The sequence below is a fragment of the Streptomyces sp. NPDC014727 genome (assembly GCF_043083485.1).
Taxonomy (GTDB): Bacteria; Actinomycetota; Actinomycetes; order Streptomycetales; family Streptomycetaceae; genus Streptomyces.
On the sequence record NZ_JBIBYR010000003.1, the window covers coordinates 113,132 to 506,643 of the forward strand.

The window sequence follows — 393,512 nt, forward strand, 5'->3', positions numbered from 1 at the left end:
CCGATACGGGATACGGCCCCGTCGCGCCTCGCCGGCGCCGCGGCACCCCGGCGCGGCGAGCGCGGGCGGCGGCCGGGGCCTGAGCGTCGGCGCCCTCTTCCGGACCGAGGAGGCGATCAAGGTTGACGCTCCTTCGGCAAACGAACGGCCCCTCTGATGGCCGGACCGCCCGCAGGTATGGGATGCGAGAACCGTCACATCGTGCCCGGCAGATCGACGCCGGACTGGTGACGGCCCTCGCCGGGGGGATATCCCCAGTCCGATCCTGGGGTGCGCCGGATCGTGCCCCGGTGGGGAGCGGAAATAGCCTCCGGCCATGAATTCGACTCTGCGAAAGCGCCTCGCCATGGCAGTCGGTGTCGCCACGCTGCTCGGCGCCGGGGTGGCCACCGCCGTCGCTCAGCTCGCCGGTCCCTCCCCTGTGAAGCAGTTGCGCCAGGACACGGACGCGATCCATGCCCTCGGCGTCAGCGGTGTGCAGGCCCGCGTGATCGCGCCTGACGGTGGGCAGTCGGTCGCCACCAGCGGCACCGCCGACCTGAAATCCGGCCGCGCGGTCCCTTCCGACGGCCGCTTCCGCATGGCCAGCACGTCCAAGACGCTGGTCGCCACCGTGGTCCTCCAACTGGAGGCCGAGGAAAGGCTGTCCCTGGACGACACGGTCGGCCGATGGCTGCCGGGAGTGGTCCAGGGCAAGGGCAACGACGGCAGCCGGATCTCCATCCGCCAACTGCTCCAGCACACCAGCGGCATCCACGACGACCTGCCCGGATACACCACGCCGAAGGAGTACTACCAGCAGCGCCACGACGTCCACGGCCCCGAGCAGCTGATTGCCCGCGCCATGGCCCACCCGCCGGACTTCGCGCCCGGCAAGGGCTGGGCGTACTCCAACACCGGCTACATCCTGCTCGGCGAGATCATCCAGAAGGCGACCGGGCACCGCGCCCATCAGGAGATCGAAGACCGCATCCTGCGCCCGCTCGGCCTCGACCGGACCCGGTGGACGGGCCCCTCGCCCACCCTGCCCCGGCCGCACGCCCAGGCCTACCAGCTCTTCGGCCCCGGTTCCCGGGTGGACATCACCGACCAGATACCGGTGGACTACGAGAACCTTTCGTTCGTCACGACCACGCGGGACGAGAACACCTTCTTCCGCGCGCTGCTCGCGGGCCGCCTGCTACCGACCCGGCAGCTGGCCAAGATGAAGCAGACCGTCCCGGTGAGCGCGGAGGTCCAACAGCTGTGGCCCGGCGGCCGATATGGGCTCGGCCTGGTCGAACGCCCCCTGAGCTGCGGAGGAACCTACTGGAGCCACGAGGGCGGGGACGGCGGCTACATCACCCTCAACGGCGTCACCGACGACGGCAGGCGAAGCGCCGTGGTCTCCATGTCCGAGGCACGCGGCGACACCCCGAAGCACATACTGGACCAGGAGAACGCGGCCAGCGCCCTGATCGACCACGCTCTGTGCGCCGGGGGCCCCAACACCCCGTGAGCGCAGCGTCAGTAGCGGTGGCGTCGTCGCGGAGGCCAGTGGGCGTTGAGCTCGGCGCGGCGCTCGCTGGTGCCGCGGGTCAGCGTTGCGCACCCCCTCGCCTCCCATGGCCCTTTTTGGGCTCACCTCGGCGACACCCCGTCTTCGCCGTCCACACCGCCCCCGTGAGGCCCTGACGACCCGCCCTTCCCGTTGAGGCGGCGGTGTGTCGTCGGCGAAGACCGGCGTGCCGAGGTCACCCGACTGCGGCCGGCCATCGGTCGGAACCCGCTTGAAGTCGTTGAGCTCGGCCATCGCCGCGTCGAGGCTGACCTGGAGTCCTTCGACCTCGCCGAGCAACGCGCGTTGGAGAAGGCGGGCTTCGTCAGGGAGGGCGTGCTGCGCTCCGCGGTGTGGCGCGGCGGACAGTGGCACGATTCGGTGCTCTGCTCCATGCTGCGCGCGGAGCGGCCCGGCGGCGTACCGATGTGAGCGCGTGACGATGATCGACCTGACGGGACTCGGCGCCCGAGCTGAGGACCGTCAGGCATCTCCGTCCGCCGGGTGACCGCCGGCCCGGTGCCCGCGCGAGATGGCGTGCCGCACCGCAGTCCGGCCAACGCCCCTACGCCGTCCGGCCCGCCACCCGCCGCCCGGGTCCGCTCGGCGCGGGGACCGCGGCGGCCACGCCGGCCGGCGCCGTCGACTCCCGTACGACCAGTCTCGGCCGGATGAGCAGCGAACGCCCCGCCACCGGAGCCGAGTCGATCCGCGCCCGCAACTGCTGGAACGTCTCCGCGGCCATCTCCGGCAGCGGCTGGCGGACCGTCGTCAGCGGAGGCTCGAAGAGGTCGGCGAGGAGGATGTCGTCGAAGCCGACCACGGAGACGTCCTGGCCCGCGCTGCGTCCGGCGTCCTTGGCGCCCCGGCAGATCCCGATCGCGCACATGTCGTTGATGGCGACGAACGCGGTGGGCGGGCGCGGTCCGCCGAGGAGCTCCCTGGCCGCGTTCCGCCCCAGTTCGGCAGCGTCCTTGTCACCGAACTCGGCGGTGTCGGCGCCGGGCCAGACGATCGCGTCGGCCGGGTCGAGACCGGCCGACTCCAGAGCGGCCCGGAAGCCGCGCAGGCGCTCGCGCCGGTTCACGCTGTTGACCGAGCCGGAGACGAACGCCAGTCGGCGGTGACCGAGTTCGATCAGATGACGGGTGGCGAGTTCGGCCCCCATCGCGTTGTCGACGCTGATGGAGGCCAGTGACGGCGGATCGCCCGCCTGCGCGGTGCGGTCGAAGGCGACCATCCTCAGACCACGACTGAGCAGCGGTGTCACATGGTCGAGCGAGGGGAGCGAGGAGCAGAGCACCACTCCGCTGACCCCGTCGGCGAGGAGTTCCTCGCCGTACTTGAGCTCGCGGGCCGGATCGCGCTCACTGTTGCAGAGCAGTACGTGATAGCCCTCGGCGAGCGCGATGGCCTCCAGCTCGCGGGCGAGCGCCCCCCAGAAGGGGTTGGCGACGGACGGCACGATGAGACCGATGACCTTGATACGGCCGGTGCGCAGCATCCGGGCCGCGCGGTTGGGCCGGTAGCCGAGCTGCTCGATCACCTGCTCCACGCGGGCCAGCGTGGCCGCCTGCATGCGGTCCGTACGCCCGTTGAGGACGTTGGAGACCGTGCTCGCGGAGACCCCCGCAGCCTCCGCGACCTGATGGATCGTTACCCCGCTCATGCCACCTCCGGTTCGGAACGCTACTGACCCTATCAGTGTATCGATTTACTGAACTCTGTTCACCGGTACACCTGTTAACGTCCCTGAAAATTCATGTGCATCAGCTGTTGACGTCCCTCTCACGGCGTTCCTAGCATCAGTGCATCGATTTACCAGCGCTTCCCAGCCATGGCCGGGTTGTCATCTCTGGATCGATCCACAGCCTCCACCTCAAAAGGGGTGTCCCATGGAACTCAAAAGACGGTCGCTGCTCGCTGCCATCGGCGCCGGCACCGCTGCCGCCGCTCTCGGTGGATGCGGCACCGGCACTTCGACGGCCGGCTCCGCAGACGGTCCCGCCGAAGGTGAGATCACACTGCTCACCCCGATCTACGAAGGCGCCGACGGCAAGACGCTGTTGGAGAAGGAGATACTCGGCGGCTTCCGGAAGAAGTATCCGGACGTCAAGGTGAACGTGGACTACACCACGTACCTGCAGCTCAACGAGAAGATCACCACCGGGCTGGCGGGCGGCCTGCTGCCCGACGTGCTGATGATGGGCGTGGGCTGGATCCCGCCGTTCGCCGCGAAGAAGGCGATCGCCGAGCTTCCCGAGAAGTTCGCCACCGCGCACGACTACGAGAAGCGGGTGCTGGAGCCGTCCCGGTACGACGGCAAGCTGTACGCGCTGCCGGTCGTGCTCGACACCCGCATCGTCGTCTACCGCAAGGACCACTTCGCCGAGGCCGGCATCAAGAAGACCCCGGCGAACTGGGCCGAACTGCGGGCCGTGGCCAAGCAGCTGACCAAGGACGGCCGGATCGGGTTCGACCCGTTCTCCATCGATCTGCGCCAGTGCTGGGAGACCTTCCTCTTCGCCAACGGCGGCCAGCTGTTCAGCGCGGACGGCAAGAAGGTGCTGTTCACCGACGCCCGCGGGGTCGAAGCGCTGCAGTTCTTCAAGGATCTGATCAAGGACGGCTCCGCCGTCTACGCCAAGAAGACGGACCCCGGCGCCCCGTCCAACGTACAGACCGGCAAGGCGTCGATGATGATGACCACCAGCGCCCTGTGGAAGCAGGTCGGGGACCAGTCCCCGGATCTGCTGAAGGACGACAAGCTCGGTGCGTTCATCCTCGCCAACCGCAAGCCCGCGATGCTCCAGGGCGGCACCCTCGTCACCCAGTCCGCCAGTTCCAAGCACCCGGCGGCGGCTCGTGCGCTCGTCGAGTACCTCGCGACCCCCGAGTCCATCCTCGGTGCGGCCGAGCAGCGTGGTTCGGTGCCCGGACTGAAGGATCTGAGCGACACCGGCTATGTGAAGGAGAACAAGTTCGTCGATCTCTCCCTGCAGAGCATGGGCGATGCCTGTTCCGAGGGCGGCACCGCCGCCTGGATGGAGATCCGCGAAAAGATCAAGCCCACGCTGGAGCCCGCGATCGTCGGCAGCCAGTCCGCGAAGGACGCCATCGCGGAACTCGGCCGGCTCGCCGAGGCCGCCATCGGCCGGATGTAAGGACCCGTCACTGTGGGAGCGACATCCGTACTGAAGACGCGGCCCGCGCGGCCCCCTTCCCCGACCGCGCACCACACGGTCACGAAGAAACACTCCGGCCGGGCACCCACCGGTCCAGGCCGTCGCAGGCAACGCGCCGGCATGCTGATGGTGGCGCCCGCGCTGCTGCACGCCTCGCTCTGGATCGGCCTGCCGGTCGTCGCGTCGGTCGTTCTGGCCTTCACGAAGTACGACGTGCTGACGGCGCCGCAGTTCGTGGGTCTGGACAACTTCCGGGACATGATGGACGACGCGGTCTTCCGCAAGTCCATCGTCAACACCGTCATCTACACCTTCTTCACCGTGCCGGTCGGCATGATGCTGGGGCTGCTCGTGGCCCTGGCCCTGCACACCGGACTGAAGGCGCGTGGGATCTTCCGTACCGCGGTCTTCCTCCCGCAGGTGACGGCGACCGTCGCGATCGCACTGGTCTGGCTGTGGATCTACAACCCGGGCAACGGGCTGCTGAACACACTGCTGTCGTTCCTCGGGATCGACGGACCGGCCTGGCTCTCGTCGACCTCGTGGGCGATGCCGTCGGTGATCCTGGTCGGCATCTGGCAGGGCATCGGCATGAAGATGCTCATCTACCTGGCCGCGCTCCAGTCCCTGCCGAAGGAGCTGTACGAGGCCGCTTCGGTGGACGGAGCGTCCAAGGTGCGGCAGTTCTTCTCGATCACCCTGCCCTTGCTGAAGCCCGCGACGTTCTTCGTGCTCATCACGTCGATGATCAGCGCGTTCCAGTCCTTCGACCAGATCTACATCCTGACCGACGGCGGTCCGGCCAACAGCACCACGATGATGACGTACGAGATCTACAAGTCCGCCTTCCGGGAGTTCCGCGTCGGCTACGCCTGCGCGCAGTCACTGGTGCTGTTCGTGCTGCTGATGGGCTTCACCCTGGTCAACCGGCGGATCATGGGAGGCACCCGTGGCCACAACTGAGCTCCATGGGCCTGGAGTTGCTGGGAAATCCCGAAGGATCGGCAGGACGCCCTCCGTCGGCCGGATCGCGCTCTATCTGACGCTCACCGTCGTCTCGCTGCTGATGGTGGTGCCGTTCGTCTGGATGGTGCTCACCTCGCTCAAGACGCCCGTCGAGATCGCCTCGCAGGACGCCGGACTCCTACCGGAGCACTGGGAGTTCGGGAACTACGCCGACGCGCTGAAGGCGGCGCCGTTCGCGACGTACGCACGCAACAGCTTCATCATCGCGTTCAGTCACACCGTGATCAATGTGGTGGTGGCGTCGATGGCCGGGTATGCGCTGGCGCGGATCAGGTTCCGGGGCAGCGAGGTCATCTTCTACGCCTTCATTGCCGCACTGATGATCCCGACGTACACCAAGGTGCTGCCCGAGTTCCTGATCGTCCGCTTCATGCCGCTGGCCGGCGGGAACGACCTCTTCGGCCAGGGCGGCAGCGGCTGGCTGGACTCCTGGTGGGCGCTCATCGTCCCCGGCGCCGTCACCCCGTTCGCGGTCTTCCTCTTCCGTCAGTTCTATCTGGATCTTCCGGTGGAACTGGAGGAGGCGGCCCGCCTGGACGGCCTGGGTGAGTTCCGGATCTATGCCCGGATCATGACGCCGCAGGTCAAGCCCGCGCTGACCACCGTGGCGCTGCTGACCTTCGAGTCGTCGTGGAACAACTTCCTCTGGCCGCTGCTGGTGACCCGCACGGACAGCCTGCGGGTGATCCAGGTCGGGCTCTCCGTCTTCAAGACGGAGAACGGCCCGCAGTGGCACTTCCTGATGGCCGGCACCACGCTGGCCACCCTTCCCATGGTCGTTCTCTTCCTCATCGGCCAGCGCTATTTCGTGCAGGGCTTCGCAACTGCCGGTCTCAAGTGACCGGTTCCGGTCCGAGCGGCCGGATATCGAAAGGTGTTCACTCCATGTCTGCTGATCTCATCGGCTCCCGCGCGCTGGTGACCGGGGCCGGCCACGGAATCGGCCGCGCCATCGCCGTCGCCCTTGCCGAGGCCGGCACCGATGTCGCCGTCCACTACCACTCCTCCGCCGACGAGGCCGGGAAGACCGTCTCCGCGATCGAGGCGCTGGGCCGCAGGGCCAAGGCGTTCAGGGCCGATGTCACCGTGACCGGCGACGTGGACCGGCTCGTCGAGGAGGCGACCGGCTTCCTCGGCGGTCTGGACGTCCTGGTCTGCAACGCGGGACATCTGATCGGACGGGCGACGATCGCCGAGATGTCCGACGACCACTTCGAGCGGGTGCTCTCCACCAATCTGACGTCGGCCTTCCGTACCGTGCGGGCCGCGCTGCCGCATCTGACGAAGTCGTCGGCCGGGCGCGTCATCACCATGTCCTCGCTGGCCGCGCACAACGGCGGCGGCCCCGGTTCGGTCGCCTACGCGGCTGCCAAGGCGGGTGTCCGCGGCTTCACCAAGGGCCTGGCCAAGGAGCTCGGCTCCACCGGCATCACGGTCAACACCGTGGCGCCCGGCTTCATCAAGGGCACCGCGTTCCACGACACGTTCACGGCTCCCGAGGCGCAGCAGGCGATGGAGGCGGGCATCCCGGTCGGCCGGGCCGGCACCCCCGAGGACGTCGCCGCGGCGGTCGTGCATCTGGCATCGCCGTCGTCCGGCTTCCTCACCGCCACCACGGTGGACATCGACGGTGGCGTGTGGCCGCGTTGAGGCGGATCCCCCGGGAGCGGGGCGGCTGGTGGCACGCGTTCGTCTGTCCGGCGCACGGTGTGGAGCTCGACCACGGCGATCCGCTCGCCGGGGTGTTCCCGGCCGGCGGTGCGCGCTGCGCGTACGGCTGCCGGGTGGACGACGAGGCGGTGCGCGGTGCCTGGCTGGTGCTGTCGCACCAGGCATGGGCGCGGCACCTGAGGGTCCTCGCCCACCGGGGCGAGCGCGCCCAGGCGGTGGAGCGGCTCGTCGAGTACGCCGGTCTGTACGCGGAGCTGGCCACCGAGCGGCATGGCGAGGCGCAGTCCTGGATGCTGCGCGGCCGCCTCTTCCACCAGGCGCTGACCGATGCGATCTGGGCCGTCACCATCGGGCACACCGTGATCACACTCGCCGAGGACTCCACGGAGCACCTCTCAGCGGTACTACCGCTCCTGGACGACCTGGAGCGGGCGGCGCTCGACGCCCGGGACGTGCTGACCGGCCAGGGGCATCTCGCCTCCAACTACACCGCGTGGCTCAACGCCGCCGGTGTGGCGGCGAGCCGGGGCGCCGCCGCGGTCCGTGGCCTGGAGTGGGACGGCGCCGAGCGCTGGCTGGAGGGCGGGCACGGGCTGTACGCGCATCTGCGGGTGGCCGTCGCCGATGACGGCTGGGAGTGGGAGGGCAGCACCTACTACCACGGGTTCGTGCTGCGCGCCGCCCTGCTCGCGCTGCGCGGCACGGACCCCGCGGCCGTGCCGTCCGATGTGGTGGACGTGCTGGCCGGGATGACCGACGTACTGGCCACGATCGCGACGCCGGGCGGCATTCTGCCCGCGCTGCACGACGGCCCGTATCTGCGCGCTCCGCTCGCGCTGGAGTGGCTGGAACTGGTGGCACTGGCACAGCAGTTGGTGCCTTCTCCGGCCCTGGACGCGGTGGCCGGGCGGGCTCGCGACGAGCTCGGCGCGCACGACGACGGGCTCGACCGCGAACTGGGCGGCTGGTTCGCCGGCCCACCGCTGCCGAAGCGTCCGGCACCCGGCCCGGTCACCGTGTTCCCGAGGGCCGGATACGCGGTGCTGCGCCACGCGGGCGTCCACGCCCTGCTGGACTTCGGTCCGCACGGCGGCTCGCACGGCCACCGCGACAAACTCTCGCTCCTCCTGTACGGGAACACCACGCCGTGGCAGCCCGACCCCGGTCAGGTACCGTACGCGCACGCCGAGTTCCGTGAACTGTACGCATCCACGGAGGCACACCCCGCGTTCCGGGTGGACGGCGTCGAACAGGCCAAGTGCACCGGTCAGTTGCTTGGATCGGACGGTTCGTCCGTCACCACGGGGGTGGCCACGGCGTACGAGGGTGTGCGTGCGGTACGGCGGGTCGCGCTCGGCGACGGCTATCTGGTCGATCTGCTGACCGTGAGCGCCGAGGGCGAGCGGCGGTTCACCGCGCAGCTGCGTCCCGGCGTCGCGCTGGACATCCAGCTCCAGGGCACGGGCCCGGTGCGCACCACCTGGTACGGCGACGAGACCCTGCACGGCTGGCACACCCACACGCCGGGGCGGACCGTGCGCCCGGTCGCCCGGCCCGGACCCGGCCCGGCCGACGATCCGCAGCGCGTGCGCACCCGGGTCGACTTCACCGCGGAGTCGGACCGGATCACGTTCGCCTCGGTGTACCAGGCGGCCTCGGCGGGCCCCGCCGTGACCGACGTACAGCTGGACGGTGACGGGGTACTGACGGTCGCGCTGGCCGACGGCGGCACCGCACGATTCCGGACGGAGGACTGACCCTTGTTGCTCTCGGCGACCCCGCCGCCCGGCCCGCGCCCCGCACAGGAGGCGCGGCTGTACGAGGAGGCCGCCCGCCACCGCGGGCTGACCCCGCCCCGTACGCACCCCCTGGCCAGCATCACCTGGCTGGGCCCCGCCGCCTCCAACCCGGCGCTGGCCCACCGGATCGGCGGGGACCCGGCCCATCTGGCGGAGAGCCGACGCTGGATCGAGGCCGCGGTGCGGCTGCCGCACTGGGGCAAGGCCCATATGCCCGACCACGACCTGGACGCGGGCTGGCTGCTGCACCATCTGTCGCTCGCCTACCGGTGGATCGGCGACGTCCTCCCGGACGGGGTGCGGGCACTGCTGCGGTACAAGCTGCTGCTCCAGGGGCGGCGGATGTACGAGTACGCGGTGGCGAGCGAGGGCGGCTGGTGGTCGTCCTCGTACTGGCAGAACCACAACTGGATCTGTTACGCGGGCCTGGCCACGGCCGGCTACGTGCTGGGCAAGGAGGAGTGGACCGAGCGCGCCAAGGACAACCTCGGCACGGTCCTCGACCTGATGCCCGAGGACGGTTCGCACGCCGAGGGTGTCGTGTACTGGCGCTACGGTGTGCCCTTCCTCGCCATCCATCTGGATCTCCTCCAGGAGGCGGAGGGCATCGACTGGTGGGCACGGGGCGGTTTCCTCTCCCGCACGTTCCACTTCCGGTTGCACCAGATGGCGCCCGGTTTCGCGTTCAACGTCGACCACGGCGACTGCCACGACCGGCGCAGCGGGCACAGCGCCGCCCTGTACTACCGTCTCGCCTCCCAGTACGACATCCCGGAAGCCCAGTGGATGGGTGATCTCGCCTCGGGTGAACTGCTGTGGCAGGAGGCCGCGGAGAGCGGTGTGCGGCCGGGGATTCTGCCGGAGGCGTATCTCGAACACCTCTGGTACGACCCGTCCGTGCCGAGTGCCCGGCCCACGGAGACCAGGGCGTTCTTCCCGGATCTCGGACTGCTGGCGGCCCGTACCGGATGGGACGACGACGCCACGCTCGTCTCGTTCAAGGCGAGCCCCGGCGGCGGCCACAAGGCGTGGGAGACATCGGCGAAGCATCGGGCCGAGCGCGGCTGGGAAACCCTCAACCAGGGGCATCACCACCCCGATTCGGGCTCGTTCGTCCTGGTCTCGCAGGGTGGGTTCCTCGCGGTCGACGAGGGCTACAGCAACCGCAAACGCGCCGCGCACCACAATCTGCTGCTCGTGGACGGACAGGGGTACGCGGACGAGGACCGCTACCACGTCTACAAGGGCATTCCCTACGAGCAGCAGGCCCGGCAGCGAGATGTGCTCGCCACCCCCGACTGCGGCTGGGCGCATGCCACGGCGGAGATCGCCGCGATGTACGACCCCGGGCTCGGGGTGCGGCGGCTGGATCGGACTCTGGTGTTCACGCCGTCGGGGCGGCTCGTACTGCTGGACCTGGCGGAGGCGGACACGGAACGGGAGTGGACGTTCCTGCTTCAGACCGACCGGCCGACCGAGCCGCAGCCGGACGGCAGCCGGCTGATCCGGTCCGGGGCGGCCTCGGCGCTGGTGCGGCGGTTCGCACCGCTCCACGCCTCGGTCGTCTCCGAGGCCACGGAGGTCGAGGCCAATCCTACGTCCAGCACGCCGGAGCTGCACCTCACCCGCACGCTGCACACACTGCGTGCGACGACCGCGCGGTCTTCGCACGGCCTCTTCCTCACGGCGATCGTCCCGGGCGCCGAACCCGCCCTGGCGGACAGGATCGTGTGTGCGCAGGGCCAGGGCGTGGCCTTCGACGAGGAGACCGTGCTCCTCTCCCCCGTCGCCCGTCGCATCCGTACCGCCGCCGTCTCGGCCGACGCGGCGGCGGTGCTGCTCGGCGGCGACGGCCCGTATGTGGTGGCGGCCACCCGGCTGGAGCTGGACGGCCGCGTGCTGCTCGATGTCCCGGAGCCGTACACAGGAAAGGTCGGCTGACGATGCAGGCAACCCTCTCGTCCGGTTGGCCGACGCTGCTGCGACGGCTGGAGTTCGTGGCCTACCCGGCCGCCGCCGGAGCCGCGTTCACCCTGCTGTCGCTCGGTGTCGTGACCTGGCTGCCCGCGCTCGCCGCGATGGGGCACGCCCTGCAGCGGTGGCGGGCGGAGGGTGACAGCCGTTGCTTCACCAACGCGTTCGGCGCCTTCCCGCAGTACTGGCGGGCCCTGTGGCGGCACTGCCTGGCGTCCACCGCGGCGGGGATCGTCCTGACCGCCAATATCGTCCATCTGCTGGTCCGTTCGGAGCCGTGGACGTTCGTGCTGCTCGCCGCGCAGGTGGGCATCGCGGCTGCTCTGGTCATCCATCATGTGGCGCTCGCGGCCGAGGCGGGCCGGTCGCCGCACGGGACGGTCCGCACCTGGTCGCGCGGCGCGCTGGCCCTCGGCTTCGGGTCCGCGGCCCGTGGCACCGCACTGCTCGGCGCGGTGATCTCCGCCGCGCTGCTCTCTCTCGTCGTACCGCTGGGTCCCGTGCTCCTCGGTCCCAGCGTCCCCGTACTGCTCGCTCTGTCCTTCGCCGACCCCAGGAGGCACACCCCATGAGCCGTGTACTGCGCACCACTCTCGTCGCCGCGCTCGCCGTCGGCGCCCCGCTGGCCTTCCCTCCGGCGTCCGGGGCCGCCGAAGCCGCCACCGCGTACTACGTGTCGCCGTCCGGCAGCGACTCCAATGCCGGTACGTCGGCGGGTGCCCCGCTCGCCACGATCCAGAAAGCGGTCGACCTGGCGCCGACGGGCTCGGTGGTGAATCTCGCCGCCGGCACGTACAGGCAGGACGTCGTGACCAAGCGCGCCGGAGTCACCATCACCGGCCCGTCGAAAGCCGTGGTGAAGGGGGCCGGCGACGCCCGGATCATTCAGGTGCAGCACGACTCGACGACGCTCAGCGGTTTCACCGTGGACGGGCTGCACGGGTCGTCCACCGATGTGTCGGGGTACCGCCTCAAACTCATCTATGTCATGAGCACAACTCCCGGCAATGGTGTGGGCGGTCTGCGGATCACCGGAATGACGCTGAAGAACGCCGCCGACGAATGCCTGCGGGTGCGCTATCTGGTGACCGGCGCCGACATCTCCGACAACACGATCACCAACTGCGGGGTCAACGACTTCAAGTTCGGCGGTGGCGGCAAGAACGGCGAGGGCATCTACCTCGGCACGGCCCCCGAGCAGCAGGGGGCGAACGGCGCCCCGGACGCGGCCCCCGACATCAGCAAGAACAACCGCATCCATCACAACACCATCGCCACCCAGGGCAATGAATGCGTCGATGTGAAGGAGAACTCGACCAACAACTACGTCGAGTACAACGACTGCAGCGGTCAGAAGGACTCCAGCTCCGGCGGGCTGGACGCACGCGGCAGCGGCAACATCTTCCGCTACAACACCGTTCACGACAACGTCGGCGCGGGCATCCGGCTCGGCGGCGACACCGCGACCGACGGCATCGACACCAGTGTCTACGGCAACACCATCACCGGTAACGCGGGCGGCGGCATCAAGTTCATGCGCACCCCGCAGGGTCCGGTGTGCACCAACACGATGAGCGGCAACACCGGTGGCGACGCGGTCGGCACCTACGGCAGCGAGTACACGCCGACCGGTGCGTGCCCCAAGTGAGCGGCCGGGGACCCGCGAGACGCGGGGTACTGACAGCGGCGGCCGGGCTGGCGGCGGTCGCCGCGACGGCGCCGGGTGCGCAGGCCGCCCAGGCGTCGAACAGCGGCACGGGCCGGTCGCGCTGGACGACGTCCTGGGCGACCGCGCAGACCGCGCCGACCGCCACCGACACGGTGGCGAGCGCCGGTCTGACCGACGGCACGTTCACCGCCGACGTACGGCTGTCGGCGGGCGGCACGGTCCGGCTGCGCTACGGGCACGCCTTCGGTACGGTTCCGGTCCTGATCGGCCCTGTGACGGCGGGCGGCCGGCCGGTGACGTTCGGCGGGCGAGCGCAGGCGTGGATCGCCGCGGGCGCCTCGCTGACCAGCGACCCGGTGGCCGGCCTGCGCACCTCCGAGGCGGCACGGCTGACGGTGGAGACGCGGCTCCCCGGACCCACCGGGCCGCTGTCCTTCCACCGCAACACCCACGCCTCGCACACCGTCGACGGCGTGCGCACCACCTCGGTGTTCCTGCTGACGGGGGTCGAGGTGACGGGCGCGTACGGGCCGGTGGTCGCGGTGCTGGGCGATTCCATAACGGAGGGCGTCGGCACACCGGACGACGCCGATCTGCGCTGGCCCGACCAACTGGCCAGGCGGCTGCCCGGTTCGGCCGTCGCCAATCTCGGCATCAGCGGCAATCGGGTCCTGCTGGACGACGCCCGGTTCGGGCCGAGCGGGCAGGCGCGCTTCGACCGCGACGTGCTGTCCCTTCCCGGGCTGCGGACCGTACTCGTCCATCTCGGCGTCAACGACCTCCAGCAGCCGCCGAGCCAGACCGACCCGGCGCGTGTACTGGCCGGGTACCGGCAGCTGGTGCTGCGCGCACGCAACACCGGGCTGCGGACGGTCGGCGCGACCGTCACGCCGTTCGAGGGCTGGACCCGCTGGACACCGGAACTGGAAGCGGTACGGCAGCAGATCAACGCGGCGCTGCGGACCGGGCGGGTCTTCGACGCCGTGGCCGACTTCGACGCGGCACTGCGCGACCCGGACCGTCCGTCCCGGATGCTGCCGTCGTACGACAGCGGCGACGGACTGCATCCCAACCCCGCCGGTCATGCCGCGTTGGCCGCGGCCGTGGACCGCCGACACCTTCTGTGAGGGCCGCATCATGAACCCAGGCACCGACACTCCGGGAACCACCCGGCGCACCGTTCTCGCCGGGGCGGCGGCGCTCGGCGCTTCCGCCGCCCTGCCGTTCACACTCGCCGCGGCCACCGCGCACGCGGCTGCCGACGACACCGTCGTCGATGACGCCGCCTCCCTGCGCACCCGCTGGCACACCCTGCTCACCGGCGGCCCGGGGCTCGACCTGACGGACCCACGGATCGCCGCGGCCGTGGCCAGGATCGGCAAGGCCGCCACGACCTCGGCGAAGGGCCTCGACCCGACCCGTACCGACGGGCTGTTCCCCGATCTGACCAGCACCACGCTCTCCAACCACGTCACGACATCGTTCAAGCGGCTCGCCACGGTCGCGACCGCGTGGGCCGTGCCCGGCACGCCGCAGTACGAGGACACCACACTGCGCGATCTGCTGCTGGCCGGCCTCGACTGGATGCTGACGAACCGCTACGGCACCGACCACACCCGGTTCGACAACGACTGGGACTGGGAGATCGGCTCCGCGCTCGCCCTCAACGACGCGGCCGTGCTGCTGTACGACGTGCTCGGGACGGAGCGGCTGGACCGGATCACCACGGCCGTACGGCACTACACGCCCGACCCGAACCTCTGGCGGGCCGACCGGCAGATCGCCACCGGCGCCAACCGGGTGTGGATCTCCACCGTCGTCGCCGTCAACGCCGTCCTCACCGGCAACGGCGACGATCTGGCGCGCGTCCGTGACGCTCTTTCGGATGTCGAGGGTTCCGGTGCCAACAGCGTCCTCGCCTTCAACGACGTCAGCACGGCTGCGGAGGGCACCGGCGAGGGCTTCTACTCCGACGGATCGTTCCTCCAGCACTACAAGCACCCATACAACGGCGGGTACGGCAAGGAGCTGCTGAACAACCTCTCCCGGCTGCTGAACCTCCTCGCCGGTACGGCGTGGACGGTCACCGACCCCGATCTCGACAACGTCCGTTCCTGGGTCGACGACGGTTTCGACCCGCTGCTGGCCCGCGGCGACGTGATGGCGTCGGTGTGCGGGCGCGAGATCGCCCGCCCCAGCAAACAGGGGCACGTCTCGGCGCAGACGGTCATCGAGGCGGTGGTACGGCTGATCCCGAGCTTCCCCGGCGAGACGGCCGACCGGTTCACCGCCCTGGTCAAGCAGTGGATCGCCGAGGACACCTACCGGGACTTCCTCGCCGTCACCGACCTCGCCTCGCTCGTCGCCGCCCAGCGGGTCATCGCCTCCCCCGTCGCCGCGCGCGGTCCCCTGGTGGCGCACAAGCAGCATCCCCGGATGGACAAGGCGGCCCACCACCGGCCGTCCTTCGCACTCGGCATCTCCGCGTACTCGTCCCGGATCTACAACTACGAGTCGATCCAGAACGAGAACCTGCATGCCTGGCACCTCTCCGACGGCATGGTCCTCCTCTACACCGACGACCTCGGGCACTACAGCGAGGACTACTGGCCGACCGTCGACCCGACCCGGCTGCCCGGCACCACCGTCATCGCCGGACGACCCGCGGACGCGGCGGGTCAGCGCACCACCAGCACGGCCGACTGGGCCGGCGGCACCACGCTGCCGGGCACGACGCTCGGGGCGTACGGCATGGAGCTGCGCGCGTACGGAAGTGCGCTGCACGGGCTGAAGAGCTGGTTCTGCCTGGACGACGTGATCGCGTGCGTCGGCTCGGGCATCACCTCGGACGCGGGCACGGCAGAGACGGTCGTGGAGAACCGCAAGCTCCGCGACCCGAAGGCGGCCCTCCTCGTCAACGGCACGGCCGCGCCCACGGACACCGGCTGGTCGGACCGGCTCGACCGGGTGCGGTGGCTGCATGTCGCCGGCACCGGCGGCTACGTCTTCCCCGAGCCCGCCCCGCTGCACGGTCTGCGCGAGGCCCGCACCGCCACCTGGCGCGAGATCAACCTCAAGTACGGCACGGACACCCCGGTCACCCGCCCGTATCTGACGCTGTGGCAGGACCACGGCGCCGCACCGAGCGGGGCCGGCTACTTCTGGCTGCAGGCCCCGGCGGCCTCCGCCGAGCGTACGAAGCAGTGGTCGTCCGCGCCCCCGGTCAAGCCGATCGCACGCTCCACCGCCGTGCACGCGGTACGGCGCTGCGCGGACGGACTGGTCGCCGCGAACTTCTGGACCGCGGGCACGGCGCAGGACCTGACGTCGGACGGCCCCGCCTCGGTGCTCGTACGACCGGACGGAAAGACGGTGCAGGTGTCGCTGTCGGACCCGACGCAACTGCGCTCATCGGTGGTCCTGGACCTGGCACAGCGCGGTCTGACCGTCGTCCGGGCCGACCCGGGCGTGAGCGTCGCCCCCACCACCGACGGCATCAGGATCAGCGCCGACACCGCCGGACGCCACGGCGTCACCCTCAACCTCACCCTGAAGAGGAGCTAGACCCTTGCTGTTCGACATGGATCTGGACCGGCTGCGCGACTACCGGCCGGAACCGGAGGAGCCGGCCGACTTCGACGCCTTCTGGGAGAAGACCCTCACCGAGACGGCCCGCCACCCGCTGGACGCCGGCTTCGTCCCGTACGACGCCGGTTTCGCGACGGTCGATGTGTTCGACGTGACCTTCCGGGGCTGGGGAGGACAGCCGGTGAAGGCCTGGCTGCTGCTGCCGAAGGCGCGCTCGGGCCCGCTGCCCGCCGTGGTGCAGTACATCGGGTACAACGGCGGCCGGGGCATCCCGTACTCCCGGCTGACCTGGAGCGCGCTGGGGTACGCACACCTGGTGATGGACAACCGGGGCCAGGGCGGCGGTGGCAAGAACACCGCGGACACCCCGGACATCGGCCCGGACGGGCACGGCTCGTCCTCCCCCGGCTTCCTGACCCGCGGCATCGAGGACCCGTACCGCCACTACTACCGGCGGCTGATCACGGACGCCGTGCGGGCGGTGGACGCCGCGAAGGCCCATCAAGCGGTGGACGCCTCACGAGTGGCGGTGCTCGGGGGCAGCCAGGGCGGCGGGCTGGCGCTGGCCGTCGCCGGGCTGCGGGACGACATAGCGGCGGCCGTCGCCGATGTGCCGTTCCTCTGCCACTACCGGCGTGCCTCGCAGATCACCGACGCAGGACCGTATGCGGAGATCGCCCGCTGGCTGTCCGGGCACCGCTTCCGGATCGACGAGGCGATGGAGACCCTGTCCTATTTCGACGGGGTCAACTTCGCGGCACGGGCGACCGCCCCGGCGTGGTTCTCGGTCGGTCTGATGGACCGGATCTGCCCCTCGTCCACGGTGTTCGCCGCGTATCACCGTTACGCGGGTCCAGCCGAGATCGAGGTGTTCACGTACAACGGGCACGAGGGCGGTGCGGAATACGACCTGCCGCGCAAGCGCGACGCATTGAGAGGCGTCTTCGGCCGCTAAGGGTTGTCCCCGTAATCCCTTGCGCCCGCCAGGGATTACAGGACAGCCCTTAGTGCTGTGGCCGGAAGGGGTGCCGGGAAGCAACCTTTCCGGTCACCACACCAGCGATGAAGGTCACCGGCCCAGCGCCGCCATCGCGGCATTGTGGCCGGGGACCCCGCTGACCCCGCCGCCGCGGACCGCACCCGCCCCGCACAGCAACACGTTGGCGTGCGCCGTCTCCACCCCCCACCGCCCGGTGGATCCGGTGGCGTACGGGAACGCGAGGTCCCGGTGGAAGATGTGACCGCCGGGCAGCCGCAGGTCGTGTTCGAGGTCGAGCGGGGTCTTCGCCTCGATGCAGGGCTCACCGTTCTCGTCGCGTGCCAGGCAGTCGGCGACCGGCTCGTCCAGATGCGCGTCGAGTTCGGCGAGCGTGGCTGTCAGCAGCTCGGCGCGCGTCGCCGCGTTGTCGGCGGCGAAGAGCCGGGCGGGGGTGTGCAGGCCGAAGAGGGTGAGGGTCTGGTAGCCGCGCGCGGCGAGGCCGGGTCCGAGGATCGACGGGTCGGTCAGTGAGTGGCAGTAGATCTCGGACGGCGGGGCGGTGGGAAGCCGGCCCGCCGCCGCGTCCCGGTAGGCGTCGGCGAGCTGCGCGTATCCCTCGGCGATGTGGGACGTCCCGGCGAAGGCCTCGCGCGGGTCGACGGAGCGGTCACGCAGTCGGGGCAGCCGGGTGAGCAGCATGTTCACCTTCAGCTGCGCGCCCTCGGCCGGGGTGGGCGGCTCGTCGCCGAGGAGAGCGGCGAGCGCTTGCGGGGAGGCGTTGACGAGGACCCGGCGGGCCGCGACGACTTGTTCCGCCCCGGGTGAGCGGACGGTGATCTCGGCCCGTGTTCCGTCGGTTTCGATACGGGTCGCCTCGTGCCGTACGCGGATCTCTGCCCCGGCCTCGCGGGCGGCCCGTGATAGGGCGTCGGTGAGTGCGCCCATGCCGCCGACCGGGACGTCCCAGTCTCCGGTGCCACCGCCGATGACGTGGTAGAGGAAGCAGCGGTTCTGGAGCAGGGACGGGTCGTGCGCGTCGGCGAAGGTACCGATCAGGGCGTCGGTCAGCACGACTCCGCGCACGAGGTCGTCATGGAAGTTCTCCTCGACGGCGACGCCGATGGGCTCCTCGAAGAGTGTGCGCCAGGCTTCCTGGTCGCCGATCCGCTCGCGCAGGGCGTCGCGGGTGGGCAGGGGTTCGGTGAGCGTCGGGAAGGCCCGTTCGGCGACGCGCCGCGTCATGCCGTAGAAACGCTGCCAGGCCTCGTACTCCCGGTCCGATCCGGTGAGCGCGGCGAAGGAGTCCCGGGTGCGGTCCCCGCCGACGAGCAGTCCGGTGGCACGGCCGCCGCGCACGGTCGGGGTGTAGGAGGAGACGGTCCGCTTCCGTACGGCGAAGTCCAGGCCGAGATCGCGGACGATCTTCCGTGGCAGCAGGGACACCAGGTACGAGTAGCGCGACAGACGGGCGTCGACCCCGTCGAAGGGGCGGGTGGAGACGGCCGCTCCTCCCGTGGTGCCGAGGCGTTCCAGGACCAGGACGGATTGTCCGGCGCGGGCGAGGTAGGCGGCGGCGACCAGACCGTTGTGGCCGCCGCCCACGATCACTGCGTCATAGCTGTCGGGTGCGGGCATGGCCCTTCGTAACACGGGAGGATCACGCCTGACCAGAGGTGGTGGTGTCCGGTCCGGGCAGCGACGCCTCCCGGCCGCGGCGCAGCGCCGCTACCCGGCGGTACAGCTCGACGGCCTCCGGTCCCCTGCCGAGCTGTTCCAGACAGTGCGCCTCGTCGTTGCGGGCGGCCAAGGTGTCGGGGTGGTCGGCGCCGAGTACGCGCTCGCGTGCCTCGGGGACCTGGCGGTAGACGGTGAGGGCCTCGGCCCAGCGTCCGAGCCAGCCGAGGCCGACGGCGACCTCACGATGGCTGACGAGGGTGTCGAGGTGGTCGGGGCCGAGGACGCGTGACCGGATCTCGCACACGTCGCGTGCCTCGGCGAGTGCCTCCTCCCAGCGGGCGAGACGCCCCAGATTGACGCCGAGGCCGTGGCGGGCGCGGAGGGTCTCGGGGTCGGCGGGGCCGCCCACCCTGGTCCGGTCCTCGACGAGCGCGCGGTAAAGCTCCAGTGCCTCCGCGCTGCGCCCCAGGCGGCCGAGGCTGATGCCGACCTCGTAGCGGGCGGACAGGGTATCGGGGTGGTCGGCGCCGAGCGACCGGGACCGGGCCCGCGCGACCTCCCGGTAGGTCTGCAGGGCCTCCGTCCAGCGGCCGAGCCGGCCGAGGGTGTAGGCCACTTCGTAGAGCGTGACCAGGGTGTCGGGGTGGTCGGCACCGAGCAGTCGGGTGCGGGCCGATGCCACGTCGCTGGCCATCCTGTACGAGTCCTCCAGGCGGCCGAGCCTGCTGAGGTTGAAGGCGAGGTTGTGGCGGCAGCGCAGGGTGTCGGGGTGGTCGGGACCCATGGACCGTTCCCGGGAGGCGAGGACGGTCGCGTACACCTGATGCGCTTCGAAATGGCGGCCGAGCCGGTCGAGGACGTACGCCGTCTCCTGGCGGGCGGCGAGGGTCTCCGGGTGGTCGGGGCCCAGGACGTGTTCACGGCCCCGGGTCACGCGGCCGAACTCCCGCAGGGCGTCGGAGGCTCGCCCGGTGCGGCTGAGGGTGAAGGCGACCTCGTACCGGCTGGAAAGCGTGTCGGGGTGGTCGGGGCCGAGGGCGTACTCGCGTTCGGCGGCGACCGCTCGGTGCACCTCGCCGGCCTCCTCCCAGTGGCCGAGCCGGCCGAGGTGCAGGCCCGCGCTGTGCCGGTTGGCGAGGGTGGAGAGGAGTTCCGGCGACGGGGTCGGCCGCTCGGCCCCGGGCACCGGCAGTTCTCCGGTCCGGCGCCGCAGGTCGGTGCCGGTGGTCCACTCGCCGGTGAGGCCCGCGGAATGGTCGGGCAGCTCGAGTCCGCGGTGGGCGCCGGACGCCTTGTGTCCGCCGGTCATGCCGCGGGTCCAGGCCGGCAGCTGCTGTCCCGGACGCGTGACGGGCACGGGCGGCGCGAGCCGCACCTGTCCCGTGGACGGGAGCTGCGGCTGCTCGCCGGTACGGCCGACGGCGATCCGCTGCCGCAGGTCGCTCGCGTCGACGGGCCGTTCCTCGGGAGCCTTGGCCAGCAGTTCCAGGACCACGCGGTCGAAGAATCCGGGGAGTTCCGCGCGGTGGGTGCGCAGTGGCTCGGGCGGGGTGTCGCGGTGTCCGACGAGGACGGCCCAGGCGTCTTCGAGGTCGAACGGTGGTGCCCCGGTGGCGATCTCGTACAGGACGCAGCCCAGTGAGTAGAGGTCGCTGCGGTGGTCGACATGGCCGCCGCTGATCTGCTCGGGCGACATGTAGTGCGGGGTGCCCATGGCGATGCCCGTACCGGTTAGCCGGGAGGTGAAGCCGATGTCGTGGCCGAGCCTGGCGATGCCGAAGTCGCAGATCTTCACCGTTCCGTCGGTGAGCCTCATGATGTTGGCGGGTTTGAGGTCGCGGTGCACGATGCCCTGCCGGTGGGTGTAGCCGAGGGCGTCGGCGACCTGTTCGGCGATGTCCACGATATCGGAGACCGGCAGCGGATGCTGTTTGTTGTCGTCCAGCAGCTGGCTGAGGTTTCGGCCGTCGAGGAGTTCCATCACCAGATAGAGGACACCCTCGTACTCGCCGAAGTCATGGACGACCGTGACGCCGCGGTGCTGCAGCGCTGCTGCGACGCGGGCCTCGCGGCGGAAGCGTTCACGCAGGACGCGGGTGAAGGACTGGTCGTGCTGGGGGCCCATCGGCTTGAGGCATTTGACGGCCACGTGACGGCCGAGCGACTCGTCGCGGGCGCGCCACACCTCGCCCATGCCGCCGCGCCCGATCAGATCGAGCAGTCGGTACCGGCTCTGGATCAGCCTGGTGTCCGCCATCGCCTGCTGTCGCCCCCGTCGGTCCGCCTACCCCTTTGCCCTCCCCGGCCCGTCCAGTATGGCGGCCTGGCTTCGCAGTTTGTACGGGGTGGGGCGGCTGGCGGGACCGAGCCGGGCCATCGCGTTCGGAATGTGACCGGGCGGGAGTCGCCAGCGGAGCCGGGAGGGAATGCAACGCAGCGCCGTTCCGGTGGTGCGCAGGCGGCGGTCGACGGTGTGCACGGGCCCGACGGGTCTGCCGTAGAGCTCATGGGCGTACGGGGGCAGTGACTGGTAGGCGAGTGCCGCGACGCGCCGCCACAGCAGTGCGCGCGCAGGTACGAGCAGTGGGTGGATCGGTGGCCTGCGCAGAAAATCATCGACGTCCAACGCCTCCGGGGAAGCGGCGAGTTGCGGCCGCACCCTTTCGAAGTAGGCGGCGAGCTGTGCGGTGGTGGCCGGTGCGTCGGCGGGGTCGAGGCCGACGAGACGGGCGCTGTGACGGTGCTCGTCGATGTAGCGGTCGGCCTGGGCGTCCGTGAGCGGGAAGCCGGAGCGGCGTTCGACCTGGAGGTAGGAGTCCACCTCGGCGCAGTGCACCCAGAGCAGCAGTTCGGGCTCGTCGACACCGTACGTCTGCCCGGTCGCCGGGTCGGTGACCTTGAGGAGCCGGTGGATCCTGCGCACCCGGGTCCCGGCCTTCTCGGCTGCCTCGGTGGTGCCGTAGGTGATCGTTCCGACGAAGCCGGCCGTACGCATCAGCCGTCCCCAGGCGTCCTTGCGGAAGTCGGAGTTCTGCATGACACCGCGCACGGCGCGTGGGTGCAGTGCCTGCAGATAGAGCGCACGCACCCCGGCGACCCACATCATCGGGTCGCCGTGCATCTGCCAGGTGACGGAATCGGGCCCGAAGAGCCCGGGGTCGGCGTCCACCATGTCGCCCGTACCTCCCACCGTCCGCACGACGACCGACAACCTTCTCCCATCGAACCGGAGTTCACCCTCGATGGTATCGCGGCCCCCAGCGCCGCCGCGGCACACGATTCCCGCCGTACCACGGGTCCCTGGCTGCGGGACAAGCCGCCACCTCGCGCCGGAACGCGACCCGGACCAAGGGGACCGCCGACTTCGAGGACCGGGAAACCGCCGACGCGCTGTTCATCCTGGGGTCAACGCCGCCTCCAACGCGCCCGGATGCTCATCGCCCTCGCCGAGGCACACCACCGCGGCGCGCAGATCGTGCACGTCGATCCGCTCGTCGAGGCGGCCGCCACCCGCACCACCGTCCCGCACGACCTCGTGGACATGGCCCTCTTCAGGACAACCCGGACCGGCACCCTGAACCTGTACCCCGCATCGGCTCCGCGTACGACCCTCAGGCCGCGCCGGTACTGGCCGGCTCCTCGCGGTCCGTACGGCCTTCGGAGTGGTCGTTGCGCACCGTGCAGTGGAGCGAGTTGTCGCGCACATCGGCAACGATCGTGTCTCCCGGCCCGGCCTCGCCGCTGAGCAGCAGGGAGGCGAGACGGTTGTCGAGCTCCGTCTGGATCGTGCGGCGCAACGGACGGGCACCGAACTCCGGCTGGTAGCCGTGAGCGACCAGCAGCTTCTTCGCCGCTTCGGTGACCTCCAGCGTCATGCCCTGCGCGTGGACACGTTGCTTGCTCCGGCCCAGGAGGTGCTCGACGATCTCCGACAGGTCCTCCTCGGTGAGACTGTGGAAGACGATGATGTCGTCGATGCGGTTGAGGAACTCGGGCAGGAACCGTCCCCGCAGGTCCTCCATCAGTACGTCCTTGAGCTCGGCCGCGTCGCCCTTGTGGGCGAGGATGCGATGGGCACCGATGTTGGACGTCATGATGACGACGCAGTGGCGGAAGTCGACTGTGCGGCCCTGTCCGTCCGTGAGACGACCGTCGTCGAGGATCTGGAGCAGCGTGTTGAAGACGTCAGGATGTGCCTTCTCCACCTCGTCGAACAGCACCACGCTGTACGGGTGGCGCCGAACCTTCTCGGTGAGCTGGCCGGCCTCTTCGTAGCCGATGTATCCGGGGGGCGCTCCGACGAGCCGGGCGACGGTGTGCCTCTCCTGGAACTCGCTCATGTCGAACCGGATCATGCGGTTCTCGTCGCCGAACAGCAACTCGGCCAGAGTTTTGGCGAGTTCGGTCTTGCCGACACCTGTCGGCCCCAGGAAGAGGAAAGAACCGACAGGGCGGTTGGGGTCCCCCATGCCCGCTCGATTCCGGCGCACGGCTTCGGACACCGCTATGACCGCCTCGTTCTGGCCGACGATCCTGGCGTGCATCTCCTCTTCGAGCTTGAGGAGTCTCTCCTTCTCGCCGGCGGTGAGCTGGGAGACCGGAATCCCCGTGCGGCGGGAGACGATGTCGGCGATGTCGGCGGCCGTGACCGAGACGACGCCTTCCCGGCGCTCCTCGATTCCCGCGAGCTCGCCCTCCACCTCGACGATCTGCCGCTTCAGTTCGGAGGCCTTCTCGAACTCCTCGCCGGCGACTGCCTGGTCCTTCTCCCGCCGCAGTTTCGCGAGGCGGTCCTCGCGGCTGACGACCGCGGTGGAACGGCTGGCACTGCGCAGTCGCACACGGGCGCCCGCCTGGTCCATCAGGTCGATGGCCTTGTCGGGCAGGAACCGGTCGCCGATGTAGCGGTCGGAGAGTTCCGCCGCTGCCGCCAGGGCCCCGTCGGCGAAGCGGACCTGGTGGTGGGCCTCGTACGCGTCCCGCAGCCCTTCGAGGATCTGGACCGTCTCCTCGACCGTCGGTTCCGGGATCAGGACGGGTTGGAAGCGACGTTCGAGAGCGGCGTCCTTCTCGACGTGCTTGCGGTACTCGTCGATCGTCGTCGCTCCCACCACGTGCAGTTCGCCGCGTGCGAGCGCGGGCTTGAGCATGTTGCCCGCGTCCATGGAGCCCTCACCGGTCGCACCCGCGCCGACGACGGTGTGCAGTTCGTCGATGAAGAGGATGATGTCGCCGCTCGCCTCCTGGACGTCCTCGATGACCTTCTTCAGGCGCTCCTCGAACTGTCCGCGGTACTGCGCGCCGGCCACCATGCCGGAGAGGTCCAGGGCGACGACCCTCTTGTCCTTCAGTGTGTCGGGCACTTCGCCCGCCACGATGCGCTGGGCCAGTCCCTCCACGATGGCGGTCTTCCCCACACCGGGCTCGCCGATGAGCACGGGGTTGTTCTTGGAGCGCCGCGAGAGGATCTCGACGGTCTGCTCGATCTCGTCCGCCCGGCCCACCACCGGATCGAGCTTTCCGGCCTTCGCCTCCTCGGTCAGGTCCCTGCCGAACTCGTCCAGGGTCGTGGACGGCTGCTTCGCGGCAGCGGGAGCAGCGCCCGACGCGCGGTTCGCCTGTTCCGTCAGGCCGCGCAGCTTCTGGACGTCCAGGTCCTCCGCACGCAGGAAACGGGCGGCACCGGATTCGGGGTCGCCGAGGAGCGCGCCGAGGATGTGCTCGGGGCCGATGTACGACACCCCTGCCGCCTGCGAATCGGCGTAGGCGGCGGCCAGGGTGCGCTTCGCCGCCGGCGTGAGTCCCGGCTCCGCGGAGGGTGCGCCGGACTCCCGGGGGAGCACTTCGGCGATCTGGGCCGCGAGCGCCTCGGGGTCCACTCCCACCTGGGACAGCAGCCTTCGTGCGGGATCGACCTGTGTGGCCGCCCACAAGAGGTGCTCCGTGTCGAGGTCGGCCGTTCCGTCCTCGGCCGCTTTTCGCGTGGCCGTGTTGAGGAGTTCGTGCGACGACTCGGTCAGGAGCCGACCGATGGGTACGCGCTGCACGGCTGGGGGCGACGTTCCGGGCGACATCCCGAAGAATCGATTCAGCAGATCGCTGAACGGATCGGCCGAACCGAAGGGTGAACCGAACGCCATCGACATGTCAGCTCCTGAAGCGCGAGGGGGTCCCTCACACTCAAACTCGATGTCCACCGCTCCGCAAACGGAATGGCACCGCGCTGTCGGCACGGCCCGGCGGGCGGGAAGCTTCGGCAGGAGCCCCTCACCGGGACGGCGCAGACGTTCGGTCAACGGTGAAACCGGAGTGCGGTCCGTCGACGACGGCACGGGCCGGACTCAGCCTGTTGCCCGTCACAGCCGCTCACCGCCGTACACGTGGCATCCCCAGCCCGATCCACGAAATGATCTCCCGCTGGATCTCGTTGTTTCCGCCGCCGAAGGTGAAGATGACGGCCGACCTGTAGCCGCGTTCGAGTTCGCCGTGGAGCACGGTGCCCGCCGACCCCTCCTTCAGCGGTCCCGCCGAGCCGACGACCTGCATCAGCCAGGCATAGGCGTCGCGGCGTGCCTCCGAGCCGTAGACCTTGACGGCGGAGGCGTCCTGCGGGGTGAGGGTTCCGTTCTGGACCGCGGACACCATCTGCCAGTTGAGGAGTTTCATGGCGTCGAGCCTGGTGTGGGTACGGGCGAGGAGCGCGCGGACCCAGCCGAGGTCGATGACGCGGCGGCCGTCGGCCAGCTTCGTGTCCGCCGCCCAGCGCTGGACGTCATGGAGGGCGCGGATGGCCATGGTGCCATGGGCGGCGAGGGTGACGCGTTCATGGTTGAGCTGGTTGGTGATGAGGCGCCAGCCCTTGTTCTGGGCGCCGACGCGGTGGGAGACGGGGACACGGACGTTCTCGTAGTAGCTGGCGGTGGTGTCGTGCGAGGCGAGGGTGTTGATCAGGGTGCAGGAGTAGCCGGGGTCCGTGGTCGGGACGAGCAGCATGGTGATGCCCTTGTGCGGCGGGGCGTCGATGTCGGTGCGTACTGCGAGCCAGACCCAGTCGGCGGTGTCTCCGTTGGTCGTCCAGATCTTCTGCCCGTTCACGACGTAGTCGTCGCCGTCGCGCACGGCGCGGGTCTTGAGCGCGGCGAGGTCGGTGCCCGCGTCGGGTTCGCTGTAGCCGATCGCGAAGTCGATCTCGCCCGACAGGATCTTCGGCAGGAAGTACGCCTTCTGCTCGTCGGTGCCGAACTGCATGATCGTGGGACCGACGGTGTTGAGGGCCATCAGCGGCAGCGGTACGCCCGCCTGGGCGGCCTCGTCGAAGAAGATGAACTGTTCCATCGGCGACAGGCCCCGGCCGCCGTACTCCTCGGGCCAGCCCACGCCGAGCCAGCCGTCGGTGCCCAGGCGTCGGATCGTCTCCCGGTAGAAGTTCTTCTGGGCGGCGGGGTCGGCGTAGCGCGCGTAGGCGTTGTCGGGGACCAGTCCGGCGAAGTACGTACGCAGCTCGGCGCGCAACTGCTGCTGTTCAGGCGTGTATTCGAGGTGCACGGCCCCTCCAGGAGTCTCGCGTTCGCGTCGCCCGTGTGCGGCGGCGCACACAGTAGAACGTGTTGCAAGAATCCGGAAGGGCCACAACGCCCCGGGCGGACGTCAGCGCTTGACGGCGCGCAGCACGACGAACTTCGGGTCACCCGCGACCGTGGCGCAGTTGCCGAAGATGCGGCGCAGCTGGGTGTGGTAGCCGAGGTGCCGGTTGCCGACGACCCACAGCTCACCGCCCGGCCGCAGCGCGGTACGCGCCCCGTGGAACATGGTGCGGGCCGTCGCGTCGGTGGTGGCCTGGTGGGAGTGGAACGGCGGATTGTTGAGCACCAGGTCGACACCGGCGGGCGGCAGCCGCGTCAGCCCGTCGCCGACCACGAAGTCGGCCTTGGCGTCCGGACCGGTGTTGGCCCGGAAGGTCTCCTCGGCGGAGGCCACCGCCTGGTACGACTCGTCGATGAAGGTCACCGTCGCTTCGGGGTTGGCGAGCGCCGCGGACAGCCCGACGACGCCGTTCCCGCAGCCGAGGTCGACGACCCGGTCGGGGCCGCTGCGCTCGGGGAGATGACCGAGGAAGAAACGGGTGCCGATGTCCAGGCGCTCGGCGCAGAAGATCCCGGCGTGATTGGTGACCGTCCGGCCGGAGACCGGGCCGACATCTTCGGGCAGGTCGTAGCGGTGCGGCCAGGGGCTGGGCGTACGGGGCAGACCCGGGTCCGGAGTACAGAAGATCAGACGGGCCTTCTTGACCGCCAGGGAGGTGCGGGTCGGGCCGATGATCCGCTCGAAGAGCCTGAGGGTGGAGGTGTGGATCTCCTTGACCATGCCGGTGCCGATGACCACGGTGCCCGCGTGGACGGCCGGCGCGAGCCGGTGCAGCTGGTCCTCCAGGAGCGCGAGGCTCTTCGGTACGCGTACCAGCAGGACGTCGACACGGTCCGGCGGCGTGTCCCTGACCGACAGGAGGCGTACCGAATCAGCGGCCGCACCGTTGCGGTCCAGGTTCGCCAGGGTCGCGCGCTGCGCCAGGTAGGAGTCGGTGATCTGTACGGGACGATGCGCGGCCAGAACGGTGCTCAGGGCGCCCCAGCGGTCGCCCACCACGACCACGGAGCCGGTCAGGTCCACCGGATCCGACTCCTCGGTCCCCTCCAGCCGCCGCAGCAGGTACTCATCGGCAGCGTCCCAGGCACGGAAGGGGTCGCGCGGGTCCTCGGGGAAGCGGGCGAGGTCGTACCCGGCCCCTGACGTCGTCAAACGGTTCATTGTTCACCCAGGCTAGCCGAGCCGCGGGGAGCACCCACACACTCCCCGCGCCGGTCACCGGGTCACACGTCAGGGCAGCGCCTTGTCGATCGCCGACCGCCCCTCCCGGGCGAGCCTGCGCTCGGCCCACTGAAGATTCTTCGGAGTGAGGTCACGCCCGGAGGCGAGGACCAGGTCCTCTGCAGACGGATTGTCGCTCCCGCCGGTGTGCAAGAGGCTGTCCGGGGTCACTCCCCGAGCTGCGGATACGGATTCGGGCTCGTCGCTCATGCCGCCTCCTCGTCCTTTCGGTCATTCTCGCCCCGCGTCCGGCCCGCCGCATCCGAGGGCCCCGCACCGCTCCCGGCGTCGCACAGAGACCTGTCACTTGACCTGCACATGATAAGTACACGGCGTTCACACCATGGTCACGGTGCGTGTGGAAGGCTCCCGCTGACCCAGTACCACACGACCACCGCGGCACCGCCTCCCACCTCGCGGCGGCGTCGTGGTGCCCGCATTTTCGGAGAGGACACCCCACATGTCCCGTCGTCACGTTCCATACCGGCGCCCCCTGCTGGCGACCCTCGCCGCGTTCGCGGTACTCGCCGGCACCGCCGCCGCCGCACCGGCCGCCACACCCCAGGCCACACCGGTCGCAGCGACACCGCTCCGCGCTCTCGACGACACGTACTACCAGGACGCGGTCGGCAAATCCGGAACCGCGCTCAAGAGCGCGCTGCACACGATCATCAGCAGCCAGACCAAGATCTCCTACAGCCAGGTCTGGGACGCCCTCAAGAACACGGACGAGGACCCTGCCAACCCCTCGAACGTGGTGCTCCTCTACTCCGGACGCTCCACTCCCAAGAGCAACAACGGCGGCTCGGTCGGCCAGTGGAACCGCGAGCACGTCTGGGCCAAGTCCCACGGCGACTTCGGCACCGCCACCGGCCCCGGCACGGACATCCACCACCTGCGCCCGGAGGACGTCACCGTCAACTCCATACGCGGCAACAAGGACTTCGACAACGGCGGCAGCGCGGTCAGCGGCGCACCGGGCAACTACACCGACAGCGACTCCTTCGAACCGCGCGACGCGGTCAAGGGCGACGTGGCCCGCATGATCCTCTACATGGCGGTGCGCTACGAGGGCGACGACGCCTTCCCCGACCTCGAACCCAACGACAAGGTGTCCAACGGTTCCGCGCCGAACATCGGCCGCCTCTCGGTACTGAAGGCGTGGAGCCAGGAGGACCCGCCGGACAGCTTCGAGAAGCGGCGCAACGACGTCATATTCAACCAGTACCAGCACAACCGGAACCCGTTCATCGACCACCCGGAGTGGGTCGCGTCCATCTGGTAGACGGGCCGGGCCAACCCCTTCGCCGCCCCGGCCGGCCGTGCCGCTCGCGCACCGGGCCGCGGCCTCTTCATGGGAGGCGGGGCGCCGAAGGCCGCCCACGCCGTCCTGCTCCCCGATACCGGGGAGTGGGACGGGTGGGCGGAGAGCAAGTCATCTCCGGACCCGGCCGTCAGCTGCGCTCGGCCTGGGCGATCCGGGGAAACGTCTTGACGCCGGCCGCCTTGCGGCTGTTCGCGTGCTCGCTGACGGTCCGGCCGGGCGGAACGTCCGCCAAACCGAGCACGACCGTGTCGAGCACCTTCCCGGACGCATCGACGAACTCCACCTTGACGGCGTAGAAGGCGGCCTTGTCCGTCCGGTTGGTGACCCGGACGAGGGCACTGCGGAACTGCTCGGACTTCTCGACCGCCAGCCCCGTCACGGAGACGTCCCGGACCGCGTTGCCCGTCCCCCGGACGCCTTCGAGCTGTTTGACGGCCTTCTGCCGGTTGCGCTCGGCAGCCGCGGAGACCGAGGCGGCGAACTCCCGCTGGGAGCGCTGACTGGCGCTGCTGGAGGGGGTCGGGGAGGGTTCCGGGGACATCGTGCGGGTGCTCCTGGCCGTGCCCGGCGAAGTGGTGCTGGAGCCGCCGCAGGCGGCGGTACCTGAGATGGTCACCGCGGCCAGCGCGGCGAGGGCCAGGCTACGGGCTGCGCGGCCGCCGGGGGCGTGCCGCAGGGGTCTGGTCGCAATCACGGACGCTCCGTCTGCTCGTAAGGACTTGGGTCTGCTCGTAAGGACTTGGGAGGTGGGGGTCTGGGCAAGCGCAATGCGGAGGCCCGGGTCGCCGGGCCCCGGACGGTCAAGCCGCGTCCTCGCCGAAGATCTCGCGCAGTCGCCCCTCGCTCCGCGTGTCCAGGTTGCTGTGCAGCAGTTCGGCGCCTCCATCGGGCAGCGCCGCGCTGATCCGGTCGGGCACCTCGTTCATGGTCAGCAGGAAGAGGGCCGAAGTCCCGGGCGTCACCTTCTCCTTGACCTCCGCGATGAAGTCGTCGTCGATGCCGACATCGGCCAGCTTGCCGCCCAGCGCCCCGGCTGCCGCGCCTATCGCGGCACCCAGCAGCGGCATCAGGAAGATCAGGCCGAAGAGCATCCCCCAGAACGTGCCGCTCAGCGCCCCGGCACCGACGAGGTTGATCATCTGCTTGGTCCTGGGCTTGGACCGATCGGCGGGCCAGCTCACCACGGCCGCGTCGAGGATCTTGATCAGCCCCTCCTTCTGGAGGGACTTGAGTGTCGCCTCCACGCGGTCGGCGCCCTCGGCCGACGGGAACTTCCACACGGTGAGTGTGGACATGGTGCACCTCCTGTGACCACTGGCAGACAACTCGCTCATATTAGGTTCAAAAGGTATGAATTGACTCGTCGAAAGCACCCGCTCCACTCGGGAGCGGACAAGCGGAGCCAAGCACCTGGGAGAGAACGATGGATGCGGATGCCCTGACCGCCGGCCTGTTGAAGGAGCTGCGGGCGGCCAAGCCCTATCCAGCCCTGTCCCTGACCATGCCGACGCACCGCCGCGCTCCGGACAACGCCCAGGACGCCGTGCGGCTGCGCAACCTGGTGGCCGAGGCCGGCAACCGGCTGGAGGCGGACCCGGCGGTCACCCGCGAGGCCCGGAGCGCCGTCCAGGAACAGCTCGACCGGGCGGTCGCTGAGGTGGACCCCCGCCGAGCCCTGGACTCCCTGGTGCTCCTCGTCACCGCCGACGAGCACCACGTCTGGCAACTCCCCCGCACCGCGCCCGATCGGGTGGTGCTCAGCGACACCTATCTGACCCGGAATCTGGTCGCCGCGAAGGCTCAGGCCCAGCCGTTCTGGGCGCTCACCGTCTCCGCCGAGCACGCCTCACTGTGGAGCGGCACGGCGGACGTCGTGCACGAGGAGGAGACCGGCGGGTTCCCGCTGACGGCACCGCGGGAGGCGCCCGACCCGCAGCGCGAGGAGCGGATCGGAGACACTCCGAGCACCTTCAGCAACGAGGAGACGCGCACCTTCCTGCGTACCGTCGACGAGAAACTGCGCGCGGTGCTGGCCGCCGACCCCCGCCCGTTGTATCTGGTCGGCCTCGCTCCCGCGCTCGCCCTCCTGGACGAGGTCGGGGAGAGCGCCGGGGCGGCCGTGGGCCGCGTCACCAAGGGCGTACCGGCCGACATGACGCCGAGCGGCCTGCTCAAGGAGCTGCGGCCCGCGCTCGACCATCGTCAGCAGAGGTTCTCGGCGGAGATCGACGGCACGCTGGACGAGGCGCGCGGTCGCCGCGCGTTCGCCGGTGGTCTCGACGAGGTGTGGGCCGCGGCACGGCAGGGCCGCGCAGGACTGGTCGCCGTGGAGGAACACTTCCAGCAGACCGTGCGGGTGAGCGACGAGCACCTCGAACCCGTGAGCGGTGAAGCCGCGGACCTCACGGACAGCTCGGTCCGCGAGGACATCGTGGACGAGCTCGTCGAGACAGCCCTGGACAACGGCGCCGATGTGGTCTTCCTCGCGAACGGATCGCTGGCGGAGCACGGGGGGATCGCGGCGGCCCTGCGTTACTGAGCGGGCCGAGACCACACGCCGCACGCCCCGTCCGCCACCGCGACAGGCGTGCGGGCCCCAGGGACCGCTGGGAGACTGGAGAGGGCCCCGATCGCGTCCCGGCACAAGCCTTCGGGCCCCGGGAGAAGTCCTGACGAGAGGAGTGACCGACCATGCCACGTGGATCCAATGCCAAACGGGAACGGCAGTACGAACACATCAAGGAGAGCGCGCAGGAGCGAGGGGTCAGCGAGGACCGGGCGGAGGAGATCGCGGCCCGTACGGTCAACAAGGAGCGTGCCCGCGCCGGCGAGTCGAGGACCGCGAGCCGTACCTCCGTCGAGGACATGTCGTCCTCACGGCGCGGCGGTCTGCGCTCCCACAGCGGAGCCGGTGGACCGACCCGCGACCAGCTCTACGAAGAGGCGAAGAAGAAGAACGTCCACGGACGCTCGAACATGACGAAGGCCCAGCTCGCGCGCGCGGTCGGCCGCGGCTGAGCCCAGCCTGTCAGGACCGGGGCGGCGTCAGCCGCTCCAGGTCCAGCCGGCCACCTCGGGCAGGTCCGTGCCGTGTTCACGGATCCAGGCATGGTGGCGGGTGCGGACATCCGCCATCGCCTGGCGCACCGTCGCGGCACGGACGCCCAGGCCGGGCACCCGGTCGATGACATCCATGACCAGTCGGTAGCGGTCCAGATCGTTGCGGACCACCATGTCGAAGGGCGTGGTGGTGGTGCCCTCCTCCTTGTAGCCCCGCACATGCAGATGGGCATGACCCGCCCGTCGGTAGGCCAGGCGATGGATCAGCCACGGGTAACCGTGGTACGCGAAGATCACCGGGGAGTTCCTGGTGAACACCGCGTCGTACTCGGGGTCCGGCATTCCGTGCGGGTGCGCCCGTCGGGGCAGCAGCCGCGTCATGTCGACGACATTGACCACCCGTACCGCCAGTTCCGGCAGATGCCTGCGGAGCAGATCGGCTGCGGCCAGCGTCTCCAGCGTGGGCACGTCACCGGCGCAGGCGAGCACCACGTCGGGTTCGCGGTTGCCGTCCTCCGTGCCCGCCCACTCCCAGACACCGACGCCGCGGGCGCAGTGCGCGCGGGCCTCGTCGAGGGTCAGCCAGTCGAAGCTCGGCTGTTTGCCGGCCACGACCACGTTGACGTGGTCGCGGCTGCGCAGCACATGGTCGGCGACGGAGAGCAGGGTGTTGGCGTCCGGCGGCAGATACACGCGGACGACTTCGGGGCTCTTGTTGAGGACGTGGTCGACGAATCCGGGGTCCTGATGGGAGAACCCGTTGTGGTCCTGACGCCAGACGTGCGAGGTGAGCAGGTAGTTGAGCGACGCGATGGGGCGGCGCCAGGCCAGCCGGCGGGAGGTCCTGAGCCACTTGATGTGCTGGTTGACCATCGAGTCGACGATGTGCGCGAACGCCTCGTAGCAGGAGAACAGACCGTGCCGGCCGGTGAGGAGATATCCCTCCAGCCAGCCCTGGCACATGTGCTCGGAGAGGACCTCCATGACGCGTCCGTCGCGGGAGAGGTGCTCGTCGGTGGGCAGGGTCCGCTCCTGCCACGCCTTGCCGGTGGCCTCGTAGAGGGCGTCGAGCCGGTTCGAGGCGGTTTCGTCGGGGCCCACGACCCGGAAGTCGCGGCGCTCGGCGGTGGCGGCCATGACGGCCTCCAGCAGGCCGCCCAGCACCCGGGTCGGCTCATGCAGCACGGTCCCGGGCTTGGCGACCTCGACCGCGTGGTCCTCCAGCGGGGGGATGGGCAGATCCCGCAGGAGCAGACCGCCGTTGGCATAGGGGCTCGCGCCGAGCCGGGCCGCGCCCTCGGGCACGCAGGCAAGCACCTGCGGGCAGGGGCGGCCCGCCGTGTCGAAGAGTTCGTCCGGCCGGTAGGAGCGCATCCACGCCTCCAACTGCCGCAGATGGTCGGGGCTGTCCCGGACACCGGGCAGCGGGACCTGGTGGGCCCGCCAGGTTCCTTCGACGGGCACGCCGTCGACCTCGGCCGGGCCGGTCCAGCCCTTGGGGGTGCGCAGCACGATCATCGGCCAGTGCGGGCGCCCGGTGGTACCGCCGGTCCGGGCCGCGGCCTGGAGTTCCCGGACGTGATCGACGGCGCGGTCCATCGCGGCGGCCATCGCGCGGTGGACGGTGAGGGGGTCGTCGCCACCGACGTACAGGGGGTCGTGCCCGTAACCGCGCAGCAGGGCGTCGAGTTCCGGCTCCGGGAGACGGGCGAGCACCGTCGGGTTGGCGATCTTGTAGCCGTTGAGATGAAGGATCGGGAGGACGGCTCCGTCGTGCACCGGGTCGAGGAACTTGTTGGAGTGCCAGGACGCGGCGAGCGGCCCGGTCTCGGCCTCGCCGTCGCCGATGACACAGGTGACGAGCAGGTCCGGGTGGTCGAGAGCGGCACCGTAGGCATGGGTGAGGGCGTAGCCGAGTTCGCCGCCCTCGTGGATGGAGCCCGGGGTCTCCGGCGCCACATGGCTGGGTACCCCGCCGGGGAAGGAGAACTGCCTGAACAGCAGCCCCATCCCGTGGGCGTCCCGGCCGACATCGGGGTACGTCTCCGAATAGCTTCCCTCCAGCCAGGAGTTGGCGAGGACCGCGGGTCCGCCGTGTCCGGGACCCCAGACGCACAGCCCGTCGATACCGCGTGCCTTGATGACGCGGTTGAGATGGGTGTGGACCAGATTGAGGCCGGGCGAGGTGCCCCAGTGGCCGAGCAGGCGGGGCTTGATGTGCTCCCGGGCGAGCGGCTCGCTCAGGAGCGGGTTGGCCATGAGATAGATCTGCCCGACGGTCAGGTAGTTCGCGGCCCGCCAGTAGGCGTCGAGTGCGGCGATCTCTTCGTCGGAGGGGCCGGGCGTCGCCGGCGGATGGGCGGCGTGGCTCATGTACGTCTCCTAGGACGAGGCGCCGACAGGCTCGGGGCCGTACCAGACGGTGGTCGCGTTGCAGAATTCGCGGATGCCGTGCCCGGCGAGTTCACGTCCGTAGCCGGAGCGCTTCACGCCGCCGAAGGGCAGCGCGGGATGGGACGCGGTCATGCCGTTGAAGAAGACTCCGCCCGCCTGCAGATCGCTTACGCAGCGGCGGGCCTCGTCGGCGTCGCGGGTCCACACGTTGGAGCTGAGGCCGAAGGGGCTGTCGTTGGCGAGCGCCACGGCCTCGTCGAGTCCTTCGACCCGGTAGAGCGTGGCGACGGGGCCGAACGTCTCCTCGCGGTGGATGCGCATCGCGGGCGTGATCCCGGTGAGGACGGTGGGAGCATAGAACCAGCCGCGCTCCAGCTCCGGGCCCAGGCCGCCGGGACGGCCGCCGCCGCACAGCACGTGCGCGCCCTGCCGTACCGCGTCGTCGACCAGTTCCTCCAGGTCGGCGCGCCCCTGCTCGCTGGAGAGCGGGCCGACGTCGGTGGATTCCCGCAGCGGATCGCCGACGGTCAGATCACGCATGCCCACGGTGAATCGTTCGGCGAACTCGTCGAACACCTCCGTGTGCACGATGAACCGTTTGGCGGCGATGCAGGACTGGCCGTTGTTCTGCACCCGGGCGGTCACGGCCGTGCGGGCGGCCCTGGCGACGTCCGCCGACGGCAGGACGAGATACGGATCGCTGCCGCCCAGCTCCAGGACGGTGTGTTTCACCTCGTCGCCCGCGATCGCCGCGACCGAGCGGCCGGCCGGCTCACTGCCGGTGAGGGTGGCGGCGGCGACCCGGGGGTCGCGCAGGATCGACTCGACCGCTCCGGATCCCACCAGCAGGGTCTGGAAGCATCCCTCCGGGAACCCCGCCCGGCGGAACAGGAACTCCAGGTACATCGCCGTCTGCGGCACGTTGGACGCGTGCTTGAGCAGCCCGACGTTCCCGGCCATCAGCGCCGGGGCGGCGAACCGCACGACCTGCCAGAGCGGGAAGTTCCACGGCATCACGGCGAGGACGGCTCCCAGGGGGCGGTAGTGGACATAGGCCCGGGAGGCGCCGGAGTCCCGCACATCGGCATCGGTGGGATGTTCGTCCGCGAGGAGTTCCTCGGCGTGGTCCGCGTACCAGCGCATCGCCTTCGCGCACTTGGCGGCCTCCGCGCGGGCCGCCTTGACGGGTTTGCCCATTTCGGTGGTCATGGTGCGCGCGATGTCCTGCTGGTCGTCGTCGAGCAGTCCGGCGGCCAGGTTCAGCAGCCGGGCCCGTTCGTCGAATCCGGTGGTGCGGTACTGCCGGAAGGCGGTGTCGGCGGCGGCGAGCTTCTGCTCGATCTCCGCCCCTCCCAGCGCGTCGAACGTTCTGAGGGTCTCGCCGTTCGCGGGGTTGACCGTCGCGATGGGCATGACAGTGGTCTCCTTGCCTCGGTACTTCGACCGTGCCGCGCCCTGCGCCGTGCCGCAACGCGGGCCCTGCCGGGCGGATACCCGACCGGCGCGGACCATGCGTGCGATGTGCACGCCGTCCGCGCCGGGAGGGTGAAAGCGTTCAGCGGGTACGGAAGCCGGCGGTACCGGTCCCGGCGCCCGTTTCAGACGAGAGCGGGCGCGGCGCCGGACGCCGTCGTGGTCTCCGGGACGATGTCCGGGACCGCGACGGGGTGACGGCGGAACTCGCCCACACCGGGCAGCGGCGCCGACGGCACCAGGCCGACGGTGCGCGGCTCCTTCGCGTACCGGGTGAACCAGACCACCTTGCCCTCGGCGGTGCGGCAGGTCCCCCAGCTGTCGCTCAGCGCCATCACGCGGCTGAGGCCGCCGCCGCCGGTGCTGAGCAGTCGCGGCATCTCGGAGCCGTTGTCGGCGACGGAGACCGTGAGATGCCGCCCGGACCAGCGGAGTTCGACGACGCAATTGTTGTCGTCACCGACATGCCGGTGGACATTGGTCAGCAGCTCCTCCACACCCCGGCACACCGGCCGGATGTGAAGTTCGAGACTCCAGTGGCGGAGGTGCGCGGCGATTATTCGCCGCAGTTGGGAAACACGCTCTGCCGAAACCTGGAGTTCGACCAGATAGTGCCGGTCGAGTTGAACGGTCATCGTCGAGGCTCCTCACATCGAGGCCCACTGACTTCGCCTCATTGAACCAACGACCCCCCGAACACGAAGAGTGAGCGGATGTCACTGATAGGTCACTCCACAGAGTGACCCGGCAGAGCCGGTTGCGCAACACAGGACAGGACGGTCCGGCCGTTCAGGCGAATCGGTCCAGGTCAGAGCAGGTAGGGCAACAGGGTGTCCGGGGTGATCGGAAGGTTGCGCAGCCGGACGCCGGTGGCGTGCCGGACGGCGTTGCCGACGGCCGCCGCGGCACCGACGATGCCGATCTCACCGATGCCCTTGCTGCCCATCGGGTTGAGATGCGGATCCTCCTCATCGATCCAGTGCACCTCGATCTGCGGCACGTCGGCGCAGACCGGCACGTGGTAAGAGGCCAGATCGCTCTCGGTGAAGTCGCCGAAGACGGGGTCCATCGTGCTGCCCTCGGTCAGGGCCATGCCGATTCCCATGGTCATTCCACCGGTGAACTGGGAGCGCGCGGTCCTGGAATTGAGGATGCGCCCGGCGGCGAAGACGCCCAGCATCCGGCGCACCCGTACTTCTCCGGTGCGGGAGTCGACGGCGACCTCGGCGAAGTGTGCTCCGAACGCGTGGCGTGCGTAAGGGGATTGTGCGGAGGTCTCCTTTTCGGTGTCCGCGAGGACCGTCAGCCCCTCGGCGGGAAGAGGGCCGGTGCGCTCGCTCAGCTGCCGCAGGAGGGCGGTGGCCGCCTTGTGCACGGACCAGCCCCAGGAGGCCGTGCCCGAGGAGCCTCCGGCCAGTGGCGCGTCGGGCAGGTCACTGCTGCCGATGTCGATCCGGACGTTCTCCATCGGGGTGTCCAGCACGGAGGCCGCGATCTGCGCGAGCACGGTGCGGGCGCCGGTGCCGATGTCGGTGGCGTTCACCCGGACGCGGTACGAGCCGTCGGGTGCCGCGTGCGCCGAGGCGCTGGAGGCCCCGATGTACACGGGGTAGGTGGCTGAGGCGACCCCCGTGCCGAGCAGCAGCGGCCCCTCCTCGTGGACCGCGGGGCGCGGATCGCGGTCGTACCAGCCGAAGCGCGCCGCCCCCTCCTCCAGGCAGGCCGCCAGGCCGCGGCTGCTGAACGCGCGGCCGGAATCGGGTTCGTTCACCGGATCGTTGCGCAGGCGCAGTTCGACGGGGTCCATGCCGAGGGCCGCGGCGAGTTCGTCCATGGCGGATTCCAGCGCGTACAGGCCCGGTGCCTCACCCGGTGCCCGCATCCAGGAGGGACTCGGCACGTCCAGGGCGGTCACCCGGTGGGCGGTACGGCTGTGGCCCGATCCGTACATGACGCGGGTCGGTACGGCTGCCTGCTCCACGAACTCCTTGAGGGTGGAGGTGTGGGTGACGACCTCGTGGATGACCGAGGTGAGGGTGCCGTCGAGTTCGGCGCCCAGCCGGACGCGCTGCAGGGTGGGGGCACGGTGGCCGACCACGGCGGCCAGCTGACGCCGGGGCAGGGCGATCTTGACGGGGTGTCCGGTGTGGCGCGCGGCCATGGCCGCGAGGACGGTCTGCGGGCGCGGGGTGCCCTTGGAGCCGAAGCCGCCGCCGACGTGCTCGGAGACCACGGTGACCTGCTGCGGCCGGAGTCCGAACGCGGCGGCGAGACTGTCGCGGACCTTGGTGGAGCCCTGACTGGAATCGTGGACGGTCAGCTGCCCGTCCTCGGTCCACCGGGCGGTCGCTGCGTGCGGCTCCATGGGGTGGTTGTGCAGGGGGCCGACGGTGTAGGTGGCATCGACCTGCACGGGCGCCGTGACGAAGGCCCGGTCGGCGTCGCCGCGTTCACGGACGGCGGGGTAGTCCCCGTTGACGATCTCCGGTGTGTAGAGGCCGGGGTGGTCCTCTGTCAGCATGACATCGTGCGCCGCGGGTTCGTAGTCGATGCGCAGCGCCTCGGCCCCGGCGCGGGCGTGTTCGAGCGTGTCGGCCACCACCAGTGCGATGTGCCAGCCCCGGTGCGGGACCCGGTCGTCCTGGAGGACGGCGAGGATCGGGTCGTCGGGCTGTTTCAGCGCCGGGGCGTTGTCATGGCTGAGGACGGCGCGCACCCCTGGCAGGGCCAGTGCCGCGTCGGCGTGGATGGCGCCGACGCGGCCGCGGGCGATCGTGGCGGGGACGGGCCAGCCGTACAGACAGCCCTCAGGGGTGTGTTCGGCGGCGTAGCGGGCGGTGCCCGTGACCTTGTCCCGGCCCTCGCGGCGGACGACGGGGGTGCCCAGTGGTGGAGGGGCCTGGCTCATGACGGGGTCCTCACGTCTGCGGGTCGTGTCTGCGGTTGCTCAGCTGTGGGCGGCGAGTTCGGCCAGTGCCGTGACGGCCAGGCTGCGGGCGAGGCCCACCTTGAAGGCGTTGTCGCGCAGCGGCCGGGCCGCGGCGAGTTCGGCGTCCACGGCCCGTGCGAAGGTCTCGTCGGTGGCCGGTGCGCCCCGCAGCACGTCCTCGGCGGCGTGTGCGCGCCAGGGCCGGTGGGCGAGTCCGCCGAAGGCCAGCGCCGCGTGTTCGATCCGGCCGTCGCGGATGCTGAGCACCGCGGCGACGGAGGCGAGGGCGAAGGCGAACGAGGCGCGGTCGCGAGCCTTGCGGTAGAGGGAGCCGGCGCCGTCGGGGCGCGGCGGCAGGACCACTTCGGTGAGGAGCTCACCGGCCCGGATCTCGGTGTCCTGATGGGGGGTGTCGCCCGGCAGCCGGTGGAATTGGGTGGCGGGTACGGTCCGTTCGCCGTCCGGTCCGTGCAACTGGAAGGTGGCGTCGAGGGCGGACAGGGCGACGGCCATGTCGGACGGGTGGGTGGCGACGCAGTGCTCGGAGTGACCGAGCACGGCGAGATCCCGGTGGGCGCCTTCACGGGCGGGGCACCCGCTGCCGGGCTCCCGCTTGTTGCATGGTTTCGCGGTGTCCTGGAAGTAGGGGCAGCGGGTGCGCTGCAGCAGGTTGCCGCCGGTCGTGGCAGTGTTGCGGAGCTGCCCGGAGGCGCCCGACAGCAGTGCCTGCGACAGGGCGGGGTAGCGGGTGCGTACCGCGGGATGGGCGGCCAGGTCGCTGTTGCGTACGGTGGCACCGATGCGCAGGCCGCCGTCGGCGGCGTCGGTCACCCGGTCCAGGGGCAGTCGGCTGATGTCGACGAGCAGGGCGGGTGTCTCGACGCCGAGCTTCATCAGGTCGACGAGGTTGGTGCCGCCGCCGAGGAACGCGGCGCCGGGGTGGGCGGAGCGCTCACGGACCGCTTCGGCGGCGGACCGGGCGCGGAGATAGGCGAAGGGTTTCACGGCGCCACGTCCTCGATCGCCTCGACGATGCGGGGGTAGGCACCGCAGCGGCAGAGGTTGCCGCTCATCCGCTCGCGGATCTCGGCGCGGTCGAGCGACGCGGGGGTGGATACGGTGACGGTAGGTGCGGTGACGTGGGACGGGAAGCCGTCCGCCGCCTCACCGAGCAGGCCGACGGCCGAACAGATCTGACCGGGTGTGCAGTAGCCGCACTGCAGGGCGTCGCGGTCCAGGAAGGCTTTCTGGACGGGGTGGAGGCGTTCGCCGTCGGCGAGGCCCTCGACGGTGGTGACGCGGGCGCCGTCGTGGGCCACGGCGAGCAGCAGGCAGCTCTTGGCGCGCCGCCCGTCGACGATGACGGTGCACGCCCCGCACTGTCCGTGGTCGCAGCCCTTCTTCGCACCGGTGAGGTCCAGGTGCTCGCGCAGAGCGTCCAGGACCGTGGTGCGGTGATCGAGCGTCAGGGTCCGCTCGGTTCCGTTGATGTGCAGTGTCAGCGTGGAACGGTCGGCGGTCGCTCCCGGCTGTCGCGCGCCGTCGTCCCGCCCGTGTGAGGGGTCCACTCACTCGCACCTTTCAGAGGTGGCCTTTTGTCCGTTTTCTACCAGATGGATTGCCGCTTCCCCCTTCATTGCTCCGTCGCCGGGCCGTGGTCCGCCGGCCGGCTCCGCAGGCGCAGCCGCACCTCCTCCTCCTGGTCTCCGGAGACCGTCCCGACGACCCGTACGTCGAAAGCGTGGGCCAGGCTCCTACGGAGCCGTTCGACCGCCCAGTAGCCGCCCTGCACATCGATCGATACGGGCGCACCGAGCGAGACCGGCCCCGAGACCACTCGCTCCTCGCTGACGTCGACGGTCGCCACCCATGCGGTGGGGCGCCTCTCCGCGAGTTTCCTCGGTACGTCCACCGATGCCCGATCGGTGGTGAATGCGGCCCTCAGCGCATCGAAGACCATCCGCGCGTCGCCCGTGTCGCACCCGCTGATGACGACCGTGACCTCCTGACCGTGCAGGGCCTGCTCCGACTGCCTCTCCTCGGTGCTGTTCACCGCGGCTCCTTCCGCTCGGCATGGTGTGACGATCCCCGCGCCGGCGACCTCAGGTGCGGACCGGGCCCTCGGCGGCGATCTCTGCCACGTGGGTCCCGAAAGCGTGTGCATCGCGGCACGCCCCGCGTTCAACCGGACACCGCAGGCCGAATGCCGGTGGACCGGCCGTCGGCCGAGCGGATTCGGCACTCCCCTGGCCTCCCTCCGGCGATTCGAGGATCATCTCCAGGCTCGCCCCACGGCCGGTCGACGGCGACACGAGGACGTCCACCGGCAAAGAGCCGGGAGCCCGAGCCGCTTGGCCGGCACCGGCCGCCCTTGCACGCCCAAAACACTTTTAGCTTCATATCCACTTAAAATATGAATTCCTGTCCCATACCGAGTGACGTCTCCGCCCCGGGGTATCCGGGAGGCATGGACGTATCGAACGGAGACCTCGGTTCGCTGGCCCTCGACCTCGCCGACGGGCGGGGCGCGACCGGGGCGGTGATGGGCGTTGTCGGAGTGGCGCTGGTGGGCATGCTGATCGGTGCCGTGTGGCTGGGCAGGCGGCGTCGCGACCAGGAACTGCCTCCACCCCGGCCCGAGGAGCAGCCACCGCGGCCGGACCACCGCAGCCACATCGAGCAGCGCGATGTCCACGGCGACGACAGCTTCCCGCCCGACGGGCGCGGCCTGTCCCCCTACGAGCTCGGCGACCACGGGAGCGAGACCATCCATCGCGACAGCGACGAGCAACGCGACTGATCTGCCGGAGGCCCGGACGTCTGCCGCGTGTTGCGGGAGCGACCGCCCGCGGAGAGGCTGGTGAGGGCCGACGGCCGTCGGCACACGCGAGCCGCAGAACCGATGAAGGCAGTAGGACCATGACCGGAAGCCATCCTGGAGCGGTGTCGATGCCGGCCCCGCTGACCGGATCCGCAGCGCCCTGCTGGGTCAATCTCATGACTCGCGACCTGGAATCGGCGCAGGCGTTCTACGCCGCCGTGCTGGGCTGGTCCTTCCGGCCGGGCAGGCTGGGGCAGGAGTTCTCCGTCGCCCGCCGCGGCGACGTGCCGGTCGCCGGTATCGGCGCGGTGGCGGCGGCGTACCGGGTGGCCGTTGCCTGGACCCCGTATTTCGCGGTTCCCGACGCGGACGCGGCCGCCTCACGCATCCGTGAGCGCAGTGGGACGGTCGCGGTGGGACCGCTGGCGTTCGGCAAGGGGCGCGGCGCGCTGGCCGCGGACCGCGACGGTGCGGTGTTCGGCATCTGGGAGCGGACCGAGCCGTCGACCTCGCCGCCCGCACCGGACGGCCACTCGCACGCCTGGCTGCGGCTGCACACCAGGAACGCCTTCGATGCCGCGATCTTCTACGGCGGGGTGCTCGACTGGGCGAGTGGGCGCCCGGGTTCCTGCGAGGTGTCGTACGAGACGGACGAGGTCATCGTCGACTGCGACGGGCGGCAGCTCGCCCGGATCAGCTCCGGCGCGGTGGAGGCCGCGCCGGATCCGCTGGTCCGCCCGCACTGGCAGGTCTATTTCCCCGTCACGGACCTGGCGGCCACGGTCGAGGCGGCGCGGCGCAACGGCGGCTGCCTGGTCGAGCGGGGTGCGCTGGGGCAGGGCGGCGAGGCGACCCTGCTGGACCCGGACGGCGGGCTGTTCACGGTCACGGACGTCCGGGGCCCCGTATCGAGCGGATCCGACTGAACGGACCGCCCCGTGCGGCGGTCATTTCCGGCGTTCGCGCGAGGAGCGGGCCAACGCCCGCGCCGGGAACACCAACCAGCAGACCAGGAACCACAGCGCCATGGCGCCGACCAGCCACAGGGCGAGGGAGCTGTGCAGGGCCACCCGCAGGATGAGCAGCAGCGCGGAACACATGGTGCAGAACAGCAGGACCAGTCCGAGCAGGGTCAGCCGTGAGGCCCAGGCGACCGTCTGCGGCTTGAGCCGTCGTCCGCTGAGCAGACGGTGGTAGGAGACGGGTCCGATCAGGGCGGCGGCGGTGGCGGAACCCAGCATCACGGTGATCACGTAGATGGTCCGGTCGGCGGCCGACAGCTCGGCGAAGCGCGGCTGGAAGACGACCGCGAGCAGGAAACCGAACAGGATCTGGACGCCCGTCTGGGCGACCCGCAGCTCCTGGAGCAGTTCGGTCCACTGCCGGTCCGCCCGTTCCTCGGACGTCTCGTGCCGGCCCGGGTCGCGGCTCCCGCCGCCGGGGAGGTGAGCTGTCGAGGTCACCGTATGCCTCCGTCCCCATACGCAGAGTACTCCGCCTTCCCCCTGACCCCACCGTAGACCTCACGGCGGGTACCCGCCGGGGTCTCGACGACCGGCACGGCCCGACCTAGGATCTTGAGTACGGCATCGCGCGTCGGTCACCGGCCGGGTGAGGCGTGGAGGTGCCCGTGAGATGCCCGTTGGAGGCATTCCACAGTGTCAGTCGAGTTGAATCACACCATCGTTCACGCCCGGGACAAGCGGGAGTCCGCCGAATTCCTGGCGGACATACTGGGTCTGGAAGTCGGCGCGGAATGGGGCCCGTTCATACCGGTCGCCACCGCGAACGGGGTCACCCTGGACTTCGCGAACATTCCCGAAGCGTCGATCACCGCGCAGCACTACGCGTTCCTCGTCTCGGAGCCGGAGTTCGACACGGCGTACGCCCGCATCAAGGAGCTCGGGATCACGTACTACGCGGATCCTCATCAGAAGCATCCGGGCGAGATCAACCACAACCACGGCGGCCGAGGCATGTACTTCCTCGATCCCGTCGGTCACGCCATGGAGATCATCACGCGTCCGTACGGGGGCTGACCCCGTAGCACGACACCCGTAGCACGACATTCGGGAGAAGGGGGGGCCGTCCGGGATCCGCGCGCGGGCCCGGCCGGGTCCCTACGGGCCTGATCAGGCGATCGGCAGCACCAGTTCGGGCCGGTCCCACATCACGGCCGGAGGGCTGGCCGCAAGAGTGCCGGTGCGCCGAGCACCGACGCTCCTGTAGAAGCCCTCGGCGGGCGGGTGCGACACGATTCGGACATCGGTCAGACCGGTGCGCCGCGCCTCGTCGCGCAGGTGCCCGATGAGCAGCCGCCCGATGCCGAGTCCCTGCGCAGCGTCGGCGACGAACATGAGGTCGAGCTCCGGCGGGGCGAGGACCAAGGAGTAGAACCCGAGGATTCGGTCCGTGCCGTCCTCGACGGCGGCGAAGACCCGATGGGTCTCGATGTAGTCGGGTCCCACCCGATACCCGGCGACCATGGCGGCGTAGGGCCCCTGATAAGCACGGGACGTCCTGACCAGCCGGGTGAGCCGCTTGGCGTCCCGCGCGGTCGCCCGTCTGATTCCTGTGCCCTCGTGGTGCGCCCCGCGCTGCGTAATGCTCGATATCATGCAGGGAGTATTACGCATCCGGCTTCGGAGCGCTCGTTTCCCGATCCCCGGCCCCGGGGCTACGACGGACGGTGCGTGGCGCGCCACTCCTCGACGACTGCGTCGATGTCGAACGGCCGGAGGTTCAGCAGCGGCCCCGGCGGCGGCCGCCTGACGGCCGCCCGGATCTTCTCGTTGACCTCGGTCAGCATGCGCCGCACCTCCGCCTCCGTCCGCGCCCCGGACACGGCTTCGGCCACGTCCTCCGCCTCTTTGCGCAGCGCCAGGGTCGGCGGGAGCACGGACACTCCCTCGCGCTGCATCTTCCGCTTGATCCACCAGGTCTCGTCATAGGGGGCGTCGAGACCGTCGAGAGGCTTGCCGAAACCCGGCAACTGCGAGAATTCGCCGCGCTGCTCGGACTCACGGATCTGTCTGTCCACCCATGATTCGAAGCTGACGCCCGCGGGCTTGCGTTCGGTCAACGTACGCTCCTCTCGGAGATGCGCAATCCGGCACCTTCACCCTACCCAGGGCCCGGGAAGCGCCCGCCGCACCGGGGTCGCTCCACAACGGGCTCCTGCGCGGCGTCGCTTCGGCGGTCTCCGGGGCACTCCCCCGAGCCGTTTCAGTGCGCGTGCGCCCCGGTCTTTCCGGTTCCGCTCTCCTGGGGCTCGGCGGCACCCTTCTCCGGCGTCACTCGCACGGTGAACGCCGCGGTGCGCACCTTCCCTTCATGCCGGAAGTCGAGGAAGAGCCGGTACGTACCCGCGCTGGGCGCCGTCGCCGCGAAGGACACCACGGGGCCGGGGCCGCCCTCGTTCGGATGGACGTGAAGATAGGCCAGGTCACCCGAGCGCAGCGCGACCAGGTGCCCGTACGCCCCGAGATAGGGCTGCAGATCGGTGACGGGCCGACCGTTCCGGCTGACGGTCAGCTTCAGCTCACCGCCCCGGCCGACACGGAGTTCGCCGTCGAGTGCGACACGGTAGCCGTCCACCTCGGCGGTGGCGCGCGGGGCCGGCAGCGCCGCGGGGCGGTACGTGCCGGAGACGGCCAAGTCCGCTCCGAGCGTGAGGTTCTCAGCACCTGCGGCGGCGGGGGTGAAGTCGGCGAACGCCCGGTAACCACCGGCCTTGGGCAGGTCGACGGGGGTCGCCCAGGTTCCGTCGGCCGCCCTGACCGGATGCAGGTGCCGGAATTCGGTGAGGTCGCTCGAAGCAAGGATGAAGTGCAGTTCCTTGCCGTGCTCGCGCCGGTAGTCGGTGACCTTGCGACCGCTGTCGTCCGTGATCGCGAACCGGATCTCGGTCCGGGCCCCGGCTCGTATCGTGGGCGTGTCGAGGGCCAGCGCGTACCCGCCGTCGGAGATCTGCAGCCCACTGGCCGCGTGGCCCGAGGCCCCCTTCTCCTCACCCTCCTCCCCCGCACCGTGCCCGGCGTGCCGCTGCGCGGGGCGGTCCTCCGCCGCCACCAGCGGGTCGAGGCCCCGGCCCACGCCGTACGCGGTCCCGAAGGTCGCGGCGAGCGCGGCGGCGAAGGCGGTGATCCTCAGTGCGTTGTTCATGACGGTGTCCTCCAGCGGGTCCACGGGAGGCAGCACCCCCCGATGGACTCCAACATACCCCCTGGGGGTATCAAGTCAACCCAGGAGTACGCCAGGCCCCCGCTCACCGCTCTCGCGGGGAACCCGCCGAGGACACCGGCCAGGGACCGGAATCCCGGCGTTCGGCTCAGACCGACACCACAAGCCCACTGCGCAGGCACTCCACAGCGGCCTGCGGAACCCTCAGACCGTCGCGCACATACCCGTCGAGGCCGCCCCACCTCTCGTCCATGGCGTCGAGCGCCATGTCGAGATAGCGGGGCCGGACCTCGATGATCGCGGACGCGATCTCCGGATCGCCGCCCGCGTCGAGAAAGTCCTGTACGTACGGCGCGTAGGCGACCCGGACGACCGGATTCACGGCGAGGAACTCGGACCGCACCACGTCCCGTGACGCACCGAGCAGCATCAGGAGCAGCGCGGTGGCCCAGCCGGTACGGTCCTTGCCGGTCGTGCAGTGGAAGAGCACCGGGCGGGCATGTTCGTCGGCGACCGTCTCGACGAAGGCCCGGTACGCGGCGGCGGCCGCCGGTGAGAGCACCATCTGCCGGTAGGTCCCTGCGAACAGTTCCTCCGCCTTCCCGCTCCCCAGCAACTGCTCCGCCGCCACCGGATCGGCCAGCAGCGCGCGCAGCCTGGCAGGGGCCACACCCGGGTTGTCGCCGAGCACATCGGCGACGAAGAGCCGGGCGCCGGGAGGCAGCCGGTCGGGTGCCGCCGCACGCTCGTCGGCGGTCCGCAGATCGACGACGGTGCGGATGCCGAGCGCGGCCACCGCCCTGTCCTGCGCCGCGTCCAGCCCGCTGAGCCGGCCGGAGCGCAGTACCGCGCCCGACCGGACCCGGCGTCCGGCCTCCAGGGGGATGCCGCCCAGATCCCGCAGATTGACGACGGTGGATGCAGGGACTGCCCTGGCGGTCTGCACGATGAAATTCCCCTTTTCCCGACACCTGGGCGAATTGATCCGCTCTGGCCCCGTCAAACGTCGCACGCGGTCAGGAATTCGACAAAGTAAAACGCCGCACGGGCGCCGATCGGGAACCCGCGGCAGATGGGGGAAGAAAATGAAATCGCCACCACTCCCCCAGGCCGAAAACACCGGGGCAGAGGAACACATGGTGAACACCGTCGAACGCACGGCCGATCGACTCACAGAGCGACGGCGATGGCCTCGGTCGCCTTCACGCTGGTCCAGACGGCCGTTCCCTCACCGAGCCCCAGCTCGGTCGCCGCTTCGGGAGTGATCTCGGCGACCAGGTCCGGGACCTCGTCCGAGACGATCACCACCCGCAGGCGGCTGCCCACGGCGGTGAGCTCACGGACCGTGCCCGGCCACACGTTGCGAGGGCTTCCGCCGGGCCTGTCATGGTGCACGGAGACCGCTTCCGGCGCGATGATCGCGAGGGCGGCCGTCCCTTCGGCGAGGGAGTCCGCGACGACCAGCCGGCCGCCGCCGACGAGGGCGAGGGTGCCGTCGGGGGCGGCGGTGCCGGGCCAGGCGTTGCGACCGAGCATCCGGGCGACCCAGGGCGAGCGCGGGTGCCGGGTCACTTCGGCCGGTGCGGCGTCCTGAAGGGTGCGGCCTTCGTCGAGCACCAGGACCCGGTCGGCCAGGGACACCGCTTCGACGGGGTCGTGGGTGACGATCAGACAGACCCCGCCGAACCCGGCGAGATGGGTACGCAGGGTGTGCCGGACATGGGCCCGGGTGGTCTGGTCGAGGGCGGCGAGCGGCTCGTCGAGCAGCAGCAGCCAGGGGCGGGCGGCGAGTGCACGGGCCAGGGCCACGCGCTGAGCCTGACCGCCGGAGAGCTGGGCCGGCCGACGGTGGGCGAGATGACCGACGCCCAGCCGGTCCAGCCACTGCCGCGCCTCGCGGCGGGCCTCGGCCCGGGGGACGCCGTGCGCCCGCAGCCCGTACGCCGTGTTCGTCAGTGCGCTCAGATGCGGAAAGAGCGCGCCGTTCTGCGGCACCCAGGCGACCTGACGACGGTGCGGGGGCAGCGCGGTGACATCGGTGTCACCGAGGCGCAGCCGGGCGCGGGCGCGCGGGGTGAGGCCGAGGAGGGCGCGCAGCAGGGTCGTCTTGCCCGCGCCATTGGGTCCGACGACGGCGATCGTGGTGCCGGGTGCCGCGTCGAGAGTCAGTCGGTTGAAGCCGGTGACCTCGGCGTGCAGCGAGCGGCGTTGCTGCGGGACCGTGGGCGTTGCGTGACCCGGCCGGACGGCCGGCGTGCGTGCTCCGTCCGTGTCGTCCGCGCCGCCTGCGTCGGGTTCGGCGTCGCGCGAGCGGTCGCGCGGGGTCCCGGTCCAGCGTCCGCGCAGCCCGACGAGTACGGCCATGGCGATGGCGAGCAGCAGGAGCGAGACGGATGTGGCGGCCTCCGGGGAGTCCTGGAGCAGCAGGTAGACCTGGAGGGGCAGCGTCTGGGTGGTGCCCGGCAGGTTGCCCGCGAAGGTGATGGTCGCGCCGAACTCGCCGAGCGCCCGCGCCCAGGTGAGTGCGGCCCCGGCGGCGAGACCGGGGGCGACCATCGGGAGGGTCACGGTGAAGAACACCCGGGCCGGTGAGGCCCCCAGGGAGGCCGCGGTCTCCTCGTAGGAGGGTCGCAGCCCGGCCAGCGCCCCTTCGAGGCTGATCACCAGGAACGGCATCGCGACGAAGGTCGCCGCGACCACCGCGCCCGAGGTGTGGAACGGCAGCGTGACCCCGAAGGTGTCCTCCAGCCAGGGGCCGAGCAGTCCCCGGCGGCCGAAGCCGAGGAGGAGCGCCACGCCTCCGACGGTGGGCGGCAGCACCATCGGCAGGAGGACCAGCGACCGCACGATCGCCTTGCCGGGGAAGTCGACCCGGGCCAGCAGCCAGGCCAGGGGAACGCCCAGCAGGAGCGAGAGGCCCAGGGCCCAGAACGAGACGAGCAGGGACAGCCTGAGCGCCTGTGTGACACCCGGGCTGGTGAGATGGGCGCCCAGGTCAGTCCAGGAGGTACGGGCGAGAACACCGATCAACGGCATCAGCAGGAACGCGACGGCGAGCAGCGCGGGGAGCGCCAGGGCGACAGGGGTACGCGCGCCGGGCACGCGGCTGCGGAGGGCTCTCATCGGAGGTTCCCGGGATCGGTCGGTGGGTGCGGGACTGGCTCGATCGCACGAGGGCTGCCCGGTCCCCCCGTCCCGGGCGGCCCTCGTGCGGCGGGTTCGGCGCGCCGGCTACGGCTGCTGGAAGCCCGCGGCCTGCAAGATCTTCTGCGCTTCGGGGGAGCTGAGCCACTTCACGAACGCTGTGGCGGCCTCGGAGTTCTTGGACTGCCGCAGTGTGGCCGCCGGGTAGGAGGCCACCGCGTTCTGCGCGTCGGGGATGTCGACGGCGTCGACCTTGTCGGTGGCCGTGGCCGCGTCCGTCTTGTAGACGATGCCCGCGTCGGCCTCGCCCAGCTCGACCTTGCTGAGGACGGCGCGGACGTTGGGTTCCTGGGAGACCGGCTTGACGGTGAGCTTCTGGGCGTCGAGGACCTGCTGGCTGTAGCGGCCGACCGGCACCTCGGGGGCGGCCAGGACGACCTTCAGCTTGGGGTTCGTCAGGTCCTTCAGGTTCGCGATCTTCTCCGGGTTGCCCTCCCCGGTGGCGATGACGAGACGGTTCTTGGCGATGACCGTGGGGGTGCCGGTGTCGGACTTCAGCCCGTCCATCGTCTTGGTGTCGGCGGTGACCAGGGCATCGGCGGGGGCGCCCTGCTTCACCTGCGCGGCGAGTTCCTGGGACCCGGCGAAGGAGAACGTCACCTTCGTGCCCGGGTGCTCCTTCTCGTACGCGGCGCCCGCGGTCTTGAACACATCAGTGAGCGAGGCCGCGGCCAGCACCGTGAGCCGGGCCGCTGGGGCGCCGGAGGACGAGGCGGACTTGTCGCCGGAGTCCTTCTTGTCGTCGCCACCGCCGCTGCAGGCGGCGAGCGGGACGAGCAGCGCTGCGGTCACGATCGCGGCGGCGGCGCGGCGTCTGGTGAGGGTGGTCGTCATGTTGCCGAAGGCTCCTTGAGGGTGATGCACGTCGTAGGTGATGCGCGATCAGGCGCGGTCGATGTACACGCTGGTGGACTTCACACGAGCGGTGGCCCGCATGCCGACCTCCAGTCCGAGCTCCTCGACGGCCTCCCGGGTGAGCAGCGACACCAGCCGGTGCGGGCCTGCCTGGATCTCGACCTGGGCCGCGACGTCGCCGAGTTTCAGTCCGGTGACGATGCCCGGGAAGGCGTTGCGGGCCGAGGTGTACGAGGCTTCCTCCTCGGCTCCGCCGCCCTGGCCGATCTCGATGGAGAACGCGGCCAGATCGCGGCCGTCGATGAGCCTGCGGCCGCCTTCGTCGCGATGGGTCGCGACCCTTCCGGCGTCCGCCCAGCGGCGGGCCGTGTCGGGGCTGACCCCCAGGAGACGCGCCGCCTGCCCGATTGTGTAGGACTGCATGTGCGACAAGATATTCGGACTGACCTCGCAGCTGCAATCCATCCTGCTGATATGTGGAGCAAATGCCAGTCCACTTGGAGGAAGCGCCAAGTCTCGGATCGACGTCGACTGCGCGACCGTGTGTGAAGGGTCGAGTGCTCTCGGAGAGGGCAAGGTCACAGGCAGAGCCCCTGCTGCTCGTCTGAGACCTGACCTAGCATCTGGGCATGACGGTCCAGCCTGCCGACGGGCTTTCGTTGGCCGCCGATTTCCCTCAACCCGCCCATGAGCAGTGGCAGAGCCTCGTCGAAGGCGTGCTGCGCAAGTCGGGCAAGGATGTTGCGGGTTCGGCCGCCGAGGAAGCGCTGTCCACCACGGTGGAGGACGGGCTCATCACCCGCCCTCTCTACACCTCGCGCGACAGCGCTCCCGATGCCGGACATCCGGGCTTCGCCCCCTTCACCCGCGGCGGTACGGCCGGGGGCAACGCGGCGGGCGGCTGGGACGTACGGCAGCGGCACGCCCTGCCGGATCCTGTAGGCCTCAATGAGGCCGTGCTCGCGGATCTGGAGAACGGTGTCACCTCTCTGTGGCTGACCGTGGGCGGTACCGATGGCGTGCCGGTGTCCGCTCTGGCGGGGGCGCTGGACGGCGTCCTCCTCGATCTGGCTCCCGTGGTGCTCGACGCCGGCAGCCACCTCGACGCCGCGGCGACGGAGTTGCTGCGGCTCCACACCGAGCGGGGCGTCGAGGTGCGCAAGGCCCGCGGCAACCTGGGCGCCGACCCGCTCGGGCTGGCCGCCCGCAACGGTGCCGAAGCGGATCTGACGGCCGCCGTCCACTGGGCGCGACGGTGCGCGCGGGAATGTCCCGGAATGCGGGCCATGACCGTCGACGCGCTTCCGTACCACGAGGCCGGCGGTTCGGCGGCCGAGGAGCTGGGCGCTTCGCTGGCGACCGGTGTCGCCTATCTGCGGGCGCTCACGGAGGCCGGCCTCACGGTCGAAGAGGCCTGTGCGCAGCTGGAGTTCCGGTACGCGGCGACAGCCGATCAGTTCCTGACCGTCGCCAAGCTGCGGGCCGCGCGGCGGTTGTGGGCCCGGGTGGCCGAGGTGTGCGGGGCCGCCGCTGCGGGGGCGCAGCGCCAGCACGCGGTGACGTCCTCGGTGATGATGACGCGGCGCGACCCCTGGGTGAACATGCTGCGGACGACGCTGGCATGTCTGGGTGCGGGTGTCGGCGGGGCCGACTCAGTCACGGTGCTGCCGTTCGATCACACCCTGGGGCTGCCGGACGCGTTCGCCCGGCGCATCGCCCGCAACACATCGACCATCCTGCTGGAGGAGTCGCATCTGGCCCGGGTGATCGACCCGGCGGGCGGTTCCTGGTACGTGGAACGGCTCACGGCTGAACTCGCCGACTCTGCCTGGGCGTTCTTCCAGGAGATCGAGCGGTCGGGCGGCCAGGCGGCCGCTCTGCGTTCGGGACTGATCGGCGAGCGCATCGCGGCGACCTGGGCGGCACGCGGAAGGGATCTGGCACGGCGCAAGGAGCCCGTCACCGGGGTCAGTGAGTTCCCGCAGCTGGCGGAGCGCCCGGTGGAGCGCGAGCCCGCCCCGGCCGAGTCGTCCGCAGCGGCATCGGGCGGTCTGCCCAGGGTCCGTCGCGACGACGCGTTCGAGGTGCTGCGCGCCCGGTCGGACGCGCATCTTGCGGCGACCGGGCAGCGGCCCCGGGTGTTCCTGGCCGCACTCGGCCCGGCCGCGGTCCACACCGCGCGGGTGTCGTTCGCCTCCAACCTGTTCCAGGCGGGCGGGATCGAACCGGTGCACGACCCGGTCTCCGTCGACGCGACCACGGCCGCCGCCGCGTTCCGGGCCGGCGGGGCCGCCGTGGCGTGCCTGTGCTCCAGCGACGCGCTCTACGCCGAGCAGGCCGGGGCGGTCGCCGAGGCACTGCGCTCGGCCGGTGCCCAACGGGTGTTCCTCGCCGGCCGGCCCGGGGACTACACCGGTGTCGACGAGTACGTCTTCGCGGGCGCCGACGTGGTGGCCGTGCTCTCTTCCGTCCTCGACCGTATGGGTGTGGCGTAATGCGTATCCCTGACTTCTCCGACATCGAACTCGGACCGGGCGACGCCGCCGAGGTGTCCGAGGACCAGTGGCGCGCCGCCGTGAAGGAGTCCTCCGGCCGTTCCGACGACGACCTGCTGTGGGAGACCCCGGAGGGCATCACGGTCAAGCCGCTGTACACCGGGCGCGACCTGGAGGGGCTGGACTTCCTCGGCACGTATCCGGGTGTCGCCCCGTATCTGCGGGGCCCGTATCCGACGATGTACGTCAACCAGCCCTGGACGATCCGGCAGTACGCCGGCTTCTCCACGGCCGAGGAGTCCAACGCCTTCTACCGCCGCAACCTCGCCGCCGGGCAGAAGGGCCTCTCGGTCGCCTTCGACCTGCCGACCCACCGCGGCTACGACAGCGACCACCCGCGGGTGACCGGCGACGTGGGCATGGCGGGAGTGGCCATCGACTCGATCTACGACATGCGTCAGCTCTTCGACGGCATCCCGCTGGACAGGATGTCGGTGTCCATGACGATGAACGGCGCGGTGCTCCCCGTCCTCGCGCTGTACATCGTGGCCGCCGAGGAGCAGGGCGTCGGGCCCGAGAAACTGGCCGGAACCATTCAGAACGACATTCTGAAGGAGTTCATGGTCCGCAACACCTACATCTATCCGCCGAAGCCCTCGATGCGGATCATCTCCGACATCTTCGCCTACACCTCGCAGAAGATGCCGCGCTACAACTCGATCTCCATCTCCGGCTATCACATCCAGGAGGCGGGTGCGACCGCCGACCTGGAGCTGGCGTACACCCTCGCGGACGGGGTGGAGTATCTGCGGGCCGGGCGGGACGCCGGGCTGGACGTGGACGCCTTCGCGCCGCGCCTGTCATTCTTCTGGGCGATCGGCATGAACTTCTTCATGGAGATCGCGAAGTTGCGGGCGGCCCGGCTGCTGTGGGCCAAGCTGGTCAGGGAGTTCGAGCCGAAGAACGCCAAGTCGCTCTCCCTGCGCACGCATTCGCAGACGTCGGGATGGTCACTGACCGCGCAGGACGTGTTCAACAACGTCACCCGGACCTGTGTGGAGGCGATGGCCGCCACCCAGGGGCACACCCAGTCGCTGCACACCAACGCGCTCGACGAGGCCCTCGCCCTGCCGACGGACTTCTCGGCCCGGATCGCCCGGAACACCCAGTTGCTGCTGCAGCAGGAATCGGGGACCGGCCGCGTGATCGACCCGTGGGGCGGCAGCGCCTATGTGGAGCGACTGACGTACGACCTGGCACGCCGGGCCTGGCAGCACATCCAGGAGGTCGAGGCGGCGGGCGGCATGGCGCGGGCCATCGACGCGGGCATCCCGAAGCTCCGTGTGGAGGAGGCAGCGGCGCGCACCCAGGCGCGGATCGACTCCGGCCGCCAGCCGGTGATCGGGGTCAACAAGTACCGGGTGGAGAGCGACGAGCAGATCGATGTGCTCAAGGTGGACAACTCCTCGGTGCGCACCCAGCAGATCGAGAAGCTGCGCCGACTGCGCGAGGAGCGCGACGAGCGGGCATGCAAGGCGGCGCTGCGGGCGCTGACGGCGGCGGCGGAGCGAGCCCCCGGCCCCGGCCTCGAAGGCAATCTGCTGGCACTCGCCGTCGACGCGGCACGTGCGATGGCGACCGTGGGTGAGATCTCGGACGCTCTGGAGAAGGTGTACGGGAGACATGCGGGCCAGATCCGTACGATCTCCGGTGTGTATCGCAACGAGGCAGGTGAGTCTCCTTCCGTGGACCGCACCCGCAAGCTGGTGGACCGCTTCGAGGAGGCCGAGGGGCGCCGTCCGCGCATTCTCGTCGCCAAGATGGGGCAGGACGGCCACGACCGCGGCCAGAAGGTCATCTCGACGGCCTTCGCCGATCTGGGCTTCGACGTCGACGTCGGCCCGCTGTTCCAGACGCCGGCCGAAGTGGCACGGCAGGCGGTGGAGGCGGACGTGCACGTCGTGGGCGTCTCCTCACTGGCCGCCGGACACCTCACGCTCGTACCGGCGCTCCGTGAGGAACTGGCCGCCGAGGGCCGCGACGACATCATGATCGTGGTGGGCGGGGTGATTCCGCCGCAGGACATCGAGGCGCTCCACGAGGCCGGGGCAACGGCCGTGTTCCCGCCCGGCACGGTGATCCCGGATGCCGCGCACGACCTGGTGACGCGGCTCGGTGCCGCGCTCGGTCATGAGTTGTGAGCAGCTGATCCGATGCCAGTGAAGATCGACATCGACAGCTATACGAAGGGGGTCCTCGACGGGAAGCGCGCGTACATCGCTCGCGCCATCACGCTCGTCGAGTCCACTCGCCCCGATCACCGGGCGCTGGCCCAGCGGTTGCTGCGTGACGTGCTCCCGCACTCCGGCAACGCCCGGCGCATCGGCATCAGCGGCGTGCCGGGAGTCGGCAAGTCCACGTTCATCGACGCCCTCGGGACGATGCTCACCGGGCTCGGCCACCGGGTCGCGGTGCTGGCCGTCGATCCCTCCTCCAGCCGCACCGGTGGCTCCATCCTGGGCGACAAGACCAGGATGGAGCACCTCGCGGTGGACCCTGCCGCATTCGTGCGCCCCTCCCCCACCGCCGGAACGCTCGGCGGGGTGGCCAGGGCGACCCGGGAGTCCATCGTGGTGATGGAGGCGGCTGGTTACGACGTGGTGCTGGTCGAGACCGTCGGCGTCGGCCAGTCGGAGACGGCGGTGGCCAATATGGTCGACTCGTTCCTCCTGCTGACGCTGGCCCGTACCGGCGATCAGCTCCAGGGCATCAAGAAGGGGGTCCTGGAACTGGCGGACGCCATCGCGGTCAACAAGGCGGACGGCCCGCACGAGCGCGACGCGCGCGCGGCCGCGCGCGAACTGGCAGGCGCGCTGCGGCTGATGCACCCGGCGGACGCGGCCTGGACGCCCCCGGTGCTCACCTGCAGCGCCCGCGAGTCGACCGGTCTCGACACGCTGTGGGAGCGGCTGGAGCAGCATCGCGGGCTGCTCGATTCGACCGGCCGACTCGCCGTCAAACGGCGGGACCAGCAGGTCGACTGGACCTGGACGATGGTCCGGGACGAGCTGCTGGAGAGTCTGCGCGGCCACCCGGGGGTGCGTTCTCTCGCTCCGGGCCTGGAACAGCGAGTACGGGAGGGCGAATTGACGGCCACGCTGGCGGCCGAGCAGATCCTGGCCGCGTTCCGCGGCACGCTCCCGGCGGCGGAGGCGGGTGACTCGGCGGGTTAGGGCCTCTTGTCCGGATCACGCCGGGCTCGCGTGATCGGGCACCGCGATCGTCGCGGCAATCCGGCTCCGGGGGTAGATCCATTATGGCGGTCCGTCGAGGTGCCTGTCACCGTTCTCCGGAATGATCTCTGCGCCCGTTATGCGCCCCTAGGGTTGCGAGGAAGGAGCACAAAGCACCGATCCGAACCAGGAGTTGAGAGTGGCGCACGACATTGCCGCGCTGGCGGATGAACTCACGGCCATGGCTGCGGCCGATCACCGGTCCTCGGTCCGCGCACACAGCGAGGACTTCGCCGAACAGCTGGCGTGGCGCCGGCTGACCGCACGGCACGGTGACCGCCTCGGTGAGATCATGGACGAGTACGGCTGGCCGACGGCGGAACTGATCGGCGAGGAGGCGGCCCGCGCGGCGTGGCTGATCGCCCAGCACGCCGACCGACAGCTCGATGTTCAGCGACACGCCCTCCAGCTGATGCAGCAGGCGGTTTCGGCAGGCTCGGCCGACCCGCGCGAGCTGGCCTTTCTGCGCGACCGCACGCTGGTCAACGAGGGCCGCAAGCAGATCTACGGCACACAGATCGCCGGCGTGAAGGACGGGTCGCCGGTTCCATGGCCCTGCGAAGAGCCCGATCGCATGGACGAACTCCGCGCGGAAGTCGGCATCGAGCCCTTCGACGAGTACGTCGCCACGTTCTCGATGACCTGACGCCCCGGTCGCGTCCTGCGGATCAGGACCCGGGGCTCGCCCCGCCCCGGGCCTGATCCGAACGGGAGATCCTAGAGATCGAGCTGGTACTCGACCGACTTGTGCGTCGGCTCGTAGCCGAGGGCGTCGTTGACGCTCCGCATGTACGTGTTGCTGTCCGCGGTGTCCGCCAGCAGCCCGTCGAGGGCCGGGTGGCGTTCGCGGGCCTGCAGGATGGACTGCGCCTTCATCCATCGTGCGAGGCCGTGCCCCCGGTGTTCGGGAAGGACACCGGTGCCGTAGTGCTGACCGTCGCCCTCTCCGCCGGCCGGTACGACCAGTTCGGTGAAGCCCACGATCGTGGAGCCGGACTCGTCGACGGCGGCAACGGTGTGGAGCAGTTGGCCCCGGGCCGCGACGGCAGTCGCCGCGGCCCGGACTCGTGCCACGTCCCAGACGACCGTGCCGTAGTCGGTGTCGTCCATGGGCATGTCGTCCATGGCGCGGCGCGATGCCGCGAACGTCGGCGCGAGGTCGTCCGGGACGGTGCCGTCCCAGGACACCAGGCGGTAGCCCGGATGCGGCTGGTCGACGATACGGCGGAGCGCCGCGGTGTCGGCCTTCGCCAGCGGAAGGCGGGCGTAGGTCAGGCCAAGGACCTTGCGCAGTCCCTTGGCCCGCAGAAAATGATCACCGGAGGAGCCTGCCTCGACCTGTGTGATGACGCTGCGTCGGCCCTCCTCGCGGGCAGCGGCGACGGCCGTGTCCAGCAACTGTGAGCCGATGCCGTTGCGGCGCTGCGCCGGGTGGACATGGAGTTCCAGTTCGGCGAGGTGGTCCTGGCCCTCGCGGGTGAAGACGCGCAGGAACGCCGAGCCGACCGGGCTGCCCGCAGGGTCGGAGGCCAGCCACGCCAACCGGTGGCTCGCATCGGAACGTTCGGGGTCGGTCAGTGCGGTGATGCGTATCGACAAGATGACTCCTCCGCGCCGAGGGCGCCGGTCAGGACGGGTGGGCGGGCGGGTGTGCGGCCCGGAGAACCACATCACCCCGCACACGCCACGGCAACCGGATATCGCAGCCGTCGCCGCCCACCCGGTGCGCTCACCGTGCCGTCGTCCGGGGCGTGTCGCCTTCCGCCCCCGTACCGTCCGGGCCTTTTCATTCGCCATGTCCGCGAAAGGACCACCCGCATGACCAGTACCCTCGAACTACCCGTCGACCAGGAGGAATTGCCCACCGGGGCAGTCAGCCTCCCGGCTCGACCGCTCGCTGGCCGACAGACGGATCCACCCGGCCGTCGACATCCCGGCCTCCGGCACCAGGCGCGACGAACCCCTCGTCACGGACACCGAGTTGCGGACGGTGCGCGGACTGCGCCGCGCGCTGCACTCCAGGGATCCGCAGACAGCGCTCGAAAGTCTGCTGGACCGGATCCGCCGCACCCCGGACAACGCGGCCTTCCTCCGTACGGTCCACCTCACCGTCCCCGATGCCTGAGCCTGTCCGATCGGGGCCGGGCGGCGCAATAGCATGGACCGCTCCTGCACGATCCGCCCCCAACGAGCACAGGGAGAGCAGGCACATGGAATTCCGCCGACTCGGCCGCAGTGGTCTGACCATCAGCGAGATCGCCTACGGAAATTGGCTCACCCATGGCTCCCAGGTGGAGGAGGACGCGGCGGTCGCCTGTATCCGCGCGGCCCTCGACGCCGGGATCACCACCTTCGACACCGCGGACGTCTACGCCGAGACGCGCGCCGAGGCCGTGCTGGGCCGAGCACTCAAGAACGAGCGCCGCGCGGGACTTGAGGTGTTCACCAAGGTGTACTTCCCGACCGGCCCCGGCCACAACGACCGGGGGCTCGGACGCAAGCACATCATGGAGTCCATCGACAACTCGCTGCGCCGCCTGCAGACGGATTACGTGGACCTGTACCAGGCACACCGCTACGACCACTCGACCCCGCTGGAGGAGACCATGGAGGCGTTCGCCGACGTCGTCCGCTCCGGCAAGGCCCTCTACATCGGCGTCTCCGAATGGACGGCCGACCAGCTCCGTGCCGGACACGGTCTCGCCCGCGAACTGCAGGTGCCGCTGATCTCCAACCAGCCGCAGTACTCGGCACTGTGGCGGGTCATCGAGAGTGAGGTGGTACCCGCGTCGGAGGAACTGGGCATCGGGCAGATCGTCTGGTCACCGATCGCTCAGGGCGCCCTCACGGGCAAGTACAAGCCCGGCGCGCCGCTCCCGGCCGGTTCTCGGGCGACGGACGAGAAGGGCGGCGCGAACATGGTCGCCGGCTGGCTGCGTGACGAGGTGCTGGAGCGCGTCCAGCAGCTGCGGCCGCTCGCCGACCAGGCCGGTCTCAGCCTCGCCCAGCTCGCGGTCGCCTGGGTGCTGCAGAACCCCAATGTCTCCGCCGCCATCATCGGCGCTTCCCGGCCCGAGCAGGTGACGGAGAACGCCGGGGCGGCGGGTGTGACACTCGACGCGGAGCTGCTGAAGAGCATGGACGACATCCTGTCCCCGGTGGCGGAACTGGACTCCGGTCTGACCGCCGGTCACGAGAGCAACAGCTGACCCGACCGTCCGCGGTCAAGGGGCGGGGCCCGCCGGACGACGGACCCCGCCCCTTGACCGCACTCCTTCCGAGCCGTGCGCGGATCACCGTTCCGGGCCGTGAGCGGGGTCAGACACCGGTGTGCAGCGATGCAGTGTGCTCGCGGACCTGTGCCGGTGTGAGATAGGAGCCCGTGTACTCGAAGTCACGCAGCTTGGCCGGCTTGCGGGCCTGGAATCCGGTACGCACGAAGTCGTCACCCGCGACGGCGTTGAGCATCCAGTTGGTCATGACCCGCACCTTGGCCACATTGGTCCGCAGCGCCGCCCAGTGGTAGCCACGGGCGACGGCCTGTGCCAGGATTCCGCGCATTTCGAGGCCGATCGGCTTGGACACCGCGTCCTTGCCTCCGAGGTCCACGACCAGTCCGAGGTCCCGGTGCACGTACGGCTTCAGCGGCCGGTGGCGGAGCGTGGCGATGAGGTTGTCGGCGAGCGTGCGGCCCTGGCGCATGGCGTGCTGCGCGGTGGGCGGGCAGACCGCCCCGGCGTCCTTGCTCAGGTCCGGTACGGCCGCGACGTCACCGAGCGCGAACATGCCGTCGAAGCCCGGCAGGCTCATCTCGGGCGTCACCGCGAGCCGTCCGCGTACCGTCTCCGCGTCGAAGGTGGAGACCAGTGGACTCGCGGTGACGCCCGCCGTCCAGATCAGCGTGCGGCAAGGCACCACCCGGCCGTCGGTGAAGGTCACCTGCTCCGGCCCGGCCTCGGCGACGGAGACCCCGAGCGACACCTCGATGCCGCGAGAGCGCAGCACCTCCAGGGCGCTCCGGCCGAGTTTGTCCCCCAGTTCGGGCATGAGCTTCGGGGCGATGTCGATGAGGTGCCACTTGATCAGCCTGGGGTCGAGCCTCGGGTACTGCCTGACCGCGTTGGTGGTGAGGCGTTGCAGGCAGGCGGCCGTCTCGGTGCCCGCGTATCCGCCGCCGACCACCACGAACTGGAGCCGCGAAGCCCGCTCGTGCTCGTCGTGACTGGCATCCGCGAGATCGAGCTGAGCGATCACGTGATCCCGTACGTACGCGGCCTCGGCGAGCGTCTTCATGCCCCGGGCGTTGTCGAGCAGGCCGGGGATGTCGAAAGTGCGGGTGACACTGCCGGGGCTGAGCACGATGTAGTCGTAGGGCTCGTAGACGACCTCGTCGGTGATCTTGCGGATGACGCAGACCTTCGCCTTGGGGTCCACTCCGATGGCACCGCCCGGGATGATCCGGGTGCGGTGCTTGCGGCTTCGTCGCAGCGACACCGCGACCGACTGCGGGGTGAGCACCCCTGCCGCCACCTGGGGCAGCAGGGGCAGATAGAGCTGGTACGAGAACGGGGCGACGAGCGTGATGTCCGCCTCGCCCGGGACGAGCCCGCGCTCCAGACGGCGCACGCACTCCACCCCGGCGAATCCGGCGCCGACAACGAGGATCCTGGGTCGTGCCACGGTGTTCGTCCCTTCTCGGGCCTGCACGGTCGTCCGTTCGCCTGCCCCGTCGCACGCGCCCGTCATCTCTCATCTTCACGAGCCGCGGCCGACTTCGCCTGCTGGGGACGGCGGACGGACGACACCACCGGGTCAGCGGGCCAGCAGGGTGACCGCCGTGCAGGTGCCACCGACCGCGCCGACGAGCACGACACCGGCCGCGACGCAGCGGGCCCTGAGCTCGCGGTAGCGCGCGTCGTACTCGCCGCGCAGTTGGATGGCACGCGCGGAGATCCGGCAGAGCACGGCCCGCGAAGTGGTGACACGGTCCGCGATATAGACCCGTTCCACCTCCTCGCGCTGTGCCGTGGTCAGCCAGGGCAGCTCGTCGGTGAAGCGGTCCGCCTGCCGTCGGGCCTCCTCGACCTCGGCGTTCCACAGCAGATAGCCCTCCAGCTGTGCCAGACCGCGCGCACTGTCCTTGTCCGGGTCCACTCGATCCTCCTCTCCCGGGACCGTTCTGCTCATGCCCCGTTGTCCCCCGGGGCGGCGGTCGTGCCGGTGCCGGGACGATTGATCGCTCGGTCGAGGGCACGGACCGAGGGGTGGTGCAGGTCGAACGCCGGGGATTCGGAACGGATCCGCGGCAGCGCGTGGAAGTTGTGCCGGGGCGGCGGGCAGGAGGTCGCCCACTCCAGCGACCGGCCGTAGCCCCACGGGTCGTCGACCTCGATCTTCTTGCCGTACCTGGCGGTCTTCCACACGTTGTAGAAGAACGGCAGCATCGACAGACCGAGCAGGAACGAGGAGATCGTCGAGATCGTGTTCAGCGCGGTGAAGCCGTCCGCGGCGAGGTAGTCCGCGTAACGACGCGGCATGCCCTCGGCACCCAGCCAGTGCTGCACCAGGAACGTGCCGTGGAAGCCCACGAACAGCGTCCAGAACGTGATCTTGCCGAGCCGCTCGTCCAGCATCTTGCCGGTGAACTTCGGCCACCAGAAGTGGAATCCGGCGAACATCGCGAAGACCACGGTCCCGAAGACGACGTAGTGGAAGTGCGCGACGACGAAGTACGAGTCGGAGACGTGGAAGTCCATCGGGGGCGACGCCAGGATCACACCGGTCAGACCACCGAAGAGGAACGTGACCAGGAAGCCGATCGACCAGAGCATCGGTGTCTCGAAGGACAACGATCCCTTCCACATCGTGCCGATCCAGTTGAAGAACTTCACACCGGTCGGCACCGCGATGAGGAAGGTCATGAACGAGAAGAACGGCAACAGCACACCGCCGGTGACGAACATGTGGTGCGCCCACACGGTCGCCGAGAGGCCGGCGATGGCGATCGTCGCACTGATCAGACCGATGTAGCCGAAGATCGGTTTGCGGCTGAAGACCGGGATGATCTCAGTGACGATCCCGAAGAACGGCAGAGCGATGATGTACACCTCCGGATGGCCGAAGAACCAGAAGAGGTGCTGCCAGAGCAGCGCCCCGCCATTGGCCGGGTCGAAGACGTGCGCGCCGAACTTCCGGTCCGCTTCCAGCACCAGCAGGGCGGCCGCGAGAACGGGGAAGGCCAGCAGGACGAGTACGGCGGTCAGCAGGACGTTCCAGACGAAGATCGGCATGCGGAACATCGTCATGCCGGGGGCACGCATGCCGATGATCGTGGTGATGAAGTTGACCGAACCCAGGATCGTGCCGAAGCCCGAGAAAGCCAGACCCATGATCCACATGTCGCTGCCGACACCCGGTGAGCGGACCGCGTCGGTCAGTGGGGAGTAGGCGAACCAGCCGAAGTCGGCCGCGCCCTGCGGGGTGAGGAAGCCGGCCACCACGATGAGCGAGCCGAAGAGGTACAGCCAGTACGCGAACATGTTCAGCCGTGGGAACGCCACGTCGGGCGCGCCGATCTGCAGCGGCATGATCCAGTTCGTGAAGCCGGCGAACAGCGGCGTCGCGAACATCAGCAGCATGATCGTGCCGTGAATCGTGAACGCCTGGTTGAACTGCTCCGGCGAAATGATCTGGATTCCGGGACGGGCCAGCTCGGCTCGCATGACCAGAGCCAGCACACCACCGACGATGAAGAAGGCGAACGACGTGACCAGGTAGAGCGTGCCGATCGTCTTGTGATCGGTGGTGGTCAGCCACTTGACGACGACGTTGCCCGGTTCCTTGGCGCGTACCGGGAGCTCGTTCGCGTACGCCTCGTCTTCCTCGGCTGCCCCTGATGTGCCCGTCGTCGTCACTGGGACGCTCCTTCGATCTCATTCGCGGGTGGACTGGGCACCCGGCAGGGGCGCCGACTCCACCGGGACGGCCGACAGGCCGGTCCCGCGCGCGTCACGCCAGATTCCAGGTGCAGCAAATCAGCCGCGGGGCCACTATGTGCGGCCCGGCGCCCGCCGTCGCATGACTTTCACTCGTCAGGGCGTCCTCGGCCGACGGCCCGGCCCACCCGCACACCGTCGGCGCCGGTGCGGACTTCCGTGCGGGCGAGGGCCGACGCCGTGGCTCGGAGCACGGGGCGCGACGCCCTCATCCGCTCAACCGACAATAGCCGCAGAGCGGTTCATGTCTCCGAGTCGCCGGATACCCGCAGGGCGCCGCCAACTCCCCCACACGGCGGCGCGGTTGTCGCAGGAGGCGGCGAACACCCGGATCGGTGACCGGCTCCGGGGATCGCTGCTGTGCCGCTCAGGCTGCTTGTACGGGAGCACGCGGAAAATGCCCGGCACCGCCGAGCGCTCGCGGCGCCGGCCCGCGGCATCACGGAACCGCCCCGGCCGGGCAGGATGCCGGCCGGGGCGGGAGGGCTGAGGGGTTGAGGGGGCACGCCTGGACGCGCCCCCCCTTCCGCAGCGGCCGCGTCAGCCGATGGCGGCGATGGCCTGCGTGAACGTCGCCGACGGACGCATGACGGCCGCGGCCTTGGCCGGGTCGGGCTGGTAGTAGCCGCCGATGTCGGCCGGCGAGCCCTGGACCGCGATCAGCTCGTCGACGATGGTCTGCTCCTGCTCCTGCAGTGTCTTCGCGAGCGCGGCGAAGGCCTGCGCGAGCTGCGCGTCGTCGGTCTGCTGCGCCAGCTCCTGGGCCCAGTAGAGGGACAGGTAGAAGTGGCTGCCGCGGTTGTCGATGCCGCCCAGCTTGCGGCTCGGCGACTTGTCCTCGTTGAGGAAGGTGCCGGTCGCACGGTCGAGGGTGTCGGCGAGGACCTGGGCGCGCGCGTTGCCCGTGGTCGCGGCCAGGTGCTCGAAGCTGGCCGCGAGCGCGAAGAACTCGCCCAGGCTGTCCCAGCGGAGGTAGTTCTCCTTGACGAGCTGCTGGACGTGCTTGGGCGCGGAGCCGCCGGCACCGGTCTCGAAGAGTCCGCCGCCGTTCATGAGCGGGACGACGGAGAGCATCTTCGCGCTCGTGCCCAGCTCAAGGATCGGGAACAGGTCGGTCAGGTAGTCACGCAGCACGTTGCCGGTCACCGAGATGGTGTCCTCGCCGCGGCGGATGCGCTCCAGCGAGAACGCGGTCGCCTTCACCGGCGACATGATCTCGATCTGCAGGCCGTCGGTGTCGTGGTCGGCGAGGTACGCCTTGACCTTGGCGATCAGCTGTGCGTCGTGGGCGCGGTCCTCGTCGAGCCAGAACACGGCCGGGGCGCCGGTGGCGCGGGCGCGGGTGACGGCGAGCTTGACCCAGTCCTGGATCGGCAGGTCCTTGGTCTGGCACATGCGGAAGATGTCGCCCGCGCCCACGACCTGCTCCAGCACGACGTCGCCGTTGGCGTCGAGGACCCGCACCGTACCCGTGGTGGGGATCTCGAAGGTCTTGTCGTGGCTGCCGTACTCCTCGGCCTTCTGGGCCATCAGGCCGACGTTCGGCACCGAGCCCATGGTCGAGGGGTCGAAGGCGCCGTTGGCGCGGCAGTCGTCGATGACGACCTGGTAGACACCCGCGTAGCTGCTGTCGGGGAGCACGGCGAGGGTGTCGGCCTCCTTGCCGTCCGGGCCCCACATGTGACCGGAGGTGCGGATCATGGCCGGCATGGAGGCGTCGACGATGACATCGCTCGGTACGTGGAGGTTGGTGATGCCCTTGTCGGAGTCGACCATGGCCAGCGCGGGGCCTTCGGCGAGCTCGGCCTCGAAGGACGCCTTGACCTCGGCGCCCAGGTGCGGCACGGAGTCCAGGCCCTTGAGGATGGCGCCGAGGCCGTCGTTCGGGGAGAGACCGGCCGCAGCGAGCACCTCGCCGTACTTGGCGAAGGTGTTCGGGAAGAAGGCGCGGACCACGTGGCCGAAGATGATCGGGTCGGAGACCTTCATCATGGTGGCCTTGAGGTGGACGGAGAACAGCACGCCCTCGGCCTTGGCGCGGGCGACCTGCGCGGTGAAGAACTCGCGCAGGGCCGCGACGCGCATGACCGCCGCGTCGACGACCTCGCCCGCGAGCACCGGGACCGAGTCGCGCAGAACGGTGGTGCTGCCGTCGTCGCCCGCGAGCTCGATGCGCAGCGAACCGGCCTCGGCGATGACCGCGGACTTTTCGGTGGAGCGGAAGTCGTCGACGCCCATGGTGGCGACGTTCGTCTTCGAATCGGCCGTCCAGGCGCCCATGCGGTGCGGGTGCGTCTTGGCGTAGTTCTTGACCGAGGCGGGGGCGCGGCGGTCGGAGTTGCCCTCGCGCAGCACCGGGTTCACGGCGCTGCCCTTGACCTTGTCGTAGCGCGCGCGGACGTCCTTGTCCTCATCGGTCTGCGGGTCGTCCGGGTAGTCCGGCAGTGCGTAGCCCTGGGCCTGCAGCTCGGCGACGGCAGCCTTCAGCTGCGGGATCGAAGCCGAGATGTTCGGCAGCTTGATGATGTTGGCTTCCGGCGTCTTGGCCAGGGCACCGAGCTCGGCGAGCGCGTCGTCGATGCGCTGGCTCTCCTGGAGGTACTCGGGGAAGACGGCGATGATGCGCCCGGCCAGCGAGATGTCGCGGCTCTCGACATTGACCCCGGCCGTCGAGGCGTACGCCTGGACCACGGGCAAGAACGAATAGGTCGCCAGGGCCGGAGCCTCGTCGGTGTGTGTGTAGATGATGGTCGAGTCAGTCACCCTGTGCTCCGCTCCACGTCTGCAACATTGCTTGACATCAAGATATCTCGTGATCGCCGGCGGCTCGACAGGGCCCTGCCCCCTTGTCCGGGCGCGACCGTCACGGGCTCCGGGTTCAGGGACGCCCCGACGGCGGGACCTGCTCCCCGGGCGGCACCGGCCCTGGCGCGGTGCCGTCACCGAACGGGCGTCCGCCCAGCTCCTCCCGGTGGTGCGGCGTGAGCCAGCCCGACAGGTCGGGGCCGACGGGCTCGATGCCGGTGGGGTTGATGCCGCTGTGGACCCGGTAGTAGTGCTGCTTGATGTGGTGGAAGTCGACCGTGTCTCCGAAACCGGGCGTCTGGTACAGGTCCCTGGCGTACGCCCACAGAACGCGGTCCTCCGCCAGCTTCGAGCGATTGCACTTGAAGTGTCCATGATAGACAGCGTCGAACCGCACCAGTGTGGTGAACAGCCTGATGTCCGCTTCGGTGACTGATGCGCCGACGAGGTAGCGCCGGTCCGCGAGGCGTTCGGACACCTGGTCCAGGCGGCAGAACACATCCTGGTACGCAGCCTCGTACTCGGACTGTTCCGCTGCGAACCCCGCGCGGTACACGCCGTTGTTCACATCGCGGTAGATGCCGTCCATGACCTCGTCGATCTCGTCACGCAGGCGTTCGGGATACAGGTCGGGCGCGCCCTCCCGGTGCAGCGCGGTCCATTCGGTCGCGAAGTCCAGCGTGATCTGCTGGTAGTCGTTGGTCACGAGCCTGCCGCTCGGTACGTCGACGATCGCAGGAACACTGACCCCGCCGGGATGGTCCGGCTCCCGGGCGTCGTACGCCTCGCTCAGGTACGTGATGCCGAGCACCGGATCCCGGCCGCCCCGGTCCAGGGTGAAGCGCCAGCTGCGGTCGTCCTGGATCGGATCGGCGACGGCCAGCGACAGGGCATCCTCCAGTCCGAGGAGTCGCCGGGAGACGAGGGAACGGCTCGCCCACGGGCAGGCGCGGCTGACGACCAGCCGGTAGCGGCCGGCCTCGACGGGCCAGCCGTCCCGGCCGTCGGCGGTGATGCGGTCGGCGAAGTGGCTCCTGGACCGTTTGAATGCCTTGTGGCCGTAGGCCGCGTTGCCGTCGGTACCCGCACCGGTGGTCGTGCCGGTCTCGCGCTGCTTCATGGCGTTCTCCCTAGGTTGGTGTGCTCCCCGCGGACGGCCTGCGGGCGGACCGATGGATGCGCATCCGGCTGCGGCGCTCCCCGCGTACATCCGCCAGCCCGATGATCAGAGCGACGACGACGAAGGCGACCGCGACGACGAGTCCGTGGTAATACGCGACGGCCCACCCGTCCCCGCCCAGTTGCGCGAAGAACATCGAGCCGACCGCGGCGATCCCGATCGCCGAACCGACGCGCTGGCCGGTCTGCAGGGTTCCGCCCGCGCTCCCCGCACCGGCCACCGGAACCTCGGACAGGGTCAGTGTCTGGTTCGGGGCGATGACCAGGCCGCTGCCGAGACCGGCCAGCAGCAGCGGGGCCGCCGTCGCCCACCCCACACCCCGGCCCGGCACGAGATGCACGGCGAGCGCGGTGACCGCCAGCCCGAAGGCCACCGTCGCCAGCCCCGCGACGACGAGCGGCCGCCCGAACCGGCCGACGAGCCGGCCGCCGGGGCTTGCCGCGACGGCCGCGCCCACGGCGAAGGGAGTGATGGCGAGTCCCGCCTGCAGGGCGGAGTAGTGCAGGCCGCTCTGCAGATAGAGCGTGGTGATGAAGAAGATCGAGGTGAATCCGGCGAAGTACAGCAGGATCAGCAGACAGCCCAGCCAGTAGGAGCGGACCCGGAACAGCGACAGGTCCACGACGGGCTGGGTGCCGCGCCTGCCGCACCAGGACTCCCATCCGACGAAGGCGGCGAGCAGCAGAGCGGCGCCCACCAGCAGGAGCCACTTCCGGTCTCCGGGCCACTGCTGCGACTGGACGAAGGGCAGCAGCAGAGCGAGCACCCCCGCACCGAGGAGGAGCACACCGAGCGGGTCGAGGTCGCGCAGGCGCACCCGTCCGGCCGAGGGGGTGTCCGGGAGCAGGCGCCGGGCGAGCATGAGGCAGGCGGCACCGAGCGGCAGGTTGACGTAGAACACCCAGCGCCACCCCTCCTCGGCACCGGCCGCCTGGATCAGCAGCCCTCCCGACAGCGGGCCGACGGCGGTGGAGATGCCGACCACCGTGCCGAACATGCCGAAGGCCCGACCGCGCTCATCACCGGAGAACATCTGCTGGATCAATGCCGAGATCTGGGGCGAGATCATGCCCCCGGCGAGACCTTGGACGAGACGGGCGATGACCAGCCACTGGCTGGACTGCGCGACTCCGCAGGCTGCCGACGCCAGGGTGAACAGCGCCAGCCCGATCATGAACACCTCGCGGCGTCCGCGCGCGTCACCGAGCCGTCCCGCGGGGATGAGGAACAGGCCGAAGGCGAGGGAGTAGCCGGAGAGCACCCATTGCAGGTCGGACTCCGGCGTGTGGAGCCCTTCCCGGATCGACGGCAGGGCGACATTGACGATGGATACGTCGAGCAGGGTCATGAACCCGGCGATCAGACACACCGCGAGCGCCTGCCAGCGGTGCGGGTCCGGGGTGCGGGGGCCCGGGGCGGGATCACCGTCCCACCTCGCAGCACCCCAGTGACCTGCGCTCTCCACCATGGCTCGCACCCTAGGACCAAGCGCCCCCATACTCATCCCGGCAGGGCCGCGACGACGGCTATTCCGGCGTCCGTTCCAGCGGACGGGCGGCACAGGACCCGGCCGTGCCCCCGGGGAGAGGGGACACGGCCATGGCGGTCCGTGGAGGGCCCGGGACACGGCGTCCGGGAGCAGGCCGTCCGGTCGCGTCTGCTCACAGCGGCGGCGAGGCCGCGTTCATCGGTGGGCGAGCGGTCCTGGCGGGTTGCGACGTCCGGGACGTCTCGAAAGGGCCCCGCGCATGGGCTGACCGACGGGCCCGTGGATCGGACCGCCGATCCCCCCAGTCCGTCCGCTCGGAGCACGGCATGATCCGAACGAGCGCCCCTGACCCGCCCCGTGGGTTCGCCATCACCGCGAGCCATCCAGGCCGAGCGGCTCAGCGTCTATACCAGGAACGCTGCGGTGGTGGCCACGAACCGGTCGGGATCGTCGAGCCACGGAAAGTGGCCGGCTCCGGGCTGAACGACGAACTCCACGTTCGGGAAGAGCTCGGCGAATTCGGCCATCGCACGCACAGGAGCGCCCAGGTCCACTTCCCCGGCGAGCAGCAGCACCGGCGCCGCGTGCCGTGCGAGAGCCACGCGCGTGGCCTCCGGATCGAAAGCTCCTTCGGCGCCGAAGACGGCCGCGGCTTCCGCGTTCGTCTGCTTCTCCTCCGCGGCCTGATGGGCTCGGGACGCCTCGTCCCACCGCCCGTAGAAGAAGGGCGCAACGGCCTGCCAGCGGTCGTTCGTCGCCCGACCGGCGGTGATCGCCTCCAGGGCTTCGAACGCCGGCCCGAACCACGGCTGGTCCTGCCTGAGCCGCGCGGTCTCGCGGCGGACGTCTCCGGTGATCGCGACGCCGACGGCCCGGGTACTCGGTGTGATCAAAGCGAGCCTGCCGACGCGCTCCGGGTGGCGGCCGACGTACAACGCCGCCAGATTCGCGCCCGCGGAGTGCCCGATCAGATCCATGGTTTCGAGCCCGAGGTGCTCACGCAGGGCGTCCACGTCATCGACGAGCCGGTCGCAACGGTAGGAGGCGGCGTCCTGCGGGATCGCGGACTCGCCGGTGCCCCGGAGGTCCAACATGACCAACTGCCGGTGCGCGGAGAGGCCACCGAGTTCCCCGAGGTACTGGGACGCCTGCATGGGCCCCCCGGGCAGGCAGATCGCAGGAGCACCGTGTCCGTGCACGTGGTAGGCGAGTGTGGTCCCGTCATGGGCGGAGAAGGTAGGCATGGCGGGGAGCCTGTCAGCGGCGTTCGTATCGGACAACCGGGTTTCCGCCATGCCCGGAGGGCCCCTTGCACGGCAGCCTCCGCGCGCCATGAGCGACCCGTCCCCGCGCCCCCTGGAGCCCCTCCGGCATTCCGCGGAAATGAGGAGAGCGGCAGGGGGCGAGGAAGTTCCGACGGTTGCGGATCCTCGTCAGTCCCGCGAGTTGCCGAAGAGGATGCGGTAGCCGACGAGCAGGACGAGGGAGCCGCCGATCGCCGCACCCCATGTGGTCAGGTCGAAGAAGTGGTTCTCCACGGGCCGGTCGAGAAAGCGTGCCGAGAGCCAGCCACCGACGAAGGCGCCCGCGATACCGATGAGGGTGGTCCCGATCAGGCCTCCGGGATCGCGCCCGGGGAGCAGGATCTTGGCGATGACTCCGGCGACGAGCCCGAGGATGATCCAGCCGATGATGCCCATGTTCGTCGTTCCTGTCGTCGGGCCGTGCCCGGGAGAGGCAGTTCCGGGCCGGCGGCAGTACGTTGCTTGGTTGCGCAACTGTACAGATGAGGACGCGGCGCGGGCTGTGCCGGTTGCGCGATGAACGACCTTGCATCAGGACTCTCAAGTCGCGTCCGGAAGGCCGGAGTTCCCTCGGGTCGTCGGCGGTGCGGGGCGCGAACCGGGCCGTCGACGTCAGCGGCCGGCCTCGCCCGGGACCTCTGAGGGCGGCACAGGGCCTTTCGTTGGGATCAGGCCCGATCGGCGAGCGGGGCCCGGTGCCGTGGACGGCCAGGCGGCGGGTCGTCCTCGCGCCGGACGTACGTGGACGACTGCGGCAACGCGCCGAGCGTGCGTGCCGGGCGTCGCACGACAGACGGCAGCTTGAAGAAAGACACCGCCTAGACTGGGGAGGTTCACAAGGGACCCTGCGGAGATGGGAGTGACTGGCGGTGGCGACAGGCGTCGACAGCTTCGAGGACCCGTCCGCCGAGGTGCTCGCGGAGGCGGCCGCGGCGTTCGGGCTGCTGGCGTCCTCGGCACGGCTGCACATCATGTGGGCACTGGCTCAGGGCGAGAGCGATGTGACCGGCCTCGCGGAGCGGGTGGGTGGCGCGCTGCCCGCCGTCAGCCAGCACCTGACGAAGCTGAAGCTCGCGGGACTCGTACGTTCGCGTCGCGAGGGCCGGCGGATGGTCTATTTCGTGGACGACCCGGACATCGTGACCGTGGTGCGGCTGATGGTCCGTCAATTGGCCGCACGCGCCGACACCATGTCCGAACCGGTGCGTGGGCGTCGCGGGATCGGCGCCTGAGGAATCCGAGACCGAGGCCGACCGGCGCGCTCCGCCGTGGACCGGGGCGGTCGGCGACGGGTTCGGCACCGGGACGGAAAACCCACCGCACTCCCCCGGTGGACGGCACTGCGCCGAACCTCCACTGCGGCGCTGCCGTGCGCCGAAACCGGCTGGACTCCGTAGGCTGGCTGTCGGGAGCACAGGTGACGCACGGGAGAGGCAGCGAACGGTGACGGACTCCAGAGCGCGTCGGCGATGGCTCGGGATGCTGGTACTGGTGCTCGCGGCGTGGGTCCTGGTGCGCTGTGGTCATGCGTCCCGGCCCGCGGACGGCCCGCCAACCACCCCGGCCGGCGGGTCACCGGCCTCGACCGCCGCTGCCTCACCGAGCACTCCGGCACCTGTCGAGAGCGGCCCGGACACGCCGTTGCCCGGATCCTACGATCCGGCGTTCTACGCACCGCAGGTACGCACCCACGCGACCCGGGCGGGCGTCGATCCGAAGTTGTTGATGGCGATCCTGTACAACGAGTCGTACAAACCGCACGACCCGGAGGTGGAGCGGGCCTGGCAGCGTTACAAGCCGGACGCCTCCTTCGGTATCGCGAACATGCACCGTGCGGCCTTCGACGAGACCAAGCGGCGACATGGTTTCGCGAATCGCCGGTGGGAGGAACTGCCCGACGACCGGAACCTGGCGATCGAGGCGGCCGCCTGGCATCTGCACGACCTGGCCGCGCAATTGCCGGCCCATCGGTCGGGGACGTACACGAAGGACGAACTTCTGGCGCTGGGATACAACACCGGGTCGGACAACATGCTGGCGTTCGCCCGCGGCGCTCACCCGGGCAGTCAGGCGCAGTCCTACCTGGACCGGCTGCACGCCAACTGGGGCAGGAGCGGAGAGTCCGTTTCCGCGCAGCCGTAGGAAAGGTCCCACGGATCACGCGGCGAGAGCGAGGACGCGCATCCGGGCGACGGTTCGATGTCGAGGTCCCTCTTTCGGAACTGGCCGCGTTCCGGGGCACGACCACCCGGCTGCACCCGAGGCCGGGCGGCCCTGACGTGTCGACGAGTTCCATGGGCGGACCGATGCCGTGACCGACGGACGAGCATCGGACGCTCGACGACGAGCTGGAGCTCGCGGGCGGCTGGCCCGCCGTGGTTGCCGCTCCCGGACTCTCATCGAGTCGGATACGCGTCACCGATTACACGGGTTGCACGGGCTCGACCACTCGGAAGCGCTCGGCAACGACGAGAGTCTCGTCGTCGATGACGGGGGTACCACCCAAGAACTCGCTCACGCCCTCGCTCTGGAAGAACTCTTCGTGGGCCGCCCTCCACTGCACAACATCGCAGTAGCCCCGCCCCTCGGCTCGCGCGAAGTCGTCGTCGATCTCCTTCATGGGAACGACGCGTACGTCGACGAGCTCGATCGTGACGGCCGGACGCCCCTGGGAATCGAGCACCGAGAATCGCTGACCGGTCTGCGGTACCGCCTCCCCGGCGTGCTCGAAGATTTCCAAGAGTCCCGTGAGTGCGGTCTTCCGGCCGCTCAGGATCGCCGCTACGCCACGGTCACGTTCCGGTCCGGGAAAGGCGAGTTCAAGGCTCGGAAGGTCGTCATGTCCCATCGGGAGATGGTACGAAGCCCGGTCGCATCGATCAATGGCATTGTCCCGCTCGCCCCGACCTGCCCATCGACGAGGCCTCGACGTGGGTGTGGAAGCTGTGGGTGAAGTGCCCGCAGATCGGACTGAACATGCCGTGACTTCAGTTCAGGACAAGAGCAACCGGCTACCGACGAACAGCAGCAGTGGTACGCGTTCGCCCGTGTACTGACCCAGCTGCCCCGCCGACTGGACACCGCCCGGCGCCACCCCGCCGTCCGGCCGGGGCTGAGCCTCGCCCACTTCCCCTCGCGTTCACCCGCCCGCCCGGCAGGGACCGCACCACCCCACGTCAAGGAGCACTGCCATGCCCACGATCGCCATCCTCGGAGCCGGACCGGGTCTGGGCGTGGGCCTGCCCATCGCCAAGGTCTTCGGCAGTCACGGCTCGACGTCGCCCTGATCTCCCGTACCAAGGACGATCTCGGTGTGAGACGGCGTCCGTGTCTGCTTGCGGCGGCGGTGTTCAGCGACCCGTGCACGCGACGCGCAGGTGGTCGAGCAGTAGCGGCGCGGGCTCCCCGGGCCGGTGCCGAGGTAGAAGTTGCGGCAGTTCGAAGCCGCGCATTCGCCCCAGGTGGCCCGGCCGTGCTCGGTGAGGATCTGGGCCAGGGCCAGGGCGCTGGAAGCCAGGAACCAGTGGGCCCAGTCGGCGTCGTGGTGGTCGACGTGCAGGTGCCAGGGGTGGCCGTCGTGCCGGGACAGCCGGGGGGCGGTGGCGTACTCGGCCAGCATCTCGTTGAGGACGACGGCCGCCCGGTCGGTGTCGCTCTCCGCGAGGACGCCGGACATGCGGACCGCGGCGTCCCGCAGCGCCCGGAGGTCCGCGTCGGTCAGTGCTGCTTCGGTCAGGTCCTCCGGGGCCTCACCGTGGCGCGCGAGGACCTCCACGGCCACGCTGCGGGGCAGGTCAGGAGTGGCCCGTACGGCGTTTGTGATGTCGATCAGGCGCTGGGCGACCACGAAACCCTGACCGCCCATGTCTGCCCTCCTCACATCTGTGCGCCGGGCGGCGATGCCCGCTGCGCATTCCCGTGGTCTACTGTAACGCCTTTCAGGCATATCCCGTTACATCTAGGAGACGGCCATGCCCAGGCCTTCAGGAGTGCTGCGATATCTGATGACCGCGTTCTCCGCACGGATGGCCGACGAGGGCATGGCCGTGGCAGTCGTGACGCTCGCCGCGTACCGCACCGGCAGTGCGGCGCAAGGAGCGTTCGTGCTGACGGCCTGGATGGCACCGCACGTCCTGGCGGCCCCGCTGACCGGTGCGGTGGCAGCTCGGGCGCACCGGCCCCGGGTCTTCTACGTCGGCGCGCTCGGCGGCTTCGCCCTGACGATCTCCGCGCTGGCGATGAGCATCGGACGCGCTCCCCTCCCCGTGGTGCTCGCCGTCGCAGCGGCAGGGGGCTGCTGCGGACCGGCCGTCTCCGGAGGGCTCTCCAGCCTGATCACGCGGCTGCTGCCGGCGGGCGCGGAGCGGGACCGCGCCTACTCGTGGGATGCCGCGATCTACAACGCAGCCGCCGTCGCCGGCCCAGGAGCCACCGGACTGGTCTCCGCAGCGCTCTCCCCGACCACGGCCGCGCTCATGCTGTCGGCAGCCGCGGCCTGTGCCACGGCGCTGATGGCACTGCTCCCGCTGCGCCCCGATACCGCTGCCGCGCGGGTCTCACCGGCACGCCTTCGCCAGGACCTGGCCGCCGGTGCGAGGACCGTCCTGCGAGAACAGGAGCTGCGCGCCGTCACCGCCGCGACCTGTCTGGCCTTCATCGGCATCGGCGCGCTCACCACGACCAGTGTCCTTCTCGCCGAGAGCCTGGGAAGCGCGGGAGCGGGCGGCCTGTTGATGACCGCGTTCGCGGCCGGAGCCCTGGCCGGGACGCTCGGGATCGCCCGTCTGCGACACGCGGCCGCCCCGCAGCGGCTGGCTCTCATCGGCCTGCTCGGTACCGGCACGGGGCTGGCCGCTGCCGCTCTCGCCCCTTCGGTACCCACAGCCGCAGCCTCCTTCACCGTGGCCGGGGCATGCGACGGCCTCGTACTCACAGCGACCCTCCGTATCCGCGCCGACCACTCGCCACCGCAATGGCGGACCCAGGTGTTCACCATCGGCGCCGGGCTGAAGATCTCGGCCGCCGCCCTCGGTTCCGTCCTCATCGGGCCGGCCACCACCGGCGCCGCACACTGGTATCTGACCGGTATCGCCCTCCTGCAGGCAGCAGGAGCACTGCTGTACACACTGATCCGGCGAAGCAATCGAGCAGATCCTCGGCCACCGGCCGGAGCGGCGGTGGCCGACGACTGCCCCGGCCCCGGGCAGCCGGGTGACCGTCTTGCGTGAGGCGATGTGGGGACGGGCCCTGGCAACGCGCGTCCTTGGCACGGTCGACGACCTCGGCGCTCCTTCGCCGGTGCAACATGCTCGGGTCCACGCCGGGGAGTTGGCGTACTGGGTCAGCTTCGACGAGCCGGAGTTCGACAGCGGCGGCAGCGGCCCCTGCCGCCAGGCCATGGTCCGGGGCCGGTACCCGCGCCTGGAACCGGCCTCGGAGGAGTAGCACGCTCGACATCCGGCCTGCGCTCCGCGGCCGACGCTCGCCGACAGCGGGGAGACGCGGGTCACATTCGTTCATGTCACAGGAGGCCGGGCTACCTCGTCTCTGGGGATGAAGCCACGGACGACCACCAAGGAGCACACCATGGACGCGCGACTGAACTACTTTGCCAGCCCGACCGCCGGAAAGGCGCTCAAGTACTTCATGTCGGCGGGCAAGACTCTCAAGGATTCGCCGCTGCCGGCCGCGACACAGGAGCTGGTGGCGCTGCGCGTGAGTCAGATCAACGGATGCGCCGCATGCATCGACATGCACACCAAGGAGGCCGCTGCTGCCGGCGAGACCTCGGTGCGGCTGAACCTCGTCGCGGCGTGGCGGGAGGCCACGGTCTTCACCGAGGCCGAGCGTGCCGCGCTGGAGCTGGCGGAAGAGGGAACCCGGGTCGCCGATGCGGCCGGTGGGGTCGGCGACGAAGTGTGGGCGTACGCCGCTGAGCACTACGACGAGGAGCAGCTCACCGCCCTGGTGGTCCTGGTCTCCTTCATGAACTCGGTGAACCGGCTGAACATCATCGCCCAGCAGCCGGCCGGGAATTACCAGGTCGGGCAGTTCCACTGAGAGGTGGAAGGGGAGATGTCGGGCTGCGGCGGGCTCGGCCCTGCCCGCCGTGTCGGCATCGCCGGTTCTGGTGCCGGTGACCGCCGGGTTCGCGGGCACTACTCTGCCTGCGGATGATCAACGGGAGACGCCTGTGCCCACGGGTGCGGCCGGGCGTGAGGCCGTCAAGGGAAAGGGGTTCGGCGTGAGCAAGGTCGAGGAGTTCGAGGAGCTGCGACCACTGCTGTTCTCGATCGCCTATCGGATTCTGGGCAGCGTGTCCGAGGCCGAGGACGCGGTGCAGGAAACATGGCTGCGCTTTGACGGTTCCTCGACCCGGCCCACGTCGACCAAGGCTTTCCTGTCGACCGCGGTGACACGGATCTCGATCGATGTGCTGCGCTCCGCACGGGTGCGACGGGAGGAGTACGTGGGCCCGTGGTTTCCCGAGCCGCTGTTGAGCGATCCGTACCAGGATCCGGCCCGGTCGGTGGAGCTGGCCGACTCGGTGTCGATGGCGGCGCTGCTGTTGCTGGAGCGGCTCAGCCCGCTGGAGCGGGCGGTGTTCGTGCTGCGGGAGGTCTTCGCCTTCGGGTTCGAAGAGGTCTCCGCGGCAGTGGGGCGTTCGGAGGCGGCATGCAGGCAGTTGCTGGTGCGGGCACGGCGCCACATGGAGGCCGGGCGGCCACGGTTCGAAGCGGACCGGCAGGAGCGGCACGTGCTGGCGACGCGGTTCTTCGACGCGCTGAAGAGCGGCGATGTGGGTGGGCTGCAGAACCTGCTGGCCGCCGACGTGCAACTGGTCGGGGACGGCGGAGGCAAGGCCCCGCAGCTGGCCAAGGCCGTCATGGGCGCGGAAAATGTGGCCCGTGTGCTGGGTACGGTCTTCCCCTTGATGAGCCGGATCGACGTGACGTTCGCGCCGTACGAGGTCAACGGCCGGCCCGGCGCGATCTTCCGCGACCGGGACGGCAAGGTGCTCCACGCCCTGGCCCTCGACGTGCTCGACGGACAGATCCAAACCATCCGCGCGGTGATCAATCCCGACAAGCTCGGCCACATCGGGCCGGTCGCCGACGCCTGGGCCATCGACCGCGAGGTGAAGCAGGCCCGCCGACAGGTGAACTGGCCTCGGGAGCGATGTGGATCGGCTCGTTCACCGGCAGCCCATGTCAGCGGCCACAGGGGGACAGTTCGCCCGTCGGGCGAGGGTGCGGCTGTGCGGACGGCACGCCGACGCCCTCGCGGCGCAGCCGAGGCACCGCCTCGCCGGAGCCGCGGGCACGCGGGCGCAGCCCGCTGATCCGGCCTGATCCAAACGAAAGACCCTACGTCGCATCGGCGTCGAACGGCGTCCGGTCGGGCGCTGTCCTGCCTCCTTCCTTGCTGAAAGACACGGCGCCCGGCGCCCTGGAGGGCGGGGCGGCTCCCGACGGGGAACTCTCCGCGGCCTCGGCATCGGCTGTGTCGCGGATTGCTTCGGCGACCTCCGTCAGTTCCTGCCTGGGGTCGAGAGCGCTGCGGAGCTCGTCGAGTCCGAGGCCGTCGCCGTTCAGGACGTGCTTGCGCACGAGCGTCTTGGGGTGGAGATCCTCGAACTCGAAATCCTGGAACTCCGGCCCGAGTTCGGAACGGATCTCCTGCTTCGCGTTCTCGGAGAACTGCCGGAACTTACGGATGAAGCCCGTCACGTTCTGGATGAGCTCCGGCAGCTTGTCCGGGCCGAAGAGAAGAGTGGCAAGACAGACGAGTGTGATCAGTTCCAGCGGACCCACATCAGAGAACACCGTGCCGCTCCTTGAGCCCTCCCCGCTCGGACGCTTCGGGCGCCGAGCGGCAGGCTGGTCGCATTTCTACAGTTTGAAAGTTGGGGAACGCCGCAATTGTCGGCATCGATCCATTGCCCGACACCCGGCGACCGGCACGTCGCACGTCGCACGCCGCGAGTCACGTCGACCCGCAACTCGCGCCCGTCACCGGTCACCGGCCAGCCGCGCCGAGCCGCATCGAGCCGCGTCCCAGCTGAACGATCGCGCGTTCTGCACCGACCGATCACGGCGATGGCTCCGCTCCGTCGAGGGCTGCCCTGTCCCCTCGCGCGAGCGTGCGATTGCGCGCCTCACCAGTCTCCGCCGCCGAAGTCACCTCCGCCTTCGAAGCCGCCCCCTCCGAAGCCACCCCCGAAATCACCCGGGTCGAAGTCGGCTCCGGTGAACTCCCCGCCACCGAGGGCGTTTTCGGCGGGCGTGGTGTCGGCGAAGGCAGAGGGTGCGCTGAGCATCGAGCCCAACATCGTGCCCGCGAGCAGACCACCGACGATTCCGCCGACGCCTCCGAAGTAGCCGCCCGCCCAGGGCGCGTAGGCAGGTCCGGCGTTCCAGTAGGGCTGAGGGCCCTGCGCCGTCTGCACCTGACGGGTCATCGGCTCATGACCGGCCGCGAGAAGCCCGGCATCGGCCTCGCAGACGGGCACATCGCGCGGCGTGCCACCCGGCGGCGCCCAGAGCGCGTCCACGGCCGACGGACCGTGGCGGGGGTCGAAGAAGCAAGGGGCGCGGCGTGCGGGCACCGGGGTTCCGGCACGGCGCGCCGCGAGGGTGGCGAGCCCGTACCGGCCCTCTTCGATTGCTGCGGTCACCGGTTGGACGTCCCGCGGCCCGGCGGCCACGGCCATCAGCTCCTTGGCCTTGTCGTACATGTCCAGCGCGTGGGAGTAGTCCTGCCGCATCGCGTCGTCGGCGCCGGGCTCCGACGGATGGAAGTCGAGTCGTTCCAACTCCTCACCGAAGGCGGTGATGTCCTCGTCGACGACGACCCGAAGGGCTTCCAGTTCGGCGTGTCGGCGCTTCTTCTCGGAGCGACGGTAGAGGGCATATCCTCCGCCGCCGACCACCGCGACCGCCCCGAGGGTGAGCAGCACTCCCCCGCCGCCACCCTCGTCATCGTTCCCGGAGTCGCTCCAGACAGTCGGCGCCCGCCCCTTGGCCTGCTCAGTGGCCTGGTCGACGAAGGAGGTGAGGAGCCCCTCGGGATCACCGGAGTGCGAGCGTTTGACGGCGCCGGTGAGATTGGCGACCGCGTTGCGGGACATCACCGAGGAGTCCGCGTTCGCACGGAAGCCGTCGCCGAGGCGGACGGCGTACAACCCGGCGATGCCGACTCGGGTCCGCAGGTCCCGCATCAGGGTCTCGGGACGAAACTCGGCGGACTCGGGCAGCACTGCGACGAAGACGGGCTTGTCCGCACCCTCGATCTTCTTCACGAGGTCTTCGGCGCCGGTCTCGGAGAGCTGATCCCGGGCGCGCGCATCAACGTACACGGGGCTCTTCCTCAGGGCTTCGGCCACGTCGTCGAGGCCGCTGCTCCCGGCAGCCTGCGCCCGGAGGGGCGTGAGCACCGCACAGGCCATCAGGGCGAGAACCGCCACGACCAGGACCGGGCCGAGTCGTGACAGCGCTCGGCGTACGACAGTCATGGGCAGTTCCTCCTCCGTGCGGCGGATTGCGCCACTCACAGTTGCTCAGTTGCGTAATATAGCAACTATCGCGACCCGTCCGACCGTGGCGGCTGCACCAACACGATTAAGGGATTGCGCAATCCGGGAATCATCGTGAGCAACCGCTGAGCGCACTTCACCGACTAAGGAAGACTCGTGGACCGTCCGGATCACCTACGGGCAGAGGACCTGCCCACATTCGAACGCATCCTGGATCAGGCACTGAACTCCCCCACGATCCAAGAGGAGAGGCACCGTACCCCCGGAGCTCTCAACAACGAACAGCTGCGTACCCGAGCACTCGGCGCGCGCGCCGCCATCGCCGCCTCGGCCGCCTCCGAGTACCGCGTCTACCGCCAGGTGCTCGATGGCGCGGCCTCGTCGGACACGACACGTCGTCGCACACGGCGTGAATCCGACGGCGCGGCAGCCACCAGAAGCAGCACTCTGCAGGCGGTGGCCGTGCTGGTACCGGGCCTGTCCGCAACGGCTGCCGCGGTCTTCGGCTTGATCGGCTTCGCCTTTCGGGCGGTCGGCATGCACTCACACCTTGCCGACGTCATGCTCATCGCCGGTCTGGCGGCGGCAGGCGTGGCGGTGGCGACGGTACTCGCCGGTCTCGTCTGGCTCCTGGTGGTCGCGACGCGAAACCGCTCGACGGCCGACGGCACGGACCCCGAGCTGACCCATGCGCGCGCCGCGTGGCAGGAGACACTGCTCGAACGCGGGATTCTTCCCTTTCTGTCCGAGTCGCTCCAGCCCATGTCTCCCGGCGGCGCGGGTCATACGAACGTAACGGCCACATCACCTGCGGCGGACGGCGCGAAGTTGGTGCCGGAGCCGCGAAGGGGTCCGGGCTTCAGCGCCCCCGACTTTTCGAGTCCCGACTTCTCCGGACCGGAACCACCCGGTACGGACTGATCAGCGCCGAGCCTCGCACGATGATCAGCACGGAGGGCGGCGATTGTTGCGGGGCGGACGAAGGACGGCTCGGGAGAGACAGGTGAGACGGGGGTACGGGCGACAGGGGGGCAGCGGAGGCGTCGGACGAGGGGGTGGGCCGCGCCGGGGCTCCAACTGCACGACGCGGCAAACGGGACGTGCCGACGGGCCCGCCCCGGTCGTTTCGACGGCAACGGGTTCACCGGCGGGGCCCTGTACCTGCGCACGTCACCGTCCCGGTTCGGGGCCGCCTGCCGGCGCGGGGAACCGAGCCGCTTCATGCCACCGCACGAGAACGGTCGTCACGCTCCTTCCTCCCGTCCGCGTCAGGGTGAATGGGCGTTCCCGAACCGGTCAGCGGAAGCCCTGTCCCGGCCCGGCGCGCCGCCACGATCTCCGCCGCGATGGACAGGGCCGTCTCCTCGGGGGTGCGGGCGCCGAGATCGAGGCCGATCGGGGAGCGCAGGCGGTCCAACTCCCCTCTGGTGAGACCGGCTTCGCGCAGACGTCGCTCGCGGTCCTCGTGGGTGCGCCGTGAGCCCATCGCACCGACGTACGCGACCGGCAGCCGCAACGCCGCCTCCAGCAGAGGAACATCGAACTTGGCGTCATGGGTGAGCACGCACAGGACGGTTCGTTCGTCGGTCACGGTGCGCCGGAGGTAGCGATGCGGCCAGTCGACCACGAGGTCGTCGGCCTCCGGGAAGCGGACGCGGGTGGTGAAGACCGGCCGGGCGTCGCACACGGTGACGTGGTAGCCGAGGAACTTGCCCACTCGTACGAGCGCCGTCGCGAAGTCCACGGCGCCGAAGACGATCAACCGGGGCGGCGGCACCTTCGACTCCACGAACACCGTCACACCGTCCGGGCAACGTGATCCGTCCTCCGAGAGTTCGACGGAGCCGGTGCGGCCGGTGTCCAGCATCGCGCGGGCCTCCGCCGCCGCGGTCCGGTCCAGTTCCGGATGTCCGTCGAGACTGCCCTCGTACGAACCGTCGGGGTGGACGAGCAGCGCCCCACCGAGCAGTTCGTCCGGTCCCCGGGCCACCCGGACGAGCGCCGACGTCTCCCCTCGGGCCGCGGCCGTAACCCCTGCCCGAAGCACCGGAGCGTTCCCTCGCACCGGCGTGACCAGGACGTCGAGGACGCCCCCGCAGGTGAGCCCCACCGCGAAGGCGTCCTCGTCGCCGTAGCCGAACCGTTCGCGTACCGTCCGGCCGTCCTGGAGCGCCTGGACGCACAGGTCGTACACCGCGCCTTCCACGCAACCGCCGGAGACCGATCCGATGACGGTGCCGTGACCGTCCACGGCCAGGGCCGCACCGGGACCGCGCGGCGCGCTGCCGTCGACGGCCACGACGGTGGCGACGGCGAAGTCCCGGCCCTCGTCGAACCAGCGGTTCAGCTCCTCGGCGATGTCAAGCACTCCGGGTTCCGCCCTCCGCCCGGCTCAGGGCTTCGTCCACCGTGCGACCCGTGATGTCATCCGTCGCCCGCTTCCGGGCTTCGTCCGCCGCGCGCAGGACGCGGTCCGGACGGATCGGCAGGCTCCGGTGGCGTACGCCGGTCGCATGCCACACCGCGTTGGCGACAGCGGCGGCGACGCCGACGATGCCGATCTCGCCGATGCCCTTGATCCCGACCGGGTCGCCCGGAACGGGGTCGTCCACCCAATCCGCCTCGATGAGCGGCACGTCGGCGTGCGAGGCGAGGTGGTATCCGGCGAGGTCGGCGCCGACGAGACCGCCGGAGGCCTCGTCCCTGATCGCCTCCTCGTGGAGGGCCATGGACAGTCCCCAGGTCATCCCGCCGATGAACTGGCTGCGGGCGGTGAGGGGGTTGACGATGGTGCCCGCGGCGAAGATGCCGAGCAGTCGGCGCACGCGTATCTCACCGGTGGTGACATCGACCGCGACTTCGGCGAACTGCGCTCCGAAGGAGTGCCGTTCCTGCTTCGCGAGGGCGCCGATGGCCTCGGCCGTGTTCGACCGTGCAGTGATCCCCTCGGGCGGAATGCCGCCTCCGAGGGCCAGCCGCTCGCGCAGGTCGCCCGCGGCGAGCGTCACCGCCCACGCCCAGGAGCGTGTGCCCATCGAACCCCCGGCGAACATCGCCGGGCCGAGGTCGCTGTCCGCGAGGCGCACACGGACCTGGTCCGGATCCACCTCCAGCGCGTCCGCGGCCACCAGGGTGATCGCGGTCCGTGCCCCGGTCCCGATGTCCGCCGCGTTGATCCGTACGGTGAAGGTTCCGTCCGCCTCCGCGGTCACCGCGGCCGTGGACGGTCCGGCTCCGGAGGGATAGGACGCCGCTGCCGTCCCGCTCCCGAGCAGCCAACGCCCCTCACGGCGCAGGCCGGGACGCGGGTCACGATCCGCCCAGCCGAACCTGCGGGCCCCCTCCTCGAAGCAGGCGAGCACATTGCGGCTGCTGAACGGCAACCCCGACACGGGGCCCGTCCGGGGTTCATTGCGTGCGCGCAGTGCGATCGGATCCACGCCGCACTTCTCGGCCAGTTCGTCGAGGGCCGATTCGAGGGCGAAGGAACCCGGCGCCTCGCCCGGAGCGCGCATCCAGGACGGGACCGGCACGTCGAGCCGCACCAGCCGGTGAAGCGTGTGATGCGCGTCGGCGTCGTACATCACGCGTCCCAGCACGGCGCTCGACTCGACGAATTCGTGCACGGTCGACGTGAGACTCTGCGCTTGGTGATCGAACGCGCGCAGCCGGCCGTCCACGTCGGCGCCGAGTCGGATCCGCTGCGCCGTGGGACTGCGGTAGCCGACGAGAGAGGGCATCTGACGACGAGTCAGTACGACGCGAACCGGTCGCCCGAGCACGGTGGCGGCCATCACGGCAGCCACTTGATGGGGGCTCAGCCCCTTCGACCCGAACCCGCCGCCGACATGCTCGGACCGCACCCGGATGGAGGCCGGGTCGAGGGAGAACAGCTGCGCGAGTTCGCTCGCCACCCAGGTGCTGCCCTGGTTGGAGTCGACGACGTCGAGCCGGCCGCCGTCCCAGCGAGCCGTCGCCGCGTGCGGCTCCATCGGGTGGTGGTGCTCCTCCGGAGTGGTGTACTCCTCGTCCACGACGAAGTCGGAGGCGTCGAGCTGGGCTTCCAGGTCACCCTTCTCCGTCTCCGCCCGGACCATCGGATTGTCCTGCGGTGTGTACGTACCCGGGCGTCCGGCGAAGAACGCGACATCGTGCGGTTCCTCATCGTATCGGACCACCAGCGCCTCGGCTGCCTCCCTGGCCTGCTCGGACGTCTCGGCCACGACCAGCGCCACCGGCCAGCCCACGAAGGGCACACGATCGTGCTGGAAGATCCCGAGGACCGGGCTCGGCCGGCCCAGCATCCCCACGTAGTCGGTTTCGACGCGCGGGGCGTTCCCGTGATGCAGCACGGTGAGGACACCGGGCATGGCCAGGACGGGTGCGTCCTCCACCGACCGGATACGGCCACGGGCCACGGTCGACAGCACCAGCCACCCGTGGGCGAGGTCGGCGAAAGGAATCTCTCCGGCATATCGGGCCGCCCCGGTGACCTTGTCGCGGCCCTCCACGCGGGCGTGGGCGGAGCCCACGGCTCCCGTCACGACGGCGCTTTTGGTCGTCGTGGTCATCGGGCGGCCTCCTCGGCAAGTTCGGTCAGTACGGCCACGACGAGATTGCGCATCAAGGTCACCTTGTATCCGTTCTCGGGAAGCGCCTCGGCGGCCGCCAGTTCGGCATCCGCGGCAGCTGCGAACGCCTCCGCGCCCACCGGACCGCCCAGCAGCGCCCGCTCGGCCGCACGGGCCCGCCAGGGCCGGGACGCGACCGCCCCGAAAGCGAGGCGCACATCACGTACGGCATCGTCCTGGACTTCCAGCGCGGCGGCGATCGAGCCGATCGCGAACGCATACGAGGCACGCTCGCGCACCTTCCGGTACCGCGAGCGGGCGGCGACCGGGGACGGCGGCAGCGTGACGCCGGTGATCAGCGCACCGGACGGAAGAGCAGTCTCGATGTGCGGGGTGTCGCCCACGGGCGGATAGAGCTCAGTGATCGGCAACTCGCCCGTACCGTCCGCCGTTTCGTACGAGACGACGGCGTCGAACGCGGCCAGCGCGACCGCCATGTCCGAGGGGTGGGTGGCGACACAGTGCTCGGAGGCGCCGAGGATCGCGTGATTGTGGTGCTCGCCCACGATGGCGGGACAACCGCTGCCGGGAACACGCCTGTTGCACGGTTTGCCGAGGTCGGTGAAGTAGCCGCAGCGGGTCCGTTGGAGTAGATTTCCGCCGACCGTGGCCATGTTGCGCAGCTGCCCCGAGGCTCCTGCCAGGACCGCCTGCGCCAACGCCGGGTAGTGGCGCCGCACTTCGGGATGCGCGGCCAGATCGCCATTGGTGACGGTCGCACCGATGCGCAGCACGCCGTCCCGAGCGAACTCGATTCCATCGAGCGGGAGTTCGCGTACGTCGATGAGCAGCGCCGGCCTTTCCACGCCGGCCTTCATCAGGTCGATGAGATTGGTACCGCCGCCGAGGAACCGGGCGTCGGGGTCGGCACCGATCAGGGCGACCGCTCCGGCGACGTCGTAGACGCGTTCGTAGCCGAACTCCCTCATGCCGCCTCCTCCTTGCCGTCGGCCGCCTCCGCCGCCCGCGCCACCGCCTGCACGATCGCCACATAGGCACCGCAGCGGCACAGGTTTCCGCTCATCCGCTCACGTATCTCTTCGGCGGTGAGCGCGGGAACCCCCGCTTCGGGCCGGACGTCGGCGGTCACGGCGCTCGGCCAGCCCGCCGCGTGTTCCTCGATCACCGCGAGGGCCGAACAGATCTGCCCCGGTGTGCAATATCCGCACTGATAGCCGTCGAGGTCGAGAAAGGCCTGCTGCACCGGATGCAGTCGATCACCATCGGCCACACCTTCGATGGTGGTGATCGCGCGCCCCTCGGCCGCGACCGCGAGCTGAAGGCACGAGACGGCCCGCCGCCCGTCGAGCAGCACCGTGCAGGCGCCGCATTGGCCCTGGTCGCAGCCCTTCTTGGTACCCGTCAGATCGAGATGCTCGCGCAGCGCGTCGAGCAGGGTGGTGCGATGGTCGACGGGCAGTGTGTACTTCTCGCCATTGATGTTCAAAGTAATGGTGCTGGACGTCGATGGGACCATGATCAGCCTTCTTTCGCGTTGCTGATGCGCGTCGAACGAGATGATCCCGGCGGACGGTCCGGGAGGAAGGAGGTGATGTGGCCTGATGAACCGGCGACGATGATGGGCACCGATCGGCCACATGGCCGGATCTGCCACTATGGTGGACCCAAGCGGACAACCGTCCGCTTACTCATGAACTTAGCGGACAGTTGTCCGGTCAGCAAGGCCGTACTTGACCGTGATTCCGGAAGGAGGGCGAGTGCCGGAGGAGAAGAGCGTCACTCTGCGCTCGGACGCGCGACGGAATCGCGAGCGCATCCTGGAAGTCGCACTGGCCGAACTGACGGAGGCCGCGGATGCCCCGCTGAGCACGATCGCGAGGAAGGCGGGCGTCGGGCAGGGGACGTTCTACCGCAACTTCCCCAACCGCGAGGCACTCGTGCTGGAGGTGTATCGCTACGAGATGCAGCAAGTGTCCGACACCGCAGCCCAGTTGCTCCGCACCCGCACCCCCGACCAGGCCCTCAGGGAGTGGATGGACCGCCTGGCCCAGTACGCCATGGCCAAGGCCGGCCTGGCCGACGCGCTGCGCAGGACCACCAGCCGGTACGGCAGCCTGGCCCAACTGGGTCACGGCCCGGTGACCCGTGCGGTCACGCTCCTGCTGAACGCGAACGAGGAGGCCGGCACCATCCGCCCGGGACTGACGCCCGACGACTTCCTGCTCGCCATCGCCGGGCTCTGGCAGATCGACCCGCACAGCGACTGGCAGCCACGTGCGACACGCCTGCTGGACCTCGTGATGGACGGCCTGCGAGCGGGAGCTCCCGGAACGATCCGGACTGCCGGGCCAGAGGCACCCCGGTCCGAGGCAGCACCCGAGCCGGGGAACGGCCGGACCTGAGGCGGGCGGACCTTGGCCGGAGGCGCGAGCCCGAGCCGGGTGGAACCCGGGCGGGCGCGCCGCGCCCAAGAAGCGCCGAAGGCCCGGCCAACCTCCGGGACGGGTCCCGGCTCCGGACCGGCCGTCCTCGTCCCGCTGGGTGGGCCGCCTCCGCCCCGGTCCTCCTCGCTCAGCCCACCGCCACCGGCGACGACCCGCCCACCACTGCCACGCGCGGTGCCCCCGTACCGTCCGCGGGGACGGTCCAGACGTCGCTCGCCCGGCCGGCCCCGCCCGGCAGTGCGTAGGCGACGGTGCCGTCGTCCAGCCAGGCTGCCTGGTCGTCGACGCTGCGTCTCTCGGCGAGCGGTGTCTCCCGCATGGTCCGCAGGTCGAGGACGTACAGCCGCCAGGGCGCGGCCGGGTCGTCGGAAACCTTCTTCTTGAAGGCGATCCGGGTGTTGTCGGGCGACAGGGAGGGACACTCGACGTTCTGCCGCAGGGCTTTCGCCGACCAGTCGCTCATGTTCCCCTCGACGAGGTAGGTGCGCCCCTTGGTGGAGACGGTCGCGTAGAAGCGGCTGTCGTCACGAGCGAAGGTCACCCCCCAGTAGTTGACGTCGGGGGCGTGGTAGCGCGCACCGTCGATGGTGAGGGGGATCTCCTCCATGGACTTGATGAGGTAGCCGGTGCGCAGGTCCAGAACGGCGGTCCGGGTGGAGAAGGCGGTGGTGGCGTACGAGTCACCGGTGGCGAACACCGTCCAGGACAGCATCCGTCCGGAGGCGGAGACGCGGGCGCGCGTGGGCACGCCCGGCATGGTGACCCGTCGCTTCTCGCGCAGTCTGCCGTCGAGAACGATCGCATATGTCTTCGGCAGCACCCCGGGCTCGGCACGCAGGCAGAGTCCGGTGTCACCGGCGGCGTAGAACCGTTCGCAGACCGGTCCGCCGGTGGTGCGGGTGTCCGGGCCGCGGGCTCCGGGAGCACCGGCGAGCGGCTGATGCGCGACACGTCCCGTCGCCGTGTCACGGAAGTACAGTGCGGGTCCGCCGAGCGTGAACGACGCGTCTGCGACGCCGCGTCGCCCGTCCGACCGGTGCTTCGCGTGCAGGGCGTACCCGACGGAACCGCCCGCGAGGAGCAGCACCGCGGCCACCAACACGGCGATACGGGTCCGAGGGCGCAGCGGGGTCGCAGGGCTCGGGAATCCGGCACTCATGTGGTCCGCCTGTCGGGGATCTGGGCTCCCGGCTCCTCGGAGGCCGGGGTGCCGGAGGGGTTGCGTGGCAGCAGCGCCCAGCCGCCCGCGAGCGCGGCGAGCAGGGCCGATATCGCCGCCCACAGTGCGGGACGCGGCCCCCACACCGTCCACGCGGCTCCGAAACCCGCTGCGGCGAGCATCCGGGCCAGCGCCTGGCCGGTCTGGAGCAGGGCGAGTCCGCCTGCCCTGCCGTCCACGGGCAGCACAGGTCCGGCGAGGGCCATCAGCACCCCGTCGGTGGCGGCGTAGAAGACACCGAGCAGCACGAGGACGGGAACGAGGAGAAGCGGGGTCGCGCCGCCGTTCGTGGTGACGAGTGCCGCGTACACGCCGAGCAGCGCGACATGTCCGTACAGGAACGGCAATCGGCGGCCGACCCGGTCCGCGATCCGGCCCGCCGGGACCGCGAGCAGCAGGTAGCACGCCGCCGCACCGAGCGGCAGCAGCGGGAACCAGCCGATGGGGAGGTCGAGACGGCGCTGGAGCAGGAGGTAGACGAAGGCATCACCGACGGTGGCGGCGCCGAGCAGGGCGGCGGCTCCGAGGATCCGCCGGAAGGCGGAGTCGCGCAGCGCTCCGAACATCTTGCTTTTTCGGGGAGTCGGCGTCGCCGGCGGTGCTGGGCAGTTCCCGGGAACGTACAGGACGAGGAGCAGTACGCCGAGCATGCCGATGCAGAAGCTGGCGACGAACACCGCGTCGTAAGCATCGGCCGTCGCCCAGAGCAGGGCGAATGCGGCGAGCGGGCCGAGCAGGGCACCTGTGGTGTCCATCGCCCGGTGCACGCCGAAGGACCGACCGAGTGCCTCGGGTCGGCTGCTCAGCGTGATCAGCGCGTCCCGGGGGGCTGTACGAATGCCCTTGCCGATGCGGTCGGCGGCGAGGGCGGCCGCGATCCCTGCGGTGGCGCCGCCCGCGATCAGCAGGCCGAGCCGGGAACAGGCGGAGAGCGCGTAGCCGGCCCCGGCGACCCGTTTGTGGCGTCGGCCGCGGTCGGCGGCGTGCCCGCCGAGCAGTCGCACGACGGCGGCCGCGCCGTTGAACAAGCCGTCCAGGAAGCCGAATTGGAGAGGTGAGAGACCGAGTCCGAGGACGAGGTAGAGAGGCAGCACCGCGGTGACCATCTCGGAGGAGATGTCGGTGACGAGGCTGACCGTGCCGAGTGCCAGGACGGTGCCGGGGACGCGTCGGCCCGCTCCGCCGGTGCGGGGCGGGGCCGGCGCGTCCCGGCGGCCTGTGGTCGCCAGATACATCAGTGGCAGGTGTACTTCGGGCTGGTGTCCTTGGCCTTGCCGTCGGTGCCGACGTAGCTCCAGCCGTAGCCGGAGTCCGTGAAGTCCAGCTTCAGGACGCCGTATTCACCGCTGATCCGCTTCTGGCTGTTGGGCTGGACGTTCTCGATGGGGTACGGCTCGGCGCCGCCCATGCCGCCGACGATCTCGGTGATTCCGTCGGCGGTGGCCTTCCCGTCGGGGTTCTGTGGCGCGAACCGCTCGTAGTGGTGGTCGTGCCCGTTGAGTACGAGGTCGGCCTTGGCTCCGTACAGGATCTTCCAGACCGGCCTGCTGACCGGGTCGTTGCCGTGCCCGCCCGAGGAGTACAGCGGGTGGTGCCAGTAGGCGGCGATGCACGCCTTGTCGTTCTTGGCGAGGTCGGCCTTGAGCCAGTCGATCTGGGCGCTCTGGTCGAATGAGTTGGAGTCGAGCGCGATGAAGTGCCAATTGCCCTCGTCGAAGCTGTAGTAGGGCTTGCCCTGGGGATACGCGACGGCCCCGTAGTAGGCCTTGTAACCGGCCAGTGACCCGGCCGGATCGTAGGTCTCGTGGTTGCCCGGCACCGGATGCGTCTTGTTCTTGAACGCGCCCCACGTCTTGTCGTAGTAGGCCCGGTAGTCGGCGATCCGTGCGTCGTCGTACTGGTTGTCGCCCATCGTCAGATAGAACTTCGGATCGAGCTTCTGGGCCGATGCTGCGGTCTTGGGGTGGGCGCAGGCGCTGTCGGAGGCGGTGCACTGGGCAGCGATGTCACCGGCGGCGACCACGGTGAAGGCGCCGGTCTGCGGAGGGGTGCCGCCGAGCGTGCCGTACACCTCGACCTCGTGCAGCGAGTAGCCGTAGGCGGTTGCGCGCGCGGTGCCGTACACGCGCAGGTAGCGGCCCTTGCCGGAGAGGGCGGACCAGTCGTCGGTGCCGCCGTTCCCGGCCGTCTCGTCGGCGAGCCGGGTCCAGGTGGTGCCGTCGGCGGAGATCTCGATCCGGTACGCCTTGGCGTACGCGGCCTCCCAGTTCAGCGCCACCCGCGTGACATCGGCGGTGGTACCGAGATCGACACGTATCCACTGCGGGTCCTTGCCCTCGGCGCTCGCCCAGCGGGTGGCCGGGTCACCGTCGAAGGCATTCTGCGGGCCGAGACCGGAATCTTCGCTGGAGGACGCGGTGGCGGGCTTGCCGCGCGAGATGAGTGGGTCGGCGGCGGCACCGGCCCGGTCGGGGTGGACGAGCAACAGGGAGCCGACGAGGAGGAGTACGGCGGCGACGACCGCGCCCACCGTACGGCGCCGTTTGAGCATGAGGAGCGGAGCTGAGCCGATCAGTTGCATCCCTGGACTCCTGGCCTTGGGGGGTGGCGAGAGCTGGGCTTCAGTACGTGACCTCGCGTCCTTGCCCGCGTTCGGGCAGGGCGCGGCATCGTGGCGGCCGGGCCAGAGCTCTCACTGAGCGCGTCATGCCCACGGGAGGGGTCGGGCACCGCGCCAAGCCGCCATCCGGGATGCTAGCGAACAGTAAACTTTCCTACCAGTCCCCCAACTCCCTTTGCTGCAGCGGCCGTCGACGACTCGCTGCCGCCGTCCGACGACCTCGGCACATCCTGGAACGGCAGCACCGTGTCCCTGCGCTGGGTGCTGATTCACATGAGCGAGGACACCGCACGGCACGCCGGCCACATGGACATCGTCCGAGAACTCATCGACGGAGCCACGGCGACCACCCGCGCGACTGACACAGCCGTCCCGAACGCTCGCCGTGGGCAGGCGACCCGAAGGGAGCGGCTGATCAGGCCGGGGTGGTGTCCGTACCGGATGCGGGGTGCCCGCCGTCGCCGAGTTCGCGGGCGAGGCGGCGCAGGACGGGCCCGTACTCGGGATGGGCCAGAGCGAAGGCCATCTGGGCGACGAGGTAGTCCGCCGGGTTGCCGGTGTCGTACCAGCGGCCGGAGATGACCTGCCCGTACACCGCGCGGCCGGCGGCGTAGGCGTTGATGGCGTCGGTCAGGTAGACCTCGCCGTCGCGGTGCTCGTGCCAGCGCCTGGTCTGCTCGCGCAGTTCCTCGATGATGCCGGGGGTGATGACGTAGCCGCCGATGGCCGCGTACGCCGAGGGGGCGTCGGCGGGCTCGGGCTTTTCGACCAGGCCGATGATGCGCAGCAGGCCGTCGCCCAGATCCTCCTTGACCACCGGCACCCCGTAACGCTGGGAGTCGCCCGGGTCCATCGGCATGAGCGCCAGCACCGGGCAGTGGGTCGCCTCGTACGCGCGGATCAGCTGCTGGGCGCGGGGCACCTCGGCCACGAACACGTCGTCCGGCCAGAGCACCAGCATCGGCTCGTCGCCGAGGTTCCTGGCAGCATTGAGCACCGGTGTGCCGTTGCCGTACGGGCCGTGCTGGTCGAGGTAGGTGATGTGGCCCTGACGGGCCAGTTCGGCGACCTCCTCCACGGCGTCCGCGTACGCGGTCTTACCGTCGGCACGCAGCTGCTCGACCAGGGCGGGGTTGGGCCGGAAGTGGTCCTGGATCAGAGACTTGCCACCGGAGACGACGATGGTGATGTCCGTGATGCCGGACGCCACCAGTTCGCGCACGGTGTGCTCGACCACCGGCTTGTCACCGACCGGCAGCATTTCCTTGGGGGTGGCCTTGGTCAAGGGCAGGAGGCGGGAGCCGACTCCGGCGGCGGGGATGACCGCCCTGCGGATCGTCGGGGGCATCAGGTCTCTCTCGTCGAACGGCACTCCGCGCCGGACGGCGCGGCATCCTCCGACGCTACCAACGCTCCGGCCCACGACCGGGCGACAATCACTGATCCGGACCGATCCGGCGATCACCTGCACAGGAATAAGCCGGTGTGCTTCGTCACCGCGCAGCACCCGCTCGTGCAGATCGCCTCGGTGACCCGGGGGCGCACCCGCTCGCGCAGCTCCGCGAAGAAGCTCTCGGCAGACCGGCCAGTGCGCAGCCGGTCGCCAGGGACGGGGATCCGGAGCGCGACGTCCCCGCGCCGAGGACGGTCATCTGCCGAATCGCCGTTCGCGATTCGCGTACGAGCGCAGTGCGCGCAGAAAATCGAGGTGCCGGAATGCCGGCCAGTAGCAGTCCACCCAGTGCATCTCGGCGTACGCGGACTGCCAGAGCAGGAAGCCGGACAGCCGCTGCTCGCCGGAGGTCCGGATGATGAAGTCGGTGTGGTCGGCGGTTGGCGAGTACAGGTGGCGGGAGATGTCCTCGATCTCGAACCGCTCGACCAGTTCGGCCGGGTCGCCACCGGCTGCCATGTGTTCCTCGAAGGCGCTTTTCACTGCGTCGACGATCTCGCGTCGGCCGCCGTAGCCGACCGCGACGTCCACTTTGAGCCCGCCGCACCCGGCCGTTGCGGCGGCGGCCTCCTTGAGCACACGGGAGCTGGCGGGGGGCAACATGTCCAGCGAGCCGATCACCTGGACCTCCCAGCGACGGCCTTCGGCCGTGATGTCCCGGACGGTCTCTTCGATGATCTCGATCAGCGGGCCGAGCTCCTCGGCGGGGCGGCCGAGGTTGTCGTCGGAGAGCATGAAGAGGGTCACGTGCTCGATTCCGGCGGCGGTGCACCAGCCAAGGAACTCGGTCACCTTGGCACCGCCCGCCCGGTACCCCTCCGAAACGTCCGTGTGTCCCGCTTGCCGTGCCCAGCGGCGGTTGCCGTCGACCATGATCCCGACGTGCCGCGGGCGTGGCAGCCCCTCCAGAGTGACGGCCAGTCGACGCTCGTACACCGCTTCGATCGGCCGTCGGAGGAACAGCGGGAGCAGCTTCATGAACCATCTCCATCGTGCCCGGCTACGTCCGGCGACCCTACCAGGCACCCTCGCCACCTCCGGCGAGCGATCCAATGACGTTGGCGCACAGGCCACTTGGCCAGGGGGACGCGCGTCGGCCGGGCCGTTTCCGGGCCGATCGACGGGCTGTTCGGCCGGGGCGTCGCCCAGCCCCGACGGCTCGGTCGTCGATCGTGTTCAGCCGGGCTCGGGCGGGTGTGACGATCGCTGCGTACCGGGCGTCACCCGACAGCAGGGCCTTCGTTCAGGGGCCGGTGACACGCCGGCAGCCTCGCGCCGTGCTTCAGGAGGGGCCGACAACCCGCCGATGGTGCTGTCCCACGGTGGTGGCCAGCGAGTTTGCCGGAACCGGGGTGGATCACGAGGGATGGTGGTACTCCGCCAACAAGGGCGTTCTGATGAAAGGTGCGTGCGCCATGGGCATTATCGCCTGGGCTGTGATCGGGTTGCTGGCCGGTGCGATCGCCAAGGCGTTGATGCCTGGCAAGGATCCCGGCGGCTGCCTGATCACGATGCTGATCGGCATCGTCGGAGGCCTTCTGGGCGGCTGGCTCGGGAAGGTCATCTTCGGCGTGCACTCGATCAACGGGTTCTTCCATCTCTCCACCTGGATCGCCGCCGTCGTCGGATCCGTCATCGTGCTGGCCGTCTACCGGCTCGTCCGGGGGCGCCGTACCCACTGATCCGCGCTTTCCGCCTCACGGACTCGGAAGCGTGCCGCCCTGACGGACGGCAGGGCGGCACCAACGGTCGGCGTCCGTCGGCAGCATGCGCGGTTGCCCTCGGCGGTGCGCCGGGGCATGGGCCAGATGCCTGAACCGCGTTCAGGTCGGGTCCGTGGAGCAGGAGCCGATAGCTGGTGAGCCGGTCGCGCTCGACGATCAGCCGGAAGAGTCGGCCCGGCTACTCGCAGGCGGGGCCGACCGGTCAGCGGCCAGGACAGATGTCCTCCGCCACCAGCAGGAACTCCGAAACCGCCTTCGTGAACGTCTCCGGCGCCGCACGGTGGATCAGCTGTCCGACCGGGATCGTGACCACCCGCCCGCCCGGGATGCGACGAGCCAGTTCGGCGATGCCGTCCTGGGGCACATGACTGCGTGGTCCCCCGGCCACCGCGAGAGTCCCGGCCGTGATCCCGCTGAGCCGATGCAGCCACCTGGGGTCGGGCACGTCGATCTGCTTCCTGACGGCCGGCACCATCTCCCAGTCGAAGGACAGATCGCCGTCCGGCCTGGTCGGGGTGGTCCGCTCCCGGGGGCGCGGGGCTGGAACGTCCTCCAGGACGAGCCTGCTCACCCGCTGTGGATGATCCGCGGCGAGCAGGTAGGCCACGACGCCGCCCATGGAGTGCCCGATCAGGTCCACCGTGTCCAGTCCCAGCACGTCCAGGAACCCGAGCACATCGGCCTGCATCAATTCGAGCGAGTAGTCCCCCGGCCAGTCGCTCCGGCCGTGACCGCGAAGGTCGAGGGCATACACCCGTCGACTGCGCGCGAGGCCGGGTATCACCGCCGCCTCCCAGTCGGTGGCGGAGAGGCTGCCGGCCGAGGCCGGTCGGCCACCACTCCGGCGCATGCGGCTCGCGCGCGAAGTGCAGACGCCACACATCGACCGGCATGACGACGGCGAGATGCTCCGCCACCAGAGTGAATGCCATCTGTCGGCGCATCACTTCCTGGTCGATCGCGGGCGCGGTCCTCGACCACCCCCGCAGTCGGCGCCCAGCAGCTCACCGGGAACGACGGCAAGCCGTACCTCACTCCCATGGCCCTGGATCCGCAGAGTGACGCCCGTACCCCGCTCCGCCGACCGCGCCGGTCACGGCAGACGGGCGGCGGCAGGTCACGCACCCCTCGTGGACGAAGAGGCATCTTCATAGTGGCCGACGAACATCGATGTTCCGACACAGGGACCTTCCAGCAACGATCCTGCTCCACGGTCGCTGGATGACGCGCCGTCAGCACGCACCGGGTGACGACCACGTGACCTTCACCGTCACAAGGTCGATACTGCCGACAGCAGGGTTCCCGCCGACACGCATCCGATCCGCCACAGATAGCTGACAAAACGTCACCGAAGTCAGTATCAAGTCAGCATCAGTACCGCCGGAAGCCGCTTCCAACCGCCACCGACCGCGAGATCAACAACTGCATGCACCGGCTCTGGCCAGTGAAAACACAGATCATAGGCCCACCTGCCAAGCTCCCCAGGAGGTACCCATGAGGATGCTCATCAACGTCCCCGAAACCGTTGTCGCGGACGCGCTGCGCGGTATGGCCGCCGCTCATCCCGAGCTCACCGTGGATGTCGAGAATCGTGTCGTCGTACGGCGTGACGCGCCCGTGGCGGGGAAGGTGGCACTCGTCTCCGGGGGCGGATCCGGGCACGAGCCGTTGCATGCCGGTTTCGTCGGGCCGGGAATGCTGTCGGCGGCCTGTCCGGGAGAGGTGTTCACCTCGCCCGTGCCGGATCAGATGGTTCGGGCCGCCGCCGCGGTCGACGGCGGGGCGGGGGTGCTCTTCGTCGTCAAGAACTACACCGGTGACGTACTGAACTTCGAGATGGCCGCCGAGCTCGCCGAGGACGAGGGGGTGCGGGTCGCCCAGGTGCTCGTCGACGACGACGTGGCGGTGACCGACAGCCTGTTCACGGCCGGGCGGCGTGGCACGGGCGCGACGCTGTTCGTCGAGAAGATCGCCGGGGCGGCGGCCGACGAGGGTGCGCCACTGGAGCGGGTGGAGGCCATTGCCCGGCGGGTGAACAAGGCGTCGCGGAGTTTCGGGGTGGCGCTCAGCGCCGTCACCACGCCCGCCAAGGGGTCCCCCACGTTCGACCTGCCGTCGGGCGAGCTGGAGCTCGGGATCGGCATTCACGGCGAGCCGGGGCGGGAACGGCGTCCGATGATGACGTCACGGGAGATCGCGGACTTCGTGGTGGACGCGGTGCTGGAAGACCTGCAGCCGAACGCACCGGTGATCGTGCTGGTCAACGGGATGGGTGCGACGCCACTGCTGGAGCTGTACGGGTTCAATGCCGAGGTGCAGCGGGTGCTGTCCGAGCGGGGTGTGGTGGCGGCTCGTACGCTCGTGGGGAACTATGTGACCTCGCTCGACATGGCGGGCTGTTCGGTGACGCTCTGCCAGGTCGACGAGGAGCTGCTGCGCCTCTGGGACGCGCCGGTGGAGACTCCGGCGCTGCGCTGGGGCCGTTGACCCGCCGACAAGGAGATCATGTGCTCGACGCCGACTTCTTCCACCGTTGGATGACCGCGGCCGCGACCGCAGTGGACCGCGAGGCGGACCACCTCACCGAGCTCGACTCGGCGATCGGGGACGCCGACCACGGCAGCAACATGCAGCGCGGATTCGCCGCGGTGACCACGCTCCTGAACAAGGAACAGCCGCCTACCCCGGGTGCTGTGCTGATGCTCGCCGGGCGTCAGTTGATCTCGACGGTCGGTGGGGCCTCGGGGCCGTTGTACGGGACGTTGCTGCGACGTACCGGAAAGGCGCTGGGCGACGCGCCCACCGTGACTCCGCAGCAATTGGCGGAGGCGCTCGGGGTGGGCGTCGCGGCCGTGGCGCAACTGGGCGGGGCGCAGGCCGGGGACAAGACGATGCTCGACGCGCTGCTGCCGGCCGCCGAGGCACTCGACACCTCGTTCGGGGCAGCCCGGGAAGCGGCCGAGGCGGGAGCAGTGGCGACGGTGCCGCTGCAGGCCCGCAAGGGCAGGGCGAGCTATCTGGGTGAGCGCAGCATCGGGCATCAGGATCCGGGGGCGACGTCCTCCGCGCTGCTGATCGCCGCATTGGCCGAGACCGGCGCTGCCGACGGGGGTGACGCATGAGCGGCGGGAAGCAGGTCGGGATCGTGCTGGTCTCGCACAGCGGCCCGGTGGCCGAGTCCGTCGCCGAGCTGGCCAGGGGCCTTGCCGCCGGTGGTGCGACGGCGCCGGTCGCCGCCGCGGGCGGCACGCCCGCGGGTGGTCTCGGGACCAGTGAGGAGCTGATCGCCGAGGCCGCCAGGTCGGTGGACGGCGGTGCGGGGGTCGCGTTACTGGTGGATCTGGGCAGCGCGGTACTCACGGTCAAGACGATGCTGGCCGACGGCGACGAACTGCCGGACGGTTCACGACTGGTGGACGCGCCGTTCCTGGAGGGCGCCGTGGCCGCCGTGGTCACCGCGTCGGCGGGCGGCGACATCGCGGAGGTGGAGGCCGCGGCGTCCGAGGCATACGGATATCGCAAGGAGTAGCAGCCGGAATTCCACGGTCCGTGAGACCGCCCCGCACCCGGATTTCAGGGGTGCGGGGCGGCTCCGGGCAGGTTCTCGGGCCGTCAGGCCGCCTGTGCGGACCCGGCTGCCCCGATCCTGACCTGCACCTTCTGTGCCGTGCCGTTGACCGTGACGGCGAGCGTGATCGTGCCCGGCCGGAGCCCGGTGAGGGTGCCGGTGGACGGGTCGAGGACCGCCGTATGGCGTTGGCGGGCACCGTCGCGGTCACCGATGTGGACGTTCGGGGATCCGGTCCAGTCGGCGGCCAGCGGGAAGCCGACCGGGACACGGCGGTCGCCCTGGATGACGGTCGCCGTGACCTTTGTCCGGCTTCCGGTGCCGAGCACCGGCGGCGCCCCGATCTCCAGCGCGTCGACATGCGCGCGGGTCTGCACGGAGACCCAGTCGGGACCTCCCTCCCACGGCCGCTGCCGGGCGGTGGCCTGTTCACCGGAGCCGACGCGGTCTGCGCCGACCAGCGACCAGCCGGTGAAGCCGCCCTCACCTGCCGGCCCGGCCGGTGCCTTCCCCGAATTGCCGTTGATCAGGTACGGCACTCCGTCGACGTGCGAGGCGTGGAAGACGCCGACGTGGCCGCCGATGAAGGCGGCCCCCTTGCCCGTCGCACGGCGGAAGTCGGCGAGCCACTGTTCGACCAGGGCCGCTTCCTTCCGGTCCCCGAGCTGGCTGCCCTTCTGCACGGTCGGGTCTCGCGGTGGCACATGCTCGATGAGCATGACCGAGTCGACGGTCCGGTCCTTCGCCGCCGCGTCCAACTGGGCTCGCAGCTGCTTGATCTGAGCGAAGCCCCCGGCGCGCAGGCTGAGGCCGGATGTGTCGAGAGTGACGAATCGGGTGCCCTTGTGGTCGAACGTCCGCTGGGCGGGTCCGAATTCGGTGACGAAATTGTCGATGCTGCCGCCCATCACCTCATGGTTGCCCGGTACGTAGTACCAGGGCAGCGAGTCGCCGAGTTCCTCGGTGAGGATCCGGTGGGCGAAGGCCAGGTCCGCGGGCGATCCCTCGTCGACGAGGTCACCGTTGATCACCAGGAAGTCCGGTCGAGCGGCCTTGATCTCGCGCAGGGTGCGCCGTGCCTGGGTGACGATCGAGCTGTCCGGATCGCGGGCGACGAACTGGGCGTCGGACATCACGGCGAACCGCCAGTCCCGGCGCTCGGTCACGGCGGCCGGATCGATCAACGGGTCCGCCGGCGCCGCCTGTTCGGGAAGGTCGACGGTCGGCGGCACCTGGGCGGTGAGCTCGTCGATGACGATTTCGCCCGTGTACTGCTGGGCTGCCGCGGTCTCCGCGAGGTAGAAGCGGGACACGGAGAGCGGCATGGCGGCTCCGGGAGGGACCGCGAAGGTGATCTGTCGCCAGCCGGTCCACGTGACGTACGGTCCGCGCAGCAACTGGTCGGAACCCGCGGCGTCCTTGAGGTGGAGGGTCGGCCAGGCGCCCTTCCCGTCGCCCTTGATCCACAGCTTGAACGACTGGGGCTGGCCGGGCACGGGGACGGGGTGGGGCGGGGCCGCGTAGGCGGCGCGGGTGGCGGTGGACCCGGTGAAGTCGTAGGTGAGTTTCAGGCCGGTGCCGGTGTGTCCGTCGGGCGTGCCGGAGAGGGATCCACTCGCCCGTGCCTGGCTGAATTTCCAGGAGTCCGCGTCGTCGAAGGAGGAGACGGCCTGCTCGGCGAGGCCGACGCTGACGGCGAGGACGGTCGTGGTGCCGGCGACGGTCGCGCTGATCTGTCCGGCGCCGGCGCCGGTACGCGAGGTGACGCTGAAGGCGCCCCGGCCGTCGTCGCGGATGTCGAAGAGCGCGTGGTCGTAGTCGAGGGCGATGTCGCGCGGCTCGACGGGGGCACTGGTGCCGTGGGCGTCGAGGCCGACGACGGCGAAGGTGCCGGTCGCGTCGGCGTCGGCGAGACCCACCCGTCGGGTGGTCGGCTCGATCCGGGCGAGCCGGTCGAGGACCGTCAGGGTGGTGGTGCCGTGCGCCGCTCCCTTCTCGGCGCGTATGTCGGTGGTGCCGCCGCGGCGCGCGGTGAAGAGCCCGTTGCCGTCGACCGCGCCGACGGCGCTGCGCACCGTACGCCAGCGCGGGGTGCCCTGGGCGGGGCCGTACGTCTCGTCGTATCCGGTCGCGGTGAGGCGCCGAGTGAGCCCGGGGAAGACGCGGTCGGGGTGGCCGCCCTTGACGGGATCGACGCCCGGTGCGGAACCGGCCGGCGTGCGTGGCTGGACCCAGAACCCCTTGAGCCGGCCGCTGCCGTCGGGAGCGGTGAGGGCGAGACCGTTGGGGACGGTGCGTTCGCTCCCGTCGGACGGGCTGTTCTCCACGCGGAGCGCATCGCTGCCGGGCTCGCGCGCGACGAGGGTCGACGATCCGCCGCCGTCCAGGTTGAGTGCGCTGTACGCCCCGGCGCGCCGCATCATCAGGCCGAGTTCGGTGAGGGTGACGCCACCACTGTCGGCCTGCCTCCCGTCGACGGTGAGGATCTGCATGTTCCGGCCGTCCTTGGAGAAGCCGACGGCGGTGCGGGGTGCGGCGGTGTTGTTGCCCTCGCCGTCGTGATTCTGCGCGACTCCGTCGACGACGAGGAGTTCGCGGCCGCCGACCGCGGTGCGGGGCACGGCTCCGCCGTCGGGGCGTGCCCGGTAGGTCAGGGACACCGGATCGCCGGGCGTCAGGGCGTCGAGGGCGGCGGCTGCGGCCTCACGGCCGACGAGGACGGTGGTGCCCTCGGGGACTGCTCCCGATCCAAGGTCGTGCGCGACGGAGACGACCTTGCCCTCCCGTACGACCGCCTCGGCGACGGGAGTCGCGCCGTCCACGGTGAGGGCACGGTCGGCGCTGCCCCAGGCGGAGGTGTAGGCGCCGATTCCCCCGGCCGGCACATTGGCGGCGTTGTACGCGGCGAGCGGCCGCTGCCCGGAGGGGAGAGTGAGGGTTCCCTCGAAGTAGAGGTTCAAAATGCGGCCCGCGCTGCCGGGGCCGATGCCGACGGCCCGGTCGACTCCAGGGGCCGGGGACTGGACGGTGACCCCGTCCTTGATGCCGATCCCCTCCGGCGCACCGGTCTGGTTGATGTCGAAGAAGTCGCCGTTGATCGCGGCGACGGTGCGGCGGCCGTGGCCCGCGGCGTGTCCCGCGGCGAGTTCCGAGACCGTGCGCCGTTCGGAGACCTTGCCGGAGGAGAGGTAGTCGGCGTGCACCCCGCTGCCGGCGAGGTCCACGGAGAGGGAGTCGACCCGTAGCCATTTGTCGGATTCCAGCCGGTCGTACGAGCTGAGACGGACACCGGGGGCGATGGGGCGCGACGTGCGAGCGGTCTCGATCCCGTCGCCGTCCACGACCGCTCCGGGGTCCCCTGCCGGGTTGCTCGCGGGTGGTGGGGCGACCGGTCTGAGGACCTCGGCAGCGGTACGGGGACGGGGGTCGGGGTTCGAATCGGCGAGGGCGGGCGAGATCGCGCCGCCCGTCAGGGCGCAGACCGTAGCGAGCAGTACGAGCGGTCGCGCGACCGGGCTGTGGCCTCCCCCGGCCCCGGAGCGCCATCGGGTCGTTCTGTCGACTGTGCCTCGGACCACAGATCCTCCTGGAATCGCGATGGTTGCGCGGCCCGGTGCACGGGCAGAAAGCGCTGTCGGCGGACAGCATGTCCGCGCGCACAGCGGCGCACCAGAGGGCATCGGGGACCTCAGGGGAAACAAGACGCGTCGACTCGATGACAGAGATGATCAACGGGACAGGGGTGTCGTCGTCGGCGACATTCGGTACCGGCACGCAGACTTGAGGGCATGTCATCCCGGAAGCGCTCCACGCGCAGTGCGGGTCTTCTCCTGTTCCGCCGGCCGTCGGGGGCCGACCGGGCCGGGTTCGAGGTGCTCATCGCCCATATGGGTGGCCCGTTCTGGGCAGGCCGGGAGAGCGCGGCGTGGTCGATCCCGAAAGGTGAGTACGGCCCCGACGAGGCGCCCGCGGCGGCCGCCCGTCGTGAGTTCGAGGAGGAGTTCGGCCGCCCGGCGCCGGAAGGTGAGTGGGTGGCGCTCGGTGAGGCCCGTCAGTCCGGCGGCAAGACCGTGACGGCGTGGGCGCTGGAGGCGGATCTCGATGCCGCCACGGCCGTTCCCGGGACATTCACCATGGAGTGGCCGCGGGGGTCCGGTGTGCTGCGGGAGTTCCCCGAAGTCGACCGGTTCGCCTGGTACGCGCCCCAGGAGGCGGCCGAGCGCCTGGTCACGGGGCAGCGGGTCTTCCTCGACCGGCTGCGGGAGCACGTGGAGGGCGGGCGGGTGACGCCCGCTCAGGACGGCTCCTGAGCAGGCTGTTCGCCATCGCGCGGCCGGCCTCCCGCCCGTACGGGTCCGGCAGCCGACACTCTTCCGGCCCCGGCCGACGGGCGTCACGGCACGACCGGATGGCCCTCGCGCAGTTCCAGCCGGTCACCGGTGAAGCGGCTGCGGAAGCTGCGGTCGTGCGAGACGACGACGACGGCTCCCCGGTACGCGGCGAGCGCAGTCTCGACCTCCTCCACCAGGCTGAGCGCGAGGTGATTCGTCGGCTCGTCGAGCACCAGCAGGTCGGCGGGGCGGGTGACCAGGCGGGCCAGTGCGAGGCGTCGTTGCTGGCCGATGGAGAGGGCGGCCACCGGCACCGTCAGCTCCTCGGGACGGAACAGACCCAGGCTGAGGAGGCTCTCGGCGTGTTCGTCCGGGTGGCCCGGCCGCCCGGCGGCGAAGGTCGCCAGCAATGAGCGGCGCGTCGGCCGTACGGGGAGCTCCTGGGGGAGATAACCGATCCTGGCCCGACGGAGCACGGTTCCCGCGTCGGGGATGAGGTCTCCGGCCAGGACCCGCAACAGGGTGGACTTTCCGGCGCCGTTGGGGCCGGTCACCAGGAGGCGCTGCCCGGGGTCCACGCGCAACTCCGGCAGCCGCAGCCGGTCGCCGACGGCGACGGAGCGGAGCGCGACGAGTGGTCCGGGTTCCGCCTCGCCGTCGGTGGCGACGGGGATGTCGGCGCGGAAGCGCAGGGGCCGGGGCGGGGCAGGCACCGGCGCCCCGCGCAGCCCGTCCAGGCGGGTTCTGGCTGCCCTGACCCGCCCGGACAGCTTGGCCTCGTGCGAACGACGGTGCTTGCCCCAGCCCTCTCCCGGGTCCTTTCCCGTCCCGGCGAGGCGTCGTCCGGTCGCGCTCACGAGCTCTTCGGCACGCGCCACCTCGTCCAGCCATTCCTGGTGGTCCTGTGCCCAGCGGCGGCGGGCAGTGGCCTTCGCCGTCCGGTACTCGGCCCAGCCGTCCCCGTAGCGGACGACGTCGCGCAGATCACGGTCGACCTCCAGGATGACGTCGGTGGTCCGCTCCAGGAAGGTCCGGTCGTGGGTGATGACGACGACGGTGCCGCGGTGGGCGCGCAGGCGTTCCTCCAGCCAGGTGGTGGCACGGAGGTCGAGATGGTTGGTCGGCTCGTCGAGCAGCAGGAGTTCGGGGTCGGCCGCCAGCACGCAGGCGAGCGCGAGTCTGGACCGTTCGCCTCCCGACAGCGTGCCGAGGACCCGGGCACGGGTGAGACGGCCGAGTCCGAGGCCGTGGAGCGCCGCGTCGACGCGGGCGTCGGCCCGGTATCCGTCGCGTTCCTCGTACGCCGTCAGCAGATCACCGTACGCGGCGAGTCGGTGGTCGTCCGGGCCCGCGGCTCCGGCGAGCGCCTCCTCGGCAGCGCGGATCTCCCGTTCGAGCGTGCGCAGTTCGGCGAGGGCCGTGTCGACGGCTTCCTGGACGGTGTGGCCGGGGGCGAGTGCCGGGGTCTGGGAGAGGTGACCTGTGCCGCCGGGGAAGCGGACAGCGATCTCGCCGCCGTCCGGTCTCTCCGCTCCGGCCATCAGCCGGAGAAGCGTGGACTTTCCGGAGCCGTTCTCGCCGATCACTCCGGCTCTGTCTCCGGGGCGGACGGTGAGCGACACCTGGTCGAGGACGGTTCGGTCCCCGTAACTCTTGGAGACGTCCTTCATGGTCAGCTGGGCGCGGGCGTGTTGAGGAGTCATGGGTGCTTTCCCTGAGGTGACATGCCTCGGCGGCGCACGACGGTGCGCGGCTGGGCGGGGCTGTCGGACGGGCGGAAGGGACCGCGGCACGCGGGGACCCTCGGGGTCACCCGGCGACGCTCGACGTCGCGCGGCGGCGTCCCTGCCCGGAATCAGCGAAAGAAGTAGTACGAACCCATGGGCGTCAGTGTAGCCACGATCGCGGGGCGGTCCGGGAGAATTTCCGACCGCCCCGACCGGTTCGGACGAGGCGTACCGGGTGGGCGCAGGTGTTCCTCGTCGGCTCGGGAGGTGTCGAATCCGTCCGTGTCCGCACCGTGTCGCTCGGGGGCACGGCCGGCCACGGCGCAGGTCGCGAGGAGCCGACTCGAAGGAGTCAGAAGGGGCGTGCTACGGACTCTCGCCCTGAGCCGCTTCGATGCTGCTGTGCAGGTCGTTCGTCGCGTCGAGCGTGGCGGCCCCGGAGACGACCAGGCAGGCCAGCAGCGCCGCGGCGGCCACCCGGCCCACGCGGGGGCGCGGGGCGCTCCGGCCGAGCAGCGCTGCGACGCGACGGGGTACGGGTCCGGCGGCCGCGGCGAGCGCCACTCGTGGGCGGGGCCGGGCGGCGCCCTCGGCGGCTCGGGCGGCGAGGGCGGCGCGGCCGATGGCCCGGGCGGCGACCCGTCGGTCGCCGACCGCCGAAGCGGCTGCCTCGTCGGCGCAGCGCTCCAGGGCGTAGCGCATGGGGGCGCGCAGCGAACGCAGCGCGGGGTGGCAGAGGGCAGCCATTTCGGCGGCGGCGATGAAGAGGTGGTGGCGCCCCGAGAGGTGGGCGCGTTCGTGTGCCAGCAGGGCGTCGCGTTCGGCGGGGTCCAGGGCGCGCAGCATACCCGTGGTGACGACGATCCGGCCGGGAGTGCCGGGACGCCCGGGCAGGGCGTAGGCGTCGGGGCGGCTGTCGCGCAGGACGGCCAGTTCGCCCTCGGTGCACCCGGGCGACCGCGCGGCCCGGTGCAGCTCCGCCCAGTGGCGGTGGGCGGCGCGGGCGACCGCGGCGGCGCAGCCCGCGAGCAGCGCCAGTGCCGCGGCCGCGAGGGGGACGGCGACGACGGGAGCGGCGTCGGAGAGCGGTCTGACGAGTTCCCCGAGGGCGGAGACGGCGGAGAAGCGCGTGGCTCCGGGCACCACCAGCAGGGCCAGGGCGAGCAGGCTGCACAGGGCGAGACCGGCGCCCGTCGAGGCGAGCAGCCGTACGGCGCGTACGGGCGACAGGGCGTCCGCCAGCCGACGGGCGGCGGGTACCGCGACGAAGGGCATCAGCAGCGGAACCCACACGGCATAGATCATCGGGCTTCTCCGTCGAGCAGATCCCGGAGCAACTGCTCGTCCTCGTCGGTGAGCTGTGACACGAATCGCGCCAGCACGGTGCTGCGGTCCTCCTCCTTCCGCAGCTCGCTGTGCATCCGGCGGGCGGTCAGCCCGGGGGCGTCCTCGGTCGGGGTGTAGGCGAATCCGCGGCCGGCCCGGGTGCGGGTGACCGTACCCTTTTCGTAGAGGCGCGACAGAATCGTCGTGACCGTGGTGCGGGCGAGCGCCGCCCCGACCGCGCCCTGCACCTGGCCGGGGGTGAGCGGCGTCTCGGCCGCCCACAGGGCCGCCAGGATCGTGGATTCCAGCTCGCCGGACGAGCGCCGCTCCGATGCGGTGCGATGGGGCGTCGCGCTCACGGGCGCCGTATCCGGTGACGGCCCCGGGGCGGCTGCGCCGTGCGGGCGGGGGGCGGGTTCTCCGCTCGATATCCCCTTCACCTGGGACATGGGAACTCTCCTCCCCCTTCAGGCGTCTACAGTGACGTAGACCGTCTACATCACTGTAGTCAGTCCGGGCGTTCCGACGGGCCGCCCGCTCACCATTATGGGAGACCCTCCACCGTGTCCGTATTCTCACTGGCGGCCGCGCCACAAGCGGTGAACGTGCTGGACGCAGGTTCACTGCTCGGAGCGTTCGGTGCGCTCGGCATCGCCGTCGTGCTCTTCGCCGAGACGGGACTGCTCGTCGGCTTCTTCCTGCCCGGCGATTCGCTGCTGTTCACGGCTGGCCTTCTCTGCGTGTCGGGCACCCACGGCCCGGTCCATCTGTCGCTGCCGCAGGTGCTGATCGCCGCCGTCGCCGGTGCGCTGCTCGGCGCGCAGGCGGGTTACTGGATCGGCCGCCGCGGTGGCCGGGCCCTTCTCGCCCGCAGCCGCGCCAAGCGGCTGCACGAGGGCGCCGCCCGCGCCGAGGAGCTGCTCGGCAGATACGGCCATGCGCGGGCGATCGTGCTGGCCCGCTTCGTGCCCGTCGTACGCACGGTGCTCAATCCGCTCGCCGGGGCGCTCAACGTCCCTGCCGGACTGTTCACGTTGTGGCAGGTCGTCGGCGGGGCGGTGTGGACCGTGGGGCTGGTTCTCGCGGGGTACGCGCTGGGCTCCTCGGTGCCCAACGTCGATCGTTATCTGCTGCCGATCGTCGCTGTCGTGGTCATGGTCTCCCTCATCCCGCTCGCCGCCGAACTGCTGCGCTCCCGCGGCCGACGCTCCGCAGAAGGAGAGAACAGCTGATGCCACTCGCCTCCACCGCCACCTCGATCGACGGCGGCCTGTACACCTGGATCACCGAGCTGGCCCAGCGCTCCCCCGCCGCTCTGGACTCGGTCGTCCGCCTCTGGTCGGACTACGGGCTCGCCCTGTTCGCCCTGCTGATGCTCGCGTCCTGGTGGCGCTCGCGCTCGGCGGGGCCCGCCCGCACTGCCATGGCGCTCTGTGCACCGCTCGTCGTGGTGGCCGCGTATCTCGTCAACGACGTGGTGAAGTCGCTCTTCCATGAGCAGCGGCCCTGCCAGACCCTCCATGTCGTGACGGTGGAGGCGTGCCCCGCACTCGGCGACTGGTCCTTCCCCAGCAACCATGCCGCCATCGCGGCGGCCGCGGCGGTGGCGATCTGGCTGACCGACCGCCGTCTCGGGGCGATCGCGGTGCCCGCCGCGCTGCTGATGGCGGCGTCCCGGGTCTGGATCGGTGTGCACTACCCGCACGATGTACTGATCGGGGTGGTCACCGGCGCGCTGGTCGCCTGGCCGTTGATGGTCGCGGCACGACGCTGCGCCCCGGCAGTGGTGCGGCTGCGCGACAGCCCGCTGCGCCCGCTGGTGGCCAACCGGTGACCGGAAACGCTTCGACGCTCGCGGGCGGCCGGTCGCCCGCACCTGCCGCGTTATCACTCCGCGCTCCGCTGGGGGCCGCGCTGGTGGGGCTGGTCGGACTCGTCCTGCTGACGGCTCTCGTCCTGGCCGCCCGGCACGGCTCCCCGCCGGCCCTGGACCGGACCGCCCACGACTGGTCGTTGCGGCACCGGCCGTCGGGCCTCGTGGCGACCGCTCGGGCCGTCACGGCCACCGGCACCGGGGTGTTCCCGTATGCGGCGGCGGTGACGGCCGGGCTGATCGCGGGCGGTGACACGCGTCGACGGCTGGGACACGTGGTGGGGGCACTGGCCTTCCTGCTGCTCGGGCAGGGCGTCCGCTACGGCCTCATGAGGCTGATCGCCCGGCCCCGCCCCCCGCTGGGCGACTGGGCCACGCACGCCTCGGGCTTCGCCTTCCCCTCGGGCCATGCGACGACGTCCGCGCTGATGGCCGGTCTGCTGCTCACGGCCATCGGTGTCCGGGCGCACGGCCGGAGGGTGGCTCGTCCGCTTCGTGCCGCCGTCGCCGCCCTGGTCGTCTGCTGGGCCGCGGCCGTCGGCCTGAGCCGGGTTCTGCTCGGCGTCCACTGGGCGACGGACGTGCTCGCCGGATGGTTGTTCGCCGCGGTCTGGGTGGGAATCGGGACGGCGCTGATACGGAAGGTGCTGCCGTTTTCGCGGTGACCGGTCGCCGGGGGGCTGCCCCGGCTCACCCGCCGACCGCTGTCGCTCCTGGTGGGAACGGACCCCAGGAGTGACCGGTCAGGCGGATGACGGCGCGGCCGCCGTCGAGGTCGACGGTCGAGCGGTGGGGCGGGGCGCCGTCCTCCTCGTCGTCGCGCAGCAGGGCGCTGCGGTGCGCATCGGGCGCGGGTATGACGGTGCGGGCCGTCGCACCGCGCGACGGCCCGCACCGTGCCGAGGGCCGGAGCCCGACCGGTCAGCCGTTGGGGAGGATGACCGCGCGGCCGTTGATCCTGCCGTCGTGCAGCCGCTCGTAGGCCAGCGGTGCCTCGCCCAGCGTGTAGGTCTCGACGTGGACCTCGACCGCTCCGGCGCGGGCGAGGTCGAGCACCTCGGCGAGTTCGGCGCGCGATCCCCAGTAGGGGGAGGACACCGTCGTGTTGTACGGCAGCGAGCCGAAGCCGACCGGCAGCGCACCGCCGCCGAGGCCGACGATCGTGACATCGGAGTCGATGGCGGCCGCGGCCCCGGCCGTGGCGACGGTCGGTGGGGCTCCGACGAAATCGAGGACGACCTGCGCTCCGGCACCGCCGGTCAGTTCACGGACCTTCGCCGCGGCGTTCGCGTCGGAGAGCACCGTCTCGTGGGCGCCGACGGCACGGGCCAGGGCCAGTTTCTCGTCCGTGACGTCGAGGGCGATGACCCGGACGGCCGTCATGGCGCGCAGCAGTTGGATCGCGACATGGCCGAGACCGCCGGTGCCGATGACGACGGCGGTGGCACCGGGCACCAGCTTGGGCAGGGACCGCTTGATCGCGTGGTAGGGAGTCAGGCCCGCGTCGGTGAGCGGCACGGCCTGGACCGGGTCGAGGCCGCCCAGCGGCACCAGATGACGGGCGTCGTCCACGATCATGTACTCGGCCATGGCGCCGGGGGAACCGAGTCCGGGCGGGGTGATGCCGAGTTCCTTGGCGCGCAGACAGTAGTTCTCCTTGCCCTCGGCGCACTTGACGCACGTACCGCAGCCCCAGGGGCCGTAGACAGCGACGGACTCTCCGATCGAGAGGCCCTTCACCCCGTCGCCGAGTGCGGCTATGGTGCCGACGCCCTCGTGGCCGAGGGTGAGCGGCAGCGGGAAGGGGAGCTGCTCCGCGGGCCGGCTCATCACGGCGATGTCGGAGTGGCAGACGCCGGCGGCGGTGACCTTGATCATCACCTGGCCGGGGCCGGGCTCCGGATCGGGCACGGTGACGACCTCGGGTGCCGAGCCGACGGCGCGGTACTGGACGGCCTTCATGGGTTCTCCTCACTCTTCGCTTTCTGTTGCTCGCCCCCGTTCCCCCGTACGCCGTTCAGGAGGCGGAGTATCCGCCGTCCACCAGGTGGTAGCTGCCGTGGATGAAGGAGGCGCGGTCGGAGAGCAGGAACGCGGCGAGTTCGGCGACCTCCGCCGCCTGGCCGAGACGCCCGGCCGGGTGCAGCGAGATCAGGTGGTCGCGTGCGGGGCCGTCCGTGTTGCGCAGCAGCGGTGTGTCGATGAAGCCGGGGCCGACGGCGTTGACCCGGACGTTGCGTGCCGCGTATTCGAGGGCGGCCGTCTTGGTGAGGCCGACGACGCCGTGCTTGGCGGCCACGTAGGCGGGAGACCCGGCGAAACCGTTGGTGCCGAGGATCGAGGACATGTTGACGACGGCACCGCCGCCCGCCGCGACGATGGCGGGGAGTTCATGACGCATCGAGTAGAAGACGCCGCTGAGGTTGGTGGCGACGACCCGGTCCCAGTCCTCGATCGCGTACTCCCCGGTGGGATTGCTCGGCCCGCCGATGCCCGCGTTGTTGACGGCGAGGTGCAGGGCGCCGAAGGTGTCGACGGCGAATCGCACACCCGCTTCGACGGAGGCGGGGTCGGTCACGTCCATGGCGACCGCGGCGGCCTTCGCCCCGGCGCTCTCCAGTTCGGCGACGGCCTTGCGGGCGTTGGCCTCGTCGTAGTCGGCGACGACGACGGACGCGCCGCCCGCGGCCAGCCGGTGGGCGAGGGCCAACCCGATGCCGGAGGCGCCGCCGGTGACGAGGGCGGTCCTGCCTGCGAACTCCTGGTCGACGGGGGTGAGGGAGGTGCTCATGAGGTGGTGTTTCCTTCCGTGGTGCTGTGTGACGCCGGCCCGGCGGGAGGTTGCGCGAGCAGTTCTCCGGAGAGGGCGTCGAAGGCCTGCCCGACCAGTTGGGGCAGGTCGTCCGGGTGTCCGCCGCGTACCCAGGCGGCCTGGGCCGCCAGGAGCGCCCCGGCGCCCGCGGCGACCGTGACAGCGGGGCGGATGTCCAGCCGGGGGTCGACCCCGAGCCGGTCCGCGACGATGGCGACCGAGTCCTCCTGGGCGTCCACCCGGATGTGGTGGAACGCTGCGTAGAGGGTCGGCTCCTGCTCGGCGAGGACCAGCAGGTCGAAGATCCGGGCGCGGCGGTGCCAGGCCTGCGCACCGGGGTCGTCGAGCCAGTCGAGGACGGCCCGGCGGTACGCGGTGAGCGGGGGCTCGTCGGCGGGGCGTGCGCGCAGGGCGTCGTTGATCCGGTCGCCGTCGCCCCGGATCGAGTCCAGGACGGCGGCCTCCTTGCTGGTGAAGTACCGGCTGAAGGTACGCCGGTCGACGTCCGCGCGTTCCGCGATCTCCTCGACCGTCACTTCCTTCAGGCCCCGGTCGAGTACGAGCTCGAAGGCGGCCTGCGCCAGTGCGTCCCGGGTCCTGCGGGCCTTGCGGCTCCGTCGCTCCGGGGCCTTCCGTTCCGGATTCATACATGCACCGTACACCGAAAAATGTCCCATCGCGACAGAAGTCTCATCGGGACATGGGGGTCCCATACGGCCGCCTTCCCGTGCCCCTACCGGCGGCTGAACGTCTCGGCTGCGCGGCGGGCACCGTGACCTTCCGCCGGGCGTCGTCGATGAACGCCTGCCGGCGCCCGGCACAGGGCGAGCACGGCGATGTCGTCGCGTCGCACGCCCCCGGAGAAGGCCTCCAGCTCGGTGTGGAGCGCGTCGAGCACCTCGCGCGGCCCCCGCCGTGCCCAGTGGCCCAGCCGGGTGTCCAGGGGGTAGAACGCGCCCGACGCGTCCCGGGCCTCGGTGACCCCGTCCGTGAACAGCAGGAGCGTGGCATCGGGCGGGAAGTCCAACCGCTCCGCGACCCGCGCCTCCACGCTGAGCTCCGCCATGCCCAGCGGAACGGATGTGTGGCGCAGCACAGCCGCGCGGGCCACGCCGCCGTGCAGCAGTCGGGGCGGCAGATGGCCGCAGTTGACAGCCTGCACCCGGTCGTCTCCGTCGACGCCGAGCACCAGGGCGGTGACGAAGCGCTCGATCGCCCCGGTCTGGGCGGAGAAGGCGTTGTGCCGTGCGACCGCGTCCTCCAGCGCGTCGACCACGCCGGTCAGGCTGGGCTCGCGGATGGCGGCCTCCCGGAACGCGCCGAGCACGGCGAAGCCCGCCCCGATCGCGGCGAGCCCCTTGCCCTGGACGTCGCCGATGACCGCCCGCGTTCCGTAGGGGGACTGGACGACCTCGTAGATGTCACCTCCGACCAGCCGGTCCTCCTCGATCGGCGTATAGATGCCGTGGGCGAGGATCTGGTCGGTCAGGATGGGCAGCGGGCGCAGGATCTGCCGTTGGAGTGCGACGGCGGCGGAGCGGAGCCTGGCGATCTCGGCGGCATGACGGATCCGCAGCGCACAGGCGCCGACGCCCAGGAAGCAGGCCAGCACGGTGAATACGACACTGCTGGTGATGGACCAGAACGTTCCCCCGGTCACCAGCCGTGAGCAGACGGCGACGATCGTGATCCAGGTGGCCGCGCCCACGGTCTGCCGGATCGTTCCGAAGACCGAGACGAGTGCCGGCACCACCACCAGCATCGGCACGAGGTGCATTTCGTCGCCGGTACGGATGTCGAGGGCGCCGACCAGGACGGTCAGCAGTGCCAGCCCGCCGAAGAGTGCTCCATTGCCGACCCGGGGCGCGAAGACGGCCGCCTCCCTTACGTCCGTGTGCGGGAGCGTCGCTCCACGCCCAGGGTGTTTCGTCCGGATCACGCCGGGCTCGCGTGTCCCGGTGCCGCGTCTGGCCGATCCCGTCTGGTCCAAACGAAAGACCCTCGCCGCCTCGCGCCGGAGCCCGATCGTCACGGCCCGTTCCTCCCGGGATCTGCCGGCCCCGCGCCGGCGTTCGTTCCCAGTCCAACCGGATCAGCGGGGGCGGCACACGGGGCTTACGGCCCCTCGGTCCGCGCCGAAGGTCCCGGATGGGGAGGCGGCGTGACCTTCGGCCCGAGCTCCCCGGGCCGAAGGTCACCGCGCCGCGCGTCAGCGCACGGCCGCCGCACGAACACCGCCGGACCCCGACAGACGCGTCGGCGGGTGCCCCGGTACGAGCGCCGAGAGGAAGGACGTCCGGCGCCGGAGCACGAATCCCAGCGATTCGTAGAGCCGGATGGCATGGGTGTTGGTGGCGGAGGCGTGCAGGAACGCTGTTTCGCCACGTTCCCCGATCTCGTGGGCGACGGCGAGGACGAGCCCGCCGGCGAGCCCCTGACCGCGCACGGACTCGTCCGTGCAGACACCACTGATCTCGCTCCAGCCGGTTGGGTGCAACCGTTCACCGGCCATCGCGACGAGGGCCCCCTCGCGCCGGACCCCGAGGTAGGTGCCGAGCTCGACCGTTCGGGGCAGGAACGGCCCCGGGCGGGTGCGGGCGACCAGATCGAGCATCTCGGGCACGTCGGCGGGTCCCAGCCGTACGGCCTCGGGAAACGGGGCCGCGGCGATCCCGCCGTCGACGAGCTGGACCCCCTCGGCGTGGAAGGTGATCTCCCAGTCGTCCGGCGGCGGCTCGCGGAAGGCGGTGATCGTGACGGCGCCACCCGGTCCGGCGAGCGCGGCGGCATCGGCCCAGTCCTCGGCCTGCGGCGCGTCCGGGACCGATACCCAGGGAGCCAGGTCCGCCGGGTAGCGCAGCACTCGCCCACGGTGCTCGGCGAAATGGGCGTGCGGGCCGGTCAGCGCGGCGCGGACCGGGTTGTCGAGCGGGTGCGGGTCACCGGCAGCGGCATGGGGCACGCTCATGCGGCCACCTCGATGACGATCTTGCCGCGCGTGTGTCCGCCCTCCACGGCGCGCAACGCCGCTCCGGCCTCGTCGAGCGGGAAAGTCCTGGTCACATACGTCCGCAGGACGCCGGTGACGACGAGGTTCGCCACCTCGTCGAGGACTGCCGCGGTGCGGGCCCGCGCGACGGCCGCGCCTCCGAGTTCCACCGCCAGTGGCTTGCCCCCGGCGCTCACGAGCGTGGCCGGGTCCGCGAGCAACGGGGCCACGGCACGCAAGGTGTCCCCGCCGACCAGGTCGAAGATCGCGTCGATGCCGTGGGGGGCCGCCGCCCGCACCCGGTCGGCGAGTCCGTCGCCGGATTCGACGTGCACCGCGCCCAGCGACTCGACGAAATCCTTCTTGTCCGCGCTCGCCACGCCGGCGACCCGGGCGCCGGCGTGACGCGCCAGCTGCACCGCGGCCGTTCCCACGCCTCCTCCGGCCCCGGTGACCAACAGGGTCGAACCGGGGGTGGGTGCGAGCTGGCGCACGCCGTCGTAAGCGGTGGCCGCCGCGACCGGCAGCACGGCCGCGTCGGTGAACGACAGCGCGCCCGGCTTGTGCGCGGTCACCGCGGCGGGCAGCAGCGTGTACTCGGCGTACCCACCGGTCAGCGGGTTGCCGAAGACCTCGTCCCCGACCGCGAATCCTTCGACGTCCGGGCCCACGCCCTCGACGACTCCGGCGGCCTCGCTGCCGAAGACGGTGGGAAACGGCTGCGGCTCGCTGCCGGGCCGGGTGTACCCCGTGCGCAGCTTCCAGTCGACCGGGTTGACCCCGGCCGCCCGGACGGCGACGAGCAGTTCGCCGGGACCGGGCACCGGCACTTCCTGCTCGGCGAGGGCCTCCACCTCCGGCCCGCCGTTGCGGGTGAACACGTACGCCTTGGGCATGGGCTCCCTCTCTCCTGTTTCATGGCGCCGACGGTTCGCGGCGCCGACGACCGGGCCGCTCCACGCTGGGGCACCGGTCCTGTCACCACCTCGTACAGGAGCGGGAAGGTCGAATTCGGAGCGCGTATTCCCGGGCCGGGTGCGGTGTTCGCTGGGCCGCACCGATTCAGCGGACGCCACCCGTGACCGGGTCGACGACCTTGTTCACGAGGAGTTCGAGCAGCTTCCGGTCATCGTCCGCGGTCCCCCGCTCGGCGGGTGTGTCCGGGTTGACGTCGAGCAGCACATGGGTGGCACCCAGCTCGCCGAGTTCCGCCAGGTCGGCCCGGATCCGGTCGATCGTGCCGTGCCCGGCGGGGCGGTCGCTCCCCAGGAGTGCGTCGGTGACGCGGATCTGCAGCCGCGGCACGAGCGCGGGAACGGGACGCCCGACCCGCTCGGCCTCCTCGGCGATCACCGGAAGCCCGGACCGGATCGCGTCGAGCGGCAGCCGGTACGGATGCCAGCCCTCGCCGAGCCGGGCCGCACGGCGCTGGGCGGCGGCCGAGTTGCCACCGACCCAGACGGGCAGACAGGGAGCGGACGCGGGTGCCGGCGCGGTCCGGACCTCCCGGTAGGAGATGTGCTCGCCCCGGAACGTCGTGGGATCCTCGGCCCAGGCCGCACGGATGGCGGCGAGGTATTCGTCAGTGATCCGTCCTCGCTCCGCGAAGGGCACGCCCAGCGCCTCGTATTCGGCCCTGGACCAGCCGATCCCCGCGCCGAGGATGAATCCGTCGGCGTTCAGGTTGTCGATGTTGGCGGCGAGCCGGGCCGTCTGCAGCGGGTGCCGGTACGGGATCACCGTGACGGTCGTGCCGAGCACCAGCCCCGGCACCCGTCCGGCGATGTGCGCGGCGAGCACGAACTGGTCGTAGAACGGGGCCGGATACGTCTCGTGCACATCGGGGGTGACCGCGATGTGGTCGGAGATCATCGCGAAGGAGTACCCCAAGTCCCTTGCATCTACGGCCTGTTGGAGGAGACCTTCCGGGGTTGTTCCGGCACCGAAGTTGAGTATGTTCACACCGAATTTCACCCATGGAGCCTACAACCGGACAGCGCAAGGCCGTTCCGGCCGGAAGAAGCAGACGTCCGCCGTCCCGGCAGGGAACGGCGGGATTCACCTCCTCGACAGGGCGGAGGCCGTACGGCCGCCGACTCCCCCGCGCACCGGGGCACGCGGGCGGCGCCCGGCCGCGCTCTCCGGCGGCGAGCGTCAACGGGTGGCCCTCGCGCGAGCTCTGGCTGCCCGGACCCGGCTGCTGATCCGCGACGAGGCGGTGGCGGCGCTGGATGTGCCGGTCCAGGCCCAGCTGCTCGGGTACCCGCGCGACTGAGGCGTCCATCCCCCGGGCCTGCCACCGATTTCGGCTCAACTACCGGTTGATATCGGCCGGTCGCCCCCGACGCGCCGCAGACTGTGGCAGTCTGGAGGTGACCGCCCCACCGGGCTCCCCCGTACCGGTGGGGCGGTTCTGCAGTCCGATGCGGCTCAGCCCGCACAGATATGACGGACCATCACGAGTGTTCCCGGCCATTGATGCCGTGTGACCTGATCAACTCCCTTCTTCTCGCATGAGAACCGCCTTCGGGGGCAGGCGCATACACCTCACCTACGACCAGGGGAGCGTGACGAAATGACGGCGCACACCGCGCGGACTGCCAGTGCGGAGCGAGCGGAGAGTGCACGATCGACACCGGCAGTCGTGCCGTTCGACACCGGCGCGCGCCCGGGAACCGCCCCGGGCGCCGGGGAGATCGCGGACCCTGCCGCCGATACCGGCGAGCTGCCATGGATCGAGGACGCGGGAAAGGTCGCTCCGGCCGACGCCCGGGACCTGTCCCGGTTGTTCTTCAAGCGCCTCCAGCTCCTGGAGGAGGGAACCTCCGCTCACCAGTACGCGCGCAACACCCTCATCGAGATGAACCTCTCCCTCGTCCGATTCGCCGCGGGACGGTTCCGGCACCGGGGCGGCGGTGACATGGAGGACATCGTCCAGGTCGGCACCATCGGGCTGATCAAGGCCATCGACCGGTTCGACCTCTCCCGCGAGGTCGAGTTCACCTCTTTCGCAATCCCGTACATCACCGGCGAGATCAAACGATTCTTCCGCGACACCAGCTGGGCGGTGCACGTTCCACGCAGGCTGCAGGAGTTGCGGGTCGACATCGCCAGGACGAGGGACTCCCTGGCCGCGGAACTCGACCGCGACCCCACCGTCCCGGAGCTGGCCGAGCAGCTGGGGCTCAACGAGGACGAGGTCACCGAGGGCATCGTGGCGGCCAACGGGTACACGGCGGGTTCGCTGGACGTGCCGGCCGACGCGGCGGACGCGGGACGACGCAAGGCACCGGGGCGCACCTTCGCGGATGTCCTGGGCGCACCCGATCCCGCGATGGAGACGGTCGAGAACCTGCATGCGCTCGCGCCGCTGCTGAGCGACCTCGACGACCGTGAGCGCCGCATCATCGACATGCGTTTCGGTCATGAGATGACCCAGTCACAGATCGGCGCGGAGCTCGGCATCTCGCAGATGCATGTGTCGCGACTGATCAGCAGGATTCTGCTGAAGCTCCGCAGCGGGATGTTCGTCGAGGAATGACGTGGCCCGGACGCGGTCTTCGCCTGTTGCCGAGCGGCGGACCGCCTCACCGCCCGGCCCGGCATCCGTGTCCGTGTCCGTGCATCGCTCTCTTACGTGGCGGCCGAGCGATGTCGGTCTGCTCGTTTGGCGGTCGGTGACGCACCTCCGTACCTCCGCCGCACCTCTGCTCAGGACGAGCAGGCCGAGGCGGAGTCAGCCGCCGTCCTTCCCCGGTGCCCGGCCCGCGTAGAAGGTGGCGATCATGTCCTCGCCGCCGTACCCCGCCGCCTCGGCACGCACGAAACGGTCGGCCGAGGCGGCGACCAGGTCCAGCCGCACACCCGATGCCCCGGCGGCGGCCAGGATGAGACGGGTGTCCTTGAGGGCCGTGGACAGGGTGAAGCTCGGGGCGAGGTCACCGGTGAGGACGGCGGCCGACTTGCCCTGGAGGTACGGGGAGTCCAACGGGCCGCCCCGCATGGCATCGAGGAAAGTCCGGGGATCGATCTCCAGGCCCTCGGCCAGGTTGAGACATTCCGCGACGCTGTTGACCAGGTTGATCACCCAGGTGTTGACCACGAGTTTCAGCCGCGAGGCCGCTCCCGGGACCTCGGCGACCCAGACCGTTCGCTCTCCGACCGCGTCCAGCACGGGTTCCACGGTCTGGCGGACGGCGGACGGACCGGAGACGAATACTGTCAACTTGCCTTGCTCCGCAGGCTGTTTGGTGCCGGAGACCGGTGCGTCGAGATAGATCAGACCCAGATCCGCCGCCCGTCGGACGAGATCGTCGGTGGCGTCGGGCCCGATCGTCGAGCTCTGGAGCAGTACCTGCCCCGTGCGCAGGCCGGGTGCCGCGGCGGTGAGTGCGGCGGCGACGGCCGGGCCGTCGCGGAGCATGGCGAGGACGACATCGGCGCCGCACACGGCTTCCTCCGCCGTCTCCGTCACCGTGGCGCCATCGGCGGCGAGCGGGGCCGCCTTGGCCTGCGTGCGGTTCCAGGCACGGACGTCGAGTCCGGCCCGGAGCAGGCTCCGGGCCATGCCTGATCCCATGATTCCGGTACCGAGGACGGCGACGGTCGGCCGTTGCCGTGCGGTTTCGGCGGCGCTTGGGTTCATGGGAGGACTCCCTTCGTCGGCCGCGCCTGTGCGGTCGCGGCGCGGTGGGTTCTCAGGATTGCCTCAGCGCCCCTTCGAGAACGGCAACGTGCACGGCCCTGGCGAGTCGCGCGCCCCAGCGGGAGCGCGGTCCGGCGAAGGCCTCCCCGGGGACGGACCCCGGGGAGGGAGCGGCGACGCACACGGCGTCGGTGGGGGTGCCGGAGCAGTCGAGGCCCGCGTCCAGGAGTGCCTGGACCTTGGCCTCGGTGGCCGTGGCGACCGCGTTGACGAGTGCGGCGTCGGAGAGGGCCACCGGGAGGGTGATGACGATGTTGACCGTGCCCGGCCGGGGTGGTTCCCCGGTGCCCCCGGCCGGGGCGGCGGCCCAGCCGCGTACGCCGAGTCCGCAGGTGACGGTCGCCGTCACGCCCTCGTCGGCCGCGACGGTGTACGCGGTGACATCAGCGGCCGTCATCAGTCCGGCGCCGGGCCCCGTGAGGTGTTCCGCCGCGGCGATCTCGGCGAGGTGGCGGTCTGGATCGAGACGGGGATAGCCGCCGGGCACCTGGGCGTTGAGGATCCAGGCGCGTGCGCCGATGCCGCCGCCGAGCACGGCGCTGCTGCACACCCGCCAGCCCGGCCCCAGCCGCCACACCAGATGGTGAAGTTCTTGACCCTCCTCGTGCCGGGCGAGCAGTTCACCCCGTTGTCGGGGCAGCCGGATTCGTACGGAACGGATGAGGCACCCCCGGTGGCGCGGCAGGACGAGGTCGGCGGTCGGCCGGTCGATCATATGCGCCGAGGGTACGAGCTTCGGCCGTGGCGCCGGTGTCCGTGCGGTGCCACGGTGACACGTCGGTGTGCTTTCCCGTGCCGCACGGATGAGTGCGGGCGCCTTCAGTCCGTGGCGGGAGCCGTGCCGGGCCGGAGCCGTACCGGCAGGGTCCCCGTGCTGTTGCCGACGAACCCGGCGTGCCGGGGCAACACGCTGCCGGGGACGGCGAGGTCCAGCTCCGGGAAGCGGGTGAACAGCTGTTCCAGGGCGATCGTGGCTTCCATCCGGGCGAGCGGCGCTCCCAGGCAGTAGTGCGGTCCGTGGCCGAGCGAGAGATGCCGGGCCGCGGTTTCCCTGGCCGGTCTGGTCACGTCGAAGAGGTCGGCATCGGGCCCGTGCGCGGCCTTGTCCCGGCCGGCGGCCGAGTACCCGGCGAGCACGGGTGTGCCCTTGGGGACGACGGTTCCGTCGATGGTGAGGTCGCGGGTCGGATAGCGGAACGGGAAGTAGCTGACCGGGCTGTCCCAGCGCAGTGTCTCCTCCACCACGTCGGCCCACCGTGCCCGGCCGGACCTCACCAGGCCGAGCTGGTCGGGGTGGGTGCACAGGGCCCGTACGGCGTTGGTGACGAGGTTCAGCGTCGTCTCGTGTCCCGCGATGATCATCAGGAGCAGGGTGCCGATGAGCTCCTCCTGACCGAGGCGGCCACCGCCTTCGTCGCGGGCGGCGATCAGGGCGCTGGTCAGGTCGTCGCCCGGCTGCTCCGCGCGGGCGGCGGCGACCGCTGCGAGCAGGGCCAGCAGCTCCCTGTTGGCGGCCATCGCCTCCTCGGGGCCGGTGTCGGTCGCGACCACCTGGCTGGAGAGACGGTGCAGCCGGTCCTGGTACCGGGCGTCGACCCCGAGAAGGTCGCAGATGACGCCCATCGGCAGCGGCAGTGCGAACCGGGCGCGCAGATCGACCGTTCCGTCGCCCTCCGCGGCGGCACGTTCGACGCCGTCGAGCAGTTCGGCGGTGACGGCCTCCATCCGCGACCGAAGCGCTTCCACCCGCCGTGCGGTGAATGCCTTGCCGACCAGTGAGCGCAGCCGCCGGTGGTCCTCGCCGTCGGCCGTCGTCATGCCCCGCACGGTCGCGAAAGTCTTCAGCGGCCAGCCGTCGGGGATGCGTCCCTCGGCCAGCTCGGTGAAGTGGCGTGCGTCCTTGGCCACGTCGGGGTGGGCGAGGAACTCCTTGAGCGCCTCGTGTCCGAGGACCGCCATCCCGGCCACGCCGCCCGGAAGCACGACGGATGCCACGGCCCCTCGGGCGAGCAGCCCGGCGTTGTCCGCGTGCGGGCAGCCGCCGGCCGGGTCCATGCGGTACGGGGTACTGGTCAACGGGGGCTCTCCTGAAGGTCGTCGGCCGGTGGGCGGTGAGCTTGGAGCGAAAACCATCCCGACCCAGGTCGAGGGCGGGCTGAGGGTGACCGTTCAGACCGTTTACGGCTGGAAGTACTCCGACATCAGGGCGCTGACCCATTCCGGCTGCGGTCATGGGTGAACCGCCAGCCGCCGGGCACCGCCGCCGACGGGGCCATCGCATAGGTGAACGGCCCCTGGGTGTAGCTGCCTTCGCGCAGCGGCAACGGCTCGTACATTCCGCCGGCGAGCCCGGTGTCGACCAGCCACGGCTCGCCGTCGAGCCGCACGGTGAGCGCGAGATGGTCCCCGGCCGCGCCCGCAGGGTCCTCGGGGGTGCCCTGCACCCCGGCCCGGTGCAGGGTGACGTCGTAGCCGAGGGACGCCAGCAGGGCCCCGAAGGCCCCGTTGAGGTGGAAGCAGTAGCCGCCGCGCCCGCGCATGATCCGGGCCACGGATTCCTCGGCGCCGATGCCTGTCGGCCGCCCCAGATGGATGTCGAGGTTCTCGTAGGCGACCCGCTCCACCTGCGCCCGGTGCAGTGCCCGCAGCGCCTCGGCGGTCGGGGCCGCCGACCGGGCCACCCCCAGCACGGCCAGATACCCGTCGACGTCGATCGTGCTCCCCCTCACCGTCCGAACGGATCATCAGGATAGTCGCCGGTACCACCGCGCCGGGCGGCGCCTCGACGCATGCCCGGCCGCCGCCTGGGGGCGCACGGCGCGCACCCGCCACACCTCCACGCCTCACCCGATCGGCCTAACGCGGGAGCGGCGTGCGCACCGCCGTGACAGGCGGCCAGCAACGAGGCGCCGAGCATGCGGGGGACGGGCTCCGCAGGTGGGGAGGTTGCAGCGTCCATCCGGGTGAGGCGCGATGGAAGTCGGACGCGCCTCCCCTGATGGACCCAGCCACAGGACGCGCCCAGGCGAGGAGGAATCGGTCATGGGAGCCGCTGGCGGTTTCACGGATTCCGGAGAGCTCGACGGCCTGACGGTGTACGACAACGCGGGCGAGAAGATCGGCAGTGTGGGCCGGGTGTATGTCGACGACAACACCGGCCGCCCGGACTGGATCACGGTCAAGACCGGCCTGTTCGGCATGAAGGAGAGCTTCGTGCCACTTGCGGGGGCGCGTCGTGTCGGCTCCGACCTGCACATCTCACATCCGAAGGACCGCGTCAAGGAAGCCCCCCGTGTGGACGCGGACGCGCATCTGTCGGTGGTGGAGGAGGAAGAGCTCTACCGCCACTACGGCCTTGCCAGAGACACCACCGCCAGACTCAGCGGCCGTGCGGACACCGGGAGGACGACGTCCGAAACCGGCACCACGGCCATGGGCGCGGCGGGAGCCGCCGGCACCGGGCGCCCGACCGGGGGTGAGCGGCCGACCGCGGCCGGAACCCCGGCAACCGGTACGGGTACCTCCCGGACCCCCACCTCGCGGACGGGCGGTCCGGTCGGCGCGGACACCGGGACGGCCGGCGCGGCCCGTCCCCTCGTCGGCGCCGGGGCGGGTTCCGAAGGGTCCGCCGCCGACCTGGGCGCCAAGGAGGAACTGATCCGCTCCGAGGAGCAACTGCTCGTCGGCACCGAGGAGTACGAGAGCGGCAAGGCCCGTCTGCACAAGTACGTCGTCACCGAGAACGTCACCAGGACGGTGCCGGTGACACACGAAGAGGTGCGGGTGATCCGTGAACCCCTGCAGCCCGGCGAAAGGGCGGCGGCGGGGCGCTCGGACATCCGTGAGCAGGATGTCGAGGTCACCCTGCATGCCGAGCGTGCCACGATGCGCAAGGAGACGGTGCCGGTCGAACGGGTCCGCATGGAGACCAAGAGGGTGACCGAGCAGAAGGAGATCTCCGCCGAACTCCGCAAGGAGCAGATCGACTACGCCGACAGCAAGGGCATCGGCAGCAAGGACATCGGTGGCAAGGACGCGGGCGGCGAGTTCGGCCGGGGACGCCACCGCTGACCCCCGCTCACCGTGGCGTACCGCCGCGATGCGACCGCGAGTGAGGGACGGACCCGTGTGTGCCGGGGCCCGTCCTCTCGCCGTCAGCGCTCGGGGCGCTCGGGCACGAAGCGCACCGACGGCCGCCCGTCGGGGCCGTCCGGCGCGACCCGCGCCCTGACCCGGTAGACGTCGGCGATGAGTTCCTCGGTGATCACTTCCGCGGGGGTTCCGGCGGCCACCACGCGCCCCTGCTTCATGACGACGATCCGGTCGCAGAACATCGCGGCCAGATTGAGGTCGTGCAGAGCGATCACACCGGTGAGGGGCAACGAGGCGATCAGCGACATCAGTTCCAGCTGGTGCTGGATGTCCAGGTGGTTCGTCGGCTCGTCGAGCAGCAGTTCACGCGGTTGCTGAGCCAGTGCGCGCGCGATCTGGACCCTTTGCCGCTCGCCTCCGGAGAGGGTGTGCCAGGACTGGCCGCAGCGGTCGGCGAGACCGGTCCGCTCCAGGGCTTCGCGCACCGCTTCGTCGTCCGCCCGGCCGGGCGCCGCCCAGGCCCTGCGGTGCGGGATGCGGCCGAGTCGCACCACGTCCAGGACGCTCAGCTCGACCTGGGTCACGGCGTGCTGGTCGACCACCGCGACCCTTCGGGCCACCGTTCGGCGGCCGATCTCGTCGAGCCGCCGGCCGTCGAGGGTGACGACGCCCGTCTCCGGGGCGAGGACTCCCGCGAGCACCCGCAGGAGAGTCGACTTGCCGGACCCGTTCGGCCCGATCAGCCCGACGGTGGCGCCGGGCGGCGGGGCGAGGTGGACGCCGTCGAGTACGAGCCGGCCGCCCGCCTCCCGGCTGACCCGCTCGGCCCGCAGCCCTCGGGTGGCTCCGCCCGTCATGCGATTCTCCGGGTGCGGTACAGGACCAGGACGAACGCGGGAACACCGATGAGGGCGGTGACGACGCCCACCGGCACCTCCTGCGGGTCGAGAACCGTCCTGGCCAGGGTGTCGACCCAGACCAGGAAGACGGCCCCGGCCAGGGCGGTGACCGGCAGCAGTCGCCGGTGACCAGAACCCGCGAGCGCACGGGCGGCGTGCGGCAGCACCAGGCCGACGAAGCCGATGGCTCCGGCCGAGCTGACGAGCGCGGCGGTCAGCAGCGCTGTCGTGCACAGCAGCACGATCCGGGTGCGCGCGACATGGACGCCGAGCGAGGCAGCGGCGTCCTGGCCGAACGCGAAGGCGTCGAGTGTGCGGGCGTGTCCCAGGCAGATCAGCAGCGTCACGACGAGAACGGCGGAGCAGATCCACACATCGCTCCAACCGACTCCGCCGAGCGAGCCCAGCAGCCAGAACAGCACCCCGCGGGTCTGCTCGGCGTCGGCGGAGGTCATCACGACGAAGGAGGTGAGCGCGGAGAACAGTTGCATGGCCGCGACACCGGAGAGGACGACCCGGTCGGTCGTGCCGCCCAGGGTGTGGCTGAGCAGCAGGACGAGGGCGAACGAGCACAGGGCGCCGATGAACGCGCCGGTCGAGATCGACACCGCTCCCCCGCCGACGCCGAGGACGACGACCACGACCGCGCCGGTCGACGCACCGGAGGAGACGCCGAGGACGAACGGGTCGGCGAGCGGGTTGCGGAGCAGGGACTGCATGACGGTGCCGCACACAGCCAGCCCGGCGCCGCACACCGCGGCGAGCAGGGTGCGCGGCATGCGCAGGTTCCAGACGATGCCGTCCCGGATCGGCGTGAGCCGTGACCGGCCCCAGCCGAGGTGGGAGGCGGTCGTGGACCAGACGTCGGCGACGGAGATACGGGCGGGGCCGATGGTGACGGCGATCGCGACGGACAGCACGAGCAGCGCGATGCCGCAGCCCCACAGGACTCCGCCGCGCAGCTTCCGCGGCCCCGTCGCGCCGCGCGCGCCTGCCGCGGAGGTCCGTGACGTGTCCGGGGCCGCGGCGCGTCCCGTGTCCGTCATCCCGCGAGTCCGAAGGCGCGCAGCCCGGCGGCGACGCGTTCCACGCCCTCGACCGTCCGGATGGACGGGTTCATGGCCTGGCCGCTCAGCAGGACGTATCGCTGGTGCCTGACGGCGTCCATGTTCTTGGTGACGGGGTTGGACTCCAGGAATTCGATCTTCTTCGCGGCGCTCTCGGCGGTCTGTGCCTTACGGGTCAGGTCGCCGATGACGAGGACGTCGGGGTCGCGGTCGGCGACGGTCTCCCAGCTGATCTGGGGCCATTCGTCGTGGGTGTCGTCGAAGACGTTCTTGGCGCCGAGTTCCCTGGTGATGATGCCGGGTGCTCCGCAGCAGCCGGCCAGGTAGGGGGCCTTGGAGTCGGAGAACCAGTAGAGGATGGTGGCGTCGGAGGCGTCGACGCCCTCGGCCGCCTTCTTCACCCGGGCCCGCAGTTGCGCCACGAGCTTGTCGCCGCGGCCGGCCACGCCGAACACCCGGGCCAGTTCGCGCACCTCGTCGTAGACGCTGTCCATGGCCAGTGGCTCGGTACGGGCGCCGTCCCCGCTGCCGCTGTTGTCCTTGCCGGTGCAGTCGGCGGGCGAGACATAGGTGGGGACCCCGAGTTCCTCGAACTGTTCGCGCGGGGCGACACCGCCCTTGGCGAGCGTCGACTCGAACGACGCGCTGATGAAGTCGGGTTCCTGGTCGAGGACCTTCTCCGACGACGGCCGGTTGTCCGCGATCCTCGGGACGCCGGCATTGACCTTCTCCAGCCCCTTCATCACCGGGTCGGTCCAGGTCGCGGTGGCGGCCAGCCGGTCGGCGAGGCCGAGGGAGAGCAGGATCTCCGTCGATCCCTGGTCGACCGACACGGCGCGGTGCGGTGCGGATTCGACGGTGACGGTGCGTCCGCAGTTCCTCAGCGTCACCGGGTATCCGTCGGTGGAGCCGGGCTTCGCGGCAGAATTGGTTGTTCCGCCCCCGCAGGCGGTCAGCAGGACGAGTCCCGCCGAGAAAGCGGCCATGGTGCGGACAGGGCTGGATATGGACGGCACGGAGTCCCTCTGCGTCTCTGGGCCCATACGCGGAGCCCGTTGTACGGCGTCCTGCGCCCGGTACCGGATCGCAGGTGCCAGCAGGTCTTCGGACTCGGGTTCCTGCGGACGGGACGCCTTCCCAGGACACCCGAGGGTGTTCCCAGTGGCCGTGGCCCCGCCCGTCCCCCTCACCGCTGCGCGTCAGTTCCGGATTCTCACCGGATTCCCTGACCCCTTCGTGGAGTTCGACTGGCTCCGGCAAGCTATCACGGGCCTCTGCGCAGCTCACGGGCGGTGTGGCCGGTGGTACGCCGGGCCGTTTCCCGTCGCACCACCTGCCTGGCGCCTACGGGCCCTGAAGAGCGATCACGGCGTTGTGTCCGCCGAATCCGAAGGAGTGGCTGACGGCACGCCGGATGGGCTGCCGCAGGGGAGACTTGGTGACGCAGTTGATGTCGAACTCGGGCGCCGGGGCGTCCAGATTGGCGATCGGCGGCACGATTCCGCGTTGCAGCGTCAGGACGGTCAGTCCGGCCTCGATCGCTCCGGCCGCCCCCATGCAGTGCCCCAGGACGCCCTTCGGGGCGGTGACGGGCGGCCGGTGCGGGTAGACCCGGGCGATGAGGGCGGCCTCGGTGGCGTCGTTGACCGGGGTGGCCGTGCCGTGTGCGTTGACGTGCTCGACGTCTCCCGCCGTCCAGCCGGCGTCGCGCAGCGCGATCTCCACCGCCGTCCGGGCCACCGCGCCGGACGGATGCGGGCTGATGGGATGGTGGGCGTCGGTGGTGGCCCCGGTGCCCGCGACCAGCGCCCGCGGCACCGTGCCCCGGGCACGGGCGTCGTCCGCCCGCTCCAGCACCATGACGGCGGCGCCCTCGCCCATGACCAGCCCGGCCCGGTCGGCGGCGAAGGGCCGGCACAGCCCGGCCGCGTCGCCGTCCCGCCGGGCCCCGGCTCCGGATCGGGCGAACCCGGCCATGGCGGCCGGATAGACGATCGACTCGGTGGCTCCGGCGATCGCGATGTCGCACTGCCCGGTGACCAGCAGATCGCGGGCGACGGACAGGGCCGTGACGCCGGACGAACAGGCGGTGCACGGCGCCATGCTGGGACCGGTCGCCCGCAACTGGATCGCGATCTCGGCCGCCGGCATGTTCGGAATGGTGAGCAGGATGCCCGACGGCGAGGTGGCGTCGGGCCCGAGCCGGTCGAGCACGACGGCCTGCTCGGTCAGTGAGGCGGAGCCCCCGCTGCTGGTGCCGACGACCACCGCGACCCTGCCGCCCTCCCACTCCGCCGGGTCGAGCCCGGCGTCGGCGACCGCCTCCCGGGCGGCGAGAACGGCGAACTTGGTGTACCTCCCCATCCGGAACGAGGTGCGTCCACCGACCGCGGCGTCCAGATCGATTCCGTCGACCGTGCAGGCGAAATCGATCGCGCAGCCTTCGAGTGCCGCAACGGTACGCACCGGCGAGATTCCGGCACACACGCCCTTCCAGGTGGATTCGGTGTCGTTGCCGACCGGGGTGATCATGCCCAGGCCGGTGACGGCGATGACGGGCCTGTTCATCGGGCGTTGCTCATCGGTGCCGCACCGCTCACCGGCGACCCGCCGTCGGCCCCGTCGATGAATCGCGTGATCTCGGCCAGGGTGGCGCCCTTGGGGAGCTTGTCGAAGTCTCCCTGGCCACCCAGCGTCTCCCTGATGAGCACGGCGAACTCGGCGACGGCGAGGGAGTCCATCTCCAGGCTGTCCATCGTGGAATCCGGACGGATCTCCACGGCGGGCACTTTGAAGGTGTGTGTCAGAACCTCGGTGATCTTGGGATGAATGGCACTCATGAGCTTCCTCTCCATCATTCGGTACGACTGCCGGTGACGGCGGGGGCACCGTCCCGACGCCGAATCAACTGGGTGACGTGTCTCCAGTTACGCCTTGTGCCGAACCGATTCGCCACCGCCCTGCCGCGGCCGCGTGCACCACCGGGACAGAACGGCTGCCGTACCCCAGAAGACCAGCAGCACAGCGCGGACACCGAGGGCTCCGGCCGCCTCCCGCACCGAGCGGGATCGCACAGCTGTTCCCGTTCTTGTCACGGTCCTCACCGTTCCCCCCGAACCGTCGCCCGGCCCCCGTCCGGCTGCCAGCCGGCCTCCGGATCGTCGTACGCCTCGATGTAGTCGGCCCCCGCGATGGGCCAGTCGGCGAGCAGTTCCGGCGGCAGCGCGAAGGAGTCCACGAGGGAGGGCAGATGAGCGGCGACGGCGGTGATCAGTCGGTCCACGATGTCCGGCAGATCATTGACCTGATCAACCGTCAGATGCCCTGCGGCCAGCAGGTCCCCGCTGTTCCGGGAGATCCGGTCGAGTGCGAACAGCCTCTGCAGGTCGACCAGTCGCTCACGGGCGGGACCGTCCCGAAGACCGGTCACCGCGTCCGTGTACGCCTCGGCGGCCTGCCAGTGGGCGTGCGCCTCGACGCCACGCAGGGCCGGCCCGGACGCGGCGTTCCACCGTCCCAGCGGATCGCCGTGCGGTGCGCGGCTCATCCGCTCCCTGGCCCGGCCGAACCAGATCCCCTCCAGGGCCGCCAGGAGCCCGCCGAGGAACCGGGGATCGTCGAGGTCGCCGGATTCCCCGCCGGAGGGAGCACCGTGGCCGGCCGGTTCGGTGGCGAAGAGCATTTCCGCGGCCGCCTTCGCGTGGATGGCCAGGTTGTCGCCCTCCGCCGTGATGGCGCCTTCCACCCCCGTGATGAGTTCGCTCATGCCGTTGTGTTCCAGAAGCGCCTGCGCACCGCACCGTTCGCGGCATTCGACGATCACGGACCTGGCCTGCCAGGTGATCCACCCCTTGGCGACGGCGACCAGTCTTTCCGCCTCCTCGCGGTCCGGACCCGGTCCGTCCACCCACGCCTCCCAGCGGTCCAGCGCCCGGCGGTGCAGCAGGCTCATCGCGAAGACGGTGGCCATGGCACGGGAGAGCGGGCCGTGGTGGCTGCGGTGGGCGATCACCGGGACCCGACGGGAGCCGCGGGGCCCGGTGATGTACCGGTGGCCGCCGTAGCGCACGGCGACCGCGAGCGTCGCGCGGGCGGAACCGACCGCGCAGGCGCTCATCGAGATCTTGCCGGAGGTGACGCGTCCGATCGACGCGAGGAGGCGGCCCCTGCGGTTGCCGACGGCGCTGCTGAACTCGCCGTCGTCACCGATCCGTCCATGGTCCCCGCCGAGCAACGCGTCGCGCGCCACGAAGACCTCGTCGAAGGAGGTCAGGCAGTGGTCCACCGGGCTCCCCGTGCGCGTGGGAAGCCTGCGGACCCGCACCCCGGGCAGCGCCCGGACGGCGTCGGTGAGCGGCACGAGGAAGAGGAAGACCCCGTGATCGGTGCCGTCGACGAGCAGACGCGCGGCCACGAGCCCCGTCTTGGGCCCGCCCGCCGGACTGGTGTTGGGCATGAACTTCTGGGCGCCCGCGTGAGGCGTGCGCAGAACGAACCCGTCGCGTTCGCGGTCATAGGCGGCCGTGGTCTCGACGGCAGCCGCGTCGTTGCCGTGAGCCACCTCTGTACAGAGAAAGGTGCCGACGCTCCGCAGCCGCAGAAAGTCCGACAGATCACGCCGTCCGTCGCCGTCGTGGTCCAGGAGGCTGCCGAGAAAGAGGTTGTAGTGGATGCCCGCCACCGTGGTCAGTGCCGGGTCGACCGGGCCGAGCCATTCGTGCAGGGCCGCGAGTGCACGCAGGTCGGCGGCGAGCCTGGCGCCGCTGTCCAGGCAGTCGTTGAGGATCCGGAGCCGCTCGTAGGCGAGTTGCAGGCGCTCCTCGGGGGTGCGGCGCTCCGGTCGGCGGAACGGTTCCGTGCTGATCAGCCGCTGCCAGAACGCGTGCTCCCGGCGGAAGCCGTTGCCGAGGAGCACGCCGGTGAGCAGGTCCGTGGACCGGTCGGCGGAGAGGCTGTCGGTCGTTGCGGTCATGAGACAACAACGATCAGTCGGCGGCGAGGACACCGGGGGCCGTCCGCGACCGGCCGTCCGCTTCGGCCCGCTGGAAGGCGAGCACGACGTTGTGTCCGCCGAAGCCGAAGGAGTGGCTGAGTGCCCGCTCGACGTCCTGTGTGCGGGGCTCCTTGACCACGCAGTCGAGGTCGAACCCGTCCGGCAACGAGTCCAGATTGGCGATCGGCGGGACGAGACCGCGCTCCAGGGTCAGTACGGTGGCCACCGCTTCGATCGCCCCGGCCGCGGCGAGGGTGTGCCCGAGCACGCCCTTCGGGGCGGTCACCGAGGGGCGGTGGGGGAAGAGTCCCGAGATGAGCGCGGTCTCCATCGCGTCGTTCAGCGCGGTCGACGTGCCGTGCGCATTGATGTGGTCGACGTCGTGGGCCGCCCAGCCCGCCTCGCGCAGAGCCGCGCCCACGGCCCTGCGCGCGCCCGCTCCGTCCGGATGCGGGGCCGTGGGGTGGTGGGCATCGGTGGCTGACCCCGTACCGGTCAGCAGGGCGCGCGGCCGTACGCCGCGGGCGTGCGCGTCAGGCGTCCGCTCCAGCACGAGGACGGCGGCGCCCTCGCCGATCACGAATCCGTCCCGGTCCGCGGCGAACGGCCGCGACGCCCCCGTAGGATCGCCGGTCCGCAGGGAGAGCGCGCCCATTGCCGCGAACGCGCTCACCACCAGCGGAGTCAGTACGGACTCGGCGCCGCCCGCCACCACCACATCGCACCGTCCGCTCGTCAGCAGGTCACGGGCCACGGCGATCGCGGTCGCCCCGGACGCGCACGCCGCGGCCGGTGCCAGGCTCGGGCCGTGGGCCCGCAGCGCGATGGCGACCTCACCGGCGGCGGCGTTGGGCATCATCATCGGGACCAGGAGCGGCGACACCGCCTCCGGCCCGGCATCGTCCAGCTTGCGCAGACTGTCGGCGAGCACGGACACCCCACCGACGCCGACGCCCAGCACCACCCCCACCCGGTCGCCGTCCCAGCGCTCCGGTGACAGTCCCGCGTCCGCCACGGCCTGCCGGGCGGCGAGCAGCGCCATCTTCACGAACCTCGCCATCCGCCACACCGAGCGCCCGCCGACGGCCTCGTCCAGGTCGATCCCGTCCACGGGACAGGCGAAGTCGACAGGCAGCCCGGCCAGTTCCTCGCAGCCGCGGGCCATGGAAACGCCCTCGCACAGTCCCGCCCAGAAGGTGTGCTCGTCCGCGCCCGCGGGGCTCACCACCCCCACGCCCGTCACCGCGACACCCACATCGGTCCGCCCCATGTTCCGCCCCCTGCTCGTAATCGATCACGTCTACCGGTTGTCGAACGGCAGTAGCCCCGGTGAGGATGCGCTCATTGAGCCGAACGGGTCACCGCCGGGCCGAATGGTCCGGGTCCCGCCGCGCGTCCGGTGACCGTGTTCCCCCGTCCGCAGCAGTCCGCCGCGCTGTGCGCACCGGCAGGGCATCCCCTGGGGACATGGAAGCGGACGGCGATCGGCCGGAGTCCCCGGAGGCAGGCACGGAACTGGCGGCGCTGCGCGCCAGGGTGGCGGCGCTGGAGGCCCGTCCCCCGGAGCGGCACCGGCTGCGGGCCCGTTCGTTCCTCGCGGCGCTGCTCATCGTCGTCGCGGCCGTCCTCACGCCGCTGAGCATCGTGTCCACCTGGGCGAAGAATCAGCTCGGCGACACCGACAACTACGTGGCGATGATGGCGCCGCTCGCATCCGACCTGGATGTGCAGACCGCGGTGACCGACCGCGTCACCGACGCCGTCATGAAACACCTCGACGTGAAGGCGCTGCTGGCCGACGTCGCCCCCGCGGACCGGCCCGTGGTCGACAAGGCGCTCGGGCGGCTGAGCGGCCCCCTCACCACAGGGGTCTCGGAGTTCGTCCACACAACCGCCGAAAGGTTCGTCGCCAGCGACGCGTTCGAGACGATCTGGACCGACCTCAACCGGACCGCCCGGTCCGCGACGCTGAAGGCTCTGACCGGGAGCGCCGGCGGTGCGGTGAAGCTCGGCAGCAACACCGTCACCATCGACCTGGCGCCCGTGATCGACCGGTTGAAACACAACCTCGTCGACCGGGGGCTGGCGATCGCCGCGAAGATCCCCGAGATCCACACCGACTTCACGGTGCTGACCTCCGAATCCGTCGGCAGGGCCAAGAAGTGGTTCCGGGCTCTGCAGATCATCGGCTTCTGGCTGCCGTTGGTCACTCTGGCGTGTGCCGCGGGCGGGGTGCTCCTCGCGGTGCGCCGCCGCCGCGCGCTGGTCACGACGGCGCTGGCGGTCGCCGCGGGTGCCGCGGTGCTCGGGCTGGTCGTGTGGGTGGGCCGGGCCTTCTATCTGGACAGTCTTCCGCCCGAGGTATCACACCCGGCAGCCGGTTCCGTCTTCGACGCCCTGGCCGGCCCCGTACGCACCCTGGTCCGGCTGGTGATCACACTCGGCATCGTGGTGGCTCTCGCGGCATGGCTCATCGGCGACGGCCGCGCCGCCACCCGTGTCAAGGCCATGTGGGGCGACGGCATCGGTGCCGTGCGCGACGCGGCCGGGTTCACCGGCGGCCCGGTCGGCAGGTGGGTGCACCGGACCAGGGCCTGGCTGAATTGGACGGTGGTCGTGGTGGCCGCGGCGGTCCTGGTGGCGTGGGACCGGCCGACGGGCCTGGTCACTGTGTGGATCGCGCTGTGCGCGCTGTTCGCGCTCGCCGTCGTCGAGTTCCTCGACGACGACAGCGGGCCCCGGCCCGTCGCGCCCGGGTGAGCAACGGCTCCTCGGGGCGAGGCCGGCGATCCGTGCACCGTACGGGCCGGGTGTCCCCGGCCGAGCACCGGCCGGACCGACGCCGGGGCTCCGCGCCGCCCGGTCCCGGTCCGCCAGGACCCGCGCCGACGGCTGGACGGTGCCGCGGTCCGGCGAGAGGGCGGCGGCACCGTCGTGGTCAGCCCCGGGCGAGCGCCGCCTTCAGCTCCGTCTCGTCCGGCGGGTTGGCGCCGGACCGTGCCACGGTGACGGCGGCGCAGGCCGCGGCGTGACGCAGGACATCGCTCACCGTGGCCCGGTCCACCGAGCGCAGCCGTTCCCGGCCGTCCGGGCCGAGCAGCCCGTGCGAGGCGAGGGCGTGCAAGGTACCCGACATGAAGGCGTCGCCCGCCCCCACGGTGTCGACGACGACGGTGGCCAGCGCCTCGACCGCCACCTGCCCGCCGGGAACGACGGCCAGCGCGCCATCGCCTCCCCGGGTGACCAGGACGACGGCCGGGCCGGCGGCGAGCCACCGCTCGGCGACCCGTTCCGGCTCCTGACCGGGATACAGCCACTCCAGGTCCTCGTCGCTGGCCTTGACCACATCGCTGAGTGCTACGCACCGCTCGACCTTGCGGACGGCCGCGTCGTGGTCCCCCATCAGTTCGGGCCGGACATTGGGGTCGTAGCTGACGGTCGCGGACGTCCGCAGCGATTCGACGGCGGTGAGGACGGTGGCCGCTCCGGGCTCCCTCACCGTCGCGATGGACCCGGTGTGGACGTGGTGGGGCGTCCGGTCCAGGGAGACCGGGGCGAGCGTCCAGGTGATCTCGAAGGTGTACGCCGCCCGGCCGGCCCGGTCCAGGATCACGGCGGCGGACGGGGTGGGAGCCGTGGCGCCGTCCGTGCGGACCTCGACCCCGGCGCCGGCCAGGTGGTCCCTGATCAGCCGGCCGTTGTCGTCCGGGCCGAGCTGGGTGAGCAGGGTGGCACCGTGCCCGAGCCTGGCCACGCCGTACGCCACATTGGCCGGGCTGCCGCCCGGGTGGACCTGATCGGGCGCGCCCGGCAGCCGGACGATGTCGGCGACGCATTCACCGATGACCAGCAGGTCGAGTCTGTCGAGCATGAGGGTGAGGTCTCCTGGAGTGCGGCGACGAAGGAGGCCTGGTGGGCGGTGCGGCCTCCGAACACATTGAGCCCGATCCTGCCTCATGCACAGTGCGTGTCGGTCGCGCGGACGGCCGGCGGTCGACGAGCGTCCCGGTGCGGCCGCCCGTGGCCCGGATCCGCAGCACGAGCGTCGGTCCGCGACGGCTGCGGTCGATTCCAGGTGGCCGTCACGAGGAGTCGGCCAAGACTGTCAGAAGATGTGACGGACAAAGTCCCCCACCCCTCCGGGAGGGGCGGGGGGGCTCGGTTCGTGGCGCGGGCCTGCCGGGGCGCGCGGACGGGCGTGCTCGGGTGCGTACGCGGGCACTGCTCGGACAAGGGGCTCTCGTCAAGGCAGCGCGGATGCGTACATGGGTCAGGAGGCGTCCTTACGTCCCTCCTCGCCGTACCGGCGCTCGAACTTGGCAACCTGTCCCTCGGAGTCGACCACCCGGGCCTTACCGGTGAAGAAGGGATGGCTCTCCGCGGAAATCTCCACGTCGATGACGGGGTAGCTGTTGCCGTCGTCCCAGTCGATCGTCTGCTCACTCGATGCCGTGGACCGGGTCAAAAAGGCGTAACCCGCCGAACGGTCCCGGAAGACGACGGGGCGATAGGGCGGGTGTTTGTCCTGCTGCATGCCTGCTCCTGGGGACGTGCGATATCGGCTCGGGGCACTCCTGGCCAGCCTCGCGAACCAGAGCGGCCCGCGCGATCGGAAGCGTCCGTACGGGGCATCGGCACACGCGCGCTGTGCGGCGGGCGGGGCGGCCCACTGCGCGGCCGAGCACGTCATCGCCGATGGGCGGCGGCCTCCAGCGCGTCGGCCACGAGCGTCAGGAACCGCGCGTGGGCCTGCGGGCTGCAGACCGGCTCCGGGTTCCAGGGCAGCACATGGGCTCCCTGCTCGACCGCCGACCACCCATCGCCAGTCCGGAGTTCGTCGAGAGGGGTGGCGTTGGACCGGATGTCGGCGAGCACGATGGCCGGGCGCAGAGTCGCGGCCTCCGCCCAGCCGACCGTCGACCAGTTCGCGCCGGGCCCCTCGGCCGGTTCCACCAGGTCGACGCCGAGCTCGGACAGCGCACGCAGCTCCGGCCACATGCGAGGGCGGGCCAGGTGCGCCTGATCCCGACCGGCCGGGGAGAGAGCGAGCACCCGGGGCCCGTCCGGTCCGGCGGCGACGGTGCGCAGCCTGTCCCGGGCGGCGTCCAGGTCCCGTGCCGCCGACGCGGGCTCCTCGGCGCCGAGCGACCGGGCCAGCCGTGCGAAGCGTTCACCGATCTCCGCGAGCGTGCGCGCCTGCCCCACGTCGACGACGACGACCGGGACGTGTTCCTCCAGATGCTTGGCGGTCTCCGGGGCGAGCCCGTAGACATGGCCACCGCCGTAGCTGACGGCCACGACGAGGTCCGGCTCGACGCCCAGCAGGGTGTCCACGTCCAGGGCGCTGCCCGCGCCCAGATAGCGCACCTCGGTCAACGGCAGTGATCCGGCCTTCGCCGTGTCCGGTACGGCGTGGTCGTCATGATCGGAGCCGAATATCGCGCCCGGGCATATGCCCTGGTCCCACAGGGAGGCCCCGGCCTGGATGTAGGCGAGCACCCGCGCCGGGCGCCGCTCTGCGGTCGACAACTGCCCACGATCGTCGGAGAACTGCCACACGGTCTGCTCCCTCACGTCACACGCGCCTCGGCACCGGCCGGTTCGTCCCTTTTCCCGGGTCGTACACCGGTACCTGCCCAGCGAACACCCGCGACACCCTCTTCGCGGCGGTCCGGCGCGGATGACGCGAAGACACCCGCGCATGTCCGGGACCGGCACCCCGTCGGTATGGATGGAGCGCACCGTGCGAGTGTGCGCGGGACACCACCCCGCCGGTCCCGGCGGGCGGCTACAGGTCCGGTTCGGTGCCGCGTCCCAGATAGGTGAGGGGGCCGGGGTCGGGTACCCGGATCTCGCCGAAGCCGAGCCGGTCGTAGAACGCCCTGGCCGGGGTGTTGGCGGTGAGCATGGACAGATGCACCGCCTCGACCCCTTTGCCCCGCAGTGCGGCCAGGAACGTGCGCATCAGCACTCTGCCGTACCCCTTCCGCTGCCAGGCGGGCAGCAGATCGATGTGCAAGTGCGCGGGGTGGCGGGCGAGTTCGGGGAGGATCATCCGTTCCGGCGCGTGCAGAAGAGCGGCCATCTCCTCGCCGGGGGTGCGCGGAGTACCGTCCGGTGCCGGGAAGCGGTCCCGCACGAGGGGCAGCCACCGCTTGCGGAACTCGCGCGCGAACCGAGGTGTGTCGGCGGTGCCCAGGATGTATCCGACCGCCCGGCCCGTACCGTCGTCGATCACGAAGGCCAGGTCGGGTTCGAGGTACGCGTACGGGGCGGCGAAGATCGACGGGACCAGCTCCGGGTCCGGGTACAGATGCCGGGAGTCGCCACCGTTGTCGGCCGTGCGGACGCAGATGTCCGCGAGGGCCGCACGGTCGTCGGGGTGGTAGGCCCGTGAGCGGGCGGGCTCGTTCATCGGCTCATCCTGCCGGGCTTGGGAGCGCTCCCACAAGGCTCGCGCGGAAAATCCTCGAACAGGACCGTGTTCCGTGTCGATCCGAGCGGCGACCTTTCGTACACAGGTTGGGACACCGGCACGGCGCCGGCGTCGTGTCCGAGGAGGAAACATCATGAAGCACTACCTGCTCAGCGTGGTCACACCCGCCGAGGGCGAGCCGCCCTCCTCCGAGGCGCTGCAAGGGATCATGCGGAACGTGGACGGCTTCCACCAGGAGCTGCGGCAGGCCGGGGCCTGGGTGTTCGCCGGCGGGCTGAGTTCCCCGGCCACGGCCACGGTCGTGCGGGCGACGGACGGCGACACGCTGCTCACCGACGGCCCGTACATCGAGGGGAAGGAGTACCTCGGCGGGCTGTGCATCGTCAAGGCGCCCGATCTGGACGCCGCCCTCGCATGGGGCCGCAAGGCCGCGCAGGCGATCACACTGCCCATCGAGGTCCGGCCGTTCGAGGGGGAAGCGGAGGGCTGAGAGTTGTCGTTCGGATCGGACCGGTTCAGGATCGGGCCGGACCGGCGAGCACGGTGCCGTGGACCGCAAGGCAAAGGAGGGCGCCGGACCGGGCCTCCCCTGCTCGAACGGAGCCGAGAGCTCGGACAGGACGCCATCACCACCGACGACAACGCGGCCGGGCGCGGCACCGGTCCACGCGGGCCCGGCCTGATCCGAACGAGAGGCACGGGATCAGCCGGCGTCCACTCCCAGCCCGGTCAGGAACGCCGCGGCGGCCGGGGTGGGCCGGAAGCGGCTCCAGACCAGCCGCTCCGTGCGTGCGGGCGCGTCACGGACGGACAGCACCTGTACGCCGGTCAGTTCCGCCGCGAAAGCGGAAGGCAGCATGGCGATCCCGAGCCCGCTGCGGACGAGCCGGACGATGAAGTCGGTGCCGCTGACCTCGAACGCCACCTCGCGGGTGAGGCCCATCGCCGCGAACGCCTCCTCCGACTGCGCGCGGGCCGCGGTGCCGTCGGGGTAGTCGACGAACATCTCCTTCGCCAGCCGCTCCAGGCCCACTTCCGACTTCCCGGCCAGGGGGTGGGCGGGGGCGACCACGGCGACAAGTTCGCCGGTGGCGAGTTCGTGATCGCTCACGCCCTTCGGCCGGTAGCGCGGCAACACACCCAGGAACGCCACGTCGAGCACACCGTCCCGCACGTCCTGGACCAAGTCCTTGCTCGCCCCGTCCCGAAGGACGATGTGCACCTTCGGATAACGGAGATGGAACGCCCGCAGCGCCGCCGGGACATCGACCGAGGCAATGGTCGGGATGGATCCGACCGCGAGGCGGCCGCGGACCTCCCCCGCCGTGGCGGCGACCTCGGCACGGGCCCGTTCCGCCGCGTCGAGCGCCTGCCTGGCCTCCGGCAGAAACGCCTCGCCCGCCACGGTGAGCCGCACCTGACGGCTCGTGCGGTCGAAGAGCCGGGCCCCCAGCTCCTTCTCCAGCCGGGCGATCTGATGACTCAACGCGGACTGGACGACGAGGCACCGCTTCGCCGCGCGTGTGAAGCTGCCCAGTTCGGCCACCGCGACGACGTACCGCATCTGCTGGAGTTCCATCCATCCATCGTGAACCACGATCGATGAGATGAAAAACATGTGTTGGACTCATGGATGGTGGATCCCCGAGGCTGAGGGACATGGCTCATTCCACCCACGGGACCCGCAGCACGGCCGTCCCCCGCGTTCTCCCCGATCCGCCCGTCGCCGGCCGCGGCCTGGTCCTGCTGATGGCCGTCGCCGCCGGTCTCTCGGTCGCCGGGAACTACTTCGCGCAGCCGCTGCTCGACATCATCGAGCTGAACCTCCACATCGGCGTCACCGCGGCGGGGCTGATCGTGACCGCCGCCCAGGCGGGGTACGCGCTGGGCCTGATCCTGCTCGTTCCCCTCGGGGACATCGTGGACCGCCGACGGCTCGCCGTCGTCCTGTTCGCGCTCACCGCCCTCTTCCTCCTGCTGACGGCCGCGGCGCCGTCAGGGCCCCTGCTGATCGCCGCGACCCTGCTCACCGCGCTGACCTCCGTCGGGGCCCAGGTCGTGGTGCCGTTCGCGGCGGCCCTCGCGGCGCCGGCCGAACGCGGCAGGACCGTCGGCGTCGTCATGTCCGGTGTCCTGCTCGGCGGGCTGTTCGGACGGCTGGCCTCCGGTGCGCTGTCCGAGCTCGGCGGCTGGCGGACCGTCTACGGGGTGAACGCACTGTTCGTGGCCGTCATGGCGATTCTTCTGCACAACCGGCTCCCCCGGCTGCCACGGCCGCACGACGCGGCCCCGATGCCGTACACCGGACTCCTGCGCTCCACACTGGCCCTGCTGCGGCAGGAACCTCTGCTGCGCTGGCGGGCGTCCATCGGCGCGCTCTCCATGGCCTCGTACAGCGTGCAGCTGACGGCGCTGACGTTTCTGCTGACCCGGCCCCCCTTCCGCTGGAACGCGGCCGCGATCGGACTCTTCGGGCTGGTGGGCGTCATCGGGCTGGTGGGCATGAACTTCGCGGCCCGGTTGAGCGACCGCGGCCGGGTACAGGCCGTGTCGGGAACGGCGGCCGCGCTCCTCACGCTCTCCTGGCTGCCCCTGCTGGCCGGCGAGTCCTCCCTGTTGTGGCTGGCGGCCGGGGTGATCTCGCTGAACATCGCCCAGCAGGCGGGGCTCAACAGCGCCCAGAACGTGATCTACGGGCTCCGCCCGGCGGCCCGCAACCGGATCAACTCCGCTTTCATGACGCTCTTCTTCATGGGCGGGGCGACCGGAGCCGCACTCGCCTCGGTGGTCTGGTCGCATGCGGGCTGGGACGGCATCTGCCTCCTGGGCGGCGCGCTGGCGGCCGGAAGCCTCGTCCTGTGGGTACTGGAACGCATCCAGATGGCCTCCCTCGCGCGTCGCGGGACCGGCGCCGTCATTCGTTGACGGTCGTCAGCAGCACCACGGCGTCCTCCAGCGCCAGCAGCCCGTGCCGTTCCTGCGGGATCGGGTGGAGTCCGCCGGTGCGCAGCTCCACGTCGCCCGAGGCCGCCGTGAGGCGCACCCTGCCGCGCAGCACCTGGAGGGAGGCCGCGGCGGGTGCGTTGTGCTCGTCCAGGGCGGAGCCCGAGGTGAGGGCGATGACGGTCTGGCGCAGGGGCTCCTCATGCAGCAGGCGGTGGGCGCTGCGGCCGTGCGGGGAGGTGCGGGCCGCGGCCAGATGCTCGTCGGCGAGGGCATTCAGATCGTCCATGTGCCCACTGTGCCGCAGCCCTCGTCCCCTCGCGATCCTGAGCGGGACCCACCGGCGTCGCCGACCGCCGGGGCCCGGGAAGAGCGCTGCGCTGCACCGGCATAACGGGGCCGGATGTCCCGGCGACGGCGTCGGTGCAGCCGGTCGGCGGAACGAGTGGCCGCAGGGCCGCCAGGCCCGGCGTGGACGCACACGCGTCCGTGCCCCGTGAGCGCCTGAGTGCCCGGGTCGGTGGCGGGCGGTGCAGGTCCGCGACGCACGGGCGGTCGCCCTTCGTCCTCGATCCGCTCGCCCCTGAGCCCGACCGGCCGGACGGTCCGCCCGGGTGACGCGGATGGCCCCGCGCGTTCGCCCCGGCGGGCGCGCAGGCTCAGCCGTTCGCGGTCCACCGGTATCTGACGTCCGGCTCGTTCTCCTCGTTGCGGCTGCCGTCGTCGAACGCGACCGCGGTGAACCCGTGGCGCTCGTAGAAGGCACGGGCGCCGGTGTTGCGTCGGAAGACATAGAGGGTGAGCTCGTCGGGGGCAGTCTCGCGCACCTTGGCCAGGAGCAGTGAACCGATGCCCCGCCGCCGTGCGTCGGGCCGCAGATACAGGTGCTCCAGCTCGGTTCCGTCGAGGGAGGCGAACCCCAGTGCGTCGCCGGCCCCGGTCTCGGCGACCCACACCGTTGTCCCGGGCAGGACGACATGGGTCATCCAGGCGAGCGTGTCCGCGTCGCTGTGCACCTTCGGCAGGTACGGCATGGCCGCGGCGCGGGAGGCCAGGAAGAGCCCGGTGAGCGGCTCCGCGTCCTCGGCGGCGGCCTCGCGCAATACGATGCGGTCGGCCGGTGCGGACTCGTTCGGTGCCATTGCGTCTCTTCCCGTGCGGGCGGAACCCGCCACTTGTCGCGGTCGGCGGTGAGCTGTTCGTCGTCGTGGACGAACATATGCCGGTGCCCGTCGGTGTCTCCACCGAATTGGCGCCGCTCCTGCGGGCCCGTCCGTGTCCGCGGCGGGGCAGTCGCCGGCCGGCGCGGGCCACCCGCGAAAATGACGCAGGGGAAGATCGCAGCGACCGACGACACCGAGGAGTGGCAGATGCCGCACGAACGAGCTGGACAGCCGGCCCGGCCGGAGGATCTCACCGATGTGGCCCGGCTGGTGACGGCCTATTACACGCTGCACCCGGATCCGGCCGAACCGGGCCAGCGGGTGGCGTTCGGCACCTCCGGCCATCGTGGCTCGTCCACGACCACCGCGTTCAACGAGGACCACATCGCCGCCGCCAGTCAGGCCATCAGCGAGTACCGGGCGCGACAGGGCACGGACGGGCCGCTCTTCCTGGGCGCCGACACCCACGCGCTGTCCGAACCGGCCCGGATCACCGCCATCGAGGTATTCGCCGCCAATGACGTGACCGTGCTCGTCGACCCGGCCGACGGCTACACCCCCACTCCGGCGGTGTCGCACGCGATCCTCACCCACAACCGGGGCCGGACCGCGCACCTCGCCGACGGTGTGGTGGTCACCCCGTCCCACAACCCGCCCGGCGACGGCGGGTTCAAGTACAACCCGCCGAACGGGGGCCCGGCCGGGTCCGAGGCCACCGGCTGGATCCAGGAGCGGGCCAACGAGATCATCGCGGACGGCATGAAGGACGTGCGCCGACTGCCCTACGCCCGCGCGCGGGCAGCGTCGACCACCGGGACGTACGACTTCCTCGGCAGCTATGTGACGGACCTGCCGTCCGTGCTCGACCTGGACGCGATCCGTTCCGCCGGGGTGCGGATCGGCGCCGACCCGTTGGGCGGCGCGTCGGTCGCGTACTGGGGCCGCATCGCCGAGCAGCACCGCCTCGATCTGACCGTGGTCAATCCGCTGACCGACCCCACCTGGCGGTTCATGACGCTGGACTGGGACGGAAGGATCCGGATGGACTGCTCCTCGCCGTACGCGATGGCCTCGCTGATCGGGCAGCGCGAGCGCTATCGGATCGCGACCGGGAACGATGCCGACGCCGACCGGCACGGCATCGTCACCCCCGACGCCGGGCTGATGAACCCGAACCACTACCTCGCCGTCGCCATCGACTACCTGTACGCCCACCGCGAGCGGTGGCCGGCCGCCGCCGGCATCGGCAAGACACTGGTCTCCTCGGGCATGATCGACCGGGTCGCCGCCGGTCTCGGCCGTGAACTCGTCGAGGTGCCGGTCGGCTTCAAGTGGTTCGTGGACGGACTGCTCGACGGAGCGATCGGGTTCGGCGGCGAGGAATCGGCCGGGGCCTCGTTCCTGCGGCGTGACGGATCGGTGTGGACGACCGACAAGGACGGCATCATTCTTGCGCTGCTCGCCGCGGAGATCCTCGCGGTGACGGGCAAGTCCCCCTCGGAGCGTTATGCCACGCTCACCGCCCGGTTCGGCGAACCGGCGTACGCCCGGATCGACGCTCCCGCCGACCGCGAGCAGAAGGCGGTTCTCGCCCGGCTCTCCCCCGAACAGGTCACCGCCGACACCCTGGCCGGCGAGCCGGTCACGGCCGTGCTCACCAAGGCGCCCGGCAACGGCGCACCGATCGGCGGCATCAAGGTGACCACCGAGAACGCCTGGTTCGCCGCCCGCCCCTCGGGCACCGAGGACGTCTACAAGATCTACGCCGAGTCGTTCCTGGGCCCCGACCATCTCGGCCGGGTGCAGGAGGAGGCCAGGGCGGTGGTCTCCTCGGCCCTGGGCACCTGAGCGCGTCCGGAGCCGCCCCGGGCGGCTCCGGCGGCTCCGGACGGCTCCGGACGGCTCCGGACGGCTCCGGACGGGAGGTCAGCGCACGATGTCCACGAAGACCGGGTTGGTGTAGAACCAGGTGTCCAGCCACGGATCGCCCTTGCCGGGCTCGTGCGGGAGCGGTCCGTGCGGGTCGACCGCCGCGCCGAGGAACCCCTTTCCGTGCCGCCTGCCGTCGCTGCCGCGCAACCGCAGGTAGAACGGCTCGTCCGCACGGCCGACGGGGATCCGCAGGGTGTACGTGCCGCGGCGCCCCGAGACGTCGCTGGTGTGGGCGAGCCGGGTGTCCGGGGCGTGCCAGTCGTCGGGGTCGGCGGCCGGGCCGCGGACGGCGCCGCGGATGACGTCGACATGTTCGAGGCTCGGCAGCAGCCCGTGCGGATTGCGGCGGGAGGCGGCGGTCACCGTGACGGTGAGGGTGAGCTTCTCGCCACGGCCGGCGCGCAGCCGGCCTCCGAGGGTGGCGCTGTTGCCGTGCTCGCCTCGCACCTTGACGTCGATGCCGTCGATGAGATGACCGTGGTCGACCCAGACCCGGCCGGCCCGCAGTCCCTCCATCACGTCCCGGTAGCCGTACCGGGTGACGCCGACATGGGTGCGGCTGAACTGGCCCGGCCAGAAGTCGCCGCCGGGCTGCGGCTCGGTGGTGTCGTACGGGTCGGGGACGTGACCGGTGTCGTCGAAGCTCTGGCCGGGCGGCCAGGGGCCGTTGACCCAGGTGTCCTGGGCGACGCGGTGGACGTCCGAGTTGGAGGTGATGGTGAACAGCTTGCCCTCCGCCAGCATCGCGTCCCACAGGCCGCCGACGGTGGCGGTCGCCCAGTCGAAGCCGCCGTAGGTGACGTACGCCTCCCGGGGATAGCCGGGCCAGGAGTCGGCGGACGGTGAATTCGTGTATTCGCCGCGGATATTGGTGTCCGGATGCCAGCCCGGGATCGCCCCGGCCTGGGCGCCCGGAGCCCCCTCCATGCCGATCATGATCCCGGGGGCCGCGTCGCGCCAGGCACGCATCTCGTGCGGGGAATCGATGCCGAGCCGCATGGGGTGGTTGGCGAGGACGAGTACGTCGTCGACGTACCGGGTGCGGCGCTGTTCGGCCAGCCATTTGAGGGCTTTGACCGCGTGCGCCTCGTTGCGCGGGGTGTCGGGGTGTGCCGGGGCACCGGCGGTGTAGCCGAGCAGTTTGCCGTCGAAGGCCGCCTCGAACCGGGTGAGGAGCTCGACCTCGTGCCGTCCGGGCGGCGAGAAGACGGTGCAGTGCTCGGCACCGGGGATGTACCACTCCAGCCCCTGAAAGATCAGCATGCGCTTGTTGTCGGCGCGGGCCTTGAGGATCTCCTGGTGTTCCCGCGCGGCGCCGAACTCGGCGTGCCCGAAGTTGCTGTGCTCGGTGAAGACCATCCAGTCGAGACCGAACCGCTGCCCCGCCGAGGCCAGTTGGGAGAAGGTGTACTTGGCATCGTGGCTGTAGACGGAGTGGTTGTGGTGATCACCGACCAGATAGACCAGGTCGGGAGCCTGTCCGTGTGCGTGGTCCTGCCCGTTTCCTTGGGACCGGCTTCCCTTCTGGTCGGCCAGCGCGGGCAGCGGCAGCGACGCGGCGGCGAAGGCGGCGCCGAACAGCCCGGCACGGCGCATCAGCGCGCGCCGGCTGAGTCCCTGGGGGTCGAGTGACTGCGCGGGTACCCGGGGGTCGGCCCATTCGGGCACGGGGTGGGACATGACGCGACGTTCTCCTTTGTGCGGGGGCGGCTGCGGCCCGAGGCCCGGATCACAGGACCGCCGCCCGGAGGATTTCCTGATTCCGGAACCATCGGATGAACCGGGCCCGACGGGTAGGGGTCGCTCCAGCGGCGCGCCGGTGGGCACACTGCGGCGGACCGTCCCGGTGCGAGCGGGGGCGACCCGACTCGGCTTCAGCCTGTTGCTGAAGTTCTTCGAGATGGAAGGCCGGTTCCCTGATGTGCTGGAAGAGGTCCCGTCGGCCGCGGTGGAGTACGTTGCCGATCTGGTGAAGGTCCCGGCCATCCATTTCGCGAAGTACACGCTGGTCGGCCGGACTGCCGAGTACCACCGCAAACAGATTCGCGAGGCCCTGGGGTTCCGGCCGTCGACGGTCGCGGACGAGAAGGCGCTGGCCGAGTGGCCGGCCGTGGAGGTCTGTCCGGTCGAGTTGGTGGAGGACCGGCAGCACGAGGCCCTGCTGCTCAACGACGTGCGCAAGCTCGGACTGCCCGACGGGCTGTTCGCGGACTGCTCGGAGAAACTGGTGGCCGCCTGGCGGGCACGGGCGATCAAGATCGGTCGTCGACGACAAAGGCAAGGTCGAGCGCATCCCCTACGAGCTGTGCGTCCTGGTCGCCCTGCGAGACGCGGTCCGTCGCCGCGAGATCTACGTCGAGGGCGCCGCCCTCTGGCGAAACCCGGAGGATGACCTGCCCGGTGACTTCGAGGCCACCCGCGCCGTGCACTACGCCGCGATCCGCCAGCCGTTGAACCCGAGGGCGTTCATCGCAGACCTGAAGAAGCGCATGACCACGGGCCTGGACCGGTTCTCCGCCTCACTCGCGGACGGCTCGGCAGGCGGAGTGAAGGTCACCACCCGCAAGGGCGAGCCGTGGCTCAACGTTCCGAAGCTGGAGCCGCTGTCAAAAACCGACAACTAAGCCGCTCACTGCGTGGGCTCACGGTTGTAGAGCTTCTTGGCCCACAAGTAGCCGCCCAGGGCGATCAGGGCGCACCAGCCGATGCCGAGAATCGCGTTGTTGCCGATCGGGGTGCCCATCAGCAGCCCGCGCAGGGTCTCGATGAACGGGGTGAACGGCTGGTAGTCGGCGAACCATTGAAGCCCGGCGGGCATCGAGTCGGTGGGGACGAATCCGCTGCCCATCATCGGCAGGATCATCAGTGGCGTCAGCATGTTGCTCGCGGCTGCGACGCTCTTGGCCATGATGGCCAGCGCGACGGACAGCCAGGTGAGCGCGAAGATGATCAGCACGAGCACGCCGATCACGCCGAGCCATTCACCGAGGTCTGCGGTGGGCTCAAAGCCCACCAGCAGTGCGACGCCGGTGACGATGGCCATACTCAGCAGGGTCTGGGCCAGGCTGCCCAGCACGTGGCCGGTGAGCACCGAGACCCGGGCGATGGCCATGGTGCGGAACCGGGCGACGATGCCCTCGGTCATGTCGAGGGCCACCGAGATCGCGGTGCCCTGCGCCGCGGTGGCCGCGGTCATCAGGATGACGCCGGGGACGACGTAGTTCACGTAGGTATCCCGGCCGCCCGACGGCCCGCCGAGGCCGCTGCCGAGGATGCCTCCGAGGACGTAGACGAACAGCAGCAGGAAGACCACCGGGACCCCAGCGGCGGTGAGGGTGAGCGTCGGGTAGCGCAGCATGTGCCGCAACTGGCGGCGCAACATGGTCACCGAATCGGTGATGGCGTGGGTGGCGGTGCTCATCGGACGGGCTCCTGTTCCGCGACGGGGTTGCCTGTCAGCGCAAAGAAGACATCGTCGAGATCGGGGGTGTGGACCTGGAGTTCGTCCACGGTGAGTGAGGCGCGGTCGAGCCAGTCAAGGAGTGCGCGCAACGACCGGACGTCGCCCTGGCTGGCGACCTGCAGAGTGAGTGCCTCATCGTTGCGGGACACCACGTCCAGGGCCTGGGCCGCGTAGTCGTGGTCGCGTGCGTTGGCGAACCGCAGGGTGATGTGGCCGCTGCCGACCTGCCGCTTGAGCTCCTCTGCCGTGCCCTGGGCGACGATCTTTCCCCGGTGCAGCACCGCGATCCGGTCGGCGAGTTGGTCGGCCTCGTCGAGGTACTGGGTGGTGAGGAAGATCGTGACGCCTTCGTCGGTCACCAGACGGCGGATGATTTCCCACATGGTCCGCCTGCTGCGCGGGTCGAGGCCGGTGGTCGGCTCGTCGAGGAAGATGACCCGGGGGCGGCCGACGAGCGTCATCGCGAGGTCCAGGCGGCGGCGCATCCCGCCGGAGTACGTCACCGCGGGCTTGCGGGCCGCGTCCACCAGGTCGAATCGCGCCAGCAGGTCGGTGGCGCACTGCCGCCGTTCCCGGCGGGGGAGGTGGTGCAGGTCGGCCATCAGCAGCAGGTTCTCCTCGCCGGTGAGAAAGCCGTCAACCGCGGAGAACTGGCCGGTGACGCCTATCGCGGCACGGACCGCGTCCGGATCACGGACCACGTCGTGGCCGGCGACCCGGATCTCGCCGGCGTCAGCGCGGATGAGCGTGGACAGGATTTGCACCATGGTGGTCTTGCCTGCGCCGTTCGGGCCGAGTAGCGCGAAGACCGATCCTGCGGTGATGTCGAGGTCGATGCCGCTCAGCACCACGTGGTCGCCGTACGCCTTGCGTACCGCGGTCGTCGAGAGGGCGGGGGGACCGAGGTGGGTGGTCATGGGTTTCGCTTCCGTCGATGAGCTTTCAGCCAGCCTTCGTGGCTCAGTAATAGTTGCGTTGCATGCATTAATTCGTCAATCACATCCACATGAAGCAACGACATAAGCGCAGGTAAACAAGGTAAATCGTTGCATGGTGGATGCCAGGTAATGCAACGGAAGGGGCGTTGCATTAAGCTGGTTCGGACGTCGAACAGTGGAGGACGCCCCGATGCCCGGCGACCGACTCACGCTCCAGGACCGGCAGCAGATCGCCGCGGGGCTGCGCGAGGGGCTGACCTACGCCGCTATCGGCCGCCGCATCGGGCGGCCGACTTCGACCGTCACCCGCGAGGTGATGCGCAATGGCGGGCCGCGCGGCTACCACGCCGAGGCGGCGCACCAAGTGGGCGCAGGGCACGTGCGCCAGCGCAGGACCCCCGCGCCGGCGACCTCACCGGGAAGGACCGACCTCGGCGGGCGCGATCCGCGGATCGTGGACGAGGTGGGCGCGCAGAGCGTGGAGTTGATGATTCAGGCCGGGCTCCCGCAGATGATGGCCAAGGTGCTCGCCGCGCTGTTCACCACCGACAGCGGCAGCCTCACCTCTGCGGACCTCGTGCGACGCCTGCGGGTCAGTCCCGCCTCCGTCTCCAAGGCCATCGGCTACTTGGAGAACCAGGCACTCATCAAGCGCGAGCGCGACCCCCGCAGCCGCGCCGAGCGCTACGTCATCGAAGCCGACGCGGTGTTCACATCCGTCATGGCCAGCGCGCGCAACCAGACCCGGATCGCCGAAGCCTGCACGGCCGGAGCCCGGAAGCTTGGCGTCACCACCCCTGCGGGTGCCCGACTGGAGAACACGAGCCAGTTCCTCCGCCACGTCATCGACGACCTGGTCCGCTCGGCCGAGCACTGGCACAGGGTCTACTCCACCCGCCCTCGACAGACATCCGAAACCGACTGAGCGGGTCACGTTGGCCGCAGGTCTCGCCGCATCGCTTCCGTCACGAGGTCCACCGTCACGCTTGTGTGCCCTGTTAGCACCCCTCACCCGCCACCGTCATGCGAATGCAGCGTGAACACGACGAGCAGGCCGCCACGGCGACGAGTGCATGATCACCCGCTAATTTGCGGCTGATGTCTGAGCCAGGGCTCCGGGGCCTTGACCGGGTCTCCCGGATCGGGGCGGATTTCACCCCGACGCCGCTGACCGGTGGCGGAGACTGTTCATCGTCTCCCGGCTCGCCACCCACTGGGGCAACCGGTTCGGCCAGGACGACAAGGCCCTGTGGACCGAGCAGGAGATCCCGTCCACGGCAGACGGGTCCTCACCTCCTCACGCGTCACCCTCTGCGCTCGGCACCCCTTCCCATGGCCGTGGTGCGCACGGCCGGCGACGGGCCATTGCACCTGGAGGCCGACCGTGCTTGAGTGGCAGAGAAAGATATGAATCGAGGTTCAGAGCATCGTGGCCTACCGACCCACCGCCCGCACGGAGGCGACGCGGATCGCTCACCGTGAACGGTTGCTGGACGCCGCACGGCAACTGCTGGCCGAGGGCGGATACGCGGCGGCCAGCATCTCCGCGCTCGCCGACCGGGCCGGCGTCGCCACCGGCAGCGTCTACAACCACTTCGCCTCCAAGCAGGAGCTGCTCGCCGCGGTCTTCCGCCATGTCGCGGGGCACGAGCTCAGCGCGGTGCAGGAGGCCGTGCGGGCACGGAGCGGGGCCGCCGAGCAGCTGCGCGCCCTGGTCGAGGTCTTCTCGTACCGTGCGCTGCGTGCCCCGCGCACGGCCTGGGCGCTGCTGGCCGAACCCGTCGATCCACTTGTCGAGCAGGAGCGCCTGGCCTACCGGCGCGGCTATCACGCCCTCGCGGAATCGGCCGTCGCCGCCGGTGTCGCCGCGGGTGAACTGCCCGCGCAGAACGCGCGACTGTCGGCCGCCGCCGTGATCGGGGCGGTCGGCGAGGCGCTGCTCGGCCCGTTGTCGCCGGTCGGTGAGCGGGCCGACCCGGCGCCGTTCGTCGACGGCATCACCACGCTGTGCCTGAGGGCGGTCGGAGCCGGCGGCACCTGACCGCGAGCCGAACACAGCCGCCCCACTCCCCCGCCGTCCGACCGTCGACCCAGGACAGGAACCCGCGATGACCGTCACCACGCACCGGAGCGGCCTTCGGCCCGACTCCCCGGCGCCGCACCCCACCCATGAGGTCACCAACCAGGCACCGCCCCGGACCGGCCTCGACGAGTACGGCACCAATCTGCCGCTCGCACAGGCCGTCCGAACCTTCGGCGCGGCCTGGCACGAGCCGGAGCTCCACGACATCGGCACCCTCGTCGGTTCCGAGCGGTTCCAGGCCGATGCGGAGCTCGCCCACACCTCGCCGCCCGTCCTGCGCACCCACGACCGTTACGGCAACCGCGTCGACGAGATCGAGTTCCACCCCGCGTACCACGAGATCATCGGCGCGGCGGTGAGCCACGGCACGCACACCGCGGGCTGGGCCGACCCCAAGCCCGGGGCGGCGGTGGCGCGGGCGGCCTCGTTCATGCTGTTCGCCCAGATCGAACCCGGCCATGGCTGCCCGATGTCCATGTCGCATGCCGTGGTCCCGGTCCTGCAGCGCGACCCGGACGTCGGACGGGACTGGCTGCCGGGGCTGCTCAGCCGCTCGTACGACCCGCGGCCGATCGCCCCGGGCAGCAAGACCGGGCTGACGTTCGGCATGGGGATGACCGAGAAGCAGGGCGGCTCCGACGTCCGCGCCAACACCACCCGGGCGCTCCCGCTGGCCTCCGACCCCGAGGGCCGGGCCCACCTGCTGACCGGCCACAAGTGGTTCTTCTCGGCCCCGCAGTCGGACGCCTTCCTGGTCCTGGCCCAGGCCGAGGCCGGGCTCACCTGCTTCCTCGTGCCGCGTGTGCTGGCCGACGGCACCCGTAACACCATTCGTGTCCAGCGGCTGAAGAACAAGCTCGGCAACAAGTCGAACGCCTCGTCCGAAGTGGAGTTCGACGGCACGTGGGCCGTGCGGATCGGTGAGCCCGGACGCGGCGTCGCCACCATCATCGAGATGGTCAACCACACCCGGCTCGACTGTGTGCTCGGCACCACCGCGGGCATGCGCCAGTCGGTTTCCGAGGCCCTCTGGCACGCGCACCACCGCAGCGCCTTCGGAGCCCGGCTGGTCGACCAGCCGGCCATGACGGCGGTCCTCGCCGATCTGGCGCTGGAGACGGAGGCCGCGACCTGGACCGCCCTGCGCCTCGCGCACGCGTACGAGGCCGACAGCGGTGAGTCCGAGGCGATGTTCCGGCGGCTGGCCACCGCGGTGTCCAAGTACTGGATCTGCAAACGCGGTCCGCACCACGCCTACGAGGCGCTGGAGTGCCTGGGCGGCAACGGCTACACCGAGGACTGGCCGTTGGCCCGGCGCTATCGCGAACAGCCGGTGATGGCGGTGTGGGAGGGCTCCGGCAATGTCATCGCCCTCGATGTGCTGCGGGGCATCGCCAGGACCCCGCGGTCGCTGGACGCCTTCTGGGCCGAACTGGAGATCACGGCCGGCGCCCATGACGAACTGGACGCGCACATCCGGCGGGTGCGCCGTGACCTGGCCGGGGACCTCAGCGACCCGCTCGCAGCCCAGAGCCGCGCCCGGGCGACGGTCGAGGGCATGGCGCTGGCTCTGCAGTCCTCGCTGATGCTGCGTCACGCTCCCGCGGCCACGGCCGAGGCGTTCGTCGCCGCCCGGCTCGGCGAGGCGCGCGGCCACCAGTACGGCGTGCTGCCGCGCGGCACCGATGCCGGGGCGATCGTGGAGCGGCACTTCGGCGGGACCGGCTGAGGCCGTCAGGGGCCGGGGCGGCCGCGTCGCCGCCACGGCCCGTGACGGAGCGGTGTCGGCGCGCCGGGCGGACGGTGCGGTGGCACGGCGAGAGGCACACGGCTCACGCAGGCGCACGGGTGTCGGGCCGTGGCCGGTGGATCGCCCCGCTCGTGTCGGTGAGCGGGCGCCCGGTACCGCCCCAGCGCAGGGCGACGATCTCCGCCGCGATCGACACGGCCACCTCCTCCGGGGTACGCGCACCGAGGTCGAGCCCGATGGGCGAGCGCAGGCGCGCCAGTTCCGCCTCGCCGAGACCGGACTCGCGCAGCCGGACCAGCCGGTCCCGGTGGGTCCGGCGGCTGCCCATCACCCCGATGTACGCGGCCGGGGTGCGCAGGGCCACCTCCAGGAGCGGGACGTCGAACTTCGGGTCGTGGGTGAGTACGCACATCACGGTCCGTCCGTCGGTCTCCGCGTCGCGCACATACCGGTGCGGCCAGTCGACGACCACCTCCACGCCCGCCGGGAACCGGCGCGGGTCGGCGAAGGCGGGGCGAGCGTCGCAGACGGTCACGCGGTAGCCGAGGAACGCGCCGATCCGGGCCACCGCCGCGGCGAAGTCGATCGCGCCGAAGACCAGCATCCGGGGCGGTGGCGCGAAGGACTGGAGGAACACGGCGACGTCGTCCTCACGCCGTTCGCCGTCCGGGCCGTAGTGCCGCAGGCCGGTGGCTCCCCGGGCGAGTTCCCCTCGCGCGTCGGCGGTGACGGCGGCGTCGAGGCCGCTCGTGCCCAGTGACCCGGAGACGGTGTCCGGCCCGACGGCGAGGGCGGCGCCGCGCAGGCCGGGTCCGTCAGTGAGGGTGGCGACCACCACCGGGCGGTGCCCGGCGACCGATGCGGCGACCTCGCCGAAGGAGGTGTCGCACGTCGGCGTCACGGGACGTACGAGAAGTGTGATCGCGCCACCGCAGCTGAGCCCGACGGCGAAGGCGTCCGCATCGCTGTAGCCGAAGGTACGCAGCTGGGCCCGGCCGGTCTCCACGACCTCCTTGGCCAGTTCGAAGACCGCGCCCTCGACGCAGCCGCCGGAGACGCTGCCCACGACCTCGTCGTCCGGGCCGACGGCCATGGCGGCACCGGGGCCTCGCGGCACGCTCCGGCTGACGGCGACCACGGTGGCGAGCCCGAACGGCTTCCCGGCGGTGTACCAGCGGCTGAGCACCGGGAGGATCTCACGCATGGGCCGCCTCCCCTCGCACCGCTGCCCGCTCCGTGGCTCGCGGGCCGTGCCCGGCGGCGGGCGCGTCCGTGTACCGGGGCACCGCCCTCACGCCCGGCACTCTCGTCGAGATGCGGGTCCCATGCTTCGAGCCGGCTCAGGCCGTGGTGTCGGACCATGCGTACGGCGGTGCGACGGGGCCGCTCGCGGGCCCGGCTCCGACCGACTCCAGTTCCTGGTCCGCGGCCTTCATCAGCTGTGCGGCCACATCCTTCATGGCGCGGCTCGCCGCGAGTTCGTCGCCGATGGCGGGAACGTCCACGTCCTGCGGGTTGCAACGGGCGACCCCGTGTCCGACGAGCTTCTCGGAGCCGGTGTCCAGCACCGCCTCGGCCCTGGTCGTGCCGTCGTCCTCGGACAGACCGACACGGACCTTCCACTCCAGCTTGCGGGTCATCGAGCACCTCCTGCGACCGCGCCCGGACTCGGTGCGCCGCCACGACGCGGTCCTGCCATCAGGATCCACCCGGCCGGGCGCGTTCGCGCGTTCCGTCTCGCCCTGCGGAGATCACAGCGTTGAAATAACATGTTGGAAGTCACTTCCACCGAGTGCGGAGCGGCCCATGAACCGGCGTCGTCCTCCCCGTGCGGCGAGCGCCGGTGAACTGCTCACCACCCTGCAACAGCTCACCTCACGGGCACGCCGTGAGGTGGAGCTGCATCAGGCACGGGTGGAGCTGGCCGAGGCACTTCAGCGCGAGATGCTCCCTCCGGCGCTGCCCGCCCTCCCGGGGCTGCAGACCGCTGCCCGGTACATGCCGGCTCGCAGCGGACTGGACATCGGCGGCGACTGGTACGACGGATTCGTGCTGCCGGACGGAGCGCTGGCGCTCGCCATCGGGGACGTGCAGGGGCATGACGTCGAGGCGGCCGCCTTCATGGGGCAGATCCGCATCGCGATGCGGGCGATAGCCGCCACCGCCGCGGACCCCGGCGAGGTCGTGGGCCGGACCAACGATCTGCTGCTCTCGGTGAACTCCGGTCTCTTCGCGACCTGCACCTTCGTCCGTCTCGACCCGGTCACCCGGGAGCTCCACAGCGCCCGCGCCGGTCATGTCGCCGCCGTGTGGGCCACGACCGACGGACAGTACGGCTGCACCACCGACGAGGGCGGTCTGCCGCTGGGGATCCAGGCGGGTGAGCGCTATCCGGTCACCCGACGCAGGTTGACGGGTCCCGGAGCCTTCGTCCTGGTCACCGACGGGGTCGTCGAGGGGCCCTCGTTCCCGGTCGACGAAGGACTGGACGCGGTGATGCGGCTGGTGGTCTCCCGGGCCGCGGGCGATGCCGATGAGCTGGCCGACGCGGTGCTGCGCGCGGCGGAACGGACCGGGCACCAGGACGACGCGGCCGTGCTCGTCCTGCGGCACGGAGCAGTCCCCGGGCAGTGGTGAGGCCCGGACCCGGGCCGAGCGTGTCACACAGTCGCCACCCGTCCGGGCGGGTGTCTGATGTGATGTGTGATCCGCAGCGAAAGAACCAGACGTGCGGCCTCGGCCGCACTGCGCATCCTGGCCGTCGCCGCTGTCTACTACCTGGCCGGAGGTCTCGGTCTGATCCGCGGGGTGTCCGTCCACGGTGCGGTCGTCACCCCGTTGTGGCCGCCGACGGGCATCGCGCTGAGCGCCCTGTTCTACCTGGGCCCGCGTGTGTGGCCGGGTATCGCGCTGGGCTCCCTGTGCGTCATTTCCACGCTCGACGACTCGGTGTCCTTCCTCACCGCCGTCGTCGTGGCGGGCAACACACTGGCCCCGGTCTGCTCCTACCTGATACTCCGCAGGGCCGGTTTCCGCAGGGAACTGGACCGGCTGCGCGACGGCCTGATGCTGGTCTTCCTCGGTGCGCTGGGCGGCATGACCATCAGCGCGACCGTGGGCACATGGATGCTGGTGCTGGACGACCATCTGCCGTTGAGCGGATTCTGGCCGGTCTGGACGGCCTGGTGGGCGGGGGACGCGATGGGCGTGCTCGTGGTCACTCCGCTGCTGCTCGTGATGCGCAGGGCGCGGATGCCGCGGATCACCGACCGGTGGATCGAGGCGAGCGCGCTGGCGGCCGCCTCCGTCGCGGTGTCGCTGGTGGCCACCAGGAGCTCACTGGCGATGATCTACCTGGTGTTTCCACTGCTCATCTGGGCGGCCCTGCGATTCCAGCTGGCGGGGAGCGCGCCGTGCGCCTTCCTGGTGTCGGTCCTTGCGGTCGTGGCGGGAACGCAGGGCGTGGGCCCCTTCGAGGGCCACACCCTCCTTCATGTGATGGTCAATCTCGCGGTGCTGAACGGTTCCGTGGCCCTCACCGCGTTGCTGCTCGCCGCCGTCGTCACCGAACAGAGCAACATCCGCCGGAGAATCGAGCATGCCTGCGAGGAGCTGGCCGATCTGGTGGAACGTCTGGCTCCGGGAAGGGCGGCGCCGACCACCTGGCCGTCACGGCCCGAGGACGAACCCGACGGCCTCTGACCGGGCTCGTCGGATGGCCGGAAGGCCGCGCGTAAGCCCGCCCGTCGCCGGGAACGGTGTTGCCAGGAGGTCGTCGTGGTGCACGTCCTGCGGGTCGAACCCGGCCATCAGCGCACATCATCCGAATCCAGCACCCTCCAAATGCGAACAGTCACGCACAGACCAAGAGATCCAGCACGGAACGGGACGAGTTCCGAGTCAGTGTGCATGTCTGAACTTCACTGGAACTCCAGCGAAATGGCACGTGTGTGGATATCGTGCACCGAGCGAGGGCGCATCCGTCAGTCCATGGGATCGGCGGATGCGCCCCGTTTGTGGCGATGCAACTGTGACTGGGGGGTTCATGGGGCATGTCGAGCTACCCGATTCGGACAGATCAGGACCGGTGGGACTGGCGGGGGCGCCACGTCCGCGGTCTGTGTCGAATCGGCCTCGCAGTAGGGAACTTGACGACCTGTGGAGGGCGCCGACCGTAGAGCGCGAACGTTCGGAACCAGCGGCGACGAAGTGCAGGACGGGCCGGTTCCCGCCGGCTGTCATCGGCGCCGAGCTTCTGGGTCTCGGAATTCCGGCATGGCTCGTCCTGCGGGCCGGGGGGCAGTCGCGGGCGGCGTTCGCCGCGGCCGCCGCAGCGCTCGCCTGGTCCGGTGTGAGGGCCGCGCGCGGCCGGTACGCGGACCGGCCTCCGGGCGGTCCGCCGGGGGTACTGAGCACGATCGGCGACTGGCTGCTGCTCATCGGCGCGCTCGCCGTGGCGCGGACCATGACCGGCGATTCGATCGACCCCGCGACGGCGGTCGTGGCGCTGCTGCCCGGCCTGTTGGTGGGCCTCGCCGCTTGGGGGGCGCGGGGGTTGCCATGGTCGGCGCGGCAACGACTCGCCGTCCGGCGGGTGTTGGTGGTCGGGGAGGCAACGGGGGTGGAACGAGCGGTGCGGCTGCTCGGTTCCCGCACGGATCACCCGTACACGGTGGTGGCCGCCGTACCGGTGGGAACCGCACCACTGCGGTGCGAGGTCCAGGTGCCGGGCCGGCTCGCACCGGCACCGGCCGACGACGACGCGTCGACCGTGCTGGGCGGGGCCTTCGCCCATGACGCGGACCTGGCTCTGGTGGTGCCCGGACCACAGCTCTCCGAGGAGCGGCTTCGGCAGCTCTTCTGGGGTCTGCACGACGGCGGGCTTCCGCTGTCCGTGCTGTCGGAACTCTCCGGTATCGCGGCCGGCCGGATACGACCGGCCGCCGCGGCCGGGCTGACCCTGCTGCATGTCGCTCCCCCGCTGCGCCGGGGGCCGCAGGCGGCCCTGAAGGCCGTCGTGGACCGGGTCGGCGCCGCGCTCGGTCTGCTGGTTCTCGCGCCCTTGCTCCTCCTGATCGGGGCGGCGGTGCGGCTCGGCTCCGACGGACCGGCACTCCACCGCCAGATCCGCCAGGGGCAGCACAACCGGCCGTTCACGATGTGGAAGTTCCGGACGATGGTGGTGGACGCCGAACGCCACAAGGAGCGGCTGATCACGGCGAACGAGAACGACGGCCCGATGTTCAAGATGCGCCACGACCCCCGCGTGACCGGAATCGGGCGCCTGCTGCGGCGGAGTTCGCTCGACGAGCTGCCGCAGCTGATCAATGTGCTACGGGGCGACATGTCGCTGGTGGGTCCACGGCCCCCGCTGCCGGAGGAGGTGTCCCGCTACGACGAGCGCGAACTGCGACGACTCGCGGTCAGACCGGGGCTGACCGGCCTGTGGCAGGTCAGCGGACGCTCAGACCTTTCCTGGCAGGAGACCGTCTCGCTGGACCTGTGGTACGTCGACAACTGGTCGGTGGCCACGGACATGGGACTCATGGCCCGTACGCTGCGCGCCGTCACCGACGGCCGCGGAGCGTACTGAGAACGGCGGCGGTCGATGCGAGGAGTACGAGACCACCGGCCGTACGGGGCCGTGGGGGGGACGGGCGGCCGTCGCATCGCGTCGGCCGGCCCGTGCCGGGCGGCCTGTCGGGCCCGCTCAGACCTGCGCGGCCGTCTGCTCCAGCCACCAGGCGTACGTGCGGGCGATCCCGTCGCGCAGTGCGATCCGCGGTGTGAACCCGAGGGAGGTGAGAAGGGAGACGTCGAGCAGCTTGCGCGGGGTGCCGTCGGGCTTGGCGGCATCCCACTCGACAACGCCCTGATACCCCGTCACCTCACTGATGATGCAGGCGAGTTCGCGGATGGTCAGATCCTCGCCGCAGCCGATGTTGACGGGGTCGTCACCGTCGTAGCGTTCCAGCAGCAGCAGACACGCGGCGGCCAGGTCGTCGACGTGCAGGAATTCGCGGCGGGGGCTCCCGGAGCCCCAGAGCGTGACCGTGGGCGACCCGTCGCGGCGCGCCTCGTGGAAGCGGCGGATCAGCGCGGGCAGTACGTGCGAGGTCTCCAGATCGAAGGTGTCACCCGGTCCGTAGAGATTGGTGGGCATGGCGCTGATGTACGAGGCGCCGTACTGCCGGCGATAGGACCGGATCTGCACGATTCCGGCGATCTTGGCCAGTGCGTATGCCTCGTTGGTCGGTTCCAACGGACCGGTGAGCAGGGCGCTTTCGGGGATCGGCTGCGGGGCGCGCTTGGGGTAGATGCAGGACGAGCCGAGGAAGAGCAGCCGCTCGACCCCTGCGGCGTGCGCTCCGGCGACGACGCTGAGCTGGATGCGCAGATTGTCCTCGAGGAACTGCACCGGATACGTGCTGTTGGCCATGATCCCGCCCACCTTGGCGGCAGCCAGCACCACGGCGTCGGGGCGGACCTCGCGGAGAAACGCTCCGGTCCGCGCGGTGTCGCGCAGATCAAGGCGGGCGCGGTCGCGCGTGATCACCTCGTGCCCGGCGTCGGTGAGGCGGCGCACCACCGCCGAGCCGACCAGGCCGCGGTGGCCCGCGACGAATATGCGGGCGCCGGGTCGCAGGAGGGGGCGGACGGATTCCTGGGAAGGGCCGGGGAGATCAGTCGTCATGGACCGGATTGTGCCAGCAGCCACCGGCCGTGGTGATGTTTTGCCGCAGATCACTCAATTCCCGATATTTCGGCGGGAACCGACAGCCTTTCAGGCGACCAGAGGAGGGGGGAGGCGTGGCGAAGACCGCGCTCATCACCGGCGTGACCGGACAGGACGGTTCGTACCTGTCCGAGTTGCTGCTCGACAAGGGGTACACGGTCCATGGACTGATACGCCGCTCGTCGAGCTTCAACACCGAGCGGATCGATCACATCTACCAGGGCCCGGAGGAGGAGAACAGATCCTTCGTCCTGCATCACGCCGACCTCGCCGACGGGGTCGCACTGGTGAACCTGCTGCGTGACATCCGGCCCGACGAGGTCTACAACCTGGGCGCGCAGTCGCACGTCCGGGTCTCCTTCGACGCACCGCTGTACACCGGCGACATCACGGGGCTCGGCACCATCCGGCTGCTGGAGGCCGTCCGGGCGAGCGGTATCGACACCCGTGTCTATCAGGCGTCGTCCTCGGAGATGTTCGGCGCGACCCCGCCGCCGCAGAACGAGGAGACCCCGTTCCATCCGCGCAGCCCGTACAGCGTCGCCAAGGTCTACTCGTACTGGGCGACCGTCAACTACCGTGAGGCGTACGGAATGTTCGCGGTCAACGGGATCCTCTTCAACCACGAGTCCCCGCGCCGCGGCGAGACCTTCGTGACCCGGAAGATCACGCGCGGGGTGGCCAGGATCAAGGCGGGTCTCCAGACCCACCTCCACCTGGGCAACCTCGACGCCGTGCGCGACTGGGGCTACGCCCCCGAGTACGTCGACGCGATGTGGCGGATGCTGCAGTGCGACAGTCCGGACGACTACGTGGTGGCCACCGGCGAAGGGGTCAGCGTCCGGCAGTTCCTGGAGTACGCCTTCGCCCACGCGGGACTGGACTGGCGGGAGCACGTGCGCTACGACCCCAAGTACGAGCGCCCCAGCGAGGTCGACGCGCTGATCGGCGACGCGGCCAAGGCCGAGGAACTCCTCGGCTGGAAACCGGTGGTGAGGGCGCGGGAGCTCGCCAGGATCATGGTCGAGGCGGACATCCGCCAGTTGTCCGACCAACTCGCCGGAGCGGCCGTACGGGTGGACCGATGAACCGTACGGCCGTCCTCCACCGCGGCATCGCCGCGCCGATCACCGCCATGTGGCCCGCTTCGGCGCTCCCCCACAGGACCCGGCCGTCGCACCCCAAGGCCGTTCCGGGGACCATCACGGACGCCTCCTCGGCCTCCTCCACCGGCCGTCCGGTGGATCCGAGCGGGTCCGCACCGGTCCGGCCCCCGGTCCCGGACCACTCACTCGCCCTCGCCGGCAGCAAGACGGAGCGTCCTCGCCGTCGGCCGGACGAGGCAGGAACCGCGGCCTTCCGGCCGCAGCTCGTTCTCACCCTCGGAGCTGAATGATGAACGGAAGTACGGGGCGCAATCCCACCGGACACCGCCGGGCACGGGCCGCGGCCGCCGCGCTCTGCCTGCTCGCCGGAGCACTGACCGCCGCCACGTCCGGGGGTTCCCCCGCGGCGGCCCTCACCCCGCCGGTCTCGCTGACCGCGGACGATCTCACCACCTGGCAGACCAACGGCATCGTCTGGTCGATGGCCGCGTCGGACGCCGGTGTCGTCTACACCGGCGGCACCTTCTCCACCGTCCGGCCACCGGGCGCGGACGCCGGTACCTCCGAACAGCCCGCGGTGAACTTCGCCGCGTTCGACGCCGCGACCGGTGCGCCGACCGGCTGCAGCCTTTCGTTCACGTTGTCCTCGGGAACGGCGACCGTACGGGCGCTCGCCCTCTCCCCGGATCAGAAGACCCTGTACATCGGCGGGCAGTTCGGGGCGGTGAGCGGGGTCGGGGTGAGCAATATCGCCGCAATCGACACCGCGACCTGCACCCCGCGCCAGGACTTCAAGTTCTCCGTCTCCGCGACGGTGCGGGCGCTGGCCGTCACGGCGGACACCGTCTACCTGGGCGGTGACTTCAATACCGTGGCGGGGCAGACCCGGAACAAGTTCGCCGCGGTCACCACCGGCGCCGCGCTGAAGCCGTGGAAGGCCAACGCCGACGAGGTGGGCCGGGCCCTGGAGCTGACGCCCGACGGCAAGCACGTACTGCTCGGCGGCGACTTCTTCACTGTCAACGGCACCGCGTCGCACGCGCTGGCCGTCGTGGACGCCACCAGCGGGGCCGTCGCCAAGAGCTACCCGGCCGGCTTCATTCCGAACACCTCCACGGTGCAGGACCTGGCCACGGACGCCACCGGCTTCTACACCGCCAACGAGGGCACCGGAGGCGGTGTCTTCGACGGCCGGATCGCGCTGAGCCTCAGCAACTTCGAGCAGCGCTGGCGTGACACCTGCCTGGGCGCCACGCAGGCCGTCCTGGTGCACAACGGAGTTCTGTACAGCGGGAGTCACGCGCACGACTGCTCCAGCATGGGCGAGTTCCCGGACCAGCCGCGCAAGCACCTGCTGGCCCAGTCGGTGGACGATCCGAAACTGCTCCCGTGGTTCCCCGACACCAATGACGGCATCGGGGAGCCGGTCGGGCCACGGGTGATGGCTCAGACCGACAAGGGCGGCCATCACTACCTGTGGGTGGGCGGGGAGTTCACCACCGTCAACGGCGTGCGGCAGCAGGGCCTGACGCGGTTCGCCGACGGTCCGGACACCGGGGCGCCCTGGGTGCCGAACGTCAGCCTGTCCACGGTCGCCCCCGGCAAGGTGGAGGTCAACTGGCAGGCGAGCTTCGACGCCGACGACGGGAAACTCACCTACCGGATCTACAAGGACGGTGCGAGCACCCCGGTGTACACCACCACCGGATACTCGCTGTTCTGGGACCGGCCGCAGCTGAGGTGGACCGATACGGACGTGGCTCCGGGTGAGACCCACTCGTACCGGATCAGCGCGAGCGACGGCACCAACACCAGCGCCAAGTCGCCCGCTCTGTCCGCCACCGTGGCGTCCACCGCCCAGAAGTACCCCGCCAAGGTGCTGGCCGACGGCGCGTCGCTGTACTGGCGGTACGACGAAGGCACCTCGACCTTCGCGGCCGACACCGGCGGCGGACGGGACAACGGATTCCTGCGCAACTCCCCCGCCTACCGGCAGACTCCGGCGGCGGTCGCGGGTCCCTCGACCGCGATCGGCTTCAACGGAACGAACCAGTACGCCTACAGCAACAAGCTTCACCCGCAGCCCACCAGATTCTCCGTCGAGACCTGGATCAGGACGACGACCACCAAGGGAGGGAAGATCATCGGCTTCGGCAACGTGACCATGCAGAACAGCACCAAGTACGACAAGCACGTGTACATGCGCGACGACGGGCGGCTGGTCTTCGGCGTCCACAGCGGCGGCACCAGGACCATCACCACTCCCGCCGCCTACAACGACGGCGCCTGGCACCATGTCGTCGCCACCCAGGGCACCGGCGGCACGGCCCTGTACGTGGACGGGCAGCTGCGCGCCTCCAGCGCCCTGTACACCACCAACGAGGACTACAGCGGCTACTGGCGGGTCGGCGGGGACAACCTGAACAACTGGCCGAGCCGGCCGACGAGCAACTTCTTCGCGGGGCAGATCGACGAGACCGCCGTCTACCCGACCGCGCTGAGCAGCTCTCAGGTCAGTGCCCACTACGCCCTGAGGACGGGTGGATGAGGTATCCGTTCCGGGCCGGTGCCGCCGTCGTCGTACTGACGGCGGCGCTGGCCGCCTGCGGCTCGTCCTCCGAGGGGCACGAGGGGGCGAACGGCGCCGGGCCCCCGTCCGGCCGGACCCCCGTCGCCTCCTCTTCGGCCGGTCCCGGGGCCACCGCGTCCAGTGGTCCCCCGGCCCGGCGCACGAGTGACCCGCCCAGGCTGCCCAGCGATGAACTCACCCCGGCCACCGGCACCTTCACCAGGAAGCAGAAGGAGTACCTCGTCGACCGGGTTCCCCGGGGGATGGATCCGGCGGCGGTGCTCCAGACCGGTCAGGAGACCTGCGACAGGCTGACGTACCTCGTGAAGGTCGACCGGGACACGGCGGTCGGCGCGATCGTGACGGGCGAGATCGCCGACGCGGAGCCCGCCGTCGCGCACCTCTGCCCCCACCACGGCGACCTGGTCCGGGAGGCCTCTCAGGGGTACGCCGACGGCACGTACGAGGGCGCGCGGATCCGGCCGGGCCGCTACCACGACGTCACCCCCACCGAGAGCTGCACCTGGCGGATCACCGGGGCGAACGGCAGGACCCTGACGGCGGGCTCCTCCGCCTCCGGGAAACGGTCCGGGATCACCGTCCCGAAGGCGGCCCGCGTCTTCACCTCCACAGGCTGCTACGCCTGGCTGCCGGAAGGAGACCTTGGATGAGCAAGCTGCCGATAGCCGTGGCGATCCCCACGAAGAACGAGGGGCTCAACATCGCCGAGGCGGTCACGTCGGTGCTCGGCCACTTCGAGGCGGTGGTCGTCGTCGACTCGCACAGTACGGACGACACGGTGAAGATCGCCGAGGAGTGCGGGGCCGAGGTGATCACGTATACCTGGGACGGCGGTCATCCGCGCAAGAAGCAGTGGTGCCTGGACCACGTCCGCACGGACCTGGACTGGATTCTGCTGCTCGACGGGGACGAGCGGCTCAGTCCGGGTCTGCTGGCCGAACTGCGGCAGATCTTCGCCGCTCCCGGGGCGCCGGGACCGGCGGCGTACGACATACCACTGGGCTACTGGTTCTCCGGGAAGCGGCTGCGGCACGGATACACCATCCGCAAGCGGTCGCTGACCGATCGCACCCGCTGCCACTACCCGGAGGTGGGTGATCTGGAGGCGCCGGGCATCGGCGAGGTCGAGGGCCACTACCAGCCGGTCGCCGAGTCGGTAGGCTCGCTCCGCCATCCGATCGAGCATCAGGACCTCGACCCGGTCACCGCCTGGTTCGAGCGGCACAACCGGTACTCGGACTGGGAGGCATGGCTGGAACATCACCCGGAGGTCAAGGAGCAGGTGCGCAAGGTGAAGTCCCGCCAGGGGCAGCTGTTCCACAAGGCGCCCTTCAAGCCCCTGGTGTCGTTCGCGTACATGTACGTGTACCGGCGGGGCTTCCTCGACGGGCGGGCGGGGCTCGACTTCGCCCTGGCGATGAGCTTCTACCGCTGGCAGATCGCGCTCAAGTCCCGTGAGAGGAAGGACGTTTGACTCAGTGACCCTTCCGGCGGACCACGTCCTCGTAGGTCCGCCGGAGGGTCCGGGTCACGACATCGATGGTGAAGTGCTCATTGACCAGGTCCCAGGCGGCCTTGCCGGCCTGTGCGTTGGCCTCGGGTTCGAGGAGTTCCAGCACCGCACGGGCGACCTTGAGGGCGTTCTCGCCGTCCTCGCCGACCCGGCTGTCGATCACCCGTCCCGCCCCGGCCTTCGCAACATCGGGGCCGAGGCCACTGGTGCGGGTGATGACCACGGGGGTGCCGACGGACATCGCTTCGATGACGGAGACGGCCAGGGGTTCCTCGATCGAAGGCAGTACGTACACATCGGCCTCCCCGTCCGCGGCCAGAACCTCTTCATGACCGAGCGGTCCCATATGGTGGAGGGAGTCCATCACCCCCAGTTCACGGGCGAGTTCGAGAGTCTCCGACAGCGCTCCGGTGTCGGGGCCGGCGAGCACGAACCGGGCGTCCGGGTGTTCGGCAAGGACCGTCGGCATCGCGGCGACGAAGTCCTGCGGACGCTTGCGCTCCTGGATCCGGCCCAGGAAGAGGACTGTCGGCGGCCGCCCCGGCGCGCGGGCGGGCTTGGGGTCCTGCGGCCTTACGCCGTTGACCAGCCGTACCGTGCGGGTCAACGGCACGGGTGCGGCAACGGCGTTCACATCGAGGCGTTCCCTCTCGGTCAGATGCAGCACGGCGTCGGCTTCGCGCAGCACCTTGCGTACGCCCAGCAGATCGGTCAGCTGGGCGACCCGCTTTTCGGTCGGGTCCACCATGCCGTGGGTCTGGACCACCAGGGGAGTGCGGGAGGCCAGCGCGAGCAGCGCGGCGGGGAGCGTCACCAGGTCGCGCATCAGATGGACATGGACGAGATCGGCGCCGCGCATCATGCGCCGGGCGGCGAGCAGGAGCGCGCCGGAGGTGATTCCGCTGACCTCGAACATGGGGAGCAGGTGACGGGCCTGGAAGAGATGCACCGGGACTCCCTCGACCTCGCGCGGCAGCCGCCCCTCGAAGCCGTCGCCCAGCGCCATGATGCGGGCGTCGTCGCCACCGGCACGCTGGACCCTCGACAGGTTGAGCGCCACCCTTGTCGGGCCGCCGAACGCGTGGTCCGGAGTGTGCAGTGTGACGACGTGCAGGATCTTCACCAGAGTCCCCCTCGGTCTCGGCCGGTCTTTTACAGAATAGTCATCCAAACCCCCCAAGTGGGTTGATTCGTTAGAGTGTTCACAGATCCACGGAACGGGGGGTGTAGATGACGTCCGTGCACGAGGCGGCTCCGTCCGCCCCCGTACCGGAGCACGGCCCGCAAGGCCCGGTCCAGCCGCCGGCGAAGCCCCTGGCGTGGGCCATGCTGTCGCGCGCCCTCGCCGTGCCGCTCATCCTCGGCCTGGTCTGCTTCCTGCCCGCGGTGATCGCCGCGCAGCCGGGCACCGGCGTCCGGGACACCGCGTACTGGCTGCAACTCGCGCTGACCTGCTATGCGGGGGCCCGGCTCGCCACGATGATCCTGTCCACCCGGCGCCGCCTGCTGCAGGGCGTCTTCTGGATGTTCGTGTACATCGCGATGGGGGTGGCGCCGTTCGCGCAGGTGGTCATCGGGCAGACCCCGACACCGATGGTCGGACCGCGGTCGGATCTGGTGACGGCCGTCGCGCTGGTCCTGGTGGGGTGTGCGGCGTTCGACCTCGGCGCGCTGCTGGCGTCCCGGCGCCCGCTGCGCCGCCGGGCCACCGCACGCTCCGGGAGCGGTCCGGCCACGGCGCACCGGGTACGGCTCAGGCTGTTGGTGGTGCTGGCCTTCGCGGCGAGTGGCTACTACATCGTGAAGCTCGGCGGGCCCGCCATCTTCTTCACCAGTCGCCAGGAGATCAGCGCCTCGGTCGCGGCCAGCGGGGTGGTGTCGGACCAGTCCAATGTGGGGTCGGCCTTCCTCAAGGGCTTCGGTACGGTACCCGCGCTGCTCGGGCTGCTTTTCTGGACCCGTCGGCTGGTGACCTCGCGCAGGGCCCGGCGTTCCCCCTCGACAATGCTTGTCTGGTGTGCGTTGCTGGTCCTCAATGTCGTCGTCAACAACCCGGTTTCCAACGCTCGTTACTGGTTCGTGACCGTACTGGTCTCGCTCCTGTTCACCGCGTTCCCGAGCAGCGCTGCGATGTACCGCTCGGTGCTGGTCATGGGAGTGGTCGGGGCGTTGGTGCTGTTCCCGTACGCGGACCGGTTCCGCTACGACAGCGCCGGGTACCGGCCGGTGGAGTCGTCGTCGGTCTTCGAGCCGCTGGCCACCAAGGACTACGACCAGGCAGTGATGTTCGCCAACACCGTCACCTGGGTCGACACCCGGGGCCACACCTATGGGCGTCAACTGACGGGCTCCGCACTGTTCTTCGTGCCCCGGTCGGTGTGGAGCGGCAAGCCGGAGGACACGGGGGTGCGCGTCGGCCAGTGGATGGGGATGAACATGACCAACCTGTCGGCGCCGCTGTGGACCGAGCTCTGGGTCGACTTCGGCGCTCCGGGCATGGTCGGCGCGTTCGCACTGATCGGGTACGCCGCGGCACGCACCGACCGGCGTTACGCGCGCGCCGTCTCCCGGGACGGTCCGGGCCCCGGCAGCGTCCTGGCCATCGCCGCGCCGCTGATCGCCGGGTACACCTTCATCCTGTTGCGCGGACCGCTGTTGCAGTCCGTCGGGAAGCTGGCGATCGCGGCCCTCTGTCTGCTGCTGGTCACCAGTTTCAGGAGCCGGAACGGATGGCGCCCGCGCTGACGGGCGCCTGGCCGCCCGCGGTGCGGCGGCTCAGCCGGGCCACCCGGGCCCACGTGGCCACCGCCTTGCAGACCGATCCCAGGCACAGGCCCCAGGCCGCGCCCGGCACCCCGCCGAGCACATAGCCGCCGGTGAGGAAGGCCACCGCGGCGAGTGAGAAGACCACCTGGATGGAGAGAGTGGTACGGGGGTCGAGCATCCGCAGGGCCAGCAGTCCGCAGGTGCCGACGGCCATCGCCGCGTACTGGCTGCCGGTCGCGGGGAGCAGGGCGGCCGCCGTGGGCCAGGTGTCGCCGAGCAGGTGGCGGCCGACCCCGTCGGGCAGCAGGGCGAGTGCGGTGGCCCAGGCCCCCGCGGTGAGTGCGAGAACGACGGCGAGCGTCGCCGTGGCGCGTACCCGGCGCCGTTCGCAGGAGAGCCGTCCGAGCAGCGGCGGGCCGAAGCCGGTGGCCGAGGTGAACAGCACGTTGAGCGGCCCGAAGAGTGTGGTCGCGCCGCGCAGGGCGCCGACCACCAGCGGGTTGCCGACCGCTCCGAGTCCGAGCACGGAGAGTTGGCTGGTGGCGTTGCCGACCCCGAATTCCACCACGAAGCGCCACCCCAGGTGCCCCTTTCGCAGCAGGACCTTCAGCCGCAGCGGTGTGCCGGCCACCCGGCGGTGGAGCAGGGCGGCCGACAGCAGCAGGGCGGGCAGCGCGGACAGTCCCCAGACGGTGACGAGCCGGGCGGCCGGGGCGCCGTACGGCTGCATGGCCAACGCGCCCAGTACGCACGCCAGTCTGAGCACGTCGCCGCCCAGTGCCAGGTGCGGCAGTTGCAGGGTGGAGAAGGCGTAGCGCATGGTGTCCTGTCCGAGGACCACCGGCAGAACGAGTCCCAGCGTCATCAGGGCGCGCGCGGTGGCCCCCGGGAGCAGCAGACAGACGGCGGCGAGCAGGGCACCGAGCGCGGACGCGGCGAGCAGGGTGAAGACGACCGCCGACCGGCACGCGCCGCCCACCTCGTCGGGCTCGCCGCGCCGCAGCACGAGCGGCTGCCCGGTGTAGGCGCCGAAGACGCCCAGGAGCACCGTGAAGACGACGTAGACCGCCGAGAAGCGGGCGAAGTCGGCCACGGTGGAGAGCCGGGCGGCCGCCACCAGCACCAGGATGTTGGTGAGCGCTGCCACGCCCTGGTCCGCGACCGAGCAGACGATCGCGGTACGTGCCTTCATCTGTGTCCCGCGGTGGAGTCGAAGGTGCGCAGGCCCAGCGTCTGCGCCGGGTCACCGGAATGTCCGGCGCCACCGTGGCCGTCCCCGTCGCCCCGGCCCGGCGCGGAGCCGGACCGGCCACCGCCCGCGTGGCGCTTGCCCGCCTTCTTGCGGGCCCTGCGCTCGTGGCGGCTCCGGCCGGGATGCAGCAGGGCGCCGAGCACCGTTCCGCCGGCCGCCTCGATGATCTCGCGGATCCTTTCCAGGTCGCTGCGGTGCACCTCACGCGGGTCGCAGGCCACGACGACGCCCTCCACCCGGTCGATCAGCGCGACGGCGTCGGCGTACGACAGCACGGGCGGGGCGAGCACGATGACGGCGGCGTCCGGCCGGTCGCCCTCGGCGACGATCCGCCCGACGGGCGCCGAGGTGAGGGCGCGCGGCACGTTGTCCGTGCGCCGGCCCGCTATGAGGGTGAAGGCGCCCGATCCGGGTACGTCCACGTTCATCCGGCTGTCCGACGGCCAGGCCCGCTCTCCCTCCGTCGCCCAGCGGGGCCGGGCGCCCTGCACGGCCGGGCCGAGGTCCCTGGCCAGTGTGGGGGTGCGCAGATCGGCTTCGACCAGGAGTACGTCGCGTCCCATCTCGGCGAAGGCCGCAGCCAGATTGACCGCCGCGGCGGCCGCGGCGGCGCTGTCCCCGCGCGGGGCCGTGACCAGGAGTCTGCGGCGCCGGGCGAACCACGGGTCGTAGGCGAGCCGGAAGGCGACCGCCCGGTACTCCTCGGCCAGCCGGCTCCCGCTCCGCCCGATGGCGAGCAGCGTGCCCGCGGCTGCCCGCTCCCTGGGCAGGGTGCCGAGCAGCGGGGCACCGAGGGAACGGACCAGTTCCCGGGTGGAGCGCACGGCCGGGTCGAAGACCAGGCGTACCCAGGACAGCAGCAGCCCCAGCGCCAGCCCGACGACTCCGCCGAGTCCCAGCAGCAGGGGAAGCCCCGCACCGGTGGGCTTCGTGGGCGCCACGGGCCTCTTCGTCAGATAGCCGGGAGTGGTGTCCAGGGCACGCAACTCCGATATTTTCCTGCTGAGTTCGGAGATCGAGACCACGAGGTTGGCCCGTGCGCTGGTCACGTCGTTGCTGCCGACGGCCTGCTCCGCCAGCTGGTCCCGCTGCTCGGTGAGCGGTTTCAGCTGGGCACGGTAGCCGTCGACCATGTTGGCGATGCTGTCCTCGGTGCGCTGTCTGCGGATCTCCAGATAGGCGTCGGCGAGCGCCTCGGCCCGCGCCTTCGCCAGGGCGGGGGTGCGGCCGGTGTACGAGAAGCGGAGCACGAGGGTGTTCGGCGGGTTCGTGACCTGGAGTCCGGACAGCAGTGCTCCGACGTCCACGCGGTCGCCGTGCCGGGCCAGGGAACCGACGGCCAGGGTGCCCACGGTGTCGCTGACCGCGGTCTGCCGCTCGGAGCCGATGTTGATGCCCTTGTCGGCGGAGGCGCCCGCGGCGAAGGGGTCCGAGGCGGCGGAGCGGACGACCACCTCGCCCGTCGACGTGTAGCTGTCCTCGCCGCTCAGGGCGAGCCAGCCGCCGCCGAGCAGCCCGAGGACCACGCCGGAGGCGAGCAGTGCCCGGTAGCGCAGGAGCTGGCGGAACTGGTCCCGCAGCAGGGCGGGTTCGTCCTGGTCCTCCAGGGCGCGGATGGGCTGGGTCATCGGTGTGGTCTCCCTTGTGCGTCGGCGAGGACCTCGGTGAGCAGTGCGTCGAAGCGGGCCAGTCCCGCCTCCCGGCTCAGATGGCGTGCGACGTACCTCGGCCCGTTGGCGCCGAGCGCGTCCGCCCCGGCCGGCGTTTCGACGAGCTTGCGTACGGCTGAGAGCAGCGCGGCGGGATCCTCCGGCGCGACCAGGATCCCGGCTCCGGACCGATGCACCTCCAGGGCCGTCCCTCCCCCGTCGGCGACCGAGGCGACGACGGGGCGGCCCGAGACGAAGTACGAGGTCAGTTTGGACGGGACGCTCATGTCGAGCACGGACGCCCGCTGGGTCACCGCGAGCACATCGGCGGCGGCGAGGATGTCCGTGAACTCGTCGGCGTCGGCCGGCGGCAGGAAATCCAGGTTGCGCAGGCCCGCCGCGCGCCCCAGCAGCGCCTCGCGCTGGTTCCCGTCCCCCATCAGCACGACGCGGATATCCGGCGCGAGCCGGGCCGCGTCGACGAGGACCTCCAGCCCTTGTTTGAGCCCCATGTTCCCGGAGTGCAGGACCACGGGAGTGCCCTCGCTCCAGCCGAGCCTGGCCCGCGTACCGGCGCGGTCGGCGGAAGGGGCCCGGACGTGCGACCAGTTCGGGACGGTGCGGATGCGGCCGGGGTCCACGCCGTACGCGGTGACGCGCGGGACGAAGGTCTCGTGGATGACTCCCACGAGGGCCGCGCCGCGCAGCGCGTACCGTTCGGCCGCCGAGGCGACGACCGCCGCCCGGCCGCCTCCCCGGATTCCGCTCTGGGCGGCGGCCGCACCCATCAGATCCTGCACGACCGGTATGTAAGGGACCCGGTGGCGGCGTGCCAGCCGGGCTCCTGCGACCCCGCCCGCGAGGCTGGGCATCTGGGAGATCACCGCGTCCGGCGGACGCGAGACGGGCGGCGCCAGCAGCCCGTGACCGAGCACCGTTGCCTCGAACACGGCTCTGCGCAGGGCGGTCTGACGGGACGGCACATAGTGTCTTCGCCGGTGGACGGTGACCCCGGCCCGCGTCTCGACGGCCCGCCACACACCCCGGTACTCCGCGTCGGTCCGCCAGGACGGGTAGTGCGGCATGCCGGTCAGTACATGGGTTTCGGCGCCGCTCTCGGCCCAGTGCTCGGCAAGCTGCGCGGCGTACGGTCCGATGCCCGTCAGTTCCGGCGCGTAGTTCGTCGAGACGACCAGCAGCGTGCGACCTTCGAACGGCTTGTGACGATCGGCATCGGACATGGACGCTCGCCTTCCCCCCGGAACATTCTGTGTTCCCCCCAAGGAACAGCACCAAAAGCGAGCTTATCCGTTCACGGGATACGCAAGTGGTCTTCACAGTAAGGTCGTTGCACCATCAACACCGATACCGATATCCCGCGGCACCGGATGTCATGTCCGGACAACAACCCTGGGACACGGACATCACGTTCACCGTGGGGGGAGAGAACGGATGGTGCACAGGGTCGGCTACGCGCCGGGTGTCTACGACCTGTTCCACATAGGGCACCTCAACATCCTGCGGCATGCCCGCAGTCAGTGCGACTACCTCGTCGCAGGAGTCGTCTCGGACGAGATGGCCGCGCTCACCAAGGGCCACACACCGGTGATTCCGCTGCCGGAGCGGCTGGAGATCGTACGCAGCGTCCGCCATGTGGATGCCGCGTTCGTCGAGACCGTGCCCGACAAGATCGATACCTGGCAGCAAGTCAGGTTCGACGTCATCTTCAAGGGGGACGACTGGCGGGACACGGAGAAGGGCCGGCGGCTGGAGCACGACTTCGCCGAGGTCGGCGTCGAGGTGGTCTACTTCCCGTACACGGTGCACACGTCCAGTACCCAGCTGCGCCGGGCGCTGGACTCCCTCGTCAGTCCGCAGTCCGGAGCGCTTTCAGCTCCCTGAACCACTTGACGAGGAACGCCACGAGGAACAGCGCGTGCACGACGGCGAGCGCGGCGTAGCCGAAGCGGAACGCGGTCCGGTCACCGAGCAGCAGGAACACCAGGCAGAACACCCCGTAGTCGACGGGCAGCAGTGCCACGGCGCGCATCCGGGACACCGGGGCCGGGGCGCCGTCGTCCGGTGCGGGCCGTGCGGCCGCCCTGCCCAGCTGTTCGCGCAGCAGCCCCGCACAGAAGGTCAGCACGGCGGTGAACAGGAAGCCCAGCGGCAGGAGCAGCCAGCCGTCGGACGGCAGAACGGAGAACCGCTGGAACGAGATCAGTACAGCGATATGCACGAGGATCATCTTGGCGCAGTCCACGACGTGGTCCAGCCACTCGCCGTCCGGGCCGCCCCGGCCGGTCAGCCTGGCCAGCTGGCCGTCGGCCGAATCGAGGGCGAAGCCGACGGCCAGACCGGCGTACACCGTGGCCGAGAGCCCCCAGGACGGCCGGACGAGTGCCACCGAAGCGATGGCTGCGAAGGTGAATACCGCACTGATCAGAGTGACTTGATTGGGCGTCAGTCCGGCTTGGTACGCGCCTGCCGCGAACACTCGCCCGGCCGGACGGTTCACGTACCGCGAGTACGGCGAAACCCCCTTGGCCGTCTTCTGCGCACCGCGCAACTCGCGCAGAACCGTGCCTGTGCCTTCCATACGCCCCCCAGCATGTCCCTGTTCCGGCAGCGCCGGCGGTGCGCCGCGGACACCGCCGTCGGAGCCGCATCATGGCATGCGGGGCTCCATTCGCGTGGCCACTCGCCCGCTCCCGTCTGCGACCCCGCCCGGCCCGAAGCGGCCGCACCGTCCGTACGGGCCCGGGTGGGGCCACGAGTCAGGCAGGCGCGGTGCGGCACTCCGGGTGGCCCCAGCCCTTCGGATTCTTGGCGATCATCTCCTGTGCCGCATAAGGCTTTCCGCAGTGGCAGCGGCCGGCGAACTTGGCCCGGATGGTGCCGCCGGAGCGTGCGGGGCGCGCCGAACTCCCCGCCCTCTTCTCCGGGGTGCTCCTGCCCCGCCCTTCGGTCGCCCGCGCGGGGGCGGGCGTCGGGAGCTGCGCGGAGCCGTGTGCGGTACCGGCCGGCCGCTGTGCCACCGCGGCCTCGCTGGCCGCCTGGTCGGCAAGGGCGTTGAGCGGGTCCCCGTCGACCTGGTGGGCGGGCACGTGGACGAAGTTCACGGTCCGGCCGGTCAGCAGGGCGTCGATCCCGGCCACCAGGTCACGGTTGGCCACGGGTTTGCCGGCCGAGGTCTTCCAGCCGTTGCGCTTCCACCCGGGCAGCCACTTGGTCACGGCGTTCATCGCGTACTGCGAATCCATCCGCACCTCGATCGGCACGGACGGGTCCGTGGCCTCCAACAGCTCACGCAATGCCGTGAGTTCGGCGACGTTGTTGGTGGCGGTCCCCAGCGGTCCCGCTTCCCAGCGCTCCGGACGTCCCTGTGCGTCGGCCACGACCCACGCCCAGGCCGCAGGCCCCGGATTGCCCTTCGATGCCCCGTCACACGCGGCGATGTTGCTCTCGTTCATGCCCTTGATCATGCCAGCGCCGCGGCACCCCTCCCGCACACCGTGACGCTGAGTGACGATTCGAGGTGCGGTGACGCGACGGCACTGGTTCTCTGATGGAGCCCGCTCTTCCCAACCGCACAAGGAGCGATGATGAGCGTTGCACGTGAATCCGGTGACCAGGCGCAGGAGCTGCGCGAGAAGGCCCGGCACATGACCGAGGCCGCGGAGCGCACCACTGACCCTGAGCAGCGCCAGCGTCTTCAGGAGAAGGCCCGGAAGCTGCAGGAGCAGAGTGAGCAGCAGGGCAAGATGGGCGGCGGGAACATCCGCCCGCCCAAGTAGCACCTGTCGCGCGTAGCACCCGCCTCACGTAGTGCCTGTCTCACACGAACGGCCGACGTCTTGCCGCTCTTCCATGGGTGAGTGGCAAGCCGTCGGCCGCCCGTTCCCCGGCACATCGGCACATCGGCACATCGGCACATCGGCAATGCGGCCATCGTTCTCTCGTTGCGAGCCGCTTCAGTACGGGTGTTTGTTCGCCTTGTTCGCCCACGCCTCGTAGGACGTGGCCCCCAGCTCGGGGTGGAGCTGTTCAAGAGTGATGCTCCGCCGGTCCGGGGGTTTCGCGAAGTCTTCGTACTGGAAGACATCGTCGAAGCCGATCTCCTGAGTTGCCTTCCAGTCACAGCTGTAGTAGACGGCACTGATCCGGGACCAGTAGATGGCGCTCATGCACATGGGGCACGGGGCACCACTGGTGTAGATCGCGCATCCCTGCAGCATACGAGCGCGCTCGGGCACCGCGTCGGGGGAACCCTCCGGCCGAGGCACCAGCTTCAGGGTGTACGCGTCCTGGTGCTCCTCGGAAATGCTGGGCGCCTCCGGATTGAGCAGCTGAACAGCCTTGCGAATGGCCTCCACCTCACCGTGCGCCGTCGGATCGGCCGTGAGAAGGACACGATTCTGCCCGCGAGCGATGATCTCGCCGTCATTGGTGATCACCGCACCGAAGGGTCCGCCCCAGCCGTTCTCGACGGACTCGGTAGCCAGTCGAACCGCTTCGGCCATGAACTCCTTGTGCCCCATCCCAAGATCCTCCCGCTCAGCGAGGCGGAATTTCTCCATATTTGTCCGATAACTCCTTTTAGAACTAGACTACTCCGCATGAGTACCCGTGCAAGCCGCGACTCCAGCGGCAGCGCGACTGTCGTGATCTCTCAGAGGGTCCGGGCCGGCCGGGACGAGGACTACAAGCGCTGGCAGGAGAAGACCAACGAGGTCGCGCGGGGCTTTGACGGGTTCCAGGGGACGGAGTTGTACCCGCCCGCCTCCGGTGAGGAAGGCGAGTGGGTCGTCGTTTTCCGCTTCTCCCGCGTCGAGCAGCTGACCGAGTGGCTGGACTCGAATGCGCGGCGGCAACTCCTCGACGAAGGCAGCCCGCTGTTCGACGGACCCCCCACGCAAGAGGTGCTTTCCGGTGGCACGCCGACCGAGGATGTCGTCACCGCGGTCGTGTCGCACGATGTGCGACCGGGGCGTGAGCAGGATTTCATGCACTGGCAGGACAAGATCCTCAAGGAACAGGAGCGGCATCCCGGTTTCATGGGGTCGGAACTTTTCAGACCGGTAAAGGGAATCCAGGACCGCTGGGTGGTCGCTTTCCGTTTCGACACACGCGAGCACCTGGACGAATGGCTCGGATCCGAGGCACGCGAAAAGCTCCTGACGGAAGGGCGCGAGTACTTCGGTTCCTATGACGTGCGCAAGATCGGATCGGCGTTCGGCTCCTGGTTCCGCTTCGGCGAGGGCGCGGAGGAAGGGGCTCCGCCCAACTGGAAACAGGCCATGTCCGTGGTCCTGGCCCTGTATCCCACGGTGATGATCCTGAACCTGACGGTCGGTGACTGGCTCGGCCGCCTGGGAGTGCCCGGGTATCTCGCTCTGTTCATCAGCAACGTACTGAGTGTCAGTGTGCTGACCTGGTTGCTGATGCCGCTGGTCAACCGAGCGCTCGCCTTCTGGCTGCTGCCCGCCAGGGCGCGATCCGTCGGTGCCCATGCGGCGGGCGCCGCGCTCGTTGCTGTGTGCTACCTGGTGATCATCACCGTCTTCGGCCTGACCACGGGTTAGGAGCACGGCGTTTCAGCTTCGTCCACGGCCGTGGCCCGTGCAAGTCCGGGAGTTCCGTGATGCGCGACAGAGAACTGGCCAGAGGAATCGAAGGGGAGCTCGTCCAGCGCGGCGATGCCGACTACGACGCGATCCTGGCAGGCATGGTGTGGAACGGGCGCAAGCCCGAGCGATGCCCGGAACTGATCGTCCGCGCCGCTTCGGAACGGGATGTTCCCGGGGCCATCGGCCTGGCTCGTCGTCGCGGGCTCCGCATCGCGGTGCGGGCCGGCGGGCACAGCTGGTGCGGCTCTTCCGTCCGATCCGACGGCATGCTCATCGATCTCTCCCGGCTCCGGCGGTGCGACATCCACACGGCTTCTGCGACGGCGGCCGTACAGCCCGCCGTCACCGGCAGTGCGCTCGCTCCGGAACTCGCAGAGCGCGGCTTCTCCTTTCCCACGGGGCATTGCGGGTCGGTCGCCGTCGGCGGCTATCTCCTCGGCGGAGGTCTCGGCTGGAATTCCGGCGCCATGGGGCCGGCCTGCCGGAGCGTCCACGAAATCGAAGCCGTGACCGCGGACGGCGAAACGGTCCGGTGCAACAAGGACGAGAATCCCGACCTGCTCTGGGCGGCGCGCGGAGCAGGTCCGGGCTTCTTCGCCGTCGTCACCCGATTCCACCTCCGCCTGCACCGGCTTCCCGCAGCGATCATGTCGACCGCGTTCGCCTTCCCCTTCGCAGATCTCCATGAGGTGACGAACTGGGCCACCGAAACCGCACGCGGTCTTCAACCGACCGTGGAGTTGACCCTCGTACTCGCAACAGCCGCCCCGCACATGACGAGAGCGAGGCCGCGGCCGAAGGTGATCACCGTCGCCGCCACCGCTTTCGCGGATTCGCGCGAGCAGGCCGTCGAGGCCCTCGGGCCACTCCGGAACTGCCCCTTCGCCGATCGGTCCCTCTTCCACGAGGCGGACCGCCCGACGTCCTTCAATGCCCTCTACAAAGCCTCGGACGACCTATGGCCCGCGCATCACCGCTACGCGGCCGACACCCTGTGGTCCGACTCCGACCTCGGGACGCTGTTGTCCGGGTTCAGCGACGCCATGGAGGGGGCCCCCTCCGACAATTCCCTCGTCCTGGCACCCGTATCACCCGCGTCGCACAACGAGGAACTACTGCGCGACATGGCGTTCTCGGTGCTCGGATCGAGCTACGTCGTCCCGTACGCCATCTGGGACGACGCGGCGGATGATGACATCAACGCCCGTTGGCTGCGCGAGACGATGAGCGCCGTGGAGCCCCTCGGGACGGGGCACTACATCGCTGAGGCCGACCTCGGCGCCGGCCCCACCCGGGCGGAGCGGTCCTACACGGCGCGCGACTGGCGACGGCTTCAGGAACTGAGGGGCCGGTACGACCCGGAGGGCGTCTTCCACTCCTACCTCACGCCCTGAGGCTCTTCGGCCGGCGAAGGAAAACCTCGGTCGCCCACCCCGGCCCCCGACAGAGAGCGGTGCCCGGAACTTCACCGGCGAGGGGTGCACCACGGGGGCCGAGCGCGCGGAAGCACCCGCCCGTTCCCTTCTTGTTGACGCTCATCCGGCGAAGGGCCTAGGTTGCGGTAAGCGCTTTCCAGTCCTGACCCGGGAGACTTGGGACATGAGCAGTCCACTGCGCATCACGCACGCCCACGGGGACCGGATCACGGTCACGGAGGAGCGCGGCGGCACCGATCTGATCAGCTATGCCTACCGCCCCGAGGCGGCCTGGGAGGCTCCGAAGCCGTACGTCCATCCCATGCGCACACTGGCCGATAACGTTGTCACCGACTATCGGCCCAATGATCACCGCTGGCACAAGGGCCTCCAGATGACCGCCTCCCATCTGTCCGGGCAGAACCTGTGGGGAGGCAACACCTACGTGCACGGCCAGGACTACCGGCCGCTGCCCGAACGGGTCGGATCGATGGCACACCTCGGATTCGACGAGGTGGCGGCGGATGCCGGACGCGCGGTCATCGCGGAGAGACTGAGCTGGCGCCACCACGACGGCACGCACTGGGCGGACGAGCAGCGGCGCATCGAACTGCATGACGTGGAACACGCCGAATCCGGCGCCGGTGCGGCAGGCACCGGAGGCTGTTGGACGCTGACCTGGTCGAGCGCGATCACCAATCGGCGCACCGAGCCGCTGCACTTCGGCAGCCCCACGACACACGGCAGGAAGGCGGCGGGGTACACCGGCCTCTTCTGGCGCGGGCCGCGCGCCTTCCGCGGCGGGCGGATCCTCGGACCGGAGGGCTCGGGACCGGAGTTGATGGGGACGCAGGCCCCGTGGCTGGCCTTCAGCGGTGAACACGACGGCGCCGACGGCCACGCCACACTGATCTTCCGGCACGCCCCGGAGAACGACCACTCGGGAGAGGGCGGGACCCACCCGGCGCACTGGTTCGTCCGCAACGAGCCCTTCGCGGCCGTCGCCCCCTCCTTCGCGTTCTACGACGAACTGGAGCTGGCCCCGGGCGACACCCTGTCCCGCCGCTACCGGGTCACCGTCGCGGACGGGGCATGGGACCGGGAGCGGATCGCCGAGTACCTCGCGGAGCACCCGTGGTGAACAAAGGCATGGACGGGGTCAGCCTGTACGTGGAACTGCCCCTCGACGATTCCGGTCGCGCACGCCTGCGCGCTCTCGGGCCCGGGTCCGTATGGTTCGCCGAGCCGGGGACGGCCTCCGAGGCAGACGCACGAGCCCTCGCCGATGCCGACATCGCACTCGGCAACCCCAGGGCCGAGTGGGTGTCCGGAGCTCCCAGGCTCCGTTGGCTGCAACTCGCCTCGGTCGGGATCGACAGCTATCTCGGGCTGGACCGGCCCGAGCTCGGCCATCGGCTGGCCGTCACCAACCTGGGTGATGTCTTCGCCGACCCTGTGGCCGAGTCGTGCCTGGCAGGAATCCTCGCGCTCCACCGCGGTATCGACGAGCTCTCCGGGCTGCGCGCCCGCGGCACATGGGCGAAGCCCGTCGTACGGCCCCGGCTGCGTCTGCTGGCCGGGGCGCGGGTGCTCGTGCTGGGCCGTGGCTCCATCGCCCGGCGGTTCGCCGAGCTGCTCGGTCCGTTCGGCTGCCCGGTGTCGCACTTCGCACGCGGCTCGGGTGACATCCGCACCCTCGCCGAACTCGACGAGCGGCTGCCCCGCTTCGATGTGGTGGTGGGGCTGCTGCCCGGCACTCCCGCGACGAGCGGACTGCTCGATGCACGACGCCTCGCCCTGCTGCGGCCGGGAGCGGTTGTGGTGAACGCCGGCCGGGGATCGCTGGTGGACGAGGAGGCCCTGATGTCCGAGCTGTCCTCCGGGCGGCTCGGCGGTGCGGTGCTGGATGTCACCGGACAGGAGCCGCTGCCTGCCGGGCACCCGCTGTGGACCTGCCCGAACGTCATTCTCACCCAGCACACCGCGGGTGGTTCGACGGACGAGAGCGCACGGGTCGTCGACCTGTTCGCCGACAACCTGCTCCGGTTCGAGGCCGGCGACCCACTGCGCAACCCCGTGCAGTGGACCAGAGGATTCTGAGGACGTGACCGACATGCCCGAACCCGCTTCCGCGCACGTCGGTGCGCTCGTCGACGACGGAGTACGCATCGCGGCGGTCCGGCCGGTCCTGCTCAGCGCCCCGTACGCGGACCCGGAGAATCTGGAGGTGCGCGTGGCGCTGCCCACGGGATGGCGCACGACGGGTCTGGTCGAGGTGACCCTGGACGACGGGACGACCGGTCTCGGCGAGGGCTATCTCGCCGTCTTCGCACCGCAGGTCTTCGTGTCCACGGTCGATCTACTGGCCCCCTACCTCCTCGGGCGTCCGGCGGGGGACCTGGCTGCACGCTACCGGGACATGGTGCTGGTGACCGGGTACTGGAGTCTGCAGGGGGCGGCCCGTCATGTCGTCTCCGCCGTGGAGGCGGCCCTGGTCGACGCCCTCGGGAGACGGGCGGGCGTGCCCGCGTACGAGTTGCTGGGCGGCCGTCGTACGGACAGGATCCGGCTCTACGCCAGCGGGGGCGACTCGGGCTCCCCGTCGGCGATGAGTGCCGAGATCGCCGCAGTGGCCGGGCTCGGGATCAGCACCTTCAAGATCAGGGCGCGGGGTCACGAGGCGGACAAGGCGGTATGGACGCTGGAGCACGCGGCCCCGCACGGTGTCGGTATCGCCATCGACATGGCACAGAATCTCGAAGACCCCGGCCAGTCGGCGGCGGACACCCTCGCCTTCCTCGACGCCGTCAGGGCCGGCACGCAGCGGCCTGTGCATTTCCTGGAGGAGCCGCTGGGGCCCGCCCATGTGCACGAGTACCCGGCTCTGCGGCGGGCGGCCGGCTGTGCGGTGGCGGGCGGAGAGACCGTCACCACCGCGCAGCAGCTGCTGGGGCGCATGGCCGCGGGGTGCTACGACCTGGTGCAGCCGGACGCCACCGTCATCGGCGGTCTACGGCAGACACTGGCCGTTTTCGCGGGCGCCGCGGAGCACGGCGTCGACGCGGTCGTCCACTGCTGGGGCAGTGCGGTGTGCCAGGCGGCCAACTACCACGCGGCCTTCGCCGGCGGCGGCCGGCTGGCCGAGTGGCCGATGCCCGGATATCCCCTGCGGTCCGAGCTCCTGGTCGAACCGTTCCGCATCGAGTCGGGATGCCTGCTCCCCCCACAGGCGCCGGGACTCGGCGTCCGGCTCACCCCGGAGACCGAGCGGCGGTACGCCTTCCGCGGAGATGCCGTCTACCGCTGTCTGGCCACGATGCCGCCGACCGAGCCGGGGCGATGGAGCGCGGGCTGACCGAGGGCTGCAGGACGGTCCCGGTGCCGGGCTCCTCTTGCGTACGCAATGGGAAAACGCTTTCAGTGCAGCTATCGTATCCCTATGCAGAGCCAGGTCAATCGACGTTCCGCCCGTCCCCGCCCGCCGTCCGCCGTGACGCTCCAGCAGGTCGCGCAGGACGCCGGGGTCTCTCTCGCCACGGCTTCGCGCGTCCTCAGCGACAGCGACCGCAACGTCACCCAGGAGCTGCAGGAGCGCGTCCTGGAGGCCGCCGCCCGGCTCCGCTATGTGTCCAACGCGCCGGCCCGCGCGCTCGTGCAGTCCACGACGTCCATCGTCGGTCTGATCGTCCACGATGTGAATGACGCCTACTACTCCGCCATCGCGGCGGGTGTCATGGAGGTCGCCCGCGACCACAAGCTCCTCGTGATGCTGGCCGGCACCTTCCATGAGCCCGGACTCCAGGCGGAGTACGTGGCACGGCTGCGGGCCCAGCGGGCCCGTGCCGTCGTCCTCGCCGGTTCGGGCTTCGTCGGCGGGAGCCCCGCGCTCACCCAGGAGCTGGAGGCGTTCGCGGCGCAGGGCGGCCGGGTGACCGCGGTCGCGCACCAGGATCTTCCGGTGGACACGATCGTGCCGGGAAACCGCGAGGGCGGCCGGGCGGTCGCCGAGCACCTCGCCCAGCTGGGGCACACGGAGATCGGCATCATCTGCGGACCGCTGGCGCTGGTCTCCGTACAGGACCGGCTGCACGGCTTCCTGGAGCGGGCGGCCGAACTGGGCATCTGCGTTCAGGAGCGCCACCGTGTGGAGGCCGACTTCACCCGGGAGGGCGGGCGAGCCGCGGCTGTGCAGCTGTTCCGCAGGTCGCCGGGGATCACCGCACTCTTCGCACTCAATGACGCCATGGCGCTCGGATCGCTCGCGGCGCTCCGTGACGACCTCGGGCGGAGCGTGCCCGCCGATGTCTCCGTCGTCGGCTTCGACGATCTGCCGGTGGCCTGCGACGTCACGCCCGCGTTGACCACGGTGCGGCTGCCGCTCGAAGAGATCGGCCGCCGGGCGCTGCTGCTGGCCCTCGGCGACGCGACGGCTTCGCCGCGCACGCTCGCCGTGCCGTCGCGCCTGGTGGTGCGGGCCAGTACGGCGCCGCCGCCCCGTACCGCCCGCTGAGGCATGACCACCTGAGATCCCCGTCCGACGGGCCACTGGATTGACGCATTGAATCGACAACTCCCCTACTTGACGCGTTAAGTTGCTCATTCTTTCAGCGCAACCCCCTTGAAATAATGCGTTAACCGCCGCAAGACTGTGATCAACGCCGATTGACGCGTCAAATCCGAGAGGGTGGTGGCCGGATGGGTACGTCCGGACCCAAGTACCAGCTGATCAAGGACGAGTTGCGGGCCGAGGTGGCACGTGACGAGTACGAGGCCGGCTCTCCGTTCATCACTCAGAACCAGCTGCGCGAGCGTTTCGGCGTCAGCTCCACCACCGCCGTCCGGGCGCTCAACGACCTCGTCGCGGAAGGGCTGCTGGTACGGCGTCGGGGGCTGGGTACCTTCGTCGCCGATCCCTCGGACCGAACCGCGGAACCTTCCCCGGCGCACAGGTCCGGTGTGGTCGCCTGCATCATCAGCGGCCAGGGCCCGTACCAGTCCGAGGTGCTGCGCGGGGTCGAGTCCGGCTGCTCGGACCGCGGGCTGCGGCTGTTCTTCTCCGACTCCGTGATCCATATGACGGACACGGGGCACGCCGACCACAGCGCGTCCCTGGCCCGCCAGGACCAGGCGCTGCGTCAGGCCGTCGAGGACCGGGTCGACGGAATCATCCTCTACCCCGTCCAGGGGGCGCCCGATCTCGACCTGCTGGAGGAGATCCGGCGTCTGCACCTCCCCATGGTCCTGGTGGACCGGTATTTTCCCGGCCTCGCGATCGACGCCGTCACCGCCGACAACTACGACGTCGGCTACCGGGTCACCGAGCACCTGCTGGCCGACGGCCACAAGCGCATAGCGACGCTCTGGGGCGAGACGCAGTGCACCAGCGTCCACGACCGGATGACCGGGCACAAGCAGGCACTGCGCGCCCATGACCAGCCTCTGCTCCCCCAGTTGACCGCGCTGCGCTCCTACACGGCGCTGCCCGAGGACGACCGCACGCAGTGGCTGTCCGAACTGCTCGCCGCGCCCGAGCCGCCGACCGCCCTGTTGTGTGCGCACGGCTTCGCCGTCGCCACCGCGGCCTCCGATCTGGCCTCGCTCGGCATCGCCGTGCCGGACGACATCGTGCTGGCCGGTATGGACGACGTGGGCCCCTACGATCTGCTGCCGCTCACCAGCTTCGCGGCCCGGCTGCCCGCCAGGGAGATCGGCAGCCGGGCGGTCGAGCAACTGGCCACCCGGATCGCGGAGCGCACGGCGGGCGAGGACCCGTACCGCAGCGCCGAGCAGATCGTGCTCCCCGTCCGGATCAGGACGCGCGAGTCCGCGCCGGTCCGGCTCCGTACCGTCGCCGCCCGTCGGCCCTGAGGGAGGAGACTCCTGTGTCCGCCGCCCCCGTACCCCGTACCCGCGAACTCGGGACCGACGTCCTGGTGGTCGGTGCCGGCCTCGGTGGCCTCGCCGCCGCGCTGACCGCCGCCCGGTTCGGCCACCGCGTCGTGCTCACCGAGGCGACCGACTGGCCCGGTGGCCTGTTCACCGCCCAGGCGGTCCCGCTCGCCGACGGCCACCGCATCGAACTGGACCCCGTCTCCCCCGGATACCGTGATCTGCGCGAACGGATACGCGACTTCTACCGGCGCAACTACCCGCTGCGCCCGGAGCCGTACGCCGACCCGCTGCTGAACCCCGGGCTCAGTACCACCGGTCATCTCAGCCACGAACCGCGCGCCGCACTCGCCGTCGTCCAGGAGCTGCTCACCCCGCATCTCGCCTCGGGCCGGCTCACCCTGCTGCTCCGCCACCGCCCGGTAGCGGCCCAGACGGACGGGGACCGGGTGGTCGCGGTCACTCTGGAGGCCCCGGACGGCGAGCTGCTGACGGTCGGCGCTCCGTACGTCGTCGACGCGACGGACCTGGGCGAGCTGCTCGACCTCGCGGGCGTCGAGCACGTCACCGGTGCCGAATCCCGCGAGGAGACCGGCGAACCGCACGCGGCCGCCGTCGCCGATCCGCTGGACCAGCAGCCGGTCTCCTGGGTCTTCGCACTCGACCACCGCCCCGGCGAGGACCACACCGTCGAGCGGCCCGCCGGCTACGACCGGTGGTCCGACTCCTTCTCCTGGGACACCGGGGAACCCGGTGGTGCCCCGCTCCGCTCCGTGCCGCTCTTCCTGCACGAGCCGGACGAGGTCCCTCCGTGGGCCGCACCGCCCAACGACCGCTGGCACCAGCTGCGGACGCTCGCCCGGAGCCGGTACCTGCCCGGCACCTTCGACAGCGACATCACCCTCGTCGACTGGGAGCAGACGGCCTACACACGGCTGCCGCTCGCCGGACGCGGGGACGAGGTACGCGCTCGTGCCGAGCGGGAGGCCCGCGAGCAGGCGCTGTCGTTCCTCCACTGGATGCAGACACGCGCGCCCCGGCACGACGGCGGGCACGGCTACCCCGAGCTGCGCCTGCGGCCGGATGCCACCGGCACGGCCGACGGGTTCGCCAAGACACCGCATGTACGCGAATCACGGCGCATCCGAGCCGAGTTCACCTTGCTGGAGCACCATCTGACCGCCGCCGCACGGGCCGGGACACCGGGCGCCGAAACCTTCACGGACAGCGTGGGCACCCTGCGTTCCCGGATCACCTTGCACCCGGGGAACGGTGGCGGCGCGGGCCTGGATCTGGAGTGCCTGCCGTTCCAGCTGCCGCTGGGCGCCCTGCTGCCGGTACGGGTGGAGAACCTTCTCCCGGCCGGGCGGAACATCGGTGCGACGCATCTCAGCGCGCCGGCCCTCGGCGGGCACGCGGGCCAGTGGACCATCGGCGAGGCCGTCGGCGCGCTGGTGTCGTACTGCCTGGAGCACCGGCTGCCGCCGCGCGCGGTCCGCGGGGCCGAGCACCGGCTCGCCTCCTTCCAGAGCCGGTTGAGGGAATCGCTCGGCCTGGCCCTCGACTGGCCGGACCGGCTCCGCACCGGACCCGTGACCAGTGCCGGGGCGCTCTACGCCACTCTCTGACACCCACTGCCCTTCCTTCGGGAAGGGCACTTCACCGACCTGCTGGAAAACGCTTACCAACCTCGGCGGCTCACGCCCTCAGCCTGGACGGCCCTCTGTGACTGTGTCTCGTTATCGTGTACTGCTCGTCGGCGCGGGCAACATCGCCCGCGCCGTCCACATGCCTGCGTTCCTCGAACTCCCCTCGGACTTCTGCGTGGTCGGCGCCGTCGACGCCGATCCCGCAACAGCCCGCGCCTTCGCCGCCGACTTCAAGCTCTCCCACCACTCCACCGATCTCGCCGCGTCCCTCAGCGAGGTCCGCCCCGATCTCGTCGTCGTCGCCTCGCCGCCCGTCGCCCACCGCGAACAGGTCGTCGCCGCCCTCGGGGCCGGGGCCTGGGTGTGGTGCGAGAAGCCGCCCGCGCTGAGTCTCGCCGAGTACGACGCCATGACCGCGGCCGAGGGCGAGGGGGGCCCGTACGCCCCGATCGTCTTCCAGCACCGGTTCGGATCGGGTGCCGAGCACGCCAAGGCCCTCATCGCCTCCGGCGAGCTGGGCGCGCCGCTGGTCGCCCACTGCCAGACCACCTGGTACCGCGACGACGCCTACTACGCGGTCCCCTGGCGCGGAAAGTGGGCGACGGAGGGCGCGGGTCCCGCCATGGGGCTCGGTATCCACCAGATCGATCTGCTGCTGGAACTGCTCGGGGACTGGGCGGAGGTCCGGGCCATGGCAGGCAGGCTGGCCCGCGACGTCGAGACCGACGACGTCACCACCGCCACCGTGCGCTTCGCCTCGGGCGCCCTCGCCACCGTGGTCAACAGTTCCCTTTCGCCTCGGCAGCTGAGCCATCTGCGCATCGATCTGCGAGACGTCACCATTGAGCTGAACCATCTGTACGGGTACGGGAACGGCGACTGGACGTACACCCCTGCGCCGGGTGTCGCACCCGGCCGGGCGGCCGACTGGGCCTCCTCCGCCGAGGACGTCCCGAGCTCGCACAGCGCGCAGCTCCGTTCGCTCCTGGCCGACATGCGTGCGGGCCGGCGGCCGAGGGCGAGCGCCGGGGACGGCCGCCGTTCCCTGGAGCTGATCACCTCGATGTACAAGGCGGCACTCACCGGCCGCCCCGTCCTGGCCGGTGAGATCGGGCCGGGCGACCCGTTCTACACCGTGCTGCACGGCTCCGTGCCCGGCTGGGCGCCCGAGGAGCCGGGGCGATGACGGACCGCGAAGACCACCGCGTCGACCGCGCCCTGCTGCTCACCTTCGACGACCGGCATGTGCGCGAGTGGGCCGCCGCGGCACCGTTGTTCAGGCTCTACGGCGCCCGTGTCACCTTCTTCATCTGCGAGCCCGACCGGCTCGACCGGGACGACGTGCGGTTGCTGCACCGGCTGGCGGACGACGGTCACACCATCGGCTGCCACGGTCTGCGGCACGAGCGGGCGCCGGAGTTCATCGCCGCGCACGGCGCGGGCGCCTATCTCGACCGGGAGGTGGTGCCCGCACTGGAGTCGCTGCGCCGTCTCGGCTTCCCGTCCCGGAGCTTCGGCTATCCGTGCAGTGCCCGCGACACGAGCACCGACCGGCTGCTCCTCACGCTCTTCGAGCGGCTGCGCGGCGGTGTGTCCGCCGACCGCCGCGCCGATCCGTCCCTCGCCACCGAACTGCACGTCCCGGCAGGCGACATCGCCGCCCGGCGGGTCCTGCTGGGGTGCTCGGTGGACTCCGGGCGCGGGGCCGTCGCGTACGGGGACGATCTGACCGGTGTGGAGACGGCCCTGCGCCGGACCGCCGACCACGGCGGCGTGACCACGCTCTACGCCCACTGCATCGCCGACGCCCAGGAGGCCAACCATGTGACCCCGGCCCGCCTGGAGAAACTCCTGGCCCTGGCCGACGGGATGTCACTGCCTTGCGTGGGCTTCGACGAGCTCCCGTGAACAACCACCCCATGGCGCACATTCATTCAGAGGGGCCTTTTCACTCATGCATGACGACCGCACACTGACCGAGGAACGGCTCGACCGCGCCCTGCGCGAGCGCATCCGCCCCGCCGTCCATCCCCGTACGGCGCCCCTGGAAATCGAGGTCTGGCACGCCCCCGGCGAACCGGTGCCGTTCGCCGAGGCGGTGGCCGGCCCCTACAAGCCCGGCGCGCTCGGCGACGACTGGGGACCGGCCTGGGGCACCAGTTGGTTCCGCGTGACGGGCCGTGTCCCGGCCGAATGGGCCGGTGAGATCGTCGAAGCGGTCATCGACCTCGGGTTCGCCCGCGACCGGCCGGGGTTCTCCGCGGAGGCGCTGGCCCACCGGCCGGACGGCAGCGTGGTCAAGGCACTCAATCCGCGCAACACGTGGCTGCGGATCGGCGAACCGGTCGCGGGCGGCGAGGAGTTCACGTACTACCTGGAAGCGGCGGCCAATCCGGAGATCCTGGACGGTGTCAGCGCGCTCGGCGACCGGGAGACCGCGGGCAGCGAGCCGCTGTACCGCGTCGAGCGGATGGACGTCGCGGTCTTCGACCGGCAGGTCTGGGAACTGGTCCAGGACCTGGAGGTGCTCGATCAGCTGATGCGGCAGCTGCCGCTCGGTTCGGCTCGCCGCTGGGAGATCCTGCGCGCGGTGGAAGGCTGTCTGGACGCGCTGGACCTGGACGCCGTGAGCGCGAGCGCGAGCGCCGCCCGGGAGCGGCTGCGCTCCGTGCTCTCCTCCCCCGCGCACGCCTCCGCCCACCGTCTGTCGGCGGTGGGTCACGCGCACATCGACTCGGCGTGGCTGTGGCCGCTGCGGGAGACGGTGCGCAAGGTCACCCGTACCACCTCCAATGTCGTCGCGCTGATGGACGACCATCCGGAGTTCGTCTTCGCGATGTCGCAGGCGCAGCAGCTGGACTGGCTGCGGGAGCATCAGCCGGCACTGTACGCGCGGGTCAAGGAGAAGGCCGCTGCCGGACAGTTCGTGCCGGTGGGCGGGATGTGGGTGGAGTCGGACACCAACATGCCGGGCTCCGAGGCGCTGGCCCGGCAGTTCGTGTACGGCAAGCGGTTCTTCCTGGAGGAGTTCGGGGTCGAGACCGAGGAGGTGTGGCTGCCCGACTCGTTCGGCTACTCGGCGGCCCTGCCGCAGTTGGTGGCGCTCTCCGGTTCGCGCTGGTTCCTCACCCAGAAGATCTCCTGGAACACGACCAATCCGTTCCCGCACCACTCGTTCCTGTGGGAGGGGCTGGACGGCACCCGCGTGTTCACGCACTTCCCGCCGGTGGACACCTATGTGGCGGAGCTGTCCGGCGCCGAACTCGCGCACGCCGAGCGGAACTTCCGCGACAAGGGGCACGCGACACGCTCGCTGGTGCCGTTCGGCTGGGGGGACGGGGGTGGTGGCCCCACGCGCGAGATGCTGGCGCGCGCCGGGCGGCTCGCGGACCTGGAGGGCTCGCCCCGGGTGACGATCGAGAGGCCCGCGGACTTCTTCGCCGCCGCCGAGGCCGAGTACGACCGGCCGCCGGTGTGGCTGGGCGAGCTGTATCTGGAGCTGCACCGGGGTACGTACACCTCGCAGGCGCGGACCAAGCAGGGCAACCGGCGCAGCGAGCATCTGCTGCGGGAGGCGGAGCTCTGGGCGGCCACGGCAGCGGTACGGACGGGGTTCCCGTACCCGTACGAGGAGCTGGAGCGGATCTGGAAGAGTGTGCTGCTGCATCAGTTCCACGACATCCTGCCGGGGTCGTCCATCGCCTGGGTGCACCGCGAGGCGGAGGCGACGTACGCCCGGATCGCCGACGAGCTCGAAGCCGTGATCGAGGCGGCGCAGCGGGCCCTGGCGGGTGCTCCGGACGGCGGTGACACGGTCGTCTTCAACTCCGCTCCGCACGACCGGGCCGGCGTGGTCGCGGGTGGGGCGGCCCCCGCGTCCGGGCAGCCGGAGCGACCGGTGGAGGCCGAGGCGTACGACGGGGGCTTCCGGCTGGACAACGGACTGCTCCGGGTGACGGTGGACGCGCGGGGTCTGGTGGTCTCGGTCGTCGATCTGGTGGCCGGACGCGAGACGGTCGCCCCGGGCTGCGCGGCCAATCTGCTCCAGGTCCATCCGGATCTGCCCAACCGCTGGGACGCCTGGGACGTCGACGCCTTCTACCGCAACACGGTCACCGATCTGACCGAGGCGGACGTGGTGCGCCGCAGCGGCGACGGCGTCGAGGTGGTGCGCACCTTCGGCTCGTCCCGCGTCACCCAGCTCCTGACGCTGCGTCCCGGGGCCCGGCGTCTGGACATCGACACCGAGGTCGACTGGCACGAGCAGGAGAAGTTCCTCAAGGCGGCGTTCCCGATCGATGTGCGCGCCGGTCACTCCACGGCGGAGACCCAGTTCGGGCACGTCCAACGGCCGACGCACACCAACACGAGCTGGGAGGCGGCCAAGTTCGAGATCTGTGCCCACCGCTTCCTGCATGTCGGTGAGCCCGGCTGGGGCGCGGCGCTGATCAACGATTCGACGTACGGGCACGATGTGACCCGTACGGTCCGCGAGGACGGCTCCACCACGACGACGGTGCGGCTGTCGCTGTTGCGCGCACCCCGTTATCCCGACCCGGCGACGGATCAGGGGGTGCACCGGCTGCGGTACGCGCTGCTGCCGGGGGCGACCATCGGTGACGCGGTGCGTGAGGGCTGGCAGTTCAGCCTGCCCGAGCGCCGGGTGCCGGGAAGCGCGGTGGTGGCCCCGCTGGTCTCGGTCGACCACGACGCGGTGGTCGTGACGGCGGTGAAGCTCGCGGACGACGGCAGCGGGGATGTGGTGGTCCGGCTCCACGAGGCCCACGGCGGACGGGCCTCGGCGCGTCTGACCACGGGCTTCCCCCTGGCAGGGGCGAGGGTCACGGATCTGCTGGAGCGTCCGCTCGCCGAGGAGTCCGCGGACGTGGCGGGCGATGCGGTACGGCTGCGGCTGCGGCCGTTCCAGATCGTGACGTTGCGACTCACGCCGAACGACGACGTGTGAGTGGTACGGGGTGGGTGCGCGCCGCTGCGGGCCCGCCCCGTACCCTCTTTTCCATGAATGCTGGGGGGCCTGTGCGCCGAGTGATCGACGACCGTTTCGAGCTGGTGAACAGGCTCGGCAGCGGCGGCATGGGCATGGTGTGGCGGGCCCATGACCTGGCCCTGCATCGCGATGTGGCGCTCAAGGAGGTACGGCCCCCGGACCCCGCTCTGGCCGAGAACGACCCCGAGTCGGCGCGGCTGCTGCGGGAGCGGGTGCTGCGGGAGGCCCGCGCGCTGGCCCGGCTCGACCACCCGGGCGTGGTCACGGTCCACCACATCGTGGACGGCGGCGAGCACGCGTACCCGTGGATCGTGATGGAGCTGGTGCCCGGTGCCTCGCTCGCGGAGCGTCTGGCCGAGGGGACGCTCGGCCCGGTCGAGGCCGCCGAACTCGGCCGCGGGGTGCTGTCCGCGCTGCGTGCCGCCCATGCCGCCGGCATCCTCCACCGTGACGTCAAGCCCGCCAACGTATTGCTGCGGACCGACGGCAGCCCGGTCCTCACGGACTTCGGCATCGCGGCGATCCGTGAGTCGACCAGTCTGACGGCGACCGGCTCCATCATCGGTTCCCCCGACTACATGGCGCCGGAACGCATTCGCGGTGAGGAGGGCGATCCGTCGTCGGACCTGTGGTCGCTCGGCATGATGCTGTACGTGGCCGTGGAGGGCGTGCATCCGCTGCGCAGGGCGACCACGCTGGCGACGCTGGCGGCCGTGCTCGACGAGGAGATCCCGCCACCCCGGCAGGCCGGTCCGCTGACTCCCGTACTGAACGCACTGCTGACCCGGAACACCTCGGCGCGGCCCGGTCCCGAGGAACTGGACCGGATGCTGGCCGCGGTGAGCGAGCCGGCCTCGGCGCCCGGACCGGAGCGTGCGGCGCCGCAGGATGCCGTACCGCCTCGTCAGGACCCGCCCACCCGGCAGGACGCGGTGCCGCCCGGCCACGGCCAGGCCGGCCCGACCACCGTCCTGCCCACCGCCCCCGTGCGACGCCCGTCCGGCGCGTACGGGCCCGGTCGTCCGCCCGTCACCGCTCCCCCGCCTCCCCGGCCCGCCACGCTGGGCACCCGGGAGATCCGTCGCCGGGTCCGGAGGGGCCGCGCCGTCGCGATCACCACCGCGCTCGCCGGGACGGCCCTGACCGGCGTCCTGGTCTGGTCACTGGTGCCCGACTCGACCACGAAGGCGGCCGGCAGCACTCCCTCCGCCCCGGGCCGGGCCGGGGGCGGTCCCTCGCCCGCCGGGGAGAAGGAGAGCCCGCAGAAGGCCGCGGCGCCGACCAGGAATCTGCTGACGCCGTCCGCCGCACGGTCCGTCATCGCGGCGCTCAAGCCCGTGATGGGCGGCACCAGGGTCACGTCGTTCTCGCTGTACGACGTGCACGCGCGCGTCGAGGCCCCGGTCGCGAAGAACCAGGGTCTGTACGACGTCTACACCTACCGGGACGGCAAGGCCGCCCGCGAACGCGCGGGCGGTACCCTCCAGCCGGACGCCAAGTCCGTGGACCTGGAGAAGTTCAACTGGGACGCCTTGCCGGGACTGATCCGCCGGGCGGACAAGGAGCTCGGCGTCGCCGAGCCCACCAGCCATTACGTGGACATCGACCCGGCCTCCCCGTTCGACGGCTACCAGCCGACGCTCAGCGTCTACGTCTCGGACGAGTACGGCGGCGCCTATCTGCGCGCCGACATCAACGGCAAGGTGCTCAAGAAGTATCCGCGCAACGGCTGAGCCCGCGGCGGCTCGGAGGCTGTCCGATCGAAGGTCGCCCGACAGCCTCTCAGCCCAGCACCCGTACCAGCACCAGCAGTACGGCCGCGATCACCACGCCCGATGCCAGCGCGCGGAACCCGGCCGGAACACCGCCGGTCCGGTGCTTCACCTCGTCCGCCGGCGGGACGAGGCTCGCCGCGCGGGCCAGCCACTCGCGCGGCGGGTTGTCGGGGATGACGACCCGCCAGGGCTGCTCGGGGTCGTACTCGACGACCGCCCTGGACCTGTGCAGCAGCCCTTGCAGGTCGAGGGGGTGACGGACCTCGATCCGGTACGGGGGCAGTTCGTCGGTCACCACGGTCAGGTCGAAGGCGAACACCGAGTTCACGGCCTGCCCGTCGAGGGCCGTCCGCCCGTTCTCCTTGTTCACCGCCCTCACCCCGTTGACCACGGCGGGCGCGAAGGCGCGCGGGCCGCCGGAGCGCAGCCCGGGGGCGGCGACGCCCGAGTTCATGTCCTCGGCCGCCTTGCCGTACGCCGTCAGGGCCAGGGCCGTCACGGGGAGCGCGAGCATCAGCAGCCAGCGGGGGCCGTCCACGGCGCCCTGGACGAGCGCGGCCAGCGCGAGACCGGTGCCGAGCGCGGACACCGCGGTGAACAGCCTGAGGAAGCCGCGCAGGGAGGACGCGGTGGAGGACGCGGTGGAGGTCGACGTGGTCATGAGAGGCGCAGTACCTTCCGGCGGGGGATGACGACTCTGGTGCGGTCCGGGTCGTCGGGGCGGTCGGCGTCGTACAGAGCGAGGACGTCCCGCTTGAGGGCGACGCGTTCCACGATGGCCGGGACCTCGTGACGCACCCCGGCCGTGTCGTCGAAGACCACGGTGACCTCGCCGTACTTGCGGCCCACCGACCGCCAGCCCTCCAGCACCGCGTCGGCCGTGGTGCAGCGGCGGGAAAGTCTGCGCAGCCCCGCGGTGCGTCGCAGGCTGACGGCCGCGCCCCACCATGCGGCGAGGCAGCCCGCGCCCGCGACGGACCACAGGAAAGTGAGCCAGGTGGAGACGGAGAACTCAGCGAAGGGGAAGAAGATGTGGAAGGAGGTGGTGGTGCCGTGATCGACCTGGCCCTCCGCCAGCGCGTCGTGCCAGCCGGCGATCGCGGCGACGGCACAGAGCACGACCATCGCCCCGGGCGCGGCACGGTGCAGGAAACGGGCGGAGAGCAGACCGAGGACGACGGCCGAGCCGATTCCGACGATCGGCGCCGCCGACGCGAACTGGTCGCTGGCGCAGCCGCCGGTCCCGTCGCAGGTCCATCGCACGGAGACGGCCTCGTGACTGGCGATGTACCACATCATCCAGACCTGCCACACCATCAGCGCACAGGCGACGGCTCGCATCACCTGCCCGTAGACTCTCTGCCGCACTGTCCGCCCTCGCCCTTGCCTCGTCCCGGGGCCATGAAGTGCCCCGAGGGACCATATACGTGCTGTCCACAGTCTGTCCGTGATCCACAACACCCACCGGACCGCGCGGGGCTCAGCCGGTCTTCTCCAGGGTCTTCGGTACCCAGCGGAGTTGCGCGGCCTCCTGGAACATGGCACCGCCTTCGTGCCCGTTGAACCGGTAGACCTCGATGTTCTTCTTGCCGCGGTACGCGTTGTGGGCGGCGAAGACCGTGGACGGCGGGCAGACCTGGTCCATCAGCGCGACGGAGAAGAACGCGGGCGCGCAGCCGCGCGCGGCGAACGAGACCCCATCGAAGTAGGACAGGGTGCGCAAGACGGTCTCTTCCTTGCCGCGGTGCATCTTGAGGTAGCCGGCGATCTCCGCGTACGGGTCGGCGTCGGTGAGGGTGACGGCCCGGCCGAAGTGGCAGAGAAAGGGCACGTCGGCGGCGATGGCCGCCAGGCCGGGGACGAGGCCGCCGACCGCGAGGGCGAGGCCGCCGCCCTGGCTGCCGCCGAGCGCGACGGTGCGGGCGGGGTCGGCGAGCGGGTGGGAACGGGCCGCTTCCACGGCGCGTACGGCGTCGGCGTAGACCCGGCGGTAGTAGTAGCTCTCCGGGTCCTCGATGCCGCGGGTCATGAAGCCGGCGTGGGAGGGACCGGAGCCGACCGGGTCGGGGGTGTCGCCGACGTTGCCGCCACTGCCCTGGCCGCGTACGTCCATGACGAAGTGGGCGAAGCCTGCCAGCGGCCACATGCCCCAGCAGTGCGGGAGGCTGCGACCGCCGTTGTAGCCGTGGAACTGGACGATGAGCGGCAGCGGGCCCTCGGCGTGCGTGGGAACGCTGAACCAGCCCTTGACGGGGTGGCCGCCGAAGCCGGCGAACGTGGTGTCCCACGTGCGCATGCCGGTGAGCCCGGTGTCGACGGGTTCGAAGGAGACCGCGAGGTCGTGGGAGCGGGTCTCGGCCAGGGTCTTCGACCAGAAGGCGTCGAAGTCCTCCGGTTCGTCGATCTGCGGCCGGTAGTCGCGGAGTTCGTGGAGCGGCAGGTCGAACAGGGCCATGCGGTCGGTCTCCTCACGGTGAGGCGTGGTACTGCGGGTCATGGAAAGCGGCGGGGCCAGGTGTTGTCAGGTGCACCCGGCCCCGCCAGTTCATCGGTGGGTCAGTCGGTCAGTTGGACGGCCCGCAGGCCGGTGGCGCTCTTGGAGTTGTTGGTGATGCCCGAACCCCACTCGGACCAGCCGCGCCCCCGGCCGTCGTCGTCGAAGTCGTTGACGGCGATGCCGAGTCCGATGGACGCGGTCGGCTTGCCGCTGAGGCCGAGCGAGGCCCACGGCACCGTCACCGTGTAGCGGGTAGTGGTGCCGTCGCGGGTGATCTGGGCGGTGGCACCCGGGGTCGGCCCGGCACTCTGGCCGGACGGCGGCCGCCACGTGTGGACCTGCGGCTTGCCGCCCACCAGCGAGGCGCCGACCTCGACGTACTGCCGGCTGCGGCCGGGCAGCTGAGGGGTGACGGCAAACTGGATGCTGTCGCCCTGCCACATGTTCTCGGCGGTGGTGGCGGGTTGGGCCAGGACGTTGTCGGTGATCTCGGCCTTCAACACGAGCCCGGCGTCGGTGTACTGGGGCCGGATGGTGCCGGAGAGGTCGGCCGCACCCTGGTAGCCGCCCGCGTAGTACACCGTGCCCTGAGCGGCGATGTCGACGGGCGTGGTGGTGTCCGTACCGGCGGGCTGCACGGCGCCCCAGCCGTTCCAGGTGCCCACGGGGGTCCTGGTGCCGTCGGGGGTGCTGATGTAGGCGGCCGTCCAGTAGCGGTTCCAGGGCTTGATGTTGTGTGCGTCCACGGTGTACGAGGTGCTGGACCCGGCGCCGACCTTGATCGGCCCGTCGATGGTGCCCCGGTCCAGATAGGCGGTGCCCTCGTTCACCTGCCACTCCAGCTTGGTGAGGTCGAGCGCGGAGCGGGCGCGGTTGTTGGTGACGGTGACCTTGAGTCCGGCCGCGAACGGCGCCGCCTTCTTCACCACCGGGTCGAAGGTGACCTCGGTCGGGGGCACCACCTCGGTGTCGGTGGTGATCCGGCCGAGGGTCAGCGGTCCCGCTCCGACCGTGCCACTGACCGAACGAGCCCCGGTCAGGGACGAGGTGGGCAGTTCCACCGTCTTGCGGGTGACCTCGCCGGGCCGCGCGATCAACCGGTACTCGGCCCCGGCGATCCGGAAGTCGACGCGCGGCGGCATCGGAGTGTGCCCTTTCGTGCGGTCCACCTGGAGCACCGCGCCGACGGTCTCCTCCGTGTTGGAGCGCTTCGGCAGTGCGAGGGAGAAGACGGGGGCGGTCACGGTCTTGACGGCGGTCACCGCGCCCTTGACGTACAGCACCTTTCCGTCGATCCCGAGCTGTACCTTGCCGCCGGCCGGGGTGTAGGTCTTCGCGTGGCCCAGCTGGTCGGTGACGGTGAGCGGGCCGGTGGCCGAGAGCTCCACGGTTCCGGGTGTCGTCGCGGTCGTGTACAGCGCCCGGACGGTGTCGGCGCCGGTGCCGAAGCGGTACGAGCGGACGGCGTCGGAACCGGCGTCGTCACGGCCGGTGTAGGCGCGGCCCGCGATCTGGCGGATCAGGACGCCCTCGGTGACGACGGACGGCTTGGGCTGCCAGGCCTTGACCTCGGCGGTGGGGCGCTTGAATCCACCGAAGTTGTGCTCCTTGTTGGTGGCGTCGGTGCCGTCGTTGGTGAGGTCGTACCAGTAGTAGCGGTTGACACCCGAGGCGAACGAGAAGATCTGGGCACGCGGCAGGTACTCGGCCTGCACCGCCGGAGTGACGCCGTCGCTGTGGGTGGGGTACCCGTTCTCCGTGATCCACAGCGGGAAGTCCTTGCCGCCCGCCGCGTCCAGATCGGCGCGCACCTGCGGCAGTTTCGCCAGGGCTTCCTCGGGCGGCCTCGGGTAGCCGTATTCGTGGACGCTGAGCGCGTCCATCTGGTCCAGGCCACCGATCGCGTACAGCCTCTTGAGCCAGTCGGTCTGGAGACCGGCCAGGCCGCCCCCGATGACGGTGGCGTCCGGCACCTTGGCGTGCACCTTGCCGAAGCTCGCCTTGAGCAGCTTGAGGTAGCAGTCGGCGGTGATGCCGCAGGTGCCGTTGTTGAAGCCGGTCGAGTTGTACTCGTTGTAGATCTCGACCTCCTTCGTGGACTGCTGGTACTTCTCCACGATGGCGGCGGTGTACTTTCCGTAGGCCTCCAGCGCCGCGTCGGATGCCGGTGTCCGGTTGTTGTCGTACAGGGGGTTCCGGTAGGCGGAGATGGGCAGGGCGGTCAGCCCCTGCGTCTTGGCGTACGGGATGTGCTGGTCGGTGGAGTAGCCGCTCCAGGTGTACTCGCCGGCAGTCTTCTCGATGGCGCTCCAGTTGATGTCGGAACGTATCCCGTGCATGCCCATCAGCTTGACCGAACGCAGCAGCTTCTGGTCGTCGCCGTCGTTCCACCCGTAGTGGATGCCGGTGCCGAAGCGGGGGTCCTTCTGCTCGTGGCCGGCCAGCGCGGTCAGCACGCCGAAATTGGCCGTACGGGTGGTGGCACCCGCGGTCGCCGTGAGCGTGTAGTAGCCGCTGCCGAGCGTGGTGACGTCGACGGTGGCCGTACCGCCCGAGACCGGTGCGGTGCCCGTCGCGACGGTCAGGCCCTGGTCGTCCGTGGCCTTCCAGGCCACCGAGGCCTCGTCGGAGGCCAGGGTGATCTTCGCCTGTCCCTTGACGAACATGAGATCGGGCGAGGTGACGGTGAGGGTACCGGCCGCGTGGGCGGCCGGGGCCGTACCGGGCAACGGCGCTGCCACCAGCAGACAGCCGAGCAGGGCGGCGGCGCCGCCCCATGCGACGGGCCGTCTGGAGCGGCCCGTTACTCTGGCCGCAACCAGTGGACCTGGCCGGTTCGTGCCGTTCTTTTCCATCGAGGCATCCTCTCGATCGGATCGGCGCGGTGCGTATCGGTGGTCCCCGGGTGGTGGTGTGCTCCGTCGGCTGTACCCCGGCGGAGCACACCGGCCCGTGTGCCGTCGGCGCGCACCGCTGCCGCCGTCGGCCGCGCGGACCGGGTCCGCGCCTGTGCCCGGGTGGAACTCATCCCTTGAGGCCGGTGAAGCCTCCCCCGCCGCGTACGATCTGCCGCTGGAAGATCAGGAACAGCACGAGCGGTGGCAGGATGGCGAGCAGCATCCCGGCGATGAGCAGCGACTGTTCCGCCGTTTCCGCGAGACGCGGCAGCGCGGCGGAGATGGGCTGCTTCTCGGTGTCCGGGATGACGATCAGGGGCCAGAGGAAGTCCTTCCAGGAGTTCATGACCGTCAGCAGGGTCACCACCGCGAGGATCGGCCGCGACATGGGCAGCACGATCCGGCGGAAGATGATGAACGGGCCCGCGCCGTCGACCTTGGCGGCCTCGAAGAGTTCGCGCGGGATGCCGTCGAAGAACTTCATCACGATCAGCACGGTGAAGGCGCCGGCGGCGTGCGGCAGCCAGACGCCCCACGGGCTGTTGGCGAGCGAGATGCCGAGGCCCGGCAGGTCGAGCACGGTGAGGTAGAGGGCGACCAGGGAGATGGAGCCCGGGATGAAGAGGGTGGCGAGCACCATCCATCGCACGGGCGCCGCCCACTTGGGGCGCAGGACGGACAGCACGTATCCGCCGGTGGTGGCGACGACGAGGTGCGCGACGACCGAACCGGTGACCAGGACCACGGTGTTCCAGAGGTACTGGCCGACCTGCAGTTCGTTCCAGGCCCGGGAGAGGTTGTCCCATTGCGCGTGGCCGGGCCAGAGCGCCAGCGGATCGCGCAGCAGATCCTGGGTCGGTGAGACGGCGCCCTTGAACGTCCAGTAGAGAGGTGCGGCTCCGAAGGCGAGCAGCAGCAGGAGCGAGAGGGTCTGCGCGGAGCGGAGCCAGACGCGTACGGAGGTCCGCCGCCGGTCGGCGTCGGATATGAGTCCGCGTCCGCTCTCCTCGGGACGGCCGCTGCGGCGGGTGCGAAGGGGGGTCTGTACGGCCATCAGTTGCTCCAGCTCCTCGTCGCCCGCAGGTAGACCGCCGAGAGCGCGCCGAGCACGAGGGCCAGCATCACACTGAGCGCGGTCGCGGCTCCGAAGTCGCCGTTCTGGAAGGCGTAGTTGTAGATCAGCATCAGGACGGTGAGAGTCGAGTCCTCCGGGCCGCCGTCCGTCATCACGAAGGGTTCGGTGAAGACCTGCAGCGTGCCGATGATCTGGAGCAGCAGCATGATCAGGATGACCCCGCGCAGCGACGGCAGGGTGATGTGCCAGACCCTGCGCCAGATGCCCGCCGCGTCGATCTCTGCGGCCTCGTACAGTTCTGCCGGTACGGAGCCGAGTGCCGCCAGATAGATGATCACCGTGGAGCCGAAGCCCGCCCAGGTGGCCTCCAGGACGATCGACAGCATGGCGGTGTGGGTGGACTGCAGCCAGGGATACGGGCCGAGGCCCACATGGGCCAGCAACTGGTTGAACAGGCCGGCGTCCGGGTCGTAGAACACCTTCCAGAGCAGGACGGAGACGACCGGGGGAATCGCCACCGGCAGGTAGGCGAGAATACGGAACAGCGTGCCGCCACGCCGCAGTTCGGCGATGAGCACCGCGAGGAAGAGCGGCACCGGGAAGCCGATCACCAGCGCGAGCAACGCGAAGAGCGCGGTGTTCTCGACGGCCGTCCACAGCAGCGGGTCGTCCAGCACGTGCTGGAAGTTGTCCAGGCCCACCCAGGCGGCGGGGCCCACCAGATTGGTCTGCTGGAAGCTGAGCCGCACGCTCTGGACGATCGGCCACCAGGAGAAGTAGGCGAAGCACAGCACCATCGGCAGTCCGAACAGGATGGTGGTGACACCTCCCTGCCTGACCCACCGGACGACGCGTTGCCCGGGGCCGCCGCGACGCGGGGAGGCGGTGCGCGGCGGCCCGTCCGCTGTCCGCGACCGGTCCGCGGAGGGGTCGGCGGAACGCTGTTTCCGCGTCCGGTACTTCTGGGTGCGGTTCCCGGCGGGCGCCGCAGGTGCGTGTGACCTGCTCATTGACGTCTCCTCGCCTCTCCTCGTGCTGTGCTCATGCCTGATGTGCCGGACGCGCTTCGGGGCCTGTCGTCACATTCCCTTCGTCGCCGAAGGGCGGCCCCGCGGCAGACGGCAGTTCGAACTCCTTGCCTAGTGCTGCGCGCGCTCCACCTGGGACTTGACCTGCGAGGCAGCCTTCTTCAGCTGCTCGGCCGGGTCGGCGTCCTGGCGTGTCAGTACGGCCTGCACGGCGCTGTCGAGGACCTTGTAGACGTTCTGCGCCTCGACGGGCGGCTCGATGGCCAGCTCGTACTCGTCGAGCGCCTTGGCGTACGGGGCGAAGTGCGCGACCGGCACGTTGGCCAGCTTGTCGATCGCGGCCCGGACCGGGTCCGCGATGGCCGGCTTGTAGAACGGGACGGTCGGCGCACCGACGACGGCACCGTCCTTCTTCATGGATGCCGCGTCCTTCTCGCCGAGCGCGACGTCGTACTTGGGGGCGAGGTAGTAGAAGTCGACGAACTTCGCCGCGGCCTCACGCTGTTGCGGGGTGGCCCTGGGGCTGACCACGGCGACGGCGCCGCCGGCCAGGGTCCGCTTGCTGCTGCCGTCCGTGGGCATGGCGGAGAGCCCGATGGTCTCCGGGTCGCCCTTGTACTGCAGGATGTAGTGGTTGATGATGCTGGGCCCGGCGATCGCCATGCCGATCTTTCCGGCGGAGAAGTCCTTCTCCATGTCGGTGAGGTTGCGCAGCTGGTTCTTGCCCATCGACTGATCCGTCCAGCGCATCTCCTTGAGCGCCTTCAGGGACTTCTCGGCACCGCTGCCGGACCGGTCGAAGGTGTTGGCCCACTCGCCGCCGGACTCCTCCTGCATGTTGTCGCCGAAGGAGTAGGCCATGGCGGTGAGCATCCAGCCGCCGGCGTTCTCCTTGGTCATCTGGGCGTAGCCGGTGGCACCGGTCTTCTCGGAGATCGCCTTGGCCGCGGCACGGACCTCGGACCAGGTGGCCGGCGGCTTGTCGGGGTCGAGTCCGGCCTTCTTGAAGAGATCCCGGTTGTAGACCAGTCCGAGCGCGTACTCCTCGGTGGGTATCCCATAGATCTTGCCGTCCAGGCCCTTCGCGGCTCCGAGCACCACCTGGTTGAAGTCCTCGCTGTGCTTCAACCCCTTGAAGTCCGTGGTGAGATCGGCGATCTGCTTGCGCTTGATCAGGCTCGACATCTCGGTCAGCGGCACCCGGACGACCGTCTCCAGACTGCCGCCGCCCACCTTGGTCTGGAAGCTCTGCTGGTCGTACTGGTACTCGTTCGTCTTGATCCTGATCTTGGGATTGGCCTTCTCGAACTCCGCCACCCGCGCGTTGAAGATCTTGAGCGCGGCCGCGCTGGTGGCCGACGGGCGCCCGGAGACCGTGATGGTCACCGTACCGTCGGCGGCGTTGTCACTGCCGGAACCGGAACACGAGGCAAGCACGCAGACGAGCGCACCCACGGTGAGGCCCGTGAGGGCGGTGCGCAGGGAGGGTCTCATCGGGGACTCCATTCAGGGCAGACCGGAAACGGGCCGGAAAGCGTTTTCCAGCCGGAGGTCACCTTGCACCGCCCGATATCGCCGCGTCAATGGGCGTGAGGAGCGGATCTCCGGCCCGGGTTGACCGTGAACCCCTTGCCGAGGCGGCGACATCGGCCTAGCCTCTGGAAAACGTTTCCCGCGCATAGCCGAAGATCGTCGGCCCGACGGTCGCGAGCTGGAGGACATCCCGTGCACCCTGCCTGGTCGGCCGCCGAGTACGACCGCACCCTGCTGCGAGCGGCCCTTTCCGAAGGCGACCGCTGCTGGGACCCCGAGGCGAACCTGCTGCAGACCGAAGCCCCGTACAACCCCATCCACACACACATCAAGGGCGGCCTCGCCCACCCCACCCGCAACTCCCTGCAGTACGCACTGCTCCTGCTGGAACGGGGCGGTGCGGGCGACGCCGAGCGCGCGCACGCCGTGATCCTGCGGATCGCGGAGCTCCAGGACCGGTCGGTGGAGAGCGCCACCTACGGCATCTGGGGCTACTACGCCGAGGAAACCGCGGCGGAGATGGACCCGGCCGACTGGAACTGGGCGGACTTCCTCGGGATCCAGTTGCTGCTGGTGCACGCCCGGCACGGCGACCGCCTGCCCCCCGCCGTACTGCGGGAGGTCCGGGAGTCGGTGCGGCACGCGGCGGCGTCGATCGTCCGCAGGAACGTCCCCATGTCGTACACCAACGTTGCCGTGATGGGCACGTTCGTCACGCTCGCGGCCGGCAGACTCCTCGACGACGAGAAGCTGTTCGCCTACGGCAAGGACCGTATGGTGCGACTGTGCGAGGCGATCGACACAACCGGCAGCTTCACCGAGTTCAACAGCCCGTCCTACTGGGGCGTCGTCCTCCAGACCCTGACCCTGATCAGGGAGCACGTGCGTGACGAGGAGGTGCTGGTCCTCAACGACCGTCTGCACGACCGGCTCTGGCTGCACTTCCTGGCCCGCTGGCATCCGCCGACCCGTCAGCTCTCCGGTCCGATGGCCCGTTGCTACAGCAATGATCTGGGCGTGCCGCCGTTCCTGGTGAAGGCGGTACGCGGGGTGCTGGGCGCCCCGGAGGTCCACCCCGTCCGGGGGGAGATGTCGGTCGGAGTGGACTCCTGCGTGGACTACCGCGTGCCCGACTGGGCCCTGCCGCGGCTGCTGGAGCTGGAGGGTGAGCGCGAGCACCGGGAGCTCTTCGCCGGGAGCCCGTTCCCGGAGACGGGAACCACCTGGCTGGACACGGTCACCACGCTGGGCAGTGTGAACCACCAGGACACCTGGCTGCAGCGGCGCCCGCTGTTCGGCCACTGGGTACGTCCCGACGGCACCCCCGGGCATCTGCACGTCCATCTGCTGAAGGACGACGGCGCGGAGGACTTCGACTTCGCCTCGGGGGTCATCTCCACCGTGCAGAGCGGCCCGCACGTCGTCTGGCTGACGGGCTTCGCCTGCCCGGCGGGCGACCGGCACCACCACCTCGACATGATCCGGCCGGGTGACCGGTTCCGGGTGCGGTCACTGCGACTGGTGACGGACGTGATCGGCGCACCGCCCGTGCCGGAGACCTCCGCGGTCGACGGTGGTGTCGATCTCGATCTGGGGACGGCACGGCTGGCCTTCAGGCTGGCCGGGGGCAGCTTCGGCGGCCGTAGGCCGACGGTCCGGGTGGTCCCGCGCGCCGACGGGATACGGATCGAGGTCGTCCTCTTCGAGAGCCAGAGCCCGGCGGAGCTGGACTGGGCGACGCTGGGCGACACCTTCGCCGCGGGGTCCCTCTCCCTCGTACCGTCCGCCACGAGGCCGACCGGGGAGCAGGTGCCGGACCCCGAGGTGGACGGCGCCGGTGACTGCGCGGAGGTGCGCTGGACGACGCCCCAGGGGCGGCGGCTCACCCTGCGCGGCGGCCGGTCGGTGGTGTCCCGCGAGGAGCACGCCGCGCTGTACTCCGCAACGCTGGACGGCGCGGCACCGCCCTCGCCCCGTCTGTCGGAGTCCCGGCTGGTGCCGTAGACCCGGGCCCCGCTCCGGCCCGGGGCCGGAGCGGGGTTCGTCGGCAGGAACCGGGGGGCCGCGGCTACCGTCGTGCAGCGACCCGGTGGGCGAACCCGGCCGGGTGGCAGGCGAGTTGGAGTCCCCCGTAGGCAGGAGCCGCATGACGAGGGAGCCCGGACGACCGCCTGTTCACGCACCGACGCCGTGACGGCGGCGGCCCGCCGCGGCGGGGGACGTGATCCCCGTGACGGACATGACATCGCCGACGAACACACTGGCGGGCCGGTCCTGGGACCGGCCCGCACCCGAACCCTCACCGACGGGTGTCAGAGAGCTGTTCCGGGCCCGCTGCCGGCGGCCCGACGCCTGCGGACGGCCGTCACGAGGCCGGCGCCGGTCACGACGGTCACGCCCGCGAGTCCACCGAGGCAGGCCAGGACCAGCGTGCTGGTGCCCGTCGAGGCCATGGTGGACGCGGCCGGTGTGTTGTCTCCGGCGGCCTTCCGGACGAGATCTGCGACGGCGTCGGGGCGCGACACCATCGCGACGTGCGAGGAGTCGACCTCGACCAGGTGGGACTTGGCGCGCTTGGCCTCGTAGCGTTCGAGGTCCGGGGCGATGGCCTTGTCACGGGTGGCGACCAGCGCCCAGGACGGGATGGTCCTCCAGGCGGCCGCCGCCGCCTTCTCCATGAACGCGGCCCCGTTGATGGGGCGTTGGGCAGTGGCCATGACAGCGGTGGTACCCGACGGCACGTCCGCCGCGAAGACGTCGTGGAACTTGGCGGGCCGGATGTACAGGTCGGCGCCTTCCCCGCCTTCGGCGTCGGCGTCCGGGAACGGCACCGGTTTCAGCGCCGCGTTCAGCTCGCTTCCGGCGAACTTCGCGGACAGATCCGCGAGCCTCTCCCCCTTGTCCGGCATGAGCGCGGAGACGAACACCAGTGACTTCACCTGCGGGTTCCCCGCGGCGGCGTCGCTGATCACCGCACCTCCGTAGGAGTGCCCGGCCAGCACGATCGGGCCCCTGATGCTCTTCAGCACACTGGCTATGTACGCGGAGTCATGGGCGAGCCCGCGCAGCGGATTGGCCGGGGCCATGACTTCGTAGCCGGCCCGTTGCAGTCGTTCCGTCACGCCGTTCCAGCTCGATGCGTCGGCGAATGCGCCGTGCACCAGCACCACCGTGGGCTTGGCGCCGGCCGCATCGGCGCTGCCGTCGGCCGCGACGGCAGCGGGGGCCGCGGCGAGGGCCGCCGTGGTGAGTGTGGCGGCGACGATCCGCGCGCGACGCCCGGGTGTCCGTGTCCGCGGGGCGAGGAAGACCGAGACGGTCATGCTGTTCTCTCTTCGTCGAGGAGCGGTTGGTAGGCCCAGCGTTGCCAGGCCCGGCCGCAACGGCGCGACACGAGAAGCAGGCGGGTGAAAGCGGCCGACCGTCCGGGTGAGCTCCCGGCGACGCAGAGTGACGAAGGGTGTTGCGGGGCCGCGCCGGTCCGCTGTCACGGGGCGCGGGGGCGGACCGGGTGAGGTATCCCGGAAACATGGATTCCCGGCTGTTCCCGCAGCTGTTCCGGAAGACCCGAAGGCGCAGGAACGCTCTCGTGGCGATGCCGTTCGCGCTGATCGCCGTCGTCACGGTGGTCGATGTCCTCTCGCCACCGCATGTGCATCTCGGCCCGTTCCTCGTGGCGGCTCCCGCAGTGACAGCCTCATTCACCGGGCCGCGCATGACCGCCTTCGTCGGCGCGGTCGCCGTGCTGGCCCAGTCCGCGGTGGCCGTCATGCGCAGCAGCATCAACGACCTCGACCACACCTACCAGATCGTCGCACTCGTTCTCATCTCGGCCTTCGTCACCTTCTTCGCCCGGCTGAGAGAACGGAACGAACAGGCGGTGTCCCGGCTGCGGTCGGTGGCCGAGGCCGCGCAGCAAGTGGTGCTGCCGGCCTTCCCCGCTCTTTCCGGCCAGGAGTCGCACCTGATCGACCTGGTGGCGCGTCTGGAGGCGAGCGTCGCGCCGGACCAGCAGTGCGCCGTTCACACGGGCGGGGGCGGGGGCGACGACCAGGAGCTCGCGGAGTCCTTCGTCACCGCGGCCCTTCTCGACATCCCCGATGCCGGCGCCGAACTGCGCCTGGTCAGCTGCGGTCATCCACCGCCGCTCCTGCTGCGCGCCGGAGAGGCGATCCCACTCATTGTGCGAGTACCCGCCCCGCCGCTCGGGCCGGCGCATCTGCTGGTCACCGAACACATGGCGGAGACGTTCGCCTTCGACGTCGGCGACACTCTGCTTCTGTACACCGACGGCGTCATCGAGTGCCGGGACCGGTCAGGGGTCTTCTATCCGCTCCCGGAACGGGCCGCGTCGCACTGCGGCAGCGGGCCGGGCTCCCTGCTGGAGTCCCTCTGCGCCGACCTGGTCCGCCACGCCGGGGGTCGTCCGGGTGACGACGCGGCCATGGTCGCCATCGAACGGCTTCCGGCCTCCGGATGATGCCGTCCGCCCGCGCCGTCTCAGTTCCGGGTGCCTCCGAGCCGTCGCGACACCGCGTGCAGCCAGGGATGACGGTCGTGCGCCTGCGCGGAGCGCCGGTCGAGCTCCTTGCCGAGGCGTTCCGTGCGCTTGTCGATGTCGAGCTCGTCCAGAATCCGGTCGACCTCTGCGAGCAGGGCCCCGTGCAACTGCCATTGCCCGGGATGTTCCGAGACGTCATCGAGGAGCAGATCCGCCACCCGGTCGCGGGTCGCGCGGCTGATGGCGAGTGCGCGGGCCAGCCGGTCCTCGGCCTCCTCGGCGTTCTCCGCGACCGGAGTGGTGATCAACTCCGAGAAGCTCTCGATGGCGTCGGCCATCTGTCCGAACAGTTTCCTGAGGGATTCGGCCACGTCGGCGGGGAACAGCGTCTCGTCGGTACGGGCCTTGGCCAGGTCGGTCAGCGTGCGTGACAACACCCGCAGCACCACGGCACAGATCTCCAGGGTGTCCAGACCGGTACGGAGCACGACCCGGTACAGCAGTCCCTGCCTGACGCGCGGATTGAGGGTGAGGCCCTCCTCGGCCTGCCGCAGCGAGGCGTCGACCTCCACGATGTCGTGGTCCAGCCGACGGGCCTCATGGAGCCGGTCGGCCGCCCGCTGGACGGAGATGTGCCCGTCCACGTCCGCCCCCATCGCACGGAACATCCGCCCCATCGCCCTGGCCAGACTGTCGATGGAGGCACCCGCGGACTGCACCCACACGGGCGGCGCGAACAGCAGGTTGAACAGCAGTCCCACACCTGCGCCGATCAGGGTCTCCAGCACACGGTCCCAGGCGGTGGAGGCGACCTGGGACACGCCCAGTACGAGCATCGCGCTGATCGCCACCTCGGGTACGAACTCGTCCACCCGCACCAGCCGCCCGATGATCAGCGAGGCGAAGATCGTCAGTCCGAGACTCCACCAGCTCAGGCCGACCAGGGAGCTGAACACAGTGGCGATGAGCACGCCGACGACAACGGAGTTCACCCGGCGGATCCCCGTGGTGAGGGTGGCGTAGAGGGTGACCTGCACGACGAGGAGCGCGGTGAGCGGTGCCGTGAGGGGTGCCGGATGCGGAAGGGTCCACACCGCCACGACGTAGGCGATGACGGCTGCTGCCGTGGAGCGCAGGGTCTGCGCTCCGACCGGCTCGGTGGTGCGCCGGACAAGCTTGATCACGGGTGCGGATACTCCTGGCATCTCTTTCCCATGCCCGCCGGTGCGCCGTCGCAGCGCCCCTGCGCACCGAACCCCACCGTACGGACGTGCCCGTCCGGTTCGGCGGCACCCCTTCCGCACGTGTGCCGGGGGAGCGGCCGAGGCGGTCGCGGCTCAGGAGTGCGGATCGAGAGTGCCGATCAGTTCTGAGCATGTGGTGGTGGCCCGCATCTCGTCGGCCAGTCGGCCGGCCCGCGCCCGGTACGACGGATCCTTGAGCAACACTTCGGCGGCAGACCGGATGCGGGAGACGTCGTCGGGGCCGAGCACCGCCGAATCGTCCGCCGGACCACCGGTCGGGGTGACGGCGAGTCCCGCACCCGCCCCGGTGACCAGCAGGGCGTTCACCGGTTGGTCGGCGAAGAGGGGGACGCAGACCGACGGGACACCTGCCGCCAGGGCCCCGAAGACCGTCCCCGACCCACCGTGGCAGACCACGAGCGAGGCGCTGTCGAGGACATCGGCCTGCGGCACCCACGCCTCCACATGGACATGGGGCGGAAGCGGTCCGAGGCCCTGCAGATCGGTGCCGCGGCCCGCGGTGAGCAGTATCCGTACCGGCAGCCCGCTCACCGCCTCCAGCACTGCCCGGTACAGGGCGGTGGCGGTCGGCATGGCGCCCGCCTCGGTGCCGAGGGTGATGTAGACCAGAGGTTCCGTGCTGCCGCCCCACCGGTCCGGCAGCACACCGGGCCGCGAGAGCTCGTGGTAGCGGCGTGTCACGGCGTACGGGGAGGGATCCAGGGAGGCCGGCAGCCGCGTCAGATACGGGGACGCGCGGAGCCGTTCCGTGATGCCGGGGCCGTACGGTTCCAGCACGGTGGCCAGCAATGCGTCGGTGGACCGGGCGAAACGCGCGGCCGAGACCGCGACCCGGGCGTGCGCAATGCCCTGCCGCTCGGCGGCCACCACCGACGCGAACTCATAGGCCTCGTGCAGCACGAGGTCGGGCCGCCACGTGCGGCAGGCCTCCTCCAGTGCGGGAAGCATCGCGGCGACACCGAGCCGGCCGAACACCTCCGTGGTCATCAGTGAAGCGCCCTCGTCCGGGGGCAGTTCCAGGACGCGCTTCATCACCCGCGTCAGCTCGTCGCGGGGCGGTTCCCCGCCGATGCGGTACGGCTGCTCCCTGGCCGCCAAGGACGCTTCGAGCCCCGGCGGGGCGACGACGAGGACGTCGTCGCCCCGGGCCGTGCACGCGTCGATGAAGGGAATGAGCGGGTGGAAGTGACCCGATCCTCTGGTCGAGGCGAAAAGTACACGCATGGGCCCGAGACTAGGGAGCACCAACTCTTGTCCGCAGGACCACTTTCCGCCTGTTTTCCAGCACGTTGACGCGATGTGGACGCCGCCCGCGTCAGGCCGGCCGGCCGTCGGTGGACCGCCGGTCGTCGACGGGCCGCCGGTCCTGCACCTTGATCCGGTACAGCCACAGCAGCACCGCCACCACCAGGACGGCGAGCGCCACACCCAGTTCGGTGTAGCCGCCGTACCCGGTGATGGAGAATCCGGTCGCGCCCACCACCAGAACCACGGTGAGGAAGCCGGCGAGCGTCCAGGCCAGCGGCACGAAGAACCGGGGCAGCCGGATGGGCCGCACGGCGTCGGGCCGGTCCCTGCGCAGCAGTGCGAATCCGGAGACCGCCAGCACATGGGCGAGGATGTACCCCAGGTTGCCCGTGACGATGATGGCCAGTGGGGTCTGAAGCACCGTCAGCACGAAGACGTTCAGCACCAGGGCCACCAGCAGGGCCCTGGCCGGCACGCCGCGCCGGTTCAGCACCCCCACCTGCTTGATGGTGAGTCCCGCCTTGCCCATCTCGTACAGCACCCGGGAGCCGTCGGCGAGGCCGGTGATCATGATGAGGAGCAACGAGGCGATCAGGAAGACCACCATGAGGTCGGAGGCACCGCCCACCAGATCCTGGAAGGCGCCGACGAAGAAGGTGGTGGGCTCCTCGCCGATGGCCTTCTCGCCGACGTATCCCGACAGGGTCAGCGGCAGCAGGATGAAGACCCCCAGGGAGAACAGCACCCCTGCGCGCAAGGCCCGGGTGGTGTCGCGCACCGTGTCCTTGTACTCGGGCGCGAAGGTCGCGCACACCTCCACACCGAACGAGGTCCACGCCATGACGTACAGCCACACCAGGGCCTCGCGCAGTCCCGCGGCACCGTGCAGGTTCCAGTGCAGGCCCTGTGCGCTCCAGTCACCGGAGAACAACGGCAGGACGATGAAGACGGCGAGCGGGATCAGCAGCGCACCGCCGGTGACGTAGACGACCCACATGGCGACGTGCAGGCCGATCATCGCGGCGCCGAACAGCAGCAGCATGACGAGCAGGCCCACCGCTATGGGGAAGTCCACCTTCAGCGGTCCGAACTCCACGCTCCAGTCCTGGCCGGGGAACCACTGGGCCCGGACGAAGGAGCCGATGAGCCCGGAGTAGACCGCGAGGGCCGTGGTCCAGGGGAACCAGTAGCCGATGCTCGCGATCGGGCCCACCACGGGTGCCCGCTTCTTCCAGCCCTCGGTCGCGTAGTGCGCGATCCCTCCGGAGGAGTCGGGGAACATCGCGGCCAGTTCGGTGTAGATCCAGTTGGTCGCCGTGGCCAGCACCATCGAGGCGGCCCACAGGGCGATGGCACCCCAGGCTCCGAGACCGCCGATGGAGGCGCCGAGCGAGGCGATCAGCGCCGCGGGCATGGTCAGCGACATCGCGAATCCGTCGAACCAGCTCATCTTCTTCGGCAGTGCGGCGGCCGCCGCTCCCGACGGGTGCGAAGGGTCCGAAGAGGGCGGGGCCGGCGTTTGTGGCTGGGATGACATGGCGTTCCCCTCAGGGTGGGCGCAGGCAGGAGTGCCGATGTGGCCTGGTTATAAGGGAAGCGAAAAACGCCTGTCAATACTCATGAATGAGCAGTGATCCAATTAATTGATTGCTGATTCAGCAGTCTTGACAGTTCCTGATTGCTCGGGGAGTCTCCAGTCATCGCTTCGCACCGGACCCGGGACGGCGCGGCTCCGAGCCGACGCGCCCTTTCCCGTTCAGGACAGGACAGAGAGGCCAACGCATGACCACCCCGACCTCCGACCGGCACCAGCTCTTCATCGACGGCGCCTTCACCGACGGCACCTCCGGGAACATCCATGAGGTCATCAGCCCCGCGACGGGCGAACTCGTGGGCAGCTTCCCCCTGCCCGCGGCCGCCGATGTCGACGCCGCCGTGCGTGCCGCGAACGAGGCCCAGCCGGCCTGGGCCGCGACCAATGTGTGGACCCGCGCCGAGCTCTGTCACCGCATCGGAACGGAGCTCGGCAGGCGCGTGGACGAACTCGCCCGCCTCCAGTCCCTGGAACAGGGCAAGCCGCTCGCCGAGTCCGTCGCCGACATCGAGGAGGCGGCCAAGCTCTTCCATCTGCACGCCGAGGACGCCGTACGGCTGCACGGCGAGACGCTGCCCTCCACCGACAACACCAAGCGGATGTTCACCTTCCAGCGTCCGGTGGGCACATGGGGCATCATCACGCCGTGGAACTTCCCGCTGCTGATGCTCGCGGAGTTCGTCGCCCCGGGCCTCGCCACCGGCAACGCCCATGTCGTCAAGCCGCCGGCGAACACCCCGCTGACCGTCCTCAGGGCGATGGAGGCGTTCGTCGCCGCCGGGCTGCCCGCCGGCCTCGTCAACATCGTGCCCGGTGAGGGCGAAACCGGCGACGCGCTGGTGCGTCACGAGGGCATTCACGCGATCGGCTTCATCGGCTCCTCCGCGACCGGGGCGAAGATCCAGTCCGCCGCCGGACTCAAGCGCTCGATCATGGAGTGCTCGGGCAACGGCCCGCTCGTCGTGCTCGCCGACGCCGATGTCGAGGCTGCCGCCAAGGCCGCCGTCGACGGCGCCTACCCGTGCGCCGGGCAGGTCTGCTGCGCCACCGAACGCGTCATCGTGCATGCCGACATCCATGACGAGTTCGTCGAGGCCGTCCTGCGCGAGGCCCAGCGCATCACCCTCGGCGACCCGTTCGATCCCAAGACCGTGCTCGGCCCCCTCAACAACGAGGGCGTCGCGGCCAAGATGGACCGGCACATGGCCGACGCCCGCGAGCGGGGCGCACGCATCCTGCTCGGCGGCAAGCGTGCCTCCGGCCACCCCACCGATCTCTACTACGAGTTCACCGTGGTGGACGGGGTCCCCGAGGACAGTCTGCTGTCCCGTGAGGAGTCCTTCGGACCCGTCGTCCCGATCATCACCGGACAGGACGAGGACGATCTGCTGCGCATCGCCAACGACGACAAGCTGGGCCTCCAGGGCGCCGTCTTCACCCGGAGCATGACCTCCGCGTTCCGCTTCATCGAGGAAATGGCCGTCGGCCAGGTCGTCGTGAACGAGAGCAACAACTGGTGGGACATCAACATGCCGTTCGGCGGCGCCGGCAGCCGGTCCACCGGCTGGGGCCGCATCGGCGGCAAGTGGACGCTCATGGACATGACCGACACCCGCACCGGCGTCATCAGTCTCTGACCGCCCCGCCCGCTCCCGCCCGCCGCCGACCGGGGCCCCGACCAGCGTCGGGGCCCCGGCCCACGCTGCCCCACCACGCCGGCAACGAGGTACCCGCCACATGACCACCGCCGCCCCCCGCCCCACCGACCACCGCAGCCGCCTGCGTGACACGGAGGCCGCCCCCTACTGGCTGGACCGGCCCGAGCACCCCACGTCCCTGCCCCGGCTGACCGCCGACACCACCTGCGATCTCGCCGTCGTCGGCGGTGGCTACACCGGCCTGTGGACCGCGCTGCTCGCCAAACGCGCCGACCCGGAACGGGACGTCCTCGTCCTCGAACAGAACACCTGCGGCCACGCGGCCAGCGGCCGCAACGGCGGCTTCTGCTCACCCAGCCTCACCCACGGCCTCGCCAACGGCGCAGACCGCTGGCCCGCCGAGGCCCGGCTGCTGCACCGCCTGGGCATGGAGAACTTCGAGGCCTTCCGGCGCGACCTGGACACCCACGGCATCGACTGCGGATTCGTGCGCGGCGGCAAGGTCACCGTCGCCGCCACGCCCTGGCAGGCGGAAGGACTCAACAGCGCCCATACGCTCGCCCACCGGTACGGCGAGCGGACCAGGCTGCTGAACCGTGCGGAACTGCGGGCGTACATCGACTCCCCCGGCTGGACCGCCGGCCTCTGGTCCCCCGACTACGCGCTCCTGGACCCCGCCCGGCTCGTCTGGGGCCTGCGCGCCGCCTGCCTGGACCTCGGGGTCCGCATCGCCGAGCACACCGAGGTCACCGCCCTGACCACCCGTCATGCCGGCCGGGTGCGCCTCGCCACCCCGTACGCGGCGGTCGGCGCCCGGCAGGTCGCTCTCGCCACCAATGTCTACCGGCCCCTGCTGAGGCGCCTCTCGCTCAGCATGATCCCGGTCTACGACTACGCCCTGACCACCGAGCCCCTGAGCGACGAGCAGCTTGCCGCCATCGGCTGGATCGGCGACCACGGAATCACCGACGCGGGCAATCAGTTCCACTATCTCCGCAAGACCGACGACAACCGCATCCTCTTCGGCGGCTACGACGCCATCTACCACTACGGCAATCGGGTCGACGAACGGCTCACCCAGCGACCCGCCACCTTCGACACCCTCGCCGCCCAGTTCGCCGAGGCCTTTCCCGCCCTCGCCGATGTCCGCTTCTCGCACTCCTGGGGCGGTGTCATCGACTCCACCACCCGCTTCTGCATGTTCGCCGGCACCGCGGCACACGGCCGGATCTCCTACGCGCTCGGCTTCACCGGGCTCGGCGTCGGCGCCACCCGGTACGGTGCCCAGGTCATGCTGGACCTGCTCGCGGGGAGGCGCACGGACCGGCTCCGGCCCGCGATGATCCGTCGGCCCCCGATGCCCTTCCCTCCGGAGCCGGTCCGGTATCTGGGCGTCGAGGCCACCCGCTGGTCCATGGCCCGCGAGGACACGCACGGCCATCGAAATCTGTGGCTGCGCACCCTGGACCGACTCGGCCTCGGTTTCGATTCCTGAGCCGGGCAGGATAGGCCGCACGACCGAAGATCCAGGCCCGCACACCGTGACGGGCCGTAGACGAGAGCCGGAGCAACAGCATGAGCACGCTGGGTGGCAGCCCCCTGGACGACACCGACCGCCAGATCATCGCCGCACTCCAAGCGGACGGCCGCCGCCCGTACAGCCAGATCGCCGAGGAACTCGACATCCCCGCCTCCTCCGTGCGCTACCGCGTCCAGCGCATGGAGGAGAACGGCACTCTCCAGATCGTCGGTATCGCCAACCCGCTGACCATCGGCTTCGACCGGTTCGCCATGGTCGGCATCCGGGTGAGGCCGGGCAGCGCCCAGGAGGTCTGCCGACGGCTGAGGGAACTGCCCGAGACCTCCTACGTCATCATGACGGCGGGCACCTACGACGTGATGGTGGAGGTGATCTGCCGGGACACCGACCACTTCACCGATCTGATGAACCGCAGACTGCATCAGATCGACGGAATCGTCTCGACCGACTCCTTCTTCGTACTGGAAGTGCACAAGCTGGCGTACGGCTGGGGCGTCGGCGAGGTGGACACCTCGCTGCTCGACGCCCCGCAGCCGCCGCTGGGGGCGGGCCTCGACCAGCGCGCCTGAGCGGTCCTCAGTCCGTGAATCCCACGTGGACATGGTCGTGATGGGTGGCGTCGGTGAAGAACTGATACGCCGTCGCGCCTCCGGAGGGCCGGACCGGCCCGCCGACGTTGTACGAGCCGGCCGCCGCCGCGTCGCGCATGAACGACTCGATCAACCGGCGCGACGTGGCCGGATCGACGACCATGTGCCCGTCGATCCGCCCCACGTCGAAGGCCCGGCCCGGTGGGTGATCGCTGGGCCGGTCGGTGCCGAACACGTACAGCGGGTGCCCGGAGCGGATCACGCTGAGGTCCATCCGGTACGTTCCGGCCAGGCTCAGCAGGGCCCGCAGCACGCTCGGGTGGACGTGCCCGCTGCGGATGTCCGCCTCGGCCGCGGGCGGCAGATCAATCCGCGGTTCGGCCAGCACCCGCTTGGCCTGAGTGGGCAGCGCGGCTGCGGCGGGGCCGGGGCGGGCCGGGTGGAGATCGGTGACCTCCCAGTGAGGCCGGGCCCGGCTCAGCCGTACGTCGACGGTCGTGCCGCCCGCGTGGCCGGGTGTCCACTGACGGCACACCACCAGCACACTGGCCGAGTCGGCCAGAATCCCGCCGTACTGCGCGTCGATCACCTGGAGTGCGGCCCGGTCCGCGTCGGGGCGCAGCGCGCCCGCCCGGTCCACCAGTGACGGCGCCGCCCCCAGCGCGGCCACCCGTCTCTTCGCCGCCGCCGCACCGCCCTGGCCGCCGGGCCAGGCGCCGATCGCCTCCACCACCCGCACGGCACGCAGCTTCACGTCGGGGTCCACATCGCCCCGGTCGGGACGCCAGGCCGTGGTCGTCGGCAGGAGTGGGAGCGGGGACCGGGATACGGACGTGGCCGGGGCGGCCTCCGTCCGGGAGGTCGCGGAGCAGCCCATGGGTCCCGCGAGCAGTCCGCCGGTGCCGAGCAGCAGGGCACGTCGGCCGAATGAGGGTGGCATGCGATGTCCCGTTCCTTCTCCCGTGCCGATCCCCTCCCTATCTCCCGTGCCGATCCCTTCCTATCTCCCGTGCCGATCCCCTCCTGCAACAGGTCGTTCCCCGTCACAGCGTCGTGACGAGTCCTCCGTCGATGACGAATTCCGATCCGGTGACGTTGCCGGACCGGCCGCTCGCCAGCAGCAGTACCAGATCGGCGACTTCTTCCGGCCGGCTGAACCTCCCGGTCACCGCCTGGGCGGCGAACCCCTGGGCGATGTCGTCCGGTTCGCTGCCGGCGACCGCCGCGACGGTCTGCGCGATGCCTCCCTCGCCCAGCCAGAGGTCCGTGGCGACGGGACCGGGGCTGACGGTGTTCACCCGTACCCCGTGCGGGCCGACCTCCTTGGACAGCGCCTTGGAGAAGTTGCTCAGGGCCGCCTTGCTCGCTCCGTAGTCGATGACCGAGGGGTCGGGCAGAAAGGCGCTCACCGAACCGACCGTCACGATCGAGCCGGAGCCGCTTGCGATCAGGTGCGGCAGGGCGGCGCGTGTGGTGCGCACCGCGGTGAGGAGGTTGACCGTCAGCGCCCACGTCCATTCGTCGTCGCCGACGGACAGGAAACCGCCCGCTCTCGGACGCACGGCCCCGACATTGTTGACGAGGATGTCCAGGCCTCCGTACCGGTCGACCGCTTCCGCCACCGGTTCGTCGGCACCGTCGGGCCGGGTGAGGTCCGCCCGCACGAAGTGGACGTCCTCGCGCGCCGTCAGCTCGGACAGCGGTTCGGTGAGGGTCCGGGAGGCCGCGACCACTCGCACGCCTTCGTCGGCGAGGGCCCGTGTCACGGCAAGGCCGATGCCCCGGCCGGCGCCGGTGACCACGGCCGTCTTGCCTGTCAGACGCAGATCCATCACACACTCCCAGCAAACGAACAGCACCGACGAGGGGTTGGGGCGCTCCACCGAGGGGAAGGACGCCGGACCCAGCGTCACCGGGCCCCGCGGTGACGGCACGGCCCGGAGCGCAACGGGGTGACACCGGCCGACCGTCCGGGTGACAGCGGCAGTCGGTACGCCTCCGTCACTCCGCCCGGCGCCGTTCTCCGTCCGCCGGGCACCACCCCCGCCCCGTCGCTACATCACGCCTTGGTGGGTCGTCGTCACACGTTCTTCGGCGACGTTCAGGGCGTGACGCACCGCCCCCAGCGCGACGGCTCGTTCACCGAGCACCGACGCGTTGAGTTCCACCGGCACCAGGGTGCGGGATCGCAGATGCCTGCGCACCGGTTCGAGCAGGGTGTCGCCCGCCCGCGAGACACCGCCCCCGACGACGACCCGGCCCGGATCGAGGACGAGCAGGAGCACGGCGAGTCCGCGGGCGAACCGGGCGGCCACCCGTTCCACCACGTCGACGGCGGTCCGGTCCCCCGCCTCGGCCGCCGCGAAGAGTGGCGCGATGTCATGGGCGGCGCCGACGGGAGCACCGGCCTCCAGGGCCAGCCGGTGAATGGCCTCGGCGCCGACGAGCCGTTCGAACGGCCCCATGCCGTCGGCCGGACGCGGTCCGGGGACCGGGCCGGAATCTCCCATGAGGTCGATGAATCCCAGCTCACCGGCGGCGGCCGAATTGCCCCGGTAGGGGCGGCCGCCGATGACGATGCCGGTGCCGATGCGCCTTCCCCACTGGACGAAGACCAGGCAGTCGGTACGCATACCGGCGTCGTCGCCCCTGCCGGTCGCCGAGGAGGTTGCGGCGCCGCGCCAACGCTCGGCCAGCACCGCGAGGTTGACGTCGTTCTCGATGGACACCGGACAGTGCAGCCACTCGCGCAGCAGCGATGCGGCCGGCAGCCCGGCCCAGTCGGGAATGCTGGGCGCGAGCAGCACCTCGCCCCGCTCCCGGTCGACGATCCCGGGGGTGCCCGCACTCACCGCCCACAGGCTCGACAGCGGCACGTCCGCCTCGGCCGCCGCCGCCGTCAGCGCGGCCCGGACCGTGGCGAACAGGCGCGGCCCGGCCGTACCCCTGTCCACGGCGACCCGATGCGTGGCCAGCACCTGGCCCGCCAGGTCCGCGATCACCACCAGCACCTTGTGCGGGCCGATGTCGACCCCCGCGACGTGCCCCGCCTCGGCGCGGAACCTGGCGTACTGGGCGGGCCGACCGAGCTGTTGTGGTCCGACGGCTGTGGTGAACTCCACCAGTCCGCAGTCCCTCAGTTCGCCCAGGGCCCTGGTCACCGCGGGCCGTGACAGCCCGGTGAGCGCGGCGAGGTCGGTGACGCGGGCGGTGGGGGCGTCCCCCTCCCGCAGTGCGGCCAGGACCGCGGCGACGTTCATCCGGCGCAGGACGTGCGGGCCGGTGGCTGCCGCTCTGTGGACTGACATTGTGTCAACTCCCTTGCAGGACCCCCCTGTCGGCACTCTACCCAGTGCTTCGAGAGCGCGGACGGGCGGCGCTCTTGACGGTCACGGCACGGTCCGCCCATATTAACGAATGCTCCGTTAGTAAGTCTGATGCGCGCCCGCTCCATGTACTCGGCAAACCTCCGCATCCCTTCGTCGGACGAGGTCAACGTTGAGAAGCCTCAGATCCTGGATCGTCGTCTGCACGACCGCCCTCACGGTGCTGGCCGCGGTGTTGAACGCTCCCGCCGCTCCCGCCGAGGCGGCTCCCCGTGGCGGACCCGTCTTCGCCACCGGGCCGGCCGAGGCGGCCCTGCGCCGCCTTCTCCCCCGGCACGCCGGGCAGTTCGACCTCGTGGCGGTGGACCGTCCCACGTCCGGTGACTACTTCGCCGTCTCCGGGACCACGGGCCACGTGCGGGTTCGGGGGACCAGCCCCGCCGTGCTGCTCAGCGGAGTCGACTGGTACCTGAAGTACACGGCGAAGGTGGACATCGGCTGGCCCGGTGACAGCACGTCGAGACTTCCCAAGAGGCTCCCCGCGCCCGTCGGCACGGTCCGCCGGGACGCCTCCGTGCCGCACCGGTTCGCCCTCAACGACACGGACGACGGCTACTCCGGCGCGTACCGGGACTGGGCCTCGTACGAGAAGCAGATCGACGTCCTGGCCCTGCACGGCGTCAACGAGGTGTTCGTCCAGATGGGCGCGGACGCCGTGTACTACGACACGTTCCAAGAGTTCGGGTACGCGAAGAAGGACCTCGCGTCCTGGATTCCCGGTCCGGCGCACCAGTCGTGGTGGCTGATGCAGAACATGTCCGGCTTCGGTGGCCCGGTCGGCGAGAAGCTGCTGGACCGGCGCGCCGCGCTCGGCCGCAGGATCGCCGATCGGCTGCGTCTGCTCGGTATGACCCCGGTCCTGCCCGGCTACTACGGCACGGTCCCGCCCGGGTTCACGGACCGCAACCCGACGGGCCCCGTGGTACCGCAGGGCGACTGGGTCGGTTTCGAGCGGCCGGACTGGCTGGACCCGCGCGGCGAAATGTTCCCGAAGGTCGCCGAGGCCTTCTACCGTCACCAGAGAAGGCTGTTCGGTGACTCCGCCATGTACAAGATGGATCTGTTGCACGAAGGCGGCAGGCCGGGCGATGTACCCATCGCGGACGCGGCTCGGGCCGTCATGAACGCTCTGCAGACCGCGCACCCGGGCGCAACCTGGGTGCTGCTCGGCTGGCAGAGCAATCCGTCGACGCAGCTCATCGACGCGGTCGACAGGAGCAGGCTGTTCATCGTCGACGGACTGGCCGACCGCTACAACGGCCTGGACCGGGAGGCCGCCTGGCACGGCACGCCGTACGCCTTCGGAACCATCCCCAACTTCGGTGGTCACACCACGATCGGGGCCAACTCCGCAGTCTGGACAGCCCGGTTCAACGAATGGCGTACCAAGCCGGGCAGCGCGCTCCGGGGAATCGCCTACCTGCCGGAGGGCACCGGCGGCAACCCCGTCGCATACGAGCTTTTCACCGAACTCGCCTGGCAAAGCGCTCCTTCCGACGACGCGGCCTGGTTCGCCGACTACGCGGAACGCCGCTACGGCGGCGCCGACCCGCATGCCGCCAAGGCATGGGAACTGCTGCGGGCGGGCCCCTACAGCACGCCGTCCGGCACCTGGAGCGAGTCCCAGGACAGCCTGTTCACCGCACGCCCCGCACTGACCGCGGGCTCCGCGGCCAGCTGGAGCCCGTCGTCCATGCGGTACGACGCGTCGACGGTGCAGCGGGCTCTCACGGAGTTGCTCCAAGTCGCCCCCGAACTGCGGAAGTCGGATGCGTACCGGTTCGATGTGGTGGATGTGGCCCGGCAGGCGCTGGCCAATCGCAGCCGTACGCTGCTGCCCCGGATCAGGTCCGCGTACGAGGAGAAGGACCTTGCCCTGTACCGGCAACGGGCCACGGAGTGGAAGCGGGACCTCGCCCTGCTGGACCGGCTGCTGGCCTCCGACCGGCGGTTCATGCTGGGGCCCTGGCTCAAGGACGCCAGGTCCTGGGGCGGCTCCGATGCCGAGCGGGCCGCCGCGGAGTTCGACGCCCGCTCGATCCTGACCACTTGGGGCCATCGTTCCGGCAGCGAGTCCGGCGGGCTGCGCGACTACGCGAACCGCGAATGGTCGGGACTGGTCCGCGATTTCTACGCCGAACGCTGGACGCTCTACCTCGCCTCCCTCGACACGGCCCTGACCACCGGCCGGCCCCCGGCCGCGATCGACTGGTTCGCACGGGACAACGCCTGGAACCTGGAGCGCAAGAGCTACCCGGTGAAGCCCACGGGCGACCCGGTCGCACTGGCCGACTCCGTACGCGTGGCCCTTGCGGCGCCCCTCGCGCCGACTGCCGTCCGTTGATCGACCGACCCCCGTGCCCCCGGCGCCGTTCGATTCCATCGCCCCGGACCGCACCTGCTCCACGTTCCGCCGCCGGACGGCGCCACGGAAGGCCGTCCGGCGTGACACAGCTCACGACTATTCACGTATTGCGCAACCATTAAAGTGTAGACATGGATGCCGATACCTCCGACACTCAGGCGAACCAGCAGATCGCGATGCTCGACGGCGGCCCCGCACACGGGCTGCGCATGTGGGTCACCAGCCGGCCACCGGTGGTTCAGGTCACCTGGCCGTGCGAGGTCGAGGCGCCACCCGAGGGCATGCGGGTGGAAGCCCTGTACGTCTATCGACTCGACCCTCGGGCGAAGGAGCAGCCGCTGCGCTACGGCTTCGACGGGGCCAGCCCCTGACGGTCCCCGGCCCGCGGACCGGCACGCACCGGGAGTGAAGGGACCGGGCCGGTCGCGGACACCCGTTCACCAACAGTGCCCGGTCGCGGCGGGTCCCTTCGTCCTGCCCGGCGGACTCCGGCCGAGGGCCGGTCCGCCGCGCAGGCGCGAAGGGACCCGTCCGGTCAGGGTCCGATGTGCTGGTGCGACGCCCACAGCAACGGGCTGTTGCCGGCGTACTCGTCACGAACGCCCCTGACGGCGGCGTGCAGGCGGCGCGCCGGATCCGCGCCGCCGGGCAGTTCCGCGTAGACGTCATCGGCGATCCGGGCGGCCACATCGTCGACTATGGGCCACAGGGTCCCGATCACATGCGAGTATCCGGCCAGCTGGAACGCCGACGAGATGTGGATGACCTCGTCGGACAACACCTCGCCGCCGCGCGCCGTACCGCAGGCGGACAGATAGGCGAAGTGGGCGTCCGGGATGCGCAGCCGTCCGATGTCCACGACGGACAGCGCTCCCCCAGCCAGGGCCAGTCGGCTCGCCGAGGGTTCGCCGACGTCCGTGGTGGCGTGGCAGGCGATGTGGACCCAGGCCGCCGTAGCCAGTTCCTCACGCACGCTGTCGGGGTCGGCCGCCCCGTCCAGCAGCATCCGGGCTCCCGGCAGCCGCGCACCGGCGACCTCGGCCTCCCTTCCGGCGGCGGGCAGTCGGTAGTCGGGCAGGTCCCCGATGGCGACGACGAGCGAGCGGTCCGGTGGCCGGTGCGCGCCGCGGAGTCGGGCGCGCAGCAGCTGGTGCAGCGTGGGGGTGCAGGAGCCGACCACCCGGTCGAACACCGTGCGCCCGTCCCGCGCCGTGTGGTGTCCGGCCGCGTGCACCGGCAGCAGCGACAACTGCCCGGTCGGCAGCCACCAGAGCCTGGGCAGCGGATCGGACGCCGGTTCGAGGCCGAGCGTCTCCAGCACGGGGCCCGTCACCGTGTCCCAGAGCCAGCCCAACAGGCGCGTCACGGACCGGTTCGCGGCCCACCGCAGATCCGGCTCGACGGTCGGGGAACGAATCAGATCCTGGGCCAGGTCCAGAGCGATACGGCGATCCTCTACCGCTTCCGGGGTGAGGCCCGGCAGGGGAATCACCTCTGTTCCGGCGGCCGTGAGCGCGATGGCGTGGCTGCCGAGCCGGCTGACGTTGACCACCACGACAGGGCCCGCGGCCGCGACCTGGGACCGCACGACCTCGTCGACCCGCTCGGGCACCTCCCCCAGCGCATGCGAGAACAGGACGCAACGTCCGCGTTCCAGCAGGTCCAGGGCTTCGGCGGGATCCGCGCCGCGGTTCAGCAGGCAGGCCGCCGCGTCCGAGGCCAGGCCCCCGAACGGCATCAGCTGATACTCCTGGTCGTCCCGCTGCTCCAGTCGCGACACCAGGTCCGGCAACAGGTCGACGGTCAACCGGAACGCCTGCTCGGCTCCGGCGAAGTCGCCTTGTTCCGCCGCCGATCGGCCCCAGCGCTGGCTTGCCAGTCCGCGGACCCTCAGCGGCGCGCCCGGCGTCCTGGCCGCCTCCGCGTACGCCGCCACCGCCCGGTGTGCGTCCGAAGGGGGCAGCGACGCCGCCAGGTCCAGCAGCCGACCCGCTCGGCCGGGGTCTTCGTGCGACGGAGCGAGCCTTACCGGATCGGGTGACAGATCGGCCAGTTCGTCGAGCACGGCGGCCCGCTCGGGGTGTCCGGGCGGGTACGCGTGGGCCAGTTCCGCCGCCAAAAGACCGGCCTCGGCGAGATGTTCGGGCGCGCCACCCTCGGCGCCGTGCCGGTCCCGCAGAGCGAGCGCCAGCCCGGTCATCGCCTCGGCCCGCACGCCGGGCCGGTCGATCGGCAACGCCAGCGCGGCCCGGCAGAGCGCCACCGACTCGTCCAGCACGGGTACATGGGGGCGGCGCAGGAACGCCTGCCGCAACGCGGCGCCGAGCCGGGCCATGCGCAGCGGGCGGTCCCGGTGGTCCGCCGGCGTGAGTTCCAGCGCGGACCGCAGGGCGCCGATCGCCTCGTCGAGCCGCGGTGAGTCGCCGGTGCGCCGGAATCCGTCGAGCCATGCCGCGCTCTGCTCGGTGAGAGCGGCGGCACGGGCCAACGGCCCATCGTTCCTGCAGAGTTCGACCGGGCGCGGGGTGCCTGAGCGGCCCGTCAGCACGTCCCGGTGGGCCTGCATCGCGACGATCCCGGCCAGCGCTTCCGGCCGCGTTGTGACGCCGGAGGACGCCTCCCGGTACCGGGCCAGGGACTCGACCAGCGCGGCCCGGTCGCCCGTGTACTCGTACCGGCAGCGCAACGCGTCGGCCAGGACGAGCAACCGGCGCGGCTGGGACTGCTGGAACGCGAGCGGGTCGAACACCGCGTCCTGCCCGAGCCGGACGGCCATGTCGAGCAGGGGCAGCGCCGCGGTCTCCTGGTAGCGGTCCAGGAACCTGGCCGCGAGGTCGCCGATCGACGTCGCGATGTCGGTCAGCCACGCCCGCGCGACCACATCACGCCAGAGCGCGACCGCGATGCGCAGAGCACGCCGGTCGTGCGTCCGCTCCCACTGCGCCAGCACGGCGCCGCCCAGTTCGCGCAGATGTGCGGCGATGTCGTCCTGGTCCCAAGTGCCGGACGGCGAACGGGAAGCGTCGAATCGGCCCGACACGGGAGCGATCCGGTGCCGGAAGACCTCGGTTTCGGTGTTCTCGCGCAGGATGCGCCGCCACTGGGCCGGGGTCGGATCGACGACCCGCAGGGACGAGCGGTTCAGCTCGTCGACCGCCGCGTCGAAAGCGGCACGTGTCCGGTCAGCGGCCATCGCGGCAGGCCAGGATCAGCCGGACCGGACCGGGGATCTCGTATCCCTCGGCACGGTCGTCGATAAGTGCCAGCAGCCTGAGCGCCTCGGCGAGGTCCCGCTCGGACGTGCTGCCGGCGCGGTAGCGCGCCCAGTACACGGTCCCGCCCACGTGCGCCGCCTCGGCGTCGAAGCCCTCGTTCGGACCGAGGAGGGCGTCCAGCTCCAGGCCCACGTCGAACGCGAGGACGGCTTCCCGGTCCCCGGTGCCGCGGTAGCGCTCCAGCCGTTCCCGAAGGCCCGCCAGCACCGGGTCCGTCATCGGACGGCCGCCAGGTCCTGCCGGACGCCGTCGACCATGGCTTCCAGGAAGTGCCGGGAGAAGGAGTTCGGCGGCTCACCCTCCCTGATCCGCCGCCCGCGTTCGGTGAAGAACGCCGAGTCGGGCATCCCTTCCTGGCCGGCCGGGATGAACTTGAGCAGCTCCTGGTACGCGGCCAGTGCCTCCTCGAGCATTTTGCGCAGCTCGTCCGGCCGGGCACGGACGCGGTCCAGTTCCCCCATGTACGCGAGGGAGATCATGCGCCATTCGCCGGCGTCGATGATCTGCGACGGCTCGGGCCCGCCGTACCGGTCGGCGTGCCGGGGTGCCAGTCCGGGCATCCGGAACACGAACCGGCGTTGCCTGCCGCATCCCGCGCAGCCGAACGAGTGCTCCGACGCGAGCCCCTGGGCGGTCTGGATCGACGCGTGCGTGTAGCCGGTGCTCCCGCTGTGGCCACACTCGCACGGGTGCAGTTCCATGTACAGGTGCGCTTCGGGAATGGACCGGGCGTACGGCAGTGGCATACCGCTCACTGTAGTTCGCGTCAGCCACTAGGATCCATGGATATGAGCGAAGACCGGCACGAAGTCGCCAGGCTCTGCGAGAACTTGACCTTCTTGCGCAAGGAAGCGGAGAGACGCGGTCTCGGTGCGCGGTTGGACGCGATCGTGGCCGCCGCCGCGGCCGGCCGGACCGAGGGCATCACCGCCTTCATGCGGAGTGTCGGCGCTCCGGAGTCGGCCGAAGTACGCAGCCCCGGCGGCATCGTCCACCCGGCGGCCACCGAATTCCGCTTCGGCGTCGATGTGTACGGGTGCCCCGGCGAAGCCTGCAACCGGAGTTGGATCCGGCCGCCGGGGACACCCGTCGAGGTCTGCGCGGTGCGCGGCACGGCACTGCGCCTGCGGCCGACCGCGTGACCGGACTCCTCGTCGAGGTCGGCCGACGGCTGGCGGAGCGCTGGCTCTCCGTCCTGGTGCTCCCCGGCCTGCTGTTGGTCGCGGCGCTGTCGGCAGGACTCCTCCTGGGTCAGGGAGATGCCCTCTCGGCGAACCAACTGGCCGATGCCGCAACCGACATGGCGCGCCGCCTCCAGGCCGACGGCTCCGCCACGGTCCTGCTGACCGGGCTGGCGGCCCTTCTCGGCGCAGGCGCCGCCGGGCTGGCCGCGCAGGGGCTGGGCCGGCTGGTCCGGGCCGTCTGGCTGGGAGACTGGCCCCGGTGGGCCGCCCCGGCCAGGAGCCGTCTGTCTCAAAGGCGGTCGCGGCAGTGGCAGCACCACCAGACGATGCTGGAGGAGGCGTCCGCAGCCGGCCGCGACGCGTCCGGCTTCGCCCGGCGCCGCAACCGGATCAGCCTCGCCCCGACGGTACGGCCGACCTGGATGGGCGACCGCCTCGCCGGCGCCGATGTCAGGGTCTTCGCCGAATACCGGTTGGACCTCGCGGCGTGCTGGCCCCGGCTCTGGCTGGTGCTGCCCGAGGACGTACGCGAGGAACTGCGCACCGCGTCCGGGGCACTCGACGCCGCCGCGGTGCTGGCGGGCTGGGCGGTTCTCTACGCGTTCGCGGGTGTCGTGTGGTGGCCCGCCTCGCTCGTCGCAGTGGCCGTCTACGCCACCGGCTGGTATCGGGCCCGGCTCGCTGCGGCGACCTTCGCGGACCTGATCGAGTCCACCGTCGACCTGTACGGCGGCACTCTCTGCACGGCCCTCGGTCTGGCTGCCGCCGAAAGCCCGCTCACTCCGGAACTCGGCGCCGCCGTCACCTCCCGTTGCCGCAAGGGCGCTTGAGCCGTCGCGGGGCGTGATCCGAACGAGAGGCCCTGATGGCCGACCGGCATCGGAGCGGTGAGCAGCGGCGCGCATCCCACGGGGTGACGAGGACCGCTGACCCGGCCGACGGTGAATCCGCACAGCGAGTGTGTGTCCGCCATCGGTCCCTGCCGACGGGACGTCCTCACACCGGCTGGGGTGCGCCGGAGCCACTCAGGCGATCACGGGCCGGTCATCCGGGGCGATCGGCGCCGGGAGCACCGTGGAACCGCTCAGACAGCGATCCGTCGCCGCCGCGACGGACCGCCCCTCCGCGACGGCCCACACCACCAGGGACTGCCCGCGGCCCGCGTCACCGGCGATGAACACCCCGCCCGTCCCGGCTCGGGCCGTCCGCTCGGCCGACCCCGCCGCACCAGCCGTTTCGGCTGTTTCCGCCGCGAAGGCGCCGTTGCGGGCGAAGTTCCCCCGATCGTCCAGCACGAGCCCGAGCTGCCGCATCAGGCCGGTGCCCCGTTCGGGGCCGAAGAAGCCCAGGGCGAGCAGAACCAGATCCGCCGGAATGACCCGCTCCGTCTCCAACCGCGGCCTTCTGTCCTCGGGCTCCACCTCCGCCAGTCGCAGCGCGCGCACATGACCGGAACGATCCCCTTCGAAGCTGAGGGTGGCGGACGAGAAGACTCTCGGATCCGTGCCGCCTCCCCCACGGGCCTCTTCATGAGCATGGGATATCCGATAGACCTTCGGATACACGGGCCAGGGCTCGGTGTTCCGTCGGGTTTCACCGGGCTCGGGATTGATGTCCAGTTGCACGGCGGAGGCTGCGCCCTGCCTCAGCACGGTGCCCAGACAGTCCGAACCGGTGTCGCCGCCGCCGATGATCACCACATGGCGGCCCTCGGCGGTGACGGCCGGCACGTCACGGTCGCCCTCCGTGACCCGGTTGGCCAGGGTCAGGTAATCCATGGCCTGATGGATACCGTGCAGCTCGCGGCCCGGGACGGCCAGCTCCCGCTGCCCGGTGGCTCCGACGGCGATCACGACCGCGTCGTGTCGCACGGCGAGTTCCGCGGCGTCGACATCGCCGCCGACGTCCACACCCGTGCGGAACTCGGTACCCTCCGCCCGCATCTGCTCGATTCGGCGGTCCAGGTGGCGCTTCTCCATCTTGAACGCGGGAATGCCGTAGCGCAGCAGTCCGCCGATGCGGTCGGCACGCTCGTAGACCACGACGGCGTGGCCGACGCGGGTGAGTTGCTGCGCCGCCGCCAGCCCCGCGGGCCCGGAGCCGATGACCGCGACGGTCTTGCCGCTGAGCCGCTCGGGCGGCTGCGGCGGCGCGTACCCGCGTTCCCAGATCTGGTCGGCGATCGCCTGTTCGACATTCTTGATCGTCACCGGGTCGGCATTGATGGTCAGTACACAGGCGTCCTCGCACGGCGCCGGGCACAGCCGCCCGGTGAATTCCGGGAAATTGTTCGTCGCGTGCAGCCGCTCGGCCGCCGCCCACCAATCGCCCTTCCGCGCATACGCGTTCCACTCGGGGATGAGGTTTCCCAGTGGGCAGCCGCTGTGGCAGAACGGTATGCCGCAGTCCATGCATCGCCCCGCCTGCGCGGAAACGAGCGGTAGCCGTGCCTGCCCCGCGTAGACCTCGTTCCAGTCGCTCAGCCGTTCCTGGACGGGGCGCGCCGGAACGGGACGGCGGGGGGTCTTGAGGAAGCCATAGGGATCGGTCATGGGCCCGCCTCCGTCGCTCACTCGCGGTGCACAGGCGTATGGCCAGGCTACGCCTGCGGGCAGGCCCGGCGGGTTCACGCCGTCGGCGCAGGTACAGCCCCTGGGCGGGCGGCGGCACGCCGGTGACCGTCCACGCCCGCCCGTGACGGCCTTCGCACTCGACGGATACCGGCAGGCGCATCCTCTCTCTGGCCGCCTCTCGCACGAGGCGGCCTTGCCCGAGATGTTCTAGTTTGAAATGAGGGAAGAGTTGTCCACCCGAGGAGTCCTCATGGCTCATGGAAGCGGCAAGGACAAGATCAAGGGCAAAGTCAAGGAAACCATGGGCAAGATGACCGGCAACCGCCGCAAGGAGGCCGAAGGCAAACTTGACCAGGCGAAGGGTGAGATCAAGAAGCAGACGGGCGAGGCTCGTGATCGCACAGCGCCCCTGGAGCCGCCCGACTGACAACGCGGCGAGGTGACGTGGCTGTCGTCGTGCGCCCGCCAGGGATTACGGGACAGCCCTCAGGGTCGAGCAACCGTAGCCCCGAGCCCCTGTCCGAGCGGCGGGGGCTCGGCCATGCCCGACACCGCCGTGGTCGGACCTGAGGGACGACGGCCGTGCCCGCCGCGGAACCCGGGGGACCGTACCTCACATCGTCACCACGAGCTGTCAGAAGGAGTGGTCGATCCTGCCACGATGGTGAACCACGCCGGGGACGGCTGCGCGGTGGATCGCGATGACAGCGGCGTCGTCGCCCAGACGCCCGCCGACGTGGGCGAGGAGGTCGCGTCGCAGATGGTTCAGGAGCGCCTCCGGGGAACTCTCCGTCCATCGGGCCGCCCGTTCCTCGAACGGGTAGAAGTCCCCGCCCCGGTCACGCGCCTCGACGACCCCGTCGGTGTAGAGAAGGAGGGTGTCGCCGGCCTCGAAGGGGAACGCGTCGAGGGTGTAGGACGTCGGGCCCATGCTGCCGACCCCCAGCGGGGGCGCGGGATGAAGACTCGGCACGGTGACGGAGTGCCCCGGGCCGAGCACCAGGGGCGCGGGGTGTCCGCAGCTCGTCATGCGGCTGATGTGGTCCTCGTCAGGGATCTCCAGCAACAGGGCGGTGACGAAGGGTTCTCCCGGCTCGTCCTCCGAGTCGAAGTCGGCCTGGTAGCGCGTGACGCTCTGTTCGAGGGCGGCGGCGAGTTCTGGCAGGCCGGTGTGCTGGTGGGCGGCCTCGCGGAAGGCGCCGAGCAGGAGGGCGGCCTCCCCGATGGCGGCCAGGCCCTTGCCCCTCACGTCCCCGATCATCACCCGCGTTCCGCCTTCGACACGGGTGGCCGCGTACAGGTCTCCGCCGATCAGGGCCTCGTCCTCCGCGGCCAGGTACAGCGAGGCGACCCGCAAGGGGCCGATCCGGTCCGGCAGCGGCCACAGCAGGACGTGCTGTGCGGCTTCGGCCACCGACCGCACGCGTGCCAGCTGCCGTCCGCGCCGCTCGCGTATCAGGGCGAAGAGCACGGTCAGCACCGAGAGCAGGGCGATGGCGGTGATCTGCACCAGTACGTTCCGGGAGGACAGCAGGCCGATGTGCAGGCCGATGTACGCCTGGGCCCCCACGGCCAGGAGGCCGATGCCCCCGGTCGGGAGCGGGCCGGCGAACGAGGCGGTGAGCGCCGGCGCGATGACCAGCAACGGCCCCAGATGGATGTCCTGCGGCGCGAAGATGTCCACCAGGGTGATCACGACGATGAGCGTGACGGGAATCGCCAGCAGCGCATGGCTCGGCCGCCATGGTTCTCGCAGATCCGTATACCGTTCACTGACGCCCACGTCTTCCACAGTGCACCGCCCCAGGGCCGCGCACGAGTCGGCCGACGGCGTTCCGGGCCGCTGAGGCCCTCTTCGGCGTGGCGCCGCTCCGTACAGGGACGTTCCCGCCGACGCGTCCTGGACCTGCGGACTGCCGATGCCCTGGCACGCCGGCACGGGGGGCCGCGCGCCGGGAGAGTGTCACCACACGCATCCGCACCTTCACGGAGTGCCCGGTGCGCACAGCCCGGGCCGTCCACCGAATGACGCGTTAGGCTCGTTTTGTGGAGACGTGCCGACCGTGGAGGCGGTCATGAGCGAGATCGACATGTACCCGACTCCGTCCCAGGCCGAGGGCGAGAGGCTCGAAGAGGACAGGGATCCGGCCGAGGAGCGGCACCCCGCCACGATGCGCACCCAGCCGTCACAGGCGGAGGGCGAGCGCCGGGCGGAGGACAACGAGAGCTGACGGAGAAGTGGCATCCGTTCGACGACGACCCGCTACGGGTTCGCCTGGCGGAGGGTGCGTACGCCTTCTTACTCTCCCACTGCCGAACCGAGTGAGCACAGCGCCCCGGAAGGGGCGCTGCCTCGTATCGAAGGCCGATCACCGGTCTCCGAACATGAAGGAGGTGCGCCCGGTATGGATGCGGATCGTGCCGGCCGTCTGGTGTCGGCGCTCCGTGCCCGTGACGTGATGGCCCATGTCGTGGAGGCGGGTGTCTACGAGTTCGGGATCCGCGTCGTCCTCGACGAGGCAATCGAGGCTCTGTGGGACGTCGACGGGGCCTCGGGGCTGGACGCGGAGATCGTCAGCGACGGAGTACTCATCGGCTTTGTGCCCCATGTGCCCGGCTCTGAGAACTTCACCGAAGCACAGCTCGTGGAGAGCATCGCGACGACGCGATATTCGGCGGAGGGGCTCCGCCCGCCCAGCGACACCCCCGCCCCGGCCGGTGAGGCAGCGCCCCCCGACACGTCCGCACCACCGCCCGCTCCCCCGGTCGCCCCGCCGGTCGCCCCGCCGGTCGCCCGCTACCAGCGCCGGGCGCATTGGATCCGTCGAGGCGACAGGAACAGCCCCCGGCACTGACCGGCGCATCGCGGGAGGCGTGGACGCCGCAGGCCCACAGGGCCGGGCCCGGCCGACCCGACGACGAGAACCCCGGACGAACCCGGACGGCGTGGCCCGTCCCCGATTCGGCCCGCCCCGGGTCGTCACCGGGCAGGTGGCGGGTGACGATGGCCCGTGACGGCACTGCGGGACGGGTTGGCGGGCGATATGAAGCATGGTGAGGCGCAGAGCCCCGGGCTCCCCGGCCGCCTGGACCGCAGGCACTTCCTCGCTGCCGCGGCGGCGGGCGGAGCGATGGCGGGCGGCATGGCGGTGGGCGGCTGCCACTCCTCCGCAAGCGGGGAGTCCGGCACCGGGTCCGCCCCGCCCGGCGCGGCCCGTACCGCCGAGAGCGTGGAGAGGACCCGGGCGGGGAATGCCGACTGGCGCATCCGTTCGGTGGGGCCGCCCGAGGCGGTCGAGGGCTATACGGACAAGGTGAGCGTGCTGCCGGGTGAGGAGTTCGGCCTGCATGTCTCCACCACCGCCCCTGCGTTCCGGGTCTCGGCCTACCGTGTCGGCTGGTACGACGGGGCCCAGGCGCGGCTGGTCTGGCGTTCGCACCGGGTCGCCGGGGCCATCCAGGCCCGCCCCCGCATCCTTCCGGCCACCCGCACCGTGCGCGCGGGCTGGCGGCGTTCGCTCCGGGTCCGCGCCGACGGCTGGCCGGAGGGTGCGTACCTGCTCCGGCTGGACGCGGACAACGGCCACCAGCGCTATGTACCACTGATCGTCCGCTCCGCGAGCGCGGCGGGCAGAACCGTGCTGATGCACGCCGTGGCGACTTGGCAGGCGTACAACGTGTGGGGCGGCTACAGCCTTTACCAGGGCGAGAACGGCGCCTACGGCACACGGTCGCTCGCCGTGGACTTCGACCGCCCCTACGACGGCAACGGCGCGGAGAAGTTCATGGTCTACGAACGGGCGGTGGTGGTCCTGGCGGAGAGACTGGGCATCCCGCTCGCCTACACCACGGGAACAGACGTTCACCGTGATCCCGGCATCCTCCAGGGCGCCGCCGCCGCTCTCTCGCTGGGGCACGACGAGTACTGGACGCCGCAGCAGCGGGCCCATGTCACCCGGGCCCGCGATGCGGGCACCAATGTGGCCTTCCTCGGCGCCAACGCCTGCTTCCGCCGGATCAGGCTGGAGCCGGACGCCACCGGAGCCGACCGCACCGTCGTCTGCTACAAGACCGACTACCGCGACGATCCGTACCTCGCCGACCACGCGGACATGCCGACCAACGACTTCCGCCAGCCTCCCGGCGCCTTCCCGGAGTCCTCCCTGACCGGTGTCCTCTACGAGGGCTATCCAGTGGACGCCCCGTATGTCGTCCACGGGAGCGACCACTGGATCTTCGCGAGAACGGGCGTGAAGCGAGGAGACTCCTTCGATCACCTGGTCGGGGTGGAGTACGACCGGGTCGTCCCTGAGATGCCCACCCCGGCGCCGCTCGAAGTGATCGCCCATTCCCCTCTCGTCTGCAAGGGCACGCACAGCCACGCCGACTCCGCCTACTACACCGTCCCGAGCGGAGCGGGCGTCTTCGCCTCGGGGACGATGAGATGGGTCGAGGCCCTGATGGCGGGGACCCGGGAGAACGGGCGCAACCACGGCATGGATGCCCGTACGGGGGCTTTCGTCACCCGTGCCACGGAGAATCTGCTGCACGCGTTCGCCGCGGGCCCGTGCGGCCGGAGCAAGCCGAAGCCCAGGGACAATGTGAGAGACGTGTACGCCTCCGCACCACAGTGACGGCATTACCACCGCCCGGTCGGTGAACTCCGGGGCCCGCAGGCGCAGTCGGCCACGAAGTCCGCCATCCCCGGCGACTGCCCGCGCGGTACACCATCGCCCCGGAACTGCGCGTTGCCATTACGGCAACGATTGTTGTCACTCGATGCGCGCCGGTCACAGGCTGGTGCCGGGCCGAAGAGCATCGAGACCATCAGGAGGCCACACGATGACCACCCACGAAGGCGTCGGGGCAGCACTGGGCGGCGAGGACAACACACCGCCGAGGAACCGCGTCCACCACGTTCGATCCGGCGAGCTGGACGGCTACGCCGCGATCAGCGGCGGCACGGTCGGATCGAAGAAGCTCTGGATGGGCCGGGTGGAGAACCCGCCGCTGAGCGCGACGGACAACCACCATCACGGCGAGTCGGAGGCGGGGATCTACGTGGTCAGCGGTCACCCCGTGTTCGTCTTCCACAACGGCACGGAAGAGGTACGGATCACCGCGGATCCTGGCGACTTCCTGCTTGTCCCTCCGTTCGTCCCGCATCGCGAGGAGAACCCCGACCCGAACGAGCCCGTCGTCGTGGTGATCGCACGGACCACGCAGGAGCCGATCAAGGTCTCCCTGCCCGAGCTGTACCAACTCAAGGAGACGGAAACGCAATAGGAGGGGGCCCGGTCCACGCGAAGTCGGGCCGGACCGTCAGGTCCGCCCCGGCGCCGTGGGCCGTGGGCCGTGGGACGAGTAGATTCGTGATCGCGGCACGCTGCCGGGCTCAGGCGACCGTCAGCAGCCCTGAGAACGACGAAGGGGAAGCGTGGCCAGGATCGCTACACTGTCGTACTACCCCGTCAAGGGATGCGCCGGCACCTCGGTGGACGACGCGACATTGACGCCCGCGGGTCTTGCCCACGACCGGAGCTTCATGGTGACCGGCGCAGATGGTGTGTTCCGCAGTCAACGCCGCCATCCGCAACTGGCGCTGATCAGACCGGAGATCAGCTCCGACGGTGGGCACCTCACATTGCGCGGCCTCGGCCTGGACCTGCTGACCATCGACGTCGACACCCTCGGCGCGCGCCGGGACGTGGAGTTGTTCGGGGTCCCGTACAAGGGCATCGACCAGGGCGATGAGGCCGCCGGATGGCTGTCGGAGTTTCTGGGCGCGCCGACCCGGCTGATGCGTGTGCCGCCGGAACACAACCGGGTAACCGATGGCCGGACGCCCGGCACCTCCGGTTACGCCGACAGTTGCGCCGTCCATGTCCTCTCTCGGTCCACTCTGGACCTGCTCAACGAACGGCTGGCCGAACGAGGAACCGCGCCCCTGCCCATGGACCGTTTTCGTCCGAATATCGTCATCGAAGGCTGGAACGAGCCCCACATCGAGGATCGGGCACGCCACATCACCATGGGCGAAGCGGAGTTGGGATACACCAAACCGGCCATCCGCTGCGTCGTCACGGTCGTCGATCAGGGGGTCGGCGCAAAGGCGGGCCCCGAGCCGCTCCGCACGCTCGCCGACTACCGGCGGGCGGCCGAGGGGGGAGTCGCCTTCGGTACGAAGTTCGCTGTGCTTCGGCCCGGAGAACTGTCCGTGGGCGACCAGGTGATCGTCGGTTCATGGGGCGAGCCGGAACTGTAGGGGGAACACCTGACCGGGGGGCGCAGGCCCGGAACAGCAGCAATGGGCCACTCTTGGCGGGTCGGTCGTCACCGGCCCGACGGGCGCTGCTCAGCCGGCGACTCCGCAGCGTTGACGTCCGCCGAGGGCGAGAGTGTGGCCCATCCCGGTGCCCCGACCGAGCTCGCGGCTTCCTCTCGCTCCCAGCAACGGATCACGGATTCTGCGGCAGAGCAGATTTGGCGAACATCACACTTCGACAAAACCGACACAACAGGCATTTCGCCCTAAAAATCGAGGGTTCCCATCTCCGGGCCCCGTAGGGTCACCGTGTCCTATGAATTGGGATTCGATCCGGTTTGACCGCGCCCCGTCTCCCGTTCATCGGTGATTCTCCGCGGCCCGAACAGATGCCGGGGCGGGCGACCCGCTGCAGCCCATGTCGCTGAGCGGTGGTGTCCACACACTTCAGTGGCCCGGCTCGCAGCCGCGGGGTCCGGCGACATGACCTATGGCACACGCGAGACAGGACACAGCCCTCATGTACGGATCACGCATAATGACCTGCTCGCGGCCCGCTCTGGCAACTGCCCTCGCCGCAACCTCGCTGCTCACCGTGTGCGCCGTGGCAACCCCGGCCTCGGCCGACACCGTCAGCGCCTCGGCGGGTGGCGCGAAGGTCGTCTGCACCTCGAAGAAGCCCGGCCTGGCCGCCCAGCTCGCCCGCGACATAGCCGGTGCGCTGGCCGGGCGGGAGGGCACATCGTCGCTGGCCCTGTACGACCGGGCCAGTGGAACCACCTGCGGACTCAAGGCCGACACGCATTTCGACTCCGCCAGCGTGGTCAAGGTCTCGGTACTCGGCGCACTGCTGCGGCAGGCCGAGGAGGCGCAGCGGAAGCTGACTTCGCATGAGGTGGAACTGACCACCGCCATGATCACCAAGTCCGACAACGACGCGACTTCTGCCCTCTGGCACCAGATCGGTTCCGCCGGCTTCAAGAAGTTCCTCGCGCTGGCCCACATGGACCACACCGTTCCCGGCACGGGGCGAAGCTGGGGCCTCACCCAGATCACCGCAGGCGACCAGCTCCGGCTGATGCAGTTGCTGACGACAACGGAGAACACGGTGCTCGCGCCCTCCTCACGCAGCTACGCGCTCGGGCTGATGAATCACGTCGTCCCGGGCCAGAGGTGGGGAGTGCCTGCCGGATCGCCCGCCACGGCGACCGTGCACGTCAAGAACGGCTGGCTTCCGCGCACCACCGACGGATGGCGGGTGAACAGCGTGGGCGCCTTCACCGGCAGTGGTCACGACTACGGCATGGTCGTCCTCTCGACCGGCAACCGCACCATGGACTACGGCGTCGCCACGGTCGAGGGGACGGCCCGTCTCGTCCATCGCGACCTGGCGGCTGCCGCTGCGACGGCGAGCCGCTGAGCGCAGAACCTTCGAGCGGAGAACCGTCCGTGGCATGGCGGGTCCGCGCGATGCGAGCCGGGTGAGGACCGGTGTGCGGGTCGTGGTGCCCGGCACGGGGCCGGACACCACGACCGGCTCCGTGGAGAGCCGTCGGTGTTGCGGGCGCCGGACCCGTCCGGTCCGGCGTCCGATCCCGGCGTTGCACGCCGCCGGGCCCTGTGTCCGGCGTGGTCGGTGGTCAGCCGCCGTGCTCCACGAGGCCCGCGACGACGACGGTCTTAGCCACGGTGCCGGGGATGTCCTCCGGTGCCGCGCGCAGGATGTCGCGGGAGAGCACCACGAAGTCGGCGGCCTTGCCGACCGTCAGCGAACCACGTTCGTTCTCAAGGAAGTTGGCGTATGCCGAGCCCATCGTGTAGCCGTGGACCGCGGCCTCCACGCTGATCGTCTCCTGCGGCATCCAGGGCTCCCCACCGCCGAGGGGCCGCCGCGTGACGGCCGTGTGGATCCCGATCATCGGGTCCATCTCGGCCACGTTCCAGTCGCTGGAGAGCGCGAGCACGGCCCCCGCCGTGTGCAGGCTTCGCAGGGGCCATGCCTTGTGCCAGCGTCCGGCACCGATGTTCTCCGCCCAGTCCTTGCCGGGTCCCGCGACCTCCGGGGCGCTGTGGCGGGGCTGCATGCACGCCACCACGCCCAGTGCGGCGAAGCGCGGTGTGTCGTCGGGGTCGAGACACTCGACGTGGACGATCTGGTGGCGGGCGTCCCTCGGTCCGTTGACCGCGCGAGCGTGCTCGACGGCGTCGAGGACGGTACGGATCCCCCTGTCGCCGGTCGCGTGGACGAAGCACTGGAAGCCACGGGCGTCGAGCTTCGCCAGCAGGCTCGCGAACTCCTCGGGCGGATAGAAGGTGTCGCCGCTGTGGTGACGGCAGCCCGCGTACGGTTCGAGGAGGGCCGCGGTACGCGGCTCGACGACGTCGTCGATGTAGAGCTTGAGCGGTCCGACCCGTATCCGGTCGTCGGCGTACCGGCGGGCGGCGGCGGCGAAGTCGTCGAGATCGGAGTCCGAGGTACCGCGCGGATGGAAGAGGGCCGCGACGATCCGGGACCTGAGCCGGCCCTCGGCGCGTGCGCGTGTGAAGAGGGCCAGGTCGTCCAGCGAGTTCTGGGGTTCGACCACGGTGGTGATGCCGAACCCGATGGCGTCGTCCAGGGACTTGGTGAGGCGTCCGTACTGCCGGTCGGCCGAGGCCCACGGCAGGCCGAGCGTCCGAAGGGCACGGTGACCGTCGCGGGAGAGGCCCTTGACGGCGAAGTCCGTGATGAAGCCGGTGGGCTCCCCCGTGGCCGGGTCGGTGGCGGCTTCACCGAAGGGCAGATCGGTGTGGTCGCGGTCGATGCCGAGACGGCGCAGGGCCGCGGTGTTGACCCAGGCGGTGTGCACGTCGTAGCTCAGCACGAAGGCGGGAACATCACCTGTGGCCGGGTCGAGATCGGCGGCGGTCGGCATCCGGCCGTCCGGGACGGCCGAGTAGTCGAAGGCTTCCGCCTCGATCCACTCGGCGTCGGGGTGGGCCGTACGCCAGGCCCGGATGCGGGCGTGGACCTCGTCGAGCGTACGGGCGCCGGAGAGTTGGACGCAGGCGTCGTCCGAGCCGAGCCGGACGTGGTTGTGGGCGTCGATGAACCCGGGCAGGACCAGTTTCCCGCCGGCGTCGATCACCCGGGTGTCCGGCCCCGTCCATCCCGGCGCGTCCTCGTCGGGACCGAGCCAGGCGATGCGGCCGTCGATCACCGACATCGCCTGCGCCTCGGGAAGCGCCGGGTCGACGGTGTGGATACGGGCGTTGCGCAGGACGAGGTGGGCGGCCATGGCCATGTGAGGTGACTCCTAGTGGTGCGGGTGTACGGCGGGGCCGTACCGCGCGGGCCCGATGCGGGCGTCGCACGGCGGCCGTTCAGGAAGGGTCGGTGTGCGGCGCCACGGTCCGTCGGGCGAGCACCCAGTAGACGAGCCCGGAGACGAGTGAGCCGAGCAGAGTCAGGTCGGCGCCGCCCAGTGGCGCCACCAGCGGGCCGGTCCAGAGCTCGGAGTCGCAGGTGAGCGCGGCGAAGACCATGCCGGCCAGGAGCGCGGCCGCACCGGCGGGGTGGAAGCCGGACCGGTACCAGTAGGCGCCGTCCGGTCCGGCGTGCAGGGCCGGTCCGTCGTAGTGGCAGCGGCGCATCAGCATGTCCGTGAGGAACACCCCGCCCCAGGGTGCGAACACGATGATCAGCAGCGAGAGGAAGGACAGCAGTGAGCTGGTGAAGTCGGTGAGGAAGAGCGCGCAGAGAGCGCCCGCGGCGGTGACGCCCGCACTGATGACGATGGCCTTGGAGCGGCTCCAGGGGACGCCGAGCACCTGAAGGTTCAGGCTCGACGAGTAGAGGGTGACGATCGAATTGGTCACCGAGCCGCCGAGGACGAGGGCGAGGAACAGCGTCTGGAACCATCCCGGCAGCAGCCGTTCCGTGCCGGCCACGGCATCGGTCATGTCCGTCTGTGTGGCGGCGGCCACCCCGGCGATGCCCAGGGCGACCGACGACACGAAGCCGCCGAGGGCGCCGTACCAGGTGAGCGACCGCAACGAGGTCGCCCTCGGGAGGTAGCGCGTGTAGTCGGCCGGCATCGGAACGTAGCTGAACGGCCCGGCCAACATCACGACGAATGCCAGGCTCCACCCGGACGCCCCGGGAGAGACGGCCGCCCCGGCCGTGTCGGCGCCCGGCAGCAGGAACACCAGGAGCGCGGCGAAGCCGACGGCGAGAACGTACGCGATCCAGCGCTCGGCGAACTGGACGGTGGCATGGCCCCAGAGCGCGACGCCGAAGGTCAACGTGAGTGTGATCAGCAGCGCGAGGGCCCGCCCGGTGCGGCCGGACCCCACTCCCGTGTCCGCGAAGAACGCTTCGAGGGCGAGCGTGCCGACGACGGTGTTGAGGATCGTGTAGCCGATGCTGACCACCCAATTCAGCATCCCGGCAGGCCAGTTGCCACGAACACCGAAGGGGGCTCGGGAGATGACCAGCGTGGCGGTGCCGGTGCGGACGCCGCTGAGCCCGGCCGCGCTGATGGCGAAGAACGACAGGCCGCCGAGGACCACGACACCGGTCGCCTGCCAGAAGGACAGGCCGAAGGCGACGGCCAGAGCGCCGTTGATGACATACGTGAAGGTGAGGTTGGACCCGAACCAGAGCCAGAACAGGTCCTTCGCGCTGCCGTGACGCTCCTCGTCGGGAATCGGGTCGATGCCGTGGGTCTCGACCTGGAAGACCTGGTCGGCAGCGCCCGTCGTCCCTCTCGGCACCCTCGTGGTCGTGTCCTGTTGCGTCATGCGGCCCGCCCCTCGTCCGTTTGTGGCCCGGCAGCCGGGCACCTCACTTTGAATGCCGTTCTAGAAGTTAGAACGGCATTCAAGATGCGCTCCCGGCACCTCGTCAAGACCTCTGCGAAGATCGGGCCGCCCAGGTCTTTCGTTCGGTTCGCGCCGGATCGCCCGGCGAGATCCGAACGAGAGGGCCTAAGGTCGTCACCGAGCACACGGAGGAGGAGGCGCGGCGTGACAACGACGGCGCGACGGCGCGACGGACATCTGGCCCGGGAGCGGATGCTGGAGGAGGCGATGGCCGCCATCGCCGAGGACGGCCTGGCCGGGCTCACCATGTCCGCGCTCGCCAGGCGCCTCGGCACCAGCGGCGGCCACATCCTCTACTACTTCGGCAGCAAGGACCTACTGCTCCTGGAGGCGCTGCGATGGAGCGAGAACGCGCTCACCGATGAACGCCGGGCGTTGCTGACCAGGCGGGTCGGTATCGAGCGGAAGCTCGAACTCTTCCTGGAGCTGTACCTTCCCCGTGGACCGCGTGACCCGCGCTGGACGCTGTGGATCGAGCTGTGGGCACGCACGGCGTCGAACGAGCCGTTGCGCCAGGCCCAGGCCGAGATCGACCGCGGCTGGCAGGACGACCTCGCATCACTCCTCGCCAAGGGCGTGCGGCAGGGCCGCTTCGCCGCGGACCTGGATGCGGCGACCCGCGCTTCCGAACTCCTGGCCCTGCTCGACGGGTTGAGCACCCGCGTGGTCCTCGGCCAGGGCGGGGCGGACCGCGACAGCGCGCTGCGCATGGCGATGTCCGTGACCGCGCGATTGGTGGAGCGGGAGTGAGTGTCAGCAGAGCGTGTGCGGGGCGATTGCCCGGTCAAGGGGTGGTCGGCTCGCCGGTGCGCAGGGCCGCGGTGACGCCGCCGTCCATCAGGAGGTCGGCTCCCGTGATGAAGCCGGCCTGACGGCCGAGGAGGAAGGCGCTGCCTCGTCGGGCGTGCCGGGGACGCCATGTCATGAGGCGCCGACGTGGCGCGAGTTCTCAGGCCGGCGCGTAGCCACGGTCCCGCACCAGATCGTGTGCGAGCCGGGTGAAGGCGCGGGCAGCGGCGCTCTCGTAGCCGCTCTCCCTTCGCAGCAAAGTAGCGATGCGGGTGGGCAGGGGAGGGTCGACCGGAATGGGCGTGAGGTGGAGGTGGTCGTCGGTGATGGCGTCGGGAAGAACGGTGGCCAGCAGCCCGGTACGCCGCACGATCTCCGCGAGGGCCTGGATGCTGTTGGCCTCCACGGCGATCGGCGGGCTGACCTGATGATCGGCGAAGTAGCTGTCGATATGGGCACGGGTGGCGAAGTCACTGCTGAGCAAAGCGAGTTGCTGGTCGGCGAGCTCGCGCACCGGCAGCGGCCGCTCATCGCACGATCCGATGCGCTGCGCGCTGACGACCAGGCTGAGCGTCTCGGCGAAGAGCGCGCTCGCGACGATGCCGGGCAGATGGGTTCCCGCGAAGGCGATGCCGAGATCCAGTTCGTCGGCCAGCAGGCTTGCCTCGATGCGGTCCTGCGTCATCTCCCGTACTTCCAGCGTGATACCGGGGTAGCGGGTGTGCAGCTCCTGTGCGAGTGGGCCGATGAGATAGGCGGTGAACGTCGGCGTCATCGCGAGGCGCAGATGGCCGCGGGAGAGATCGGCGACATCGAGCACCGCACGGTCGGCCGCGGCCAGCTCCCGCAGTGCGCGCCGCGCGTGGCGCACATAGACCTCACCCGCATCGGTCAGGCGGACGCTGCGGCCGCTGCGGTCGAGCAACTGGACGCCGACAGCACGCTCCAACTGCTTGATCTGCTGCGACAGCGTCGGCTGCGAGATACGCAGCTCTTCCGCGGCGCGGGTGAAGTTGCCGTGCTCGGCCACCGCGATCAGGTAGCGGAGGTGACGTAGTTCCGGACCCATGCCGGAATTATAGTTCGGGTCGATCGACAATCCCGAAATCGCACTGTGCGACCTATGGAAGCTGGCGCCGGGGCGGGGTGAGAACGCCGCCCCGGCCGCCACGTCCCGCGTGTCAGTCCTTCTCCACGTCCGTGGTGGTCAGCGACGCGTACCGGTGGGGATCGTTCCTACGGATCCGAAGCGCGACGCAGAGGCCGGCCACCAGGACCAGGGGCAGCGGCGCCAGGAGGGCGACGTTCGTCATTCCCGTCTCCCCGGTCAGCAGGTCGAAGTGGCAGACGGCCAGGACCGTCAGCACGGCGAGTCCGGCGAAGGATACGAGCGGGGCCCAGACCACCCGGGCCGCGGACATGCCACGCCGGTCCCGGCGGAAGAAGGCCCAGACCGCGAGTGCGGCCGTGGCCTGCATCAGCATGATGCCCAGGACCGCGGTGCTGTTGGTCCACAGGAAGACCACGGTGTAGGGGTCTGCGGCCAGTGCGGCGCCCGCCAGGACGACCAGCAGGTTGAAGGCGGTCTGGGCGATCACCGCCCCACTCGGGGATCCCTGTCGCGCGGAGACCCTGCCGAGGCGCCGGGGCAGGAGTCCTTCACGGCCGAGCGCGTAGAGGTAGCGGGCGGCGGCGTTATGGAAGGCGAGCGCGGCGGCGAAGGCGCTGACGACGATGAGTGCGTGCATGGTGTCGGACAGCCATGCGCCCACGTACAACTCCCCTGCCTGGAAGGTGAGATCGGGTCCGGCTGCGGCACGGGCCATCGTCACGGCCTCGTCCGTGCCGAAGGCGCCCATGATCAGCCAGACACCCGCCGCGTAGAAGAGTGCGAGGAAGCCGATGGCGATGAAGGTGGCCCGCGGTACGGTGCGGCGTGGGTCGCGGGCCTCCTCGGCGTAGATCGCGGTCGCTTCGAATCCCGTGAAGGCCCCGATGACCAGCACGAACATGCCCGCGATTCCGCCGCCGGCGAGTGTGGTGGGGTCGAAGGAACCCAGGTCGAGAGCGGCGGTTCCGCGCTTGCCCAGAATGCCGCCGTCCATGACGAGCAGGGAGAGCACCTCAAGCACCAGGGCGATTCCGAGGACCTTGGCACTGAGTGTGACCCTGAGCCAGCCCAGCACTCCGACGGCGAGGACGCAGACGACGGAGAGCGCCCACCAGGGGACGTCGGTTCCCGTGGCGTCCCGGATCGCCCCGGCGCCGAAGTAGCCGAAGGCGGCGGCGACTCCGGGGGTGATGAGGTTGTAGGAGACGACGGCCACGTAGGCGATGCCGACACCGAGCGTGCGGCCCAGACCTCGGGCCACGTACGCGTAGAAGGCACCGGCGTTGCGTACGTACAGGCTCATGGCGGTGAATCCGGCCGCGAAGAGCACCAGGAGCGCTCCGGAGATCAGATAGGCGAGCGGGGCCCCCGAGCCGCCGATCCCGATGGCGAAGGGAGCCACTCCCGCCAGCACGGTGAGCGGGGCGGCGGCCGCGACCACGAAGAAGACCAGGTCGAAGGTGCCGATCCGGCCGGCGGCGAGGCGCGTGCCGGTGACCTCGTCCGGACCGGCGGGGGCGGACGCGTCCGTGTCGGGCGTGCTCGGAGCGGCCGTCGGGTGCGGTTGGGTTCTCATCGCTCTCCTCGCAGGTCGGGGGCACCACCGGACGGGGCGGCTGCGTGCGGTGCGGGGCCGACGATCCTGCCGTCGTGGAGCACCAGCAGGCGCTGCGGGTGGGCCGCGACCGCCTCGGGCACCCCGCCCGCCGCGACCGCGACCAGGTCGGCGCGCCGACCCGGCGCCAGGCCGTAGTCGCTCAGGCCCAGTGCGGCGGCGGCATCGTCGGTGACCAGCGTGGCCGCGTACCGCAGTTCGTCATCGCTCATCAGGCCGCCCTGCAGGCCGATGACGGTGGCGCGTTCGAGCATGTCGGCGGTGCCGTAGGGCCACCAGGAGTCGCGGATGTTGTCGGAGCCGGCGAAGACCCGCACGCCGCGGTCGCGCAGGCGCAGCACGGGAGGCATGGAGTGGCGCGGCCCGTTGGTCATGATCGCGACCCCGGCCGCTGCCAACGCGTCGGCGGTGCGGTCGAGTTCGGCGTCGTCGACGTCGCCGAGCGCGTAGGCGTGGCTCACGGCGACGGTGCCTCCCAGCCCGAGCGTGGCGGTTCGCTCGGCGATGGCGCGCAGTTGGAAGGTGCCGGTCTCGCCGCCGTCGTGCAGGTGGATGTCGATGCCCGCACCGTGGCGCTCCGCCAGCCGGAAGACGATGTCCAGCTGGCCGTTCACGTCGCCGTCGAACCCCGCCGGGTCGAGTCCGCCGATCAGGTCGGCGCCCTCGGCGAGCGCGGCATCGAGCAGGTCCGCGACGCCCGGCTCGGTCACCACTCCGCTCTGCGGGAAGGCCACCAGTTGAATGCCGAGCCGGTCGCGGAACCGCTCGCGTACGCCCAGGAGTTCGTGCAGGCTCTCCAGTCGCACGTCCGGGTCGATGTCGACGTGCGAGCGGACATGGCCGGTGCCCAGCGCCACCATGCGCTCGGCCAGTGCCGTGGCGCGTTCGGCGACCGGGACGCCGATCTCCTTGCGCAGGGCCCGTTCGTTGGCGATCTGCTCGCGCAGGGTGGCGGTGGCCCGGTGCGGCTGCCAGGGTGCGCCCCACAGCGTCTTGTCCAGGTGGGCGTGCCCGTCGACCAGGGCGGGCAGCAACAGCGCTCCGTCGAGGCGGACGGCCCCGGCGTCACATCCCGCGCGGGAGTCCCCGGAGGGTTGCGACCGGTGTTCCTCGACGGCCGTGATGCGGCCGTCGCCCAGGAAGACGTCGACCCGGCGGCCGTCGGCCAGGGTGGCGTCCACGAGGACGGTCGGCGCGGACAGGGTCGACGACGGGGTGTCGGCATGCTGCGACACGGTTCCTCCAACTGTTCGTACGTCTCACGCCATGCCTCAGCACCGGCTGCGGCCGGGAAGATGCTGATGGGCGGCGGGTATCGACAAGCTAACTGGTATACCGAATACCAGGCAATGGTTGTCGGGGATCGGTTTTCCCGGTCTGCGATGATCAGAGACATCCGGGCCCGCCCCCGGTCCGCCCAGCCGCGCATGGAGCCGTACCCATGACCACCCGTCGCCCCGACCGCCGCGCCTCGATCGGCGACACCCACCAGTCCCTGCGGGACCGGGTCTACACCGAGTTGCGCGAACGGATCATCGAGGGCGAGTACCCGGCCGGGCACCGGCTGGTGGAGCGGGAGCTAGCCGAGGAACTCGGCGTGTCCCGGATCCCGCTGCGGGAGGCGATGCAGCGGCTGGAGTCGGAGGGATTCCTCACCGTTCAGCCCCGGCGCGGCGCGGTGGTCGCCGATTTCGGGACGGAGGACGCCGAGCACCTCTTCGACGTACGCGAAAAGCTGGAGGGTCTGGCCGCGGGCCTGGCCGCCCGCCGGGCCACCGATGCGCAGCTGCGCGACATGGAGCACCTGTTGACCCGCAGCCGCAAGGCCTCCGAAGCGGGTCGGCTGCGCGAGGCGGTCACCCACAACGCGGACTTCCACCGACGGATCGTCGAGGCGTCCGGCAACCCTCTGCTGCAGGACCTGATGAGCCCCCTCGACGCACGCCTGCGGCGTCTGTTCCGCCTCACTTCCGCCCTCGACGACGGTGACCCGATGTGCGGCGAGCACGAGCGGCTCTACGAAGCCATACGCGACCATGACGCGCCACGGGCCGAGGAGTTGGCCCGCGCACACGTGGCGGGCACGCGCGCCTCCGCGATGCGGTACCTGTCCTCGGACACCGCCGGGAACCAGGACGGTTCGGCGCAGTCCTGACCGCGAATCCCACCGCGTAGGGAAGGGCCCCGCCCCCACCCCCGTCCGACCACGCCGCGCCCCGCCCCGCCGTACACGCCATCCGTATCCGGCTGCCGGTTCCCGAGCGCCGCACCCGGCACTGGAGACCCGGCACACCACGGCGCATCCCGAGGGCGATCAGCATCCGGGCCTTGACGGACTCCCCACACAGTGAGCCATAGATGCGATCAATAGATGTGATGGATAACGAGTCTTGGACTCTATAGGTACAGCTCATGCATGGTGAATCACGTCAGCCCGTCGGGCCGGCAACCACCGAAGGGAGTGACCGTGCACGACCTCACAGACGGCCCTGCCCGTTTCCGCCGCGACGTCTTTCCCGCAAAGGCGGGGCTGTTCGCCCGTCTGGCCACGACCCACCGGCCGAGGACGCTGTTCATCGGCTGTTCCGACGCCCGCGTGATCCCCGAACTGATCACGCAGAGCGAACCGGGCGAGCTGTTCGTCATCCGTACCGCAGGCAACCTGGTCCCGGCCCACGCCGCGGTCCCGGACGGTGTCGCGGCGAGCATCGAGTACGCCGTCGCCGTGCTGGGCGTGAGCGACATCGTCGTGTGCGGCCACTCCGCGTGCGGAGCCATGACCGCGCTGGCCGAGGACCACGATCTCAGCGCCGCACCGGTGATCGCGGGCTGGCTGCGACACGCGGACGCCGCACGCGCCCGTGCCGCCGCCGGCCCGGCCGTACCGGGCACGTCCGCGGTGGACGCCCTGGTGCGGGCCAATGTGGCCGCACAGCTGCAGAACCTGGCCACCCATCCTTCGGTGGTCCACGCTCTGGCCGCCCGGGAGCTCACCCTGCGCGGCTGGGTGTTCGACATCGCGAGCGGCGCGATCGAGACGGTCGACGCCGCCATGGCCCCGGCCTGACCCACCCCCTGAACCCGCCGGCCACACCTCGGGGCCGGTGCCGAGACAAGGAATCCTTCTCATGACACACGCCCAGTTCGACCCCACCGCCCGTCGGCTCCTCGCCGCCGCGGCGGTCGAGTCGAAGACTCGCAAGGACCTGACCTGGCAGCAGATCGCCGACGCCGCAGAGCTGTCGGTCGCGTTCGTCACCGCCGCTGTCCTCGGCCAGCACGCCCTTCCGGAGAAGGCCGCCAAGGCCGTCGCGAAGCTGCTGGACCTGGATGCCGACGCGGTGATGCTGCTGCAGACCATCCCGACCCGCGGATCGATCCCCGGCGGCATTCCGACCGACCCGACCATCTACCGCTTCTACGAGATGCTCCAGGTCTACGGCACCACCCTCAAGGCCCTCGTCCACGAGCAGTTCGGGGACGGCATCATCAGCGCGATCAACTTCAAGCTGGACGTGAAGAAGGTCGCAGACCCCGAGGGCGGTGAGCGTGCCGTCATCACACTCGACGGCAAGTACCTTCCGACCAAGCCCTTCTGACGGACACAAAGGTTGTGGCAGGAGCGGAACGGCGGCGAGCGCCGCGTCCCCGGCGCACCGACCGCCGGCTAGGGCCTCTCGTTCGGATCAGGCCGGGCTCGCGTGGACCGATGCCGCTTCCGCGACGCACCGAACGCCGACGACACGACCGGCCACATCCGCGACGCGGTGGCCAGACGTGGCCGATCCTCGGCTACGACCGGCCCTCGGGCACGGCGCATCGACCGTTCGGCCCACACGGCAGTCCCCCGGACCGCTCCACTGCGGTAGAGCCGCTCCTCGACGCGGGAGCCGACCGGTGGCGGATTCCTCAGGGACCGGATGCGGAGGTGACGGACCGCAGGGCGAGCTCTCTGCTCTTGCGGACGTGGAGCAGAGTGATCGCCCCGGCGGCCTCCACGTCTCCTGCGGCAATGCGTTCGTACATTTCACTGTGCTGCGCGCGCATGGGCGCGGGTTCCATGTTCAGCCCGAACAGCAGGCGCAACTGCCCGTTCAGCCGCTGCATGAGCTGGGCCAGCAACGGGTTGTCCGCCAGCGCCACGATCCGGTCGTGGAAGGCGGTGCCCGCGTCGTTCTCCCGGGTCCGTTCCCCCGCTGCCGCGGCGGCCTCGGCCTGTTCCAGTGCGGCCCGCAGGGCCGCCAGGTCAGCGGCCTCCCCGGCCGAGGAGAGGGCCACGTGGCGGGCCGCGAGGCGCGATGCCTGGATGGCCAGCGGCTCCCACACGTCGTACAGATGCTCCACATCGGAGCGCTCCAGCCGGCGCACTCGCACACCGCTGTGCGGCAACAGGTCCAGCAGGCCTTCTTCCACCAGCGCCCGCAGCGCCTCGCGAACCGGCACCCGCGACATCCGAAGGTCCTCGGCGATCTCGCGTTCCACCACACGGGCGCCCTGCGCGTAGCTGCCGCCGATGATGCGTTCCCTGATGGCCCGGCGCGCGAGCTCGCTCAGAGGCGTGCGCGGCGCAGTGGCCGACGGCTCTCCTCCGTCGTCCTGCGGGTCGGTGCTTGCCGTCACGTACGGCGTCCTTTCTGTGCTCTCGTCCGCCCCGGTGCCCACGAGTCGCTGAGCCCTCGCGGACACCGGACACCCCGTCACCCTATGCGGGTGGCCCGACGACGGGGCGCCGCCCGGTGCGGGACGGCGGGACGGCGTGACGGGGCGGTCATGTCAACTCGCCGTCACGTGCCACCACGCGACCGCCGTGCACCACCATGTCCCGTGCGGGCATGTCCACCAGCACCTGTGGCAGGCACTCGGCCCGCATCAGGACGAAGTCGGCCGGGGAGCCCGGCGAGAAGTCGGCGCGGGGCAGCCGCATGACGTCGGCACCACCGTGCGCGCCGACCTCGTAGCAGGCCGCCAGCTCCTCGTCGAGGCGCACATCCGTGACCCAGCCGAGGAGGTGTGCCCGATGGAGCATGTCCGCGTTGCCGAAGGGGCTCCAGGAGTCGCGCACCCCGTCCGACCCGAGCCCGACCCGTACGCCGTGCTCCCGCAGTTTCGCGATCGGCAGGACGAGCGACTCGCTGGGCGCCACGGTGGTCAAGGAGATGTCCAGGTCACCGAGGCTCTCTGCCATTGCGGCCAGTTCGGTGTCGGAGAGGCCCGGCAGGCAGAAGACATGGCTGACTGTCACCCTGCCCTGCAAGGACAGGGTCCGGGTTCGGTCGATGATGCCGCGCAGCACCGTCAAGCCCTTCTCGCCCCGGTCGTGCAGATGGATGTCCACGCCGACCCCGTACCGTTCCGCAAGGCCGAAGACGAGGTCCAGCTGCTCGTCCATCGCCTGGTCGAAGCCGATCGGATCGATCCCGCCGATCATGTCCACGAGCCCGCTCCGAGCCGCCTGCTCGAGCAGTGCCGCCGTGCCGGGAGCGCGGACCACGCCATGCTGCGGAAAGGCCACGATCTGCACGTCGAGCGCGTGCTTGAGCCGCTCGCGTGCTTGCGCGAGCCCCTCCACGCAGGTCAGTCCGTAGGCCGGAGCGATGTCGGCGTGGGCCCGCATCGCCCGCGTCCCGCGGGTCACGGCGTGTGCCATGAGCCCGTGGGCCCGCTCTCCCACCGTCCGGTGCTGGCTGTGGAACAGTTCCACGTCCTGGGCGGCGAAGTCGGCGATGCTGTCGGCCGGTTCGCGCGAGACCCATGAGCCGCCCCACGTCGTCTTGTCGGGATGGATGTGCGCGTCCACCAGGGACGGCAGGGCTATGCGCCCACCACCCTCGATCACCCGGGTGCCCCGGGGGGCCTGTTCGCCGGTGATCCGGCCGTCGACGACGGTGAGATCCACGGGTTTCACCGCGCCCATCGGCCGTACGTCACGGAAGATCACCGCATTGCCGGGACGGCTGCGGGGGCCGGCCTGGGCGGACGGTGCGGCCGCGGACAGCGCGACACCGGCTCCCGCGAGAGAGGCGGCGCCGGCCAGGGCACCGCGCCGGGACATCGGGGAGGGAGGAGGCGTCATCAGGATTCCTTCGGTTTGGAGAGAGGCAGCGGCAGAGGCCGCGTCGGGTCGTCGGCGACGGCCCATCGGCAGAAACACGAGGTCTCAGAAGCGGAGAGGCCTTGAGGGCCGAGCCCGCTCACACCACGTGCAGTGGCGTTCTGAGCACGGACACGTCGGCGAGCGGATCGACGTCCACCACGATCGCGTCACCGGCGAAGCCACGGGCGAGATGGCCCACCGTCCGCTGAAGACCGAGGAGTTGGGCGGATCGCACGATGCCCGCACGGATCACGACGCCCGCGTCCTCGCACGCGTCGGCCCGGCGCCGGGCGAACGCGGCTGGGCGGCGGCGGTGCGGAATCGACACACATGGCGGGCTCCTCGATAGGAGATGTACGGCCGGGCCAGTTTGTATACCAAGGCATGCTACGAGACAAGAACTCGCACAGTCACCCGACAGAAATGCCCGATTGATCGCCTACGCGCAGCTCTTCATCGCTTCTCGGTATACAGCTGAACGCAACAGCCGGCACGCGCGGCAACAGCTGTGGGCAACCACGGACGGGGGTGGCATCCAACTGACGAAGGGTGGCTGGAGGAACGCTCCGGATTGCGCATCGGACGGATCTCGCCCGGCGCCGGGCAGCGGTGACGACCGTGCGTTGTCCCGACCGCCTTCCGTCCCTCGTCCGCGTGCGCCGCAGCGCGACTTCCGCTTCTGCCGCGAAGGGCCCGTCGATGCTCCGGTCATCGGCGCGAAGAGGGGGATTCGGCCGCACGTGGGAGGGAGGCCGGCCGTCGCGGCCGTGGGGGCACAGCAGCGGGCTCGTCAACAGGGCCGACCGCGTGAGGCCGCGTGAGGGTGTCCGCCCCGTCCCCGCCGGGCAGTGGGCTCGGACACCCTCACGCGTCGGTCAGACGCCCGCGGCGCGCGCCGCCTCGTAGACCTCGGTCGCCACATCGATCAGTTCCGCGGCATCACGCGTCGCGCCCTGGAGGTCCAGCAAGAACTCCGGTACGCCCGTTTCCGCATGCGCCACCAGGTCTTCGACGATCTGTGCCACGCTCCCGTGGAAGGGCTGGCGGCCCGTGCCCTCGATCGGCTTGGCGCTGTACCGCGCATTGGCTCGGGCGCAGATGTCGACCGGACGCTCCCGTCCTCGCTCGGCGGCCATGTCCTGCACCCGCTGCCACTGTTCGGCCAGCTGAACGGCGCCTGCGGCCACGGGCATCCAGCCGTCCGCCCGGTCCACCAGACGGCGGTTGGCACGCGGGCTGTTCGCGGGCAGATAGACCGGAATGGGGCGCACCGGCTTGGGGCCGACCTCGGACGGGGCGATGGTGGTCAGCTCGCCCTCGTAGGAGACGGGGTCCGGTCCCCAGACGGCCGCGCACACGTCCAGCAGTTCGTCCAGGACCGCGCCTCGCCTCTCGAAGGGCGCGACGGAGGCGGCCGCGTACTCATCCAAAGACCATCCCGTGCCCAGGCCCGCGACCACTCGCCCACCGCTCGCCACATCCAGTGAGGCGAGAGAACGGGCCAGTTGGAACGGCACGTGCAACGGCGCGACCAGGACGCTGGTCCCGAGCCGCGCCCGGTCGGTGGCCGCGGCGGCCAGCGCAAGGGTGACCAGCGGGTCGGCGACACTGCGATATTGGTCGGGCCACGGCAGTCCCGGCACACCGTACAGCCCCTGGGTCGCGGGCTCGGGAAACAGGACGCGCTCGAAGACCCACAGACTCGCGTACCCGGCCTCCTCCGCCGCGCGCGCGACGGTGGCCACATCGCGTCCGATGTCGTACTGCTTCATCTGCGGGAGACCCAGACCGAGTGAGACCGTCATGTACGCACTCCTTCACGATGACCATGGGGCAACTACCGTAAGGTACCCACTTGTTCCTTGCCCGGCGCGCGTTCAAACGTGTCGGGGGCCCGGTGGGGCGGACGGCCGACCACGTGTTCCCGGGACCGGCCCGAGTGTGCGGGGCTCGTGCGTGTCCGCCCGTACCCTCCCCGGCGGCCAACGACGGACTACGCTGAGACGTCGGGTTCTCGGCCACCGGGGCACGGACTCAAGCAGGTGGTCCTGCGGATGCCAGGGGGAGACGGAGCGATGACCACTGACCAGCGCACAACGGAGTGGACAGCCGCGCTGCACCGCGCGACCGGGCTCACGAACCGACGTGTGATGACCGCCTGGGACGCGATGCGCATCCGCGCGATTCTGGCCGTCGGTCTCCATGTCCTGGCGATCCGCGATGCCGTACCCGCCGACCGAGTGACGCTGGACAGCCTCGGCCGGTTGCTCGCGGACCCGGACCACCTCCACGACACGGTCGCGGAGCAAGTAAGCGGCCTTACGGACCCCGCTGCCGAGGTGTGGGCCTGGCTCAACGAGCCGCTGCGCATGTGCTCACACGTTCCGGAGCCACCGACGCCCCGGACCAGTCTGGACGCCTGTCTGGACGAAGCCCGCCTCCGCGTCGAGCGCGCCCTGAAGCCCTGAGGCTGTCCCTTTCGGGTCGCGCCGGGCTCGCGTGCCCCGGGAACACGCTCAGCGAGGCAGCGTGACCAGCCCCGTTTCGTAGGCGGTGATCACGAGTTGAACTCGGCCCATCACCACGACATCCGGGCTGACGTCCCTGACACCCGGCTTCTGGATCGTGTACATCCTCTGGCCGCTGATCGCGGTCGCACTCGCGGTGGTCGTCGTGCGGCACCGCGACGTGTGACCGTTCCCTCGAGGTGCACGCGTGCTGCCGGGTGAGGCTGTCGAGGTGGTCACCGCAGTGAAACCCGCTCGACTCGGAGATCTCCTCGAAGGGACTCTATGGGCATGGAGTTCTTCTGCTACCACCGCGACCGTCCCGGCTCCGTACCTCTGCGCGACGAGCTATTGGAAGATCATTGGGCCTATATGGACCAGTACGCGAAGGAGATGATCGCGCGGGGCCCGACCCTCGCCGGCGACACGCCCACCGGCAGCGTGCACATCGTCGACCTGCCGGATCCCGCCGCCGCCCGCGCGTTCGCCTTCGCCGAGCCGAACTACCAGGCCGGTGTGTACCGGGACGTGCTGCTGCGACGATGGAACAACACACTCGGGCGCACCATGTGGGACTTCCCCGGCGGTCGGACCGGTGGCGACCGGTACCTGGTGCTCGGCTTCGGCACGGGGCATGCCGCGGACCTCGCAGCGCCACCCGACCGGGACGAGCTGATCGCCTACGGGCCGATGCTGTCCGACGACGGTTCCGCCTGGCTGGGCACGGCGGCGTTGGTCCGGGCACCGAACCCGGACGCGGCTCGCGCCGTCCTGACCGCGAACCAGTACGCCGACATCGAGGTGCACGACTGGCAGTTCGGCGGGCGGCCGTCATGACCCGAGGACGTCCGGGCCGACATCGTCGCCGAAGCCTCGCGGATCGCCCGGGATCCTCGTGATTCACCCGCACCCGCGGATGCATCGGTCCGGCACACGCCGGTGGATCCGCGGGTTCACGCTGACGGGTGTTCGGTTCCCCCGCAACCCACGGGGCGACGGCCCGGTACTCCGAAGGTGCCGCTGAGCGAAAGCAGTACCGGGTCGACGCCATGGGCGTGCGCGTGCGTAGGGGGCGCTGGGATCAAACCGCCGGGGCCGGGTAGGTCGGGTACTCCACCCCGGAGACGTGCTGGACGACGCGGATGACCTGGCAGGAGTAGCCGAACTCGTTGTCGTACCACAGGTAGAGGATCGCGTTGTCGCCCTCGACCTTGGTGGCGCCCGCGTCGACGATCGACGCGTGGCGCGAGCCGATGAAGTCGCTCGACACCGCGTCCGGGGCGGTGGTGAAGTCGATCTGCCGCTTGAGCGGCGATGTCAGCGACACGTTGCGGAGGTAGTCGAGGACCTCCTCGCGATCGGCCTCACGGCCGAGCCGCAGGCTGAGGATCGCGATCGAGACGTCCGGCACCGGGACGCGGATCGAGCTGCCGGTGATCGGCGCCTTGAGGTCGGGCAGAGCCTTGGCGACGGCGGAGGCGGCACCGGTCTCGGTGATGACCATGTTGAGCGGCGCGGAGCGGCCACGCCGGTCGGCCTTGTGGTAATTGTCCAGCAGGTTCTGGTCGTTGGTGAACGAGTGGACGGTTTCCACGTGGCCGCGCAGCACACCGTACTCGTCCGCCATCGCCTTCAGCGGCGGGACGATGGCGTTGGTGGTGCAGGAGGCGCAGGACAGGATCTGCTCGTCCGGCTTGATCGTCTCGTGGTTGACGCCGTGCACGATGTTGGGGACGTCACCCTTGCCCGGCGCGGTCAGGACGACCTTCTCGATCCCGGGGCGCAGGTGGTTCGACAGGCCCTCGCGGTCGCGCCACTTGCCGGTGTTGTCGATGAGGATGGCGTCCTTGATGCCGTACGCCGTGTAGTCGACCTCCGACGGGTCGTTGGCGTAGATCACCTTGATCTCGTTGCCGTTGGCGACGATCGTGCTGTTCGCCTCGTCGACGGTGATCGTGCCCTGGAACTGGCCGTGGATGGAGTCACGGCGCAGCAGCGAGGCGCGCTTGACGAGATCCTCGACGGCCCGGCCGCCGCCCCCGCGGACGACGATGGCACGCAGTCGCAGACCGTTTCCGGAGCCGGACTTCTCGATGAGCAGCCGGGCGACGAGGCGGCCGATGCGGCCGAAGCCGTACAGGACGACATCGCGTCCCTCGCGGCGCTCGATCTTGTTGGCACCCGTGGCACCGGCGACGGCCTCGGCGGTGAATTCCCCGACCGACAGACCGCGGTCATCGGTCTTGAACGTCGCGGCGAGCATGCCGATGTCGATCTGGGAAGGGCCGAGATCCAGCGTGGTGAGAGCCTGCAGGAAGGGCAGCGTCTCGGTGACCGAGAGCTCCTCACCGGCGATCTGGCGGGCGAATCGGTGGGTCTTGAGGATGCTGACCACCGACTTGTTCACCAAGGAGCGGCTGTGAAGCAGGACCGTGACATCCCGCTCCCGGTGCAGTTTCCCAATGATGGGGATCATCGACTCCGCGATCTCCTCGCGGTTCTTCCAGCTGGTGAACGAGTCCTCGTTGACAGTCACAGATTTATCTTTCGAGCTAGGCGGCGCTCATATGGTAACCCCCTGGCACTTTGATCATTCAAACGGTGCCGCTCTATCGGAATGCGGCGACCGGGCCTGACGTCCGCCCCAGGGCCGGGAGCGGGTCGTCGCGCAGGCAGAACGCCGGCTTCGGCGCCGACCGGAGGGCACAGCTTCGCCCTGCAAGCCGCGTCGGCGGGCTCGAACGTCACCCGTGCTCCGTGTACCCGCACAGGAGCGAGCTGACATGCAGTCATCCGTCAACCGCACCCGCGGCACCGACGAAGTGCCGCGCCCCGGACACCATCTCCCGTGGCCACGACGGGATCCGCTTCGGCCCCGCTCCCCGCCTGCGGGCCTCGCGGCCGCCGCGTACGGCGGGTCGAGCGCTCGGCCGTAGCGCTGAGGGGCGGCCGTGCGGCCGAGGCGGCGGGGAACCGTGCCGGGGTCACTCCTCCTCCGCGGATCGCGGACATGGTCCGGGCCGGGCGATGAGTACCGCCACGTCGTCGTGGTCGTCCGGATCACGCAACGCGTCCAGGAGCCGGTCGCAGGTCTCCTCCAGGGAGCCGTCGGCGCCGTCGAGCACGCGCAGCAGGAGGTCGAGGCGCGCGTCGATGGCGTCGCGGCGCGTTTCGACCAGGCCGTCGGTGTAGAGGACCAGTTGATCACCGGGACGCAGCGGCACGGTGGCCGCTTCGAAGGGCACGCCGCCGACCCCGAGAGGCGCGCCGGAGGGCAGGTCGAGCAGTTCGGGGTGGTCGCCGGCGGGTGTCAGGGCAGGGGGCAGATGCCCCGCCGCAGCGATGCAGCACAAGTCGCTGTGCGGGTCGTACTCGGCGTAGATGCAGGTGGCGATGGACGGCTCCAGGCCGGCGGTGATCTTGTCGAGGTGTTGCAGCACCCGATCGGGCGGGAGGCCCAGGTCGGCGAGAGTGGCGGTGGCGGTACGCAGACGGCCCATGGCGGCAGCCGCGTCGATGCCGCTGCCCATCACATCGCCCACCACGAACGCCGTCCTGTCCTCGGCGAGGGGGATGACGTCGAACCAGTCTCCACCGACCTCGGTGGATGTCCCGGCGGGTTGGTAGCGGGTGGCGATCTCCAGGCCCGGCGGCGGCACCGGCCGCGGGAGCAGACTGCGCTGGAGCGTCACCGCCGTGTTGCGGACGCTCTGGTAGAGGCGCGCGTTGTCCAGGGACACCGCGGTCCGACCGGCCAGTTCACCGGCCAGGGTGGCGTCTTCCGCGTCGAAGGGCAGCGGATTACGACCGCGCATGAGACCCAGCACCCCGAACGCCCCCTCCTGGGCGGCCAGCGGTATCGCGAGATACGAGTGGATACCGGCACTGGCCAGGACGGCGGCGGCACCGGCGTCACGGGCGATGCGTGCCAGGTCCCGCTCCTCCACATGACTCACCAGGACGGGGTGCCCGGTCCGTACGCATTGGGTGGGCAGCCGGTCGGCGCCGTAGCTGACCGACTGGTCGGCCGCACCGGCGGCGCGGGCCGCCTCGGTGAGGCCGGCGGCTCTCACCGCGAGGGTACGGAAGAGCGCCGGGCCGCCGACGGGATTCGCGGGCCGACGATCGTCCAGCGCGGAGTCCAGTACGTCCACGACCACGACATCGGCGAGCTCGGGCACCACGACATCGGCCAGTTCGCGGGCTGTCTGCCGCATGTCCAAGGTGGTGCCGATGCGGGCCGAGCCTTCGGCGATCAGGGCCAGACGCTGCCGGGCCTGCGCCGCCTCCTTGATCGCACCGTACCGATCGGTGACTTCCACCACTGATGTGGCGACACCCAGCACCCGACCGTCGGGTCCCTCAAGCCGGTAGACGGAGACGGACCAGGCATGGTCGTTGTCAGGATCGGCCGGAGTGCGGCCGACGGTGTACCTGTCGACCTGTGGATGTCCGGTCTCCAGAACTTCCCTGACCGCCGCCTCGGACGCGTCGACACTGACCGAGGGCAGGACCTCGCGGAATCCCCGGCCGACGTGGTCCTCGGCGGACATGCCGTGCATCCGCTCCATCGCGGGATTGACGGCCACATAGCGCAGATCGGTGTCGAGAACCTCCAGGCCGATCGGTGACTGGGCGATCAGTTGCGTGGACAACGCGACGTCCCGCTCCACCTCACGCAGCTTCGTGGCGTCCGTGGCGACAGCCAGAGCGTGAAGGTCTCCCTGCTCGGTCGCCGGCCGGGCGCCGTGGAGTTCCACCAACCGTGTGCTGCCGTCCTTGTGCCGTGCGGGCAAGACGGCGGCCCAGCCGCGGCCGGTCTCCAGCATCCGCTCGCACTTGCCGACGACCAGGTCCCTGTACCGCTCATGGACCAGCAGCAGCGCCGCCCTCCGGCCCAGCGCTTCTTGCGCGGAGTAGCCGAACAGTTCCTCGGACTGTGGGCCCCACAACACGATTCGCCCGGAGGCGTCCAGCACCACCACGGCCACGCCGAGAGCGTCCAGTACGCCGCTGGGCCGCTCCAGCCGCGGGCCGGACGAATCGTTGCCGGCATCGAAGGTTCCCGCTCCACTCATCCCGGGCGCTCCTTCCACCTGCCGACGCGACGCACCACCGGCGCCGGGCCCGAGGCTGCGGCTGCGGCTGCGGCGCCAGGATGGTTCCCCGTGCCTCCCTGGTGCTTCCATAGTCCCCCGAGACGACCGCCGACGCACCGCCCCCCGTCCGGGTCGTGATCGCGCACAGCCCTCCGCGGCAGGGCACCGGACCGCACCTGAACGCATCCGGTCCCGCGACGGCCCGGATGCCCCACGTGGACGGGCGGGTTCGTCCGCACGGCCCGTGCCTCGGCGTCCGGTCGCCCGCGTGGCATGCCGAAGGACCGGCATGGGCAGCGTCGGTGCTGCCGTGCCGGTCCTGGCTCACGCGGTGGGTGTGGAGTTCGCCGCTCAGTAGGCGGAGTTGACGTTGTCGATCGAACCGTAGCGGTGGGCGGCGTAGTTGGCGGCCGCGGTGATGTTGGCGACGGGGTTGGTGAGCTCGTGCGCAGTGCCGTCGACGTGGTACGCGCTGAACGTCGGCTGGATCACCTGGAGCAGACCCTTGGACGGAACGCCGTTGCGGGCGTTGACGTCCCAGTTGTTCTGGGCGTTCGGATTGCCGCCCGACTCGCGCATGATGTTGCGGTGCAGCCCCTCGTAACTGCCCGGGATGCCCTTGGCCTTCATGATGGCCAGCGACTGCTTGATCCAGCCGTCCAGGTTGTTGCCGTACCCCTTGCCGCTCTTGCCGTCGGCCGCCGAGACCTTGGCCACGGAGGCGCCCACCGACTTCACCTCGGCGGCCTGGGCGGAGGTGGACGTCAGGGTGAGGGCGGCCGCAGCGGCGCCCAGGGAAGCGATACCGGCGACGGACAGCGTCCGGATACGGGCGAAACGGGCGGTGCGGGACTGCGTGTGCGTGGTCATACGGAAGGAACTCTCCAATGCGGGGACGTCACGTGGTGCCCGCCGTCTCGATCACGGCGGCCTGCGGAGCGGAGCCCCGCCATGCGGGCCGGTGCGAACCGGTCCGACGCGATCCGCCCGGCCCGGTCGCGGTCTCCCGCAACGACAGCCATGGTTAACGCCCGTCCGAACCCGACGCAAGAATGTGACGTACTACCCAAATTAGGAGCAATGTCCAAAATTAACCATTTTGAGGCTTTTCATCGCTGCTCCAAGAGCTTCGCTTCTACTAACCGTTCTAGGATGTGACGCGGCTCCTATGGGTGGCATCACATTCAGCGGGCCGGAACCGGGCCCCTGCGGAGCCCCGGCAGCACCCGAGTGGAGGCAGACGAGCGGGACATTTCCCCCTCCTGCGGACCAGGCCGGACGGGCACGTCCACGGCGCCCCCCTCACCTCTGGGGCGAAGCGGCGCACCATGTCCGGCGCGCCCGTACGGAAACCCTTGTCACGGGTCCATCGACGCCACCGATCGCCGCGATGGCTCACATCTCTTGGACGCCGCAGGTCAGGGCCTGACACGGTGAGTCCAACGGGCGCGTGGGCAATCCCGCGCACGTGAGAGGAGCGAGCCGTGTCAACTGTTGAACTGACCGGTGCGGAACACCAGCACCTGGAGCGAGCCGTGGAACTGGCGGCCGAGGCACTGCGGGCCGGGGACGCGCCTTTCGGCTCCGTCCTGGTGGGCGCCGAAGGTCAGATCCTCGCCGAGGACCGCAATCGCGTGAACAGTCTCGGCGACAGCACACGCCACCCGGAGTTCGAACTCGCCCGTTGGGCCGCCGAGCACCTCACGGCGGACCGGCGGGCCGAGGCCACCGTCTTCACCTCCGGTGAGCACTGCCCCATGTGCTCGGCCGCACACGGCTGGGTCGGCCTCGGCCGCATCGTCTACGCCCATTCCGCGACCCAGTTGGCCCAATGGCTGACCGAGCTGGGTGTGCTGTCGTCTCCGGTGCGTACCCTGGCGGCCTCCTACGTGGTGCCGGGCCTCGTGGTCCAGGGGCCCGTACCTTCTCTGACCGAACGTCTGCGAGAAATGCACCGGACCTTCCACCTCACGTCGCTCGGGTGACGTGTTCACGAGCCCTGTCGACGCGGGGGCGCGCCTCGTCCGGAACCGGCTGCCGGGACGGGTCCGGACCGACGAGGCAGGCGGTGCGGCCGCGACCGAGCGCGGACGCGGGCCGGCCCGCACGCGGGCAGGTGGAGGCGGCGCACGGTCGCCCTCGATGCCGTCGAGCACACCGGCGGCCGACCAACCGCTGTCCGCGTCGGCGACATGCGACCTCTCGGCAGCGGCCGAAGACTGTGCGGGAAGCGCCGTTCGCCGTCACTCGGGGCAGCGCGCCCGCGCCCGTGCGATCAGGGCGGCAGGGTCCGGGCGCGCCTGCAGCGCGTGCAGAACGAGAAGCCACCACTGGTGCAGCCGGGCCGCGAGCACCCGCTCCCCCGCCACCTCGTCGGTGAGGCTGTACAGGCCGAAGAAGGCGCACACGAGTGTCGTGGCAGTGCTCGACGGCTCGACGCCCTCGGCGAGTTCCCCCTTGACGCGGGCATCGGCGAGCAGCCTTGTGACGGCCCCGGCCCAGGTGGCGAAAGGTGCGGGCACAGCCGCGTCGATGCTGTGGCGTTCGGCCCACAGTCGGGCACCGGCGCGGGCTATGACGTCCTCGCGCAGAGCTCTGGCGACTTCGAAGCTCAGGGTGACGAGCTTCTCCAGCGGCGGGACTTCCGGGGCCGCGTAGTGCCCGGCCAACTGCGGCCATGCGGCGAACTGTTCACGAACGACGGCGAGGGCGAGCTTCTCCTTGCTGGAGTAGTGGAAGTAGATGGCTCCGCTGGTCTTCCCCGAACGGCCGCTTATGTCATTGATACTGGTGCCCACATACCCCTGTTCGAGAAAGAGCTGCGCCGCGGCTTCCAACAGGGACCTCCGGGTAGCTCGCGCCCTGTCCTGCACGTATGTTCCACCTTCGATAACGTGCGCCGTTCATGCGACGCAAGGGAGTGCCACACCCGCGCACTCACGGCCCCACACCGTCGGTCACGGAATTCTTATTATTCTTCGACCGTGCGTACATGTGAGTGACATCAGGGAAGTCCGCCTCCCTGCGCAGGCTCATTTCTGCACCACTCCGCCACCATATGAGGCCATAGAGGGCAATTAAGCCGAGCTGCGCAAGTAACGAGCGAATTGTCCGCATTTCTGGGGTGCCATAGAGTCCCCGCAGGCCTTGCCGCGCCTCGCACCCACTCCGTGACCGGCCTGCCCCAAAACACTCGAAATGGTGATTGCGCACGTCTTCTCCGTGAAATTAACGTAATCAGCACGATGTTTTCGGGCTCGCTCCACAGGGCGGACGGCGCTCTGGGCAGCGGGCCCCACGGAGGCGAATGGACCGCCTTCGCACGCGGTCATCGATTTCCCCTCGACATCCACGTCCCAGCAGTCGAGCGCGTCTCTCCCGCAGTCCGACATCTCTTTGATCCCCCGGAAGACCGGGGTCGGCGCACTCTCCGAGAACGGCAGAGAAATGACAGCTGATCGCATCCTCAACTGGTCCCCGGCCGCCATCGTCTTCGATTGCGACGGAACTCTGATGGACACCGAACGCCACTGGCAGGACGCCCGTATTCGCGCCTTCCGGGAATTCGGCCTCAAGCCTCCGGCCGGTTTCACGGAGCGAGCGAAGGGAGTGCACTACACCGAGTGCGGAAGCCTCATGGCCCGGGAGACCGGGAAGCCTGAGCTCACGGAGTCCCTGACCGATTCACTGCTCCGACATTTCATGGCGCTGGTCGCCGCGGACCCCGTCACCATGCCGGGCGCGACGGCTCTGGTCCGGCTGGCAGCCTGTCACCTGCCGCTCGCGGTGGCCAGCAACTGCCCACTGGACGTGGTGGAATCCTGCCTGCGACGGGCCTCGCTGCTGGATCGCTTCGACCACATCGTCGTCGCGGGCGACGCATTACGGCCCAAGCCCCATCCGGATGTCTACGCCGCCGCGGCGGACCTCTGCGGCGTGCGCCCTCAGGACGCACTGGCGGTGGAGGACTCGGTCACCGGTATCGAGTCGGCGCGAAGGGCCGGCCTGCGTGTACTGGGTGTCGGCCCACGCCCTGCCTGCGAAGGACAGGACCGGGCCGACCTGTGGGTCGACGCCCTGAGCGACCCCGGGTTGATGGCCTGGGCCCATGCTCGGATCGTGGAGGCCGAGCCCCGCGCGTGAAGCCGTGCGCACGTGCCGTCGGGCACGGGCAGCCGACTCCCCGGGGACGGCACGCCCGGCCCGTACTCGGCTCGCGCCCCGCCCCGATTCGCGAACCGGGGCGGGGTCCCGCCCGCCGGCACATCCAACGCCTTGTCGGGGCCCCTCAGGCTCCCCGCTTCTCCCGCCGTACCTCCTCGGTCAGCTCGTCCACCCTGCCCAGAGCAACGGCCTGCGCGTCGATCTCGGCCCAGGCCCGCATCGAGACGCGATAGGGGACCGGACGGTTGGACGCGCGGGACTGCGCTTCGGCCTGGGCCTTGAGACGTGCGTGCTCGGTGGCGTAGACCGGTCCCGCCTCCGGGACCGAGCACGACAGGTTTCCGCTCGATGTACTGCCGGTGAAGCGGACGACGGTCGGCGCACTGGTGCACCTGCCCGCCGGCTTGCCGTTGACGGTCACGGTCGCGGTCAGAACGGCGGTGACCTTGCCGACGACGACGTGCGCCCCCTTCTTCTGGGGAGTCATCTCTCCGGTGAACCCCTCCCGGACGGAGCAACCGGAGGCGCCGCAGTTCAACGAGCCACCGGTCTTGAGCGTGAAGTCGACGCTTTCGTCGACCGCGTCGCCGAGCCTGCGGATGTACTCCTCCAGCAGATCGAACATCGCCTCGGACTTCGCACCGGTGACCGGCTCCAGCTCCATGCCCTCGGAGTCGCCCTCCTTCAGCGGGCCCTGGGTGACCTCGGGGAGCACGGGCTGCTCGCCCTGTTCGGTGGCTTCCCGGATCCGCTTGGACAGATCGTGGAAGTCGTAGGGTTCCAGGCGCAGCACCCGGTAGGGCGGATTCTTGGTGACGACCAGGCTGCCGACGGAGGTGTCGGCCCGCAGCGCCGGCACCCCGTGCACGGTCAGGGGTGGTGAGTCCGGGTCGTCCGCGCGGGGGAAGTGGTCGACGTCGTCCAGGGCGCGGGCGAGGTAGGCGGCCAACTCCTTGGGGGAGATGTACTGCTGGAGCGCCTCGTCAAGGGTGGCCGTGCCACCGATCGGATTGACAGCCCACCGGCCCGGTCCGTCCTGCGCGTCCTTCGGCAGGCTGTCCTTCTCGTAGTCGTGAGCCTTCTTCCACCGGGTGTACGTCTTTCCGTCGATCCTGAGGACGTCCTTCTCCAGGTTCTTCAGGCGGTCGCCGTATCCCGTACTGCCGAACTTCTTGCCGGACGCGGTCACCGTGACGTCCCTCACCGTGACGCCGGCGATCGCCGTGTCCTTGTAATGCAGCCCTTTGGCGACCGCGAGACTTGCCACCGCTTTGTCGAACGGCTTGCGATCGCCCTTCGTCGCCGTCTTGTCCTCGGAGCCGCCGAACAGCCAGACCGCCAGGCCCACGAGCAGACCCAGTACAACGGCTCCGACGACGCCGATCACAAGGGCTCGGTTTCGTCGCGACGGCTGTGGTGTCCCGTTCGCGGCTCCGGGATCCTGCGTCGGCGGCGCATCCGGCGGGCCCGGCATCTCCGGCGAGCCGGATGTCTCCTTCGTGTCCGTCGTCTCGTGGATCTCGTGCGTCGGTTCCGGTTCTGTCACGGCTCCCCCTCGCCAACTTGCGGGCACCACTTCATGAGTACCCGTGGAGTAGTTGACGAAGCGTCAGAGCAGTTCGGATCCCTCAGTGTTCGAGGGCAGGAACATGCGCGCGATACGAACCCGAGCAGGACGGCACGATCCGGCGATCAGCCGCCTTGTGCGACTGACCAGCCTTGTTTCAGAACGAGTTGGGGCAAGCCACCGTGAACGCCCACCCGCTCGACGGCCAGACTTCGACCGACGTCCGACGAGACGTGGGACAGCCGTCCGGGAGACGGACGCGTTCGTGCGGTGGTCGACCGTGCCGTGCGCGAACGCGCGGCGGACGAACGCATGCCGGTCCCTTCCGGCTGCCGGTCACGGCATGGCGGGCTCAAGCACGACAGGCAGCTCCGCGAGGCCTCGGAAGGCCGGGAACGGGACCTCCATCCAGGGCGCCTCACGCGCGGGGTCCGCCAGAGCGGCCCTCGGGAACCGGCCGAACAGGCCCGTGAGAGCGAGTTGCGTCTCCAGTCTGGCCAGCGGCGCTCCCAGGCAGTAGTGGATGCCGTGGCCGAACCCCAGATGGGCGCTCTGCGGGTTCTCGGGGCGCGTCACGTCGAAGGCGTCCGGCGCGTCGAACTTCCGCGGGTCGCGGTTGGCCGAGCTGAGCGCGATCTGCACCAGGGAGCCCTTCGGAATCCAGGTCCCGGCGATCTGTACATCCTCGGTCGCGAAACGGAACGTCGCGCTCTCCACCGAACCGTCGTAGCGCAGCAGTTCCTCCACCGCCGGTCCGATCAGCTCCGGGTTCCGCTGCACGGCGCGGAGCTGCTCGGGGTGGGTGAGCAGATGGTGGACGCCGTTCCCGATGAGGTAGGCGGTCGTCTTGTGCCCCGCGAACATCAGCAGGAACGCTGTCGAGATCAGTTCCTGCTCGGTGAGGCCGCCGTTCTCGTCCCGGGCCTCGACGAGCGCGCTGAGCAGGTCCTCCCCGGGACGGCCGCGCTTGCGCGCGAGGAGATCCGCGAAGTACGCGTGCAGGCCCTCCTCCGCCATCTGCTGGGCCTGCTTGGCCTCCTTGCCGAACCCTGTCTGCGCCACCGTGGTGGACAGGCGTTGCAGCTCCGGCCGTTCTTCCTGCGGCACACCGAGCAGTTCGCAGATCACGATGATCGGCAGCGGGAACGCGAACGCGGGCAGCAGGTCGACGGGTTCACGGGCGGGGCAGCCGTCCAGCAGCGTCTCGACGACGTCCTGGACCCGCGGGCGCAACGACTCCACGCGGCGGGGGGTGAACGTGGAGCCGACGAACTTGCGCAGCCGGGTGTGCTTGGGCGGGTCGGAGTTGAGCATGTGGTCGTCCAGCGCCACGGACGAGTCACCGAAGATCCTTCGGTAGGCGTCCATGGCCCCGTACATGTCCTTGCTCAGCCGCGGATCCGACAGGGCCGCACGCGCGTCCTCGTACCGCGTGATCAGGTACGTGTCGATGCCGTGCGGCGGCCGCATGGGGCAGACGGGCGCCGTGTCCCTGAGGTCGGCGTAGACCGGATGCGGGTTCCGTCGGAACTCGGGGGTGCACCGCTCGGCTGCGGCGACCGGATCGTCCACAGTGGTCACGGTCGGCTCCTGAGGTCGAAGAGGGCCTCGGCGTTGCCACCGAGGATGCGCTGCTGGGACGCCTTGTCGACGGGCAGCTTCTCGATCATGCGCAGGAGCTCCTCCAGCGGTACGGACATCGGCGGCGAGTCCGTGCCGAACAGCATCCGCTCCGGCCCCAGCACCTCCGCGTTGAGGCCCAGATGCGCCGGGCTGAACGTGCTGGTGTCGACGTACATGCGCTGCAGCGCCCCGCCCGGGTCCGCCGCCGGGGCGTCGGGCTGCGTCGATGGCGCGCCGGCGCCCCAGTGCCTGGGACGCGCCGCCGTCTGCAGGCGTTCCGGCAGCAGCGCCATCGCGCCGCCTCCTGTGGCACCGATCAGGCGCAGGCCGGGATATTTGTCCAGCCACCCCGCGAACGCGATCATGGCCATGCCCATGGTGACGTCCCCGAACCGACCGATCTGTTCGACGAAGCCGAAGTCGTCGACCCGGTCCGTGCCGATCGGTTCGGCCGGAGCGTGTACCAGGACCGGCACTCCCGTCTCGGCGGCCAGCGCGAAGAAGGAGTCGGCGCGCGGAGAGCCGAGCAGTTCGCCGTGGACGCTGGAGGTGGTGATCAGGCCGACGAACGCGGGGTCCTCCAGCGTCTCCCGGACTCCTTCCAGGTGGTCGTCGTCACCGAACGGGTTGGCGTACACGTACCCGCGCAGCTGGTCCGGGAAGGAGGCGATCAGGCCCGACATCCAGCTGTGGAAGCCCCGGAGCCGGTCTCGTGGTTGCGCGTAGTTGTCGACGCCCGGGACGCGCGCCATGGCACCGGCGCCGACCGGACTGCCGATGATGGTGAGGTCGATACCGGCTCGGGCGCGGGCGGCGAGCATTCCGTCGACGTCGGTGAGGCTGGGCGGCATGGGAAAGCGCCGTGCGGCATCCGGCGGGGACAGGTGTCCATGGATGTCGATGATCATGTGTGTGTTCCCTGGTTCGATGCGAGTGCGTGGACGACGGCGACACAGTCCTCGTCTCCGTGTCCCTGGTCGGCGGCGCGGACGTGGGTCTGCGCGGCTGCGGCGACGAGTGGAAGCCGCAGTCCGGCCGCGGCGGCCTGGTCCGCGGCGAGCAGGAGGTCCTTGGCCATCAGGCTCAGCCGGAAGTCGGGCTCGTCGAAGCGCCCGGCTGCCAGACGCTTGGACTTGAACGCCATGACGGGCGAGGCGAATCCGCTGCCCGCGATCGTGCTGAGGACGAGCTTCCGGTCGAGCCCGGTGACGGCCGCCAACTCGACCGCCTCGGCCAGGGCCTGTACCTCGATCCCCATCAGCAGGTTGAGGAGCAGCTTCATCCGCATGCCGGAACCGAGTTCGCCGAGGTGGACGACCTCCTTGCCCAGCAGTTCGAGCAACGGCCGCCCTGCGGTGAAGACCCGCTCCTCGCCTCCGACGAACAGCCGCAGATCACCGCTGCGGGCGTGCTCCCGGTTGCCCAGCATGCCGACGTCCAGAACGGAGTCGATCTTGCTGGTGAGACGGACGACCTCCTCCGGTGCGACCGTGCTGGCGCAGACCAGGGCGCCTGGGTACGGGCTGCCGGTCAGGATCCCGTCCGGTCCGTGCAGTACGGCGGCGAGGGCTTCGCCGTCGGTCACGGTGCAGATGGCCGCGCTCGTGCCCTCGACGGCCTCGGCCGGATGCGTCGCGGCGACGGCGCCGGCGCGGGCGAGCGGCTCCGTCCGCTCCGCGGTGCGGTTCCAGACCCGGACCTCGACACCCTGGTCGAGAAGCCGGGTGGCCAGCCCGGTGCCCATCGTGCCGAGGCCAAGAACGGCGACGGGGCCGGTGACGGGATGCGTCATGACTTCACCCCCACGGTCTCCTGAATGACCCGGTACCGCAGCGACTGGGTCTGATCGACCCAGGCCCGCAGCGGGGCCAGCAATGCGCGGTGATCCTCGCCCTGTTGCCAGGCGAAGAAGTGCTCGGGCGTCTCCCACTCGCTGGTGATCACCCACTGCCGGGAGTCGTCGAGGGGTTCTCCCAGCCGGTCGATGATGTGCCCGGGGACGCTGGCGACGGATTTCCGTATGCGTTCGTACGCGTCGAGGAATCCTTGCTCACCGCCCTCGATCACGTGGACCGTGTACACGACGGACAGTTGGTCGGCCGAGCGGCCGTTCTGCTCAGGGCGCATGTCTCCTCCTGGAAGACGGGATCCGGCGGATCACGACTTCCACAGATTCATGGCTCCCGTGTCCGGGCAACTCCGAGGTGGGGACGGAACCAATGGGGACAAGGGACTTCGCTGGCCCGGTCGGGTGAGGTCCGTCGGGTCCGCCCGGAGACGGTCCCGATGCCTCAACGCCACATCGGCGCGGAGCGGATGCGCCGGGGCCGCACCGTCCATTGCGGCGAACGGGGCGAAGGGTCCCGTGCCGCTCCACGCGTGTCCGGACCACGGGTGCCGCGAGCACCGTCGGACCGAGGCCGTCGACGCGCGGTACCGGCCGAAGCGGTCCGACGGAGAGAGCCGAGCGAGCGGACCGTCATCGGTGGGCGGCCTCGTGGGCGTCGGCCCCGTACCGGTGGCGGCACAGGCCGCCGGCGGGAACGGGGCCGAAGCCGTCCGGTTCCCGGGCCGGTGAACCCCTGCGGTCACAGCACTGGAGTGACCGCCATGCGCGATCACCCCGGATCCCGGACCGTTTCACCGGTGCTGCTGGGCGCGGGTGGTGGTGACGGCGACTGGCTGCCCGTCACGGCGGGCGAGTCGGGGGCCGCCGTCTTCCGGAGCGCGGACGGCACCCGCTACGCCAAGTGCGTAGCCGCCGCGGGGGCGGCCGATCTGAGGGCCGAGCGCGACCGGATCGCCTGGCTGACCGGCCAGCGCGTCCCCGGGCCACAGGTGCTCGACTGGCACTCCGGCGATGCGGGCGCCTGCCTGGTGTCCGCTACCGTCTCGGGCGTGCCCGCCGACCGGGTGTCCGCCGCGGACCTGCGCGATTCCTGGGGAACGCATCGCGGCCGCGGAGCGTGTGCGGGACGGCTCACGGCCTCGGTGGAAGCCGTCCCGCACACACTCCCTCTCGCTCCCGGTCGTGTCCCGCGCCCTCCCTCAGCTCTTCAGGGAGAAGCGCAGCCGAGTGGCCGCCAGCGCGCCGAGCGCGAGCAGGACGACGGACACCCACAGACCGGACAGATGGTTGCCGGTGGCGTCCTCGGCGTAGCCCATGATGTACGGGCCGACGAAGCCGCCGGTGATGCCGATGGTGTTGAGGAGTGCCAGGCCGCCCGCGAGGGTCTTGCCCGCGAGTCGGGTGGCGGGGAAGTTGAACAGCAGCGGCTGGACGACGAAGAACGCCAGGCCGGTGAAGCAAAAGCCGAGCAGGGCGACCACCGGGCCGGCGACGGCGGCGACGACGAGGCCGGTGAACATCATCAGCAGGCCGACCACCACGAAGTTGCGGGAACGCCGGGGCGTGGTCGCGCGCGGCGGCACCAGTACGGCGCCCACCGCCGCGGTGAGCCAGGGCAGGCCGGTCAGCAGGCCGATGGTGAAGGGCGAGAGATGGCCCCAGCCGCCGATGATGCCGGGCAGGAAGTAGACGACGGAGTACAGGGCGACCTGGTGCGTCCAGTTGGCGAAGATGGCCAGCAGCATCTGCTTGTCGCGCAGCACGGTCAGCAGGGAGCCGGAGCCGTTGCCGGCCGCCTCGGCGCCCTCCTTCTGCTCGCGGGTGACGGCCTCCTCGACCAACCGGGCCTCCTCCGGCGTCAACCAGGGTGCCTTGGCCGGTCCGTCGGGCAGGAACCGGTAGACGGCGAACGCCAGGAAGATGCAGGGAACCCCCTCGATGAGGAACATCCACTGCCAGCCGTGCCAGCCGCCGATCCCGTCCATCTCCATGAGCAGCCCGCCCAGCGGGTTGCCGATGACGCTGGCGATGGAGGCGCCGAGCAGGAGCAGCCCGATGGCCCTGCCGCGGATCTCGGAGCGGAACCAGTACGTGAAGTAGAGCAGGATGCCCGGCAGCAGCCCGGCCTCGGCCGCACCGAGCAGGAGCCGCATGGCGTAGAAGGACTTCTCGCCCTGGACGAAGACCATGCAGGCCGAGGTGATGCCCCAGGTCAGCATGATCCGGGTGATCCACCAACGGGCCCCCACGCGGTACATGATCAGGTTGCTGGGCACCTCGGAGGCCGCGTAGGTGAGGAAGAACAGCCCCGCGCCCAGCCCGTAGGCCGCGGCGGAGATGCCGAGGTCGACCTCCAGGCGTTCCTTGGCCAGGCCGATGTTGGTCCGGTCCAGGAACGCCATGATGTAGGCGGCGAGCAGCAGCGGCATCAGCCGCCGCAGATTACGGCGGTCCAGTTCGCCGAGCGCGTCGAGCGGGGCTTCGGGTGGTGTGGCCGCGCCGGGGGCGCGGGAACCGCGGATCAAAGACATCGGGGTCCTCATGGAGTGCTCTGGCAGCCGTCGGACGCGGGCTGCGGCCGAGGGAGGGGGCGGGGTCGGACGGCCCACGACGGTGACGTCGCGGGCCGCCCGACCGCCGGGGTGGGTTCAGACGACGAGCCGGACCGGGTTCTCCACGGCCTCGGTGAAGGCCGCGAGCCAGTGCGCTGCCACGGCGCCGTCCACCGGACGGTGGTCCACGGACAGGACCACACCGAGAACCTTGGCCACGGTGACCGCGCCGTCGCGGACCACCGCCTCGTCGCGTGCGGCGCCGACGGCCAGGATCGCGGCCTGCGGCGGGTTGATGATGGCGGCGAACTCCTCGACCCCGTGCATGCCGAGGTTCGAGAGGGTGATGGAGCCGCCTTCGAGGTCGGCGGGCCGCAGCGTTCCGGAGCGCGCCTGCTCCGCGAACCCGCGAGTCCGGGTGGCGATCGCCGACACCGACAGGTTCTCGACACCGCGCAGGACCGGGGTCACCAGGCCCTTGTCGGTGGCGACGGCGACCGAGACGTCGACCGTGCCGAACCTGCGGACGGCATCCGGTCGCCACACCGCGTTCATCTCCGGCACCTGCGTGTGTGCCGTGGCGACGGCCTTGATCAGCAGGTCGTTGACCGAGACCTTGACCGGGCTGACGGCGTTGAGCCGCTGCCGCAGCGCGAGCAGTTCGTCCACGGCGCAGGTCGCCCGGAGATAGAAGTGCGGGGTGTGCTGCTTGCTCTCGGTCAGGCGCCTGGCGATGGCCCGGCGCATCCGGCTGTGCGGGATGTCCTCGTGGTCGCCGGTCTCCGCCGGGGCGGAGGTCCGCGGTACGGGGACGGACGCCTGCGGCGCGGCGGCGGCCTCCCGGGGGGCCTGGCTCGGCACCGATTCCGGCATCCGGCGAGCCGTGACCGCGGCCTCGACGTCGCGCCGAACGATACGGCCACCGGGCCCGGTACCGGTGAGGACCGCGAGGTCCAGCCCCGCTTCCCGGGCCAGCCTGCGGGCCAACGGGCTGCTGAAGACGCGCCCGCCGCGATCCGGCCCGCCGTCGGCGGACGGAGAGGGGGAGGACGCCGGGAGTCCGGGAACCGGGGAACCCTGGGCCAGCGGGGGCTCCGTGACCGGCTGCTCCGGCACGTCCCGGCGCACCGCCTGCCGGGCGTCGCCGGGCGCGGTCACGCTGACGCCCAGTTCCGCCAGCAGTGCGTCGAGGTCACCGACCTGCTCGTCGGCGGCGCCGAGCACGGCGATCGGGTCGCCGACCTCGACCTCCGCGCCGGCCTCGTGGAGCGCCTTGAGCAGCACGCCGTCCCGCTCGGCGGCGACGTCCACCTCTGCCTTGTCCGTCTCGATGGACACCAGTGCGTCGTCCTTCACGAACGGCACGCCTTCCGCCACTTGCCAGGCGGACAGCACCGCCGTCGCCGCGTCGGCGGCCACGGCGGGCATTCGGAACAGTTCTGCCATGATCAACCCTCCTGGGTGTTCTGTCGTACGGGGAGGGTCAGCTCTCGGTGACCCGCTGGAGCGCGGCCACGACCTCTTCGCTCCGGGCGATGGCCGCCCGCTCCAGCACCTTGCTGATGCTGGGCGAGGACTCTCCGGCCCGGACGCGCTGGACGGGCTGGTCGAGCCAGTCGAAGTAGCGGCGCTGGATCTCGTCGGACAGCCAGCCGCCGTAGGAGGTTCCGACGGGGCCCTGCTCGGCGATGAGCACGTTGTTGGTCTTGCGGATGCTCGCGCCGAGGGTGTCCCAGTCGAGGCTGGCGCGGTCCAGCCAGCGCAGGTCGATGACCTCGGCGTCCAGGCCCAGTTGCTCGACGGCGTCCAGGACGTGGCCGGTCATCGCGAGGTACGTCACCACGGTGATCCGCGATCCGGTGCGGCGCACGGCCGCCTTGCCCACGGGCAGGCAGTAGTCGAAGTCGTCGACCGGACCCGGACCGACCGAGTTGTACAGGTCGGTGTGTTCCAGTACGACGACCGGGTCCTTGCACGTCAGCGCGCTGTTCATCAGGCCGACGTAGTCGAAGGGCGTGGACGGCGCGACGATCCGCCAGCCGGGGGCCGTGGCGAGGATGCCCGCCGGGTCCATGGAGTGCTGTGAGCCGTACCCCGTGCCCATGGCGACCTTGCTGCGCAGGACGAGCGGGACGCCGGAACCCTGTCCGTCGCCGCCGAACATGTGCCTGGCCTTGCCGATCTGGTTGAAGATCTGGTCGGCCGCGACCCACATGAAGTCGGCGTACATGAACTCCACCACCGGCTTGTACCGGCCGTCGAGCGCGATGCCACCGGCGAGTCCGGCGAAGGCGTTCTCGCTGATGGGGGTGCCCAGGACACGGTCCGGATGGGCTTCGGCCAGGCCCTTGGTCGCGCCGTTGGTACCGCCCTTGAGACGGTGCACGTCCTCGCCCATGACGACGACCGACGCGTCCTCGGCCATGCGGTGGCTCATCACCTCGGCCACGACGTCGATGAACTTCCGTTGCTCCAGGCGTCCTTGGAAGGCATCCGACCCGGTGCCGATGTCGGCGAGGCGTACTCCGTCGAACTCGCTGAGGTCTCCCCGTACGCCGACGTCACGGAAGGACGGGTCGGGCCACTCGGCGGGCCTGATGCGGCGGGTGCCCGGCTTCCCGTCGGGGTCGGGCTCCAGCAGTTCGTCACCGATGGCGGCCATGACGGCCTTGGCGCGCGCGGTGCACTCCTCGATCTCGTCGGCGCTCAGGACGCCGTTCTCGACGAGCTGCCGGGAGACGAGGGCGAGCGGATCGCGGGCCCGCCACTCCTTCTCCTCGTCCTTGGTGCGGTAGCCGAACGCGCTGCCGGGGAACGGGCCGTTCTGGTGGAAGTAGCGGTAGACCTCGGCCTCGACGATGGTGGGACCGTGGCCGGCACGCATGTGGTCCACGGCCTCGGTCATGGCCAGGTACACGGCCAGCGGGTCCATGCCGTCCACGCGCCAGCTGGGAATGTTGAAGCCCAGACCGCGCGCCGAGAGGCGCGGCTCGGCCGTCGCCTCGTCCACGTGGGTGGAGACGGCGTACTTGTTGTTCTCGATGAAGAAGCAGACCGGCAGCTTCCAGGCCGCGGCGAGGTTCATCGTCTCCAGCACCGAGCCGATGTTGACCGCGCCGTCCCCGAAGTAGCTGACGGAGACGGCGTCGGTGCCCGCCTGCCGAGCCGACCAGGCGAACCCGGCCGCCTGCGGCACGCCGCCGCCGACGATCGCGTTGGTGCCCATGGCCCCGGCCTCACGCCACTGCAGGTGCATGGATCCGCCTCGCCCCCGGCAGAAGCCCCGGGCCAGGCCGCAGATCTCGGCCAGGCCGCGCAGCAGAACGGTGCGCACCTCCCCGTCGACCGGCCGGCGCAGATCGATACCGCCGGGCGCGACATAGCCCAGCGCCTTGGCCAGGAACTGATGGTGTCCGCGGTGCGAGCCGCCGACGAAGTCCGAGGCGGTCAGCGGGAGCACGGAGCCGACGGCGCCGCCCTCCTGGCCGATGCTGGAGTGCGCCGGCCCGTGCACCAGCCCCTGGCCCGCGAGGTCGAGGACGTACTCCTCGAAGGTCCTGATCAGCAGGGTCTGGGTGAACATCGAGGTCAGCAGCCGCGGATCCGCGCCGTGCCAGTCCTTCTTGGTCGCCGTCACCTCGGTCCAGGGTGCGGCGGGGGCCAGTTTCCGGTGTGTGGGCATGAGCACTCTCCTGTGTGATTCGGTGAGCACTGTCGCAGTGAATGGATCCATAACCAATACCTCGTTACCGGAACGTTACGTTCAGATTTCATGAGTAGCCATTGACTGCGGCAGATATGGCGTCGCACTGTGAGAGACATGGCGGATAGATGGATCCATTCAGCATCTGATCGGGAACACGGGCTTCCCGGTCTGGCCGGTGTCGAGCACATCGGCTTCACCGTTCCCGACCTTGAGGAGGCGACCCGCTTCTTCGTCGAGGTGATCGGCTGCGAGCACGTCTACTCGCTCGGCCCGTTCCGCTCCGACGGCACCTGGATGAGCGACCACCTCGACGTCCACCCGCGCGCCGTCATGCGCGAGCTGCGCTTCTTCCGCTGCGCGGGCGGTCCGAACTTCGAGATCTTCGAGTACGAAGCCCCCGGCCAGGAGACACGACCGCCGCGCAACAGTGACGTCGGAGGCCACCATCTCGCCTTCTACGTCACCGACCTCGACGCTGCCGTGGCACATCTGCGGCGACACGGCGTGCGGATCCTCGGCGAGCCCACGGCCAGCTCGGGTCCGAGCGAGGGGCAGCGGTGGGTCTACTTCCTCACCCCCTGGGGGATGCAGTTGGAGCTGGTCTCCTACCCCGGTGGCAAGCGGTACGAAGCCGACTCACCGGTACTGCTGTGGCAGCCTTCCGTCTGAAACACGCTGTCGATCCGCCGCACCAGGGAGAGCCATGTCACGGAAGCCGACCACCGGATCCACCACGTCCGCATCCGGCGTGCCCGGATCCGACGGGGCCGGATCCAGCGCCGCCGCAGTCGCCAGCCAGCGCGTCGCGGACCATCTGCGTGCCGCCATCCTGAGCGGCGAACTGCGCCCCGGCGCACGGATCATGCAGGAGCAGGTCGCCGCACAACTCGGCGCCAGCCGGCTGCCGGTACGCGAGGCCCTGCGGATACTGGCGGCCGAGGGCCTGACGGTCGTGAAGTCCAACAGCGGCGCCTGGGTGTCCAGGATGGACATGGCGGAGTGCGAGGGCGTCTACAAGATCCGTGAGCGTCTGGAACCGCTCGCGCTCAGCGAGAGCATTCCGCATCTGTCCGCGGAACAGGTCACCGAACTGGAGACGATCGCGCGGCAGATCGAGCTCACCACCGACGTGGACCGGTTCCTGACCCTCGACCGCCGTCTGCATCTGCTCACCTACGCCGGATGCCGTGTCGCCCAGATCACCACCATGGTCGACCGTTTCTGGAACACCACCCAGCACTACCGGCGCGCCTTCGCCCGGCTCGCGGGCGACAGCGGCTGGGAGCTGATCCATGCCGAACACCGCCTGATCATCGAGGCGATCAAACGGGCCGACACCGTCGACGCCGAACGTTTTCTCACCGGCCACATCCGCCGTACGCGGCTGGAACTGGCCCAACATCCCGAACTGTTCACCGAGGACGACCATGACACCGACCGCACAGCAGACACAGCAGGCTCCGGGGGCTGACGCCCGCCCCTTCGAGGGCCGGACCCTCCTCCTCTCGGGCGCGGGCGGCGGCATCGCCCGCGAGGTGGCCCGCCAGTTCCACGCCGCCGGCGCCCATCTGGTGCTCGGCGACCTGGACGCCGGAGCGCTGGAGGAGTTCGCCGCGACGCTCGACCCCACCGGTACGACCGTGATCCCGCGCGCCCTGGACGCGGCCTCGCCGGAGAGCAACAACGCGTTCGTCGCCGCCGCGGTCGAGGCGTTCGGCTCGGTCGACTTCCTCGTGCCCGCGGCCGGGATCTATCCGGAGCAGGCAGTCGCCGACATGACCGACGAGCAGTGGAACGCTGTCATCTCGGTCAACCTCAACGGCGTCTTCTACCTGACCCGCGCCGTCCTGCCCCACCTGAACGAGGGCGGCAGCATCGTCAATCTGACCTCCATGGCCGGTCACCGCGGCAGCGTCCGGCACGCGCACTACGCGGCGACCAAGGGCGCGCTGCTCGCCTTCTCCCGCAGCCTCGTCTGGGAACTCGGCTCCCGGGCACGGATCAACATGGTCTCGCCCGGCATCATCGAGACCTCCATGACCCGCGACTACGTCGCCACCCGCGGCGACACCGCTCTCTCCACCACTCCCCTGGGCCGTCTGGGCAGGCCGGAGGAGGTGGCCTCCGTCGTCGCCTTCCTGTGCTCACCGGCGGCGAGCTTCGTGCAGGGCGAGGTCATCCATGTCAACGGCGGCATGCACATGGCCTGAGCACGTACGAGAACACCGGTGGAGAAGGCGGAAGAAGGAGCGGAACGGAACATGACGACCGAAACGGCGATCTACCCCGACCTGCGCGGCAGGTCCGTGTGCGTCACCGGAGCCGCGCGGGGCCTGGGCCTGGCGATGGCCGACGCCTTCGTGCGCGCCGGATGCCACGTACTGCTGCTCGACATCGACGGCGACGAACTGGACCGGGTGCGGCCCGTACTGGCAGCGCGCCACCCCGACCAGGTGATCATGAAGGCCACGGCCCCGGTGAGCGACCAGGACGCCGTGACGGCGGCACTCACCGGCTTCACCGCCCGGACAGGAACGCTGTCCGTCATGATCGGCAACGCCGGCGTGTCCGCCAACGCGCCCTCCCTCGACCTCGAACTGGACCGCTGGAACACCGCGTTGGACGTCAATCTCACCGGCGTCTTCGTCTGCGCGCGCGCCGCCGCCCGCATCATGCGCGAGGGCGACGGAGGTGTCGTCCTCACCACCTCGTCGATGTACGGGGTGACCGCCGGGCCCGAACGCGCGGCGTACTGTGCGACCAAGGCCGCCGTCGCCGCTCTCACCAAGGTCCTGGCCGTCGAGTGGGCCCCGTTCGGGATACGCGTCAACGCACTGGCGCCCGGATACGTCGAGACCGACCTGGTGACCCGGCTCTCCGCCGCCGGGCGGCTGGACACGGAGGCGCTGCGCCGCCGCACTCCTCGTGGGCGCCTCGGCCGCCCGGAGGACATCGCGCATCTTGCCCTCTTCCTCGCCTCCGGCGTGTCCGCGAACATCACGGGCCAGGTGCTGGTCAGCGACGGCGGCTGGACGGCCGACGGCTATGCGGTGGCGCCGGGCTGAAGGTGCCCGGCGGGGAGGCTTCAGCGGCGGCCGCGCGCAGGGCCCGCGGTCCCGCACCGGCTGCAGCACGTCCCTCGGGCTCGACGAAGAGGTCCGGGCACCGCTTCCGGGGCGGTGGCACCGCTCCGGAAGCGGTGCCCGGACCGCCCCCCGCGCTCGTCGACGCCTTCCTCGTCAGCTTCGGACGCCGATCCCCGCGGTCCTGCTGACCCATTGGGAGAGGGTGAGCTGCGTGGCCCCGCTCGTACGGACCGGACCGCGCCGGCAGGGTGCCACACGGTGGTGTTCCGTCCGGCCGTCCTCGCACGCCGCCTGCTGCCGGCCGGTGCTGTCGGCGAGGGCCTGGCGGAGCAGGAACAGATGTGCGGGCACGGCTTCGCTGCAGTCGTACCCGGCCCGGCACGTGGAGCAGGTCGCCAGGTGAGCTCCCACCGCGATCGCTTCGTCGGCCGCCGGGACGGGGATGTCGTGTTCTTCGGCCGGTCGTTCACTGGTCTTACGGCCGTTCCTGGTTGCAGTAAGCATGAGAGGGTCCTTCCTGTGCCGAGGTGCCGAGAGTTCGGGGGGGGGCGCCGAGGTGCCGGTAGTAGCGCGGGCATCGCGGCCGTGGGGCCGGTCGTGAGAGTGGCGACTGCCGCTTCTGTCCCCTCTCAGGGTTCAGACGTCGCGTCGCACGAGAAGCTGGGCACCGATGCCGGGGAGGGCGGTCGCGTGCGTGGCGAGGAGTCGCCGGCGTGTCCGCGACGGGCCGTGGCCGCCGTGGCGGCGAGCAGAGCGACCAGCACACGGGGAGCGGTGTGCGGGCCGATGGATGCGGCGCCGTATCGCTTGGTCGTGCAGTGGGCTTCGATCATGGCGAAACCTCCGTTCGCCCTCTCACCTTCGCCCAGGAACGGCCCCTCGCACATCGTCCCCCCGCAGCGATTCCCACCTACCACGACTGCGGTATCCGGTACTCGTTCCTACGACCTCGACCCGCACCCGCCTGCCCGCGCGGTCGCTCACACGGATGCCTGTGAGGGCCCTGATTCCGGCGCCGGACTGACCAGGCCGCACTGATAGGCGATGACGACGAGCTGGGCCCGGTCGCGCGCCGACAGCTTGGTCATGGCCCGGTTGACATGGGTCTTGGCGGTCAGAGGGCTTACGAACAAATGTTCTGCAATCTCGTCGTTCGACAGTCCCAGCGCCGCCAGCGCCACGACATCGCGTTCCCGCCGCGTCAGGCACTCAAGCCGCTCGTGCACATCCGCCGCGCACGGGTCCGGTTGCGCGAGGAAGCGATTGATCAGCGCACGCGTCGCCGCCGGGGACAGCAAGGCCTCACCGAGGGCGATCGTACGGACGGCTTCGAGAAGCTCCTCGGGCCGGGCCCCCTTGCCGAGAAAGCCGCTCGCACCGGCGCGCAGGGCCTCGGCAACATGCTCGTCGTCCTCGAAGGTGGTCAGGATGAGCACCTTCACCCCGGTGAGGTCCTCGGACTCGCTGATGAGCCGTGTGGCGTCGAGACCGTCCATCTCCGGCATGCGGATGTCCATCAGGACCACATCGGGGCGCTCCGCACGCGCCAGCTCCAACGCCTCCCGCCCATTGGACGCCTCCCCCACCGTCTCCATGTCGTCCGTGGAGTCGAACAGCATCCGGAACGTGCCCCGCAACAGGGCCTGGTCATCCGCAAGCAGTACGCGAATCGTCATGCCCGTCCCTCCTCGGCGGTTTGCCCATGACCAGGCCGGGACGGAGCGGCAGTTCGGCCATCACGGTGAAGCCTCCCTCCGGGCGCACTCCCGCGAACAGCCGGCCCCCGACCGTGGAGGCGCGTTCGCGCATCCCGATCAGCCCGTGGCCGGTCCCCGGACGGGCATGGTTCCCCCCGGTTCGTCCGTCGTTCTCGACGGTGATCGTCAGCTGCTCGGGGCGGTAGTGCAGGACCAGCCGGGCGTGGTCGGCCCCGGCATGCTTGTGCACATTCGTCAGGGCCTCCTGCACGATGCGGTACGCGGCCAGGTCCACCGCCGGGGCCAGCGGTTCGACGACACCGCGTCGGACATGGCTCACGACCAGACCTGCGCGTTCGAACGATGCCAGGAGCGCCGGTATGCGGGCGAGCCCCGGCATCGGATCACGCGGCGCGACCGGCTCGCCGGACTGCCGCAGCAGCCCCACGGTCACCCGCAGTTCGTCCAGCGCGGACCGGCTGGTGTCCCGGATGTCTTCCAGCGCGGCCAGGATCTGTTCCGGCCGTCGTTCCACCAGATGGACGGCCACGCCCGCCTGAGCGTTGATCAGGGCGATGTGGTGCGCGACGATGTCGTGCAGCTCGCGCGCGATGCGTACCCGCTCCGCCGCCACTCGCTGCTGCGCCTCCTGTTCACGCGTGCGCTCCGCGTGTTCCGCCCTCTCCTCCACGGCCGCCACATAGGCGCGCCGTGAGCGCACCCCGTCCCCCACGGCAGCCGGCAGAGCCGTCCACGCCAGCATCGCCGCGTTGTCGGGGGCCAGCCACGAGTGCGGATCGCGCAGCACGGCGGTGCCCACCAGAACAGCGGCCGAGACCGATGCCGCCGTCCAGGTGGCACGCCGGTCGGTCAGCGCGGCCACGGTGTAGACCGAGACCAGGACCGGACTGATCACCAGCGGACTGTCCCGGAATCCGAGCACCTGAAAGGCCACCCCGCAGCCAACCGCGACGGCCAGTACGCCAACAGGGTGACGGCGCCGCCACACCAGCGCGGAGCAACCGACACCGGCCAGCACCACGGCCGGCCAGCGCAAGGAGAACTCGCGCGCATGCGGTACAACCGAGGAGGCCACGACCGAGAGCACGAACAGCACAGTCACGCCCAGTGCGTCCTTGACACCGCTCCGGGCCCGCGTCCCGCGCCTCCAACCGCTGATCACCGCCATGCCACCACCGTAGGGTGGACGACCGCATCGGGCATCGTGTCGCACGGCCCACGGGCCTCGGCGTCCGACGTCCGCCGGCCTGTTCGGGAGACGGCCCCGCCCGGTGCCCGTCGTCCGGCCCCGCATCCCAGGGGCGCCCCAGGGGTGCAGGATCGGGAGTGCTGGTGCTGCGCTCCGTTCGGATCGGCCACGACCGCGAGTCCGGCGACCGGGCCCCGCCACGGCGGCCGTCAATCCGACGATCACCGAAACGGGTGGCGTCGCAGCATCGGAGTTGACGCCCGTCGACAAGGACGTCGCCACCTGGTTCGGGCCGAAACAGCCGTGTGACCGAGCTGCTGCGCACCCGTGACCGCACTTCCGGGGGCGGCAGCCCGATGCGGCGGGAGCCGCACGCCGAGGCGCGCGGGGTGAGCTGCGGAGTCACATCCGTCGGCAACCGCTCACTCACCGGTCCCGGTGAGCAGGGCGAGTTCACCGGTCTTCGGGCCGCACGGCCGCGTACGGTGGGCCCGCGGCCGTGCCCGTCCGTCGTCATGGCACGGTGCAGGAGGCGTGGACGCGGCAGAGGAGGAAGACGGATGACGGAGACCACAGTGAGCCAACTGGACGAGCGGGTACTGGGACGCAGGTGGACGGTGCGTCTGGACGCTGCCGGCCGTGGCAGTGCGGCAGTGCGCGTCTCGTGCAGCCGTCCCTCCTGTGCCGTGCAGCGTCTGCCGTCCGCGGCCGCCGGCCGTGCGGCTGCGGTCGCGCACCTCACAGCTCATCTTCGGGCCGCCCCGACGCCTCGGGTCGATGTGTACTGCGCCTGCAGGGCCGAGGGCTGTCACGCGCATGTCCGTCCCGACGACCGGCATGAGCGTGCCGAGCCCTGGCGGTGCGGCGGGGCGGTGGTCCTGGCGGTGGTCACCGACCGGGAAGGGCGCTGGTGGCGGGCCATGGAGTGCTGTTCACGCTGCGCGGCCGCCGCACCCGGCGCGAAGATCGTCGCCACCGCCCCGACCCCGGACACGACCGCCACCGCCCCGTCGGCCGGTGTCCGAGCCGCTGCCGGCCGCCCGTCGGCCGCACCTGGCGGCAACCCGCAGTTCTCCCACCGTTCCTCGGCCGCGGCCGGTTCGCGGGAGGTGCCCACTCCCCGCTCCGCGCCGGCGCGGAGCCGTCCCCGACACGGGAAGATCGCGCAGCGGATCATCCCGTACGACCTGCGGCCCGTTGCCCTGCGCGACGAGCTCATCGAGCTCGGCGATCTCTTCCGCGCCTACCAGCAGCGCACCGAACCCGACCTGGCGCAGCTCGCCGAGCTCCACACGCGCAAGGCGCGCGCCTTCACCACCTGGGCCGAGGTCACCGGCGACACGCGCCTGAGACTGGACGCCCAACGCGCCGAGCAGGCCGCCACCGCCGCCCGCCTCCAGCACCAGCAGCGCACCGGCCGCAGTGCGGACAGCACCCAGCCGGCGGTGACCCGCCTGCTGACGGGGCCCGCACAGTGGGAGCACGCACGGTCCGTCCTCGCGCACGTCACCGGCCACACCCCGCTGCCCGGCCCGGAAGCACGCCTGCTGGTGATGATGCTGACCCTGCGCACCGCGCACACCGGCAGCGGAAACCTCGTCGGCCAGGACCTCACCTCGCTGGGCCTGACCGATCCTGAGGAGCTGGTTGGGCAGCTGACCGACTGCGGATGGCTGGGCATCCCCGGCACCGCCGGGGATGTGCTCGCCTCCCGGCCGGAGAGCCCCACTCCCGTCACCGTCCCTTCCCTCATGCCCCACCCGGACAATCCCGGCCCGTTCACGTTCGGCAAGAAGATGCGACCCAAGCTCAGCGGTTGGGCCCAGAAGGTCGTCTCCGACAAGAAGCTCCGCAAGACCCGGGCCACACCCGGCACCCGGCTGCTCGCGCTGATGCTGGCGACCCGAACCAGCGCCGACGGACGACTCGGCCCCTGCGGCCAAGGCGTCGGCCTGGAATCTCTCGCCTCCTGGTGCGCCGTTGGTCCCGGCGAGCTGGAGCACCTGGTGGACCAGCTGACCCGAGCGGACTGGCTCACCGAAGCCGTCACCACCGATACCCACCTCACCGGCCGGCTGACCGAACGCGTCCTCCCCCTCACCTGCCCCCTCCCCTAGCCTGACCGGCCCAGGACCGGTCGGGGCCGGCGCCGCCATTCCGCGATCTGCGCTGGGCTGTCGGCCACCGGCCCGCGGCCCGAATCCCCACTGATCGACGGGGAATTCTTGTGCTGGTCCCCGCGAAGCGGGCCGTCCTCGCGCGCTCGCGTCAGTGGGAGGGCTCGACTCCCCAGGCGGCGGCCCGGGCGGCGGCGGCTGCACGGTTGGGGAGGTCGAGCTTGGCGAGGATGTGCTCGATGTGGGTCCCCACGGTGCGCGGCGTGATGTACAGCCGCTCGGCGATCTCCCGGTTGGTACGGCCGGCGGTCAGTTCGGCCAGCACCTGGAGTTCCCGTGGCGAGAGTCCGCCGGGCCGCCACGCGACCGGGCGTCTCACGTTTGCGGCGATCTTCTCGGGTGGCAGGCCCGCGTGGGGGTCGACGGCTGCGGCGAGGGCCTCGGTGAGCAGGGTGACCACGGCGCGCGCCGGGTCGGGCGTGCGCCGCGGCCGGCGGGTGCTGACGTTCAGCATGCCGACGTACCGGCCGTCGGCGGCGAAGAGGCACTGGGCCACGCCGTCCTCGATACCGAGGGGGCACAGCACCTCCTGGAAGCCCGGGGATGCTGCCAGGAGGTGCCCGGGGACGTCCCTGAGCCAGAGACCGCCTCGGGCCGGGCTGCGGAGCACGGGGAACACCGGGTCGTGGTGGAGGCAGGTCTCGATGTAGGCCGTGGCGTCGTCCGGGTAGCTCCCGGCCAGGGTGGTGTGGCGCCGGCGCAGCGGATCCCACCGGGCCAGCGAGGCGTGGTCGTACTCCATGACTTCCGACAGCGCCGTCAGGACCGTGTCGACGCCCGTCGCGCCGCTCGTGGCGCTCCTGGCGGCCTCACGGACACGGACGGCCGCGTCCAGGATGTCCGCCCTGCTCCGCTCCGCTGCCATCCCCCAAGGATGATCATGTGCCTGGAATACGTCAATCGCGAAGGGTGTCGTGCACGACCTGCCCGTCCACGACGGTGAGGACGACGGGCATCTCCGGTATGTCGTGGGGGTCGGCGGTGAGCAGGTCCCCGTCGAGCACGCAGAGGTCGGCGGCCTTGCCGGGCTCCAGGGAGCCCTTCCAGTCCTCGGCGAAGTCCTGCCAGGCCGCGTCGATCGTGTACGTACGGATCGCCTCGGCCAGGACGATGCGCTGCTCGGGGCCGCTGACCCGGCCGGCGGCCTTCGACTCGCGCAGCAGCATGGTGGCGAGGCCCTGGCGCCAGTCCGGGTACGTGACGGGGGCGTCGGACCCGCTCGCGACCCGCACGCCGGCGTCGATGGCATCGCGGTAGGGCCATGCGTAGGCGGCCCGTTCGGCACCGACGAACTCCTCCTCCATGTCGGCGACGGTCCACTTGATGGTGGGGTTCATGTTGACGCCGAAGCCGTGTGCGGCCAGCACCTTCATACTGTGCGCGGTGAGGAAGTCACCGTGGATGACGTAGTGACGGGCGTCGGGCCGCGGGTGCTCGGCCATGGCCGTGGCGAAGGCATCCGCGACGGTGTCGATGGCTCGGTCGCCGGTGACGTGGACGCCCAACTGGTGCCCGGCGGCGTGGGCATGCCGGATCATGGCGCCGATCTCGTCGATCCGCTCGGCGTCGGTCTCACCGCCGACGCACAGGGAGCCGCAGCCACCGCCGACGTACGGCTCGTGCATCCAGGCCGTCTTGTTGGGGACGATGCCGTCGGCGAAGACCTTGACCCCGTGGATCGCCAGGCGGCGCGGATCTGCGTCGCCGGAGTCACCGAGGGCGGTGAGTGTGCGGGCGAACTCCTCGGCGGTGCTCGCCATTCCGGTGGGCAGGAGCAGGACGCCGACGCGGGCGGTCAGTTCGCCGTCGGCCAGCAGCCGGCGATAGACGTCGAGGGTCTCCGCGCCGAGCGCTCCCCGCATGATGCCGTCGCCGCCAGGGCCGAGCCCGGGCTCGGTGTAGCTGGTCACGCCGAGCCCGGCGAGCGTGGCGAGGGCCGACCTGATCGCGTCGGTCCGCTCCTGCCGGCTGAGCGGAGGCAGCGCGTTCTGGACGAGGGCCTGGGCCCCCTCGTGGAGCAGCCCGGTCGGCTTTCCGGCCTCGTCCACGACGATGGCCCCGCCGGGCGGCGCTACGGTGTGCCGGTCGATCCCGATGAGCTCCAGCGCCTTGGAATTGACCCAGGTGGCGTGCCCGGAGAAGGAGTAGAGGACGACGGGGTGGTCCGGGCTCACGGCGTCGAGGTCGCGCCGCGAGGGCAGCCGCGACGGATCGGCGACGCACTCGTCGAGGTAACCGGCGTCCCAGCCGTGCCCCGTGATCCACTGCCCGCCCGGAACCCGCCCGACGGCCTCCCGTACCGCCTCGGCCACGTCCGCGAGAGAGGACACGGCGGGATGACCGAGCTCGACGGAGAGCGGCGGTGTCGCCATGCCGAAGGCGCACCCGTGCAGATGGGAATCGTTGATGCCGGGAAGCAGCGTCGCCCCCCGCAGGTCGACGACGCGGGTACCGGGTCCGACGAGCGGCGAGACGTCGTCCCGCCCACCGACGGCACTGATGATCCCACCGGTCACCGCCAGGGCCGAGGCGACGGAGAACTCCGCATCGACCGTGACCACCCGCCCACCGAAAAACACCAGATCCGCATACGTGGCCACAGAATTTCCTTTCAAAAAGCGGGCGCAGCACGGCTACCCGCGAACAATTTCCCGAGGACTATGACCGCGCCCCCGCTCTGCGCACATCGGTCATCCCACCGATACGGACTCGCGCAGAGGCAGGCTGACGGCCGGCCCCCGGCGCAAGCAGATGCGGCACGACCACGCCTTGTACGCACCACCCCGACCGAAGTCACCGGGGCGATGCCAGTCGGCGAGCACTTGCCGCCCGAATGCCGGCGGGCGAGCTGACGCCACGCGAGCTGACCTGCCGGATCCATCAGCGCTTCGGGCACGAGTTGCCGCTGGTCGAGCGGCTCGCCGAGCTGGGCGACGACTACGACATCCTCGAACACGGCGACAGAGCACCGGCACAGGTCGACGCCGATGTCACGACCGAAGCTCTTCGGCTTGCACACCATCCCCGTGTTCCACCCGAACCTGCGGATACACCGACCTGAAGCAGACCGGTGGACCCGTGAATTCAGGCCGAACGACTTTCGGATTCCCTGAACCCACAGGGATCCAGGCCCCGGACTTCCGACTCCGGCATCAGGGGACGAATAACCGGCGAGTAGGACCGTCGACCGGCACCGTTGGCGGTCGCCCGGCACCGTTGGCGGTCGCCCGTAGGCATCTGCACTGATCAGTCACTGCGCCGCCGCGTCCGTGAAGGCGGCCGCGCTACGGCGACAGCGCATCGCCCGGCTTCGAGCCCCATACCAGCGACTGGGCTCACCATGGCCACGACAGGGTCATGGCGTGCTCAAGATGCACAGTTCCCGGCAGCAATCACCCTGGAGATAGAGGGAGAACAACGCCGCCGTATTGCGGCCCGTTCCGACGCCCATGAGAGGGTGACCCGCCCATGACTGAGGGAAACAGGTTGTTGCTCGCCGTAGCACTGGTCGGCGGCTACGTGCTGGGACGTACGAAAAAGGGCCGACTCGCTCTCACAGTGGCGTCGTACGTCGCCGGGCGTCAATTCGGGCTCGAACCGCGGCAACTCGTGAATCAAGGGGTACGCAAACTCGGAGAGATACCTCAGGTCACGGAGCTGGGTGATCAGCTGCGCGGGGAAGTGATGGCGGCCGGCCGTGAGGCCATGGCGGCTACCGCCGACCGTCGTCTCGCGGCACTCGCGGATTCACTCCGTGAACGAACTCTCCAGCTCGAAAGCGGCAGAGAGAAGGCTGAGGGGGAAGAAGAGGAAGAGCCGGAAGAAGAGTACGAGGAGGAACCGGAAGAGGAGTATGAGCAGGAGGAACCTGAGGAGGAGCACAAGGAACGGCCGCGCTCTCGCGCTTCCCGGACCGCTGCGGAGCGGAAGACGAGGAGTCGAGCCTCGGAGAAGTCGACCTCCGCCCGAACGGCCAGCCAGGGAGAAAGCGTCACGGACAACGCGCGTGAGCAGGAACCGACGAAGAAGCATGCGCGTGCCAAGAAGTCCGCAACCGAGAAGACTGCCGCCAAAAAGCCCCCAGCCAAAAAGGCTGCCCCAAGGAAGAAGGCACCTTCCGCTGCGAAGAAGAGCGCAAAGAAAACCTCACCGCACACCGAGAACCTGAGGTGACCAGTCATGGCACAGCGACAACAGGAGAAAGTGGAATCGGGAGTCGATCGGCTGCGCGACGAAGCCGCGGACTTTCTGACGGCCTGGGTCGGAAACCTGGCCGAGAAGGCGGGCGACAAGCTGATCGATGTGACGGACCAGCTCACCGACGTCGCGGACAAGGGCGGATCGCTCTCCGGAATAGGAGCGAACCTCCTCGGCGGCGATTCTCCCGTCAAATCCGTGCTTTCCGGGACGGCGAAGAACGTCAAGGACAATGTCCTGCAGAAGGCCAAGAGTGTTCTCGGCGGCGGTAAGGGTCGCAAATCAGGCGACCAGAAGGTCACCAACATCATCGAGGTGATCGACGTCGGGGTTCCTCTGCGCGCGGCCTACGACCACTGGACGCACTACGAGAAGTTCAGCAGCTTCACCAAGGGCGTACGCGATGTCTCGCCGGCCGACGAGACGAAAAGCGACTGGAAGGCCAAGGTGGGTCCTTCGACCCGGAGTTGGAAAGCGACCGTCCAGGAGCAGGTGCCCGACGAACGCATCGTCTGGACCTCCGAGGGAGCAAAAGGTTCGACGCGAGGCGCGGTGAGCTTCCATGAGCTGACCCCCGGTCTGACCCGCATCGTGCTGGTCGTCGAGTACTACGCCTCGGGACTGTTCGAGAAGACCGGAAATCTCTGGCGTGCTCAAGGCCGGAGGCTGCGACTGGATCTCAAGCACTTCCAGCGCTACGTCACACTCACTGACGAGGAACCGAAGGGCTGGCGCGGCGAGATTCGCGACGGCGAAGTCGTACGGACCCACGAAGAGGCCCTTGAGGACGAGGACGAAGAAGAAGGCGAGGCAAGGGAAGAGGAGGAAGAAGAGGAAGACGAGGAGTATGACCGGGAGGAGGACGATTCCGACGAGGCGGAGGGTGAAGGTGATGACGACGCTGATGACGTCGAATGGGAGGAGGACGAAGAAGAAGAGGGGTGAGGCGCTGTGCCGGCGGGCTGCGGTTCGCGGCGGACTTTGAGATGCCGAAGTTTGCGCGAGTGGACGTAGCGTCAAGTCCGAGAGCCAGTACGTCGCAACGAGCAGCAGGCGGCCCTGCAGGGGAAGGCCCCATGGGCGTCCCCGTCGAGCCGCGCTCGCATCCGCGCGGCGCATTCCGGCCACCGGTTATCCGAAACTGCGAGGGCCACCGGATATTCGAAACTGCGAGGGCTCGGCCCGGTGAACGGGGCCTGCCAGGACGGCCGGCGCCGTGATCACACCAGCCACGACGAGATCATTTCACCGCCGGTTTGACGCCTCGACGCGTCGAGCGCCATGTGGTCACGCCCAACCAGATGCGAAGAACCGACTTGCCGCGTGCCGCCTGAGGGCTCATTCAGTGGGCGGCAGCAGAGTTCCGAGCGGACCGAGATCCAGATTGAGGTCGCTCATCGAGAGGTCGTATCGAGCGCAGAGTTCAGTCATGCGGTCGTGCAGAATCATCAGCGTCGCCCCCAATCGTTCCTCCTGCTCCTCTGTGAGATCCCCCGCGTCGACTCTCCGCAGGGCCTGACGTTCCATGAGTTGTCGCAACAACTCGACGAGGGTGAGGACGAGTTTGATCAGGTCCCGTTCCACCGTGTCGGGGTCGGTGGTGACTCTTCGGGCAGGCCGTCGAGGCGCTCCCCCCACGAGGCGCGGGTTGCTCCCGGGTGAGGCGGGCAGGAGCTGGAAGGCGCGGTCGGCGGCTTCGGCAATGTCGTCGAGGCGGCTGCGGGGCCGGTGTTCCTCACCGGTCATCATCGTCTCCTACGGGTGATGAAGCGGAATTCCACGGGGAGGGGTTCTGTGCACTGATGGAGACGATCAGCGTGCGCAAGGAGATGCGTACGAGGTCGATGTCGGCGATCGACAGCACTATGTCTCCGGTGAGGACGGCGCCTCCGCTGAGCAGGCGGTCCAACAGGTCGATCAGCGCCACCTGCCGTTCCGGGAGGGGCTCTTGCGCCGCGATCGGCGGCCCGCCCGCCGGCCTCACGGCGCCGCGCTCTCTCTGGGTTCCGGTGCGTCCGGCGCGACGAACGAATAGGGGGCCCACGGGCCCGTGATCTCGACGCGTACCCCCGTGAGGCCGTCCGCCGCCCGTGCGACGTCGGCGTGGAAGTCGTCTGCGTACTGAAGGGGAACGAGGTAGGCGTCATTGATGACGTTCTCGCCCGTCCCGGACGCGAGTCCGCCCTGCTGCGGGCGGTGCCGAACGCGCTCGACCGCATGGGTGCGGGCGGCGGACTCGACCCGCTCGGCCGCTTGTTCGGCGCTGCGGTAGGCGTCTTCGCGTGCGTGCCGCTGGACTCTGCGGCGACTCAGATAGGCCCGACCGGGGCTCAGGCCCGCGTCCGTGGGCTCTTCCGCCGACACCTCGCCCGCCGGCTCGTCGACATAGATCTTGACACCCCATTCGACCTGGGCGGCCAGCTCGGTGAGCCGGGAGGCGAACGCGTCGCGGCGGGAACGGAGCATGGACCGCACCCGCTCGTCGTCGAGGTACACCGTCACCAGGCGCAGCGGCAGGACGGTGGTACGGGCCGCGAGCGCCTCGACCACCCCGTGATGGGCGCGGGCCGTCGACTCCAGCCAGTCCAGGTCCTCCAGATGGCCCCGCAGCGCGGCCTCCGCGAAGTCCCGTTCGGGTACCTGACTCACGGCGACCACCAGGTCGTCACCAGGTTCCACGCGCACCAAGTGGGCCGACGCCCCCGACACCCCGGCGAGCCCGGCCAGCGCGTCCTGCAAGGTTCCGTCGTCCCGTGCGACGGCGTACGCGTAGCTCATGACCTCGGTCATGACTCGTCCCGCCTCCCGCCACGGCGGTTCGGTCCGGTCCGTTCGGCGCGCGGAGCGCGGCGGTCAACCGCCGGCCGGTCCTCCTCGCTCCCGTCCGTCAGCGGCTCACCGGCCTCGCGCAGCGCCTCGATCTCCGCACGCAGGCGCCTGTTCTCATCGCTGAGAGTGCGGTATCCGTCGTGGGCGCGTGAGGACAGCGACGGATCGTGCTCCCACCAGTCGATCCCCATCTCCTTGGCCTTGTCCACCGACGCGACCAGGAGACGCAGCTTGATGGTGAGCAGTTCGATGTCCAGGAGGTTGATCTGGATGTCACCCGCGATGACGATGCCTTTGTCCAGGACCCTCTCCAGTATGTCGGCGAGGTTGGCCGAGGAGCCCTGACCGTAGGGAGTGGACCGGAACGGCAGATCTCCCGGCCTCCTGGCAACGGGTTCGGTCACGGCCGCTGCACCTCGATTCCCTGCTCCCCCCGCGTATCGACATGGGCGTCGGGCGGCGTTGTCTCCGCGCGGCAAAAACAGCGGTCAGCTGTCGATCCCCTGGGCATGGGCCCTGATCTCGTCCAGCCGGTCCAGGAGTTCGTCCTCGCGCCGGTCGAAGGTGTCCTCATCGATTTCTCCCGACAGGAGCCGTCGTTCGAGTTCGGCGAGTTCCCGCTCGACAGGCCCTGGGTCGTAGTACTCGTTCTCCGCCGCCTCGACGACACGCTCGATGACCCACGCGGCTCCGCGCACGGGCGCCAGTGGAAGGGTGGCGAGCTGAGTCAGGAGTCCCATGGCGCCTCCTGGACAAAGCTGTACGCGGCCAGTGGTCCGCGCAGCCGCAGTTCGCACTCCGAGCCGAGTTCCTCGGCGAGCTCCTGCTCGGCGGCCAGGAAGGCCTTCTCCTCTTCCCGGTCCACCAGGAACGACACGTTGAGGAAGTCGTCCCCCCTCGGCTGCGACGCGCGTTGCTCCCGCGCGAATCCGCTCAGGGATTCCACGATCCCCTCTGCCGCCCGGTTCTCGCGCTCCCGAACTTCCCGGACGACCAATTCGCCCAGGGCCACCGGCAGTTCCGGGCTGCCCCGGCCGCTCCTGATCTCGTCGTTGAGCCTGCGCGCCTCTTCGGAATCCCTAAGGATCTGCCGGAGCAGCGCGGTCTCGTCCTGGGCGGCCTTCAGGTTGTACTCGCCGCACCCTTCCAGCGCCTGGAGACGTTCCAGGAACTGCTCCGCACGCTGCTCCAGCACCGTTCGTACCGCGTCGTCGTCCGTCGTGGTGAAACCGAACTGGAGTGGCAGAATTGTACCGTCGGCCATCAGACGTTCCTGGACGGCCTGATGCGCGCCGAGGTCACGGCGTTTGGGACGCAGCCCCTCCGGAGCGTCACTGACGATGGCGGACAGCGTTTCGGCGTGCACGGTGCGGAGTTCCGCCGGCGGGTCTCCCACCCCTGCCAGGCCGTCCAGGCGCTGTGGATGCGTCCGGGCGACGATGGTGTAGACGTACACGGCCATGACTCACTCCTTCCGGCGCCGGGCGGCAGGGCGGTGTCTCGGCCGCTCCCGCCTCTCCTCGGCTTCCTCGGTCTCCTCGTCGTCACGCCCTCCCTTGAGCGCATCGGTCAGGACTTCGGCGGCCCCGCTCAGAGCGCCCTTGGTCTTGCCGTGGGATCCGCTTTCCGTCACCTCTCCGACCAGGTCGGTCAGCTTGGACGGCGCCTTGCGGCCCGTCTCCAGGTCGAGGCGGTTGCACGCCTCCGCGAAGCGCAGATACGTGTCCACGCTCGCCACGACGATGCGGGCGTCGATCTTGAGGATCTCGATGCCCACCAGCGACACACGCACGAAGACATCGATCACCAGACCGCGGTCCAGAATCAGATCGAGGATGTCGTAGAGATTGCCGGAACCCGCTCCACCCCTGGCGACGGCTCCTCCGCTTTGCGGCACCACAGTCATGGTGCCTCCCTTCAGCGGCTCACCCCGACCTCGGGGCGCAGCCGGTACGTTCTCCTGTCGACGGTACCGATGACGGCCGGTGTTTCAGCCGCTCCGGTCGATCTGCCCCCGGGTGTAGCGTCGGGTGCGCTCGTACGCCACCAACTCACCGTCCCTGTCCAACGTCACCCGGTAGCTCGCCATGACGCTCGTGGTCCCGGGAACGCGTTCCAGTTCCAAGACCTCGACGTCCGCCTGCCAGCCGTCCTCGGTCGGCTTCACGGCCGAGACGGACTCGGGCGCCCGGCCCAGTAGCTCCCGCAATTGTTCGGCGGCGTACCGCATGGCCTGAGGCGTCGACACCCCACGAGCCGCGCGTTTCGTCCCACTCGTCCGGCCGCTGTCGCGTGCATCGGACTTCCTGGCGGTCTTCTTGCTGGACGAACGCCGGAGACGTTCCGTTTCGTCTTCTTCGCCTGCGGCCATGCTCCCTCTCCGAAGTCGGGGACGGCATGCTGCCCGCGCCACGCTCGCGTGACGCCATTACATGATATACGGCCTGATTCACCTCATCTCGGGCTCCGGCGGACGGAACCTGCGGACACGCCTGCCCGCCTCCCTCCCGAGCGCAACTCACCGTTCACATGAGGGCTCCACCGCGTCACGAGTGGCTGGTGGGACGGACGCCGCCACACCGTTCGGCCGAAGAATCAGGCCCTGCCCGGCCCCGTCCTCGGCGCCCTCATGTCCGAGCACCCGTCACTGAACGCATCCGTCGGCGCACAACCGGCCGTTCGGTCCGAGTGAACCGGACGCCGCCTCGCTGCCGTAATGCGACCGATCCGGCCCTCGCGCACAGCGCCGCCCGATGGCCGGATCCGAACCGGTGACGGCCTCGCGGGGCGAAGAAGACTTCGCCTTCGGATGGCGGCCGTGCTCTCAGCTGTGCGTGACCGACGCGGAGGGAGTGTTCCATTCGTCGCGGGGGAGTCGGCGTCGAAGGTGGTGAACATGACGCCGCCGACGAGCGTGCCCTCCAGCCGGATGCCGTAGATCCGGGCCGCGTCCTGGGCCTGCTTGTCCGCGTACCGCCGCAGGACCGCCGTGGCGGACTCGAGGTCGGTACTGAGCGTCGCCCGCGGTATCCATCCTGCCGCTCACCGCCGACGACACCGCGCGCAACCGTATCTGGGTGAGTTCGTGGGACCTCGCCCTGGCCGACGAGGAAGTGGGCACGGCACAGGCGGATCGTTACACGCGCATACGTGCAGCGGTCCGTGCGCACCTTGAGGACGCTCGCCACCTGGAGGAAGTGGCCGCCGCCACGGATCCGGAACAACTCGCCGCCGAGACAGTGGCGTTCGTCCACGGCCTCACCGTCCAGGCACTCTTCGACCCCGGACGGTTTCCCGCAGCCGTGCAGACGTCCATGATCGACGACTTCCTGCGCAGAACCGCGACCACGCAGGGCGCGTAGCCACCGGGAGGAGGCATCGGCGTTCGAGGCGCCGACAGCCACGTACCGCTCGGTGGCGGCCAACTGACGGGTCGTCACCACATCTATCGTCTTCGCTCGTGACCTGCCCGGTCACCGGGGGGACGCAACGTCTCGACGTGGCAGGTGAGCAGATCGGGGAGCTGAGGAACCTCCGAGCGAGAACGACCGGGGTCTCATCCGCGTCGGCGGAGGTAGGCCTCCAACTCGGCAGCCCCGGTCAGCATCGTCCGCCCGCGGGTGGACAGCCGACCGCGCCAGTCGCACAGTGCGGCCTCCAGCGGCTCCAGCCCACCGGCCGCCCGCACCTGGGCGATCAGCGGGGCGATCTGCTCCAACAGGTAGCCGCCCCGCCTGAGTTGATGAGCCAGTCGGGCGTCCCGCACGTCGGCCTCGTCGTAGACGCGGTACCCGGTCAGCGGGTCGCGGCGCGGGCGCACCAGCCCGGCGCGCTCCCATTTGCGCAGCGTCGCGGGCCGGATACCGAGCCTGTCCGCCAGCGGCCCGATGAACGCGCCGCCGCGCCTGGTCACCGCGGCCGGCTCGGACCCCGCACCGGGCTCGGACGCGGCGGTGGGCTCCAGGTCTCGCAGGGCCCGCTCCACGGCCTGGAGGGTCCGGCGGTCGTCGAGGAGCTGCGCGTGGCTCTCGTCGATGAGGCGGAACGCCTCCTCGGGCGCACCCTGGTTCACGGCCCGCATGATCGACGTCGCTCTCTGTTGGCCGTGGCCGGGCACCAGGGCGAGGAACGCACTCAGGGCGGCCGCGTGCACTGGCGTATAGGTGCGGTAGCCATGAGGCGTGCGTCCGGCGGTCGGAAGGATGCCGGCTTCCTCATAGTTCCTGATCGCCTGGGTGGACAGACCGTGCCCACGTGCGAGATCAACCGGCCTGAGTCGATCGCCGCTTTGAAGGTTTCGTCCCATGCATCCGACGATATCGCGGGAAAGTTTCAACCGAAGGTTCAATGATACCGTTGAGGGCATGGCGACTGACATCAAGGACACCGCCCATGCCGTCGAGGCTGTCGCTGTCATGAGGCTGCTCCCGGCCCGGCCCCGGCTGCTCGCCCTGGGCGAGCCCACCCACGGCGAGGACACTCTGCTCGACCTGCGCAACGAACTGTTCCGGCAACTTGTCGAACAGGAGGGGTACCGGACGATCGCGATCGAGAGCGACTGCATGATGGGCCTGGCCGTGGACGACTACGTCACCTCCGGCACGGGCACGCTCGACGAGGTCATGGAGCGCGGAATCAGCCACGGCTGGGGCGCCTCCGCGGCCAACCGCGAGCTGGTGCGCTGGATGCGGGCGTACAATGACGGCCGGCCCGCGTCCGAGCGGCTCCACTTCGCCGGTTTCGACGGCCCGCTGGAGATCACCCACGCCGCGAGCCCCCGGCAGGCCCTCACCGCACTCCACGCCTACCTCGCGGCCCAGGTGGACGCGGGCCTCCTCCCCTGCACCGGGGAAACTCTCGACCGCCTGCTCGGCACCGACGACCGGTGGACCGATCCCGCCGCGATGATGGACCCGGCCCAGTCCGTGGGGCGGTCGACCGAGGCCGGTCAGCTGCGGCTGCTCGCCGACGACTTGGTGGCCCTGCTCGACGCGCAGACGCCGCACTTGCTCGCGGCGACCTCGCGGGACGACTGGGACCGGGCGCGCCTGTGCGGGCGCACCGCGACCGGCCTGCTGCGTTACCACTATTCGATGGCCGACACCTCGCCGACCCGCATGACGCGGCTGTGCGCGCTGCGGGGTTCGATGATGGCCCACAACCTCCTTGCCCTCGCCGCCCGGGGCCCGGCACTCCTTCACGCCCACAACTCCCATCTCCAGCGGGAGAAGAGCACGATGCCGACGTGGAACGGGCCGGTGGAGTGGTGGAGCGCCGGTGCGCTGGTGAGCGCCCAACTCGGCGAGGGGTACGCCTTCGTGGCCACGGCGCTCGGCACGATCCGCCACCAGGGAGTGGACACCCCGTCCCCGGACACTGTCGAGGGAGTCCTGTACGCGCTCCCGGAGGACCGCTGCCTCATCGACGCCCCTCGGCTGGCCACCCTGCTCGGCAACACGCGGCCCGCGCCCCGCGTATCCCCCTGGTTCGGCTACTCCCCGCTCGACCCGGCCCACCTGGCGGGCAGCGACGGGATCGTGTTCGTCAAGGAGATCCCGCAGCCCTGACGGACGCATGGTGGGGGGCGGGGTACGGCGGCGGCCGGTGTGGTCGCAGTGGCCGACCGAGGAGGCATGGCCGCTGTCCTCCTGAGCACAACGGGTCGCCGATGGTGCCGGTCGTACAGATCCACCGCAGCAGCGTTCCTGACGTCGTCCCGCCGGTTCCCGCCTGGCTGATCGCGGCCGGATGCCGCCCGCCCGTGGTCGACAGCCACCGCACCGGGATCGCCTATCTCACCGACGATGACGGACCTGTCGTCACCGGCCTGGTCAACGCCGGGGACAGCCTCATCCACACCAATCCCAGGTGCGCCATCTCCTGCGACTGGCCGACGACGCCTACGGCACCGCTGAAGTGGACCGACACGTCACTGCCTGGCTGGCTGCCCACCCGGACTTCACGCCGAAACACGACGGCCCGACCCGGGAACAGTGGGATGCGCTCATCCCGAGCTGAGGGCCTGCCCGGCACCTCACCTTCGACGCTCAGTGCCGGCAGGCGAACGTCTGCCGGCACTCGGGGGCGTGATCATCACGCACGGCGGCTTCACCCACCCCACTGCCAGTACTGTTCGGGCCGGGGCGGCGCGTTGCAGTCGGAGAGGGTCAGCCGGGGGCTGGGGTGGTCCCGAGCGTTCCAACGGGCAGGTAGCTCACGGTCGTCCTGGTACAGGCAGCGGCTGCCACTGTTCTCGATCCGCCAGGCCGTGCGCTTCCACGTCGGGCTCTTCCAGGGCACGCGGGTCCATCGCTGGTTCGCGCTTCCTCCGCGGCACGATTCGAGGTCGACCCCCGAACCGTCGGCCGTCAGGCAGGAGTCCGGCTCGTTCCGGAGCCCGATCGTGCCGTCCCGCCTCATCCCCCATCTCTGCCTGGCGGACCCGTCACACGCGTGGATGCGGACCGTGCGGGGCCCGGCCCCCGGTGAACCGCCTGCCGCGTCGAGGCACTGGGCCGGATCCGGACCGGTGAAGTACGTGGTCCGGCCGATGTCCCCGAGGATCTCACCGGGCCGTGGAGAGCGATGGACCTGTTCGTACTGCCGGTGGATCCACAGTTTCCAGTCCTCTTTGAGCGTTCCGCGATACGGCGGTACCTTCGCGCACCAGCCCGTGGCCCGGCACTGGCGATTGGCGATGTACCAACGCGCCACCTGCTCCTTCTCCGCTGCCTGTCCGGGAGTGAGGTTCACCTTCCTCGCCGACATCGTGTACGCGAGGTACGACGTGACGGGAACGCCGAGGGCGTAGCCCACCCTCCTGAAGTACCGGGCTCCGATGCCGTGGTCGCTGTGGTCGACACCACCGCCGAGACCGAACGCGAACGACGCGTTGTCGTGGTCCATGGTCAGGACACGTTCCGCACGGCTGCTCCTGACCAGGGTGGAGAGTGCCGCGAGCAGCCTTTCCTCGCTGTAGCTCACGCCGCCCAGAAACCCGGAGACGCTCTTCTTGCTTCCGTCGAAGAGCTTGAGCACACTGTTCGCGTCCTGGCCCCGCGGAAGCCCGTCGTGGAGATCGAGGAAGGTCAGCCGGACGTCAGCGCTGCGGGCTCGGCCGTCGAGCAGGAACGACCGGACCCGGACGTCGCCGACCTGCAGATCAGACTGGTCCCAGTCATCGGCCGTCCCCGCCATCGCGGCATAGGCCGCCCGCACCCCGTACTCCCTGCGGTCCACGTACTCCAGAGCCTTGACGCGATCGGCGATGGCATCGTCTCCCGCGGTCAGATAGACGGTGTGGAGCGGGCATCTCTCCCGGATGGTCCGCATGATCTCCGGGTTCATGAAGAACAGGTCGTCGTCGGGATGTGCCACGCCCACCAGGGTGCGACGGCATGGGGACGGGTCCTTCTGCTCCTTCTGCGACGTGGCCGCCGGACCAGGGCCGGAGGGCGGGGCCGGTCCGGAGGAGCATCCGGAGCCCGACAGGGCGCAGAGTGCCATGGCCACAGCCAGCGCACGGTACGTGCGTCGCGGGCGACGGCGATTCCCCCTGCCCGTCGACGGTCTGGCGCCCATCCGTGGCCTCCTCCCGCACCGAGTGCACCTCCAGCGGATGATCACCGCACGGGGCGCACGGAACCAGCCGACGCGCCGCGCGGCGCACCCGGTCGGCGGTCGGACACGACCCGCGGGCCCCGCGCCGCTCGTCCCCGGGCCGGAGCGGAGCCGTGTCCCGGCGGCAGCCCCTGAGCCGACGGCCGGGCGCTCTCTCCCCCGACGAGCCGGTACGTCGCGTCGGCCGGTGTCAGAGTCCGAACGCCGTGATCACCCGCTCGGCAAGATCATCCTCTGTCATCGCCGTCCCGACCTCAATGGTGCGCAGTCGGAGACGTTCGGTTTCCTCCCGAAGGCGTCCGGTGAACAGGTGATCGCGTCGGGCGATGTTGCCGTCGGCCCGGTCCGGATCACTGGTCCTGCGTGTGAATCGCCCACCTGGTGCGACCCGGCCCCCGATGGCGGTCCGGCGGAATTCGGGGGTGGGAAGGAGCCAGACGGCGTGGTCAGGAACGGCAAGAAGAGGTTTCACGAGGTGTGGCAGCAATCGGAAGCCCTCGACGACGACACCGGGCTCGGGCGGCAGCCCAAGGAGGTCTTCGACGATCAGGCCGAAGCCTTCGCCTCGAAACCAGTGGAACGTCTCAAGCATCGTTTCCGGAGATCGGTTCACCCATCGCTCGTCCATGTCCATGGCGATGAACCGGTGCAGTAAGGGGGCTTCCTCGGGTGTGGTCCGCCGAGCGTGATCGCCCATCACGTCGTCGGTCGCGTAGAGACGCCACCCGTAGCGATCCGCGAGCCGGCGGGCGATCGTCGACTTGCCCGCGCCGCTCCCGCCGCCGATCCAGTGGACGTGTCGCAGCCTGGCAGCGAGCTCTGCGGCGTCGACCCTCTCTTCAAACCGTCCGGGTTTCATCCTTCTCCTGACTGGTGCGACGGCTGAGCTGACGAGGCAACAGCCTGCACCACGCCCGCGCGCTTTCCGCGCGCGGATGCCGGCTCACTCTCCTGCACGGAAGCGCGAGCGGAATCGGCGCCCCGCAGGTAACGTGCCGGTCGGCTCGGTGTGCCGGGCATCGCAGGGCAAGCCGGGCCCCCAGACGGTGCGGACCGGCATCAGCGATGTCGTCTCGGCGGGTTCGGGCTCCGCAGCAGCTGCTGGCGGAAGCGCACGCATCCGGTCCGGTCGGGTGCGGCGCTCGGGATCCCCGTATCGCGGACGCCTCCGGGGCGCGGTGTTGAGCCGTTCGTGTTGTGATCGATTGGAGAAGAGAAAGCTCTGTCGGAACGGGAGGAAATCATGGCTGAGAAGCTGCGAGCGCGAGACATCATGTCCGGCGGCGTGCAGTGCGTCGGCGCGCACCAGTCGCTGTTCGACGTGGCGAAGATGATGCGCGACCTGAACGTCGGTTGCCTGCCCATCTGCGGCGACAACAACAAGCTCACAGGCCTGATCACCGACCGTGACATCATCGTCAAGTGCTGTGCCGAGGGCATCGACCCGGCAACCGTGCAGGCTGGATCGCTCAATGCCAAGGTGCACTGGATCGATGCCGAAGCGGACGCCACCGATGTCCTGAAAACCATGGAGGAACACCAGATCAAGCGGTTGCCGGTGATCGACGTCCAGAATGGCCACCGTCTGATCGGCATGATCACGGAGGCCAATCTTGCGAAGAATCTGAGCGACGAACAGATCGCCGAGTTCGCGAGCCGCGTGTACGCGCTTGCCGGGTCCGGTCAGTCCGCAGGCTGAAGCCTCGGAGCTCTTCGCCGAATCCCCGGAAGAGCCCAGCCGCGTCCGTGGCTGGCGCTGCCCTGCGGGACGGAGGTGCTTCTGCACGCAGCCGAGGATCCTGAAGTGCGCGCCGCACCGGTCGTCGCCACCTCGCCGCGCACCGCCATCGGTCGTCGGCTCCTCGGTCCGGCTCGTCCTCATGACGCCTTCCAGGCGGTGGCAGAACTGCCGGGCCGAAGAGGCCGACGGCGCCGATGACGCGGACATCACGCGATCCCGGTCCCGAGGATCTGGTCGCAAGACCGTTCAGCCCTCGACCCTCAGGGCCTGGAGGAGCATCGGCAGCGAGGTGTGCAACTCACGCTGCCAGTACGCCCAGCCGTGAGTCCCCGGTCCGTAGAAGTGGGTGGTGACGTGCTCCGCGCCCCTGCGTTCGAGTTCGCTCGCAAGGGCCTGGTTCTGCCTGTTGAAATCCGCCTCGAGCGCGCTCGTCGTGCCCGGCGGGTCCAAGGGGCCGGTGGTGCCGTCGCCGCACGACAGGTAGACGGGGATCGACCTGAGGTGCTTGGCCAGGTGGAACGGGTCGTGGGACGCCCAGACGTCACGCTGCGCGACGGGGTCGCCCCAGACCCTCAGCGGGTCGTTGCCCTGACCGGCGAAGAACCCCATGATGCGGTCCACCGACTCGTCGTTCAGGAGCGGGTGCACGGAGCCCGAGTACGCCGCGGCCGCCTTGAACATCCCGGGGTGGCGGGCGGCATACAGCAGAGCGCCCTGGCCACCCATCGAAAGCCCCGCCACGGCGCGGTTGCTGCTCGCCCCCCAGCCGTGCTCAAGGAGGAGGCGCAGCTCCTTGGTGTGGAAGGTCTCCCACGCCGGGTCACCGCCCCGGCCGTGGTTCCACCAGTCGCTGTACCAGCCGTTCCAGCCGGCCTCCGGCATGACCACGAGGACATCGCGCAGGCTGTCGGTCCGTGCGATGTCGGTCCGACCGGTCCACGACGTGTAGTCCCCGCAGCAACCGTGCAGCAGCCAGAGCGTCGGCCAGTGCCGGCCCCGGTCGCCCGGGTCCCAGCCATCGGGCGTGAGCAGACGTACGTTCACCATCCGGCCGCCGAGGGCCGGTGAACGGACCGACAAGTCGACCTGTCGCTCGGCAACCCGGTTGACCGCGACGACCTCGGCGCCTCTGGACGGGGTGCCGGACCCGCCCCTCTCCCGTGCGGCCGACACGGTCGGCACGGTGGCGTGCGCCGGTGTGGTCGATGCCAGGGCGAGCAACAGCGCGGCAAGGGCGAGCAGAAGGCGGAATCGGCGGATCGGGACGGCGGTCATGACGGCTCCCGGCGATCGGTGGTCACTGGCAAGGGCGTTGTCGGACCGGACCGGGTCAACCCCGGTCCGGCAGGATCAGCAGCGCGTCCCCGACAGGGCGTTCGCCGGTCGCGTCGGACGGGGCGTTGATCACTCCTCCGTCGACCACCATGGTGGTCGACCCGCCGCCGTCAAGATTGACCGCGTCGCGCAGGCCGAGTGCTCGGGCGACGGCGGCGCTCTCGGGGATGCTCAGCCCGAGCGCTTGGGTGCTGCGTCCGTCGGCGGTGACGAGCACGGTCCTGCCCGCGGCGTCCACTCCGGCCAGCGTGCGTGGGTTGCGCTTGTGCATCCAGCCGTAGTAGAAGCTCGCGTTGCCGGGCTGCACCATCCCGTCGGTGGCAGGTGTAACGTGCAGCTGTCCGTCACGGACCAGTTCGGGGCCACCGTTGAGGATGCTGGTCACCGGTGACGGGGAGACCTTGCGGCCGCTGCCGTCCCGCAGCGTCCCCTCGATGCGCAAGGGCCGACCGACCTGCGCCAGGGCGGCCAGTTCGGCGACACGGGTGCCGGTCGCCTGCACGGAACTGCCGTCGGCGGGCAGCGGTCCGCCGCGCGGTGAGCGCAGTTCGAGGACTCGCCCGCGGCTGTCCAGTACGGCCTCGAGGCCGTCGCCCTGCGGCGTCCGCCGTCCGTAGTCGGGCGTGAAGGCGACGAGTTCGTCGTGGTCGGTGCAGGTCACGTCATGCAGGGGCAGCGATGTCGGAGTGTCGTCGGCCGTGCCGCCGCAGTTCCTGATCAAGCCCGGTACGCGGTCGACACCGTCCAGAGGCAGCGACGCTTCCCGGCTGACGACCCGTCCCTTCCACGTGAGCCGGGCGACCTCGCTGTGCCGGCCCAAGTCGCGTATCACGAGGCCAGGGCGCCCGTTCACCGGCTCGCTCAGTAATCGGCCGTTGTAGACGCCGACGCCGGCCGGATCACCCGGCGCTCCGGCGCTCGGGTCGAGGACGAAGAACCCGGCGTTGACCGCCGCGGTCGCACCGGCAGCGGCCGCCAGCTCGCTGGTCCTCTCGCGGTTCTCCAGATCGGGACCGTACGACGCCGTGAGCCTGCCGCGAAACCGGTCCGGGTCGACGGTGAGCACGTCGATCCGCCACGGCCCGCGGTCGTCGAGGTTTCCGTCCCAGCCCGTGTACACGACGGACCCCGTGTACCCGGCCCCCTTCAGCCGAGTGCGCTCGGCCGTACCGGCGGACTGCGAGTCGAACCGCCCGACCCGGACCCGCCATCCGAGCGTTCCACCGGCGTAGTCGGCGACCGCCGGGGTCGTGACCTCCTCGACCCTTGCGTCAAAGCCGTCCGCCCGCGCATCGGCGGCCAGTTCGTCTGCGCTCGCCCGGTCCTTCAACGCCGACGGCGGCGCGTCGGGGTCCGGCGAGGTGGCGCCGCCGGGTATGGAGACCTCGATCGTCCACGCGAGCGCCGGGGCGTCGGCACCGCGCACGATCCGAGTGAGGGTGACACCGGGCTGCAGCGTCCGCGTGCTGCGCGTCTCGATCAGGTCGACGGCGCCCAGCGGCAGGGCACGTGTGGGCCCCGGTCGCGGCTCGGAGGAAGCGGGCGCCGGCACGGCACCCACCACGGCGAAGAGGGCCAGGACCGTACACACCCCGAGCAACTTGCGGTTCACATACCCCCCTTGTGACGAACGGCCCAGCAACGGTGCGTGCGGCAGCACCCGCCAGTCAAGACGTGCGCACGTCAATCTCCTCACCCGGTTCGCGCGGGCATCACGCAACCGCCCGTGCTCGGATACGTCACGGCGCACCGCATCGACGCCTGCACACAGCGCGCGAAGCGACCCACCGAGGTCACGCACATGGGTGAAGCGGGCGATACGAAGGGGCGTCGCCACCGCTCGTCGACCGCACCGTCCTGACATGCCACGGGCTGGAGCAATGACCGGTCCGAAGCCTCGCGGCCCAGCAGGATGGGCGTCTTGACCACCTCTTGTGTCAGGAGTTCCGCGTGTACGGGCTGTGTGAGTGGAGCCGCCGGGAGCGCCGTCCGTGCTCGGGCCGGACCGTTGCTCCGTGCTTCGACGGGGCAGCGCCCGTGCTCGCGCCGCTCGCCGCGCGCCGGAGGGCGCAGTGAGGTGGCCGGGTCGCCCCGGGGCGGCGGGCGGCCCGGCGGCGCGGCCTGACAACGAGGGCCCTTCGGTGCCCGCCGCGCCGGCATGGATGCGCTGGCTGCCCGCCTTCTACGTCGCGGGCATCCTGGTGATCGAACCCCTCACGCCCGTGCAGTGGCCTGTGAGCTTCCTGCTCATCGCCCTCCCCGTGATCGCCGCCTTCGCCCACGGCCCCGCTGCCGTCGCTGCCATCACGCTGTTCGCGATCGTCTTCGAAGGCGTCCTGGCCGGCACCCCGTGCTGCGCGGGCCGCCCGGTGAGCTACGTGTGGGACCGCCACTACGTGACCGCCTATGTGTGCACCGCTCTGGTCGGCGTCCTCGGTACCATCCTGGCCGCCCACCGTGTGCGCCGGGAACGCACCCTCGCCACCGTGCGTTTCGTGGCCGAGATCGCGCAGCGTGTCCTGCTCAGCCCGGTCCCCCACCGCATCGGCCCCATTCAGGTGGAAACCCTGTACCTCGCCGCCGTCGCGGAAGCACGTATCGGTGGTGATCTGTACGAGGCCGTCCCCACCACGTACGGACTCCGCCTCGTCATCGGCGACGTACGGGGAAAGGGCCTTCTTGCCGTGGAAACGGCTGCCACCCTTCTCGGCGCCTTTCGTGAGGCCGCCCACGACGAACCCGACCTCGCCGCCGTTGCCCGCCGGGCGGAGAGGAGCATGAACCGCAGGGCCGCCCGCCTGGCCGGAAGCGACATGGGCGAGCGCTTCGTCACCGCTGTCTTCGCGGAGATCCCCCGCCGTCACGTGGTCCGCATCGTCAACTGCGGCCACCCACCGCCCCTGCTCATCCGCGCCGACAGCGTCACCGAGCTGGAAGCGGGCGACCCCGCGCCGCCCCTCAACCTGGGCATGCTCGTCACGGATACCTACCGGATCGACGAGTACCCCTTCGGTCCCGGCGACCAGTTGCTGCTCTACACCGACGGCGTCACCGAAGCACGCGATGCCAGCGGCGCCTTCTACCCCCTCCGGCAGCGCGTCCTCTCCTGGGGTCCTCTTCCGCCCCGGGAACTCCTCGACCGCCTCCACCACGATCTCCTCGACTACAGCCACAACCGCCTCCACGACGACACCGCGGCCCTCGCCGTCCTCCATCTGCCCGACTGAGGGCTGTCCCGTATTCCCTGGCGCAGCTGTCGTCGTATGCCCGCCAGGGGTTACGGGACAGCCAGTAGGGTCGTCGAACTGCCACTCGGTCGCGCGTGCCGGTGATGGAGCTGGGTGTCATGCAGGACCTCACGGGCCCCTCGTCCCGCGTACTGCATCGCGGTGACCAGGGGCACCACGGCCATCAGCTCCCCGCTGACGGCGCGCGTCTCATCAGGTAGTCCCTGGCCCTCACGGAGCGCACCGAGCTTCTGGACGAAGTCGCCCATCATCGCGTGGAACCGGTCCGCGGGGACGGCTGGGCCGCTTTCTGGGCCTCACCGGCCGGCATGCGGTTGTCGAGATCCGGGTTCTTCCCCTCGCTCATCATGCTGTCGAGTTCGGTCAGCAGGCCCCGGAAGACCGCCTCGGGGTCCAGCTGTCCTTTCGCCGCCTCGGCCTGCTGGCCGAGCTGCTGGGCACCCTCGACGCGCGCCCCTCCCTCGGCCTTGTGGGCCGCGTAGTCGCCGCACGCCTTGACGATGTCCTTGAGGGCGAGCAACCGGGCGCCCTGCCGGGTGTCCGGCAGGGCGTAGAAAGCCTTGAGCGCCTTGTCCACCTTGGTGATCTCGGAGCGGCCGCGCGGCCCGGAGGTCGCCGTGCTCTGCTTGAACTCGCCCTCGGTCATCATCCGGGACACCGTGATCAGCTGCGACACGGCCGTGTTGCCCATGATGCTCTGCAGTTCCGCGAGGCCCTGAGGGCCGTCGCTGTTCCGGCGGGATGTGCGTCGGCGGCTACCCCGCCGCCGGGCTGCCGTCCGCACTGACGACGTCCTGCGGCAACATCCTCGACGCCGCACCGGAGTTCATCGGCACCTCGCTCACGGCGAAGACGTTCGACATGAATCGCCTCTCATGAACCCCCTCCCTGCGGGGGCGCGACAAGGTCGATCAGCTTCCTGATGAGCTCGCCCCCCTGTCGGGCCATGGCACGGGGGAACTCCAGACGGGCGACCTCACCGCTGTCCACTCCGATGTCGAATCGCGATGCCTTGATCAAACCGGTCGGGGGTGCCGGCTTCATGACCCATGCGATCCGCGCGAGCGGTATGTCGTGGAGCACCTTCGTCGGCCGCGCCGTGGGGAAGCCGCCCAGCTTGTAGACGAGCAGCCGGCCGGTCGTCAGGGCGAGGAAGTTCCGTTCCGCGACCGGCAGATCGGGGCCGGCGGTGCGGTCCAGAGCGGCGTCACGCTGCTTGTTGAGGGTCTTGGCCATGGACGCCGAGGTGATCAGACCGCCAAGATTCCCTGTGGCGCCGCCCAGGACGTCCCCGGCGGTCCTCGTCATGATCTGTTGCACCTTGCCGGCCCGGTAGGCGCCCACCACGGCCAGAACGCGCTCGTCCTCGGCACGGGTGAGCGCGAGATGCTTCCTGACATGCGCCTCGTACGACGGCTTCACCGTGGACCCGGCGCCATCCCTGCTCATCGATCCTCCTGCAACACACTCGCGGTCATTCCGCGGTGCACCTTATCGATGGCCTTCCCACGAGGCAGCCGTCGCACTCGATTTCGTTCGCCGAGGCTGAACTCGTGGTGCCACAGGGGCTGATGGTTCCCGCTCCCTGCGGTATCACCGAGGCGTGCGATCCGCAGGGAGTCGGGGGATCGCCGAGCGCCGGCGGTACCGCGGGAAGTCACGGCTGCCGGCGGGCGAGCAGTTCGGCCGGGCCGAGAGGCGGGACTCGCGCCGTGCGGGCCTCGGGACCTTCCCCGCGCGGCTATTCGGCGGGGGCGAGCCCTGTCACCGCTACCTGGGCCGGTCTCAGGAGGTGGTCGCCGACCCGGTAGCCGTACCGCAACACCTCGGCACATACGTTCTGTGCCGCACCGGAGGCGTCGTAGGTGATCGCTTCATGCGTGCGGGGATCGAAGGGGTCACCCGCCGCGCCGACGGTGCGCAGGCCCAGTGCCGCCAGCCGCGCCTCAAGCACGTCGGAGAGGACTGCCACCGCGCCGTGATCGTCGCCCTGCCGGTGGATCTCTTCCAGGACATCCAGGACCGGAAGCAGGCCGGTGAGGACGTTGACCACCGCGATCTCCCGTATCGCCAGTCGATCGCGGCGTACCCGCTTGCGGTAGTTGTCGTACTCGGCCTGTACCCGCTGCAGGTCCGCGGTCAGCTCCGCGATCCGCTCGGGCAGCCGCGCGGCCTCCGCATGGTCGGTCCGGCCGGCGCCCGGACGTGCCGTACTCGCGCCGTCCGCACCCGTCCTGGCCGAACCCGTCCTGGCCGAACCCGTCCTGGCCGAACCCGTCCTGGCCGAACCCGTCCTGGCCGGACCCGTCCTGGCCGGACCCGTCCTGGCCGGACCGGTTCCGGTCGGACCGGGGGCGTCCGCGCATCGCCCGTCCCGGAGGGCGACCGGCGTGATCCTGCGCGGGTCGCACACCACCGCGGGCGACCGATCGCCGTGATGCTCCGAGTGAGGGTTCTTGCTCATCCGGTACCTCCCTTGCGCTCGTCGTCGACGATCTCCGCGTCGACGACCTCCTCGTCACCGGTGCCCGGGCCATCAGGCGTGCCACCGGCGGCGGTAGCGTCTCCGGCGGTTCCGCCGCCCTGGGCCTGCGCGTACAGGGCGGTACCGATCTTCTGCGCCGCAGCCGCCGCCTTCTCCGTGGCGGCGCGGATCTCGGCGGTGTCCTCGCCCTTGAGCTTCTCCTTCAGCTCGGCCAGAGCCGATTCGGTCTCGGTACGCACATCCGGGGGGATCTTGTCGGCGTTGTCCCGCAGCAGTGTCTCGGTCTGGTAAACGAGGGTCTCCGCCCGGTTGCGGGTCTCGGCGGCCTCCTTGCGCCGCTGGTCCTCCTCCGCGTGCTGCTCCGCCTCGCGCACCATACGGTCGATGTCGTCCTTCGGCAGCGAGGAGCCGCCGGTGACGGTCATCTTCTGCTCCTTGCCGGTGCCGAGGTCCTTGGCGGCGACGTGCATGATGCCGTTCGCGTCGATGTCGAACGCGACCTCGATCTGCGGGACACCGCGCGGGGCCGGCGGCAGGCCGGTCAGCTCGAACATCCCGAGCTTCTTGTTGTACGCCGCGATCTCGCGCTCGCCCTGGAACACCTGGATCTGCACGGACGGCTGGTTGTCCTCGGCCGTCGTGAAGATCTCGGAACGCCTGGTCGGGATCGTGGTGTTGCGCTCGATGAGCTTCGTCATGATGCCGCCCTTGGTCTCGATACCGAGGGACAGCGGGGTGACGTCGAGCAGCAGGACGTCCTTGACCTCGCCCTTGAGGACACCTGCCTGAAGCGCGGCACCGATGGCGACGACCTCGTCCGGGTTCACACCCTTGTGCGGATCCTTGCCGGTCAGCTCCCTCACCAGTTCGGTCACCGCCGGCATGCGCGTCGAACCGCCGACCAGAATCACGTGGTCGATGTCGGCCAGCTTGATCCCGGCATCCTTGACCGCGTTGTGGAACGGCCCCTTGCACCGCTCCAGCAGTGGTTCCGTGAGCTGCTGGAACTGTGCGCGCGTGAGTTTCTCGTCCAGATGCAGCGGACCCTCGGCCGAAGCCGAGATGTAGGGCAGGTTGATCGTGGTCTCGGTCGCGGCCGACAGCTCGATCTTCGCCTTCTCCGCTGCCTCCCGCAGACGCTGCAACGCCATCTTGTCCTTGGACAGGTCCACGCCGTAGCCGTTCTTGAACTGTTTCACCAGGTGGTCGACGACCTGCTGATCCCAGTCGTCACCACCGAGGTGCGTGTCACCGTTGGTCGCCTTCACCTCCACCAGGCCCTCGCCGATCTCCAGCAGCGATACGTCGAACGTGCCGCCACCGAGGTCGAAGACGAGGATCGTCTGATCGTTCTCCTTGTCCAGGCCGTAGGCCAGCGCAGCGGACGTGGGCTCGTTGATGATCCGCAGCACGTTCAGGCCCGCGATCCGGCCCGCCTCCTTGGTCGCGGTGCGCTGAGCGTCGTTGAAGTAGGCCGGGACGGTGATCACCGCATCCGTGACGTCCTCCCCGAGATGCGCCTCGGCGTCCCGCTTGAGCTTCTGCAGCACCCGGGCGGAGATCTCCTGCGCGGTGTACCGCTTGCCGTCGATGTCGCCGGACTCGGGGAAACGCCATTGGGTGTCCCCCATGTGCCGCTTCACCGACCGCGCGGTGCGCTCGACGTTCGTCACCGCCTGCCGCTTGGCGACCTCGCCGACCAGTACCTCACCGTTCTTCGCGAAGGCGACCACCGATGGAGTGGTCCGCGTGCCCTCGGTGTTCGTGATGACCGTCGGCTCGCCGGCTTCGAGCACGGACACCACGGAGTTCGTCGTTCCCAGGTCAATGCCCACTGCCCGCGCCATCACTGCCTCCCTCATGTCTTTCACGGATGGATCTGAGCCAGCTGTTGAACGAGTGGTCTGCCTGCTGCTTCACCTCCCATGCCCGGCCGTCGGGCGTTTTGGCCCCGATGTCCCCGGCCTGCCGCTCACTGCGCGAGGATTTCTGTGGCTGCGCAGATTCTCGGCCTGCCGGACGACGCGGTCCACGCGCTCGGCGAGATCGCGGCGCCCCTCCAGGTACGGGCGCACCTCGGCAAGCGGCCCGACGAGACGGACGGGGTCCTTTCCGTCGAGAGCGACACCGAGTTCGGCCACGGTGACGCGAGCCGCCTCGGGGAGATCGTGGAGGGACGTGATCTCTCCGGCCAGAATGCGCAGGTCCGCCGCGTCGCCCCGCGCCCAGGTCGAGACGGCGCGGTCGGCAGCCCGGCGATCGCGGACGGCCTGTATCCGTTGTTCCCCAGTGGTGCCCAGGTGACCTGTGCACAGTCGCAGGTATCGGCGCTCGGCGGCCTGGCGGCTGCTGACGCCCAGCGGATGAGCGATATCGGCCCAGCTGGCCCCTGCTCCACGTGCCGCTTCGATCAGGACTGGTTCCCACACCGCCAGCCGACGGCATACGTCGCGCAGCAGCCGGAGAGCGTCCAGCGCCTCTCCCGGCCCTGCCGCGTCACCGGCGAACTCCGCTCCGCCGGGTGCGCCGGCCCGTCGCACGGCGGCTTCCACCGCGCCCAGCGCCTGCGTCGCTGCGGCAAAGGAGACCGGCAGACCAGGGAGGTCCGGCGTCTTCGAGGCTGTCCCGGTCACGGACAACCCACCAGGTGAAATGCGTGTCATCGTTCGCATGACATCCCACTTGTCATCCTTTGGATGACATTTTACAACCAGACCGACAGAGGACGTCCGGTCATGAGGGCCCGTCGTCGGCACCTCGGGCCGCGCGACGGGCGGCTCACGCGTCCGCTCGGCAGTCTGCCTCGCCCCGGCCGTCCGCCGCTGGAACTGCTCGGCGCGCTGTCGACGTTCGGGGCCGAGACGCCGGTGCACCGGGCGGGCGTCCTGCGACAGCTGCGTCAGATCTTCTCACCCGGCCGGCCCGGGACTCCAGGTAGCGCTGCTCGGCGAGGCTGGCGGTGGACTTCGCGGCGCGCCGGTAGTGCTCGTACGCCCCAGCCGTGTCGCCGGTCTTCTCCAGCAGATGTGCCCGTACGGCCAGCAGCCGGTGATGCCCGGCCATCCGCTCGTCACCGTCCAGTGTGGTCAGCAGGGCCAGCCCGGCCTGCGGGCCCTCGGTCTCGGCGAGCGCGATCGCCCGGTTGAGGGTGACCATCGGGTTGGGCGCGATCCGTTCCAGGATCAGATAGAGGGCGTGCACCTGCGGCCAGTCGGTCTCCTCGACGGTGGCCGCGTCGGCGTGCGTGGCGGCGATGGCGGCCTGCAGCTGGTAAGGCCCCAGTGCCGGGCCTGCCAGCGACGCCTTGACCAGCTCGGTGCCCTCGTCGATCAGACCGCGGTCCCACTTGGTACGGTCCTGCTCGTCCAGTGGCACCAGGCCGCCGGCCGCCGTCGTACGCGCCTCCCGGCGGGCATGGGTCAGCAGCATCAACGCGAGCAGCCCGGTCACCTCGCCGTCGCTGGGCAGTTGCGCGTGGACCATCCTGGCCAGCCGGATCGCCTCGTGCGCGAGGTCGGCACGGTGCAGTTCGCTGCCCGAGGAAGCCGTGTAGCCCTCGTTGAAGATCAGGTAGAGCACGTGCAGGACGACCCGTAGCCGCTCTTCGCGTTCCGCGCCGTCCGGCAGGCTGAACGAACTGCCTGCGGCCTTGATGCGCTGCTTGGCCCGGCTGATCCTGGCCGCCATCGTGGCCTCCGGCACCAGGAACGCGCGGGCGATCTCGGCGGTCGTCAGACCGCCGACCGCCCGCAGCGTCAGGGCGGTCTGCGAGGCCGCGGTCAGCGTCGGATGACAGCACAGGAACAGCAGGACGAGCGTGTCGTCGGTGTCCGGTACGTCCTCGGGCACCACCTCGGCGGCCGTCGCCGACTCCCGCTCGCGGCGCGCGTGGTCACTGCGCATCTGGTCGATCAGGCGCCGGGACGCGACTGTCACCAGCCAGCCGCGCGGGTTGTTCGGCACACCCTCGGCCGGCCACTGCACGGTGGCGGCGAGGACGGCCTCCTGTACGGCGTCCTCACATCCTTCGAACTGGCCGTGCCGACGTACCAACACACCGAGGACCTGCGGCGTGAGTTCACGCAGCAGGTCCTCGATGGCTGGTGCTGTCATGCCTCCAATTGTCCATCAGCGAACATCACCTGTCGTACCTCGACCCCCAGACCCTCGATCCCTGCGTCCGGGATCTGCGATGCCAGCTCGATCGCCCGCTCCTTGTTCTCGCAGTCGATCAGGTAGAAACCGCCCAGATACTCCTTGGACTCCAGGAAGGGTCCGTCGGTCACCACCGGCTGGCCGTTGCGTACGGACACCACAGCGGCCTGTGACGGATCGACCAGCGCCTGGGTGGTGATCAGCTCGCCGGACTGCTTCAGTGCCTCGATGAACTTGCCGTGACCGTTGCCGATCGCCCCCTTCTCCTCGTCGGTCAGAGCGTCCAGCACGGCCGGGTTCATGTGCAGACTGATCAGGAACTTCATCTCGTACTCCTTGTGGTTCGCGAGCCCTGGCGGGGGCTCTTCGACCGGTTGGTCGGAGCCGACGCCGCCGTCTTGACATCCCCCACCGAAAAGTTCGCACCAGTTTTTCACCGTCGCACCGCCCGGACCGTGAGGTCGTCAATTCCGCGGGCGCCCCGCCGAGCCGGGCACGAGGAATTTCCGGCCGTTCCGATGTCAAGAAGCTCTCGACCGCTCCGACCAACCGGCGAAACATCAAGAGAACAAGGAGTTTCGGACATGCGAGTCAACCGGGCATGGCTGGGGCTGGCCGTCCTCATGCTGCCGACACTGCTCGTCGCCATGGACACGACGGCATTGCTCCTGGCGCTCCCGCGGCTGAGCGCCGACCTGGGGGCCGGCAACGTCGAGCAGCTGTGGATCAGTGACAGCTATGGATTCATGGTGGCCGGCCTGGTCATCACGATGGGTACGCTCGGCGACCGGATCGGTCGCCGACGGCTGCTGATGATCGGCGGAGCTGCGTTCGCGGTGCTGTCGCTCGTGGCGGCCTTCGCGGTCGATCCGCTGATGCTGATCGTCGCGCGTGCGTTGCTGGGCGTCGCCGGCGCGACCCTGGCGCCGTCCACACTCGCCCTTATCACCAACATGTTCCGCGACGAGGGACAGCGCGGGAAGGCCATCGCGATCTGGGCGACCTGCCAGTTCACCGGCGGCGCGCTCGGACCCGTACTGGCCGGATTCCTGCTCCAGTACTTCTGGTGGGGCTCGGTGTTCCTGTTCGCCGTGCCGGCGATGGTGTTGCTGCTGCTCGCAGGGCCGGTCCTGCTGCCGGAGTTCCGCAGCGACCAGGCCGGCCGATTGGACCTGGGCAGCGTCGGGCTGTCGCTCGTGGCGGTGCTTCTGATGGTCTACGGCATCAAGCAGCTGACCGTCGAAGGCGCGCCGGTCTTGGCGACGACGGCCCTCGCCATCGGCGCCGCCGTCGGATTGCTGTTCGTACGCCGCCAACTGCGGCTGGAGACCCCGCTCCTCGACCTACGGCTGCTGCGCAACCGCCCGTTCACAGCCGTACTCGTAGCGCTGGTCTTCGCCGGCATCGCCATGGCCGGTACGGGTCTGCTGGTGACCCAGTACCTGCAGAGCGTGCTGGGCCACTCGCCGTTCGCGTCGGCGGTGCTGTTCGCACCCATGGGCCTGGGCGTGGCGGTCGGCACCATGGCCGCACCGGCGCTGGCTCGGCGGATGAAACAGACGACCGCGATCGCCGGCGGGCTCGTGGGGTCGGCGCTGGGCAGCCTGCTGCTGGTCGGCGTCGACGGTGCGAGCGCCCTGCCGCTGGTGATGACCGGCATCGCCGTGCTCGCGCTGGGTACCGGCCCGCTGTTCGCGCTCGGCACCGGGCTGGTCGTCGGGTCCGTACCACCGGAGCGCGCCGGCTCGGCGGCGTCGATGTCGGAGACCGGCAACTACTTCGGCGGTTCGCTCGGCTTCGCGCTGCTCGGTGTGGTGGCCGCGGTGGTCTACCGCGGCCGGATGAACGGAACGTCCGACTCACTGGCCGGCGCGGTCGCCGCCAGCCGACATCTTCCCGCCGACCGGGGCGCGGAACTGCTGCGCACGGCGCGAGAGGCGTTCACCGCCGGCCTGCACGTCACCGGCGTCGTCGCCGCTGTCATCTTCGCCGGACTGGCCGCCCTGATCCTGGCCATGCGCCCGGAGACACGGACCGTCCCGGCCGCACTCCCCGACTACGAGGCGACTCGCTCATAGAGTTCTGCCGAGCCGCGTCGTGGCTGTCATGTCCGAACGCGGCACTCGGCACTCGGCACTCCATCCTCACCTGCACGCGTGACGAGCATGGCCGACACCCGACCGGTCCTGTGGCGACCAGCGATCACGAGGCGGGCTCGGACACGGAAGGCGGACTGCGGAGGCACCGGCCCGCCCGCAGCCGTCGGCTCCGGGCGGGCCGGCTCCGGCAGCCGTCGCTCCTGGGGGTCCAGTCAGTGCCTTCCTGCTCGGGCGAGGGCCCTGTCGGCCTGGGCGGCCAGCGCGGCGACCAGATCGGCTGCGGGTGGCAGGTCGACGACGAGGTCGACGCCCTCGCCGGCCCACACCGGCAGCGGGGGCACAGCGCCGCGTGCCACATCGGCCTGATAGCCATGGCGGGCGCGGGCGTCCGCGGCGAGTTCGTCCTCCCTGCCCCGCCAGCGGTCGAGGTAGGGATGGCCGAGGGTGCGAGCCGTGTATTTCGTGTTCTGTCATCGAGCTCCCCGGCGATGTCGAGGACACCGTTGCGTTCTGTGTCCTCCCCCCGCCCGCGGACGATCGTCTCGGCGATCGAGGGGTCGACCAGGGACTCCGCCGTGGCCTGGAAGCGGGTGCCGACGAGGGCCCCGGCGGCCCCCAGTGCCAAGGCGGCGGCCACACCACGGCCGTCGGCGATCCCACCGGCCGCCAGCACCGGCACCGGTGCCGCCAGGTCCACCACAACGGGCACGAACGGCAGCGTGGCCCTCCCGTGCCGAGCCCCGTGCCCACCGCTCTCGCTGCCCTGCGCCACGATGACGTCGGCCCTCAGATCCACCGCCTGCCGGGCCTCTTCGAGATCGGTGACCTGAACGATCACCGAAGCACCCGCCGCACGGATTCGCTCGACGAACGGGGTCGGATCCCCGAATGACAGCGTCACCGCCGCGGGACCGTACTCCAGCGCCTGCTCGACCGCGTCGACGCCTACTGCCCAGCTCAGGAACCCGACTCCCCACGGCTTCCCGCCCCCGGCCACGATCGCCAGCTCACGGTCCAGCCAGTCCCGGTCATCTCCGTACCCACCGCCCAGCAACCCCAGCCCCCCACCGCGGGAGACAGCCGCAGCCAGAGTTCCGCCGGCCGACCCGCCCATGGGCGCCGACGCAATCGGATGCTGCACACCGAACAACTTCGTGAACGCCGTCGACAATGCCATGCCCTCATCATGGTCCCCGACCTGCGAACCGCGCAGCTCATTCCTGGGCGCTCCGCCTCCACCAACTGCTCGGCCCTTGCGGTCGCTGAAGTCCGGGCTGAAGCAGCTTCAGTTCCGTTCAACTCCGGGCGGTCCGTGGAGTGGGCCGCTTCTCGTACGAAGTGCGACGAGCACGTGCCGGCAAGCCGTCGCGAAGGGAACCGGCCCGGCGGTCATCGCCGGTCCGGGCGTTGGAGGATGCACCGGCATCCCCTGAGATCTGTCAGGGTGATCCCCCATTTTCCTCGATCAGAGGTTGTCGGCCCTACGAGTCTGCCAGCACACTGACCGCATGCCCGGCGATATCACCAGAGCAGATGATTCTTCTTCACCTCGTCACCACGTGTCCGATCAGCGGGTATCTCATCGAGACCGGGATCAGGCCGTGGAGATCCTTCAGGTCGCGGCCGGAGACGGCCGGCTGACCATCGCCGAGCTGGACGAGCGCGTGGAAGCAGCGCTTGCCGCACGTACCGCCTCCGACCTCGCGGCGCTGACCGCTGATCTACCGCTTGAAGGGATGCCGTCGCAGGCTCGCGAGGTGATCCAGATCGACCAGCGCTTCGGAGAGGGCAAGCGCACTGGTCGCTGGCTGGTTCCACGCCGGATGCAGATCCGGCTGATGTTCAGCGACCTGAGGCTCGACTTCACCGAGGCCGTGATCACCCACGAGACCCTGCACATCGAGGTCGACCTGCGCATCGGCGGAAATCTGACGCTGGTGACCCCGCCGGGGATCGTGGTCGATGCCGACGACGTCACCTACAGTCGCGGCGACATCAAGCTCCGCCCGGTCACCGGCCAGGATACGCCGGTACGACTGCGTGTGGTGCTGAGCGGCAAGTCGACCGGTGGCGACATCGTCGCTCGGCCGCCACGGCGCACACCCGGCCAGTGGCTTCGACGCAAGCCTCGAACAGCCAACGGCCACTGACCGCCTGACGGCTGGTTGGCCGTGCATGCAGGCGCGGGAAGTCGAGTCGGAGCCCGTTCTCACGTACGAAATCAATTCGTGAGGGGCTGGGGGAAGCGCGTGGACGCGCGCACGACGGGTGTCTTGATCACGACGCATCCGGTGTGGTTCCGGTGCGCAGGGAGGGATCACGAAGCTCTACCTCGGCATCCCTGTTGTGCTTGTGGCTCGTTCATGCGGTTGAACTCGGGGCGTTGTTCCGAGTGGGGCCGGGTGACTTGACGGGTGCCGAGTGGAATCGGCTGCGGCCGTCACGATGGTCGAGCAACAGCTCAACTGCGCACGCCAGGCCCTCAGTACCACCAAGGGAGGAATCCACCGTGTCGGACCTCTGGGTCAAGTTGGAACTCGACGTGAACACCTTCGACGCGGAGCGCTTCGACAGGTACGTGAAGCGCTGCCAGGACGCCGGGATGCGTTTGATCACCATGGCCGAGTTGGGTGACACCCCACAGCACCGGCGCGCACTCCATGAACTCAACAAGGAATGCTCCGCCGACGTCCCGGGCCGCGGCGAGTTCTACACCTTCGACGAATACTTCGAGTGCAGGATCGACGTCCCCTCCTACGATCCGCGTGGCGTCGTGATCGCGCTCGACGACGACACATGGTGCGGGCTCGCCGCGACATCGGACCGGAGAGCCGCCGGCTTCGTCTTCAACGAGATGACCGGGGTCAGGTCTGCCTACCGCAGTCGGGGCCTGTCGATCGCGATGAAGACGTTCGGCATCGGTTCGCACGCCTCTGTGGTGTGGACAGGATCCGCACGATCCACCATCCGGACAACAGCATCGCCATCGGGATGAACCGGCGCCTCGGATACATCGACGCCGAGTGGGACTGACCTTCGGGTTCGACAGTTCGGATTCCGCAGAGATCCGTGGGACACTCCGCAGTTCAGAGGCCGGCTGCTGGACCAGTGGCCGCCGACCGCGACCCGCGGATGCGACGCTACTGGCGGCTCGTGGCCGAGGCCGGCGGCGACCCGGCCACGCTCGGTACGTCCCCCCTGTGGCTGACCGACTCCCTGGAACGCTCCGTGAGCCCGGACGGTGCTGCTGAGGCGTGACCAGCAGACCGGGGCGGTCCGGGGTGATGTCGGGGGCCGGATAACGTGCAGTCGCTGCCGCCCGGTTGCTCGGCAATGGAACAACTCCGGGAAGGCTCCGCGGGCACGTCGGGCCTGCCGCAGGCTGTGACATGTGACGGCCTGCGGGCGGACACCGCCGAAGCTGAACTGCGCTGAAGCAACACCATGACGAACCTTCTCGTCAAAGGACCTCCGCGACCGGAGTCCGCCGAATGCCGGAACTCCCCCAGCACGGCTGTCCGCTGCGCGGGAACAGGGGTCCGTCCTCCCACAACACGGACCCCTGTTTCATGCGGCGGTGTGCCGGCTGGTCAGGCCAGGAAGAGGCCGATCTCCGCGCCGGGCCCGTGGTGCCGGCCGCTGATGTACTCCGCTTCCAGGCGGGGCACCCCTGAAGGCCGGTGTCCGCACTCGGGCTCAGGCCGTTTCGGCCGCCGGGGCTGCGGTGCTGTCGCTCGGGGCGGCAGGCCATTCGCGGTGTCCTTCGTCGTGCCAGAGCGGGCGTCGGTCGACCCGTAGGCCGAGGATCTCCGGTCGCGCGTAGTGGCCGCGGGAGTCGACCCAGACCTTGACGGCGTTGATGTCGGCAAGGTCGATCTCGGCGGTGACGAGCTTCTCCTCAAGGTCGGTGTGCGGGCCGGCGAGATATTGATTGAAGGGGTGGATCACGGCCGACCAGCCGCCGCCCGCAGTGATGTGCTTCTGCGGTCCGATGGTGTGCTCCATCCACTGCAGGCACCTCTCGTCCACCGGGTTTCCGGCAGAGATGACGAACGCCTGGGCCGTGAGAGCGTGGGTCTTCATCATGGCGTCGATCTGGACGTCGGCGACGGTCTCGAAGCCGGTCATGGTGGACAGACCGGGCCATGCTGCGGCGTGGATCTGCTGGCCCTGGGTGATCAGTGACTGACGGGCCAGATTCATGGTGTGTTCCCAGCAGGCCAGGCCTCCGATCCGGCCCAATGTGCTGTCGAAGACTCTGAGAGTGGCACCGCCGCCCTGAGCCCACACGATCCGTTCGGCGTAGGTGGGCTGGAGCTTGCGGTGAACTCCGAGAAGGGCGCCGTCGGGTTCGATGAAGACCTGACTGTTGAAGCACGTGCGGGTACCCGCGAGCCGTTCGCTGACGCCGAGAACGACGCCGACCCCAGCACGGCCACAGGCCGCTTGGACCCGGGCGATCTGCGGACCGGGCACCTCGACGGACGCCTCGGCGTAGGCGGCGTTGGCACCCTGCTGGTCCAGCGGGGCGTAGGCCTCGATCCAGTACGGGTATCCGGGCACAAACGTCTCGGGAAACACCAGCAGGTCGATACCTTCCCGGTCGGCCTGTTCGATGAAGGCGATGACTCTGCCGACGGTCGCCTCGGTGTCCATGAACACCGGAGCTGCGTGCACCGCCGCGACAGTTCGTCTCGTGGAAGTGGGAGATGACATGTGTCGGAGTCCTCCTCGGAAGCGGAGCGCACCGGCAGGAACAGGCCGTCGAGCGGTGTCCGGGGGTGCACAGTCCGGATGCGGATCAACCGGTGAGCCGGTCACGAAGCAGCCTGCCATCGTTCGCAGCAACGTGTGCCTGTGCTGGCCAGTTCGAGCAAGGCATGTCAAGATCTGCCGACTTCGGCGTCGATATGCAGAGCCGCAGACCGACGGAGACAGCTTGCATCGTGGGAGAAGCACAATGCGTGTGCGCCAACCGTGCCATGAGATCGTCCCTGTCGTGCGCCCGGGACTGCGTCGGGGCGACCCATGCCCTCTTGCGCGTGACATCGCCTTTGTCCGGCTCGCCCGGGTGTAGAGGCTGCCGGCTGACTCGGGAGCGGAACCGATGAGTAGATCACCGGAGTTGACGGAGTCGGCAATGGAGCGCCGTAACGCTCGCCTGTATCTCATCGGGCTCGGGCTTTCGATGATCGGCGATACCGCGCTCAGCCTGGTGGCCGGGATGTGGGTCAAGTCGCTCACGGGGAGCAGCTCGCTTGCCGGGTTGACACAAACGTGCATCTGCTCGGCGGTGGGGCCGTTGCCGCACTCGACGCCGCCACCTTCGTGGCGGCGGCCGCTGCGACGGCATTGCTCAAGCCGCCACCCGAACAACCCCGGCCGCCGCGGACCCGATGGCGCACGGAAATCCTCGCCGGCGTCGCCCATGTTCGCGCCACTCCGCCACTCGCGCGGATCCTCGTCGTCGCCGCACTGGTCATGGGGGTGTCGGGTGTGGGCGTAGCGGCCCAGTACAGCCTGGTCGCCGGGCTGCATCAGCCGCCCAGCTACCTCGGTGTGCTCACAGCGCTACTCGGCGCGGCGTCTGTGCTGGCCAGCCTGGTCAGCCCCCGCGTGATCGCCCGGGTCGGCTTGCACACCCTTGCGCTCCTGGGTCTGGCTGCTTCCGCCGGTGGTTCGATCCTGCGGACCCTTCCCTGGATGCCCCCGGTATGGTTCGGATCCTTCTTGCTCGGGTTCGCGCTTCCATGGGTCTTCCTCGCCGCCCTCAATGCCGGGCAACAAATGACCCCAACCCACCTGCAGGGCCGTGTCACAGCCGCTAAGCACCCACCCAAGCACTCGGTTCACTGCTGATCGCGCACATGAGCTATCAATCCATCTACGTCGCGTCGGCCATCGCAGCAGTCGCTCTGGCCATTGTTCTCGCACACGCCGCGCGACGGTCTTCAATCCCCGAGTACATCTGTACGGCAGACAACGACCGCTGACGGCGAGCACGACCGGGCGCCGTCTCGCGGTCACCCGTGGACCGAGGCGGGCTTCACAGAGATCGCACGCGTCCAGATCAGCGCTGCGTTCCAGCGGCCGTTCCTCCGCGATCGGCTTCGGCTATCGCATCGCGGGTGGTGCGCTGCCCCGTGAGCACGATGAGGACCGGGTGGGGCACTCAGCCTCGGCCGCCCCGGTGTTGCAATCGCCCGGGACCGCCGACCGTCAGCGAACTCCTGTCGAGCCACGAAACCTGGCGCCTGGGGCCGACCACTCGGCCGGCCCCAGGCGGCGCCCCGGCGGGCATGCACCGCGGATGCGGCCGCCCCGGGTGCGCGGCCCAGAACTCAGGTCCTACCGTCCGGACTTCTTCAGCCGCTCGGCCGCCTTTGCCGCGGTTTCCTGGGCCTTACCCGTCAATTGCTCACCGCGGCCCTCTGCCTGCATGCCCTTGTCGTCCATGGCACCGCCGACGGTTTCCTTCAGCTTGCCCTTGACCTGCTTGGCCTTCGCCTTTGCCTTACCCATGACGATTCTGTCCTTCACTGTGGGGGGACTGACGCATCCACCTTGCGTCGATCACTCCGAGGCCGCAATCGGTGACACGTCGCACTCATGAGCAACCGGAAGAAACGGCCGTGGGAACGGCACTCCTGCGTCGGTCGGGCGGCTCGGGGACCGGACGGGTCCGGGACCCGGCATCCGGGGCGGCTCCGCGTCTGGCTGGGGCTCGGGTTCGCCGGGGGCGTGTCAGCGTTGGGAAAGGTTCCCGGTCACACCGGCATTGTTGACTGCGTAGTGGGCTTTTCTGAACGTCGCCACGGTTTGCGCCAAGGCCGCTCGACGGCCGCCGGGTCGCCTACGTCGCCGGGGAGGGACCGGCCAGCGGCGTCCTTGATCTGCAGGTCGACCGCGTCGAGCATGTCGGTGCACTGGCCCACGAGGGTGACGGCAGCGCCGTCGCAGCGCCCATGCCGCTCCCGGCACCGGTCACGAGTGCGGTCCTGCCCCGCGAACTGGTTCATCGAGCGTTTTCGGCGTTGCCTTTCCAGTGTGAGGACGGCTGCGGCGGTCGAGATCATTCGATTGGGCCTGCTGCGCGACCTGCAGAAGATTCTCCAGGATTCCGGCCGTGCCATCCCACGTTCGACGAGCGCCCAGGCCTGGGCCAGTACTCGGTGGACCATGCGCCCACTGGCCGACCGACGTTGACGACGAGACGGATTTCGGAGTCGACGACGACATGGTGGTGGGCGTAGTGGTAGTTCTTCGACCACAACCCCCGAGCGAGCCACCATGACTTCACCCGCAATCACGAACCAACTCGTGTGCTCCCGTAGCATGCAGGTGTGATCAAGCCCATTGAACTCGTGATATTTGACTGTGACGGCGTTCTGGTGGACAGCGAGCGCATCGCAGTACGCGTGGATGCGATGAGCCTGGCGTCGCTCGGCTGGCCGCTCAGCGAGGCCGAAATCGTCGAACGCTTTGTAGGCCGCTCACACGCCGACATGATCACCGATGTCGAGAAGCACCTCGGCTACAAGCTTCCGGACGGGTGGGAGGCGGAGCAGCACCATCTGTACCACAAGGCCATGGAAGCCGAACTCACCGCTGTTGACGGCGTAGTGGAGGCCCTCAACCAGATCCAGCTGCCCGCCTGTGTAGCCTCCAGCAGCAGCCATGACGGCCTTCGCCACACCCTGGGCCTGACCGGGCTGTACTCGCGCTTCGAAGGACGCATCTACAGCGCGGCGGAAGTGGTCAACGGCAAGCCCGCACCCGACCTCTTCCTCCACGCGGCACGGCACATGGGATTCGCCCCCGAGGTCTGCGCCGTTGTCGAGGACAGCCGCTACGGTGTACAGGCTGCCCGCGCCGCCGGCATGCGCGCGTTCGGCTACTGCGGCGGCCTCACGCCCGAAGAATGGCTGCACGGACCGGGCACGGTGGTCTTTGACGACATGCGTGAGCTGCCAGCTCTCCTCGCCGAGGTGTGATTCTCGGCTGTTGATCACGGGACGCCGCTGTTCGTTCCTGTCCGGATCCGGATGATCCGGTGAGTGCGTTGCCGCGGTCAGGTCGTGGCACCGGCCCGGCAGGACCGGCGAAACCCACAGCGCACGGGCGGGTCGGGTCAGTCACGACCTGCACGTTCGCACAGTGGCGTCGGTGCTTGGCGAGCAGTCGGCCCGGCCATCGCCAGATGGTCGCACCCGGCTGGGGTGCCGTCCAGCAGCACGTACGAACGGCGCCGTCTCGGCGCTGAGAAGGATCACGGTCCGACCTGCGGTGGAGCCGCTGCTCTCTCGTCGAGTGCCGGAGCATACTCGACTCGCTCCCACGGGCGTGCCTCTTCCGTGGGCCGATGCCATCGCCGAGCAGATGAACATGGCTTTGCGCCCACAGTCACGGCTGGAAGCACAAAGCGAGCTTTTCTGAAACGCTCAGTAGGACCGTCTCCTCTGTCTCTCATCCTCGTCTCAGCTCGGGGCCGCGATGAGCCGGCCCGTGTCCTCGCTCATTTCTGACTGAGCTTGATGCGTTCGGTCAGGTCACCGATCGCGCTGCCGAGTTTCTGCACGGGGTCGGCGAGGGTGGACAGGGCAGATTTGATATCGACTGTGGCGGCTGTGTAGTTGACCATGCCGGCCGCGTGGTCCAGCCGTGCCCACACGGCGGCTTCGGCCACCAGCGCGTCGCGCTGAGGGCTGGCGACCGGATGCTGGGATGCCTGGGTGAGCAGTTCGCGGGCCTTGTGGCCGGGGTCGCTGTCGGTCATGGACCGTATCTTGCCAGCGGCCTGCTGCTCTGGGCGGATTCGGTGGGCGGATACCATTCGAGTCCGGGCGAACGACGGGCAAGCGGTTCGGAACCCGCACGACACCGAGTTCCTCTTCAGACCGGGGCGTATCCCCCGGCACGCCCGCAAGGAAGGTGTCCCAGCCGGACGACAACTGCATCGGACCCGACCGCTGCATCCGTCGAACGGCGGCACTCGATGACCCCTACGGCCCACGGACGCCTACCGGGACAGACGATCCGCAGGCGGTCGCGCGGGCGGGAGGCGAACCACGGTTTCGGACGGAAGCCGCCATGGGACGCAGATCGGGGACGGTCCGCATGCTGGAGTCCACGTGACCGGCTCTCGTCCGGTGATGGCGGCTGGCGCCGCAGAGGGCCTCGGGGAGCCAGCCACATCGGCTCCGTCAGCGGCGAGCCTGCGAACCACAGCTGCTCCGATTCCTCGTGCGCCGCCAGTGACCAGGGCCTTCCTGCCTGTCAGCTTTCCGCTCATCGGTCTTCTCCAGTCCACGGGAATCCGGTGGTCATGCCGAATGCGGGCATCGCGAGGATGGAACACCGCCGCGTCAACACCCGCAGGCTCCGAAACAGGGCGCTCTGTAGAGGCGGACCTCCCGCCCGCATGGGCCTCAGAAGCCATATTCATGTACCAGCGGGCCGGCCGCAGAACGGCGAGACCACGTGCCGCCTCCCCTGGCCGCCTCCGTAGGAACCCGGCCGGGCCTGACGGCAGCCGCCGAAGTTCAACGCTGCCCGTGTGCCTCCCGCGCTCGCCGTCGCAGAGGCGCGGCCCGCAACACTCGACCTCCCCATCTCCCTGGACATCAGCTGCCGATCGCACCGCAGATCGCCAAAATTGCACCTACCCTTGCCCGTTCGGTGATGGCAAGCTCTCGCCCAGGCAGCTCCCACCACTCATCAGGCCGCGTCAGGCGCATGACGACCACATGCGTCCGTGCACGGGACGTTACATATCGGGGGAACGAGTGAGAGACGAACTGTTGGAGCCGGAGAGCTTCACCGAGGTGGCGGCGTTCATGGCGGGTCTCCGTCGGTTACGCGCGCTTTCGGGGCTGACGTTGCGGGAACTGGCCCACCGGGCCGAAAAGGAGGGTCGTGTGCTGCCCGCCAGTACGCTCTCCACCGCCCTGAGCCGGGAGAAGCTGCCGAGGGCCGAACTCGTGGAAGCGCTCGTGCGCGCCTGCGGCTGCCCGCCGGACGTCGTCGCCGCCTGGTTGGCGGCGCGCAGCAGGCTCGCTCATCCCGCAGGTCCTGAAGCCGCTTCGAACGGTGCGCCGGCAGCGGCGCCTGACCAGGAAGACTCGGCCGATGCGGCGGCGGCAGTACGGCGCGGGCGCCCGGGTCTGCGGCGGCAGGCGGGCGCGTACATCGCTGTGGCGGTGGTCGCCGCCGCTGCCGCCTTGGGGCTGGTCCTGTACGAGCGGACCCAGACCGGTTCCAGGGCCGCCGACACCGATCAGGGACCGGCCAGTAAGGGACTGGTCGACGTTCCGGGTGATGCCAGAGCACCATCGGCCCGGTCCGGGTCCGTACCGGAAGGCAGGTACCGTATTCGTGCCGTGCATTCGGGGCTCTGCCTCGCGGAGCGCGTCGGTGAGGGGTCGGGCCAGGTCCACCAGGCGCGATGCACCGATGCCATACCGGACTACGCCCTCGAACGGCTTGCCGACGGTACGTATCAGATCCTCTCCAACCACCCCGAGTTCGGGCCGGGGTGCATGGGTGTGACGGACCGGCGTACCGCCGATCTCGCCCAGGTCGCCGATGACGTGTGCGGACGACGGGGTCCTGCCGAGCGCTTCGCGCTGGAGTCCGCGGAGACCGCCATCGTCAGCCCGCCCGCCACGACCGGCCCCGGCACCTCACCGGACCAGGGCTCGTACAGGCTGCGCCCACGCCATTCCCAGAAGTGTCTGGGTTTCACCTCGTCGGCAAGGGCCGGCGAGCGGGAATGGCAGCCACTGCTTCAGCTGTCGTGCGACCCGGTGGCCGAAGAACGGCTGTTCGCCTTCGATCCGGTGAAGTGACGACGCCGAGGGCGGTGCTGACCGCGACTGCGGTCCTGGCGCGAACGGTGGGCGGCCCGGCCGAGCGGCCGTACGACGACACCCAGCACCTCCTCGGCCGAGTAGTAGCCGAATCGGCGTGAGTCGAAGCTCTGTGCCCGATTGTCCCCGAGCAGCACGAGCCTCCCCGACGGCACAGTGGTCTCGGGTACGTCCGCCAGGGACGGAACGCTGTCGCGCGGTATCGCGTCACCCGGCACGGCGGCGACCCGTTTGATGATCCAATCGAAGTACGCAGGTTCCTCGGGGCCCATCACAGCGCGCCCGAGCACCGCGAGTTCCCCGACCGCTCGGACGGGGCCGCGCCGGACGAGGAGGCGGTCCCCGCCCCGGAGCGTGGGCTGCATGCTCGCTCCCCGGACCGTCACGACCACCCATCGGCCGCCCAGCAGGGCACGGCCGACGGCCAGCATCAACCAGGGAACGGGCGCCAGGACGGACAGCCACACCAGTGGTGGCGCGGGCCGGTGCAGCACCGCCGGAGGTACGGCCGTGATCAGCAGGGTCAGCCCCGCAAGCAGCGGGCCGCGCATGGGGCGGGCGAAGGGTTCGCCCCGGCGGGAGGCGGGAACGGTCATGGTGGAGTTCCTCAGTCGCGCGCGGCGGCCCGGTAGCCGGATGCCTGGATGGTGAACAACCGTGCGTAGGTCCTGCCCAGTTCGAGCAGTTCCGCGTGGCTGCCCTCCTCGGCCACGCAACCGTCTTCCAGTACGACGATCCGGTCGGCGCCCCGTAGTGCGCCGAGGCGGTGCGAGATGAGCAGACTGGTCCGGCCGGTGCGTGTGTGCTGGAGCGAGGCGTGGATCTCGGCCTCGGCCTCGGCGTCGAGACCGGCCGACGGCTCGTCGAGGATCAGGAGTTCGCTGCTGCCTCTCAACAACGCCCGTGCCAGCGCGAGCCGTTGGAACTGTCCCCCGGACAGCACCACGCCCGTCTCCGGGTCATCCTTGTCCCCTTCCATCATGAACGTCCGGGAGAGCAGGGTCTCGTAGCCGTACGGAAGGCGGCTGAGGACGTCGTGGATGCCTGCCTCGCGTGCGGCGCGGGTGAGGCGCTCGCCATCCCCCAGCGCACTCAGGTCACCCAGGGCGATACTCTCGGCGGCGGTGAGGTCGTAGTTCATGTAGTCCTGGAAGACGACCCCGATCCTGCGGCGCAGCTCTGCGGGGTCCACGTCGCGCAGGTCCACGCCGTCCCATCGAATCGCGCCTTTCACCGGGTCGTAGAGTCGGCAGAGGAGTTTCACCAGGGTGGACTTGCCGGCCCCGTTGAGGCCGACCAGTGCGAGGGAACGCCCGTACGGAACACGGAGGCTGACGCCCCGCAGGATCCACGGATGGTCGGCCGAGTAGCGGAACCACACGTCGTCGAACTCGATCGCCCCGCCCAGGGGCGGCAGGTCGCGCGGCGCCTCGGCGACGGGCAGGTCCTGCGCGGCGGTGGTGACGGCGACGAAGTGGCCGAACATCAGCAGCGACTGGTGGGTTCCGGCGATCGCACCCGCCAGACCCCCCAGCGCGGACTGCACGGCGACGACGGCGGTGAGGAACATCGCCACGTCCCCCAGGGACAACCCGCCCCGGCTCGCCGACGCCACCGCCCAGACCAGGCCGCCGCCGGAGACGAAGGCTCCCAGCATTCCCAGCCCCGCCTGCCAGGTGACCTCCCTGCGGTCCACGGTCCGCCGTGCGGCGTTGGCCGCCCGCCGCTCCGCCAGCATCCGGCCCCGCAGATGGGGGGCGGTTCCGAACAGCCGGATCTCCTTGGCGGCGGCCACGCTCGACAGCAGGTGGCTGTAGAACATCTCCCGGCGTTCGATGGGACCGACCGTGACCGAGACCGCTGCCCGCTGCCGGGACAGCGCCACCTCCGCGAGCAGTGTCGGGATGCCGGCGAAGAGCACCAGGACCGTCATGCCCGAACTCAGGGTCCACAACGACAGCAGAAAACCCATGAGCACGAGCGCCGACTGGCCCAGGCGCAACAGGCCGTCCACCGCTTGGAGGGGCATCGTCCCACCCGCCTGTTCGGCGAGGCGCAGCCGGTCGAGGAAGGCGGGGTCCTCGAAGCGGGCGAGGCCCACGAACCGCTCGACCGCGCGGAACAGCTGGTCCTGTGCCCGCACGCCGACCGAGCGGTCGAGTTCGGAGCGCAGGTACTCGGCGCCCTGGGGGCCGATCGCCAGCGCGACCCCCGCCAGGGAGAATCCCACGGCCGACCACACCGGATCCCATGCGGGAGTGCGGCCCGACAGTCCGTCGAGGATCAGCTTGGTCAGCCAGGCGGCCACGACCGGCAGGACGCCGCCCACCAGAGTCGTCATCACGTAGAGGCAGAAGGTTCCGGGCGCCGCGGCGAAGGCCAGGCGACAGGCCGTTCGCAGGGTCTGCCGGCCTCGGTTCCCCGGCGGGGCCGGCGGTTCTCCGTCCTCCCGCCGCAGGGTCGGCGGACCTCCGTCCCGCGGCGGGCAGGGCGCCTCGGCCATCAGATCAGAGCGCCCATCGGCTGGTCCAGGTCGATGCTGTTGGCACTGACCCGTACCTGACCGAGTTCGTCCCGCGCGACGCGCAACATCGTCGGGAAGGCGGACACCTTGAACGCCCCGGCGACGGGGCCCATGCCATTGGTCACCACGACGCGCGCGACCGGAGCCAGCGCCTCAGCGAACTCCCGCTCCTTGCCGTCGTCCTCGGCGACCACCACGAGGGTCTGGTCCCGGCCGCCGGGCAGCTTCCTGGCGTACTCGACGAAGCGCGGCATCTTCTCCCGGCACGGTGAGCAGTCGTGCATGAAGAAGGCCACGACGCAGTCCTCGGCGAGGTCGTCGCGTCCGACTTCCGCACCGTCGAGCGTGACGGCGGCGAACTCACCGACCTCCAGGCCGACGGGTACGTCCGACTCGTTCGGACCGCCGCGCTCGGCCAGCAGTTCGCTGTGCTCGCGCAACCGCCTGACCACGCCGATGGTCAACAGCAAGTTCAGGCAGCACAGCAACCCCACTACCAGAACGAGAACGAGGAACAGGGCATTCATTGTCCGACTCCGTTTCAGGTACGTGAAAACTTCTGACGCTTCAGGGATGACGAGCGGGCCGCCCGGGGAGACGACTGTCCCCGGCGAACACGGTCACGGGCAGGGACCTTTGTGGCGGCGCCCGGCCTGAACAGCGAGACGACGTCGTCGAGCACCGTGACCAGACCCCCCAGCACGGCCCCGGCACAGACAGCGCTCACCGCCCCGGACCACACCAGCGGCCCGTGCGGCGCGGACGATGCGAAGACACCGGTGGCCGCGGCCGCGACGAGCAGCACATTGCGCAGCAGGTGTCGCGGCGCGAGCACCGCCGACGAGGCCCCGAAACAGCGGCACGGCCTGTCGCCACCGCGCCGCAGCAGGACCGCGATCGCGCCGGAGAAGACGAGCAGGAGCAGGCCCGCCGCAGCAAAGCCCGCGACGGCGAGGAGGCGCGAGGGGGCGGCAAGGCAGGCGACCAAGGCGAGTTCACCCGCCACGACACAGCCGGCGGCCGACGCGGTCAGCCGGTCCGGCAGCAGCCTCATGGCACGCAGAGACACACGGAATTCCCGATGGGACGACGGCCCCAGCTTGCTCAGGGACGAGATCAGGAACACGACGCCGACGAAGCAGCGCAGGCCGAGAGCCAGGTAGTGCATGACAGACATCCACCTCTACTGGAAAGAGCGGCGCCGCGTGGGCGCCGCCCCCGCTTCGGACCCGATCAACAGGACGTCGCGCCGCACCAGGTGCTCTTGACGACACAGCCCTGTCCGTCGCAGCAGTACGCCTTGCACTGCTGGTTGCTCGGGCACTGCCAGCACGCCTTGAACCACTTGCAGCCACACTGCGCCGCAGAAGCCTCAATGCCGGGCACGAACCGCTCCAGCAGGCCGGCGCCCATGGCCTCCAGTTTCTTCAGCAAGGGATTCCCTCTCTCTTCCAGGTCACCCAGCCCTTCCGTGGGCCGAGCCGGAACCAGATTCACCAACCCCTGAGGTGCCGTGCAATCGACCGGCGCACCGGCACAGTACGGATCGGTTCCGTACCTGTCCCGCAGTGAACATGCAGGTCGAAGCAGGTTTCAGATCCTGTCCCGAACAGGCCGGTACAACCCGGAACGAGGAGCCGCGCAGGCAGTTGAACCCGGCGCGCAACCCCCGAACCGTGGCGCCGGAGCCAGTGCCCAGATTGAGCGCGATCGATCGCCGCGCAGGCCGAAGCGATGGCGTTCACCGGCTCACCCGCTGATCGGCCCGGCCGGTGCAGTCCCGACGCGTGGGGCATTGACGTCCGGCACCGGGAGCGCCGGCATTTCCGCAGTGGCCTCGACGCCGGTGTCCTTGTTCAGTACCCCGACCGCGTGGTCGATCATCTCGCCGTGTGCGTATACGGCGAACGATGCGGCCGGCACCTTGTACTCGGCCGGAAGCTCGCGAAGGCGACTTTCCAACCAGCCACAGAGTTGCTTGAGTTCGGACATGCGCCTCTTGTCTCTGCAAGGGAGAACGGGCGATTCCGGGAGGGTATGACCTGCGCACTCATAGCCGATCCGTGAGAATCGACGAGAACTGGCGAAACCTTCATCGCGGCCGATGAAACACCCGGCCGCCGCTATGGGTTACCGCCGAAGCCAGTCCACCGCCTGGGCGGCGGCGAACCGCCCCCGTCCCTGGACGAGGTCGCCGTGCTCGCCTCCGGCGCCGCCGCACTGCTGGACCCCCGCCTGGGAGCGTCCTCACTCCTGAACACCCGTACGGGGCTTCGCCCGTACGCCCTCGATCGCTTGCCGCTGATCGGGCGCTCGCCGAATCCGTCGGTCCTGGTGGCGACGGCCACCTGCGCACCGCGCGCCTGGGCTCGCGCAGGGCCGGATCAGCCCTGCGCCAGCGGTCAGGGTCGGCTCAGCAGGTTCAGAGTGTTGGTTGCGTTGTCGACGAAGTAGACCCGGTTGGGGTTTTTGGCGATCGCGAGTCCGAACAGTGCGCCCGCTCCCGGCGGGGTGCCGCTGGTGTCGAGCGTGCGCACGGCCGGCTGGACGCCACGTGGGGTGGTCTCCACAATGTTGCCGTCGCCGCTGTTGACGGTGAGGATGTCGCCCTTCGGGGTGATCGCCAACCCGAGCGGGCCGTTGAGGTGTTGGTCGGTGGTGACCACTCGGCCGATACCGGCGCTGGTGCGCCGGGTCAGTGCGTCCGGGATCGCGGTGATGCGGTTGTCGACGGTGTCCGCCACGTAGAGCGTCCCGTCCCGCAGGCCGACACTCGTCGGCCCGATCACAAGGGCTGTCGGGTCGGTCTTCTCGGCGAAGCCCGAACCGATCTCGGTCGTGGCGATCCGGGTCGGGGGCCGGTTGTCCTGGGCGCGCAAGGTGATCCGCAGCACGGAGCCCTGCCGCACGACGTTGCCGCCGCCGGCGACCGTGTCGTTGAGCACGTTGGTGACGAACAGATCAGTCTTCTCGCCGCGGCTTCTCGCGGTCATGTCCCAGGGACCGTTGATCCCCTGGCCGCTGAAGGTCTCCCGGACCTTTCCGTGGCTGTCCAGCACGAGCAGACACCCGGCCTGCGCCGTGGCGGACGTGCCGTCGGTCGTGGGCAGGCTGCCTACCACCACCCAGCCGCCCGGCAGGATGGACAGTGCGGTGGTCAGCCCCACACCCCCCGGACACGGTCCTGGCAGGTTCTGCGGGTCGATCTGGGCGAACAGTCTGGTCGTGCCTTGGGGCTGACCTGCACGAGAGTGGTACCCGTGCCCTGCTGGTTCGCGGCATTGTTGAAATTACTGACCAGTACGTCGCCGCGTCGCAGGTCACCGATACTCTTCTCGACCAGGGCGGCGTACGGGTTCTGATCGCCGTTGGCCGGAATCGTCGACGCACGGTCGAGATGGTGTGCAGCGGCCCGAGGAACGGTCTCCCGTCCCCACCCGGCGGCACGGCGGATGCCGTCCGGCCCACCGCCATCATCGCTGTCGCTGCGGTCACAGCCACCGCCGCGAGACGCGAAGCGAAAACCAGCCTCATCAGGGTCATAGCTCCTCATCGTTGTTACGGCCGTCCTGCGGTCTCACGACGATCACAGAGAGTTGCCCGTCATCACATAATCGGACTCTCTGGCGCAGTGCACGTCAGACAGAGCCGGATGCGCGACTCGGTCATGGAGCGAGGCAGGCTGCGGCAGCAGCACAGGACAGCGAAGGGGTCGAGCCAACCGTCTGAGCGTCAATCACAGCTACTTTGCGGGCGGATTCGTCCGAGCCCGGCGAACCTGCTGTTCCGGCCACCACCAAAAAACCGATCCGCTCGCCGTCCTGCCTCATCGAGCACGGCGTACCGGGTGCGCGCAGCGAAGCCCATTCGGCGCTGTCGCTTGACTTCGGGCATGGTCTCCTCCATAACGTCATCCCATGTCGGACGAGAAAGGCTCGGGCGAGCCCGCGAAGCTGCCGCGCTCGCTGTACGAGCGGGAGCTGTACCGGCTCCAGACCGAGCTCGTGAAGCTCCAGGAGTGGGTACGCGTCGAAGGCGCACGGCTCGTCGTGGTGTTCGAGGGACGCGACGCGGCGGGCAAGGGGAGCACGATCAAACGCGTCACCGAACACCTCAATCCCCGAGTGGCGCGCATCGTCGCTCTGCCGCGACCCACCGAGCGCGAGCGCGGCCAGTGGTATTTCCAGCGCTACGCCGAGCATCTTCCGGCCGCGGGGGAAATGGTTCTGCTGGACCGGAGTTGGTACAACCGCGCGGGCGTCGAGCGCGTCATGGGTTTTTGCACCATGGAGGAATACCAGCGATTCCTTCGGCAATGCCCGATTTTCGAGCGAATGCTGGTGGAGGACGGCATTCTGTTGCGCAAGTACTGGTTCTCGGTCAGTGACGCGGTGCAGGAGGAGCGGTTCCGGCGCCGGCTGCGGGATCCCACCCGCCGGTGGAAACTCTCGCCGATGGACCTGGAATCGATCACCCGCTGGGAGGCCTATTCGCGGGCGAAGGACGAGATGTTCGTCCATACCGACATCTCGGAGGCTCCGTGGTACGTCGTCGAGAGCGACGACAAACGCCGGGCCCGGCTGAACATGATCGCCCATCTCCTGTCGAGCGTGCCGTACGAGGCAGTCTCTCCACCGGTGATCGAACTGCCTCGGCGCCCTCCGGCCACCGGTTACCAACGGCCGCCGAGGAACCTTCAGACGTACGTCCCCGACCACGCGTCGCAACTCAGGAAGTGAGGTGAGGGGTTTCTCACGATCGGGCCGCCGGCCCAGCCTCGTGGAAGGCGAAGCGGACCGCCGCCCATCCCCTCTCCGGCTCCCCGATCCACACGAGGTTCCGCCCGTGCACGCCTTCGATTCCGGCCCTGTCACCACGCACGACGATGACGGGGCAAGGGGCCCGGGCGGCCACGGCCAGGCTGACCGAGCCGAGCAGAAGTCCGGTGAGCCCGCCACGGCCTCGCTTCCCGGTGATCAGCGCCTGGGCCTTGCGTCCCTCGTTCAGAAGGGCGGTCACCGCGTGCTCGGGCGTCACCTCGACCGAGACGTCGACGTCCGGACGGCGGCGGGCACGCTCAGCGGCGGTTTCGGCGATGCTGTCGGCGAGCGCCTGGTCCGAAGGGCGGCCCAGGCTGAGCGTCGGCGCGGCGCCCTGGTCGGCATGCACGACGTGCTCTTCGGCAGCGGCAGACGTCACTCGGCGGTGCTGGTTGCCGCCCCGGCGTCCGGCTGGCCCACGAGTCGCAGGCGGCCGATAGTGGAGGGAGGAGTGCAGGGTGGGGCGGCGCGAGCGCGCATGGGACGGGCGGCAGTCCCGGAAGGGATGACGCGGCGGGGAGGAAGGTGCCGTCGATGTCGAATGCCACGAGCACCGACCTCTACGAGGTCACGATGGCTCAGTCGTATCTGAGCGAGGGCATGACACGTTCGGCGACGTTCAGTCTGTTCGTGCGCAATCTGCCGCCGGACCGAGGCTTCCTTGTCTGTGCCGGGCTGGAACCGGTCCTCGATTTCCTCTCCGCCTATCGTGTGGACGCGGATGACGTGGACGTCTTCGCCGCTGTGCTGGGACGACGGCCCGAGGACCTGGCGCCGCTGCTCGGCCTGGAATTCAGAGGCGAAGTCCGAGCAGTCCCCGAAGGGCACGTCGTGCTGGCCGGAGAACCCCTGCTGGAAATCACGGCACCCCTCCCACAGGCCCAGCTCGTCGAAACCTACGTACTCAACCAGCTCAACCACCAGACCTCCGTCGCCTCCAAATGCGCCCGGTGCGTCCTGGCCGCCGACGGACACCCGGTCGTGGACTTCTCCCTGCGCCGCACTCACGGCATCGAAGCCGGACACCAGGCCGCCCGGCTGGGTGCCATGGTCGGCTTCGCCGGAACCAGCAATGTGGCGGCGGCCCACTCCGAGGGCCTGACCGCAGTCGGCACGATGGCCCACTCATATGTCGAGGCGTTCGGTGCGGAGGAGGCCGCGTTCCGGGCCTTCGCCCGGTCCCATCCGGGCCCGGTGACATTTCTCGTGGACACCTACGACACCGTGACAGGCGTGGCGACAGCAGCGCGTGTACTGCGCGATCTGGGTCTCGGCCCGGGCTGTGCCGTCCGGCTGGACAGCGGTGACCTCGGAGCCCTGGCCGTACAGGCACGGACCATCCTCGATGCCGCCGGCCTCCAAGAAACACGGATCGTGGCGAGCGGTGGTCTCGACGAGTTCGCCGTGGACGAACTGGTCCGCTCCGAAGCGCCCATCGATACGTACGCGGTCGGCACCCGGATCGGCGTCTGTGCAGATGCCCCCTACCTGGATTCCGCATACAAGCTGGTCGAATACGACAGCCGGCCCGTGATGAAGCTGTCCTCGGCCAAAGTGACGGCGCCGGGGCGCAAGCAGGTGTTCCGAAGACCGGGATACGCTGATCTCATAGCTCTCGTCGACGAGCAGCCGCCGCCGGACGGCACGCCGCTGCTGGAGTCGGTCATGCGAAAGGGGCGACGCGTTTCAGAACGTGCCGAGCTGGACACAGCACGGCAAAGGTTCATGGCCGACCTCGCTTCACTGCCGCCCGGAGCCCGCACCACAAGGGCGCCCATCGCGCCAGAAGCGGAACTCTCACGACGCCTCAGCTTGCTCACCGCGGATACCCGCCGGCACATCGAAAGGAATCTGCTGGGGGGTACTCACGAAGCCGTCTGATCCGAGCTCGCGACCGGACGCAACGAGGGCAGGGGCCGGTCGGCCCATGTCCGAACCGACTGCCCGGCGATGCTGAAACCGGAGGCTACAGAGGAGGCCACCGATGAGCGCTTCTCCGACTCGTATCACTCTGGGCCTGGCTTTTCGAGCCCTACGTCTGGCACCTCGGAGCAGAGGCGATGACGCCTGTCCGCACCCATGAGTTCGACGCGGCGACCGTACGGATGATGACGAACGCGGATTCCGTCTTCGGCTCGGCCATCGGCCACTGGGTCGGGCAGGTACTCGCCCACCGCTTGCAGGCCACTCGGATCCGTCTGCTCGATCTCTACGCCCCTCACGGCAGCGGCGGGTTCGTGTGAGCACGCCACTCTGCCACCAGCCAGGAGTCAAGCCCGAGGAGCACCCCATGGCTGCATCCCGGTACACCGTCAGCGACGTCATGACCCACACAGCCGTGGCCATCGGCCGCGAGGCCTCGTACAAGGAGATCGTCGAGCTGATGCACCAGTGGAAGGTCAGCGCCGTGCCGGTCCTCGAAGGCGAAGGCCGCGTCGTCGGGGTCGTTTCCGAGGCGGACCTGCTGCCGAAGGAGGAGTTCCGGCAGGACGACCCGAAGCTGCCCGGCCAACTGGAGGAGGCGTCCAAAGCCGACGCGGTGCTGGCCGAGGGGCTGATGTCGAGTCCGGCCGTCACCGTCCACGCCGATGCCACGCTCGCCGAGGCCGCCCGCATCATGGCACGCAAGCGAGTGAAACGACTGCCCGTCGTGAACGATCTCGGCATGCTGGAGGGTGTCGTGAGCCGCAGCGACCTGCTGAAGGTGTTCCTGCGCTCGGACGAGGAGATCGACGAGGAGGTCCGGTCCGCTGTAGTCGCCGAACTCTCTCCCTCGGACCGGGTGGAATTCTCTGTGCTGGATGGTGTCGTCACCCTGCGGGGCCCTCTCCGGAACCGCTCCGTGGTGCCACTGCTGGCTCGGGCGATTCGCGCGGTGGAAGGCGTCGTGGACGTACGCATGGAACTTGGCTGAAGTTCCCTCCAGGCACTACGTCCCACAGCAGCCGGTCCGGCTCCGCCGTGCGGGCAGCAGGGACCCAGCAGGTGAACGGCCTGGCGAATCGTCGGCTTCGCAGCCGCCGGCACCAGGGCCCACGACCTCGTCGACGGGGCCCGCCCACTCAAGGTGTTCGGCGAATACGTACCCGTACGCGCGGAGGTGGCCGACCTCCCACACTTCTCGGCACGCGTCGACACTGAATATTGCGCGCCCCCGTCCGTGTGAAAGACGACGCCGCGGACCCGGCCGCCGCGGGCGGCCACGGCCATCTCGATCACGTCGGCGACCAGCGAGGTACGCATGTGCTCCGGGATCGACCAGCCGATCACGCGCCGCGAGCAGATGTCGATGACCGTGGCGAGCCGGGTCGAGCCGACGGCGATAGGCCAGTGCCGACTCCCGCGGCTCCGATCTGGCAAACCGGTGCACGAACCGCTCATGCACCGCGCTCAGTTCGCCCGCCCACACCCGCGCATCAGCAACACAACAGCACCAGCGATTGACCTGCCCAACCGTCACGCAAAGCACCGTTGCAGTACTAAGAGATCGCGGCTTGCTGCGGGACGCGGCGGGCGCTGCGGTAGGTGGTGATGCCTATCGCCAGGAGCCAGTAGCTCAGGAGGCCGCCCATGAGGGCGGTGGTGCCCCAGCCGTTGGCGGCGTAGAAGTGGGCGGGAGTGTTGCCGAAGAAGAGGGACGGCACGAAGGCCAGGTTGATCCCGGCGAGGATGAAGGCGCTGCGATGGGCCCAGCGGGGCAGCAGGCCGCTCTTGCTGACGGCGTAGCCGAAGCCGGCCAGGAACATGGCCAGAAGCATGCGGGAGATCGATCCGTAGAGGATGTAGGTGCCGGAGACGGTGATGGTGGGGTCGATCGGGTGGTCGGTGGCGATGACGGCCCCGGCTTCCAGGCCGCTGGAGACCAGCGTGACCACGGTGTAGGCGAGTCCTGATGCGAAGGCGAGGGTGCCGGCCCACTCCACCTGGGGAGCAGTCCTCTTGACGAGTTCGCGGAAACCGGTGGCGAAGACCAGAACGAAGCCGAGAGCGAGAATCCCGATCAGGAGGCGGGCCAGCACGTTGGCTTGCGGGGGCGGGCCCGAGTACACGAAGTACAGCGGTACCTCCAGGATCAGCCCCGCCGCCGCAGCGATCCCCACACCCCCCGTGAAACGCCGGGCAACGATCTCATTCATCGGATTCTCCTCAGTTCTCAGCGATGAGCCACTGTCGACAAGACAATCCTGTCCCTCGCGCGCCTCGCAGTCCCTGGGCCTGGGACCCGTAACCGGGGGTGGGCCTGACACCACCCCCGAGGCGGTCGCCCAGACAGCAGCCCAAACGGTCGACGGCCGACCTCTCACAGGTGATTTGGACGGTGTGCCACACGAGTTGACCAGGACAGTCGCCCTCGCGGCGCGCCTCGCCAGGCTCAGCCTTCATGACCGATTGCGGTGCACCACGCACCCGCGCTACTTCGTCACTCCGCACGACCGGCTCTGTTGATGACGAGAAGCAGCGTTTCTCGCGCAGTTCGCGAGGCGCGTACGCACTCCAGCAGGGTCCGAATATCGATGAGTCCGGACAGCACCCTCCGAGGTCGGCGCGACCGACACGACCAGCGGTGTCGACCCTGCCTACGTGGCCCTGAGGAACGCCCACGCCGCCGCAAAGACCCAACAGTCAAAGCGCCGTACTGGAGCCTCCGTACCGCACCGAACCCGGGGCTCGGGCCGGGACGAAAACATCGGCAAGATGGTCGCCGAACGCGGCTGGGCGGGCCGGCTTTCGTCTCCTCCTCAAGCGCGTCGTGCTCTACTCGTGAAGCACAGGTCAGACCGCATCATCAAGGAGCCTGAAGCTTTCCGGGAACCCTTCCAGGAACTCCCGCCGAGCGGGGTCGGACTCAGCTTCGGACATCGTCCCGAGCAGGTGGGGCGGGGGTTTGCGGTGCCGCGAGGATGCGCCGTACGAGAGCCGGGAGGGTCGGCGGGTCCGCCGGGCAGGTGCCGCGCCAGGCGATGTGCCCGTCGGGACGCACCAGGAGCGCGGCTCCGGCGTGGTCGGTGCCGATCAGGCGTGCCCACTGCCCGGTCTCCGCCTCCAGCTGTGCGCCGGTGCGGACGGCCCGGAGGGTGAGGGGGGTCCCCGCCTGGCGTACGGCTTCGGCCTGCAGCTGCCACTGCGGGTCGTCGTCGGCTGTGAGCAGGGTGAAGCCGGGGCCGATGAGGTCGAGGGTGGACGTCACGTCCGCAGGTCCTTGGGTGAGGCGTACGTGGGGTACGCGCTCTCCCGGTCGGCAGCCGGGACGGTAGCCGACCGCGTCCAGGGTGCTGTGGCCACCGGCAGGTCCGGGGTCGGGGACGACGGCGGCGGATCGGTAGGCGGCGGTCAGGAGGAGTTCGTCGTCGATGCGGTAGCCGACGCGGTTCGTCGCGTTGTCCGTGGAGATGTCGATGACCTGGTGCGCCACGGGGCGCCGCTCGGCCTCGTAGGTGTCCAGCAGGGCCTCGCCGGCGTACCCGGCGGTGACGGCAGCGAGCTTCCAGGCGAGGTTGTCGGCGTCACCGATGCCGGTGTTCATGCCATGCCCGCCCGTCGGCGGGACGACATGGGCGGCATCGCCCGCCAGCAGGACGCGTGAACGGCGGTAGGAGTCGGCAAGTTGGGCGTCCATGCGCCAGGTCATCGTGTCGCGGATCGTCACGTCCAGGTCAGCGATGCCGACGGCCGTACGGACGAGCCCGGCCAGGACCCGGTGGTCCGTCGGATCCGCCGCTGCACCCGTGTCCGCAGCGAGGGGGTACTGGTAGATCCAGTGACGGTCGTTGTCGACGGCCATGAACCCGCCCCGCCCGGGGGCGGTGAGGAAGTACGAGGCGCTGACGCGGTCGGCCACCACCCGGCCCAGGGGTGCCTCAAAGCGGATGCTCAGGTACCGCCCCAGACCGGTCGGGCCCTCCATCGCGATCCCCGCCCCGGATCGCACGGTGCTCGCGGCTCCGTCGCAGCCGACGAGCCAGTCCGCCCGCAAACCGTGCCGACGGCCGGTGGCCCGTTCCTCGACGACGGCCTGTACGCCGAGGCCGTCATCGGAGAAGGACACCAGACGGGTACCGAACCGGACCCTGGAGCCGGCCAGCTCCCCGGCACGCCGCAGCAGCAGGGGCTCCAGCACGTCCTGGGAGCAGATGAGGCCCGGCGACGGCGTGTGCTCGGGGCCCTCGCCGGGCTCCTGGGCGAGACCGGTGCGGACGTAGTCGGGGTCTACCAGGGTGCGTGTCTCGGTGGCACTGTCGATGGCGACTGGCGCAACTCGGACAGGCGCCTGCCGACCTGCAACGCGGTCCTCGAAGCAGTCTCGACGCGCCTGTCATAGTGGCCCCGCGCACACCCGGCCCGAGAACTATGGTGTCCCGCCACATGTGCCTCTGACCTGCCCATTCCTACGGTGTGGCGACACGAAACCGTCCCCGCCAACCGCCCGGAAGTGGTGTTCATGGCTGCCTCGGCATCCGCCCCGCCGACCACCCGCTCGCTCAAGCGCATCGTCGCCGCAAGTCTCATCGGGACCACCATCGAGTGGTACGACTTCTTCTTGTACGGGTCAGCCGCCGCGCTGGTCTTCAACAAGCTGTTCTTCCCCGAGTCCGACCCGCTCGTCGGCACGCTCCTCTCGTTCCTGACCTACGCGGTCGGCTTCGCCGCCCGGCCGCTCGGCGCCCTGGTGTTCGGGCACTACGGCGACCGGCTCGGCCGGAAGAAGCTGCTGGTGCTCAGCCTGTTGATGATGGGCGGAGCGACGTTCGCCATCGGGCTGTTGCCGACGCATGCCACGGTCGGGGCCGCCGCCCCCGTGCTCCTCACCGTCCTGCGCCTGGTGCAGGGCTTCGCCCTCGGTGGTGAATGGGGTGGGGCCGTGCTGCTGGTGTCGGAGCACGGGGACCCCGAGCGGCGCGGGTTCTGGGCCTCCTGGCCGCAGACCGGGGCTCCGGCCGGGCAGTTGCTCGCCACCGGGGTGCTCTCCGCTCTCACCGCCCTGATGTCGGACTCGGCCTTCGGGGCATGGGGGTGGCGCATCCCCTTCCTGCTCTCCGGGGTACTGGTGCTTCTCGGCCTGTGGATTCGTCTCTCGGTCGACGAATCGCCGGTGTTCAAGGCAGCGCTGGCGCAGGCCGAGGAGCGCAGGTCTGCCGCCGGCGCGACGGAGAAGATGCCGATCGTCGCCGTACTGCGGCACCACTGGCGCGACGTGCTGATCGCCATGGGGGCCCGGATGGCGGAGAACATCAGCTACTACGTCATCACGGCGTTCATCCTCGTCTACGCGACCACTGCGGCAGATCTGGGCAAGCAGACGGCGCTCAACGCGGTGCTCATCGCCTCGGCCATCCACTTCGCGGTCATTCCGGCGTGGGGCGCGCTGTCGGACCGGATCGGGCGCAAGCCCGTCTATCTGGTCGGCGCCATCGGCGTGGGGCTGTGGATGTTCCCGTTCTTCGCGCTGATCGACACCCGGAGCTTCGGGAGCCTGCTGCTCGCCGTCACTGTCGGGCTCATCTTCCACGGCGCGATGTACGCGCCTCAGGCGGCCTTCTTCTCGGAGATGTTCGCCACCCGGATGCGCTACTCGGGCGCGTCGATCGGGGCGCAGTTCTCATCGGTCGCGGCCGGTGCCCCGGCGCCGCTCATCGCCACCGCTCTGCTGGCGGACTTCGACAGCTCGACACCCATCTCGCTGTACGTCATAGCCGCGGCGCTCATCACCGTACTGGCGGTCGGTTGTGCCAAGGAGACCAGGAACCGGGATCTCACGGACATCGAGGGGGCTGCTGCCCCGGAGCCGGACGCGCCCGCGGCGCTGCCGGCCGACGCCCGAGGCGTCTGAGCCGTGCCGTCGGACGGGCCGGAGAACCGGGCCCGTCCGACGGCACCGTCGTCACTTCTGAGCGGTGGGCTCGAACCAGGTGGGTTCGTCGGTCAGCGACTGCTTGATCCTGAAGAGTCCGAACTCGTTCAACGGCGGCAGCGCGTCCACCGGGAACCAGCCCACCTCCAGCGACTCGTCGTCGTTGACGCGTGCCTCACCCCCGGTCGCCCGGCAGCGGAAGGTGACGTCCAGATACTGGCAGCGGTCGCCGTTGGCGTACTGCACCGGTTCCAGGGCCTGGGTGAGCACCACCCGCTCCGCCACACAGCGCACAGCGGTCTCTTCGTACACCTCGCGCTCCGCCGTCGCCGCAGGCTGCTCACCCGGCTCGCAGATACCGCCGATGACCGACCACTTGCCGGTGTCGGAACGGCGTCCGAGGAGCACTCGACCCTCGTCGTCGAAGACCACGGCGGTGACGCCCGGCAGCAGGAGCAGCTGTTGGCCCGCGGTGGCGCGGATCTCGCGGATGAAATCAGGAGTAGCCATGGGACCGACCCTACGTGGCGGGTGGGTGGTCAGCGGCTGCGCCGCAGCCGTACCGAACGGACGGTGACCCAGCCGAGCCCCGCCACGGCGATCAGTGCGAGGACTCCTTCGGGGAGCGTGCCCATCCTGGTCGCGGGCGTGAGCGAGGACCTCAACGGCACCTTGTCCACGAGCGCGTCCGGGGTGAACAGCTTCGTCTTCTGGACGACAGTCCCGTCCGGGCGGATGATCGCACTGACCCCGCTGGTCACGGGGACGACGACGGACCTGCTGTGCTCGACCGCCCGCACCCTGGACATGGCCAGCTGCTGATAGGTCATCTCACTGCGCCCGAAGGTGGCGTTGTTGCTGGGTACGGCGATCAGTTGGCTGCCGTGCTCGACCGTGTCCCGTACGGCGTCGTCGAACGCCGCCTCGTAACAGGTCACCAGCCCCACGTTCGTACCCGCCAGGCCGAAGACGCCGACCTGCTTTCCGGGGCCGAAGTCCCTCTGTACACGGTCCACGTCGGAACTGAAGAGGCGTACGAAGGAGCGCATCGGGATGTATTCGCCGAACGGCTGGATGTGCCGCTTGTCGTATGTGCTGACGGGCCCCTTCTTCGGGTCCCACTGGATGAGGGTGTTGCGCAACTTGCCGGTGTCGGGCTCGACCACCGCCCCGATCACGGTGGGTACGCCGATCGCCTTCACCGCGTCGTCGATCACGATCCGGGCGTCGGCGTTCCGGTAGGGGTCGAGGTCGGAGGAGTTCTCCGGCCACAGGACGAAGTCGGGCTGGGGGACCTTGCCCGCCTTGACGTCCTGGGCGAGCTGTTCCGTGCGGCGCACATGGTTGTCGAGGACGGCGCGGCGCTGGGCGTTGAAGTCGAGTCCGAGCTGCGGCACATTCCCCTGGATCGCGGCGACGGTCGCGGTGCCGTCCTCGGGCGAGTCGTCCACGAGCGGCAGGGCGGCGAAGGCGGCGGCGACGGGTACGAGGACAGTCGCGGCGGCTGCGGCGACGGCGGCCCGGGGCACCTCACGCGTGCTGCGGCAGTTACGGAACTGACGTACCGCTTCACAGAGGCCGAAGCCGCACAGCACCACCGAGAAGGAGAGCAGGGGCGTGCCGCCCACGGCCGCGAGCGGCAGGAACAGCCCGTCCGCCTGCCCGAAGGCGATCTTCCCCCAGGGAAAGCCGCCGAACGGCACCCTGGCCCGGATCCCCTCGTCGAGGGCCCACACCGCGGCGGCCCACACGGGCCACCAGGCGAGCCGGGAGACGGCGGCGATCCCGAGGCAGCCGACCGCGATGAACAGCGCCTCGGCCGTTGCGAGTGCCAGCCACGGCACCGGACCGACCTCTTCGCCCGTCCAGTGCAGCAGCGGCAGCATGAAGCCCAGTCCGGCGAGCAGGCCGAGGCCGAAGGCGGCGCGCAGCCTGCGTTCGTGCAGCACCCAGCCGAGCAGGGCGAAGCCGGGCAGAACCAGCCACCACAGGGGCCGGGGCGGGAAGCTCAGATACAGCAGCACTCCCGAAATCACGGCGGCTGCAGGCCGTACGAGCCGCGGCATCACCCGTCTCCCCCTGGACGTGGGGGTGGATGCGGGCCGCTGCGGGTCGTCGACTGGGGTGATGGTGGCGCTCACCCGGCGGAGTCTACGGTGGTCGGCTGCGTGCCAGGCAGCCCCGCTCGCGTGATGGAACCCCTCGCGACGGATCGTTTCGCCACTTTCCCGCACAGATCCGGGCCGCTGGCATTACCGTGTGCGCCAGCCCCCCACCGATCGGCCGTGCCCGGCCGATCGCCGACGGGACGGTCACAGGTCGGGGGCGAACGTGACGATCGCACCAGCGGGACGGAGCCGAGCGCGGGAACGCGGCAACACTTCCGACGGAGCCGGGGCCGTGATCCTCGCCGCCTGCGCGATCCGGTCGTTGATCAGCGCCACCGGACGGGATACCGGCCCGGAGGGTGTTCTGCTGGCTCTGCTCGCCGTCGCCGCGGGCTTCGCCTGCGGACGGATCTGCGGAACGCTGCTGCCGGTGGCGACGGCCACGGTGGCCGCCGTGGGGGCGCTCCTTCTGGGGCTCCTCTCGCGTCATGGCATGCCGGGCGCCACGGCCACGACGGACACGGCGCCCGGACCGCGGGGGCGGGGCTGCTCGCGGGGCTCGCGCCGGCCCGCAGCCCCATCGGCGAGGGCACGGCGGGGTCGGGCGGCACGGCTGACGACGGGGAGGACCGTACACACGGGACACATGAACCGGACGGTGCCGGCTCTGGCCGGTGATCCGGACGCGGCGAACGATGCGGCGTACGGACCAGGCGTTGCGGACGGAACGGCCTGCGGTCCGCGGTACGGGAGACACGGCGTACGACTCCTCGGTCACGAATCGTCACGCCTGGCCGGCCCGTCGCACCCCGCTCCGAGCCGTTGCCGCGCCCCGACGACCGCGGACCCTGCCGCGGGTCAGGCTCCGGCCGGCGCGCCGGTCGCCCGCAGGTGCAGGCGCTCGCGGATGAACCGTACGCCCGCTTCCGCGTCGTCGACCGTGATGGTGAACGTCCGGCCGTCACCGAGCCTGAGCACCAGCCCCTCGCCCCTGCGGACCACCACGGCCGTGCCCTGCTCGGGGCGCCAGCGGTAGCCCCAGCCGCCCCACTGACGCGGGGTGACCCGGGGTTCGAATTCCGCGCCCACCACATGGGTGAGCAGGATCCGGCGGCGCGGCAGGCCCATGTGGCCGCAGCGCACCTCCAGAGCGTCCCCGTCGACCCGGACGGCCACGTTCACGAAGGCGAGAGTGCCGAACAGCATGAGCAGTCCGGCGGCGACGCAGCCGATCACGGACATCAGCAGCGGGGCGATACCGGAGGTCCAGTTGGAGGTCACGGCCAGTTGGACGCCGAGCGCCACACAGGCTGCCCCTGCGGCGGCGAGCACCCACTGGGCCCGGTTGGTGGCCCGGCCGATCCAGACCTCGGAGTGGGGGTCGGCTCCGGTGTGCCTCGGTTTTCGGGGGTGGTCCCTCATGTCAAGCAGCGTACTCAAGAACCCGCACCCCGGGGATGGGCCCGATGGCCCGCGCCAGGTCAGCGGGCGGGGCTGACGGCTCCCAGCAGCTGCCCCTCGGCATAGGCCAGAGCGGCTTCCGGCAGGTCGGCGGTGCGCCCGCTGAGAAGGACGGTGAGGCCTCCGGCCCATTCGGCCGACGGAGCGGGTTCGACCCCGATCCGGCGCAGTGCCTGGGCGGCGACGGCGCCGGCGGAGCCGTGGAGCGCAACGGGAGGCAGACCGGGCTGTCGGACGGCGGCACGGATGCGCTCGGCGACCAGTTCGTAGTGCGTGCACCCGAGGACCACGGCCCGCACGTCACGCGGGGTGAGCGCGGCGGCTGCGGCGACGGCCCGGTCGATCGCCGCCTCGTCCGCGTGCTCCACGGCGTCGGCGAGACCCGGGCACGGAACCTCGGTGACGGCGACGGAGCCGGCGAATTCACGGATGAGTCCGCGCTGGTACGGGCTGCCCGTGGTCGCGGGAGTGGCCCAGATCGCCACGGGGACGCCGCCGGCGACGGACGGCTTGATGGCGGGAACGGTACCGATGACCGGCAGTCCGGGTTCGAGTTCGGCGCGGAGCGTCGACAGGGCGTGCACGGAGGCCGTGTTGCAGGCGACGATCAGTGCGTCGGGCCGGTGGGCCGCAGCCGCTCGGGCCACGTCCAGCGCGCGGACGGTCACGTCCTCGGGGGTACGCGGCCCCCACGGCATGCTGTCCGGGTCCGAGGAGAGCACCAGATCGGCGTCGGGCCTCAGGCGGCGTACCGCGGCGGCGGCCGCGAGCAGGCCGATTCCGGAGTCCATGAGCGCGATCTTCACCCGGTCACCTTAGTCGACCGCCCTTGCGGTTCCGTCACAGTGGGGCAGACTGCGGCAAATGAGTGCCGTTGCCTGGATCGCCGTGGGTTCGCTGGCCGCGTGGGTGTGGCTGCTGCTGGGACAGGGTTTCTTCTGGCGCACCGACCAGCGGCTGCCGCCCAGGAAGGCCCCGGAGCACTGGCCGTCCGTCGCGATCGTCGTACCCGCGCGTGACGAGGCGGACATGCTGCCGGTGAGCCTGCCGTCCCTGCTGGCGCAGGACTATCCGGGGGTCGCCGAGATCTTCCTCGTCGACGACTGCAGCGAGGACGGCACCGGCGATGTCGCCCGCGCGCTGTCCGTGCGGTACGGAGGGCTGCCGGTGACGGTGGTGTCGCCCGGTGCGCCGGAGCCCGGCTGGACAGGCAAGTTGTGGGCCGTGCGGCACGGGATCTCGCTGGCGCGGGCCCGGCAGCCGGAGTATCTGCTGCTGACGGACGCCGACATCGCGCATGAGCCGGACAGCCTGCGGGAACTCGTCGCCGCCGCCGTCTCGGGCGGGTTCGACCTGGTCTCGCAGATGGCCCGGCTGCGGGTGTCGAGCGTCTGGGAGCGGATGGTCGTCCCGGCCTTCGTGTACTTCTTCTCGCAGCTCTATCCGTTCCGGTGGGTGAACCGGGCGGGTGCCCGGACGGCCGCGGCGGCCGGCGGGTGTGTGCTGCTGCGGACCGGAGCGGCGGAGCGGGCCCGCGTGCCGGAGTCGATCCGGCAGGCGGTGATCGACGACGTGTCGCTGGCGCGGGCCGTGCGGCGCGCCGGCGGGCGGATCTGGCTGGGGCTGGCGGAACGAGTGGACAGCGTGCGGCCCTATCCGTGCCTGGCGGATCTGTGGCGGATGGTGTCGCGGAGCGCGTACGCCCAGTTGAGGCACAGTCCGCCGTTGCTCCTGGGGACGGTCCTGGGGCTCGCGCTGGTCTATCTCGCGCCGCCGGTCACACTCGTCGTCGGGCTGCTCGGCGGTGCTCCGGTGGCGGCGTGGGCGGGCGGGGCGGCGTGGGCGGTGATGACCGGCACGTACATGCCCATGCTCGGCTACTACCGGCAGTCGCTCTGGCTGGCGCCGCTGCTGCCGTTCACCGCCGCGCTCTATCTGCTGATGACGGTCGATTCGGCGGTGCAGCACCACCGGGGGCGCGGCGCGGCCTGGAAGGGGCGTACGTACGCCCGTCCCGAGGCCGCACCGGACCGGTGAGCGGAGTCGGCCGTGGGCCGATGGCCGCAGTGCCGACCAAGACCCCCGAGGGGTCATTTACGGCCGGGCGTCCAGTTCATGCCCCACCCGTAGGCGTAGTCGATGGTGCGCTGCGGGCTCACTCCGCGCTCGGGTACGAGATAGCGGGCCTCGCGCTGCACCGTGAGGTCTCCCCCGTTGTTGGTGAGGAGCGCGAGCGCGCAGACGGTGGACGGGACGGTGCATTCGTCGAGCGAGAAGTCGATCGGGGCGCCGTGCTGGGGCCGGAGGGTGACCGTCGCATGGAGATCGGCAAAACTCCGGGCGCCTTCATAGATGGTGACGAAGATCAGGACGCGGCGGAACTTGTCCTTCTGGTCGAGGTTGACGGTGAGGTTCTCACCGGTGGCGACGGCGCCGGTGCGGTCGTCTCCGTCGAGATGGATGTAAGGGGGCTGCCTGAGTGCGCCGAACGCGTTTCCGAGTGCCTGTACGACTCCCTTGCGGCCGTCGGTGAGTTCGTAGAGGGCGCAGAGGTCGAGATCGAGGTCCGCGTGATCGGCAACCGCTCTGCCGAGTTTGCTCGCCCAGCCCTTGAACTGTTTGCGCACTTGCCAGTTGAGATTGACCTGCAGGACTCCCGTGGTACCGCCCTGTTTGGCCAGGGAGACCGAGGGCGTCTCCTTGGTGAGCGTCACCTTCGACAGACGGACGGGCGGGGCGGCAGGAGGTACGGGGGGCGCCGTCGGCGGCGCGGGCGGGAGAACCGGCGGCGGCAGGGGCAGATCGTCGACCCGCGGACCCCCCTGGGTCTGTTGAGGCGCTTGGGGTTGTCGATACGGCTGGGGCCGCTGCGGTTCATCGACGGAAATACCGAAGTCCGTCGCGAGGCCTTCGAGACCGCTGCTGTACCCCTGGCCGACGGCACGGAATTTCCAGGCGCCCTGGCGCCGGTAGAGTTCCCCGAGAATGAAGGCGGTCTCGACCGTCGCGTCGGCACTGTCGAACCGCGCGATCTCGGAGCCGTTCGACGCGTCCATGACCCGTACGTGAAGCCCCGTCACCTGACCGAAGGTGCCGCCGTCCGCGGAGGCCGCCAGGACGACGGTCTCGACGGCCGGCTCGACGCGTGCCAGATCGACGACGAGGCTGTCCGTCACCCCGTCGGCGGTGGTGCGCTTGCCCTCGTGACGAACCGCGCCGGATGTGTGGGACGGCTGGTTGTAGAAGACGAAGTCGGCGTCGTCGCGCACCTTCCCCGACACGAGAAGGAGTGCCGAGCCGTCCACGTCCGGTGTCCCCGGAAGGGCGCGCCACCCCAATTCGACCCGCACGGCCCGAACCGCCACCGGAACATTGGCGCCTTTTAGCATGGTCATGCTCGCCCCCATCGCGAGTCCGGCTGCCCGAAGGCTTTTCCCCGACAACCTAATCCCCTGCGCGCCACGGGGCCCACAGCAGTGCGTCCACCGCCCGGCGATCCGCCGGTAACGCAGCGGCCCCGACCTCGTGAAGGGCCGGACGGCGCTGCAGCACGCACACGAGCAGTACTGTTCGTCCCGCTCCCCTTCCGGGACCATGGCGATGCCCCTGCCGGCCGCCGGGAGCGTCCGGGGGCGTGGGGCTCGCAGGATCGGCTCTGTGGAGTTCCCGATCAAGGTGGCGCCGGTCCGCGCGGTCCCGGCACTGCCCGACGAACGGTGGTCGTCGTCCGGCCCAGTCGCTTGGCCTGATCGGCGACTCCGTCACTTCGAGCCGTAGTACAGCCGGAGGAACTCCTCCATCGCCGCGTCGACGCCGGCGCGGTCACCGGTGGCGAGCAGGTCGAGCAGCAGACCGCGGACGGTGGCGAGTCCCAGCCTGGCGCGGTTCCGGGCCACGGCAGGGTCCGCACCTGCGGCGACCTCGGCGCACATGAGCGGCTCCAACCAGTCGTTCACGAGCCCTTCGAGGACCGGGGCGGCCTCGGGGCGGCCTCGCAGCGCGTGCCCGCAGATTTCGAAGAAGAGCCGCTCCTGACCGGCCAGTCGAGGGTCCGTCAGCTGTCGCCAGAGGAGCCGCGCAGTATCGGAGGGCGAGAGACCGGGTTCCAGGCGGAACCGGGACAGCAGATCACGCTGGCGCTGCTCCGACGTCCGGACGATCTCGACGAGCAGCTGTTCCTTGGAGCCGAAATAGTGGATCAGCATGCGGTGACTGACGCCGATCGCGGCGCCCAGGCCGCGCAGGCTCAGGTCCGCGAAGCCGTGTGCCGCGACGTAGTCGACGGCCGCGTTCACCAGTTGAGAGCGCCGGCCTCCGTCCGTGCCGGGCGCGGTCTTGCCCTCAGGATGCGAGCCGTCCGTATTCACCACGTCACAAGCGTACCCATGGGTACATGCCCTATGTACCGTGTGGTACATGAAGTCTGTCACCGTGTTGATCGACGTACCGCAGACGCCCGAGCAGGTCTACGACTTCCTCGATGTCATGGCTCACCACGAGCGATTCACCAACCACTACCTGACCGACTGGCACTACAGTGGCCCCGTCCGCGGCATCGGATCGTGCGCCACGGTCACAGCCGCGCTGGGCGGCACGAAGACCGATGTCACCATCGAGGTCGTCGAGGCCGACCCGCCGCGGCGCATTGTCGAACGGAACGTCAGCGCGGCCGGCCGACGCCTGGCTCACGGCACCTACACCATCGAGCCGCTGCGGACCGGCGGAAGTCACGTGTCGTTCACGTATGCCTGGGCGCGCGTCCCGCTCGCCGACTGCCTGCTGGCGCCCGTCGTCCGTGCCACGATGCGGCGCGCCAACCGTACGGTCATGCGACGTCTGGCCACCGAGTTGGTTCGCCACGTGCCCACTGCTGGATCCTGATGCGTCGGCGGCGTCCGCGCCGGCGTCGACTGCCCGGCATGCGCCCTGTGCGCTCATCACACCCTTAGGGCTGTCCCGTGATCCCTGGCGGGCGCGCGACGACAGCTACGGCACCTCGCCGCGTTGAACATCAGCCCCGTGCCGCAATGCCCCATCCGGCGGCAGTCGGCGGACGACCGTCACCCCCACCCCAGGGTGTCCACCGCCCACCCGGCCCCCACCGCGCACCCCACGGGAATCGCCAGCAGTGCCACACCCATCGGCCAGGGGAACTCGCCCCTCGCCCGCACCACTTGACGCACCGCGAAGGCCTTCTCCATCGCAGCGTCCGATGCCTTCGTCGTCAGCGGTGTCAGGACGCCGAGCGCCACCAGAGCCACTTCGCGCCACCCCAAGTGCCCCTGGCCGCGCGCGGGCAGCGTCCACGACGACACCCATCCGCGAAACGGCAGCAGCGCTATGGCGACTCCCCACAGCAGACCGGCGCAGGTAGCAAGGACTCCGGGCCACTGCACCTGCGCGACGAACCGCAGCGTCGGTGCCATCACGAGCATCGCCGGAAACGGCAGCGCCGCCATCCACCGCTCCTGCTTGGCCGGCAGCCACCGCAGCACCATGCTTGTCAACACGAACTCGGGAATCACCACCGCAAGGACCCACAAAGGAACAACCATCTGAACCTCCCCTTCCCTCAAGCGGTACTGCTACGGCTACGGCCACGCCTGCGGTTACGAGCACCGGCCCCGGGCACCCAGGCACCGGCTTCACAGAATTACAGCCATGGCCATAACAACAGCCGCGAAGGTGAGGAGGAAGATCGCAGTCTGCTTGCCTGTCGCCACCTCCATCGGTTTGCCCGCATGCTTCAGATCGAGCTGGCGCCTGACGTATTTGGCGAAGATGACCCTCAAAACTGCCAGCCCCATCGCGGTCGCCGTGTACAGCATCAGCGGCGTCGGCCCCGTATAGCCTCGTGCCGCCGAATTCACGGCGATGCACACCGCACCCACCAGGGGAAGCGAGACCGCGATCAGTTTGTCCCTTCTCGTGGTGGCCATGGACTGCGCCGCCACCGCGAGGGCGATGCCGGACACCACGGCCGCCATCCACCACTCGGTGACCGAGAACGTGGATGTCAACATGTGTCTTCCCTTCTCCGGCATTACGGACGCACACGCAGGGTGGGGTGACACGAGATGTCGTCTCGCCCCACCCCACCTGCTGCACGCAATTCCTACCAGGTGAGCCAGCCGATCACCGTGGTTGTCGCATCACTGACGACACCGGACACCTTCGCACCGACTTCCTCCGCCAGACCGAACTTCTTGAACACACTTGCCTTGCCGAAGAAAGCTCCGCCGAGCGCGAAGAGCCCGAGTGCCGATTGGAACTGGCTGCTGTCCCAGCCGTACCCGAATCCGCTGAGGACGGCGCTCACCCCCTGGAGGCCCCAGGACACGTAGCCGGCCCCCACCGCGAACGGTGCGAGCGGCGGGAAGAAGAAGGAGCCGACCCCCAGGACGACGGCGCCCGCTCCGAAGACCGTGCTCCAGTGCCCGGTGACCGTCGCCCAGTCCTTGGGGTCGGATATGTCTTCCGGCCACAGGCCCCAGAACTTGGTGTCGCCGTCGTCGTCGTTCTCGGGGCTGTCGGAGGGGTTGGTCCCGTTCTGCTCGTGCTTCTTCGCCTCCTCGGCCGCCTTCTTCGCCGCCGCGACGACCTCGGCCTGCCGCTTCGCCGCGGCGATCGCGTGGGCTTCACTCGCGGCCGCCGCGGCGCCCTGGGCGTCCTTGCCGGCCTGTACGGCCGCGGCCCGCGCCTGGGAGGCCGAGGCCTGCGCGTCCACCGCGTACGACACCGCCTGCTTCGCCGACCCGACCGCTTGGCGCATCGAGTAGTTCGCGCTCCGGGCCGCACCGCGTGCGGTGGCCGCCGCCGCCAGTGCGTCCTTCGCCGACTTGGCCGCGGCGGCCGCGGACTTGTCGGCGGCGTCCGCGTTGGACTTGGCCTCGTTCGCCGAGTCGGTGGCGTCCTGGGCGTAGCCCTTTGCCTTCGCCTCCCACTCGGATGCCTCCTTCGCGGCCGCGCGGGCCTCGGCCGCAGCCTTGGAGGCCAGCGCGGCGTTCTGAAGCGCCTCTGCGGCGATCTTCGCCGCGTGGGCGATGGAGGCGCGGATGGCAGAGATATGGGTGGCCTGGTCGAGGTCGAGACGGGCGACGTTGAACTGGTCGCGGACGACGAAGGCACGCCGCATCCGCGAGGAGCCTTCCAGGACGATCTGCGCGGCCGACTGTACGTAGGCCCCGCCCGTGTTGAGAAGGCGGAACACCTCGACCTGGTCGTCCTCCTTCATCGCCTCCGCCAGTTCGACGGCCAGGAAACGGTGGAGGGCCTGGGCGCTTCCGTCGCTCAGCGCCGCGGTGGCCTTCTCCTTCACGGCCTGGCCCGGGTTCTCGTTGAGAACCGTGAACACCGTGACACGGTTGTCCGTCGCCGCCGCTTCGATGACCCCGGTCTCCAGGAATGCGCGGGCGGCGTCCGGATCGTCGCTGGCCAACGCCTGGTAGGCGGCCTCGGCCACAGCGGCCGGGGCCGACGCTGCGAGGGCCAGGACGTTTTCCCGGTCGTCCTGCCTCTGCGCGAGAAGGCGGTCCACCCTGATCCAGTTGATGATGTCGTCGTCGGTTCCGGCGAGAGCGAACTCGACGGCCTGGCGGGTCCAGGTGCCGGGCGAGTCGAGGAGTCTGACCGCGGCCTTCCGGCCGGACGTGACACCGCCGGCGGTGTCGCCGGACTGCACGGCCGCCTCGGCGGCGATGATGAGGTTCTTGATGTCCTGGGCGGTCTGGTCCGCCTGGGTGCGCTCCTTCTCGGCTCGCGCGGCGTCGTCGACCTCCTCCTGCGCTCTGAGTTTGGCCTCCTTGACGCCGAGTTCGGTGTCCGCGGCGATCTGGGCGGTCTCCGCCACGCGGGCCGCCGCCTCCACCTCCTGGGCTTCCTTGACCGCGTTGGAGGCCGTGGTGGCCGCCTCGACAGCGGCTGCGGCGTAGGCGGTGGAGCGCTTGGCGTACTCGATGGCCTTGCCCGCGTTGGCCGCTGCCTCTTCGGCCGCGTCCGCGGCCTTGTCGGCGTGATCGGCGGCGCTGTTGGCGGCGTCGCGGGCGACGGCGGCCGCGGTGGCAGCCCGTTTGGCCAGCGTCTGGGCCGTGCCCGCTGCACGGGTGGCCCGTGCCGCGGCGGCGTTGGCCTCGGCGGCTGCCTGCTTCGCCTTCGCCGCCTGGGACTGCGCTGCGCCCGCGGAAGCCGCAGCGTCGGCCGAGGCATTGGCGGCCGCGGCGGCGTTCTGGGCCGCGGCTGCGGCAGCGGAACCGGCCGCGGAGGCCTGGCTGGAGGCGATGGCGGCCTGGTCGGCGGCCGCGGCCGCGGTGCGCGCGCGGGAGGCGGCGTTCCGGGCGCCCACGGCGGCCGAGCGGGCCGCGGCGGCCTTGGACGCGTCCTTGGAGGCGGCGATGGCGGCGTTGTAGGCGCGGGAGGCGGCATTTCCGGCCGATGCGGCAGCGGCCGCGGCGGCCTGCGCGGCCAGCGCGGCGCGATGGGAAGCCGACTGGGCGGTACGGGAGGCGGCGATCGCGACATTGGCGGCATCGGCGGCCCCGCGTGCGGCACCGGCTGCGTTGTTCGCCGCCCTGGCCGACTTCACCACGTCCTGCTGGGCCGCCTTCGCCTCCTCCGCGGCCTCCAGTGCGGCAGCCTTGGCCTGCGCGGCAGCAGCCTTGGCGCTGTCGGAGGCGGACACGGCCTGCTTTGTCGTCAGCTCCGCCCGCCGGCCCTCGCGCTCGACGATCTCGACCAACTGGTCGATCGTCGCAGCTTCCTCGTCGCGGGCTCGGGCGATGTACTGGCCGGAGACCAGGAACTGGTGGATCGCCTCGGGCGATCCGTCCTCAAGGGCGCGCTGCGCGTACTTCTTCACCTCCGGGGAGGCGCCGTTGAGGACGGAGAAGACCTCCACCTGCTCGTCCTCCTGCTGGGCGGTGTACTGGGTCTGTTCCAGGAACTTCTTCAGGTCCGCCCGGGTACCTTGGTCCAGCGCCCTGGACGCCTCCCGCTTCACAGCAGTGCCGCTGTTGTTCATGACGGTGAAGACCGCCACGCGCAGGTCCTCGTCGACTGAGTCGTCGTATCCGTCGAGCAGGTAGGCGGCGATCGCGTCGTCCCCGGCGCCCAACGCGGTGTTGGCTGATTCGCGCACGGCCTGACCGGCATAGGGGAGGCTACTGAAGATGGCGTAGCGGTTGTCGTCCGCCTTGGCGGCCGGCAGCCCGCGGGCGAGGAAGTCGGAGACAGCGGCCGAGGTGCCGAGGAGTGCGGCTGTGGCTGCCTCGCGGGTCGCGATGCCGCCGATCTTGTAGGCCCACACGGCCTTGCCCCGATCGGTGTCCGGCAGGCCGTTCGCCGTGCCGCTGGGGTCGGTGTCGGCGGCGTGGGCGGGGCCGGCGGTCAAGGTGAGAATGGAGGGCAGTGCGGGGACGGCAGTGACCCCGGCGAGTGTGGTGAGTAGGCGTCGTCTGCTCCACAACGTAGGAGACATGGCATGCATCCTTTCCGTAAGGGACGTGCGTTACAGAAATGGATGCAGCACCTCAATTACTCATCATGCGGAGCGCATTGGGTGCAGCATCTCATTTATGGGCATAGGTGGGCTCACCGTTCGCCGGCCCCAATCCGGCGGTGCAGGACGTTTGTTGAGCAAACCGATGATTCGCTCTTGATATGTCGTCGCGTCGTGCGCCACGGGCAGCGACGGCGGCCGGCCATCTGCGCCATGCCGCGTACGTCGCTCACGGGGGCGGCCGTTGGGGCCGCGGTCAGGAAGGTGACGCCGTCGGAACAGGAACGTCGATCCCCCGCTGCTCGCCGCCCGCAGCGCACTTCCGCGGGCAGAGGGGCGGGGCGGGCGTCACCGCCCCGCCACCGGGCAGGATCCGGGGTGCACGGTCCTGCCCGGTGGAACGGCTGCCGCGGCGGACTACTGCTGGTTGTAGCGCTCCAGCAGGTGCACGTTGCCGAAGGTCCAGTTGGATCCGGTGGAGGCCCAGCTGCCGACATAGTTGTTGAACGTGCCGTCGGCCTTGGCTGTCATGGTGAACATCTTGACGGTCCCGGTGTCGTACCCGTACATGAATCCGAGGTCGTCGCGACCGTCGCCGTCGTAGTCACCAGCGACGACCTTCATGTGTTCGCGCCAGACATTTCCGGCCGCGATGGTCGCCGCCACGGTACGGGTCTTGAAGGTCCCGTTGGGCTCCGCGAGCCAGGTGGAGACGCCGTCGGAGCCGTCGGCGTAGTCGTACCAGACGGAGATGTCGTCCCGGCCGTCGCCGTTGAAGTCACCGGAGTTGATGGTGGAGCGGGCGCCGTCACCCCAGGCGGCGGACTCCCAGCCGGCGACCGGGGCGGCGAAACCACCGTCAGGCTTGGCGGTGAAGGTGAACAGGCGGGCCATCTTCTTGTCGTTGTAGCCGTAGAAGACAGCCAGGTCGTCACGGCCGTCGCCGTTGTAGTCCCCGGTGGCAAACTTCATGTGCTCCGCGTACCAGTTGCCGTCCGGGCTGGAGAAGGACGCAACCGGGGCGGCGAAACCACCGTCGGGCCTGGCGATGAAGGTGAACAGCTTGTCGCTGCCGTCGGAGTAGTCGTACCAGACGGAGATGTCGTCCCGGCCGTCGCCGTTGAAGTCACCGCTCTGCGGGTTCACGTTCGCCGCGGTCCAGTTGCCGGGTGCGACCTTCCACGACGTGAGCGGCTCGGCAAAGTTGCCGTCGCCCTTGCCGAGCCAGGTGAACAGGGCCATCGAGCCATCGGCGTAGCCGTAGAAGGCCGCTACGTCGCCGGTGCCGTCGCCGTTGTAGTCGCCGGTGAGGAACTTCATCTTGTCGGCGGTGTAGCCCCCCGCCGCGCGGGTCCAGCTGGTGACCGGCGGCAGGAAGGTTCCGTCGGGGCCCGCGATGAAGCGGTGCATCGCGTCGTGGCCGTCGGCGTAGTCGTACCAGTCGGCGATGTCGCTGCGGCCGTCGTTGTTGTAGTCATTGCGGATGACAGTTCCGCTGGACCAGCGGGACTCGTTCTTGTCGGTGTAGACGACGAAGTTGCCGCGATCGGTGAGAACGGCCGAGCCACCGGGGGCGTCGGTCTTGGACTCCCACAACTTCGTGGTGCCATCCGCCTTGAGCACGACCAGATTGCCGCTCGCGTCGAGGCGTACGGTAGCGCCGGCGTTGCCGCCGGTCCCGGTCGACCACAGGGTTTTGCCCGCGTTGGAGGTGATGACGAAGTCACCGTCGGCCTGCAAGGTGGCCTTGGCGGAGTTGGAGATCAGCGAGTCGCCGGGCAGAAGGCGCTGACCCGCCTGAAGAGCCGCGCCGAGTGCGGAGCTGTCCGCACGGGCGGCAATGGCCCCATTGCGGGTTTCGCTGCTGCCAAAACAACCACCCTGCCAGGAGCGGCTGCTGACGCCGACCAGTTCGTACGCACCGCTGCCCGCCTCGCGCAGCACGGGCCCACCGGTGTCGCCCATGCAGACCGCGTCGTCGGCGGTCTTGCCGGTGATGTTCAGGGCACCGTCGGCGAGGGAATCGACCGTGAACGCGGCCTCGTGGAGCTTGTCCGGCACCCACTGCGTCTTGGTACGACCGTAGCCGGTCACCTTCAGGGCGTCTCCGGCCCGAGGCGGCGTGGTGGCCAGTTTGACGGGGGTGATGCCAGTGGCGGGGGTGGCCAGGCGGGCCATGACCATGTCGCGGCCCGCACGCGGTACCAACTGCACGATCTCGCTGACGTGACCGCCTGTGGTGGCGGTCAGATCGGTGCGGCCGATCGTGGCCATCGTCTTCAACGACGGCTTGCCTGCGAGGACTTCGGAACCTGCCTGCGGGTCGGCTGCGAAACATGAGGCGGCGGTCGCCACCCACTGGGGTGCGACCAGGGCCCCGGAACAGGCGCGCTGACCGTCACCGATGTCGAGGTACGCGGTGAAGGAGTAGCCGCCGTTCGCGACGGGGGTGCCGGCGACCGCGTGGGCCACGGGGGCGGTGAGGAAGGTGGAGCCTGCGGCTGCGGCACAAGCGAGCAACGCCATGCCACGCACCGCACCAGAACGTCTTCCGGACACGAATCGTCTCAACTCTCTGTCAGAAAAAGTGCCTTGCCCGAATAAGGGGTCTGGGCGATGTCGTCTCCTGGCGAAACCTCGCCCCGAAAGACCCCGGGTCAACCGCTACTTGGTGGCGTGTACCTCAAGGAGCGTGTGGTCACGGTGCTCCGGGTCCGCGCTCTGACCCACCGACGCAAAGGTGTTCCTGTCGACGTCGAACGACACCGCCGTGCCCGCGACCTCCATGTCGAGCGTGAGCGCGTAGTTGTTGGACTTGACGCCGTAGACCTGCGGGACCTCCATGGACAGGTAGCCGCTGTTGCCGGAGAGCTGAAGGCAGAACTTGCCCTTGCCGCGCGAGTAGAGCTCGACCGGAGCGGTCGCGGTCGCGCAGTCGGTGAGCACGATGTGCCCGTCGCCGCGCTTCAGGCGGATGCCCGTATCGGCGAAGATCTTGTCGGCGTCCGGATAGGCGAAGTCCTCCACCGCCACCGGCGGCACCTCGCCGTCGGCGGCCACCGCGGTCCGGGGACCGGCCCCCGCGAAGGGGGCCGACACCACCAACGCACCGACAGCGGCGCACGCCGCCAGGGAGAAGGACAGCAAGGTACGGACTCTCATGTTTTTCGTCAACCTCTCATGGTCGGACATCAATGACACATAAGACGTCGCGTGCAAGCAGGCGCAGTTGTGCACCGCTCGACGAAATCCGAGACCGCACCCCCCAGCACGTGACACGCCCCTTGGTGCGCCAACACTCCGCACCGGGCCGAATATTCATATCACTGGAGGCAGAAGATATCCGGGCTTATTGACAGGTTCAATGCACTGCAAGCGCCTCACCGGCGGCCATCGGTAATGGTCGAGGATTTGCTGATGGAATTCCGTCACCCCGTTCACCACTCTCGATATCAGCCTGCACATCCTAAAGTGCGGCGTCGCCCGGACCGCGAGACAAGGGGTCATAAAGTTGACGATTCGTCATATCATGCCGGACCAGTGATGGTTGCGAACAGATTGCAAACGAGAAGATCCGTCTGCCCCTCTGCGGGGGCACATCCTCACGCGCCACCCTCGGCTACCACGCCCAGCACGCGGGGCGTGAGGCGACGAAGACCATGCGGAGGTGATATCAGCCGTCAGGGGCGGATAAATTTGGCGATATCACCGGTTAGATCGACGATGCGGACCGCCTGAGCCGTCGGCATCGACCTCATCCCCGACCCCCGGGGCACTCGGCCCGGCACCCGGAACGAGGAGGACTCGGGTTACCTCAAGGGGTACGCGCCTAGGGAGGTCTCGGCCAACGCAATACCGAAACAGGCCATTGCACGAATACTTTCAGGCCGATGGCACGAACAAGTCATCAATGACATGAGCGAGAACAAGGCAGCCGAGAACTCCGCTTTCAACTGCGGATCAACCGACATCACATGATTTCAACCCGTCCCAGCTGGCCGCCAGAAGGTCTGAGCATCAACGATAATCGGATACCTGTTGCACGCATAACCGACTTCACTGACCATTTACTCTACCCAGGAGGCATTCCACTCACGTAATTCATCCCCCTATCGCCCGCTTGCGGCCAGTTGCTGATTCAGGGCCGCGTTGGTCTCCTTGAGCCGGTGGTTCTCGATCTCCAGCACCAACTCACCGGCGCCGCGATCAACCTCGCCCGAATCGACCCCCACCTCACCGAAACACCCCAGGCCGCATCCGCTCCTGCCACTTCGCGCGGCTTCGCCCCGCCGGACAGATCCGGCGGGGCGAAGTCGCAGGGCTCGAATCGGTCAACAGCGTCCGGAGGCAGTCGGCAGGGGCCCTCTGCCTTTCTCACATGGGCGGAAGTCTGAAGAGCGCCGTGCTTGTGACTGTCGGTGCGTCAGACGACCGGCTTCTGAACGGAGGTCGGCTTGGTGGCGAGCAGTGCGGTGATCTCATCGGCGAGCTGCGGGCCGAGCTCGCCCCAGCCGTCCTTGTAGCCGTAGACGCCGGCCAGAGTGCGGGCCTCGTAGTCGCCGTTCATGATCTCGATGTCGTTGGGTGTGATGAGTGCCGGGTGGGCGACTCCGACGGCCGCCGAGACCTTCATCAGCTCCTTGCGCAGGGTGCGCAGGTAGACAGCGGCTCTGGTGGCCTTCGAGGTCGGGTCGAGGCCGCGGGCCAGCCACGGGTTCTGGGTGGCGATGCCGGTGGGGCACTTGTCGGTGTGGCACTTCTGCGACTGGATGCAGCCGATCGACAGCATCGCCTCACGGGCCACGTTGATCATGTCGGCACCCAGAGCGAACGCGACCGCGGCGTTCTCGGGCAGGCCGAGCTTGCCGGAGCCGATGAAGGTCAGGTCATCGGTCAGCCCCAGCTCTGCGAAAGTGCCATAGACCCGGGAGAAGCCCATCCGGAACGGTAGCGACACCGAGTCGGTGAAGATCAGCGGCGCCGCCCCGGTGCCGCCCTCACCGCCGTCGATCGTCACGAAGTCGACACCACGGTCGCCACGCGCCATCAGCGTGGCCAGCTCCTGCCAGAAGCCCATCTCTCCCACCGCGCTCTTGACCCCGACCGGCAGACCGGTCTCGGTGGCGAGCAGCTCGACGAAGTCGAGCATCGAGTCGACGTCGTTGAACGCGGTGTGCCGCGACGGGGAGGCGCAGTCCTTGCCGACCGGGATACCGCGGATTCCGGCGATCTCCGAGGTCACCTTGGCACCCGGCAGCATCCCGCCCAGCCCTGGCTTGGCTCCCTGGGAGAGCTTGATCTCTATCGCCTTGACCGGGGCGCCGCCGACCACATGCTTGAGCTTGTCCAGGTTGAAACTGCCGTCCTCGTTGCGGCAGCCGAAGTACGCCGTACCGAGCTGAAGCACGAGGTCGCCGCCGTTGCGGTGGTACGGCGACAGGCCGCCCTCGCCCGTATTCTGCATCGCGCCCGCCAGCGCCGTCCCCTTGTTGAGCGCCGTGATGGCCGCGCCGGAGAGCGATCCGAAACTCATCGCCGAGATGTTCACCACGCTCGCCGGTCGGAACGCCTTGGCGCGCCCACGCGGCCCGCCCAGCACCTTGGCTGAGGGCAGTGGGGCCTGCGGGTCGTGCACGTCGGGCAGAGTGTCGGCGAACGTGCGCTGCTTCAGGTAGGCGTGCCCCTGCACGTGCTCGACATCCACGTCGGTTCCGAACCCGAAGTAGTTGTTCTCCTCCTTCGCCGAGGCATAGATCCAGGTGCGCTGGTCGCGGCTGAAAGGACGCTCTTCCTCGTTGGAGGTCACGATGTACTGCCGCAGCTCCGGCCCGATCGTCTCCAACAGGTACCTGGCGTGTCCGATCACCGGGAAGTTCCGGAGCAGTGCGTGCCTCTTCTGGACAAGGTCGCGGGCGGCCACCAGCGCCAATGCTGTTGCGGCGACCGCGCCGATCCTCCGGGCGTGCATGAACGTTCCTCCTCGATGAGCGGCTCCATCGCCATGCGGTGGACGTCGTCGTGTCGTGTTGGGCGTCAGGCCACGGGCGCTGCCAGTCAGGCATCAGCGTCCGCCAAAGAATGCGAAATGATATTAACCTCGCGCTTTCGTGAGCAGCTCGTCCGACAGGTGAATCAGGCAGACGCCAGGGCACGGGCATAGGTGCAGGCGGATCGTCGCGGTGGAAGGCCCCCAGGAACAGAGAGATGCCTTGAGACTCCGACGCCCGGGCTTGCCAGGACTCCATCCGGCAAGAACAGCAAGGCATCTCGTAACTGCGATCTCCTCATGCCCCGGCGGCGGCCTGCGCCACGTTCGACGAGCAGAACCTGTTGCCGAGGCAGTGGCAGGCCGTCACCGCACGCGGGATCCGCCTCCACCTCCACGCCTACGACCAGGACCTGCCGGGCCCCTGTGTTCAGTGCGGCGAGGGCGGCTGCCCAGCGGGGGGGGCGACCTCGCAGGTCATGGTGACACCGATGATGTCGCCCTCGCTGCCCTCCGCCACGGCGGTGGCGTGCAACATGAGTAGGAGGCGGTCGCACTGCTGGGCTTCTTGCACGTAGTGGGTGGTGACCAGGACGGCGGCGCCGGATGCAGCCTGGTGGTGGATGGCGTCCCACAGGCCGGCCCGGGACAGGGGGTCGACTCCGGAGGCCGGTTCGTCCAGAACGTAGGTCGGGCCGATGGGCCAGGACGATGGTGAACGCCAGTCGGCGCTGCGGGCCGAGGCCGATCGAACCGGCAGGTCGGTCGCCGGCCGCCACGCAGCCTGGGCGCCGTGAAGCAGCGACGCACCTGCTTGAGGGGCGAGAGGAGTAGCGGGTCGGAGACGGCACCGAAGAATCGAGTGCGAGTGAGAGCGTGCAGGGGCGCGACGAAATGGGATCTCGGCGCAGGGTGAGTCCGGCCCCAGCGCGCAGTGCTGGCTCAACTTTCGCCAAGAAGGTCTCAGGGGTGTCGAGTTGCCGCCGCCTCCATCCTGGGGAGTGCCACGCGGGTGTCGCCCCTGCAGCCCATCCACCGCTTTCCGTTGGTCATGGGCCCTTCAACGGAAATGCCCCCGCTGTTATCGGAAGCCTTGACGATGTTTTAGCAGGTCAGGCCGACAGAAGTAGCGTAAAACGGATGACCCCGAGATTGGGACTCCCCAACCAGCACATCGTGGGCTTAACTTAGGTGCCATGACCTCCCCTCGCTCCACCTACGGCGGCGGCTACTACGCCGCCCCGTCGTTCCCCGACACTCCGATCTACGACTCCCTGGTCGCGGAGCGGGGCACCCCTCAGATCGCTCCGATCCGAGTGCCTGCCGCCTATGACACCGGCAACAGCTATCTGCCGGCTCTCCCGGCGGCGCTGCCGGCTCTTCCCGCGGCCCCTTCCCAGCCCAACCCCTCGTACGGGCAACCGCAGCCTGCGCAGCAGGGTTACGCGCCGATGCAGCCCGCACAGTTGCAGCACGCCCCGGCCCCGTACATCCCGCAGCAGCCGACCGCGGCCCGCGGCGGGTACCAGGCGCCCTATCCGCCGCCGCAGCAGCAGCAGCGGCCCGCGCCGGGCACCGGGTACGAGGCCATGCGCCCGGCGTCACCGCGGCCCGCCCCGGCCCCCTCTCCCTACGAGGACCCGTACAACCGCCCGTACCAGGGCCGGGGGTACTGAGCCGGTCATCACGGACGGTCGCATCGAGGTCGTCGTCGAGCCATGGGGACTCGTCGGCGACCTCGATGTACCCGCACCGGGCCGAACGGCCCTCCTCGCCGCACGCACGCCCCGGACGGACCGTCAGCCCCGATGGCCGACGGGGAACTCACGGGGGTGGTCCGTGCGTTGGGCGGGGTGATGTTGCTCTCTCTTCGTCGCTTCAGCGTGCGAAGCGTGCCGTATCGGGTTAAGAGGGATACGGAAGGGGGTGCGGGACTGTGCGAGCGGTTGCGGGAGTGTGGCGCTGGCGGCGCAATCCTCTGCGCCGCGCCACCGACCGGCGCGAGGCGTGGGTGGCTCTTGTAGCGCTGCTGCTCATGGTGCTGGTGGCGCCGGCGCTGGGCTGGGTGTGCGGGTCGCTCACCGACGACGCCCTGCAGGAATCGGTGCGCATCCAGCAGGCACAGCGTCGCGCCACGACAGCGGTCGTGGTGCGCCGGGCACCGGACGCGCCGCATTTCGTCACCGATCCCGAGGTGTCCTCGGAGCACGCCCCGCAGACCCTGGTGGTCGCGCGATGGAAGGCTCCGGACGGCACGAACCGGCACGGTACGGTGAGTACGCTCTCCCGGAAGACCCGTCCCGGTGCCGTCGTGGAGATCTGGACCGACCTCGACGGCCGCCCGGCGCTGCGCCCCATGGACGCGCCCACGGCTCGAACGCATGCGGCGCTGGCCGGGTTCGGGGTGACGCTGCTCGCCGTCGGACTGGTCGAGGGAGGCCGACGTCTGATCGTCTGGCGCATGGTGCGCAAGCGCTACAACCGGATCGACCGGGCCTGGGCAGCTGCCGGTCCCGACTGGGGCAGAACCGGGACCGGCAGCTGATCGGCTGCTGATCGGGTCAACTCCCGCCCATCGCGCGCGCTACGGTGGACCGGCCCGCCCCCTTACTCGGCGGGCGGGCCCGGGGTTCGCCGCTGCCTGAAGGCCGGTGACCGGGCATCACACACGCACGAGGCGGGGACACAACAGCGCCATGGCACAGGGCACGGTCCAGGTGACGCACACCGGCACATCGCGGTGGCGGCGCCGCACAGGCGAATACGCCTCCCTCACCGCAGCCCTGGAGGCCGCGGCGGACGGTGACGTCCTCACCGTCGCTCCGGGCACCTACCGGGAGAATCTGGTCCTGCACCGCGCGGTGACCCTGCGCGGTCCCGAGGGTTCGGTCGGCTCCGTGCGGATCGCTCCGGTCGACGGCGTGCCGTTGACCGTCCGCGCCTCCGCGGTCGTCTCGGACCTGCATGTGGAAGGGCAGGACTCCACTGCTCCGGCGCTGCTCGTCGAGGACGGCGCCCCGGAGCTCGCGGATCTGCGGATCGTGACGCGTTCGGCCGCCGGGATCGAGGTGCGCGGTGCGGCCCGGCCGACCGTGCGCCGCTGCACGGTCGACAACCCCGCCGGCGCCGGCATCGCCGTACTCGACGGTGCGGGCGGCGTGTTCGAGCAGTGCGAGGTCGTATCGGCCGGCCAGGCCGGCTTCTCGGTGCGTGACGGTGCGCATCCGCGGCTGGAGCGGTGCCGGGTCCACCACGCGTCGGGCGCGGGGCTGAGCATCACCGGCGAGGGCAGTGGTCTGGAGGCCGTCGGCTGCGAGGTGTACGAGATCAAGGGCAGCGGAATACAGGTGACCGCCCGCGGAGCCGCCCACCTCACCGACTGCACGGTGCACCGCACTTCGGCGGACGGCGTCACCCTCGACACCGACGCCGTGCTGACGCTCGCCGACTGCGACATCCACGACATCCCGGAGAACGCGGTGGACCTGCGTTCCCGTTCGGTCCTCACCCTCACCCGCTCCACGGTCCGCCGGTTCGGCCGCAACGGTCTCTCCGTCTGGGATCCCGGCACCCGTGTCGACGCCAACCAGTGCGAGATCCACGACAGTACGGGCGACTACCCGGCGGTCTGGGTGAGCGACGGGGCGACCGTGATACTGGACTCCTGCCGGGTCCACGACGTACCCGACGCCATCTTCGTGCTCGACCGGGGATCGCGCGCCGACGTGGTGGACAGCGATCTCTCCCAGATCCGCAACACCGCGGTGTCGGTGAGCGACGGGGCGACCGCCCAGCTCGACGACTGCCGCATCCGCGAGGCGTCCACGGGCGCCTGGTTCCGCGACCACGGCAGCGGAGGCACGCTGAACAACTGCACCGTCGACGCGGCACAGACCGGAGTGATCGTCACCAAGGGCGCCGACCCGACGATCGAGCGCTGCACGGTCACCTCGCCCGCCGAGGCCGGTTTCTACGTCTCCGCCGAGGGACGCGGCACCTTCCACAGCTGCCGGGTCACCGGCAGCGAGGGCTACGGCTTCCACGTGATGGACGGCTGCCGTACGACGCTGACCCGCTGCCGTACCGAGCGGTGCGCCCGTGGTGGCTACGAGTTCGCCGAGGGCGGCGACGGTCAGGGATCGGGGCCCGTCGTGGAGGACTGCACGAGCGACGAGAGCGCGCTGCGCGCCCCCGCTCCGCCCGCCCCGGCCGTACTGACGGCGACCCAGTCGCCCTCCGGGCTGCTCGGCGCGGTCCCCGGGCCGCGCGCAGTCGAGTCCTCCCCCGCCGAGGTGCCCGCCGCCGAGCCGGTACGCGCCTCGGACGCCGTCCTCGGGGAGCTGGACGCGCTGGTGGGCCTGGACAGCGTCAAGCGGGAGGTGCGTGCCCTCACCGACATGATCGAGGTCGGCCGCCGGCGTCAGGAGGCGGGGCTCAAGGCCGCCTCGGTCCGACGCCATCTCGTCTTCACCGGCTCCCCCGGCACCGGCAAGACCACCGTGGCCCGGCTGTACGGCGAGATCCTCGCCTCGCTCGGGGTGCTGGAGCGAGGCCATCTCATCGAGGTGTCCCGCGTCGATCTGGTCGGTGAGCACATCGGCTCGACCGCGATCCGTACCCAGGAGGCCTTCGACCGGGCGCGCGGCGGGGTGTTGTTCGTCGACGAGGCGTACGCCCTGTCGCCCGAGGACTCCGGCCGGGACTTCGGCCGGGAAGCGATCGACACGCTCGTGAAGCTGATGGAGGACCACCGCGACGCGGTGGTCGTCATCGTCGCCGGATACACCCATGAGATGGAGCGGTTCCTCACCATCAACCCCGGTGTGGCATCTCGTTTCTCACGGACCATCACCTTCAGCGACTACGAGCCCGCCGAACTGCTGCGGATCGTGGAGCAACAGGCCGACGAGCACGAGTACAGCCTGGCCCCCGGGACCGGGGAGGCGCTGCTGAAGTACTTCACCGAGCTGCCCAAGGGCCCGGCGTTCGGCAATGGCCGCACGGCCCGGCAGACCTTCGAATCGATGGTGGAGCGGCACGCGGGCCGGGTCGCCCAGCTCGCCGAGCCGAGCACGGACGACCTCACCCTGCTCTACCCGGAGGATCTGCCGGAGCTCCCCTGAGACCGGGGGCTTTCGGGGCCTGTGCCCCGTCGGCCTGGCGGGGCAGGACCGGTGCGAGCCGGTCCAGCAGTGCTGCGCGTTCCTCCGCGAAGACCGGGTCCGCCTGGTAGTCCGAGTGCCCCAGAACGGGTTCGGGCAGTGGATGTTCGGGGGTCCGGCCGTAGACCAGCGGGTCCTTCAGCGGCCCCCGGTCCACCTCGGGCCCCGGTCCCTCGTCGAGCCTGACCATGCCGCCGATCGGGTCGGTGGCCCGCCACAGGTTGCGCCAGCAGTGCACGGACCGGTGGAGTCCGTGCAGCGGTACGGGGCCGAAGTAGGCCGGGAACCAGCGCCCGTACAACCGCTCGATCGGCGATCCATAGGTCAGCAGCGCGACCCGGCTCCGGGTTTCGGCGGGCAGTTGCCAGACCGCGGAGGCCGCGAGGACGCTGCCCTGTGAGTGGCCGGAGATGACGAGCCTGCCACGGGTCAGTCCGGTCCAGCCGGACATCCGTGACGCCAGATCGGGGACGGCGCGCTCGGCATAGCAGGGCGGTGCGAAGGGGTGTGCGGCGCGCGGCCAGAACGTGCCGACGTCCCAGAGGATGCCGATGGTGCGCCGAGCGGAGGCGTCGCGGTAGGCGCGCCGCCCCCAGGTGACGAAGAGTATGAAACCGAATCCGATCATCCAGGAGCCGGTGGACTGGGCCGCTTCGGCCACGGCCTCGGCGAACGGGCCGCTGCCCTTGAGCGCCAGACCGGGCACCTCACCGCTCACCCAGGCCCCGCCGACCGCCGCCGCGCCGAGCAGCAGCGTGGCTCCGGAGACCGGGCCGAGGATCCAGGGCGCGGAGTCGGTCAGGGCCGCCGTGGCCCGGACCCGGGCGATCTGCCGGGTCCTGGCGGGGTCCGGCCGCTCCTGCCCGTACTCCTGGTCGACGTCGGGTTCCAGGGCGCGGGCGGCGAGCCAGGTGCGCGCCAGCAGCAGGAGGGCGGGAATCGCCAGGAGCACCAGGAGCACGGGAATGACCGAGGCCTGCCAGCTGAGCAGCACCGGCGGCCCCTCGATGGCGGAACCCCTGCCCATGCCCGGGGTACCGGATCCGTCGAGCCAGTCGGCGACGCGCTGGGCGACCCCGCCGGTCATGACGCCGCCGAGGGCGCACGCGAGCATGGCGACGACCGGTCCGCCGAGTCCGTGCATGACGGTGCGGGGTTCGGGGGTACGGCGGTACAGGCTCAGTGAGACCACCGCGAGGACGACGACGAGCACTCCTTGGCCGAGGGTGACGACGCTGAAGGCGACGTCGCCCGGCAGGGCGCCCGCCGACACCCAGGCGGGGCGCGACCACGACGCGTACACCGCGGCGAGGACGAGCAGGGCGAGCGCTGCGCCGGGCAGATAGGTGATGAGGGCCCGGTCGAGCCGGTTGTCGAGGCGCCGTTCGCTCCGGCCGCGGCGGCAGACGACCCAGAGCACCACGAGCGCGCCCAGGACCAGTGCCGCCTCGATCAGCCGGCCGAGGAGCCCTGGCACGGGGCCGCTGACGGCGCGGTCGTGGCGGGCCGCGGCGCCCGCGACCGACGCGGCGACGGTCAGGAATCCGGCGGCGGTGTGGGCGGCGCGCAGCCGGGCGACCAGACGGCGGCCGTACCAGAATCCGGGCCGGCCGAGCGCCGGCCGCCCACCGGGGACGGTGCCGGGGGTGCTCAGGTCGTGTCCGGTCTCCGGGTCGGCGTCGTCCGGTTCGGACCCGGTGAGCGGGCGCTGTGACTCGTATGCGCTCCAGGTCCGGTTCGACAGGAACCAGAGCAGCCCCACCACGGCCGTGGGCACCAGCGAGGCGAGGGCGAGCCGCCGGCCCGGTTGGGACCACCAGCCGCCCTGGGCGGTCGACAGGAAGCCCAGCCAGGACCGCTGGTTCGAGCAGTCCGGCACGCCCGCGCACTGCCAGGCCGTCAGATCGAGCGCCACTTCGCAGGCCGCCGCGGTCAGCAGGACCGTGAGGCTGAGCGCGACGAGCCGGACGACGACGCCGTACAGGCGTACCGCGCGGGTTCGGGCGCGGGCGGTGGGACGCATCCAGTGGGCGAGGTTGACGACCATGAACGGAAGCAGCAGCAGCCACAGGGCGCGGGAGCCGTTGCCGGAGGTGAGGTTGGACCAGCAGTAGGCCTCGGCGATGGGCCGGTCGCGGTACCGCTCCGGGTGCTGCTCGGCGTCCATGTCCTCGGCCCGCCGGTAGATGGCGGCGGTCGCGTCGCCGGTGACCCGGACCGTACGCGGATCGTCGAGCATCTCCTGAGGGGTGGCACCGCCCACGCCGTGGACCAGAAGTTCCAGCGCGGGCCCCGGACTCTGCGGGGCCTGGGTGTCAGATGGCACTGGAGTGACTCGCTCTCTCGGTCGTGGGGGGCGTGCTGATGCACGGTCACCAGAATCACGGAAGCGGACCGGTGCACGCATCGCTCTCACGGAATCTCCCCAGTGCGACGGCCTACGACACCGCGTGGCAGGATGACCCCGTCCGAAGAGAGACTGTCGCGCGGCCAGAGGGAAGGACCGGCGTTGAGCGAGAATCAGAACCTGCTCGCGGAGCAGCGGCGTGCCCTGATCCTCGACGAGGTGCGCAGGCGTGGCGGGGTACGGGTCAATGAGCTGACCCGCAAGCTGAGCGTCTCCGACATGACCATCCGCCGGGATCTGGACGCGCTGGCCCGCCAGGGGCTGATCGAGAAGGTCCACGGCGGGGCCGTTCCGGTGGTCGAGGCCAGTACGCACGAGCCCGGCTTCGAGGCCAAGTCGGCTCTGGAGCTGACCGCCAAGGAGGACATCGCGCGGGCGGCCGCGGCGATGGCCGTGCCCGGCAGCGCCATCGCGCTCTCCGGCGGTACGACGACGTACGCGCTCGCCCAACAGTTGCTGGACGTACCGGATCTGACCGTGGTGACCAACTCGGTGCGGGTAGCGGATGTGTTCCACTCCGCGCAGCGTTCCGGGGCCGCGGGCGGAGTGCGGAGCGGGGCCGCCACTGTGGTGCTCACCGGCGGGGTACGGACTCCGTCGGACTCGCTCGTCGGTCCGGTCGCCGATCAGGCGATCGCCTCGCTCCACTTCGATGTGCTGTTCCTCGGGGTGCACGGGATCTCGGTGGAGGCGGGGCTTTCGACGCCGAATCTGGCGGAGGCCGAGACCAACCGCCGTTTCGTGCAGTCGGCGCGTCGTGTGGTGGTGGTCGCCGACCACACCAAATGGGGCACGGTGGGCCTGAGTTCGTTCGCCACCCTGGCTCAGGTGGACACGTTCGTGACGGACGCGGGTCTGTCGGCCGCTGCCCGCGAGGAGATCGAGGAGCATCTGCCGGGCCTGCTCGTGACGGGCGGCATCGAGGACGGCGACTCCTGAGGCGCCGGGCGGTGTGTCGCTTCCGCTCTTCCTGGACCGGACGGCGCACGGCCTAAGATCGTGCTGTGGCCGTCTTCCGGATCGAGCGCTTCACGCATCTTCCCACGGCCGAGGCGTGGCGCCGGGTGACCGACTGGGAACGGCACGCGGCGCACGTCCCGCTGACCACGATCACCGTCCGCACGGGGCCGCCGACCGGGACGGGGACCGTCTTCGTGGCGCGTACGGGTGTGGGTGCACTCGGGTTCGATGACCCCATGGAAGTGGTGCGGTGGACGCCGCCCGCCGCCGGGCGGGCGGGGCTGTGCCGGCTGGCGAAGCGCGGTTCGCTGGTGCTGGGGCGGGCGTCGATCGACGTGTATCCGACGGACTCCGGGTCCCATGTGGTGTGGGTGGAGGAGCTGAGTGTCCGGCTGCTGCCGCGGTGGGTCGATCCGTTGATCGCCGCGGCGGGCCGCCGGGTCTTCGGCCGGGTGCTCGACGGCATGCTTGACCGTCCGGCCGGTCCGTTTCCGCGTCCCGGCATGGTCGGGTGACCCGTGTGCCGCCGTTCGGAGTGATCCACCGGGCCCCGTGCGGCGACCCGGTGGAAGACTCGGCCGGGTGAGCGAATCCTCCGGTGACACGCCGCTGCGTTGCCTGGTGACCGGTGCCTCGGGGTACATCGGCGGCCGGCTGGTGCCCGCACTCCTGGACACCGGTCACCGGGTGCGCGTATTGGCCAGGGCCCCGCGGAAGCTGCGTGACCACCCGTGGGCGGACAGCGTCGAGGTGACCGAGGGGGATGTCTTCGACGCCGCTTCTGTGCGCGCGGCGATGCGGGACATGGACGTGGCCTACTATCTGGTGCACGCGCTCGGCTCCGGCCCGGGGTTCGAGGAGAAGGACCGAAAGGCGGCCCGGATCTTCGGCGAGCAGGCGCGGGCCGCGGGGGTCGGCCGGATCGTGTACCTCGGCGGACTCACCCCGACCGGGGTGCCCGGGCGGGAACTGTCACCGCATCTGCGGTCGCGGGCCGAGGTGGGGCGCATCCTGCTGGATTCCGGGGTGCCGACGGCCGTGCTGCGGGCCGCGGTCGTCATCGGATCGGGCTCGGCCTCGTTCGAGATTCTGCGCCATCTCACCGAACGGCTGCCGGTGATGATCACCCCGAGCTGGGTGCGCACGTCGATCCAGCCGATCGCGGTACGGGACGTCGTGCGGTATCTCGTCGGCTGCGCGCGTCTGCCGACCGAGGTGAACCGCACGTTCGACATCGGTGGCCCGGACGTCATGACGTACCGCGACATGATGCGGCGGTACGCCGAGATCGCCGGTCTGCCGCATCGGGTGATCCTTCCCGTACCCGTGCTCACGCCGGGACTCTCCAGTCTCTGGATCGGTCTGGTGACACCGGTGCCGCCCTCCATCGCCCGGCCGCTCGCGGAATCGCTGCGCCACGAGGTGGTCTGTCGCGAGCACGACATCGTCCGGTATGTGCCCGACCCGCCCGGCGGATCCATCGGCTTCGAGCGGGCGCTGCGGCTGGCGCTCCAACGGATCAAGGACGCCCGGGTCGACACCCGCTGGTCGTCCGCTGCGGTGCCCGGTGCGCCCAGTGACCCCTTGCCCACCGACCCCGACTGGTCCGGCGGCAGTCTCTACCACGACGAACGGGAACTGACCGTGCCGGTGGCGCCGGACGCGCTCTGGCGGGTGATCGAGGGCATCGGCGGCGAGAACGGCTGGTACTCCTTCCCGCTCGCCTGGGCCGTGCGGGGCTGGCTCGACCGGATCGTCGGCGGTGTCGGGCTGCGGCGCGGGCGGCGGGACGCGCAGCGGCTGCGGGTGGGCGACTCCTTGGACTTCTGGCGCGTGGAGGAGATCGTTCCCGGTGAGCTGCTGCGGCTGCGCGCGGAGATGCGGCTGCCCGGTCCGGCCTGGCTCGAACTGTCGGTGGACCGGAACGAACAGGGGCGGACGGTCTACCGGCAGCGGGCTCTGTTCCATCCGCGCGGACTGCTCGGCCACGCCTACTGGTGGAGCGTATGGCCGTTCCACTCGGTGGTGTTCGGCGGGATGGCCCGCAACATCACCGCGGCCGCGCGTGCGGTCCCGTAGTGATGGTCCAGGTAACTCACCTACAGGCAAGGACATCTGACGATACGTCAGCTATGGTGTGCGCGAACCGTCCGCCGCCGACCGCACGGGAGGTGCGATCCGTGTTCCGTCGACTCCGTTCCGTGGAACTCGACTTCGTCGAGTCCGCTCCGCTGCGACTGATCTTCGCCGCCGAGGTCTCCGCGCCGCCGCAGGAGGTCTACCGTGCGCTCGCGGACGATGTGGCGGGCTGGCCGGACTGGTTCACCTCGGTGACGGCGGCCCGGCCCACCCGGGCCGGCACGGGGCGCGAGGTCCGCCTCAAGGGGGGCACGGTACTGCGCGAGACGATCCTCGCGACGGAGCCGGGAGAGCGGTACGCCTACCGGGTCGACGAGTCCAACGCGCCTGGCGCTCGGGCGCTGCTGGAGGAGTGGCGGCTCACCCCCGCCGGGACCGGGACGCGGGTGCGGTGGACGTTCGCCGCGGACGGTTCCGCAGTCTTCCGGTTCGCGCTGCGGCTGGGCCGGTCGGGGGTGGGACGGGCGTTCCGGGACGCGGTGCGCATGCTCGACGGACGGCTGACCGGGCCCACGGCCTGAAAGCGGCCGTGGACCGCGCGGACCCCGTTCCGTCGGCTATCCGGGCCAGTCACCGCTGTGCAGGAAGGAGTCGATGGTCTCGGTGTACGGGGCGATGTCCAGGCCCTGTGCGGCGAGCCAGCTGTCGGAGTAGTACTTGTCGAGGTAGCGGTCGCCGGGGTCACAGATCAGGGTGACGATGCTGCCGGTGGCACCTTCCCCGACCATTTCCGCGACCAGTTTGAACGCACTCCACAGCCCGGTGCCGGTGGAGCCGCCCGCCTTCCGGCCGATGGCCTTCTCCAGGGCACGTACGGCGGCGACGCTGGCCGCGTCGGGCACCTTCATCATCCGGTCGATGGCCCCGGGCACGAAGCTCGGCTCCATCCGAGGTCTGCCGATGCCCTCGATCCGGGAGCCGCAGTCGCTGGTGGCGAGGGGGTCGTGATGGGTCCAGCCGTCGAAGAAACAGGAGTTCTCCGGGTCGGGCACACAGATCCTGGTGTCGAACTGCATGTAGTGCACATAGCGGGCGATGGTCGCCGAGGTGCCCCCGGTTCCGGCCGTGGCCACGATCCACGTCGGCTCCGGGTACCGCTCCAGTCTCAACTGCTGGTAGATCGACTCGGCGATGTTGTTGTTGCCGCGCCAGTCGGTGGCCCGTTCGGCGTAGGTGAACTGGTCCATGTAGTGGCCGCCGGTGTCGGCGGCCAGCGTCGCCGACTCCTCGTACAGCCTTCGCGAATCGTCGACGAAGTGGCAGCGGCCGCCGTGGAATTCGATCAGTCGGCATTTCTCGGGGCTGGTGGTGCGGGGCATCACGGCGATGAACGGCACACCGATCAGCTTGGCGAAGTACGCCTCCGAGACGGCCGTCGATCCGCTGGACGCCTCGATCACCGGCTTGCCGGGCCGGATCCAGCCGTTGCAGAGCCCGTAGAGGAAGAGCGAGCGGGCCAGTCTGTGCTTGAGGCTGCCGGTGGGGTGCGTCGACTCGTCCTTGAGGTAGAGGTCGATGCCCCATGCCTCGGGGAGCGGGAATCGCAGCAGATGAGTGTCCGCGGAGCGGTTGGCGTCGGCCTGGACCTTGCGCACGGCCTCATTCAGCCAGGCCCGGTACTCGGGGTCGGAACGGTCGATGTCAATGGTCGCCGCGGCCCGGCCGTCATGTGTGTGCTCACTGGTGCCCATCAGCGCGTTCCTCCTCGTGTCACCGGACTCTGCCCGCCAACGATATTCCCCCTACCTGCAGAAACGTTCACTTTGATGTCCCATAGCCCCGCCTTGGCCTCGACGGACCGGGCGGCCGTGACATTGCGCCGTGACGCGGCCTGGCGCGTCGCTCCCGGGTTGTGCAGACTGCCCATCAGAGACACCACGAAGGGGGCGAAGCGGCCATGCCGGAAACGGAGTTCAGCGCGACGGGGGTACGGATCGAGCGGTGGGCCCGCTCGCTCACCACGGCCGGGCAGGTGATCGTCAAGGACGGCAGGCTGGCCCTGCTGACCAGCTACGGGCGGGAGATCGACAGCGCCCCCGTGGTGGCGGTCAGCGCGGGCAGGCCGTGGTTCGCCGGGGCCGGTGCGACCGTGGCACGTCTCAACGGGACGCGGTACCGGCTGACGATGGGGCAGCGCAATCACGGTCCGGACACGGCGGGGCCCACGCGCAGGTTCCTCGAAACGCTGCGCAGTGCGGGCGGCCGGATGATCTGACGGGGCGGTGCCGCCGGGAGGGGCACCGTGAGTTGCGGACCCGTGACCCCTGAGCGACATTGGTCACAGTCACTCATGGTTCACCGGCGGTGACACTCGGATCCGCACCGTCGGGCCGGACTCAGCGGCTGGATGTCCGCTGGCTCCGTTCCTCCGTCTTCTTCCGGACCTATTTCGGGGAGTCGCAGCCGTGATCAGCGAGCCAAGCAGGCACTGCACGGTGGAGCTCCAGGCCCTGCCGTCGCGGATCGGTCAGGTCCGCAGAATCGTTTCGGCGCAGCTGCGCTACTGGCACCTCGATCCTTTGATCGACCCTGCGGCGCTCGGCGTCACCGAACTGCTGACCAATGTCCACCGGCATGCCCAGCCGGACAAGTCATGCACCGTCGAGATCGAGTTGCTGCTCGAACGGCTGACGGTGTCCGTCCACGATCACGACCCCCGCCTGCCGACCGTGCGCGAGGCCACCGCGTCCAGCACGTCGGGGCGTGGGCTCGCCCTGATCGCCGCGGTCAGCGAGAGCTGGGGGGTGTGCCCGAGGGGCGGGGCCGGGAAGGTCGTCTGGTTCACGCTTCCGGCACCTCCCCTGTTCGCCGCACAGCCGCCCCACCTGGTGTACGGGGCGACGACTGACGGACCGTTCGAGCCTGACGCCGTCGTGTACCTGGAGAGCGCCACGCCGTCCGCCGCCCGGTCGGCGGTGGTCGGGTAGCGGACGCAAGGAGGAGCGGGCGTCGGCCGACGCCCCGCTCCTCCTTCCGCACTCCTCCCGCCGTGCCGCTCCCGCGGCGGATTCCGCTGTGCGCTACTCGGCGGCGACCGCTCGGAGCACGTCCAGCCGGGCTGCCCGGCGGGCCGGCCGTCGGCCCGCCAGCGCCCCGGCCGTGGTCCCGACGAGGGCGACCGCCAGGAGCCGTAGCGGCGGGAGCGTGAAGGCGAGGGAAGTGCCGCCCGTGGACGCGGACGCCTTGACCAGCACCCAGCCGAGGAAGCCGCCGAGCAGCAGACCGCCCGCCGTACCGAACGCCGCGACCAGGACGGACTCCCAGCGGACCATGGACCGCAGTTGGCTCCGAGTCTGCCCGACGGCCCGCAACAGGCCCAGTTCCCTGGTGCGTTCGTGCAGGGCCAAGGTGAGTGTGTTGGCGATGCCCAGCAGGGCGATCAGCACGGCGAGCGCCAGCAGGGCGTAGACCAGGGTGAGCATCATGTCGATGCCGCCCGCCGAGGACTGCGCGTACTCGCTGCGGGTCTGTACGTCCGGGTTGCCGTACGCCGCCGCGGTCCTGACGACCGCCGCCTTGCCCTCGGCGGTGGACACACCGGGCTCGAAGGAGACGGCGATCAGCAAGTCGGAGTCCTGCGCGCGGTGCGGGGCCCAGGCCTGACGGGTGATGACGTAGTCGCCCGCGAGTTCCGACCGTGCGTAGACGGCGCGGACCGTGAAGTTCCGCTGCGTGCCGTCGGGGAAGGCGAGCCGTACGGAGGAGCCGGTGCGCAGTCCGCGCTCGGCCGCCTCGGTGCCGGACACGGCGATCCCGTGCGCGCCCAGGTCCTTCAGGGACCCGTCGACCCGTCCGAGGTCGAAGACCCTGCCGAGCGCGGCCGGGTCGGTGACGGTCAGGGCACGTCCCGCGCCGTCGGCCTCGGCGACCCCTTTGCCGAGGCCGACGGCGGTCGCGACCTGCGGCAGCCGGGCGACCGCCGGGGCGAGCCGGGGGCTGAGGCCGCTGCCGCCCGCGCCGAAGGCGGGGGCGCTGACGGCGACGTCGCCCGCGAAGGACCGGTCCACCGTCCGGTTCATGGTCGCCTTCAGCGAGGCGCCGAAGACGGTGAAGAGACAGACCACGGCGACGCCGATCATCAGCGCGGTCGCGGTGGAGGCGGTCCGCCGGGGGTTGCGCAGGGCGTTGCGCACGGCCAGTCGGCCCGCGACGCCGCGCAGCCGGTCGAGCGGGGCGCCGAGGAACCGTACGGCGTACGAGGAGGCGACGGGTCCGAGCACCACGAACGCGGCGACTGCCAGCACCGCGCCGATGGCCGTCGGCCGGACGGACGGATCGCCCGACACACCGGTCAGGATGGTGCCGACGGAAGTCAGCAGGAGCACGGACCCGGCGAGGGCGCGCGTCCGGGAGGCCGCGGAGTCGTCGACGGCGCTCTCGCGCAGGGCGGCGAGGGGGGCGGTGCGTCCGGCCCGGACCGCGGGCAGGAGGGCGGAGCCGAGACAGACGAGGACGCCGACGGCGAGCGGCAGCAGCAGGGACACCGCGCCGATCACCAGCGCGCCCTCGGGGAACGGGAATCCGACGGCGGGAAAGAGCGCCCGCAGTCCGGCGGCGATGCCGATGCCACCGGCCAGGCCGGCCGCGGAGACGATCACGCCGACCACTGTCGCCTCGACGAGTGTCGCGCCCACGACCTGCCGACGGGCAGCCCCGAGGGCGCGCAACAGCGCGTTCTCGCGGGTTCGCTGGGCGACGACGATCGCGAAGGTGTTGTGGATGGAGAAGGAGGCGACGAGCAGCACGATCCCGGAGAACACCAGCAGCAGCGTGGTGAACACACTGAGGAACGCCCCGGAGATCAGGTCCCGGTTCTCGGCGGCCGAGGCCTGTCCGGTGATGGCCTCGACTCCCCCGGGCAGTACGGGGCGCAGCGTGTCGACGAGTTCCTGCTGGCTGGTGCCCGGGGCCGCACGCACCTGGATGGCCGATGCCTCGCCGGGTTTCGGCGTGAGGTACTTCTCCGCATCAGCCTGCGTCAGCGCGGTGTAGGTGACCTGCCCCATGCCGTCCTGGCCGCCGAAGGTGGCCAGACCGACGATCCTGACGTGTACGGGGTCGGGGGTGCGCAGCACGGTCGTGTCGCCGATCCTGAGCCCGCCCTGGGCGGCGGTGCCGCGATTGACCACGGCTTCACCGGGCGCGGACGGAGCGCGCCCGGCGGCGAGGCGGTACGGGTTGAGCTTCGGGTCGTCGATCCAGTTACCGGCCAGGGTGGGCGGCCCCTGGCCTCCGACGGGTGTGCCGTCGGAGCCGATGAGCTGACCGGCGCCCTGGATGTCGGGCGCCGCCGCGGCGACCCCGGGGATCCGCTCGATCCTCTGCACGAGTGCGGTGTTCACCGGTTGCCGGGCGCCCTGGGACTCACCGGCGACGGTGACGACATTGGAGCCGCGCACCACGGCGTCGGTACCGGCGGTCGCGTTGCCGAACATGGTGTCGAAGCTCGCGCGCAGGGTGTCGCCCATGACGAGCGTCCCGGTGAGGAACGCGACGCCGAGCAGGACGGCGACGCATGTGCCTGCGAACCGGCGCTTGTGGGCACGGAGCGAGGAGATGCTCAGGCGTACGGAGGTACGGGTGCCGGTCATCTCGTCACCGCCTGTGGGTGGGGCGGGGCGAAGGACTTGAAGCGGTCGAGCACGCGCTCCGCCGTGGGGTCGGGCATTCGGTCGACGAGCCTGCCGTCGGCGAGGAAGACGACCTCGTCGGCATGGGCCGCGGCAACCGGGTCATGGGTCACCATGACGACGGTGCGGGCGGTCTGCCGGACGGTGCGGCCGAGCAGCCGGAGCACCTCCTGGCCGGAGCGGGAGTCGAGGTTGCCGGTCGGTTCGTCGGCGAAGACGACGTCGGGGCTGCCTGCGAAGGCCCGCGCGACCGCCACGCGTTGCTGCTGTCCGCCGGAGAGTTCACCGGGTCGGTGGTGCAGCCGGTCCCGCAGTCCGACGGCGTCGACGAGCGCGTCGAGCCACTCCGGGTCGGGCCGCTCCCCCGCGAGGTCCAGGGGCAGGGTGATGTTCTCGGCGACGGTGAGCGTCGGCAGGAGGTTGAAGGACTGGAAGACGAAACCGATGCGTCGGCGGCGCAAGAGGGTGAGCCTGCGGTCGTCGAGGGTGCTGAGATCGGTGTCGCCGATGAAGGCCGAGCCGGAGGTGAGGGTGTCGAGTCCGGCCGCGCAGTGCGTCAGGGTGGATTTGCCGGAGCCGGAGGGGCCCATGATGGCGGTGAAGCGGCCCGCCGGGAAGTCGACGCTCACCCCGTCCAGTGCCCTGACCCGGGTGTCGCCGCTGCCGTAGAGCTTCACGGCGTCCACGACCCGGGCTGCGGCGTCGGAGGTGGGGGCGGACTCGGAGGTGGGGACGGTGGTGGTCATGCCGGTCCTGCCTTGCTGCCGCGGCCGAACTGTTCGTCGAGGACGGAGATCCTGCGCCAGTACTCGTCCTCCTCGATCTCTCCGGCCGCGAAACGGCGGCCGAGCACGGCCGTCCCCGTCACGCTAGCGCGGCCAGCGGATCGTCCAGCACCGGCTGCCAGGCCAGTTCCGCCGCGCCCACCAGGCTGTTGTGGTCGAGCGTGCACGGCAGGATCGGCACACTGCCGCTGCGCCCCCACAGGCTGCGGTCGGCCACCACCGCGCGCAGCCGTTCCGGATCCGCGTCGAGCAGGGCCCGGTGCAGGCCGCCGAGGATGATGCGGTCGGGGTTGAGGATGTTGACCAGTCCCGCGAGCCCGAGGCCGAGCCGGTCGATCAGCTCCTCGGCCGCGCCCCGCACCGCCGCGTCCTCGTACTCCGTGCGCAGCAGATCGCCGGCCTGCTTGAGCAGCGACTCCTCCGGACCGGGTTCGCGGTGGGCGGCGACGAGGAAGGCCAGCGGGTCGGTCTCGACGTCCAGGCAGCCCCGGCCACCGCAGTGGCACGGGCGGCCCTCCGGGTTCACCGTGAGATGCCCGACCTCCAGCGCCAGTCCCGAACTCCCGGTGTGCAGACGGCCGTCGAGGACCAGAGCACCGCCCACTCCCCGGTGCCCGGTGGCCACACAGAGCAGATGCTGGGCACCGCGCCCAGCACCGTGCCGGTGTTCGGCGAGCGCGGCGAGATTGACGTCGTTCCCGGTGAACGCCGGTCCGGGGATGCCCGCTTCCCGTACGCAGGCAGCGAAGATCTCACGCACCGGTGCCCCCGCCGGCCAGGCGATGTGCAGCGGGTTGAGCGCGGTGCCCTCCGGCTCGGCGACCGCGGACGGCACCGCGAGGCCCGCCCCGACGCAGCGCAGCCCGCTGTCGCGGAGCAGCCGGGCGCAGTCGTCGACCACTTCGCCGATGACCTGCGCCGGGTCCGCCGTGACGGTGACGCAGCCGGGGGCGGTGGCGACGAGCCGTCCGCCGAGCCCGACGAGCGCGGCCCGGAACCCGTCGGCGTGCACCTGCGCGGCGATCGCGACGGGCCCCGACTCACGGATGGCCAGCCGGTGCGAGGGGCGCCCCTGCGATCCGGCGGCGGAGCCCGGACGGGAGTCGACCCGGATCAGGCCGAGCGCCTCCAGTTCCGCGGCGACCGCGCCGGCCGTCGCCCGGGTGACGCCGAGTTCGGAGGTGAGGACGGCGCGGGTGGGCGCGCGTCCGGTGTGGACCAGTTCCAGCGCGGGTCCGAGCGCGCTGCGGCCCCTCTCCAATTTTGTCCGGGTGGTGGTCACCTTGCCGTTCATGGGGGCGAGTCTCCCATGATCCGGAGGTGCCGCCGACGCCCTGGTGGCTCAGTTGTGCCCCTTGCGGCCGCCGCGGGCGGCCGTCTTGCGCCCGTTGTCCGGACGCCCCTATGCTGAGTTTGTGCCGCAACTAAACAAACTGCGGACGGCCCTGCCGGGGGGACCGGGCGGAGACACCGCCCCACCTTCGACGACCAGCCTCCGTACCGCGCTGACCGTGTTCTTCGCCCTCGACGGCTTCCTCTTCGCCGGCTGGGTGGTCCGCATCCCTGCGATCAAGCACCAGACCGGTGCTTCGGCCTCCGCCCTGGGGCTCGCTCTGCTCGGCGTATCCGCCGGGGCCGTGGTGACCATGATGCTCACCGGCCGGCTGTGCCGTCGCCTCGGCAGCCACCCGGTCACCGTGGTCTGCAGCGTCCTTCTCTCGCTGAGCATCGCCCTGCCCGCACAGACGCATTCGGCCCTTGCGCTCGGCTCGGTGCTGTTGGTCTTCGGGGCCGCGTACGGCGGGATGAACGTGGCGATGAACAGCGCGGCGGTCGATCTGGTGGCCGCGCTGCGGCGCCCGGTGATGCCGAGCTTCCACGCCGCGTTCAGCCTCGGCGGAATGGTCGGTGCCGGGCTCGGCGCACTGGTCGCGGGCGGCCTCTCCCCCGCCGCGCACCTCTTGGTCCTCACCGGGGTCGGACTCCTCGTCACCGCGGCGGCCGGACCGGCGCTGCTGCGCCACCGGGCACCGAAATCCGCACCCGCCGCCGGCGGGGCGCGAAAGCCGCGGCGACTGGACGGGCGGGCCCGCCGCCTGGTGCTCCTCTTCGGAGTGATCGCGCTGTGCACCGCGTACGGCGAAGGGGCGCTGGCCGACTGGGGCGCCCTTCATCTGGAACAGGATCTGGACGCCCACCCGGGCACCGCCGCCGCCGGGTACTCCCTGTTCGCACTGGCCATGACGGCCGGCCGGCTCAGCGGCACAGCACTGCTCGAACGGCTCGGCCAGACTCGGACCCTGGTCGTGGGCGGAGTCACGGCCGCCGCCGGAATGCTGCTCGGCTCACTGGCCCCGACCGTCTGGGCGGCGCTCATCGGTTTCGCCGTCACCGGCCTCGGTCTGGCCAACATCTTTCCCGTCGCGGTCGGCCGGGCCGGCGAGCTGGCCGGGCCGGGTGGAGTGGCCGCCGCGTCGACGCTCGGCTACGGAGGAATGCTGCTCGGACCGCCCGCGATCGGCTTCCTGGCCGACTGGGCCTCCCTCCCGGCGGCCCTCACCACGGTGGCGCTGCTGGCCACCGCGGCAGCCGCGCTGGGGTACGGAGCGCGCAACGCCGCACACGCCTGAGAGACCGGCCGCACCGCGTGGGACGGCCGGAACCACCCCTCCGGGCAGGCCGGACCACTGACACAATCGAAGCCATGGAGATCACGGACCACATCGAGTCCCTGGCCGACGAGGGACGGATGCTGGCAACCGCCGCGCAGGAGGCGGGCACGGGGACACCGGTGCCCACCTGTCCGGGCTGGCAGGTGCGTGATCTGGTCCGGCACACGGGGATGGTGCATCGCTGGGCAACCGCCCTGGTCGTCGGGGGACACACCGCGTACCGGCCCGCCGACGGGGAACCCGATCTGGACGGGACCGAGTTGCTCGGCTGGTTCCGCGAGGGCCACCGCCTCCTGGTCGACGCGCTGCGGGCCGCGCCCGCCGGACTGGAGTGCTGGACCTTCATGCCCGCACCGTCGCCACTGGCCTTCTGGGCGCGACGGCAGACGCACGAGACCACGATTCACCGGGTGGACGCGGAGTCGGCACGCGGCGGGCGGCTGTCGCCGGTGACGGCCGATCACGCGGTCGACGGGATCGACGAGTTGCTGCGCGGATTCCATGCGCGCGCCAAGAGCAGAGTGCGCACCCGCACACCTCGCACCCTGCGGGTGCGGGCCACCGACGCGGGCACCACGTGGACCGTACGGCTCTCACCGGAACCGCCCCAGACCGTACGGCATGAAGCGGCTCCCGAAGAGGGCTCGGCGGACTGCGAGTTGAGCGCGACGGCTGGTGAGCTCTATCTGGCGCTCTGGAACCGGCTGCCGCTCACCGCGATCACCGTGACGGGCGAGGGCGAACCGGCCCGGATCTGGCGCGAGAACTCCGGGGTGACCTGGTCCTGAGCGCGGCACGGGTCGAGGCTGTGTCCGGCAGCCCCTGCCCCGGAGAGGCCCGCTGGTCGCGCTGGCCGGGCTGCTGGTCACACTGACCGGGCTGCGGCGCAGCCGGCCCGTCCAGCGCAGCGTACTGGTCGCTTCGTCCGAGGACCGGGCCGCCGCGGTCGAGGCGGCAGCCGCCCACAAGGTGTCCGTGCGGGACTGACCGTCCCGCGAGGGGGAACGTGCGGTGGCCGACGAGGATTCGCCCTGTCGGCCACCGCGCATCCGACGCTTCACAGCGGGAGGCGTCAGCCGAGCCAGCCGGGGCGCACGAGACCCGATTCGTAGGCGAGCACGACGAGTTGGGCCCGGTCGCGGGCGCCGAGCTTCACCATCGTCCGGCTGACATGGGTCTTGGCGGTGAGCGGACTGACGACCAGCCGTCTGGCGATCTCCTCGTTGGAGAGCCCGATGCCGACGAGCGCCATCACCTCCCTTTCCCGTTCGGTGAGTTCACTCAGCCCGGCCGTCGCGGCGGGCTCCTTGGAACGGGCCGCGAACTCGGCGATCAGACGGCGGGTGACCCCGGGTGAGAGCAGGGCGTCGCCCCCGACCACGGCGCGTACCGCCCGCAGCAGCTCGTCCGGTTCGGTGTCCTTGACGAGAAAACCGGAGGCCCCGGAGCGGATCGCCTCGAAGACGTACTCGTCGAGCTCGAAGGTGGTGAGCATGACCACCTTGACGTCGCTCAGTTCGGGGTCCTCCGTGATGGCGCGGGTCGCGGCGAGGCCGTCGAGACGCGGCATCCGGATGTCCATCAGCACGGTGTCCGGCCGCAGTTCGCGTACCAGGCGTACGGCCTCCTCGCCGTCGGCCGCCTCCCCCGCCACCTCGATGTCGGGCTGGGCGTCCAGCAGGGCCCGGAAACCGGCCCGGACGAGCAGCTGGTCGTCGGCGAGCAGTACGCGGATCACGTCGTCTCCTCCTTGCGCGCCGCCGCGCCAGGTGTGTCGGAGGGCAGCGGAAGCTCGGCCCGCACCCGGAAGCCGCCGTCGCTCCGGGGCCCCGCCTCGATCGTGCCACCCAGCGCGGCGGCCCGCTCCCGCATGCCCGCCAGCCCGTTGCCGCTGCCTCCGGCATCGTTGCCGGTGGCGGGTCCCCCGTCGTCGATCCGGAGCCCGATCCGGCCGGGTTCGTAGCCGATCCGGACCTGCGCGGTGCGCGATCCGGAGTGCCGGACCACATTCGTCAGCGCCTCCTGCACGATCCGGAAGGCGGCGAGATCCGCCCCGGGCGGGACGGCGCCGCGCACTCCCTCGGTCTCGACGGTGACGGTGAGTCCGGTGCTCGCCGCCTGTTCGACGAGTTCGGGAAGCCGGTCCAGTCCGGGGGCCGGGGTCCGGGGGGCGTCTCCCGGGGTGCGCAGGGTGTCCAGGACCTGGCGGACCTCGCCCAGCGCCTCCTTGCTGGCGGCCTTGATGGTGGTGAGGGCGGTGCGGGCCTGCTCGGGGTCGGAGTCCAGCAACGCGAGTCCGACGCTCGACTGCACATTGATCACGGAGATGCTGTGGGCGAGGACGTCATGGAGCTCGCGGGCCATCCGCAACCGCTCCTCGTCGGCCCGGCGCTGTTCCGCGGCCTCCCGCTCCGCGCGCCGGTCCGCCCACTGCTCACGGCGTACGCGGACGAACTCGGCTGCGGCGATGATGGCCACCACCCAGGCGGCGACGCCCAGTTCCTGCCCCCAGGGCGGGACGTGGTCCTCGGAGGGCGGCAGCCAGTGGTAGAGCCAGTGGGCCACCAAAACATGACCCAGCCACACCATTCCGACGGCCGACCAGGCGGCCCGCCGGTGCCCGGCGACGACCGCGCTGAAGCAGCCCACGGCGACGGCCAGGAAGACCGGTCCGTACGGATAGCCGGCCGCCAGGTAGACCATCGCGGCGGTCGAACTCCCGAAGACGGCCACCACGGGGTGGCGGTGGCGCAGCAGGAGCACGGCGACGGCCAGGAGGAGCAGCAGCCGCGCGAAGACGTCCAGCGGCGCCCGCTCGTCCATCTGTCCACGGGCCGCGATGGTCGAACCGATCATGACGACGGCGCCGAGCACGATCGTCGACGGCCAGGGCAGCCGGGAGGAGTACTCCCCCGGTGCCTCCGTCAGCCATCGCGGAGGCTCGCCGTGCAGCCGGTGGGGGTGTCGCTCTTCCATGTCCGCCACGCTAGACCGCGGGCCGTGGCGGGGTCGTCAGCCGGGCGCGGTGATCACCCGTACTCCCTGGGGAGTACGTCGTACGGGGCGTGCGGCGGGCGAGGAGTGCCGCGTCCAGGGACAGTCCGGAACACGCGACCCGGGTCCGCCCGGCGGATCCTGTCTCCGACCTCTTCGCACACGGCTCACCGCCGGGCCGGCTGTCGGCTGCGACCGCGCGCGAGGTCGTCAGCTGTTGCGCCCGAGGTCGTCAGCTGCGGTGGGCCGAGCAGACCGACCGTGCGGGCCAGTTCGGTGACGGCCTCCCGGAAGAAGATCTCCCGGGCCTCGACCACTCGCTGGAACTGGCCGAAGATCTCGAAGGAGATCAGCCCGAACAGCTGCGACCAGGCGGCGATCAGCGGGGCGACCACTCCGGGAGGCAGGCCGGGGGCGAATTCGGCGACCATCCGCTCGGCCTCGGTGCGCAGCTCGTCGGCGAGCGGCGGCACGGCGAGACCGTCGGTGCGAAAGGCCTCGCCGACGACGGCGATCAGGACGAGGCCGACACGGGAGGCGGGGCCGATCGTCGCCTGCGGCGCGTGGTAGCCGGGCACCGGCGAGCCATAGATCAGGGCGTACTCATGCGGATGGGCGAGGGCCCAGTCGCGAACGGCGTGGGCGACCGCCGTCCAGCGCGCGAGGTGGGGGGCGGCATCGGCACGGGCGGCCCGGTGGGCGGCCTCGGCGCTCTCGCCGACGGAGTCGTACGCATCGATGATCAGGGCCGTGAGCAGTTCGTCCCGGCTGGGGAAGTAGCGGTAGAGCGCGGAGGACGCCATCCCGAGTTCCCGGGCGACCGCACGCAGCGAGAGCTTCGCGGCACCTTCGGCCGCGAGCTGCTTCCTCGCCTCCTCCTTGATGGCGGCAGTGATCTCGATACGGGCCCGTTCCCTGGCTCCTCGGACAGCACTCATGTTTCTCAGTCTGCCATGGAGAAGAGCACCGACCAACAACGAGAGCACCGCTCTTGCTTTGGAGCGCCGATTCTGTGCACACTGATCTCAAGCGAGAGCACTGCTCTCAATATGTGAGGGAATCACCATGTCTCAGCCGTACTACCTTCAGGGCAACGCCTTCACCGTCCGAATGAACAGCGTCATCGGCTGGCTCGCCCGGCACGGCGTCAGCCTGCTCGGCTCGGCCGAGCTGTCGGTGCGCGGCCGCACGAGCGGACAACTGCAGCGCATCCCGGTGAACACCCACACCTACGACGGCGCGCAGTATCTGGTCTCCGCGCGGGGCCACTCCCAGTGGGTACGCAACATGCGGGTAGCCGGTGGCGGCGAGCTGAGGGTGGGCCGGAAGATCCGCGCCTTCACGGCCGTGGAGATCACGGACGACGCGCAGAAGGTGCGGGTCGTCCGCGCCTATCTGGAGCGGTGGGGCTGGGAGGTCAACCAGTACTTCCAGGGCATCACCTCGAAGTCCACGGACTCCGAGCTCCTGGCCGCCTGCCCCGACCACCCCGTCTTCCGCATCACCGTCGAGGGCTGACCGTGCGGCCCGGCCCGCCCTCGGCGTCACGACCTGCCGACGTGACCGGGGGTTCACCGGCTCGCGGCGTCCGGCACGGCGCCTCGACGCGTTGCCGCGTCACCCGAGTGCGCCCGGCACGAGGGCGATCCTCCGCGCCCTGCGCCGCACCGGACGCCGCACGGCCCGGCCTCCGGCCGAAACGCCGGTTCGACGACGCGTCCCAGGATCTTCCGTTCGGATCGGGCCTGATCCGAACGAGAGGCCCTGGCGATCCGAACGAGAGGCCCTATCGGTCCATCGCGGACAGGGCCCGCTGCGCCAGCGGATGCGTACGGACCAGTTCGGCCAGGGAAGTCGTTCCGCGGGTGATCCCGGCGAACGCGTTCCAGGCCGGACGGAACCCCGTCAGCACCGCGTGAAGCACCCCCGGGCGGCGCTCGAACAGCTTGAGCATGCGCCGCCCGACCCCCATCTCGACACCCAGGCCCGCCTTGATGGCGAAGGCGTAGTTCAGCGCCTGGCGCCGGGCGTCCACCGCGTCGTGCGACTCCGCGATCCGGACCGCCCACTCACCGGCGAGCCGCCCCGAGCGCAACGCGAAGGAGATGCCTTCGCGGGTCCACGGCTCCAGCAGCCCCGCCGCGTCGCCACACACCAGCACCCGCCCGCGCGACAACGGCGAGTCGTCACTGCGACAGCGCGTCAGATGCCCGGAGGAGATCTTCGGCTCGAAGCCGGCCAGACCGAGCCGGGCGATGAAGTCCTCCAAGTACCGCTTGGTCCCCGCTCCGTCGCCCCGCGCCGAGATCACACCGACGGTGAGAGTGTCCCCCTTGGGGAACACCCAGCCGTAACTGCCGGGCATGGGGCCCCAGTCGATCAGCACCCGACCGGCCCAGTCCTCCGCCACGGTCTGCGGAACCGGGATCTCCGCCTCCAGGCCGAGGTCCACCTGGTCGAGTTTCACCCCGACATGGGCTCCTATCCGCCCCGCGCTGCCGTCCGCGCCGACGACCGCGCGGGCCAGGACCGTCTCGCCCCCGGAGAGCACCACGGCGACCGTGCGCCGATCCGGCACCGCGGCACCGTGCTGCTCGACCCTCGTCACCGTCGTTCCGGTACGGAGTTCGGCGCCCGCCTTCTGCGCCTCCTCGACCAGCCCCGCGTCGAACTCGGGGCGGTTGATGAGCCCGAAGAGCATCCGCTTGGAGCGGCGGGTTCGCGCCAGCCTGCCGTTGAGCGAGAACGTGACCGCGTGGATCCTGTCCCGCAGGGGCAGTTCGAATCCGGGCGGCAACGAATCACGCGAAAAACCGATGATGCCGCCACCGCACGTCTTGTAGCGGGGCAGCTCCGCCTTTTCCAGGAGCAGTACTCGTCGGCCGGCCACCGCCGCCGCGTATGCCGCGGAGGCTCCGGCCGGTCCGCCGCCCACTACGACGACGTCCCACACGGACGACTCTTCGTGCTCATGCCCGGCGTCTGCGTTCTCGCTGCTCACGATGTGCTTCTGCTCCCGATCCCACCAGTGGCCCATGCTGCTCACGGCATCCTACGGCGCGCCCGGCCCGGCCCCCTCTGTGGGAGGATCGACTGTAGGTTCATCCTCCATGCAACGCCGCCCACTCGGTATGCATGCGCCCGGATTCGTACCCATAACGTCGCACCCACGAGGAGCGTGCCCATGACCGCCCGTCCGATCTCCGAGACCATTGCCTCGCTGATGCCCCGTGCCAAGGCAGAGCTGACCGAGCTGGTGGCCTTCCAGTCGGTGGCGGATCCCGCGCAGTTCCCGAGGAGCGAGTGCGAGGCGGCCGCCGACTGGGTCGCCGACGCGCTGCGCGCCGAGGACTTCCAGGACGTCGCCCTTCTCGACACCCCCGACGGGACCCGGTCGGTGTACGGCTTCCTGCCGGGCCCGGCAGGCGCCCCGACCGTGCTGCTCTACGCGCATTACGACGTGCAGCCGCCGCTCGACGAGTCCGGCTGGCTCTCCCCGCCGTTCGAGCTGACGGAGCGAGACGGCCGCTGGTTCGGCCGCGGAGCGGCGGACTGCAAGGGCGGCTTCATCATGCACCTCCTCGCCCTGCGCGCACTGAAGGCGCACGGCGGCGTCCCGGTCTCCGTCAAGGTGATCGCCGAGGGTTCCGAGGAGCAGGGCACCGGGGGTCTGGAGCGGTACGCCGAGGCGCACCCCGAGCTGCTGGCCGCCGACACGATCGTCATCGGCGACACCGGCAACTTCCGGCTCGGGCTGCCGACGGTCACCGCGACGCTGCGCGGTATGACGATGCTGCGGGTCACGCTCGACACCCTCGAAGGGAACCTGCACTCCGGCCAGTTCGGCGGCGCCGCTCCGGACGCGCTGGCCGCGATGATCCAGCTGCTGGCCTCGCTGCGCGCCGAGGACGGCACCACGACCGTCGACGGGCTCGCCACGGACGCCGACTGGGACGGACTGCAGTACTCGGAGGCCGACTTCCGCAAGGACGCGAAGGTTCTCGACGGTGTCGGACTCATCGGGACGGGTACGGTCGCCGACCGGATCTGGGCCCGGCCCGCCGTCACCGTCATCGGCATCGACTGCCCGCCCGTGGTCGGCGCGACTCCCTCGCTCCAGGCTAGCGCGCGGGCTCAGATCAGCCTGCGGGTGCCGCCGGGCCAGGACACCGCCGCGGCGACGGAGCTGCTGACCGCCCACCTGAAGGCGCACGCCCCCTGGGGAGCCAGGGTCTCGGTGGAACAGGTGGGCCAGGGCCAGCCGTTCCGCGCGGACACCTCCAGCCCGGCGTACACGTCGATGGCGCAGGCGATGGAGGCCGCGTACCCCGGCGAGAAGATGCAGACGTCCGGGATGGGCGGCTCGATCCCGCTCTGCAACACGCTCGCCGCCCTCTACCCGGCGGCCGAGATCCTGCTGATCGGCCTGAGCGAGCCGGAGGCGCAGATCCACGCGGTGAACGAGAGCGTGTCGCCCGAGGAACTGGAGCGGCTGTCGCTCGCCGAGGCCCTGTTCCTTCGGAACTACGCCGATTCGAAGCGAATCTGAGCACAGGTCACCCATGTCCGGCCCCGCGGACTACGGCACACGGCCGGCCCGCGGGGTGCCGGGTCTGCCGCGCTGCCGGTCTACGCGCTGAGCGAAGCTCGCCCAGAGCGTAGATCCGGTCGCCGAGCAAGCACGGCCACGTACGTTCGGCGTATGGATCTCGTCGAGGTACTTCCTCAACTGCACATGTTCCGCTTCCCCATCGGCCAGGCGTATCTGTGGCGCGACGGCGCGGACCTGACTCTGATCGACGCGGGCGACATCGATGCCGCGCCCGCGATCGAGGACGCGGTGCGCGGCCTCGGCCTGGAGCCGGGCCGCATCGGCCGGATCGTCGTCACCCACGGGCATCGCGACCACTACGGCGCGGCCCAGGAGCTCGCCGACCGCCACGGCGCCGAGATCCTGGCCCATCGGCTGGACGCGCCGGTGATCCGCGGCCGGGCAGAGATCGCCGACCCCGTCCTGCTGGACTGGGAACGCCCGCTGTACGAGCACGCGCTGACCGTTCCTCCGGCGCCACCGACCCACGTGGACCGCGAACTGGCCGACGGCGACGAGATCGCGTTCGGTTCGGGGGCCCGGGTGGTCCACGCCCCCGGTCACACCCCCGGCTCCATCGGGATCCATCTGCCGCACCACGGTGTGCTGTTCACCGGCGACTGCGTGGCCGGGGTCGGCCGGGTGATGCTGGGCGTCTTCAACATCGACCGGCGGCGGGCCGTGGCATCGTTCCTGCGGCTGGCCGCGCTGGAACCGTCCACGGTCTGTTTCGGGCACGGCGATCCGCTCACCGTCGACGCCGCCGCGGTGCTGCGTGCGTCAGCCGACCGGGACTCCGGCCTCCAGGTTGAGCACGGTTGACCGCTCCCGGGCGCGCAGCGCCCAGCGCAGCCGTTCGTACCGGGTGGGGGGCAGCATGGTGGCCGCCTCCGACTCGGTGACGAAGCGCCAGCCGCGCAGTTCGGAACCGGGCAGCAGCAGCCGTTCGGCGTCGGCACGGGGCAGCGGGCCGCCGTCGAAGAGCATGCGCAGCCCCCCATAGCCGGGGGGTTCGGGTGCCTCCCAGTCGACGACGAGGAGTTTCGGCACCCGGTCGAGATGGATGCCTATCTCCTCGGCCACTTCACGGATCCCGGCCTGCGCCGGTGCCTCGCCGGCCTCGACCACTCCGCCGGGGAACTCCCAGCCGGGCTTGTACGTCGGGTCGACGAGCAGGACCCGGTCGTGTTCGTCGAAGAGCAGCACACCGGCCGCGACGGTCTCCGCGGTCGGCTCGGGGGTCTGCACGATCTCGCATGCGGCGGCCGTTCCGGTGCGGACCGCCTCGGCTATGTGCTCGGCCGTCTCGTACGGGGAGAGAGCGCTGGTGTCGATGGTGTGTGCGTCCCGGGTGAGCCAGCCGAGCGCCGCCCGATAGGGCTCGATGTGTTCGTAGGCCCACTGCCGGATCCGTTCGCTGTGCTCCGGGTCGTCGACGAACTCCACTCGGCCGGCGATCCGTTTGCGCAGGATCGTTTCCTCAGGTGAGAGCAGGACATGGCGCACCGGAATGCGCCGGGAGGCGAGCCCCCCGAAGATCTCATCGCGATACTCCTGTCGCAGCAGCGTCATCGGCACCACCAGCACCCCGGGCATCTCGGCGAGCAGGGCCGCCGCGGTGTCCACCACCAGTCGCCGCCAGATCGGCAGGTCCTGGAAGTCCGTCACCTCGGCAAGTCGCTTCTGGGGCAGCAGGTACCGCAGCCCCGCGCCGATCAGCTCGGGGTCGTAGAAGGTGCTGTTCGGGATCAGATCGACAAGCTCGCGCGCGGCGCTCGTCTTGCCCGCGCTGAACGCACCGTTGACCCAGACGATCATTCGTACTCCAAGACTGGAAGGCCGCTGAACAAGGACGGAGCAGCATTGCACAGGCCATCTGGGAGCGGCATGGGAAAAGGAGGCGTCCACAACCCCGCACCCACTACTTCTTTCTCCCATACGCGCTGAAGGTACTCCCCGATTCCCTCCTCCATCGCAACCGTCACCTCGCTGTACACACCCTCCACACCCGGAAGCTCATGCCCCATCCGGGCCTCCACCGCCACGCGCGGAATGTCACCCGGCTCGTCCAGCTTCGCCTTGTGCCAGTTCCGCAACCGGTAGATGTCCTGCCCGGCCATCTCCGAGACCGCCGGCATCGCGGGCCGCGCCCAGCTCATCACCTTCCGGGGCACACGACGTGGCGAAGGCTGCGGCGTCCGCTGGGAAGATCGCTCGGCGCGCTCACTCCCGCGTCTTCGCCACCCTTACCGCCCTCGCGGCGACCCACAAAGCCGCCCACCAGGTCCTGCGGATCTCCTTCGCCAAAGTCGCCGAGTAGCAGCAGCGCGGCCTGGTCCACTTCCACGCCGTCATCCGACTCGACGGCCCCGAGAGCAACAGCCAGCCCCCACCTCCGTACGCCACCGTCACCGTGCTCACCGACGCCGTACGCGCCGCCGCCGCACGGGTCCACGTCAGAGTCGGACGCGGTCGGGGAGCGCGAACTCGGGGGCCAGCAGCTCGACGTAAGCGAGATCGCCGCCTTCGGCACCGAAACCGAACTCACCGACCAGACGGTCGTCGCCTACGTCGCCAAGTACGCCACCAAGTCTGCCGACGCCTCCGGCACCCTCGACCGCGCCCTGTTCTGCCGCCCCTGCGAGGGACGCGGCGCCACCCTCCTGCCCCACGGCACCCCGCTCCCCTGCACCGCCTGCGACGGAACCGGACAGGCGCAGCCACTCGGCTCGCCATCGCACCCCATGTGCGGCAGATGGTCCGCACCTGCTGGGAGCTGGGCATCCTGCCGGAGCTCGCCAATCTGAAGCTGTGGAAGTGGGCCCACATGCTCCGCTTCCGCGGCCACTTCTCTACCAAGTCCCGCTCCTACTCCACCACCCTCGGCGCGCTGCGCGACGCCCGCCGCGCCTGGCGTACCGAACAGGCCCGCGTCCACGCCGGCCTGTCCGAGCACGACCCGGACACCATGCTCGTTCTCGGCCACTGGGACTACCTCGGCTCGGGCTACAGCCCCGGCGCCACGCTCCTCGCAGCCGCCGTCTGGCACCGCCGGGAACTGGAACGCCGGTTCATCGCGGAAGGGGGCTGCGGATGAACGCGCTGGAACCCGCCCCGACCCGGCGGGGACTCAGTACGCCGGAAGAGCTGCTGACGGTCCCCCAGGTCATGGGCCGCCTCCAGCTCGGCCGCTCCGCCGTCTACAACCTGCTCCGCACCGGTCAGCTCGTCTCGATCGCCCTCGGCCGCGCCCGTCGCATCCCCGCCCACGCCCTCGCTGACTACGTCCAGCGCCACCTGGAAGAGGCCGCCAGGTGACCGCACCCAGGCGCAAGAAGGCCCGCGCCAACGGCGAAGGCACCATCTACCAGCGCAAGGACGGCCGCTGGGAAGCCGCCGGCTACGTCCTCGCCGCCGACGGCAGCAAACGCGTCCGCGTATATGGCAGCACGCGGAGAGAGGCGGCCGACAAGCAAGATCGCCGACAGCAACCGCGGCCTCCCCGTCGCCACCGCCGACAGCACCATCGGCGACTACCTGACCTACTGGCTGAACAGCGTCGCCATCCACCGACTGCGCGAGAACACCCACACCCGCTACGCCACCTGCATCCGCCTCTACCTCAAGCCGGGCCTGGGAGCCAAGAAGCTCGCCCGGCACACCGCCAAGGACGTACGCACATTCCTCGACCGGCTCCGTGCCACCTGCCAGTGCTGCGCTCAGGGACTCGATGACGCCGAGCGGCGCTGCTGTGCCATCGGCCAGTGCTGCGAGAAGCGGCTCTCGCCGCTGACCGTGACGTACGTGCATTCGGTCCTCAAGTCGGCCCTGGAACTCGCCGTCCGTGAGGACGAGCTGCCGCGCAACGTCGCCCGGAACGTCAAGACCGCCACGCCCCGGCCCCGCCGCTTCGCCCCGCTCACGGCTGCCGAGGCCCGACAGCTCCTCCAAGCGGCCAAGACCGACCGGCTGCACGCACTGTACGAACTTGCCCTGCGCACCGGACTCCGCAAAGGCGAACTCCTCAGCCGCTGGGAAGACCTCGATCTCGGCGGCGGTACTGCCAGTATCCGCCGCTCCCTTCATCGCACGCGGGGCGGCCTGGTGACCCTGCCCACCAAGACCCGCGTGTCCGAACGACGCATCGCACTCCCCACTGAGTGCGTCCACTCGCTGAAGGACCACCAGGAACGACTCAGACAAGCTCACAGCCATACCCAGAACCCTCTGGTCAGCCGATCTTACGAATGACCGGCTCAGACCCACGCTTGGAAGGTAGGACAAGGTAAGCGATGTGCCCTACCGTGGAGGCTTCACGGCCAGACGCGTACCGCGTCGGTCGGTTCTTGAACACCCTCCAAGTCGGCAGGCAGGATGCCTTGCCGGGGGCGTCGGCCGCGAAGGTTCTAGTCGGAAACCTCAGACCACACAGTCACCTGTGCCGTGTCACCGGTGTCGGAGTCATGGCTCGTCGAAGTGACCGTCAGCACGGCGATGCGCCCGGCGTCAGTCCGGACGCAGACCACCGTTCCTTTCTTCACCTCCACTCTTGTCCCCCCCTGGGTGGAGAGCAGGTCGGAACAGTTGCGCCTGTTGGGCATTGTCGAGCCTGTCCAGAGTGCCAATCGGGGCTCGTTCACCACGCTGTAAGCGTCTATATGCGACGGGTCAAACGGGGCGATGACAATGTCTGGGGCAGGGTCGGCGATGCCGATTTTCGGAGGGACGACGTCGAGGTCCGGCCCTGCGTTCGCGATACGCACAGGCCCTGTGTACTGGATCACTTTCGATTCAGAGCTCAGACTCACGCTTGGTGCAGGGGCGTCCGACGAACCAGGCTCAGTGGGCTGATTGGTCGGCGGAGTAGCAGTCTCTGGTGACACGGTCCTGCCTGGCGTCTCGGAGGCCTGTACCGATGGCTTATCGTCCTTGCTGGCGCTGGTCAGGACAGCAGGGGCGAGAGCGGTGATCAAGCCGAAGACGCCAGCGCCAAGGGTCGTGATCACAGCTCCGATGAGGGTGACCTTGCCGCCTTCACTCAGTCCCACGAACCAATCCCGGACGCGGCGCAGAGCTGACCGTCGAGACGGTGGGGGTGATGGCTGTGGGCCGGAGCCCGGGTTGGGCGTCGGGCTCGGATTGTTGTTCTGAGAAGGCGACGCCGAAGACACCCGAACTCCTCAACTACGATTGTTAGTTGCGATCCAAGAGAGTACAGCGCTGCGCCCGGGGCCCGCTCCCGGACCAGCCTCTTCCCACCCGGCATCCGGTCCTTCTGGATCTCGAAGTCCATCGCCCCCCTTCACCTGGGGAGTTGCGACCACTAGAACCAACGCTGAGCCCGAGGGCGATGTCGACGCGCCTCTGGCGACCGTCCGGCGCCTCCACGCTTCCTGACCCGGCCGCCCGGCCGCCCGCCCGGCCGGACACCACGGCGCTGCACCCCACGGTGCAGGGCCTTTCTCGTGCCCGCAGCCCAGGGCGATACATCGTTCCCCCAGGCGGGAAACCGCAGGGAGACAGCCATACCTGGCAGGTTTCAAGGCCTCCGCCGTGCTTGCTGGCTGACCTTTGCTGCTGGTCGCGCAGAAGCCACAGCGATACATCGTTCCCCTCCAGGGGAAACGCCCATTCACGGATCGGGTGTTCTTCCTGCTCGGAGCGGTGCCCGGTAGGACGTCGGTATCCCTAGACGAGTCATTCCGAATGCTGACGGTGTGTCCGGGAACGCAGACAGGGGCGTCCAAGATCGTTGTGTGACGAACAACCTGGACGCCCTGCTGACCGCACTGTACGTGAAGATCGACGACGAGATCGGAGGTACCCGGTGGCTTGGCCGACCGCCGCAGCTGACGGATTCCGAGCTGGTCACCCTTGCCGTGGCGCAGGCTCTGCTGGGCTTCACCTCGGAGTCGCGCTGGCTGCGGTTCGTGGACTCCCGGCTGGGAGCGATGTTCCCGTACGTGCCCAAGCAGCCAGGCTGGAACAAGCGGCTGCGGGCAGCGTTGCCGCTGGTCAAGAAGGCAATACGGCTACTGGCCGTCGATACGGACTTCTGGTTCGACAACCACTGGATCACCGACGCCGGTGGAGTGTGGCCGCTCGCGTCCGACGGTGAAGCGGTCGGACATGGCCGGCTGGGCCGGATACGGGTACTGCGCCTCGCACTCCCGGTTCTTCTGGGGCCTGCGCCTGTTCCTGGTGTGCACCCCGACCGGGATGCCCATCCTGTGGGCACCGGCGAACCCGAAGCTGGACGAGCGGGAGGTGCTGTCGGCGATGCTGGACCGCGAACCGCACCTGGTCACGGACCGGCCGAGCCTGCTGGTGATCGCGGACAAGGGCTTCGCCTCCAAGGAGTTCGAGGCCGATCTGGCCTTCCGGGGCGCGGAGTTGCTGCGTCCTTCCTTCAAGCGCGAGAAGAAGCGCCAGGGCGAGAGCCTTCTGAAGTCGGTGCGGCAGCTGATCGAGTCGGTCAACGACACCCTCAAAGACCAGCTCGACCTGGAACAGCACGGTGGCCGGACCTTCGAAGGTGTCGCCGTCCGCGTCGCCCAACGCATCCTCGCGATGGCCGCCGCGATCTGGCACAACCACAAGACCGGCCAGCCCGTCATACGATCTTTGATCGCTTATGACCACTGATCACATCGGAATGACTCGTCTAGTACTACCGACTTGTTCTGCAGGCGCAGAACAAGCTCGGTGGTCAACAGCGCCCCTCACCAGGAGGCGCGTACATCGTTCCCCTGGAGAGGAAGTCGCAGGTAGCAGCGTGCGTACGAGCGTTCCTGGGGCAGGGCTCCACGCGCCGCCCGCCCGTGGGTCGACCGACGGGATCTTCACGTGACGGACCAGATCATTGGAGAAGGGCGGGCGACGTCGCGCGAGGTGAACGGGCATCAGAGTCATGGCCGAAGTGCTTCTGCGCGCCACAGTGTGGCTGCCCCCTGGCGCGCGGCTTCATATCCGACGCGCCGGAACGCTCCGTCCCGTGGTGGTCACCTACCCGGCGTCCAGCTGGAAGGTCCAGAGCACCAACCCATCCCGACGATAGACGGCGACCCTCCATGGCGGCTGCTTCCCGGCGGCGACGAAGTGGTCCCTGATCCTGGCGACCGTGTCGGGCAATCCCGCCTCGGTACTCTCCGGGATCGGTCCCGTCGGCTGCCAGTACATGGTCAGCTCCCAGTGGCGGCCCCTGCCGCTGCTGCGTGGCGCAGTGGGCTCGGCCTCAAGGTTCAGCCCGCCGAGGAGGTCGAGGATGACGTTCATGTCGCGGCCATCTATACGCGCGAAGTTCTCTTCCACCAGGATCTCATTCATGCACGCTCACTACCCCCATGCACGAACCGATCAACCCGTGACAGGCACGGTCGCAACGCAGTGGGGCGGCACGCTTGATCTCACCCTCGAGGGCCGACTCCAGGAGCCGCTTGGTCAGCCGCTGGAGCAGCCCGCCTTCGCCGGTCAGCTGCAAGCCCTCGGCCTGAGCCCGGCCCACCAGCTCGTCAATCAGCCGGTCGTCCACAGACTTCGCTGACGCTGCCTCGGACGGCTCGACGGGTTCGGCCTCGGTCACGTTGTCGCTGGTCATCGATGCATCCTCCATGATCGGGAGTTACACCGAACGTTTTTCAGTCCCCCGCACCAGGTTCCCTGTCCCGGGCCGGCGGTGTCCCTCCGTACGGGTCCGGCTGTCGGCGGACCGGGGCCGCCGACGGCCGGACTACCCCTTGCTCGAACCCAGCGTGAGGCCCGCGATGAAGTGGCGCTGAAGCAACAGGAAGACCACGAGCGTCGGCAGGGCGACGATGACCGAACCGGCGGCGAGCAGGTTGTAGTCCGTGAAGAACTGGCCGCGAAGATTGTTGAGCGCCGAGGTGATGGGGAGCTTGTCGCCGTCGGACATGAAGACCAGGGCCCACAGGAAGTCGTTGTACATCCAGGTGAACTGGAGGGTGCCGAGAGCGGCCAGGGCCGGGCGGCACAGTGGCAGGGTGATCCGCCAGTACCGGGCCCAGACGCCCGCGCCGTCGACGACCGCGGCCTCCAGGATCTCGCGTGGCAGGGTGCGCATGAAGTTGGCCAGCACGAAGACGCAGAAGCCGATCTGGAAGCCGACCTGGACGGTGACGACGGCCCAGTACGAGTCGAACATCGTCATCGAGTCGGACATCCAGTAGGGCAGCGGGATGCGGTTGAACACGACGTACAGCGGTGTGACGATCACCTGCTGCGGCAGCAGGTTCCCGGCGGTGAAGAGCATGAGCAGGACGAGCCCGCCGCGCAGCTTCAGGCGAGCCAGCGCGAAGGCCACGAAGGAGGCGAGGAAGAGGGTGACGAGTACTCCCGGAACCGCGATGATCATGGTGTTGACGAAGTACTTCGTCATACCGGAATCGGAGAACGCCTGGCGGTAGTAGTCCAGGGAGAGGTGGCGCGGCAGCGAGAAGTAGCCGTGCGCCGAGGTCTCGTCGTACGGCCGCAGCGAGGCGTACACCGCGAGCAGCAGCGGGGCGAGGAAGGCGAGGGAGACCGCCATCAGGAAGGCGTGGACGCCGATCCTGCCGGGGCGGACGCGGCGCCGGACGGCCGGGGCCGGTGGCGCCGCCGGGGCGCCGGGGCGCGCGGGGGCGGTGTGGACGGTCAACGGTTCTTCTCCCCTCGGAGTTCCTGGACCAGGTACGTCGCGACGAATCCCAGGGAGACGGCCAGCAGGACGACGGCGATGGCGGAGCCGAATCCGATACGGCTGGCCTCACCGATGATGTTGTCGGTGACGAGCACGGAGAGGAGTTCGAGTCCGTTGCGGCCGTGGTTGACGGCATACACGATGTCGAAGGCGCGCAGGGACTCGATGACCGTGATGACGCCGACGATGACGTTGACCGGCCGAAGCGTGGGAAAGACGACACGGAAGAAGGTCTGGGCCTCGCCGGCCCCGTCGATCGCCGCGGCCTCCTTCAGCGAGGGGTCGACGGCCTTGAGTCCGGCAAGGTAGAGGATCATCACATAGCCGGTGTGCCGCCAGGCCGCGGCCAGCAGGACCATCCAGATGTTGAGGTCCGGATCGCCGAGCCAGTCGGTCGGCGACCTCGTGTCCCCGATGACCGCGTTGAGGGCACCCTGGTCACGGGAGAAGACCAGTTGGGCGATGAAACCGACCACGGCGAGGGACAGCACGACGGGCATGTAGAGGGTCGACTGGTAGAAACGGCTGAAACGCACGCCCCTGTCGATGAGTACGGCGAGCAGCAGTCCGAACGGCGCGGCCACCAGACCGAGGAAGCCGAGCCAGAGCAGATTGTGCCGGGCGGCGGGCCAGAACTGCGGGTAGTTGGTGAAGAGGTTCTCGTAGTTCCGCGTACCGACCCACTTGATCTCACCGATGCCGTCCCAGCTGGTGAAGGAGAGCACGACGGAGGCGAGGGTCGGCCCCCACACGACGGCGATGTCGAGCAGGACGGGTATGCCGAGCAGCACACCGAGTACGACGAGGTCGCGGTTGGTGAACCGCCGCGTGACCCGCCGTCCGGTGCGCCGCGCCGAGATGAGCGACACGGTCGGTACTCCAGGTTCGGTCGGATTCCATCGGGGACGTCCTCGGTCAGTCGGCGGCGAAGATGGTCTTCTTCTGCCGCTCGATGTCGTTGACCAGACCGTCCACGTCGTTCGGGTTGCTGATGAACCTCTGGATCGCCGGGATCATGACTGTGGAGGAGAAGTCCGGCCGGGTGTCCCGGTCCAGGAACTGGGAGATCTGCTTCGCCCCGGAGACCAGTTCCACGGCCTTCTTCTGGAGCGGTGAGTACGCGGAGATGTCCGCCTGGTCGCTGACCGCGATGTTGTTCGGGTCGCTCTTCAGGTAGATGTCCTCGGCCTTCCCGGTGGCCAGCCACTTGACCAGGTCCTTGGCGCTCTCCAGGGACTTCTTGTTCTTCAGGTTCTTCGACTTCTTCGCCAGCAGGAATCCGTCGATGGGTGCCTCGACCGCCTCCTGCCCGTGTTCCGGGTTGATGACGGGGAAGGGGAAGAAGTCGATGTCGCCCTGTTCGCCCTTGGGGAACTGTGCGCCGGGGTGCGGCAGGCCGAACACGGCCATGCCGGCCTCCTTCTTCTGGAGGCTGGTGGCGGCTTCCTGCCAGGTACGCCCGTTGGCCCCCTGCTGGCAGTACGGCAGGAGCCTGCGCCAGGTGTCGAAGACCTCCTTGACCCGTTTGTCGGTCCAGGCGACCTCGCCGGCCATCAGGCTCTTGTGGAACTCATAGCCGTTGGTCCGCATGTCGATGTAGTCGAAGGTGCCCATGGCGGGCCAGCCGTCCTTGTCGCAGAAGGCGATGGGGTCGAGCTTGTCCTTCTTCATCTGCTTGGCGAGCGCCACGTACTCGTCGAGCGTCTTCGGGGCTTGATAGCCGCGGTCGGCGAACAGGCTCTTGCGGTGGAAGACGGCCCACGGATAGTAGTAGTAGGGCGTGAGGTACTGCTTGCCGTCCGCACCGGTGGACTGGGCTTTCAGCGCGTCCGAGAAGCCCTTGTAGTCCTGCCAGTTGTCACTGATGTCGTGCAGCAGGCCCTTCTCGGCGAAGAACTGCATCCGGTAACCGGCGAACCACATGAAGACATCGTCCGGTTTGCCCTGCAGATACCGGTTGATGTTCTCCTGAAAGGTGTTGTGGTCGACGGTGTTGACCTTCACCTTCCGCCCGCCCGACTGTGCCTCGTACGCGGCGAAAGCGTCGGCGAAGGCCTTCTTCGGAATCGGGTCGGACGAATTCGAACCCAGGGTGATCGTCTTTCCGTCACCACCGGGGCCGCTCCCGCAGGCGGTGAGCAGCGAGGGAAGGGCGACGGCTCCCGCGCCCACTGCAGCACCACGCAACAGACTTCGTCGGGACATCCGATGTCCTGCGACGCTGCCCGGCACACTTGACCTGTCGTCATCAGACTGCGCCATGCCCAACTCCCCTGGGATGCAACCCAACACAACCGAACGTGCGATTGGATCTCACCCCCAAGTGATGATGCCGTCAAGGGTTTTGACGAGATACCGGACAACCGGCACCCTCGCCCTTCCAACAGACTTCAACACGGCCTAACGTAATCGCACGCATTGGCGTGCGCATGCCGTCATCCGATCATGCACGAGTATGGAGGAACGTAACGATGCGTCATCTTCCAACCCGTACAACCCGAATCAGCCATCACAAAGTCATCGGAGCGCTGCTGACCGGACTGCTCTGCGCCGCGGGAGCCACCGTTCCCGCAGCCGCCGACTCGCCCGCCCCCGCGCCCGCACCGGCCCCGCAGGCTGACAACGGGCTCGCGCTCACACCTCCGATGGGGTTCAACAATTGGAACTCGACGCACTGCCGCGCCGAGTTCAACGAATCGATGGTCAAGGGCATCGCCGACATCTTTGTCGAGAAGGGCCTCAAGGACGCCGGCTATCAGTACGTCAATCTCGACGACTGCTGGGCGAAGCCGCAGCGCAATGCGGACGGCGAACTGGAGGCCGATCCGCAGCGCTTCCCGAACGGCATCAAGGCCGTCGCCGACTATGTCCACTCCAAGGGCCTGAAAATCGGCATCTACACCAGTGCCGGCACCAAGACCTGCGACAGCGTGGGGCTTCCAGGTGCGCTCGGCCATGAGTACAGCGATGCGCGGCAGTTCGCGGATTGGGGCATCGACTACCTCAAGTACGACAACTGCAACAATCAGGGAGTCGACGCGAAGAAGCGCTATACGACGATGCGTGACGCGCTGGCGGCGACCGGCCGCCCCATCGTCTACAGCATCTGCGAATGGGGCGAGAACAAGCCCTGGGAGTGGGCCGGTGAACTCGGCAACCTCTGGCGCACGACCGGCGACATCAATGACAGCTGGGGCAGCATGCTGTCGATCATGAAGCAGAATCTGCCCCTCGCCGCCGCCGCGGGCCCGGGACACTGGAACGACCCCGACATGCTGGAGGTCGGCAACGGTGGCATGACGGACACGGAGTACCGCACCCACTTCTCCATGTGGTCCGTGATGGCGGCCCCGCTGCTCATCGGCTCCGATCTACGCAAGGCGAGCCCGGAGACCTTCGAGATCCTCTCCAACCGCGAGGTCGTCGCAGTCGATCAGGACCCGCTGGGCAAGCAGGGCACCGTGCTCTCCTCCACCGCCGGGCGCTGGGTCGTCACCAAGGAGATGCAGGACGGCAGCCGCGTCGTGGCCCTCTTCAACGAGACCGGCGGCGCGCAGCGCATCTCGACGACGGCCGAGGCCGTGGGGCTGCCGAGGGCGACCGCGTACACGATGCGCGATCTGTGGGAGCACACGACGTACAACACCGCGGGCGACGTCTCGGCGACCGTCCCGGCACACGGCACCGTGCTGCTGCGTATCGCCGCCGACCGCAAGTGGGCCGCGCACCCGCCCGCCGTGGAACTCGGCGTCGACGCCGACCCGTTGATCGAGGCCGGTCGCACTGCCGCGCTCACGACGACGGTGACGGATCTCGGTCGCACCGCCGCCACGAAGGTGTCCGCGGCGCTCACCGGCCCCTCGGGCTGGCAGGTGAGGGCGGTTTCACCGACCGGTTCACCGGCCCTGCCCACCGGACGGTCCCTGACCACCCGCTGGCAGCTGACGGCGCCCGCAGGCACGGCCTTGGGGACGTACGACCTGAGGCTCACCGCCCGATACCGCTCACCGGCCGGGACACCTGTGACGTCCACGGTCCCGTTCCAGGCACACGTGGTGGTCGCACCACCGTCGGGTGTCAGCCATATGAGCGATCTGCCCATGCTCTCCGCCACCAACGGCTGGGGGCCGGTCGAGAAGGACACCAGCAACGGTGAGAGCAAGGCCGGCGACGGGAACCCGCTCACCATCGGCGGCACGGTCTTCGCCAAGGGCCTCGGTGTGCACGCCGACAGCGTCGTCGAGTTCTACACCGGTGGGGCGTGCAGCGCCGTGACGGCGCAGGTCGGGGTCGACGACGAGAAGGGCGCCAACGGCACGGTCGCCTTCGAGGTGTGGGCCGACGGTACGAAGGCGGCGTCGACCGGCGTGCTGACCAACGCGATGCCCGCGCAGCCGCTCTCGGCGGACGTGAGCGGTGCGCAGATCGTACGTCTGGTGGTCACCGACGGCGGGGACGGCATCGATTCCGACCACGCGGACTGGGCGGATCTGCGGATCACCTGCTGACGACGGGGAGGTGACCGGGGGTCGGGGGCGCGGGTCGCGCGCCCCCGATCGGCGATCGGGCATCAGGCGTCACCGGCGCGTCCGGCGCATCTCGTCGGGCGCGTCCGGCGTACGAGGGTCTCCCCGCCCGGATCACGCCGGGCTCGCGTGACCCTGCACCGGGCCCCGCTCGCTGATCCGGCCTGACGCGGCCGGAAGTCCCTGGACCGCCACCGCTCCGCCTCTGCCCACGCGGATCGCGGCGGCCGCCGCGCCCACCAGTCCCGCGTCGGTCCCCATCACCGCCGGGGCCACCGTGAGCTGCCGGACGAAGGAGAGCGTGGCGTACCGGCTCAAGGCATGGCGCAGCGGAGTGAAGAGGATGTCGCCCGCTCCGGCCACTCCCCCGCCGATCACCGCGATATCGATCTCGACGAGCGTGGCGGTGGCGGCGATGCCGGCGGCCAGCGCCTGCGCGGCGCGCTCGAACGAGGCGAGGGCGATCCGGTCCCCGGCGCGCGCGGCGGCGGCCACGGCAGCGGCCGAGGCGTCGCCTTCCGGTCCGGGCCGCCAGCCGGCCTCCAGCGCCCGGCGCGCGATGTTCGGTCCGCTGGCGATGCGCTCGACACAGCCGCGCGAACCGCACGGGCACGGATCGCCGTCCAGATCCACGCTGACGTGACCGATGTGCCCTGCGTTGCCCGTGGGACCGGGGTGCAGCCTTCCGCCGAGGACGAGTCCGCCGCCGACACCGGTCGACACGACCATGCACAGCGCGTTGTCGTAGCCCCGGGCCGCGCCCAGCCAGTGCTCGGCCGCCGTCATCGCGACCCCGTCGCCGACCAGTTCGACCGGCAGACCGCCGACCGCCTCGCCCACCCGCTCCACCAGCGGGAAATCCCGCCAGCCGGGAACGTTGACGGGGCTCACCGTGCCGGCCGAGGCGTCCACCGGGCCCGCGCTGCCGATCCCGACGGCCCTCGCCCGTCCCCACAGCGGTGATCCGGACAGCTCTGCCAGCACCTCCGCCACGGCCTCCATCACCGTCTCGGCGCTCTCCCGGGCGGGCGTCGGCCGCTGCGCCCGAACGAGGAGCGCGCCGCCACCGTCCACCAGCGCGGCGGCGATCTTGGTGCCGCCGATGTCCAGCGCGGCGACGAGGTCGGTAAGCATCGGTGCGGCTCCGTGAGTAGGTGGCGGGGACCTGCGGCTTCGGTCAACAGTCTCCCCAGTCTCCATTCAGCTGACAACGTTGTCCAGGGCCTATGCTCGACGGCACAGTCCCCGGCCTCTCCGCGGCATCGCTCGCGGGACCGCCAAACCGCCCGCCGACGACAGGACAGCGCACCGTGACCGAGACCGCCCGTCACCCCGAGACCCGTTACGGCAACCGGCCGACCATGAAGGATGTGGCCGCCCGTGCCGGAGTGGGCCTCAAGACGGTCTCTCGTGTGGTCAACAGCGAGCCGGGGGTCACGCCCGACACCGAACGCCGGGTCCAGGAAGCCATCGAGGCACTCGGCTTCCGCCGGAACGACAGCGCACGGGTCCTGCGCAAGGGCCGCACCGCCTCGATCGGCCTGGTCCTGGAGGATCTCGCCGACCCCTTCTACGGGCCCCTGAGCCGCGCCGTGGAGGAGGTCGCCCGTGCGCACGGCGCGCTGCTCATCAACGGTTCGAGCGCCGAGGACCCGGAGCGTGAGCAGGAGTTGGTGCTCGCCCTGTGCGCGCGCCGGGTGGACGGGCTCATCGTGATTCCGGCGGGCGACGACCACCGGTACCTGGAACCGGAGATAAGGGCCGGCATCGCCACCGTCTTCGTGGACCGGCCGGCCGGCCGGATCGATGCCGACGTGGTCCTCTCCGACAGCTTCGGCGGTGCCCGCGAGGGCGTCGCCCATCTGATCGCGCACGGCCATCGCCGGATCGGCTTCATCGGTGACCAGCCGCGCATCCAGACCGCGACCGAGCGGCTGCGCGGCTATCACGCGGCCATGGCGGACGCCGGGACGGCGGTCGAGGACTCCTGGGTCTCCCTCGGCTCGACCGACCCCGGCCGGGTCCGCGCCGCCGTCGAGGAGATGCTCTCCGGTCCCGAACCCGTCACCGCGCTCTTCGCGGGCAACAACCGGGTCACGGTGACGGCGGTGCGTGTCCTCGCCGAGCAGGAACGCCGGATCGCCCTGGTCGGCTTCGACGACATCGAACTGGCCGATCTGCTCGGCATCACCGTCATCTCGCAGGACGCCGCCGCGGTCGGCCGCACCGCCGCCGAGCACCTCTTCCGCCGCCTGGACGGCGCGGACCACACCCCGGCCCGCGTCGAGATCCCCACCGCGCTCATTCCCCGCGGCTCGGGCGAACTGCCGCCCGCCTGAGCGTCCGGGGCAGCGCCGCCGCGGGACCGGTCCGGCCGGATCTGCGCCTCGCGTCGGGCGGCCGTCCAGTCGCCGGTGCGACCGGTGTGCGCTCCGCCGTTACGGCGCGGTCACCGTGAGCCCGCCCCGGCGCGGCGACGCGAACGCCTCCAGGTCCGCGCGCGTCAGCCCGGTCAGACGGGCGACCTCGGCGGTGTCCAGGGCCCCGCAGTCGATGCCGCGCAGGAGGTACCCGCTGAGCGCCTTGGCGGTGGCGGGTTCGTCCATGACGTCGCCACCGGCCTTGGCCACGTATGCCGCAAGGCGCGCGGCGGCCTGCTCCAGGCCCTCGCGGTAGAAGGTGTACACGGCCGCGTAACGCGTGGGCAGGTGACCCGGGTGCATGTCCCAGCCCTGGTAGTAGGCGCGGGCCAGGGCGCGGCGGGTGAGGCCGTAGTGAAGCCGCCAGGCCTCGTGGACCTGGCGGGTGGGGCCGACAGGGAGGACGTTGGTGGAGCCGTCGGACACCCGTACGCCGGTGCCCGCGGCAGCGACCTGCATGACGGCCTTGGCGTGGTCGGCGGCCGGGTGGTCACTGGCCTGGTAGGCGGCGCTGACGCCGACGCAGGCGCTGTAGTCGAAGGTGCCGTAGTGCAGACCGGTGGCGCGCCCCTGCGCGGCGTCGATCATGCGGGCGACGGCGGCGGTGCCGTCGGCGGCAAGGATGGACTGGCTGGTCTCGATCTGGATCTCGAAGCCGAGTCGGCCGGCCGGCAGCCCGTGCGCGCTCTCGAACGCTTCGAGAAGCCGGACGAAGGCGGTGACCTGCTCGGGGTACGTCACCTTGGGCAGGGTCAGGACCAGACCGTCGGGCAGACCGCCCGCCCGCATCAGGCCGGTGAGGAAGACGTCCGTGGTGCGGATGCCGCGGTCGCGCACGGCCGCCTCCATGCACTTCATCCGGATGCCCATGTACGGGGCCGCCGTACCGTCCCGGTACGCCTCCGAGACGAGCCGGGCGGCGCGAGCCGCGTCCTCGTCCTCCTCGGCGTCGGGGCGGGGGCCGTAACCGTCCTCGAAGTCGATGCGCAGGTCCTCGACGGGCTCGCGCTCCAGCTTGGCGCGCACCCGGTCGTGGACGGGCGCGGCGAGTTCGTCCGGGATGCCGAGCGCCGCGGCGAACGCGCCCGCGTCGGGGGCGTGCTCGTCGAGGGCCTGCAGCGCCTGGTCGCCCCACGAGCGGATGGTGCCGGAGATGAACGTGTCGCCCGGGACATAGACGGTGTGGACCGGCTGGCGCGTCCCCGGGTCCCCGGGATAGCGACGGGCGAGCTCGGCGTCGACCGCGGTGAGGGAGGCGCTGATCTCCTCGCTGACCGCACCGGCGAGGCTCGTTGCCACCTTCTCCTGCTGACCCATTTCCACACCCTCCACAGTCACGCTGTTTCCGCTTCCCGGAATCAACAATCCGTATAGTGAAGTTATAAGGCCGTCGGATCTGCGTCAATGGTGATCGAAAGCGGTCCGGGGCCGTGTGGTGAGTACACACCACACGGCCCCGGACCGTCGGGACACCGTCGGGACTCCGTCGGGGACGGAGGGGTCAGCCCTTGCGGGACTTGACCTCGTCGGTGAGCTGGGGCACGACCTGGAAGAGGTCGCCGACGACGCCGTAGTCGACGAGGTCGAAGATCGGGGCCTCGGCGTCCTTGTTGATCGCGACGATCGTCTTGGACGTCTGCATGCCCGCCCGGTGCTGGATCGCACCGGAGATGCCGGAGGCGATGTACAGCTGCGGGGATACCGACTTGCCGGTCTGGCCGACCTGGCTGGAGTGCGGGTACCAGCCCGCGTCGACCGCGGCACGCGACGCACCGACGGCCGCACCGAGCGAGTCCGCGAGCGCCTCGATGACCGCGAAGTTCTCCGCACCGTTGACACCACGGCCACCGGAGACGACGATCGCGGCCTCGGTCAGCTCCGGACGCCCCGTCGACTCGCGCGGCGTACGGGACAGCACCCTCGTGCCGGTCGCCTGCGCGGAGAACGACACCGCCAGGGTCTCGACCGCACCCGCCGCCGCAGCCGCCTCGACCGGAGCCGAGTTCGGCTTGACCGTGATCACCGGCGTACCCCTCGACACCCGGGACCTGGTCGTGAACGACGCCGCGAACGCCGACTGCGTGGCGACCGGACCCTGT

General features: G+C 70.3%; 346 protein-coding genes, 15 pseudogenes and 1 riboswitch. Of the genes and pseudogenes, 153 read left to right on the forward strand and 208 right to left on the reverse strand.

All coding sequences use genetic code 11. The features are described from left to right. Window positions 1-316: 316 nt before the first annotated feature. Window positions 317-1,498: a serine hydrolase domain-containing protein gene (locus ACF1B9_RS06565; RefSeq protein ID WP_391739429.1), complete on the forward strand. Its 1,182-nt coding sequence runs from the start codon at window positions 317-319 to the stop codon at window positions 1,496-1,498. 192 nt (window positions 1,499-1,690) lie between these two features. After that, on the forward strand, window positions 1,691-1,969 hold the full coding sequence (locus tag ACF1B9_RS06570) for a GNAT family N-acetyltransferase (RefSeq protein ID WP_391739430.1): 279 nt from the start codon (window positions 1,691-1,693) through the stop codon (window positions 1,967-1,969). A 133-nt stretch (window positions 1,970-2,102) separates the two neighbouring features. Here the strand turns inward: ACF1B9_RS06570 and ACF1B9_RS06575 are convergent, their stop codons facing one another. Beyond that, a complete protein-coding gene (locus ACF1B9_RS06575; RefSeq protein ID WP_391739431.1) occupies window positions 2,103-3,206 on the reverse strand; it encodes a LacI family DNA-binding transcriptional regulator in 1,104 nt (367 codons plus the stop codon). A 226-nt stretch (window positions 3,207-3,432) separates the two neighbouring features. Between ACF1B9_RS06575 and ACF1B9_RS06580 the strand changes: the two genes are divergently transcribed. From ACF1B9_RS06580 to ACF1B9_RS06630, 11 genes are all read left to right on the forward strand, one after another. After that, entirely contained in the window at window positions 3,433-4,701 is a 1,269-nt protein-coding gene (locus ACF1B9_RS06580) for an ABC transporter substrate-binding protein (RefSeq protein ID WP_391739432.1), read from the forward strand. A gap of 141 nt (window positions 4,702-4,842) precedes the next feature. Beyond that, window positions 4,843-5,685, forward strand: a complete 843-nt coding sequence (locus tag ACF1B9_RS06585) for a carbohydrate ABC transporter permease (protein ID WP_391795893.1) — start codon at window positions 4,843-4,845, stop codon at window positions 5,683-5,685. Further along, window positions 5,672-6,589 (forward strand): carbohydrate ABC transporter permease, encoded by a 918-nt coding sequence (locus ACF1B9_RS06590; protein WP_391739434.1) that lies wholly within the window; start codon window positions 5,672-5,674, stop codon window positions 6,587-6,589. The genes ACF1B9_RS06585 and ACF1B9_RS06590 overlap by 14 nt, the downstream gene beginning before the upstream one ends. Window positions 6,590-6,633: 44 nt before the next feature. Then, the gene (locus ACF1B9_RS06595) at window positions 6,634-7,398 is read left to right on the forward strand and encodes an SDR family NAD(P)-dependent oxidoreductase (protein WP_391739435.1); all 765 of its coding nucleotides are present in this window, start codon (window positions 6,634-6,636) and stop codon (window positions 7,396-7,398) included. Further along, entirely contained in the window at window positions 7,386-9,176 is a 1,791-nt protein-coding gene (locus tag ACF1B9_RS06600; RefSeq protein WP_391739436.1) for a heparinase II/III family protein, read from the forward strand. Before ACF1B9_RS06595 ends, ACF1B9_RS06600 begins: the two co-directional genes overlap by 13 nt. Before the next feature lie 3 nt (window positions 9,177-9,179). After that, window positions 9,180-11,159 carry a hypothetical protein gene (locus ACF1B9_RS06605; protein WP_391739437.1) on the forward strand — a complete coding sequence of 660 codons (1,980 nt, stop codon included), beginning with the start codon at window positions 9,180-9,182 and terminating at the stop codon, window positions 11,157-11,159. A 2-nt stretch (window positions 11,160-11,161) separates the two neighbouring features. Continuing rightward, window positions 11,162-11,764 carry a DUF624 domain-containing protein gene (locus ACF1B9_RS06610; protein ID WP_391739438.1) on the forward strand — a complete coding sequence of 201 codons (603 nt, stop codon included), beginning with the start codon at window positions 11,162-11,164 and terminating at the stop codon, window positions 11,762-11,764. Further along, the gene (locus ACF1B9_RS06615; RefSeq protein ID WP_391739439.1) at window positions 11,761-12,840 is read left to right on the forward strand and encodes a DUF1565 domain-containing protein; all 1,080 of its coding nucleotides are present in this window, start codon (window positions 11,761-11,763) and stop codon (window positions 12,838-12,840) included. The genes ACF1B9_RS06610 and ACF1B9_RS06615 overlap by 4 nt, the downstream gene beginning before the upstream one ends. Then, complete coding sequence (locus tag ACF1B9_RS06620; RefSeq protein WP_391739440.1) at window positions 12,837-13,988, forward strand: SGNH/GDSL hydrolase family protein; 1,152 nt, start codon at window positions 12,837-12,839, stop codon at window positions 13,986-13,988. Before ACF1B9_RS06615 ends, ACF1B9_RS06620 begins: the two co-directional genes overlap by 4 nt. Window positions 13,989-13,998: 10 nt before the next feature. Further along, complete coding sequence (locus ACF1B9_RS06625; protein ID WP_391739441.1) at window positions 13,999-16,425, forward strand: polysaccharide lyase 8 family protein; 2,427 nt, start codon at window positions 13,999-14,001, stop codon at window positions 16,423-16,425. 4 nt (window positions 16,426-16,429) lie between these two features. Continuing rightward, window positions 16,430-17,404, forward strand: a complete 975-nt coding sequence (locus tag ACF1B9_RS06630; protein WP_391739442.1) for an acetylxylan esterase — start codon at window positions 16,430-16,432, stop codon at window positions 17,402-17,404. Between the two features lie 114 nt (window positions 17,405-17,518). Here ACF1B9_RS06630 and ACF1B9_RS06635 read toward each other — a convergent pair whose 3' ends face one another. Genes ACF1B9_RS06635 through ACF1B9_RS06645 form a run of 3 tightly spaced genes read right to left on the reverse strand, consistent with a single transcriptional unit; the run spans window position 17,519 to window position 22,277 of the window. Beyond that, window positions 17,519-19,063, reverse strand: a complete 1,545-nt coding sequence (locus tag ACF1B9_RS06635; RefSeq protein ID WP_391739443.1) for a phytoene desaturase family protein — start codon at window positions 19,061-19,063, stop codon at window positions 17,519-17,521. A gap of 22 nt (window positions 19,064-19,085) precedes the next feature. Beyond that, window positions 19,086-21,362, reverse strand: coding sequence for a tetratricopeptide repeat protein (locus ACF1B9_RS06640; RefSeq protein WP_391739444.1), 2,277 nt, complete (start codon window positions 21,360-21,362; stop codon window positions 19,086-19,088). Between the two features lie 27 nt (window positions 21,363-21,389). Continuing rightward, window positions 21,390-22,277 carry an oxygenase MpaB family protein gene (locus ACF1B9_RS06645; protein WP_391739749.1) on the reverse strand — a complete coding sequence of 296 codons (888 nt, stop codon included), beginning with the start codon at window positions 22,275-22,277 and terminating at the stop codon, window positions 21,390-21,392. 173 nt (window positions 22,278-22,450) lie between these two features. On the opposite strand from ACF1B9_RS06645, the pseudogene ACF1B9_RS06650 reads away from it, so the two are divergent. Then, window positions 22,451-22,688, forward strand: a pseudogene (locus ACF1B9_RS06650) (formate dehydrogenase); the annotation flags it as partial. A gap of 28 nt (window positions 22,689-22,716) precedes the next feature. Here the strand turns inward: ACF1B9_RS06650 and ACF1B9_RS06655 are convergent. From ACF1B9_RS06655 to ACF1B9_RS06670, 4 genes are all read right to left on the reverse strand, one after another. Continuing rightward, on the reverse strand, window positions 22,717-25,251 hold the full coding sequence (locus ACF1B9_RS06655) for an ATP-dependent Clp protease ATP-binding subunit (protein WP_391739445.1): 2,535 nt from the start codon (window positions 25,249-25,251) through the stop codon (window positions 22,717-22,719). A gap of 220 nt (window positions 25,252-25,471) precedes the next feature. Continuing rightward, entirely contained in the window at window positions 25,472-26,650 is a 1,179-nt protein-coding gene (locus ACF1B9_RS06660; RefSeq protein WP_391739446.1) for an acyl-CoA dehydrogenase family protein, read from the reverse strand. A 102-nt stretch (window positions 26,651-26,752) separates the two neighbouring features. Then, a complete protein-coding gene (locus ACF1B9_RS06665; protein ID WP_391739447.1) occupies window positions 26,753-27,910 on the reverse strand; it encodes a methyltransferase in 1,158 nt (385 codons plus the stop codon). Between the two features lie 69 nt (window positions 27,911-27,979). Continuing rightward, the gene (locus tag ACF1B9_RS06670) at window positions 27,980-28,180 is read right to left on the reverse strand and encodes a hypothetical protein (protein ID WP_114242806.1); all 201 of its coding nucleotides are present in this window, start codon (window positions 28,178-28,180) and stop codon (window positions 27,980-27,982) included. Between the two features lie 250 nt (window positions 28,181-28,430). Between ACF1B9_RS06670 and ACF1B9_RS06675 the strand changes: the two genes are divergently transcribed. Then, window positions 28,431-29,255 (forward strand): endonuclease I family protein, encoded by an 825-nt coding sequence (locus ACF1B9_RS06675; RefSeq protein ID WP_391739448.1) that lies wholly within the window; start codon window positions 28,431-28,433, stop codon window positions 29,253-29,255. A gap of 169 nt (window positions 29,256-29,424) precedes the next feature. Here ACF1B9_RS06675 and ACF1B9_RS06680 read toward each other — a convergent pair whose 3' ends face one another. Together ACF1B9_RS06680 and ACF1B9_RS06685 are read right to left on the reverse strand one after the other, a co-directional pair. Further along, the gene (locus ACF1B9_RS06680; protein ID WP_391739449.1) at window positions 29,425-29,991 is read right to left on the reverse strand and encodes a hypothetical protein; all 567 of its coding nucleotides are present in this window, start codon (window positions 29,989-29,991) and stop codon (window positions 29,425-29,427) included. Between the two features lie 106 nt (window positions 29,992-30,097). Continuing rightward, the gene (locus ACF1B9_RS06685) at window positions 30,098-30,592 is read right to left on the reverse strand and encodes a DUF1269 domain-containing protein (protein WP_391739450.1); all 495 of its coding nucleotides are present in this window, start codon (window positions 30,590-30,592) and stop codon (window positions 30,098-30,100) included. Between the two features lie 128 nt (window positions 30,593-30,720). On the opposite strand from ACF1B9_RS06685, the gene ACF1B9_RS06690 reads away from it, so the two are divergent. Next, a complete protein-coding gene (locus ACF1B9_RS06690) occupies window positions 30,721-31,836 on the forward strand; it encodes a chemotaxis protein (RefSeq protein WP_391739451.1) in 1,116 nt (371 codons plus the stop codon). A 152-nt stretch (window positions 31,837-31,988) separates the two neighbouring features. Next, complete coding sequence (locus tag ACF1B9_RS06695) at window positions 31,989-32,315, forward strand: plasmid stabilization protein (protein ID WP_391739452.1); 327 nt, start codon at window positions 31,989-31,991, stop codon at window positions 32,313-32,315. Between the two features lie 27 nt (window positions 32,316-32,342). Here ACF1B9_RS06695 and ACF1B9_RS06700 read toward each other — a convergent pair whose 3' ends face one another. The 7 genes from ACF1B9_RS06700 to ACF1B9_RS06730 form a co-directional block, all read right to left on the reverse strand. Next, complete coding sequence (locus tag ACF1B9_RS06700; protein WP_391739453.1) at window positions 32,343-34,730, reverse strand: phosphoketolase; 2,388 nt, start codon at window positions 34,728-34,730, stop codon at window positions 32,343-32,345. Between the two features lie 9 nt (window positions 34,731-34,739). Continuing rightward, complete coding sequence (locus tag ACF1B9_RS06705) at window positions 34,740-36,164, reverse strand: NADP-dependent succinic semialdehyde dehydrogenase (protein WP_391739454.1); 1,425 nt, start codon at window positions 36,162-36,164, stop codon at window positions 34,740-34,742. A 185-nt stretch (window positions 36,165-36,349) separates the two neighbouring features. Beyond that, window positions 36,350-36,859 carry an ATP-binding protein gene (locus ACF1B9_RS06710; RefSeq protein ID WP_376215450.1) on the reverse strand — a complete coding sequence of 170 codons (510 nt, stop codon included), beginning with the start codon at window positions 36,857-36,859 and terminating at the stop codon, window positions 36,350-36,352. 173 nt (window positions 36,860-37,032) lie between these two features. Beyond that, a complete protein-coding gene (locus ACF1B9_RS06715) occupies window positions 37,033-39,132 on the reverse strand; it encodes a xanthine dehydrogenase family protein molybdopterin-binding subunit (RefSeq protein ID WP_391739455.1) in 2,100 nt (699 codons plus the stop codon). Between the two features lie 39 nt (window positions 39,133-39,171). After that, the gene (locus tag ACF1B9_RS06720) at window positions 39,172-40,158 is read right to left on the reverse strand and encodes an FAD binding domain-containing protein (RefSeq protein ID WP_391739456.1); all 987 of its coding nucleotides are present in this window, start codon (window positions 40,156-40,158) and stop codon (window positions 39,172-39,174) included. Beyond that, window positions 40,155-40,721 carry a 2Fe-2S iron-sulfur cluster-binding protein gene (locus ACF1B9_RS06725; RefSeq protein WP_391739457.1) on the reverse strand — a complete coding sequence of 189 codons (567 nt, stop codon included), beginning with the start codon at window positions 40,719-40,721 and terminating at the stop codon, window positions 40,155-40,157. Before ACF1B9_RS06725 ends, ACF1B9_RS06720 begins: the two co-directional genes overlap by 4 nt. 65 nt (window positions 40,722-40,786) lie before the next feature. Beyond that, a complete protein-coding gene (locus tag ACF1B9_RS06730; RefSeq protein ID WP_391739458.1) occupies window positions 40,787-41,206 on the reverse strand; it encodes a hypothetical protein in 420 nt (139 codons plus the stop codon). A 414-nt stretch (window positions 41,207-41,620) separates the two neighbouring features. On the opposite strand from ACF1B9_RS06730, the gene ACF1B9_RS06735 reads away from it, so the two are divergent. Then, window positions 41,621-41,953, forward strand: coding sequence for a DUF6479 family protein (locus ACF1B9_RS06735; protein WP_391739459.1), 333 nt, complete (start codon window positions 41,621-41,623; stop codon window positions 41,951-41,953). Window positions 41,954-42,072: 119 nt separating this feature from the next. Next, window positions 42,073-42,900: a VOC family protein gene (locus ACF1B9_RS06740; RefSeq protein WP_391739460.1), complete on the forward strand. Its 828-nt coding sequence runs from the start codon at window positions 42,073-42,075 to the stop codon at window positions 42,898-42,900. Between the two features lie 21 nt (window positions 42,901-42,921). Here ACF1B9_RS06740 and ACF1B9_RS06745 read toward each other — a convergent pair whose 3' ends face one another. Next, the gene (locus ACF1B9_RS06745; RefSeq protein ID WP_391739461.1) at window positions 42,922-43,437 is read right to left on the reverse strand and encodes a DUF6328 family protein; all 516 of its coding nucleotides are present in this window, start codon (window positions 43,435-43,437) and stop codon (window positions 42,922-42,924) included. 195 nt (window positions 43,438-43,632) lie between these two features. Here ACF1B9_RS06745 and ACF1B9_RS06750 point away from each other — a divergent pair, with 195 nt between their 5' ends. After that, complete coding sequence (locus ACF1B9_RS06750) at window positions 43,633-44,013, forward strand: VOC family protein (protein ID WP_391739462.1); 381 nt, start codon at window positions 43,633-43,635, stop codon at window positions 44,011-44,013. A gap of 93 nt (window positions 44,014-44,106) precedes the next feature. Here the strand turns inward: ACF1B9_RS06750 and ACF1B9_RS06755 are convergent, their stop codons facing one another. From ACF1B9_RS06755 to ACF1B9_RS06785, 7 genes are all read right to left on the reverse strand, one after another. Next, window positions 44,107-44,592, reverse strand: a complete 486-nt coding sequence (locus ACF1B9_RS06755) for a GNAT family N-acetyltransferase (protein WP_391739463.1) — start codon at window positions 44,590-44,592, stop codon at window positions 44,107-44,109. A 59-nt stretch (window positions 44,593-44,651) separates the two neighbouring features. Beyond that, window positions 44,652-45,056 (reverse strand): DUF1992 domain-containing protein, encoded by a 405-nt coding sequence (locus ACF1B9_RS06760; RefSeq protein WP_391739464.1) that lies wholly within the window; start codon window positions 45,054-45,056, stop codon window positions 44,652-44,654. Between the two features lie 143 nt (window positions 45,057-45,199). Further along, window positions 45,200-46,138 (reverse strand): hypothetical protein, encoded by a 939-nt coding sequence (locus tag ACF1B9_RS06765; RefSeq protein WP_391739465.1) that lies wholly within the window; start codon window positions 46,136-46,138, stop codon window positions 45,200-45,202. Window positions 46,139-46,304: 166 nt separating this feature from the next. Continuing rightward, complete coding sequence (locus ACF1B9_RS06770) at window positions 46,305-47,102, reverse strand: tyrosine-protein phosphatase (RefSeq protein WP_391739466.1); 798 nt, start codon at window positions 47,100-47,102, stop codon at window positions 46,305-46,307. Between the two features lie 224 nt (window positions 47,103-47,326). Then, window positions 47,327-49,279: an ABC transporter permease gene (locus tag ACF1B9_RS06775; protein WP_391739467.1), complete on the reverse strand. Its 1,953-nt coding sequence runs from the start codon at window positions 49,277-49,279 to the stop codon at window positions 47,327-47,329. A gap of 108 nt (window positions 49,280-49,387) precedes the next feature. Further along, the gene (gene modA / locus ACF1B9_RS06780; protein WP_391739468.1) at window positions 49,388-50,194 is read right to left on the reverse strand and encodes a molybdate ABC transporter substrate-binding protein; all 807 of its coding nucleotides are present in this window, start codon (window positions 50,192-50,194) and stop codon (window positions 49,388-49,390) included. A 48-nt stretch (window positions 50,195-50,242) separates the two neighbouring features. Next, a complete protein-coding gene (locus tag ACF1B9_RS06785; protein ID WP_391739469.1) occupies window positions 50,243-50,638 on the reverse strand; it encodes a molybdopterin-binding protein in 396 nt (131 codons plus the stop codon). 206 nt (window positions 50,639-50,844) lie between these two features. Between ACF1B9_RS06785 and mutA the strand changes: the two genes are divergently transcribed. The 4 genes from mutA (at window position 50,845) to ACF1B9_RS06805 (ending at window position 56,649) form a co-directional block, all read left to right on the forward strand. After that, window positions 50,845-52,710, forward strand: coding sequence for a methylmalonyl-CoA mutase small subunit (mutA, locus tag ACF1B9_RS06790; protein WP_391739470.1), 1,866 nt, complete (start codon window positions 50,845-50,847; stop codon window positions 52,708-52,710). Further along, window positions 52,710-54,911, forward strand: a complete 2,202-nt coding sequence (scpA, locus tag ACF1B9_RS06795) for a methylmalonyl-CoA mutase (protein ID WP_391739471.1) — start codon at window positions 52,710-52,712, stop codon at window positions 54,909-54,911. Before mutA ends, scpA begins: the two co-directional genes overlap by 1 nt. 12 nt (window positions 54,912-54,923) lie before the next feature. Then, on the forward strand, window positions 54,924-55,943 hold the full coding sequence (gene meaB, locus ACF1B9_RS06800; RefSeq protein ID WP_391739472.1) for a methylmalonyl Co-A mutase-associated GTPase MeaB: 1,020 nt from the start codon (window positions 54,924-54,926) through the stop codon (window positions 55,941-55,943). Window positions 55,944-56,142: 199 nt separating this feature from the next. Next, window positions 56,143-56,649 carry a DUF6624 domain-containing protein gene (locus tag ACF1B9_RS06805; protein WP_391739473.1) on the forward strand — a complete coding sequence of 169 codons (507 nt, stop codon included), beginning with the start codon at window positions 56,143-56,145 and terminating at the stop codon, window positions 56,647-56,649. A 71-nt stretch (window positions 56,650-56,720) separates the two neighbouring features. Here the strand turns inward: ACF1B9_RS06805 and ACF1B9_RS06810 are convergent, their stop codons facing one another. Next, on the reverse strand, window positions 56,721-57,602 hold the full coding sequence (locus ACF1B9_RS06810; protein ID WP_391739474.1) for a GNAT family N-acetyltransferase: 882 nt from the start codon (window positions 57,600-57,602) through the stop codon (window positions 56,721-56,723). A 268-nt stretch (window positions 57,603-57,870) separates the two neighbouring features. On the opposite strand from ACF1B9_RS06810, the pseudogene ACF1B9_RS06815 reads away from it, so the two are divergent. Both ACF1B9_RS06815 and ACF1B9_RS06820 read left to right on the forward strand, forming a co-directional pair. Continuing rightward, window positions 57,871-58,128 (forward strand): annotated as a pseudogene (locus ACF1B9_RS06815) (transcription termination factor Rho); the annotation flags it as partial. Between the two features lie 85 nt (window positions 58,129-58,213). Continuing rightward, window positions 58,214-59,212, forward strand: a complete 999-nt coding sequence (locus ACF1B9_RS06820) for an aldo/keto reductase family protein (protein ID WP_376272611.1) — start codon at window positions 58,214-58,216, stop codon at window positions 59,210-59,212. 109 nt (window positions 59,213-59,321) lie between these two features. Here ACF1B9_RS06820 and ACF1B9_RS06825 read toward each other — a convergent pair whose 3' ends face one another. The 8 genes from ACF1B9_RS06825 to ACF1B9_RS06860 form a co-directional block, all read right to left on the reverse strand. Next, the gene (locus ACF1B9_RS06825) at window positions 59,322-60,683 is read right to left on the reverse strand and encodes an NAD(P)/FAD-dependent oxidoreductase (protein ID WP_391739475.1); all 1,362 of its coding nucleotides are present in this window, start codon (window positions 60,681-60,683) and stop codon (window positions 59,322-59,324) included. A 132-nt stretch (window positions 60,684-60,815) separates the two neighbouring features. Next, entirely contained in the window at window positions 60,816-61,157 is a 342-nt protein-coding gene (locus ACF1B9_RS06830; protein WP_391739750.1) for a hypothetical protein, read from the reverse strand. 29 nt (window positions 61,158-61,186) lie between these two features. Then, window positions 61,187-62,917 carry a cytochrome c oxidase subunit I gene (ctaD, locus tag ACF1B9_RS06835; RefSeq protein WP_391739476.1) on the reverse strand — a complete coding sequence of 577 codons (1,731 nt, stop codon included), beginning with the start codon at window positions 62,915-62,917 and terminating at the stop codon, window positions 61,187-61,189. A 621-nt stretch (window positions 62,918-63,538) separates the two neighbouring features. After that, window positions 63,539-65,761: an NADP-dependent isocitrate dehydrogenase gene (locus ACF1B9_RS06840; RefSeq protein WP_391739477.1), complete on the reverse strand. Its 2,223-nt coding sequence runs from the start codon at window positions 65,759-65,761 to the stop codon at window positions 63,539-63,541. Between the two features lie 115 nt (window positions 65,762-65,876). Continuing rightward, window positions 65,877-66,923, reverse strand: coding sequence for a glutathione S-transferase family protein (locus ACF1B9_RS06845; RefSeq protein ID WP_391739478.1), 1,047 nt, complete (start codon window positions 66,921-66,923; stop codon window positions 65,877-65,879). A gap of 10 nt (window positions 66,924-66,933) precedes the next feature. Then, window positions 66,934-68,451, reverse strand: a complete 1,518-nt coding sequence (locus ACF1B9_RS06850) for an MFS transporter (protein ID WP_391739479.1) — start codon at window positions 68,449-68,451, stop codon at window positions 66,934-66,936. Between the two features lie 425 nt (window positions 68,452-68,876). After that, the gene (locus ACF1B9_RS06855) at window positions 68,877-69,716 is read right to left on the reverse strand and encodes an alpha/beta fold hydrolase (RefSeq protein ID WP_391739480.1); all 840 of its coding nucleotides are present in this window, start codon (window positions 69,714-69,716) and stop codon (window positions 68,877-68,879) included. Window positions 69,717-69,905: 189 nt separating this feature from the next. Next, a complete protein-coding gene (locus tag ACF1B9_RS06860) occupies window positions 69,906-70,172 on the reverse strand; it encodes a GlsB/YeaQ/YmgE family stress response membrane protein (RefSeq protein ID WP_351074014.1) in 267 nt (88 codons plus the stop codon). A 473-nt stretch (window positions 70,173-70,645) separates the two neighbouring features. Here ACF1B9_RS06860 and ACF1B9_RS06865 point away from each other — a divergent pair, with 473 nt between their 5' ends. Both ACF1B9_RS06865 and ACF1B9_RS06870 read left to right on the forward strand, forming a co-directional pair. Next, a complete protein-coding gene (locus tag ACF1B9_RS06865; RefSeq protein ID WP_391739481.1) occupies window positions 70,646-71,008 on the forward strand; it encodes an ArsR/SmtB family transcription factor in 363 nt (120 codons plus the stop codon). 409 nt (window positions 71,009-71,417) lie between these two features. After that, complete coding sequence (locus ACF1B9_RS06870; RefSeq protein ID WP_391739482.1) at window positions 71,418-71,918, forward strand: transglycosylase SLT domain-containing protein; 501 nt, start codon at window positions 71,418-71,420, stop codon at window positions 71,916-71,918. Window positions 71,919-72,198: 280 nt separating this feature from the next. Here ACF1B9_RS06870 and ACF1B9_RS06875 read toward each other — a convergent pair whose 3' ends face one another. Both ACF1B9_RS06875 and ACF1B9_RS06880 read right to left on the reverse strand, forming a co-directional pair. Beyond that, window positions 72,199-72,624, reverse strand: a complete 426-nt coding sequence (locus ACF1B9_RS06875; protein WP_391739483.1) for an ASCH domain-containing protein — start codon at window positions 72,622-72,624, stop codon at window positions 72,199-72,201. A gap of 417 nt (window positions 72,625-73,041) precedes the next feature. Further along, window positions 73,042-73,641: a CGNR zinc finger domain-containing protein gene (locus ACF1B9_RS06880; RefSeq protein WP_391739484.1), complete on the reverse strand. Its 600-nt coding sequence runs from the start codon at window positions 73,639-73,641 to the stop codon at window positions 73,042-73,044. Window positions 73,642-73,747: 106 nt separating this feature from the next. Between ACF1B9_RS06880 and ACF1B9_RS06885 the strand changes: the two genes are divergently transcribed. From ACF1B9_RS06885 to ACF1B9_RS06900, 4 genes and pseudogenes are all read left to right on the forward strand, one after another. Then, a complete protein-coding gene (locus ACF1B9_RS06885; protein WP_391739485.1) occupies window positions 73,748-75,004 on the forward strand; it encodes an MFS transporter in 1,257 nt (418 codons plus the stop codon). 70 nt (window positions 75,005-75,074) lie between these two features. Further along, window positions 75,075-75,221, forward strand: coding sequence for a hypothetical protein (locus ACF1B9_RS06890; RefSeq protein WP_391739486.1), 147 nt, complete (start codon window positions 75,075-75,077; stop codon window positions 75,219-75,221). 141 nt (window positions 75,222-75,362) lie between these two features. Next, the gene (locus tag ACF1B9_RS06895; protein ID WP_391739487.1) at window positions 75,363-75,836 is read left to right on the forward strand and encodes a carboxymuconolactone decarboxylase family protein; all 474 of its coding nucleotides are present in this window, start codon (window positions 75,363-75,365) and stop codon (window positions 75,834-75,836) included. Between the two features lie 184 nt (window positions 75,837-76,020). Beyond that, window positions 76,021-76,938: pseudogene (locus tag ACF1B9_RS06900) on the forward strand (RNA polymerase sigma-70 factor); the annotation flags it as partial. A gap of 205 nt (window positions 76,939-77,143) precedes the next feature. On the opposite strand, the gene ACF1B9_RS06905 reads toward ACF1B9_RS06900, so the two are convergent. Then, the gene (locus tag ACF1B9_RS06905; RefSeq protein WP_391739488.1) at window positions 77,144-77,602 is read right to left on the reverse strand and encodes a sec-independent translocase; all 459 of its coding nucleotides are present in this window, start codon (window positions 77,600-77,602) and stop codon (window positions 77,144-77,146) included. 332 nt (window positions 77,603-77,934) lie between these two features. Continuing rightward, on the reverse strand, window positions 77,935-79,290 hold the full coding sequence (locus ACF1B9_RS06910; RefSeq protein WP_391739489.1) for a hypothetical protein: 1,356 nt from the start codon (window positions 79,288-79,290) through the stop codon (window positions 77,935-77,937). Window positions 79,291-79,467: 177 nt separating this feature from the next. On the opposite strand from ACF1B9_RS06910, the gene ACF1B9_RS06915 reads away from it, so the two are divergent. Then, on the forward strand, window positions 79,468-80,232 hold the full coding sequence (locus ACF1B9_RS06915; protein WP_391739490.1) for a hypothetical protein: 765 nt from the start codon (window positions 79,468-79,470) through the stop codon (window positions 80,230-80,232). A gap of 298 nt (window positions 80,233-80,530) precedes the next feature. Here the strand turns inward: ACF1B9_RS06915 and ACF1B9_RS06920 are convergent, their stop codons facing one another. Genes ACF1B9_RS06920 through ACF1B9_RS06935 form a run of 4 tightly spaced genes read right to left on the reverse strand, consistent with a single transcriptional unit; the run spans window position 80,531 to window position 85,419 of the window. Beyond that, window positions 80,531-81,679 carry an XdhC family protein gene (locus ACF1B9_RS06920; protein WP_391739491.1) on the reverse strand — a complete coding sequence of 383 codons (1,149 nt, stop codon included), beginning with the start codon at window positions 81,677-81,679 and terminating at the stop codon, window positions 80,531-80,533. After that, entirely contained in the window at window positions 81,672-83,882 is a 2,211-nt protein-coding gene (locus ACF1B9_RS06925) for a xanthine dehydrogenase family protein molybdopterin-binding subunit (RefSeq protein WP_391739492.1), read from the reverse strand. Before ACF1B9_RS06925 ends, ACF1B9_RS06920 begins: the two co-directional genes overlap by 8 nt. After that, window positions 83,879-84,871: an FAD binding domain-containing protein gene (locus ACF1B9_RS06930; RefSeq protein WP_391739493.1), complete on the reverse strand. Its 993-nt coding sequence runs from the start codon at window positions 84,869-84,871 to the stop codon at window positions 83,879-83,881. Before ACF1B9_RS06930 ends, ACF1B9_RS06925 begins: the two co-directional genes overlap by 4 nt. Continuing rightward, on the reverse strand, window positions 84,868-85,419 hold the full coding sequence (locus ACF1B9_RS06935; RefSeq protein WP_376219370.1) for a 2Fe-2S iron-sulfur cluster-binding protein: 552 nt from the start codon (window positions 85,417-85,419) through the stop codon (window positions 84,868-84,870). The genes ACF1B9_RS06930 and ACF1B9_RS06935 overlap by 4 nt, the downstream gene beginning before the upstream one ends. 241 nt (window positions 85,420-85,660) lie before the next feature. On the opposite strand from ACF1B9_RS06935, the gene ACF1B9_RS06940 reads away from it, so the two are divergent. Beyond that, window positions 85,661-86,305, forward strand: coding sequence for a TetR/AcrR family transcriptional regulator (locus ACF1B9_RS06940; RefSeq protein ID WP_391739494.1), 645 nt, complete (start codon window positions 85,661-85,663; stop codon window positions 86,303-86,305). 169 nt (window positions 86,306-86,474) lie between these two features. Here the strand turns inward: ACF1B9_RS06940 and ACF1B9_RS06945 are convergent, their stop codons facing one another. Genes ACF1B9_RS06945 through ACF1B9_RS06955 form a run of 3 tightly spaced genes read right to left on the reverse strand, consistent with a single transcriptional unit; the run spans window position 86,475 to window position 90,147 of the window. Further along, a complete protein-coding gene (locus ACF1B9_RS06945) occupies window positions 86,475-87,506 on the reverse strand; it encodes a TolB family protein (RefSeq protein WP_391739495.1) in 1,032 nt (343 codons plus the stop codon). Continuing rightward, the gene (locus tag ACF1B9_RS06950; RefSeq protein ID WP_391739496.1) at window positions 87,503-88,801 is read right to left on the reverse strand and encodes an MFS transporter; all 1,299 of its coding nucleotides are present in this window, start codon (window positions 88,799-88,801) and stop codon (window positions 87,503-87,505) included. The genes ACF1B9_RS06945 and ACF1B9_RS06950 overlap by 4 nt, the downstream gene beginning before the upstream one ends. Further along, window positions 88,801-90,147 (reverse strand): discoidin domain-containing protein, encoded by a 1,347-nt coding sequence (locus ACF1B9_RS06955; RefSeq protein WP_391739497.1) that lies wholly within the window; start codon window positions 90,145-90,147, stop codon window positions 88,801-88,803. The genes ACF1B9_RS06950 and ACF1B9_RS06955 overlap by 1 nt, the downstream gene beginning before the upstream one ends. 216 nt (window positions 90,148-90,363) lie before the next feature. On the opposite strand from ACF1B9_RS06955, the pseudogene ACF1B9_RS06960 reads away from it, so the two are divergent. Further along, window positions 90,364-90,531, forward strand: a pseudogene (locus tag ACF1B9_RS06960) (DUF664 domain-containing protein); the annotation flags it as partial. Window positions 90,532-90,601: 70 nt separating this feature from the next. On the opposite strand, the gene ACF1B9_RS06965 reads toward ACF1B9_RS06960, so the two are convergent. Both ACF1B9_RS06965 and ACF1B9_RS06970 read right to left on the reverse strand, forming a co-directional pair. Then, entirely contained in the window at window positions 90,602-91,534 is a 933-nt protein-coding gene (locus ACF1B9_RS06965) for a UTP--glucose-1-phosphate uridylyltransferase (protein WP_391739498.1), read from the reverse strand. A gap of 300 nt (window positions 91,535-91,834) precedes the next feature. Further along, window positions 91,835-92,617: an isoprenyl transferase gene (locus ACF1B9_RS06970; RefSeq protein WP_391739499.1), complete on the reverse strand. Its 783-nt coding sequence runs from the start codon at window positions 92,615-92,617 to the stop codon at window positions 91,835-91,837. Between the two features lie 437 nt (window positions 92,618-93,054). Between ACF1B9_RS06970 and ACF1B9_RS06975 the strand changes: the two genes are divergently transcribed. Then, window positions 93,055-93,321: a GlsB/YeaQ/YmgE family stress response membrane protein gene (locus ACF1B9_RS06975; RefSeq protein WP_365689098.1), complete on the forward strand. Its 267-nt coding sequence runs from the start codon at window positions 93,055-93,057 to the stop codon at window positions 93,319-93,321. Window positions 93,322-93,565: 244 nt separating this feature from the next. Here ACF1B9_RS06975 and ACF1B9_RS06980 read toward each other — a convergent pair whose 3' ends face one another. Continuing rightward, window positions 93,566-94,213: an alpha/beta fold hydrolase gene (locus tag ACF1B9_RS06980; RefSeq protein WP_391739500.1), complete on the reverse strand. Its 648-nt coding sequence runs from the start codon at window positions 94,211-94,213 to the stop codon at window positions 93,566-93,568. 644 nt (window positions 94,214-94,857) lie between these two features. Here ACF1B9_RS06980 and dhaK point away from each other — a divergent pair. The 3 genes from dhaK to ACF1B9_RS06995 are packed head-to-tail and all read left to right on the forward strand — an operon-like array spanning window position 94,858 to window position 96,892. Further along, window positions 94,858-95,850 carry a dihydroxyacetone kinase subunit DhaK gene (gene dhaK, locus ACF1B9_RS06985; RefSeq protein WP_391739501.1) on the forward strand — a complete coding sequence of 331 codons (993 nt, stop codon included), beginning with the start codon at window positions 94,858-94,860 and terminating at the stop codon, window positions 95,848-95,850. Window positions 95,851-95,870: 20 nt separating this feature from the next. Continuing rightward, window positions 95,871-96,485 carry a dihydroxyacetone kinase subunit DhaL gene (dhaL, locus tag ACF1B9_RS06990; protein WP_391739502.1) on the forward strand — a complete coding sequence of 205 codons (615 nt, stop codon included), beginning with the start codon at window positions 95,871-95,873 and terminating at the stop codon, window positions 96,483-96,485. Then, the gene (locus ACF1B9_RS06995) at window positions 96,482-96,892 is read left to right on the forward strand and encodes a PTS-dependent dihydroxyacetone kinase phosphotransferase subunit DhaM (RefSeq protein ID WP_376271317.1); all 411 of its coding nucleotides are present in this window, start codon (window positions 96,482-96,484) and stop codon (window positions 96,890-96,892) included. Before dhaL ends, ACF1B9_RS06995 begins: the two co-directional genes overlap by 4 nt. 83 nt (window positions 96,893-96,975) lie before the next feature. Here the strand turns inward: ACF1B9_RS06995 and ACF1B9_RS07000 are convergent, their stop codons facing one another. Beyond that, entirely contained in the window at window positions 96,976-100,425 is a 3,450-nt protein-coding gene (locus ACF1B9_RS07000; protein ID WP_391739751.1) for a phosphodiester glycosidase family protein, read from the reverse strand. A gap of 294 nt (window positions 100,426-100,719) precedes the next feature. Here ACF1B9_RS07000 and ACF1B9_RS07005 point away from each other — a divergent pair, with 294 nt between their 5' ends. Next, complete coding sequence (locus ACF1B9_RS07005; RefSeq protein WP_391739503.1) at window positions 100,720-101,241, forward strand: NUDIX domain-containing protein; 522 nt, start codon at window positions 100,720-100,722, stop codon at window positions 101,239-101,241. A gap of 83 nt (window positions 101,242-101,324) precedes the next feature. Here the strand turns inward: ACF1B9_RS07005 and abc-f are convergent, their stop codons facing one another. From abc-f to ACF1B9_RS07020, 3 genes are all read right to left on the reverse strand, one after another. Continuing rightward, window positions 101,325-102,965 carry a ribosomal protection-like ABC-F family protein gene (abc-f, locus tag ACF1B9_RS07010; RefSeq protein ID WP_391739504.1) on the reverse strand — a complete coding sequence of 547 codons (1,641 nt, stop codon included), beginning with the start codon at window positions 102,963-102,965 and terminating at the stop codon, window positions 101,325-101,327. Between the two features lie 390 nt (window positions 102,966-103,355). Then, a complete protein-coding gene (locus ACF1B9_RS07015) occupies window positions 103,356-104,294 on the reverse strand; it encodes a M56 family metallopeptidase (RefSeq protein WP_391739505.1) in 939 nt (312 codons plus the stop codon). Further along, the gene (locus ACF1B9_RS07020) at window positions 104,291-104,674 is read right to left on the reverse strand and encodes a BlaI/MecI/CopY family transcriptional regulator (RefSeq protein ID WP_391739506.1); all 384 of its coding nucleotides are present in this window, start codon (window positions 104,672-104,674) and stop codon (window positions 104,291-104,293) included. Before ACF1B9_RS07020 ends, ACF1B9_RS07015 begins: the two co-directional genes overlap by 4 nt. Window positions 104,675-104,878: 204 nt before the next feature. On the opposite strand from ACF1B9_RS07020, the gene ACF1B9_RS07025 reads away from it, so the two are divergent. From ACF1B9_RS07025 to ACF1B9_RS07035, 3 genes are read left to right on the forward strand one after another with little or no spacing between them, the layout of a single operon-like run. Further along, the gene (locus tag ACF1B9_RS07025) at window positions 104,879-105,547 is read left to right on the forward strand and encodes a DedA family protein (RefSeq protein WP_376271324.1); all 669 of its coding nucleotides are present in this window, start codon (window positions 104,879-104,881) and stop codon (window positions 105,545-105,547) included. Beyond that, window positions 105,547-106,149 carry a phosphatase PAP2 family protein gene (locus ACF1B9_RS07030; RefSeq protein WP_391739507.1) on the forward strand — a complete coding sequence of 201 codons (603 nt, stop codon included), beginning with the start codon at window positions 105,547-105,549 and terminating at the stop codon, window positions 106,147-106,149. The genes ACF1B9_RS07025 and ACF1B9_RS07030 overlap by 1 nt, the downstream gene beginning before the upstream one ends. Then, entirely contained in the window at window positions 106,146-106,853 is a 708-nt protein-coding gene (locus ACF1B9_RS07035) for a phosphatase PAP2 family protein (RefSeq protein ID WP_391739508.1), read from the forward strand. The genes ACF1B9_RS07030 and ACF1B9_RS07035 overlap by 4 nt, the downstream gene beginning before the upstream one ends. Before the next feature lie 25 nt (window positions 106,854-106,878). Here ACF1B9_RS07035 and ACF1B9_RS07040 read toward each other — a convergent pair. From ACF1B9_RS07040 to ACF1B9_RS07075, 8 genes and pseudogenes are all read right to left on the reverse strand, one after another. After that, window positions 106,879-107,016 (reverse strand): annotated as a pseudogene (locus ACF1B9_RS07040) (DUF6191 domain-containing protein); the annotation flags it as partial. A gap of 93 nt (window positions 107,017-107,109) precedes the next feature. Beyond that, a complete protein-coding gene (locus tag ACF1B9_RS07045; RefSeq protein WP_391739509.1) occupies window positions 107,110-108,150 on the reverse strand; it encodes an NAD(P)-dependent alcohol dehydrogenase in 1,041 nt (346 codons plus the stop codon). 55 nt (window positions 108,151-108,205) lie between these two features. After that, entirely contained in the window at window positions 108,206-108,979 is a 774-nt protein-coding gene (locus ACF1B9_RS07050) for an SDR family NAD(P)-dependent oxidoreductase (RefSeq protein WP_391739510.1), read from the reverse strand. Beyond that, a complete protein-coding gene (locus ACF1B9_RS07055; protein ID WP_391739511.1) occupies window positions 108,976-109,647 on the reverse strand; it encodes a TetR family transcriptional regulator in 672 nt (223 codons plus the stop codon). The genes ACF1B9_RS07050 and ACF1B9_RS07055 overlap by 4 nt, the downstream gene beginning before the upstream one ends. Before the next feature lie 86 nt (window positions 109,648-109,733). Further along, window positions 109,734-110,939, reverse strand: a complete 1,206-nt coding sequence (locus ACF1B9_RS07060) for a PP2C family protein-serine/threonine phosphatase (protein ID WP_391739752.1) — start codon at window positions 110,937-110,939, stop codon at window positions 109,734-109,736. Window positions 110,940-111,209: 270 nt separating this feature from the next. Further along, window positions 111,210-111,968, reverse strand: a complete 759-nt coding sequence (locus ACF1B9_RS07065) for a GNAT family N-acetyltransferase (protein ID WP_391739512.1) — start codon at window positions 111,966-111,968, stop codon at window positions 111,210-111,212. Continuing rightward, complete coding sequence (locus tag ACF1B9_RS07070) at window positions 111,965-112,885, reverse strand: NADP-dependent oxidoreductase (protein ID WP_391739513.1); 921 nt, start codon at window positions 112,883-112,885, stop codon at window positions 111,965-111,967. Before ACF1B9_RS07070 ends, ACF1B9_RS07065 begins: the two co-directional genes overlap by 4 nt. 166 nt (window positions 112,886-113,051) lie before the next feature. Beyond that, window positions 113,052-113,963, reverse strand: coding sequence for a TIGR03619 family F420-dependent LLM class oxidoreductase (locus ACF1B9_RS07075; protein ID WP_391739514.1), 912 nt, complete (start codon window positions 113,961-113,963; stop codon window positions 113,052-113,054). On the opposite strand from ACF1B9_RS07075, the gene ACF1B9_RS07080 reads away from it, so the two are divergent. Continuing rightward, window positions 113,944-114,264: an ATP-binding cassette domain-containing protein gene (locus ACF1B9_RS07080; RefSeq protein WP_391739515.1), complete on the forward strand. Its 321-nt coding sequence runs from the start codon at window positions 113,944-113,946 to the stop codon at window positions 114,262-114,264. The two genes, ACF1B9_RS07075 and ACF1B9_RS07080, sit on opposite strands and share 20 nt — an antisense overlap. A 300-nt stretch (window positions 114,265-114,564) precedes the next feature. Then, a complete protein-coding gene (locus ACF1B9_RS07085) occupies window positions 114,565-115,530 on the forward strand; it encodes an RNA polymerase sigma factor SigF (RefSeq protein ID WP_391739516.1) in 966 nt (321 codons plus the stop codon). Window positions 115,531-115,725: 195 nt separating this feature from the next. Here ACF1B9_RS07085 and ACF1B9_RS07090 read toward each other — a convergent pair whose 3' ends face one another. From ACF1B9_RS07090 to ACF1B9_RS07105, 4 genes are all read right to left on the reverse strand, one after another. Then, window positions 115,726-116,634 (reverse strand): NAD(P)-dependent oxidoreductase, encoded by a 909-nt coding sequence (locus tag ACF1B9_RS07090; RefSeq protein WP_391739517.1) that lies wholly within the window; start codon window positions 116,632-116,634, stop codon window positions 115,726-115,728. Window positions 116,635-116,686: 52 nt separating this feature from the next. Further along, the gene (locus ACF1B9_RS07095) at window positions 116,687-117,409 is read right to left on the reverse strand and encodes an adenosylcobinamide amidohydrolase (RefSeq protein ID WP_391739518.1); all 723 of its coding nucleotides are present in this window, start codon (window positions 117,407-117,409) and stop codon (window positions 116,687-116,689) included. 104 nt (window positions 117,410-117,513) lie between these two features. Continuing rightward, the gene (locus ACF1B9_RS07100; protein WP_391739753.1) at window positions 117,514-118,749 is read right to left on the reverse strand and encodes a cytochrome P450; all 1,236 of its coding nucleotides are present in this window, start codon (window positions 118,747-118,749) and stop codon (window positions 117,514-117,516) included. A 146-nt stretch (window positions 118,750-118,895) separates the two neighbouring features. After that, a complete protein-coding gene (locus tag ACF1B9_RS07105) occupies window positions 118,896-119,423 on the reverse strand; it encodes an arylamine N-acetyltransferase (RefSeq protein ID WP_391739519.1) in 528 nt (175 codons plus the stop codon). Between the two features lie 313 nt (window positions 119,424-119,736). Here ACF1B9_RS07105 and ACF1B9_RS07110 point away from each other — a divergent pair, with 313 nt between their 5' ends. Continuing rightward, window positions 119,737-120,765, forward strand: a complete 1,029-nt coding sequence (locus ACF1B9_RS07110; RefSeq protein WP_391739520.1) for a PRC and DUF2382 domain-containing protein — start codon at window positions 119,737-119,739, stop codon at window positions 120,763-120,765. Window positions 120,766-120,848: 83 nt separating this feature from the next. On the opposite strand, the gene ACF1B9_RS07115 is transcribed toward ACF1B9_RS07110, so the two are convergent. From ACF1B9_RS07115 to ACF1B9_RS07145, 7 genes are all read right to left on the reverse strand, one after another. Then, window positions 120,849-121,643: an ABC transporter ATP-binding protein gene (locus tag ACF1B9_RS07115; RefSeq protein WP_391739521.1), complete on the reverse strand. Its 795-nt coding sequence runs from the start codon at window positions 121,641-121,643 to the stop codon at window positions 120,849-120,851. Continuing rightward, the gene (locus tag ACF1B9_RS07120; RefSeq protein ID WP_391739522.1) at window positions 121,640-122,731 is read right to left on the reverse strand and encodes a FecCD family ABC transporter permease; all 1,092 of its coding nucleotides are present in this window, start codon (window positions 122,729-122,731) and stop codon (window positions 121,640-121,642) included. The genes ACF1B9_RS07115 and ACF1B9_RS07120 overlap by 4 nt, the downstream gene beginning before the upstream one ends. Then, the gene (locus ACF1B9_RS07125) at window positions 122,728-123,738 is read right to left on the reverse strand and encodes an ABC transporter substrate-binding protein (RefSeq protein ID WP_391739523.1); all 1,011 of its coding nucleotides are present in this window, start codon (window positions 123,736-123,738) and stop codon (window positions 122,728-122,730) included. The genes ACF1B9_RS07120 and ACF1B9_RS07125 overlap by 4 nt, the downstream gene beginning before the upstream one ends. Before the next feature lie 91 nt (window positions 123,739-123,829). Beyond that, a riboswitch (cobalamin riboswitch) is annotated at window positions 123,830-124,019 on the reverse strand. A 77-nt stretch (window positions 124,020-124,096) separates the two neighbouring features. After that, on the reverse strand, window positions 124,097-125,320 hold the full coding sequence (locus ACF1B9_RS07130) for a beta-ketoacyl-[acyl-carrier-protein] synthase family protein (protein WP_391739524.1): 1,224 nt from the start codon (window positions 125,318-125,320) through the stop codon (window positions 124,097-124,099). Next, window positions 125,317-125,592 carry an acyl carrier protein gene (locus ACF1B9_RS07135; RefSeq protein ID WP_391739525.1) on the reverse strand — a complete coding sequence of 92 codons (276 nt, stop codon included), beginning with the start codon at window positions 125,590-125,592 and terminating at the stop codon, window positions 125,317-125,319. The genes ACF1B9_RS07130 and ACF1B9_RS07135 overlap by 4 nt, the downstream gene beginning before the upstream one ends. A gap of 260 nt (window positions 125,593-125,852) precedes the next feature. Then, window positions 125,853-127,724 (reverse strand): acyl-CoA dehydrogenase, encoded by a 1,872-nt coding sequence (locus ACF1B9_RS07140; protein WP_391739526.1) that lies wholly within the window; start codon window positions 127,722-127,724, stop codon window positions 125,853-125,855. Between the two features lie 13 nt (window positions 127,725-127,737). After that, window positions 127,738-129,015 carry a beta-ketoacyl-[acyl-carrier-protein] synthase family protein gene (locus ACF1B9_RS07145; protein ID WP_391739527.1) on the reverse strand — a complete coding sequence of 426 codons (1,278 nt, stop codon included), beginning with the start codon at window positions 129,013-129,015 and terminating at the stop codon, window positions 127,738-127,740. Window positions 129,016-129,212: 197 nt separating this feature from the next. On the opposite strand from ACF1B9_RS07145, the gene ACF1B9_RS07150 reads away from it, so the two are divergent. Continuing rightward, window positions 129,213-130,505 (forward strand): hypothetical protein, encoded by a 1,293-nt coding sequence (locus ACF1B9_RS07150; RefSeq protein WP_391739528.1) that lies wholly within the window; start codon window positions 129,213-129,215, stop codon window positions 130,503-130,505. Between the two features lie 178 nt (window positions 130,506-130,683). Here the strand turns inward: ACF1B9_RS07150 and ACF1B9_RS07155 are convergent, their stop codons facing one another. The 4 genes from ACF1B9_RS07155 to ACF1B9_RS07170 form a co-directional block, all read right to left on the reverse strand. Continuing rightward, the gene (locus ACF1B9_RS07155) at window positions 130,684-131,616 is read right to left on the reverse strand and encodes a carbohydrate kinase (protein WP_391739529.1); all 933 of its coding nucleotides are present in this window, start codon (window positions 131,614-131,616) and stop codon (window positions 130,684-130,686) included. Between the two features lie 399 nt (window positions 131,617-132,015). Then, entirely contained in the window at window positions 132,016-132,279 is a 264-nt protein-coding gene (locus ACF1B9_RS07160) for a type B 50S ribosomal protein L31 (RefSeq protein ID WP_266744486.1), read from the reverse strand. Window positions 132,280-132,431: 152 nt separating this feature from the next. Next, the gene (locus tag ACF1B9_RS07165) at window positions 132,432-133,319 is read right to left on the reverse strand and encodes an ABC transporter substrate-binding protein (RefSeq protein WP_391739530.1); all 888 of its coding nucleotides are present in this window, start codon (window positions 133,317-133,319) and stop codon (window positions 132,432-132,434) included. A 214-nt stretch (window positions 133,320-133,533) separates the two neighbouring features. Continuing rightward, entirely contained in the window at window positions 133,534-134,160 is a 627-nt protein-coding gene (locus tag ACF1B9_RS07170; RefSeq protein WP_391739531.1) for a GNAT family N-acetyltransferase, read from the reverse strand. Window positions 134,161-134,314: 154 nt separating this feature from the next. Here ACF1B9_RS07170 and ACF1B9_RS07175 point away from each other — a divergent pair, with 154 nt between their 5' ends. Continuing rightward, complete coding sequence (locus tag ACF1B9_RS07175; RefSeq protein ID WP_391739532.1) at window positions 134,315-134,671, forward strand: YciI family protein; 357 nt, start codon at window positions 134,315-134,317, stop codon at window positions 134,669-134,671. Window positions 134,672-134,884: 213 nt separating this feature from the next. Here the strand turns inward: ACF1B9_RS07175 and ACF1B9_RS07180 are convergent, their stop codons facing one another. Then, window positions 134,885-135,760, reverse strand: a complete 876-nt coding sequence (locus ACF1B9_RS07180; RefSeq protein WP_391739533.1) for a LysR family transcriptional regulator — start codon at window positions 135,758-135,760, stop codon at window positions 134,885-134,887. 80 nt (window positions 135,761-135,840) lie between these two features. Here ACF1B9_RS07180 and ACF1B9_RS07185 point away from each other — a divergent pair, with 80 nt between their 5' ends. Then, on the forward strand, window positions 135,841-137,106 hold the full coding sequence (locus ACF1B9_RS07185) for an MFS transporter (protein ID WP_391739534.1): 1,266 nt from the start codon (window positions 135,841-135,843) through the stop codon (window positions 137,104-137,106). Here ACF1B9_RS07185 and ACF1B9_RS07190 read toward each other — a convergent pair. Both ACF1B9_RS07190 and ACF1B9_RS07195 read right to left on the reverse strand, forming a co-directional pair. After that, complete coding sequence (locus tag ACF1B9_RS07190) at window positions 137,096-137,413, reverse strand: cupin (RefSeq protein WP_391739535.1); 318 nt, start codon at window positions 137,411-137,413, stop codon at window positions 137,096-137,098. The genes ACF1B9_RS07185 and ACF1B9_RS07190 overlap by 11 nt on opposite strands. Window positions 137,414-137,783: 370 nt before the next feature. Then, a complete protein-coding gene (locus ACF1B9_RS07195) occupies window positions 137,784-138,266 on the reverse strand; it encodes a GNAT family N-acetyltransferase (RefSeq protein ID WP_391739536.1) in 483 nt (160 codons plus the stop codon). Between the two features lie 228 nt (window positions 138,267-138,494). Between ACF1B9_RS07195 and pgm the strand changes: the two genes are divergently transcribed. Further along, a complete protein-coding gene (gene pgm / locus ACF1B9_RS07200; protein ID WP_391739754.1) occupies window positions 138,495-140,135 on the forward strand; it encodes a phosphoglucomutase (alpha-D-glucose-1,6-bisphosphate-dependent) in 1,641 nt (546 codons plus the stop codon). A gap of 78 nt (window positions 140,136-140,213) precedes the next feature. On the opposite strand, the gene ACF1B9_RS07205 is transcribed toward pgm, so the two are convergent. Beyond that, entirely contained in the window at window positions 140,214-141,899 is a 1,686-nt protein-coding gene (locus ACF1B9_RS07205) for a PHP domain-containing protein (RefSeq protein WP_391739537.1), read from the reverse strand. 139 nt (window positions 141,900-142,038) lie between these two features. Here ACF1B9_RS07205 and ACF1B9_RS07210 point away from each other — a divergent pair, with 139 nt between their 5' ends. Both ACF1B9_RS07210 and ACF1B9_RS07215 read left to right on the forward strand, forming a co-directional pair. Beyond that, window positions 142,039-142,611 carry a DUF4158 domain-containing protein gene (locus ACF1B9_RS07210; RefSeq protein ID WP_391739538.1) on the forward strand — a complete coding sequence of 191 codons (573 nt, stop codon included), beginning with the start codon at window positions 142,039-142,041 and terminating at the stop codon, window positions 142,609-142,611. A 31-nt stretch (window positions 142,612-142,642) separates the two neighbouring features. Further along, window positions 142,643-142,843, forward strand: a complete 201-nt coding sequence (locus tag ACF1B9_RS07215; protein WP_391795894.1) for a hypothetical protein — start codon at window positions 142,643-142,645, stop codon at window positions 142,841-142,843. 5 nt (window positions 142,844-142,848) lie between these two features. Here the strand turns inward: ACF1B9_RS07215 and ACF1B9_RS07220 are convergent, their stop codons facing one another. Then, the gene (locus ACF1B9_RS07220) at window positions 142,849-143,640 is read right to left on the reverse strand and encodes an ABC transporter permease (protein ID WP_391739540.1); all 792 of its coding nucleotides are present in this window, start codon (window positions 143,638-143,640) and stop codon (window positions 142,849-142,851) included. Further along, window positions 143,637-144,599, reverse strand: a complete 963-nt coding sequence (locus ACF1B9_RS07225) for an ATP-binding cassette domain-containing protein (RefSeq protein ID WP_391739541.1) — start codon at window positions 144,597-144,599, stop codon at window positions 143,637-143,639. Before ACF1B9_RS07225 ends, ACF1B9_RS07220 begins: the two co-directional genes overlap by 4 nt. 211 nt (window positions 144,600-144,810) lie before the next feature. Here ACF1B9_RS07225 and ACF1B9_RS07230 point away from each other — a divergent pair, with 211 nt between their 5' ends. The 3 genes from ACF1B9_RS07230 to ACF1B9_RS07240 all read left to right on the forward strand — a co-directional run bounded on the left by ACF1B9_RS07230 (window position 144,811) and on the right by ACF1B9_RS07240 (window position 148,432). Beyond that, window positions 144,811-145,545, forward strand: a complete 735-nt coding sequence (locus tag ACF1B9_RS07230; RefSeq protein ID WP_391739542.1) for a helix-turn-helix domain-containing protein — start codon at window positions 144,811-144,813, stop codon at window positions 145,543-145,545. A gap of 504 nt (window positions 145,546-146,049) precedes the next feature. After that, complete coding sequence (locus tag ACF1B9_RS07235; RefSeq protein WP_391739543.1) at window positions 146,050-146,661, forward strand: TetR/AcrR family transcriptional regulator; 612 nt, start codon at window positions 146,050-146,052, stop codon at window positions 146,659-146,661. A 67-nt stretch (window positions 146,662-146,728) separates the two neighbouring features. Beyond that, window positions 146,729-148,432 (forward strand): acyl-CoA dehydrogenase family protein, encoded by a 1,704-nt coding sequence (locus ACF1B9_RS07240; RefSeq protein WP_391739544.1) that lies wholly within the window; start codon window positions 146,729-146,731, stop codon window positions 148,430-148,432. Window positions 148,433-148,535: 103 nt separating this feature from the next. On the opposite strand, the gene ACF1B9_RS07245 is transcribed toward ACF1B9_RS07240, so the two are convergent. Beyond that, window positions 148,536-149,657, reverse strand: a complete 1,122-nt coding sequence (locus tag ACF1B9_RS07245; protein WP_391739545.1) for an XdhC family protein — start codon at window positions 149,655-149,657, stop codon at window positions 148,536-148,538. 136 nt (window positions 149,658-149,793) lie between these two features. Then, the gene (locus ACF1B9_RS07250; RefSeq protein WP_351080250.1) at window positions 149,794-150,093 is read right to left on the reverse strand and encodes a DUF1876 domain-containing protein; all 300 of its coding nucleotides are present in this window, start codon (window positions 150,091-150,093) and stop codon (window positions 149,794-149,796) included. Between the two features lie 166 nt (window positions 150,094-150,259). Between ACF1B9_RS07250 and ACF1B9_RS07255 the strand changes: the two genes are divergently transcribed. The 3 genes from ACF1B9_RS07255 to ACF1B9_RS07265 all read left to right on the forward strand — a co-directional run bounded on the left by ACF1B9_RS07255 (window position 150,260) and on the right by ACF1B9_RS07265 (window position 154,046). After that, window positions 150,260-151,090, forward strand: a complete 831-nt coding sequence (locus tag ACF1B9_RS07255; protein WP_391739546.1) for a PP2C family protein-serine/threonine phosphatase — start codon at window positions 150,260-150,262, stop codon at window positions 151,088-151,090. A 66-nt stretch (window positions 151,091-151,156) separates the two neighbouring features. After that, entirely contained in the window at window positions 151,157-152,155 is a 999-nt protein-coding gene (locus ACF1B9_RS07260; protein ID WP_391739547.1) for an MASE1 domain-containing protein, read from the forward strand. A 343-nt stretch (window positions 152,156-152,498) separates the two neighbouring features. Continuing rightward, entirely contained in the window at window positions 152,499-154,046 is a 1,548-nt protein-coding gene (locus ACF1B9_RS07265) for an exopolysaccharide biosynthesis polyprenyl glycosylphosphotransferase (protein WP_391739548.1), read from the forward strand. 117 nt (window positions 154,047-154,163) lie between these two features. Here the strand turns inward: ACF1B9_RS07265 and ACF1B9_RS07270 are convergent, their stop codons facing one another. Then, window positions 154,164-155,147, reverse strand: coding sequence for a GDP-L-fucose synthase family protein (locus ACF1B9_RS07270; protein WP_391739549.1), 984 nt, complete (start codon window positions 155,145-155,147; stop codon window positions 154,164-154,166). 116 nt (window positions 155,148-155,263) lie between these two features. Here ACF1B9_RS07270 and gmd point away from each other — a divergent pair, with 116 nt between their 5' ends. The 5 genes from gmd to ACF1B9_RS07295 are packed head-to-tail and all read left to right on the forward strand — an operon-like array spanning window position 155,264 to window position 160,359. Beyond that, complete coding sequence (gene gmd, locus ACF1B9_RS07275) at window positions 155,264-156,277, forward strand: GDP-mannose 4,6-dehydratase (RefSeq protein ID WP_391739550.1); 1,014 nt, start codon at window positions 155,264-155,266, stop codon at window positions 156,275-156,277. Then, on the forward strand, window positions 156,274-156,585 hold the full coding sequence (locus ACF1B9_RS07280) for a hypothetical protein (RefSeq protein ID WP_391739551.1): 312 nt from the start codon (window positions 156,274-156,276) through the stop codon (window positions 156,583-156,585). Before gmd ends, ACF1B9_RS07280 begins: the two co-directional genes overlap by 4 nt. Beyond that, the gene (locus ACF1B9_RS07285) at window positions 156,582-158,843 is read left to right on the forward strand and encodes a LamG-like jellyroll fold domain-containing protein (protein WP_391739552.1); all 2,262 of its coding nucleotides are present in this window, start codon (window positions 156,582-156,584) and stop codon (window positions 158,841-158,843) included. The genes ACF1B9_RS07280 and ACF1B9_RS07285 overlap by 4 nt, the downstream gene beginning before the upstream one ends. After that, window positions 158,840-159,535 carry a hypothetical protein gene (locus tag ACF1B9_RS07290; RefSeq protein WP_391739553.1) on the forward strand — a complete coding sequence of 232 codons (696 nt, stop codon included), beginning with the start codon at window positions 158,840-158,842 and terminating at the stop codon, window positions 159,533-159,535. The genes ACF1B9_RS07285 and ACF1B9_RS07290 overlap by 4 nt, the downstream gene beginning before the upstream one ends. Further along, a complete protein-coding gene (locus tag ACF1B9_RS07295) occupies window positions 159,532-160,359 on the forward strand; it encodes a glycosyltransferase family 2 protein (RefSeq protein WP_391739554.1) in 828 nt (275 codons plus the stop codon). The genes ACF1B9_RS07290 and ACF1B9_RS07295 overlap by 4 nt, the downstream gene beginning before the upstream one ends. A 1-nt stretch (window position 160,360) precedes the next feature. Here ACF1B9_RS07295 and ACF1B9_RS07300 read toward each other — a convergent pair whose 3' ends face one another. Continuing rightward, window positions 160,361-161,521 (reverse strand): glycosyltransferase, encoded by a 1,161-nt coding sequence (locus tag ACF1B9_RS07300; RefSeq protein WP_391739555.1) that lies wholly within the window; start codon window positions 161,519-161,521, stop codon window positions 160,361-160,363. 107 nt (window positions 161,522-161,628) lie between these two features. Between ACF1B9_RS07300 and ACF1B9_RS07305 the strand changes: the two genes are divergently transcribed. Beyond that, entirely contained in the window at window positions 161,629-163,143 is a 1,515-nt protein-coding gene (locus ACF1B9_RS07305) for a hypothetical protein (protein ID WP_391739556.1), read from the forward strand. Here the strand turns inward: ACF1B9_RS07305 and ACF1B9_RS07310 are convergent. Genes ACF1B9_RS07310 through ACF1B9_RS07320 form a run of 3 tightly spaced genes read right to left on the reverse strand, consistent with a single transcriptional unit; the run spans window position 163,112 to window position 167,306 of the window. After that, entirely contained in the window at window positions 163,112-164,356 is a 1,245-nt protein-coding gene (locus ACF1B9_RS07310; protein WP_391739557.1) for a hypothetical protein, read from the reverse strand. The genes ACF1B9_RS07305 and ACF1B9_RS07310 overlap by 32 nt on opposite strands. Next, the gene (locus ACF1B9_RS07315; protein ID WP_391739558.1) at window positions 164,353-166,044 is read right to left on the reverse strand and encodes a lipopolysaccharide biosynthesis protein; all 1,692 of its coding nucleotides are present in this window, start codon (window positions 166,042-166,044) and stop codon (window positions 164,353-164,355) included. The genes ACF1B9_RS07310 and ACF1B9_RS07315 overlap by 4 nt, the downstream gene beginning before the upstream one ends. Continuing rightward, window positions 166,041-167,306 carry a glycosyltransferase gene (locus ACF1B9_RS07320; RefSeq protein WP_391739559.1) on the reverse strand — a complete coding sequence of 422 codons (1,266 nt, stop codon included), beginning with the start codon at window positions 167,304-167,306 and terminating at the stop codon, window positions 166,041-166,043. The genes ACF1B9_RS07315 and ACF1B9_RS07320 overlap by 4 nt, the downstream gene beginning before the upstream one ends. A 211-nt stretch (window positions 167,307-167,517) precedes the next feature. Here ACF1B9_RS07320 and ACF1B9_RS07325 point away from each other — a divergent pair, with 211 nt between their 5' ends. Next, window positions 167,518-167,967 carry an adenylyltransferase/cytidyltransferase family protein gene (locus ACF1B9_RS07325; RefSeq protein WP_391739560.1) on the forward strand — a complete coding sequence of 150 codons (450 nt, stop codon included), beginning with the start codon at window positions 167,518-167,520 and terminating at the stop codon, window positions 167,965-167,967. Here ACF1B9_RS07325 and ACF1B9_RS07330 read toward each other — a convergent pair. Continuing rightward, entirely contained in the window at window positions 167,933-168,664 is a 732-nt protein-coding gene (locus ACF1B9_RS07330; protein ID WP_391739561.1) for a CDP-alcohol phosphatidyltransferase family protein, read from the reverse strand. The two genes, ACF1B9_RS07325 and ACF1B9_RS07330, sit on opposite strands and share 35 nt — an antisense overlap. Window positions 168,665-168,842: 178 nt before the next feature. Next, window positions 168,843-169,538 carry a ribonuclease H gene (locus ACF1B9_RS07335; protein ID WP_391739562.1) on the reverse strand — a complete coding sequence of 232 codons (696 nt, stop codon included), beginning with the start codon at window positions 169,536-169,538 and terminating at the stop codon, window positions 168,843-168,845. A 132-nt stretch (window positions 169,539-169,670) separates the two neighbouring features. On the opposite strand from ACF1B9_RS07335, the gene ACF1B9_RS07340 reads away from it, so the two are divergent. Then, window positions 169,671-169,862 carry a DUF6381 family protein gene (locus tag ACF1B9_RS07340; RefSeq protein WP_391739563.1) on the forward strand — a complete coding sequence of 64 codons (192 nt, stop codon included), beginning with the start codon at window positions 169,671-169,673 and terminating at the stop codon, window positions 169,860-169,862. A gap of 177 nt (window positions 169,863-170,039) precedes the next feature. Here the strand turns inward: ACF1B9_RS07340 and ACF1B9_RS07345 are convergent, their stop codons facing one another. Next, on the reverse strand, window positions 170,040-170,588 hold the full coding sequence (locus ACF1B9_RS07345; RefSeq protein WP_391739564.1) for a nucleoside deaminase: 549 nt from the start codon (window positions 170,586-170,588) through the stop codon (window positions 170,040-170,042). Between the two features lie 9 nt (window positions 170,589-170,597). On the opposite strand from ACF1B9_RS07345, the gene ACF1B9_RS07350 reads away from it, so the two are divergent. The 12 genes from ACF1B9_RS07350 (at window position 170,598) to ACF1B9_RS07405 (ending at window position 187,389) form a co-directional block, all read left to right on the forward strand. Further along, window positions 170,598-171,650 carry an antibiotic biosynthesis monooxygenase gene (locus tag ACF1B9_RS07350; protein WP_391739565.1) on the forward strand — a complete coding sequence of 351 codons (1,053 nt, stop codon included), beginning with the start codon at window positions 170,598-170,600 and terminating at the stop codon, window positions 171,648-171,650. 59 nt (window positions 171,651-171,709) lie between these two features. Continuing rightward, window positions 171,710-173,089, forward strand: coding sequence for an FAD-binding oxidoreductase (locus ACF1B9_RS07355; RefSeq protein ID WP_391739566.1), 1,380 nt, complete (start codon window positions 171,710-171,712; stop codon window positions 173,087-173,089). A 205-nt stretch (window positions 173,090-173,294) separates the two neighbouring features. Then, the gene (locus ACF1B9_RS07360; RefSeq protein ID WP_391739567.1) at window positions 173,295-174,251 is read left to right on the forward strand and encodes a PmoA family protein; all 957 of its coding nucleotides are present in this window, start codon (window positions 173,295-173,297) and stop codon (window positions 174,249-174,251) included. Next, a complete protein-coding gene (locus ACF1B9_RS07365) occupies window positions 174,245-175,210 on the forward strand; it encodes a D-2-hydroxyacid dehydrogenase (RefSeq protein ID WP_391739568.1) in 966 nt (321 codons plus the stop codon). The genes ACF1B9_RS07360 and ACF1B9_RS07365 overlap by 7 nt, the downstream gene beginning before the upstream one ends. A gap of 13 nt (window positions 175,211-175,223) precedes the next feature. Then, window positions 175,224-176,465 carry a mandelate racemase/muconate lactonizing enzyme family protein gene (locus ACF1B9_RS07370; RefSeq protein ID WP_391739755.1) on the forward strand — a complete coding sequence of 414 codons (1,242 nt, stop codon included), beginning with the start codon at window positions 175,224-175,226 and terminating at the stop codon, window positions 176,463-176,465. An 84-nt stretch (window positions 176,466-176,549) separates the two neighbouring features. Next, window positions 176,550-177,620, forward strand: a complete 1,071-nt coding sequence (locus ACF1B9_RS07375) for a LacI family DNA-binding transcriptional regulator (RefSeq protein WP_391739569.1) — start codon at window positions 176,550-176,552, stop codon at window positions 177,618-177,620. Between the two features lie 185 nt (window positions 177,621-177,805). Next, a complete protein-coding gene (locus ACF1B9_RS07380) occupies window positions 177,806-178,978 on the forward strand; it encodes a substrate-binding domain-containing protein (protein WP_391739570.1) in 1,173 nt (390 codons plus the stop codon). A 14-nt stretch (window positions 178,979-178,992) separates the two neighbouring features. Continuing rightward, window positions 178,993-180,627, forward strand: a complete 1,635-nt coding sequence (locus tag ACF1B9_RS07385; protein ID WP_391739571.1) for an FAD-dependent oxidoreductase — start codon at window positions 178,993-178,995, stop codon at window positions 180,625-180,627. A 103-nt stretch (window positions 180,628-180,730) separates the two neighbouring features. After that, window positions 180,731-181,834 carry a Gfo/Idh/MocA family protein gene (locus ACF1B9_RS07390; protein ID WP_391739572.1) on the forward strand — a complete coding sequence of 368 codons (1,104 nt, stop codon included), beginning with the start codon at window positions 180,731-180,733 and terminating at the stop codon, window positions 181,832-181,834. After that, on the forward strand, window positions 181,831-182,556 hold the full coding sequence (locus ACF1B9_RS07395; RefSeq protein ID WP_391739573.1) for a polysaccharide deacetylase family protein: 726 nt from the start codon (window positions 181,831-181,833) through the stop codon (window positions 182,554-182,556). The genes ACF1B9_RS07390 and ACF1B9_RS07395 overlap by 4 nt, the downstream gene beginning before the upstream one ends. A gap of 46 nt (window positions 182,557-182,602) precedes the next feature. Continuing rightward, entirely contained in the window at window positions 182,603-185,614 is a 3,012-nt protein-coding gene (locus ACF1B9_RS07400) for an alpha-mannosidase (RefSeq protein ID WP_391739574.1), read from the forward strand. Between the two features lie 53 nt (window positions 185,615-185,667). Further along, window positions 185,668-187,389, forward strand: a complete 1,722-nt coding sequence (locus ACF1B9_RS07405; protein WP_391739575.1) for a protein kinase — start codon at window positions 185,668-185,670, stop codon at window positions 187,387-187,389. Window positions 187,390-187,438: 49 nt separating this feature from the next. On the opposite strand, the gene ACF1B9_RS07410 is transcribed toward ACF1B9_RS07405, so the two are convergent. From ACF1B9_RS07410 to ACF1B9_RS07440, 7 genes are all read right to left on the reverse strand, one after another. Then, a complete protein-coding gene (locus tag ACF1B9_RS07410) occupies window positions 187,439-188,092 on the reverse strand; it encodes a hypothetical protein (protein WP_391739576.1) in 654 nt (217 codons plus the stop codon). Next, window positions 188,089-188,772 (reverse strand): hypothetical protein, encoded by a 684-nt coding sequence (locus ACF1B9_RS07415; protein ID WP_391739577.1) that lies wholly within the window; start codon window positions 188,770-188,772, stop codon window positions 188,089-188,091. Before ACF1B9_RS07415 ends, ACF1B9_RS07410 begins: the two co-directional genes overlap by 4 nt. 139 nt (window positions 188,773-188,911) lie before the next feature. Beyond that, complete coding sequence (locus tag ACF1B9_RS07420; RefSeq protein ID WP_391739578.1) at window positions 188,912-189,886, reverse strand: acetylxylan esterase; 975 nt, start codon at window positions 189,884-189,886, stop codon at window positions 188,912-188,914. Between the two features lie 101 nt (window positions 189,887-189,987). Next, a complete protein-coding gene (locus ACF1B9_RS07425) occupies window positions 189,988-192,783 on the reverse strand; it encodes a sugar-binding protein (protein ID WP_391739579.1) in 2,796 nt (931 codons plus the stop codon). Between the two features lie 169 nt (window positions 192,784-192,952). Beyond that, window positions 192,953-193,879, reverse strand: a complete 927-nt coding sequence (locus ACF1B9_RS07430; protein ID WP_391739580.1) for a carbohydrate ABC transporter permease — start codon at window positions 193,877-193,879, stop codon at window positions 192,953-192,955. Further along, window positions 193,879-194,910: a carbohydrate ABC transporter permease gene (locus tag ACF1B9_RS07435; RefSeq protein ID WP_391739581.1), complete on the reverse strand. Its 1,032-nt coding sequence runs from the start codon at window positions 194,908-194,910 to the stop codon at window positions 193,879-193,881. The genes ACF1B9_RS07430 and ACF1B9_RS07435 overlap by 1 nt, the downstream gene beginning before the upstream one ends. Before the next feature lie 129 nt (window positions 194,911-195,039). After that, complete coding sequence (locus ACF1B9_RS07440) at window positions 195,040-196,422, reverse strand: extracellular solute-binding protein (protein ID WP_391739582.1); 1,383 nt, start codon at window positions 196,420-196,422, stop codon at window positions 195,040-195,042. A 231-nt stretch (window positions 196,423-196,653) separates the two neighbouring features. Between ACF1B9_RS07440 and ACF1B9_RS07445 the strand changes: the two genes are divergently transcribed. Continuing rightward, window positions 196,654-198,465 (forward strand): hypothetical protein, encoded by a 1,812-nt coding sequence (locus tag ACF1B9_RS07445; protein WP_391739583.1) that lies wholly within the window; start codon window positions 196,654-196,656, stop codon window positions 198,463-198,465. 308 nt (window positions 198,466-198,773) lie between these two features. On the opposite strand, the gene ACF1B9_RS07450 is transcribed toward ACF1B9_RS07445, so the two are convergent. Beyond that, entirely contained in the window at window positions 198,774-199,784 is a 1,011-nt protein-coding gene (locus ACF1B9_RS07450; protein ID WP_391739584.1) for an alpha/beta fold hydrolase, read from the reverse strand. Between the two features lie 206 nt (window positions 199,785-199,990). Between ACF1B9_RS07450 and ACF1B9_RS07455 the strand changes: the two genes are divergently transcribed. Beyond that, window positions 199,991-200,941 carry a PP2C family protein-serine/threonine phosphatase gene (locus tag ACF1B9_RS07455; protein ID WP_391739585.1) on the forward strand — a complete coding sequence of 317 codons (951 nt, stop codon included), beginning with the start codon at window positions 199,991-199,993 and terminating at the stop codon, window positions 200,939-200,941. Window positions 200,942-200,961: 20 nt separating this feature from the next. Here the strand turns inward: ACF1B9_RS07455 and ACF1B9_RS07460 are convergent, their stop codons facing one another. From ACF1B9_RS07460 to ACF1B9_RS07470, 3 genes are all read right to left on the reverse strand, one after another. Continuing rightward, complete coding sequence (locus ACF1B9_RS07460) at window positions 200,962-202,167, reverse strand: aromatic acid exporter family protein (RefSeq protein WP_391739586.1); 1,206 nt, start codon at window positions 202,165-202,167, stop codon at window positions 200,962-200,964. Between the two features lie 132 nt (window positions 202,168-202,299). Then, window positions 202,300-203,451, reverse strand: coding sequence for a glycosyltransferase (locus ACF1B9_RS07465; RefSeq protein ID WP_391739587.1), 1,152 nt, complete (start codon window positions 203,449-203,451; stop codon window positions 202,300-202,302). Window positions 203,452-203,542: 91 nt separating this feature from the next. Continuing rightward, a complete protein-coding gene (locus ACF1B9_RS07470; RefSeq protein WP_391739588.1) occupies window positions 203,543-205,012 on the reverse strand; it encodes an APC family permease in 1,470 nt (489 codons plus the stop codon). Window positions 205,013-205,257: 245 nt separating this feature from the next. Here ACF1B9_RS07470 and ACF1B9_RS07475 point away from each other — a divergent pair, with 245 nt between their 5' ends. The 3 genes from ACF1B9_RS07475 to ACF1B9_RS07485 all read left to right on the forward strand — a co-directional run bounded on the left by ACF1B9_RS07475 (window position 205,258) and on the right by ACF1B9_RS07485 (window position 208,836). After that, entirely contained in the window at window positions 205,258-206,706 is a 1,449-nt protein-coding gene (locus ACF1B9_RS07475) for an aldehyde dehydrogenase family protein (protein ID WP_391739589.1), read from the forward strand. A gap of 100 nt (window positions 206,707-206,806) precedes the next feature. Then, entirely contained in the window at window positions 206,807-208,222 is a 1,416-nt protein-coding gene (locus ACF1B9_RS07480; RefSeq protein WP_391739590.1) for an NAD(P)/FAD-dependent oxidoreductase, read from the forward strand. Between the two features lie 80 nt (window positions 208,223-208,302). After that, a complete protein-coding gene (locus ACF1B9_RS07485; protein WP_376208477.1) occupies window positions 208,303-208,836 on the forward strand; it encodes an Lrp/AsnC family transcriptional regulator in 534 nt (177 codons plus the stop codon). Between the two features lie 7 nt (window positions 208,837-208,843). Here ACF1B9_RS07485 and ACF1B9_RS07490 read toward each other — a convergent pair whose 3' ends face one another. The 3 genes from ACF1B9_RS07490 to ACF1B9_RS07500 form a co-directional block, all read right to left on the reverse strand. Continuing rightward, entirely contained in the window at window positions 208,844-209,797 is a 954-nt protein-coding gene (locus ACF1B9_RS07490) for a hypothetical protein (protein WP_391739591.1), read from the reverse strand. A gap of 103 nt (window positions 209,798-209,900) precedes the next feature. Continuing rightward, window positions 209,901-210,689 (reverse strand): oxidoreductase, encoded by a 789-nt coding sequence (locus tag ACF1B9_RS07495; RefSeq protein WP_391739592.1) that lies wholly within the window; start codon window positions 210,687-210,689, stop codon window positions 209,901-209,903. A 222-nt stretch (window positions 210,690-210,911) separates the two neighbouring features. Continuing rightward, window positions 210,912-212,165, reverse strand: a complete 1,254-nt coding sequence (locus ACF1B9_RS07500) for an ROK family transcriptional regulator (protein ID WP_391739593.1) — start codon at window positions 212,163-212,165, stop codon at window positions 210,912-210,914. A 190-nt stretch (window positions 212,166-212,355) separates the two neighbouring features. On the opposite strand from ACF1B9_RS07500, the gene ACF1B9_RS07505 reads away from it, so the two are divergent. Beyond that, window positions 212,356-214,587, forward strand: a complete 2,232-nt coding sequence (locus ACF1B9_RS07505; protein WP_391739594.1) for an alpha-N-acetylglucosaminidase — start codon at window positions 212,356-212,358, stop codon at window positions 214,585-214,587. Between the two features lie 152 nt (window positions 214,588-214,739). Next, on the forward strand, window positions 214,740-214,979 hold the full coding sequence (locus ACF1B9_RS07510; RefSeq protein WP_351082184.1) for a hypothetical protein: 240 nt from the start codon (window positions 214,740-214,742) through the stop codon (window positions 214,977-214,979). Between the two features lie 164 nt (window positions 214,980-215,143). Here the strand turns inward: ACF1B9_RS07510 and ACF1B9_RS07515 are convergent, their stop codons facing one another. From ACF1B9_RS07515 to ACF1B9_RS07525, 3 genes are read right to left on the reverse strand one after another with little or no spacing between them, the layout of a single operon-like run. Then, window positions 215,144-217,801, reverse strand: coding sequence for a CHAT domain-containing protein (locus ACF1B9_RS07515; protein ID WP_391739595.1), 2,658 nt, complete (start codon window positions 217,799-217,801; stop codon window positions 215,144-215,146). Next, a complete protein-coding gene (locus ACF1B9_RS07520) occupies window positions 217,791-218,102 on the reverse strand; it encodes a hypothetical protein (RefSeq protein ID WP_391739596.1) in 312 nt (103 codons plus the stop codon). Before ACF1B9_RS07520 ends, ACF1B9_RS07515 begins: the two co-directional genes overlap by 11 nt. Next, window positions 218,099-218,629 carry a hypothetical protein gene (locus tag ACF1B9_RS07525; protein WP_391739597.1) on the reverse strand — a complete coding sequence of 177 codons (531 nt, stop codon included), beginning with the start codon at window positions 218,627-218,629 and terminating at the stop codon, window positions 218,099-218,101. Before ACF1B9_RS07525 ends, ACF1B9_RS07520 begins: the two co-directional genes overlap by 4 nt. A 42-nt stretch (window positions 218,630-218,671) precedes the next feature. Between ACF1B9_RS07525 and ACF1B9_RS07530 the strand changes: the two genes are divergently transcribed. Together ACF1B9_RS07530 and ACF1B9_RS07535 are read left to right on the forward strand one after the other, a co-directional pair. Then, window positions 218,672-219,025, forward strand: a complete 354-nt coding sequence (locus tag ACF1B9_RS07530) for a hypothetical protein (protein ID WP_391739598.1) — start codon at window positions 218,672-218,674, stop codon at window positions 219,023-219,025. Next, the gene (locus ACF1B9_RS07535) at window positions 219,022-219,897 is read left to right on the forward strand and encodes a hypothetical protein (protein WP_391739599.1); all 876 of its coding nucleotides are present in this window, start codon (window positions 219,022-219,024) and stop codon (window positions 219,895-219,897) included. Before ACF1B9_RS07530 ends, ACF1B9_RS07535 begins: the two co-directional genes overlap by 4 nt. A gap of 195 nt (window positions 219,898-220,092) precedes the next feature. Here the strand turns inward: ACF1B9_RS07535 and ACF1B9_RS07540 are convergent, their stop codons facing one another. Continuing rightward, window positions 220,093-221,619, reverse strand: a complete 1,527-nt coding sequence (locus ACF1B9_RS07540; protein WP_391739600.1) for a glutamate synthase subunit beta — start codon at window positions 221,617-221,619, stop codon at window positions 220,093-220,095. A gap of 271 nt (window positions 221,620-221,890) precedes the next feature. On the opposite strand from ACF1B9_RS07540, the gene ACF1B9_RS07545 reads away from it, so the two are divergent. Beyond that, complete coding sequence (locus ACF1B9_RS07545) at window positions 221,891-222,067, forward strand: CsbD family protein (RefSeq protein ID WP_391739601.1); 177 nt, start codon at window positions 221,891-221,893, stop codon at window positions 222,065-222,067. 207 nt (window positions 222,068-222,274) lie between these two features. Here the strand turns inward: ACF1B9_RS07545 and ACF1B9_RS07550 are convergent, their stop codons facing one another. Next, the gene (locus ACF1B9_RS07550; protein WP_391739602.1) at window positions 222,275-223,423 is read right to left on the reverse strand and encodes a PP2C family protein-serine/threonine phosphatase; all 1,149 of its coding nucleotides are present in this window, start codon (window positions 223,421-223,423) and stop codon (window positions 222,275-222,277) included. 292 nt (window positions 223,424-223,715) lie between these two features. Here ACF1B9_RS07550 and ACF1B9_RS07555 point away from each other — a divergent pair, with 292 nt between their 5' ends. The 6 genes from ACF1B9_RS07555 (at window position 223,716) to ACF1B9_RS07580 (ending at window position 229,325) form a co-directional block, all read left to right on the forward strand. Beyond that, window positions 223,716-223,871: a hypothetical protein gene (locus ACF1B9_RS07555; RefSeq protein WP_391739603.1), complete on the forward strand. Its 156-nt coding sequence runs from the start codon at window positions 223,716-223,718 to the stop codon at window positions 223,869-223,871. Between the two features lie 174 nt (window positions 223,872-224,045). Then, window positions 224,046-224,495, forward strand: a complete 450-nt coding sequence (locus ACF1B9_RS07560; RefSeq protein ID WP_391739604.1) for a hypothetical protein — start codon at window positions 224,046-224,048, stop codon at window positions 224,493-224,495. A 189-nt stretch (window positions 224,496-224,684) separates the two neighbouring features. Next, the gene (locus ACF1B9_RS07565) at window positions 224,685-226,274 is read left to right on the forward strand and encodes a N,N-dimethylformamidase beta subunit family domain-containing protein (RefSeq protein ID WP_391739605.1); all 1,590 of its coding nucleotides are present in this window, start codon (window positions 224,685-224,687) and stop codon (window positions 226,272-226,274) included. 208 nt (window positions 226,275-226,482) lie between these two features. Further along, entirely contained in the window at window positions 226,483-226,926 is a 444-nt protein-coding gene (locus ACF1B9_RS07570; RefSeq protein ID WP_391739606.1) for a cupin domain-containing protein, read from the forward strand. A 151-nt stretch (window positions 226,927-227,077) separates the two neighbouring features. After that, window positions 227,078-227,905: an MOSC domain-containing protein gene (locus tag ACF1B9_RS07575; RefSeq protein ID WP_391739607.1), complete on the forward strand. Its 828-nt coding sequence runs from the start codon at window positions 227,078-227,080 to the stop codon at window positions 227,903-227,905. A 604-nt stretch (window positions 227,906-228,509) separates the two neighbouring features. Continuing rightward, window positions 228,510-229,325: a serine hydrolase gene (locus ACF1B9_RS07580; RefSeq protein WP_391739608.1), complete on the forward strand. Its 816-nt coding sequence runs from the start codon at window positions 228,510-228,512 to the stop codon at window positions 229,323-229,325. Between the two features lie 220 nt (window positions 229,326-229,545). Here ACF1B9_RS07580 and ACF1B9_RS07585 read toward each other — a convergent pair whose 3' ends face one another. Further along, a complete protein-coding gene (locus ACF1B9_RS07585; RefSeq protein WP_391739609.1) occupies window positions 229,546-231,189 on the reverse strand; it encodes an amidohydrolase in 1,644 nt (547 codons plus the stop codon). A 79-nt stretch (window positions 231,190-231,268) separates the two neighbouring features. Continuing rightward, window positions 231,269-232,687, reverse strand: a complete 1,419-nt coding sequence (locus tag ACF1B9_RS07590; RefSeq protein ID WP_391739610.1) for a purine-cytosine permease family protein — start codon at window positions 232,685-232,687, stop codon at window positions 231,269-231,271. Window positions 232,688-232,912: 225 nt separating this feature from the next. Between ACF1B9_RS07590 and ACF1B9_RS07595 the strand changes: the two genes are divergently transcribed. Further along, on the forward strand, window positions 232,913-233,518 hold the full coding sequence (locus ACF1B9_RS07595) for a TetR/AcrR family transcriptional regulator (protein WP_391739611.1): 606 nt from the start codon (window positions 232,913-232,915) through the stop codon (window positions 233,516-233,518). 34 nt (window positions 233,519-233,552) lie between these two features. Here the strand turns inward: ACF1B9_RS07595 and ACF1B9_RS07600 are convergent, their stop codons facing one another. From ACF1B9_RS07600 to ACF1B9_RS07615, 4 genes are all read right to left on the reverse strand, one after another. Then, window positions 233,553-233,693, reverse strand: coding sequence for a hypothetical protein (locus ACF1B9_RS07600; protein WP_391795895.1), 141 nt, complete (start codon window positions 233,691-233,693; stop codon window positions 233,553-233,555). 24 nt (window positions 233,694-233,717) lie between these two features. Further along, complete coding sequence (gene cynR, locus ACF1B9_RS07605) at window positions 233,718-234,626, reverse strand: transcriptional regulator CynR (RefSeq protein ID WP_391739612.1); 909 nt, start codon at window positions 234,624-234,626, stop codon at window positions 233,718-233,720. Window positions 234,627-234,738: 112 nt separating this feature from the next. After that, window positions 234,739-236,244: an APC family permease gene (locus tag ACF1B9_RS07610; RefSeq protein WP_391739613.1), complete on the reverse strand. Its 1,506-nt coding sequence runs from the start codon at window positions 236,242-236,244 to the stop codon at window positions 234,739-234,741. After that, window positions 236,241-237,518, reverse strand: a complete 1,278-nt coding sequence (locus tag ACF1B9_RS07615; RefSeq protein ID WP_391739614.1) for an amidohydrolase family protein — start codon at window positions 237,516-237,518, stop codon at window positions 236,241-236,243. Before ACF1B9_RS07615 ends, ACF1B9_RS07610 begins: the two co-directional genes overlap by 4 nt. Before the next feature lie 206 nt (window positions 237,519-237,724). Between ACF1B9_RS07615 and ACF1B9_RS07620 the strand changes: the two genes are divergently transcribed. The 3 genes from ACF1B9_RS07620 to cynS all read left to right on the forward strand — a co-directional run bounded on the left by ACF1B9_RS07620 (window position 237,725) and on the right by cynS (window position 239,882). Next, window positions 237,725-238,438, forward strand: a complete 714-nt coding sequence (locus ACF1B9_RS07620) for a GntR family transcriptional regulator (RefSeq protein ID WP_391739615.1) — start codon at window positions 237,725-237,727, stop codon at window positions 238,436-238,438. A gap of 312 nt (window positions 238,439-238,750) precedes the next feature. Next, the gene (locus tag ACF1B9_RS07625) at window positions 238,751-239,350 is read left to right on the forward strand and encodes a carbonic anhydrase (RefSeq protein WP_391739616.1); all 600 of its coding nucleotides are present in this window, start codon (window positions 238,751-238,753) and stop codon (window positions 239,348-239,350) included. Window positions 239,351-239,411: 61 nt separating this feature from the next. Next, the gene (gene cynS, locus ACF1B9_RS07630) at window positions 239,412-239,882 is read left to right on the forward strand and encodes a cyanase (RefSeq protein ID WP_391739617.1); all 471 of its coding nucleotides are present in this window, start codon (window positions 239,412-239,414) and stop codon (window positions 239,880-239,882) included. A gap of 310 nt (window positions 239,883-240,192) precedes the next feature. Here the strand turns inward: cynS and ACF1B9_RS07635 are convergent, their stop codons facing one another. The 4 genes from ACF1B9_RS07635 to ACF1B9_RS07650 form a co-directional block, all read right to left on the reverse strand. Further along, the gene (locus tag ACF1B9_RS07635) at window positions 240,193-240,903 is read right to left on the reverse strand and encodes a GntR family transcriptional regulator (RefSeq protein ID WP_391739618.1); all 711 of its coding nucleotides are present in this window, start codon (window positions 240,901-240,903) and stop codon (window positions 240,193-240,195) included. A gap of 148 nt (window positions 240,904-241,051) precedes the next feature. Then, window positions 241,052-242,356, reverse strand: coding sequence for an amidohydrolase family protein (locus ACF1B9_RS07640; RefSeq protein WP_391739619.1), 1,305 nt, complete (start codon window positions 242,354-242,356; stop codon window positions 241,052-241,054). Window positions 242,357-242,474: 118 nt separating this feature from the next. Continuing rightward, window positions 242,475-242,705 (reverse strand): hypothetical protein, encoded by a 231-nt coding sequence (locus ACF1B9_RS07645; RefSeq protein WP_391739620.1) that lies wholly within the window; start codon window positions 242,703-242,705, stop codon window positions 242,475-242,477. A gap of 547 nt (window positions 242,706-243,252) precedes the next feature. Next, complete coding sequence (locus tag ACF1B9_RS07650) at window positions 243,253-244,182, reverse strand: TIGR03619 family F420-dependent LLM class oxidoreductase (protein ID WP_391739621.1); 930 nt, start codon at window positions 244,180-244,182, stop codon at window positions 243,253-243,255. Between the two features lie 270 nt (window positions 244,183-244,452). On the opposite strand from ACF1B9_RS07650, the gene ACF1B9_RS07655 reads away from it, so the two are divergent. Together ACF1B9_RS07655 and ACF1B9_RS07660 are read left to right on the forward strand one after the other, a co-directional pair. Next, the gene (locus ACF1B9_RS07655; RefSeq protein ID WP_391739622.1) at window positions 244,453-244,845 is read left to right on the forward strand and encodes a hypothetical protein; all 393 of its coding nucleotides are present in this window, start codon (window positions 244,453-244,455) and stop codon (window positions 244,843-244,845) included. Window positions 244,846-245,175: 330 nt separating this feature from the next. Further along, window positions 245,176-245,721: a YciI family protein gene (locus ACF1B9_RS07660; RefSeq protein WP_391739623.1), complete on the forward strand. Its 546-nt coding sequence runs from the start codon at window positions 245,176-245,178 to the stop codon at window positions 245,719-245,721. Between the two features lie 244 nt (window positions 245,722-245,965). Here the strand turns inward: ACF1B9_RS07660 and ACF1B9_RS07665 are convergent, their stop codons facing one another. The 3 genes from ACF1B9_RS07665 to ACF1B9_RS07675 form a co-directional block, all read right to left on the reverse strand. Then, window positions 245,966-247,420, reverse strand: a complete 1,455-nt coding sequence (locus ACF1B9_RS07665; protein ID WP_391739624.1) for a glyceraldehyde-3-phosphate dehydrogenase — start codon at window positions 247,418-247,420, stop codon at window positions 245,966-245,968. Between the two features lie 448 nt (window positions 247,421-247,868). Then, the gene (locus tag ACF1B9_RS07670; protein WP_391739625.1) at window positions 247,869-249,962 is read right to left on the reverse strand and encodes a SpoIIE family protein phosphatase; all 2,094 of its coding nucleotides are present in this window, start codon (window positions 249,960-249,962) and stop codon (window positions 247,869-247,871) included. Window positions 249,963-250,334: 372 nt separating this feature from the next. Beyond that, the gene (locus ACF1B9_RS07675; RefSeq protein ID WP_391739626.1) at window positions 250,335-250,853 is read right to left on the reverse strand and encodes a transglycosylase SLT domain-containing protein; all 519 of its coding nucleotides are present in this window, start codon (window positions 250,851-250,853) and stop codon (window positions 250,335-250,337) included. A gap of 614 nt (window positions 250,854-251,467) precedes the next feature. Here ACF1B9_RS07675 and ACF1B9_RS07680 point away from each other — a divergent pair. After that, window positions 251,468-251,968 (forward strand): nucleoside deaminase, encoded by a 501-nt coding sequence (locus ACF1B9_RS07680; protein WP_391739627.1) that lies wholly within the window; start codon window positions 251,468-251,470, stop codon window positions 251,966-251,968. Window positions 251,969-252,226: 258 nt separating this feature from the next. Here the strand turns inward: ACF1B9_RS07680 and ACF1B9_RS07685 are convergent, their stop codons facing one another. Further along, a complete protein-coding gene (locus ACF1B9_RS07685) occupies window positions 252,227-252,856 on the reverse strand; it encodes a ScbR family autoregulator-binding transcription factor (RefSeq protein WP_391739628.1) in 630 nt (209 codons plus the stop codon). Window positions 252,857-253,430: 574 nt separating this feature from the next. Between ACF1B9_RS07685 and ACF1B9_RS07690 the strand changes: the two genes are divergently transcribed. Further along, window positions 253,431-254,126, forward strand: a complete 696-nt coding sequence (locus ACF1B9_RS07690) for an HAD family hydrolase (protein ID WP_391739629.1) — start codon at window positions 253,431-253,433, stop codon at window positions 254,124-254,126. A 145-nt stretch (window positions 254,127-254,271) separates the two neighbouring features. On the opposite strand, the gene ACF1B9_RS07695 is transcribed toward ACF1B9_RS07690, so the two are convergent. The 5 genes from ACF1B9_RS07695 to ACF1B9_RS07715 form a co-directional block, all read right to left on the reverse strand. Continuing rightward, window positions 254,272-255,693, reverse strand: a complete 1,422-nt coding sequence (locus ACF1B9_RS07695) for a hypothetical protein (protein WP_391739630.1) — start codon at window positions 255,691-255,693, stop codon at window positions 254,272-254,274. A gap of 357 nt (window positions 255,694-256,050) precedes the next feature. Then, a complete protein-coding gene (locus ACF1B9_RS07700; RefSeq protein WP_391739631.1) occupies window positions 256,051-257,295 on the reverse strand; it encodes a cytochrome P450 in 1,245 nt (414 codons plus the stop codon). Then, on the reverse strand, window positions 257,292-258,245 hold the full coding sequence (locus tag ACF1B9_RS07705) for an amidohydrolase family protein (RefSeq protein WP_376285120.1): 954 nt from the start codon (window positions 258,243-258,245) through the stop codon (window positions 257,292-257,294). Before ACF1B9_RS07705 ends, ACF1B9_RS07700 begins: the two co-directional genes overlap by 4 nt. Further along, window positions 258,242-259,129, reverse strand: coding sequence for an NAD(P)-dependent oxidoreductase (locus tag ACF1B9_RS07710; protein WP_391739632.1), 888 nt, complete (start codon window positions 259,127-259,129; stop codon window positions 258,242-258,244). Before ACF1B9_RS07710 ends, ACF1B9_RS07705 begins: the two co-directional genes overlap by 4 nt. After that, window positions 259,126-259,464 carry an antibiotic biosynthesis monooxygenase family protein gene (locus ACF1B9_RS07715; RefSeq protein WP_376222165.1) on the reverse strand — a complete coding sequence of 113 codons (339 nt, stop codon included), beginning with the start codon at window positions 259,462-259,464 and terminating at the stop codon, window positions 259,126-259,128. Before ACF1B9_RS07715 ends, ACF1B9_RS07710 begins: the two co-directional genes overlap by 4 nt. Window positions 259,465-259,947: 483 nt before the next feature. Here ACF1B9_RS07715 and ACF1B9_RS07720 point away from each other — a divergent pair. Next, a pseudogene (locus tag ACF1B9_RS07720) lies at window positions 259,948-260,283 on the forward strand (aminoglycoside O-phosphotransferase APH(3'')-Ia); the annotation flags it as partial. Between the two features lie 102 nt (window positions 260,284-260,385). Here ACF1B9_RS07720 and ACF1B9_RS07725 read toward each other — a convergent pair. The 3 genes from ACF1B9_RS07725 to ACF1B9_RS07735 form a co-directional block, all read right to left on the reverse strand. Next, entirely contained in the window at window positions 260,386-261,717 is a 1,332-nt protein-coding gene (locus tag ACF1B9_RS07725; protein WP_391739633.1) for an MFS transporter, read from the reverse strand. A gap of 117 nt (window positions 261,718-261,834) precedes the next feature. Beyond that, entirely contained in the window at window positions 261,835-263,184 is a 1,350-nt protein-coding gene (locus ACF1B9_RS07730; protein WP_391739634.1) for a 2-oxo acid dehydrogenase subunit E2, read from the reverse strand. A 37-nt stretch (window positions 263,185-263,221) separates the two neighbouring features. Continuing rightward, window positions 263,222-265,420 (reverse strand): thiamine pyrophosphate-dependent enzyme, encoded by a 2,199-nt coding sequence (locus tag ACF1B9_RS07735; RefSeq protein ID WP_391739635.1) that lies wholly within the window; start codon window positions 265,418-265,420, stop codon window positions 263,222-263,224. A 138-nt stretch (window positions 265,421-265,558) separates the two neighbouring features. Here ACF1B9_RS07735 and ACF1B9_RS07740 point away from each other — a divergent pair, with 138 nt between their 5' ends. The 4 genes from ACF1B9_RS07740 to ACF1B9_RS07755 are packed head-to-tail and all read left to right on the forward strand — an operon-like array spanning window position 265,559 to window position 268,509. Continuing rightward, window positions 265,559-266,113 (forward strand): VOC family protein, encoded by a 555-nt coding sequence (locus tag ACF1B9_RS07740; protein ID WP_376276002.1) that lies wholly within the window; start codon window positions 265,559-265,561, stop codon window positions 266,111-266,113. Window positions 266,114-266,147: 34 nt separating this feature from the next. After that, window positions 266,148-266,915: a GntR family transcriptional regulator gene (locus ACF1B9_RS07745; protein ID WP_391739636.1), complete on the forward strand. Its 768-nt coding sequence runs from the start codon at window positions 266,148-266,150 to the stop codon at window positions 266,913-266,915. Next, window positions 266,872-267,654 (forward strand): SDR family NAD(P)-dependent oxidoreductase, encoded by a 783-nt coding sequence (locus tag ACF1B9_RS07750; RefSeq protein ID WP_391739637.1) that lies wholly within the window; start codon window positions 266,872-266,874, stop codon window positions 267,652-267,654. Before ACF1B9_RS07745 ends, ACF1B9_RS07750 begins: the two co-directional genes overlap by 44 nt. Window positions 267,655-267,705: 51 nt before the next feature. Next, window positions 267,706-268,509 (forward strand): SDR family NAD(P)-dependent oxidoreductase, encoded by an 804-nt coding sequence (locus ACF1B9_RS07755; RefSeq protein WP_391739638.1) that lies wholly within the window; start codon window positions 267,706-267,708, stop codon window positions 268,507-268,509. A gap of 174 nt (window positions 268,510-268,683) precedes the next feature. Here ACF1B9_RS07755 and ACF1B9_RS07760 read toward each other — a convergent pair whose 3' ends face one another. From ACF1B9_RS07760 to ACF1B9_RS07775, 4 genes are all read right to left on the reverse strand, one after another. Beyond that, entirely contained in the window at window positions 268,684-269,034 is a 351-nt protein-coding gene (locus tag ACF1B9_RS07760; protein ID WP_391739639.1) for a zf-HC2 domain-containing protein, read from the reverse strand. 125 nt (window positions 269,035-269,159) lie between these two features. Then, on the reverse strand, window positions 269,160-269,363 hold the full coding sequence (locus ACF1B9_RS07765) for a hypothetical protein (RefSeq protein WP_391739640.1): 204 nt from the start codon (window positions 269,361-269,363) through the stop codon (window positions 269,160-269,162). Window positions 269,364-269,510: 147 nt separating this feature from the next. Next, a complete protein-coding gene (locus tag ACF1B9_RS07770; RefSeq protein ID WP_391739641.1) occupies window positions 269,511-270,206 on the reverse strand; it encodes a response regulator in 696 nt (231 codons plus the stop codon). Then, window positions 270,178-271,350 (reverse strand): sensor histidine kinase, encoded by a 1,173-nt coding sequence (locus ACF1B9_RS07775; protein ID WP_391739642.1) that lies wholly within the window; start codon window positions 271,348-271,350, stop codon window positions 270,178-270,180. Before ACF1B9_RS07775 ends, ACF1B9_RS07770 begins: the two co-directional genes overlap by 29 nt. A gap of 647 nt (window positions 271,351-271,997) precedes the next feature. Here ACF1B9_RS07775 and ACF1B9_RS07780 point away from each other — a divergent pair. Beyond that, a complete protein-coding gene (locus tag ACF1B9_RS07780; RefSeq protein ID WP_391739643.1) occupies window positions 271,998-273,554 on the forward strand; it encodes a hypothetical protein in 1,557 nt (518 codons plus the stop codon). Between the two features lie 151 nt (window positions 273,555-273,705). Here ACF1B9_RS07780 and ACF1B9_RS07785 read toward each other — a convergent pair whose 3' ends face one another. Then, complete coding sequence (locus ACF1B9_RS07785; RefSeq protein WP_391739644.1) at window positions 273,706-274,479, reverse strand: response regulator transcription factor; 774 nt, start codon at window positions 274,477-274,479, stop codon at window positions 273,706-273,708. A gap of 31 nt (window positions 274,480-274,510) precedes the next feature. Then, window positions 274,511-276,214 carry an amidohydrolase gene (locus ACF1B9_RS07790; protein ID WP_391739645.1) on the reverse strand — a complete coding sequence of 568 codons (1,704 nt, stop codon included), beginning with the start codon at window positions 276,212-276,214 and terminating at the stop codon, window positions 274,511-274,513. A gap of 233 nt (window positions 276,215-276,447) precedes the next feature. On the opposite strand from ACF1B9_RS07790, the gene ACF1B9_RS07795 reads away from it, so the two are divergent. The 3 genes from ACF1B9_RS07795 to ACF1B9_RS07805 all read left to right on the forward strand — a co-directional run bounded on the left by ACF1B9_RS07795 (window position 276,448) and on the right by ACF1B9_RS07805 (window position 278,756). Further along, window positions 276,448-276,675 carry a hypothetical protein gene (locus ACF1B9_RS07795; RefSeq protein ID WP_391739646.1) on the forward strand — a complete coding sequence of 76 codons (228 nt, stop codon included), beginning with the start codon at window positions 276,448-276,450 and terminating at the stop codon, window positions 276,673-276,675. A gap of 407 nt (window positions 276,676-277,082) precedes the next feature. Next, complete coding sequence (locus ACF1B9_RS07800) at window positions 277,083-277,787, forward strand: histone protein (RefSeq protein WP_391739647.1); 705 nt, start codon at window positions 277,083-277,085, stop codon at window positions 277,785-277,787. 6 nt (window positions 277,788-277,793) lie between these two features. Further along, entirely contained in the window at window positions 277,794-278,756 is a 963-nt protein-coding gene (locus ACF1B9_RS07805; RefSeq protein WP_391739648.1) for an SRPBCC family protein, read from the forward strand. A gap of 393 nt (window positions 278,757-279,149) precedes the next feature. On the opposite strand, the gene ACF1B9_RS07810 is transcribed toward ACF1B9_RS07805, so the two are convergent. The 8 genes from ACF1B9_RS07810 to ACF1B9_RS07845 all read right to left on the reverse strand — a co-directional run bounded on the left by ACF1B9_RS07810 (window position 279,150) and on the right by ACF1B9_RS07845 (window position 283,011). Continuing rightward, window positions 279,150-279,557, reverse strand: coding sequence for a gas vesicle protein K (locus ACF1B9_RS07810; protein WP_391739649.1), 408 nt, complete (start codon window positions 279,555-279,557; stop codon window positions 279,150-279,152). Then, the gene (locus ACF1B9_RS07815) at window positions 279,547-279,795 is read right to left on the reverse strand and encodes a gas vesicle protein (RefSeq protein WP_391739650.1); all 249 of its coding nucleotides are present in this window, start codon (window positions 279,793-279,795) and stop codon (window positions 279,547-279,549) included. Before ACF1B9_RS07815 ends, ACF1B9_RS07810 begins: the two co-directional genes overlap by 11 nt. Then, the gene (locus tag ACF1B9_RS07820; RefSeq protein WP_391739651.1) at window positions 279,792-280,601 is read right to left on the reverse strand and encodes a GvpL/GvpF family gas vesicle protein; all 810 of its coding nucleotides are present in this window, start codon (window positions 280,599-280,601) and stop codon (window positions 279,792-279,794) included. Before ACF1B9_RS07820 ends, ACF1B9_RS07815 begins: the two co-directional genes overlap by 4 nt. After that, window positions 280,598-281,044, reverse strand: a complete 447-nt coding sequence (locus ACF1B9_RS07825) for a gas vesicle protein (RefSeq protein ID WP_391739652.1) — start codon at window positions 281,042-281,044, stop codon at window positions 280,598-280,600. Before ACF1B9_RS07825 ends, ACF1B9_RS07820 begins: the two co-directional genes overlap by 4 nt. An 84-nt stretch (window positions 281,045-281,128) precedes the next feature. After that, on the reverse strand, window positions 281,129-281,380 hold the full coding sequence (locus tag ACF1B9_RS07830; protein ID WP_391739653.1) for a gas vesicle protein GvpG: 252 nt from the start codon (window positions 281,378-281,380) through the stop codon (window positions 281,129-281,131). Further along, window positions 281,368-282,102, reverse strand: a complete 735-nt coding sequence (locus tag ACF1B9_RS07835; protein ID WP_391739654.1) for a GvpL/GvpF family gas vesicle protein — start codon at window positions 282,100-282,102, stop codon at window positions 281,368-281,370. Before ACF1B9_RS07835 ends, ACF1B9_RS07830 begins: the two co-directional genes overlap by 13 nt. Window positions 282,103-282,105: 3 nt before the next feature. Then, window positions 282,106-282,546, reverse strand: coding sequence for a gas vesicle structural protein GvpA (locus ACF1B9_RS07840; protein ID WP_391739655.1), 441 nt, complete (start codon window positions 282,544-282,546; stop codon window positions 282,106-282,108). An 84-nt stretch (window positions 282,547-282,630) separates the two neighbouring features. Next, complete coding sequence (locus ACF1B9_RS07845) at window positions 282,631-283,011, reverse strand: gas vesicle protein (RefSeq protein ID WP_391739656.1); 381 nt, start codon at window positions 283,009-283,011, stop codon at window positions 282,631-282,633. Between the two features lie 706 nt (window positions 283,012-283,717). On the opposite strand from ACF1B9_RS07845, the gene ACF1B9_RS07850 reads away from it, so the two are divergent. Continuing rightward, window positions 283,718-284,002 (forward strand): TetR family transcriptional regulator C-terminal domain-containing protein, encoded by a 285-nt coding sequence (locus ACF1B9_RS07850; protein ID WP_391739657.1) that lies wholly within the window; start codon window positions 283,718-283,720, stop codon window positions 284,000-284,002. 194 nt (window positions 284,003-284,196) lie between these two features. Here ACF1B9_RS07850 and ACF1B9_RS07855 read toward each other — a convergent pair whose 3' ends face one another. Next, on the reverse strand, window positions 284,197-284,946 hold the full coding sequence (locus tag ACF1B9_RS07855; protein ID WP_391739658.1) for a TioE family transcriptional regulator: 750 nt from the start codon (window positions 284,944-284,946) through the stop codon (window positions 284,197-284,199). Window positions 284,947-285,004: 58 nt separating this feature from the next. Here ACF1B9_RS07855 and ACF1B9_RS07860 point away from each other — a divergent pair, with 58 nt between their 5' ends. Then, window positions 285,005-286,207 (forward strand): erythromycin esterase family protein, encoded by a 1,203-nt coding sequence (locus tag ACF1B9_RS07860; protein ID WP_391739659.1) that lies wholly within the window; start codon window positions 285,005-285,007, stop codon window positions 286,205-286,207. 152 nt (window positions 286,208-286,359) lie between these two features. After that, a pseudogene (locus ACF1B9_RS07865) lies at window positions 286,360-286,658 on the forward strand (hypothetical protein); the annotation flags it as partial. A 90-nt stretch (window positions 286,659-286,748) separates the two neighbouring features. On the opposite strand, the gene ACF1B9_RS07870 reads toward ACF1B9_RS07865, so the two are convergent. Together ACF1B9_RS07870 and ACF1B9_RS07875 are read right to left on the reverse strand one after the other, a co-directional pair. Beyond that, the gene (locus ACF1B9_RS07870) at window positions 286,749-288,017 is read right to left on the reverse strand and encodes a ricin-type beta-trefoil lectin domain protein (protein ID WP_391739660.1); all 1,269 of its coding nucleotides are present in this window, start codon (window positions 288,015-288,017) and stop codon (window positions 286,749-286,751) included. 433 nt (window positions 288,018-288,450) lie between these two features. After that, entirely contained in the window at window positions 288,451-289,119 is a 669-nt protein-coding gene (locus ACF1B9_RS07875; protein ID WP_391739661.1) for a hypothetical protein, read from the reverse strand. Window positions 289,120-289,503: 384 nt separating this feature from the next. Here ACF1B9_RS07875 and ACF1B9_RS07880 point away from each other — a divergent pair, with 384 nt between their 5' ends. Beyond that, on the forward strand, window positions 289,504-289,959 hold the full coding sequence (locus ACF1B9_RS07880) for a CBS domain-containing protein (protein WP_391739662.1): 456 nt from the start codon (window positions 289,504-289,506) through the stop codon (window positions 289,957-289,959). A gap of 288 nt (window positions 289,960-290,247) precedes the next feature. On the opposite strand, the gene ACF1B9_RS07885 is transcribed toward ACF1B9_RS07880, so the two are convergent. Continuing rightward, window positions 290,248-291,276, reverse strand: a complete 1,029-nt coding sequence (locus ACF1B9_RS07885) for an alpha/beta hydrolase (RefSeq protein WP_391739663.1) — start codon at window positions 291,274-291,276, stop codon at window positions 290,248-290,250. A 55-nt stretch (window positions 291,277-291,331) separates the two neighbouring features. Beyond that, a complete protein-coding gene (locus ACF1B9_RS07890; protein ID WP_391739664.1) occupies window positions 291,332-292,948 on the reverse strand; it encodes a phosphodiester glycosidase family protein in 1,617 nt (538 codons plus the stop codon). Window positions 292,949-293,477: 529 nt separating this feature from the next. On the opposite strand from ACF1B9_RS07890, the gene ACF1B9_RS07895 reads away from it, so the two are divergent. Next, on the forward strand, window positions 293,478-294,563 hold the full coding sequence (locus tag ACF1B9_RS07895; protein WP_391739665.1) for a PP2C family protein-serine/threonine phosphatase: 1,086 nt from the start codon (window positions 293,478-293,480) through the stop codon (window positions 294,561-294,563). Window positions 294,564-294,831: 268 nt separating this feature from the next. Here ACF1B9_RS07895 and ACF1B9_RS07900 read toward each other — a convergent pair whose 3' ends face one another. Beyond that, window positions 294,832-295,275, reverse strand: coding sequence for a hypothetical protein (locus ACF1B9_RS07900; RefSeq protein WP_391739666.1), 444 nt, complete (start codon window positions 295,273-295,275; stop codon window positions 294,832-294,834). A 50-nt stretch (window positions 295,276-295,325) separates the two neighbouring features. Here ACF1B9_RS07900 and ACF1B9_RS07905 point away from each other — a divergent pair, with 50 nt between their 5' ends. Further along, complete coding sequence (locus ACF1B9_RS07905) at window positions 295,326-295,463, forward strand: hypothetical protein (protein WP_391739667.1); 138 nt, start codon at window positions 295,326-295,328, stop codon at window positions 295,461-295,463. Here ACF1B9_RS07905 and ACF1B9_RS07910 read toward each other — a convergent pair. The 6 genes from ACF1B9_RS07910 to ACF1B9_RS07935 all read right to left on the reverse strand — a co-directional run bounded on the left by ACF1B9_RS07910 (window position 295,458) and on the right by ACF1B9_RS07935 (window position 301,550). Next, a complete protein-coding gene (locus tag ACF1B9_RS07910) occupies window positions 295,458-296,033 on the reverse strand; it encodes a hypothetical protein (protein ID WP_391739668.1) in 576 nt (191 codons plus the stop codon). The genes ACF1B9_RS07905 and ACF1B9_RS07910 overlap by 6 nt on opposite strands. A 292-nt stretch (window positions 296,034-296,325) precedes the next feature. Further along, window positions 296,326-297,048 (reverse strand): nucleotide exchange factor GrpE, encoded by a 723-nt coding sequence (gene grpE, locus ACF1B9_RS07915; RefSeq protein ID WP_391739669.1) that lies wholly within the window; start codon window positions 297,046-297,048, stop codon window positions 296,326-296,328. After that, a complete protein-coding gene (dnaK, locus tag ACF1B9_RS07920) occupies window positions 297,045-298,916 on the reverse strand; it encodes a molecular chaperone DnaK (RefSeq protein ID WP_391739670.1) in 1,872 nt (623 codons plus the stop codon). The genes grpE and dnaK overlap by 4 nt, the downstream gene beginning before the upstream one ends. A 69-nt stretch (window positions 298,917-298,985) precedes the next feature. Next, a complete protein-coding gene (locus tag ACF1B9_RS07925; protein WP_391739671.1) occupies window positions 298,986-299,741 on the reverse strand; it encodes a type III effector protein in 756 nt (251 codons plus the stop codon). Window positions 299,742-299,847: 106 nt separating this feature from the next. Next, the gene (locus ACF1B9_RS07930; protein ID WP_391739672.1) at window positions 299,848-301,182 is read right to left on the reverse strand and encodes an RNA polymerase sigma factor; all 1,335 of its coding nucleotides are present in this window, start codon (window positions 301,180-301,182) and stop codon (window positions 299,848-299,850) included. Further along, complete coding sequence (locus tag ACF1B9_RS07935; RefSeq protein ID WP_391739673.1) at window positions 301,179-301,550, reverse strand: YciI family protein; 372 nt, start codon at window positions 301,548-301,550, stop codon at window positions 301,179-301,181. Before ACF1B9_RS07935 ends, ACF1B9_RS07930 begins: the two co-directional genes overlap by 4 nt. 258 nt (window positions 301,551-301,808) lie before the next feature. On the opposite strand from ACF1B9_RS07935, the gene ACF1B9_RS07940 reads away from it, so the two are divergent. Further along, entirely contained in the window at window positions 301,809-303,302 is a 1,494-nt protein-coding gene (locus ACF1B9_RS07940; protein WP_391739674.1) for an MFS transporter, read from the forward strand. A 124-nt stretch (window positions 303,303-303,426) separates the two neighbouring features. On the opposite strand, the gene ACF1B9_RS07945 is transcribed toward ACF1B9_RS07940, so the two are convergent. Further along, window positions 303,427-304,500: a nitronate monooxygenase gene (locus ACF1B9_RS07945; RefSeq protein WP_391739675.1), complete on the reverse strand. Its 1,074-nt coding sequence runs from the start codon at window positions 304,498-304,500 to the stop codon at window positions 303,427-303,429. A 331-nt stretch (window positions 304,501-304,831) separates the two neighbouring features. On the opposite strand from ACF1B9_RS07945, the gene ACF1B9_RS07950 reads away from it, so the two are divergent. The 3 genes from ACF1B9_RS07950 to ACF1B9_RS07960 all read left to right on the forward strand — a co-directional run bounded on the left by ACF1B9_RS07950 (window position 304,832) and on the right by ACF1B9_RS07960 (window position 306,581). Beyond that, on the forward strand, window positions 304,832-305,473 hold the full coding sequence (locus ACF1B9_RS07950; RefSeq protein ID WP_391739676.1) for a DUF1707 domain-containing protein: 642 nt from the start codon (window positions 304,832-304,834) through the stop codon (window positions 305,471-305,473). A 359-nt stretch (window positions 305,474-305,832) separates the two neighbouring features. After that, the gene (locus ACF1B9_RS07955) at window positions 305,833-306,318 is read left to right on the forward strand and encodes a GNAT family N-acetyltransferase (protein ID WP_391739677.1); all 486 of its coding nucleotides are present in this window, start codon (window positions 305,833-305,835) and stop codon (window positions 306,316-306,318) included. A 113-nt stretch (window positions 306,319-306,431) separates the two neighbouring features. Further along, window positions 306,432-306,581 carry a hypothetical protein gene (locus ACF1B9_RS07960; protein ID WP_391739678.1) on the forward strand — a complete coding sequence of 50 codons (150 nt, stop codon included), beginning with the start codon at window positions 306,432-306,434 and terminating at the stop codon, window positions 306,579-306,581. 438 nt (window positions 306,582-307,019) lie between these two features. On the opposite strand, the gene ACF1B9_RS07965 is transcribed toward ACF1B9_RS07960, so the two are convergent. Then, complete coding sequence (locus ACF1B9_RS07965; RefSeq protein WP_391739679.1) at window positions 307,020-308,000, reverse strand: carbon-nitrogen hydrolase family protein; 981 nt, start codon at window positions 307,998-308,000, stop codon at window positions 307,020-307,022. Between the two features lie 600 nt (window positions 308,001-308,600). On the opposite strand from ACF1B9_RS07965, the gene ACF1B9_RS07970 reads away from it, so the two are divergent. Then, window positions 308,601-309,182, forward strand: a complete 582-nt coding sequence (locus tag ACF1B9_RS07970) for a hypothetical protein (RefSeq protein WP_391739680.1) — start codon at window positions 308,601-308,603, stop codon at window positions 309,180-309,182. Between the two features lie 489 nt (window positions 309,183-309,671). On the opposite strand, the gene ACF1B9_RS07975 is transcribed toward ACF1B9_RS07970, so the two are convergent. Next, entirely contained in the window at window positions 309,672-309,845 is a 174-nt protein-coding gene (locus ACF1B9_RS07975) for a CsbD family protein (RefSeq protein WP_391739681.1), read from the reverse strand. Window positions 309,846-310,090: 245 nt separating this feature from the next. Further along, entirely contained in the window at window positions 310,091-310,399 is a 309-nt protein-coding gene (locus tag ACF1B9_RS07980; protein WP_391739682.1) for a hypothetical protein, read from the reverse strand. A gap of 267 nt (window positions 310,400-310,666) precedes the next feature. Here ACF1B9_RS07980 and ACF1B9_RS07985 point away from each other — a divergent pair, with 267 nt between their 5' ends. Further along, window positions 310,667-311,317, forward strand: coding sequence for an HAD family hydrolase (locus ACF1B9_RS07985; protein WP_391739683.1), 651 nt, complete (start codon window positions 310,667-310,669; stop codon window positions 311,315-311,317). 521 nt (window positions 311,318-311,838) lie between these two features. On the opposite strand, the gene ACF1B9_RS07990 is transcribed toward ACF1B9_RS07985, so the two are convergent. Next, window positions 311,839-312,099, reverse strand: coding sequence for a hypothetical protein (locus tag ACF1B9_RS07990; protein ID WP_391739684.1), 261 nt, complete (start codon window positions 312,097-312,099; stop codon window positions 311,839-311,841). Window positions 312,100-313,159: 1,060 nt separating this feature from the next. Here ACF1B9_RS07990 and ACF1B9_RS07995 point away from each other — a divergent pair. After that, window positions 313,160-314,170 carry a helix-turn-helix domain-containing protein gene (locus tag ACF1B9_RS07995; protein WP_391739756.1) on the forward strand — a complete coding sequence of 337 codons (1,011 nt, stop codon included), beginning with the start codon at window positions 313,160-313,162 and terminating at the stop codon, window positions 314,168-314,170. Here ACF1B9_RS07995 and ACF1B9_RS08000 read toward each other — a convergent pair. The 7 genes from ACF1B9_RS08000 to ACF1B9_RS08030 all read right to left on the reverse strand — a co-directional run bounded on the left by ACF1B9_RS08000 (window position 314,110) and on the right by ACF1B9_RS08030 (window position 319,882). Further along, window positions 314,110-314,787, reverse strand: coding sequence for a S26 family signal peptidase (locus ACF1B9_RS08000; RefSeq protein WP_391739685.1), 678 nt, complete (start codon window positions 314,785-314,787; stop codon window positions 314,110-314,112). The two genes, ACF1B9_RS07995 and ACF1B9_RS08000, sit on opposite strands and share 61 nt — an antisense overlap. 11 nt (window positions 314,788-314,798) lie before the next feature. Further along, window positions 314,799-316,532, reverse strand: a complete 1,734-nt coding sequence (locus ACF1B9_RS08005) for an ABC transporter ATP-binding protein (protein ID WP_391739686.1) — start codon at window positions 316,530-316,532, stop codon at window positions 314,799-314,801. 161 nt (window positions 316,533-316,693) lie between these two features. Further along, complete coding sequence (locus ACF1B9_RS08010; RefSeq protein ID WP_391739687.1) at window positions 316,694-317,242, reverse strand: hypothetical protein; 549 nt, start codon at window positions 317,240-317,242, stop codon at window positions 316,694-316,696. A gap of 14 nt (window positions 317,243-317,256) precedes the next feature. Next, entirely contained in the window at window positions 317,257-317,883 is a 627-nt protein-coding gene (locus ACF1B9_RS08015) for a MauE/DoxX family redox-associated membrane protein (RefSeq protein ID WP_391795896.1), read from the reverse strand. Window positions 317,884-317,948: 65 nt separating this feature from the next. Next, complete coding sequence (locus ACF1B9_RS08020) at window positions 317,949-318,149, reverse strand: hypothetical protein (protein WP_376215592.1); 201 nt, start codon at window positions 318,147-318,149, stop codon at window positions 317,949-317,951. Window positions 318,150-318,464: 315 nt separating this feature from the next. After that, the gene (locus ACF1B9_RS08025) at window positions 318,465-318,707 is read right to left on the reverse strand and encodes a hypothetical protein (RefSeq protein WP_391739689.1); all 243 of its coding nucleotides are present in this window, start codon (window positions 318,705-318,707) and stop codon (window positions 318,465-318,467) included. A 410-nt stretch (window positions 318,708-319,117) separates the two neighbouring features. Further along, window positions 319,118-319,882 (reverse strand): hypothetical protein, encoded by a 765-nt coding sequence (locus ACF1B9_RS08030; protein ID WP_391739690.1) that lies wholly within the window; start codon window positions 319,880-319,882, stop codon window positions 319,118-319,120. A gap of 750 nt (window positions 319,883-320,632) precedes the next feature. On the opposite strand from ACF1B9_RS08030, the gene ppk2 reads away from it, so the two are divergent. Continuing rightward, window positions 320,633-321,454: a polyphosphate kinase 2 gene (gene ppk2, locus ACF1B9_RS08035; protein ID WP_351085286.1), complete on the forward strand. Its 822-nt coding sequence runs from the start codon at window positions 320,633-320,635 to the stop codon at window positions 321,452-321,454. A gap of 13 nt (window positions 321,455-321,467) precedes the next feature. Here the strand turns inward: ppk2 and ACF1B9_RS08040 are convergent, their stop codons facing one another. After that, window positions 321,468-321,914, reverse strand: a complete 447-nt coding sequence (locus ACF1B9_RS08040) for a universal stress protein (RefSeq protein WP_391739691.1) — start codon at window positions 321,912-321,914, stop codon at window positions 321,468-321,470. Window positions 321,915-322,069: 155 nt separating this feature from the next. Here ACF1B9_RS08040 and ACF1B9_RS08045 point away from each other — a divergent pair, with 155 nt between their 5' ends. The 3 genes and pseudogenes from ACF1B9_RS08045 (at window position 322,070) to ACF1B9_RS08055 (ending at window position 324,449) form a co-directional block, all read left to right on the forward strand. Next, a complete protein-coding gene (locus ACF1B9_RS08045) occupies window positions 322,070-323,416 on the forward strand; it encodes a nicotinate phosphoribosyltransferase (protein ID WP_391739692.1) in 1,347 nt (448 codons plus the stop codon). Window positions 323,417-323,547: 131 nt separating this feature from the next. Then, window positions 323,548-323,778 (forward strand): annotated as a pseudogene (locus ACF1B9_RS08050) (regulator); the annotation flags it as partial. 47 nt (window positions 323,779-323,825) lie between these two features. Next, window positions 323,826-324,449: a CBS domain-containing protein gene (locus ACF1B9_RS08055; protein ID WP_391739693.1), complete on the forward strand. Its 624-nt coding sequence runs from the start codon at window positions 323,826-323,828 to the stop codon at window positions 324,447-324,449. Window positions 324,450-324,675: 226 nt separating this feature from the next. Here ACF1B9_RS08055 and ACF1B9_RS08060 read toward each other — a convergent pair. The 3 genes and pseudogenes from ACF1B9_RS08060 to ACF1B9_RS08070 all read right to left on the reverse strand — a co-directional run. Then, window positions 324,676-324,859 (reverse strand): annotated as a pseudogene (locus ACF1B9_RS08060) (DDE-type integrase/transposase/recombinase); the annotation flags it as partial. Between the two features lie 155 nt (window positions 324,860-325,014). Then, window positions 325,015-325,671 carry a hypothetical protein gene (locus ACF1B9_RS08065; protein WP_391739694.1) on the reverse strand — a complete coding sequence of 219 codons (657 nt, stop codon included), beginning with the start codon at window positions 325,669-325,671 and terminating at the stop codon, window positions 325,015-325,017. Between the two features lie 710 nt (window positions 325,672-326,381). Then, window positions 326,382-327,776 carry an FAD-dependent monooxygenase gene (locus ACF1B9_RS08070; protein ID WP_391739757.1) on the reverse strand — a complete coding sequence of 465 codons (1,395 nt, stop codon included), beginning with the start codon at window positions 327,774-327,776 and terminating at the stop codon, window positions 326,382-326,384. A 198-nt stretch (window positions 327,777-327,974) separates the two neighbouring features. On the opposite strand from ACF1B9_RS08070, the gene ACF1B9_RS08075 reads away from it, so the two are divergent. Next, window positions 327,975-329,363 carry an MFS transporter gene (locus tag ACF1B9_RS08075; RefSeq protein ID WP_391739695.1) on the forward strand — a complete coding sequence of 463 codons (1,389 nt, stop codon included), beginning with the start codon at window positions 327,975-327,977 and terminating at the stop codon, window positions 329,361-329,363. A 51-nt stretch (window positions 329,364-329,414) separates the two neighbouring features. Here ACF1B9_RS08075 and ACF1B9_RS08080 read toward each other — a convergent pair whose 3' ends face one another. The 4 genes from ACF1B9_RS08080 to ACF1B9_RS08095 all read right to left on the reverse strand — a co-directional run bounded on the left by ACF1B9_RS08080 (window position 329,415) and on the right by ACF1B9_RS08095 (window position 333,759). Further along, a complete protein-coding gene (locus tag ACF1B9_RS08080) occupies window positions 329,415-329,894 on the reverse strand; it encodes an NUDIX domain-containing protein (RefSeq protein WP_351081140.1) in 480 nt (159 codons plus the stop codon). A 29-nt stretch (window positions 329,895-329,923) separates the two neighbouring features. Next, on the reverse strand, window positions 329,924-331,525 hold the full coding sequence (gene lnt / locus ACF1B9_RS08085) for an apolipoprotein N-acyltransferase (protein WP_391739696.1): 1,602 nt from the start codon (window positions 331,523-331,525) through the stop codon (window positions 329,924-329,926). An 825-nt stretch (window positions 331,526-332,350) separates the two neighbouring features. Then, window positions 332,351-332,914, reverse strand: a complete 564-nt coding sequence (locus ACF1B9_RS08090) for a hypothetical protein (RefSeq protein ID WP_391739697.1) — start codon at window positions 332,912-332,914, stop codon at window positions 332,351-332,353. Window positions 332,915-332,973: 59 nt separating this feature from the next. Next, on the reverse strand, window positions 332,974-333,759 hold the full coding sequence (locus ACF1B9_RS08095; protein ID WP_391739698.1) for a glutamate racemase: 786 nt from the start codon (window positions 333,757-333,759) through the stop codon (window positions 332,974-332,976). A 58-nt stretch (window positions 333,760-333,817) separates the two neighbouring features. On the opposite strand from ACF1B9_RS08095, the gene ACF1B9_RS08100 reads away from it, so the two are divergent. Further along, window positions 333,818-334,990: a glycosyltransferase gene (locus ACF1B9_RS08100; RefSeq protein WP_391739699.1), complete on the forward strand. Its 1,173-nt coding sequence runs from the start codon at window positions 333,818-333,820 to the stop codon at window positions 334,988-334,990. A 53-nt stretch (window positions 334,991-335,043) separates the two neighbouring features. On the opposite strand, the gene ACF1B9_RS08105 is transcribed toward ACF1B9_RS08100, so the two are convergent. Both ACF1B9_RS08105 and ACF1B9_RS08110 read right to left on the reverse strand, forming a co-directional pair. Next, a complete protein-coding gene (locus tag ACF1B9_RS08105; RefSeq protein WP_391739700.1) occupies window positions 335,044-336,360 on the reverse strand; it encodes a TerD family protein in 1,317 nt (438 codons plus the stop codon). A 354-nt stretch (window positions 336,361-336,714) separates the two neighbouring features. Continuing rightward, window positions 336,715-337,323, reverse strand: coding sequence for a TetR/AcrR family transcriptional regulator (locus tag ACF1B9_RS08110; RefSeq protein WP_391739701.1), 609 nt, complete (start codon window positions 337,321-337,323; stop codon window positions 336,715-336,717). A 46-nt stretch (window positions 337,324-337,369) separates the two neighbouring features. Between ACF1B9_RS08110 and ACF1B9_RS08115 the strand changes: the two genes are divergently transcribed. Then, window positions 337,370-337,834, forward strand: coding sequence for an SRPBCC family protein (locus ACF1B9_RS08115; RefSeq protein ID WP_391739702.1), 465 nt, complete (start codon window positions 337,370-337,372; stop codon window positions 337,832-337,834). Window positions 337,835-338,013: 179 nt separating this feature from the next. On the opposite strand, the gene ACF1B9_RS08120 is transcribed toward ACF1B9_RS08115, so the two are convergent. The 7 genes from ACF1B9_RS08120 to ACF1B9_RS08150 form a co-directional block, all read right to left on the reverse strand. Then, entirely contained in the window at window positions 338,014-338,508 is a 495-nt protein-coding gene (locus ACF1B9_RS08120; protein ID WP_391739703.1) for a hypothetical protein, read from the reverse strand. 90 nt (window positions 338,509-338,598) lie between these two features. Beyond that, window positions 338,599-338,976, reverse strand: a complete 378-nt coding sequence (locus ACF1B9_RS08125) for a hypothetical protein (protein ID WP_391739704.1) — start codon at window positions 338,974-338,976, stop codon at window positions 338,599-338,601. A gap of 92 nt (window positions 338,977-339,068) precedes the next feature. After that, window positions 339,069-342,425: an ALF repeat-containing protein gene (locus ACF1B9_RS08130; protein ID WP_391739705.1), complete on the reverse strand. Its 3,357-nt coding sequence runs from the start codon at window positions 342,423-342,425 to the stop codon at window positions 339,069-339,071. Window positions 342,426-342,863: 438 nt separating this feature from the next. Beyond that, window positions 342,864-344,972: an FG-GAP-like repeat-containing protein gene (locus ACF1B9_RS08135; RefSeq protein ID WP_391739706.1), complete on the reverse strand. Its 2,109-nt coding sequence runs from the start codon at window positions 344,970-344,972 to the stop codon at window positions 342,864-342,866. A gap of 138 nt (window positions 344,973-345,110) precedes the next feature. Beyond that, window positions 345,111-345,608, reverse strand: a complete 498-nt coding sequence (locus ACF1B9_RS08140; RefSeq protein ID WP_391739707.1) for a hypothetical protein — start codon at window positions 345,606-345,608, stop codon at window positions 345,111-345,113. 947 nt (window positions 345,609-346,555) lie between these two features. Next, the gene (locus ACF1B9_RS08145) at window positions 346,556-346,678 is read right to left on the reverse strand and encodes a hypothetical protein (RefSeq protein WP_391739708.1); all 123 of its coding nucleotides are present in this window, start codon (window positions 346,676-346,678) and stop codon (window positions 346,556-346,558) included. 191 nt (window positions 346,679-346,869) lie between these two features. Further along, window positions 346,870-348,414: an FMN-binding glutamate synthase family protein gene (locus ACF1B9_RS08150; RefSeq protein WP_391739709.1), complete on the reverse strand. Its 1,545-nt coding sequence runs from the start codon at window positions 348,412-348,414 to the stop codon at window positions 346,870-346,872. A gap of 1,214 nt (window positions 348,415-349,628) precedes the next feature. Here ACF1B9_RS08150 and ACF1B9_RS08155 point away from each other — a divergent pair. The 3 genes from ACF1B9_RS08155 (at window position 349,629) to ACF1B9_RS08165 (ending at window position 353,555) form a co-directional block, all read left to right on the forward strand. Then, a complete protein-coding gene (locus tag ACF1B9_RS08155; RefSeq protein ID WP_391739710.1) occupies window positions 349,629-350,108 on the forward strand; it encodes a DUF6643 family protein in 480 nt (159 codons plus the stop codon). 260 nt (window positions 350,109-350,368) lie between these two features. Further along, on the forward strand, window positions 350,369-350,977 hold the full coding sequence (locus ACF1B9_RS08160) for a hypothetical protein (RefSeq protein WP_391739711.1): 609 nt from the start codon (window positions 350,369-350,371) through the stop codon (window positions 350,975-350,977). Between the two features lie 151 nt (window positions 350,978-351,128). Then, window positions 351,129-353,555, forward strand: a complete 2,427-nt coding sequence (locus ACF1B9_RS08165) for a right-handed parallel beta-helix repeat-containing protein (protein ID WP_391739712.1) — start codon at window positions 351,129-351,131, stop codon at window positions 353,553-353,555. On the opposite strand, the pseudogene ACF1B9_RS08170 reads toward ACF1B9_RS08165, so the two are convergent. Continuing rightward, window positions 353,525-356,001, reverse strand: a pseudogene (locus ACF1B9_RS08170) (hypothetical protein). The gene ACF1B9_RS08165 and the pseudogene ACF1B9_RS08170 overlap by 31 nt on opposite strands. 102 nt (window positions 356,002-356,103) lie before the next feature. On the opposite strand from ACF1B9_RS08170, the gene ACF1B9_RS08175 reads away from it, so the two are divergent. From ACF1B9_RS08175 to ACF1B9_RS08190, 4 genes are all read left to right on the forward strand, one after another. Beyond that, window positions 356,104-356,940 (forward strand): DeoR/GlpR family DNA-binding transcription regulator, encoded by an 837-nt coding sequence (locus tag ACF1B9_RS08175; protein ID WP_391739713.1) that lies wholly within the window; start codon window positions 356,104-356,106, stop codon window positions 356,938-356,940. 65 nt (window positions 356,941-357,005) lie between these two features. Then, on the forward strand, window positions 357,006-357,476 hold the full coding sequence (locus ACF1B9_RS08180) for an SRPBCC family protein (RefSeq protein ID WP_391739714.1): 471 nt from the start codon (window positions 357,006-357,008) through the stop codon (window positions 357,474-357,476). Between the two features lie 67 nt (window positions 357,477-357,543). Further along, a complete protein-coding gene (locus ACF1B9_RS08185) occupies window positions 357,544-359,040 on the forward strand; it encodes an SDR family oxidoreductase (RefSeq protein WP_391739715.1) in 1,497 nt (498 codons plus the stop codon). A 101-nt stretch (window positions 359,041-359,141) separates the two neighbouring features. Beyond that, the gene (locus ACF1B9_RS08190; RefSeq protein ID WP_391739716.1) at window positions 359,142-359,621 is read left to right on the forward strand and encodes an SRPBCC family protein; all 480 of its coding nucleotides are present in this window, start codon (window positions 359,142-359,144) and stop codon (window positions 359,619-359,621) included. A 36-nt stretch (window positions 359,622-359,657) separates the two neighbouring features. On the opposite strand, the gene ACF1B9_RS08195 is transcribed toward ACF1B9_RS08190, so the two are convergent. Further along, window positions 359,658-360,791: a PLP-dependent cysteine synthase family protein gene (locus tag ACF1B9_RS08195; RefSeq protein ID WP_391739717.1), complete on the reverse strand. Its 1,134-nt coding sequence runs from the start codon at window positions 360,789-360,791 to the stop codon at window positions 359,658-359,660. Window positions 360,792-360,997: 206 nt separating this feature from the next. Between ACF1B9_RS08195 and ACF1B9_RS08200 the strand changes: the two genes are divergently transcribed. Further along, on the forward strand, window positions 360,998-361,315 hold the full coding sequence (locus tag ACF1B9_RS08200) for a hypothetical protein (protein ID WP_391739718.1): 318 nt from the start codon (window positions 360,998-361,000) through the stop codon (window positions 361,313-361,315). Between the two features lie 190 nt (window positions 361,316-361,505). After that, window positions 361,506-362,027 carry an ATP-binding protein gene (locus ACF1B9_RS08205; RefSeq protein WP_391739719.1) on the forward strand — a complete coding sequence of 174 codons (522 nt, stop codon included), beginning with the start codon at window positions 361,506-361,508 and terminating at the stop codon, window positions 362,025-362,027. Between the two features lie 93 nt (window positions 362,028-362,120). Here the strand turns inward: ACF1B9_RS08205 and ACF1B9_RS08210 are convergent, their stop codons facing one another. The 4 genes and pseudogenes from ACF1B9_RS08210 to ACF1B9_RS08225 form a co-directional block, all read right to left on the reverse strand. Then, window positions 362,121-364,691: an ABC transporter permease gene (locus ACF1B9_RS08210; protein WP_391739720.1), complete on the reverse strand. Its 2,571-nt coding sequence runs from the start codon at window positions 364,689-364,691 to the stop codon at window positions 362,121-362,123. Continuing rightward, complete coding sequence (locus ACF1B9_RS08215) at window positions 364,688-365,476, reverse strand: ABC transporter ATP-binding protein (RefSeq protein ID WP_391739721.1); 789 nt, start codon at window positions 365,474-365,476, stop codon at window positions 364,688-364,690. The genes ACF1B9_RS08210 and ACF1B9_RS08215 overlap by 4 nt, the downstream gene beginning before the upstream one ends. Continuing rightward, window positions 365,473-365,586, reverse strand: a pseudogene (locus ACF1B9_RS08220) (SHOCT domain-containing protein); the annotation flags it as partial. The gene ACF1B9_RS08215 and the pseudogene ACF1B9_RS08220, both read right to left, overlap by 4 nt. An 8-nt stretch (window positions 365,587-365,594) precedes the next feature. Further along, window positions 365,595-366,809 (reverse strand): ROK family protein, encoded by a 1,215-nt coding sequence (locus ACF1B9_RS08225; RefSeq protein ID WP_391739722.1) that lies wholly within the window; start codon window positions 366,807-366,809, stop codon window positions 365,595-365,597. Window positions 366,810-366,930: 121 nt separating this feature from the next. Here ACF1B9_RS08225 and ACF1B9_RS08230 point away from each other — a divergent pair, with 121 nt between their 5' ends. Both ACF1B9_RS08230 and ACF1B9_RS08235 read left to right on the forward strand, forming a co-directional pair. Further along, window positions 366,931-368,145 (forward strand): MFS transporter, encoded by a 1,215-nt coding sequence (locus ACF1B9_RS08230; RefSeq protein WP_391739723.1) that lies wholly within the window; start codon window positions 366,931-366,933, stop codon window positions 368,143-368,145. A 74-nt stretch (window positions 368,146-368,219) separates the two neighbouring features. Continuing rightward, window positions 368,220-368,975, forward strand: a complete 756-nt coding sequence (locus ACF1B9_RS08235; protein ID WP_391739724.1) for a maleylpyruvate isomerase family mycothiol-dependent enzyme — start codon at window positions 368,220-368,222, stop codon at window positions 368,973-368,975. Between the two features lie 284 nt (window positions 368,976-369,259). Here ACF1B9_RS08235 and ACF1B9_RS08240 read toward each other — a convergent pair whose 3' ends face one another. The 3 genes from ACF1B9_RS08240 to ACF1B9_RS08250 form a co-directional block, all read right to left on the reverse strand. Next, window positions 369,260-369,925, reverse strand: coding sequence for a response regulator (locus ACF1B9_RS08240; protein ID WP_391739725.1), 666 nt, complete (start codon window positions 369,923-369,925; stop codon window positions 369,260-369,262). Continuing rightward, entirely contained in the window at window positions 369,922-371,163 is a 1,242-nt protein-coding gene (locus ACF1B9_RS08245) for a sensor histidine kinase (protein WP_391739726.1), read from the reverse strand. The genes ACF1B9_RS08240 and ACF1B9_RS08245 overlap by 4 nt, the downstream gene beginning before the upstream one ends. A gap of 185 nt (window positions 371,164-371,348) precedes the next feature. Beyond that, window positions 371,349-372,119: a TetR/AcrR family transcriptional regulator gene (locus ACF1B9_RS08250; protein ID WP_391739727.1), complete on the reverse strand. Its 771-nt coding sequence runs from the start codon at window positions 372,117-372,119 to the stop codon at window positions 371,349-371,351. A gap of 127 nt (window positions 372,120-372,246) precedes the next feature. On the opposite strand from ACF1B9_RS08250, the gene ACF1B9_RS08255 reads away from it, so the two are divergent. Further along, entirely contained in the window at window positions 372,247-372,699 is a 453-nt protein-coding gene (locus ACF1B9_RS08255) for a nitroreductase/quinone reductase family protein (protein ID WP_391739728.1), read from the forward strand. A gap of 268 nt (window positions 372,700-372,967) precedes the next feature. Here the strand turns inward: ACF1B9_RS08255 and ACF1B9_RS08260 are convergent, their stop codons facing one another. After that, on the reverse strand, window positions 372,968-374,182 hold the full coding sequence (locus ACF1B9_RS08260; RefSeq protein WP_391739729.1) for a geranylgeranyl reductase family protein: 1,215 nt from the start codon (window positions 374,180-374,182) through the stop codon (window positions 372,968-372,970). A 183-nt stretch (window positions 374,183-374,365) separates the two neighbouring features. Here ACF1B9_RS08260 and ACF1B9_RS08265 point away from each other — a divergent pair, with 183 nt between their 5' ends. Together ACF1B9_RS08265 and ACF1B9_RS08270 are read left to right on the forward strand one after the other, a co-directional pair. Further along, window positions 374,366-375,730, forward strand: coding sequence for a dipeptidase (locus ACF1B9_RS08265; RefSeq protein ID WP_391739730.1), 1,365 nt, complete (start codon window positions 374,366-374,368; stop codon window positions 375,728-375,730). Window positions 375,731-375,883: 153 nt separating this feature from the next. Further along, on the forward strand, window positions 375,884-376,594 hold the full coding sequence (locus ACF1B9_RS08270; protein WP_391739731.1) for an MBL fold metallo-hydrolase: 711 nt from the start codon (window positions 375,884-375,886) through the stop codon (window positions 376,592-376,594). On the opposite strand, the gene ACF1B9_RS08275 is transcribed toward ACF1B9_RS08270, so the two are convergent. Further along, on the reverse strand, window positions 376,553-377,590 hold the full coding sequence (locus tag ACF1B9_RS08275) for an NUDIX domain-containing protein (protein WP_391739732.1): 1,038 nt from the start codon (window positions 377,588-377,590) through the stop codon (window positions 376,553-376,555). The two genes, ACF1B9_RS08270 and ACF1B9_RS08275, sit on opposite strands and share 42 nt — an antisense overlap. Next, the gene (locus ACF1B9_RS08280; protein WP_391739759.1) at window positions 377,587-377,931 is read right to left on the reverse strand and encodes a hypothetical protein; all 345 of its coding nucleotides are present in this window, start codon (window positions 377,929-377,931) and stop codon (window positions 377,587-377,589) included. The genes ACF1B9_RS08275 and ACF1B9_RS08280 overlap by 4 nt, the downstream gene beginning before the upstream one ends. A gap of 194 nt (window positions 377,932-378,125) precedes the next feature. Between ACF1B9_RS08280 and ACF1B9_RS08285 the strand changes: the two are divergent. From ACF1B9_RS08285 to ACF1B9_RS08305, 5 genes and pseudogenes are all read left to right on the forward strand, one after another. Beyond that, window positions 378,126-378,176: pseudogene (locus tag ACF1B9_RS08285) on the forward strand (hypothetical protein); the annotation flags it as partial. A 112-nt stretch (window positions 378,177-378,288) separates the two neighbouring features. Next, entirely contained in the window at window positions 378,289-378,579 is a 291-nt protein-coding gene (locus ACF1B9_RS08290) for a hypothetical protein (protein WP_391739758.1), read from the forward strand. Next, window positions 378,528-378,869: a replication initiator gene (locus ACF1B9_RS08295; RefSeq protein ID WP_391739733.1), complete on the forward strand. Its 342-nt coding sequence runs from the start codon at window positions 378,528-378,530 to the stop codon at window positions 378,867-378,869. The genes ACF1B9_RS08290 and ACF1B9_RS08295 overlap by 52 nt, the downstream gene beginning before the upstream one ends. Then, a complete protein-coding gene (locus ACF1B9_RS08300; RefSeq protein WP_391739734.1) occupies window positions 378,866-379,090 on the forward strand; it encodes a helix-turn-helix domain-containing protein in 225 nt (74 codons plus the stop codon). Before ACF1B9_RS08295 ends, ACF1B9_RS08300 begins: the two co-directional genes overlap by 4 nt. Continuing rightward, window positions 379,087-379,975 (forward strand): annotated as a pseudogene (locus tag ACF1B9_RS08305) (tyrosine-type recombinase/integrase); the annotation flags it as partial. The gene ACF1B9_RS08300 and the pseudogene ACF1B9_RS08305, both read left to right, overlap by 4 nt. A 203-nt stretch (window positions 379,976-380,178) precedes the next feature. Here ACF1B9_RS08305 and ACF1B9_RS08310 read toward each other — a convergent pair. Next, window positions 380,179-380,535 (reverse strand): hypothetical protein, encoded by a 357-nt coding sequence (locus ACF1B9_RS08310; protein ID WP_391739735.1) that lies wholly within the window; start codon window positions 380,533-380,535, stop codon window positions 380,179-380,181. A 993-nt stretch (window positions 380,536-381,528) separates the two neighbouring features. Here ACF1B9_RS08310 and ACF1B9_RS08315 point away from each other — a divergent pair. Beyond that, window positions 381,529-382,417: pseudogene (locus tag ACF1B9_RS08315) on the forward strand (IS982 family transposase). Window positions 382,418-382,777: 360 nt separating this feature from the next. On the opposite strand, the gene ACF1B9_RS08320 reads toward ACF1B9_RS08315, so the two are convergent. The 5 genes and pseudogenes from ACF1B9_RS08320 to ACF1B9_RS08340 all read right to left on the reverse strand — a co-directional run bounded on the left by ACF1B9_RS08320 (window position 382,778) and on the right by ACF1B9_RS08340 (window position 386,672). Further along, on the reverse strand, window positions 382,778-383,098 hold the full coding sequence (locus tag ACF1B9_RS08320) for a hypothetical protein (protein ID WP_391739736.1): 321 nt from the start codon (window positions 383,096-383,098) through the stop codon (window positions 382,778-382,780). A 76-nt stretch (window positions 383,099-383,174) separates the two neighbouring features. Beyond that, window positions 383,175-383,369: pseudogene (locus tag ACF1B9_RS08325) on the reverse strand (IS256 family transposase); the annotation flags it as partial. A 132-nt stretch (window positions 383,370-383,501) separates the two neighbouring features. Continuing rightward, window positions 383,502-384,425, reverse strand: a complete 924-nt coding sequence (locus ACF1B9_RS08330) for a carbohydrate ABC transporter permease (RefSeq protein WP_391739737.1) — start codon at window positions 384,423-384,425, stop codon at window positions 383,502-383,504. Continuing rightward, a complete protein-coding gene (locus ACF1B9_RS08335; RefSeq protein ID WP_391739738.1) occupies window positions 384,422-385,336 on the reverse strand; it encodes a carbohydrate ABC transporter permease in 915 nt (304 codons plus the stop codon). The genes ACF1B9_RS08330 and ACF1B9_RS08335 overlap by 4 nt, the downstream gene beginning before the upstream one ends. A gap of 46 nt (window positions 385,337-385,382) precedes the next feature. Then, a complete protein-coding gene (locus ACF1B9_RS08340; protein WP_391739739.1) occupies window positions 385,383-386,672 on the reverse strand; it encodes an ABC transporter substrate-binding protein in 1,290 nt (429 codons plus the stop codon). Between the two features lie 266 nt (window positions 386,673-386,938). Between ACF1B9_RS08340 and ACF1B9_RS08345 the strand changes: the two genes are divergently transcribed. Then, window positions 386,939-388,975: an NPCBM/NEW2 domain-containing protein gene (locus ACF1B9_RS08345; RefSeq protein ID WP_391739740.1), complete on the forward strand. Its 2,037-nt coding sequence runs from the start codon at window positions 386,939-386,941 to the stop codon at window positions 388,973-388,975. Between the two features lie 132 nt (window positions 388,976-389,107). Here ACF1B9_RS08345 and ACF1B9_RS08350 read toward each other — a convergent pair whose 3' ends face one another. Beyond that, window positions 389,108-390,127 (reverse strand): ROK family protein, encoded by a 1,020-nt coding sequence (locus ACF1B9_RS08350; RefSeq protein WP_391739741.1) that lies wholly within the window; start codon window positions 390,125-390,127, stop codon window positions 389,108-389,110. Between the two features lie 176 nt (window positions 390,128-390,303). On the opposite strand from ACF1B9_RS08350, the gene ACF1B9_RS08355 reads away from it, so the two are divergent. Continuing rightward, a complete protein-coding gene (locus tag ACF1B9_RS08355) occupies window positions 390,304-391,332 on the forward strand; it encodes a LacI family DNA-binding transcriptional regulator (protein WP_391739742.1) in 1,029 nt (342 codons plus the stop codon). 99 nt (window positions 391,333-391,431) lie between these two features. Here ACF1B9_RS08355 and ACF1B9_RS08360 read toward each other — a convergent pair whose 3' ends face one another. Both ACF1B9_RS08360 and ACF1B9_RS08365 read right to left on the reverse strand, forming a co-directional pair. Beyond that, on the reverse strand, window positions 391,432-392,730 hold the full coding sequence (locus ACF1B9_RS08360; RefSeq protein ID WP_391739743.1) for a DUF6986 family protein: 1,299 nt from the start codon (window positions 392,728-392,730) through the stop codon (window positions 391,432-391,434). A 184-nt stretch (window positions 392,731-392,914) separates the two neighbouring features. Then, the coding region (locus ACF1B9_RS08365) for an electron transfer flavoprotein subunit alpha/FixB family protein (RefSeq protein ID WP_391795897.1) at window positions 392,915-393,512 on the reverse strand (598 nt) is incomplete at its 5' end.

What these genes read in the sequence shown, in the direction of transcription:
- ACF1B9_RS06565 (WP_391739429.1), top strand. Translation starts at nt 317, where the DNA reads ATGAATTCGACTCTGCGAAAGCGCCTCGCCATGGCAGTCGGTGTCGCC.
- ACF1B9_RS06575 (WP_391739431.1), bottom strand. Translation starts at nt 3,206, where the DNA reads ATGAGCGGGGTAACGATCCATCAGGTCGCGGAGGCTGCGGGGGTCTCC.
- ACF1B9_RS06580 (WP_391739432.1), top strand. Translation starts at nt 3,433, where the DNA reads ATGGAACTCAAAAGACGGTCGCTGCTCGCTGCCATCGGCGCCGGCACC.
- ACF1B9_RS06585 (WP_391795893.1), top strand. Translation starts at nt 4,843, where the DNA reads ATGCTGATGGTGGCGCCCGCGCTGCTGCACGCCTCGCTCTGGATCGGC.
- ACF1B9_RS06595 (WP_391739435.1), top strand. Translation starts at nt 6,634, where the DNA reads ATGTCTGCTGATCTCATCGGCTCCCGCGCGCTGGTGACCGGGGCCGGC.
- ACF1B9_RS06610 (WP_391739438.1), top strand. Translation starts at nt 11,162, where the DNA reads ATGCAGGCAACCCTCTCGTCCGGTTGGCCGACGCTGCTGCGACGGCTG.
- ACF1B9_RS06615 (WP_391739439.1), top strand. Translation starts at nt 11,761, where the DNA reads ATGAGCCGTGTACTGCGCACCACTCTCGTCGCCGCGCTCGCCGTCGGC.
- ACF1B9_RS06625 (WP_391739441.1), top strand. Translation starts at nt 13,999, where the DNA reads ATGAACCCAGGCACCGACACTCCGGGAACCACCCGGCGCACCGTTCTC.
- ACF1B9_RS06635 (WP_391739443.1), bottom strand. Translation starts at nt 19,063, where the DNA reads ATGCCCGCACCCGACAGCTATGACGCAGTGATCGTGGGCGGCGGCCAC.
- ACF1B9_RS06640 (WP_391739444.1), bottom strand. Translation starts at nt 21,362, where the DNA reads ATGGCGGACACCAGGCTGATCCAGAGCCGGTACCGACTGCTCGATCTG.
- ACF1B9_RS06645 (WP_391739749.1), bottom strand. Translation starts at nt 22,277, where the DNA reads ATGGTGGACGCCGACCCCGGGCTCTTCGGGCCCGATTCCGTCACCTGG.
- ACF1B9_RS06655 (WP_391739445.1), bottom strand. Translation starts at nt 25,251, where the DNA reads ATGTCGATGGCGTTCGGTTCACCCTTCGGTTCGGCCGATCCGTTCAGC.
- ACF1B9_RS06665 (WP_391739447.1), bottom strand. Translation starts at nt 27,910, where the DNA reads ATGAACCGTTTGACGACGTCAGGGGCCGGGTACGACCTCGCCCGCTTC.
- ACF1B9_RS06670 (WP_114242806.1), bottom strand. Translation starts at nt 28,180, where the DNA reads ATGAGCGACGAGCCCGAATCCGTATCCGCAGCTCGGGGAGTGACCCCG.
- ACF1B9_RS06675 (WP_391739448.1), top strand. Translation starts at nt 28,431, where the DNA reads ATGTCCCGTCGTCACGTTCCATACCGGCGCCCCCTGCTGGCGACCCTC.
- ACF1B9_RS06685 (WP_391739450.1), bottom strand. Translation starts at nt 30,592, where the DNA reads ATGTCCACACTCACCGTGTGGAAGTTCCCGTCGGCCGAGGGCGCCGAC.
- ACF1B9_RS06690 (WP_391739451.1), top strand. Translation starts at nt 30,721, where the DNA reads ATGGATGCGGATGCCCTGACCGCCGGCCTGTTGAAGGAGCTGCGGGCG.
- ACF1B9_RS06695 (WP_391739452.1), top strand. Translation starts at nt 31,989, where the DNA reads ATGCCACGTGGATCCAATGCCAAACGGGAACGGCAGTACGAACACATC.
- ACF1B9_RS06700 (WP_391739453.1), bottom strand. Translation starts at nt 34,730, where the DNA reads ATGAGCCACGCCGCCCATCCGCCGGCGACGCCCGGCCCCTCCGACGAA.
- ACF1B9_RS06705 (WP_391739454.1), bottom strand. Translation starts at nt 36,164, where the DNA reads ATGCCCATCGCGACGGTCAACCCCGCGAACGGCGAGACCCTCAGAACG.
- ACF1B9_RS06710 (WP_376215450.1), bottom strand. Translation starts at nt 36,859, where the DNA reads ATGACCGTTCAACTCGACCGGCACTATCTGGTCGAACTCCAGGTTTCG.
- ACF1B9_RS06715 (WP_391739455.1), bottom strand. Translation starts at nt 39,132, where the DNA reads ATGAGCCAGGCCCCTCCACCACTGGGCACCCCCGTCGTCCGCCGCGAG.
- ACF1B9_RS06735 (WP_391739459.1), top strand. Translation starts at nt 41,621, where the DNA reads ATGGACGTATCGAACGGAGACCTCGGTTCGCTGGCCCTCGACCTCGCC.
- ACF1B9_RS06740 (WP_391739460.1), top strand. Translation starts at nt 42,073, where the DNA reads ATGACCGGAAGCCATCCTGGAGCGGTGTCGATGCCGGCCCCGCTGACC.
- ACF1B9_RS06755 (WP_391739463.1), bottom strand. Translation starts at nt 44,592, where the DNA reads ATGATATCGAGCATTACGCAGCGCGGGGCGCACCACGAGGGCACAGGA.
- ACF1B9_RS06765 (WP_391739465.1), bottom strand. Translation starts at nt 46,138, where the DNA reads ATGAACAACGCACTGAGGATCACCGCCTTCGCCGCCGCGCTCGCCGCG.
- ACF1B9_RS06775 (WP_391739467.1), bottom strand. Translation starts at nt 49,279, where the DNA reads ATGAGAGCCCTCCGCAGCCGCGTGCCCGGCGCGCGTACCCCTGTCGCC.
- modA (WP_391739468.1), bottom strand. Translation starts at nt 50,194, where the DNA reads ATGACGACCACCCTCACCAGACGCCGCGCCGCCGCCGCGATCGTGACC.
- ACF1B9_RS06785 (WP_391739469.1), bottom strand. Translation starts at nt 50,638, where the DNA reads ATGCAGTCCTACACAATCGGGCAGGCGGCGCGTCTCCTGGGGGTCAGC.
- mutA (WP_391739470.1), top strand. Translation starts at nt 50,845, where the DNA reads ATGACGGTCCAGCCTGCCGACGGGCTTTCGTTGGCCGCCGATTTCCCT.
- scpA (WP_391739471.1), top strand. Translation starts at nt 52,710, where the DNA reads ATGCGTATCCCTGACTTCTCCGACATCGAACTCGGACCGGGCGACGCC.
- meaB (WP_391739472.1), top strand. Translation starts at nt 54,924, where the DNA reads ATGCCAGTGAAGATCGACATCGACAGCTATACGAAGGGGGTCCTCGAC.
- ACF1B9_RS06820 (WP_376272611.1), top strand. Translation starts at nt 58,214, where the DNA reads ATGGAATTCCGCCGACTCGGCCGCAGTGGTCTGACCATCAGCGAGATC.
- ACF1B9_RS06845 (WP_391739478.1), bottom strand. Translation starts at nt 66,923, where the DNA reads ATGAAGCAGCGCGAGACCGGCACGACCACCGGTGCGGGTACCGACGGC.
- ACF1B9_RS06850 (WP_391739479.1), bottom strand. Translation starts at nt 68,451, where the DNA reads ATGGTGGAGAGCGCAGGTCACTGGGGTGCTGCGAGGTGGGACGGTGAT.
- ACF1B9_RS06855 (WP_391739480.1), bottom strand. Translation starts at nt 69,716, where the DNA reads ATGCCTACCTTCTCCGCCCATGACGGGACCACACTCGCCTACCACGTG.
- ACF1B9_RS06860 (WP_351074014.1), bottom strand. Translation starts at nt 70,172, where the DNA reads ATGGGCATCATCGGCTGGATCATCCTCGGGCTCGTCGCCGGAGTCATC.
- ACF1B9_RS06875 (WP_391739483.1), bottom strand. Translation starts at nt 72,624, where the DNA reads ATGGGACATGACGACCTTCCGAGCCTTGAACTCGCCTTTCCCGGACCG.
- ACF1B9_RS06880 (WP_391739484.1), bottom strand. Translation starts at nt 73,641, where the DNA reads ATGGGCGGTCAGGGTTTCGTGGTCGCCCAGCGCCTGATCGACATCACA.
- ACF1B9_RS06885 (WP_391739485.1), top strand. Translation starts at nt 73,748, where the DNA reads ATGCCCAGGCCTTCAGGAGTGCTGCGATATCTGATGACCGCGTTCTCC.
- ACF1B9_RS06895 (WP_391739487.1), top strand. Translation starts at nt 75,363, where the DNA reads ATGGACGCGCGACTGAACTACTTTGCCAGCCCGACCGCCGGAAAGGCG.
- ACF1B9_RS06910 (WP_391739489.1), bottom strand. Translation starts at nt 79,290, where the DNA reads ATGACTGTCGTACGCCGAGCGCTGTCACGACTCGGCCCGGTCCTGGTC.
- ACF1B9_RS06925 (WP_391739492.1), bottom strand. Translation starts at nt 83,882, where the DNA reads ATGACCACGACGACCAAAAGCGCCGTCGTGACGGGAGCCGTGGGCTCC.
- ACF1B9_RS06930 (WP_391739493.1), bottom strand. Translation starts at nt 84,871, where the DNA reads ATGAGGGAGTTCGGCTACGAACGCGTCTACGACGTCGCCGGAGCGGTC.
- ACF1B9_RS06935 (WP_376219370.1), bottom strand. Translation starts at nt 85,419, where the DNA reads ATGGTCCCATCGACGTCCAGCACCATTACTTTGAACATCAATGGCGAG.
- ACF1B9_RS06945 (WP_391739495.1), bottom strand. Translation starts at nt 87,506, where the DNA reads ATGAGTGCCGGATTCCCGAGCCCTGCGACCCCGCTGCGCCCTCGGACC.
- ACF1B9_RS06950 (WP_391739496.1), bottom strand. Translation starts at nt 88,801, where the DNA reads ATGTATCTGGCGACCACAGGCCGCCGGGACGCGCCGGCCCCGCCCCGC.
- ACF1B9_RS06955 (WP_391739497.1), bottom strand. Translation starts at nt 90,147, where the DNA reads ATGCAACTGATCGGCTCAGCTCCGCTCCTCATGCTCAAACGGCGCCGT.
- ACF1B9_RS06965 (WP_391739498.1), bottom strand. Translation starts at nt 91,534, where the DNA reads ATGCCCCCGACGATCCGCAGGGCGGTCATCCCCGCCGCCGGAGTCGGC.
- ACF1B9_RS06970 (WP_391739499.1), bottom strand. Translation starts at nt 92,617, where the DNA reads ATGAAGCTGCTCCCGCTGTTCCTCCGACGGCCGATCGAAGCGGTGTAC.
- ACF1B9_RS06975 (WP_365689098.1), top strand. Translation starts at nt 93,055, where the DNA reads ATGGGCATTATCGCCTGGGCTGTGATCGGGTTGCTGGCCGGTGCGATC.
- ACF1B9_RS06980 (WP_391739500.1), bottom strand. Translation starts at nt 94,213, where the DNA reads ATGCGCCGGAGTGGTGGCCGACCGGCCTCGGCCGGCAGCCTCTCCGCC.
- dhaK (WP_391739501.1), top strand. Translation starts at nt 94,858, where the DNA reads ATGAGGATGCTCATCAACGTCCCCGAAACCGTTGTCGCGGACGCGCTG.
- ACF1B9_RS06995 (WP_376271317.1), top strand. Translation starts at nt 96,482, where the DNA reads ATGAGCGGCGGGAAGCAGGTCGGGATCGTGCTGGTCTCGCACAGCGGC.
- ACF1B9_RS07005 (WP_391739503.1), top strand. Translation starts at nt 100,720, where the DNA reads ATGTCATCCCGGAAGCGCTCCACGCGCAGTGCGGGTCTTCTCCTGTTC.
- abc-f (WP_391739504.1), bottom strand. Translation starts at nt 102,965, where the DNA reads ATGACTCCTCAACACGCCCGCGCCCAGCTGACCATGAAGGACGTCTCC.
- ACF1B9_RS07015 (WP_391739505.1), bottom strand. Translation starts at nt 104,294, where the DNA reads ATGATCTATGCCGTGTGGGTTCCGCTGCTGATGCCCTTCGTCGCGGTA.
- ACF1B9_RS07030 (WP_391739507.1), top strand. Translation starts at nt 105,547, where the DNA reads ATGCCACTCGCCTCCACCGCCACCTCGATCGACGGCGGCCTGTACACC.
- ACF1B9_RS07045 (WP_391739509.1), bottom strand. Translation starts at nt 108,150, where the DNA reads ATGAAGGCCGTCCAGTACCGCGCCGTCGGCTCGGCACCCGAGGTCGTC.
- ACF1B9_RS07050 (WP_391739510.1), bottom strand. Translation starts at nt 108,979, where the DNA reads ATGAGCACCTCCCTCACCCCCGTCGACCAGGAGTTCGCAGGCAGGACC.
- ACF1B9_RS07055 (WP_391739511.1), bottom strand. Translation starts at nt 109,647, where the DNA reads ATGAATCCGGAACGGAAGGCCCCGGAGCGACGGAGCCGCAAGGCCCGC.
- ACF1B9_RS07065 (WP_391739512.1), bottom strand. Translation starts at nt 111,968, where the DNA reads ATGAGCGTGCCCCATGCCGCTGCCGGTGACCCGCACCCGCTCGACAAC.
- ACF1B9_RS07070 (WP_391739513.1), bottom strand. Translation starts at nt 112,885, where the DNA reads ATGCCCAAGGCGTACGTGTTCACCCGCAACGGCGGGCCGGAGGTGGAG.
- ACF1B9_RS07080 (WP_391739515.1), top strand. Translation starts at nt 113,944, where the DNA reads ATGTTCACACCGAATTTCACCCATGGAGCCTACAACCGGACAGCGCAA.
- ACF1B9_RS07085 (WP_391739516.1), top strand. Translation starts at nt 114,565, where the DNA reads ATGACGGCGCACACCGCGCGGACTGCCAGTGCGGAGCGAGCGGAGAGT.
- ACF1B9_RS07090 (WP_391739517.1), bottom strand. Translation starts at nt 116,634, where the DNA reads ATGAACCCAAGCGCCGCCGAAACCGCACGGCAACGGCCGACCGTCGCC.
- ACF1B9_RS07095 (WP_391739518.1), bottom strand. Translation starts at nt 117,409, where the DNA reads ATGATCGACCGGCCGACCGCCGACCTCGTCCTGCCGCGCCACCGGGGG.
- ACF1B9_RS07100 (WP_391739753.1), bottom strand. Translation starts at nt 118,749, where the DNA reads ATGGACCCGGCCGGCGGCTGCCCGCACGCGGACAACGCCGGGCTGCTC.
- ACF1B9_RS07110 (WP_391739520.1), top strand. Translation starts at nt 119,737, where the DNA reads ATGGGAGCCGCTGGCGGTTTCACGGATTCCGGAGAGCTCGACGGCCTG.
- ACF1B9_RS07115 (WP_391739521.1), bottom strand. Translation starts at nt 121,643, where the DNA reads ATGACGGGCGGAGCCACCCGAGGGCTGCGGGCCGAGCGGGTCAGCCGG.
- ACF1B9_RS07120 (WP_391739522.1), bottom strand. Translation starts at nt 122,731, where the DNA reads ATGACGGACACGGGACGCGCCGCGGCCCCGGACACGTCACGGACCTCC.
- ACF1B9_RS07125 (WP_391739523.1), bottom strand. Translation starts at nt 123,738, where the DNA reads ATGGCCGCTTTCTCGGCGGGACTCGTCCTGCTGACCGCCTGCGGGGGC.
- ACF1B9_RS07130 (WP_391739524.1), bottom strand. Translation starts at nt 125,320, where the DNA reads ATGAACAGGCCCGTCATCGCCGTCACCGGCCTGGGCATGATCACCCCG.
- ACF1B9_RS07135 (WP_391739525.1), bottom strand. Translation starts at nt 125,592, where the DNA reads ATGAGTGCCATTCATCCCAAGATCACCGAGGTTCTGACACACACCTTC.
- ACF1B9_RS07140 (WP_391739526.1), bottom strand. Translation starts at nt 127,724, where the DNA reads ATGACCGCAACGACCGACAGCCTCTCCGCCGACCGGTCCACGGACCTG.
- ACF1B9_RS07145 (WP_391739527.1), bottom strand. Translation starts at nt 129,015, where the DNA reads ATGGGGCGGACCGATGTGGGTGTCGCGGTGACGGGCGTGGGGGTGGTG.
- ACF1B9_RS07150 (WP_391739528.1), top strand. Translation starts at nt 129,213, where the DNA reads ATGGAAGCGGACGGCGATCGGCCGGAGTCCCCGGAGGCAGGCACGGAA.
- ACF1B9_RS07155 (WP_391739529.1), bottom strand. Translation starts at nt 131,616, where the DNA reads ATGCTCGACAGACTCGACCTGCTGGTCATCGGTGAATGCGTCGCCGAC.
- ACF1B9_RS07160 (WP_266744486.1), bottom strand. Translation starts at nt 132,279, where the DNA reads ATGCAGCAGGACAAACACCCGCCCTATCGCCCCGTCGTCTTCCGGGAC.
- ACF1B9_RS07170 (WP_391739531.1), bottom strand. Translation starts at nt 134,160, where the DNA reads ATGAACGAGCCCGCCCGCTCACGGGCCTACCACCCCGACGACCGTGCG.
- ACF1B9_RS07175 (WP_391739532.1), top strand. Translation starts at nt 134,315, where the DNA reads ATGAAGCACTACCTGCTCAGCGTGGTCACACCCGCCGAGGGCGAGCCG.
- ACF1B9_RS07180 (WP_391739533.1), bottom strand. Translation starts at nt 135,760, where the DNA reads ATGGAACTCCAGCAGATGCGGTACGTCGTCGCGGTGGCCGAACTGGGC.
- ACF1B9_RS07185 (WP_391739534.1), top strand. Translation starts at nt 135,841, where the DNA reads ATGGCTCATTCCACCCACGGGACCCGCAGCACGGCCGTCCCCCGCGTT.
- ACF1B9_RS07190 (WP_391739535.1), bottom strand. Translation starts at nt 137,413, where the DNA reads ATGGACGATCTGAATGCCCTCGCCGACGAGCATCTGGCCGCGGCCCGC.
- ACF1B9_RS07195 (WP_391739536.1), bottom strand. Translation starts at nt 138,266, where the DNA reads ATGGCACCGAACGAGTCCGCACCGGCCGACCGCATCGTATTGCGCGAG.
- pgm (WP_391739754.1), top strand. Translation starts at nt 138,495, where the DNA reads ATGCCGCACGAACGAGCTGGACAGCCGGCCCGGCCGGAGGATCTCACC.
- ACF1B9_RS07205 (WP_391739537.1), bottom strand. Translation starts at nt 141,899, where the DNA reads ATGTCCCACCCCGTGCCCGAATGGGCCGACCCCCGGGTACCCGCGCAG.
- ACF1B9_RS07220 (WP_391739540.1), bottom strand. Translation starts at nt 143,640, where the DNA reads ATGAGCACCGCCACCCACGCCATCACCGATTCGGTGACCATGTTGCGC.
- ACF1B9_RS07225 (WP_391739541.1), bottom strand. Translation starts at nt 144,599, where the DNA reads ATGACCACCCACCTCGGTCCCCCCGCCCTCTCGACGACCGCGGTACGC.
- ACF1B9_RS07230 (WP_391739542.1), top strand. Translation starts at nt 144,811, where the DNA reads ATGCCCGGCGACCGACTCACGCTCCAGGACCGGCAGCAGATCGCCGCG.
- ACF1B9_RS07240 (WP_391739544.1), top strand. Translation starts at nt 146,729, where the DNA reads ATGACCGTCACCACGCACCGGAGCGGCCTTCGGCCCGACTCCCCGGCG.
- ACF1B9_RS07245 (WP_391739545.1), bottom strand. Translation starts at nt 149,657, where the DNA reads ATGCGTGAGATCCTCCCGGTGCTCAGCCGCTGGTACACCGCCGGGAAG.
- ACF1B9_RS07250 (WP_351080250.1), bottom strand. Translation starts at nt 150,093, where the DNA reads ATGACCCGCAAGCTGGAGTGGAAGGTCCGTGTCGGTCTGTCCGAGGAC.
- ACF1B9_RS07255 (WP_391739546.1), top strand. Translation starts at nt 150,260, where the DNA reads ATGAACCGGCGTCGTCCTCCCCGTGCGGCGAGCGCCGGTGAACTGCTC.
- ACF1B9_RS07265 (WP_391739548.1), top strand. Translation starts at nt 152,499, where the DNA reads ATGGGGCATGTCGAGCTACCCGATTCGGACAGATCAGGACCGGTGGGA.
- ACF1B9_RS07270 (WP_391739549.1), bottom strand. Translation starts at nt 155,147, where the DNA reads ATGACGACTGATCTCCCCGGCCCTTCCCAGGAATCCGTCCGCCCCCTC.
- ACF1B9_RS07280 (WP_391739551.1), top strand. Translation starts at nt 156,274, where the DNA reads ATGAACCGTACGGCCGTCCTCCACCGCGGCATCGCCGCGCCGATCACC.
- ACF1B9_RS07285 (WP_391739552.1), top strand. Translation starts at nt 156,582, where the DNA reads ATGATGAACGGAAGTACGGGGCGCAATCCCACCGGACACCGCCGGGCA.
- ACF1B9_RS07290 (WP_391739553.1), top strand. Translation starts at nt 158,840, where the DNA reads ATGAGGTATCCGTTCCGGGCCGGTGCCGCCGTCGTCGTACTGACGGCG.
- ACF1B9_RS07295 (WP_391739554.1), top strand. Translation starts at nt 159,532, where the DNA reads ATGAGCAAGCTGCCGATAGCCGTGGCGATCCCCACGAAGAACGAGGGG.
- ACF1B9_RS07305 (WP_391739556.1), top strand. Translation starts at nt 161,629, where the DNA reads ATGACGTCCGTGCACGAGGCGGCTCCGTCCGCCCCCGTACCGGAGCAC.
- ACF1B9_RS07310 (WP_391739557.1), bottom strand. Translation starts at nt 164,356, where the DNA reads ATGAAGGCACGTACCGCGATCGTCTGCTCGGTCGCGGACCAGGGCGTG.
- ACF1B9_RS07315 (WP_391739558.1), bottom strand. Translation starts at nt 166,044, where the DNA reads ATGACCCAGCCCATCCGCGCCCTGGAGGACCAGGACGAACCCGCCCTG.
- ACF1B9_RS07320 (WP_391739559.1), bottom strand. Translation starts at nt 167,306, where the DNA reads ATGTCCGATGCCGATCGTCACAAGCCGTTCGAAGGTCGCACGCTGCTG.
- ACF1B9_RS07325 (WP_391739560.1), top strand. Translation starts at nt 167,518, where the DNA reads ATGGTGCACAGGGTCGGCTACGCGCCGGGTGTCTACGACCTGTTCCAC.
- ACF1B9_RS07330 (WP_391739561.1), bottom strand. Translation starts at nt 168,664, where the DNA reads ATGGAAGGCACAGGCACGGTTCTGCGCGAGTTGCGCGGTGCGCAGAAG.
- ACF1B9_RS07335 (WP_391739562.1), bottom strand. Translation starts at nt 169,538, where the DNA reads ATGAACGAGAGCAACATCGCCGCGTGTGACGGGGCATCGAAGGGCAAT.
- ACF1B9_RS07340 (WP_391739563.1), top strand. Translation starts at nt 169,671, where the DNA reads ATGAGCGTTGCACGTGAATCCGGTGACCAGGCGCAGGAGCTGCGCGAG.
- ACF1B9_RS07345 (WP_391739564.1), bottom strand. Translation starts at nt 170,588, where the DNA reads ATGGCCGAAGCGGTTCGACTGGCTACCGAGTCCGTCGAGAACGGCTGG.
- ACF1B9_RS07355 (WP_391739566.1), top strand. Translation starts at nt 171,710, where the DNA reads ATGCGCGACAGAGAACTGGCCAGAGGAATCGAAGGGGAGCTCGTCCAG.
- ACF1B9_RS07360 (WP_391739567.1), top strand. Translation starts at nt 173,295, where the DNA reads ATGAGCAGTCCACTGCGCATCACGCACGCCCACGGGGACCGGATCACG.
- ACF1B9_RS07370 (WP_391739755.1), top strand. Translation starts at nt 175,224, where the DNA reads ATGCCCGAACCCGCTTCCGCGCACGTCGGTGCGCTCGTCGACGACGGA.
- ACF1B9_RS07375 (WP_391739569.1), top strand. Translation starts at nt 176,550, where the DNA reads ATGCAGAGCCAGGTCAATCGACGTTCCGCCCGTCCCCGCCCGCCGTCC.
- ACF1B9_RS07380 (WP_391739570.1), top strand. Translation starts at nt 177,806, where the DNA reads ATGGGTACGTCCGGACCCAAGTACCAGCTGATCAAGGACGAGTTGCGG.
- ACF1B9_RS07395 (WP_391739573.1), top strand. Translation starts at nt 181,831, where the DNA reads ATGACGGACCGCGAAGACCACCGCGTCGACCGCGCCCTGCTGCTCACC.
- ACF1B9_RS07400 (WP_391739574.1), top strand. Translation starts at nt 182,603, where the DNA reads ATGCATGACGACCGCACACTGACCGAGGAACGGCTCGACCGCGCCCTG.
- ACF1B9_RS07405 (WP_391739575.1), top strand. Translation starts at nt 185,668, where the DNA reads ATGAATGCTGGGGGGCCTGTGCGCCGAGTGATCGACGACCGTTTCGAG.
- ACF1B9_RS07410 (WP_391739576.1), bottom strand. Translation starts at nt 188,092, where the DNA reads ATGACCACGTCGACCTCCACCGCGTCCTCCACCGCGTCCTCCCTGCGC.
- ACF1B9_RS07415 (WP_391739577.1), bottom strand. Translation starts at nt 188,772, where the DNA reads ATGCGAGCCGTCGCCTGTGCGCTGATGGTGTGGCAGGTCTGGATGATG.
- ACF1B9_RS07420 (WP_391739578.1), bottom strand. Translation starts at nt 189,886, where the DNA reads ATGGCCCTGTTCGACCTGCCGCTCCACGAACTCCGCGACTACCGGCCG.
- ACF1B9_RS07425 (WP_391739579.1), bottom strand. Translation starts at nt 192,783, where the DNA reads ATGGAAAAGAACGGCACGAACCGGCCAGGTCCACTGGTTGCGGCCAGA.
- ACF1B9_RS07430 (WP_391739580.1), bottom strand. Translation starts at nt 193,879, where the DNA reads ATGGCCGTACAGACCCCCCTTCGCACCCGCCGCAGCGGCCGTCCCGAG.
- ACF1B9_RS07435 (WP_391739581.1), bottom strand. Translation starts at nt 194,910, where the DNA reads ATGAGCAGGTCACACGCACCTGCGGCGCCCGCCGGGAACCGCACCCAG.
- ACF1B9_RS07440 (WP_391739582.1), bottom strand. Translation starts at nt 196,422, where the DNA reads ATGAGACCCTCCCTGCGCACCGCCCTCACGGGCCTCACCGTGGGTGCG.
- ACF1B9_RS07450 (WP_391739584.1), bottom strand. Translation starts at nt 199,784, where the DNA reads ATGACCGTCTCGGTCTTCCTCGCCCCGCGGACACGGACACCCGGGCGT.
- ACF1B9_RS07455 (WP_391739585.1), top strand. Translation starts at nt 199,991, where the DNA reads ATGGATTCCCGGCTGTTCCCGCAGCTGTTCCGGAAGACCCGAAGGCGC.
- ACF1B9_RS07460 (WP_391739586.1), bottom strand. Translation starts at nt 202,167, where the DNA reads ATGCCAGGAGTATCCGCACCCGTGATCAAGCTTGTCCGGCGCACCACC.
- ACF1B9_RS07465 (WP_391739587.1), bottom strand. Translation starts at nt 203,451, where the DNA reads ATGCGTGTACTTTTCGCCTCGACCAGAGGATCGGGTCACTTCCACCCG.
- ACF1B9_RS07470 (WP_391739588.1), bottom strand. Translation starts at nt 205,012, where the DNA reads ATGTCATCCCAGCCACAAACGCCGGCCCCGCCCTCTTCGGACCCTTCG.
- ACF1B9_RS07475 (WP_391739589.1), top strand. Translation starts at nt 205,258, where the DNA reads ATGACCACCCCGACCTCCGACCGGCACCAGCTCTTCATCGACGGCGCC.
- ACF1B9_RS07480 (WP_391739590.1), top strand. Translation starts at nt 206,807, where the DNA reads ATGACCACCGCCGCCCCCCGCCCCACCGACCACCGCAGCCGCCTGCGT.
- ACF1B9_RS07485 (WP_376208477.1), top strand. Translation starts at nt 208,303, where the DNA reads ATGAGCACGCTGGGTGGCAGCCCCCTGGACGACACCGACCGCCAGATC.
- ACF1B9_RS07490 (WP_391739591.1), bottom strand. Translation starts at nt 209,797, where the DNA reads ATGCCACCCTCATTCGGCCGACGTGCCCTGCTGCTCGGCACCGGCGGA.
- ACF1B9_RS07495 (WP_391739592.1), bottom strand. Translation starts at nt 210,689, where the DNA reads ATGGATCTGCGTCTGACAGGCAAGACGGCCGTGGTCACCGGCGCCGGC.
- ACF1B9_RS07500 (WP_391739593.1), bottom strand. Translation starts at nt 212,165, where the DNA reads ATGTCAGTCCACAGAGCGGCAGCCACCGGCCCGCACGTCCTGCGCCGG.
- ACF1B9_RS07510 (WP_351082184.1), top strand. Translation starts at nt 214,740, where the DNA reads ATGGATGCCGATACCTCCGACACTCAGGCGAACCAGCAGATCGCGATG.
- ACF1B9_RS07515 (WP_391739595.1), bottom strand. Translation starts at nt 217,801, where the DNA reads ATGGCCGCTGACCGGACACGTGCCGCTTTCGACGCGGCGGTCGACGAG.
- ACF1B9_RS07520 (WP_391739596.1), bottom strand. Translation starts at nt 218,102, where the DNA reads ATGACGGACCCGGTGCTGGCGGGCCTTCGGGAACGGCTGGAGCGCTAC.
- ACF1B9_RS07525 (WP_391739597.1), bottom strand. Translation starts at nt 218,629, where the DNA reads ATGCCACTGCCGTACGCCCGGTCCATTCCCGAAGCGCACCTGTACATG.
- ACF1B9_RS07530 (WP_391739598.1), top strand. Translation starts at nt 218,672, where the DNA reads ATGAGCGAAGACCGGCACGAAGTCGCCAGGCTCTGCGAGAACTTGACC.
- ACF1B9_RS07540 (WP_391739600.1), bottom strand. Translation starts at nt 221,619, where the DNA reads ATGACCGATCCCTATGGCTTCCTCAAGACCCCCCGCCGTCCCGTTCCG.
- ACF1B9_RS07545 (WP_391739601.1), top strand. Translation starts at nt 221,891, where the DNA reads ATGGCTCATGGAAGCGGCAAGGACAAGATCAAGGGCAAAGTCAAGGAA.
- ACF1B9_RS07555 (WP_391739603.1), top strand. Translation starts at nt 223,716, where the DNA reads ATGAGCGAGATCGACATGTACCCGACTCCGTCCCAGGCCGAGGGCGAG.
- ACF1B9_RS07560 (WP_391739604.1), top strand. Translation starts at nt 224,046, where the DNA reads ATGGATGCGGATCGTGCCGGCCGTCTGGTGTCGGCGCTCCGTGCCCGT.
- ACF1B9_RS07565 (WP_391739605.1), top strand. Translation starts at nt 224,685, where the DNA reads ATGAAGCATGGTGAGGCGCAGAGCCCCGGGCTCCCCGGCCGCCTGGAC.
- ACF1B9_RS07570 (WP_391739606.1), top strand. Translation starts at nt 226,483, where the DNA reads ATGACCACCCACGAAGGCGTCGGGGCAGCACTGGGCGGCGAGGACAAC.
- ACF1B9_RS07585 (WP_391739609.1), bottom strand. Translation starts at nt 231,189, where the DNA reads ATGGCCATGGCCGCCCACCTCGTCCTGCGCAACGCCCGTATCCACACC.
- ACF1B9_RS07590 (WP_391739610.1), bottom strand. Translation starts at nt 232,687, where the DNA reads ATGACGCAACAGGACACGACCACGAGGGTGCCGAGAGGGACGACGGGC.
- ACF1B9_RS07600 (WP_391795895.1), bottom strand. Translation starts at nt 233,693, where the DNA reads ATGACATGGCGTCCCCGGCACGCCCGACGAGGCAGCGCCTTCCTCCTC.
- cynR (WP_391739612.1), bottom strand. Translation starts at nt 234,626, where the DNA reads ATGGGTCCGGAACTACGTCACCTCCGCTACCTGATCGCGGTGGCCGAG.
- ACF1B9_RS07610 (WP_391739613.1), bottom strand. Translation starts at nt 236,244, where the DNA reads ATGAGAACCCAACCGCACCCGACGGCCGCTCCGAGCACGCCCGACACG.
- ACF1B9_RS07620 (WP_391739615.1), top strand. Translation starts at nt 237,725, where the DNA reads ATGACCACCCGTCGCCCCGACCGCCGCGCCTCGATCGGCGACACCCAC.
- cynS (WP_391739617.1), top strand. Translation starts at nt 239,412, where the DNA reads ATGACACACGCCCAGTTCGACCCCACCGCCCGTCGGCTCCTCGCCGCC.
- ACF1B9_RS07640 (WP_391739619.1), bottom strand. Translation starts at nt 242,356, where the DNA reads ATGACGCCTCCTCCCTCCCCGATGTCCCGGCGCGGTGCCCTGGCCGGC.
- ACF1B9_RS07650 (WP_391739621.1), bottom strand. Translation starts at nt 244,182, where the DNA reads ATGACGGTCTCACTCGGTCTGGGTCTCCCGCAGATGAAGCAGTACGAC.
- ACF1B9_RS07655 (WP_391739622.1), top strand. Translation starts at nt 244,453, where the DNA reads ATGACCACTGACCAGCGCACAACGGAGTGGACAGCCGCGCTGCACCGC.
- ACF1B9_RS07660 (WP_391739623.1), top strand. Translation starts at nt 245,176, where the DNA reads ATGGAGTTCTTCTGCTACCACCGCGACCGTCCCGGCTCCGTACCTCTG.
- ACF1B9_RS07670 (WP_391739625.1), bottom strand. Translation starts at nt 249,962, where the DNA reads ATGAGTGGAGCGGGAACCTTCGATGCCGGCAACGATTCGTCCGGCCCG.
- ACF1B9_RS07675 (WP_391739626.1), bottom strand. Translation starts at nt 250,853, where the DNA reads ATGACCACGCACACGCAGTCCCGCACCGCCCGTTTCGCCCGTATCCGG.
- ACF1B9_RS07690 (WP_391739629.1), top strand. Translation starts at nt 253,431, where the DNA reads ATGACAGCTGATCGCATCCTCAACTGGTCCCCGGCCGCCATCGTCTTC.
- ACF1B9_RS07705 (WP_376285120.1), bottom strand. Translation starts at nt 258,245, where the DNA reads ATGATCATCGACATCCATGGACACCTGTCCCCGCCGGATGCCGCACGG.
- ACF1B9_RS07710 (WP_391739632.1), bottom strand. Translation starts at nt 259,129, where the DNA reads ATGACGCATCCCGTCACCGGCCCCGTCGCCGTTCTTGGCCTCGGCACG.
- ACF1B9_RS07715 (WP_376222165.1), bottom strand. Translation starts at nt 259,464, where the DNA reads ATGCGCCCTGAGCAGAACGGCCGCTCGGCCGACCAACTGTCCGTCGTG.
- ACF1B9_RS07725 (WP_391739633.1), bottom strand. Translation starts at nt 261,717, where the DNA reads ATGTCTTTGATCCGCGGTTCCCGCGCCCCCGGCGCGGCCACACCACCC.
- ACF1B9_RS07730 (WP_391739634.1), bottom strand. Translation starts at nt 263,184, where the DNA reads ATGGCAGAACTGTTCCGAATGCCCGCCGTGGCCGCCGACGCGGCGACG.
- ACF1B9_RS07735 (WP_391739635.1), bottom strand. Translation starts at nt 265,420, where the DNA reads ATGCCCACACACCGGAAACTGGCCCCCGCCGCACCCTGGACCGAGGTG.
- ACF1B9_RS07740 (WP_376276002.1), top strand. Translation starts at nt 265,559, where the DNA reads ATGGCGGATAGATGGATCCATTCAGCATCTGATCGGGAACACGGGCTT.
- ACF1B9_RS07745 (WP_391739636.1), top strand. Translation starts at nt 266,148, where the DNA reads ATGTCACGGAAGCCGACCACCGGATCCACCACGTCCGCATCCGGCGTG.
- ACF1B9_RS07750 (WP_391739637.1), top strand. Translation starts at nt 266,872, where the DNA reads ATGACACCGACCGCACAGCAGACACAGCAGGCTCCGGGGGCTGACGCC.
- ACF1B9_RS07755 (WP_391739638.1), top strand. Translation starts at nt 267,706, where the DNA reads ATGACGACCGAAACGGCGATCTACCCCGACCTGCGCGGCAGGTCCGTG.
- ACF1B9_RS07760 (WP_391739639.1), bottom strand. Translation starts at nt 269,034, where the DNA reads ATGCTTACTGCAACCAGGAACGGCCGTAAGACCAGTGAACGACCGGCC.
- ACF1B9_RS07765 (WP_391739640.1), bottom strand. Translation starts at nt 269,363, where the DNA reads ATGATCGAAGCCCACTGCACGACCAAGCGATACGGCGCCGCATCCATC.
- ACF1B9_RS07770 (WP_391739641.1), bottom strand. Translation starts at nt 270,206, where the DNA reads ATGACGATTCGCGTACTGCTTGCGGATGACCAGGCCCTGTTGCGGGGC.
- ACF1B9_RS07780 (WP_391739643.1), top strand. Translation starts at nt 271,998, where the DNA reads ATGACGGAGACCACAGTGAGCCAACTGGACGAGCGGGTACTGGGACGC.
- ACF1B9_RS07785 (WP_391739644.1), bottom strand. Translation starts at nt 274,479, where the DNA reads ATGGCAGCGGAGCGGAGCAGGGCGGACATCCTGGACGCGGCCGTCCGT.
- ACF1B9_RS07795 (WP_391739646.1), top strand. Translation starts at nt 276,448, where the DNA reads ATGCCGGCGGGCGAGCTGACGCCACGCGAGCTGACCTGCCGGATCCAT.
- ACF1B9_RS07800 (WP_391739647.1), top strand. Translation starts at nt 277,083, where the DNA reads ATGACTGAGGGAAACAGGTTGTTGCTCGCCGTAGCACTGGTCGGCGGC.
- ACF1B9_RS07805 (WP_391739648.1), top strand. Translation starts at nt 277,794, where the DNA reads ATGGCACAGCGACAACAGGAGAAAGTGGAATCGGGAGTCGATCGGCTG.
- ACF1B9_RS07810 (WP_391739649.1), bottom strand. Translation starts at nt 279,557, where the DNA reads ATGACCGGTGAGGAACACCGGCCCCGCAGCCGCCTCGACGACATTGCC.
- ACF1B9_RS07820 (WP_391739651.1), bottom strand. Translation starts at nt 280,601, where the DNA reads ATGACCGAGGTCATGAGCTACGCGTACGCCGTCGCACGGGACGACGGA.
- ACF1B9_RS07830 (WP_391739653.1), bottom strand. Translation starts at nt 281,380, where the DNA reads ATGGGACTCCTGACTCAGCTCGCCACCCTTCCACTGGCGCCCGTGCGC.
- ACF1B9_RS07835 (WP_391739654.1), bottom strand. Translation starts at nt 282,102, where the DNA reads ATGGCCGTGTACGTCTACACCATCGTCGCCCGGACGCATCCACAGCGC.
- ACF1B9_RS07840 (WP_391739655.1), bottom strand. Translation starts at nt 282,546, where the DNA reads ATGACTGTGGTGCCGCAAAGCGGAGGAGCCGTCGCCAGGGGTGGAGCG.
- ACF1B9_RS07845 (WP_391739656.1), bottom strand. Translation starts at nt 283,011, where the DNA reads ATGGCCGCAGGCGAAGAAGACGAAACGGAACGTCTCCGGCGTTCGTCC.
- ACF1B9_RS07855 (WP_391739658.1), bottom strand. Translation starts at nt 284,946, where the DNA reads ATGGGACGAAACCTTCAAAGCGGCGATCGACTCAGGCCGGTTGATCTC.
- ACF1B9_RS07860 (WP_391739659.1), top strand. Translation starts at nt 285,005, where the DNA reads ATGGCGACTGACATCAAGGACACCGCCCATGCCGTCGAGGCTGTCGCT.
- ACF1B9_RS07875 (WP_391739661.1), bottom strand. Translation starts at nt 289,119, where the DNA reads ATGAAACCCGGACGGTTTGAAGAGAGGGTCGACGCCGCAGAGCTCGCT.
- ACF1B9_RS07880 (WP_391739662.1), top strand. Translation starts at nt 289,504, where the DNA reads ATGGCTGAGAAGCTGCGAGCGCGAGACATCATGTCCGGCGGCGTGCAG.
- ACF1B9_RS07885 (WP_391739663.1), bottom strand. Translation starts at nt 291,276, where the DNA reads ATGACCGCCGTCCCGATCCGCCGATTCCGCCTTCTGCTCGCCCTTGCC.
- ACF1B9_RS07900 (WP_391739666.1), bottom strand. Translation starts at nt 295,275, where the DNA reads ATGGGCAACACGGCCGTGTCGCAGCTGATCACGGTGTCCCGGATGATG.
- ACF1B9_RS07905 (WP_391739667.1), top strand. Translation starts at nt 295,326, where the DNA reads ATGTGCGTCGGCGGCTACCCCGCCGCCGGGCTGCCGTCCGCACTGACG.
- ACF1B9_RS07910 (WP_391739668.1), bottom strand. Translation starts at nt 296,033, where the DNA reads ATGAGCAGGGATGGCGCCGGGTCCACGGTGAAGCCGTCGTACGAGGCG.
- grpE (WP_391739669.1), bottom strand. Translation starts at nt 297,048, where the DNA reads ATGAGCAAGAACCCTCACTCGGAGCATCACGGCGATCGGTCGCCCGCG.
- dnaK (WP_391739670.1), bottom strand. Translation starts at nt 298,916, where the DNA reads ATGGCGCGGGCAGTGGGCATTGACCTGGGAACGACGAACTCCGTGGTG.
- ACF1B9_RS07925 (WP_391739671.1), bottom strand. Translation starts at nt 299,741, where the DNA reads ATGCGAACGATGACACGCATTTCACCTGGTGGGTTGTCCGTGACCGGG.
- ACF1B9_RS07930 (WP_391739672.1), bottom strand. Translation starts at nt 301,182, where the DNA reads ATGACAGCACCAGCCATCGAGGACCTGCTGCGTGAACTCACGCCGCAG.
- ACF1B9_RS07935 (WP_391739673.1), bottom strand. Translation starts at nt 301,550, where the DNA reads ATGAAGTTCCTGATCAGTCTGCACATGAACCCGGCCGTGCTGGACGCT.
- ACF1B9_RS07940 (WP_391739674.1), top strand. Translation starts at nt 301,809, where the DNA reads ATGCGAGTCAACCGGGCATGGCTGGGGCTGGCCGTCCTCATGCTGCCG.
- ACF1B9_RS07945 (WP_391739675.1), bottom strand. Translation starts at nt 304,500, where the DNA reads ATGGCATTGTCGACGGCGTTCACGAAGTTGTTCGGTGTGCAGCATCCG.
- ACF1B9_RS07950 (WP_391739676.1), top strand. Translation starts at nt 304,832, where the DNA reads ATGCCCGGCGATATCACCAGAGCAGATGATTCTTCTTCACCTCGTCAC.
- ACF1B9_RS07975 (WP_391739681.1), bottom strand. Translation starts at nt 309,845, where the DNA reads ATGGGTAAGGCAAAGGCGAAGGCCAAGCAGGTCAAGGGCAAGCTGAAG.
- ACF1B9_RS07980 (WP_391739682.1), bottom strand. Translation starts at nt 310,399, where the DNA reads ATGATCTCGACCGCCGCAGCCGTCCTCACACTGGAAAGGCAACGCCGA.
- ACF1B9_RS07990 (WP_391739684.1), bottom strand. Translation starts at nt 312,099, where the DNA reads ATGACCGACAGCGACCCCGGCCACAAGGCCCGCGAACTGCTCACCCAG.
- ACF1B9_RS07995 (WP_391739756.1), top strand. Translation starts at nt 313,160, where the DNA reads ATGGCGGGTCTCCGTCGGTTACGCGCGCTTTCGGGGCTGACGTTGCGG.
- ACF1B9_RS08000 (WP_391739685.1), bottom strand. Translation starts at nt 314,787, where the DNA reads ATGACCGTTCCCGCCTCCCGCCGGGGCGAACCCTTCGCCCGCCCCATG.
- ACF1B9_RS08005 (WP_391739686.1), bottom strand. Translation starts at nt 316,532, where the DNA reads ATGACGACTCTGGTGGGCGGCGTCCTGCCGGTCGTGGCCGCCTGGCTG.
- ACF1B9_RS08010 (WP_391739687.1), bottom strand. Translation starts at nt 317,242, where the DNA reads ATGAATGCCCTGTTCCTCGTTCTCGTTCTGGTAGTGGGGTTGCTGTGC.
- ACF1B9_RS08015 (WP_391795896.1), bottom strand. Translation starts at nt 317,883, where the DNA reads ATGCACTACCTGGCTCTCGGCCTGCGCTGCTTCGTCGGCGTCGTGTTC.
- ACF1B9_RS08025 (WP_391739689.1), bottom strand. Translation starts at nt 318,707, where the DNA reads ATGTCCGAACTCAAGCAACTCTGTGGCTGGTTGGAAAGTCGCCTTCGC.
- ppk2 (WP_351085286.1), top strand. Translation starts at nt 320,633, where the DNA reads ATGTCGGACGAGAAAGGCTCGGGCGAGCCCGCGAAGCTGCCGCGCTCG.
- ACF1B9_RS08045 (WP_391739692.1), top strand. Translation starts at nt 322,070, where the DNA reads ATGTCGAATGCCACGAGCACCGACCTCTACGAGGTCACGATGGCTCAG.
- ACF1B9_RS08055 (WP_391739693.1), top strand. Translation starts at nt 323,826, where the DNA reads ATGGCTGCATCCCGGTACACCGTCAGCGACGTCATGACCCACACAGCC.
- ACF1B9_RS08065 (WP_391739694.1), bottom strand. Translation starts at nt 325,671, where the DNA reads ATGAATGAGATCGTTGCCCGGCGTTTCACGGGGGGTGTGGGGATCGCT.
- ACF1B9_RS08075 (WP_391739695.1), top strand. Translation starts at nt 327,975, where the DNA reads ATGGCTGCCTCGGCATCCGCCCCGCCGACCACCCGCTCGCTCAAGCGC.
- ACF1B9_RS08080 (WP_351081140.1), bottom strand. Translation starts at nt 329,894, where the DNA reads ATGGCTACTCCTGATTTCATCCGCGAGATCCGCGCCACCGCGGGCCAA.
- ACF1B9_RS08090 (WP_391739697.1), bottom strand. Translation starts at nt 332,914, where the DNA reads ATGAGGGACCACCCCCGAAAACCGAGGCACACCGGAGCCGACCCCCAC.
- ACF1B9_RS08100 (WP_391739699.1), top strand. Translation starts at nt 333,818, where the DNA reads ATGAGTGCCGTTGCCTGGATCGCCGTGGGTTCGCTGGCCGCGTGGGTG.
- ACF1B9_RS08105 (WP_391739700.1), bottom strand. Translation starts at nt 336,360, where the DNA reads ATGGGGGCGAGCATGACCATGCTAAAAGGCGCCAATGTTCCGGTGGCG.
- ACF1B9_RS08115 (WP_391739702.1), top strand. Translation starts at nt 337,370, where the DNA reads ATGAAGTCTGTCACCGTGTTGATCGACGTACCGCAGACGCCCGAGCAG.
- ACF1B9_RS08120 (WP_391739703.1), bottom strand. Translation starts at nt 338,508, where the DNA reads ATGGTTGTTCCTTTGTGGGTCCTTGCGGTGGTGATTCCCGAGTTCGTG.
- ACF1B9_RS08125 (WP_391739704.1), bottom strand. Translation starts at nt 338,976, where the DNA reads ATGTTGACATCCACGTTCTCGGTCACCGAGTGGTGGATGGCGGCCGTG.
- ACF1B9_RS08130 (WP_391739705.1), bottom strand. Translation starts at nt 342,425, where the DNA reads ATGTCTCCTACGTTGTGGAGCAGACGACGCCTACTCACCACACTCGCC.
- ACF1B9_RS08135 (WP_391739706.1), bottom strand. Translation starts at nt 344,972, where the DNA reads ATGGCGTTGCTCGCTTGTGCCGCAGCCGCAGGCTCCACCTTCCTCACC.
- ACF1B9_RS08140 (WP_391739707.1), bottom strand. Translation starts at nt 345,608, where the DNA reads ATGAGAGTCCGTACCTTGCTGTCCTTCTCCCTGGCGGCGTGCGCCGCT.
- ACF1B9_RS08150 (WP_391739709.1), bottom strand. Translation starts at nt 348,414, where the DNA reads ATGCACGCCCGGAGGATCGGCGCGGTCGCCGCAACAGCATTGGCGCTG.
- ACF1B9_RS08155 (WP_391739710.1), top strand. Translation starts at nt 349,629, where the DNA reads ATGACCTCCCCTCGCTCCACCTACGGCGGCGGCTACTACGCCGCCCCG.
- ACF1B9_RS08165 (WP_391739712.1), top strand. Translation starts at nt 351,129, where the DNA reads ATGGCACAGGGCACGGTCCAGGTGACGCACACCGGCACATCGCGGTGG.
- ACF1B9_RS08195 (WP_391739717.1), bottom strand. Translation starts at nt 360,791, where the DNA reads ATGGGCACCAGTGAGCACACACATGACGGCCGGGCCGCGGCGACCATT.
- ACF1B9_RS08200 (WP_391739718.1), top strand. Translation starts at nt 360,998, where the DNA reads ATGCCGGAAACGGAGTTCAGCGCGACGGGGGTACGGATCGAGCGGTGG.
- ACF1B9_RS08210 (WP_391739720.1), bottom strand. Translation starts at nt 364,691, where the DNA reads ATGACCGGCACCCGTACCTCCGTACGCCTGAGCATCTCCTCGCTCCGT.
- ACF1B9_RS08215 (WP_391739721.1), bottom strand. Translation starts at nt 365,476, where the DNA reads ATGACCACCACCGTCCCCACCTCCGAGTCCGCCCCCACCTCCGACGCC.
- ACF1B9_RS08225 (WP_391739722.1), bottom strand. Translation starts at nt 366,809, where the DNA reads ATGAACGGCAAGGTGACCACCACCCGGACAAAATTGGAGAGGGGCCGC.
- ACF1B9_RS08235 (WP_391739724.1), top strand. Translation starts at nt 368,220, where the DNA reads ATGGAGATCACGGACCACATCGAGTCCCTGGCCGACGAGGGACGGATG.
- ACF1B9_RS08245 (WP_391739726.1), bottom strand. Translation starts at nt 371,163, where the DNA reads ATGGAAGAGCGACACCCCCACCGGCTGCACGGCGAGCCTCCGCGATGG.
- ACF1B9_RS08250 (WP_391739727.1), bottom strand. Translation starts at nt 372,119, where the DNA reads ATGAGTGCTGTCCGAGGAGCCAGGGAACGGGCCCGTATCGAGATCACT.
- ACF1B9_RS08255 (WP_391739728.1), top strand. Translation starts at nt 372,247, where the DNA reads ATGTCTCAGCCGTACTACCTTCAGGGCAACGCCTTCACCGTCCGAATG.
- ACF1B9_RS08265 (WP_391739730.1), top strand. Translation starts at nt 374,366, where the DNA reads ATGACCGCCCGTCCGATCTCCGAGACCATTGCCTCGCTGATGCCCCGT.
- ACF1B9_RS08270 (WP_391739731.1), top strand. Translation starts at nt 375,884, where the DNA reads ATGGATCTCGTCGAGGTACTTCCTCAACTGCACATGTTCCGCTTCCCC.
- ACF1B9_RS08275 (WP_391739732.1), bottom strand. Translation starts at nt 377,590, where the DNA reads ATGATCGTCTGGGTCAACGGTGCGTTCAGCGCGGGCAAGACGAGCGCC.
- ACF1B9_RS08280 (WP_391739759.1), bottom strand. Translation starts at nt 377,931, where the DNA reads ATGAGCTGGGCGCGGCCCGCGATGCCGGCGGTCTCGGAGATGGCCGGG.
- ACF1B9_RS08295 (WP_391739733.1), top strand. Translation starts at nt 378,528, where the DNA reads ATGGTCCGCACCTGCTGGGAGCTGGGCATCCTGCCGGAGCTCGCCAAT.
- ACF1B9_RS08300 (WP_391739734.1), top strand. Translation starts at nt 378,866, where the DNA reads ATGAACGCGCTGGAACCCGCCCCGACCCGGCGGGGACTCAGTACGCCG.
- ACF1B9_RS08320 (WP_391739736.1), bottom strand. Translation starts at nt 383,098, where the DNA reads ATGAATGAGATCCTGGTGGAAGAGAACTTCGCGCGTATAGATGGCCGC.
- ACF1B9_RS08340 (WP_391739739.1), bottom strand. Translation starts at nt 386,672, where the DNA reads ATGTCCCGACGAAGTCTGTTGCGTGGTGCTGCAGTGGGCGCGGGAGCC.
- ACF1B9_RS08345 (WP_391739740.1), top strand. Translation starts at nt 386,939, where the DNA reads ATGCGTCATCTTCCAACCCGTACAACCCGAATCAGCCATCACAAAGTC.
- ACF1B9_RS08350 (WP_391739741.1), bottom strand. Translation starts at nt 390,127, where the DNA reads ATGCTTACCGACCTCGTCGCCGCGCTGGACATCGGCGGCACCAAGATC.
- ACF1B9_RS08360 (WP_391739743.1), bottom strand. Translation starts at nt 392,730, where the DNA reads ATGGGTCAGCAGGAGAAGGTGGCAACGAGCCTCGCCGGTGCGGTCAGC.